Here is a 461,373-nt window from a genome sequence, read left to right on the forward strand (position 1 = left end):
AATGAAAAAACGTTTCATACCGTCTTTCCCCGCGATTTGTATGTGCCCCTCCTTTGTGCTATAATAACAGAAAAATCAAAGGACTTATGGTGATAGGATGAAGCGGGTTGAGATCTTTACGGACGGGTCGTGCAGCGGAAATCCCGGACCGGGCGGCTGGGGCGCGGTTCTGCGCTACGGCAGCCACGAAAAAAGGCTGAGCGGGGGCGAACGCGAAACCACAAATAATAGAATGGAGCTGACCGGCGTCATCGAGGCGCTGCGCCAGCTGCGCGAACCCTGCGAGGTGATCCTGACCAGCGATTCCCGCTACGTCTGCGATGCAATCACCAAGGGCTGGGCCATAGGATGGCAGAAACGCGGCTGGATCAAGGCCGACAAAAAGCCTGCTCTGAACAGCGATTTATGGGAAATCCTGCTCGGTCTTCTTGAGACGCACCATGTGACGGTCAACTGGGTAAAAGGGCATGCAGGACACCCTGAAAACGAACTTTGCGACCGCATGGCGGTCGCAGAAACAGAGAAGCATAAAAACGGAGGCACTGCAACATGATTTATGCGGATAACGCGGCGACGACTCCCGTCTCCGATTCCGTACTGCAGGCGATGCTTCCGTATTTTTCAAAGGAATTCGGAAATCCGTCCAGCCTGTACGCGTCGGGCCGCCGGGCAAAAAGAGCGCTCGAATCGGCAAGAGAAACCGTAGCCGACTGCTTAGACGCGCGTCCCGATGAAATTTTTTTCACTTCCGGCGGTTCTGAAAGCGACAACTGGGCGATTAAGATGTCAGCGAAAAAGGGGAAAGAAACCGGAAAGACGCACCTGATTACCTCTGAATTCGAACACCACGCGGTGCTGCATTCTCTTCGGTCACTGGAATCCGGCGGTTTCACGGTTTCGGCGCTGTCCGTCCATGAGGATGGAATCATAAGGCCGGAGGAATTAAAGGCCGCGCTCCGCCCGGAGACCGCGCTGGTAACCGTTATGACCGCAAATAATGAAATCGGAACCATTCAGCCGATTTCGGAAATCGGGGCTCTCTGCCGCGGCGCCGGCATCCCGTTGCACACGGACGCGGTTCAGGCGGCCGGAATTCTTCCTCTGGATGTAAAAGCGATGAATGTGGATTTTCTCTCTCTTTCCGCGCACAAATTTCACGGTCCGAAAGGCGTCGGCGCCCTTTATATCCGAAAGGGCGCCGGCATTTCCGGCCTGATGGACGGCGGCGCGCAGGAACGCGGCCTGCGCGCCGGCACGGAAAACGTCGCGGGAATTGTCGGGCTGGCTGTGGCCCTGAAGGAAGCCTGTGAAAACAGAAAAGCCTGTGCGGACCGTTTGACGGCCATGCGCGACAGGCTGATTCAAGGGGCGCTGAAAATTCCCGGCACAAGGCTGAACGGCGATCCCGTCAAACGCCTTCCGGGAAACGTGAACCTGAGCTTTGAGCAGGTGGAAGGAGAAGCCCTTCTTCTTCTGCTGGACCAAAACGGAATCTGCGCCTCCGCGGGCTCCGCCTGCACGGCCGGTTCGCTGGAGCCGAGCCATGTGCTGCGCGCGATCGGCCTTTCGGAACCGCTGGCGCACGGTTCCCTGCGCCTGACGCTTTCCTGTCAGAATACCGAAGCGGAAGTGGATGAGATTCTGCAGATTCTGCCAGACGTAATCATGCGGGTACGTTCGTTGTCTTCCCAGTAAGTTCGAAAGGTGGAACTGACTTATTTTGTCCGCTCCCTGTAAATCGGTTTATTTACCGAGCAGGGCGCGGACTTCTTTTTCTTTTGCAAACAGGGTGCATCCGCCCGCATGCTCCGCAGTTTCGATTCCGCTTTCCCGGATCTTTCTGAACAGTCCGGAGTCAAGTGCATGTTTCAGGCCGCCGGACAGAACGCTGGTGTCGGAAAACGGAGAGAACGGACAGGGCTCCGCGGCACCCATGGCGCTGATATGAAAGAACCCGCGCCCCGCCGCAAGACAGCCGCCCAGCGCTTTTTCGTCACCCGGAAAAGAGAGGAAGATGATCGAATGAAATTCTTCCCGCAGGCGGTCAAGCCTTTGCTCAAGCAAAATCCGTTCCCGCTCACCGGGCGCCAACTGTTCGGAGCCGGATTCGACCGGCACATATTCAACATAGAACACAAGGCCGCACCCGGCATGCTTAAGCAGGCGCAAATATTCCTGATCGGTAACTTGATATAAATTATTCTTTGTGACGGTAATGGACACTCCATAAAAAATACCGCGTTTTTTCAACTGCTCCATGGTTTCTGCGAGTTTGTCGTAAATTCCCTTGCCGCGCCTTAAATCCGTATTTTCCCTGTCTCCCTCAATGCTGAGAACCGGAATCAGATTTCGGCTGCAATCAAATCGATCCAGAAGTTCTCCCCGAACCAGCGTCCCGTTTGTGAAAACCGGAAAAATCAGATTCTGATGTGAAGCCGCCGCCGTCAGAATATCCGCCCGGGTCAAAGGCTCACCGCCGGCGAGCAGCAGAAAGGAAACTCCGAGTTCTTCGGCTTCACGGAAAATTTCGTCCCAGCGATCGGCGTCCATTTCATTTGCTGTTGGATGATCTATGCAGGAATGGTTTGCCCTCGCGTAGCACCCCGCGCAGTGAAGGTTGCATTTTTGGGTGATGCTGGCGATGAGAAACGGCGGAACATGGGTTCCGTTCTTTTCATAATTGCCGCGAAGCTCCGCCGCTTTTTTCTGTGCTGAGCCGGCATGAAGCAAGAACCTGCTTTCTTTCGGATTTCTCAGGCTGGCCCGCAGGGCGGATGAAATAATTTCGCCAATTGCTTGATTCATGTACTCCGCTAAATCAGTCATACTTTCGCCTCCGGTAAAAATAAGTCCATTTCCAGATCGATCAGAGTTTCACAGGCGCTTTCGTCGGTCAGATTGATCCCCGCATAACGCAGGAATGCGTCGGAACGGTAAAACACGAGCTGCAAAAAGGAAATCATCTGGTACGCAATGACTCTGCATTCCACTTCGCTTTTTTTCGTTCCGAAATGTTTTCGCAGCAGGGGAAGAAGATAGACGGGGCTGACGATTTCATCTTCGAGCAGAATATGCGGAATAAAAATTTTCGAGAACCGCCGATAATGCAGTACCATTTGCGACAGATGAAGCAATATGTTCCGCAAAGCCTTTTTGGGGGATTCCATTGAATCCGGCGGGGCATAGAACCATTCCGCTTCCGATTCAATCACCTTGCCTACCGCCTCTGTCAGCAGCTCATCCTTTGATCCGAAATAATAATTGATCATCGCTGCGTTCGTCCCGGCGGCTGCGGCAATTTGGCGGGATGTAATTCCCGTCGGATCCTCGCTTTCGCGCAGCAGGTCCGACGCCGCTGAAATCAGCTGGCTTTTCAGGTCTTCTTTCTCCTTCATGTCTCCTCCTGTTAAACGTGTTTAAAACATGTTCATATACTATTCCCCTTTTCCTCTTTTGTCAAGCGAATTTCCGGACTTTTTGAAGATGTTATGATATACTGAAAGCAAATGAAAATCGGAGGGATCGATATGGCTAAATTTGAAAAACTCGTAAACGGGGATTTTGAGTCAATTATTTCGACTCTGGAAAATGATATTCTTCAAAGCGGAGTCAGCATGAATCTTGTGGATGAAAGCAACTATCAGTCCGGGGGAACAAAAGTTGCCGTTCGGGTTTACGACAAATATTTTATGAGAAACGGCAATCGGGCAAGCCTGAGTCTAACCGTAGCGGGTGCTGATCGCAGTGTATTCATTGCCGCGATCGGAGCCGGGGGCGGCTCCGGTGTGTTTTTGAATTTCAGTCTTGGCGCGGAAACGGAGCTGACGGATCTTGTCGCGGACAGTGTGCGGCGCATGGGGCTCTAGGCTTGTAAAGCTCTCACATGAGAAAAGGCCCGGCATACCATTCGGTATGCCGGGCCTCAGATTCATATTGATACAAATTATTTGCGGGCAGCCATTGCTTTCTTGACTTCTTCCGTAAGAAGAGGAAGAACTTTAAGGGCATCGCCGACAACACCGAAGTCCGCAACTTCAAACATCGGTGCGCCTTCGTCCTTGTTGATGGCCACAATAACATCGGACTCTTCCATACCGGCCAGGTGCTGAATTGCACCGGAGATGCCGCAGGCAAGATAGAGGTTCGGGCGAACCGTTTTTCCGGTCTGACCGACCTGAATATCTTTTTCCACCCAACCCGCATCGACGCAGGCTCTGGAAGAGCTGACGGTTCCACCGATAGCATCCGCGAGATTCTCAAGTAGCTTGAAGTTCTCCGGGCAGCCCATGCCGCGGCCGCCGGATACCAGAATCTTCGCGTCCTGGATATCCATCTTCTGTGATTCTTTCTTGATGACTTCCAGAATCTGAACATCCTTTTCGGAAGCGGGAATTTCCATGTCAATCGAGTCAGTCGGAGCGGAAGCGCCGTCGATCGGCTTAATTTTCTGCATGACGCCCGGGCGGACCGTCGCCATCTGAGGACGATAATCCGGGCATATGATGGTTGCCATGATGTTTCCGCCGAATGCGGGACGGGTCATTCTCAGGTTCTTTGTGCCGTCGTCTGCAACGTCAAGCTTCGTGCAGTCCGCGGTCAGACCGGTACGGACTCTGGCGGCCACACGCGGAGCGAGGTCACGGCCGATTGCGGTAGCACCGTAAAGAACCACGGCGGGTTTGTACTTTTCAATGATATGGCACATGCAGTATGCATACGGCTTTGTGGAATAAAGCTCTAAGTCCTTGTTGTCGACCATGATGATCTTATCGGCGCCGTAGCTTGCCAGGTCCTTGCAAAGGCCGGAAACATGGTAGCCCAGCAGAACCGCGGTAACTTCCGTTTCCATATCTTTTGCAAGCTCTTTCGCTTTGCCGAGCAGTTCATGGGAAACGCCGGCCACCTGACCGTCGACCTGCTGGATAAATACATATATGCCTTTATATTCCTGAATATCCATGTAGCTCACCACTTTCAACTATATAATGAATTTTTCTCTGAGCTTTTCGAGTATGTACTCGGCCGCTTCCTGAGGATTCAGATTATTGACAACGGTACCCGCAGCTTTCGCGCTCTTAGTAAAGGTCTTCACGACATGAGTCGGAGAGCCCTTCAGGCCGAGGCAGCTGTCGTCCACATCGAGGTCCTTGCGGGTAATGACCTTGATCTCTTTCTGATAAGCGTCGAAAATTCCGCCCGGGGTCATGTAACGGGGCTCGTTCAGTTCGCTCAGAGCGGTAATCAGGCACGGCATTTTGGCTTTGATGATGTGATAGCGGTCTTCAAACTGCCGCTTCACAATCACAGAGTCGCCTTCTACCTTAATGTCTTCCGCATAGCTGATGTTGGTAAGGTTCAGGTTCTCGGAAATCTGCGGGCCAACCTGGGCGGTATCGCCGTCGATTGCCTGACGGCCCGTAATAATCAGATCATAATCCATGGTTTTGAGCGCAGCGGCAATCGTGTAAGCGGTAGCCCATGTATCGGCGCCCCCGAAAGCGCGGTCCGTTACAAGCACGGCATCATCCGCGCCCATGGCAAGCGCTTCACGCAGAGCGGCATCCGCCTGCGGCGGACCCATGGAAAGAACGGTGATATGTGCGCCCTTCGCGTCCTTCAGGCGAAGAGCCGCCTCCAGACCGGCCTTATCATCCGGGTTGATGATGGACGGCACGCCCTCGCGGATCAGGGTGCCGGTTTTGGGATCCAGCTTCACTTCATTGGTATTCGGTACCTGCTTTATGCAAACGACAATATTCAACGAATTTCCCTCCTTAGAGTTTCCGCCTTACTTCAAGGCATATTTGGAAATGACCATCTTCTGAACTTCGCTGGTGCCCTCGTAGATCTCGGTGATCTTCGCGTCGCGCATCATGCGTTCCACCGGGTACTCGCGTGTGTAGCCGTAGCCGCCGTGCAGCTGTACGCAGCGAGTGGTCACATCCATCGCAACGGTTGCGCAGTAAAGTTTAGCCTCAGCCGCTTCAAGCGAAACACTCTTCTGGTGATCTTTAGCAACGGCAGCTTTATAAAGGAGCAGCTGCGCAGCCTGGATCTTGGTGTACATGTCGGCGATTTCAAACTGAGTGTTCTGGAACTTTGAAAGAGGACGGCCGAACTGCTTTCTTTCCTTAACGTATTTCACAGTTTCGTTCAAAGCGCCTTCCGCGAGGCCGAGCGCCTGAGCCGCGATGCCGATGCGTCCGCCGTCCAGCGTCGTCATGGCGACAACAAACCCCTTGCCTTCCTGACCGAGCAGATTTTCTTTCGGAACGATGCAGTTTTCGAAAATCAGTTCGCAGGTTGCGGAACCACGGATGCCCATCTTCTTTTCCTTCTTGCCGATGGAAAAGCCCGGGAAATCCTTTTCGACAATAAACGCGGTAATGCCGTGGTTGCCGGCGCTCTTGTCGGTCATGGCAAAGATTACATAAACATCGGCGTAGCCAGCGTTGGTGATGAAGATCTTGCTGCCATTGATCACATAGTGGTCGCCGTCAAGAACCGCCTTGGTCTGCTGCGCGGAAGAATCGGTGCCCGCGTTCGGCTCCGTCAGGCCGAAAGCGCCCAGCCATTCGCCGGAGGTCAGTTTCGGTATGTATTTCTCCTTTTGCTCCGCCGTGCCGTATTTGTAAATCGGCCAAGTGCAAAGTGAGGTGTGGGCGGAAAGCATTGTGCTGGAGGTGCAGCATACCTTCGCCACCTCTTCCACGCACATTGCATAGGTCAGCGTATCGCAGCCCTGACCGCCCATCTCCTTCGGATAAGGGATTCCCATAAAGCCGTACTGACGGAATTTTTCAAGCGCCTCCTTCGGAAAGCGTTCGTTCTCATCCACGTCCTGCGCATATGGTTTTATTTCTTTTTCCGCAAAGTCCCTAAAGAGAGTGCGGGCCATTTCATGTTCTTTACTCAGTTGAAAGTCCATACTCGTTCCTCCAAATTCATATTAGCTTTGCCAGAGTCACTTGCTGTAATCGTAAAAGCCCTTGCCGGTTTTTCTGCCGAGCAAACCGCCGCGAACCATTTTCCTGAGCAGCGGATGCGGGCGGTATTTCGGGTCGCCCGTCTCATTTTGAAGAACTTCCATAACCGCAAGAACGATGTCGAGGCCGATCAGATCGCCCAGAGCCAGAGGGCCCATCGGGTGATTCGCGCCGAGCTTCATCGCGGTGTCGATGTCCTCGGCGGCGGCCGTCCCGTCGGCGTAAATGCCGACCGCTTCATTGATCATAGGAACAAGAATACGGTTTACGACAAATCCGGCGGCCTCTTTGACCTGTACCGGCGTCTTGCCGATCTCCGCCGAAATCGCCTTGACCTTTTCCACTGTGGAAGCGGGAGTCGTAATGCCGGCGATCACCTCAACCAGCTTCATGACCGGAGCAGGATTGAAGAAATGCATGCCGCAGACCGCCCGGTCAAGGCCGCTGGAGATTTCCGTAATGGAAAGGGAAGACGTATTTGTCGCAAAAATGCAGTCTTTTTTGCAGATGCTTTCCAAATCCTTGAACAGTGCCTTTTTGACGTCCATGCGTTCCAGAGCCGCTTCAACGATCAAATCGCAGTCCGAAACAATTTCTTTGGTGCCGGTCGTGATTTTTGCGAGAATCGCGTCCGCCTTAGCCTGTTCCATTTTCCCTTTGGAAACGGCTCTGTACAGCGTCTTCTCAATCTTTTTTTTGCCGCCTGCAGCCAGCTCTGCGTTAATATCACAAAGCTTTACGGAATAATTCTCTGTCTGAGCGAATGCCTGAGCAATTCCGGAGCCCATTGTCCCCGCACCAATAACGCCAACGATCATAGAAAAAACCCCCTTATATATTTTTACAATCAAAAATCATTCGTTGATAAACGGATCCGGCTTTCTCTTTTCGCAGAAAGCGGTCATCGCATTTTTCTGGTCCTTGGTATCCAGGCAAAAGCTGAACAGCTCCGCTTCCAAGGACACAGCCGAGTCAATATCCATCTGCAGACCGAGGTTAATCGCTTTTTTGCACTGGCGAACCGCGATCGGAGCGTTCCGCGCGATTTTCCCGGCCAGCTTTATGCATTCTTCCATCAGCTGATCCGCCGGATATACCGCGTTGACCAAACCGATTTTCAGCGCCTCTTCGGCTTTGACCTTGCCACAGGTATAAATCAGTTCCTTTGCCTTGCCGACGCCGATTGTGCGCGCCAGGCGCTGTGTTCCTCCAAAGCCGGGCGTAATGCCGAGGCCGGCTTCCGGCTGCCCGAACAAAGCGTTTTCGGACGCAATGCGGATGTCGCAGCTGAGCGAAAGCTCGCAGCCTCCGCCCAGCGCAAAACCGTTGACGGCCGCAATGACGGGGACCGGCAGGCTTTCAATCTTGCGGAACACATCATTGCCGCGCTTGCTGAACGCCCGGCCCTGTTCCTTCGTCATCGTGCTCATCGCGCCGATGTCCGCTCCGGCGACAAAGGCCTTCTGGCCGGCGCCGGTAATAATCACGCAGCGAGTTTTCCCAAGGTCAATCGCGTCGACCACTGCCTCCAGATCGGCAAGGACTTCGGTGTTGAGGGCATTCAGGGCCTTTTCTCGGTCAATGGTAACGACCCCGACCAGATCCTTCTGCTCATATTTCACATACCCCATCTTCATTGCCTTCTTTCCTAAAATGTTTCAGGTTTGATGACTGGTTAGCCTTCCATTTTAACAATGGTGGCAACGCCCATGCCGCCGCCGACGCAAAGAGTCGCAAGGCCCAGCTCATTCTTTCTCCTCTTCATTTCATAAAGCAGGGTGGTAAGGATACGCGCGCCGGAGCATCCGACCGGATGGCCGAGAGAAATCGCGCCGCCGTTTACGTTCGTCTTGTCCATATCAAACTTCAGATCGTGCGCAACCGCAAGGGTCTGCGCCGCAAACGCCTCGTTGGCTTCCACCAAATCCATGTCCGAAACGGTCATGCCGGTTTTCGCCATGATCTTTTTTGTTGCCTCAATCGGGCCAAGTCCCATGTAAGCCGGATCGACGCCTGCCCACGAGCCCGCAACCCACGTTGCCAGAGGCTTCACGCCAAGTTCTTTCGCTTTTTCTTCCGACATGATAACAACTGCGGAACCGCCGTCGTCAATTCCGGAAGCGTTTCCGGCCGTAACGGTTCCGTCTGGTTTGAATGCCGGCTTCAGCTTTGCAAGGGTTTCCACGGTCGTGCCGGGACGAATGTCCTCGTCCGTATCGAACAGGACCGTCTGCTTCCTCATTTTAACTTCCATCGGGATGATTTCTTCCTTGAATTTGCCCTCTTTTAACGCTTTTTCGGCACGGTTCTGACTCATTGCGCCATATTCATCCTGCATCTGACGGGTAATTCCGTATTTCTCCGCGACGTTTTCCGCCGTAATCCCCATGTGATAATGGTTGAATGTGTCCTCAAGGCCATCGTAAATCAGGGAGTCGACCAGTTTGCCGTCGCGCATACGATAACCGAATCTTGCGTTTTTCAGCAGATATGGGGTGCTGGACATGTTCTCGATACCGCCCGCAACAATGACATCCGCTTCGCCGGCCGTAATCATTGCCGCAGCGACATTGATGCTTTTCAAACCGGAACCGCACATATTATTCAGAGTAAAAGCCGGTACCGGAATCGGAATGCCCGAGCCGACAGAGACCTGACGCGCAATGTTCTGGCCAACACCGGCCTGGTAAACGCAGCCGAGAATGACTTCATCCACCTGATCCGGCGAGATACCGGCGCGTTTCATGGATTCCTTTACAACCGTCGTGCCGATATCGACCAAAGGCACACCGGAGAGAGTCCCACCAAATTTACCGATTGCCGTACGGCAAGCACCTGCTAAAACGATTTTCCTTGACATAGGTTTTTCCTCCTTAAAATTCCAATAAAAATTTCCGAACTGCTGTTTACAACAGACTATGTTAAATATATCACAATATACCCCGAGTTGCAAGGCTAGGTTTGAAAAAATTAACAAAAACTCTTTTAAAAAACGTTCAAATTATCCATAATACGAAATGAATTTCACATCGTGGATAATATGAAAACAGGCGCATATGGCATGCGCCTGCCAGCCTTAAATTTTAGAGTATCCGTAACTATTCACAATCGCGTCAATCTTCTGCCCCTTTTGACAATACGGGCAGTCAAGAACGGAGCAGGTAAAATAATTCGGCAAATTATCACTGGCAAAGATGGAGTTGACCTCGATGCCGCCGGTCTCTCCGATCGCGCTGAAAATCGCAGAGGTTCCTACGATTTTGCCGCCGTAATAACGGATGCATTCCAGCGAGCGGTTAATCGTCTTGCCGGTGGTTGCGGAAGCCACAAGCAAAAGAATGTTTTTGTTCCAGATCCGATCCTGGACATTGTCGCGGAACAGAAGCTGCCCATTTGGATATTCGGGGGTTATAATGCTGATGTCGGTTCCCTCATTCAGGGAGGAAACGCCTGATTTTGAGAGTTCCTCAGCCAAAAAGGCACCGATTATTTCGCAGCCGTCCATACAGATGATCGTATCGACGGATACGGAATTGACGTACCTTTCAGCCATGAATTCCGCTGCCTGTTTGGCAATTTTCTGCTGGTGTTTAATGCCTGTCATGTCAATGTAATAGTTTACGTGAGAATGCGAGGTTGCAAAATGCCCCGGAATAAGATTCAAGACAATATCCCGGTTTTTATCGCAGCGAACCTGAACAGCTCTGCTTTCCATGACCGGCACACCACTTTCCCAATAAAAGTCGTAATTATTATAGCATTGATTCCCCAAAGGTGCAAGATTTTTTTACGAAGTCTAGGTTATTCTGCATAATTTCACATCGCGGTTTTAAGTCTCCCGGCAGCGGAACGCCCTTTGCTCGAAAAACAATTTAATTTCTTTTTGCAGTCCGCTTACCGAACCCTGAACCAGTTCCTTCGGTCCGCCTCCCCTTCCCGAAAAAGCGGCGGACAGCTCTTTTGCATAGGGTCTGGCATCATTCGCGGGGTCGGATACGGCATATCGGTACCCTTTTGAATCGTCGCCGGAAAAAACCGCGGCCGTCGCAAAACAGCGTTCCGACAAAATCAGCGCAAACCGGCGAAGCTCGTCCGGAGTCAGGTCGTCATCAAAGATCAGAATATTTCCGCAGCCCGGAGCGATGGCGCCAGCCTTCAACCGGAAAATTTCCGTCCGAAGGGCGGAGAGCCTCCGCTTTAAATCCGCGTTCTCGCGCAGAACCCGTTCCACAGACTGTTCGATCTCCGCCGGCTTTGCGGAAAGCAGCGCGGAAACGGCAGATACGCTGTTTACCCTCTCCCCGTAATCCCGAAGGGCCTGGCCGCCGCAGGCCATGGTCAGTCTGGTCCCGCCTTTGTACCGCTGGGAAGACAACATCTTAACCGCGCCGATTTCTCCGGTACGCTCCACATGGGTGCCGCAGCAGGCGCAGATATCATAACCGGGAAACTCAACAATCCGAACCCGGCCGGTGAGTTCCTTTTTGCTTCTGTAAGGAATCCTTCCCAGCTCCTGCGCGGAAGGATACGACACTTTTACCGCAAGGTTCTGCCAGACCGCGCGGTTTGCCAGCCGCTCGATCAGCGCAAGGTCCTCCGCGGAAAGCTCCCCGTTCAGGTCAACCGTCAAAGACGTTTCGCTCATATGAAATCCGACGTTGTCAAGCCCAAACAGCCGGTGGGCCAGCCCGGAAACAATATGCTCGCCGGAATGCTGCTGCATCAGCCCAAAGCGGCGCGGCCAGTCGATTCCGCCGGAAACCATTTCTCCCGGCTGGAACGACCGGTCCGAGGTATGGTAGACGATTCCGTCCTTTTCCTGAACGTCCAGTACGTTTGCAAAATTCAGGACCCCCCGGTCGGAAGGCTGACCGCCCCCTTCCGGAAAAAAAGCCGTGCGGTCAAGAATGACCAGAAACCGGTCTTTCTCGGGGACACACTCCAGCACACGGGCTTGAAAAGTTCTCAGCTTTGAATTCAAATCGTAAAGTTTTACCGTCTCACGCTTCATTCTTCTCCTCCATTTCTTTCATCCATTCATAAAACCGCGTGCAGGCCGGAACCACAATTCCCTGTCGGCACATGTCTTCATATTCCTCGCGGCCAACCCATTTGGCCTGTGTCACTTCCTCGGGCTGAAGCCGAAGCTCGCCCACATATACTACAAGACGGTAATCTCCGGGCCACATCGAGACGCCGCGGGTCCAGACTCTGCCGGTCCTGTTTTTGTTTTGATCGCAAACGTCGCAGAGTTCCGGCAAGCAGGCTCCTCTTTTCTCATTTGACTTTGAATTTAATTATACTCCTGCTTTAGGATTCCGGCAACCGCATATGGCCAGATCCGTTTTGTTCCTGAATTGTAAAGCGAGAATCCATACTCTCCCGCAAGAGTAGAATGCAATTGTAATGAAACTCCCGTGCGGAAGATGTATGGATTTTCCGGTTACAAGGAGTTTCGTCTGTAGTTACGGCCCCGGAAAGCTTTTGAAGCGTAGCGAAAAGCCTTCCACAGAGCCGGAAAGATTGAATCTGCTGATTACTCCGTTGATTCGGAACGGCCAATCGGTACATCAGATCTACCTTACTCACGCGAATGAAATGACCTGTAGTGAGAAAACCCTTTACAATTACATCGACGCTTCTTTGTTTGACGTCCGGAACATTGATCTGCCGAGAAAAGTGAAATACCGTCCCAGATACAAAAAGCCGGAATTCAAGATTGACCGCGGGTGCCGTATTGGACGCAATTATGAGGATTTCAAAAAATACAGGGAAGGCCATCCTGATACTCAGATTGTGGAAATGGATCCGTACTGGGAAACAAAGGCGGAAAAGTATTGCTTACCGTTCATTTCGTAAATACCAGCCTAATGCTGGCTTTTCTGCGGGACGCAAACACCTCGCAGTCTGTGATTGATTCTTTGGATGCCATTTACAGGCTCTTGGGCCGGGAATGTTTTGAAAACCTGTTCCCAGTGATTCTGACGGACAACGGCAGTGAGTTTTCGAATCCCAGACTGATGGAATACGGTCCCTCCGGAAAAGACATCCTCCGCACGAGAATTTTTTACTGCGACCCCAGCAGTCCCTACCAAAAGGGCTCTATTGAGGTGAATCACGAACTGATTCGGCGGGTTTTGCCTAAGGGAACCTCTTTCGACAATCTGACCCAACCGGACATTTTCAAAATGATGAATCACATCAACTCCTACAAAAGGAACAAGCTGAATGGGCGCAGTCCCTATGAGATGTTTCGTTTCTGCTATGGGGAAGGAATCCTTCAAAAGCTTGGTTGCCTCCCCATTGCTTCCGAAAATATCGTTTTGAAGCCGCGCCTTCTCAAGCATTCAACCTGATTTTATCTACTTACACTGTCCGCCAGCCATTGTTCCCCTGCAAGGCGGGATTCTCCAGTTACAAAAAAACTGAGCGGGAGTTGCGCCTCTATTTACTGTACCCTTTTGCAGCCTTCATGAGCCCCGAAAGTGCTCCTGCGGTACGCTTTTCCAGAGACTTTCGGGAAAGTTGATTACAAAACGGGATTTTCATTTACAAATCGGGACTTTCGTTTTCAAAATTGGATTCTCATTTGCAAAGTGGGATTCCTGTTTTACAAACGGGATCCTTGGGCTACAATTCGCCCCCGTCTGCCGGAGGAATATTAAAAAAATTATCGATAAACATTAATTTATTATTGAATAACGTAATTAATTATGGTATACTATGGTTATCTTTTCGATTAAAGGAGGATTTTTAATGAACCCAAGTTGTTTAAAAATTGAAAAAAGCGGAAAAATCGTGCTGATTGCTGTAAGAGTCGTGCAGGCTGTCATCGTTTTGTCCATTGCGGCGTCCACTCTGATGCTTGTTTTACCCGAAGAATTTTTGTTTCCCAAGATGACTCGATCGGGTGATTTCTGGATTACCACATTTTCCAATCTTTTTACGAACGCTGTTTTTCTTTTCATTTTATTTTTAACCGGAAGATTTTTACAGACGCTGAGAAAAGCTTCTCCTTTTTTGCGGGAAAATGTGAAACGGTTGAAAACAATTTCCGCATTATTAATCGCGGTGGAACCGGTTCAAATCATTTTTCAATGGATTTCCAATGCCGTTCGGCCGGCAATCAATGGGCAGAAAGAAGTATTTGTTACATCTTATGGCGGGATTATTTTTGTTTTGGGTTTCGTGGTGTTCTGCCTTGCGCTTGTTTTTGAATACGGGATGGAATTGCAGAAACAATCCGACGAGACTCTGTAAGGACGGGAACGATGGCAATTATTCTTAGATTGGACCGTGTCATGGCGGACCGGAAAATCTCCTTAAAGGAACTTTCGGAAAAAGTCGGAATTGCGAATGTTAACCTGTCAAAAATAAAAACAGGAAAAATCAGCGCGATCCGTTTTTCGACGCTCAACGAAATTTGCAGAGTTTTAAACTGTCAGCCGGGCGATCTGTTGGAATTTGAAAACGAGGAAAAAGCCGATTCGGAAACGGATTAATGAACGGAGGCAATGCCTATGCGCCGGCGAAGCCCGGTTTTGACTGCGGTTTTGATTGTACTGGGGACGGCACTCATCGGACTGGCGGTTCTCTATCCTTTAATTTTTTATGCTTTTGACCCTCAAGCGCAAGAAATATCTCAGATTGAAAACACGTTAAAGGTTGCCATTCCGCGCAAATCTTCCGTGACTGAGTACAGCGATTCCACCGGCTGGTTCGGAGACGGCGAAGTCGATCTTGAAGTCGCGCTGCCCGCCGACGCGGACAAAGAGGAGATGGGGATCACCAACAAAAACGGTTGGCTGCCCTTGCCGATACCGGAGGACCTTGCTCTCCTGATTTACGGAGGAAACGGGGCCAATGCGATTCATTATGGGGGGATTGGAGACGATTGGATCAAGAAAACGAAAGACGTTTCAATCGGCTACTACTTCTTTCTGAACCGAAACGAGCAAGACATCCGCAGCAAAACAAGCCCACTTCAAAACCAGTATTCTCATGACTTTATATTTGCGTTATACGACCCAATCAAGCACATTTTTTACTTTTATAAATACGACTCTTAATCCCTTAAGAAGCAGCAAGGCCCTGTCGCGCAAACGGCAGGGCCTTGCTTATGATATCTGCACTTTTTCCCGACGCGGCATCTCCGGCGGACAAAAACCCACTTTTTCCGCTCCCGCAGATTCCAGGTACTGTTTCAACGGTTCCAGCTTTTCATAAAAAGCGACAATCAGATCTCCGTCTTTTGCCTGAGCGACGGCGTTTTTCAGCGCCTCCAATTCCCGTTCGAAAACTGAAATCCGGTCCTTTGGAAATCCGTCGCCCGTAATCGTCCGGTAGAACAGATCCGCAACTTCGCCTTTTTCCCTCCCCCGCAGGTCTTCATCCTCTTTCACATAAATTCCGTCAAAGGATTTTGCACAGAGGTGAGCGGTATCCCGAATCGCCGCGTCACTGCGATCGCCCGGCATGCCGATCACGCCGATCAGTCTTTCATGCTCCATTCTTCCGCAAGCCTTTATGACATTTTCATAACCGGGCCGGTTGTGTCCGTAATCCAGCATGACGTGAAACCCGCCCAGCCGAAACAGATCAAACCGCCCCGTGTTCATCAAAAAGCTCTTCAGTCCTTTTCGAATCACTTCCAAAGGCACGCGCAGCGCGTAGAGGGCCGAAACGGCGGCAAGACAGTTTTCAATATTGCACTCGATAAGACCTCCGCCCGTCACGGGAATCTCGGATATCTGAATCAGATTCAGTCTTTCACGGGGCGCGCTGATTACAATTCCGCCGTTTTCTTCATATACCCTGACACATCCTTTGGGAACAAAAACGTCTTTTGCGGGATGCCCGGAAAAAAGAATCACGTTGGAGTGTACTCTTTTCAAAATCGTCGGAGTCATCGGGTCCCTCGCGTTCAGCACCGCATGCCCGTCCTTTTTGACGGCCTCGACGACCAGTGATTTTACAAAGGCCAGATCCTCCAGAGTTTCCACACCGTTCAGTCCCAAATGATCGTCCGCGATATTGGTAATGACCCCGACATCCGCCAGATCATAGCCCAGGCCCTCCCGGACAATGCCGCCGCGCGCCGTTTCCAGAACCGCGGCCTCCACCGTCTGGTCGGACAACAGAGATTCCGCGCTGCGCGGCCCCGAATTGTCGCCTTTGCAGACGCACTTATTCCCAATGTAGGTTCCGCAGGTACTGGTCATGCCGACGTTGAGCCCCGTTATGGAAAGCACATGGTGAATCATACGCACGGTTGTGGTCTTTCCATTCGTCCCGGTGACGGACACAATGGGGAAACAGTATTCCGTCTGCGGAAACAGCCGATCCACAATATCCTTCGCAACGTTTCTGGGAATGCCTTCGCTCGGATACAGATGCATGCGGATTCCCGGCGCCGTGTTGACTTCCACGATCACGCCGCCCGTCTCCTGAATCGACCGGGAAATATCTTCCGTGACAAAATCGACGCCCGCAACGTCAAGCCCGATGACCTGAGCCGCCCTGACGGCAAACTCCGCGTTGTCGGGATGGATCAGGTCCGTGCAGTCGGTAGCCGTCCCCCCCGTACTGAGGTTTCCGTTTTTTCTGAGCAGGACGGTTTCACCCTTTTCGGGAACATCCTCCGGCTTTTTCTTTTGTTTTTTCAGTTCGTCCAGCGCAACTTCGTCAAGGCGGATCTTCGTCAGCGGCTTTTCATGGGCCTCTCCCCGTCTGGGATCGCTGTTTTTCAGCCGGATCAGTTCCTGAATCGTATGAATCCCGTCCCCGGTCACACAGGCCGGAAGGCGTTCCGCGACGGCGCAGACCCGGTCGCCGACCACAAGAACGCGGAAATCCTTCCCTTTTACATACTGTTCCACAACGGCGCCGGTTCCGAATTTCGCCGCGTTCCGGTACGCCGCTTTGATTTCTTCCTCACTGTTCAGGTTCAGGGAAACGCCCTTCCCCTGATTTCCGTCGATCGGCTTAATGACGACGGGAAGTCCGACCTGACCGGCGGCCATGACCGCGGACAGTTCGGAGTAAACCGTTTTTCCATACGGCACCGGAATTTTATTTTCACTGAGCATGGATTTCGTCAGCTGTTTATTGGAGGAAATATCGGCGGAGATGCAGGAGGTCAGGTCGGTCAGAGTCGATTCGACCAGATGGCTGTATTTCCCGTAGCCGATTCGCACCAGACTTTCGTGGCCGATTCTGGTCACGGGAATTCCGCGCTTCCGGGCTTCTTCCACAATCGCCGTGGTGCTGGGTCCCAGTTCGGCGTTGATGGATATTTCACCCAGATAATCCAGGAAGCCCTCGATGTCAACTTCCTTATTGTCCAGAAACCGGTTCAGGATAAAAACCGCGGCCTTCCCGCACTCCAAACCGCATACTTCGTTTTTATACTGATAGACCAGGTAGTATCTGGACGGCTCCTCAATGGTTCTGGTCCGCCCGAAGCTGACTTCGTAACCCAGCATGGCCTGCATTTCAAGAATCGTGTGTTCCAGCACATGGGCCAGGTAGGTCCCCTCTTCCAGACGTTCCAGAAATCCCCCTTCATAACCCAGACTGCAGTAGTTTGTTTTCAGCCCCGGAAAACAGGAAAGAAGTTTTTGGTTGAATCCGGGAATCTCCTTCGTGGGAATCAGACCGTATTTACCGATATCCACGATCATCTTCATTACCGGTTTATGACTGTAAATATTCCTGCCGCGGTAATAGCGATGGTCAAGGATCTGAATCTTATTGCTTTCCATCATTCAGTCGCAAAACCTTTCTATCCTTTAGTTCAAATCCATAGCCTGTTGGCAGCGTATGCACCGTAACTCCGGTGATCATCAGGAGCTCGTTCTGATTCAGTTCCGAAACGTTTGAGCTTTGAATGGTCTTTCCATCCATGATGGTCACGGCATTGGAACCGATCACCTCAAAGTGCTGGTCAGGATAAAGTTTGATCGCCGTATCCTCATCGATTCCGATTCCAAGGACGTCCGGATTTTCCGCCACGCCGCACAGCAGCCTGCCGAACCGGCCTCGCTGATCAAAGTGCTGATCGATGATGACGCCGCTCAGCAGCCCGAGGCCCGGCGCCATTTTCAGGGTGCATTTCCTTGCCGGCTCATTGTCGTTGCCCTGAACAACCATCGTGGACGTCATCGCGGAAGCTCCGGCGCTGGTTCCCATGATGATCCCCCCGTCAAAATACAGCCTTTTCAGTTCATTATTCACCTTGGTTCCCCCAAGAATGCTCGTAATTCTCAGTTGGTCACCGCCCGTAAAGAAAACGCATTTCGATTTTGAAATCGCGCTGCAGTTTTCCGGGCTTTCGGCCTGTTCCCGATTGCTGATATCAAGAATGCTGACATTTTTTACTCCGAGGCCGCTGAAAACATCTTTGTATTTCTTCCCTGCTTCCTGCGGCTTTTCCGTTGCCGTGGTCAGCACGGTGAGCCAATCCGAACCGGAAAGCATCTCCGGCGCCTGCCTTAATATAACGCTTTCTCCCTTTTTATCCTCCGCTCCTCCGATAATAATCAAATACCCTTTCGGGGGTTCAGACATCTTACTCACTCCTCTGAATTTACCCTGTGGCCGTCATCCACCGTCTGTTTGCCCAGACAGAACAATTTGCGAAGGCGATAACCGCAGTCAAGCAGCGCAATATCTGCGTCCGCACCCTCTTGGAGCGTCCCCTTTTCAGGATAAAGCTTCAATATTTTAGCAACATTCTCCGTTACGAAGCTAAAAGCGGTTTCCGGACGAATTCCCTTTTTGACTATGCATCCGCGGATGTCGTCGTACAGCTCCTGAATTTTACCGACCCCTCCGGTGGGAATGCTCCCGTTGGAGTCGGAGCTTACAGTAACCCTTGAGAGATCCATTCCGCTGTCCACAAGCATTTCAATCGCGTCCGGGACTGGTATTCCGTGCGTTTCCCCCGCCGTCAGGTCAATATTTCCGCCGTTTCTGCAATATTCCATCGCCTGCTCGAAGAGCTTTGGCTGGCGGTTGACATGTGTGGGAACAAACATCTCCTTCGGCAAATCCGTTTGCTCAAGCACATCCAGCAGCAGGCCCATCCCCCGCTTCCCCTCCCCGAGGTGAATATGAACAACGCCCGCCTTCCCGCCGATCATGCCGCCGGCATGAACGGCGGAGGCAAGCTCCGCCAATTCCAGAGCACTGGGCTGTGATGAACGGTGGTCGGCAATCGCAACTTCGCCCACGCCAATCACTTCGTCAACCAAAATGAGGTCCCTCAGAATACTTTGGGTCAAAGAAGGCATGGGAAAAGTATAACTCCCGGAATAAAGATAGGCCGTCAGCCCCGATTGTCTCAAGCTCTTTGCACTTGCAAAAAGGTTGGCGGGATCTTTGGTACAGCTGTCGAATCCGAGAAGACCGACCAAAGTGGTAACGCCGGACAAAAAAACTTGATCGGGATTAATATCGCCGATCCGGCTGGCAAAGCCGTGTTCGCCGCCTCCGCCCACAATGTGAACGTGCTGATCAATCAGCCCGGGAAACGCCGTCAGGCCGTCACAGTCAATAATCCGGTCAAGAAAGGGACAGTTCTCCCATCTTCCGACCGGATCAATCCTCTCAATTTTTTCGTTTGCGATCAATATATCCTTTTGCCCGATGTGCTTCGGGCAAAAACAATTTACATCTTTTAAAAGTGTAATCATAATGACCTTCATAAAAACGTTATTTGCAGGATAGTTTTTGCGAATACGAGATTTTTATACTCCCGCAAAAGAGAGAAACAGCCGAACGAGTCACTCGTTTTTCTAAAAGTCAGCATAAAATTTACCGCTAATATCTTTGATAAAAACAGGATTACTAATATTGTGAAAGGAGGTGATACTCATGGCGCATCAAGGTCATGCCGTTCACACGCACTATGCCGGAACCGACCAAAATGAGTCCGATACGCAAACATCTTTTTCTTTTGGCAGATGGCTGGGAAAATTGGCCGTAATGGTGATTGTTTTATTCCTGGTTTCGTTTTTCACTCCCGGCTTTTCCATTGTAGGTCTTTGGTCGTTTCTGATTGCCGCGATTGTAATCAGCCTGCTGGATTATCTGGTGGAGAGCGTTATGAAAACCGACGCTTCCCCATTTGGAAAAGGACTAAAAGGATTTTTGCTGACCGCCGTTATTTTATACGCGGCCCAGTTTGCTGTTCCGAATATGAATGTCACAATTCTGGGCGCTGTCTTAGGCGCAGTCGCAATCGGTATTCTTGACGCCTTCATTCCAACACGGGTAATGTAAAAGACTTCATAATTGAATCATATAGAAATCCCCCGCCGGCCAATAAACCGACGGGGGATCGATTATGCAAAGGTATCTAACAAACTGTTTTCCGTGGCACTTGCCGTTTTGATGTTTGCAGCTGCCGACTGCCCGGAGGATTCCGGCGATTTCTGCTGATTTTCAATCTGCAGAATCTGCCGTTCGATCTGTGAAATCTGCTGCTGAATTAGAGCCTCCTGCTGCTGAACCAGTTTGGCATTCTCACCGGATGAGTCTTTCTGCAAAGTCTCCAGTTTCTCCTGCAGTTTCTTTTCCTGTTTCTCCAACTGGGAAATCTGGCTGGAGGAGTTGCTGTCCACGCCCGCAGAATAGGCAGCGGTTGTCCCTGAAACCGCCGAAATAGCCATGGCCATCATACCCTTTCTTTTTTATCTATTTATTCTATCGGCAGAAACCAAACAAATTTTAGGTGAGAACGGTGACAGTATGATGAATTTTACGGGCACATTCCCATGTCTCTGTCGATCAAAGCGTTCATATAGGCACTCAGGCTCATCCCCAGCAAGCCGGCGCGCGCCTCTTTTTCAGAATTCTTTTCTCCAGAAGGTATTCGGCCCGCGGAAACAATCTTTGTTTCCGCATTCAAATTCCAATTAGCCAGATTGACAAGCCTGTAATCGGACGCATAGGATATAGCAGTTTACACGAAAGGTGGTACTGCATCATGTGCTGCTGGCTGATTCCCTTTTTTGGCTTTTTGCTGCTGCGGCTGCGGCCGCGGTTGTTGCTGCCGTTGCCGTAAATTCTAACAGAAAAACACAGCGCGCTTGACCGGACACGTGTCAAATTTTTTAAGTCGGTTACGCCCTCTGATCTAGAGGACTACATTCTTTTCACCGCCACCCCCAACCGGGTGGCCTTTTGATGTGATCCTTTTCTCATATAATCTTTATGATTTTTTTTGCTCTGTTCCCATTCATTCGGTATCATACACACGTGTTGTGAGACTGGGAGGTGGAATAAAACGAAGAAGCGTTTTTCGGCATTTGCGGCTCCATCCTTCGGGTTGGGGCCGCTTTTTTTGAAAATCCCCTGAATTCTTCTTGTTTCGGCGCTTCTTTCATCACTCTGTGTCGCAGAATTCTTGCTCCGCGAATAAAATGTGGGTAAGGAGATGCAAATTATGCCAAGAAGATACGATCGGCCGTTCTGTCGTTGGTGGCCAATCTTTCCCTGGTGCCCCAGGCGTCCGTATCCCCCAAGGCCTCCACGTCCGCCCGGACCGCCAAGACCTCCCGGACCCCCTCCGCCCGGGCCACCGCCCAGACGTCCGCGATAATCGAAAGCTCAGAGCAGCAAAAGCTCTTTCATTAGCATGCAAAACCTTGTTATGGGCCGGCGTGTTAAAAGCGCCGGCCCAAATTATCTCTTTTAAAGTATTTTAAATCAGAAAAAAGTCTTGCATTTTGTTCCCAAAATGATAAAATATATGTATAAATTATGAATGAGGGGTGTCTATATGAAAGTAGCAAAACTGATTATTGGGATTGTGTCGATTGTCCTGTCTTTATTTGTACTGTTCCAATCGTGCGCAGCCGGGATCGGGAACGCGATTGCCGCGAATGGGGAATCCAGCGGGTCCTCAGGATTATTCCTGGCAATCTGTCTGCTGGTCGCCGGAATCGTCGGAATCGTTGCCAGAAGCAGCAAGGGCGGCACGATCGCGACCACCGTGATTTACGCGATCGGCGGAATTGTGGGAATTTCCAATGTTGGTACATATCAGGATCTGATGATTTGGTCCGTTCTTTCTTTCATTTTCGCAGTTGTGTTCCTGGTTTCCGTTTTTGTCGGGCAAACGTACCCAGTAAAGGAAAAGGCATTGAAGGAAGAAACAAAGCAGGAGTAACACATTTCACAACTGAACAAAGTATAAAAACGGCTCCGGTACTGTGTGAAACAGTGCCGGAGCCGTTTTTCGATTCATCCTCTTACTTCTGCGTATATTCAAGATTGTCAAAGGTTGAGAGGCTGATCACTCCTCGGTCCGCCTTGATATAGGTGATCTTTACTCCGTCGCCCTCCCTTGTCAGCGGCAATTCCTGACTGATGTCCGCAACCGCGGTAAAGATCTTGTCAGGCTGTTCTTTTAGAATCATGGAATAAACCGTATTTTCCCCCACGATCTGAGACGATATTCTGTCGATCGTTCCCTGCAGATTCTGTTCCTGGTCTCCGGTATCAATGGAGGAACTTCCGCTTACATTCTTAACGACCGACTGATAATTGGAAATCGCGGAACCGATCGTCTCTCCGGTTCCGACGCTCGTATAATCGGTGACGGAAACGAAGGCGTACTGCTTAATGAGTCCCCCGTCGTCCTTCAGCGTCATAAAATAAGCCGGGCGGCCGTCCACATTGGTAATCAGCGGGAAGGAAGCACGGTAGTGCATATTTTGCACCTTTCCTTCCGCCGACTGCTGCGCCGCGTATTCTGTCGCACCGCTGATCTGATACCGGTACGGCGTCTTTGTCACCATATCGACCATGATAAAACCCGTGGTGCTTTCATCGGCCCCGACGCTGGTCAGGCCGGTGTACAAATAGCATCTTCCATTATTATAGACAATCGCGTTTCCTTCGGAAGTCTCAAATTTATCTTTGTTCGAAAAATTGAATAACCCATGAATATAGTTTCCCCGGTTATTGATCTGCGTCATGACAAAATCGACCGGCTGCACACGGTCCACCCAGCCGGGAATATCGCCGATGCCGTATTTTTCGCTTTTTCCGGTGGCGGCATCAATAATAATCGCGCCGTCGGCTTCCGGAAGGCTGTACCCTGCCAGATATTTATAAGTTGTAACGACCCAATAGGGTTTTCCCTCATCATTGATTTCAAAGGAATAATCGGTCAGCCCGGTAAAAAGCCCGCCGGAAAAACGTACATGCCGCTGCAGATTATCAAGGAGATACGCATTTGGCTGGTACTTGATCGCATAGCTGTCCACATAGTCCACATCTTTTGGATTCGTCGCCGAAACCAAAATGTACCCCGGCGTACCGCCGGAATTGCTGATCCACTTAAAAAAGCCAGAATGCAGCAGGGGCACCGCCCACACCAGTTTATTATTGACCTTTTGAATAGTAGGCTCCCCCAGAGCAACCTGACTGCCGAGAGATGGCTTTTCACCCAGCTTTTTGTCGGCAAGCAGAGAAGCCAGACTTTTATCGACCACAGGAAGCTGTGAAATATCGATCGCCTGAACATCGGAAGAAAACACCCTGTTCTCCGGTTCCGGCATCTGGTTTTTGTATTGATCCACATGAAAAAGCACGCTGGAAAACAAACTTACAAGAATAAAAATCACCCAGGGAGCCGCCGCCGCGATGAAAAAAACGCGTCCCTTTTTCAGGTCGGAAAATTCGATATTGGTTTGCCGCGTAAATTTGCGCACGCCGGATTTCCAAAACCACAGAAACAGTGAAACTGCGGTTATGAGAAAGCCCCAAAAGCTGAGCCCTTCCCGATAAAGCGGATTGAGATTCGGCGCATCGGCAAAAATAAACGCGCCAAGCAACAAGATCAGAAACAGTGGGATCAGTATTTTCGACTTCTTCATAACATATTTCCTTTCAGATAATCTCTGATTTTAATTAGATTATACCACATTTTGAAACTTATCCCAACCGTATGGGTCACATCGGGCGGCTGTATTCAAAATTTCTTAACTGTTTTCTCCATCTATTTTCATTTCTTCTTAACGGCTCCTTAACAACATGCCGGTATAATTAAAACCGTCAAAGCAAAACAAAATCACTGCAGCATGGTCGGCGGCATGATCGGAACACCGAACCGCAGGCCCGCAGACAAACCACAAGTCCCTCAGATTGAGGATTTTCATAAACTTTTTTCATAACACTCCTCCCCAAAAGCCGCCTTCGGGCGGCTTTTCTATGCGGAGAAACAGGCGGACCCGAAAGCCGGTACCGTGGGTCTTCGGGGGCGGCGGGTTTGTCTGCGCGCGCAGTTTTCAAGAAATTTTATGAAAGGAAACCGGACGCGCCAAATCTCCCAGGCAGACCGGTTTTTTGCTGTATCCGCTGCGGTCCCACAGGCTTGCGCACGCAATCTCGCTGTTGTCATAAGTCCTAAAAAAATACTCGCATGTTTTTGTGTTGATGAAAGCAGTATATTTTGTATCGTCACAGTCGCCTTTCGCCGTTTCGACCACTCCTCTGGGAATTGTGACATTTTCCATGAGATGAAAACAGGTGATTACCGCCTCGGTGTCGCCGGAAGGGATTTCAACATGCGTTTTTTGATACGCCGTTCTCACAAACCGCTCCGGGGAGGTATCGCCTCCCGGCAGCGGCACGGTTCCTCCCGCCTGACCGAACGGCCTGAGCGGAACTTCTCCCCAGAAAACCTCTTCCTCCTGCCGCGGAGCCGCCGTCATATAATTTCTGAGGTTTGTCATATGCCATGGAAAATCCGGGCTGTTGGTCAAAACCCCGATGGGATTTCGATACAGTTTGATTCCCTGCTCCGTCGATTCGATGACAACGCTTTTCCCGCTTCGGTCGGTTGCAATCCAGTGCAGCGGGGCAACGCTCTGTGTGATCGGGTCCGGAACGCCAAACAGAGAAATTTGCCGCAAGAGCCCGTCTAATTCGTCTATCGATCCGCATTTTCCCAAAATATAATGGAGAAAATCAAGCGCCGCAACGGGTTCCTTCTGTTCTTTGGTCACTTTTTCCTGATATTTTGCATATCCCGGAAAATACAATACCGCCGAAGCAAACCCTCTTTCATTGACTCCGTCAAAAAAGCCCAGCATTTCATCACTTTCCTGACCGATTGCGATAAAGCTGTAAGAATCGCTGTACATGTTCCCGTTCAAAACATTGTGCCAAACGTAATTCTTGGGGATGATATAGGTCTTCGGTTCGATCGGGTAAGAAAAGTCCATGGTGCGCCCAAAAAAATTGACTCCCTGCTTAGACTGAAACGTGATTGCCGTACACATCTTTCAAAACATCCTTTCCCATCAGCGAAATTTACCGGCAAGCGGTACTGTACCGCCCTCCGCCTTATACCATAAAATATGGAAGTCTTTTAAAAATATGTCGGCGCTTTAAAACCTTCGTCTCCGAAAAACGGCTGGTTGCTCAGGCAGTACATTGGCAATTAATTTCCATGTGCATAAAATAGTCCAGGAGGTGGTACCTTGCTTTCAGAACACCAAATGAATCTGAGACTTTTTCAAAATACCCTGCGAAGGATTCCCAATGCCCGCGCCATGATAAACGGCAGCCCCGATTATCCCGATCTCCGCGGCTTTGTCTCCTTTTATCAGACTTCGGACGGAGTTTATCTGATCGCCCAGGTTCATGGGCTCCCAACAGGGACACAGGCGTGCTCTCCCGACATCTACGGATTCCATATTCACGAGGGCAAATCCTGTACGGGAAACGCCGAAGACCCTTTCGCCGACACGGACGGTCATTATAATCCAAACGGCTGTCCGCATCCCGCACATGCGGGCGATCTTCCTCCGTTGTTCGGCAACCGGGGATACGCTTTCATGGCGTTTTTCACCGACAGATTTACCGTGAATGAAGTCGTCGGGCGAACTGTGATCGTTCACGCGGCTCCGGATGATTTCACAACGCAGCCATCCGGGAATTCCGGTGCCAAAATAGCGTGCGGTAAAATCATGCCGACGGGCATCTTATACCGCTGACCGACTTTGCGTAAAAACCGCCAAATCATCCCTTTTCAGCCGTACTCCCCGCTTGTGGAATGCGGATTGAAATACAAAATAAACGGGGATTTATTATGAAAAGTACTTTCAATGTTACATTGCAGACACCCATCGGACCCCAAAGAGGCGTGCTGGCCATGGAAGAGGAACGAGGGATTTTAAGCGGCTCCATTCGGGCCATGGGAAGCACCAGCTTTTTTAAAAACGGCAAAATTGATTTTAATGCCTTTGAATTTTCAGGCGTTCTTAACATGGGCTTTTTTTGCACAAAATATCAAGTGAAGGGAACCCTGTCAGGAAATGCGCTTGCAGCGGTGGCAACGACCGGCTACGGCAACTTTCAGATATCCGGAACGCGGGTAACGGGCGCCGCGTCAGCTTCGCCGACGCCCTGACTTTACAGCAGACGGTCAAACCCGGAAAACTGGGTTGCCCGCCAGAACAGAAAAAGCGGCCGGAAAAGAATTTTTTCCGCCGCTTTTTATTTGAATTCTCCGAATTCGTTACTTCATTCCCATTTTGAAAGACCGGGATATGGACCGGCCCCGCATTTATTCTAACACGGCACGTTTTCAAGTTCTTCCAGAATAGCCGGAATCACCTTATACAGATCGCCGACAATGCAGAAATCAGCAATATCGAAAATCGGCGCGCTTTCATTGGTATTGATTGCGACAATCAGCCCGGATTTTTGCATTCCGGCCACATGCTGAATGGCACCGGAAATACCGCAGGCAAAATAAATTTTCGGCTTCACCGTCGTTCCGGTCTGTCCAACCTGATAGGCGTGATCAATCCAGCCGGCATCAACCGCAGCTCTTGACGCCGCTATGGTCCCGCCGAGCTTTTCCGCAAATTTTTTGAGGAGTTCGAATCCCTCCGGATTTCCCAGCCCCATTCCTCCCGAAACAATGATCTCAGCGTCGGTCAGGGACACCGCCTCTTTGACGGATTTAACAACCTCCAGCACCTTTGTGCGAATATCACCCTCATGGAATCCGATCCTCAAACGAATCAGCTCTCCGGCTCTGCCGGCAGTCCTTGTAGCTTTCTCCATAACGCCCGGGCGAACCGTCGACATCTGCGGCCTGTGGTTCGGGCAAACAATAGTCGCCATCAGATTGCCGCCGAACGCGGGGCGGGTCTGCATGATACCCTTTGTCTCCGGATTAATTTCAAGCTTTGTACAGTCAGCCGTCAGTCCGGTTCCGCAGCGAACCGCAAGGCAGGGACCCAGGTCGCGGCCGATATGTGTCGCACCAAGCAGAACAATTTCAGGTTTATAGGTTTCAATCGCCTCGTAAATCGCCTTGGTATAGGCATCGGTCGTATATTGTTTAAGCTCCGGTGCATCGGCGTAATAGACCTTGTCGGCGCCGTACTCAAAGAGTTCGCTCACGAGCGGTTCCACACCGGAACCGCAAAGAACCGCGCAAAGTTCGCAGCCCACGGCTTTGGCAAGCTTGGCTCCCTCGCCCAGCAGTTCAACCGCCACCTGCATCAGCTTTCCGTCTCTCTGCTCGGCAAAAACCCATACGCCGTGATAGGTACTCAAATCTTTTGCGGCCTTTTTGTCTTCCGTCTTCTTGATCGCCTGAAACGGGCAAACTTCGACGCACTGGCCGCAGCCTGTGCAGGCCGGACCAATCACGGCAATTCTGTTCTCCATCGTAATTGCCTGAAACGGACAACTTTTCACGCATTTCGTGCAGCCTTTGCACTGATCCTTTAATACAACAACTGCCATGTTGTTCTCACCCTTCTTTTTTTAATAGATGCTTTTCGTTCAGTTTGGAAACAAGCGCCGCCGCTATCTCGCCGACGGAACCCGAAAGCATTTCGCCCTTGCCCTTCTGCGGCGGTGTAAAGGAGCGGAAAACCTGTGTTGGGGAGGCGTTCAGTCCGCAGTCCTTCGGGTCAAGTTCGACCTGATCATGTCCCCAAACCGTAATTTCCTTTTGATATGCGTCAACAATCGCCCCGACCGACATATATCTGGGTTCGTTCAGCTCTTTCACGCAGGTAAGAAGGCATGGGGTTTGAACCTCAATAATCTCATACCCGTCTTCCATCTGCCGCTGAACGGTCACTTTTCCCGTTTCAGCCTTGATGTCCTTTACATAGGTAACAACCGGCATGTTCAAACGCTGCGCGACCTGGGGGCCAACCTGTGCGGTGTCGCCGTCAATGGCCTGGCGCCCTGCAAAAACGAGGTCGACATTCCCCACTTTTTTAATTCCCGCCGCAATTGTTGTGGAAGTGGCACAGGTGTCCGCTCCGCCGAACGCACGGTCGCTGAGCAGATACGCCTCGTCCGCACCCATCGCAAGGCATTCTCTGAGCATATAAGTTGCCTGCGGGGGGCCCATGGTGAGAACGGCAATCTTCGTGTCCGGGTCTTTGTCCTTAAGCTGAAGCGCGGCTTCCAGCGCATTTGCGTCGTCCGGATTCAGGATGCTGGGAACACCCTCGCGGATCAGGGTTCCCTTGACCGGATCAATTTTAACCTCATTCGTATCCGGAACCTGTTTTACACAAACTAATATTTTCATGCCTTAAGCTTCTCCCTTCTTACTTTTTCAGCAGCTGCTTGCTGATGACAATCTGCTGAACCTGACTGCTTCCTTCATAAATGGTAAACACGCGGCAGTCGCGGTACATCCGCTCTACCTTATAATCCTTGATAAATCCGTATCCGCCGTGAATCTGAACGGCGCAGGCCGCGATTTCGTTGCACACCTCGGAGGCAAAATACTTTGCCATCGACGCATTGAGTGTCGTATCCTGTTTGGTATCCAGAAGGTACGCAGCCTTATAGGTCAGCTGCTTTGCGGCCTCCAGCTTTGTGGCCATATTGGCGATCATGAAACCGATGGCCTGAAAGTCGGCAATCCGCTGCCCAAACTGTTTTCTTTCCTTTGCGTATTTTATGGTCTCGTCCAGGCAGCCCTGCGCGATGCCGATTGACTGAGCCGCCACGCCCAAACGGCCGGTATTCAGCGTCTTCATGGCGATTTTGAATCCCTCGCCCTCTTCGCCCAAACGGTCCGTTTCCGGAACGACCGCATTCTCCAGAATAATATCAGAGGTCGCGCAGCCGATGATGCCCATCTTGTCTTCCGGCTTGCCGCAGCTGACGCCCGGGCCTTTCATATCAACGACAAACGCCGAAATGCCCTTGTTGCCCTTTTTCATGTCGGTCTTTGCAAAAATAACCGCATAGTCGGAAAGCGGGGCCATTGTGATAAAACATTTGCGCCCGTTCAGCACATAATGGTCGCCCTCCTTTACGGCGGAGGTCACCATGCCGCTCGCGTCGGAGCCCGCGCCCGGTTCGGTCAGAGCGAATGCCAGTTTTTTCTTGCCGGTTACCACCGGTGTCAGATATTTCGCTTTCTGTTCCTCATTGCCGGCGAGAAGCAGCGGTCCGCCTGAAAGGGAGTTCGGGGTCGACACGTAGATGCTCGCCACGCCCGAAACCCTCGCGATTTCCTCCATGACCAGAACATAAGAGCGGGCGTCCGCCCCCTGGCCGCCATATTCCTTCGGTATTTTGATTCCGAAAAATCCCGCCGCGGCCATTTTGTTAAGAATTTCCTCTGGGAATTCCCCTGTTTCCTCCACCTTGTCAAGAATTTCCTTCGTCAGTTCCTTTTCCGCAAATTCGCGGGCCAGTTTCCTGATTAGCTCATGTTGCTCCGTAAAATACGCGTCTGCCATATTTGTGCTTCCTCCTTTTTTTCTTTTGCTGCCTGTTCAGCCAGCACAGCCGCCTGTTTCCTTATTTTTTCCAACTGAATTTTTCCACTTGCGTTGAAAGGAAAAGATTTGAATTCGAATACATAGGAAGGCATTTTATATTGGGAAAGTTTTTTATCTAAATAACGGAACAGTCCGTTCCTGTCAACTTGACATCCCTGTTTGGGAATGATGCACGCCGCTATGGCCTCCTGCATCACCTTGTCGGGCACACCAACCACTTTGACCTGCTCCACCCAGTCAAGCGCGCGAATCGCCCGCTCGATTTCGCGCGGAGATATATTTTCGCCGCCGCGGATAATCATCTCTTTCAGCCTGCCGGTAACATGGAGTTCCCCGTCGGAATCGAAATGGCCGATATCCCCCGTTTTCAGCCAGCCGTCCGCCGTAAAGGCTTCTCTGTTCGCCTGCGGAAGATGATAGTAACCCTCCATCACATTGTAGCCTTTGACCTGAATTTCACCGTCTTTGTCCAATTTCTCGACGGTTCCATCCGAAACGGAACAAATGCGAACGCTGACAAAGTCAATCGGCTTTCCCGCAGAAGCGCTTTTCTTTTCCGGGGGATCGTTCCAATCCGCAATCGTCACACAGGGGGAGGTTTCCGTCTGGCCGTACGAAGGCTGAAGATGCAGCGATGGAAACCGTTCACAGATTTCTTTATAATCCTCCGGCATTATCGGCGACCCGGCGATAATGCCGGAATTCAGGAAAGGCGCAGTTCTTCCCCGCCCGTTTGAACTCCGGATAAGCGCGAGAAACATACTTGGCACGCCGTTCAGGATTGTGCAGCGCTGATTCTCAATCGCGTCCCATACGGCTCCGGTCCGGAAGCAGGAAATCAGATACATACCCGCACCGCAGATTACACAGGCCAGAATGCCCACCGTCAGGCCGAAGCAATGGAACATCGGCACGGTAATGCACATCTTGTCCCGTCCGCTCCATTGCATCGCTTCTGACACCGCGGCGGCATTGTTGACCAGGCTGTAATGGCTGAGAAGCACTCCTTTGGGAACAAGAGTGGTTCCAGAGGTGAAAATCATGCAGGCCGTGTCCTGCGGCCGGATTTTTTCTTCGCTTCCTGAAGCTCGGCGAAGGCCTTTTGCCCATGCGTCGCGTCGGCATACCTACTCCCGGCGGAATTCATTCCGTCTTTAACCCGATCCATTGAAACGAAACGCCTGATGTTCGGCGTTTTTTCCCTGATTCTTTCAATCATGTCCCGATAGGATGTTGCCTTGTAACCTTCTCCGTAATACAGGACCTCTACGTTGGCATAATTCAAAACCTGCGTAATTTCGTCATCCTGAAAACAGGTATTTAACAGCACGGGCACGGCTCCCGTCTTCACCAGCGCAAAAAACGTTACGACCCACTCCGGGCTGTTAACGCTCCAGATACCAACATGCACCCCAGTGCCGATTCCGTTTCTTTTCATCTGTGCCGCCAAAAGATCGGAAAACAGATCAAGCTGACGATAGGTACAGCTCCAACCGCCCGTTTCAACAGCCGTTTTTTCGCCGTCGGCGCCGACCCGTTCCGTTAAGCATTCGATTATCGTTTTATGAACCAGTTTCATCATTGCATCCCCGGCATTTCCGTAATATCAGCTGAAAGAACCGCAGCCGGAACCGGTGCCGGTCCGGTCGCAGTCCCTTTTGATTTGAAATCAGTTCGACTTTTTCTCGTCCTTCCAAACATACAGAGTGCCGGATTCCATCAGATTCTGAACCTGATTTTCGTCATATCCGATGTCTTTCAGAATTTCCGCCCCTTGTTCGCCGATCATCGGGCCTCTGCGATAGTCCGGCACACCCATCTGCTGGAATTTCACCGGAAGTCTCACCAGCCTTCTGGTATTTCCAGTGGAATAGCGCATGTCGTAGAAGCAGTTATTCGCCTCGGCCTGCTTGTCCTCCCGGATTTCCATCCAATTTTTCGCAAGCGCGAACGGAACGTCGGCAGAGGCGAGAATCCGCGTCCATTCCTCAACGGTCTTCCGGCTGAACGCTTCCATGACAATGTCGTAAACCTCGGAAGTAAGGCCCTTTTTCTGACAAGTCAGAATCGGGAAATAATTTTCGTTTTCGACAAGGTCCTCCCGTCCGATCGCCTTCATAAAGGCTTTGTAATAGGTGTTGTAATCCGGCATGCAAGTCTGGATGAACCGGTCGTCTTTTGTCCTCCATGCAGCGTTAAACGGATTGGCGGCCTTTCTGACATCGATGGGATACTGCTGTGCGATTCCTTCGTAATTTGACGCCTGAATCATCATGCCCATGTTGAAAACGGCACTTTCAAACAGGGAAGTTTCCACCTTTTCTCCAACGCCCGTTGTTTTCGCCTGATACAGAGCCGCCAGAATTCCCGCGGCAAGGTTCATGCCGACATTGTGGTCGCCAAGGCCCGGCACCACGTTCATCGGCACGGTGCCCTTCTGGCGCAGCGAATCCAGATAGCCTCCCCTTGAAAAGAATGCGGTAAAATCAAAGCCCGGAAGGTCTTTGTCGGGACCGTATTCACCATAGCCGGTGCAGATTGCATAGACAAGCTTGGGATACTTTTGCTTCAGGCTTTCATAATCAAGGCCCGCGCGTTCCAGCGCCTGAACCCGCCAGTTGGTAATGAGGACATCCGCCGTTTCAAGCAGTTTTAAAAACGCCTCTTTGCCCGCCGGGTCCTTCATATTCAGGGAAATGCAGCGTTTGTTGCCGTTTTCCAAATCCCATGTGGTGTTTTCGTACATATCCAGCGGTCTTCCCTCGGAAGGCGCCGTGTATCTCAGGGGGTCCCCCTTTGCCGATTCGATTTTGATGACGTCTGCGCCGAGGTCAGCCATAAATCTGCCCGCCGTAGCGGCGGCGATAAAGGTGGCAAGCTCAATGACGCGGACTCCTTGCAATGGTTTGCTCATTTTTTCGGTCTCTCCTTTTATCTTGATTAATTCTTTTTGAATTCAGAATCGATTTTCCCCGCCCTGGTCAGGAACATATGGATCAGGAACGGAATCAGGACGACAAAAATGGTCAAATAGCCGAGGTACCCATATCCGACGGCAACCAGCGGAATCAGTCCGAACTGTGCGATTGCAAAGGTCAGCAGAGTAAACAGAATCGCAATCGTCATCGTGCGCTGTGTGCTTTTCTTTCCCGATTCTTCCGAAGAGGCGTCTTTTTTGTTCCACGCGGTTACAAAACGCTTGACAACGCCGGCGATCATATTGACGGCGGTTGATACGGAGCCGAGAATAATCAGGATTGAAATGATCGGCGTCAGGACCGCTGCGCCGACGCCTGTTGTAACCATCAGCAGCGTCGGAACCTTCGCTGTCGCAAGATCCGGATTTTTAACAACCGCCAGCATGCCGAGCGTACAGATGAAAATAATTCCCGCATTAACGATAAAGCCGTAAATCATGGAAGTCTTTGCTACCTTTTCGTTTTCAAACGGCTCTGCATGCTGCATCAAAAGGCCGATGGAAGCCAACTGGAACGCTCCGTACAACAGACATTTCCATAAAGCGGGGGCAACCGGCGCGGGGGCAACCGACAGTTGGCCGATGTTAGCCGAAATAGTGCCCCACTGAGCGATGATGTTAGGGATATAGACAACCAGAAGACCGACTATGATCGCCACGGAAATGGTGGAAGCCGCAGCTCTGACAATATCCGTGCCGAAGATCGTCAGCACAAAGATAACCGCCCCGATGACAAGTGTGCAGAGCAGGTAGGGGATGCCGGTCAGTGCCTCAAGCGTGGAGCCTCCCGTCGCGAAAGCGACCGCGGAAGCGAGGCAGATTGTTACGATGTAAACCACTTCATAGAGATTTGAGAAAACCGTTTTCGTTCCTTTTCCCAGATCGCCATAGAAGGTGTCGGTAAACGTGCGGTAATCATAGGTGTTGTGCCGTTTCGCATAGCGCAGCCCGTACCACTGGAAGAACGCGCCGAAAGCCTGCGCCAGAATCGGTGTGACGAGGGTCCAGATTCCAAACTGTACAAAATAGGTAAGCAGCTGCGCCCCCGAAGCAAATCCGCCGCCGAACTGCGTGGTAAACCACACGAACGCTACCCCGATCGCAACAGGCATTTTGTTCTTGTTAATCATGACATTTTCCCCTTTTCCTTATTTCAATACTCCTCATTGGCCGCTGGGTTAGAACATCTCTCTGAATGTCTGGATCATGGTATTTGCCTGCTCATAATTCACCATCTGCCGGTCAACCTCAATGTTCAGATTCAAAAGCCCGGCCGCTTCACAAGCTCTTTTGATGGGAACATAGTCGAATTCCTCCGGATCGCAGAATTTTGTCATCAGGACGATGACGCCTCTCGCGTCGTGCCGCTTTGCCAGTTCGAGAATCGAATCGACTCGCTTTTTGTCCCTGTCATAAAGCACAGAGCAGTTGTCCATATTTGCGTACTTCCGAGCAAGCGCATCCAGCGAATTGGGGTCTTCCGGCACGTCCGTCCGGTATTGCCTTGATTCAAACGCTACGTCGTCCGCCGCAATCCTGATTTCGTTTTTATCAAAAATCTCCAGCAAACTGGGGGAGTCTGCCAGAATTCCGCTCACCACGACACGAATTTTTCCTTTATCTTTCGGTGTCTGTGCCAGTTCCGCGTTCAGTTGCTTCACCATGGCGGTGTGTTCTTCCTTCCGCATAAACCAGGCGCTCTTGAACACATCGCTGCGCTGCGCCGCGCTGACCGCATGATCCGCGGCAATCTCCGCGAACTCCCGCATCACGGCGTTGTGCTCATTGTAAATACGGTTGGAGTCTGCCAGTGCGACTTCTGAAAACTTTGCGCCCGTCGCGGCGGATAGGTCGCTGATTACGCGCTCATAGCCGGCCTTGGTAAACGCAATCCCATACGACGGCTTCCGGTTTTGCGGGTAAGTCATGGGGATGAACGGAATATCGGGAACGGCATACTTCCAGTTTTGCCCAAGGCATTTGAGCGAATCGCAGAGAGAAGGGATCACGATTGCGGAAACGCCCTGATATTTGCCGGTGATGCCAAGCTCCAGCACCGTCTGCATGATGGAACAGATAAACGCCGGATAATATTTTTTTGCTTCGCCGACCTTCTGATCCGCGCCCCAGACGCCCATGGGAACAAGTCCCATGGAATGGATGATTTCCTCCGGCGTGTAAACCGGAGCGCAGGCTACCACCTTTTTACCCTGCGCCAGGTATTTTTCCAGCTGTTTTTTGGGCGACGCGGCAATTTCATGAAACTGAGCCAGTAATTCATCAACAGCCATTGTCAGTTTCCTCCTTTGTTTTCTTCCATGATTTCCATCAGGCCCTGGACGCGGGTATCATACTGCGCCGCCGAGAAATTCCTCGGGTCGGCCTGATCGCCGTCGAAGCTTGCGACCGGAATACCGCAGGCCTTGCCGATCTGCCGGCTCATTTCGGGCATAAATCCGGACCAGAGTTTGCAGGAACGGTTAGTATGAACCAGCAGTCCCTCGACGTGGTCGTCCTTACAGAGTTTGACTCGCTTGTCCCTCGCAAGCTCGAGGCACATCGCGTTGGGCACACGCGAATAGGCGCGGCACATACCGTCGAAATCGTCATAGATAAACCCGAAAGCGTCTGCATAAATGGTGGTCACCATATTGATTCCTCTGTCCTTCAGACCGGATGAGGTAACCCTCAGCCACGGCCAGCAGGCGATTCCCTCGAACATGATGCGGTACTTTTCCTCGGCGCGGAACGTTGAAACTCCCTTTTCATGATTCTCCTTGTATTCCTTCAAAAGGGTCTCCATTGCGTCCGCGGCCTCTTTCTTGGCACGCGCCGTCACCATGACCGCCATGTGGTTCAAAAGATCAAAGCCGTTGAAAGGCGACGGATTATGTTTGGCACAAGCGGTTGCCTCAAGCCATGCGCGGCTGGAACGACCGGAAATCTTCTTGACTTCCTGAAATCTTTCCTCGCTCCATTTTTTGCCTGTAATCTGCTCCAGCTGATGAATCGCGTCCCAGAACTGTGCCCTTATGTAAGCGGTCTGTGCTTCCGATACTTCATAATCCGGATTAAACGGGATGTCGATCATGATCATCGGAATGTCAAGCTCTTTGGCGATGTTCTCGTACCACTTAATCATGCAGTTGCAGATATTGTTGCAGCAAAGGACAAAATCCGGCTGCGGCATATTCTGTTCGGGCGCGTCCTTCAACTTCATGTACGCGAGAGATATTCTCGCGTAAGCGCAGATATCGTTAGAATATCCCTCCCCCTCGCTTTCGCTGCACAGCCGCTCGCCGCCGCCCCTTGCGGCGATAGCAGCCGCCTGATTTTCGGGGTAGCAAACATGCAGGCCCAGCGTTTCCGGAATTTCCACCGGAAAGTTACTGGCGCACCAGCCGACTTTCTCGCCGCGCGCCTTGGCTTCCACACAATCGCTGTAAGCCTTGGCCGCAATCTGCCCCAGTTTGAACTTTGCTGAATTCGGATCCGGCGCGGGTCTTTGCTTTTTGACTTCCTCACTCATAAAATCACAACTCCTTTTTATTGTTAGCCTCAGGCTTTCTCATAGGCGTACAGGGATGCCCCCAGCGCACCCATCAGTTGAGCCATATCACAAGAAGCGATATTAACGTTAAGCTCCTGTTCCAGCGCTTTGCGAACCCCGGCGTTGCGCGCGACACCGCCGCTCATGCAGACCGTTTCCCTCACGCCGACCCGTTTGGCCAAAGACGCGGCACGTGACGCGACCGATTTGCAGATTCCCGCAACAAGGTCCGGAATTTTGGTGCCCGCCGCAAGCTGGGAAATCACCTCCGACTCCGCAAACACGGTGCAGGTGTTAGAGATGCCGGCGGGATGAAGCGCTTTCGCGGCCTCCACCTCCAGCTGCGAAATATCCAGCTTTAAAATATTTGCCATTACATCCAGAAAGCGCCCGGTGCCTGCCGCGCACTTGTCGTTCATGACAAAATTCGCCATTCTTCCCCGTTCATTCAGTGCCAATACCTTTGCATCCTGTCCCCCGATATCGATCACGGTTCTCGCATCCGGGAATACATGATGCACCCCAAGTGCATGGCAGGTCAGTTCGCTGACCTGCCCGTCGGCATCCGGATACGTCTGTCGGCCGTACCCTGTCGCAAAGGTGACCGAAATGTCCCCGTGCTCAAGCCCGCTTTCCCCCAGCACATTCTCAATCGCGTCTGAAACACCGTCCGTTCCGACGGTCGCAATCACAACGGATGAGGCGACAATCTCCCGGCCGTCTTTTACAATGACCGCCTTGGAAGTCGTCGATCCTATATCAATTCCCAACGTAAACATTACACCGCCTCCAATCCTGTATACTTGTGTACTAGTTTTTTAAAGGTTCCGGGAAAAAGATGAGTTTTATGGATACCTAGTACTCTTGTATACCAGTTATTTTTCTTTATTCTGTCATTTACTTTGTTAAGATAATAATTTGTCAATCACTCTATATTCATATTTTATATACTTTTGATCCATTTTGTAAATAGATTTCTTGAAATTCTTTCAAATTTATGCAATTTCGACAAGTTGTTGCTTGGTTTTCCGTTAATATGATTTTCTTTAAAATAAAATAGCAGCCCGTATGAATCAAGTCTTTCACAAAAATTCAAAATAAGCGATTTGACCAAACGGGCCGCCCTGTTCTATTTTTTTATGAATGATTTTTAAAATAATGCGGATACTGCGTGACAACTCTTTCATAGATCGACGAAATCGTTTCCAAATGATCCGCTATTTTCTGCTGGGTCAGCAGCATGTCCTCTTTTTTTATCGCTTCCACAATCGCGCGGTGTTGATCGATCAGCTCCGGAATTCGGTTGCCGAAAGCCACATCGAAATTTCGCCATCTCGCGATATGAAGCATATCGTCGGAAAGCAGTTCTACCAGCGCATAACGTCCGACGCTGTCTATCATCGTTTTATGAAAAGCAGAATCCAGTTTCGGGAATTTTCCGAAATAGTCGGCCTCATTCCTGCACTTTTCTTCCTCCGCCAAATTGGCTTCCAGGGCGTCGACAAGCGCCTGCCTGTCTTTCTTTTGCAGTGAAGTAAACATCTCATAGATGATTTCCTTTTCCACCGCAGTGCGAAGCATAAGTAAATCTGCGATATGATTTAAATCGATCAAACTGACATATGTGCCTCTCTGCGGAAAGACCTCGATGAATTTCATCTGCTGAAGTCTTGTAAAAGTCGTCCTGATGACGGATCGTGATACGTTATATTCCTGTGCCATTTGATTTTCACTGATGCGCTGGCCGGGCTCCAGCTGAAGCTTGATAATTCTTCTAAGAATTTTTCTGAATACTTCCTCAGTGCTTAACGGCTGCTTGCTGCCGATCTGTGTATTTGAACTCATATTAAAAATCATAATAAATCCCTCTTTACTTTATTTTACTATATTGAAAGATAAAAAGAAACCGTTTTTTTCTGTAGATTCATATTTTTTCTCCATGGCGTTAGGGCATGCTAAGTACGCTTCCACCGGCTGCACCTGGCGGAGGCAGGCCAGGGCGTTTCGCACAGTCAAGCATGATGCGGAAGAGCCGCTCTATAACATAAGGCCCGAAGAGCCAACATTCCTATGGCTCTTCGGGCTTCTCCAGGAAAAATCTGATGTTGCGCAAGTTAAAAAAACGGATAAAAAGAGACAAGGTTTGCAGGTCTCTGATAGAATGAAGTTGCGAGACAGCATTCTGAAAGAGGGACAGCAACCATGTCCGGAAAAATTATCTGGTACAACAACTATTTACGCACAAACCTTTGCCAAAAGATGGAAACAGTGGAGACCATCGCGGCTGCGCTGCCAGTTCAACTGATACGCATAAATCGGTTTTTATGTAAAAAAGAAACCCGAAAAGCCAGCGTTCATGCGGCTTTCCGGGTCTTTCTATTGGTGCGCGAGACGGGACTTGAACCCGTACGTCATACAACACACGCCCCTCAAACGTGCCTGTCTGCCAATTCCAGCACTCGCGCTCAGCAAGAAGCATTATATCATCTTTTCCGTCTGATTGTCAACACAAAATTGCTAATTTTTTTATAGTTCCGCCGCGATTCGGACAAATTCATCATAGCTCATCATTCCGCTGAGCACTTCCGGCAAAGCATTCGCGGATAAATATTCCGGTAGGGAGAGCCGTTTCAGCAGCACGGCGCGCTTTTTGGCGCTTTCAGGACCTCCGGACAAGCCGTGAGCAAATAAATCGGCTTTCGTAATACGGCGGGAAGCAGTTGCCTGTTCCTCCCCCACCCCGACTCCGGCGCGAAGAAGCGCTTCCTTCAGGACGGCAAGCGGCATTCCCTCCACGCCTAATTTGCCCTCCTTGGATGGTTTCCCCTTTCGTTTTTCCTTTCCCAGAAGATCCGGAATATAGACATGCCGGATTTTTTCCGGCGCAATACAGCCTGACAGATAATTTCGAATCACAAACCCGGCCGAATCGCTGTCGGTCAGAATTAATATGCCCCGGGAATCTGCAAGCGAGCGGATCAGCGCCATCTGCTGCGGATCCTTAAAAATCCGGAAGCCGTTGGTTTGCAGAATCAGGCCGTCGATCATGGAAGACAATTTGATTTTATCGTATTTTCCCTCTACAATCACTGCTTCCTTCACATGGATCAAGCCGTATTTCCCCTTTCCGCCAGAATCAAAAGCCTTGCGATCAGTTTTTCCAGAACGGTGCGGCGGCTGCCGCGCGAGCTTTTCAGGTCCATATCCGCCGAAAGAAGCTCTTTCAGGCTTTCCCGGTACATTCCGTCCGGATATCTCGCCGAGTCTTTCTCCGCGTTTCTGAGGCGGAATTCCTTGCGCGCATAGTCAAAGTATTTAGCGGGTTCCGTCGCGCTCAGGCCGCTCTGAATCGCCGCACGGACGCGGTACAGATCGAGGTAGGCTGACGAAAGCACCGCGAGAATCGCGACCGGCTCTTCTCCCTGTTCAAGCAGAATGTCAAGAATGGAATACGCGCGGTCGCCGGAACCCGATAAAACCGCTTTCGAAAGGTCGAAAACGCGTGCTTCCAAGTTTTTTACGGCAAGCCGGTCAATCAGCTGCGCCGTGATTTCGCCCTGTTTCACGTAAGAGCAAAGCTTTTCGAGCTCGTTTAAGAGCGTGGTCAGATCCGCCCCGCAAAAGCCGACAAGCCGGTCCGCGTTACGGGATGAAAGCTGACAGCCCCGTTTTTGTGCGCCGGAGCAAAGCAGCTTCTGGAGCTGCGCTCCCGTCCGTCTGCCGAAGCGAACGGCATTTCCGTCCTTCTTCATCAGGTCGATGAATTTTTTCCAGTTTTTCCCCTTCTTTTCATCCGAGTCCCTGTTTATAAGGGCCACAATCAGGACGGTGGTCTCCGGCAAAGATGAAACAAGTTCTTTCCACTTTTCCATCTCTGCCGTTTTCATCGCGTCGGCGTCGGGGTCCGTCACGAGAACGCACTTGCGCTCCGCGAAAAACGGCAGCGCCTGCACGGCCTCCGCAATCCGGTCGACCCCCATTTCATCGCCTTCGAATTTTTGAAAATTGAAGTCGGTAAACTGACGGCCGGACGCCTTGCCCGCAAGCCGTTCCGTATAATGCGACACCAGATATTTTTCTTCTCCATATAAAAAATACAGGTTTGCGAAATTCGACTGATCGATCTGCTTTTTCAGTTCGGCTTCCGTAATTTCCGGCATTCTATGGCTCCCTTCCGACCGTCAGTGTCCGGTCCTCCTTCGATTCAAGTACAATCGTGCCAAACCCGCCCGTCCAAAGTGTATGCTTCCCGCCTTGGGGTGAAAGTTTACAGAGATCCTGCAGATCCATGGAAAGGACCGTACACGTCGGGCGCAATCCGGAGGTTTCGGCAGGCGGCATGTCCGTAATTAAAAAATCCGGGCTGCACCAGCTCTGCGGCAGCAGAGATACCTCCGCCCCGACCGGCAAAAGCAGCAGGTACAGATTTTGAACCCTGATCCGGACGGCCCGGCTTGCTCCGCAGCCGGCCTCCTGGATTTCCACATTCCTCCACATCCGGTCTGACAGAGGATTTTCCTGCCAGGAAACCGATTTGCACCCGGCGGCTGTTTCCAATGCAAATCCGTCATAACGGCTTCCCGCCGGCGCGGAAAAATCATCGATGGAGAATTGCCGGTGCAATTCAGCCGAATTAACGGCTTCGTCCCTGTTCTGTGTCAAAAGACACAAGCCGTCGAGCGCGCCGATGTTTCTTCCCCTTAGATACCCCGTCACGGCGTTTGAATTGTACCCTCCGCACCCAAAAAGCTCCGTATGCCCGTTTTTGCTTACGGCAACGGACAGGCCCGTTCCGACGTCCAGCACTGCAATCCGCGTTCTGCCCTGCGATACGGCCTTATCACTCGCGATTCCCGTGAGAAGGAGAACCGCCGAGAGAAATCCTGCCGTCACGGCCAGTTTTCGTCCGCGGTACAATGCAAACGCGAACAGCAAAACGGAGCCCGCCAGCCAAAGGGTAAGATAGCCATAAGCGGCCGATACGCTCGCGCATGGAATCCCCGCCAGAAAATGCGCGCAGGCGAGCAGATATTTTGCAAGGATCCCGCTGACAAGCGCAAACGGCAATAAAAGAAACGACTGCGGCGCAAAAAGCCCGATCACCGCGCCGACAGCCGACACCGCGATCATCAGGGATGCCGGTACCAGCATCAGCAGATTCGAAAGCGGCGCAATCAGGGAAACGCTTTTGAAAGACAGCAGCATCACCGGCAGCGTTGCCGCAATCGCGGCAAACGAGGTGCCAAGGATTCCATTCACTCCCCGTACGATCGGCCTGAACGGACGAAATCGATCCAGGCGCGCGTTCAGACGGCGTTGAATCGGTCCGGCGAATAAAATCAGCCCAAGCGTGGCGGAAAAGGACAGCAGAAGACCCACGTCCGCCGCCGCGTACGGATTCGGCAGGCACAGAAGCAGCGCCGCCGTTCCGAGCGAATTCAGCGGGTCTGCCCGCCGTGAAGCAAGCGGGGCGGCGAGGCAGAGCAGGCACATGATCCCGCTGCGAACAACAGACGGCACAAAGCCCGTGACCGCCATAAAGCAAAAAATCCCGGCGCCTGCAATCGGCGCGGATTTCTTTTTCCGGATGCGAAGAACGCCGAACAGCAAAAGCAGAAGCTGCGCGACGGTCGCCATATGCAGACCGGATACGGAAAGAAGATGCGAAACCCCTGCAGTGCGAAAATTCTCTGTTGTCTCGGCAGGAAGCGCGGTTTTGTCCCCCAGCAGCATTCCCCGGATCAGGCCGGACTCTTCTGCCGGAAGCATGGAATCCACCGATGAAATCATCCCCCGGCGCAGCAAAAGCGCGTAATAATACGGCGGTTTTGATTCCGGCGGCGAAACAGTCACCGGCTCGTACTCATAAAGGTAGGCAAACATCCGGATTCCCCGCGACTCGTAATAGGATTCGGAGCTGTACCCCTCTCCTCCCTGCGGGCGGAAAAAATGGACGCGGCAGCGGATTCGAGAATAGGGTTCGACATTCAACTCATTCTGGGAAGACAGGCGGATTTTAAACCGCTGCGGCGCGCCGGAAACGGAGACCGAGTCAAGACTGACCACATAATACCATCGCCCGTTCTGGGAATACGGCAGTTCGCAGACGGCACCCTCCACCGTCGCATCCGCGCCGTCAAGGGAACGCGGCGGCTCCACTACCGCGCGGGAATATCCCGCAAAAAGGGCAAACGCTACCGCCGCCGTGAAAAATGCCGCCGGGAACACCGGTACAGTGCGCGTTTTTTTCATTGCAGCCGTCGCCGCAAACAGTGCCAGACAGCACCAGAACAAAAGATATGAATTTTCAGCGCCCAGATAAACCGCGGCCGCCAGCGTCAGCAGATAAGAAAATCCCACCAACACCAGCGGCCGTCTCATATAATCTCCCCCAAAAAGGCTGCCTATTTGAAGAACAGCGGCAGCGGCTCAAGAAAAACGATGTCCGTACGGTCCTTTGCGTCGCCTTCCGCGAGCACACAGGCCCGGCCGACAATTTCGCCGCCGTAGATCTTTACAAGCTTTTCCATCGCGGCCAGAGACTCCCCCGTGCTGATTACGTCGTCTACAATCAGGACGCGCTTGCCGCGCATCATCTTTTCATCTTCCTCCGAGAGAAAGAGTTTTTGTACATGGTCGGTGGTAATGGATTTCACTTCAACCGAAACCGGATTTCTCATGTATGCTTTTACGCTCTTGCGGGCAACGACATATCTGCCGCAGCCCTGACGGGCCATTTCATAGCAAAGCGGAATTCCTTTGGTCTCCGCGGTCACTACGACATCGTGCTCCGGGCACTTTTCAAGCAGCGCCGCGGCGGTCTTTTCCGTGATTTCCACATCGCCCAGCATAATAAAGCCCGCTATGTCAAGATGTTCGTCGATCGGGCAAATCGGCAGGTCGCGTTCGCAGCCCGCAATGGTCATATGATAGTATTTTTCACTCATGACAAAAGATCGACCTTTCCGTTAAGAATAACGCCGGACACCGTCAGCCCGGAGGCCATTTCATCGAGCGGCCGCCCAGCAGATGAAAATGCAGATGCGGCACCGACTGACCGCCGTCCGCGCCCGCGTTGCAGACAATGCGAAACCCGCCCTCCAGCTTGTTTTCCTTTGCAAGCTGAGCCGCGACTTCGTAGATATGGGCAACAACCGCGCTGTTTTCCGGCGTAATTTCGGCGGCGGAAGCGATGTGCTCCTTTGGAATCAGAAGAATGTGAACCGGCGCCTGAGGCTCCAGATCACAAAACGCCAAAATCCGGTCGTCCTCATAAACCTTTTTACAAGGGATTTCTCCCGCGGCGATTTTGCAAAATACACAATCCAAGGCAAATCCTCCTTTGCATCAGACTCCGAACATTTATTATAAACTTATTTTACCATATTGGCAACAATTTTTTCCGCAGCGGAAATCGCCTCGTCCAGTTTTTCCGGATGCTTTGTCCCCGCCATCGCGCTGTCCGGGCGTCCGCCGCCGCCGCCCCCGGCCAGTGCGGCGACTTCTTTCACGATCTTGCCGGCGTGGGCGCCTTTTTTCAAAGCTTCCTGCGCGCAGGCGACCGCGATATTAGCCTTGCCGTCCTGAACTCCCGCCAACACGGCGACCAGATCCGGCGCATGCTCTTTGACGCGGTCACACATCATGCGGAGGACTTCCGCATCCGCCTCGCCCAGTTTTGCCGCGATCAGGCGGACTCCGCCGACCTGTTTGGCCCCGGCGAACAGGCTCTCCATGCGCATAGACGCCAGCCTGCCGTTCAGAGACTCCAGCTCGCGGTCCTTTTCTTTCAGCTCCGCCGAAATCTGCTCCGCTCTCTGCGCGAGCTCGGCAGGATTGTTCACTTTAAGCACCGATGCCGCCTGCTGAAGTTCCCCTGCAAGCTCATCCAGATAGGCAAGAACATTATTGCCCGTTACAGCCTCGACGCGGCGAACGCCCGCCGCGACGCTGCTTTCCGACACAATTTTGAACAAGCCGATCTTCGCGGTATTATCCGTGTGGGTACCGCCGCAGAACTCGCTGGAAAAATCCCCTGCCGAAACAACGCGCACAACGCTGCCGTATTTTTCCCCGAACAAAGCCATGGCGCCAAGCTTTTTCGCTTCCTCAATCGGCATTTCACGGCATTCCACCGAAAGGCCGCTCAGGATTTCGGCATTCACCAGGTTTTCCACCTTTTTCAGTTCCTCGCCGGTCAAAGCGGAAAAGTGCGTAAAGTCAAACCGCACGCGGTGCTCGTCGACCAGCTGGCCCGCCTGCTCCACATGCGTGCCGAGAACGCTTCGCAGGGCCGCCTGCAGCAAATGCGCCGACGTATGGTTGCGCATAATCGCAAGCCTTCGCGACGCGTCTACCTCGGCTTTCACCGCGTCGCCCGCGCGAAGCTCCCCTGCTTTGACGGCTGCATGATGCAAATAATTTTTCGCATGATTTTTTGTGGTTCCGGTCACAGCCAGAACTGCTCCGTCGGATTCCATAATGCCGGTGTCGCCCACCTGGCCGCCGCTTTCGGCGTAAAACGCGGTCCGATCCAGCACCACGGTAACCTCATCTCCGGCCGTCGCGCTTTCACAGCGCAAGCCGTCCTTCAGAATCGCGAGCACCCGGCCTTCGGTTTTCATGGTTCCATAACCGACGAAATCGGTTTCCGGAATTCCTTCAAGCTGGTCGTTCTCCCCGGCCCAGGCGTCCGCGCCTGCATTTTTGCGCGCCGCGCGGGCGCGCTCCTTCTGTTCTTTCATCAGGCGGGCAAATTCTTCTTCATCCACGGACAGGCCGCGCTCCGCCGCGATTTCCTTGGTCAGGTCGATTGGAAAGCCGTAGGTATCGCTGAGCAGAAATGCCTCCGCGCCGGAAAAAACCTTGCCGCCGGCCTTGACCGTGTCGTCAAGATACCCGTTCACCAGGGAAAGACCCTGATCGACGGTTTTGGAGAAGCTCTCTTCCTCGACCCGCATTAACTTTACGATCATGTCGCGCTTTTCCGCCAGTTCCGGGTAAGCGCCTCGGTTTTCCGTGATGACGGTATCCGCCACCCGCCAAAGGAACGTATCGTGAACACCGAGCAGACGACCGTGGCGCGCGGCCCGGCGAAGCAACCGGCGAAGGACATAGCCGCGCCCTTCGTTCGACGGCATGACGCCGTCCCCGATCATGAATACGGTGCTGCGGACATGGTCGGTAATCACGCGCAGCGAAATGTCCGACTTCGGGCTGTCACCGTAGTCTACCCCGGTAATTTTAGAAATGTGCTTCATAATGTTCTGAACCGTGTCGACCAGGAACAGGTTGTCCACCCCCTGCATGATGCAGGCAAGTCTATCCAGCCCCATGCCGGTGTCGATGTTCGGATGCTCCATCGGCGGATAATTCCCCTTGCCGTCGCTGTCGAACTGAGAAAACACGACGTTCCAGAATTCAACATAGCGGTCGCAGTCGCAGCCGACGCCGCAGGTCGGCTTGCCGCAGCTGTACTGCTCGCCGCGGTCGAAATAAATTTCGGAGCAGGGGCCGCACGGACCGGAACCGTGCTCCCAGAAATTGTCCTCCTTGCCGAGCCGGACGATGTGCTTCGGGTCGATCCCCACTTCGTTCACCCAGATGTCGTGCGCCTCGTCGTCGTCCAGATAAATCGTCACCCAAAGCTTGTCGACCGGCAGCTCCAGCACCTTCGTGCAGAATTCCCACGCCCACGGAATCGCCTCGTGCTTAAAATAGTCGCCGAATGAGAAATTCCCCAGCATTTCAAAAAATGTTCCATGGCGAGCCGTAATGCCGACATTTTCAATATCGCCGGTGCGGATGCACTTCTGACAGGTCGTCACTCGCTTGCGCGGAGGCGTCACCTCGCCGGTGAAGTACTTCTTCATCGGCGCCATACCGGAGTTGATCAGTAAAAGGCTGTTGTCGTCCTTTGGAATCAGCGGAAAGCTGGGAAGGCGCAGATGCCCTTTTGACTCAAAGTAGGAGAGATAGATCTCCCTCAGCTCGTTCAGTCCCGTCCATTTCATTTCCTTCAGAATCTCCAATCCGTATTAAAATCGGCCGAATCACAAAAAAATAGACTTCCCCGTCCCCTATGGGACGGAAAAATCCGTGGTACCACCCAAATTGCGCCCAACAGCGGACGCCTCTCGTTCATCCCTTAACGCGGGGATACGCCGCCGCTCTTCGCCGCGGGGCTCCGGGCCGGCTGAACACAACCGTTTCCGCGGGAATCTTTCAGCCGTGGATCCCCTCTCTGATTCGGACCGATTCGCGTTTTCTGCCCTTCGTCGCCTGTAACCTATCCTTTAAATACTTTTTGATTATAATCCGTTTTACTGAGCTTGTCAATCAGTCTCACCCGTTTTTCCGTTCAGCCGATCACCTGATACAGCTCGTCCGCGATTTCCTTGAAAGCCGGGCCGCAGGTCCGGCCGCCGCCGTCCCCGCCTTCCTCAAAAATAGTGACAACGTACCTGGGTTCGTCATATGGAAAAAAGCCTGTAAACCAGGATTCCACCAGCTCCGTTCCGTCGACATACTTTCCGGTCTGAGCCGTCGCCGTTTTTGCTCCGGCCCCGCCCCGGTCCGGTTTCCCCTCCCGGCTGGTCCCTCCTTCAATGGATGCCTGCATGAATTCCCGCAGGAGCCCGGCGTTCTTTTCGGTAATTACGCGGGTTCCCTGCTGCAGCTGTGCGCGGCCTGTGTATTCCAGCTGTCCGTTGACCGTTCCCTCGTACAGAGTAGGGCGGACGAACACGCCGTCTGAAGCAATCGTATTTGTCATGGCGGCAACCTGCAGCGGTGTGGCCGTGAGTTCCCCCTGCCCGAACGAAAAATTGGCAAGAGCCCGGGGCACACCCAGGCTTTTCAGGGTCGGAAGCGCCCCGGCGTCGGAAGAAAGGCCCGGCGCAAGCTCAAACGACTGGCCGAACCCCAGGGAGCGGACCATGTTCAGGAAATTTTCCTGAGGGACCTGCCGCATCAGATTTACAAAATACGTATTGCAGGAATTCGCAACTGCCTGTTTCATGTTCTGTTTTCCGTGGCTTTCCGAATTATAGCAGTGAAAAATTCCGCCGTCCACGTCGATCCCGCCGGTGCAGGTATAGGTGTAGTCCGGTGATATTCCATACTCCAGCGCCGCCGCCGCGGCCGCCAGCTTAAACACGGAACCGACGCTGTACGACGAAACCGCGCGGTTTAAAAGCGGTGAGTTTTTTGCCTTGAGAACGGATGCAACATCGTTTTGATTATAGGAAGGGCGGCTGACCATCGCGCGGATTTTTCCCGACGGCACTTCCAGGATCACGATCGCTCCCTTGGTCAGGTACCGGTCGGCGGCCTGCTCGGCGACTGTTTGAATGTATTTGTCAAGCGTCAGAACCACGCCGCTTTTTCCAAAGTCGGACGTGTCGCTGATCTGTTTCTTCTCTCCGGCCAGAACGTGGTTAAGCGCGTCGACCTTGTACGTTACGGTGATTCTGCCCTGATTCCCGCCAAGCAGGGAATCATAGGCTTTTTCGATTCCCGCAGCACCTTTTCCGGACCCGTCCAGATACCCCAGAATATGAACGGCCATTCCGGAATCCGGGTACCGGTTCTGAATGGCAAAAACATCGATTCCATCCTGTTCGACTTTTGAGGGGAGTTTCAGCGTAAACGGGCGGCCCTCGCTCAGCGTTTCATAAAGGCTTTCCATTCGTTCGGCGGGCAGAACCCGGCTGAGCGCGGCGGTCGTTTCAATGCCCGGCACAACGGCGGCGACATATTCCTTTTCGGCGCCTGTTAAAGCGGAAAGGTTACAGTCATAGACGGTTCCTCTCGTTGAGGCAACCGTCAGTTTATAGCTGGATTGCTTCTCCGCCGTCTGGGCAAGCTCCGTTCCGTTGGAAATCCGGTATACCATCAAAATGGTCAGAAACATCCCCAGCATAAACACACAGAAAAAAGTGGCGGCTCGTTTACTCATGAAAAAATCCCCCCGTAAAGGCTATCTTTGCCAACGGGTGGGATTTTTAATCATGCTTCATTTTTCTTCGTAAAATCGAACCGACCGGAATCTCGCGGTCCGTTTCCAGCAAAACGGTCATCGCGGCGTGGTTCGCGGTTTGAATCGGTTCGCCCGAGTCGTCGAAAATGCCGTCCAGCCTAAGAAGGTACGGTTCCCCGCCGCCCGGCTCCAGCACGTCCGCCACATCGCCGCGAAAAAAGCGATTCCGCTGGGACAGAACGGTGCGGGACCCGGCCCGCCCCGTGCAGACCGCGATAACCTCATAGCTGCGCACATAACCTCCGTTTTCCAAAACCTGACCGGGTTCGCCGCCGAAATAAAAACCGGTGCTGTAAGCGCGGTGGCTCACTTTTTCCAGCTCCTGCGGAACCCATACGGGCAGTTCCAGTTCCGGATTCTGAAGAGAATAATCGATTGCATGTCGGTAGGCGTTCGTGACGACCGCCGCGTAATAAGCGGATTTTGCCCGTCCTTCAATCTTAAGCGAGCTGATTCCCGCTGCGGCCAGCTCCGGAATATGTTCGATCAGATTCATATCCCTGGAATTGAGAATATAAGTACCGTTTTCATCTTCTGAAATGGGAAAATACTGCCCCGGCCGCTTTTCTTCCGTGAGCGCGTATTTCCATCGGCAGGGCTGCGCGCAGTCGCCGCGGTTTGCGTCCCGTCCGGTCAGATAGCTGGAAAGCAGGCACCGCCCGGAAAAAGAAACGCACATGGAACCGTGTACAAAAGCCTCCAGTTCCAGGTCCTGAGGGACGTTTGCGCGGATTTCCGCGATTTCATCCAGACTCAGCTCGCGTGCCAAAACGACCCGGCGCGCGCCAAGCTCATAAAACGCGCGCGCCGCCTCACTGTTGACGACCCCGGCCTGCGTGGAAATGTGAACCGGAACGCCCGGAGCATATTGCTGCGCCAGCCGGAGCACGCCGAGATCCGCCACGATCAGCGCGTCCGCTCCCGCGCCGGCGGCCTGCCTGAAAAAGTCCGGCAGCCTTTTCAGTTCCTCATTGTGTGCGATGGTGTTGCACGTCAGGTAAACTTTCACACCCGCTTTGTGTGCAAACCGAACCGCCGAAACAAGCTCCTCCCCGCCGAAATTCGGGGAGGCGGTCCGCATCCCGAATTCCCTGCCGGCAAGATAAACCGCGTCCGCGCCGAACAGCACCGCCGCTTCCAGACGTTCCCGGTCTCCTGCGGGGGCGAGGAGTTCCGGCCTTGGCATTTCCCGAGTCGTCATCTCAAACCGGCTTTCTTCAGGTTCGCCTGATGCCCGCTGGCTGTTTTAGCATAGTAGGCTTTTCCGTTTGCGTCGTGGCAGAAATAATAATAGTTCGTGGAAGCCGGATTCAGCGCCGCGTCGATCGCATCCATCCCGGGATTGCAGATCGGTCCCGGCGGAAGGCCTTCGACGGTATAGGTATCGTAACGGCTCTTGTAGGTGTCGCGGATATTTTCGGGAACCAGAGACAGCTTGCGGTAAGGGTAATAGGTCGTCGGGTCGGAATCCAGATGCAGCAACTCGGGCTTTTTACTGCTCAGACGGTTGTGAAACACGCTGGATACCTGATACATATCGTTTTTGTCGGCGGCTTCCGCCTGTATCATGGAGGCAAGCGCCAGCATCTGGTCCAGTGTCATGCCGCTGTCTTCGGCTTTCTGCCTGATTTGTTTTGTCAGCTTTCGGTTGCAGTTAGCGACAAGCTTTGCGACCGCCTGATCGGGATCCTCGTTTTTATAAAATTCATACGTATCCGGGAACAGATAACCCTCCAGCTGATAATAGCGTTCGGAGGCGTTTGTGATCTGTTGCAGCATATCGTAATTTTTATTCTGGCTCCCGCTGTTGAAAACCGTTTCAGCATCCTTTGCGGAGCACACCCCGTTGCTTTGCAGCAGCGCGGCAATCTCCGGAGCATTCATGCCCTCCCGGAATGTCAGCTTTACGGTATCCACCCGGTTCGCATTGGACTGGATGGAATTGATCAGAGCTTCATAATCCATATTTGTGCTTACCTGAAAGCTGCCGCCGCCGAACTGTTTCGGGGCTTTGGTCAGTTTTGCATACAGCAGAAAGAAATTTTTGTCGCGGATTACTCCGTCCTGATACAGGATCTGCGCCACCTGCTTGTCGGTTGCCTTCTGGGGAATATCAACCGTTACGTTAAGGCTGTCCCTGCCAACCGCCAGCATATCATTCACGCCGACCACCAGATAGCGCGCTAGCAAAAGAGAAACAAACAGCACCATCACAAACCAGACGAGCCGGAAAAAGCGCTTGTTTTTTCTTCCCTTTTCCCGATTGCGCAGCCGGTGGAGTTCCATTGTCCTTTGTTCAGCCACAGCGCTTTCCCTCCCGTTTTCCCGGCCCTCGCTGAAACTGCTGATTACGGAATCGGAATCAGGCACGGCGTCGGAGCCGCGGCTGTAAATTTCCTGCCCGGGCAGTTCCTCCGGATCCTTATGAATCTGCAGGCTGAAATTGTCAACTCTTTCCCTGTGCGCGCGTTCAGCCCGCCGCTCATCATCGTTCATACCCGTCCTCCGTTCCCCAATCAGGCTTTTTTGGCCGATATTCTGCGGATATATTTTTCAGTGATCAAGATATCCACCGGTTTGTCGTAATACCCGTGCGGAAGATTCCATTTCAGGCATCCGGTATAACACAGACCGACGGTTAATCCCTTAAAGTCGGAAAGAAACCGATCGTAATAACCTTTGCCGTAACCCAGACGATATCCCTGTGAATCAAAACTGAGTCCTGGTACAATGCAGATACTGTTTTCGCTGCCTTGAACCGGCGCGTTTCTCTCCGGGTCGGGTTCCAGAACCCCATAGGTACCGATGATCAATTCTTCCAAAGAACTTATTTTATAAAATTGCATTCCGCACGTTTCCGGCAGGCAGAGCGGAACCGCCACCTCGCGTTCGAGTGCAAGCACGGACCGGATTAATTCGGTTGTATCCACCTCAATCGGTTTGCTGACATAGGTGAAAACAGTCCGCGCGCTTTCATATTCCCTGAGAGAGAGGAACCGGTCAAGAATCGCGGCGTCGTACTTCGACTTTTTTTCCGGATTCATCCGTTCCCTGTACTGCCGGAACTGTGCGCGAAGATTCTTCTTGATTTCTTTAATGTTTTTCACACACACTGAACCTTTTCTCTGATTTCTTCCGACTTTTGCGCGCCGAACAATTCCTCCACAAGCTTCAGGCCGAAGGGCAGCGCAACACCGGCGCCGCGCGCCGTAATGACGTTGCCGCTGACGCAGACCGGATCGGATTTCACTTCGGCGCCCGTCAGGTCTTTTTCATACCCGGGAAAACAGACCGCCGCATGTCCGGAAAGCAAATCCATATGTCCCAGAATCGAAGGGGCGGCGCAGATCGCGGCGATCTTTTTTCCGTTCTGCGCGCAATATCCGATACTCGCCCGCACAATCGGCGAATCCTCAAGATTTTTCGTTCCGGGCATTCCTCCCGGAAGGATCACCATTTCCACACTCTGGAGATCAATCTGCCCTTCTTCCAGGTCCGCGGTCACTTCAACGCCATGAGAGCCCGTCACACGTCGCCCCCCGATCCCTACCGTTTTGACTTCCGCGCCGGCTCTGCGCAGCAGATCCAGCGGGGTGATCGCTTCAACTTCTTCAAATCCCTGTGCCAGAAATAAATAAACCATAAAATCTCCTCCTTATCAAAGCTACTCAATCCAGCGCAAGCCCCAGGTACGGGGCCGGAACTCCGGGCTTTTCCGCCGGGGTACCTCCGATTGGGCGAAGCATTCCGCACCGTTCTTCCGTTCCCTCCCCGGGGAACAGCCCTTCTCCCGCGGGCAGACGAAACTCGTAGGTTTCAGCCGGATACCGTTTTAAGATTGCCGCCGCAAGGCCCGGCAAGCCCTTGGGCGCCGTCATTGCCTCGCGGACGGAGCATAATTTCTCATTGACTCTTCTGCAGATTGCATAGGACCGGTTTCCGCCGGGCCCGGAGCAAACCAGGCCGTCCCCATAGGCCGAACCAAATCCAACCGTAAAATGGAACCGCTCGTTGCTCCACAGCACGGATCCCCCATACCGGGATAGGACCGAACCCCGAAGGCTGTTCAGCTCCGAGGACGGAGCAAGAATTCTGCCGGAGGGAAGGACCGGCGCCAGCTGTTCCAAGCGGCTGCGTGAAACAGCGACGGAGCGGATTTTATAATAGTCAAAATATCCGTTTCGTTCATAATATGAATAAAGCGGCTGGTCGGCCGGAAGAACCGCAGAATACCTGTCCCCCCGCCTGGCGCCGTAAATGGCGGCATAAGCCAGAAGAGACGCCATATATCCTCGGGAGCGAAAGCGCGGCTGTGTTCCGGCCGCAAAAATATAATGGGCCTGCGCGGTCCCGTTTTCCCGTACGATCTCTGCGGGAAGCAGATAAACCGCGGCGGCAATTCTTCCGGACACCCGGTACACCAGGCAGTCCTTCGGACGGAAGTAATTATTCAGAAAATAGTCCGGAAAGCGTTTAGGCTCATGAAAACAGGCCTGCCAAAGTTCGGCAAGCTCTCCCCGCATCTCCCATCCGGCCAGTCCGATCACTTTTCAGCATCTCCGTTTTTGTCCGCAAGGGCTACCCGGTACCGTTCCAGCAGAAGAGCCGGGTGATAAGACAGCTTCGCTTTGCGCAGTCCTTCAATGCCCATGTCCTCTTCCCGGTTAATGAGTTCGTAACCTTCCAGGTGTTTTGCGGCATATTCATGGTTGATGACGGCATACAGCCCGTCGTAACCGTCCAGCGCCTTCTCAAAATGAAGAAGATAAGCTTTCGGATTGATTTCTTCTCCGACGGTGAAAGCGACGGGTTTTCCTTCCACGCGGATCATTCCGCCGGCAAGGTGAAGCTCGTCAAAGTGATTCAGCGCGCGGTCTATCGCACAGGGCTCGCTGGCAAACCCGTCCTTGTCCTTGCAACCGCCGTGATCTTTGCACCATTGCTTTGCGACCAAACGGCAGTCCTCCAGATTCTCGCGGGTGAGGTCCTCATAGCTCCAGTCGTATTTTCGTTCAAACTGGGAAATATGATTGCGCTTTCCGTGAAATTTCCGTCCGGACAGAGCAATCAGATCCTCCGACCTGTAAATATAATCGGAGCTGTTCCGGTCCAGAACAAAGCGGAACCTGCCGGGAAAAAGCTGTTCCAGTTCCTCGGTCTGCTCCTTCGTCGCCCCCCAGAGCTGAAAAGGAATCCTCTTTTCGGCCGCGTCGGCCATCATCAGTTCCATCATTTCCGGCAGACGGCTTTTTTCGCACAGCGGCATATTATAAGTGTGCAATGGGCCGCTGAAGCAAAACAGCGTGCTCTCCCCCAGACGGCACACCTTGGAATAATAAGTGTTTTTCCAGATAAACAGCGTGCCGAAGGCCCATTCGCTGCCCAGCTTCCCGCTTGCGGACAGTTTCGGTGCAAGCCAGTCTCTGTCCGACAACTCAGGAAAGTTAAATTCCAACATGAAGTTCCTCCAAGATAAGTTTTAAAATTTCTTCGTGTATTTCTTCCCGTTTCCTAAGCTCTTTTCCCTCTTCGCAGAAAACAGTTTTCCAGGAAAAGCGCCGGGCGGCGTAGGCCGCGCTTTCCCTGCAGGCGGAAAGAAACTCAAGATTGCGTTCATGGATATCTTTTCTGCCCTTGCCGCCCTCATACCGGTGATCCAAAAGCTTTTGGGAAATCTCCGTAGGGAGTTCCAGATAAACGGTAAGATCGGGCCTGGGTAAAGCCAGTTTTTCATATTCAAGATCCTGTATCCAGTCCAGGAACCCGTCCCATTCTTCTTTCGGAAGCTTCGCAAGCTGATAAATCATATTGGAAGTCGTGTAGCGGTCCGCCACAATCAGGCTCCCGTTCAGGTAATCCTTCTTCCAGCAGCGGGCAAAACTGGCAAAACGGTCGACCGCAAAAAAAGTAGAAGCGGCATAAGCGTTTACATCCCCCGGCTGATCCCCGAACTCCCCGTTTAAATACATTCTGACGGGCGCGGAGGACTGTGCGGAATAATCCGGGAACGACACCCGGCGGTACCTGACTCCCCGGCGTTCCAGTTCTCTGCAGAGCAAATCCGTCTGGGTTGCCTTTCCGCTTCCGTCCAGCCCGTCGATCGTAATCAGGCGGCCGCTCATTGAGGATCCGCCAGGTGAGAGAAGAACTCCCGCATTTCCTGCGCTCTGCCGCACGTCATTTTCCCCTCGGTGCAGGCACCGCGCACGCACGAAGGGCCGGCCGTACGAAAAAGCGCCGGCGCCGCTTTTTGCGCAAGACGGAGCATCTGCACGGCCACGTCTCTGATTTCCCACTGCGCGCGGTTGCAGCAGCGCAGCGCGAAGAAATTTTTCAGGGAGCGCGCATCAAACGTGCAGATCATCTTTGTTTCGCAGGCGTTCGGCAAAACGAAGCGGGCGTCTTCATTCGCCAGCTTGTGTGCCGCGGACTCCGCCTGTTTTTCCGTTTTTCCCGCCGCCAGAAGACGCTGCTTCTGCTTTTGCATCAACAGTCCCGATATTTTTTCGTACCGTCTGCGATCGTCTTCCATCGCTTCGAGAAATTCCCGCCTCGCTTCCGGAATCGCGTCGATTTCCGGAGGAATGACAAATTCAAAATTCCCCTCGCTGACATAGCGCTGACTTCTCACGCTGTAGGAGGCGATCCTGTGACGGGTAATCTGTGCAAGAAAAGAGCGGGAAACCCCTTCGATTCCGAATGTGAAAGACGCATGCTCCGTGGGGCTGTCATGCCCCATTCCCGCGAGCATGTCCACCATGCGGGCGGATTGTTCGGGCGACATGTTCTCCGAAATTTCCTCGATGGAATCGGGAGAATAGCAGAGCCTGGCGGCCTGCGCCACCACTTGATCCGGATTAGGGGTATATGTGATTAATGTAACTTTTGCCATTTTAATCAACTCTTAATCATTGAGATTCAATTCGGCTTATTATAACAAAATATCATTCCCGATGCAACTTTTTTGAATGGACCGGGGGATGGAACTGACAGATTTTAGCTGTTTTTAAGCCGTATTGATCTGCCCCGATCGACGTACAATAATCAAAAATCAAACGGGAGGTTTGTTTATGGGAAAGAAAAATCCGGATGCGACCGATATGCCGATCGGCCTGATGATGTCTTTAGCCCAGCATCAGAACGCGATGAAAACGTTCGGCAGGCTGGACGATGAACGCCAGAAGTCCGTCATCCGTTATGTGGAAGATTCCACCACCGGAGAGGAAGCCAAAAGCAGAATTCAAAACGCCGTTCAAAATCTGGATCAGGGCAATACGGGATTTATCGGTTAAAGGCTGTTGCAAAAACAATTATCCGCAAAAGAATTCCTGTAACACAATGAAATTGCCACCATAAAATGTTATAGAGATACAAGGTTCCAATATGTGTTAGGAGGATGATTTTATGGATAAAAACAGTACGGAAGCTGTTGTAGCAACACAGAACGCGCAGAATAATACGAACAGACAAGGCACGGGAAATATAAAAGAAGCCGTTTGCATCGACGCGGCCCGGGTGTATGATTCCTGCAGTTCACAGCAATGAGCGGGTTATCTACCGGAAATTCACGGAGCAGCGCCCGGAACAAAAATCCGGCGCTGCTCCAAGTTGTTTTAGAGCATAAATTTTTTTGCCGCCCGCGGGTCCGTTGAACCGCGGATGCAAAGCTGATTGGGCAGCTCAATGTAAACCGGAGCGGCCTTTTTCTTTTGGTGAATCCTTTTCAGCATAATCTTCGCCGCCTGTACGCCGACGGCATAGGAATCCTGGGTAATGGTCGTGATTCCGGGCGGGATCAGAGAAGCCCATCCCCAGTCGTCGAATCCGCAGATTCCAAAGCGTTCCGTAATCAAAAAACCATGCCGCTGCATTGCGTGAAGCACATTCAGCATGGTGACGCCGTTTACGCAGAAAACGGCGAGCCTCTCCTCTGGGAACTGCTCCGTAAAGCGGGTGAGCTGAGAAGCGCAGTCCTCCGCATCATTTTCTTTCAATCGGTAAAAAGTCCGGCTGCCGTCCAACTGAAAAATTTCTTTCATCGCATTCAGGTACGCTTCATAGCGAATGACGCGGGGGCTGATTCTTCGATTGCCCTGTGTAAAAAACGCCACTTTTTGAAAGCCCTCTTCATACAGGTGACGAATGCAGGAATAGGTGACATGATAATTCTCCGTCGTAACGGTATCCAGAACATTCTTTTCAGCGATGCAGCGGTCCGCCAGAACGATCGGAATCCCGCGGCCGCTCAACTCGGTCAGTACATCGTCGTTCTGGCCCGTCGTGTTGATAATCAAACCGTCCACCCGGTTGTTCAGCAGCTCCTGAACCGATTTCAGTTCTTTGTCCGGCTGGTTGTCAATATTGGAAAACAGAACCTGATATCCGCTCGCATTGCAGATATCGTTGATTCCCTTTAGTAATATGGAGGAAAACGGGCTGCTGATATCCGCGATGACACAGCCGATTGCCCTGCTGTTCCGGGATTTCAGGCTGCGCGCAATATTGCTTGGGTGATAATTCATTTGTTCAATGACACTCTGAATTCGCTTTCTTGTTTCTTTGGACATATAATCAAACTTACCATTCAGATATCGGGAAATTGTTGTTTTGGAGACTCCGGCGGCAGCCGCCACCTGACCAATCGTCACATTGCTCTCTTTAAAAACGCCCATGTCTTTCTCCCATTTGCGGTTCATATCCCCGTTATCCAGATATAACCGCATGAATTTTTGCTCCGATTCACGAAATCGATAAACATCATTATATCGCTTTTTTTCAAAAGGTCAATGCCATAAAACGACACCACCGAAAATATAGAATCAATCCGGTATCATTCCTATTTTTCATCTTTGATCCATGTAATTTGTACAGGGTCTCCCGCGATCGTGCCGACCAGATCAGCCAGGATCTCCCGAAGCCGATCCTGCTTATTTTTATCTTCCAAAACCGCTCCCGACCGCGGCGATTCTCCGTTCTGAAATCCTTTATCCATAACAAAATCCACAGAAACTCCCTCCCATGGATTGCTGTCAAGACCGGATACGGCTTCCCGTGAAAATGTGGCCTGACCCATCTCCCCCCCCCCTCTCTTTGGTTCCGCAAAAAGCCTTTCTCCGGCAAGCTGCCGGAAACCTGACACGAATTTCGCACGGCGGATTCATAAAACACGAGCTCCGCCGATACCTTTATACTGGAACGGGAGGGAATTTATGACAGTCGCGATTTACGTCCGGAAATCCAGGCCGGACCATCCAAAGGATACGGAGGAGGAAACCCTGCAGCGCCAAAAGGAGATTCTGCTGGATTATGCGGCACAGAAAAACTGGGCGGTGGGCGGAATTTATGAAGAGGTCGTGTCCGGAGAAAGCCTTGCGGCAAGGCCACAGATTTTAAAGCTCCTGGAAGATATAAAAAGCGGAGTGTACGACGCGGTTCTGTGCAAGGATATCGACCGGCTGAGCCGCGGCAATTTTGAAGACGTCGGTTATGTTCATTCCACATTGAAACGCCATCACACGCTGATTGTCACGATGAGGAAAACCATTGACCTGAACGATGAGACAGACGAGGAAATCTCGGATTTTGAATCGATCATAGCAAAATACGAACTAAGAAATATTGTTCATCGTCTGCAGGACGGTGTTATGAAGTCACTTCATGACGGAAATTACCTTGCGAACGCACCCTACGGCTACCGGAAAAAAATGGACGGACGCCGTCCGACGCTTTCCATCCAGCAGGAGGAAGCGGAGTTTGTAAAAATGATCTTCCGTCTTTATGTTCAGGAGGGCATGGGCTGCCAGAGCATTGCGGACACGGTCAGCACGCTTGGCGCAAAGCCCCGGCGTTCGGAGCGGTTCAGCCGGACGAGTATCCGCAAAATTCTGCGGAATCCTGTTTACACCGGAAAAACCGCTTGGAATCAGACTCGGATTACGGAAAAGGGCAGTCGGCAAAATCCGAAAGGACGGGTCGTCAGCAATCCAAGGTCGCATTGGAAGGTGGTAAACGGTAAGCACCCGGCGATTATTGATTCCGATACTTTTGACCGCGCGCAGCAAATCCTTTCCGGGCGCGGGCATCCCCCCTACGGCGCAGGCAGCATGGAAAATCCGCTTGCGGGTCTGGTCAAATGCAGAATCTGCGGCAAAACCATGCAAAGACGCCCCGGCAGGGAAAAGGAATCCGCCCAGCTGATCTGTCCGACCAGAAATTGTGTGCGGTCCTCCGCCCTTGCGCTGGTCGAGGCCGCGGTGCTGTCACAGCTGAGGGCGCTTTATTCGGGTTTCCGCTTGAAAGCCGAGCCGGTCCCAAACCAGACAGGGCAGTCCCAGCTGCTCCGGGACCGGAATTCTATTGAAAAGCGGCTGGCCGTCACCCGGCGGCAGCTGGACCGGCTGAGCGACCTTGTGGAGCAGGGAATATACCCGCCTTCAAAATACCGGGAACGCGCGGAAATCTTGAACCGGCGCCTGAATGAGTTGGAACGAGCGAAGCTGGAAATCTGTAAAAAAGTCAATGTGAGCGAACAGAAAAAGAAAGACCTGAAGCCCCCGGCAACAATTTACGAGCTTTACCGCGATTTGCCTCCTGATGGACAAAACCGCCTTCTAAAGGCGCTGATTGATCGGATCGAATATTACAAAGCAAAAGACTGGAAGCCGAATCAGTTTGAGATTCTGATTCACTGGAAGGATATTTTGTAAAGCTGACCGTCTTGAGAGTATACTGCAGATATCCTGAACATTCCCGTTCAAAGGAATACCTGGAAGACATGAGGGTCTTTTTCACCCCTGATAAGCACGAATTGATTGAACACGCCTGCAGCGTGAGAATCAGGAGCGCTGAAGTCATCAAGGTATTTCTGCATCTGGAGCCCGTACCGTTCAACCAGGGATTCTATGCCGTAGACATGAATTTCTTCTTTGATGTCTGTCTGGATGTATTCCTGCCGCAATCTGCCTGCCCGAACGTGCTGCACGGCGTGTGCCTTGCGAACAAGCGAGTAATTCTGTTCGGCAGCGACGGAAATGTTAAAACATTTGTTTCCGGCTGCAGCGCCGACCCGGACGTAGAATTAACCACAGGAAAAGTTCTGCCGAAAGCCGTCTGCCGGGTATCCGAACCGATCGGACTTTCCGCGAAAATCTGCGACCGTCCGCCGCAGGGCTGCGACATTTGCAGCGGCATTCCCGACAGCATCAGCGAGCTGTACGGAGCGGAATTTGATTATGGATGCAGCCACGCCATTTACGCTACGATCGGTCTTTTCACCATCGTTCAGCTGGTCCGTGACGTCCCGCTGCTGATTCCTTCCTACGAATTCTGCATCCCGGAACAGGAATGCCAGCCTACATCAGACAGTCCGCGTGAAATGTTCCGCCGCATTGAATTCCCAGCCGAAGACTTTTTCCCGCCAAAGGTCAGCGATATTCCCGGAGATAACGGCGGGAGCTGCGAAAAAAGGTAACCAAAAGCCCCGTCTGATTCTTTTCAGACGGGGCTTGTTTTTCAATCGTGCAATGATATTATATTTTTTGCAGACGGGCAAAGTTCGCCATCAGTTTTTTGGTGCCCGCCTTGTCGAACGCAATCTCCAGCAGGGTATCGTTCCCCATGGAGGAAGCCGACAGGACCACTCCGGTTCCAAAGGTTTTATGCACAACGCCGTCCCCGGTTCGAAAGACAAGCTCCGTTTCCGCGGCCGGAGTGAAAGCGGGCCCAAAATTGCGGGCAGCCTCGGTGGTAACCGCCCTTGCTTCCCTTGCCGAAGTCGGAAGGACAACCCCCGGCTTCGGTTTCTTCCAGTCGCGCGAGCGGCTTTTCTCCAGCAGTTCCTCCGGAACTTCCCGCAAAAACCGCGAAGGCAGATTGTGCAAACTGCTGCCGAACAGCATTCTGTATTCGGAGTTCAGTATGTACAGCTCTTCTTTTGCACGCGTGATCGCAACATAAGCCAGTCTGCGCTCCTCCTCGACCTCTCCCGGATTATAAAGCACCTGCATTCCCGGAAAAATTCCCTCTTCAAAGCCGGGAAGAAAAACAACCGGAAATTCCAATCCCTTCGCGGAGTGCATGGTCATCAGGACGGCGGCGTCGGACGAGCCGTCGTAATTGTCGATGTCCGTAAGAAGCGAAACCTCTTCCAAAAATCCGGAAAGACTCGCTTCTTCTCCGTTATCCTCCTCATACTTTATCAGGTTGGTCGACAATTCACGCACATTGTCCGCACGGTCCTGCGCATCCTCCTCACCGGAAGCCAGCAAAGCGTCCAGATACCCTGTCTTTTGCAGAAGCTGCTGATACAGCTCCCCGAGTCCTGTTTTCCCGTCCGAGGCCGTCTCAGACAGTTCCTGTATCATTTGGGAAAAAACGAGAAGTTTGGGAGCCGACCGTTTCAGCGGATCGAATTCATCCGCATGGCTGATGACGGAAAACAGACTTTCGCCCAGTTGGGCGGCAATCTCCGACGCCTGCGCAATCGTCTTGTCCCCGATGGACCTTTTCGGACGGTTGATGATCCGCTGAAGCCGCACTTCATCGTCCGGATTATTGATTACATTCAGGTACGCCGTCATATCCCTGATTTCACGGCGGTCATAAAAGCGCTGGCCGCCGATGATCCGATATTTGATTCCGGACTTAGCAAAAACCTTTTCCAAAGCGTTTGACTGCGTGTTCATGCGGTAAAGAACGGCAAAGTCGGAAAATCTGCGGCCGGATGCCACTCCTTCCAAAATTCTGTCCGCGATGAAAGAAGCTTCGTCCTGTTCGCTGGAGGCCGTTCTGGCCTGGATTTTTCTTCCTTCCTGATTTTCAGTCCACAGGGTTTTCCCCTTCCGGTTTTCGTTGTTCGCAATCACCGCGTTTGCCGCCGCCAGAATCGTCTTGGTGGAACGGTAATTCTGTTCCAGCCGGATCACTTTGGCGTTCGGAAACGTCTTTTCAAAGCTCAGGATATTTTCAACCGTCGCTCCTCGGAATTTGTAAATACTCTGATCGTCGTCGCCCACCACGCAGAGATTGCCGCTTTTCTGAGCCAGCATCTTGATAAACACATACTGTGCGTGGCTGGTATCCTGATATTCGTCAACCAAAAAATAACGGAACCGGTTCTGATAATAATCAAGAACGTCCGGGTTCTGTTGGAACATCCGGATGGTGTGCACAATCAGATCGTCAAAATCCATGGCGTCCGAATTTTTCAGCGCCGCCTGATAAAGGCGGTAAGCGGCACCAATCTTTTCAACCCGTTCGTCGCCCCCCGCGTCCCTGATATATTCATCCGGTCCGATGAGACTGTCCTTCGCGCGGGAGATTTCCGCAAGAATCGCTTTATAAGAAAGTTTCTTGTCGTCAATTCCCAGTTTCTTCTGGCAATCCTTAATAACTCTGCGGGAATCGTCGGTATCGTAGATGGTAAAATGCCTCGTAAAACCGAGGCGTTCTCCGTCCTTGCGCAGCATGCGGGCACAGGAGGAATGGAAGGTTGACGCCCAGACCTCGTCGCCGACTTCGCCCAACATGGCGCCAAGCCTGTTTTTCAGCTCTTCCGCAGCCTTGTTGGTAAAGGTGATGGCCAAGATCCTCCAGGGAGGGCAGGGGTCGTCCGCAAGCCGGTCGCGCGTTTGCGGAGATAGCTGTTGACCGCTTTCCAAAAAGCGCGTGACCTCCCCTGTCTCGTCCGGGGTCAAAGAAGGCTCCTGTAAGGATTGATAAGCATTTCCGTAACGAACCAGATTTGCGATACGGTTGACCAGAACCGTTGTTTTTCCGCTTCCGGCGCCGGCCAGAATTAAAAGCGGTCCGTTAACGGTAAAAACCGCCTCCCGCTGTTTTGCATTCATTCGGGAAAACTCTTTCTCAAGAACCTTTTTCCTCAGTTCCATATTTTCAGACATGTACTCCACCGCCAGAAATCAAAATCGGGTCTGCAGCCCGTATTCTTTATTGTATCGTATTCCGCGGAAAAGTGCAAACAAGCCCCCCTTCGGAACAGTCACAATACAAAAATCACCCGCACGTCATCCGGACGCGCGGGCGAAATAAAATTGCTGAAAATTACTTTAAGATGCTGAGCAAAACCCCCGCCGCGACTGCGGAGCCGATCACGCCCGCGACATTCGGCCCCATTGCGTGCATCAGCAGGAAATTGCCCGGGTCTTCCTCCTGACCGACTTTTTGGGACACACGCGCCGCCATGGGAACCGCGGACACGCCGGCCGAACCGATGAGCGGATTGACCTTATAGCCGCTCAGACGGCACATCAGCTTGCCGAACAGGACGCCGCCTGCGGTTCCGATGCAGAAAGCCAGCAGTCCCAGAATCACGATCTTAATCGTCCCCCAGGAAAGAAACAGAGAACCGGTAGCGGTTGCGCCGACCGTTGTGCCGAGAAAAATCGTAATGATATTCATCAGCTCGTTCTGAGCGGTTTTGCTGATGCGGTCCACAACCCCGCTTTCACGGAACAGATTGCCAAGCATCAGCATTCCGACCAGCGGAGCGGCATCCGGAAGAAGGAGAGAAATCAGGATGGTCACGATGATCGGGAACAGAATCTTTTCCAGCTTGGAGACCGGGCGAAGCTGCTCCATGCGCACCAAACGTTCTTTTTTAGTCGTGAGGGCCTTCATGATCGGAGGCTGGATAATCGGCACCAGCGCCATATAGGAATAAGCCGCCACCGCGATGGGCCCCAGAAGCTTCGGAGCCAGCTGGGAAGTGACAAAAATAGCGGTAGGCCCGTCGGCTCCGCCGATAATGGCGATGGAACCCGCCTGCCTTGTCTCGAATCCAAGAAAAATCGCGCCGATAAAAGTCGTAAATATGCCGAGCTGAGCCGCGGCGCCCAAAAGAAAGCTTTTCGGGTTGGAAATCAGCGGGCCGAAATCCGTCATGGCGCCAATCCCGAGGAAAATGAGCGGCGGATAAATTCCCAGCTTGACGCCGAGGTACAGGTAATAAAACAGCCCCCCGTTTTCCGTATCGGTCGGCGCAGCCATAATCGCGGGATACAGGTTGACAAGCAGCATGCCGAACGCGATGGGAAGAAGGAGCAGCGGTTCAAACTGCTTCTTCACCGCCAGATAAATCAAAACTCCCGCAATTAAAATCATGACATAATTGCGCGGATCGTTGCCGACCAGGCCCGAGGTTTCAAATAATTTCATAACCGATTTGAGAAATCCACTGAATATCGTCACTTTACCAATCCTTCCCCTGCTCCAAAAGCCTCATTGAATTAAAACGGCCGCGTATTTTCCAGAAGGCCGGCCATTCCCCACGATGACTTTGCTCTGCTCTGCACCGCCGCGCGGCGCACGGAGGTAACCACACCGCCCGGAATCATACTGTATGCCGCGGCGGCAAGCACAGCCAGAATCTCTTCCGAGATTCCCTCCTCAGCTGCGGGAGCTTCTTCCGCAGCCGGTTCGCTCGGCGCGGGAGCAGCGGCCGGAACCGGCTCCGGTTTGGGAACCGGCATGCTTTCCCGCGGCCGCTGATTCAGTTTGGATTGCAGGGAATTCACCGCTTTCCCATAGCCCTTAATCACCAGAGTTAAAAAAATCAGCATTAAAAATACGACTACAAGCCCTGTAATCAAGACCGTCAGTGATATTTGCACTTCCTGTTGAAAGTTCATTGTCCGTCCCCATTCCCGCATGAAAATTCCGGTCAAAGCCAGTTAAAAATGATTGAATATGCTTTTTATTATAACTGATCCCAAAATTGATTTCAATTATTTTCATCAATTTTTGTTTTTTATTGCATCTAAACCCGCTCGGAATTATAATAAAATTGAAGAAAAGGAGGTGCGGCGTCCCATGGGAGAAGAGGAATTCAGACGTTCATTCCGGGATCCGTTTCACAACAGTCTGGGCCTTGCGGTTTACAGCTGCGGCGTGCAGCGCTGCGCCTCGCGGCATTCCTGGGGTCCGGCAGTCAGGGATCATTATCTGATTCATTACATTGTGTCCGGGCGCGGGGAATTCCGCTCTTGCGGTAAACAGCACAGTTTATCCGTGGGGGACGGTTTTCTTGTGGTTCCGTCCCAGCTTGTATCCTACTCCGCCGACGACAGGGACCCCTGGACCTACTGCTGGGTGGGGTTTAATGGAAGCGACGCGAAACGCCTGATGGATCAGACGGGCCTTTTGGACCGGGAACCGGTTTTTCATTACGGGGGCGACGACAAGCTGGAACGCCTGCTGACCGATATCTGCAATTCCTCCGGATCAAGTCCCAGCGAAGAAGCCCGCATGGAATCCGGTCTTCTGCTGTTTTTGGCCGCGCTGATGGACCGGTTCGGGAAACCCGCCCAGCCGCAGGACAACGGATACGAGTATGTAAAAAAAGCCATTAAATTCATCGATTACAACTATTCGGGCGATATTACCGTAAGCAGCATCGCCGCCAGCGCCGGTATCAGCCGCAGTCACCTTTACCGCCTGTTTATGCAGCATATTTCCATGCCGCCGAACGAATACTTAATGCGTTACCGGATCGGTAAAGCCGCCGGGCTGCTGAAGGCTGGCGGCCTGACGGTCGGAGAAGCGGCCTATTCCACGGGCTTTTCCGACCAGCTCTATTTTTCGAGGGTCTTCCGGCGGTACATGGGCGTTCCGCCGAGCCGTTACACCGCAGGCGGACACAGAAATACAGGGGAGGAAAAAACGCATGAGTGAGGCAACCGAACGGATTCAGAAATGGATCGGTCAAATCGAAGAATCGAGAGCCGTGGAATGGGAACGGCTCCCGGAAATTTATTTATATATGGATCAGGTGCTGACTTACATGAACAAGCAGCTTTGCCTGTATGAGCGGGACGAAGGGACGAATCTGCTCACCTCCAGCATGATCAACAACTATGTGAAGGACGGAGTTCTTCCCCGGCCGGAGCAAAAAAAGTATTCCCGCGATCATCTTGCAATTCTGACGGTGATCTGCATGCTGAAGCAGGTTCTTTCCATTCAGGATATTTCCTCTCTAGTGAAAACGCTGTTGTTAAACGCATCGCAAAATGAAATGTACGACCGCTTCTGCGAAGCCCAGACCTCCGCGATGAAGGAAGTCTGTGAGCGCATCCGGTCCACCTCGCAGCAAAGCGAGGCAGACCTGACCAGGCTGGCGATTGAACTTTCGATAGAAGCAAATGCCCGGCGCACGGCCGCGGAAAGAATCTTAAGCGAGCTTGCGAAAGAAAGCAAACCGAGAGCCGAGAAAGAAAAGAAATAGTCAAGACGGCCCCGCATGCCGAATGAGCTGAACCGTTAAAAACAGGCCGTGCAAAAGAAGCCTCTCGTTGTAGGACGCCAAGCTACAACGAGAGGCTTCTTTTAATTGAACAAAGCATGAGCCGCGGTTGCTTCCGGCTTTATACGGAGTCCAGGTACCTCCGGATATATGGCAGTGCCGCTCCGACCGCCACATTGTCGGCGGGAGCATTGCTGATTTTAATAAACGGCTGCGGATTTGGAAACGCCGTGCGGGAAAAAACCCTTTCATGCAGGCTGTCGATATCGTCCTTCGTGATGTAAGGCGCAATACTCCCTCCAAGAATACACGGAACGTCAAAAATCGCGTACAGGTCGTTCAGCGCAACGGACAAATCTTCGAGAAAGCTTGTCCATCTGCGAACATATTCCGCTTCGCCTGCTCTCAGCCTCTCGAAAAAGCGCGGCAGAGTGTCTTTGCCCTGCAGCAGCGCTTCGAGAGAACAATAGGCCTCCATGCATCCATGGCCGCCGCAATAGCAGTCCCGTCCGTCCCGCACAAGCGTCATATGCTCGATCGCTCCGCTGCACCCGCGGCTGCCCTGATGGATTCGGCGGTTCATAATCAACGCGCCGCCAAGGTGTTTCCCGACCGAAAGATAAACGGCGTCTTTTATTTTCCTGTCAAACCACAGTTCCGCAGTGGCGGCGCAGCGCGCGTCGTGGATAAAACTGCACGGCAGCTTGATCCCTTTCTCCAATTCGTCCACAAGCATTCCGGTACGGTACAGAATTTTCCCATACGTGATCTCTCTGCCGTCCGCCGAGGCAAGCGCCTGTACGGCAAATCCGATTCCCAGCACTGCCCCCGGGGTGACTTCCATCTCCGCCAAAAAATCAAGGACCGCGCGTCCGACTTCTTCATAATAGCCGCTTTCGTCACGAAACACACAGCGGGTTTCTTTTCTGAGAAACGTTCGGCCGTAGATGTCGACCGCCGTTATCAGAAGAACGTCCCTCTGAATCTCCACCCCGACCGCGACTCGCGCCTTTTCGCACAAGCTGTACGCAACCGCCTTGCGGCCGACCTGACCCGCAAGCAGGCCGCTTTTTCGGACAAGGCCCTGAGACTCAAGCTGATTCAGGTTCTGCGAAACCGTTGGCAGGCTCAGGCGAAGCCTGTTTGCCAGATCCTGTTTGGACAGCTTCTTCTCATGGTACAAAAGGCGGTAGATCAGAGAGTAATTATTTCTTTTTACATCTTTCAGCGTCAGACTGTTCATATGATATTAGTTAACTCACTTTTCAAAATATATTTTTATTATTTTAACACTAAAGCAGGTTCATTGCAACTCGTGTGGTAAACATGCACAAAAACGATTGACATAACTTTGTCATTAAATACGTATTGACAGATTCCCTCCCCATGTTATATGATAAAATCAGTTTTATAAAATCATTTTATAAAATCAATTTTAATAATTGAAAAGGAGCTATCATGATGGGGATTCTGGAAAAAATGCGGCTCGACAACAAAAAGATATTTGTTACCGGGGGAGCAAGAGGCTTGGGTAAAAGCATGGCGACCGCACTCTGTGAAGCGGGAGCCGACGTTGCGATTGTAGACCTCGACATCGAAACGGCGCAAAACACGGCAGAAGAGCTCGAACAACAAACCGGCAGAAAAACCATGGCAATAAAGGCCGATGTTACAAAGCCGGAGGACGTGGACCGGATGATCGACACGGTGCTCCGGGAATTCGGAAAACTAGACGCGGCCTTTTGCAATGCCGGCATATGCCTCAACGTGCCGGCCGAAGAAATGACTTTTGCCCAATGGAAAAAGGTGATCGATATCAACCTCACCGGGATATTCCTCACCGCACAGGCCGCGGGCAGGGTCATGCTGCGGGAGGGCGGCGGCTCCATCATCAATACTGCTTCCATGTCGGCCCATATTGTCAACTATCCGCAGCCGCAGTGTTCCTATAACGCCTCGAAGGCCGGTGTGATTCAGCTCACAAAATCGTTTGCCGTGGAATGGGCGACACGGAACGTGCGGGTCAACTGCATCAGTCCCGGATACATGGGAACCGAGCTCACGCTGAATTCGCCGTCCCTCAAGCCGTTGATCGAACAGTGGAACGCGGTGGCTCCGCTTCACCGCATGGGCAAACCGGAGGAGCTTCAGGCGGCGGCCGTTTATCTCGCGGGCGACGCAAGCTCTTTTACGACCGGCGCGGATTTTGTGATCGACGGAGCATTCACCTGCATTTAAGGAGGACATCGTATGAATTATTTGTTGGGTACAGACATAGGAACCTCCGGAACAAAGACCATTCTGACGGACACTTCCGGAAATCTGATCGCAGAGCACCTGTGCGAATATGATGTACTTACGCCAAAACCGCTATGGGCGGAACAGTGGCCGGACATTTGGGTTGACGCGGTCAAAGAATCCATACGGGAAACCGTAAAGAAAGCGGCGGTGGAGCCGGAGGCCGTAAAGGCTCTCTGCATCAGCGGCCTTTACGGCGGTTCCGGAATCCCGCTTGATTCGCAAATGCGCCCCGTGCGTCCGTGCCTGATCTGGATGGACCGCAGGGCCCAGGAGGAAAGCGACTGGGCCCTGGAACAGATCGGCGCTGAAAAACTGATGCGGATCACCCATAACGGATCCGACCCCTATTACGGTTTTACCAAAATGCTGTGGATCAAGCGGCATGAGCCCGAGAACTGGGAGAAAACAAAGCTTTTCCTTCCGCCGAACGCCTATGCCATTTACCGACTCACCGGCAAAATTGCCGAGGATTATTCCTCCGCCGGGAACACGGGCGGCATTTTCGACATGAACACCCACACCTGGTCAAAGGAACTTCTCGACAAAATGGGAATTCCCCTTTCCAAGCTGCCCCAAAACCTTGTGGAATCCAGCGACGTCGTGGGCGGGCTGACGGGAGAGGCCGCAAAAGAGCTGGGTCTTTGCAAAAGCATGCCGGTTTGCGCCGGAGGCATCGACTGCGGTGCGGCCAACATCGGCCTCGGGGTATTTGAACCGGGCGTATTTGCGGCGGCAATCGGAACCTCCCTGTGCGGCGCTCTCATCACCGACAAGCCCGTGCAGGGAAGAGGCCTGATCGAGTGGCCCTATCTTTACAGGGCAAAGGAGCTTTCCTATTGCTTCGCGGGCGCCGCAACGGCGGGAGCAATCGTCAAGTGGTTCCGCGATACCTTTGCGGAGGCGGAGTACAGCCGGCAGAAAGCAGGGGGACCCAACGCCTACGCCGTATTGGACCGACAGGCGGAAAAGATTCCAGTGGGGAGCGGAGGGCTCATCGTCCTGCCTTATTTTATGGGTGAACGCAGCCCTGTGTGGGACTCGAACGCGCGCGGAACGATCATCGGGCTGTCGCTTGCGCATACAAAGGCCCATATCTACCGTGCGTTTTTGGAAGCGGTCGCCTATTCTCTCCGCGATGCCATAGAGGCTACCGGAGAAAAGGTCGGGGATATTCTCGTCGCAGGCGGCGCGGTGAAGTCAACTCTCTGGAAACAAATCTTCGCCGACGTCACCGGTCACAGGGGTTGTCTGCCCGATCAACGATGTGGAGGCCAATCTCGGCGATGTCATGCTCGCGGGCCTGGGAACCGGTCTGCTGACCCGGGAGGGCATGCAAAAATGGCGTGTCCTAGCCGAACCTGTCGAACCGGATCCGAAAGCACATGCCAGATACGATTCTCTCTACCGATGCTATAAATCGATATACAAAAATCTCAGGAACGATATGAAAACTCTTTCGGCACTGAATTGACTTTCAAATGCCGCCTGATCATCATCGGAAAATCAGACCGCTGTTTGGCATACGGCCCGGGGATTGATCATCAGCCTGACCGGCAGTCCGGAGTTTCATCTGGAGTAATGCGGCACATTAAAAAAATATAATTTTGGGGTGAAGCGAATGAATCTGTTTTGGGACAAATGGAGAAAACGGATCGGCTATGGGATTGGAGACCTTGGCTGCAATCTGGTGTTCAGTACGATGGCGTCATATCTGATGATATTCTATACGGACGTTTTTGGAATTACCGCTGCGGCAGCCGGTACGCTGACCCTGGTAACAAAAATCATTGACGCCGGTACGGATACCGGGATGGGATTGATTGTAGACAGAACCCACACCCGGTGGGGCCAAGGGAGGCCGTATTTCATTGTCGGCGCAGTCCCGTTCGCTGTTTTCACGGTGCTGACTTTTGTCGTGCCGGATTTCGGCGCCACCGGCAAGCTCGTATGGGCTTATGTAACATACTCCCTGCTGTGTCTTTCGTATACGATCGTCAATATTCCTCTCAACACGATCGTTCCAAGGCTCACGTCCGATGTTCATGAGCGGGACTGCCTCGTGTCGACCCGTATGGTTTGCGCCATGATCGGCACCGCGGTGGTTATGACCATCACGACGCCTCTTGTCAAATTTTTCGGTCGCGGCGACAACGCCAAAGGATATCTGATCACTATGAGCATCTACGGCGTTGCGGCGATGCTGATCTTCGGCATCACCTTTCTGAATACGGAGGAGGTTGTGCCGACTTCCGTCACCCACGAGCATTCCAGACTGAAAGACGATTTGAAAGGGCTCACGGGCGCGAGCATCGTGCTTTTCATCCTGAATTTTTTATACTTCGGGCTCTATGTGATACGAAATACGTCCGTCCTTTATTATTTTACCTATAATCTGGGAAAAGCCGACTGGATTGTTTTTGTCGGCCTCTTCGGCATCCTTTCGGGGCTGCCGATGCTCCTCATTCTCCCGTTCCTGGAAAAACATATTTCGAAACGCAATTTGATGGTGATCAGTTCGCTGATTTATGCGATCGGCGATTTGACGATCTACCTGGGTAAAAGCTCGACGGTCATGCTGATTTCCGGGCTCGCCGTGACGGGACTCGGGATATACGGAATTTTCGGCACAACATTTTCCATGCAGCCGGACGTGATCGATTATTCCGAATACAAAAACAAAAAAAGCATCGCCGGGATGATCGCCGCGTTTCAGGGCTTTTTTGTGAAAGCGAGCATGGGCCTTGCGAGTATGCTGGTCGGCATCTTTCTAACAATGAGCGGATATGTGCCGAACATTCCGCAGACGCCAAAGGCGCTAGCAGCCATAGAGACTGCTTTCATTTGGATCCCGCTTATCATATGCGTTTTGATTTGCATCGCAGTCTATTTTTACCGTGTCGACAGCATTCGCAGTGAAATGTCGGAAGAACTGGAAAACAGGCGCAAAATCAATGCGTCGAAGGTTTCGGTCTCCGGTTCCTTGCAGCCTTCCTCCAACTAAGAAGCCTGAAAAGGCTGGTCTATCAGCAAGACATTCTCTCCGTTGAACCTTGCAAACGACAGGAATCTCCCGCTGCAGGGCTTTTGATTCCTCTGTCCGTTCCCTTTGGGGAGGTTCGGCTCAGTTTCCCCGCGGGGTTGTTTTCTAGAACCATAATTGCAATTTCACATAATATGATACTGTAACTTCGAAGGAGGGGGTTCCATATGTGTGGGATTGCAGGTTTTTGTAACTACAACGAAGATTTTACCGAAGAGGCCCCTTTTCTGGGTCAGCTGGCAAGGCGTATGGGCAATACGCTCAGGCACCGCGGACCCGATGAAAACGGGGTATTTGTTTCAACCCACGCCGCTTTCGCGCATCAGAGGCTCGCGGTCATTGATCTGGAAGGCGGGAAACAGCCGATGACCGCTTACGCGGGCGGATACCGGTACACGATTGTCTACAACGGGGAACTGTATAACGGCGACGAGCTGCGCCGCGAACTGGAGTCGATCGGCTATGTGTTCGAAACGACGAGCGACACCGAGATTCTTTTGAAATGCTATATTCACTACGGCTCAGAATGCCCCAAGAAGCTGAACGGGATATTTGCCTTTGCCGTCGACGACGAAAGGCGGAACCGCTGTTTTCTGTGCCGCGACCGGTTCGGGGTAAAGCCCCTGTTTTATACTCTTGCGGGTGACCGGCTGGTGTTTGGTTCCGAAATCAAGGCTCTGCTGCAGTACCCGGGAGTCAACCCGATTCTTGACCGCAATGGCCTCTGTGAAGTTCTTGGAATCGGTCCCGCCCGAACAGCCGGCGTTGGCGTGTTCAAGGATATTTATGAAATCAAGCCGGGGTTCTTTGCCATATCAGACCGAAACGGCTTTTCCGTCAAACCTTATTTCCAGATTGAAAGCCACGAACATCCGGACAGCTACGAGGATACGGTCAAACATGTACGCTACCTTCTGGAAGACGCGATCACCCGGCAGCTTGTTTCCGACGTTCCGTTGTGCACGTTCCTGTCCGGCGGACTGGACTCCAGCGTGGTCACGTCGGTCGCGGCGCGCAAGTATCGGGATTTAGGCCAAATTCTCTCCACTTATTCCTTTGAGTTCACAGGCAACGACCGATATTTCAAGCCAACCGCCTTCCAGCCGGACTCCGATGATCCCTGGGCGGCAAAAATGGCGGAATACTGCGGGACGAACCACACCGTCCTCAAATGCGACAATCTGAGCCAGGCCGACAAGCTCTATGACGCGGTGGACGCGAAAGACATGCCGGGCATGGCGGACGTTGACTCCTCCCTCCTTCACTTCTGCCGGATGATTAAAAAAGATCATGTCGTTGCGGTCAGCGGAGAATGTGCCGATGAGATTTTCGGCGGTTATCCGTGGTTTCATAAAAAAGAAGCGTTCGAGGGCCATTGTTTCCCCTGGTCACCGGACCTTTCCGTACGGACGGATCTGTTTAAACCTGAAATCAACGACGCGCTGGATTTGGAGGATTACGTCAACCAGCGTTACGAGGAATCCATCGCTGAAGTTCCAAAACTGGAAAACGAGAGCGCGCAGGAGGCGCGGCGCAGGGAAATTTCATACCTGAACATCAAATGGTTTATGACCACCCTGCTGGACGACAGGGCAGGGATAGTATAAACCAATGAGGAGTGGGACAAGAAAGTCAGGAAAATAGCCACTTTTTCGACACGAACTGGTTCATGTCAACCCTGCTTTTTGTTTTATCGACCAGTGTCTACAAAAACCAAAATCAGTGTTCGACTCATTTCGACATCAGGCGACCCTGAAGCTCCGATTCCTTATACCAATGATCTATGTGCATAGCTGTTTCGCACGGGTTTTCTAATATGGCAAAATGGCATTGAGATAAAAGTTGTCTGCCATGTGCGCGAACCTCCCCGGCGCGTGACGCGTGAATAGAAATTCCCCTCTAAAAGCTGTGTAACGATTTATAGAACCGATTTTCTACGGACAATCTTTATTCCAAATGCCGCCCACATATATTTTACCAAAGAGCATTTTACGAGGTGAAATATATGTCCGACGATTCAAAAAGAATTGAACTGCCAAAGACGTTACAGGAACGGATGTTAAAATTCTTTTTGAAGGCGCAGTGCAAAGCCATGGAAGCAGATCTTGACGGTGAAAAAGAGGAGTCAACGCAAAATCCTATCAATAAAGATGATAGGAGCAGTGGCTGATGGAAACAGCAATTTATGTTCGGGTCTCCACGGAGGAACAGGCGCAGGAGGGTTTCTCCATCCGGGCGCAGGAGCAGAAGCTCAAGGATTATGTGAGAATCAAAGATTGGTCAATCTATAAAATATATGCCGACGAAGGCATCTCCGGCAAGGACATTACCGGACGCCCCGCGGTTAAAGATATGATTGCGGACGTAAAAGCCGGGCTCGTTAAAAACGTGCTGGTGTTCAAGATCGACCGCCTCACACGCTCCACGGCGGATTTGATTTATCTGGTTGACCTGTTCAATGCCAATGACTGCGAATTCAACTCCTTAATGGAGTCTATTGATACACAAACGGCATCCGGCAGGATGTTTATCAAAATCATCGGGATCTTTGCAGAGTTTGAGCGCGAAAACATTATTGAGCGAACAAGGGTCGGCGTCGAACGCAAGGTGAAGGAAGGGTATTCACTCTGCACATCGTCGGCAAGTTTCGGATATGACCGCGTGAAGGGCCAAAAAATGCAAACAGTAAATCCCGCCGAAGCCGAAGTCGTGCGGGATGTTTTTGAAATGTTTGTGAACAACGGACTTACACTCACGGACATTGCGCGGCGGCTTAATTTGCGCGGTATATTAACGAAAAAAGACAAAACATGGTCGTCTGTGAAAGTCAGGCGCGTCCTCACCAATTGCAACTATGTGGGCGATGTGCGCCACCACATGAGCGATTCCAAACACAAGCAGGAATACGACGGCTTGCATGAAGCGATTATTCCACAGGGACTTTTTGATGCTGCGAAGGACATCCTTGAGCAAAATAAAAAGGTGGGTATCACAAAGCCGCCGAATGACAATAAATATTTTGCCGGATTTTTGGTATGCGCAAAGTGCGGCTACAAGATGAAAACCTATGAATCCCGCAAACAATTAAAAACGAAAATTCAAATTACGGTCGGATATGTATGCTGTAATCACACACTTGGGACCTGCACCGTCGGCAGTATGAGCCACAAGAAAGTGGAGGCGGCTTTCGAGGAATACATATCCCAAATCTCGGATTTTAATGATGCGGATAATCCTTCTCTTGCAGAAGAGAAAAAAATCAAGCATGACAACAGTGAAGCCATCCTGTCGCTGGAAGCCAAGCTGAAAGGCCTTGAAACAAGGGAACATGAAACACTGGAGCGATATGTCCGTAACGAAATTGACTTTGATGATTACCGCGAAATGAAGAAGCTGGTCGCATCGGATAAGCTGGTTCTGAGTGCCGAACTGGAGCGCCTCAGCGCCGCTCCCAAGCCCACGGCGGTCAAGCCACAGGAAATCGCCCGGAATTTTAGAGAGAACTGGGATAAGTTATCAAACCACGAACGCCGCGCTTTCCTGAAACAGTTTGTAGAAAGGATTGTCATTGAAAGCGTGAAGCCGAAAGGCGAATTTTTTGGGCAGGTGAAGATTCGGGAAGTAAGATGGAGAATGTAAAGCGCTTTTGCCGTATTGGCGTGTATGAACGCGCTGAAAAATTGTTGAGACAAATAAAACCTTTATGTCTTTAGAAACACCGAGGTTGCGGTAAATCACTGTTTAAGCGTCCTAGGCGGTGGGAAAAGTCAAGCAGAAGCCGATGATATTCTTGGTGGGGTTATCCTTCGCTTGTCTCTCTTGCTTCGAATTCCTTCAGCGTTTTACCTTCGGCCGTTTTCCACTCCACATTTCCGCTTGTTGACGCGCCAAGGACAAAGTCAGACGCACCCGATGGTGTTTTAAAGAGGATGTCCTTTTGCAAGGCTCCGTTCTCATCTATATATTTCCTGTTGTCCTCCCGTGCAGATTTAGCATGGTCAGGGCAACTCGAAAGTAGTTCTTCCCGAATCACACTCCCCGCGAGAATGACAAGTCCTTCGTTTGTCAGCCTCGCTTTGGCGTCGGCGCCGCTTCGCTTGATAAAGAAATTTTCTCCGGCTTGAGGGGTTTCCTCACCCGTTGGCGGGGCTGTTACCACGAGCTGCGAGAGCGGCTCAAACACCTTATGACCGAGGGTGCCCATTACGATCTTGGCGTAGTCAACGAACTCTTCCAGTTCACTTTCTTTTTCCTCTGTAATGTTGCCCAGTGTCGGATCATTACCGTTCTTCACCAGATATCGTTTTGCCGCAATCGCCATATTCGTAAAGCGGTTTTCAAGGTAGCTTATCTCAGTGGGTCCGAAAGAATTATTTGAGGTTGTAAAAACAACTGCCTCTGTCCAGTAGTCTTTTTCAGGGTTGCGCCTATGTTCCTGCAAGCGGTAGAGAATGCCCTCACCATTTTTTCTCACGCCAGCCTGACCGACGTAAACAACATCCTCGCCGGTCTGATCCGAAACTCCAAACAGAAAATAGACCCCGCTCTGTGAGAGATCATCGCGTCCCTTGCACTGATCCAATTCAGTGCGCGGAATTTTATAGGCTACTCCTGTCCAATTGGCAAGGGTACACTTAATGCACCCGTTGGGGTCGCCGTCTATCAGAAACAGGTTTATGCTTTTGCCTCTCGTAGCCATGGGTTATTTCCTCGCTTTCTGCACAATCATGAACTGTCGATTCATAATAGTATGTCTTTCCAATTAGCATCTTCCAAAATAGCTAGTCTATTAAAATCAAAGAATTTATCAAAGCCAGGCCTTTTCACGGGTTCCCCATTTTTAAATGATGCCGGTTGACAACGGTAACCCCGAGAACATTTTTTAATCATGGAGATGGGTAAATATGCAATAAATTCAGGTAACGCAAGATCACCATTGTAAAAGGGCATTGCGAGCACCATTTCCGGATGCAGTTTGGTTAACTTCCCTACATATCCATAAACCGGTTTATCGGTTTTATCTTCAGTTGGATATTCTCCTTTAACTTGCACTGGTCGGATAAGTTCCCCTGTTCCCGCAATATCTTTGGTAATAATGAAATCAAAGCCCTTGTCTCTATGTGGAAAATATACGTTCCATCCATGCGCCGCAAATGTTCCCGCCACCACAAGCTCAGCCGAATAATCATTTACAATCATTCTATCACCATCTCAAAATTGTCATTGATATATTATCTGGCCACGAGCCGCGTGTCCATTCGTAAAGGTGAAGAGGTAGATTTGAACCTGACAGCCATTTGGCTGCGTCGATTTCATCAAAGGCATCCTGATTCTTATTTTCAGTAATCGCCTCGTAAGCAAATGTTCCTTGTGGGATAGATTCCAACTTGGGCAACTTACGACGGGCAGCGGCAGAGGTGCGGATTTCTGTGATTGCATAGCCCCGGCTGCGAATCACAATATAGGGTTCTCGTGTGAATTCCAGCAGACGGTTGCAGCAGGCATGTTTAGAAACACGGAACTGTCGGGCAAGAGTGGCAATCAGTGTGTAATCCAACGCAGAACCAACCATCGCAAGGCGGAACTGGTCTTCTGGCAAGAGGAACACGGAAGCGAAACGATTGGCTTCAGCTTCTTTCGGACGACCGCCGTTTTGCACATCTTCCACTGTACAGCGAAAGCCCCGTTGCCCGTCCAAATAGTAGGTTGGAGTATGCTGCAAAAAATGATGCCCCAGTTCATGAGCAAATGTAAAGTTGATGCGCCCAGAGTTTGAAATATGCGTATTAATCAGGATGGCACGTTTTTCCCCGCAAAATAGCAGCAGACCGCTAAGCTTGGGATCGTCCGGCAGATTTTGTTTCCCGACGCGGATATGCTGCATCTGTGCTATTTCGTCAAGATGCATTGCCGGCGGGTTAGTAATGCCCATGCTTTCCAGCACCTGCTTGGCTTTGGCTGCAGGATCATAGGCCGCCTCCATCATTCATCCTCCACAAACAAATCCTCTATTGCCTGCTTTGCCTGAGCAGACAGATTATTAACATCACCGCGTGCTGCCATCGCAACCGGTTGTGCGGTTGCTTCGATGGCGGAGGGGAATGGCACCACTTTGCTGTAGCTCATCGGTTGCATGTCAACATGTTTCAACTCATCGCACAGCGCCATCAGTTCATCCACTTTGGCAACAATGCGTTGCTGCTCGGCAAGGGGAGGGAGTGGAAGAATTTGGTTTTTAACCACCTCTCCTGTTACGGCTGCAAAGGTAGTTCCAGTCGCTTTCAGTACAAAATTCTGTTTCTGTGCTTGTAACCAGTAAAACATAAAATTTATATTCATCGTTCCAAGAGGCCATAATGCACATAGCCCTCGCCCTATGCATATTTTTCGCTTGGTAATATTAACATCACCAACAGGCGCGCGAACTGCTAATAAAATACTATTGGGTGGTGCAATTTTGCGAGGAGAAGAGGTAAACTGATTAGACTTTTGAAGATATTTCTCTCCATAAAAACCCTTTCCTTGATGAAATTCGAGTCCCTGATTGTCGGTAGAAACACTATTTCCAGCGGGGGATTGTCCCATAATAAAATTATTAACTTCTCCCAACCTGCACCAAACCCACCCGTCCGGTAAATTATAAGGAATTTCATCTTTGGTAATAGGTGGCAGTGGTTTTTCTTTTTTCAGCTTTCCTGCCTTGATGAGCGCGGTCTTTTCAGCCTGTATCCGTTTTAGCAGTTCGGATGCAGGCTCGTCATTTTTATCCTGCGGCACCAGCTTACCTTGTACTGCTGATTGTAAAATGCTTTCTGGCAAATCTTCTGCCAAATGCTTTTCCAACGCGTCCTGCTCATTTTCAGCGGCCTCCAGTTCATCACACAATGCCATCAGCTCGTCCACCTTGGATGCGATACGCTGCTGCTCGGCAAGGGGAGGAACAGGAATAAGGTAATTCCTCAAAAAATTCAATGAAACGAAAGACTGAACCCCTCCGGAAGATATCCGTTTCATTTGTTCCTGCTCTAACTCCAAAAAATAAAAAAAGTATTTCGTAATAAATGAATCCTGTCTATATGGTTTAAAAAGGGCAACATTTTTGATTGCAAACGGTTTGCTACTTTCAACTACTGCTGGATTCCCAATGCTCCCTATCATCGCAAATAAGATATCGCCAATATCAACTTTTGAACGTTGTGATATCGCTTCAAAATCTTCGTTTGAAATTAGTTTCACATTCTCGAAGCTGATTTGCCCATCACTTAAATTTTTGCTTGTTATCAACGGGAAACCGTCCGAAACATATTTTGGTGTGTCATGTGTGCCATCGCGTACATCACAGAAATTGTTCAGTCTGCACCAGACCCATCCTTCCGGCAAATCATAAGGAATTTCATCCCCAGTAATGGGAGGCAGGGGCCTTCCTCTTTTCAGCTTACCTGCCTTAATGTGTTCGTCTTTTTCAGCCTGTATCCGTTTCAACAGTTCGGATGCAGGTTCATCGTTTTTATCCTGTGGCACTAACTTGCCCTGCACCGCCACCTGTAGGATGGACTTTCTCAATTCAGAGGCTTTCATTCAATCTTCTCCTGCCCCAAAGCAGCAGAAATTCGTGCCAACACATCTTCCATGCGGGCAGAAAGCACGGCCTTTTCATTCAAATATTGTGCAATAAACTGATCTGGAGGCAAAATCTTCTCCGTGTCGTGCGGAAATCCGCAGAAATCCAGATTGTAATCGGCGGCGATAATGTCTTCCACTGGGATATACTTAGAAACGTCGCTTTCCTTTTTGTGTTTCCACCAGTCCCGCACAGGTTGAAAGTGCTCTGGCAACATGGGCCGGGTTTTGGAAAAGTGCTTATATCCCTGAGGCATTTCCAAGCGATAATACCAAACGCCTTTGGTAGGTGTGCCCTTCTGGAAAAACAGCAGGTTTGTGTTGATATTGGTATAAGGAGCGAATACGTCCTTCGGCAGACGAACAATAGTGTGAAGATTACATTCTTCCAACAGTTTCTTTTTTATGGCAGACTTCACGCCGGTGCCAAACAGAAAACCATCCGGCAAAACCATGCCGCAGCGCCCACCATCCTTCAACAATACCATCATATGTACCAAAAAAAGATCGGCGGTCTCCGTATCACGCAACTCGGCGGGAACAGACTGAGAAATTGCCTTTTCCTCCGCGCCGCCGAAAGGCGGATTCGTGACGATGACATCAACTTTGTCCTTTGCAGTATAGTCCGTGGTCGGTGTACGCAGGGTGTTGTCATGACGGATATCCGGCACATCGATTCCGTGAGCAATTAGATTGGTTACGCATAACAGGTAAGGGAACGGCTTTTTTTCAATTCCGCGAATTGTCTGCTGCAGCATCCGGTATTCCTCGGTGGTATTGACCGTGAAATTGTCGATCACACTAGTCAGGAAGCCGCCTGTTCCACAGGCTGGATCCAGCACGGTTTCCCCCAGTTTTGGGGCCACCATATCGACAACAAAGTGTGTCACCGGGCGGGGCGTATAAAACTCCCCCGCCTTGCCTGCGCTCTGCAGGTCTTTCAGCATGGTTTCATACAGTCCATTGAACAGGTGACCGGATGGCATGGAATAAAAGTCGATCTCTTCATTGATCTTATTCACGACCTGCCGAAGCAGTGTGCCAGATTTCATGAAATTGTTGACGCCTTCTATAATACTGCGGATCAGCCACTTGCGATGCTTTGGATCGTTACTCGTATCCAGTTCACGCAAATCCGTGAACATAGCATCAATATGAATAAGTAATGCATCGCCGGTGATACCTTCCGGGTCATCCGCCCAGTTGCTCCAGCGATATTTGGAAGGGATGACAGGATAATAATCATCGTCGGTTGTCTCCCATTCCTGTTCTTTAAAATCAAAAGCCTTGAGAAACAACATCCATGTGATCTGCTCAATATACTGCGCATCGCCATTAATTCCTGCGTCGATGCGCATAATATCTTTAAGTGCTTTTGTAGTACCTGAAACGGCCATCTTAGCATCCTCCAAAATTTATGCGACGTATAGCTCCTGCTCCAATTCATGCAGCGCTTGTTCGAAATTCTTTTTTCCTTTAAAAATACGATTTAAGATATACATGGGATTACCGAATTGATTAATGGGATTCACCTTCAGCACATCCATGCTTTCCAGATCGGCGACTCCGATCTCGGCGTATTTTTCAAGTAGTGCATTTAGAACAGTCTGAGCCTTTTCACCATATTTTGCAAAATAATTTCGCTTTTTAACATTGTTGGCCCGCTCCCTGCGAGTCAACGGCGGCTGATCATATGCGATGTGACACACAAGATCAAAGGGGTCAAACTCTTGCCCGACCTGCTCCTGCAATTCTTCCAGCAACACTCCACGCTTGGCAAACTCATCCAAAATCGCCTGCTTACGCTCTGCGCTGTTCCACGCCGAAAGAAAATCATCCAGCGTGGCGTACTGGTCAAGCACATTGCGACGGGTATAATCCGTAAGTGATTCCGTAATTAACTTGCCATCCTTGTCGATATACTGGACACGTTGCTTCAGCACAGTCACTTCCACATTGTCAACATAATATTTCATGCGGCGCTCATGCTGGGGATTATCGTCGCCGCCTTCTGGAGTGTCCGAGCCATCAGTAAGCTGGTCGCCACCCTGTGGCGGATCGTTAGGCAAATCGGGGATTTGACCATCTTCAGACGGCGTGAAAGTGTCATTCTGCTCCACTGGACCATCAAAGTCCGGATCAGCAAAATGTCGGGTTACTTCGCGAAAATCAAAAATGGTAAAAAACATCTTTCCAAGGTCTTCCCGCACACGGGTGCCACGACCAATGATCTGTTTAAACTCAGTTGGACTCTTAATCTCCGCATCCAAGACAATAAACTTGACCATCTGTACATCTATGCCAGTAGTCAGTAATTTTGATGTTGTGACAAGCACCGGATAGCGGCTGGAAACATCCCGAAAAGCGTCAATTTGCTTTTTACCAATGTCGTCGTCTCCGGTAATACGCATCACATAGCGCTCATCCTCTTTAACAAGGTCGGTGTTCTCATTCACAAGCGCCTGCCGCATACGGTCTGCATGCTCCGTATCCACACAGAAGAAAATGGTCTTATCGTAACGCAAATCATGTTTTTTCATGTAATTTGAAACAACCTTTGCCACCATGCGGGTACGCTGCTCCAAAACAAGCTCTCGGTCATAGTCGCTGGTGTTGTATTCACGATCGACAATTTCGTTGCCAAATTTGTCAGTTTGTCCCTTGTAGGGACGAAAGCCTTCGGCGTCCTTATCGAGAGTGACGCGAATGACACGATATGGGGCGAGAAAGCCGTCTTCAATGCCCTGCTTAAGAGAGTAGGTGTAAATCGGCTCACCGAAATAGTCAATATTTGAAACGTCTTTTGTTTCTTTGGGAGTAGCCGTCAGACCAATCTGCGTGGCTGCGGAGAAATACTCCAGCACTGCGCGCCATGCGCTGTCTTCTTTTGCGCTGCCGCGATGACATTCGTCCACGACAATCAGATCGAAAAAGCCGGAGCTAAACTGTTTGAATATCTCCTTATCGCCCTCCCCGGTAAGGCCCTGATAAAGTGCCAAATAAATCTCGTAGGATTTGTCCACCTTGCGGTTGCGAACGATCGTCATTTTATCTTTGAAAGGGGAAAAATCATTTACATAAGTCTGATCAATCAGTGCGTTGCGGTCAGCAAGGTATAAAATGCGATTCTTTACTCCGGCTTTCCACAGTCGCCAGATGATCTGGAATGCAGTGAATGTCTTGCCGGTTCCGGTCGCCATAACTAGGAGAATACGGTTTTGTCCACGCGCGATTGCCTCAACGGTCAAGTTGATTGCATTGCGCTGATAATAACGCGGTGTCCGGTCTTCCCTCTGGGTGTAATAGGGTTCTTCAATGATGGCTTCCTGTTGATCCGACAAGTTCGTGCCGGTTTTATACATTTTCCAAAGCTGCTCTGCTGTTGGGAATTTATCCAAAGGAACAAATTGCTCCGCGTCACCCGGCGCAGCCATCCGATTATGGAATGTAAAGCCATCGCCATTGGAAGTGAAAGCAAACGGAACAAGCAACCGCTCTGCATAGTCCAGCGCCTGCTGCATACCATCTGATACGGCGTGATTATTATCTTTTGCTTCCACGATGGCCAATGGGATGTGTGGTTTATAAAAAAGCAAATAATCTGCGTATTTGGCCTTGTCACGCTTATAAGTACCTCCGCGAGCGATAATACGCCCCTTAGTGATTGCATATTCCTCGCGGATTTGTCCGTTTGTCCATCCAGCAGCCTTAATTGCAGGGGTGATGTACTGTGTCCTGATTTCCTGTTCAGACAACTGCTTTTTATTCATGTTATCGTTCACCCCATTACAGTTTTGTTTATACCAAATATCGGTTTTCTGTAATTTTTTATAGAGCTTGTAAAAGCAGCGACCTTACAATTGCTATTAATTTTGATGCAGTTATTACAGCTACTTTAACTTTTATATTGTAGCTCATATCGTAGTGAATGGCAATTAAATATGGTATAAAATGTAATATTCTAAGCATTTGGTGGGGACAACATTTATTCTGAATTCGACATTCATAAACATATAAGAACTGCCGTTTTAGGAGGGATTGTCAGTTTGGAATACAGATGTGTCCTCGCGCTGGAAGAATTGCAAACCTACCTGTCCGACGCACCCCTCGTCGCTTTCGACTTTGAAACCGCGCCGGATGACGCATACCGGAACGATGACCGCGCCGCGCTGGACGCGCACAAGTCGCATATCGTCGGCATCAGCTTCTCGGTGACCGAAGGCGACGCCGTCTATCTACCGCTGTCGCACCGCGTCGGGGAAAACGCCGTCGATCAGGAGGCAATCTGGGCGTGGCTAAAACCGGAGCTCTTCATGAATCCCTCCGTCACCAAGGTCGTCCATAACCTCGCGTTTGAAAGCGCATTTTTGTACGCGCGCGGCATCGTGGTGCAGGAGCCCTGCTACGACACCATTGCGGCGGCGCAGCTGGTGTATAAAAACGAGAAGGAATTCCGGTCGCTCGGCGACTGCGGGCTCAAAATGCTGGTACCGGAATACTTCGGCGAACAGCTGCCATCCTACACCGAAACGGTCGGCGGCCTTCATTTCGATGAGCTCGATCCGCAGGCGGAGCGCACCGTCCGGTATGCCTGTGCCGACTCAGATTATGCCCTTCGGCTGTATCATCTGCTAAACAGTTGGTTTGACCGCTTCCTGCCGAAGCATCGGTTCATCGCGGAAAAAATCGAGTCGCCCACTGCCGTCTTTGTTGGCCTGATGCGGTATAACGGGCTTCCTTTCGATGTTTAATTAATGAAAGCGAAACGGATTGAAGCCGAAAAACATCTCACGGAAATACGAAAATCAATTGAATTCATCATCGGTGACATCCCCATCGGCGCGAACGCCAGTACCGCCGCCTTCAAAAAATACTTGTTTGACCGTCTGAAACTTCCGAAAGTGAAACAAACGGAGAAGGAACAGAACGCGCTGGATGACGAGGCGCTCATTCTGCTCAGGGAACACTGTGAAAAGAACCGCCCGGAGTTGGTTCGTCTCTTTGATCTGGTGCAGGAATACCGCCGCTGGGGAAAGATTAAATCCACCTACATAGACGGATACCTCAAATATGTCAACACGGCTACCGGACGCATCCATCCCGATCTGCTGCCGCTGGCAACAGAAACGGGGCGTTTCGCATCCAAAAATCCGAACTGCCAGAACATGCCCCGCGCCGGTGCGGACGATATCGGCGTCCGCAATTTTATCACCGCGCCGGAAGGAAAGATCCTGCTGTCGCTGGATTTTTCGCAGATCGAGCTGCGCGTGGGCGCGTTCTACTGCAAGGATGAAAAGATGCTTGAAACCTACCGCTCCGGCGGGGATATCCACGCCCAGACCACCTCGGTCATTTACAAAATTCCGCTGGAGCAGGCAAAGGATAAAAACGTACCGGAATACAAAGAGCGGCGCACCATCGCCAAAAACTGCAACTTCGGTACCTTTTTTGGGCTGTTCCCGAAAGGACTGCAAAAGACGCTGAAATTCAAGGCCGGGCTGGATGTGTCGCTCAATGAATGCGAGAGCATTATCCGCAACCTCAAGGCCGGATACCCACGCCTTTCGCGCTGGCAGGAGGAAACGAAAAAGCGCGCCGAGTTCCGCAAATATACCGAAACATGGCTCGGTCGGCGGCGCTCCCTGCCGGGCATCACCTCTCGGGATTGGAATGTGAAGTCCTTCGCGCAGCGCGTGGCCATGAACACACCGATTCAGGGAACGGCGGCGGACATTCTCAAACTTGCTCTCGGACGGATTGTCCGGGGTCTGCCGGAACGTCCGTGGCTTTGTCCTTTACTTCAGATTCACGACGAACTGGTCTTTGAACTGCCCGAAAATCACCTGAAAGAGGCCGTTATTTTCATCAAAAACTGCATGGAAACGCGGCCTTTTGATGCGTTTTCGGTGCCGATTGTGGCGGAGGCCTCCGCCGGAACCCGATTTGGGGAGTTGCATGAACTGGAGGAATGCCTGTGAGTGAATATTCTCTAAAGCCGGTTCCGGTCAGTCCGGGAGAATTCCTCGGCGCGTTTTTTGAACCGGCGGAGTCCGTCTGCCTGCGAATCTTCTCCGACCGCCCCGATAACGCGTTTTCCGGTCAGAAGCTGAAAATCGAACAAGGGCATTTCGACAAAATTGTCGATACGCTCAAAGCCCACAACGAGCAGAATCGCGGGATATATTTTGTCATCAACTACGGCGGGCATGAGGATTCCGAAATTACCCGCATCAACGCCCAATTCATGGAGTGCGACAATATTTCGCTGGAAGAGCAACTGGCGAAAATTCAGGCTTTTCCGCTGGAAGCGTCGCTGATCGTCAGGACCCGGAAATCGCTTCACTGCTACTGGCTGATGAAAAATGCCAAAGCGGAACGGTTCCGGGCCATCCAGAAACGGCTGATCGCATATTTCGGAGCAGACCCGGCTTGCGTAAACGAAAGCCGGGTCTTCCGTCTCCCGGGCTTTCTGCACTGCAAGGAAGAGCCGGTTCTGGTGGAATGTATTAAATTCAATCCGGAACTGCGGTATACCCAGAAAGAGCTCGAAGCTGTTCTGCCGGAGCTTCCCGAAGAAAGCGAACCGCCGCGCGCCGCCTCATCCCCGATTAAAGATCGGGGCACCCAGAAAGGGCTGGTGCTGATGGGCCGCCGCTGTGCGTTCATTCAGCATTGTAAAAGGGACGCAAAAACTCTCTCAGAGCCGGACTGGTACGCCATGATCTCCAATCTGGCGGTTTTCGAGGGCGGCGAGGCCATCATCCACAGGCTGTCAAAACCGTATCCGGCCTACGATTATGACGCCACACAGGCAAAGATCGACCATTTCTATCAATCCGGCACCAAACCGATGACCTGCCGGAAGATTGCGGAGCATGGTTTTGTCTGCCCGAAAATGCGCGGCGGCAGCTGCACCTGCAAATCACCGGCAGGGCTGGCGTTTCACCCGATGAGCGTGGAAGAGCTGAAAAAAGCGCTCGCATCCGTCAAAACCAAGCAGGAGGCCGCCGTCGACATTCATACGGCGCGCCGGTTTATCAACGATTACCTGTATAACATCGACCCCGGAATCGCGGGTGCGTTTATCGGCGACAATATCAAGAACCACTTTAAATTTAAGGCGGCTGACCTCAAAACGCTTCCGGCCTACCAAAAAGAACTGTATAAAGCTTTTTCGGCGACGCAGGAAGCGCGCAAGGAACGGCGCGGGAACGAGATTCCCGCGTGGTATGAGGTTTCCGAAAAAGGAAAGTGGAATTTCCTACCCGGCGTGCTCGCCGACCATTGTGCCGAGAACGAGCATGTTTTTTACTGTGCCGACAGCTACTATTTCTATGAAAACGGCGTGTATCTGCCGAAAAACGACAAGACCGCACAGCGCAAGGTGCGTTCCTATATGAACGCGCGCTACGCGCTGGCGGCTGAAATCCGGGATGCGGATTGGCAATGGCAGGTGCTGGTCGACAAAACAGTGCGTGAGATCAATGTAAATCCCTACATCATGAATTTTAAAAACGGGCTGTACAACGTGATGACCGATGAATTCCTGCCGCACGACCCGAAATACCTGTCCACAATCCGACTGGGCGGAAATTATAACCCGGAGGCACAGTGCCCTATTTTCATGCGCTATCTTTCCGACATCCTGCCGGAAAGCGAAGTCCCGCTGATACAGGAGATTCTTGGATATTTTCTCGTTCCGGTGAACAAAGCGCAGAAATCGTTTGTAATTGTAGGAAAAGGCGACAGTGGAAAATCGACGTTCCTGTCCGTGGTGCAGGACGTGCTGCTCGGTGCTGACAATGTATCCACCCTGACCTGGCAGGCGCTGGACGAGAAATTCGCAACGGTCCAGCTTTTCGGCAAACTGGCGAATGTGTTCGCCGACCTCCCGTCCGAGAATATCCGTGACACGGGAACCTTCAAGGCAATCACCGGCGAGGACTATATCTCCGCACAGCATAAATTTAAAGAATACTTCTCTTTCAAGCCGTTTGCGCGGCTACTGTTTTCCTGCAACAGTGTCCCCAAAAGCTACACCGACCGCTCGGACGGCTTTTACCGCCGCCTAATGCTGATTCGCTTTGACCAGGCGATACCGGAGGATAAGCGCGACCCGAATCTGAAAGAAAAACTGGCCGCCGAGGCCGACGGCATACTGGCGTGGTCAATGGCCGGGCTTCGGCATTTGAAGGAGAATTCCTACCGGTTTTCCGAAACTCAGCGGACGAAGGCGGAACTCGCGAGCTACAAAGCAGAGAACAGCAGTGCGCTGGCTTTTGTCGGGGAATGCTGTGAAATAAAAGGCGGATACACCTGCATGAGCGAAGATCTGTTTTCGGCCTATCAGGAATACTGTTCCGCAAACGCGCTGAAGCCTGTCTCTCAAATCCGTTTCAACCGCGAATTGGAGGCGATACAGGGGCTGTCCCGTGGACGGGACAACGTCACCCGCAGGCACGTCTGGGTCGGCGTCCGGCTTTCAGAGTGACGGTTCTTCCCGAACGCACCGTGAACGGACGCCGAAGATACCCGTGGATGGATTTTATTCAGTCTTGCCGCCGCCCGAACGTACCGAACGGAGTCCGCGCATTCTTTGCGTATGAACGCGCCAAAGAAAAAATATGCTTAAACTTAATAAAAGGAATTGATATTCCTATCTAAAGTCCGTCTGATCCGTCCGTGCCTGTCCGATTTTTACCCGGAGGTGTCCTTATGCCCCATAAGCCGAAGAAACCCTGCACCTTCCCCGGCTGCCCGAACCTAACCGACGGCAGGTACTGCGAAGTTCACGCTTCGCAGGCAAACCGCGAGTATAACAAGTACCGCCGCGCCCCCGATTCCAACAAGATCTACGGGCGGCGCTGGAAAACCATTCGTGCCCTGTATCTCTCGAAGCACCCGCTCTGCGAGCAGTGCCTCAAGGCCGGGCGCTATGTCCCCGCCGAGGAAGTCCACCACATCAAGCCAATCGCCGAAGGCGGCACCCATGAGGAGTCGAATCTCATGTCGCTTTGCAAATCCTGCCACTCCGCGATTACCATCGCGGCTGAAAACTCCCGCCGCTGACCCCAGGGGGCGGTTGAATCTCTGCGGCCCTGCCTTGCGGACAGCGCGGCAGGCCTTCGCGCGCGACACGCGCGAATTCAAAAATATCAGAATTGCCCCGAAGCGCTGATGTTTCGGGGCTTTGTTCGTTTTGAAAAACGGCCTGACAAGCTGTTTTTTCAAAGAGTCAGCTTTTTTTCAAAAAGCGTACAGGCTGTCTGCGCGGAAAATCCCGGAGATTTTCGGGAATCTGGCGGAAAGACGCGGGCGGCGGACAGCGACAGGACGGGACAGGCCGCGACAAAAAGAGCGGAAAAAGCGGGCACATTTTGAAAAAAAGCCGCATATACATGCAAAGACACTTTTCAAAAAAGGGAGGCGGCGCTATGCCCAGTGGAGGCGCGAGGAAGGGCGCGGGGCGCAAACCGAAGCCGCTCGCCGAGAAGCTGGCGGCGGGAAATCCGGGACACCGGCCTTTGAAAAAAGTGGAATTCACGAGCACCGGCGGCGTCGACCCGCACGAGCCGCCCGCGTATCTGCGCGTCATGGAGAAGCGAGAGCAGGAGAACCGCCCCAGCATCCCCACGCCGACCGAACTGTATACCGACACGGTCAAATATCTGGAGCCTTCCGGCTGCCTGCATCTGGTCCCCGCCGCGCTGATTGCCGATTACGCGATGGCGAAATACTACCTGCTCCACGCGCAGTATGAGCTCGGCAAAACGGCCACGGTTGTCAAAATCAAAAAGGGGCTGAAAAAAGAGCCCGCCGAAACCTATGAGATCACCGACTTTGCCGAGGCCATGCTGAAAATGCAGAAAAACGTGCTGGCAACGTGGGAGCCGATCTGGGATATCGTTTCGCGCAACAGCGAGCAATTGGTGACGAATCCTGAAAAAGACCTGCTGGCGGTCATCATCGGCGGCCGCAGGCGCAAAGCAAAACCGAGAGGAGAGCCTCCCGATGGATTCCATGCAGATACAAAAAATCCCGGCTGAAAAGCTGAATCCGGCGAAATACAATCCCCGCAAGGATTTGCAGCCGGGCGACCCGGAATACGAAAAGCTGCTGCGCTCGGTGGATGAATTCGGCTATGTCGAGCCGATCATCTGGAACCGACGCACCGGAAATATCGTCGGCGGGCATCAGCGCTTCAAGATTCTGCGGCAGCTGGGCTTTGACGAAATCGACTGCGTCGTCGTTGACATGGATGAGGCGCGGGAAAAAGCGCTCAATATCGCGCTGAACAAGATCTCCGGCGACTGGGATACTGCAAAGCTGGCGGAAGTTTTCAAGGACATCGAGCAGTACGGCATTTCACTTGACATTACCGGGTTTGAAGCCCCGGAGATCGATAAACTGTACCAGAAGCTGAACCGCGAGGACGGTAAAATCGTCGAGGACGATTTCGACAGCGAGGCCGAAGCGGCGAAGATCACAGAGCCGGTCACCCGGCCCGGCGACGTGTGGTTGCTCGGCAGGCACCGTCTCATGTGCGGGGACAGCGCAGACCCGGACGTGGTCGCGCGGCTCCTCGACGGCAAAAAATCCCGGATGGTTTTTACCGACCCGCCGTGGAACGTGGATTACGGCGGCGACGCGAAACATCCCAGTTGGAAGCCCCGGCAGATTCTCAACGACAAAATGACTGAGGAGCAGTTTTACGCATTTCTGCTTTCGTCGTTCAAATCGATGGCTTCTGTCTGCGAACCGGGCGCGATGGTCTACATGGTGATGTCGGCGCAGGAATGGGGCACGGCCATGAGCACCATGAAAGAGGCCGGTTTTCACTGGTCGTCCACTATCATCTGGGCGAAGGACTCGCTCGTTTTATCGCGGAAGGATTACCACACGCAGTATGAGCCGATCTGGTACGGCTGGCTCGACGGCGAAAAACGCCTCTGCCCTTTGCAGGATCGCCAGCAGAGCGACCTGTGGCAGATTCCCCGCCCGAAAAAATCGGAGGAACACCCGACCATGAAACCCATTGCGCTGGCGGGGCGGGCAATCACAAATTCCTCCCATACCGGCGATGTGACGCTCGATCTTTTCGGCGGCTCCGGCACCACGCTGCTCGCGGCGGAGCAGTCCGACCGTGTCAATTGTTCCATGGAGCTTGACCCGAAATACTGCGATGTGATCGTAAAGCGCTACATCGAATTTCTCGAAAGTGACGAAGGCGTGTTTCTTCTGCGCGGCGGAGAAAAGCTGGCATACAACGAAATTGAAGGATAAACCCATGTATTTCAACTTGATTTTACCCCCGAAAAGAGTGATGAATGGTACTGCGGAAACGCACAAATATGAATTTTCGGAGGTAACAAAAATGGAATTCAGGTTTAACGTAACAGGCTCGGAACGCAAAAGGCTGACCGGAGCAATCAGCGAAATTCTCAATGCCCCGATGAAATACCTCGGCGCACCGGGCTTCGGCTACGAAGTCGGCGATTACACGGTAGATAAGGACGGAACGGTCAGCGGCGAATATAACCCGTGCCTTCTTTCCGCTCTTGCCGGACACGGATTTAAACCGGAACCGTACCAGACCCTGCACTTCATCACACCGCGAGGCACCCTGCTGATTGAGGACCGCTTCGATACCGATGAAGAAGCCCGCGCCGCAGGATACGGAATGTATTTCACCCATGAGGGGAGGGATATCTACAGCAAGCCAAGCGGAAACGGCGAACATTCCGTCAAATTTGCGATTGTCGGCGCACCCCTTGAGGAAACGCCCGATACAATTGAAACGCCGGAAGAACCTGACCGCCTTGTCATTGAAGTTCCGGCGGACGGCTTTACACCGGAAAAACTGGATAACCTCACGAAACTGGCCGCGAGCAAGGCCGCGCTCATCAAAACCGCCCTTGGCACGGATGACCTGCCCATCGAACCGACCGGAGAGACACTCCGCTTCCCATGGTTTTCCGGCGGTCTCGACGGCGACACGGTGAGCGCATACACGCAGTTCATCGCCGCCCTTTGCAAAACGGCAAAAGAGAAAAAGCGCGTAACCGCGAAGGTACAGGACGAATTTGAAAACCCGCGCTTTACCATGCGGGTGTGGCTGATCGGCCTCGGAATGGTGGGCGACGATTACAAGCTGGCACGGAAACTTCTGCTCCAAAACCTCACTGGGAACGCCGCGTGGCGGCACGGCGCACCGGAGAAAAAGGCAGCCAGTGATCCCGCTGACGACGCGGACGCTGGCGAAATAAACCCGGCGGCGCTTACCGCCCCGGCGGAGGAAGAAACCGCACCTGCCGCCGACACGGGCGCAAACGTGGCCGAAGAAGCAGATGTCGCCCATGAATAACTTTCCCTCAAAAGAAACAGTCGAGCGTCTCCGGCGGGAATACCCCGCCGGAACACGGCTTGAGCTTATCTCAATGGATGACCCCTACACCAAGATTCAACCCGGCGACCGCGCGACGGTTCGCGACGTGGATGATGCCGGAAATATCCTGTGCGAGTGGGACTGCGGCTCCTCACTAAGCCTGATTCCAGGGGTGGATGAATTTGGAGTTGTATAATTCCCCACTGGAAAGGCAATGAGAAATAATGGCTTGCGTTATGAACATAATGAGCAGTTTAAAGTACTATAGATGCCAAAAGAAGATTCAAGGTGGTCACGGCGTCACCTAAGATCAGATCATTACTTTTATGTAAAGTGGTTTTTTATTGTTTGTCCTACTCACAATAGGAAACTCAAGTTACATTGGCCAGTATCGGTGCTACAATTGCCCGTATTTGTCCGATACTATATGCCTTATCAATAAGTATTTGGGCAAAAGCATCTAAAACAATCTCTCGAGAATCACCACACGCCTCTGAAAATTGTTTAATAACAACATCCATTTTTTGCTTTGCAAGCTTTCTTGGCTTGGAAGAGTTGCATGAGAGATATTCATATGAATGGATAACTGTTGTTACTTCATAATGGAATCTCTCTCTCAACGCTGTTAAAACTTGCACATCACCATTTTCAAGCTTTTCTATCATCCATATTTCAGGAGTACACCCTAGATTAAAAATAATAGATTGATGCATTTCGTATATTTTTTGCATCTTTTTATTCGTCTGGAGTGCCTCAGAAAATACATCAGCATCTAAAACAGCGCATACATAAGATTTACCCAATAACTGCGTATTTGTATTGATCGCAAGTAGAGATGTTTGTTCATATCCTCCTACCGGAATGATACAATTTGTTATTGTTGAAAATCTACGGTCAACCTCGCAACACACTTTAAGCATTTTTTTAAAAAGCAAACGCGCCATATCATCTTCTACGAAGAAAACCGCATCATAAATTACATTATCCATATAATCTACGCTTCCGATTGCCTTTGCTGGATAACATGGTGTGGTAATATGATATCTGCCACGACCCTCGCTTTCTAATAATAAAATATTGCTCTTAGGAGTCGCTTTGATCATTGTTATAGAATGCGTTGAAATGAAAACTGTAATATGCTTCTCTGTTGCAATACGCTTAAGATAATCAAGAAGTCTTTTTTGCACTCTTGGATGGAGGGCCATTTCTGCTTCATCAATAAGCACCAATGCATTTGACTCAACATTTGATATTTTTTCAACCAGCCTTAATAGTGCCAATTCTCCTGTACTAAAGCGTTTTTCCGAATAATATTGATCGGCTCCTTCTCGAATAACATAGAAGTATCTAGTCGTGCGACCACGGCCATTTGAATTTTTTAGCCTTTTTAAATTAGTAAATTTATTAGTTTCGAAAAGTTCGTTAAGCACCTGTTTTATTTGAGCGTCAGCCGGCTCAAAAGTTCCGGTTCGTATTTCATCTTCAGTAATATTTATGCGATTTGAATCTGCTTTAATAAAAACGCTTGATGAAAAACCAAAATAGCATAGCAATCCACTTTTTCCCTTGGGAGACACTGCCCATCTTGCAGTTTTTTTACGAAAGAGGAGACATATTGGTGGATCATCCATTTCATACTTAATCGACGAATTTTTATATTGATCAACGGCTTCAAAACTTTTGGAGGCACTAAACCCACGCGCGAAACCATTTGGGTTGCATATTCTCTCTAAGCAGACTAAAAGTGTAGTTTTACCTGAACCATTAGCTCCAACTAATAAATAAACGCCATGACTCTGAGGAATAGTGAATTTTAAGTGCTGTATACTTTTTGTTTTCTCTATTGTTATCGTCTTCATAAGTATGCTCCATTCAAACTTACCGTTGGGCGAGCTTCCTATTTTTGCTATAATGCAAATTTAATAAAGCTGACCGATTTCTTCCAACATTTCTACATTATATTCCCATATTACCACTATTTCACTGCTTCGTCCATTTCTTTTTCAACAATTTGCACGATTATCCTGCCTACCGGCTGAAACTGTCAGCTTGTCTATCGAAATCTATATTTTTATGGGCTGTCCGGCGTCCTAATGGGGGAACTCGCCGCATAAAAATGATAATAAGCCTGCCGGGAGTCCCGAAAAGGACTCCCTTTTTCATTCTCGGAGGTGGTGCTGTGGATGATTTCAGAACCCTGAAAAACTACAAACCGTCCCGCTTCAAGGCGGTGGGTTCGGTATATAAAGAACGGTTTGCGGACTCTGCAGTGTATTTTGTCAACAATCTGCGTCACACAAAAGGTCGCTGGTACGGCGAGCCGTTCGAACTGATCGACTGGCAGGAGCAGATCATCCGCGACCTGTTCGGCATCGTCCGCAAATTCGACGAATGCCGCCAGTTCCGAACCGCGTATGTGGAGATTCCGAAAAAGCAGGGCAAATCCGAGCTTGCGGCGGCGGTCGCGCTGCTGCTCACCTGTGCCGATCTGGAGCACGGCGGCGAGATTTATGGCTGTGCCTCCGACCGCAGTCAGGCGAGCATCGTGTTTGATGTGGCGGTGAACATGGTCGACCAGTTCCCGCAGTTGAGCAAGCTGATGAAGCTGAACATTGGGCAGAAACGCCTGACCTTCACGCCGCTTGACAGCTTTTATCAGGTATTATCCGCCGACGCATACACCAAACACGGCCTGAACGCTCATGGAGTCATTTTTGATGAGCTTCACGCCCAGCCGAACCGGCAGCTGTTCGACGTCATGACAAAGGGCTCAGGCGACGCGCGCGAACAGCCCCTGCATTTCATCATCACCACAGCCGGAACCGACCGCAACTCCATCTGCTGGGAAATGCACCAGAAGGCCGAGGACATTCTGCGCGGCAAGCGCATCGACCCCACCTTTTACCCGGTGATTTATTCCGCCGCCGACGATGAGGACTGGACTTCGGAGGAAGTGTGGCGCAGGGTGAATCCGTCCCTCGGCATCACGGTGACCATGGAAACGATGCGTCAGTCCTTTGAGGACGCGAAGCAGAATCCGGTCAACGAGAATATTTTCCGCCAGCTGCGCCTCAACCAGTGGGTGAAGCAGTCCGTCCGCTGGATGAACATGGAGCGGTGGGATAGCTGCGACTTTAAATTCGACCCGAAGTCTCTGGAAAAGCGAATCTGCTACGGCGGTTTGGATTTGTCCAGCACCACGGACATCACGGCGTTCGTGCTGGTATTTCCGCCTCAAGATGAAGAGGATAAATACGTCGTCCTGCCGTTTTTCTGGATACCGGAGGAACCGCTCGAAACCCGCGTCAGACGCGACCATGTGCCCTATGACATGTGGAAAGCGCAGGGATTCCTGAATACCACCGAAGGCGACGTCATTCACTACTCCTTTGTAGAGAAATTCATCGAGGAACTCGGCAAACGTTACAACATAAAAGAAATCGCTTATGACCGCTGGGGCGCGTGGGAGCTGACTCAGAATCTGGAGGGGCTGGGCTTAACCGTCGTTCCGTTCGGGCAGGGTTTTAAGGATATGTCCCCGGCGACAAAGGAACTGATGCGCCTGACGCTGGAGCGGAAGATCGCCCATGCAGGGAATCCTCCCCTGCGTTGGATGGCGGATAACCTCTGCGTCAGCACCGACGCCGCCGGAAATATCAAGCCAAACAAACAGAAAGCGACCGAGCGCATCGACGGCGTAGTGGCGCTCATTATGGCGCTGGACCGTGCCATCCGCAATGAAGGCGCGCTGCCGGTCAGCGTGTACGACACGCACAGCCTGTTGATGTACGGAGAGGACGGGTGGAACTGATGGGCTTTTTTTCACGGAAAAAGGATCCCAAGAACAGCCTTTCCACCTCGAAAAACTTCTTCTGGGGCGGCTCCACCTCCGGTACCTTCGTCAACGAGAACACCGCCATGCAGACGGCGGCGGTGTATGCCTGCGTCCGCGTGATTTCGGAGGCCATCGCGAGCCTGCCGCTTCACGTTTACCGCTATGAGGAGAACGGTTCCAAACTCCTGCCCGGCCATTCTTTGTATAACATCCTGCACAACGCGCCGAATCCGGAAATGACCAGCTTTGTTTTCCGCGAAACGCTCATGAGCCACCTGCTCCTTTGGGGCAACGCCTATGCGCAGATTATTCGGGACGGCGGCGGTCGGGTGCTGGCGCTTTACCCTCTTCTCCCCAACAAGACGGATGTCTGGCGCGGTCCGGACGGGCAGATTTACTACACCTATTGGCGGAACACGGATGAAAGCCGCCCTAATGAGAAAAGCGGCGGCGTGACGCTTTCCAAAGACGACGTGCTGCACATTCCCGGCCTGAGCTTTGACGGGCTGGTCGGTTATTCGCCCATCGCGCTCACCAAAAACGCGGTGGGTATGGCGATCGCAACCGAAGATTACGGCGCTTCTTTTTTCGCCAACAACGCCAATCCCGGCGGCATTCTGGAGCATCCGGGGACGCTGCAGCATCCCGATCAGATCAGAGCGGCATGGGAAATGCTCTACAAAGGCGGTAACAAGGCTCACCGGATTGCCGTCTTAGAGGAAGGGCTTAAATTCCACCCGATTTCGGTGCCGCCGGAGGAAGCGCAGTTTCTGGAAACCCGCAAATTCCAACTCGACGAAATCGCCCGCATTTTCCGTATCCCGCCCCATATGGTAGGAGATCTTGAAAAAAGCAGCTTTTCGAACATCGAACAGCAGTCTCTGGAATTTGTGAAATACACGCTCGACCCGTGGGTGGTGCGCTGGGAGCAGACCATGAACCAGTCCCTGCTTCTGCCGTCCGAAAAAGCCTCCGTTTTTATCAAATTCAATCTGGATGGCCTGTTGCGCGGCGACTACGCCACACGCATGAACGGATACGCCATCGGGCGGCAGAACGGCTGGCTGTCGGCAAACGACATCCGGCGGCTTGAGAACATGAATGAAATTACGCCGGAAGAGGGCGGCAACCTCTATCTTGTCAACGGCAATATGGTGAAGCTGGCCGACGCGGGCGCGGCGTATATGAAACAATCCTCAGAAAACAAAGGGGGTTCCGGCTCATGAATGTACAGTCGCAGGCGAACGGCTCGCAGAACGCACCGACTCCAAGGCGCGAATTGCCAGCGGCGTCTCGCCGCAAATTTTGGAACTTCGTTCAAAACGACGGTGACGAGCGCACTCTGTATCTGGAAGGCGCTATTGCCGACGAAACGTGGTGGGGCGACGAGGTCACGCCAAAGCTGTTCAAGGACGATCTGCTCTCTGGCTCCGGCGACATTACAGTTTGGATCAATTCTCCGGGCGGGGACGTGTTCGCCGCCGCGCAGATTTACAATGTGCTCAAAGAGTATTCCGGCAAAGTGACCGTGAAAATTGACGGCATTGCCGCTTCGGCGGCCTCGGTCGTCGCCATGTCGGGCGACCAGGTGCTCATGTCTCCGGTTTCCAATCTGATGATCCATAATCCCTCGACCGTCGCCATCGGGGACGGGGACGAAATGCTTCGGGCAAAGGCAATGCTCGATGAAGTAAAGGAATCCATCATCAACGCCTACGAAACGAAATCCGGGCAGTCGCGCGCCGCAATCTCCCGCATGATGAACGACGAAACATGGATGAACGCCAAAAAAGCGGTGGAGCTTCACTTTGCGGACGGCATTCTTTATACGGAGTCCGCGCCGCAGGATACCTCCGGCGGGCTGATTTTCTCCCGTATGGCGGTTCAAAATTCACTTCTAAGCAAATTCCCCGCAAAGAAGCCGCTTCCAAAAGCATCCGCCACAGAGCGTGAATCGCGATTAAATCTCTTAAAATAACATATCGGGAGGAACTGATGATGCCGACAATTCTTGAACTGCGCGAGAAACGCGCCAAAGCATGGGAAGCCGCCAAGGCCTTTCTTGACCGGAAGAAAACCCCGGATGGAATGCTGACCGCCGAAGACGCCGCCGCCTACGATAAAATGGAAGCCGAAATCATCGCACTCAAACAGCAGATTGACCGCGAAGAACGGGCGCGCGAATACGAGCAGGAGCTTGCCTCCCCCACCAGCCAGCCGCTGACCGGGAATCCCGGCATTCCGGCGCAGGCACTGTCCGGCAGGGCGTCCGACGCTTACAAGGTAGCGTTTTGGAACGCCATTCGCGGACGTAAAACCGTAGATGCCCTGCAGGTGGGCACCGACAGTGAGGGCGGATATCTGGTGCCGGACGAATTCGAGCGCCAGCTGATGGAAACTCTCGAGGAACAAAACATTTTCCGGCAGTTGGCCCGGATTATCCAGACTGCCAGCGGCGACCACAAAATCCCGGTGGTCGCGACCAAAGGCACCGCAAGCTGGGTGGATGAGGAAGGCCAGATTTCGGAGAGCGACAACAGCTTTTCTCAGGTAACGCTCAGCGCGTATAAGCTGGCGACGCTGATTAAGGTCAGTCAGGAGCTGCTGAATGATTCGATTTTCCCGCTGGAAAGCTATATCGCGAGCGAATTCGCCCGGCGCATCGGAGCCAAAGAGGAAGAAGCGTTCTTTGTCGGCGACGGCACGAAAAAGCCCACCGGCGTTCTCGCCGCGACAGGCGGCGCGCAGGTGGGCAAGACAACGGCGGCGGCAACTGCCATCACGCTGGACGAAATTCTCGATTTGTATTACAGTCTGCGGTCGCCTTACCGGGCAAAAGCGGTATTTATTACAAACGACACGACCGTGAAAACCATCCGCAAGCTGAAAGACAGCAACGGGCAGTACCTCTGGCAGCCGGCGATTACCGCTTCCGCGCCGGATACGATTCTGGGCAAACCCATCTATACTTCCGCCTATGTTCCGGCTATCGCGGCAAGCGCGAAGACCGTGGCGTTCGGAGATTTCAGCTATTACTGGATCGCCGACCGACAGGGGCGCACATTCCAGCGGCTGAACGAGCTGTATGCCACCACCGGTCAAGTGGGCTTTATCGCAACCGAGCGTGTGGACGGAAAGTTGATTCTGCCGGAAGCGGTGCAGGTGCTGCAGCAGGCGGCATCTTGATATGGCGGATTTGCTTGATAAAGTAAAGAAGAATCTGATTCTGGAGCATGATCAGGATGATGCCCTGCTCCAAAGCTTCATTGCAGCAGCGACCGCCTACGCCGAAAAATATCAGCATGTGGCGGACGGTTTTTACGCCGAAAATACGATGCCAGCAACCACGGAGCAGGCAATTATTATGCTGTCAAGCCACTTTTATGAAAGCCGCGACGGCTCCACCGGGGGATTTTTTGCCGACAGCGTTCCGGCGGGGCAACAGGTATGGGATACCGTGAATATGCTCCTGCGCCTCGACCGCGAATGGAAGGTGTAAACTGTGAGCTTCGGGAAAATGAACGCTTTCATTGATGTGATCCAGACGGAGCAGACAAAAGACGCCGATGGTTTCGTCACATCGTCCGATACGGTGCTTGCCAGCGTCCGCGCCTACCGGGAAGACCGCCACGGGAACGAGATCTGGGCGAACCGCGCGGCGTGGTCGGCGGCGACCAGCCTGTTCCGTTTCCGCAGGATTTCCGGCGTGGAAATCCGTCCCTCGCTTTTACTCGTCTGCTCCGGCGAACGGTTCCGTATCCTCAGCGCGGAGGATGTGCGTGGGCGCGGCATGTACACCGAGGTTCTGGCGGAACGGCTGGAGCCGAGTAAACATTAAGGAGGATTTCCTATGGCAAAGGTAAGCTTCACCATGCCGGACGACTTTTTGCGGAAAGTCTCCGCGCTCGGCGAGAAAACCGATGAGATTATCCCCCGTGTGCTGGAAGCGGGCGGTGAGGTCGCGCTCGAAAAGGTTCGCGATAATCTGGAATCGGTCATAGGCCGGGATACCAAATCCCCTTCGCGCTCTACCGGAGAGCTTACGTCGGCGCTGGGGCTTTCTCCGGCGAGGATGGATAAGGACGGCAATTTTAATGTTAAGGTAGGCTTTTCGGAACCGCGTCCCGATAGAGAAAGCAACGCAAAAATTGCCAACATTCTTGAGTACGGCAAGCACGGACAGCCGCCGAAGCCCTTTTTAAAGCCAACAAAGACACAGGCGCGCAAGCCGGGCATCGAGGCGATGAAGGAAAAGCTGGAGGAAGAAATCAAAAAAATATGAATATCCTTCAGGAACTGACCGAACTGATCACCGGATTGGGGCTTGCGGTGGAAACCGGCGTTTTTTCCGGAGAAGCTCCCGTAGAATACGCGGTCATAACGCCGCTGACCGATTCGTTTGAGTTGTTCGGCGACAACCGCCCGGAATATGAAACGCAGGAGGCGCGCCTGTCGCTCTTTTCCAAAGGAAATTACATTACGATAAAAAACAGCGTTCTCCGCGCGCTGGTGGCCGCCGGTTTTACCGTCACCGACCATCGGTATATTGAGCATGAGGACGATACCGGTTACCACCATTACGCCATCGACGCGGCAAAACCGTATGCATGGGAGGAATGAAGATGGCCACCATCGGCATGGATAAACTCTATTACGCGAAAATCATCGAAGGCACCGACGGGGATGAAACATACGCGACGCCAACCCAGCTTGCAAAAGCGATTAAAGCCGATCTCACCATTGATCTCGCGGAAGCGACGCTCTACGCCGACGACGGCACAGCCTATGTCGTCAAGGAGTTCAAAACCGGTACGCTGTCGCTGGGTGTTGAGGACATCGGCGCTCAGGCGGCACAGGACCTGACCGGGGCTACCGTAGACGGCAACGGCGTTCTGGTTTCCGCCGGTGAAGACGAGGGCGCGGCGGTGGCAGTAGGCTTTCGGGCGCTTAAACCGAACGGGAAATACCGATATTTCTGGCTGTACCGCGTAAAATTCGGCATCCCCGCCGCGAATCTGCAGACCAAAGGCGACTCCATCACTTTCCAGACCCCGACCATTGAGGGAACCGTGATGCGCCGGAACAAGGCCGACGGCAAGGGCAATCACCCGTGGAAAGCAGAAGTGACCGAGGGCGATGCCGGAGTGGCCGACGCCACCATTACCGGCTGGTACGCGCAGGTTTACGAGCCGGTCTACACCGCGCCGCCGTCCGGCACATAAAGGGGGATTTTTCATGGAAGAAGGACGCGGTGCGCTGATTGACATCGGCGGCGAGGAATACGAGTTGATTCTCACCACAAGGGCGACAAAAGCAATCGCCGGGCGCTACGGCGGCCTTGAAAATCTGGGCGAAAAACTGATGCACTCGGAGAATTTTGAGATGGCGCTGGATGAGATCGTCTGGCTTCTGACACTGCTCGCGAACCAGTCCGTTCTGATTTACAACCTGAAGCACAAGGACACGCCGAAGGAACTGCTGACCGAGGAGGAAGTGGAGCTTCTCACCTCGCCCCTGCAGCTGGCGTCATATAAAAACGCCATCACTGAAGCCATGCTCCGGGGCACCGCCCGGAACGTAGTCAGCGAAGGCGCGGAGAATCCATTAAAAAACACACCAGCCGGGTGAGCGACAGCGAACTTTTCACCCGGCTGTATTATTACGGAACCGTTCAGATGCACATGGAGCCAGAGCAGTTCTGGCTCACGCCCATCGGGCTTTTTCTGGATTTATGGGCCTGCCACAAGCAGTTTCTGGGGATCGAGAGACCACATCGGGAACTGACAGTAGATGATGTAATACCAAGCGGTTTTTAAGATCAATACTCTACATCTCAACATGTAAAGTGATCTCATTATACTCCTGGGCAGCCTCTTTAAAAACATCAATAATTTTACTGATTTCAGAAGTTAACTCTTGAGATTGCTCCGTTTCCGGCTTGAAGATAATGGTTATGTCCGCCGGAACATACATAATTCCGGTTATGGAATCCCAAAGCGCATCTAAATTTTGACCATACCACTCAGGCAATTCCAATTCCTGTTGTATTACTTGATGAATCTCACCTAAATACTTACATTTCGAGAAATCAAGAACTCTCTCCTTAGGAATAAAATATTTCGTATAATTCATGATATCCTCTCCTTATTGAATTTGAACAAAAGTCATATAGTGGTCATAAGTAGCAAAAATTAAACCGTCATTTGAAAAAAGCAACCGCTGAGAATTCCGCAAACCATTATCATAATTGATATCAGCTTCATACCAAACACGACCAAATTCTTGCGGAAGATGACCGTTTCTATTTTGGTAAACTTCCCCGCCAATACTTTTCCCGGGAGCAACTTTGTTCAGATTCCCCTGCCAGCTAATCCATCCCAAATTAATGGCCTGCTTTTTTGTAATATAATTTGGCGGAAGTTTTCCAGTGTTTTTTACTGCAATATCCGCGCCGTTCATACCGTCCTGTGTTGCAGTGCCAGCAAAAGCGGCTTCTATGTTTTTCATTTCGCATCTACAATTGTTGTGAACAGGAGGCTCATCATCTGGCATTTCATCTTTTTTATATATTTTACCATGATGACTGCGGCAAACAAAGCATGTTTTTAAATCCAACTGTGCAATCCAGTTTTTATAATCGGAACTCTCATGCGTTGGCGGTCGAAAAAACTCTAATATGTCCTTTTTAACTCTAGACAAAGCAATTGGTAATGGCCAAATATGGGTTTTGTACACAAAATAGCTCATAAGTATTTCCCCTTATTAAAATGATAGGAATATGAAAACCCCTTCACTAATAGGGGCAACGCTATATAAGTTGCACTGAAAAGGGAAACAAAGTAAAAGAATATTTACAATTATACAATATAGATTTGGATCTGGAGGTGACAGCACATCGCAGACGATTTTGGGGTGCGGATCGGCATCGAGGGCGAAAAGGCCTTCAAAGACGCGCTCCGCGACATTAACCAGAGTTTCAAAGTCCTCGGTTCCGAGATGCAACTGGTCACCAGCCAGTTTGACAAAAACGACTCCTCCGTGCAGGCCGTCACCGCCCGGAACGAGGTCCTGAATAAAGGAATTGACCAGCAGAAGGGAAAAATTGAAACGCTTCGCGCCGCTTTGCAGAACGCCTCAGATTCTTTCGGCGAAAACGACCGCCGCACCCAAAACTGGCAGATACAGTTGAACAAAGCGCAGGCCGACCTCAACGGCATGGAAAAAGAACTGCGGAAAAACAACAGCGTTCTGGACAGCGCCGGGAAGGAATTCGACGACGCCGAAAAACAGGCAAATCAGTTCGGCAATGAAATCACAAGCGCATCAAAGCAATCGGAAGAAGCATCCGGGCGGTTCGATAAATTGGGCGGTGTCGTCAAGGGGATCGGCGCTTCCCTGGGCGTGGCTCTGGCCGGAATCGGCGCGGCTGCCGTGGGCGCGGGCAAATCGCTGGTGGATGCTTCCGTAAACTCCGCCGCATACGCCGACGAAATCCTCACTCTGTCCGACCAGACGCACGTCGGTACGGAGGCGCTGCAGGCCTACCAATACGCCGCCGAACTGATCGACACACCGCTTGAAACCTTCACCGCGAGCATGGCACGGAATGTCCGGTCTATGGATTCGGCGGCGGGAGGCTCTAAGGAAGTGGCTGCGGCTTACGCAAGGCTTGGCGTTTCGATTCAGGATTCGAACGGACACCTGAGAAACGGTGAGGACGTTTACTGGTCGGCGATCGACGCGCTCGGAAAAATATCCAATGAAACCGAACGGGACGCGCTTTCGATGCAGATCTTCGGAAAATCCGCGCAGGACCTGAATCCGCTGATTGCAAAGGGCAGCGCGGGGATTAAGGAGCTGACCGCCGAAGCACAGAACATGGGCGCGGTCATGTCGGGCGACCAGCTCAATTCGCTCGGAAAGTTCGACGATACGGTCCAGCGTTTGAAATCCGGGGCGGAAGCCGCGAAAAATGTCATGGGAACAGTTCTTCTCCCGCAGATGCAGACGCTCGCCAGCTCCGGCGTGTCGCTGCTCGGGACCTTCACGAAGGGACTTTCGAACGCGGGCGGCGACTGGACAAAAATTTCAGCGGCGATTGCAACGACGATTGGAGGGCTGACCAGTTCCATCCTCGCAGAGCTGCCGAAGGTCGTGCAGGCGGGGCTGGACATTGTGCTGTCAATCGGAAACGCAATCACGGCAAATCTGCCGACGATCATCAATTCGGCGGTTTCTATCGTCATGACGCTGGTGCAGGGACTGGTGAGCGCTTTGCCACAGATCACGCAGGGCGCGCTGCAATTAGTTCTGTCACTGGTGGACGGTATCATCGCCAATCTTCCGCAACTGGTGAACGCTGCGCTGACGATGGTGATTACGCTGGCGTCGGGCATCGGCGACGCACTCCCAAAGCTCATCCCCGCCATGATCGACGCGGTCCTCACCATTGTGAACACGCTTCTCAACAATATGGATAAAGTTCTTTCTGCCGCGTTCAAGATCATCGAAGGGCTGGCGAAGGGCCTGATCAATGCCCTGCCGAAGCTGATCGACCGACTGCCGCAGATCATCGATTCCATTGTGGATTTCATCGTGAACAACCTGCCGCTCATCATCGAAACCGGCGTAAAAATCATCATTGAACTGGCGGCTGGCTTGATCAAGGCAATCCCGACGCTCGTGGCAAAGCTGCCGCAGATCATTTCCGCTTTGGTGAACGGCTTCGGAAAGCTACTCGGCGCATTCAGCAATATCGGGAACAACATCGTATCCGGCATCTGGCAGGGTATTGCCGGGATGAAAGACTGGATTTATGCCAAAGTCCGCGATTTCTTCGGCGGAATCGTTGACAGCGTAAAGGGGTTGCTCGGGATTCACTCCCCGTCGACCGTGTTCGCCGGAATCGGCGGCTTCATGGCGCAGGGACTCGGGCAGGGCTTCAGTAAGGCGATGAACGATGTCTCTGCCGATATGCAGAATTCGATCCCTACAAATTTTAACCTCAATCCTGCACTGGGTGTCGGCGGGTTTACAGGCGGTTCCGCTGGCATGGCGGGAGCCTCCGGCGGTTTTACGCTGCACATCGAGAAGTTCGTCAACAACACGGAAAAGGATATTCAGCGTCTTGCCTATGAATTCGAATTTTATCGGCAGCAGGCAGCGGCGGCAAGGGGGAACGCGTGATGCTGAGCTTCACGTTCGGCGGCAAGGACAGCTTTCAGGACTTCGGCATCTTTGTTGCTTCCCGCCCGCACCTTCCGTCGCCAGAGCGCCGGGTGACCTACATCGACGTGCCGGGAATGGATTCCTGGCTCCGCCGCGACGAAGGCACTTACGGCGACATCACGCTCTCGGTGGAATGCTCCTTTCTCGGCGACCCCGTTCCGAAAATCAGCGCCGTTAAAGGATGGCTTCTGGGCGCTGGCGAAGCTGATCTGACTTTCAGCCACATTCCGGGACGGAAGTATCTCGCGCAGGTGGTGAACAGCATCGACTTTGAAATAGTGCTGAAAATCACCTCGCATTTCGTGATTCTGTTCAACTGCCAGCCGTTTCAATACGCTACGGAGAATACGCCAATTGTTGTGACGGACAGTTCCGGATATGTCCTGTCCAATCCCGGAACAGTGAAAGCTCTTCCGGTCATTAAGGCAATCGGCTCCGGTTCCGGCGCTCTGACGGTGAACGGAAGCACTGTGTCTTTCAGCGACATCGACGGCACGGTGACGCTTGACTCCATGGTTCAGGAAACGTATCAGGACACCGGCACGTCGCTCATCAGCAAGAGTTCCACCAAGACCGGGGATTACCCGATGCTTTTTCCGGATGACAATGTGATCTCGTTCTCCGGCGGGATCACATCCCTTGAAATTACTCCGAACTGGCGGTGGCTGTAATGGTTTTGGTCTATGATTCCAAGACGCAGGAATTTATGAACGATGGGATGGGAACGGTTTCTCCAATCTTGTGTACTGTTTCAGAAGAAATCAACGGCGCGTTTGAACTGGAACTGACGCATCCGGTCGACTCCTTCGGCAAGTGGAAACGGCTCCAGAAAAACAATATCATCCGGGCGAATACACACCGTGGGATTCAAGCGTTCCGTATTTACCGGGTGGTCAAGAATGTTGTCGACGGTACGGTGAAGGTGAATGCCCGGCATATTTTTTATGATCTGCTGGCCAATTTCGTGGAGGATGTCCGACCAACCGGCAAGACCGGTGCGGAAGCCGGACAGCAGATTCTGAGCGGATGCCAGTATCTGACTCCGTTTACCTTCTCAAGCGATATCACACATACAGCCACCGCCTACTATCTCCGCCAGTCTCCGGTGCAGGCGTTCCTCGGTGACACTGATCAGGCATTCATCTCGAAGTGGGAAGGCGAGATCGTCCGGGATAATTTCAGCATCGCCGTCAACACCCGGCTCGGCGCGGACAACGGAGTGCGGATCGCTTACGGAAAGAACATGGCGGGGCTGGAATTTCAGGAGGACGCATCCGGCGTGGCGACGCGGATTCTGCCGACGGCTTTGACAGAGGACAATCAGCTTCTGCTGCTCCCTGAAAAGTATATCGACAGCTCCCATATCTCTGAATATCCGTTTCCCATTGTTGCCATGATGGACACCGGTTTTCAAGTTGGGAAAGAAGTAGACGGCGCTGTTCCGTATCCCACGGTCGATTCCTGCTATACAGCCATGCGGCAGTTCGTTTCTGATCGGTATCTCGCTGGGGCTAACATTCCGAAGCTTTCCCTGTCCGTGGATTTTGTGGATTGGAAGGATATTACCGGGTATGAAAAATATAAATCCCTGCTGACCGTGAATCTCGGCGACGACGTGACGGTCGATTATGCGCCGTTCGGCATCAGCGTCAAGCTCAGGGTGTGCGCGGTATCGTACAACTGCCTGACCGACCGGTTCGAAACGCTGACCGTCGGAGAGAAGCGGATTTCCGTGGTCAATTCCATCAACTCCGCTTCCCAGCAGATCAGTGAAGTGAAGCAGGAGATTACGGTCACGAACCAAACGGTTTCTGGAATTTCCGGCAGTGTGAATGACCTCAACAGCGACGACAAGCTGACCCCAAATGAAAAAAGCGCCGCCCTGCGCGAGTGGAGTTCCTTTGCCAATGAAAAAGGAACGCTCAGCACACAGGCCACGGCGCTCGGAATCACAACTGAGTATTCCGGTTATAACGCCGCGTTCCAGCTTCTGTCCAATTATCTGAACGGCGGCGCGCTGTTCACGACCGGAATTCCGCTATGGCTGGATTCCGACCACCTTAGTGTGACCACCGACATCAGCGGCACACAGTATCGGCAGAAATTTGAGGATTACTATGCTGCCCGAAACACTCTGGTTCAGGCGATTACCACAAAGCTCAAGGCGCTGTCTGATACCGCACAGAACGGCGTCAACGCCAACACGGGCGAAATCACGACGATCAATTCGACGCTCACGACGGTTCAGACCGATGTAAACGGCCTGCAGACTTCGGTTTCCAGCATCGACGACCAGATTTCCAACACCGAGGACGGCATCGCGCTCCGGCTTTCGAATGCGGAATCAACCATTGAACAGCACAGCGCTTCCATCGTCACAAAAGTGGAAAGCAGCACGTTCGACGGATATGTTTCAGAAAATGACGCGCAGCTTACCGATGTCGATACTCGACTTACCACGATGCAGCAAACTGTGGACGGCTTGTCGCTTTCGATCAGCCAAACCGGCTACCGGAACCTGCTGAAGAATTCGGCGGGCCGGAACGGGCTGACCTTCTGGTATACGACCGGCACGGTCGCTGCCGTTTCCAATACGGACACCTCAAACAACACGGTCAGCAATTCCGCGTTCCAATTGGCGGAGGATAGTATCCTTTCGCAGGATTTCTCCCTGAAATTCAACGCGGCACACACGGTTTCTCTTCTTTTGCGGGCTTCCGGCTCCGGCGGAACAGTTACGGTCAGCATCACGCAGAACAGCGCCGAGACCGTTCTGTACGACAATACCGACACCGGCACGGACTGGACGTTTGTCACCTTTTCCTTTAATTCTCTGGATACGGTCTGCACCATTAAAATTACAGCTTCCATCGAAATTCTCGCGTCTGATCTGATCGTTTCCGAAGGCACAAACGTCGCTCCGTGGGTACAATCCGACGAGGAGCTTTACACAACCAATTTCATTGCGGATGGCACCGGTCTGACGATTGGGAGCAACACCACAGATATGAAGGCGCATATCTCCACATCCGCATTTGAAATCTATCGCGGCGACGATCTGCGTATCAATGTCGCGCCGGACGGGACGCGCCTGCAGAAAACCATCATTGAGGATGACCTTACGGTCGGCAGCGTCAAAGAAATCGTGCGGGCCGGAGTCGGAGTGGACTTTGTGGTGATATAGGGAGAAGCAGTATGAGTGAAATCGTAAGCGCCCTGCAGAACGGATCGCAGATTAAGGTTGTGTATTCCTACACCCAGAATATCTCCGCGAACACGTCGGCCATCACCGCTTCCCTGTACGTTCACCGCGACAGCTACGGACCGTCGTATGCCGATTTCTGTACCGCGTATATCAACATCAACGGCACTCGGGCTATGACATACACAGCGGGCTTCACCATCGGATCGAGCTGGGTGCAGATCGGCAGCACCGTTACCGCGACCGTCGCGCACAATGCCGACGGTACCAAAATTGTCAACATCGCCGGATACTTTAATTCCAGCGTCACCTCAAAACTCGAAAATCTCAGTGTTTCCCAGAACATCACACTGGCGACAATTCCGAGGGCGAGCCAAATCACGGCATCCTCCGGTTCCTTCAACATCGGCAGTTCCATTACGATCTACACGAACCGGAAAAGTACTTTCTTCACGCATGCCCTGAATTTGTATTTCGGCGGCCATGCCACGACGATCACCTACGATATTACCGACAGCTACACTTGGAACACCTCCGGGTGGGCCTCGGCCATGTACCAGCAGATCCCGAACACGAACACCGGAACCGGCACGCTGCGGCTCATCACCTATGACGCGGGCAATAACGTGGTCGGATACACGGAACTGGGAATTACAGCCCATGTGGTCAACAGCAATCCGTCGTTCACCGATTTCTCCTATGCCGATGTGGATTCCAATACCGTCGCGCTGACAGGCGATTCTTCACAAATCGTCCAGACAAAATCCAATCTCCGGGTGACCGTGACCGGCGCGGCGGCACAGAATTACGCGACCGTTTCCTCCTACCGGGTACAGTACGGCTCCAAGACGGTAACGAGCAGTTCCAATGTCATCAGCTTCGGAACCGTGTCCGCGAGCGACAGTCTGATTGTGACTGTTGTCGACAGCCGGGGCAACACAGCTCAGCAGAGCGTCGCCGTCACGACGATTGCCTATTCCCCGCCGGTGATTTCTTCCGTTTCACTCTCGCGCGTGAACAACATCGAAGCCGGAACGGTGCTGGAATGCGCCGGGACATACGCTGCCTACATGGTAACGAAAAGCCAGTATTTTCTGAAATACCGGTACAAGACAACTTCTTCCAGCACATGGAGCGAATACGTCTCCGTCACGCCAACCGTGAGCGGCGGCGATTTTTCGTTCAACGCCAACATCGGGAACTTCGATATCAACTCGTCATTCAACTTTGAGATCGTGGCTTCGGATTACTACTCCGCAACCACACAACCGGCCTTACTGCCTACGGCAAAGCCGGTTCTTTCGATCCGCGACGGACAGATCGGCGTCAACAAAATCCCGGAAAACGGGGCGCTGGACGTCAGCGGCGACGTTTATATCTCCGGTTCCAAGGCTTACAGCGACGGCTATCATCCCAGCGCCGATACCGTGGGCGGGCTGCACATTCTGCGCGGCGCGGCTTCCGGGACCACTGCCACACAGACGGCCTACGGTTCCATCTACTACTCGGCGGATATCAACATCAGCTTCGGAACGACTTTACCGGTGGTTCCGTATGTTCTGACGTCGTTCAACACGAACGGCTTTGGCTACTGCGTCATCAAAAGCACAAGTACGACCGGGTTCACAGTCAAAATCACCAATGAGGTCACATCCTCAGGTGTAAACTGGGGAATCCACTGGCTCGCAATCTATGGATCGTAACAGCTGAAAAGCAAAGCGCAATATTGCAGATGGAACACCTGATTTTTGCCCTTTAGAACAATGCGGGTGAAGTCCGTCAAAATTATGTAGAAAATTCCATCCGGCGATTCTTTCGCATCCACTTGATGTTCCTGCCTTTCAGAGCTATACTACCTTTGATAGGATTTTGCGGGTTCGTTCGGTACTGTGAATCAAAGCATTTGGAGGACATGCTCGTTTGTCCACAACAGGGGATTGGTTTTAGGAATCAAAACTTCAGGAATGGCGGCGTTTGCATGGACAAACTGTTAAATTTTTACTTACTTAGCAAATCTTAACTCTATGGGACCGCAAAGACCGCATGAGCATGGCAAGCGGACTTGAGGTCCGCGTCCCCTATGCGGACCACCGGATTGTGGAGTATGTTTTCAACGCCCCCTGGAGCTACAAATGTCCCGACAATGTCGTGAAGGGTCTTCTGCGGGACGCCGCCCGCCCCTGGCTGCCTGAAGACGTCCGCACACGCCGGAAGAGCCCCTACCCGAAAACGCATAACCCCGCATATGAACGAATTCTCCGCCGCAGACTGGACCTAGTGATGAAAGATCCGGAGGAGCCGCTTCATCTTCTGGTGAATTCCGCGGCGGTTGAGCAAATGCTAAGTGAAAAATCGGATTACGGGAAACCGTGGTTCGGGCAGCTGATGGCGGGGCCGCAGATGATGGCATATCTTCTGCAGATCAACTATTGGATGAAAAAATATGAAATTGAAATCGAATTATAACCTTAAAAAACCTGCCGGGGTAAAAACCCGGCAGGTAACTAATTTTGCTCTGTCATTTACTGTTTGGCGAAATCCGGCTCAGATGCCACCATGACTCCCGATTCGTCAAACGTATAAGTCACCCCGTCGATCGTACGCGACGTGCCGACTATATATTGTCCGTTTTCATAATAATACTGATCCCCTTCAAAGGTGACGAACCCATTTTCCGGGTAACTGATTTGAGGAAGTTTAAACCATTTGGTCCAGTGATAACTGCCGCCGATCACGCTGCCGTATTTCATGTTCTTTCCGGAACAACGGTTGTCCACCGATTTATTTCCTCCCACATAAACTCCTACGTGACCCGGGCTGTAAAGAATCAGTCCGTGAATGCGCGGCAGTGTGGCAGCATCGGCCAGGTCGATGCTGCCTTTCACTTTCGCTGAGGCGAGCATGGAAGTCGAACTGCCGGCAACGGAAATCAGCCCCGGATCCGGGTCACAGTCATCACCCTGCCACCAAAGATAGGATTTGACCAGACCGGAACAGTCGGTGGAACGGGATCCGTCGATATACTGGCCATAGTCCCCGTATTGGTATTTCCATCCTTCCTGATAGGCCTTCAGAACATGTTCCGACAGACCGACGCCCGTCTTTGCCTCCGCGGCCGACGCGGGCACCGCCTGAAAAGCCAAAACGCCCCACAAGGCAAAATTCATCAAGAGCGCGGCAACAAAAACAAATCCCCGTTTTGATCTCATGGCGCATCCTTCTTCCGATTACGAACTTTTAACAACTGTTACAATTTAGTAACATAATATCACATAAAGGTAACAGCTGCAACAGAAAAAGGACATGCAGGAACAAATTTGTAATATCTTTACAAAGAAAAGGAAATAGTTTTTGTAATATTTACCTATTCATGAAGAAGAAACGCGACAATCTCTTCGGTGTGCATGGAACGGGAGCCCTTAATAAGAACGGAATCACCGGGCCTCAGTAATGTTTTCAGCGCTTCGCAGGCCTGACGGTTATCGCCGCATACGCGGCAATCCATGTCGAAGCGGACGGCTCGCGCTCCTTCCGTCATGAGGGCGGCACGCTCTCCAACAGTGATGAGTACGTCTACGCCGGAATTCGCGGCGAATTCGCCCACATTCCGGTGTGCTTCGGCGGAATAGCTGCCCAGCTCCAGCATATCGGCCAGCACGGCCACCCGCTTTCCGCTTTTCAGGGATTTCAGAACCCCAAGGCTGCTTTTTGCCGAGTCCGGACTTGAATTATAACTGTCGTCCAGGATGGTTATGCCGTTTGCACGGAGGAGCTGCTGCCTCATGGCGGGCGCGCGATAGTTTGAAAGTGCCGCCGCGGCATCGGCCAGCGGTACGCCGAGCTGATCGGCAACGGCAAGTCCCGCAAGCGCATTGAGAACATGGTGCGTTCCGATCATGGGAAGCGATACCTCTCCCGCCTCTCCATTCGGAGCCATGTATTGGAAACGGGTCGACTCCCCCGCGGCTTCGATTCCCTCCGCCCGAAAGTCGCAGTCTTCTCCCGTTCCGAACAAAACGGTTTTAAAAGGAAGAGTTCCGGCAAGGCCGCGCAGCATTTCATCGTCCCCGTTTAAAAACAGTACGGAACCCGGATGAAACCGGTCGGTGATATGCAGTTTCTCCGCCAAGATATTCCGGCGGCTTCCCAGATGCTCGATGTGGGAAACGCCGATGTTTGTCATCACCGCATAATCCGGCGCGGCGATTTCCGTAATCCGGCTCATTTCCCCGAATTCGCTCATCCCCATTTCGACGACCGCGGCGCCGTATTCTTCGGAAAGGCGGAACACCGTCAGAGGAACCCCGACCTGGCTGTTGTTGTTCCCGCGGGTTTTCATCACATTCAGCCCCGCCGAAAGAGCCAGGGCCACCATTTCTTTCGTGGACGTTTTCCCCACGCTGCCCGTGATGCCGACAACCGGCAGGGAAAATCGCTTTCTGTACTCGGCGGCGATGCGCTGGAGCGCGTCCTTCGTGTCGCCGACGGCGATCCAGGCGCCCGGACCGCCCGCCGACTGATGCTCCTGGGTCAGAACAGCCGCAGCGCCCGCTTCCAGAACGGAGGGGATGAATTCATGTGCGTCCACCCGCTCGCCGCAGATCGGGACAAACAGCGCCCCCGGGGCAACTTCGCGGCTGTCCGTTGAAACCGACGTCACTTCGGCGGCCGGGCTGCCGCAGAGTAGCCGGCCTCCGCACGCCGATACCATTTCAGAAACCGTCATTTTCATAGAATCCCCTCACAGCTTTCCGTTTAGAATATCGGCAACGACCTCGCGCTCATCCAAATGATACTTGACGCCCTTAATTTCCTGATAATCCTCATGCCCCTTTCCGGCAAGAACAATCACGTCGCCGTCCTGAGCGTTTTCCATACAGTATTTGATCGCCTGTTTCCTGTCTGGGATGACGACGTATTTTCCTCCGGTTTTGTCAATTCCCGTGCGAATGTCGGCAATGATGTCCATCACGTCCTCGTCGCGTGAATTGTCCGCCGTTAAAACGGACAGGTCCGCAAGCCTTCCGCTTTCCTCCCCCATTTCGAACCTGCGGGAACGCGCGCGGTTTCCGCCCGCGCCAAACATGCAGACAAGCCTTTTCGGGTGATATTCCCGCAGGGTTTCCAGAATATTTCTCATTGCGAGAGCATTGTGGGCGTAGTCGATGAGAAGGGTGTAATTACCGGGAACCTTGACCGGCTCCACACGTCCGCAGACTTTTACGTTTTCCAACCCCGTCGCGGATATTCTGTTCCGTAACCGGAAAGTGCAGGCAGACGGCTACGGCCGCCAACGCGTTGTAAACGCTGAACCTGCCCGGAATCCCGACTTCCACGCCGGAAAAATTCAGCCTTCCGGAAAGGTTGAACCTGACCCCCAGAAACCCCTTGCGGGAAACAAGCTCTTCCTTTTCCGCAATCAGCTCGGCCTTCGGCGAAAAGCCGAAAGTTTCCAGCGCACAGGTATGCCCTTCCACGATCCCGCTCCAGTTCTCATCGTCCACATTGATCACCCCGATCTTGCACATACGGAACAACAGACGTTTGCAGGCCATGTATTCCGCAAGGTCCTTGTGCTCATTGCCGCCGATATGGTCCGGAGAAAAATTGGTGAATACCCCGTAATCGAATCGGATTCCGGATAAGCGATGTCCTCTCAGCCCGATGGAGGATGCCTCCATGACAACCGCCTTACAGCCTTCATCCGCCATCCATCGAAGATACGACTGGATTTCATAGGATTCGGGGGTCGTGTTGTCCGTTTTGATCACCCGGTCCCCGATCACCGCTCCGATTGTGCCGATGACGCCGGTCTTGATTCCGGCTGTTTCCAGAATCGACCGGACCATATAGGAAACGGTGGTCTTTCCTTTCGTTCCCGTAATCCCCACAACCGTCATTTCGCGCGCCGGATACCCGAACCATGCCGCGGAAATCAGCGCCATGGCAAGGCGCGTGTCCGGCACCATAACGACGCTCGCACCGCCGGCCTCAACCGGGCGCTGTGCTACAATCGCGGCAGCGCCGGCCTTTGCCGCTGTTCCCGCAAATTGATGGCTGTCGACCGCAGACCCGCACAGGCAGATAAAAAGGCTCCCCCGTTTCACCTGTCTCGAATCATAAACCACATCCGTTATTTCCAGATCCGTGCGCCCGGAACAGGTAAAGTCCAGATCCCGGATTAAATCCGCCAAAAGCATGAAAACGCCTCCGCTGTCATATTGTTTTATGGATGAAATTTCCTGAATTATACCGTAAGAAAATGGCTGTGTCAATATTCCCCGCCAGTTTGCAAAAGCTGTATCATCCAAGAACTTCTTCGGTATTAGTATGAATAAATCATACGGAAAAATGTTTACAGAAAGGAAAAATCCATCTGATGTTTCAGCTTGTACTAGGAAAAATATTCACCCGACACTTTCCTTATTTTGTATGATTTTTTTACTCTGTCATAAAATTGTATGGTTACAAGTCGATTGATTTCGTGTTATTTTATAATTAAGTTTTACCCTTGCAGGCCGATTATGAGGAAAGGAAGCAGATCTTTATGGGTACTGTAAACGAGAAGCTGGAGTCCTACGGATTGAAAAAAGTGCTGAACTACCTGGACAGCAATCCGGAGGAAAATGTGCCGAAGCTGATCGGCTGGCTGAAAAAATTCGATCGGGACGGCCTTTACCAAAGCGCGTATGAAATGGTTGACGGCTTTATTAAGGATCCGGAGAATAACTGGAACCGTCTTATCCTAAGCCTTTATTCCGATATAGACGAAAGCGTCCGGAGAAAAACTTTTGAGAATTTTCTGATCAATTCCGCCATTCTGGGCAGTCAGAAAAAAAACAAGCTCGTGGAAAAATACGACTGCAACATACCATGGGCCATCCTCATGGATCCGACCTCCGCCTGCAATCTGCACTGCATCGGGTGCTGGGCGGCGGAATACGGAAACCGGCTGAACCTGAGTTTTGATACTCTGGACGACATTGTTCGCCAGGGGAAGGAACTGGGCACATACATGTATATTTTCTCCGGCGGAGAGCCGTTGGTAAGAAAAGACGATATCATCAGGCTGTGTGAAAAACACAACGACTGTGAGTTCCTGGCTTTTACCAACGGAACTCTGATTGACGAGCAATTTGCAGACGAAATGCTGCGGGTCAAGAATTTTGTTCCCGCCATCAGTATTGAGGGATTTGAGAAGGAAACTGATTTTCGCCGCGGAGAGGGGACCTATCAGGCCGTCATCCGCGCGATGAAGCTTCTCAAAGGCAAAAGGCTTCCGTTCGGCGCTTCGCTGTGCTATACGCGGCAGAATGCGGAAACCATCGGCAGCGAGGAATATTTCGATCATCTGATCGAGCTGGGATGCAAATTCGCCTGGCTGTTCACTTACATGCCGGTCGGAGTGGACGCCAAGCCGGAGCTCATGGCAACGGCGGACCAACGCAAATTCATGTACGATCAGGTGCGGAAGTTCCGCGGAACAAAGCCCTTGTTCACACTGGACTTTTGGAACGACGGAGAATTTGTCAACGGATGCATCGCGGGAGGGAGGCAGTATCTTCATATCAACGCGAACGGCGATATCGAACCCTGCGCCTTTATCCATTACGCGGACTCCAACATTCATGAAAAGACATTACTGGAGGCATACCGGTCGCCGCTGTTCATGCAGTACCGCAGAAACCAGCCGTTTAACCGGAACCAGCTCCGTCCGTGCCCGCTGCTCGACAACCCGGGCAGGCTTTCGCAAATCGTGAAAAAATCCGGAGCGGTCTCCACGGATCTGGCTCACCCCGAAAACGTGGATCAGCTGACGGAAAAATGTGTGGAATCAGCAAAGGCATGGGCACCCGTCGCAAAGGAAATCTGGGAAAACAGCGAAGGCCGCGAACGGGCAGACTGGAAAGCGGATCGGGAAGCGCAGCAGAAAGCCCAGATTGAAAAAAAAGTTCAGGAAAAGGAAAGCAGAAAAAAGATTAAGGTATCCATGTGATAGAATCTTCATACGAAAGGGACTGTTTCGCGATGAGACAGTCCCTTCCCTTATGCTGTTTTATTGCTTTCCGTTTTCTATCAAAGCATAAAGCTTGTTAATCTCGTCTTCATTGGTGAAATCACACCCGGACAGCGCCCGCGCGTATTTTTCCCGCAGTTCTCCATCCTTTGCAAGGCTTTCCAGACCCTGTTCCACTCCTTCGGTCGTCATCGGCACAATCAGCCCGTTTTCACCCGAGGTGATCTGGTCGGAGGCGGTGGAAAAATCCGTGAGCAAAATCGGACGGCAAAGCACCATCGCCTCGTCTACGGCAATGGCTTTCCCTTCGAAACGCGACGGCTGCATATAAATGTCGCATTCCCTGACAAAGGGATAAGGGTTGCCGCGCTCTCCCAGAAAAACGACGCAATCCTCCGCTCCAAGCTGAGCCGCATGCTGTTTCAGGCTTTCCTCCTCCGGTCCGACACCGATCACATACCACCGCAGGCGAGTCCCTTTCCGATTCAAAGCAACGACGGCAGGCATTGCCAGATCAAGCCCCTTCTGATGAGAAAGCCGCGCAATGGACAGTACCCGGATTCCGGCGTATCCATCGTCGAATCCCTTTTCTCTTTCCGCCATGGAGCGCAGAAAATTCGAGGATATAATATTGTAAATCACGTGGAATTTTTCAGAATAACCGGGGAAAGTTTTTTCCAGAGCCGTTTTGCAGGATTCCGACACCGTACAGAGCGCGTCCAACTTTGCAACATAAGGAAGGTCGAAATTCCTGCAAAGGCCCATTGCCGTATAATCGCCGTGAATGAATCCGATTTTTACGCCCGCATTCACTTTCTCGACGGCGTAATAAAGCGGCTGCCCTTCCATAAACGCGACGACCGCGTCATACCGCTCCCCGGCCGGGCGGACAAAACGCCGCTCAATTTCCCACATTCTTGAAAGCCGTTCCCCCATCGTGCCGCGAAGCCCGACAAAGCTGACCAGCAGACGGCAAATGGCCAGAAGCGGGTGTCCGCTGGATACAAGAGCCGGAAATGCTTTGCGGATATTGAGCCGGTATTCCTGCGGAAACAACGGCGGCAAAACATGGACCTTTTCCGGTACACGGCTGAAAAACAGCCCCTCGTTCGCGAACAGCTGCAGATCCACCTCATAATTTTTATCATCAAACAGTGACAACACCGTTACCAGGCTTTTTTCGATTCCGCCGCTGTGCAGACTGTAGTTGACAAAAAGGATTTTCTTCCGTTCAGGCATGGTAAAACTCCCAAGGATTTATTTTTTTCGGGTATCTCCCATTAATACGCGTGAATACGCGCTGTAAAACAGATAGACAAGGGGCGTAAACCCGGACCGGATAACCGCCAGAATGATTCGGTCGGCCCTGCTTCCGTATTTCAGGTAATCGGAATGAACAGCTTCCCTTGCATACGGATTTTTCAGGATCGAGCGAATTTCGCGATATCTCATTAAAAATCCGGCGGGATTTTTTGGAGAAAAGCAGTTGATCAGGGACGAGTGGACCGCAGAGCGCAAAAACCACGCAAGATGCCTTTTTGCGTACCTCTCATACAGTCCCTGTTCCGTCAGGATCCTGCGGATAACCGAATAGCACTGGGTCATCATCTCCATTTTGTGCGGACGATAGCGCGTGCTGAGCGAGTCCGGATTGTAGCGGTAATGATAATAAGCTCCGCCTACAACCAGAAGGCGTTCCGCGGCACAATGCGCCATGACGGACGCCTGCATATCCTCCAGCATGATTTCCCGTTCGTCGCCAAACCGGATCCCGTTCTCAAGGTACCAGCTGCGCAGATACATGCGGCGCCAGGCACAGCCCAGCATTTCCACGTGGCGCCAGGCGCTGTCTTCACGGTCCGGCCCGACCAGTTCCGTAATCAGAAGTTCCTTTACTTCGTCGCCGAATTCCGGATAATTGATAGGAAGCTTGCAGACGCGCTGTTCACCGTCCTGAAGATTTTCCCGGATAAAGTTAAAAAGCACAAGATCCGCCTGATATTCGACCGCGGCCGAATATAGATTTTTCAGCATGTTTTCGTCGATCCAGTCATCGGAATCGACAAACAGCAGATAGTCCCCCCCGGCGTGTTCCACGCCGTAATTTCTCGTATTCCCCAGCCCGCTGTGGGGTTTGTCCAACACACGGACGCGTCCGTCCCTGGAATACTTCCGGGCAATTTCCAGCGAGCGGTCGGTGGAAGCATCGTTAACTAAAAGGACTTCAAAGTCGGAAAAGGTCTGATTCAGGATGCTGCCGACGCAGCGCTCCAGATATTTTTCCACATTATAGATCGGTACGATCACACTGATTTTTGGCACTGTTTATCCCTCGTATTCTTCCGCCGGAAATTCGGAATCATCACAGCGGCAATCATATTTGGACTCAGCGGCTTTGTACGTACTTCCGCGGGCAGGAAGCCGCCCGCTTTGAACAATCCGCGGGCAAAGAAACTCCCCGGACTTCTACCTTCAGGATTCCGGGAATTGCCGCCGATCCGGTCCTCAGAAATTTCATACTGTTCCTCCCCCGCCGCGCTCTGCCGCACGACTGTCAGTAATCTTTTCCTGAATTATTTTCAGTTTGGATTATTATAGCATTGACCGCTCCGAATTACAAGTAAACGCCTGCTGTATTCTCCCCGCGAAGGTTGAAATTGGATGCGGTCTATGCTATGCTTTATGGGATGCGATAGACATCATTGGAGAGAGATTTTTATGAATTATTGTCTGGTATTGCTGACAAAAAAATATCCGTTTGATTCCGGAGAGGAATTTATAGAAAATGAAATTCCTATCCTCGCCAAAACGTTTCGGCACGTTGTTTTAATTGCAACCTCGGTTTCCGACCGGGGCGAACAGACCCGGCCGGTTCCGGACAACGTGGAGATTCACGCTCTGCGCGCTTCCGGAATTCGCCGTTCTCTTCTGCCATCCCTTGCCGGCTCCTTTTTGCTTCCCCTCCCGGCGGTTGTTTCGGGGCTCGACCGCAAAGAAGCGAAAGAGTCCTTTCGAAGAAAGCTGTTTTGCCTGTACTTTCTGGCAAAGGCCGGGCAGGTATACAAAAGATGCCGAAAAATATTGTTCGACAAGCATCTGGACTCTTATGACGGCGTCACCTTTTACAGCTACTGGCTTTATGACACCGCCCTGGCGGCGGCGAACCTGAAACGGGAATTCGGCTTGAAAAACAGCCGTGCGGTCAGCCGCGCGCACCGCTATGATCTTTATGCGGAACAAAACCCGTCCGGATTCCTTCCGATGCGTGAGTACCTTCTCCAGAATCTGGACAAGGTTTATCCCTGTTCTGTGGACGGTGAAAACTATCTTGTTGAGCGGCACCCGCAATTTTCCAAAAAAATTCGAACGGCCTATTTGGGAACCCGGGATCACGGCGTTTCACCCGAAAAGGAAAGCGATGTCTTTCACCTGGTCAGCTGCTGTCACATCTCCCCGGTGAAACGGGTCGACCTGCTCGCCCGCTCTCTTGCGACGCTGAAGGAAAGCGGCCTGAAACTGAAATGGACGCATTTCGGGGGCGGCGAGGGACTCGAGGGCCTTCAAAACTACGCGAAAGAAAATCTGAGTTTCATGGAATGCCGTTTTGAGGGCGAAACCGGCAATGCCAGCCTGATGGAGTATTACAAAAAAACGCCGATCGACTGTTTTGTGAATACCAGCAGTTCCGAAGGGCTGCCCGTCAGTATTATGGAAGCCATATCCTTCGGCATCCCCGTCATTGCGACCGACGTGGGCGGCACGGTGGAAATTGTAAGGCCTGATCAGAACGGCTGGCTTCTTCCGGCTGATTTCAGCCCGGAACAACTCGCCGGCAAAATAGAATTACTGTGCCGGATGCCGCCGGAAGCACGCAAGAAAATGCGCAACGCAAGCCGCGGCCTGTGGACTGAAAATTTTTGCTCCGAACAGAACTATTCGAACTTCGCGGCTGAAATATCCGCCAAAAATCCTTAACGTATGTAGACTCCGCCGATCGGCGGAGTCTTTTTATTAAAATATATTTGCGATACTTGGAATTTCGGACTCATTCAAATAGGAAATCTGCTCGATGCTGCGATCACAGTCCGCAAGGAACTGTTCCGTGCCTCCGTACTGGCAGAGCATAGGCAGCCCGGCCAGCGTCTGATCGATTGCCTCAAGTTTGGAGTGAGGCATATAAGTGCAAAGAACCGTGTGCATGGAGCGCCAGTCGTCCCCTGCTTTGCGGCTCAGCTGAACCGCTGTTTCGGTTTCTCCGCGCAGTTCCGCGCTTTTTGCCTCCGTAACGGTTTGAATCATCCGGGTGCTGATTTGATTGGTATAGATGGTCCCCAGGATACAAACGCCTGTAAGAACAATAAAAATGCCCAGTGAAATCCAGACGCGTTTCACTTTCCCTCCTCCTTTTTCACAATGAAAAAGTCGCCCTTGGTATTGGCAGTCATAAGAAAAACATCCTCGGTGGAAAGATGCTGTCCCCGCAGGACGCCGTCAAGCCAGTCTTTATTTTTTTGGCATAGCTGCAGCGAAAAATCTGAAATAACGCCGTCGCTGACCACAACGGTCTCAATCCCGTTGTCCGGAAGAGGAACCGCCAGCATCCCTGCCGTCGGCTGTTCCTTTTCCGGTTTTTTGATCACACTCATCTTGCCGTTGGTCTCAACAATCGCATAGGCAACATCCTGAATGCTGAACACGTTTTTCTGCCGAAGCTGCTCACTCAGGTCTTCCGTCGTCATTCGCAGGCGTTTCATCTCATTCTGCTGAACTACACCGTTGTTTATGACAATGATCGGCTTGCCGCAGACAAGCTTGCGGAATTTTACATTTTTCAGCATCAGCGCGGAAATGACGATTTCAAACATAACCAGCGCTGCGATCGGAATCAGTCCGCTGGCAAGCGGCTGCCCGGAATCCTGCATCGGTATGGAAGCAATATCCGATATCAGCAGAGTTACAACCAGTTCACTGGTCTGCAGTTCGCTGATCTGCCGTTTTCCCATCAGGCGCACCGCCAAAATAACCACCGCATACAACATTAATGTGCGGATAAAAGAAATTGTCATTCTTATCACCGCAGTTAGTATAAACGGCAGATTCCACATTATGTATCGCCCGGCGCGGACACTCAGGCGTTGGTCGTTACAAAACCGATCACATCACCCCCTGCCGCTGAGATGCGGCTGCAGGATTCTTTCAAATCGTTAAAAGGCGTGGAACCGTATTTTGCGGTAAGAATGACCGACCGGGCATATGGGGCAAGACTTTCCGCATCCGAAAAGCGAATCTCTGAGGGAGCATAAAAAACCACATAGTCGTAGGATGCCGCCGCTTCTTCCGCAAATTTCAAAAAACCTTCTGTGGAAAAAAGGTCGGACGGATTGACTCCGGAAACCGGCGAACCGGAAACAAGACTGAGGCCGGTTGTCTTCTGAACCGGAACAACGGCCTGCTGTAAACTGCAGTCACCTTTTAAAACCTCATTCAGCGTTTTTTCGGGCTTGATTTTCAGCTGAGAAGCTAACTTCGGGCTGCGAAGGTCACAGTCCACCAGAAGAACAGATTTTCCCGTCATGGAAAGAGCGGCGGAAAATCCGGCCGCGACCTGATCTCCTCCGTTGTGCTCGCACACATTCGCCACAAGAAAGCTGCGGTTCTCTCCGCACGAGTTCAGGGCAGCGGAACGAAGAGAGCGAAGTGAGTTTCCCCTGTCCCTTAACTCCTGCGGAATCTCCGCAAGCAAGCGCACTTTCAGCATTTCCTCCGCAAATCTGCTGTTCCGGATTGTCTTATCGCTCAGGACCGCCAGAATTCCGAAGCAGACAAATACGATAAATCCAAGAACAGCGCTCAGAAATCCGGCTTTCACCATGGAGGATTTGATCGATTGGGGCTTCACCTGCTCGGCATGATCGCTGATGCCCGCGGTCAGAACCGGGTCCGGAAAATGCTGTACCAGTTCCTCCATGAGCAGTTCGGCCGCGGTGTCGGAAATCTGGGCGGCCTTCGCCGCGTTGGTAGTGCTTACGGTCAATTTAACCACCGGAGAAGAATTTTCCATTTCTGCCGTTATTTTTGCGATTTCCGACTTGTCAACTCCGACTTTTTCGGCGGTTTGAGCCAGAAGGTCGTCGCCGGAAGCCAGCGGAACGGCGCTCTGAACACGGCTGTAAAGAATATTGGTATACTGAAGATGATAGTCGCTGTCTGCTCCGTTCGGCACACCGCAGGTCACAGTAAAGGTTGTGCTGCTTTGGTAAACATGGTGTCCGAATTTCAGCGGCAAAAGACCGCCGACAACGCCGAACGCCAAAACCACAAGGATAAATCTCATCCAGTTTTTTCTGTAAAAATGCATAATTTCAGAAAAGCTAACAAACAGTTCCATTGGTATCCTCCCATATGCTTTCTTTTTCAGACGCCCGCAAAAGCAAGCACCTGCCCGAGAATGGTTTTCCAATCATAGTTCCGCCGTGCGAATTCCCTTTCCTGTTCGGAAAGGGACGGGTCATCCCGGCAGCGGAGCGCAAATTCTACCGCCCGGCCAATGTCGACCGCAGATGAGTCATTCGGCAGACGAAGCGCAAACGGAGGATTTCCGTCCAGCGCGTCGTCCTCATAGGCATAAAGAAAAGGCAGCCCCGCCGCGCAGTATTCCCTCGCCTTCAGCGAAGAGCATCGGGTCAGACCGCGGCGGTAACATCCAAGCGACGACACGCCGAGGTCGGCCGACGCGTACACGCGCATCAGCTCCTCGCCGCGCAAAAAGCCCCTGCACTCCACATCCTCCTCAAGTCCCCTGCTTCTCACGTCTTCCAGAAAAGCGGGCATTTCTTTGCGGTCCCCGCCGACCAGCACAAAACGGACACGGGGGTCTTCCGGCTTTTTCCGTTCCCGGTAGACCCGCATCCCCTCCAGAACACGGTCGTACGCCTGCCACCAGAGCGTTCCGGCAACCCCGACGAGGACGATTTCTCCGCTGTCCCCTTGGTGCCGGGCAAAAGAGAACTCGTCCACGTTCACTCCATTGGTGATATTGACGGCCGGCAGCCCGAAAAAGCGATCCGAGCGGTCGCCGATCAAAACCGCCGCGTCGGCGCATTCGCGAAGGCGGCAGCCCGCCAATCGGTCCTGCGCGGCCGTACAAAGAACTTTCAGCAGCGTGACCGCCTGCCTCTGAATCGGCCGGACTCCCTTCACACTGCGCAGATAGTCCATTATATAAGGATAGTTCGGGATTTCCACGATCACGCGGCGCGTCCCGTTCTCTTTCAATTTGCGGCAAATGCGGATTACGTCAAAGCTGATGCGGTCCAGCCGAAGATAGGCGACGTCAAAGCGATGATCGGTTAAATAGTCCAGCGCCGCCTGGGAAAACCGGTGCATTCTGCGGAATCCTCTCGTTACGGGAACACTGAGGGTTTCACCGCCCTGGAAGAAGATAAAGCATTCGTTTTTCCAAAGCGTATGGGTAACCTTGTATCCGAGCTGTTCAAAGGCGCGAACCTGCCATTCGATTTTTCTCGTCACACCCAGATACAGTTCAGCATCCTCCTGAAAGGTCAGATAGAACAGTTTCATCGGGACAGCACCTCATAAAATTCAGGATAATTTCTCTCGGCGCTGAAGGAACCGCGCCAGATGGAGCGCGAGTTCCCGCAGAGCTTTTCATAGTTCTCTTCCTCCATGGCACGGACATGTTCCAGCATGCCGAGAAGCTCAGAGGGATCGAACTCCGCCTTCAGCAGGAACCCGTTCTGCCCGTCTTTCACAATTTCCCCGGTTCCGCCCACATCGGTCGCAATGACAGGGAAGCCAAACGAACAGGCCTCCATAATGGAAACCGGAATTCCTTCGCTGGAGCTGACGTTGACAAATACGGACACTTCCTGCTGTTTATAAAAATCCAGGACATCCGCGTTTTTCATCGCGCCCGGAAATTCCACACGGACGCAGGGAGGCAGGGATTTTGCCAGTCTTTTCAGCTCTCCTTCCATCGGGCCGGAGCCGATATGCGTCCATTTCATCGGAAAATCAGCTTTGCGCAGCGCTTCCGCGATCAGAGGAAGGCGCTTAACCGGAACCATGTAGGAGCAGGAGACAAGATGGAATTCCGTTCTGCAGCCTCCGCGGCAGCCCTCGTCCGGCGTACCCAGATGAGCCGTGCGCACCTTGCCGGCGTACTGCGGGTAACGGCTTCTGAGAATTCCCGCGCCTTCGTTGGAGCAGGGAAAAACGGCCGCAGCGCTTTTCAGCAGATAACTTCTCATCGGAAGATAGCGGTGCGCACTCCGTTCTTCATGAATGTCAAAGCCGTGCGCGCGTGAAACAAGTCTTGCTATTTTTCCCTTCGCACGGAGGTGTTCCGCAAGCAAAGCACCTGCCGCGGCCGCGTCATAGAACCAGTAGCTGTACACGGTGACGTCATCGGCGGACAAAATCAATTCTTCCCGAATCAGAGCCTGGAAAATGCTCATCGCGTTTTTCATGAAAAAGAGCGTTTCGTGCGCTCTTGCTATGGACAGCCTTTTGGTGCGCATCAAATCAAAAAGCTCCGCGCGAACACAGGGCAGCCGAAACAGGGACGCATATTCCGCCCTGCCGACGGCAGCGCGCTTCAGGGGAATCCATTCGATGCCTTGCGGCAGAGAGCGGGTCTTAACGCTGTTTTCTTTCAGTCCGCAGGGGCAGACCAGAATTTTATCAAATCCGCTTGCATAGCGAAGCTCATTTTCAAGGAATTCCTCACCGCCGTCAAACGGAAAAGTCGAGGTGAGAAGCAACAGCAGTTTCACGGATGCTCCTCCCCCAGCCCCTGCGCCCGCTTTACTGGGCGCACGTGGGTCCCCAGCCGGAAAACAAAAAGTGCGGCCAGATAAACTGCAACGTAAAAGCAAAGATAAGTCAGATTAAAGACGTTTGTCACCCATAGAAACGCAAAACTGCGGGGAATATAAACAAAATCCCTGAGCGCGATCAGGCAGGAAGCCATTACGATCCAAGACCTGGTCAGCATGGAGGCAAAAAAACGAAGGATCAGCCCCACGCCTGCTCCAACGATGATCACGCCTAAAAAGCCGAACGCGACATAGGATTCCGCAACAAAAGAAGTTCCAAACCCGCCGCCCGACAGATAGCGAAGCGGATCGACCAAATAGGTCAGGGCATGGGCGTAATTGTGCGTGCCGACCACAAAGGCCGTGGTCTGGACTTCGAGAATCGGTGATAATCCGAACAGGGACCTCGTAATCAGATTATTATGGACAAACAGCTCGAACGGATAAAACAGGTACTTCCATGTCATGCCGTGATCAAACAGATCCCAGTTGTTGACCGTTTGGACAACCACGCGGAAGCTGGCTCCCTGGGAATAGAGAAAATTCACCACGGTATCCAGAAAACTCCGGTGAGACAGCAGTCCGTAAGCACGAATTTCGGCCAGAAGCTGGAGCAGATACATTGCGATGACCGCAAGAATTCCGCCGCCGACCACCGTCCGTTTTTTAAAAATACGCTCTGATTTTTCATTCAGCGAGTCCCGAAGGACGAAATAAATCAGAATCGTAATCGCTTCGCAGACAAAGGTATTTCTTCTTCCGGTAAACAGGGTTGCGAGCAGATAAACGCCGTAAACCGCCATCGGCAGCTTAAGCTGTTTCCGGCTTGGCATCGTGGCGAGAAAGACTGCAAACGACGGAACAAAAAACATGGAAAGCCGGCTGACCGCGGATGGAATGCTTGCGGCGTTAACCTGAGTGAAGGAACCCAGATATCCGCTTCTGAGGACATTGAGAATGGACTCCATCAGCGTATAGAAGGAAGCCAGAGAACTGCCCAGCAGAACAACCGTACTGATCTGCCGGATGATCGGAAGCAGCGGGTTTTGCGACACGGCGGCCCAGCCGTTTTCTCTGACGGATTTCTCCCGTTTGGCAAACATCGGCCCGGCCAGCCGATAAGCGGCATAAATGCTTAAGAGACAAAGCGTAACAACCTGGAGCGCGACAAACAGATTATAAAAGTTTTCCGCCTCCAGATAATAAAGGATTTCAGAATAATGTGCCAGAAAAGACACATAGACGCGTCCGAGCAAAAGAATATTGTATGTTCCGACAAAGACAAGAAAGGGAAAATCGCGCCGAACATTGGGAATCAGATCACAGACAATGGCAAAATTCATTACGATATTCGCGGCAAACATCAGATTCGCGGCGGTCTCATAAAAAAAACCGCCGAACGCCGTCAAAAGATCTGCCGTAAGCATCAGCAGCAGGGTAGTACCGAACAGGATCGTATTCCTGAAGCCGCTTTTTGCCGAAAATCCCGTCATGATACTCCTCCATTTTACTATCCATATGGAAAACATTACTAAACCGATTATACCATTAAATCGAAATATTGCCAGCTTTCGGCGGAAAATTCATTTAGCTCTCATTTTTTCCGCCGCTTCCCGGCTCGGTTCTGCGAAAACGGTTTTATTTTTTACATAAATCACCATGCCCGGCTTCGCCCCCTGGGGGTTTGGACACATTTCTTACAAGGGTATAATCCACCGCGACATTGGAGGATTCCCTGCCGCGGCTGTAGGTGGCCGCGAGAAGAGCGGCCTGCGCAATGCCGACGGGGGTCGCCTCCCTCCCCTGAGTAAACAGGACGACATGGGAACCTGGGATATTTTTTGTGTGGAACCAAAGATCGTTTTTGCCGGCCTGCCTGAGTGTGAGAAGATCGTTCTGGCTGTTGTTTCTTCCGACCAGAATGCGAAACCCGTCGGAAGATTCGAACTGCATCGGCCCCTGAACGGCAGACCGCCGCTTCGTTCCCCTCTGCACACGGAGATATCCTTCTCCGGCGAGCTCTTCGCGAATCTCGTTCAGGTCCCTCTCGTCTGCGGCACGGCTCAGCTCTTCAAACACCGTATCCAGATACGCAAGCTCATGCTCCGCCCGCTGAATCTGCACGGTAAGAATTTCCTCCGCCGTGCGCTGTTTGCGGTATTCCTTGTAATATTTCTGCGCGTTTTGCGCCGGGGAGAGGGTCGGATCCAGCGTAATGGTAATGTTCGGCTGCCCTTCCTCATAAAAATTCTCCAGTACGGCGGAGCTCCATACCTTTTCCAAACGGTACAGGTTGGCGTTAATCAAATCGCCGTATATCCGCAGAATATCCCGTTTCGCACACTGCTCCAGCTCCGCCCGCTGTGCGTTGATTTTTCTGCTCAGGCGGTCGGAGGCGTTCGTGAGAACCCTCAAAAGGTCCTGGGACCGTACTTTCATGCGGGCGATACGGTCGCGTTCCTCGTAAAAATCGTCGAGAAGAGCGGAAAAGCTCTCCTCCTGCCTGACAATCGCCGCGCTGCCATATTGACCGATCCGCAGAAAGGAAAAATCAAGCGGTTTTCCGTCCGACGCACGCGCGATCCACGGAGCGCCGGAAACGTCCCCAACCGTGCCGGAAACGCGTTCCAGAAAAAAGGCGAGACGATCCCATTGTTCCGGCGTCATTGCGCGCAGAGTCATTTCTTTGCCGTGCCCCGTGAGAAAAGCAAGTTCCCTGCAAACGACTGGCGACACGCCCTGAAGGGCGGAAAGCAGCGCCTTGGAAAGCTCCATATCCCCGGGAATCGCCCGCAGACGGGCCAAAATCTCATCCCGGCCGGACGACAGCAGGCACAGCTTGTCCTGCGGCGGCGGCAAACGGTACGGAAGGCCGGGCAGCACCAGCCGTCCGGAGGTCATCCCCGCGTCAACCCTCCGCAGCGCATCGACGATGGCGCCGTCGCCGTCGATCAGAATAATATTGCTGTAACGGCCCATAACCTCCATGGCGACGGTAAGCCTGACGGCGTCGCCCAGCTCGTTCACCGTGTCAAAGTCCAAAAAAAGAAGACGTTCCAGCTGCGGCTGTCTGATGCCGGCAAGGCGCGCCCCCGAAAGTTTTTTTCTCAGCAGCATGCAGAGCATCGGAGGTTCTTTGGGATTTTCAGGTGCATGGCGGGTAAAGTGAATGCGCGCGCTGTCTGCCCTTGCGGACAGAAGCAGACGAAACGCGCCGTCCCTGGTCCGCAGCATCAGCAAAATTTCTTCCCGATTTGGCTGATAAATTTTATCCACTCTGGCTCCGGCCGCCGTTTCTTCAATTTCGCGCTTCAGATGACGCAGAAACGCCCCGTCCAGTGCCATTCTTTTCCCTCCGTATCGTTATAGATAATGTGCCGGCCCGTGCATCGCGCCCGACCGGATAAACCTGACATCCTGAAAACGTTCCCCAAGCTTCTGCATCAGGAACGGAATCACCGGATCCTCCGTTTCGAAATGACCGGCCTCAACCATCGTGACGCCGAGGCTCTCCGCGTCCAAAAGAATGTTGTGCTTGCATTCTCCCGTGACAAACGCCTGGCATCCGGCCTGAGCCGCGTCGTAAAGATATTCGGCTCCGCCGCCGCCGCATAGTCCGACCGAGGTAATCCGTTTTTTCCCGTCCGTAAAGCGGACGCCCTCGCACCCAAGCGCGTTCTTTACAAACTCGGCAAACTCTCGGGGACCGTACTCCCGGTCCGTCTCGCCGCAAAGTGCCTCGGCGAGGCCGCACGCCGAATTCTCGCGCAGCATGCGGACATTTTTCAGTCTGAGGCGTTCGGCCAGGCAGTCGTTGACGCCGCCGGGCGCCATGTCGAGATTCGTATGAGCGCAGATTGCGGCAATGGAACTGCCGGCCAGCAGATAAGGCACGGAATTTGTGCTCAGCTTTTTCAGCGGATGAAAAATCACCGGATGATGACTGATAACCAGCTGCGCCCCCAACCCGGATGCTTCCAACACGACTTCAGGCGTAATATCCAGGGAAAGGACGGCGGCGGTGACCTCAGTGTTTTCATCCCCGACCAATAAGCCGGGGTTGTCGAAGCTCATTGCCGTGCGAAACGGGGCAAAACCATCGATAAACCGATAAATATCGCCTGTAGTTGTCATAACGCAACCCCTCTTCTCATGAAACCGATTCGGATTTCAGAATTTTATCAATTTCAGCCGCAAGGGACATAAAATGCCTCGCTTCCTGGATGCTTCCGGTTTTAAGAAGCCCGTTTGCACGCTTTTCCAAGCGCCGTTTTTGAATCGTCAAATACTTTTTTCCGCTCTCCGTTTCCGCCGTCATTCTGCCGATATAACGAAAAAGCTCGTTTTCCCGCGGCTGCCGCGGACAGAAAGAAACCTGCATGACAGCATAAACATGGCCTTCTTCTTCGACGGCCTGCTCCCGCAGTACAAAATATCCTTCGCGGGCAAGGTATGTCCGCAGTTCCTCCGCTTTTGTCATGGGCTGAAGAATCAGGCGGCGTTCCGGGTCCCGCAGCCAGGGGGCCTGCTCCAGAATCTGAACCATCATCAGGCCGCCCATCCCCGCGATGACAATATCCTCGGCCTCACAAGGCTCGATTTGCTCCAAACCGTCCGAAAGGCGTACCGAAACAACATTCGAAACACCGTAGCGTTCAATGTTGGCGCGGGCTCTGCTGAGAGGACCTGGCCGAAGATCGGCGGCTACGGCGCTGCGGACCAGTCCCTGCTTTGCAAGCCAGACCGGCAGATAGGCGTGGTCGGTTCCCACATCCGCAAGCGCTGTGCCGCGGCGAACCAGAGAAGCGCAGAGCGCGAGCCGGTTTCCCAAAGAAAACAAAGGGCGCTTGCAGCCGGACATGCCGGACGGCCGCCCGGCAGAGCTTCTGTCGGGCGGCCGTTTGCTGTTACTGGCGGGCGGCGAGGTGTTCATTCAGCTTCTGAACCATTTCCTCAACGTCCACGCCGTGAACGACGCAGGCTTCTTCCAGCGATTCGCCGCGCGAAGCCGGACAGCCCAGACAATGCATTCCCATCTCCATAAAAAAGGGCACCGTGCTTTCGTCAAGATCCAGAATCTCTCCGATTAAAGACTGTTTTGTAATTGATGTCATCGTTGTATCCTCCAAGAATAGGTAAAATTCATAAAAAAGGGACACGCTTATTATAATACCCATGCAAAATCTTTGCAATACCTTTCTACAGGCGGGCGATACTCCTATCAACCAATCACCAATTAATGGGTGCCTGTAAAAAAACTTTCGTTTATAAATTACAAATCCCCAACCATTTTTATTGATATCTGAGAATGATGCTAGTATACTGGACTTGTTAGCGCCTTAGCAAATCTGTCAAAAACGGGAGGAAAACAAATTGACATCGTATCACTTTTTATTTGATTTGGCTTTGATTCTGCTCAGTACCAAGCTTTTCGGCCTGCTGACAAGAAAAGTCCAGATGCCTCAGGTGGTCGGCGCTCTGCTCGCGGGCCTGATTCTAGGGCCGGCCATGCTGAACATCCTGAAGGAAACTGATTTTATTTCAAAAACCGCTGAAATCGGCGTTATCGTCCTGATGTTTACGGCAGGGCTGGAGACCGATTTTCAGGAAATGAAAAAGACGGGAAAAGCGTCTTTTCTGATCGCCCTGGTCGGCGTTCTCATACCACTGGCCGGCGGTTACGCTGTGGCGGCAATGTTTAACAAAACCATGCTGCCCCAGGTCGACGTCAGCCTGTTTCTGCAGAATATTTTTATCGGGGTCATTCTTACGGCGACCTCCGTGAGCATTACAGTCGAAACGCTGAATGAAATCGGTGCGCTGAACACCCGGTCCGGAAACGCGATTCTCGGGGCCGCGGTGATCGACGACGTGCTCGGCATTGTCTGCCTGACTATCGTCACCAGTGTCGCGGATCCTTCGGTCAATATCGTGATCGTCCTGCTGAAAATCGTCGGCTTCTTTATCTTCGCGGGCGTCGCGGGATACATATTCTATCTTCTGTTTACCAAAATGATTAATCGGAGCGACAAGGATCTGCGGCGTTATGTTATCCTTGCTTTCGTTTTCTGTCTTTTGCTTTCTTACTGCGCAGAGCGTTTTTTCGGTGTAGCCGATATTACGGGCGCATATATTGCGGGCCTGATTCTTTCGAACACCAAGGAGACCAAGTACATTACTTCCCGCTTCAACACCGTTTCCTATGCGCTTCTCTCCCCGATGTTCTTCGCCAGCATCGGCATTAACGTTACCTTACCGGAAATGTCATCTTCTATTCTATGGTTTTCCGTTCTGCTGACGATCGTCGCCGTTTTAACCAAGATTGTCGGCTGCGGACTGGGGGCCAGATTATGCAGGTTCACAGGAAGGGAAAGCCTCCAGATCGGCGTAGGCATGATTTCCCGCGGCGAAGTAGCCTTAATTGTAGCAAATAAGGGATTCGCACTGAAAATGATGTCCCCCGTTTATCTGGGTCCCGTTGTTTTGACGGTGATTCTGACGACGATCCTGACCCCCATTCTTCTGAAAATCGTGTATCGGAACCAGGACCTGACGCACAATTCTCCGGAAATGTTCGAAAATAAAGTCGGCGAACATTATCAGGCTCAGGAAAATTACGATAAAGGATAAACGCTGAGACACCGCATAAAAGGGGGTGTTGCAAAATGAAAATTTTGCAACACCCCCGTTCATGTTGAAAAGTGATCTAAATACGAAGCTTTTGTTGAAAACTTTGCGAGACAAATCGTCGAAATAGGAATAGCAATGCTAAGCTCCGCCGTAAAGCGAAGCTGAAAAATCAATCATTTTCTGTTTTTCTGGAATCTACTCTTTTTGAAGGCAAAACAAATGTGTTTTTAACCTTCCTGTGTTGCATTTCGCACAGAGCTTGTTCAAGTTGTAGCCCATGCACAAAAGGTAAAGCTCCGTTGAAATGTTTGCCCGGCCCCGGGTAAGAAAGCGCTTGAATTTGCGGTTGCTTTTCAGAACGCCGAAGGCCCCTTCCACCTGGATAGAGCGGTTCATCCGAAGCGTAATTCCACGTTCGGTTTTAATGTTTTTCCGGGAATCGTCACTCAGGCGAACCAAATCCGTTTTCACTCTCAGTTCTTTCGGCGTGCCGCTTTTTGCCTTGCAGCAAGCTTCACGGCACGGGCAGCCGACGCAGCTATCGCACCGGTAATACGCCGTCGTTGGGAAATATCCCTGCCGATTCCGCTGCGTACTTTCGTGATGGAAAAGAAGCTTTCTGCCGGCCGCGCAGACATAGCAGTCTTGCTGTTTGTCATATTGCATATTCTCCCGGCGGCCGATCTGCTGCCTGAACTTTTTGTTTTTTTGTGCTTCGTAGTTGATGGGTTTGATGAAGCTGGTCTGCCCGTTTCCCTCCAGATACAGGTAGTTGTCCAGACTTTCATAGCCCGCGTCCGCCACAATATCCCGGTAGCGTTCCCCATGCTGCTGTTCGAGTCTGCGCAAAAAGGGTCGCAGCGTCCCGCTGTCCGTCCGGTTCGAAAAAGCCGCGGCGCCTGTGATGTACTCGCTGTTCACGGCAATCTGCACATTGTAGCCCGGTTTGAGCTGCCCGTTGCGCATATGGTCTTCCTTCATATGCATAAAGGTGGCATCCGGATCTGTTTTGGCATAACTGTTACGACTGTTTCCCATTAAAAACAGCTTCTTCTCATAGCCCTCCCACTTTTCCAGCAATGTAAAAATCTTCTCATACGCCCGCTGCCGGGGCGGCTTGCGGCGACCGGCTCCATGTACAAAATGAATTCCGTTTTTCTCACAGGCCGCCTTTTCCGATTTTACCAATTCACGGAACTTTTTCAGGGTCACATTGCCGGAAATTCCACGGCTTTCAAATTCCTCACGCACGGCATCCTTCACTTTGGCCAAATATTTCTCCGTCGTCTTGCGCCAGACAAACGTGTAGCGGTTCGCCCGGCTCTCCAGCTTGGTGCCGTCGATGAATACCTCGTCGTGCTCCGTCTCGCCCATCTGTTCCAGGCGCCGGACAAATTGGTAAAACAAATCTTCCACCGCTTCTTTGGTGCGTCCGGTGCGAAACCTCGCAAACGTGCTGTAGTCCGGCACCGGTTCTCCATTGAGCAGCCACATGAAGTCCACGCGTTTCCGGCAGGCCTCCTCCAGCTTTCGCGTCGAGTAGATGCCGCACATGTAACCGTACACCAATACCTCAAAGATGATCCGGGGTTCAGCCGCCGATTTCCTTCCCTGTGAAGAATAGGCGCGATACAGTTCCCTGTAATCCAGTTCCTCAAGCTGCGCGCTGGCAAGCCGTACCGGATCATCCTGCGGTATTGTTATTTCCATATCCATTGGGAGCGTCAACTGTTGATTTTTTCGCTCAAATCTGTTATGCTCTAAGAGCTTTTTATTTTCTTTCACAACTAAATTTTAAAGCAAAAAGCCGGAGCTGCCAATACCTTTTCGTATGGTTGCTCCGACTTTTTTTCGTGCCGTTTTGCAACACCCCCTTTATCATCATATATTTTCCGCAGGATAGTACCAGTTGTCCCCTTCCTGCTTTTTCGCAATATACATCGCACGGTCTGCCTTTACAATCAGTTGATCGATCGAATCCCCGTCCTGCGGGTAAAAACTGACTCCGACGCTCAGACAGATTTCCACCGAAATCCCATTGCAGACAATGGCGTCCCGCTTTGCCTGAAGAATCTTGGACACGACGATTTTATAATTGTCAGGTGCGTTAATCTGCGGAAGCAGGATCAGAAATTCGTCTCCCCCGTAACGGGCCACAACATCGTTTCTGCGCGTTGCCGCAGTCAGGATTCCCGCAATCTGAACCAGGACCTTGTCTCCGGCTTCATGGCCGTATGTATCGTTGATCTGCTTGAAATTATCCACATCGATAAACATGAGTCCAAGGACCTCATGATTCCGCTCCGCCGCGCGGAGAAATTTTTCCGCCAGTTCATAAAACAGCGCCCGATTGGCAACCCCGGTCAACTGGTCGTAATAGGCGAGGCTTTGAATGGCTTTTTCCTTCTGTTTCAGCTCCTGATTCAGAAGGCGAAGCTGACTGATGCTTTCTCTGAGCTGACGAATCCGCTCGAAGGAATCCGTCACCTCCGTAAATTCCAGAAGAAGGCGTTTTTGGTCCTCTTCCATAAAACGGGTTACCCTAATATTGTATTTTTCTCGGCTGTCGATTAATTTTTCATGCATGGCGGCGGAAAAAAAAAAGGCTATGCCCCTGCTCCAGCGCATCCATCAGGGAAATTTGAAAATACGGGCTGTTAAAACCGGGAATAAGCTCCGGCAAACTGCCGCACTTTCTATCTTCACTGTGTCTTTTTATAAAGCGAAGCATAAAGCGGTTTTGAAATAATATTTTCATCTTCTCATCGACAATGAGAATTCCAAGATTCAGATGATCCAGCACCTCATGAGTAACCGTATCCATTAAAGCCCCGCCTCAATTCCGTCAAGCAAACGAAACAGCTCCTGAAAGGATTCCACCATTAAATCAATGATAACCGCACCCTCTATTTCTGTATCGTCGATCAGAAAAGTAACAAACAGGATCATAAAGGAATGGTTTTTTTCACCGTCGAGATCTTTGTTGAAATCGATCCGGTTATAGACCGCCACCTGTGGAAGGTCATAGTTCAGCTGAATATTGATCAAATTTCCAAGTTCTCCGAGGATACAGTTGAGCAGAATATTCCCGATTTCCCGGATCACGTCAAAATCGACATCGGTAAAAGCGGTGTCTTCCGGCGCAAGAGAGCCTTCTCCGGAGCAAAGGGCCACAAATTTCTTTATTTTATCGGCCGGAAACACCAGGTTTGCTTTTCCCGTCAGGCTATTTGTAAAGGAAATCGTCGATACCATCAGCGCCGCATCGAAAAATCCTGAGAACTGATCGCCGAGCTGTTCGCCGGACTCGGTTTCAGGAATTATGATTTTGGGTATCTGCAGCGCAATCCTTTTTTGGACAATTTCGGATAACATATCCGCCGCTTTCCCCATGCCGATATTAAACAGCTCGCTTAAAATATCATAACGAAAGCATTCCCGATCCATTTTTATCGTCCTTTATCATCCGGTCGCACAGCAACCGCATTTTTTCATCATTCAGGGGTTTGTTGACAAAAGCCAGAACATTCTGCGCCTCGATTTCCTCCCGAACGCTTTTCTGGACATCCGCGGTGACAACAACAACGCCGGAGCCGCCTTCCTTCTGAACGATGCGAACCAGTTCAGCTCCGCTTAATTTCGGCATTAAAAGGTCGATGAAAATAAAATCCGGTTTCAGATTCCGAAATTTCTCCAGGCCTTCCTCCCCGTCGGAAGCAAAACTGATTTCTATAACCTCACCCTGCATAACTTTTTTTAATAAATTAGCGGTTACTTTTTGAGAAAAAACAGAATCATCCACTATGAGGACATGAATCATAACGTTTGTTCAGCCTCCAGCAGTTATCGAAGCAATAAGAAATAATAAGACAATTTTCTTAATCATAACATGGCGACAAAGCAATGTCAATAAAACCGTTGAAAGTGACTGCTGCAGCGCGAATTTTAACATTGCCGGAAGCTGCCGCAAAAATAAAAAAAGCAGGGAAAAGAGACAATAAACCCTTCTCTTTTCCCCGGCAGACTTTCATTTTTACGATTCAAAAAACACTCTGATTCCTTCGTAGGTCATATAGATGTCCAGCTTGGAAACGACTTCAAAGGGAGAATGCATGGACAATACCGGAACTCCGATGTCAACCACGTCAACATTCAGATTGGCGACATACATGGCAACCGTTCCGCCGCCGCCGGCGTCCACCTTTCCAAGTTCACCGATCTGCCAGAGCACCCCGTTGGCCTCAAACAGGCGCCGAATTTCCGAGACAAATTCGGCGGAAGCTTCGCTGGAGCCGCTCTTGCCGCGTCCGCCTGTATATTTGCACATTCCAACCCCTCCGTTCAGGAAACAGGAGTTGGCCGCCTCGTACACGTCAGCATAGTTCGGATCGTACGCAGCCGTCACGTCGGCGGAAAGACATTTCGAACGGCTGAGGACGTGCCGTCCCTCCAGACCCTCGGCCTGCGCCAGATCGGCGATAAAATAACGCATAAACTGGCTGTTCAGGCCCGTATTTCCGTCGCTGCCGATTTCTTCCTTATCCGCAAGGACGCTCAAAACCGTGTGTTTCGGAGTTTTCATCTGAAGCGCGGCCATCAGAGCCGGGTAAGCGCAGACTCTGTCGTCGTGCCCGTAAGCGCCGATCATGCTGCGGTCAAATCCGATGTCCACGGCGCCAAACGCGGGAACAAGCTCCAGGTCGGCGGATACGAAATCTTCTTCCGTCATTCCGTATTTCTCATTAAGAATTTTCATCAGGTTGAGTTTTATCAGATTTTCGCCTTCCTCCACACGAACCGGACGGCTGCCGGCCAGTATGTTCAGGTTCTCTCCCTCAATCGCCTTGGAAAGTGTTTTCTGCATCTGTTCGGACGCGAGATGGGGCAAAAGATCTGTGACGGTAAACTGAGGATCGCCCGGTTCTTCTCCGACACGCAGGTCCACATGAGTGCCGTCTTTCAAAACCACCCGTCCGTGCAGGGACAGCGGAACAGCCGTCCACTGGTACTTTTTGATTCCGCCGTAATAATGTGTTTTAAACAGCGCCAGCCCGTCCTTCTCATAGAGCGGATGGGGCTTGAGGTCCAGTCTGGGGGAGTCGATATGCGCCGCGGCAATCCTCACGCCGTCGCGGCATCCTTCTTCTCCGATTACGGCCAGAATTACCGCTCTGTTCCGGTTGTTGTAATAAACCCGGTCTCCGGGCTGATAGTGCTTTCCCTGTTCATAAGGGACAAAACCGGCCTTTTCCGCCGCGTCAATGGCGAAGCACGCCACTTCCCGCTCCGTTTTTGCCCGCCCGATAAAGCTGCGGTAGCCCTCGCAGAAGCGGTCCGCCTGCTCGGCCTTTTCCTTCGGCACCTTAGCAAAACCGTTTTTTCTGTCGATCAGAAGCTTTTTGGTCAGTTCCTTGATTTCTTCACTTTTTTCCATGGTTCGACTCTCCTTTATATTTGATAAAGTTTTTTATACTTTTCATAGCTTTTCATAACGGCGTCCGCATAATTTCTTGTTTCCGAATAGGGAATCCGGGTTAAAGTTTTCCCGTCCGACGAGATTTCGGAATTCCTGAGCCAGCCGTCCACCGTTCCGGATCCCGCGTTATACGCACAAAGGGCGGTGCGAAGCACTCCGTATTTTGTCACCATCATGGACAAATACCGGCACCCGTAGCGGATGTTAACCTCCGGTTGAAGAAGATCCTGTTCGGTATAATGGTCGTTCTGGCTTTCCTGAAGCCAGTTGAACGTGTCCGGCATTAACTGCATCAGGCCAAGCGCTCCGGACCGGGATTCCGCTTCCGCGTCAAAATTGCTCTCCGATCGAATCACCGCGTAAACAAGCGCGGGCTCCAGCCCGTATTCCCCGGCATACTTTTCGACATAGTCAGAATAACGAAGCGGATAGACCGATTTTTCAAAACGGTTGAACCCGATTCGGAGAGCCAAAGCAGCCGCAATCAGCAGGGCCGCCAGCAGGACTAGTGACTTCCAGAGTTTTTTCTTTTTAGAGCGCTTCATTCTCCTCCCCCAGAATTTGTTTCAGCAAGCAAGAGACGCTTGCCTCCAAAATATCATAACCGATAGAACCGCTGAAAACATGCCCGGCTCGCTTTTCATAAAATTCATTCGGATTCTGCGCACTCATGCGTTCCTTCGCCGCTTCCTCCGACAAGCCGTCGCGATTCATAATCCTTTTCAGCCGGGATTCGGCCGGAGCCGTCACCGCGACGCTTGTGTCGCAAAGCGAATCGGCGCCGCTTTCAAACAGGAGGGGAGCGTCAAGAATCACGGCGACGGAATCGCCGCTCTGCAGCTCCTGAATCCGCCGCACCGTCTCTTTCAGAATAACGGGATGTGTAATCTGATTCAAACGGAGGGTTTTTGCCGGGTCGGCAAACGCCCGTTTCGCAAGCAGACGCCGGTCGAGCCGTCCGTCGGCATTCACAAGATCCGCCCCGAACTCCTCTTTTAGCTCCGCCAGACACTCCGCGTTCTGAACGGCTTCCCTCGCCAACAAGTCCGCGTCGATTACGGCGCAGCCAAGCTTTTGAAAAACCGACGCCACGGTGGATTTTCCCGCCCCGGTCGGTCCCGTCAGCCCGATGACCGGCTTAATCAAGCTGCAGCACCTCGAATCCCGCCGCCCGCATCAGTCGGTTGTAAACGGCAAGGCCGACCCCGTCGGGAGCCGGACAGCGCGCGTAAACCGTTTTTGCCCCGAGATCGTCCAGCCGCCGAAGGGCCTCAAAAAGCTCCCTTGCCTGCGCTCCGGTGTCTTTTTCCGCTCCGTAGCATACGGCCGGGACCTTCAGCAGTCTGTCCTCGCCGTCGTAGCAGAGCGCCGCAACGCCCGGTTCCGCGTGAGAATTTACAAATGCAAAATAAGATTTTTCGCCGCCGCTCAGAATCACCACATTCGCCTTCGGGGAATAATGCTTGTATTTCATCCCGGGCGACAGCGGTCTCGCCCCCTTTGGCAGAGGGTTCATGACGGCAGGATCCACGTCCACCCGGCCCAGCACGGCCCGCAGCTGATCCAGTGTGATTCCGCCGGGTCTGAGCAGCCGCGGCGGGTCGGAAACCAGCGTTACGATTGTGGATTCCACACCGACTCCGCAGGGGCCGCCGTCCAGGACGGCGTCGATTTTACCGTCCATGTCCCGCATCACATGCCCCGCCGTTGTGGTGCTGGGCAAACCGGACCGGTTTGCAGAAGGCGCGGCGATAGGGACATCCGCGGCGGTGATCAGAGCCCGCGCAACCGGATGCGAGGGAAAGCGGATTCCAACGGTCGGCAATCCTGTGCTGACCTCGTCCGGAATCAGTTCCGATTTCTGCAATACCATGGTGAGCGGCCCGGGCCAATACGCCCGCGCAAGCTTTTTCGCCGATTCAGGCAGATTTGTAACCAGCCGGTCAATCTGTTCCATGCCTGAGATATGGACGATCAGCGGATTGTCCTGAGGCCGGCCTTTCGCTTCAAAAATTTTTTTGACAGCCTTTCCGTCCAGTGCGTTTGCGGCAAGGCCGTAGACGGTTTCCGTCGGCATACCGACAAGGCCGCCGTTTCTTATTATATGGGCCGCGGTTTCAATCGATTCGCCTTTCGCCGCGTCAAGGTAAACTGTTTTCATTTTATTCTCCAGAATTTGTTCCGTTTTCAGCAGAGTTCTTTAGTTTTTCCGCCCGGTCCGCCGCGATCAGAGCGTCCAGAATTTCATCGAGGTCCCCATTGAGGACCGCATCCAGCCGGTACAGCGTCAGGCCGATCCGGTGATCCGTCACGCGTCCCTGCGGATAGTTGTAAGTGCGAATCCGCTCCGAACGGTCGCCCGTTCCAACCTGAGAACGTCGTTCGGCCGCCACCTGATCGTCCTGTTCCTTTTGTTTGATTTCATATAATCTGCTGCGCAGAATTTTCAGAGCCCTGTCCTTGTTTTTGTATTGGCTGCGTTCGTCCTGACACTCCACCACCATGCCGGTGGGAAGATGGGTCACGCGGATGGCGGACGATGTTTTATTGATGTGCTGGCCCCCGGCGCCGCTGGAACGGAACGTGTCGATTTTCAGATCGTTCGGGTCCAGTTCAAACTCCACCTCCTCAACTTCCGGCAGCACCGCAACCGTCGCTGTCGAGGTGTGAATCCGTCCCTGCTGCTCCGTCTCAGGCACACGCTGAACGCGGTGGACCCCGCTTTCGTATTTCAGGCGGGAGTAAGCTCCGTCGCCCGTTATCATAAAGCTGATTTCCTTAAAGCCGCCCAGCTCGGTTTCATTGGCGTTCATGATTTCCGTCCGCCAGCCCCTTGACTGGGCATACATGCTATACATACGGTACAGAACGCCGGAGAACAGGGCGGCTTCCTCCCCGCCCGCTCCGCCGCGAATTTCAACAATGACGTTTTTTTCATCGTTCGGGTCGCGGGGAAGCAGCAGAAGCTTCAGCTCTTCGCCGATGCGTTCGCGGTCCACGCGCGCCGTGCTGATTTCTTCTTCCGCCATATGCCGAAGCTCCCGGTCGGACTCATCCTCCAGAATCTGTTTCGCTTCGTCTTCCGCTTCCTCGGTTTTCCGGAATTCGCGGTATTTTTCCACAATCGGTTCGATGGAACGGACCTCTTTCATCAGTTCCCTCGATTGCTCCGGGTCGCACGCCACGACCGGGTCACATAATTTCCGGTTCAATTCTTCATATCGTTTTTCAAAGACCGTCAAGTTTTCAAACATCACAATTCTCCTTTGTTTTTAAGCAGTGAATCCAAAGGAGAGCTATAACTCATCCTGGCTGGTTTCCCGGATGATTTTTTTAATATTCTTTTCGCACTTCAAACGCGGAACCATAATTTCATGGCCGCATTTTTGACAGCGGATTTTAAAATCCATGCCGGAGCGCAGCACCAGAAACGTATTGCATCCGCACGGATGCGGCTTCTTCATCTGAAGTACGTCTCCCGGTCTGACGTCCATGGGCGCACCTCTCTTCCATCGCAATTAAAAGACCACAGTCTTTAGTATAGACCAAAATTCGCCAAACGGCAATATCCGCCGTGCAGTTTTTCAGGCGACTTGCGGTTTGCCCAAGTTCGGCATATAATAAAGCCATTCTGAACGATAAGGCTGGGATTATTATGGGAACCAAAGAGCAGATTCTCAATCGTCTTCGTGAAAACGGAGAGTACATCTCCGGGGAGGAACTCAGCGAACAATTACATGTTTCCCGCACGGCGGTTTGGAAATACATCAACTCGCTGAGGGAGGAAGGTTACGGCATCGTTTCGGCGACAAACCGCGGATACCGTCTGGAAAGCTGCCCGGACCGTTACTCAGAGGCCGAAATCGGCGCCGGTTTGGAAACGGAGTTTTTAGGCAGGAATATTTACTGCTTCGATACAATCGATTCGACCAATGAGGAAGCAAAGCGCCGAGCGCTCACCGGCGCTCCGAACGGCAGCGTATTTGTTTCGGAACAGCAGACCGGGGGCAAGGGCCGCCTTGGCAGAAGCTTCGCTTCCCCCGCGGGAACCGGACTGTGGTTCACCGTTCTGCTCCGGCCCGGAATCCTGCCGCTGCGCGTCTCCGTCACGACCCTGCTTTCGGGGCTAGCCGTAGCCAGAGCCATCCGCTCCCTTTCCGGATGCGACGCCAGGATCAAATGGCCAAACGACGTCGTCATCGGGAGCAAAAAGGTCTGCGGGATTTTGACGGAAATGACGGCAGAGGTCGACCGCATTGAATTCGTCGCGGTCGGAATCGGGGTCAACGTAAACAACACGGCTTTTCCCGAGTCCCTGAGGGAAAAAGCTATTTCCATCCGCATGGCGGGCGGAAAACCGCTGCGGCGCGTTTCTCTTTTGCAGGAAATTCTGATTCAGTTTGAAACTCTGCTGAAACAAAACGCCGAAGCAGACCCCGCGTTTTGGGAAGAATACAAAAGCTTGTGCGTCTCCCTTGATCGCCAGGTCGAATTCACACGCAGAGGCGCGCAGGTAAAGGGAGTCGCCGCGGACATTTCCAGCGGCGGCGAGCTGATCGTCGAACTGGAAGACGGAACAAGGGAAACCGTCACTGCCGGAGAAGTCAGCGTACAGGGGATCTACGGGCATTAAACGACGGCGTCCAGCGCAAAGTCAGCGCGGACGCCGCTTTTTTATGAACTGCGAAACTGCCTAACCGTATTGCGGCTTCGTTAAGTTACATGATATAGCTGCGTGATCGTTCCAAGGTCATGCGTATTCCCTTCGTCGTCCACCAAATAAGTCTGGATTTCATAGCGGAATTCGGAAAATGCAAACGTGCCGTTCGGGTAATACGCCTCCCGGCGCGTCCTTTGGACGCCTCTATAGAAATGGGAAAAACCGCCGACGTAGGCCAGGCCCTGAAACGCCACGGCGATTTCCGAAGCGGCAACCTGTGTTACCTTATCCGGCATCAGAGGAGTAAGTACCGCGGCAAACAGTCCCATGGCCTCCGCAGTATCCTTAAAGCTGAAGGTGCGCCAGCCCCAGCAGCCGCATTCGTTCCACGGCCCATAGAAAAGCCCCGGAACCGTGTCCTCCCCCCGGCCTCCGGTCAGAAGAGTCTGAAACCACATCTTCTTATCCGCTGAAACCAGGATGAAACAGCGTGAAAGCCAACGCCAAACCGACAGCATTCTTTTTGTTTTGATCATCTCATTACCTCCTTGATTTTACCACGGTTGACTGGCTTACAACAGCAGAAAATCCTTTCGCCGAAATCAGAACATTGGAATCACATCCTTTCCATTCAATCGTCTCTTTTCCGCTGACTTTCCAGCGAGGAGCGGTTTGTGTCCGCAAATTATCTTCTTATCGTTAAAAGCCTTGATTGTTTTTTCCATCAAGCAATATAACCACTTGGCGACACGATTTGTTACAAAAGAAATTTAAATTTGTAGCAATCAATAAAATTGATATCTTACTTTTGTGAGTTATAATGGATTTTTAAAATTTCAGCGTAAACAAAAGCAGCGCCGGGTTCGAGACCGGGCGTTGCTCTCATATTTTATTGGAAGCGTACCTTCACAAATATTTAAAAATAGGCTTTCATGTTTAAAACTCATTCGTTACATATCAAGATCAATCTCTACTAAATAAGGGGGTAAGAATTCCTGCATCCTGCGCTTCTTTCATTATCGCAATTCCTTCAAGCGATTTATAATCTTCTTTGCAAAGTTATCTATAATTGAAAGCCTATCTAATATTCTAAGACGCCCATATATCCTGTACTAAATATATCAAAGACAACTTTGTGTCAAAAACGATATATAATTTAGTTTGACTATAGGATTTATTTAAAACTTTCCATTGATAATCATGAGAGAAATTGGGATATTTTTGTGTATCTACGTCTAATATTTTCAGAATCGCAATCATCTGCTCCTGCATCTCCGTGCTTTTTTGTGAGGACATTTTTTCTAAGAACGGTGCATCTCCCTGCGTGTCTGTTCCATTCAACGCATAAATTTCATATGTTTCCCTGTCACCCGTGCCGCCGGTTTCTGACACGGAATATTGCTTTTTAAAATTGCTCGGTACGATGAAACCCCAATCCTGATACATTCTAGTATCCGACGTAAAATACCCATAAAGGAAAAAACCGAGTGGAACCCCTAAAATGATCAAAAAAACAAGGATGATTCCCCGGTTGGATTTTTGCACGTTAATTCCTCCAAGCAATTATTTTTCAAAAATCCACGGAGCACGGCTCCATGGAGTAAAGGCAAATTCGATCAGAGCGGAAATCAGCAAAACCGTGAAAACAGCGGGAAGGACGAAGCGAAGCCTTGCAAAGCCATATGCAAGGAACCAGCCCAGAAACAGCAGGAACAGACCGAAAAGCACATTGAAGCCCAGTTCGCTCAGCCGGTAAGCCAAATCCGGCGGCCTGCCCGCTTCCTTAGCCGCGGCCCGGAATCCCTGCGTGTAGCAAATCATCCGGAACAGTGTTACAATCCAAAGCAGCGCCGCAAAAAGAGAGTTTATCATCCATATGTTCTTTCGCAAAGCTTTGCTTCCTCCTTGATCAAAAAGCTGTAAGAACGCGGAATAAAGAAACGGCAAATCCCGGCGCAGGTTTACGTCAGGATTTTTTACCTATTTTTGAATTTTTTCCTTGTCCCTGTCTTCGCTGATCTGCTGCTTCTCAGAACAATCGTGATCGGCTTTGCCATTCTGCTTCCCTCTGGACAGATACAGAAGATAGATTGCAATGCCAAAATTAACGATGACGGCAAAAAATGTAAACGGATGAATATAATCCACTAATCTTCTTCCCGTACTCAGGAAAGCAACCCATTCATATTCCGTTACCCATATTGACTGTACCGTATCGGCACAATACATCATATTAAAGAACAGCAGCGCAAGTCCAACTACTCTTATGAAAAGATTTTTCATTAATCCGAACCCCCTTTCCTGTAAAAATCAGCGGGCCAACAGCTTTTCTCTGACGGCCCGCTGTTATTGTTTGGGGTCACTACTTTGAAGTAGAGTCGGGGAAAGCTGCATTGAGACATTCCGTTGCTTTTTTTAATGTCGTTTGGAATTTCGTTAGACTGTCTCCCTTGCCGATGTCTTTTGTTTTAACAAATAACAGGTGTGAATTCCTGTTTTTCCCATCCGGTTGCAGACGGCGGCCCGAACCTCTATGTACTTGTGCTCAACTCGTTGTAAAAATTCTGTAGTGTTTTATAAATGGAATCATAATCATCTGCAACATAGAATCCGGTGATTAGCTTTCCTGAATACCCATCATATCCAACAAAACCGGAATCAAGAGTATAACTAAATTGTCCGGAAATGCCCTTGCAGGTACAGTCAATGGAGTAAGACCATCCGGAAGCCAATGAACCATCTCTAAAAGACAATTTTTGCGTGTCCAGTTCGTCAAACAGTGAACGTATCATCTCCTGATCCTCTGTCTCAAAGCTCTTTCCGGTATTTCCATCGCTGATTTTTACTTTTTCGATAGTGACATTCGCCTTATCATATCCATCAGAAAACAACATAGATTTCTCCGTTTTTGAGAGGAAGGGTAATTTCCCTGAACATCCCGAAAGGTTTATTATCAGGATAGATGAAAATATGCAACTGATTAATAAGACCACTTTTAATCGCAATCTTTTCATTTCCTCCTTCCTGCAAAATATAAAAGAAATATACGGCGACTTTTGTCATCCACCCCGCAATCGATTTTTTCTTGGCATTTATCAGAAAGTTTCAGATACTCCATCAGCATTGTCAGCTAAAGCGTAATCACTATCAAAGAAATTTGATTTGCTGACACTCCAACCGTCGAGAATGCGAAGATAATGGTTCCCTGTCCCTACCGCAAGCACAGTATGATTTTTATATTCTTTAGGGCTCATATCATTCCATAGAAGCAATAAAAATGGACCTCTTTGAATATAATAGACGCAATCATCATAAGATGTCGCTTTAAATGTGCAACCCACACCTAATTCGACATTACGACTCTCAGAATATTTTTGTATACCAGGTAATATGTCGGAAAGATAAGTACCTTTTTTACCGACATTCGTTTTTAAATCAGTATATAAATCCTGAAAAACACTACCGCTCCAAAGTGCGGATTTATAATTGTCAGCTTTTGTACCCCAATATTCTATAAAGTTTGTTGCGGCAGTTGGGGTACAATGATTGGAATACCCAGGAAAATCACCAGTCACATATACTTGATAATCAACATCCCATAGGTTAGGAATAGTATATGACTCATCCGATAACGTTGATGAAAGCAATGTGTTTTCATTTTTCTGTGCTTTTATAGTATTTAAATTCTTTTGAGCTTTATTACTTGTGATATTTTTGATTGTATTGTTATATCTTTTTTTCATATTTGAAATGTCACTTGTTTTCACTGTTACATCAGTATCTAATTCTTTATAAGTATTATCTTCTTGCTTATAGAAATCTAATCCTCCCGCATATACGATTTTATCCTTGCTTGTGATAACAGAATTTGTACGTTTTAGCATGTTATCAGCTATAAAATTGGCATCATAAGAGTAGGCGACTACTTTGGGGTTTTCACTTGAAGCACTTACAAAAATATATCCCTCGTTTAACCGAAACAAGTAATAACCTATTTGTTGATTCAAATCGTAAATTGGAGTTGCATTTTTTATAGTAGTTTGATCGCTCCATGAGCAATGATCATCAGTTGCGACAGAAGTTTTTATACATTGATTTGCCAAAAGGACAGCGTCGGCTTCCGAAATATAGGTGATTGCAGAATCCTTAACTCCTGAGTCTTTCACGCTGTCTACATTTTCATCCGCGAACGCGGACACGCACACCATCATGGACAGGGCAAAGACCAGAACCAGGCTGATCGCTTTTTTCCAAGTCTTTAACATTTTTCTACCTCCTAATTTTGTTTTGATTGACAGGCGTACAAAAGGAGGTCGCGTGGGGAGATTCTTCCCCGCTGACTGAACCAACGGTATCATCCTCTTTCTTTTTTATTTCTTCCCATGCGCATTGGAAAGTTCCTGTTTTTTCCTTAGTATTTTTTGTTCCGATAATATAACACCTGAGATCATCGTTTTGTTACACTATTTTCGATTAAAATTATATTATTTTGTATCAATGCTTTGTTTTTGCCATTATTGCTTTTATGAATTAACAAAAGCAAGTTTGGAATCTATCAACTGAATCAAATTAAGTCCCAATTTTCAAACAAACAGGTGCAAAACGCCCGGTGCGTTTTTAAACCACACCGGGCGCTGCTATTGAGAAAATTTATTTTTTCTTTTTAAAGCCGTCTTTGAGCGAAACGGAACGGTTGAACACCGGGTGCCCCGGTTTGCTGTCGCGGCTGTCCAAGCAGAAATAGCCCTGCCGCAGAAACTGGAACGCGGCGGGCGCCTTCTCTTCCGCCAGCCAGGGCTCCACCTTGCAGCCGTTAAGCGCTTTCAGGGAATTGGGGTTTAACTCTTCCAGAAAATCCCCCGCCTCCGGGTCCGGAACGGTAAACAGGCTGTCATACAGACGGACTTCCGCATCCACGGAGGTTTTGGCGTCCACCCAATGGATGGTGCTTTTTACTTTTCTGCCGTCCGGCGTATTGCCGCCGCGCGTTTCCGGGTCATATTCGGCGTATACCACCGTAATATTGCCGTTTTCGTCTTTTTCACAGCCGGTGCATTTCACCACATAAGCGGTTTTTAAACGCACTTCGTTTCCGGGGAACAAGCGGAAATACTTTTTTTCGGGGACTTCCATAAAGTCCTCGCGCTCAATCCACAGCTCGCGTGAAAAGCTGACCGGACGGGTGCCGGCCTCCGGACGCTCCGGATTATTCTCTACGTCGAACCGTTCGGTTTTATCCTCCGGATAATTCGTGAGAACCAGCTTGACCGGATCCAGAACCGCCATGGCGCGGCGGGCGTTCTCGTTCAGGTCCTCGCGCAGGCAATGCTCCAGAAAACCGTATTCCACGGTGGAATTTACTTTCGCGACGCCGATCCGTTCGCAGAAATTGCGGATGGAAGCCGGCGTGTACCCCCGGCGGCGCAGGCCGCAGAGGGTCGGCATGCGGGGGTCATCCCACCCGGAAACGTAGTTGTTTTCAACCAGCTGCCGCAGTTTGCGCTTGCTCATGACGGTATTGTTGATGCCAAGGCGCGCGAACTCAATCTGGCGGGGCTTCGCGGGAAGATTGATATGCTCGATCACCCAGTCGTACAACGGGCGGTGATCCTCAAACTCCAGCGAACACAGCGAGTGAGTGACTCCCTCGACGGCGTCCTCGATCGGGTGCGCGAAATCGTACATCGGGTAGACGCACCATTCGGTTCCCGTGCGGTGGTGCGCCATGTGATTGATGCGGTAAATCACCGGGTCGCGCATGTTAAAGTTGCCGGAGGTCAGGTCAATTTTCGCGCGAAGCGTCATGCGCCCGTCCTCAAACTCGCCCGCCCGCATGCGGTGAAACAAATCAAGGCTTTCTTCCGCGGGGCGGTCGCGGTACGGGCTGCGCGCCGGATGCGTCAGGTCACCGCGGTATTCCCGGAATTGCTCCTGCGTCAGCTCGCAGACATAGGCGAATCCCTCGCGGATCAGCTTTTCCGCCAGTTCATACATCTTCGGAAAATAGTCGGAGGCGTAATAAAAGCGGTCGTCCCACGAAAAGCCAAGCCACTGAATATCTTCGCGGATGGCGTCGACATATTCGACGTCTTCTTTTGTGGGATTGGTATCGTCCATGCGCAGATTGCACAGCCCGTCGAATTTTTCCGCCGTTCCAAAGTCGATGCAGATTGCCTTGGCGTGCCCGATGTGCAGATATCCGTTCGGCTCGGGGGGAAACCTGGTGTGAACCGTCTTCCCCTCAAAGCGCCCGCCCGGGGCAACATCCTCTTTGACAAAGGTATGAATAAAATTTCCGGCGCTTTCGGTTTCTTCCGCGCTCTTGATCTCTTCGCTCATCATACCGACTCCTTGTTCAGTTTTTCAAGACCGACGTTCAGGCGGCGCAGCGCTTCCTCTTTGCCAAGGAAACACAGAATTTCGATCGCCCCGCCGGGGGTTACCTTGGTTCCGGCCGCCGCGATGCGCACAGGCCAGAGCAGCGTTCCGTTTTTAACCCCCAGTTCCTGTGCAAGCCCCATCAGGGTATCATGGATTGGCTCCATCGTCCAGTCGCCAAGCTCCTCCAGCTTCGCAATCGCGGTTTTCAGCATGGCCACACTGTTTTCAAGATTTGTCTTGCTCTTTTTATTGATATAATCGTCGACCGGATAATCGGGCAGTTCCTTTAAAAATCCGATCATACCCGGAATATCGCTGAATTTGGTCACGCGCGGCTGCAGAACCCCCGCCAGCACATCCCAGGGATAATCGCCCTGCGGGAACAGCTGCCGAAAATAAGGCATCGCGTTTTCCAAGAACTCTTCCCGCGGCATGGCGCGGACGATTTCCCCGTTGAACCACAGCAGTTTGTCGTAATCGAATACCGCCGGCGATTTGCTGATTCCGTCAATGGAGAAATTTTCGACCAGCTCCTCAAGCGTAAACAGCTCCCGGTTGTCCTTCGGGCACCAGCCAAGCAGGGCTATGTAATTGACAATCGCCCTGGAAAGGTAGCCTTCTTCAATCAGGTCATGGAAGCCGGTGGAACCGTGCCGTTTCGACAGCTTGGAAACGCTTCCGTCCGCGTTTTTACCCATAATCAGCGGCAAATGCACATAAGTCGGCACATCCCAGCCGAACGCCTCGTAGAGAAGATTATACTTCGGCGTAGAGGACAGGTATTCGCTGCCGCGCACCACATGGGTAATTTTCATCAAGTGGTCATCGATGACGTTCGCGAAGTTATAAGTCGGGTAACCATCGGATTTCAGCAGAATCTGGTCTTCCAATTCCCTGTTTTCAATCGTGATCGGACCGTATACCACATCGTCAAACGTGGTGGAACCCTCAATCGGCATCTTCTGACGAATCACATAGGGTGTTCCTGCGGCCAGAAGCCGTCCCACTTCCTCGGCCGACAGATTTCGGCAATGACGGTCGTAGCCGCCGCCGTTTTCCTCCTTGGATTCGTGCAGGGATTCCAGACGTTCCTTGGTGCAGAAACAGCGGTAGGCTTTGCCCTCCGACACCAGCTGCTCCGCATATTTCCGGTACAAGTCTTTTCGTTCGCTCTGTACATAGGGGCCGTAGCCGCCGCCGAGATCCGGGCCCTCGTCATGTTTGAGTCCCACCATGTCAAGCGTGCGGTAAATAATGTCCAGCGCGCCTTCCACATACCGTTCGCGGTCCGTGTCCTCGATGCGGAGGATAAAATCCCCGCCGGCGGATTTCGCAATTAAATATTCAAATAATGCCGTCCTCAGATTCCCGACATGCATCATGCCGGTGGGACTGGGGGCAAATCTAGTCCTGACTTTCTCCCGCATGGGTCACACCCTCCTGCTTTTTCGTTCACTGCCATGAAAGATTCTGATTGTAGATTATACCAAATTTCGGCGGGATAATCAATGAACGTTCCCCTTTTTTTGCAGGAAATCAAGGTATTCCTCCAGGCACAGGTCCTTTTCTTTCATCATCCGCGCGTTTTCCACCCCAACATAGCGATAATGCCACGGCTCATATTTGATTTTGGTGATTTCCTGTTTGTCCTTCCGGTACCGCAGGATAAACCCGTAATCCTGCGCGTGTTCGTCCAGCCATTGAAACGCGGGCGTTGTGTCAAAATCGTCCCGCACCCCGTTTAAATCAAGCGCAAGGCCCGTGCTGTGCTCGCTGTAGCCCGGGCGGGCTACCGATTTTTCCGCGTATGCCTCCGCCTCATCGGGAGAAGAATAGGACTTGGAATACCCTTCGATCTCCTCCTGAAACAGTTCGCTCTGTCTTTCGCTGCTTCGGTACGCGGAAGAAATCCACAGCGATATTCCGTCGGCCGCTGCGGCAGCGTTCATTTTTTCATACGCGGCCGCGGCCCTCCGGTTAATCTGCACCTCATATACGGTGATAAGGTCCGGGTCATAATTGTCCGGCAGCTTATGGCTGTAATTCACCAGAATGAGATTTTTATCCGTTGAGGCGGCCGCAGATGTACCTCCGGAGGACGGCGAAGCGGCCGAGGCCGCCGAAGAAACGCCGGAGGAAGCGGCGCCCGCATTTGCCGCTTCCTCCCTGCTGTCGCGATAGGAATAAACCTCTAAAAATGTAATAACACACGCCGCAAAAAAAACAAAAACCGAAACAAAACCCGCAAAAACAAAAAGAAAATTCCTAAATCCTTTTTTGTGATTTCCCATTCTGCATTCCCCCCTGAAACCTAAAACTAGTATGGGAAGAATGCCGAAAATAATTCGTTTGATTCCGGACTTATTCCAGCCGCACGGCCGTGCCGGAAGCTGTTACCATCAGCATGCCGTTGTTTGCGCCAAGCACTTCATAGTCAAGCTTGACCCCGACCACGGCGTCGGCGCCAAGGCGCTGGGCCCGTTGTTCCATCTCGGAAATTGCGCTTTCCCTCGCCTGAATCAGCTCTTCCTCATAGGTGCCGGAGCGCCCTCCAAAAAAATTTGACAGCCCCGCCGCAAAATCCTTGATGAAATCCACGCCGGAGATCACTTCCCCGAACACAATCCCCTTGTACTCTGCAATTTTTCTGCCGTCGATCGAGGGCGTTGTTGTACAGACCATCGGTCACACTCTCCTTCTTCAATTCGATACACGGATATTATAAATCCGCGCAGCGTTCGGCGCAATCATTCTAATTGAATATTTGCCGCCATATGCTTCTATGACACGGTCTTCTGGGGATGATGTTATGAGCCGAAACGACTACGGTACAAAGCTGGTGCTGGCGGCCACGGCGTTCGCGCTGGATATTTCCCGGGAATTAAGCGCCGACGAAATGAATGTTCTCGGCGCTTTCCTGAATGTGGTCGGAGATCAGCTTTCCCTGATGGCCGCGTCGGAAGTATCCGAGCCGCTGTTCGGACAAAACGGAAACGGGAAAGACGGCGGATAAATCGAGAAAGGTTCCGCCGCCCTTCTTGATTTATCCGCCAAACGTGATATGATATTCGGTAACGGCAGCACAGAAGCGCGAAGTTTCGTCCTGTGCCTCTCTGGAAAGGCAGGAAACGAATGAATCTTTTTGATGTCATGGGTCCGATTATGGTCGGCCCGTCCAGTTCCCATACGGCCGGGGCCGTGAGAATCGGTTTCATTACAAGAAAGCTGCTCGGGGAACCGGTCACGGACGCCGAAATGCTTCTGCACGGCTCTTTTGCCGCGACTGGAGAAGGCCACGGGACCGACCGGGCGCTCGTCGCCGGACTTCTGGGGATGAACCCGGACGACGAAAACATTCCCAAAAGCTTTGATATCGCCGGAAAACAGGGAATGAAATTTCGGACAGGCGTCATCGCTCTGCGAAACGTTCATCCAAACACCGCGATGCTGCGGGTATCCGGAAAAAGCGGAAAAAAACTGGAAGTCGTCGCCTCTTCCCTCGGCGGGGGAAGAATCCGTATCTGCCGGATCGACGGTATCGAAACAAATTTTTCGGGAGACTGCCCGACACTGATCGTTCATAATCTGGATCAACCGGGTCACGTGGCTCAGGTTACAGAGCTGTTATACCAATATTCAGTCAACATTGCCTCCATGCAACTGTACCGAAACGTAAGGGGCGGCTATGCGGTTATGGTGCTGGAATGCGACCAGCCGATTCCGGCGGAACCGCTTGCTTCCCTTGCGCAGAAAGACGGGATTATTAAAGTTACCTATCTGAATCTTGACGAATAGCGGAGGATTTGCTATGGCATTTACATCTGTAAAACAGCTTCTGGCAACGGCAAAAGAACAAAATCTTCCTCTTTGGGAAATCATTTTGGACGAGGACGTCAAGGACCGCGGAACCGGGCGGGAGGATTCCCTGCGGCAGATGAACGCGCTTTGGTCGGCCATGAAATCCGCCGGCGTAAGTTACCGCGCGGAGGCCCGTTCGAAAAGCGGCCTGGTCGGCGGAGACGGCGGCAAAATGGAGGAATACGCGAAAACCGGAAACGGCATTGTCAGCGGATTTTTTTCTGAAGTGATTGCGCAGGCGCTCCAGATGGGCGAATGCAACGCCTGCATGAAGCGGATCGTCGCCGCGCCGACGGCCGGTTCATGCGGCGTATTGCCCGCCGTACTGATTCCGTTTGCAAAGGCTAACAAAATCGAGGATCGACAAATCATATCCGCGCTGTTTGTCGCGGCGGGATTCGGACAGATCATCGCTTCGCGCGCGTCCATTTCCGGGGCGGAGGGCGGTTGTCAGGCAGAAATCGGCTCCGCCTCCGCCATGGCCGCCGCGGCCGTCGTCAGCCTGAAGGGCGGCACCCCCGAGATGTGTGCCAACGCCTGCGCCATGGCCTTGATGAATCTTCTGGGTCTGGTATGCGACCCTGTCGCCGGTCTTGTGGAGATTCCCTGTGTGAAGCGGAACGTGGTGGGAGCGGTCAACGCCATCAGCTGCGCAGACATGTCTCTCGCGGGAATCGGCAGCGCGATTCCGCCCGACGAGGTGATCGACGCCATGCGCGAGGTGGGCGATATGATGCCCGCCGCCTTGAAGGAGACCGGAACAGGCGGCCTGGCCGCAACCCCTGCGGGCATCACCGCAGCAAAAAGAATCCACGGAAACATTTAATGATGCCGCGGATTCTTCTTCACTTTTTCGGCGGCTTCATACAAAGCGGCCAGCAAATCAACCTCAAACTGGCTTGACATGGTGTCCAGCTTTACATAAGCTCTGCCAATATCCGTGCTGACATATTTGGGAGAAAGCCTGTTCAGCGCGTAAGAAATAATATCAGCTCTGCACTGGTCACATTTGCAGCAGCCGAGAGAATCGATGATTTCATCCAGTTTTTGTTCCGCAAGGCTTTCCGTAACATTTACAATTTTCATGGAACCCTCCCCATTTTATTTTCTTATATCATATCATCTATTAGGAAAAATTGTAAGTGCTTACACCTATTTTGTTTTTTATTTTTATGGTTGCATTTTTGGACTGATTATGGTATGATTATATAGTTTCTGGTACCTATTCCCTTGTGTTTAAAAGAGGGCCATTAGCTCAGTTGGTTAGAGCAACCGGCTCATAACCGGTCGGTCCAAGGTTCGAGTCCCTGATGGCCCACCAAACAAAAGCCGCATCAGACAGCCGTTTTTCGGTTGTTTGGTGCGGTTTTTTCACGCTTAATTTTAACGCAAAAGTACGATAAAAAACGCTATAATTCGCAATCATGCAAGTCAAAATGCATGTCAGAACATTTGTGCTTTTCTACCTTTTCGCCTCCACGAACCACCGGTTTTCTTCCAGCCAGAGACAGGCCTGTTTTCCCATGATTCGGCATGTGTAGCGGATCCCCGCGCCGCCGGCCTTGAGGGATGCGGCGCGCCGCACATCCAGCACCCGGTCAACTTCATACCGGGTTCCATCCTCCCACTTGACGGCAAGCGGCATAATGTGGCCGTCTGAATCAAACTCCGCGACAACGTCAACATAAACCTTTCGGATCATGGGCGATTCCTCCGAACATGTGTTTTGTTATAGTATAGAACACGTGTTTGGCTTTTACAAGCGGAAAAATGTAGAAAAACCGGCCCCGCCCACCACAGGCGGGGCCTTAATTCACTTTTCCGTTTTCCCCTCCACCTTCCCCTCAATCTCCTTCAGCTCCGCATAGATCATTGCCTGGTCCTGTGCAATCGTCTGAAGGTTCGCGTTCATGATTAAAAAAGCAAGCCCTCCGGAAATTAATCCCATGGGCCTTTTTTATATCTTACCATTGGAACATTTACTACAGTTTCAATCATTATGATATACTTTCCAACATTGCTGCCAGTTGAATAAATTTTGACTGAAGGTATGCTTTGTTGCTACTCTGGCCAACAACATTTATATGGTCCGTATTCTCAATTTCTTCAATATAATTCCAAGTTCCCTTCGGTGTATTACTCTTGAACTGGTATGTGCCATCCTGTGCCACACCGTAATTCTCATTATATGGGTCGCTGGAATCGCTGTGTGGCCGGGTTGCAGACCGAACGCTCACAATACCATCATTTTCCCACCAGGCCTCGTCAACTGTGACGTGCCCAACTGCATAATTGACATGATGCCCCATATAGATAGAACTCTTCAATAGGGCCAGATTCATATTCGGATAAGGAATCTGATAGTGCGGATAAACAGGCGAAGCGTATGTATCTGAACAAGAAATTGTGAAATAGTAGATGTCCGGTTGGGCCTTTGCGTACGCATTCAAAACAGCAGCACCGTCCGTATCAAGATCATAAATACTTAAGTCATTTGTCTTTTTCCAAAGGTTGCTGCTCATAACTCTCTTATAATAACTTACATAAGATTCGCCTGCTTCTCTCTCGAGCCCCCATTGATCAAGCCTAAAATCTAATCCCAAATTTGTATCATCAATATTTGTACCGGCTGCTGCGGCTAACGCCGCAACAAATTGATGCATAAGCGGCTCAAGTTTATACTCAGTATCATCGAATTGACTCCCGTCATGCGGAGTAGCTATCGTTGTGATGCTATCGATCCAATGCCGGCATTTGCCAGAAAAGAGAGGGCTCAGACTGCCATCCGTTGTCTCGGCCTGTTCTTGAGTATCGCCATTTTCTAAGAGCTGTGCAAGCATACGAATGGTCTCACCGCCCATACTATGACCGACCAAATGAATTTTAAGAATGCTGTCTGGCTCATTCAATTCCGGTAGAACGCCGCCGAATTTTCTACCGTATCGTTCGTGCCCATATTTCTTTGAATGCGCAGCGCCATAATCAACTGTCCCGCCAACAAGATAAGCATAAAGCTCACACGCCCTATCCCAATTACTTGAAACGGGGCCTATGGTTGGCGTATAGACTGTATATCCCTTGCTTTGAAGTAATTCTCTTATGCTATCCGTTCCGCCCCAATAATTTAAGTGCGCAATTTCAGTATTGCCCCATCCAAACAGTCCATGTACAAGTACAATAGGGTAATTATTAAGAGGCGAAGCTGTTACATTTTCAGCCTTCGAGCCTAAATGGAATGCAAAGCTAAAAATAAGCGAAAGCGAAAGCGCTAAAGAAATAATTCTTCTTGTCCTTTTCATTTTCAGCTACCTTTCTGAATCTTATTTTTTTAGAAGCACAAACATATAATACCATTATTTTACAGCTTCACAATATACAACTTTACGACTTTGTAAAAAAAGAGGGCACCCGGAAATTACTTCGCCTCCGGTCCCGGTCGCAACGCCCATGTACTCATGCTCATAGGCATCCGGCTTTGCGGCTTTCAGGTGTTCCGCTTCAAGGATGAATTTATTTCCCAGCCATCCCCGCGGCACGGTCAAATAAGTGCTGTGGTGTTCCACCATGCCGGGCATCGTAAACACCGTCTGGTCATTCACCCAGGAGCGTTGACTCCGCGGCGGGTTAAAAGAATAAAAGACGGTGAATTTCTCACCGCCTCTTAAAATCGACTGCTGAATCGACCGGATTTTTTCAGGCCCCTCGAATTCGTCGAGTTCCTCGAACCACAGGTATTTAATGTACCCCCGCGGGGCTTTAATGGATTTCATCTTCATCGGATCGTCGGCTCCGCGAAAAAGAATCTGCTGCCCGGTCGGCTTATAGGTAAGCCGCAGCGGCGACAGGGACGCCCGCCAAAGGTGGGACGCGCCGAGCTTGTCGATTGCCCACAGAAGTTGAGTATAGACGCTGTCTTTCAGGTCGATGCCATACCGGCGCAGCGCGGCGGCGTTTGTGAATTTTCCCGCCGCCGCGTCCCGCATGATGCCAAGCGGAATCTCAGTCCCGACGAAAGACGACTTTGCAGAACCGCGCCCGCCGCCCAGCTTATAAAACGTGTGGCCCTCCGCGGCAATGTCACGGTGCAGGCCGTAAAACGACGGGGCGATAATGTCAGTCAGGTTGACTGTCTTTGGGGATGTTGTCAACAATCTGAATCGCTCCTTCACCGGAAAGATTGACGTTGTCGGTAAACAGGCCAAGGCGGCGGCCCAACAGTTCCAAGGCTTTCAGCTTGTCGGCCATTTTGATTTCACGCTCCACACCTTCACCGTCTGCGGTCGGAATTGTTTTGACCTTGACCGAGGAAATCGCGGCGGTATCGTCCCGGGCGGCCCGGCTTTGATCGTCGCACTGTCGAAATCGATCACGTCCTGCGAATTGGCAAAGGCGACGCGGGCCAGTTCCCGGACAACGCGGTCGACAGTGACACCCGTCCGCTTCGACTGCTCCGCGAGGGCCTTGTCTATGCGCGCGCGAATCTGGGGTTTTCTCAGGTTCTCACTTCCAATATCGGAGGCTGCCGCGGGGCTATACCCTGCCCGGATTGCCGCCTGTGTGGCATTCAGGTCGATGAGGTATTCCTCACAGAAGCGTTTTTGTTTGTTCGTCATGGTTGTCACCTCCAAAAAATGAGTATAAAAACGGACGCCGCGATAGGCGTCCTGAAGTGATATCATAAAAATGCAGAGGGCAAACACACTAAATGTGATAAAATGAAAAGAGACAGGATGGTGTGTTATGAGGAAATATGACAAGGAATTCAAGGAAGAAGCAGCTGATTTCAAGGGACTTCATTTTGTGTCAATATGTATGCTTTTTCCATCAACAGTTAATTTATAATTTTGATCAATATCATTAACATACGCATAATAAGTTATACTGGAATCTATCGACGATTTACTTTTTTGGAACAATGAATTTCTGTTGTCTACAATATTGACTGGATCGTCAGTAAAAAGTTTCGATATAATAATATAATAATCGTTTGTATGTTTACACCAATAAACGCTCATCCTATAAATTTTCTCGTCACTATCCAGCCAGGTTTTAGAAAATGTCTCTTCATTGGTTGAGTAAATTTTTATTTTCCAACCTGTCTTACTTTTGGGAATAATTGACCGGGATCTCGCGCCTTCATTGGTATATAGAATCAAAGCCGACTTTTCCCCTTCAACAACCGTATTTATATCACCCATAACCGAATAGTTAAAAACAGTTTGCGGAGATGAAAAAGTAATGAAAAGATTTTCTACAGGTAATAAGGAAGATAAAGAACAACAGACTGCTGCAACCAGAAATGAAACTATAATTCCCCTCGTTTTTAAGACTTTCTTGTGCTTTTTATAAAAAAACAAAAGTCCTATGGAAAATAATATGAAAATAATTATTCTGACAATACTATACCACAATTTTATAATTAACCCTTAATACGTTGGTTGCGGAGAGCCAATCCACTGTCCGGTTCGAACAAATATTGCTGCTGCTGCAATAAACCATCCGCTGGCACTTACATTTAAATAATTAGTTTGATTGCTTTTATCGCTCAATTTGGCTGTAGTTGCACTTTCAAATTCCAACTTTAATTCTGCTAACGAAGCTCGCAATCCAAAACTATTTGACGCGGTTCCATTTTTTATTGATCCTGATACCCCTGTGTTGTTAAGCCCAAAACTTATATTCAGAGTAAAATTGGGTGCATTAAATCCCACGGATTCTCATATGACAGGCCGGGAGCAAATCACGATATTTATTACAATCCTAAAACAAAGACAACACTCCCGGTCAAGCACCACCGTGAAATAGATGATACTACCGCCCATAAAATGCTTCATCAAGCGGGAATCGAATGAATTTCCACTTCCTTACAAGGAGGAATCTTTATGTATTATGTTTATTCGGCAGTGTTTACCAAAGCAGAAACCGGCTATACCGTTGAGGTTCCCGACGTGCCCGGCTGCGTCACTGACGGCAGCACACTGGAAGAAGCGACCCGCATGATAAAGGACGCTCTCGGCGGCTGTCTCTGAACGTTGGAAGACCATGACGAGCAGCCGGTTCCCTCTCGCACCCCGTCCGATTTCACCCTTTCCGCAAATCAGTTTGCCGCTATGGTTGATATTGATACTGACCGCTACCGCGCCGAAACCGACAATCGTGCTGTTCGGAAAAACGTTTCCATTCCGGCATGGCTAAATTCCCGCGCTGAACGCGCTGGTGTCAACTTTTCTCAAACTCTGCAAGACGCCTTAAAATCGCAATTACATGTCCAGTAAAACAAAAATGCCCGCTCGGTGCTGTCACACCGGGCGGACGGAACGCAGAATTTTATTCGGGAGATGGGCAGCTCCGTGAATGCATTACCTACTATTACACTCATGATCCCAGCTACCAAGCACCACCTAACAATTCGGATTTAAAGCCCACCAAAGCAAAAGCCGCATCAGACAGCCGTTTTTCGGTTGTTTGGTGCGGCTTTTTCACGCCTTCTCACCGTTACCCCGCGCATTTTGGAATTAGTGGGATGACGCTCGTCGATTGGAGCAAACTATTGTAAAAGGAGTTGTATACCATGAAATTTATTGCCTCAATGCTGATCGGATTATTGTTAGGGGCGGTTGTCCTCTTTTTGGAACCTTCGACCAAGAAACGTCTGAAATTTAATAATCCATTTCGAAAATAGAATACTCCTGAGCCGTCTCGGCGATGATACTGCCAGGCTACGGCCATCCATATTCCGCAGATCGGCAAATTCGGCGGGACTCCTCAAAGATTTTTCCCGGGCAACCGTGTTAAAAAAAGCAACAGAGACGAATTATATTTTTGAGTACCTTGTAGAAACTATCTTTGAGGTGATTTTTTGTATAGAAATTTGCATGAATTGCTTATGGACAGCGACAGCACGCGGCAGTACTTTATGAAGCTTCCTGTACAGATCCAGCTGACGGTTCACGATCAAAACGACAACATCAGGACGGCTGAAGAACTGCGCAGATACGTCGATCACATGACAAAGATCAAGGGCTAAGTTATTCCTTGCAGTCTTCGGCAATGCACTCATTCCCACTTTGTCGTAGGAATTTTCGACTGTCTTCGCAGAAACGGTAACAGGCCCCGCCCGAAGAAGACAGGACTGAAGAATGCTCCAAGGCCTCGGCTCGTTTCCCACCGAGGTCTTGGAGCACCTGTTATTTATTTTTCGCTTTATCGGAATTGGAATGATCGTTACTTTTTTGGCCGGAATCGGACTTTGCATTACCCGGCTTGGAATCGGAAGAGTTCGGCTTTGACTTGTCTTCTTCTTCATTGGACGCGCTGTTGCCGTTGTTTGATTTTTCCTTGATCTCCGTCTGGGCCGCCGAAGATGATGAATCCTGAATTTCAGCATCGGCTTTCTCCGACTTATTACTCTGGCCCTGATTCCCGGACTTGTCCAAATGATTCTGGGAAGAGGCGGCTTTGTTTGCGGAAGCACCGTTTTGCCTGGTCGGCTGAGAGGATACGCCCTGCGTCTCGGGGTTGAGCGGAATCTTCCGAAGAGGCGGTTTCCGGGCTGCTTGAGGCGCTGTCCCCGTCGGTCCCGGTATCATTTTGCACATCCTCAGCATCATCGTCCCCGGAGGCCTTTTTCGTTTCTTTGATTGCTTTCATAATATCTTTTACGGGCTTTCTCAGCCATTGGGTAACATCAACACTGCTTGGGTCCCCCGTGCTGGCCTGCAGTTTTTCCACAAGGTTCAGTTTGCCGGGCGTGGTGTCAAGTGCGCGCGCCTCCTGGACTCTTTCGTACCCAACGCTGACGGACTCCACATCTACAGGCGTCTTCGCGTCATCCACTTCCTGTTCGGCAGTATCCTTCAGGTTGGTTGCCAGTTTTTCCGCGCTTGTTTCATTATCGCTGTAGGTCGCGATCATGATTCCACCCGGATCATCGGATTGAAAGTAGCCTTCCTGACTAATCTGTTGAACCGTGCTTCTGACCGCTTCATCGATTGACTGATTTTGCAGATTTAACTGCTCCAGAACTTTTACGGCATCCTGATCCACTGCTTTTGCACTGAGAACCCTGCCGAACCGGTTGACGGAGTATTCAATCGAAGGGTTCACATCCAGGCTGACATAAATGCAAGGGGTGCAATAGGCCCACGCCGATACGCCGAACATAAGCGTCAAAGCCGCCGCGACAGTTATAGCCATTGTTTTCGCCGGATTTCCAAACACCTGCTTTTTCATTTCTATCACCTGTCCAATCGCATAATTTCTGTCTTTGACCTTGATTATGCAACCATCGTCCGACAGGGCCGCAGCATGAGCTCCCCTGATTTCTACAATAACGCCTTTCATCTGTTCAGCTCCTCCCGGACATATCGCATATATCCAGCGAGGAAGGGATAATCCCCGGTCATTATCTCTACCCCCGCTATGATATATTTACGGTGACGTTCCAGTATTTTTCGGGGCACTCCGCTGTTCTTTTCCAAAGTTTTGATCGGGAGGCACCTGGAACGCCTCATCTCACTGACCAAAACAGAGCTGCTTACGATGCAGGCAATGACCTTCGCGCATGCTTTTTTCGTCTTCTCTGCCTTTGGGGAACATTTTGTCAGATCAAAAAATGAAAATCCGTATCTTGAAAAGTCCTGTCCCGCGCATTCGATCTCCATTTTCAGAGAATCGTCCGCCGCCCTTTCGCTTTGATACAAAACCGCTTTTGACACCGTTGCGTTTTCTTCGCTCTCCTCCGGATCGGAATCCAGCGTGGAAAGACTCACTGCGGTTTCCGCGCGGAATTTCGCCTGAGACCGTATGTAATCGATTAGTTTTCTGCGAATTACAAGTTTGGCAAACCCTGAAAAGCTGCCTCGATCCGCCGAATAAGCCTTTACCGCCTGTGAAAATGCACCCAGTGCCACCGCCCACTCGTCGTCATTTTTTGTTAAATAACGTTTTGTTGTCTCCGATGCGCATTTCAGAATAAATAATTCATTTTTCCGTACAAAGGAATTGAAAAAAAGATCGTCCTTTGCCGCGCGGACAGCCTGTTGATTCATTTCGCACAAGTTTGTTTCTCCCTCCCAATTTTCCCCCGCTTATAGAATATCCGTTCGCTTCCTTACGAATCACCGCCTTGCAGGAACAAAAGATCATGATCCATAAGATTGATAACCTCCAATCCCGTTATTTGACAATTTCAGCCCTGATTTTGAATTTATTCTACCATAACCTGGGAAAGAGAATAATCTCGTTGTTCGAAAAACAACACAATTTTACGATTAGCTGCCTTCCGTTCCCTGCGATACCGGAATTTCCTGCTGGCAGTTCCGGACCGTAAAGCGGACATCGTCGGAACAATCAGCTCCGAAGACGATAAAGGCCCGCGAACAGGTTTGAAAGCTGTTCGCGCGCCCTTTGCGTTTCTGTTTTATGAAACCGTGACAATACTCAGCCGCTGAGCAGACTTTCCCTGTTCCGCCGCATAAACGCCCGCCTGACCGGAACCTGCCGCTCTGATTTGATAGAAATAACTGCCGCCGGACTGTGTGACGGAGACGGACTGGATGACCGAGCTGTTACCGGTGTTAAAATGTAAAACGGGATTACCGGAAGCCGGAGTAAATTTAAACATGTAGGTTTTGCCTTTCGACATGGTAAACAAATAGGGAGTGTCGGATCGAATCCCGGCGGGAACCTGACCGGAAAGCGTTCCGTTCGCGGTAAAGGATGCGGAAGCTCCGCTCGCGTCCTTGGTTGTGATCACCGCCGCGCCCGTTCCGGCATTTGTGATTTTAAACAGATATCCGTCGGAAGCTTTGCCGTAATAGGATACCGCCACCGCGGATGGATTGGAGGAAGTCGCGGTCGGAGCCGTCGAGCCGGTCGAATAGATCTTATAAATATAGGAATTATTCGATCCGAACGTATAAGAGGCCGTCGTGTCGCACTTGAGAGTCCCCGTCGAAACCGGAGCGCTACTTTGCAGTGTCCCGTTGGCGGTAAAGGATGCGGATGCTCCGCTCGCGTCCTTGGTTGTGATCACCGCCGCGCCCGTTCCGGCATTTGTGATTTTAAACAGATATCCGCCGGAAGTTTTGCCGTAATAGGATACCGTCACTGCGGACGGATTGGAGGAAGTCGCGGTCGGGGCTGTTGAACCGGTCGAGTAAATCTTATAAATATAGGAATGATTGGACCCAAATGTATATGAAGCCGTTGTGTCGCATTTCAAAGTTCCGCCGTTATCGGCAGAACCGGAGTTGTCCTGTGGAGTCGAAACGGTGGATGTTCCGGAACCGACCGCCGTAAAGGATACCGCGGTCCCATTCCCCGCCGTCGTCGTAATTACTGCCTCGCCCGGTCCGTTATTCGTAATCTTATACAGGAAGCCGTCCGTCAGCCTCTTGGAATAGGACACACTGACGGCAGCAGGATTCGAGGAGGACGCGGAGGGCGTAAAGGTGTCGTTGGTCGTAATCTTGTAATAATAAATCGAGTTCGTTCCGAATGTATAGGTTCCGGTGGTATCACAGGTGAAATTCTGCTCGGAAGAATCCGGTACCGTAGGAGTCGTGATCCCATCGCCGCTGCCACTGCCGCTGCCGGAATAATCGTAGAAACTGTAATCAACGTCACACGAGCCTGATACACCGGGCACCGACCTTTGGCCGTACTGCCACATGGTATATGGGCTGAAGCTCGTCATGTCCGTACTGTGCGCTATCCATGTGTCGTACTGTGCGACCAGCGGACTGGTCAAATGAGCTTTGTAAAAGCTGTAGTAGCTGTAAACAACGGTCTTATACCCGGCCGCCTCAAGTTTACTGCAAAAAGCCTGTACCATCTGTCCGAGCGTGTCTGTGGACAATCCCCACTGATCCTTGTCCTCAACATCATAGGCGACAGGATAGTCCAGTTGTCTGCCATTGAGAATATGCAGGCAGAAGTCGGCCTCCGTTTCCGCCATTTCCACGCTGGTGGCGTAACTGTAATGATAAGCGCCAACCTTCAAACCGTTTGCCTTCGCGTTGGAATAATTGGTTTCAAAGTACGGGTCTGTCTGCGTAGACCAGTTCTCACTGCCGAATCCGGTACGGATCATGGCAAAATCAATGCCGTAATTTTTCACGGCGGCCCAGTCAACTGTTCCCTGATAGCGGGAAACATCGATCCCCTTATAAGCGACGTTGACAACACAGGACGCGCTGTACGCGCCTGTTGTAGCGGTTACAATCGTCTGACCGATTTTTTTGCCGGTCACCTGCCCCTGGCTGTCCACCGTGGCAATCGTGCTGTCGGCGGATGTCCATGTAACATCCGTATCGACCGAGGAACCAAAGTAAGCGCATAATGTCGTGTAATCACCCACTCTTACTCCGATCGACGACTCATTGAGTTGGAATCCCCCCGAACTGTTATCTGCAGCAAAGGTCGGAAAAGACATTAGTATCATACCAGATACGACCAGGATCAGAGCAAGAATCTTTTTTTTCAACACTGTTCCTCCGTTTCATTTCATTTCATTTTGTAGAAAGCGAACTTTCCGTCGAATTCTGTTACATTATTTATTATATTTTTTTGGTAGTTTCCTGTCAAGCGAATACTACAAAAAGAGGCTTCCTGTTTTTGGGAACAAATCAATTCTTCTTTCTATTTTTCCTTTTTGTCTTGCGCTTCCAAAACTCTGCATGATATAATATTAACAATTAAACCGAAATGACAATTTGGAGGGAAATTGATAATATGGCTGTTAAATTTATCACGGCGAAGGAAGCCGCGTCCATGGTGCCGAACGGTGTTAACTTTGGGTCAAACGGATTTATGGGCACTGCCTTTGCCGAAGAAATCGCGATGGAACTGGAACAAAGGTTCCTGGAAACCGGCGAGCCGAATCAACTGACCCTTGTTTTCTGCGCCGCCCAGGGGGACAACGACAAGCGTGGCCTCCAGCATCTGGCCCATGAAGGCATGGTCCGCCGGATGATCGGGGCCCATTATGGAATGGCCCGCAAACTTGGGGAACTGGTTGTACAGAACAAGGTGGTCGCCTATGACTTTCCTCAGGGCGTCATGTGCCATCTGCTCCGTACCACGGCTGCCCATCAGCCCGGCGAACTGACCCAGGTTGGTCTGGGAACCTTTGTCGACCCCCGGGTTTCCGGCGGAAAAATGAACGACATGACCAAGAAGGAAGAAGATCTTGTCCAGCTCCTGCAGGTAAACGGCGAGGATTATCTTTTTTATAAAAGCATCCCTCTCGATTATGTCATCATTGGCGGTACCTATGCGGATGAAAATGGAAATATCTCTTTTGAACGGGAAGGTTCTAAAGCGGAGGCCCTCGCAATGGCACAGGCTTGCCGAAATTCCGGCGGAACCGTGTTCGTCCAGGTGCAGAAAGTTGTAAAGGCAGGTTCGCTAGACCCCCAGAAGGTTGAAATTCCGGGCGTCCTGGTCGATTATGTCGTCGTGGCAAGCGATCTGAAATACTGCGCACAGAACTTCGGCACCGAATACAATCCGGGGTTTTCAGGCGAACACCGGATGAGCCTGTCGGAATTCACGCCTGCTCCCCTGAACAGCAAAAAGGCAATCGCGCGCCGCGCCGCCATGGAGCTGGAGAACGACAGCACCGTCAACCTTGGGATCGGCGTTCCCGAATTCATCTCTTCCGTTGCGGTGGAGGAAGGAATCAGCGATAAATTCACCCTGACCGTGGAATCCGGACTGTTCGGAGGAAATCCGCAGAGCGGGCACGATTTCGGCGAAAGTCTGAATCCGGAAAGTATGATTGCAATGCCCTCCATGTTTGATTTCTACGACGGCGGCGGACTGGACCAGGCCTTTGCCGGATTTGCTCAGGGGGATACCGCCGGCAACGTCAATGTCTCGAAATTCAGCGGAAGACTTCCCGGGTGCGGCGGATTTATCGATATTACGCAGAACGCAAAAAAGCTTTATTTTTGTGGAACCTTCTCGGCGGCCGGACTGAAAACGGAAATCGGCGATGGCAAACTGAAAATCGTCACAGAAGGAAAGTCAATGAAATTCTGCGAGCAGGTCGAGCAGATTACTTTCAGCGCGAAAACCGCAATCGCAAATAATCAGCCGGTTATGTATATTACGGAGCGCGCCGTATTCCGCCTGACCAAAGACGGTTTGATGCTGTGCGAGGCCGCGCCGGGCATCGACGTGGAAAATGATATTTTGTCGCTCATGCCGGTACGACCTATCATTTCTCCGGATTTTCATCTGATGGACGCACGGATTTTTATAGATGAAAAAATGGGACTGAGCGAATAAAGATTTCTCGCCTTTTTAACCGAAACATTGTCATAGGCATTTGCTTGCATATGCTGTTATTTTTGTACTATTAAAAACGACCGAAAAACAATCTAAAAAGCCGGGACAGCCAATATTTTCTGGCATGGCTGCCCCGGCTTTTGGGTTTAATATTCAATTAATTTCAAAGGAAGATTGCCGGCGGCAGAACCTAAGCCGCGAAACCCTCACAGCCTTCTTGAGCCACAGGCTGCGGTGGTGCGGGGCCCAGTTAATAGAGACGCGCGGAAATAAAAAAACAGCAGCCCATGCTTTAACACGAACTGCTGATTATGGCTCCCCAAGTTGGACTCGAACCAACGACCCTGCGGTTAACAGCCGCATGCTCTACCGGCTGAGCTATTGAGGAATATGAAGATGTTGGCACCACCTATTGTCCCGGGCCGTTACCAGCCAAGTATCTTCGGCGCAGATGAGCTTAACTTCCGTGTTCGGAATGGGAACGGGTGTACCCTCATCGCAATCGACACCAACTATATTCAACTATTTAATGATCAAACTTGGTGACCCGTGCGGGAATCGAACCCACGTTAACGGCGTGAGAGGCCGCTGTCTTAACCGCTTGACCAACGGGCCATATCCAACATCTTTTCAGCCGGCACGGAGGTCAGGGTCCCTGACCCCTTTCCGACTTCCTCTTGGTGCACCATCAGGGATTCGAACCCGGGACACCCTGATTAAGAGGTATGGTGGCCTGAAAGATTTTCGTTGTAATAGTAACTATTTTTATATACAATATTGATATTTTTATGTTCAACAATATTCTATAATGCTTTATCGAATTAATAGGATCGGCTAATCCGGTTCTATTTTTTTATACTCATTTTTCGAAGAGGAGGATGACAATGAACAAAAAGGTCCTTGACCTTGTGACTGCAAACCGTCCACATTGTAACCAAGATTTATAGAGGAGAGTATAAAATGAAAAAATTATCACTTTCAAGAGCCCGTGAGTTGGTTAAGCGTGAGTTAGGTATCAGCACCGCAGACTTATTTGCTCCGCCTGATATGAACGGTAATCCGAATTATCCCTGGTACATGATGACATCCGGAACGATGCTTATCGAAGTACACACGGAAGATTTCCATCAAGGCAAATACACTGATAAAATGGTTGCTCTATGCGTTACCCACGAAAACAGCTCCAAAGGTACGATAGAATATTTTTACGGTGACACTCTTGAATATGCCGCACCTTACACGGATTGGAATAATCGTGAAGCGTTCTGCGAAGGCATGGAAGATCCACAGGGCGATGCAAAGCTCTGCCGCCTGAAGCGAGAAGCAATGGATTCCTGCTGGGGACATTTCCATCAAAAAACTCCGGTACAAATCGGATTTAAAGCTGGTACGCTGCTAATCGTGAAGAACAACCACGCTGTATTTGATCGATACGACGGCTTTTTCAAGGCAAATCCAGACTATAAAGAACTTGCACAGCATTTTATATGCAATGGAATTCCCGCTCAAGACTCACGTCTGAGATTCATCGGTAATGGAAAACTTGCTTATAATGACACTCCGGTTTATGTCTTGCAAGATCCTGTAAACAAGCAGGTATTCCTATATGATGCGAAATGTACAGACGGATTGGAAGTATCATCAGAGGAAAATCAAATTACTTCCCCAGTTCATGAAATACAGGGTTCTCCCGAAGAGGCTATGGAGGAAGGACCGGAAATGTCTCTATAATATCCGGAATGATTACCATGATAAAAACAAGGTTAACCGGCTTACCTGCCGATTTGGACAGCTTCTTGAATGATTTCAAGAGGTATTTTTTAGTTTCTGAGGAATCCAAGTCTTATCAAAACAGCAATAGTAAATTTGTGCGTAAGTATATGGATGTGGAGGAAAAAAGCATGTGTAAGGTAACGGCAATTGTAAATCAAAAGGGCGGCGTCGGCAAAACTACAACCTGTGCAAATCTAGGCATCGGTTTGAGACGCAAAGGATATAAAGTGCTGCTGATCGATGCAGATCCACAGGGAAGCCTGACAGACAGCCTCGGCTACTGTGACCCGGACGGTATAGAAAACACACTTGCAACAATTATGGGGAAATTCATGAACGATGAGAATGTCACTCAGAACGAGGGAATTCTTCACCATAATGAGGGAATCGACTTGCTGCCCGGCAACATTGAGCTTTCCGGCATTGAAGTATCTCTGGTCAATATGATGAGCCGCGAAACAATCTTAAGGCGGTATATCGACACTATCCGCGAGTGCTACGATTATATCCTGATCGACTGTATGCCTTCCCTCGGGATGGTAACCGTCAACGCTCTGACAGCCGCTGACACGGTTCTCATACCTGTACAAGCGCAGTATCTTCCGTTAAAAGGTTTGGAACAGCTTTTGAAAACCATCGCAAAAGTACGTCGGCAAATTAATCCGAAGCTAGAAATAGAAGGTATCCTCCTGACAATGGTTGACACCCGGCCAAACTTTGTAAAAGATATTGTTTCACTACTTCATGATACCTATGATGGAAGGATAAAAATCTACAGTCAGATGATTCCCCTATCCGTCCGGGCTGCGGAAACCAGCGCCGAAGGCAAAAGCATCTACCTTCACGATCCGCACGGAAAAGTCGCCCGCGCATATGAAGCATTGACAGAGGAGGTTATCACCGGATGAACGGTCTCAAAAGCGATGCCGCGAGAAAAATTCACATTGCATCGGTTGATGATATTTTTGGTATAGATAAAGGGCCGGTCAAGATGAATGGAGTTCAAGATATTCCCCTTACCGAACTCCACCCATTTAAGAACCATCCATTTCAGGTTCGGGACGACGACGAAATGCAAAAGTTGGTTGATAGCGTTCGGGAACACGGCGTACTAATGCCTGGTATCGCCCGTCTTCGCAACGAGGGCGGCTATGAAATCATTGCAGGACATCGTAGAAAGCACGCAAGTGAATTAGCCGGTTGTGCCACAATGCCCTTTATTGTGGAAAGCTACGATGACGATGCAGCGACCATTATAATGGTGGACACTAACATTCAGCGAGAAGATTTACTTCCAAGCGAACGCGCTTTTTCTTACAAAATGAAGCTAGATGCCATGAAAAGGCAAGCGGGTCGTCCCTCAAAGGACAATGTGTCCCAAGTTGGGACACAAAAACGTTCCGATCAGATTATGGCCGAAGAGATTGGTCAAAGCCGCAATCAGATTCAGCGATACATCCGGTTGACGGAGCTTCTTCCAGACTTACTGAAGCTGGTCGATGAAAAGAAATTCTCATTCAATCCCGCCGTTGAGGTTTCCTATCTCCACAGCGATGAACAACGCCAGTTGCTTGAGGTCATGCGGGAAAACGATTGTACTCCGTCCATCAAACAGGCTAAGCGTTTAAAGGAGTTGAGCCAATCCGGCAGCCTTGACCTGAGCACCATAAACGTCGTTATGACAGAGGGTAAGGCCGATCCGATAAAAGTTACGCTGCCGGGAAAAAAGCTGAAGCAATACTTTCCTGTCGATTACACGCCAGCTCAAATGGAAGATGTAATACTGAAACTCCTGCAAAACTGGAAACTGTCAGGAGGGCAATAAAATGGAAGAAGAATTCTTAGGATATTGCTTTATGGGGGATGAAACCTATTCCTTCCCCGTTCACTTAAAAGGCATTTTCGCGGTAGAGTCCTATCTTGCGATCCAGGTTCCGCTGCAGCATCGCGTTGTCATTTGTGATTCAGATGACTATCGGATTTTTGAATCGCTGGACGGCAAGATCATCTTTCCAAACAAGGCTGGTGGAATATCTTGCTGATGATTCGATTCTATAATCTGCAAAATAAATACACGGATCAAATCGGGCCTTTCCAGAATTCAGAAATCAGCCAAATGATGCAAAAGGCCCGGCGGTTCGCAAAACAGCATTCAAACATTCGGGGATGGACGGTTTATGAGCAAGTGGGCGGCTGCTGGTTTCCATACCGCGCTTTCAATCGCTGCATCCGGTATGATTTGCAAGAAAATTTATCCGTTTCTTAATCCGGCATGTCTGAATTTTGTGATATTTCGTGATATAATAAAAAAAAGAAGGTGCTTATTGTGAAAAAAGAACTTGGGCCTTATGGGATCGACCAGATCGGTGCAATTGTTCCGGAATATGAGCCAACCGGTTTGGAATCCGACTGGGAAGTGTTCGGCGGCATGACACAGGAAGAACGCGAAGCTGAGGTTGACCGGGAAGAGGCGGAGGAACGGAGAAAGGAATTTTCCGATTAATCAAATCTGTCAAGGAGCGCTGCGGTGCTCCTTTTCATTTAACAAAGAAAAAGCTGTGATAGAATGGAGGGAAAGGATGGGAACAGATTGGGGCTATATTATGGATTTAGCACAAATTATAACTTTAATTCTTGGCGTATTGGCAATACTGGCTGCTGTTATCAAAGACCAGCCGTTCCGGCCATATTCATCGGAGCGGCTGGCTGAACTCGCGGAAGACATTAAGGCAAATGGACAAATCAGCCCTTGTACTGTCAGAAAAAAAGATGAAAAATATATCATTCTAGCGGGCCGAAACCGAAAGAAAGCCTGTCAGATTGCGGGAGTAAAAGTATCTTGTATTGTAATAGAGTGCGACGATCCTACTGCTAACCTGATTTTGGTTAACAGCAACCTCAACCAGAGACAGGAACTGCTTCCATCCGAAAAAGCATTCGCGTATAAACTCTAAAAGGAAAGCTACGAAGCGAAAGGACAGCGTAAAACCGCCGCAGCCGTCGCGGAACAAAATTCGGAGAATGTCAAAATGATTCAGCGCTATATTAAACTCACAAAATTGACTCCGGGACTTTTGAATATGGTCGATGATGGGCGGCTTCCTGTTATGGTTGGTGTGGAACTGGCATATCTTTTACACGCTGATTTAGAAATGGTTTCTTCTTATCTGTTAAATCATCCGCAACTAGAAGTCAGCGTCAATCAAGCGGGATTGATTCGTAAATTGTGCCCAGTTTCCATCATAGAACTGGATCATCTATTCTTTCCATGTGAGAGCGAGGACGAACCCAAAGAACAAAAATTGGAAAAGAAAGCAGTATCACCGGTATCTGTCTCAATCAAGATAGACGATTTAAAGGATTTAGGATGTGACTTTGATTTTGAAGAATCGTCAAAAGCCGATATCAGAGAGTTTATTTTGGAAAGTCTCAATGACTATTTTCAGCAGTCCGATTAGGTCGGACATTTTGTCCGACTTACTCAAGTAATATTTAGGAGGTTGTAGTATTGAAAGATGTAATAGTATTTGCTATAACAATGATTATTACAAGCATAATAATAAGCTTTATTCGTATCATTAGAGCAAAAAAATAAGTATATAAAACTAATGCGGGTCAGAGGATGGCTATTACACCAAAGAGCAGGCGCACGGAAGCATTAAGTACATGTATAATTTCGACGGCAGCGAAACCGACAACGGAGAAATGTATGATTTACTCCAATACTCCGGTGGCAAATACGCTTACTGTCTGCACTGCGATAAGCGTCTGTTCCGGATGGAGTTATGATAAAGAAATGAGTATATTAACTTTACATTAAAGCAACTTGACAATCATTTCCAAAAGTCTTATTTTATGAATGGAGGAAAAATTATGAAAAAGATTGCCCTAACGCCGAAAGCAACAAAGATTGCCCTGGTTACGGGGATATTCCTGATTTGCGGCGGCGTATTGGCCGTTGTTTTGAATAACGCAAACGCTCAAGTACAAACGACAGACAGGGAAATCTCCAGCTCCAGTGCAGTTTCATCGTCCGACGCTCCGGAGATTTCCATTGCGGGCATCAACTCGGAAGACAGTATCTCTCATACCGTGTCCGAAACAACCGGAACCAACTCCGCATTTGACCCGCAAAAGGAGAGCTCCCGCAGCGAACCGTTAACGACCAGCTCAAAGCCCACATCGAAACCGCCGAAGCCGGTTGTCGAGGGTGACAGCGTAAACGGCAGTCAGCCGACCAATTCGGTGCTCACCGATAAAAGCCACAAGCCAACCTATACCAGTAAGCCAACCATAACATCAAGGCCCAGCTCGTCTAAGCCTAGTACCGTGAGCAGCAGCCCAACAAATGGAGAAAAAAGCAATGGTAAAACATATGTTAATGGATGGGGATGGGTAGACGGTACTGGAGGTGGAACAGGTTCAACAGCTAGTGATATGTATGAAGACGGAGTAAAAGTTGGGATCATGGATTAAAATTCAATAACATTTGAGGGCACAGTTTGCAAACACAAGCTGTGTCCTTTTTGTATCCGGAGGGTGAAAAATGAAGCGACTATTTTCTATGCTTCTCTGTGCTGCTCTGCTGATCTCCTGCGCTTCTATTCCAGCTTTTGCTGGGGACGGGGAAGGCAATATCGATAACGGCGGAGGTGATATGGGCAGTGGAACCGCTCAAAACATCTGGCACACCGGACAAGAGGGTGTGCGAGTTACGGTGGTACGTGCCAGCGATAACAAACCTGTCTCTGTTCCTGTGGATCTCACTAACAAAGATGAAAGCAACGTTGAGCTTCATTTTGGAAAAAAAAGCAAACTCCACTACCGAAACGGAACGTCATTTATTTTAACAGCAACGAATTACACGTTCACAAATCCATCAGAACCATTACCTAAAATTATTAGTGATGGCGGAGGCAATACAAATATAGAAGCAATTCGTAGCTATTTTACAGATCGACAGGTAATAAAAAGTCTCGCTACAATTATTGGAACTACTTATGAAAAACTTACTAACGGAGAATATAAGTTGCTTTTGGAGCCGATCGCCTACTTCACCTTTGAAGGAAAAAAGTACGCAATGACTGCTACTGAAGCTGCAAAGGATGATCAAAAACTGGGCGGCGGCCTGCGCAGCAAGATGGTTTCCCTGACCCATCAGAATCTTCCTCTGTCCATGTATCTTGACAAATCGGACATGGGGTATCCGGCTTACGAGGGTTCAACTACCCGGGCGCAGCCAGATTCCACGATTATATCTTCCCTCGGCCTTGGTATCGTAAAATTCAAAGACAGCCCGGATCCGGAGCCTGTCAATAATAATTACGACGCGACCTATCGCACCAACACCGATGTCATTACCTCCGTTACGCTTGACGCCGGTTCTGAGATCGACCCGGACAGCCCCGCACAGGTGACGTTTCATATTCTCGGCAGCTCTTATACCCGCACAGGGATTGTGATCCCGGAGGGCGACAGTCAGCTTGTATGGGTCAAATGGCATACCCCCTCCACCCCGCAAACGGTTAATATCACCGTTTCCACAAACAAAGGCTCCTTGAGCGAAAACAGGATTACGGCCAACATTGCAAACATGACGGAAAGTACCCCGCCCGATCCAACCGCCAAAGACAGGAACGACAGCTTTATGGTTCCAGACGTTCCGGCGGAGCTGACCAGCTCGTCCAACACATGGAGCGTATGGAGCGCGGACTGGGTTCCCGTTTGGGAATGGGAGGAAAACTGGAAGTGGGAAAGTCATCCCGACTGGCCCTCCGGAGGCAAATGGGTTGATCACGGAAAATGGGTCGACGCCGGGTATTGGGAATACGACCGTACCACCTACCACGCTTCCCTATCCGCGGACATGGACCTTGAACCGGATGATAAGGACCCTACCAGACACGGCAAAACCATGCGCTCCGGCTACGGCGTAAAAATCAGCATTGACAGTGCTATGGGGACATCGGCGTCATCTTCGAATGTGACCGGCGCTCAAACGGCTGTAACGTATTTTCCCGAATTCGCATATTCTACATACTGGCGGGTTCTCGACCGAATGACGGACGGGCTGTCCGCCACTTTTGCGTTTCAAAAGAATATTTACTCGACCTATAACCGCCGGGTTCACTTCACGCCGCTCTGGTATCCGGACGGAAAATACACGGCTTACACGGTTTTAGAGGATGCCTGGACTCCGGCCGGGATGCTCTCCGCGAAGCTGACGGACGATGTAACCATCGATGGGAACGTTTATGACGATTGGCACGAAGCGCCGATGCCGGTGGATTAAGCTATATTTGGATTACACTAGACAAGCATTTTAAAGGCGGTGATTATTATTAAAGGTATACTAAGCGCTCTCTTAACTTTTGTTTTGTCTATTACGATAATAACGATAGTTCTGCCTGCATTTTTTAATAAATCAGCAAAAGATTATCAGGATTCAATCGGCATTACCTCATCCACTGAAGGTACTGTCAGTAGTAAGGAATTCACAGCAGCACATTCGGAAAATTCTTGGTTTCTCTTCAGTTATTCTTCTAAATATTATCCTGATGAATGGCAGATCGAAATAAGAAAATATGACTCATCAGCAAAAAAATGGGAAACCGCAACTATTGATGTTGATAAAACGACTTTTAATGAAGTCAAGGTAGGAGATTACTATCAGGCTCCAGCTCACCAGACCGCTTTCTTTATATATGATCGATGAAATTTGATATTCCTCTTCTGGTCTATTCAAATCTTACCACACATCACATCGAAAAGAATTTACAGATGTTAGGAGATAAAATTCGACAAATATTAAGGACATCTTTCCGAATCCGAGCTGGCCCGAAGAAGCGGGCACGCCGTGTCGACAATTCACGGGATCGAAACCGGCGATAATAAAAATCCGGGTTTTATGCTGATCGGTGACATTGCAGCAGTACTTGGAATGTCTTTAGATACGCTATACCAGCAGTTAAACCATAATTGAACATATGAAAATGGCCGCCCCAAACGGGACGGCCACTGTTATTCCTGCTTGAACATCTCGAAAACTTCGTCAATAGACTTTCCGCTTTCCTGAATCTTTTGATAGAGCATTTCAACCTCAGATTTCTTTCTCTGCTCCAACAGGTGTTTCTTCTGAGCCTTGAGTTCATTGAGCTTATCCTGTTGAGTTGAAATTTGGGCATCAATCTTTTAGATTTGCTCATTGAAAGTTTCAAGAGCTGTTTTCTTTTTTCCACGCGGCATTGGCCAACGCCTCCCTTATTGTATTTCTTCCAGTATATCATCGTGAGCAATAAATACAATGATTCAGTTAATAAATCGCAGGACATCTTTCGATAAAAATGCCGCCCTGACAAGGCGGCATTTTAGAGGGGAGGAAGTATTATGAAAAAGTATATATAAAAACCTCACGTGAGGCGCTTGTAATTTGTCTGCGGGCCTGTGGTCCGGTATTCCGTCCATACCACCGGCCTAATGCAGCGCACTTCTTTTCACTTGGAACAATTATAGAATACCGGAAGATTGTGACAGGACAGTGAAAGTCTTTTGAAAATTCTGAATACATTCTGTGAATAGAGTATGGACGGCTTCAGCAAGAGAAATTCAAAGAACAACGGAGAAAAACGGAGATCATAATTTTCTGATCAAATCACAACATCTTGTGTTTTTTACAAATGAATTTTCAGCCCCGAAAAACAGCTATTTTGAAATGACGGCTGATTTTCGGGGTTGACTTTTTTATGACGTATTGGCGGTATCGAATTATACAAAAGAACAGTTAAGTCTAATCCCTTATTTTCTGTCCTTTACTCAGGAAAAAATTTTATGAATCGGAGGGCTGCAATGAAACACCTGCTTAACTGGCGTCGCCTCATCAAGTACCACTCTATGATGGATCCGATCAGGACAAGAATTTTAATAAGTTGCTTTTTGGCTCTCCTGTTATTCATTTTAACCGGAGAGCCCCTTTTTGCTCTGATCTGTTTTGTAACCGCGTTGTTCGGCCTTGCCTTCGATCTAAAAACAAAGCGAAACAGACTGAACAGCTATATTGTCGCTATGAAATATCCTTTTTACGCCCCTCTTTATCTTTTTCAATCAGTAAAAAACGGAACATCAAGTACAAAAGAGACATACGAAAAAGATATGTATCAACTTCTAAACAATCTGCCCTGCGGCCGCTATCGAACCGTTACGCAAGCCTTGATTGTCCGCGAGCTGAGGCAATGTTCAGGTATCCAGATTATCCGGAAGGAACAAGCATACCGGAAGAATATATTACCTTTGCTGAAACGTATTTATCTCCCCTGCCAATGCCCATATCAGTCAAACCATCATAAGCAATTCTATTTCGTTGAATTTGAAGTTCGTGAAAATCAGAAAAAAGAGGATGAGAAAAAATGAAAAGTGGAACCTTTCGCAGAAAAACAAACTTCGCGGCAGTATCGAACAGTGCCCTAAAGGATAAACGCCTGTCGCTCAAAGCTAAGGGGTTATATGCTTTAATTCAAAGTTACATAACAATGCCCAATATAACCTTGGGCAAAAGCAAATTGCGAGATCTTTGCCTGGAGGGAGAAAAAGCCTTTGACAGCGCCTGGAAAGAATTGAAAGACTGCGGGTATCTGAAGATTCATCGGAGTCCAACGGGCGAGAAAGACCAATTTGTCTATGAATATGAACTGCTGGATGAAGCCGACGGTTCCAGTCCGGCATTCCTGACATTGAACAAACATGGTGAAGTCGCACCTTCAAAGGATTCCAATGGGGAAACAGCTCCGCATACCCCCAAAAAGGAGGTATGCGAAACAGATTTTTCATCAGCAGATCATGCTGCCGCACCCCATACGGATAATGACTCCGGGAAACCTGAAAATCGGCATATCCCCCAAAACGGGGGGGATGCCGATTTTAGTGATGATCCATACAAAATGGAAATTCCCCATCCCCCCCATTTCGCACCCTATGCGAACGGCACCCCATGCGAAGCGCACCCGGTGCCAAACGGGGGGGGATATAAATAATACTCAGGACCATAAGACTCAGGACTATAAGACTTTAAAGTCTGTCAGTCAGTCTACGGAAGACGGACAGACCGACGTTATTCGTGAGAGGTTGAAAGAACAAATTGATTACGGGTATTTTGAAGACAACTACCCGGATGATCTTACGGGAATCAATGTTCTAATCGACTGCATGACCAATATGCTGCAATCACCCACAACCCGTATCGGCGGTTTCATTCAGGATCGTGCAGCTCTTAGGCCATACATAGAAAATGTTGATACAGAAAAGATTCAGGGATTCTTAGATCACATGAAAGGCAAGTCAATGAGGAATGTTCGAAACGTAAACGCATATTGGCAAAGCGCACTGATTGATTTTCTGCGGGGACAGGAGCTTACCCTGCTCACGGTATAAACTTCAATCAAGACATTAGGAGGATCGCAAATGGAAATCACACACATCGGAATCAGGCTAATTGAGAGCAGCCGTTTAAAGGCAATCGCCAGCGTTACGTTTGAGAATATCCTTACGATTGACGACATTTTAGTCATTCAGGGAAAGAATCGTCTCTGCCTGCATTATCCCCAAAACCGGGATAACCAATCCGTCGTTGTCCCGCGTATCCGTGAATTCAGCAAGCAGATTGAAGAAGCGATTTTTCAGCAATACCATCAGAAAATCATTCAAAAAGGAGCTTAAAGGAAGGAATGCCATGTACGCGAATGAAGAGATGTGCCTTTGCTACGGCAAAGTATTCGGAAAACACTGCCGAATGTGCCAAAGCTGGAAGAATGAATATTGTCTAAGAACAAATCGAAAAAAGAAATGCCCCGCATTGGGTATGGCCTGCGGAAAGTTTCAGGAAAACGCATCCGCCGAATTCAGATATGGAGCGTGAAAAAATGGATCTCATCGTAACCGCAGATGAGCTGATGGAAGCCGCTCGGTGCGCTTCCCGCATGACCGGTTATGCCGACCCGGACGAGCGACTCATTATCACTTGCCTGACCGCCGATAACGGCACTCAAATCCGGCTGATTTTGGACAGGAGCTGTCTCAAAAAGAACATCGTGCCTGACGATTCCAGTTAAAACAAAACCGATCGAAAAATACAAAAAATAATTATGGAGGTACCAAAAGTGAAAAACAAAATATCTCGTTACGCAAAGGAAAAAGCAATCGCCCTTGCCAGCCGCGCCAAGGTAAAGACTAAATCCATTTCGTCGATCCTGGCAGAAAGTCGGGGGGACCAAAACACCTCCACCGCCGGGTTGGCCATTCTAGCCGTTGTCGTGGTCGGCCTTGCGGTCGTATGGGCAAAAGGATACGGCCCTGAATTGATGTCCTTGCTCGGAGACAAGATCAAAGGCCTTTTTAACCTATGATCGTTAAACCCAAATACCTGTTTCTGATTTCTCTGACTCTGTCGGCTGCTTCCGTCGCCGCCCTGTTTCACACCTTTGACGATCCTTATTTGATTGCCAAAGGCTTTCTTTTTGCCGTTTCCCTCATTGCAATCGGAATCAAAGACGGCCTGACGCATGAAATTCCGAATGCGTTCCTGCTGCCGGTTCTGGCGTCCGGTCTGATTCATTTTCAACCGGTTTCCGCTTTGGAAGGCTTTTTTTCAGCGTCTCTCCTGTTTTTGATCGTCTCCCGCGCAACAAACGGCGGGCTCGGCGGCGGGGACGTGAAGCTCATGGCGGCAGCCGGATTTGTTCTGGGTCCGTTCGGCGTCCTCGGCGGTGCGCTGATCGGCGAAGCGCTGTTTTTTCTGGCTTATCCGATTCTCCGCCGAAAACATTGTGAAAAGAAGTCTTACGCAATGGCACCCTGGCTTGGCACAGGGTGCTTTCTTGCGTATCTGTTCATTCCAACTGGAGGTATTACCATATGAAAAAACTATTCCGAAACAGGACGTTTCTCGCCTCTCTGGCAATCGTCCTGGCTCTTGTCATCTGCTTCGTCGCAGCGCCATCCATCAACGCAGCCGCGGGCAAAGAAGTATCCATCGTCCGCGTCACAAAAAATATATCCAAAGGAACAAAGTTAACAAAAGACATGGTTGAGAACGTTAAAGTCGGGGGATATAACCTGCCGGACAACGTCCTTAAATCAGATTCCGGAGTTATCGGGAAATACGCGACGGCATCCTTGCAGCCGGGCGACTACATTTTATCCTCAAAAGTATCGGAAGATGCTCCTGACATCGGCTTATCCAGTCTGGACGGAAAAAAGCAAGCTGTTTCGGTCTCGATCAAGAGCTTTGCGGCGGGGCTGTCCGGCAAGCTGGAAAGCGGCGACGTCATCCAGTTATACGTTGCCGATTACGGGGGCATGAAAGATACCCTGATGCCGACGGAGCTGCAATACGTCAAGCTGTTGGCGGCGACCACAGATAAAGGCATCGACAACACCGACGAACAGAAAAAAGACGATAAATCCAATGATGAGATGCCGTCCACCCTGACGGTTCTCGTTTCCCCCGTTCAAGCTGATAAACTCGTCGACTATGAAAATAACGGGAAGCTCCACGCCGCCCTGGTCTACCGGGGCTCCGAATCTAACTCAAAGAAGTTTCTTGACCTTGAGGACCAGTATCTTGATTCTCTGACGCAGGATAAAACCGGCAATACTACTCCGGCGGCACCAAGCACCGTGACAGGAGGCAAATAACATGGCAATCAAAACAGCCGCCGTCTGGGGCAGTCCCGGAAGCGGCACTACCCTGACCACGATCAAGATCGCGAAGGCCCTTGCAAATCTCAAAAAGAATGTCATTGTCGTCGGCTGCGACGATCAGACGCCGCTGCTTCCTCTGCTCCTGCCGTCCACTTCGGAGCTGCCGTCCCTGGGCGACGCGCTGGCAGCGGACCAGCTCTCCCAGATTGAAGCGCTGCGGCACTGTGTCCAATATGTAAAAAACCAATACATCAGCCTGCTCGGATACCGTCTGGGCGAAAATGTCTTGTCTTATCCGGAGTACACCCTGCAGCGGGCATCCGAACTGTTTTCCCATCTTCGCGGCCTGGCCGACTTTGTCCTGATCGACTGCTCTTCAAACCTCGACAATGTTCTGACCGCCGCCGCGCTGAAACAGGCGGACGTCACGTTTAAGGTTCTGAACGCCGACCCGAAAAGCCTGGTCTATTTTCAGTCGGCCGCACCGCTCCTGCTGCGCGACTCCGGTTACCGGTACGGAGAACAAACCAACATTCTCAACAATGTGCTTTCATCTCAGGATGTTGACCCGGCCCGTGAAGTCGTCGGCAAAATTGCCTACACATTGCCGCATGTACCGGAACTCAAAGATCAGTACGACCGGGGAGAACTGCTGGAAGCCGTATTCGGAAAGACGGCCCGCCAATACGAAACGGGAATTAGAAAACTTGTTATGGAGGTGATGGTGCATGAGCCGGAGCATGGAATTGTACGGCGCGGAAAACCGGCGGTCGGTGACGTTTCCGGAACTGCTTGAACAGGCGCAGCAATATATGTCTCAAAACTATTCGAAGCTGCTCGGAGAAAAGAACAGCCCGCAGAAGAAAGAGAAAATGCTTTCCTATCTGAGAAAATTTCTGGCGGATCAGAACCTGTCCGTACAGGAAATGACCCTTGAAGAACTTCCGTTACGCCTCTATGAGGAAATGGCGGAATATTCGTTTCTAACGCCGCTTTTAAACGGTTCTCATACCGACTGGGAGGAAATCAACATCAACCGGTGGGACGACACAAAAATCTCTTACTGCGACGGAAGAGTCGAGCGTTCGAAACAGCAGTTTCTTTCCCCGCAGCACGCGGAGGATGTCATCCGGCGTCTGCTCCGGCAGTCAGGCATCGTTCTCGATGAAGCGCGTCCCCTGGTGCGCGGACATTTAAACAACAAGATAAGAGCCACGGTAATCGGACGTCCCGTCATCGACTTCGAGGCGGGAATTTCCGTTTCCATCCGGTATATCAACCCGGAACATCTCGGTGAGGCTGATTTTATCGGAAATGGAACGGCAACGGAAGAAATGCTTGACACCCTCTCCACGCTGTACCGCTACGGAGCCTCCATGTGTCTGGCCGGAGCGACCGGAACCGGAAAGACGACCCTCATGAGCTGGATTCTTTCCACCCTGCCGAACCGTAAACGGATTTATACCATTGAAAACACAACCCGTGAATTCGATCTGGTAATCCGTGATGAAAACGGTCACGTCCTGAATAACGTCATCCACACGGTTACGCGCGACAGCGACGATCCGAAACAATGTGTCACGGAACAGATGCTGCTTGAACAGGGGCTGACCTTCGACCCGGATTATATCTGCATGGCCGAAATGAAGGGCAGCGAAGCGTTTGAAACCCAGGAAGCCGCCCGAACCGGACATGCGGTCATCAGTACGGTTCACGCCGACAGCTGCGAGGAAATCTACGACCGGCTGCTTGATTTGTGCAGCCTGAAGGGGACGTTGAGCGGAGAACTTTTAAAGCTGTCGATTGCCAAAGCCTTCCCGATTACCTTTTTCATCCGGAAGATGGAGGACAACGTGCGGCGCATCACGGAAATCTGTGAGTGTGAAGTGACGGAGAACGGGATGCGGATCATGCACACGCTTTACCGGTTCCGGACAATCCAAAATAGAATACAAAACGGCAAAACCGTTGTCGACGGTTGTTTTGAGCGAGTCGAAACTCTTTCCGGCCGCCTTCAGCAAAAGCTCAGAGACAACGGCATTCCGGAAGATCTGCTGCAAACCATGGTCGGAGGTGACGTCGCTTGACTGCCCTTTACTTTATCGCGTTTCTGCTTCTGTCCGCAGGAGTCCTCTTGTTTGCGCGATTATCTCCCCTGGAGCTGATTTCGTCTCTTCCCGGTCTGTTTCCCAAAAGAAAAGTTTCTATGAAGCGTAAGATTCTGCAAAGCCACCCGGCTAAAAAGCCGAAGGGAATCCGAAAGGTTTTCCACAGCATTCAGAACCTGGTCATAGACGCTAAGACAATTCTTGCGGTCACGAACCGCAGCGCCAAATTTGCCTCGCTCTGCACCCTGTCTCTGGCGTTTCTGATCGCGGGGATTTTCGTCGCTTCCCTGATGGGAAACGCCTACATGATGCCGGTGCTGGCCGTCGGGTTTGCACTGATTCCGTTTCTTTATATCCTGCTCTCGTCCTTCGGCTATAAAAAGAAACTCAACGCGGAACTGGAAACGGCGCTGTCGATTGTTACGGCGGAATATATCCGCACGGAGGACATCGTTTCTGCCATTCAGGAGTCGTTGGATTCCTGCCGCTCTCCGGTAAAAGAAGTCTTTCAGGAGTTTGTCGGTAACGTAACCTCCGTCAACGCGAACGTTGTCCTGGCGTTGGAACAAATGAAAGGCAAAATCGACAGCGATGTGTTCCGCGAATGGGTCGACGAGGTCATCCTTTGCCAGCGTGACCGGACGCAGAAAAGCACTCTGACGCCGATTGTCCGCAAATTCAGCGAGATGCGCACCGTTGCCGGCGATCTGAATCTGAAACTGTACGAACCGTTCCGCAACTGGCTGATCATGGCGCTCGCGCTGTTTTCCGTCCCGGTTCTGCTCTATGCCTTAAACGCCGACTGGGGCAATCTTTTGATGCATACCCAGGCCGGTCAGATCATTCTGGCGGTCGACGCCGCGGTCTTTTTCTTCGCGCTGATCCGTGTGATCCGCCAAACCCGTCCAATTGAATTCCGGAGGTGATCCCTTGACTTTGCTCATTCTGTTTTTTCTGTCTTTATTTGCCGCCTTTTACCTGTTGCTGTGCGGCGCGGCCCGGTTGCCGACGATCGGCACCACGCTGGCTTCGCTGCGGATCGCCCAGCCGAAAGTGCGCAGCGGAAGCCTGATTCACATCATGGTCCTAAAGCTCTCCATGCGGATTTCAAAACTCATCCATCTGGAACAGGAACGAAAAGACGATCTTGCCGCGAAGCTGCGGCTGATCGGCAACGGCCTGACCCCGGAAACCCATATTGCGAAAATCATTGTCAATTTCTCGCTGTGGCTTTTGACGGCGGCAATCCTGTTTCTGATTTCCCCGGTTTTGTCCCTTGCCGTGATCGGATACGCCATTTACATGTTATTTCAGGACATTTCTTCTTTTGACCGCGCCGTAAAGGCGGCGCGGGAAAAGATCGAAGCGGATCTTCCGCGTCTGGCGGCCACGATCGCTCAGGAATTACAGTCCAACCGCGACGTGATCGCGATGCTGACGTCGTTTCTCCCCAGCACCACACCGGAATTCCGTGAGGAACTGCAGATCACGCTGGCCGACATGCGCTCCGGTTCCCCGGAAAAAGCGCTGATCCGGATGGACCGGAGAGTCGGAAGTTTAATGCTCGGGGAAATCGTCCGCGGCCTTCAGATGGTTTTACAGGGCGACAACGGCGTTATGTACTTTCAAATGCTGGAGCACGATTTCAAGAATACGGAAATCCAGAATCTCAACCTGATTGCAGCAAAACGGCCCGGAAAAATTCAGGGATATTCGTTCCTGATGTTCGGCTGCCTGATGCTGACCGTTATCGGCGTTCTAATTCTGTACGCCTATTCCCTGGTTCAGGGACTCGGGATTTGAGGTGAGTCAAGTGAAGTTTCTCAAATCATCCAGAGGGGAAGCAACCATTGACGCCACAACCGTCTTGCTTGCTTCGCTAGTTGTTATCGCGGTATTCCTGTTCCATCTATATCCCGTCTTTCTTGCGAAACAAGATTTAAACACCTATGCGCAGGAGCTGTGCCGTACGGCCGAGATCTCCGGCCGGGTGGGACAGGAAACCACGGATCGGGAACGGGAGCTGACGGACAACACCGGCCTGTCCCCGAAAATCGAGTGGTCGGACACCGGCAAAATACAATTAGGAGATACGGTCGCCGTCACCTGTACCGTGACCAAAAACATCGGGTTATTTGCCGGTTTAGGTTCCATCCCGATTCCGATTTCCGCCAAAGCGTCCGGCAGAAGCGAGGTGTACTGGAAAAAATGAGGAAGTTTTGGAACGACCGGCGCGGCTCCGGAGTCGTCACCGCCGCCGGAGTCGTATTTCTCCTGTTATTTTTCTCCTGCGCTCTGATGGAATACTCCCGGCTGCAGTCCACCGCCGCGCATACCCGGGATGCGTTACAGGCGGCGGTTGTGGAAGCATGTACGGAACAAAACGCCGGTCTGTACGACGGGGTCCGCGAGGGATATTCCGGCGGATACAAACGCTCCGGCGGGAACTGGGCCGAAAGTCTCTCCTCCACCGACATCTACGACCGGCTTGACAAAAGTCTCGGCACAGAAAAAAGCGGCGACGCCGTTGTAAAATATGCCGGTTCCGACGTCAATTTCCGTCTGTCCGGCCTGTCCGCACAGATGACCAACGCGCCGTTTGCCCCGGACGGCAAGGACACCGGGCAGCTTACCTGCACGGCGGAAGTCGAGTTGGAGGTTCCGTGGATGTTCCACTGGGACGGGGTTCCCCCCATGCACGCCCGGTTGACCGTAAAGGCCGGATATATGCCCAAATTCTGAGAAGCGGACGGTTTGCCCGCTTCTTTTATTATTTACAGGAGGTATGAAGTTTTCTATGAAAAAGCTCAGAAATCACATCCTGATCCTATGCGGGCTGCTGATTTTCGGCATTGTGTTTCTCAGCCTGACGGTGAACGCGGCATCCTCGGTTCTCCCCTGGCTCTCTCCGGGCGGCACGTCTAAGCCCTCATCGGAGTCGGCGGCGAAGGACACCTTATTCAGTGGCGGAACGATATCAGCTCAATATGATGAAGACGCCGGATCCGTCTATATTGCTCCGATCGGCACCTTTCCCGGCATTGGCAGTTCATCAGGTTCTCCCGGTACCGCCGATGGAACGGGGACCGTAAGCATAGACGGAGGCAACACTTCCGGTTCGTCAGCCATAAAAGCCGGAACATCACAAGCGGTCATCTCCATTCAACCGGTATCTGTGACAGATTCAGCAAGCGATGCCAAAAGCAGTGCTTCATCCGCTGCTCCGGCATCATCCGGTTCCGACTCTTTGGATCCATCCGGTCAGACCCCTACAAATTCTTCCGACAGTGATCCGTCTTCCTCATCCCCCGGCAGATCATCGGACGATTCGGACGGCAGCTCCCATCATCACCGTTCGGTCAGCATCACCGGCGTCGGCCTGGACCATTCTGATCTGAAGCTTGTAAAGGGCGCCAGCACCGCACTTGCGGCTACGATCACTCCATCCAACACGACGCAGAGCAAAACCATCGTCTGGTCGTCTTCGGATAAATCCGTTGCGACAGTTGACGGCTCCGGCAAGGTGACCGCCGTTGAGGGCGGCACGGTGACCGTCACGGCAACGACTTCCAACGGAAAAACCGCCGTCTGCAAGGTGACGGTATCCGTCCCCACACAGGGAATCAAATTAAACCATTCGGAACTGTCGCTGATCAAATCAACAACTTCCGCAGCTTTGGTAGCTACTGTGACGCCGAATGACGCGTCGGATCAAACTGTCACCTGGTTGTCCTCGGATGAATCCGTCGCGACGGTTGACGGCTCCGGCAAGGTGACCGCCGTCGAGGGCGGCACGGCGACCGTCACGGCCACGGCTTCAAACGGAAAAGCCGCAGCTTGTAAGGTGACAGTATCCGTCCCGGCGACAAAAGTTACATTAAGTCTATCCGATGTGCCGGTCGAACGAGGAAAAACTATCGCTCTGGTTGCGACCCTCGACCCTCCGGACAGCACAGATAAAGTGCTTTGGGCAACTTCGGACAACGCCATCGCAACAGTTGACGATTCCGGACAGGTCACCGGAATTTCGGCGGGGAACGCTACCATTACCGCCTCTGTCGGAGACGGTGCCATATCGGTAAGCTGTCAAGTGACAACCGTTGTCTCAATCTCGGAACTTGATCTGAGCGATACGGAATTGAGCCTGAAGAAAGGAGAAGGACATAATCTGACCGCCCAGGTGCTGCCGGAAGACACCACGGAAGACAAGACGGTAACCTGGTCGTCCTCTGATAAAACCGTCGCAACAGTTGACAGCTCCGGCAAGATAACAGCCGTAGAGGGCGGCACGGCCATTGTCACCGCGCAGACCGGCAAACACAGCGCTCAGTGTACCGTTACGGTAACAGTACCAGTGACGGGGATTTCTTTCAATCAAACTACTCTCGTTCTGCCGGTTAATACCACATCCTCAGCTGTTGAGGTTACCATATCCCCGGATGACGCAACCGACAAAGCGGTTTCGTGGACCTCTTCCGACCCGTCCGTCGTCACAGTGGACAACGCCGGACAGATCACGGCCGTCAGTGCCGGAACCGCAACAATCACGGCAACATCCAACGACGGAGTGTTCACGGCTAACTGCACGGTGACGGTCGTCGTTCCCGTAACCGGAATCAGTCTGAATAAAACTGCGCTGTCCCTAATCAAAGGAAACGCGAATGCCCTGACGGCGACGATCACGCCGGAGGACGCGACCGATAAAGCCGTTGCATGGACATCGTCCAATCCATCCGTCGCTGTGGTGGATTCCAACGGAAAAGTAACGGCAACCGGCGGCGGTACTGCGACGATAACCGCAAAAACCAACGACGGCGGATTTGCGGCGAGTTGTACGGTAACCGTAAAAGTACCGGTTACGGGAATTACACTCGACAAGAACAGCCTGACACTTGCGCGGGGCAAAACCGGCAAATTGATTCCGACGATTGCTCCTGATGACGCAACCGACAAAGCGGTTTCGTGGACCTCTTCCGACCCGTCCGTCGTCACAGTGGACAACGCCGGACAGATCACGGCCGTCAGTGCCGGAACCGTGACGGTCACGGCGACTTCCCATGACGGTGGATTTACGGCTAATTGCACGGTGACGGTCGTTGTTCCCGTAACCGGAATCAGCCTGGATAAAGCCACGCTGTCCTTAATCAAAGGAAATGCGGCCACCTTGACGGCGACGATCACGCCGGAGGACGCGACGAATAAAGCCGTTGCATGGACATCGTCCAATCCATCCGTCGCTGCGGTAGATTCCAACGGAAAAGTAACGGCAACCGGCGGCGGTACTGCGACGATAACCGTCACGGCCAAAGACGGTGGATTTGCGGCGAGTTGTACGGTAACCGTAAAAGTACCGGTTACTGGGATTACACTTAACCAATCCAATTTGACGCTTATACGGGGCAAAACCAGAGATCTGATTCCGACCATTTCTCCTGCTGACGCAACCGACAAGGCTATCGTATGGTCAACGTCCAATTCGTCTGTAGTTACAGTAGACAATGCCGGTCGGATTACAGCCATTAGCGCCGGAACTGCAATAATCACGGCAACTACCCATAACGGCGGTTTTACTTCGCAATGTACCGTAACAGTCGTCGTTCCCGTAACCGGAATCAGCCTGGATAAAGCCACGCTGTCCCTAATCAAAGGAAATGCGGCCACCTTGACGGCGACGATCACGCCGGAGGACGCGACGAATAAAGCCGTTGCATGGACATCGTCCAATCCATCCGTCGCTGCGGTGGATTCCAGCGGAAAAGTGACAGCAGTCGGCGGCGGAACCGCAACGATAACCGTCACGGCCAAAGACGGCGGATTTGCGGCGAGTTGTACGGTAACCGTAAAAGTTCCGGTTACCGGAATTACGCTGAATCACACTTCAACAACAATCGCTCCCGGAGAATTCGAAACGCTGACGGCCACGATTACACCTGTGGACGCATCAAACAAAAACGTGACTTGGTCGTCCTCCAACCCATCCGTTGCAACGGTTGACGAGTACGGAAAAGTGACTTCGATAGGCTTTGGAACGACAACAATTACAGCAACCACGCGTGATGGAAACTACACTTGCCAATGTGCTGTTACGGTACCGATTACATGGACTCCAGAGACTTACCATAGCGGATTTTCTTCGGTGCATGTGCACCAAGATGATCCTGACAAATCAATTTACTATATTTTTGAGTCACACAATAGTCACGAACATGTTGGCGTAACGTACACCTTTAATACGCCAATATCAATTTCATCAGGCGATAAAATTGAAGTAGCAGTCCCAATAAGTTCGTATCCACAATATCGTTGGTATCGTACTTCAATTAACAATGACACTGACTATAAAATTGCATTCACAGATCAGCACAATTCGAACAAGGTTTATACATTCTCTGCAGACACAGTTTTGTCTAGTGTTAACTTAGATGTTGAAACTGAAATCTCCATACATAATGAAGGGTACGCACGGGTTTATTTGTACACACACGGCAGAAAAATATTGCTTAACGCATCCGGGACAGAGTCTCCGTAATTACACAAAAGGCAGTCGGATTTTGTTTCCGGCTGCCCCTTGCTCTAAACGAATGATTTAGTAAATGTTGGAGGAATCAGAAAAAGATGTTGGAAAAGATTCAGCACATTTCGCAGCAAATATCTCAAACCGCTCAGGAAGTCAGCGCCGGGCCGCGTCAATGGGCGGACTTTTTAAAAGCGGCGTCCAGATTTTACAAATACCCCTTTCCCGCGCAACTTCTTATTTACGCCCATCGCCCGGACGCAACCGCAATGGCATCGCTTGAAATCTGGAACCGCGTGGGCAGAAGAGTCAACGCAGGGGCGAAAGGGGTCCCCATCCTGATCGACGGGAAAAGTCAGGTTAAGCTGTCCTATGTTTTTGATGTCAGCGATACCAACGGCAGCCCCAAGACCCTGCCCGTACCATGGAAATTCAATCAGGAAGACCATGAAACCGTCCTTTCTGATCTTGAAGAAAGATATGGGATTCCCCCGGAAAGCGACACATTTGACCTGCGCTTGCAGAATATAATCGAAGCTGTTGTTCAAAATTGTTCAGGACGCTATTTAGACGATCTCCTTCAAAACATTGAGGGAACCAGCCTGGAAGGAATGACAGCAAATGAAATTGACGGAGAAGTCCGGGAGTTTCTCTCCGACTGCATCACCTGCATGGTTTACAGTCGGGCGGCTCCGGAGAGCAGCATTCCGGATTCCCTGATTTTTGACGGCTTGCCTCTTTTCCGTGAAAAAGATCTTCTCACGATTCTCGGTTATGCGGCGTCGTCGGAGTCCGAAACGCTTTTGCGCCAGATAGAAGGCTCAATCCTCCAAATCCGGCATGAACAACAAATTCAGAAAAGGAGAATGCAGCATGGACATTCAGTACAAAGAGCAAGGCGGATACCTGTACCCGCAGTTGACAACCGCCCCCAGCGATCCCCTGACTTACTACGGGACCATGTTCAAGGAATACCTGAAGGAGACCCAGCCGGGGAGGTACGCGGTTCTTCTGTTCAATCAGAAGTTGATGAAATTCTGCCATCGGATGGAGGACGAGGCGAACCGGTACGAGGGAGTCATTCTGGAGAAGCTCCGGCAAAGCAGCCCACCGCCGGAGACGGACGACACGATGAAGTTAATTCAGTACAACAACAATCTATATCAACAGGCACGGGAAATTACGCTGAACGACGTGATTTACCGGAAAGCGTAGAAAATCCTGACATTTTAAACGGAGATCCGGCATACAGTGCTTTTGTCAGCGAAGACGATTTTTCGGACATATACCTTTATTCGGCACTGGTGAACATGAATTTGGAAAGGCGGCAGGAAATTGCAGATTTTTATACGGGAAATCCGACCGCAAAAGATGCCGTTGCCTTTCTAAAAGATCTTTTTGGTATTGAAGGCGGCTCAATCACTTATTCAAACGGAAAATCAGGGTTCTGTGACTACAGTGGAAAAGGGCTTCGGATCAATATTTATCTGCCGGAAGGGGAGTATTCCCGATCTGTCACATGGAATACGGTGCAGAGGGAAATCCGCACTCTCATCTCCGAAGGGCGCTTTCTCACTCCGGCACCGATCCAGCGCACGGAGCAGCTTTCCCTGTTCGACTTGCCCGCCAGCGCCCCGGCGAAGCCACAAATAGCCCAACCAACCATACCGGAAGAACTTCCGGAAAAGCCCTCCGATTCCGTACCGGAAGGAATGGAGGATTTCTTTGCGATTGACACGGAAGAAGTCAAGCGCAGATTAAACGATCCCGCCGAGCAAAAGCATATTGACGAAATGCTGAAAGGCGCGGAAGCCGTATATCTGGAATCGCGTAGAAACTTTCCGCCTGAAAATTATCATTATTACGACCTTCAGGAAGTGACCGGCGGACAGAAAACGCACTATCGGCTCAATGTCGAGGCCATCCGAACGTTAAAGAAAGTGGAAAGCGAGAACCGTCTGGCCGACACCAGCGAGCAGACCGTGCTTTCCAAATACGTCGGGTGGGGCGGTATCCCACAGGTATTCGATAAAAACAATGAAAAATGGAGCGAGGAATATCAGGAGCTGAAAGAGCTTCTCACTCCGGAAGAATATGAAGCGGCGAGGGCTTCGACCCTCACCGCTTTTTATACGCCTCCCGCCGTCATTCAGGCCGTCCACACCGCGCTGAAGGATTTCGGATTCACCGGGGGAAATATTCTGGAACCGGCCTGCGGCACAGGCCGGTTTTTCGGTTTTCTTTCCGAGCGCGCGGAGAAAAACAGTAAACTGTTCGGCGTCGAACTGGACAATCTGACCGGACGAATCGCGCAGCAGCTCTACCAAAAAGCGCATATCCAGATCCGGGGCTTTGAAAAAGCGGCGTTTCCCGACAATTTCTTTGACATCGCCGTCGGGAACGTCCCCTTCGGTGAGTTTAAGGTTCCGGATCCCCGCTACGCGAAACACAATTTCCTGATTCACGACTATTTCTTTGCGAAAACGCTCGACAAAGTACGGCCCGGCGGAATGATTGCATTTGTCACCTCAAAAGGGACGATGGACAAGGCAAATCCGGCGGTGCGCCGATATATCGCGCAGCGCGCGGAGCTGATCGGCGCCATCCGTCTTCCCAACACCATGATGAAGACGGAGGCAAACACGGAAGTCACCGCGGACCTGATTTTCCTAAAAAAACGGGAACGCATGGTTGACATCGAACCGGAATGGGTCAACCTGACTTATCTCGACGGCGGGATCCCGGTCAACACCTATTTTGCCGATCACCCAGACATGATGCTCGGAACAATGGCGTTCGACGACCGGATGTACGGCAACGCCAAGGAAACTACTCTCCAGCCGAATCCTCAGTTGGATTGGCGCGAGGAACTGCCGGTTGCCGTTTCAGAATTGCATGGAACGTATGAAGAACCTGTCGTTGATCTTGAGGATGACGATCATGCCGTCACCATTCCGGCTGATCCGAATGTTAAAAATTTCAGCTATACCATAGCCGATGACGGCTGCATCTATTACCGGGAAAACAGTGAAATGGTTCTGAAAGAATTCACCGGCACCCGGGATAAGCGCATCCGCGGCATGATCGGAATCCGGAACGCCATGCGGGAAGTCATCCGCGTTCAGAGCAACGATTTCCCGGATCAGGCAATCAAGGAAACACAAAGCACCCTGAACCGCCTGTATGATACATTCACCCGAAAATACGGCCCGATTATTGGAACCGGCAACCGGCTGGCGTTCAATTCCGATTCCGACTATCCGCTTCTTTGCAGTCTTGAAAATATCGATGACGACAAAAGCGTCACCAAAGCCGCCATCTTCACCAAGAGAACCATCCGCCCCCCTCAGGCCGTTACACACGTAGATACGGCTGTGGAAGCTCTCCCCCATTCGCTAAACCAAAAGGGCTGCGTCGATCTTTCCTATATTGCTTCCCTTACCGGCAAACCGGAAGATCAGATAATTCGGGATCTGGAAGGAATCATTTTCAAGGACCCGATTGACGGGGCCTATCAGACCTCGGACGAATATCTGTCCGGCAACGTCCGGGCAAAGCTGAAAATTGCTCAGGAGATTGCGGAAAAGGACCCGCAGTATCAAGCGAACGTCAACGCCCTTATAAAAGTTCAGCCGGAGGATCTCAACGCCTCTCAGATTGACATCCGTCTCGGCTCCCCTCTGCTGGAATCCGGGGATGTCAAACAGTTTGTCACCGATTTACTGAATCCGCCGGAGTACGCCAAAAATTTCAAGGTTCTGTATCTTCCCTCCGAAGCACTCTGGAAAATCAACGGCATTTCCCACTCCCTGATGTCCTCCGACATCACCGCGAGCAAAACGTTCGGGACGCACCGGATCAACGGATATGAACTGATCGAGCTGTCTCTGAACCAAAAAACGCCGACTATTCGTGACCGGAAAGCCGACGACACCTATGAAATCAATTCAAAAGAAACCGCCGCGGCACGGGAAAAACAAAAAATCATCGAGCAGAAATTTGAGGACTGGATTTTCCGCGACCACGACCGCCGGGAACGGCTGGTCCGAAAGTATAACGATGTTTACAACAACATCCGGCTGCGCCAGTACGACGGCAGTTATCTGACATTCCCCGGCATGAATCCCGAAATCACCCTCCGCACCCATCAGCGCAATGCCGCCGCCCGGATTATCAGCAGCGGGAATACCCTGTTGGCACACTGCGTCGGCGCGGGGAAAACCTACACGATGATTGCGGCCGCAATGGAAGGGAAACGCCTGGGGCTGTGCAATAAAAGCATGTTTGTCGTTCCCGGCCACCTGATCGATCAGTGGGGCGCGGACATTCTCCGGCTGTATCCGGGCGCAAACGTTTTGCTGGCAACCAAAAAAGATTTTGAACGCTCAAAACGGCAGCGCCTGATCAGCCGCATCGCGACCGGGGACTATGATGCGGTCGTCATTGCCAACACCAGCTTTGAAAAGATCCCTGTCAGCCCGGAGCGCCAGGAACGGATGATCAAACAGCAAGTCGATTCTATCGTCGATGCGATGGAAATTGCGCAGTCTGAAGGGGACGAGGATTGGACCATCAAACAGATGGAGCGCACCAAAAGATCTCTGGAAGAGCAGTTGGAAAGTTTATCCGACCAAAGTAAAAAGGACGACCTTCTCACCTTTGAGGAACTCGGCGTCGATCAGATCTTTATCGACGAAGCGCAGTACTACAAGAACCTCTTCATCGCGACAAAAATGAACAATGTCGCAGGTATTTCTCAGAGCCATGCCCTTAAGTCCACAGATCTGCTGATAAAGTGTGAATACGTCAATGAACTGAATCACGGGCAGCGCGGCATTGTGTTTGCGACCGGAACGCCGGTTTCCAACAGCATGTCAGAGTTGTATGTTATGATGCGTTATCTGGAAAACGACAAGCTGAAGGAAATGGGATTCGAGCATTTCGACGCATGGGCCGCGCAGTACGGTCGAAAAGTATCTTCGCTCGAGCTGACGCCGGACGGAACCAAATACCGTTACCGGACCCGGTTCGCGGAATTTGTAAACCTGCCCGAGCTGATGAACCTCTACTCTCTCGTTGCAGATATTCAGACGGCGGAACAGTTAAAGCTCCCCGTCCCGAAAATGAAGGGCGGCAAGCCTGTGATCGTCGTCGCAAAACCAAGCCCCGACCAGCAGGAACTGGTCAAAGACATTATTCAATGTTTTGAACGGATCCATAACGCAGAGGTGGACCCGTCCGAGGACAACGCGCTGAAGGAAACCAGCCGGGGCCGGTTCGGCGCGCTGGACATGCGGATTCTCGACCCGTCCTATGAGGATTTTTCGGGAAGCAAGGTCAATCTGGCCGTTCAAAACATCCATGAAATCTGGAAAGAAAGCGAGTCAGTCCAAGGAACTCAAATGGTTTTCTGTGATCTTTCCACACCCCATTACGACGGCAGATTCAACGTGTACGACGACATGAAATCGAAACTGATTCAAATGGGCATTCCGGAAAATCAGGTCGCCTTTATTCACGACGCGCACACGGAAAAGCAAAAGGAACAGTTATTCGCGGACATGCGGGCCGGCAAAGTCCGAATTCTATTTGGCTCCACTTCCCGCATGGGTGCCGGAACCAACGCGCAAAGAAAAATTGTAGCAATCCACCATATGGACGCGCCCTGGCGTCCGGGCGATCTGGAACAACGCAATGGACGCGCTTTCCGTCAGGGCAATGAAAACGACGAAGTCGGTGAATACCGCTATGTAACGGAGGGGACCTTTGACGCGTTTTCATGGCAAATTCTCGAACAGAAGCAGAAGTTTATCTCGCAGGTATCCTCCGGGCGCTGCGTGGAACGTCACGCACAGGACATCGACGACACCGTACTGGATTACGCAACTGTAAAAATGCTTTCTACCAAGGATCCCCGCATCAAGGAACGGGAAGAACTCCGCGTCCGTGTAGCCGAGTTGAACGCTCTGAAAGCCCAGTTTAATTCCGAGAAGTACATGATGGAGGATGAGCTGCTGAAATTTGGCCCGCAGCGCGTCGCCAGAAACAAACAGGCAATTCAGAATCTGGAACGGGATATTGAACTCAGGAACAAAAGCTCCAAGAAAGAATTTGAAATCGATCTGTTTGGAAAAAATTACGACAAGCGTGAAACAGCCGGTGAAATCATCCTGCAAAAAGCGAACGCCTACCGGACGGACGGCGAATATCTGCCGATCGGCATGTACCGGGGGTTTCGGCTCGAGCTGACCTACAGCTCTTTTTCCCGGACCCATTCCATCGTCCTCTGCGGGAGCGCCCGGCATGTGGTCACAATGGGAGACAGCGCCGTCGGCTGCACGACGCGTTTAGATAATACTCTCAAGGAGATGGATCAAAAAATCGTTGCCTGCAGGAAAGAAATTGAGAAATCCAAACAGAGAATGTCGGAACTGGAAACACAGCTTAAAATCCCGTGGGACCATGAAGATGAGCTCAGCGAAAAAACTCTGCGGCTCGACAAGTTGAATATCGAACTTTCCAATGAAATGGGAACCGACAAGGAGGTGGTTCTGGACACGGAACCGATTCAACAGGAATCTGAAACCGAGGTGGAAGAAAATGAAATGGATTTAGGCATGTAAACATTGTGCGGCCGGGAAATCCCGGCCGCGGTTTTATTGAAATTCGCAAACGCTTGCGAATTTGAAAGGAGATGAGATTGGTTGTTTGAAAAACTGGTGTATATTTGTTCTCCTTATCATGGAGTCATGGAACGAAACCGTCTAAATGCCGTGGAATACTGCGAATACGCCGCCCAAATGGGCGTGATTCCCTTGGCGCCGCACACCATCTTTACGCAATACCTGGACGATGACGTTCCCTCTCAACGTGAAGTCGGGCTAAAGATGGGTTTGGAGCTGCTAAGACGGTGTGACGAACTCTGGGTCTTTGGCTCCGTTATCACGGAAGGGATGGAACAGGAAATTATTGAAGCGAATATCTCGCAGATTCCCATCCGGCTTTTACCGGATTTCAATATTCATCAGGAAACGCCTCTCGAACCGGATGAGGCGGATCTGCAGTTTGAATTATAAAGGAGTGTTACTCATGATCAAAAATCCAAGATTTCAATCGAAGCTAAAAAAAGTACTTATGGTTTCCCTGATGCTTGCCCTGATCGCTCCAGTTTTCTCCATGCCGGTTTTTGCCGCAACGGACACGGTTGACATTGCGGGACCCATTGTTAATGTTTTTACGAACTATATACAGCCCCAAGTTGAAAAACTCGTTGATTATGTCGTCCTTCCCCTCATTGATGTTTATATACTCATCAGGCTTATTATCAGCATCGTGTCTTCTGTCCACAATTACCGCCGCGCCGGTGAGCTGGACTGGACGCATTCCGGAATCTTACTGTTGACGCTTATCTTCACCATGACTGTCTCTATCTGGATGTGGGGAGTAATCCATTGGGGCAGTCCAGCGTAAGGAAGTGATACCGTGTTTACTTATGGAAATTCCATGGACCAGCTTTTCACTTGGGTCTATTATCTGTTAATTAACAGCCTGAATGATTTCACTCAATACATTGGGAATATGGGTGCGGATTTGTTCGACAACGCAATCGTCAAGGCAATCTTATTGTTTTTCTGGTGGATCGGCGTCACCGTTCTGTTAATCGGAATTGTAATCGCCATTGCGCAATTCGGAATCGGATACGATTCCGGAAAATCCAACTTCGTTGAAACGCTGTCCAATATTATTAAAGCCATGATGGTTACGGCCCTTTTCACAACAGTTCCGGTAAAAGTATTCCAGCTGTCCATCTCCACGGAAAGTGCTATCAGCAGGCTTATCAACGGCGGCAGCCTGCTGATCAATAACTCAAACACAGCCGCAGGCTCTGATACATCGAATTCGCTCATCAGCAGCATATCCAGCTTCTTTACGGCGATGATTGCCAGCAATCCGGTTTTGAGCGTGATTGGATCCCTCGCCGGAGGAGGTTCCTCTAGTTCCCAGCATATCCCGACTTTTATGAATCTTTTATTTCTCATCGCTTTTTGCTATGGCTTTTTCAAGGTTTTGTTCGGCAACTTAAAACGCGGGGGAATTCTTATGATACAAATTTGCACCTGCCCCTTTTACATCATGTCTCTTGCGATGGGATATTCGGATGGATTTACAGGTTGGTACCGACAGATTCTCGGCATTTGCTTCACCTCATTTCTGCAAAATCTTTTGCTGGCCCTTGGCCTGATGGTATTCCAAACTCAGATGGTAGTCGGGACCGGGGTCATGCTGGCAGCGGCGGAGGTTCCGCGGATTGCCGGACGGTACGGCCTTGAAACGTCCGTACGCTCCAATTTCACACAAGTATCCTACGCCGCGCGTTCCGCAATGTCGCTGGTAAAAGCGATTGGACGATAATGGTACCGGGAGGTTCAAGAAATATGAAATTTTATTATCCGGACAATCTGGAGGCTCCGCCGACTCTTCTCCTTTGGACGATTCGGGACATCTCCATTATTGCCACTTTTCTATCAATTTCGTTGATCGTAGCAGTTTATTGGCTTTCAATCTTTCCCCCTATTCCTGTAATCTTCTACGCAATTTTAACCCTGCGCCTTGAAGATATCAGCGTGCTGGAATTTTTACAAAAAGTCGGGCGTCATTTTATTACGGACCAAAAGGTCTTTATGTGGTCGCAGGAGGGACAACATGAGTCTGCAGGACAAACTGAAAAAAAATAAAAAACTGTCTGTACGGAAACTGATCGGGGCGGCATCCATCAAGGATTGCTGCCTCATGAATTATTCCGGCGAGAAAACGGCTTTTTTAATTCTTACGCCGTCAAATTTATCCATCTTACCGGACAATGAAGTCGTTGGCAAAATCAAGCGGCTTACGGCAATCCATGAGGAAATCGGAACCGCCGACTATATCTGCATTAATTCGACTCAGAGTTATGACCAAAACAAACACTTCATCAGAAATCTGGAATCATCCGAACGCAATCAGAAACTGCGCGAGCTGGATCAGCAGGATCTCCGCTTTCTGGATGACATACAAATCAAAATGGCGACAAGCCGTGAATTCATGGCTGCGTTCCACTTTTCGCCGCGGGATTCCATGGAACATGTGGAGATGGTTTTAAATAAGGCGGTGCAGATTTTTAAAAACAACAGCTTCGCAACCCGCATCGCATCAAAAAACGATTTGAAACGCTGTCTCGCCATCAACCTCGAACAGGATATTTACGAAGACACTTCACAGGATTTTGACGGAGAAAACCATTTGAAAGTACTGGAGATGAAAAAATGAACGCATTAATGGATCCGGAACCGAAAGAGACGCCACAGAAAGAAACTGATGAAGACCTCATTTTACACTGGTACCGGCAGGCGGCTTTCTCCGATGACAACCAGCGTCAGGCCGTTCTTTGCGCCGACCTTCAGGACGGTCCGGACTGGTATTTCACCGCGGCAAACAATGGAGACAAATATGCGCAATATGCCCTCGGCATGATGTATCTGCATGGAAAGCTGATGCCGCAAAACAGCACGAAAGCCGCCATGTGGCTTTCAAAAGCGGCTCGTTCCGATATTTGCTTCGCGTGCTACGAATCCGCAAAGCTATGCGATGCCGGTATTGGGATCGACCGTGACCCGGATTCGGCAAACCAACTTTATCAGAAAGCGTTTCGTTTGTTTTCGCAGGCCGAGCAAAAATCACCGAACCCACAAATTGAGCGCTCTCTGGCTGAGATCTATGAAAAAGGGCTCGGTCGGCCAAAAGACGAAAACCTCGCCGGCTTTTGGAGAATGACCGCTTCCAATGCAACTGGCGGCGATGTGATTGAAGAAAACGGACCGCAGCAGGACTACCGGGAAGATACGCCGGAGGAAGAACCCTCAATAAAGCTCTTGAAACCAGCAAAAACAGAAAAGCAAAAAAAGAACGTGATTCCTCTGTTTTCCGCAAAAAAGTCAAAAGCGGCGAAAACGAAACCGGCAAAAGAAAAACGGACTGCCGCCCCTCAAGCATATCCCGACGAAATACAGGATTTTCTTGATATGATCATGCCTTCTGCCATTGACTTTTCTCATCAGGACTTTTTTGTCTGTGGAAATACCTTTCGATGCGTATGGGTCATCCGCGAATATCCGACCTCCACCGAAGATAAGGCACTGCTCAAAGAGCTGGGCGAGATGAACGGCGTCACCTTACGGATCTACACCCGTCCGGTGACGCCGTTCGAAGAACGCAAGTTGTTTCTCAAAGCGGAACGAAAAAACCGTTTCAGCCTGCATAACGCCCACAGCATCCAGGATTCAACCGAAGCCGCCGACAACCTGAATGACATGGAAGTGATGGCGAAACGCCTCCATCAAACAAAAGAAAAACTTATGCACTGCGCTGTTTTTCTGGAACTGGTTGCCCGCTCCATAGAAGACCTGACAAAATTGCAGAATGACGTCATCTCCTTTTTCGCCCGTACAAAAATCGTTTACGACCGGCTTTGGATTCAGCAAAAAGAGGGCTTTCTTACAATGAATCTGTTTGGGAGCAATAAATTCAAGTCTCAGTTTGAACGGATTCTCCCGTCCTCTTCTGTTGCAAACCTTTATCCTTTTTGTTACTCCGGCAAAACGGATCCGGACGGAATGTTTATCGGCCGGGACGTGGACGGGACAAACATCATTGTCAACTTTGACCGGCGCAGCCTGGATAAAACAAATGGGCATATTCTGATTTTGGGCAACACAGGCGAAGGCAAAAGCTATCTGCTCAAACTCATCATTACCCTGTTCCGTCAAATGGGCAAAAAGTTCTACATCCTTGATCCTGACGATGAGTATAAAGACCTGACCGAAAATACGGGCGGCTGCTACATCGACATGATGGCGGGCAAATATTTCATCAATGTTTTGGAGCCAAGGCTCTGGACCGACAAGGCGGATGAAGACAAAAGCGCACCCGCCGCGTTTCGAAAAAAGACACGTCTGAGCCAACATATTGCATATCTGCGTGATTTTTTTCAGGCATATAAGCATTTCCCGTCCGATCAGCTCGACACCCTTGAAATCCTTCTGGAAAAACTGTACCGGAATTTTAGCATCACCGATGAGACCGACTTTGAAAAGCTTCAGCCGGAAGACTACCCGATCCTGTCGGATTTGTTCGCACTGGCGCAAAACGAACTGGAACATTATGGTGAAGACGAAAATCGGCTCTACACAAAAGACCTGCTCCGTACTCTGACACTCGGCCTTCGTGAGATCTGTGTCGGAAGTGAAAGCACCTTTTTTAACGGCCATACCAACATCACAAACGCGGACTTCATTGATTTCAGCGTCAAGGACATGCTCTCGACCAATGAAAACCTGAAAAACGCAATGTTCATGAACATCCTCTCCTATATGTCACACAAGTTTCTGACGGAAGGCGCCGCGGAAATCGCGATTGACGAGCTGCACCTGTTTCTCGGCAATAAAATCGCAATCGACTACATACGCTCGTTCTCAAAGCGCGGCCGTAAAAAAGATTCCGGAATCATTCTCGCCAGCCAGAACGTCGAAGATTTCATGCTGCCGGAAGTCATTTCATACACAAAACCGCTTCTTTCCATTCCGACTCATTCCTTTTTGTTCCATCCGGGCGACAACTGCGATGTCAGAGAATTTCAGCGTTTGCTTTCCGTGCGTGAATGCGAATACGATCTGATCGCCGAATCCCATCAGGGTTACTGCCTCTACAAATGCGGGACCGAACGGTATCACCTGCATGTGGAGGCACCTGAGTATAAGGCGGAGCTGTTCGGCGCGGCAGGAGGCAAATAGCCATGCCTGTCGCTCTAAGGCTCCTGCCGCTTCTCAAGGATGAACGAGTACGCAACGCATTGATCGGCATCGCTGTATGTTTCATCCTGCTTTTGTCGGCTCTCAACCATACCATAACCAATCACAACCTGCAATGGTACGGCAACAACACGGTTGCTTCGGAGTTTGCCCCTTTGGTAACGAAAGCATCGGAAAAAATCGATGAGGGAAACCTTAGCACTCAGCTGCTCTACGCATCTTATATCGTTCTCTTCGATAACGACCGGTATCCGGAAAAGGAGACTGTAAGAAAGCGCCTGATCGCCTGCTTTTATCATACTGTTAAAGGAAAGGATGAAGACGGGAACCCGATAAAAATAACAGAGGCTATTTCCGACCACACATCAATTTTTGACCGGATTGAGGACAAATTCGGCATCTCAATCAGTACGCAGCAGCGCAATACTATCACAGCCCTTGCCCAACTGTTTAACGGCGGCAGCTCCTACATTCTTTCCGGAAGCGTGACGGAATACTACAGTACCATTCAGAAATATTGCAAAAAATACGGCATATCCGATTTTGCAGCTTTGGTGGAAGCCGTGATGCAGCAGGAAAGCGGCGGTTCCGGCAGCGACCCGATGCAGTGCTCCGAATGCCCTTACAATACGAAATTTCCGAATACGCCGAACGCAATCACCGATCCAGATTACTCCATCCAAATCGGCGTTAAATATCTGGCAAGCTGCCTGAAAGCGGCAAATTGCAAATCTCCGGACGACACATCCGGTATCAGCCTTGCCCTTCAGGGTTACAATTTCGGCAACGGTTATATCTCCTGGGCGCTGGACCGCGGCGGATACACCGCAGAAAACGCGTTGGAATTCTCTCAGATGGAAATCAGCAAGTTTCACACGTCAGGTTACGGCGATGTCAATTATGTCAGCCATGTTCTGCGGTATTACGATGAATTCAAAAACACAACCACCGGTGACGGCACTTTCATCTACCCCCTTCAGAAGGGAAAGTTTACGATTTCCTCCGGCTTCGGACAACGGACGGACCCAATCACCGGCGGGACGGAGTTTCACAAAGGAATCGATCTTGCGGCCCCAAAGGGTACGCCGATCCATGCCAGTGCGGCCGGAACGGTTATTTACGCCCAGTTTGCCACTCATCCCTATTCCGGATACGGCAATCTGGTGATCATCCGCAATTCTTCTTCCCTTGTGACCATGTACGGACACTGTTCGGAGCTGCTTGTCTCCGTCGGCCAAACGGTTCAGCAAGGACAACTCATCGCAAAGGTCGGCAGCACGGGAAACTCCACCGGCAACCATTGCCACTTTGAAATTCGGGTCAACGGCTCCAGCGTGAACCCCCTGTCCTACCTGTAAGAACCAACGCCAGGGAAAAGAAAAAAAGTGTTGTTTTTTCTCTGCTTTAGGCGCGTCTATATCTCTTTTAAAATGTTTGAATATTAGAGATAAAGTGAAAAAAGCTATTGACATTGTGGCTACATTGTGGTATCATATAATTGTTCCAAAGGGATGAACAAAATAACGCGGCCCGGCGACAAGGGCAGAAAGAGGAATCATTATGAGCACGAAAATTACTTATGTCCACGCAGACCATTTTGATTTGGGTACAACTGATTGTGGATTTGACCAGCAGCGGAATTATATCATTGTTGGCGACGGTTACACGTTCGGTGACTGGCTGGCAGACCGTGGTGTGCGGTTCAATCAAGACAGCGATGACCAGAACACATATTTTCTATTAGATGATGATTTATCAACTGAAACCTGCACAGGCGAAGCTTACATGATTCTGAAATCTGAGCCAACCGAAGAAGAATTACAAGGCTAAGAAATTAGGCCGGGAAACCGGCCCATATTTTTAGGAGGATTGATTTTGTGTTAATCAACGGCGCATGGTGTATCAACCATACCGACTGAAATTGTTCTGGAATGGTATCATATGATTGTAGTCAAGAAAGACTACCAAATAACGCGGCCCGGCGATAAGGGCAGAAAGAGGAACCAATATGAAATCATTTCTTTCAGCTAATCTTGAAAAATACCTTAAGGATGGGTGGCAAGTAGTATCCTATACCCACGGACAGCCCGCCCCAGAAAACAAACGCAGCAATCTTTATGCGGCTATGGAAAGTGCCAAGGCACAGCATCCTGAAGCAAAAGAATTTGATTATGTTCTCGGAGGACATCGCCGTAATTATAGTGACGGATTTGAAATTGCCGTGATTATGCGTTAATATCTCACCGCCTTCGGGCGGTAATTCTGCGCAGCACAGCCTCCACGAGGCGCAGGGTGGGCAACACGGGAACGTGGCTAATGTGACTTAAAATGCAGCCCAGCGTTACGGGCGAAAGAAGGAATTTTTTATGAAAATCGCACCAAGCAAAGAACTTATTTCAGGTATCCGCGCCGGTCTTCAAGCGTTACGTGAAAATCTTGTCGAGCCGATGGGATTAAGCATCACTGCACACGACGGCAAATTTGGGTGGGGCTTTTACAAATATAAAGCATTACCCGGTCATCCGCATCCCGGTAATGCCGGTAATGGATGGAGCCATCCAGTAAATACTCCCGTGTTAGCCGCACATGCTCCGCGCGATTGGCCTAAGGATGGTTCTTTCCCGCGGGACGTTAAATGCACACTGAATGACGTTAAGGCATTTGTACAGGCGGTTGCTGATGGAGCAGCATTAGGTCGAGATTATACTTTAGAAGTCGCATGGCGCAAAGGATCTGCACCTGATATGTGCGTTGACGGAGCTGTCGGTATTTTGTCCGATATTAATATTTTACGCGGCGGAGCGGAGAACTACGCTTATTATCCTGATAGCATTGATGAAGTCAGCCTTGTTAGCAAAAATGGCGAACCGGTTGACACGGCGAAAGAAGAACTCTGGAAGGGAAAGTTTCGCCGCCTTAAAGACAACGAGCAGATATCAACCAACGCTTACATGCAGCCGCCTAAAGTAGACAATCCTATTGTTGTTGCAGGCGCGTGGTATGTTGACAGTTTGCCGGGAGGTATTGTGGCAGAATTGACAGATGGCAAACTCGTATCTTTTTCTATCTCTCCGTTGCGCGCCATTGATGCAGCTACACTTAAATCGTATGACGGTGAGCATCCTCGTAAGCAACATGGTTCCCCCTTACCTAAGCCCCTTTATCCATTTTACGGTCTTGAAAAAAACGACGAAAGTCTATCTGAGATTCTCCGGCTTCGTGTCACCCCGTCCGAAAAAGCTGCCTTTGAAGCATATGCCGCCAGTTTGGAGCCGCGCCAGAATGTATCCGACGTGCTGCGCGAATTTATCCGGTCAAAAATATGAAAAATCAGAAAATCTGCGTTGTGTGTGGCAAACTGTTCTATGCCCCGCCGTCGTCCGAAAAAATCTGCTGTTCCCGTGAATGTTCCCACGTTTTACGCGAACGTCGTGCAAATGCCGGGATCTATGATGATTCGATCTGCCGTGCGAATCAAATCGCGCATTCAGACCCAAAAATGCAGCGCGGCCCGGATAACATAAATGCTAAAACATGGCGCATACAGGCCCCTGACGGGACAATTTACGAATGCTATAATCTGCTGGATTGGCTGCGAAACCACGCTGAAATGCTGGACGGTACACCCAGGCAGGCATGGGACGGAATCGTAAAAATAAAATATTCCATGCAGGGCAAGCGGAAACATCCATCGATGCAATGGAAGGGTTGGAAGCTGCTGGCGTGGGGCTGCGAGAGAAACTGCAAGAAAATAAAATGAAAGATGAATCAATCAATATGACATTTTATTTACTTCTGATCAGTGCCACCGGATATGATAAATCCGGTGGTTTTTTGCTGCCTCCGCAAAGAAAAACAGCATTGTTTTTCTCTGCTTTAGGCACACCCTTCTACGATATTACTCAAGTGACATATGAAATTTTCTGAAAGAAAAAGGGAGCGATTCAAGTGGAAAATCTTTATAAATATCAAGGTACAGTTAGCGAAATCGGATTCAAAGACAATGGGTACAAAGCGCGCGCGAATCTTGTTCTTGGCGACATCGGTGATTGGAACAAAGCCCCCGTCAGGATTGAGGCCTTCGGCGGTCTGGCCAACTATATAAACGAAATCGGTTGCACCGACGCTGAAGAACGGTACATCAAAGCAGACTGGTATTATGACCGCAACCTTTATTTGCATCGAATTGAAATTCCAAGCTCCAACGAGCTGATCCCCGCAAAGGTAATCACTCAGGATGATTGGCTTTCCGATGATCTTGTGATATTCGGCCCGCAGGATTATATCGAAACAGACGTCCCGGAACCAATGAATCATGAGCAAAACGTCGCATGGTGCAACTACAAATTTGGAATCAGGACGCCTGAAGAAGCCCTCTTTTCCGACCGGCTTTTTGAAAAAAAAGGTACCGAAATCATCCCTGGTCAGACCTACACGAATCATAACGGCAGCGACTATCTCTGCAAATCCATTCAGGATTCCAACAGCGCCGTCATGGAACGCGTAAAGGACAAATGGACACTCGTCGCTCATGGTATTGAAAAATACGAAGATGGAACCATTGAATGGGACTATTCCACCGGCGGGCATTGGGAAAAAGAGCCGATGATGTCACAGGAAAATACTCGTGCAGAGGAAATTGAAGAGGAGCAGGAGGACGAAAGCCAGCAGCTAACACTTTAAATTTGAAAAAATGCCGCAGCCGTCTGAATCAATTTTCGGCGGCTTTTGTTTGATCCAAATGCGATAAAACAGATTGTTTTTTCTCTGCTTTAGGCGATATCAGCTACGGGAAACACCACCCTGTCCTATCGGGTAACGGGGAGAAAGGACTAAAAATGCGAATCACTGGATACAAAGTTTCAATCGGAGATCAACATATTGGCTCAACACCCATCGAAGAACAAGCCATTGACGCAGCGAAAGCCTATGCCGTTGAAAAAGGAGCTACCGTGTCTGTAATAGCTTTTATCGACGATGGCCGTACCCGCGAAATCAACGTGCATCCTGACGGCACCCTTGACCGACTTTGGGAAAAAAGCAGCACCACTATCGTACCTGGTTGCACCTACACCAATCACAACGGCGGTGATTACCTTTGCCAATCAATCCCCGATGATAACAGCGCCGTCATGGAACGCGTAAAGGACAAATGGACACTCGTCGCTCACGGTATTGAAAAATACGAAGATGGAACCATTGAATGGGACTACTCCACCGGCGGGCATTGGAAAAAAGAGCCGATGATGTCACAGGAAAATACTCGTGCAGAGGAAATTGAAGAGGAACAGGAGGACGAAAGCCAGCAGCTAACACTTTAAATTTGGAAAAATGCCGCAGCCGTCTGAATCAATTTTCGGCGGCTTTTGTTTGATCCAAATGCGATAAAACAGATTGTTTTTTCTCTGCTTTAGGCGCTTCCCATCTGCCAGAAACCCAAAGCGAAATGCATAAAAAGCGAGGTGAATATTTTGAAAACCATCACTTTGAAATTAAAGATTGAACCGGAAAAACTGAGCGCCACCCGCCAGTTCATGGACGAAAAAGGCCTCAATTTTGATGAAGAATTGAGCGAAGAAATCGCCCGTCTTTACAAAAAGCATGTTCCCGCAGCCGTCCGGAAATACATTGAACGCAGCGCTTCCACAGCGCCGCAGGAACAAGATCGAAGAGCTGATTCCGAACCGGTCCAAAGTGATTTCACAGCTCATTCTGAGCCGTGAAAGGCTCAAATTCCCGGAGACATAATTTTCTCTTTGGTAATAATAGAACGCCCAAAATACCTGGTTTTCTTATTGCAGGATAAAGCAGTGCCACCATTCTGGTGACACTGCACATCACAACGCCCCGCAGTGCGGGGCGTTCTTAGATTTTTACCTTGGTGGCAAAAAATAAAACTTGGTGGCAAATCTCACGGCACAGCGTTTACATTATTGAACAGTTTCCTGATTATAGCTAGAAAAATGATTGCCACCAAAAGTGCCACCATAATTAAGGAGGCTCTCATGCCAGAATTTATTAACTCAAGGACACTCAGCGACGAATCTATCGAACCAACCCAAAAGCTGAAAGGGACAGTTTATTTGACAAAAGACACCTATTTGAAAATTGACAGTCTTATAAAGCTCTCGGGGGATACCCCATCTCGTAACGACATCATTGAAAAAGCCGTTGATTTTTATTTTGGCTACAGCACGTCGCAGCTCAGTCAGGATTATCTTTGCTCCGTGTTCGGCCAGAAGATCGAGGGACTTATTGGAAGCTTGGGGACAAGAGTATCGCGCGGCAATTTCCGGTATGCCGTCGAGTTGGATGTGCTATCGAAGATGGTTGCGTCCGTTCTTCACCTCACCGGCGACCAATACGGCAAAATGCGGAAGAAATCCATCGACGAAGTGAAGAGAACCAATGGAACCATCGACATTATGAAATCCATCAATGAAAATGAATCCGAATTTCTGCCGCCCAAGTAGGAGGAATGTTATGAATGAACAGAGAAATAATTTTTGCAGGAATGCATGAAAGATTCAAAGGTGCTGATATGCTAATCACAGACCCAAAATGTGAGATTCTTAAAATCGACGCATCAAAACAGGAGCATGAAGAACTGAATTCAAATAATTCTGACGATCGGGATATGCAAAGACTTCTTCAAATCACCTATGGAATCAGAAATCTAAATGATGACCTTTCTCAGGCAGTCGATCAGTTTTTGGACAACAGTGATAACATAACTCAGGAATCAGTAGAGCGGCTCAAAGAAAGCATGATAGATAATCTTATAAAGGGAGCTCATTATCAGAGACTCCTGGATCTGTTTCAAGAATACAGGGAAAAGAAATCTGATATAATTTCAGAATTAATAGGAGCTGGTCGAAACGAATGAAATCACATGGCTACGAATTCGAAGCCGGGGCTGGCATCGAACTTATCTCTGCCGACAGGAACTACACATGATGGGTTATACGTTTGATGCAAAGACAAAGGAATGGATTCAACAGGCAATGGCGGACAATATTGAAGAGTCAAAAGCGTATTGCAGACGGCGAGGATTCCAACTCATCATTGATCTTCCTCAGTACCGAAGGAACTCCACATACAGAAAAGCATTTTTTGAATCCCACCCGGGACTGTTCGGGAGGGATTTTTATTTTTGTTCCTACTGTGGGAAGCTCCTGCGCAAAGACCGGGTTACCGTCGATCATCTCCTTGCAGTCAGGGCGGTTCAGAAGAGCCGATTCCTTCAATGGTTTTTGAAAAAGCTGAAGATCAAAAATGTGAACGACCAAAAAAATCTCGTTCCGGCCTGCGCCCGATGCAATGAACGGAAAGGAACAAAAACCGGATTCTGGTTGCTGCGCGGGCTGATCGGCTGTCACTCCGCATTCTGGATCTCTTGCTATGTTTTACTTCTGTGCGCAATCACCGCATTCTTTCTCTTCTGCATTCCCGCAATTCAGTCATTGAAATAAACGACAAAGGAGGGGTTCATCCTGTCCGGTGCAAGAATCATTTTTAACTCCGAATATTTTCACATCGCGCGCCCCGGCGAGCAGGCCGGAAAATTTGCGATGACAAAAGACCAGGCGCGAAATTTCGTCAACTATGTTGCCACCCGGGAAGGCGTTTCCCTCAACTTCAATTCGCTTGAACTGAGCGAAGAGGAATTGAACCGAAAGGCGACGATCCGGCAGGAACACACCATTGACGGATTGCTCCGAGAGGTTCCCGCCGCGAAAGATACGTTTGAATACGAGGATTACAAAAATAATCCGACAATTGGAAATGCTTCTGAACTGATTGCCCGAGCCGCGGAAATGGGCTTTGGGGAAACACAGACGGGAAAAACCGTCGGGATCGATGAAGCAAAAAATTATGTTGAATACGTCGCCAAACGTCCGGGGGCGGTTCGGGAAGGCGCTCACGGACTTTTTTCATCTACGCCGAATCTTGACCTGGATAAAATTGCCGACGAGGTTGCCGCCTATCAGGGCCGTATCTGGAGGAACGTCATCTCCATTCGCCGGGAAGACGCCGACAAGCTCGGGTACGACACCCAAAAGCCGTGGAAAGAAGCGGTTCAGCAGCAGATAGATACGATTGCAAAAAATTTTCACATTCCCCCGGAGCATCTTTGCTGGTACGCAGGAATGCACAACACCGGCCACCATCCCCATATTCATCTCTTTGTTTACAGCACCAATCCGAAAGAGGGACATCTTAACGAGACCGGCATTAAAAATATTAAAAGGGGTTTTTCTAAAGTCATCTTTGCGGATGAACGGTTGCACCTCTATGAGCAGAAAGACGAAGCCCGGGAAAAACTGAAATCCCAGGTTGATGAACTTCTTTCTCATCTTGATCTTTCCGGAAGTCAGTTTCCCGACCATCAGGCTGAGAAAATCTATCAGAACCTGCTTCAGCTGGGATCGGCGGTTCAAAATCAGCCGGGGCGCCATTTCTATAAATACCTTTCGAAGGATCTGAAACAGCAAACGGATCAGCTCCTGACGGAACTGGCGTCCGCGCCGGACATCAAGAAGCTATACGCCCTTTACTGCGAACAACAGCAGAGTCTGGAGCGAATGTATGTCAATGAACCGTCGGAACTCCCCATATCGGAAAACAAAGAACTTTATTTTCTCAAAAACAAGGTGATTCAGCACGCTGAAAAACTCGCGGGCGCTGTGATCGGCGTCGACCCTGCCAACGAAACCAGTAAAACAAGCGATAGCGATCCGTCTGGAAAAAAGCAGAATGACATTCCTGCCGAGAATGAACTATTTGAAACCATCTTACCTTCTTCGGAACCGACCGACGAAGAGAATATCAATTCCTTGTGGAAGAACGTTCCACCGGAACCTGAATCAAATGAGCCGGATGAAGAGTCCGAAGGGCCTTACCTGGAAGCTCTGCCTGAAGAACCGGAGCCAAGCCCCCAGGATGATATTTCGTCCATGTCCGTTTTTGAACTGCAGGAAAAAGCAATCGGGCTGAACGGAAATGCTTCCGCTCGATATGAACTTGCCAAACGATTTTTTTATGGCCAAGGAGTTGATCGGGATTATGAGAAAGCCAGAATGTGGTTTGGCCTCGCCGCAGACAGTGGTCATACTCTCGCAAAATATCAGTTGGGTAAAATGTACCTCTACGGAATCGGAATCGAAAAGGATCTCAATTTAGGGAAAGAGTACTGTCTCGACGTATTTTATGATATTACGAACGAGCTTCAGCAAAAGACGGGAGCTTCGTTCCATGATGACCTCTGCTTTCCGGGGACGGAAACAGATCATTCCCACTATGCCTATTTAGAGTATCTTGTCGGGCGAATGGAGCTTGCAGGCGAAGGTGTGAAGCAGAACGACCAGAACGCATTTCTCTGGTTTAGGGCCTCCGCGCTTCACGGCCATGTTCATTCCGAATACCTGTTGGCGAAAATGTACTACGACGGGCGCGGAACCGTACAGGATCGTGAAGAAGCTCTCAGATTATACCAGGATGCCGCGGATCAGGAAGACAAATACGCGTGTTACGCGGCTGGCCGTATGCTGCTGCGCGGGATAGGAGCTCCGGAGGATGCCAACGCGGCGGCTTCTTATTTCATGAAAGCCTCCAAACAAAACGTGCCGTATGCCGATTTTGCTCTTGCCCGGTTATGTGAATCAGGAACCGGGGTTAGCAAGGATGAAACTGCCGCTCGTGCTCTTTACAAAAAGGCACTGGATGAATTTATCGACCAGGAGCAGGATCAACCGGATGGGTTCACAGAATACCGTATCGCTGAAATGTACCTTCTAGGGAGAGGAACCCAGGTTGATTCCGCTAAGGCCGAAGAATGGTTTCAAAAAGCTGTGGAATTTGGGAATCCTCAGGCAGCATACGAACTGGCCGGGCTATATGCTGCCGGAACCGGCGTTGGAATCAACACGGACAAAGCAAATGACCTTTATCAGATCGCATTAAAAGGATTTCTGGATTCTGAACAGGAAAACCCGAACGCCGGTCAGGAATACAAAATCGCCGGCATGTACGAAAAGGGTCTGGGTACGGAAATAAAGATTCAGGAAGCACTCAGATGGTATGAGACTGCCGCCGATCACGGTCACGGTTATGCTCAGTATCAATACAGCTCCTTATGCAAAGAAACAAATCCTCTTGCGGCGAACCGGTACTTTCACATGGCCTTACAAACGTTTTTAAAGGAAGAACGAGAGTCTGCCGATACCCAACGCGAATACAAGATTGCCAAAATGCTTCTGCAACTCCGAGACAGCTCTGCCATGCCGCAAAGGTTCAATTATGAGCAGGCAGCAGCTCAGTGGCTTGAAAAAGCCGCAAACGACGGAAACGCCTTCGCAGCGTTTGAAGCGGCGCGTTTGCTGGAACAAAAACCTTACAGTAGTTCCGATGCAGAAACTATTTGTTTTTACTATCAGTTGGCACTAACCGGTTTTTGTGACCTCTTTTCCGATAAAACTACTGCTTCAGACACACGGGCAAGGCTTGCGTCAAAAATAGCAAGAATGTACCTAAAGGGCAATGGAACCGTCGTCCGGGAAGACGAGGCGTTTCGTTGGTTTTCAAAAGCTGCGGAGCTGGGAGATCTGTCGGCACAATACCAGATCGGAAAAATGCTTCTGGACGGGACAGGTTGTGACATGGACGGAAATGAGGCTTTCCGCATTTTTATCGACGCTGCCATAAGGGGAAATGTATTTGCACAGTACCAGATCGGCAAGATGTATGAAGCAGGAATCGGCACGGCAAAGGATTCCTTTCAGTCTGAATATTGGTTTCGCACGGCGGCGGCCAATGGCAATGAAGCGGCACAAAATCATTTGAATTATCTGGAACATCAAAAGGATTACGATGCTCAAACCATTGTCGGTTCTTTCCTGCGCATGCTCGGATCCGGAATCAATGACAGAATTGAGGACAGCACCACGCATCGGTTCGGCCCGGACAGAAAAGCCATGAAAAAACGGCGCCAGCAAAAAGCCGCGCTCGGTCAAAAAGAAGACGAGCTGGATGAAGTCATGTAAAGGAGCTGAGGATCATGTCGAGCTACGTGCCATTTACCCAGGAGGAAATCGACAGAGCCGCGCACACGTCCATTAAAAGCATTCTGGAGGCAAAGGGCGAAAAAGTCCTTCGAAGCGGCTCTGAATGGATGTGGGAGGATAACCACAGCGTCAAATTCCGTGATTACTATTTTTACGACCACAATACCGGCGACAAAGGTACCGCCATTGACTTTCTGTGCCTGTTTTTCGATATGCGCTTTCAGGACGCTGTTACTACCCTAATCCACAAAGATTACGGCGGTGCCGAGTTTGTCCGTTGCGCGCCCTCTGAGAGGAAGAAGAAAGCATTTCAGCTTCCTCCGCGCAACCGTACCATGTATCGAATGTACGCCTATCTTACACAGGACAGGCGCATCGATCCTGAAATCGTAACTTTTTTTGTACATAAGCATGACCTGTATGAAAGCGCTCAAAAGCATAACGCCGTGTTTGTCGGGCGGGATGGAAACGGGAAGCCCCGCGCGGCCCATGAAAAGGGAACTCTCTCCGACCGGCCGTACCGGTGCGACACCCCCGGCTCGGAAAAAGAATACTTTTTTAATTACTTTGGCGGTTCCAACCGTCTCTATGTGTTTGAAGCGCCGATCGACCTGATGTCTTTCCTGACCCTCAAAAAGAATACAGACTGGAAACGCCACAGCTTTCTAGCCCTTGGCTGTACCGCAAGCCGCGCCCTGATCCGCTTTTTGCTGGAACACGACAATATCACGGATATTTGTCTCTGCCTTGATAACGACGCGGCCGGACGGAAGGGTGACGATCAGATTGCAACCATGCTGGAACGACTCCAGGACGGAAAAGCAGAAGAAATCCCGCCAGAGGTTTTAAAAAAACTCCGGCGGGATTATCGCGTTTTGGTTATGAAATCTCAGTTGAAGGATTGGAATGAGGATTTAAAGGCCGAAAACCAATAAAGGAGAAAAAATATGTCTCAGAATGATTGGAGCCAGTTTATTCAAGTAATATTGAGCCTTTTATCAGGCGGGCTATTCGGAACTTTGATTATTCTTTCTATAAAATGGATTAACAGCCGAAAGAGTATCAAAGACCTGGATGCCAAAATCGGAGATCCCGGCAATGTTACCCTTGTCGGACTTCTGGATGACAAAATCGGGACACTGGACCATCAGTCGTTAGCCGGATTAATAGGGAAATTAGACCATACCACTTTAAGCGGTCAAAACATTAGAATTCTAAATGAAATCGAGATTTGTCAAAATAAAATTGGAAAAATATATGAAAATGAACAGGTGAACTGGGAACAAATGTCCGCGAGATTCAATCAGATGGAACAGAGTGTTGCGGCACTGGTTACCTTTGCACAGGCTATGACCAAACTTCAGAACAGTACCCTGCTCCAAGAAGAGGATCAGTTAAAGCAGGAATCCATTCGGCTAAAGCAACAGCTAAGCGCTCTGCAAAAAAGAGGTGGAAATCAAAAATGAGATATACTCGAATGGCTGTCGCATTGCTTTTATTGCTGCGTTTTGTTAATATGAAGTCGGGAAATAATGATCTGAAATGGGGGACTCCTATGGATTATGTAACCGTCTGCGGCATAATAATTTTAATCTGCGGCTTTGCCTTTGATATCTGGAAAACCATAAAGGGCCGGGAAGCCTCAAAAGATGAACACGATGGAATAAAGGACAATGATAATAAAAATCGAGAATTATTGTCGAAAGATTCTGAAATAAGAGGCAAAGATCATGACCGGCTCAGTGAAGAGCATAACCGGCTGAGTGAGGAACACGACCGGATCAGCAGCGAATTGACCGCAAAACACGATGATCTCAAAGGCAGGCAGGAAAGTATTGTTCAGTCCACTTCGGATATCAGGACTTCGGTTGTTTCCATCGACAAACAGCTGGCTGTAGAACAGGCAAAACGCGAAGCCATGCTGGAATCCATGTCTGCTAACCAGAGAGACATACACAGCCAAATCAATGCCATCTATGCTCTAAACCAGCTTGTTCCAAAGCTGGAGTATAAAAATCAGGCACTATCAGAAAAATATGAAAACCTGCAAAACCAATACAATGACCTGAAAATTCAACATCAGGATCTTTTAACGAAATACCAGGCGTTAAAACAAGAACGTCAAGAACACATTGAAGAACTAACCGAAAATTCCAAAATTGAAGAGGATCTCTCCCAGGACGGCCGCAGCAGACCATGTGAAATTCAATTTCCTCAATCACTTGCACCTGACGCCAGGTGCTATTTTTATGCCGTTTTTCAGGAGGTAACAGACATGTTAAATACCATTGCAATGGTAATCGGGATCGCATCAATTATGGGTATTGCGGTTCTAGTTTTCGTCGACCGGGTAAAAGGAAACCTGAATATTAAATCCAAGACGGTCGGTGACGGGCAATACGGTACCGCACGCTGGGCAACCCCGAACGAAATACGAAAAACATACCAGATCTTCCCCTATGAGCCCATGAAATGGCGTCAGGGAAAGCATTTACCTGACGATGTATCGGGAGCCACCGTTTTAGGCTATGTGAAAGCAGGAAACCGCATCTCCGCAAGAGTGGATACTTCCGACAGCCATACGTTGATCCTTAGTACAACCGGCGGGCGTAAGACAACCGGCGTTCTCTATCCGAACCTTGAATACGCCTGCGCCTGCGGCGTCAGCTTCATTGTCACTGACACCAAAGGCGACTCGTTCCGCGATTACGCCGGAATCGCACAGAAATACTACCATTACAACATTGCGGTGATCGATCTGAGGCATCCGACACGGTCCAGCGCCAACAACCTCATGCACCTGGTCAACAAATACATGGACTCATTTAAGGATACCGGCGATCTTCAGGACAAGGCCAAAGCGGAACGGTACGCGAAAATCGTTGCAAAAACCATCGTTCACATGGACGGTTTCGTCTCAGGCGGTCAAAACGCTTTCTTTTACGATGCCGCCGAGGGCCTGATTTCCTCAACAATCCTGCTTGTATCCGAATTCTGTAAGGACGGAGAGCGCCACATTGTCAGCGTTTTCAAAATCATTCAGGAACTGCTTCAGGTAAAAACTCCTGTTATGACAACGCCGTCCGGCCAGAAGGTAAAGCCGAAAAATGAATATCAAAAGCTGATTGAAATGCTCCCTGCAGAGCATAAGGCACGCTGGCTTGCCGGTGCTGCATTAATTTCGCCAGAAGCCAGTATGCACAGCGTAATGTCTACGGCCATGAGCCGCCTGCTCTCCTTTATCGATTCCGAGTTGGAACAGGTTCTTTGTTTTGACTCAGAGATCGACGCTGAAAAGTTCTGCAACGAGAAAACAGCCATTTTCATTGTTTTTCCGGAAGAGGACGAGACAAAATATTTCCTTGTTTCTTTATTCGTTACGCAGCTTTACAACGAGTGCTTATCCGTCGCCAGTCAAAACGACAAAAACAGATTGCCGCGGCGAATCAATTTTTACCTGGATGAATTCGGAACCATGAACAAATTTGATAACGCGGTGTCTATGTTTACAGCAGGGAAATCAAGAAATATCATCATGTACCCGATGATACAGTCTCTTTCGCAATTACAGGAAAAATACGGACGGGAGGGCGGCGATATTATCGTTGACTGCTGCACCAACGTTCTGATCGGCGGCTTCTCCCCTTTGTCAAAGGGCGCGGAAGAAGTTTCCCGTGCATTGGGGAACCAAACCGTACAGTCTGGCAGCATCAATCACAGCAGCAACGGGGCGGAGCGAAGAAATGACTCCATAAGTATGCAAATGATACCGCAGCCACTTATGACTGCGGAAAAGATTCTGCATATGCCGGACAACCAGTGGATTCTGATGAAAACGAGGCGGTATCCCACTCTCACGGTAATGAAGCGGTTCAACGAATGGGGCATTCAGTTGGACTGTCCTTACCATATGCCTGAAAACGCGGCCAGAACGGTTCACTATGCCAGCGCGGAGAATTTAAAGCAAACCATTGCGAAGCAATTTCTCTCTTCGTCCATACCGGAACAGAAAGCACCGGCGACTGGGGTTCACAAAGAACAAATCAGCGACGATTTCATCTAAATATAAAGGAGCGTTTAAATTGGATACGATCAAGATTATCGGTCTGCCGGTGCCTGTTTCCGAAAGAGGGCATCGCATTGTTATAGACGAAAACATCAGACGACAATATGGGATTCCGGAAAACTGCACGGTACTCATGGAGCATACCGCGTCAGACCAGATCCGCATCATTCCGAGCAATGCAAAACCGGCAGAGAACCGGATTCGTAAATTCATCAGCGCCGGACGCTTTAATCTTCCCAAAGAATGGGTAGAAGCAAATCACATTAAAATCGGGTCGTTCGTCCATTTGGTCTTGACGGACATCGGCATCCTGGTCTGTCCGAACAGCCTGTGCTATCATGCCCCATCGGAGGTGCCGTCATGGTGCTGAGGGGGTACCCTTTAAACATTTACAGCAACAGATCCATTCACCTGCCCAGGAACCTCTGCCGCGTCTATGGGTTTCAGGAACCGACAAAATTAATCCGCCGGGTATGTACCGGCGGATTCTTCTTTGTGCCTTTTGATCAAGGACAGCTCAGCCCGAGTGAAATATTGGTTTCGCTCCGTCACGAAATCCTCTATCTGCCGTCGCAGTGGCTGATCCGTAACGGCCTGAAGCCTGGGGAATCCGTGCTTTATCTGACCGCGACGGAAAAGGGATTTTATATCTTGGCAAGACCGGAATTTCCGGCAAAATGAAACGAACTAGGCTTACGTCCGGTTTAAGGAAGGGAAAAAAGAATGAAATATATCGGAATATTGTTGTTTTTGCTCCTGCAAATAGCTATAATGGAAAATAAAGACGAAACACTGCTCTGGGGGATGAGTATGAACATCGTAGCTTATGTCAGCCTAGCTGTTGTCATTTTAGGATTCTTCATCGACATCTGGAAATCAATAAAAGACAATAAGAGCTTGAGTAAAGAGCATGATTCTTTGAGTAAAGAACACAATTCGTTGGGCAAAGAGCATAATTCCATACAGGAAAACAGCAATCACAACAAAGAATTGCTTTCGGCCGAGCATGCTCGATTAATAGATTCTTCGGCAGAAATCAAAATTTCTGTAAATTCGATTGATAAGCAGCTGGCCGTTCAGGAAGCTCGGCGTGAAGCGTTGGAGAAAACACTCACTCCGGAACAGCTTAACATTAAAAGTCAGATCAAGTCCATATATGCTCTAAATACACAAATGGAAAATCTGCAAGTGGAAAACCAGGAGTTGAAGCGACAGATTTCTTCACTCATGCAAGAGAAGCAACAGCTTCAGGATCAATTATTGCAGTACGAAAATACAGAAGATGAAAATATGACTCCGAAATTTGGCCTTTAGAACCGGACGCACTTTGAAACGCTCATGCTCTTTACCGAGGATGAGCTTCTTTTCGTCTGCCTAGAAATCTTCTATCTGCCGTCATAAGTGCTGATCCGCAACGACCAGAAGCCAATCTGTTAGACTCAATGGTAACTTGGAACGGAAGGGGAAATGCAACCTTGTGCTCATATTTTGTTAAATTGCATCAGTGGATTGGTTTCCTCTCTCTGCCATGCCGGTTTCTATATTTTCCTTATCAGGTTATCGTTCCATTCTTTATGTGATAGCTAATGTTATGCTCCCTACAAAATCGAACTACGATTTCAGCCTGTTCATTGTAAAACGCTCTATGTTTCGTAAATGCTGATATCTCCTTGCTGTAATTTGTCCGACCGAATATAATGCGTTTTGCAAATGATACTGCATTTAGGATTTCCGTTAAATCCTGCTGTATAAGGTTCGGAGTTGGGTAAGGCTCAATACTCACCCATGTTTTGCACCCCTTGACGTGGAGTGCTTTAAGGGCCGCAATTCGTTCGGCATAAGACGACGCACCGGGTTCAGTTCGTCTTCGGTAATCCTCATTAAGCGATATAAGCGTTATTCCATATTCATTATCAGCAGACTGCTCTGCCAACTCAATGGGCAATAACCCTTTAGTTAGAACGGTACAACGAATGCCGGCAGAATTTAGTTTTTTTATCGCCGCCATACTCATTTCCCCGATTTCATCGTATCCGTACATGAATGGATCGGTGGTAAAGCATAGCTGGACTGATTCAATCTTGGATTTGAGTCGAGGTATTTCGCGATCGAGGATTTCAAGGGTATTGCTCACGAGTTTAGGCTTGCACCATTCTTCGTAATTTGCCACCTTGCCAAATCTTTTAGCCATGAGGAATGCGTAACAAGGGTACAGGCAACCATGTGAACACCCTAACACGTGATTCATCGTATAATCTCCATATTCAACGCCCGTTTTGTAGAGCATAGATTTCCGCATTATAGTGTCCATATTTTTTAGCTCCTTTTCCGTAGGCAGAGAGTTTTACCTTTGCCTTCTTGCCAAAAGGCTGTAGGCTTGCCTTTATCGGTAAATGCTGGCGCGCGCTGCACATCAATGTAACCGATCTTTTCGAGTGTTTTTAAAACAGATCCGCTACGACCGCTACTTAATCGTGCAAGGTCGCAAAGCACACCGTACTCATTATAGAAATCGGCTAAGAACTTGTTTAGGCGGGTAGGTATGGGGGTATCTTCAAGCAACGTCTTGACCCGCTCCATCAGCATATCATCGCTGACCATTTCGTTTTCAGCTGTCTGCGGCATAATGCTTAATTGCCCGCTGTTCTGTATTTCAATGACCAGACGGTCTGTGCGCTTGGCTATGTTATCTGCCATCAATATACAACCGTCCGGGTGGTTCGTAGCATGAACCATGCGGTATTTTGGGTGCTGTCCGGCTTTCAAGCGAATCGGCATATCCAAAACATAAGTGTAATTTCTACGCAAACGCTCTTTATACTGTTGAGAGAATTCCTTTTCTGCTTCGTAGCAGTCAATCTTTCCTGTGCTGTATGCGTCAATAACCGTTTGCCAATAATCGCCACCCGCAATGTCGTTTAATTCCTGAATTGAGTCCAAAACAGAGCTGTCATATTCTTCGAGGTCGCTGAAAATTTCATCCTCCCTCTCACGGAAGGCAACCTTCATAACCCTACAAGCCTCACGAATAAATCCGAAAGAGTTTAGGTTTATCAATAACTCTGCAGTACTGAAAGCAACTGCTAAGGAGTCAAACAAAGTTGCATTTAGAACCTTTACACCGTATGGGTCAACATAAAGGAAAACATTCAATGTGCGATTTAATGACATCGCATTTTGAAGGAGAGGCTTTATGTTGTCCTCAAACTTACCTCCAATGACCTCACAACGACTACGATGCTGGGGAGGAATATTGGTATCGAGATCTTGGTAGTGATTTAATTCAATAAACTTCATACTGACCGTAGGCATTGGATAGCGTCCATGGTAAGCCTCAATGCTTTTGTCCAAACTCTGCAAAGCTGTTAGCGGAGAACCAGGCTTGCCATCATCAAACTTCCCTTTGCCCGCAAAGCAGTCCACATAGAGGATCGGATTACCCATTGACAGTATCTTATTAAAATAAGGTACCATATAACAACCGAGAAGTTCATCCTTGACTTCCGACCAGATTTTCTTATGTTTAAAAAAATCGCTATTGTCTTTGGGCATGGTATTCCCCTCCAAAATTCAATTATCGTGGCTATATTGTTTGCTCATCCATAAGATGAGATTTCCATTTTAGCTAAAGCCTTTAGTCTTATTACGCATTGCTATGATATGCTTATCATCAGAATGTATTGTTTGCTATTAATGAGCCAAGGGCTTGCAATCCCTCTTCAATAGAATCCAGAGGAAATTGCTTAAAGCACTTCTTCGTTTTTTTGACATATATTCCTCCCCAAAAACTCACTACATACAAACTGCCAATTAGTTGCTATAATCGGCCGTCGGACCGAGCTGCCAATTATTGCTAAATTGCACATTGAGCAATTTGCTGTGTAACAACATAGTACTGTCTAGAAAATATTCCATTTCAATATTATATTCTCCTAAAACAGTAAATTCAACGAAATGTGCTAAGCGATACAGTTGCCCAATATATGGCTTCAAAAAATGTGCTAAAACTATCAGGTTCAACATTAAAGATAATTAAAGCTGAAACAATTATGTATGCCACGGCTAAAGCACAAACTGATAACAATGCTTCCTTCTGCTTTTTTAATACAGAAATAATAATTTCGAAGTTCTTTGAGTATCGTAGTATTTTAAAAGCCCGAAAAACTCGAGCGCTGCGAATCAGTCTCATTATACGTAGCACACGAAAACTATTTCCAAGAATATTAAAAGACGGCAATATGCTCAACAAATCAATAATACCCCACAGAGTAAACGGATAAATTATGAAAGATATCATACCCCGGTGTAATTTTTTATCAGCGGTCGCTAAACGCATAGCATAATCGATTATAAATATTGTCACACAGATATTGTCAATACCAGCAAATAAATCAGTTTCTTGTTTAAATGCAAGCGGAACCAAACTGACAACAATGATTGCAATCATTGTGAAATCATACAATCTGCTATATTTGTCGCCTTCCGCAGCAGGTTCAATTATTTGATATATACGATTCCTGATTACCAATTCCAGTAACCTCCGATAGCCACTCGGGTATTTTGTCAAAACCGTTATTATAATAGAGTTAAGTAATGCACCTTTGCCAGAAAGTCTGTAAAGTTATTATTATATATGCTCTTTAAATGGTATCTTAAATTCTTCTTCCCCGATTTTTATAACTCTTTCACCATTAATTGGGTCCCCAATAATGATAGAATTTCTAGCATAGTGAAACATTCGATGATGATTTGAGCAAACAATAATAACATTTCGGGGATCTTGTGATCCATTTTTAGATAACTCTTTTATATGGTGTGCTTCACAATATTCATTACCATTATCCATTTGGAACGAGTGACCACACAACTGACATTTGTGACCATAAATTCTTTTCAACTGATTTACTAGTTTTTGATATCGTTTAACCCTAGTATTTTTTTGTTCTACAGTTTCATTTTCAGGAACATCGATGTCTTCGTCCATATCTTGAGCAAATCTTAGATTAAATTGAGGACTATCAGTAATCATAATATCATCGCCAAATTGTGCATCTGAATCGCCCTCCAATAAAGACAGTTCTTTTTTACTAATATAAAAAATTGTGTCTTCGAACTGTACAAGAATCCAGTTGCTAAGTTCAGCTTTTATCTCATTACCACAAAGTGGACAACTTTTGCGTTCTTTTTTCTTAACTTCTATTTTGGCACCCAAAAATGTTTGAAGTTTTTCAAGTGTTACGCTCTCACTTTCTGATTGTAGTTCTATGCACCTTATAGGAGAAAAACCTGTTATCTTCGAAACCCATGAAACACCCATACCACTGTTTAGCCATTGTTGTGCTGTCCTTGCTGAAAATAATTCCGTAGAAACTGTGTTTACGCAATCATGCATTATTTTAAACAGCATGCCATAACTAGCAGTGTGTTTTCTATCCTTAGCTGGCTTTAGATAAGGAGTTCCATCATAGTTTATAAACAGTTTATCTTCGGTAAGAGATTGGCTCTCCAAAATATTTGTGCGAATATTCAAATAAATCCTCAACAACTCTACTAGTTCCTCATCGAGTGGTAATGGCGTTCCATTTAAATAAAGAGTCGCTCCTTCTATATTCAAATCCTCTACATTTAAAGATGCTATCGTTAAAGCTTTTAGAGCAAGTTTCAAAACCAGCTTAGTGGTAATAATGGAAACAAAATGCGGGTAAATTTTTAGTCTATTATTGTCTTTATATTTGGATTTCCGAAATTCATCGTAAATTTCATTTTCAACATCTGAGTGGTTACTTAAAAACTTGTCAATACCATCTACAAGATCTTCATATTGTTTATCTGTGGCAACATCTTTGTTTTCTGTTTCCTTCAATTTCGAGATTACGGTATGCGATCTTTCAATGAAATGTGACTTCATGTCAACATTAGTAAAAATTTCATTTTTGATATTATAATCGTCAGATAACGTTTTGAAAAATCCAGTTAGATATGTAATATAGTTTTTAGCTGTTACCTGTCCTGTGACAGATCTAATTGAAATATAGTATTCTAAACTTTCAATCAGATCATCTTCATTGAGCTGCGTAAAATAGTCATTATCAAATTCTTCATTATCTTCAGATACACCGAATTTTTTATACAGATACTCAATAAATACTTTTTGCTTTGTATTGCTATTATCTCTTTTACATTCTTTCAAACTAAATAATGGCATAAAATCACCTCATGTCGCTACACATTACTTCAACCAAACTGTATTCTTGAAATTCTTTTGTGGGTCTGCCTGACATTGCTATTATCTCCTTTTTTCAAAGTAATGCTAATTGCAACAGCCTACCTAGCAAATATTTCCTTTCACTATTATATTCTTATTTAACAGCAAAATCAACGAAATATGCTAAGAATGGTATAAAAATGGACGTACCCGCCTTTCACACCGGTAACGTCCATTTTCTTTGTCACCCGTTTTGTTTTGCTTCGACAAACCACCGGTCCTGCTCCCGCCAGAGGTACTTTTCCCGGCCCTGAATCCGGCAGGTGTAGCGGATCCCCGCGCCGCCGGCCTTGAGCGACGCGGCGGGCCGCACATCCAGCACCCGGTCGATTTCATACATCGCTCCGTCCGCCCACCAGATCGCGAGGGGGAGCAGCCGTCCGTCCTCGTAAAAGCGGGCGATCACATCGACATATCGTTTACAGGACATTCAGATCCCCCCCTTTTAAAAGTAACCGACCGGATGAATCGTATGATCCCTTTTGGGATCAAAGCCGGAGAGCTGCCGGTCCGTCAGCAGAACCGCGGGCTGCACCGCAAAACTCCCGAACCTGTTCTTCAGCCAGTCCACCGCGCGGTCCAGATGCTCCAGCCGTTCCCGGCCCGCCTCATCCCGGTACAGGTTGGCCTGGGACGGAACCGTGTCCGGTACTAAATCCGCCATGCTGATTCCGATGCTCCGGATCGGCCGTTCCCATCGGTAATGCTTTCGGAACAATCCAAGGCCCGTTTCGGAAATCTCGGAGGCGATATTGGTGTAGGAGCCCATCGTATGCTGACGGGTAAAGCTGAGCAGCTGGTTATCCCTCACGGTGACGCAGCAGACCGTCCTCCCCTTGAAGCCCTGTTCCCGCAGGCGGCGCGCGACGCTGTCGGCCAGCACATAGAGGATGATCTTGACATTCTCGTCGTTTTTGAGATCGCGGGGCGTAGTCGTGCTGTTGCCGACGGATTTGACCGTCGGCTGATTGCCGTACCGCGCCACAGGGGAGCAGTCCAGGCCGTTTGCAAAGCAAGAAAGGACCTCGCCCCATTTGCCGAACCAGCCGCGCAGCGTTCGCTCCGGTGTGTTGGCCAAGTCTCCGATCGTGTGGATTCCGTAACGCTCCAGCTTTCGTTTCGTCGCGCTGCCGACGTACAAAAGGTCGGAGCAAGAGAGGGGCCACGCGATCTCACGGTAATTATCCTTTCCTACCCGGGTAATCGCATCGGGCTTTTTGTAGTCGCTGCCGAGCTTCGCAAAGATTTTGTTATATGATACTCCGATGCTCACGGTAATCCCAAGCTCGTTTTTGATCCGGCCGCGGATTTCTTCCGCAATTGTCATTCCGTCGCGGCCCCGGGAATCTGCGGTCACATCCAGCCAGCATTCATCAAGCCCGAACGGCTCGACGAGGTCGGTATAATCGTGATAAATCCGGCGGGCCATTTGTGAAAAGCGCATGTATAGTTCATAGTTCGGCGGCACAATGACAAGATCCGGGCATTTCTGCCTTGCCTGCCAGAGAGCTTCTCCGGTCTTGACATGATACCGTTTCGCGATCTGGTTTTTCGTCAGGATAATGCCGTGCCGCTGCTCGACGTCGCCGCCGACCGCGACCGGCATATCACGGATTTCCGGACGGTGCAGACACTCGACCGAAGCATAAAAACTGTTACAGTCACTGTGAAGAATAATCCGTTCCAAATTCCCACTTCCAAACACATGTTCTTGTATTAGTATAGAACAAGTGTTCTAAAATATCAAGTGTAATAAAATCCAATTTAGAGAATCGGTTATCCGGTTCTTTTTTATTTATTAGGGAGGATGTTCAAAATGGAATCATTTTACCTTTGCAATACCGCAGCACTGGAAGCCAGACTCTCAAAATCCGCATTCAAGGTCTACTCCTTTTTATCGCTTGCGGCAAACAGTAAAACGCGGGACAGCTTTTATTCCCGTGCCAAGATTGCCGCAAGGTGCCGGATCAGTAAATCCACGGTCATCCGGGCCGTAAGGGAGCTTTGCCAAAAAGGACTTTTGGCAATTCGGAGAAGGTTCAAGGAGAACGGCAGGCAGACATCAAACCTTTACGTTCTTCTCGACAACCAGCAGCTAAATATCAGCACAGAAAGGAAACAGGATTCCGAGATAAACAGCAAATGCGATCAACAAGGCATTCAAGGAAAGATACGCCTATTCAAATGCAATCCTGCCGCGCATCAGGCCGATCTACCGGCAAACGCACTGAAAGTCTACACATACCTTTCCCTGCGCGCGAACAGCACGGGGGAGGCCTTTCCGTCCAAAAGGGAAATGGCCAAAGATTGTAAGATCAGCGTATCCACCGTATTCCGAGCTGTTAAGCGCCTGATGACAGCCGGATTGCTTCATGTCATTTCTCAAACACGCAAGGAGCTTTTTGGAAACAACGGAACTGCCGCAAACAGGTATATCCTGAAATGCCCGGATCCTGTTGCAAGCTGCGCTTCCTCTTGCAGTCAAAGCGGAAACTGCAAACATCCGGCAGCTAACGTCATTCATGGATTCAGAATATTAATTGCCCTTTTTTTCGGCATCAAGCGTGACAAGACTTTTCTCTTTCCCTCTCTGACACCCTCCCCTATGTCATGGGTGACACCCCTAAGAACTACCTTCAAAATTAAGACAAAGCAGAGAAAAGAATACTCTTACTCTATTCTAGCTAAGAGTAAGAGTCTGCATTTTTATTCAAAGTTGATCATATAAGGCAATTGTGTCCGTCTGTCCGTCATGTTTTCGACCGGCGAAACGACCATCAGATTACACTGGAATAAAAACAGGTATCTCAATCCACTTCTTGTCTAGCTATTTTTCTCACTTTTCTTGTCATAATTTTATCAAACAATTATTTATGATGATTATTCCTATAAATTATTCTAAGATGTATATTTAAGGAGGAAATTTAATTGCAAGCAACAACTGTAGAAGAATGGTTAGAGGAATGGCTGGATACGTACATAAAACCTCCCTGTAGGAAAGAAAACACTTACCAATGTTACAAATTTGTTCTCGGTGTAATAAATTCGCTCCGTCCTGAATTATCGAAGTACGGATTGACCGACGTTGATGAATTGTTCTTGCAAAAGCTGCTTAATCAATCCGCTCAGCATTACTCAAAATCGACCATCAAAAAAATCCGGACTGTCTTTAAAGAAGCATATACCGTTGCTATGAGAAATCATAAATGCAATGAGAATCCGGCGTTATCTCTGACTATCCCGGAAGATGCTCGCGAAAAGGAGATTCATGCGCTAACAAGAGAGGAAGAGTTAAAAGTTATGGAAGCCGCTAAAAATGATGTATTAGGGCACATCGCGATTTTTATGTTACTCACCGGAATTCGCTCCATTGAACTTAGAAATTTAAAATGGGAAGATTACAATTCAGAAAGTGGGGAAATTACGATCAGAAAGAGCAAGACAAAAAACGGTATTCGGGTAATTCCGCTTCTCTCAGAAGCCAAAAAAATCATTGAAAATCAGCCACATTACTGTGAATATATATTTACATCTACAATCAAAAAGCCGGTAACAAAAACGGTTTTAAGAAGACTTTACGAAAGGCTCCGTAAAGCAACCGGGATTGACATTATTACAAATCATGTTTATCGTCACTCGTTCGCGACCAGAGCCGTTGAAAAAAAGGTTGATTACAAGGCGTTGTCAAAAATTCTGGGTCATAAGGATGTTGCGTTTACACTTCATCGATACGCCGACGCCGAAACAGCTTTCCTCCATGAACAAATGGAGATGATGGAAAAAAAGCCAATATCCTCCTTGAAAAGAAATATTCGATATAAGGTCGCCACTCACCGCCGATAACAGCATAAACCCAAAGGCTCATGCAATCCGCATGAGCCCTGTTTTTTATCTGTCCCAAGTTGGGACAGATTTCAATCATCCACATATTCCATTATGTCACCCGGCTGGCAATGAAGAATCCTGCACAGTGTCGCGATTGCTTCAGTAGAGACATTATCTCCTCTGCGAAGATTTTGTAGGGTACTTTGGGATAGGATACTTTCTTTCCTGATGCGGTACGTCGTAAGCCCCTTTTCCTGCATTAGCACAAACAACTTCTTGTACGAAATAGGCATATATAAAATTCTCCCTTTTGAAACTTATAATTATCTTATCACAGCACAAGCACGGTATAAAGTGTAGATTTCAACAAATATATACACTTCATTTCGTGCATATTAACACTAGAATATGCACGTTATAACGTGTATAATAGATTACAAGATCAGGAAGGGGAAATGAAAGATGGTCCGAGTGGCATACAATGTCAAGATATTCCTCATTATATTTCTTTCCATCATGCTGTTGGCTTTGGCAGGATCTAGTTTAAATCTACTGTCTATCGCAGCTCTTGCCTGTTTCGATATGACCGGAATCAGACTGCTATGGAAATCCGCAAGCAGTGATGAAAGGAAAATCGAGAGGAAAAGGCTACTGGAGATGCAGCAGGAAAATAAAATCAAGCGATCCGTTAAAACGAACCGCGCAGCTTAAAAATCTTCTGGAGGTTAAAAAATGTACGAAATTATGAGACTTGCAAAGGAAAAGCTGAATCAGGAAGAAAAAGACTTTTCGGGAGGGCAAAAAGAAAAGGTCATCTATAAAGAAGTATCTCAAGCCCTTCAATCATTCTGTGAAAACGAACGGTTTGCCCGCGCCGTGATAGAAAACCCCAAAACCCTTTCGGATTGCTGCAAATCGGTATTTTCCGGCTGGTCGGGTACCGGAATCTCCGATCTGGAAGTCTACAAACGCGCGGCCGGATTCTATTTCCCACAAGCGACGGTACGCTTCCATATGGAAATCTGCCTTGACGCGAAAGACTCTGGCAGCTCTGCCGGCGGCGAGATTATTTCTCTGCTGGATCTGATATGAAAGGGGAATTCAACTAATGCTACTTAAAAAAGAAACTCTTACCATTCCCGTCAGCGCCTGTCCTAAAGTAAAAGCGGAGAAGAACCGGCATTATTACTACGCCGCCGGTGTAAATGCTGTTCCGCTTCCCCGCTCCGGCGAGATCTTGGCCGTCGACATCTATCGTCTTGATACCGGCAGGCTAGTGCTTCGCTTTTTCTCGGACGGCAAGAATTTTATCAATTACGCACCTGAAGAGCAGAACTGGAATACCTGTAAGGTATCTTCCCAACTGGATTGCTGGCACGGAGACATGTATGCTACGGAAAAGGCTCTCAAGGTGGTTCGCAAGAGGATTAATCACAACAAGGAGTCTTCCTACTATAGCGGCATTTTAGGCGAGATAGACACCTTTGTGGAACACATTCATTCAGAAAAATCTCAAAAGGCCCAGGAACGGAAATATGCGTTAATGGATCGCCATTTTTCCATGTTCCCGGATTATCCGAAGAATTTACAGAGCTTCTGCGAAAAACAGATATTTGGCTGGACGTATTTTTTCATCAGCAAGATTAATAAAGGTTCCAGAACCGCCGCCTGTGGTCATTGTGGGCAAACCTTTACCGTTGACCGCACGATCAGGCAGGGAGCAAAAGGATGCTGCCCGCACTGCAAGACCTCCGGCAAATACTACGCCGATTGGCAATCGGCTCCAAAAATCAACAAGGCAAAGATCTGTGTCTGCCACAAATCTCACGGAAATCTTCTGATTCGCTGGACAAAGGTGCTGCGCTCATTTAAAGATCACAAGGTAACTTATTCCTTTGAGGATTATTATCGGAACCTCTATCTACCTGTTAATGGAAAACGGATAATTTATGCTTATGCACAGGAATCAGTCTGGCCCTACGGTTATGACTGGTACAGACGGAAGAACGGCTATGTCAATTATGAGAGCACCTACCTGTACACATCGAATCTCCGCCAGGTCTTCAGCCGGAATTATTATCACGTAGATCTGGCTGCGGAACTGAGAAAGAACTGTCAGCCGATTGACTTTCCCTCTTTACTGGACAATCTAAAAAACATTCCGCAAACCGAATACTTCCTTCGGCTGGGCCTGTACCGGATCGCCGCGGATCTGGACAGCGAAATTGATACGGCAAAGCCGATCGGACACACATTTTCCGACGTGTTAAAAGTCAGCAAACAATATCTTCCTCTGTACCAAAAGTACAATATTTCTCTGAGCGAGCACCACATCATCCGGTTATCGCGGACTTGGATAAGCGAAGAAAGTTTTCTAAAACTACGTACCTTGAAGCTGCCTTTCTGGATTCACGACACAATCTCTGAATTGCTTTCCAAAATGTCTTTTGAACGGTTCGTCAATTACTTTACAAAACAGAAGCTCCAATATAAAAAAACGAGCATTGATCAACTTATGACTTGGTATCGCGATTATCTGTCGATGTCTGAGCAATTGAAAATCGATCTCAACAAGAAATCTATTCGTTTTCCATCCAACCTAAAGGAAGCACATGATAAACTTTCCATGAGATTCATAGAAGTGAAGAATCAGGTTCTCGATGAACAGTTTAGATCTGCAAAAGAAGCCTTGTATTCCGAGCTCAAAGAATACAGAACCGATGAATTCCAGATTGTCCTGCCGCAGAGCCGGACCGACTTTATCCGGGAAGGTCAGGCGCTGAATCACTGCGTGGGAAACAACATGTATTATCAAAATCATCTGAAGGGCGAGCGCATGATCTTTTTCATCCGCAAAACTTCCGAACCGGACAAGCCGTTCTTTACGATGGAGCTCGATATGAAACGGCTGCTCATTTTGCAGCTCTACGGATTCGGAGACTGCCATGCCCCCTCCGACGTGACTAAATTTGCAAATTCGTTTCTAAAGGCTCTGAAGCCATCGAAATTCACAGAAAGCAGAAAGGTAGGATAAGTGTGGAAACTATGACAAAGGTCCGTGATGCGGAAATCATCGCCGCCGAAATCTCCGCAATCAAAGAGCAAACAAAGCGATTCATACTTTCAGCCAGCATTGAAATCGGCCAACGTCTGACCGAAGCAAAAGATCTGGTGCAGCACGGGGAATGGAGCCGTTGGCTTCTGGAAAAATGCGAATTCAGCCAGCGGACCGCCGATAATCTCATGAGGATATACCGGGAGTATGGGAATACGGAAATTGAGAGCGGAGATCCAAATTCGCAAACGCTTGCGAATTTGACATACAGTCAGGCAATCGCGCTCTTTGCCATTCCTTCTGACGAACGGGCCGATTTCGCCGCAGATCACGATATTGGCTCCATGAGCAGCCGCCAGCTCAGGGAAGCGATTCAGGCGAAAGAGAAAGCTGAAAAAGAGAAAGAAGAAGCGGAGAAAAAAGCAGAGGAAATTCAGAATAAGCTGGAAGGTACAAATAAGCTTCTCGAAATCGCAAACGAAGGCCGGGATAAGCTGCAACAAGCCTTAAAACAATCTGACGACTCAAAGACTTCGGCAGAAATTCAAGCGAATCAGGAAATTCAAAAGCTGAAAGAGGAACTAGCCTCCGCTAAAGCTCCTCTGTCCCCCGACCCGGCGGAAGTAAAGCGGATGAAAGAAGCAGTGCGTAAGGAAATTGAAGCGGAGTATCAAAAAGAATCGGAACAACTATCCCTTGAAAAGAAAACGGCGGAGGAAAAGGCGGCCGAGATTGAAAAAAAGTATCGGGAAAAGATTAAAGCCCTGAAGCTGGATAAGGAATCCATCCTGGAACGGCAAAAGGCTGCGGAGAAGCAGTTGTCCACAATGGCCCCCGAAGCGCATCAATGCACCGCGTATCTGAACAGCATCCAACAAAATTTCCAAAATATCAGGTCCATTGTCAACAGCCTGAAAGATAAAAATCCGGAAATGGCCCAAAAACTGAATACCGGCATGAAAACCATCTTGACTCAGCTTTTAGCGCAGATATAAAAAAAGCAGGGCAAGCGCCCCGCAATTTATTCCAAATATTTCTTGCAATTTCTGAATGAGTAGTTTATAATGTTCCTCGTGGATAACAAAAAAAGCATCCACAGGGAACCAACCGTCGACCAAACGATTGGAACCCATGCGCCATAAGGGTTACGAGGCCCCATATGACTTGTGAACGCCGTTTATGCGCTGTTCATTGTAACACGCATTTCGGATACATGTCAAGAGTCTGTACCCTTATGTGGCAACGAGGGTGCAGACTTTGTTTTTTCACCAAATCATCCACAGTGATAGGCACTGTGTACCTCTTGTTTCGACTGCTCCGCAATCGATGCGCGAGGTTGGCGCACATTGAAAATATTTCTACCAATCGGTCTGAACGATTGGGGAAATTACAAAAACGTTTCTTGCTGGGGGGCGGAAACACCAGAAAACGCAAAGCCGACACAGTCGCTGTTGCGATCAACTGTATGTCGCGCGATGATCCCGGCAAGTGATAATGATACTTCTGCCTTGAACGCCTCACCGCATTGGGCAGGCCTCGACGAATGAAAGGCTGGAGAAAAGCAATCTCCAATGTAACTTTGTAATATATACTTTATGGTAACCCCCGTTGCGACAAATTCCTTCGGGGGACTTATCATAAAATCAAATGCTTAAAACTTAAACACTTGATTTTATGATAACAAGAGAAGAGATATGTATCCCTTCCCTGCTACCACACCTTTGGCTCCCCAAGTTGGACTCGAACCAACGACCCTGCGGTTAACAGCCGCATGCTCTACCGGCTGAGCTATTGAGGAATATGAAGATGTTGGCATCACCTATTGTTCCGGGCCGTTACCAGCCAAGTATCTTCGGCGCAGATGAGCTTAACTTCCGTGTTCGGAATGGGAACGGGTGTACCCTCATCGCAATCGATACCAACTATATTCAACTATTCAATGATCTAACTTGGTGACCCGTGCGGGAATCGAACCCACGTTAACGGCGTGAGAGGCCGCTGTCTTAACCGCTTGACCAACGGGCCATATCCAACATCTTTTCAGCCGGCACGGAGGTCAGGGCCTCTGACCCCTTTCCGACTTCCACTTGGTGCACCATCAGGGATTCGAACCCGGGACACCCTGATTAAGAGTCAGGTGCTCTACCAACTGAGCTAATGGTGCATAGACCATGCGGTCAGCACGCGCCTCCGGCGATTAAACCATCGGCTTACGGGAACTTCCCGCGCTGCTTTTTCAGATACATATCGTACCCTCAAAACTGAACAAAACTGGAAGCAGAAAAAGGGAAATGAAGGGTCGAACCAAAAATATGGTCAAGCCCTCGGCCTATTAGTACTGCCAAGCTGAACACGTTACCGTGCTTACACACGCAGCCTATCAACCTTGTAGTCTTCAAGGGGCCTTACCAGCTTATGCTGTGGGATATCTAATCTTGGAGTCGGCTTCACGCTTAGATGCTTTCAGCGTTTATCCGATCCGCACATAGTTGCCCAGCTGTGCCATTGGCATGACAACTGGTGCGCCAGAGGTGCGTCCATCCCGGTCCTCTCGTACTAAGGACAGCTCTCCTCAAATATCCTGCGCCCACGACAGATAGGGACCGAACTGTCTCACGACGTTCTGAACCCAGCTCGCGTACCACTTTAATCGGCGAACAGCCGAACCCTTGGGACCGAATACAGCCCCAGGATGTGATGAGCCGACATCGAGGTGCCAAACCTCCCCGTCGATGTGGACTCTTGGGGGAGATCAGCCTGTTATCCCCAGGGTAGCTTTTATCCGTTGAGCGACGGCAATTCCACTCTCATACCGCCGGATCACTAACTCCAACTTTCGTTTCTGCTCGGACCGTCATCCTCGCAGTCAGGCCAGCTTACGCGTTTACACTCTTTGGCACGGTTTCCGTCCGTGCTGAGCTGACCTTTGAGCGCCTCCGTTACTCTTTTGGAGGCGACCGCCCCAGTCAAACTGCCCGTCTAACAATGTCCCCCGGCCGGATTCACGGCCGCAGGTTAGAATTTCAGCAACTTAAGGGTGGTATCCCAAGGGTGACTCCACGGCAGCTAGCGCCGCCGCTTCACAGTCTCCCACCTATCCTGTACATAAATTACCGAAACCCAATATTAAACTACAGTAAAGCTCCATGGGGTCTTTCCGTCTTGTCGCGGGTAACCGGCATCTTCACCGGTACTACAATTTCGCCGGGCGGGTAATTGAGACAGTGCCCAGATCGTTACACCTTTCGTGCGGGTCGGAACTTACCCGACAAGGAATTTCGCTACCTTAGGACCGTTATAGTTACGGCCGCCGTTTACTGGGGCTTCAATTCAATGCTTGCACATCTCCTCTTAACCTTCCAGCACCGGGCAGGTGTCAGCCCCTATACGTCATCTTTCGATTTGGCAGAGACCTGTGTTTTTGCTAAACAGTCGCCTGGGCCTATTCTCTGCGGCCTCATTTCTGAGGCACCCCCTTCTCCCTAAGTTACGGGGTCAATTTGCCGAGTTCCTTAACTACCCTTCTCCCGTTGGCCTTGGAATCTTCTTCCTGTCTACCTGTGTCGGTTTGCGGTACGGGCGCATCGGATATCCCATAAGACTTTTCTCGCCCTGCTCTGCGCATGCTTCCCTACTTGATTTCGGTCCCTTACGCCCGGGTCAACCAACGCCCGGGTCATGCCCTTTGCAGGTGTCATCTTACTTAAATCCTTCTGCGGCTACGGAATGTCAACCGTATGTGCATCGGCTACGCCTCTCGGCCTCACCTTAGCTCCCGGCTTACCTGGAGCGGACGAACCTTCCTCCAGAAACCTTAGACTTTCGGCCAATATGATTCTCACATATTTCTCGCTACTCATTCCGGCATTCTCACTTGAATGAAATCCACCGGCGCTTCCGCTCCGACTTCAACTCTCATTCAACGCTCTCCTACCATGCTCAAACATTCTCCAAACCTTCAATCGGCGCTCCATTTCAACCTTACTGTGAAATTTCGCGGCGCTTTGCGCCCGCTGATCCGGAACCTTTTCCTTCCTCTTCCGCTTCTGTGCGGGAAAGAGGCTTTCCGCAGCGCTTCCGCGCCGCCAGATTCCGCTTCTCAACTTCCTGAAAGCATGGAGAATATTTGAGCATCCCAAGCTTCGGTACACGATTTTAGCCCCGTTGAATTTTCGGCGCAGGGTCACTCGACCAGTGAGCTATTACGCACTCTTTTAATGAATGGCTGCTTCTGAGCCAACATCCTGGTTGTCTAAGCAACCCCACATCCTTTGCCACTTAACCGTGTTTAGGGACCTTAGCTGTGGGTCTGGGCTGTTTCCCTTTCGACAATGAAACTTATCTCACACTGTCTGACTCCCGTACATCAATTATCCGGCATTCTGAGTTTGATAGGCTTCGGTAGCCTTTCGGCCCCTAGACCATTCAGTGCTTTACCTCCGGTAATCTAATACGAGGCTAGCCCTAAAGCTATTTCGGAGAGAACCAGCTATCTCCGGGTTCGATTGGAATTTCTCCGCTACCCACACCTCATCCGCTACCATTTCAACGGGAGTCGGTTCGGTCCTCCATGGGGTTTTACCCCCACTTCAACCTGGACATGGGTAGGTCACCCGGTTTCGGGTCGAATACAACTGACTTCATACGCCCTGTTCAGACTTGGTTTCCCTGCGGCTCCGTCCCTGAAGGACTTAACCTTGCCAGTTACATTCACTCGCCGGACCATTCTACAAAAGGTACCCGATCACCCATTGACGGGCTCTCGGTGCTTGTAAGCACAAGGTTTCAGGTTCTATTTCACTCCCCTTCCGGGGTGCTTTTCACCTTTCCTTCACAGTACTCTTCACTATCGGTCACTGGGTAGTATTTAGGCTTGGAGGGTGGTCCCCCCATGTTCCCACCGGGTTTCACGTGTCCGGCAGTACTCGGGATACAGCCCACTGCGCTTTCCCTTCGCATACGTGACTTTCACACTCTTTCGTCGACCTTTCCATGCCGTTCTGCTCAGGATTGCGTACTTTTTGGCTGTCCACACCCCCGCGGGCATTGCTGCCCACGGTTTGGCCTCTTCCGCGTTCGCTCGCCACTACTTGCGGAATCTCGGTTGATTTCTTTTCCTCGCCCTACTTAGATGTTTCAGTTCAGGCGGTTCCCCCCGTGCAGCTATGAATTCACTCCACGGTGACTGGACATGACTCCAGCCGGATTGCTCCATTCGGACACCTATGGATCAATGCCTGCTTACGGCTCCCCATAGCTTTTCGCAGTTAGCCGCGTCCTTCTTCGGCTCCCAGTGCCAAGGCATTCCCCTTGCGCTCTTTGTAGCTTGACCATGTGATTCTTTGGTTCTTCAAAATTGTAGTTTTTCTATCAGATTAATCTTGTTAGAATAACAACTTTTTCTCGCTTTATCTGCTTCTCGCTTTATTCAGTTTTCAAGGTACAACCTGAGGTTGACGCACGTCGCGGGTCAGCTTTCAGTTCAAAGAACCTTGCCTGTCGCGGCCTTTCCCAGCCATCAGATTACACACAATACTCTTTTCCATTTGCATGGACCAGAACATCATATGGACACACAGTGTCTTTCATCGCGCCTTTGCCCGCTGGTTTCCCAAACTTGCTGTCGCGGACTGAAACCCCGTATGTAATTTTGGCTCCCATTCCGCTTTCGCTTCCTGTTTGCCGTTTCCAGACTTTTGCCGCATCCATTTCCGCGACATTCCGCTTCCTGTCTCCAGAATGCTTCAGCGCGTCGTGCATGCAGGCTCAGCCTGCTGGTGGGCTTAAGTGGACTCGAACCACCGACCTCACGCTTATCAGGCGTGCGCTCTAACCGGCTGAGCTATAAGCCCATATTTCTCCGGCTTTGAGGCTATCCGGTCTTTCTGCCACTATAGCCAGTATTTTGCAGACTTCCTCTGCGGTTCTCTCCGCGACCGCGAGCCTTTTCATTTCTGAAACGCCCCGGCGCGTCGTGACCGCGGACTTCAGTCCGCTGGTGGAGATAAACGGGATCGAACCGTTGACCTCCTGCTTGCAAAGCAGGCGCTCTCCCAGCTGAGCTATACCCCCGTATTGGAAGCTATTCAACTGATTGGTTCTTCCTATGCTATCTCTGAGAAGACCGACACACAGTGTCTTTCGCCGCGCTTTGGCTTTCCGGTTTCCCGGGCCGCTTTGCCGCGAACACAAGACCTTTGTGCCGCCAGCTTTCCTCCGCACCCATTTCCGCGGCGTTCGGCGTTCTGTTTCCAGTCTGCTTCAGCGCGTCGTGCGTGCAGGCTCAGCCTGCGGGGCCTTCAAAATTAAACAACGATTGGATAATTCAGTCATCCGTAACCGACCTTGGATGTTGGAACAGAATGTTTCATCTGCTCGGGTCTCCATAGAAAGGAGGTGATCCAGCCGCACCTTCCGATACGGCTACCTTGTTACGACTTCACCCCAGTCGCCAATCCTACCTTCGGCGGCGCCTTCCTTGCGGTTAGGCTACCGACTTCGGGTATTACCGGCTCCCATGGTGTGACGGGCGGTGTGTACAAGGCCCGGGAACGTATTCACCGCGGCATGATGATCCGCGATTACTAGCAATTCCAGCTTCACGCAGGCGGGTTGCAGCCTGCGATCCGAACTGAGACCGTTTTTGGGGTTTTGCTCCACCTCGCGGCTTCGCTTCCCGTTGTTAACGGCCATTGTAGTACGTGTGTAGCCCAGGTCATAAGGGGCATGATGATTTGACGTCGTCCCCACCTTCCTCCGTTTTGTCAACGGCAGTCTGATTAGAGTGCTCTTGCGTAGCAACTAATCACAAGGGTTGCGCTCGTTGCGGGACTTAACCCAACATCTCACGACACGAGCTGACGACAACCATGCACCACCTGTCTCAACTTTCCCCGAAGGGCACCTGATGCATCTCTGCTTCGTTAGTTGGATGTCAAGACCTGGTAAGGTTCTTCGCGTTGCTTCGAATTAAACCACATACTCCACTGCTTGTGCGGGCCCCCGTCAATTCCTTTGAGTTTCAACCTTGCGGTCGTACTTCCCAGGTGGATTACTTATTGTGTTAACTCCGGCACGGAAGGGGTCAGACCCCCCACACCTAGTAATCATCGTTTACGGCATGGACTACCAGGGTATCTAATCCTGTTTGCTACCCATGCTTTCGTGCCTCAGCGTCAGTTAAAGCCCAGCAGGCCGCCTTCGCCACTGGTGTTCCTCCCGATCTCTACGCATTTCACCGCTACACCGGGAATTCCGCCTGCCTCTACTTCACTCAAGCACCACAGTTTCAAGTGCAATCCATAAGTTAAGCCCATGGTTTTCACACCTGACTTGCAGTGCCGCCTACGCACCCTTTACACCCAGTAAATCCGGACAACGCTTGCTCCCTACGTATTACCGCGGCTGCTGGCACGTAGTTAGCCGGAGCTTCCTCCTCAGGTACCGTCATTATCGTCCCTGAGGACAGAGGTTTACAATCCGAAAACCTTCTTCCCTCACGCGGCGTTGCTGCATCAGAGTTTCCTCCATTGTGCAATATCCCCCACTGCTGCCTCCCGTAGGAGTCTGGGCCGTGTCTCAGTCCCAATGTGGCCGTTCAGCCTCTCAGCCCGGCTACCGATCGTTGCTTTGGTGGGCCGTTACCCCGCCAACCGGCTAATCGGACGCGAGTCCATCTCTCAGCGGATTGCTCCTTTGATTTTATCACCATGCGGCAACAAAATGTCATGCGGTATTAGCGTCCGTTTCCAGACGTTATCCCCCTCTGAAAGGCAGGTTCCTCACGCGTTACTCACCCGTCCGCCACTAAAACAGTTCAAAGCAAGCTTCAATCTGTTTCCGTTCGACTTGCATGTGTTAGGCACGCCGCCAGCGTTCGTCCTGAGCCAGGATCAAACTCTCTAAAATATGGTATATAATCACCCGAAGGCGTTTATATCTATACTTAGAGTCGTTTCGGCTCTTCAGTCGATACACTAACGTATCTTTTGGTTTTTTTTGAAAGAGTGTCCCTCTCTTTTCGTCCGAAAGTACTTTTACTCTCGAAATCTTTACGGGTTCCTTCTTTATCGTCTCGTTGTTTAATTTTCAAGGTCCCATCGTCAAAATAAACAGAAGAAATTTCAAAATCAATTTGGCTTACAGCAAACTGTTCTGATTTTTGCTCCGTTTTTCGACGGCTTAACTATAATATCACGTCTTAAAGCCGCTGTCAACGCTTTTTGGGCCCTTTTTAAAAGTTTTTTGATTATATAAGGTTCTTGAAGTAGAATCTTATGTTTGCTATAATGTTTGACAGCGCTTTTCAATAATAAGGGGGGATCGGTTTGCCGATTAGAATACAGGATTCTCTTCCCGCCCGGCATGTGCTGGAGTCAGAGAATATTTTTGTCATGACACAGGAAAGGGCAATGAGTCAGGATATTCGCCCTTTGAAAATTGTCATTTTGAACCTGATGCCTACAAAAATCGAAACGGAAACCCAGCTGCTTCGTCAACTGAGCAATTCTCCGCTGCAGGTAGACGTCGAGCTGATGCAGATGGCCACTCACTTTTCAAAGAACACGTCTCAGACTCACCTGAATACCTTCTATAAAACATTTGCGGAATTGAAGAATCAAAAATTCGACGGAATGATTGTAACGGGAGCGCCGGTGGAAAAACTCCCGTTTGAGCAGGTTGACTACTGGCCGGAGCTTTGCGACATTATGGCTTGGAGCCGTAAAAATGTTTATTCCACGATGTATATCTGCTGGGGGGCTCAGGCCGGTCTGTATTATCATTACCGCATCCCCAAATATTTGCTTGCCAAAAAGATCTCCGGAATTTTCATGCACAGCGTCCTTCTCCCGCTGCACCCGCTGGTGCGTGGATTTGACGACGATTTCTGGGCGCCGCATTCGCGCTATACCGGGACCCGCCGGGAGGATATTCTGGTACATCCGGAGCTCGAAATTCTTACCGAATCAAAAGACGCGGGGCCGCACATTATCGCGGCGAAAAGCGGCCGGCAGTTCTTTGTCACGGGGCACGAGGAATATGAACGCGATACCCTGAAAAAGGAATATCTTCGGGATTTAAAAAAAGGAATTGGTCCGGAAATGCCGAAAAATTATTTTCCGGATAACGATTCGGCCAAAGAACCGCCGTTTCTCTGGCGCAGCCACGCGAGCCTGATGTTTTCAAACTGGCTGAACTATTATGTATATCAGCAGACCCCTTATGATATTAAGGATATTACTGAATAAAGGCCCAACTCATAAGCTTTAAACAGCAATATCAATCATGCTGTACGAAAGGCCGGGAAACAGCAAACAAGCTGCTTCCCGGCCTTGTCATGATAATTTCAACTGCAATTCTTTCAGAATCTTCTTTTCCCGCCGGGACACCTGCACCTGCGTCATGCCAAGCGCGGAGGCTGTTTCCGTCTGTGTACGGTTCTGAAAGTAACGGAAAATGATGATACTGCGGTCCCGCGGCTCCAGTTCCGTCACGACCTGCTTGAGCGACAACATCTCGGCAATTTTATCATCATTGGATTCAACGCCGACATCAATCTGCCCTCCTCCGTCTTCCTCCGTCGCAGTCAGGGAAATCGGCAGCTGCGCCGCTCCCAAAGCCTCAGCCGCCTGTTCCGGCTCCACCTCCAGCAAATCGGCGAGTTCCTGAATCGTCGGAGATCGTCCTTCGCGTTCCAAAAACGACGCGGAAAGGCGAGTAGCGCGAAGCGAAAGCTCCTTGAGCCCGCGGCCGACTTTGATCGCGCCGCCGTCGCGGAACAATCTGCGGATTTCCCCCAGGATCACGGGAACCGCGTAAGTGGAAAATTTGACGCCGCGGTCCGGGTCAAAATGATCGACCGCCTTGACCAGGCCCAGACATCCCGCCTGAAACAAATCGTCATACTCGACGCCGCGCCCGCGGAAATGCCTTGCACAGGAATGAACGAGTCCGATATTTTCCCGAACCGCCTGATCCCTATCCATTCTGCTTGGGGCGGCGTTCCATCGTTTTTTTCATGGTGACCGTCGTGCCCTTTCCGGGTTTGGAGGTCACACGAAGCTTATCCATAAAGCTCTGCATGACGGCAAAACCAAGGCCGGCCCGTTCTCCCTCCTGGGTTGTGAAAAGCGGCTGCATTGCCTGCTCGATATCTTCGATCCCGCAGCCTTTGTCGCGGATTTTTACAACGATGCCGCCGTCCTCATAAAGACGGCATGTTATGTATATCACTCCGATCGTATCCCGGTATGCGTGAACAATGCAATTCGTAACCGCCTCGGAAACCGCGGTTTTAATGTCGCAGAGCTCGTCCACCGTGGGGTCCAGCTGCGCAATGAACGCCGAAACTGCGGCCCGGGCGAACGCTTCGTTGGATGAACAGCTCAGTAAAGAAACTGACATCTCATTAACCGGCTTCAAATTCATTATCCCCCTTAATTACACATAGCTGGTTCAAACCCGCCAGTGAAACGATTTTTTCAATTTTTCTTGGAAGGCGGACAATTTCCACCGTCCCCCCCCACAGCTGCATCAGTTTGCAGCGGCCCATAATCAGCCCGATGCCGGAACTGTCCATAAACTGCACCGCGGAAAAATCGAAAATAATTTTTTTCGGCTTGACTCTGGACGCGGTCTCATCAATCTCCCCCCGAATTTCCCTTGCGGAATGGTGGTCAATCTCCCCGCTCAGAACCGCCGTCAGGACTCCTTCCCTGAGAATCAGCCTGACGCCCATAGAAAAACCTCCCGTTTTTTGAATTAGGGTAGTATACCCATTTTTATATGAATGATACATGACGATTAAAAAATCCCTTATCAAAAAAATAAAATAAAGACCAACAGTAATGCGGCTTTCGAGCGTTTTTGTAGCAACGCCGAAGCAACAGCATGTCCTTCCTGATTTATATAGCATAATTAATGCTATCAGACTTAGGACAAAAATCTTAACGAAGTTTGTCGACGCATAAAAATCAGCCCGCTCACATCAGGCGGGGCCTTTACTCACTTTACCGTTTTCCACCCTCCTCTTTCCCGTCAATCCCCTTTAGCTCTGTGTAGATCTGATCTCGTGCTATAGCCGAATGTCGCGATTTTCAATAATTTTTCCAATACTTTATCCATTCCCGTCACCCCTGTAATATTTCCTTCTAATTATTAAGATTGGAATAATTCACCCGAGGCTAATTTCCCCTGCCCGGTCCGCTGAGGCATTGCCTTGCAAATAATTCAGCTTGAATTTTAAAAGTTGCACAAAGCAAAAACAGATAGTTTGTTCTATCAGCAGTGCAAAAATTTAATTAATTATATCCATAAATTTACTGTAATTGTTAATTATGGGTTTATATAAAGTATAATATTACATCTAATATTTATTTTTATTAGGAAGTCCTTTCTTTAATTTGTTAATTTTTAGACTTGACCTTATTATAGTATTGATTACAATAATACGTAGCTTGGAAAAATTGGTACCAACAATTTTAAGCAAAGTTAATCAAAATTAAGGAGGTTATATTTTATGCCAAGAAGTAAACATCTGTCACGCGCTATTTGTTTTGCTTTATCTTTTTGCTTTATGTTTTCGGCGGTCTTCTGCCTGTCATCCGCAAAAGCGTATGCAAGTACGGATCCGAATGTTCAGCTTCTTTACGCCCAGAGAGACGAGCCGGGCGAAGCTGCATACGGCGGCTACTTGGGATTCATCGACGTTAAAAATCTTGCGTATCAAAAAAATGTAACCGTGCATTATACAACAGACGGAAACTCCTGGCAAGATGTTTCAGCTCAATATTTGAAAAATGATCCCGAAGATCCACAGTATGACGTGTGGGAGTTTAGCATTTTTGCTCCTTCTTCACCCGTAACGTTTGCAATTAAATATGAAGTCAACGGTCAAACCTATTGGGATAATAATAACGGAAATAATTACACTCTTTCGCCGACGGACCCTATCGTTCTGGAAAAATGTGCGCTTAAAACCGCACAGCTCAAAGAAGGGTCTCCCACAGCGATATTCCTGAAAAACCTCGGATATGAAAAAACCGTGCTTGTGAAATACACGACAGACAATTGGGCTACTACTAACAGCGCAAACGCCAGTTATGAAAAAACTTTGCCGGGCAATGTTGAGCAGTGGAGCATACCGAGCGATCTTCCTCATGGCTCCAACGTAAAATACTTCGTATCTTATACTGTAAACGGCATTACCTATATCGATAACAACTTCGGTGACAATTATACCAACTATTAAATATTACAATTCAATCAAAAAAAGGGCCGCTGCAAAACGAAAATTTGCAGCGGCCCCTTTTTTGTGTTTAAGAGTCATCCGGTTCAATGTTTTGTTGAAAACTTACGGCCTTTTTATCCCACCGGAAATTTATTCAGAAAGATTGCTCGAAATTTGCGGACAAGCTCTATTTTTTAGCTAAGTTCCAAAATTTGAGTGCGCGGGGGCGAAGGTCCCCCGCAAGATACAGGGATCCGCAGATCAGCAAAGCCCCGTCCGGTTTCAAATATTTACTCGCCTTTAGGAGCGCGTCGTCGAACCCGGCTGCAGGTTCCGAACCTGTGCCGAGCCGGAGCCAGCGCTGTGCCAGCATCCCGGCATTCATGGCGCGCGGGCTGGAAGGCTCCACCGTTATGACGCGGGCGAACAGCCCCGACAGATTCTTGAGGGCGGCGTCAACATCTTTGTCCTGCAGCATACCCATTACGGCGACAAGCTGCCGCCCGGAGAAATAACGGCGGACCGCGTCGGCCAGAGCGGCTGTACCGTCCGGATTATGCGCTCCATCCAGAATAATAAGCGGGCTTTGCGACAAGATCTCAAACCGGGCGGGAAACACGGCCTCGGAGCAGCCGTTGATTACCGCTTCGTCCGGAATGGAAAAACCGCATTCCCGCAGCACTTCCAAAACAGTTAGCGCCGTCGCAGTGTTTTTGACCTGATGTTCCCCAAGGAACGGGATTCGAAGTCTGGTGCCGCGCCAAAGCAGCTGCGTACCGGACAGATCGGAGGAAAGCTCCGTGACATCGGTGCGGGCCGCGTCTATAAAACGGTTGCGGCGCTCCGCGGCAATTCTGCGGATGGTCTCCAGGGCTGCGGGCTTTTGATCCGGGTAACTGACCGTTACGCCGCCGTCCTTGATGATCCCGCATTTCTCATAGGCAATCTGTTCCACCGTATCACCCAGAATTTTCGTATGGTCGAGAGAGATGGAGGTAATCACCGAAACCAGAGGCTTTTGAATGACATTGGTTGCATCCAGACGTCCGCCGAGCCCGACTTCCAGAACAACAAGGTCGCAGTTGTTTTCCGCATACCACAGAAAAGCCATCGCGGTGACGGCCTCAAATTCCGTGATGATTTCCCCCCGCGATTTCATCTCTTCGATCACAGGGAAAACACGGTCGGCAAGAGAAGCCAGCTCCTCACGTGAAATCATCTGACCGTTCATCTGCATCCGTTCACAGAAATCCGTAATATGGGGCGAAAGATACAGCCCCGTCCGGTACCCGGCGCAGCGGAGAACGGACGCAAGCAGCACACAGGTGGTGCCCTTCCCGTTGGTTCCCGCCACATGGAGAAATTTCAGCTTGTCCTGTGGGTTTCCAAGCCGTTCCATCAGCCCGCCGATGCGTTCCAGGCCGGGCCGCGAACCGAATTGCTGCAGCGCTTCAATTTTCTGAATTGCCTCTTCGTAGTTCATTTTTCCCTCTCGGTATAAAACGGGAGCATCAAAGCTGATGCTCCCGGTAGAATTCCTTCAGTTCCTTCTTATCCTTTTCTGAAAGTCCGTGCCAGCGAATTCCCTGCACCGCGCCTTCCAGCGCGCACAGACGGTTGTAACAGGCGGAGGGATCAAAGCCCTGGATACGAAGCCATGCTTCCCGGCTGCCGATTTCTCTGAGCTGCTCCGGCGTTTCGACGCCGGCCCGGCGGAGCTGCTGCCCCACCGCTTTGCCGATGTTCGGCATAGCCTCCAGTGTTTCCATTTCTGTTCCCTCCTATGATTGACAAAGCAGAAAACCGCGCCGCTATTTTAACGATTCCAGAGACGACTGGATCAGCGCAATATGGTCTTTCAGCTTCGCGGCGTTCTGCCGGACGCCTTCCACCACATTTTCAGGGGCTTTCGTAATAAACTTCTCGTTTTTCAGCTTCGCCAGCGCGGTTGTCAGCTGCTTTTGCGCTGCTTCGAGTTCCTTTGACAAACGGGTTTTCTCCGCCTCACGGTCAACCAGCTCATCCGTAGGAATCAATACTTTCGCATCCGGCGTAACAATCGTAACGGCATCCGTCACATTGAGGTCCGTGCCGATTTCAACGCGATTTGCGTAGGCGAGGCGCTCCAGAATCGCGGCGCCTTCCCGGAACGTTTCCGGTGACGCGGTGTCGACCGACAGATGCGTCCGACGCGACGGCGGAACATTCATTTCCGCGCGGCGGTTGCGAACGGCGCGGACGGCTTCCATAATTTTGCCCATTTCCTGCGCCGCTTCCGGGAAATTGTGGGCTTCCTGCGGAACAGGCCATTGGGAAACCATAATAGATTCGCCCTCGTGCGGCAGGGCCTGCCAGATTTCCTCGGTGATAAAAGGCATAAACGGATGCAGCAACTTCAATGTTCCCGACATCACCCAGACCAGCACCCGGCGCGCGGTCTGAGCCGCTTTTTCATCGCCGGAATTCAGACGGATTTTGGAAATCTCGATGTACCAGTCGCAGAATTGATCCCAGAGGAAATCATACAGCTTCTGAACGGCAATTCCGAGTTCAAATTTATCCAGATTTTCCGTGACCTCTCCCGCTACGCGGTTGAAGGAATCCACAATCCATTTGTCCTCCAGGGCAAGATCTTCCGGAAGGGTACCCGGAACGTCTTTTCCTTCCAGATTCATCAGGATAAATCTGGCGGCGTTCCAGATTTTATTCGCAAAATTCCGGCTTGCTTCCACCTTTTCCTGCGAATAACGCATATCGTTCCCGGGGCTGTTGCCGGTTGCCAGGGTAAAGCGGAGCGCATCCGCGCCGTATTTGTCGATTTCCTGCAGCGGATCGATCCCGTTGCCGAGAGACTTGCTCATTTTGCGGCCCTGTGCGTCGCGCACCAGACCGTGCATCAAAACATTGTGGAACGGAACCTCGTCCATCTGCTCAATGCCCGAAAAAATCATGCGGGCGACCCAGAAGAAGATGATATCGTACCCGGTAACCAGCGTGTCGGTAGGATAGAAATAACCCAAATCAAGGGTTTTGTCCGGCCATCCGAGCGTAGAAAACGGCCAGAGTGCGGAAGAAAACCAGGTGTCCAGCGTATCCGGATCCTGCTTTAATTTTTTGGAGCCGCACTTTGGGCAGACATGGGGCTCTTCACGGGATACAATCGTTTCTCCGCAGTCCTCGCAGTACCATGCCGGAATCCGGTGCCCCCACCAAAGCTGGCGGGAAATGCACCAGTCCTTGATGTTCTCCATCCAATGGTAATAGATTTTAGAGAAACGATCCGGAATAAAGCGAACCTTTCCGTTCTGAACTTCCGTGATTGCGGGTTCGGCCAAAGGTTTCATCTTCACAAACCACTGCTTGGAAACGCGGGGCTCCACCGCCGTTCCGCAGCGGTAGCAGGCGCCGACATTGTGCTTAATCGGCTCAACCTTAATCAGGAAGCCTTCCGCCTCCAGATCTTTCACAATCTTTTTCCGGGCGTCCGCTCCGGTCATACCCGCGTAAGCGCCGCCGTTCTCATTGATATTGCCGCTCTCGTCCATCACATTGATGACTTCCAGGCCGTGGCGCAGTCCTACTTCAAAGTCGTTCGGGTCATGGGCAGGGGTAATTTTCACCACTCCGGTTCCGAAGTCGCGCTCGACGTATTCATCGGCAATCAGCGGAATTTCACGGTTTACCAGCGGGAGAATCAGCGTTTTGCCAACCAGATCCTTATAACGTTCGTCCTCCGGATGGACGGCCACGGCGGTGTCGCCCAGCATGGTTTCCGGGCGGGTGGTCGCAAGCTGGATATACCCGCTGCCATCCTTGAACGGATAACGGATATGCCAGAAAAATCCGTCGCGCTCTGAAAATTCCACCTCCGCGTCGGAAATGGAGGTTTTGCAATGGGGGCACCAGTTGATAATGCGCTCGCCGCGGTAGATCAGCCCCTTTTCATACAGGCTCACGAAAACCTCGCGGACGGCTTTGGAGCAACCCTCGTCCAGAGTGAAGCGTTCCCGGTCCCAGTCGCAGGAGGACCCCAGCTTTTTCTGCTGCTCCACGATTCTGCGGCCGTACTTTTCTCTCCAATCCCAGGCGCGCTTTAAAAACGCCTCGCGGCCGATTCCTTCTTTCGTCAGGCCCTCCCTGCGCATGGCCTCGACGATCTTCGCCTCGGTAGCAATGGAAGCATGATCCGTGCCGGGCAGCCAAAGGGCGCAGTAACCCTGCATCCTGCGGTAGCGGATCAGAATATCCTGCAGGGTGCAGTCGAGGGCGTGTCCCATATGAAGCTGCCCCGTGATGTTGGGCGGCGGCATAACAATGGTATAAGGCTTTTTTTCCGGGTCGCGTTCCGCATGGAAAAGATCACCGGACAGCCAAAAATCGTAAATTCGGTCTTCCACTTCCCGTGGGTCATAGGTCTTTGCCAATTCCCTGCTCATTTACTTTCCTCCAATCGGTCAAACACGCAGGTTTAACCGAATTATTATGCCACTTTCAGGATTTTTTGTCAATCAGCCGCCGGCCGGAACCGGAGCCGTACAGTTACCCGAAACGGTACAGTCAATCAAAACGGCAAGACACAGGCAGAGGAGAATGTTTTCCCGGTCGTTTATGTCAACTCCATAGCAGTCTCCCGCCACGCCCCAGTACTTGCCGTGCGTCATGACGACCTGAGATGCTTCATTCAGAATATCGAAAGAACGGGTGAGAAAGCTTCCGCGAAAATGCCAGCGTTTCCCCCGTATCCTGACGGGCTTGCGCAAAGAGAAGCAGTTGATGGCAACATGGATTCTCTCTCCGCCCGCCGCGGCAGAATACTGAGCGGCACCGGAAATCCGCACGGCGGAAATCCGGCCGACAACATCGTGCGAGCCGTCCAGCAAAAAAAACCTGTTGCCGAAAGGAGTTGTTCTGCCGGTTACTTCATAGACCGGTTGGCCTTTGGAATTCAAGATGGTAAAAAGGCAACGGGCTCCCCCCACAGGCTTGATATAAAACTGCAAGCGGACCCCTCCCCTTCTGCGGCAAATTCTTTTTTAATCATACCATTTTTCTTGGGACGCGGCAAGCCGCTTATAAAAAAAACGCCCGGGGCTTTTGCCCCGGCGCAGAAATTGATTTGACCGGATTCCGCGGATTATTTTCCTTCCGACAGAATCGGAACCCGCTTTGTATGCGACATGGAAAACGCGATATTCGTCGCATGATCCGCAATTCGTTCCAAATTAATCAGCAAGTCGTTGAAAAGCGCGCTGGACTCCGCGTTACATTGACCGTTGTTCAGCCTGCAAATGTGGTTTTCTTTCAGCTCTTCGGTACGGTTGTCGATCGTTTCCTCCGTATTGTTTACCGTGAAGGAAAGCTCCGCGTCGTTGCTGCCCAGGAGAAACAGCTGAAAGGAGTCGTCCAGTATGCTTACAATCAGGTTCTGCATCTCATGCAGTTCATCGGATGCAACGCTGCTCAGCGACGCTTTCCCGTCTATGACGATCTGCGCCTGCTCGCCTATGTTCTCGCTGTGATCGCCGATTCTTTCAATATCGTTGATCACATGGAACAGCGCGCCGACAATTTGGCGGTCGTTATCCTCAAGATCGAGAGCGTTGATCCGGATTAAGAAAGATGTGATCCTTTGATTCAGGAAATTGATGACGCTCTCGTTTTCCTCTAACTCCTTGATTTTCACAGGATCCTTGTCAAAGAGTGCGGCCATCGAGTTCAGAAAATTTGTTTTTGCCAGGCTGGCCATGCGGCCTACTTCCTTTAAAAGCTGCGATACCGCCACCGGAGGAGTGCTGAGAATGCGGGAATCCAGGTATTTCAGGCTCATGGCCTGCGAACGGGCGTCTTCACCCGGGATGATCTTGTAGGCCAGTCGGATCAGGACACCGCTCATCGGCAGCAAGAGCGCCGTTGTGACCACATTGAAGATAATATGCACCAGGAAAATCTGGAACAGCACATTTTCCGGCGACAGGAACATGACCAGCCGGGCAAACGGCGTGATGATGGTAATAACCGTAAACAGCGCCGCACCGATCACGTTGAACAGCAAATGAACGATCGCGGTCCGCCGGGCGGTTCTGTTCGTCCCGATGGAAGAAAGCATGGCAGTGACGCAGGTGCCGATATTGAGACCAAAAATAACAAAGATCACGGATTTCAAATCAATCACGCCGGAAAGCGCGAGCGACTGAAGGACGCCCACCGTTGCGGAGGAACTCTGGATGACCGCAGTGAAAAGCATCCCGGCCAGCAGACCGATCAGCGGATTCTGGAAATTCGTGATAATGTCTGAAAAAAGCGTGGACTGTCCAAGCGGCTTCATGGCCGAGCTCATCGTGGACATTCCGAGAAAGAGAATACCGAAACCGGCGATAATCTGACCGATATGTTTCGAGTTGCTTTTCTTCGAGAACATGATCATCCCGACGCCGACAAAAACCGCCACCGGGGCAATCGCCATGAAATTAATTGCAGTGATCAGACCCGTCACGGTCGTGCCGACGTTCGCGCCCATGATAATGCCGACGGCCTGGGTCAAATCCATGATGCCGGCGTTGACAAAGCCGACCACCATGACCGTAGTTGCGGATGAGCTTTGGATCACGGCCGTGACCGCGAATCCGAGCAAAGCCCCCATGTATTTGTTCGTAGTCAGCCGTTCCGCCATTTCTTTAATCCTGGAACCCGCCGCAAGCTCCAGGGACTCCCCCATCAGCTTCATCCCGTACAGGAACAGTCCCAGGCCGCCAAGCAGCATCAAGATATTATCCAGCGTCATAGTTTCTCCTGCCAATCGTTTTATTTGCTATGTTTTCCTGATTAAATCGGATATACAGAGTTAAGCGTATCCGCTTTGTTAATATTCTGTAAAATCCATGTAAAATAATATTACGAAAAGCAGGCTGCTATATTCCGGTGCCGAAAATATCTTGATCTTGAAGATATTTTTTCTTTTCATGATTACTATTAATTACTTAGTAAGCGGAATTTGCAAATATATGTTATAATGAAAGAAAACTTTCATTCGGAGGAGAAAATGCGTCGGTACTTGCAACAAGCCGGAATCGGCAAGAGACTCTGGTTTCTGATTCTTTTCCCAGCGTCGCTGCTTCTTACCATTTGTGCCGACTTGAAGTCTTCGTTTGCGGAATGGTATGCGACCGGGTTCTATTCCGCTCTTTCCCGAACCGTGAACCGTATGACCGGACTCGTTCCTTTTTCCATTGCGGAAGTTCTGGTCATCCTGTGTTTTCTGGGCCTTCCAACCGCCATTATTCTGTTTAGCGTCGGAATTGTCAGAAAAAAAGGAGGCCGCGCCCCCTTCGCGCTGAAATCGGCAATTAATCTGGCGGTTTTTGTCAGTATTGTCTATTTTTTATTTACCTTAAACTGCGGAATCAATTATTACCGCTACCCGTTTGCCGACACCTGCGGGCTAAAAGTGCAGCCCTCTTCCCAGGCCGAGCTGAAAAAGCTCTGCGCTTCGCTTGCTTCGGACTTGAACCGTCTCCGCCCCGGCCTTGATACAGACGGGCATGGCGTTATGAAGCTCCATTCGGGGCGCATCGGCAAAACCGCAGTGCAGGCAAAGCTGGCCTACGATAAGATCGAACAGGACTATCCCCTGCTGCGCTCCGGCTACAGCGCTCCCAAGCTCGTTACTTTTTCCAGACTGATGTCCCGATGCGATATCACCGGTATCTTTTTTCCTTTTACTTTTGAAGCCAATGTCAACAACGACGTTCCGGAATACACGATTCCCGTCACCATGTGCCATGAACTTTCCCACCTGCGCGGGTATATGCGGGAAGATGAAGCAAACTTTATCGGCTATCTGGTCTGCCGGAAAAGCGGCGATCCCGATTTTGAGTATTCCGGCGATATGCTCGCCTTCACTTACGCAAACAACGCGCTTTTTTCCGCCGATTCAGACGCCGCAGATCGTATTTACTCATCGCTTGATGACGGGGTCCGCCGCGACCTGTCTTTTAATTCGGCATACTGGAAACAGTTTGAAGGCCCGGTTGCGAAAGTCTCTAACAGCGTGAACAACCAGTACCTGAAAGCAAATCGTCAGGAGGACGGAGTCAAAAGCTACGGCAGAATGGTTGATCTTTTGCTGGCGCTGCAGCGAGCGAATCAACATTAAAATTTTCTTTCTCCTTGACAAAGAGATTTTTTAGTCTTATAGTAAGTTTAACGATATATCGGAAAACATAATAAAGGAGCAAACGCCTTGCATGAATCCTACCAGACCGGAGCATTGACGGAAATTACTTTTTATATTCTGCTGAGCACTTTTCAGCCTAACCATGGATATGGAATTATGCAGACGATTGAAACAGAGACGCAGGGTCGGCTTGTTCCGGGTGCGGGAACCCTGTACGGAGCGCTCCGCGTTTTGATAAAAAAGGGCTGGATCTCGCCCTGCGGTAAAACAGAAAACGGGCGCGGGCAGCTGTACCTGATTACAGAACAAGGAAAACAGGCGGTTGCGAAAGAGACGTCTCGAATCAACCGGCTGCTGCAAACGGCAAAAAAACTGACAGCAGGGAGGAATCTGCATTGATTAACAAGTTCAGAATACGTTATCTGTTCGCTCCTCTTTCCGGACGGGAAAAATGGCTGAATCAAATGGCGGCTTCCGGTTACCGTCTGAAAGGCGTCTCAAAACTTCACCGCTATTCTTTCGAACCATGCTCACCGAACGAATATGAATACCGGGTGGAATTCGCAGCCGACCGGTCCGCCGATGAACTAAGAAAGTACCGCGCATTTCTGTCGGAACTCGGAATCACCGCTTATCCCGTCAGCGGCAGCCTTGGAAAATACTCATACGGAAATATTCGGCTTCGCTGGTTTGGCGGGGCGAGAATCTCGCTTGCCACATCTCCCGGGAACATCAATTCCGAATTTTTAATCCTGGAAAAGAAGAAGGACGGAAAACCGTTTCAGCTTCATTCCGACTTGAACAGCCTGATGGAATACATGAGAAAATGCCGTGGGGCATGCCTGTCGCTTGCGATCTTTTTTGCGTTTTTTACCATTATGAATCTTTCAAAAGGGTTGTGGACAGAAGCGCTTCTATGCGCTTTGGCTTTTGTGATTCCCTTGATTTTTACAACTGTCTGGTCATGGAAAATTCATCTGGTTCAACGGGACCATAAAATACACGAATGATATAAAAATTGAAAAGCAGTCCCTGAAAAGCACGAGATGCTTTTCAGGGACTGCTCTGATTATAACCATCAGCTCTTCCGTTTTTGGTGCTTTACTGAGGATTTTCGGGGTTCTCGGGCTGCTGAACCGGCTGTGAAGGTTCTTCTCCGCCGACATCAATCGGGTCAATGCTGCCGTCGGAAATCTCAACCTTGCCCTTCATTTTCGCCCCGCTGCTGATCGTGATGGTTGTCGAAGTGATATCGCCGATAATGACGGAATTTCCCTGACAGCTGACGTTTCCCATCACATGGACGTTTCCCTTCAGCTTTCCGTCTATTGTCAGATTCCCGCACTTGATATCCCCCACAATGACGGAGTCACTGTCCACGTTAACATCTTCGGCCGCATTCAAACATCCCCGTACCGTGCAGGTGTATAAATCGATGCTGGCCCCCTGAACATTGCCAACCTGCTTTCCGTTGATTTTCACATTCCCCGAAGTCGCGATGCTGCCCGTCATGCTGCCAAGCATTTCAATGCTGCTGTCCGATTTTATGTCGCCGGTAATTGTCGTTCCCTGCGAGATCACCGTGACGTTTTTGGGAATTTCAGCAGTCGGATTTTCAAAATTTCCGGAGGGCTCCCCGTAACCGGAATCCGATTTTGAATGACCCTCATCATAAATCTCATCCTGTTTTGCCATGCCCGCACGGCTAAAATTCATGTTCTCCGCTTTTTCCCTGTTCATCGGGGCTGTTTCCTCCATCTCAAGGTCGGTGTCCTGATACGGCCCGTTCCAGATTTTTTTTACTATTTTGGCAAAGGTAGTCTCGCGGTTTTCGCTCGCGATATCCATGTGCTTTTGCCTCCAATATAAAACTGGGCTTGCGGCTACCAAAACAGCAACTCACTGCCTGTGCGTATAATGATAATACATAATTCGATAAATTTCCACTATTTTCTGGGTTTTCAGTAATTTTTTTTAATATTTAGGATGTTTTTTGAAGTTTTTGAATTTTAAGGAACAGTTACATGCGGGCAAAGCCCTGTTTTACTGGCAGCGCCTCAAGGCGCTCGGAGTTTTCTTACGCTTGCAACGGTACTTCTCACCCCCTGCCCCCTCCCATTTCATGGAAGCCGCCTGCTTTCGCTTCGAAATTAGAATGGGAGGAGTTTGGGGTAGGTTCGATGACATTTTCTGCTCAACGCTAAAGCTCTTCTGAACCCCCCGGCATAGCCGGGGGGCAAAGGGCACAAAAAACCGGAGCCGGCTAACTTCGCCGGCTCCGGTTTTGCAGTTATTCCGTCATCAAGCTGCAAATCTGATTGGAGAATGCAACCGGATCGTCAATCGGCGCCCCTTCGATCAGCAGCGCCTGTGTATAGAGCAGAGACGCATAGGTCTTGAGTTTCTCCCTGTCAGAGTCATACAGCTTTGTGAGCTTTTCGAACACGGGATGGTTTGCGTTGATCTCCAGCACGCGTTGTGCCTTCACCTTGTCCTGCTCCGCGTTGGGAAGTGAATTCAGAACCTTTTCCATTTCCATTGAGATTGCTCCGCTTGTGGTCAGGCAGACAGGATGGGTTTTCAGCTTGTTGGAGAGAACAACGGCCTTTACTTTGCCATTGAGCGCATCCTTCAAAAACGCAAGCATGTCCTTATTCTCTTCTACCTTTTTGGCTGCCTCCTGTTTTTCCTCCTCGGTCTCCAGATCCAGATCGTCCGCGGAAACGGATTTGAACTCCTTATCCTGGTACTTTTCAAGCACGCGCATGGCAAATTCGTCGATCGGGTCGGTAAGATACAAAATTTCATATCCGTGGTCCTTCACAGCCTCGGTCTGCGGAAGCAGCTCAACCTTCTGCACGGTTTCGCCGCAGGCGTAATAAATATATTTCTGGTCTTCCTTCATTCGGGCGACATATTCGGCCAGGGTGGAATATTTTTCACCGGCCGAGGTGTGGAACAGCAAAAGATCCTTTAAAGCATCCTTGTGGGCCCCAAAGTCCTGGTAGACTCCGTATTTGAGCTGAAGTCCAAAGTTCCGGAAGAATTTTTCGTAGTCTTCACGTTCGTTTTTCAGCATGGATTCCAGCTCCGACTGGATTTTCTTTTCCACCCGGCCCGCGATAACCGCCAGCCTGCGGTCATGCTGAAGCATTTCGCGGGAGATGTTCAGGGAAAGGTCCTGGGAATCGACCAAGCCGCGGACAAAACTGAAATAATCCGGAAGCAGATCGGCGCATTTGTCCATAATCAAAACGCCGTTGGAATAAAGCTGAAGGCCCTTCTCGTACTCCTTCGTGTAAAAATCATACGGGGCTCTGGCCGGAAGGTACATCAGCGCGTGAAAAGTTGCAACGCCCTCTGTGTACATATGAATGACTCTGGCGGGGTCCTCGTAATCCATAAATTTGTCCTTGTAAAACTGATGATACTGTTCCTTTGTAATCTCATTCTTATTTTTCCGCCAGAGAGGAACCATGCTGTTCAGCGTTTCTTCTTCGGTATAGCTTTCATATTCATCCTTGCTGCCCTCTTTCAGGCGGCTTTTCTCCACGTTCATCCGAATGGGATAACGGATGTAGTCGGAATATTTTTTGATGAGGCTTCGAAGGGTGTATGCATCCAGATATTCACCGTACTTCTCGTCTTCGGTATCGGGCTTCAAATCGATGATAATATCTGTTCCGCAGGTTTCTCTTTTTTCGCAGGGCTCGACGGTATACCCCTCCGCGCCGTGCGACTCCCAGCGGAAGGTCTCATCGCCGCCAAACGCCCGGCTGACGACGGCGACATGATCGCTGACCATAAACGCGGAATAGAATCCCACCCCGAACTGACCGATAATCTCGATATCCGGCTTCTTTTCAAATTCGTTTTTAAAATCGAGAGAACCGCTCTTGGCGATAGTGCCGAGGTTGGTCTCCAGCTCCTCCCTCGTCATGCCGCAGCCGTTGTCCGAAATCGTAAGCTTCCGGTTTTCCTTGTCCGGCACAATCCGAATGGCAAAATCGTCGCGGTTCAGCCCGGTATTTTCCTCTGAAAGCGTCTTATAATAAAGTTTATCGATGGCGTCGCTCGCGTTGGAGATCAGTTCCCTCAGAAAAATCTCCTTGTGAGTGTAAATCGAGTGAATCATCAGATCCAAAAGGTGTTTTGATTCCGCCTGAAACGGCTTTATCGGCATAAAAAATCCCGTCCTTTGCAAAAAAAGAATTAGCACTCAAAATGTCCAAGTGCTAATTCTTATTTTATTCTATCGGACGGAAAATTTCAATAGGACAATTGTTAAATTTTTGTATCATAATCGAGTCGGAACATAATCGTGGTCCACCGTGATGACCGGATAGCAATTTCCCGGAACTCCGCGCACCCTTTCCGTTATTTGCCTCACGAGTTCTTCATCCGACAAGGGAAACCCGAAGGAAACGCAAATGTCAAACACAAGATTGGCATGGGTCGGACCCCAGACGACGCGAAAATCGTGCATTCCGATCTCGGGAGAAATCTCGGCAATCAGCTGAGTAATCTGCCGTTTCAGTTCATTGGTCCGCGGATCATTCGTTGTAACCGGGTCCATGTGAATAACGAGATGAATCCCCTTTTTTTCCAGAAAGTCGCGCTCAATATTGTCTATGATGTCATGACTGAGCAGAATGTCCCGTTCGGCGGGCACTTCGCAGTGTACGGTTGCAAAGCAGCGCCCCGGACCGTAGCTGTGAACATTCAGATCGTGAATGCCTAGAATCCCGTCATAAGCGCTGATCGTGCGGTAAATATCATCCACGAATTCCCGGGTCGGCGCCTCGCCAAGCAGAGGATTCCCCGTTTCACGGACCAGCTGAAAGCCGGTAAACATGATCATAACGGCGACGACCAGACCCATATATCCGTCCAGGTTAAAACCGGTCAGCCGTGTGAGCACCGCCCCCACCAGAACGGCCGAGGTAGCCAGAACGTCGTTCATGCTGTCCGCCGCGGTCGCGGAAATCGTCGAGGAGGAAATCGTCTTTCCTACTCTGCGGTAAAAAGCGCCCTGCCACGCTTTCAGCAGAATGGAACAAACCAGCACCGCCACGACGATCAGGCTGAATTCGCTTTGCTCGGGACGGATTATCTTATTTATGGAAGTCTGGGCAAACTGGAATCCGGTTACAAACACAACCAGAGAAACCATCAGCCCGCTGATATATTCGATTCTGGCATGCCCGTACGGATGGTCGGAATCGGCAGGCTTCGCGGCCATCTTAAACCCGACCAGGGTAACGATGGACGATGCGGAATCGGTCAGGTTGTTCACCGCGTCCGCCGTCACGGAGATGCTGTGAAACAGCAGTCCGACGGTTATTTTCCCGGCAAACAGAAACAGATTCGTCACAATGCCGACCAGACCGGAAAATTTACCATAGCGTTCCCGCACCTGCGGGTCATCGATCTTCTGGTAATTCCTGATGAACAGCCGAATTAAAAGGCGTGTCATTTTTAACCCCCGAACAGACTGCCGCCATGACAGTCGATGGCCGTCAAAAGCGGAAAATCCTCAAATTCCAGACGCTTGACCGATTCGCAGCCGAGCTCCTCAAACGCGATCACTTCCAGCGAACGGACGCATTGCGCGGCCAGAGCCCCGGCTCCGCCGATTGCGCAGAGATACACCGCTTTGTTGCGCCGGATCGCGTCCACAACCGCCTGCGACCGGTTCCCCTTGCCGATCATGCATTTCAGGCCCAGGTCCAAAAGGCGGGGCGAAAACACATCCATACGGGACGAAGTCGTCGGGCCGCAGGAGCCGATGGGCAAGCCGGGCGGCGTTGGAGTCGGCCCGGCGTAATAAACCGAAGCTCCGCAGAGCTCAAACGGCAAAGGCTCCCCTTTGTCCAGCATGGCAAAAATTCTTTTGTGCGCGGCGTCGCGCGCGGTGTATACCGTTCCGCTGAGCAGCACACGGTCGCCGGCATGCAGTGCGGCGGCGGCCTCAGACATCTCCGCGGTATGAATTCGAATGGAATCCATGTCAATGATCCCCCTTTTTCTATGTAAAAAGGGAACCGCGCGGCAGTCCCCTCTTTGTATCGGATATGATTTTCAATTACAGCATTTTCTTTCTGTGAAGAATCCAGTACGCGATCGCAATGCAGAGGAACGATAAGGCGGCCGGAAACCAAAAGCTGGGGAACGGTATTCCCTTGACGTTCATTCCATAAGCGCCGGTAATCACCGCCGGCACCGAAAACAGCAGTGTAATGGATGCCAGCGCCTTCATTACGATATTCAGATTGTTCGAAATAACGGACGCAAAGGCATCCATGGTTCCGGACAATATATTCAGGTGTATGTTGGACATTTCAATGGCCTGTTTCACTTCAATCAGAACATCTTCCAAAAGGTCCTGGTCTTCGTCGTACAGCTTGATCACCCTGCCCCGCATGATTTTTTCCAGAGTGATTTCATTCCCCTTTAAGGAAGAGGAAAAATAAACAAGGGATTTTTCAATATCCAGCAGCTGCAGGAGTTCCGAGTTTTTCATCGACTCCCTCAGTTCCGATTCCACGGTATTGCTGATTTTATCGATCTGTTTCAGGTACTGCAGATAGCGGCTGGCCACGCGAAGCATGATATGCAGCAAAAAACGGGTTTTCAGATTGGTACGCACGCCCTTGACCAATCCCCGTGCGAATTCGTCGACAACCGTATTATCGCGGATGGAGATCGTGATCACATTTTTTTCCGCCAGGATCAGCCCCATCGGCATTGTGGAATAGGCCAGGCTCTTCCCATTCTGTTCCACAACCGGAATATCGATCACAACCAGTGTGTTATCATCCTCATTGTCGATATGGGAGGATTCCTCTTCATCCATTGCGGCACGAATAAAATCCGGCTCAATCGCAAAATCCGCAATCAGGCTTTCTATCTCGCGGTCGTCCGGAGCAACACAGTTGATCCAGCAGCCGGGCTCGCACGCCTCGATCTGCGTCATGCGTCCATCCACCGTTTTGAAGTAGGACAGCATTGTGCTCATCTCCTTTATGAAATTTTCTTCGCGGTTTCCCCAAAGGGTCGGGATTCACAATGCCACCCCCTTTAAAAATTTACTGATTTCTTTTCCATGAGCTATTATAGCACATAAAACGGAGATTGCAAGAGAGTGGGCGATATTTTAAGGCCTATTTTTCCGTACCGGTCGAAAAACATCTTCAGCAGGCTTTTTTGATTGATTTTAGCCATTTTATACTAAAACGCAGAGTCAAAACCTGTTTTTCATATGTTTCGCTTTTCCGGGAGATCTCATTCACGCAATCACCCCAAAGAAAAAGCAGACCCCCCTCGGGGTCTGCCTTCGGTGCTTCCCTTACGTTCAGGATTTTCGATTGAAAATCTGCATGATATCGGTAAAATCGTCGTCCTCGATCGAACTGCCGTCGTGGACGGCAGCCCGCTCATGACTCCCTTCTTCCTGCTTTTCCTTCGATTTCGAAACGGGTTCGTCCCCGGCGGACGTTGCGAATCCCGTCGCGATGACCGTCACGCTCATTTCATCGTCCATATTTTCATCAAACGCTGCGCCCCAAATGATGTTCGCATCCTCGTGCGCCTGCGACGCGATCATGGACGACGCGGTTTCTATTTCATCAAGTCCGATGTCCGGCGAAGAGGTAATGTTGATAATAACACCCTTTGCCCCGTTGATGGCGGTCTCCAGAAGCGGGCTGGAAATCGCCATGTTCGCCGCTTCCTGGGCCTTCTCTTTGCCGGAGGCCCGGCCGACGCCCATATGCGCGTAACCGGCGTCTTTCATGACCGCGGTAACGTCCGCAAAATCAAGATTGACCAGCCCGGGAAGCTTAATCAGGTCCGAAATGCTCTGCACGCCCTGACGCAGCACGTCATCCGCGATGGAGAACGCGTTTAACAGGGTGATACGCTGCTCGCTGACCAGTTTCAGCCGCTCGTTGGGAATAACCACAAGCGAGTCCACATGCTCCCTCAGGGCCGTTATGCCGTTTTCCGCCTGTTCCATGCGGCGGCGGCCCTCAAACTCAAAAGGTTTGGTGACAATACCAACCGTCAGAACCCCCATATCGTGCGCGATTTCTGCCACAATCGGCGCGGCGCCGGTGCCGGTGCCGCCCCCCATGCCCGCCGTGACAAAAACCATGTCGCTTCCGCGGATTGCGGCCGCGATGGCCTCCCTGCTTTCGTCGGCGGCCTTTTGTCCCATCTCGGGTTTGGAACCGGCGCCCTTTCCATGGGTCACTTTTTCACCGATCTGAATTTTCTGCGTGGCTTTGGAACGGTAAAGCGCCTGCCTGTCCGTATTTACGCTGATAAACTCAACGCCCTGTACGCCCATGGCAACCATCCTGTCAATCGCGTTGCCGCCGCCGCCGCCGACCCCAATGACTTTTATTTGAACAATATTATCAAAGTCATTTTCAATTTCAAAAGGCATGTGCCGCAATCCCCCTTATGCGAATCCTTTTTTGTGTAACCGCCTGTATCGTAAATTTGTCAATTATATATCGTCCCATACTAAATTATTATACACGATTCAGGTTCAATTTCAATAAATATTTTCCTTTTTGCTCCAAATATAGCGCGAAAAGCCCGCAGCGCTTTCAAGAAGTCGTATCCGGATCAAAATAAGCGGTATCGTTATCCTCTACGGTCGAAAGATTCAGAACTCCTTTTTCCGTATCCTTGATGTTGCCATGATCAAACAGCGCCTTTGCGTAAAGGATTTTATAGTCAAGCCCGGAGGGCATCCCAAGGTTGATCGTAACGCGTCCGTCATAATTCAGCGTTATTGCGGAAGTCCGGCTGAAATCCAGTCCCGTTATTTTACCCAGACCGTTCTTTTTCACGGCGTTTTCCACATCCGTCAAAGACGTCTGAAGGGATTTGTTTGCAAAGTCGGCTTTGTTTCCGATCTTTGCGCTTTTCAGCGTGATGCCCTTGATGGGCGGACAGTTCTGCGGAAGCTTGTCCGCCAATTCCAGCACCCTGAAATCTTCGCTCAGCACCGCGTATTTTTTGGAGTATTCCACCGCTCCGCAGACCTTAGCTTCCGAAACCTGAATGCTGATCCCCGCAGGAAATTTTCGTTTGACCTTGACAGAACCGATATAGGGAAGGCTGCTTTGAATCTTTTTTTCCGCCTGCTTTGTTTTCGCCAGGAAAAGGTTCTCCCCTGTTTTGATCCCGCACGCGCTTTTAATCTGCTCCTGGGAATAGCGGGAGGTGCCGGTCACCTCTACGGAATCGATTTTGAAAAGCACTGTGAGCGATAAGACCGCCGCCGACGAAATCACTGTGACAAACAGAAGAATATAAAAAATCAAAAGCGCCCTTCGCCTGCGCCGCCGTCTGTTTTCAGCGCGGACTCCGGCCCGGGAGGGCACGCCGACGTTCTCCCTCCGGGCAGACCTGTAAGCACCGTTTCCCATATCGTTTACACGCGACGTGTGCCGTCCGTTTTTCAAATCCCTCATGTTCCAGTTTCCTTCCGGCGAAATTCAAACGCGCCTGATATCCGCTCCCAGCAGGGCAAGGTTTTTTTCAATAGACTCATAGCCTCTGTCCAGATGATGCAGGCCGTACACTTCCGTTGTTCCCTGTGCGGCTAAACCGGCCACCACCAGAGCTGCTCCTCCCCGCAGATCCGATGCCTCCACCGTAGCCCCGGAAAGCCTCTTTACGCCTTCGACAACAGCGACCCGCCCTTCCACCTTAATGTTTGCTCCAAGGCGAAGCAGTTCGCCTACATGTTTGTAGCGGCTTTCAAAAATGTTTTCCACAAACATGCTGGTGCCCTCCGCCAGAGTCGTCATCGCCATGACAGGAGCCTGCGCATCCGTTGGAAAACCCGGATACGGCATCGTCCTGATGCTCTTAATCCGGCTGAGATGCTTCGGGGCCGATATCCGTATGGAGCTGTCGTAAAGATCGACCTGACATCCGCTTTCTTCCAAAGCCGGTATGACGGGGGCCAAATGTTCCGGTATCACGCTGGACACTGTCAGCGTGCTTCCCGTAATCGCGGCTGCCGTCATAAAAGTCGCCGCCGCAATGCGGTCAGGTATGACGAAATGCTCGCATCCGGTCAGACGGCGGACCCCTTCCACACAGATCGTACTGTTGCCCGCTCCGTGGATTTTAGCTCCGCAGGAATTCAAAAAATCCGCCAGATCGGAAATTTCCGGCTCGCGGGCCGCGTTGTTGATCACGGTTTTCCCCTTTGCCAGACAGGCCGTAATCATGATGTTTTCGGTAGCCCCGACGCTCGGAAAAGAAAGGTTGATCACGGCGCCCTTCAGGCCGTTCGGAACCACACAGTCCAGACAACCGTGATCCTCTCTGATGTCGACCCCCATTTTTCTCAGTGAGGATAGGTGCAGGTCAATCGGGCGCGGGCCAAGCTCGCAGCCCCCTGGAAAAGATAGAATTGCCCGATCCAGACGGCTGACAATCGCACCCAGAAAAATGATTGAAGAGCGCATCTCCCGCATCAGGTGGTCGGGGATATCGTAGTTTTTCGCTGTAAGCGGGTTAATAACGACGTCTCCCGCAGTACGCTCCACTTTGCAGCCGAGATGCCGAAGAATCTTAATGGCTGTGTCCACATCTGAAAGCGCAGGACAGTTATGTAGGACGCATTCTCCTGCGCATAAGAGCGACGCGGCCATCAACGGCAGCGTACTGTTTTTGGCCCCGTGAATCTGCACTTCTCCTTTCAGCTTTTTTGTGCCATGTATCAGCAGTTTCGACATAGCAACACCCCCACATAATCTGGTAACATATTATGCTTTTAAGGGGATTGCGGTGACGGCTCAATCAGCCGGAGGCTGGTTCAGAATTTCACGGATCATTCTGTAGATTCTGTCGCAGGAATCGGGAATTGCCATTTTTTTCGCATTTTCCGCAAGCGTTTCTATTTTTCCCTGTTGAGAAAACAGTTCCTGTACCTTTCGGCACAGTCCCCCACCGGTTAAATTTTTCTCCTCAATCATTTCAGCTGCGCCGCGGTCAACCATTGCCATTGCATTATGAAACTGATGATTTTCCGCTACATTCGGCGATGGAATCAAAATGGACGCTCTGCCGACCGCCTGAAGCTCGCTCAGGGTAATCGCGCCGGCGCGGCAGATGACGAGATCCGCGGCGGCAAGGCAGTCCGGCATATTGCCGATATATTCTCGAATATCCATTTCTTTGCGGTCCCTTGTGTCCAGACCCTTTTCCAAAAGCAGGTCGGGAAACCATTTTCCCCATTGACCGTATCCGTGAATGTGCTGGTAACGGCCGCTCTTGGCACTCTGGACCAGCAATTCCGCCACAGCCTCATTGATCTTTCTCGCTCCCAGACTTCCGCCGAAGGAAAGGATCAACGGGCGGCTGTCAAGCCCGAGCTTTGCCCTTGCCGCCTTCCGGTCGGTCCGAATCACCTCCTGCCTGACCGGATTTCCGGTCAGCACGCATCTTGCGGCAGGGCTGAGGTGTTTCTGCGCGTCGGCAACGGCGAGCATGGTCCTGTCCGCCCTTTTTGACAGCATCTTATTGGTTACTCCCGGAAACGCGTTCTGCTCGTGAATCACGGACGGAATCCCAAGACGCATCGCTTCCCGGATGACGGGCCCGGAAACATATCCTCCCGTGCCGACGCAGATGTCCGGGTGAAACTCACGGAGAATGCGGCGGGCTTCCACTGTGGAAGTAAACAGGCGGGCCGCCGTTTTTCCGTTTTTAACAAGATTCCGAAAGCTCAGACTGCGCTGAAAGCCGGAAATCGTGATGCTTCGGAAATCGTATCCCGCGGAGGGTACAAGGCGCTCTTCCATTCCGCCCTTCGCGCCCACATACAGAATTTGGGCGTCCGGCTCTTTTTCCTTTATGTACCCGGCGATGGCGAGAGCCGGGTTGATATGGCCGGCGGTGCCTCCTCCGGCAAAAAGAATTCTCATTTTCAACCCTCTGTTCTTCTACGTTTTTTCTATGGCCGACGTTCGCGAGATCGAGAGAACAATCCCCATTTCGGCCAGAAGTATGACAAGCGAAGTGCCTCCGTAACTGAAAAACGGCAGACTGATTCCGGTATTCGGTATGGTGTTTGTAACAACGGCGATGTTCAGAATCACCTGAAGACCCACCTGAACCACAAGCCCGATGCCAAGCAGCATGCCGAATTTATCTTTTGCCCTCAGAGAAATGGTGATACCGCGCCAGATCAGCATGGCAAACAGAATAATAATAATCAGGGCGCCGATGAAACCAAGTTCCTCACAGACAATAGCAAAGATAAAATCGTTCTGCGGCTCCGGAAGATACAGGAATTTCTGCCGCGACTGGCCCAACCCAAGCCCGAGCAGCCCGCCGGAACCGATGGCGAACAGCGACTGCCGGGTCTGCCAGGTATCCGCGATCAGCTGCGGAGTCGCATTGGAGAAAGGATCCAGCCAGGCGGTGATGCGGTCGCTCGCATAAGCGTATTCCTTTGCAAAAAGGACGAGATAGGCAACTCCGGCTCCCATCACGCTGAACGCGCCGACAAACCAGCGAAGCTTCACCCCGCCGATAAACAGCATCACAGCGCCCAGCAGCGTAATGATAACGGTGGCGGAAACATGGGGCTCCCACATCAGCAGGGCAGCGGTCATGCCCAAAATCAGCGCGTAGGGCAAAACGCCGTACCGAAACGTCCCCATTCGGTTAAAGTTCAGTGATATCAGATGGGCGAATATCAAAACAATCGAGAACTTGGCGATCTCGGAAGGCTGAAACTGCCCCAGTGGGCCAACGTTAATCCAGCGATGCACTCCGTTGATTGCCGGCATAAACCGGACCAGCACAAGCAGCGCGTATGAAATCAGCAGAATCGGAATCGCGAATTCATGAAAATGATGATAGTCAAAATAGGAAACGGCCATCATTACAAATATGCCCAGTACGGCGAAAATCGCCTGTTTGCTGATAAAAAAGTAACTGTTCCCGTTATGGCGGTAAAAAGCGTTTGCATAGCTGGCGGAAAACATCATGATCAGCCCGATAATCAGCAGGACCAGAACAAGGAACAAAAAAGGCAGATCCATGCCGGAACGAACCGAAAAGATACGGAATTTCTTCCGGACCTTTCTGCCGTAAGAGGTGGCTTCACGAATCTCTCCGGCGGGGCGTTTTGCGGCTCCCCGCGGCATGGGAGTTACAGAAGCCTCGTTTCGTGCCATGATTGTCCCCTCCTTCCCGTATCAGATACTATTGAAGCATATCGCCGCCGCCGAATCTGTCGTATCCTGTGAAAAGATTAAAAACCGTAGAACACTAGCAGCGCGGAAACCGCACCGAAAAACGCCGTGACAGCGCTGAAAACAAAGCAGATTTTCACTTCGCTCCAGCCGCAAAGCTCGAAATGATGATGAATGGGGCTCATCTTGAACAGACGCTTTCCATGTGTTGCCTTGAAATACGAGACCTGCAGAACGACGGACAGGATTTCGCAGAGATAGATAATTCCGATCGGCAGAATCAGAATCGGTGCGTTTACGTTAAACCCAAGCGCGCAGACAAGTCCGCCCAGAAACAGAGATCCGGTATCCCCCATAAATACTTTTGCGGGATTAAAGTTCCATATCAGAAATCCCAGGCATCCTCCCGCGGCGGCCGCCGAAACAATGCCCACGGGAACAAGCCTGAAAATGCCGGCAATCACCATGAAGGAAGCGGACGCGAAAAAAGTGACGGAAGCGTTCAGCCCGTCAATGCCGTCCGTAAAATTAACGGCGTTTACCATCCCGACGATTCCAAGAAGCGACAGCACCCAGTACCACAGGCCCAGATCAACGCCCCCGGAAAAAGGAATCAGCGTAACGGAACCCGAGCCGAACCTGTAAAGGGTATAAAGGTACGCCCCGGCCACAAGAAACTGAAGAACCAGCTTCTGCCGGACGGTAAGACCCAGATTTCTCTTTTTCACCACTTTGATGTAATCGTCAAAAAAGCCGATCAGACCAAATCCAAAGGCCATCAGCAGACCCCCCGCGATTTTGGTTCTCATAGCAAGATTGGTCTGGCTGAGCCCTTCCGAACCGTAATATGCGGAAAGACAGATTGCAGAAGCCACAGCGATTCCGACGATAAACAGAAAGCCGCCCATCGTCGGGGTTCCGTTTTTCTTTCGGTGCCATGACGGTCCGACGTCACGAATTGTCTGGCCGAAATTCACGCGGTGCAAAAACGGCACCATCCATTTCCCCAGCAGCGCGGTTATCCCAAACGATACTGTCGCCGCAATCAAGGTCCACAAAGAATTCATGTTTCAATTCACCTTTATTCTGTAAACTGTCCCTGCGATTTATACATGAGCCCGTCGGTGCAAGATTCCTGAAGCTCCCTGCGGTTCAGCGCCGTCAAAACGTCGGCAAACGGAATTCCTGCGCCTACGGCCGCACAAGCGGCCGCCAATGCCCCGGCGACTTCCGAAAGATCTCCGCCGGGGAGACGCACCCGGCCGATTACCCCAAAACCTACAATCTCAAAGGCGACGTCTCCGTTCGGAGTCGTGCGGACGTCGCGGGCAGTGAAATCCGCTTCGTTGCGCACCATTGAAAACGTGATGGTCCGGGCTGCTCCGGCAGCCCGGTCCGAAAGCTCTCGCTCAACGACGCAGACAGACCAGTCTCTCGGGTCAAATTCAGCCGCATCCCCACATAAGAGGAGCACCGGTTTTGTCGCGGCGGGCGGCAACGGGTCACCGTATTCCACAACAAGGTTATGCTCCCTGCCGCAATTAAGAAAAATTTTCTTCAGCAACGCGGCCGCACGCCCATCCTTTTCAACGATTGCGACGGCTTTTGTGCAATGGCCGCAGTCCGTCGTGCTTTTCATCGAATCGCTCCTTTGCATTCATTATTCCACATGATTGGGTTCAATAAACGAAACCGTAACAACTGTTCCGGGCGCAACCTTGGTTCCCGGCGCAATGCTCTGAAGGCTGGACACCGCGTTTGCGGTTCCTGTTAACGCGGCGCCGGAAACACTGATATTGATTCCCGACTGGGAGGCGCGTTCGTTCGCCTGTGAAAGCGAAAGCCCGACAAGGTCCGGTACGGTGACCGTTTTCTCTTTGCTTTGCTGATCCGTAAACAGGACCACTCTTCCTCCCTTCGGGATGCTCTTTCCCGGTTCGGGAACCTGAGACACCACTTTTTCGCCGTCGCCGTAAATCTGAGGCGTAAGGCCGTCGGAGGAAACTTTATTCTTCGCCTGCGCGACCGTCTGACCCACAACATTCGGTGTGGACGCATCGAGCTTTGCCATTTCTTCCTCCGTGTATTTCGGTTCCACGCCGAGATACGGCAGAATTTCAGACATTGTTTTCAGAAAAACCGGGCCGGAAACATAGCTGCCGTAATAACTGTTTCCGTGCGGCTCGTCATAAAAAACCAGCATGGCGATCTGAGGGTCGTCCGCGGGTGCGAACCCGCAGTAAGACGCGATGTACTCCTTACTTGTCTTGATTTCCTGTTTTTCGGAAGTTCCCGTTTTGCCGGCGACCCGGTAGCCGGGAATATACCCGCTTTTCGCCGTCCCCGTTGTGGCGTCCTGCCGCAGAATCGCGCTGATCCGTTTTGATGTGTCGTTGGAGACCACCTGGCGTTTCGGCGTGGTGTCGGCAGACTTGACAATATTCCCGTCGCTGTCCAGAATCCGGTCCACAACGTGCGGCTTTACCAGATATCCCCCGTTCGCCACCGCCGCGCAGGCGGTAATCATCTGAATCGGCGTAATGGTAAAACTCTGACCGAAAGATTCCGTGGCGAGGTTGATCGGCGTAAGCTGGGCCGCCGTATAATAGATGCTGCGGGATTCACCGGGAAGATCTATGCCGGTTTTTGCGGTAAACCCAAACGCATCGAAATATTTGTAGAACAGATTCGGCCCCAGGAGCGCGCCGACCTTCATAAACACAACGTTGCTGGATTGACAGATTCCCTGTGCGAAAGTCAGGCTGCCGAAGCCGCTGCGCCGCCAGTCGTGAATCTGTCTTCCGCCGATCGTCAGATAGCCGGGGCAGCTGAACTGCGTGGTTTCGGTCACCAGGCCCTCTTCCATCGCAGCCGAGCCTGTAATCATCTTGAACACGGAGCCCGGCTGATAAGTATCACTGACGCATTTGTTCCGCCACTGGGCCTGCTGAGCTTCCCGAAGGGCCTTCGTCTTTGCCTCCCCGTCAGGCATCTTTGCAATCTGATCCGCCACCGTCTTGTCGGCTATGGTGAACGGGTCGTTGGGGTCGAAATCCCCTTTGACCGCCATGGCGATAATGCCGCCGGTTTTGACATTCATGATGATTGCGCAGCCGCGGTTCTGAACCTTATTGTTAACAAGGCCCTCCTCCAGGTTCTTTTCCAGAATCTGCTGTACGACCTCGTCTACGGTCAGGACCAGGCTGTTCCCGTCCTGAGCCGGGACTTCCTGTTCATAATCGTACTGCATGTCGGTTCCGATCGCGTTTTTCGCCGTTACCAGCTTGCCGGAAACGCCGGTCAGCTCGCTGTCGTATTCCGCTTCGATTCCGGAAAGGCCCTGACTGTCGGTCCCTGTAAAGCCGAGTATGGTGGAAGCCAGCGTCCCGAAGGGATAATACCGTTTATAATCCTCAATTAAGCGAATTCCGTTTGTAATATTGTTTTTGTCCTTAAACGCGACGACCTTGTCCTTGACATCCGATTCCACCTTGCGTTTAATGACGTCGAAATATGTTTTCTTCCTAGTGTGTTCCAGGATGACGTTCTTATCCATGCCCAGAATCTGCGCCAGCCCGGCGGCAATCAGGTCCCGGTTGTCATCGGTGATATAGGCGGGCTCCAGAACAACCTGCCAGACCGTGGCGCTCTGCGCCAGAACCTTCATATTGCTGTCGTAGATCGTTCCTCGCTGAGCGGTCAGGACCGTGTCTTTCACCTGATTGTCGACAGCCCTCATTTTCAGGGTTTCGCCCTCAACAATCTGCAGCCGGACCAGGCTGAAGATCACAGCCCCAAATCCGGCAATCATCATCATCAGCAAAACAAACACCGTTCGGTGCCACATTCTTACGGTCGTCCCTTTTGCCATCCCATGTTCCTCCAAATTGCCTGAAAAAAACAGATTTGAATCAAAAATGAGAGTCAAGAACTTTTTCTCAACTCTCCTTCTATCGAACAGCGGAAGATTCCCACAGGCGCCCCCGGTCGCGCTATTAATACATATTGGAAAACCGGCCCCTTTATGACAGAAAACGGCGGATCGAACCGACCAGTTCTGAAAGCCAACTTCCGTTTTGTGCCGGCAGTAGGACCTGCGTTTTATCTCCAGCGGCAAGAGTCACGTTTTCTATTTGATTCCGATTCACTTTCTCCATGCCGAGCTGATCTGACGCATAGTTTTCCACTGATTGAAGAGACATCTGAGCTTCCGATTTCATTTTCATCTGCGTGTAAACGCTCTGGTCTTCCGAAAGCTGTTTTGTAACAACGCCAAGGGAATCCGACAACTCCGACAGCTCCACCTGGCCATAGATGTATGCACCGGCCATGCCGGCAATCATCAGAAAGGAAAGGATTGTTGGCAGCATTTTTAAAACGCTGCGCTTGGGCCGGCGGTTTTCCTCCAGCCGTTCCCGCGGAAGCTCAATGACATTATTTTGCCGCGCCGGTTCCTGCACCTCCCGGCGTTTTGGTTCAAACATTCCAAAATCATATGCTGTATTGCCGGCCGCCATTCTTATTCCTCCCCTTTCGTTTCTTCAAGCTTTTTACAGACCCTGAGCCGCGCGCTGCGGCTTCTGGGATTCTCTTTCAGTTCCTGCTCCGTAGGAGACAAGCCCTTTTTATAAATCAACTCCGCCCGCGGCTTCTTTCCGCATACGCAAACCGGAAAATCCGGCGGGCAGGTACATCCGGAACACCATTCCGCCATTCTTTTTTTACAATACGGTCCTCCAGCGAGTGAAACGTGATAACCGCCAAACGACCGCCCGGCTTGAGAATTGAAAACGCCGCATCCAGGCCTTCCGAAAGCCTGTCCAGTTCGCCGTTCACCTTAATCCGCAGAGCCTGAAAGGTTTTACGGGCCGGATGCCCCGGTTTCCGGCGCACCGCGGCGGGTACGGACTCCCTGACGATATCAGCGAGCTGAAGGGTCGTCTCAATCGGCGACTGTTCCCTCGCCCTGACAATTCCCGCCGCGATTCTTCGGGCACTGCTCTCTTCCCCGTACCTGCGCAAAATATCCTCAAGATCACGCTCGGGCAAGGTGTTGACCAGGTCCCGCGCGGATACGCCCTCCCGGCTCATTCTCATATCCAAGGGAGCGTCGGCGTGATAAGAAAACCCCCGTTCCGGATTATCAAACTGAAAGGACGAAACGCCGATATCGAGAAGAACCCCATCTACCGGCACCAGACCGAATTTTTCAGCCGCTTCGTCCATGCTGGAAAAATTAGTATGATAAACCGTCGCACAGGGATAGTCTTTCAGGCGGTCGCCCGCCGCCCGAACGGCGTCCGGGTCCTGATCGAGCGCCAGCAGCCTGCCGGTAGTCAGGCATTTCGCAATCGCGAGGGAATGCCCGCCGCCGCCGGCCGTTCCGTCAATATAAATCCCGTCCGGACGAATGTTCAGGCTTTTAATTGTCTCGTCAAACAATACGGGCTTATGGTAGAATTCCATCGGCGCGCCTCTTTACAGTTCCAAAAGATCCATCGCTTCCGCGATGTTGTCCTGAGTCAAAGTGGAGTTGAAGCTTGTCCAGCGTTCGGTATCCCAGATTTCTGCTCTGCTGGAAGCGCCGATAAAGGTAACGTCTTTTTCCAGACCTGCATAATCGCGGAGCGTCTGCGGCAAAAGGACACGCCCCTGACGGTCCGGCTGCGCTTCCACGGCTCCGGAAAAGAAAAAGCGCTGAAGTCCCCGCGCTTTTGAGATCGGCATGGCGCTGATCTTTTCCTGAAGCCGGTTCCATTCCGACGGTGAAAGGACAAAGAGGCAGCCGTCAAGTCCCTTGGTGACATAGAAATTATCCCCCAGATCCTCTCGGAATCTGGCCGGAACAATCACACGCCCTTTCAGGTCTATGGAATGCTGGTACTCTCCGATCAACATAACGATCCTCTCTGCCGGGGCAAATGCGGAAAGCGATTCCACATTCTGCTACTTGCCCCCACCTTTCACCACTTTGTTTTGATTATATCGTAACTCATAAAAAAATGCAACTCATTTTTTGCATTATGTCAATTGCGGGTAGATATTTATTCAAATATTTTGTATTAGCTTTTCATGCATAAAAAAAACGCCACAAAATCTTGTGGCGTAAAAATTTTCCTTTTTTATGAATCTGTTCCATTTTGCCTTTGGGAGGCCCGTATGTTCTGTCTGGTCCGCCTCAGCTCGGCAAGAATCTGCGAAAGGCCGTCGTCGGTGCGTTTCATCAGGTCGTCGATATAATCGTTGCTGGCCTTGCGCATTTCCCGTACCTTGACCTGGGACTGCGCTGTGATTTCATTTGCCTTCTGCTGGGCCTGCCTGACAATCTCGTCCTGCGCGATCAGTGCTTTCGCACGTTCCTGTGCCACATGCAAAACGGTCTCCGCCTCCCGCCTGGCACCGTCAAGAATCTGGGTCCGGTCCGCCACGATCGCCTTGGCCTGCCGGATCTCTTTCGGCATGTTTTCCCGAATTTCATCCAGCACCTGCTTGACCTCTTCGCCGTCAAGAACCGCGCGGCCCCGGCTCAGCGGCAGGCTCCAGGCTTTGTCGACCATATCATAGAGTTCGTCAATTAAGTCGTCTACGCTCATTTCCGTTTCCCTCCTGCGCACAAACGCTGTTCGATATCCTGCAAAATACATTCCGGTACAAAATTGGAAATATCGCCGCCGAAGCAGGCGACCTGTTTTATTCCGCTGGAGCTTAAAAACATGTTTTCCGCCGTTGTATTGAGATAGACTGTTTCCAGTTCGGGATTCAGCTTTTTATTGAAAAGAGCCATCTGAAATTCGTATTCAAAATCAGACATCGCGCGAAGCCCCTTCACAATCGCTGCGGCATCCCGGATTCTCGCATAATCCGCAATCAGTCCGTCGAACCCGACGACTTCCACGTCGTCCATAGCCCGGGTACAGCGCTCCAACATATTGATTCGTTCCTCCACCGTAAAAGCTGTGTGCTTTTCCGGGTTGACCAGAACGGCAACAATCGTATGGTCAAAAAGTTTTCTTGCGCGATTGATAATATCCATGTGCCCAAGCGTAACAGGATCAAAACTGCCAGGACAAATCGCTGTTTTCACGGCTTATGTCACGTCCTTGTGTTTATATAGGGTCAGCGCAATTTTTCCATATCTGTAAGAACGGCCGCGGATAAAATCCCCGGCCGATTCCGGAAGTGCTTCGTCCGTCGGGTTTTCGCAGATAATCGTACCGCCGGGATTCATCCGCCCGGCAACAAGAGGGATTGCGCGTTGCAAAAGTCCCGTGCGGTAGGGCGGATCCAGAAAAGCAAGGTCGAAAGCGCCGCAGTCCCCCGCAAGGTAAGAGGCGAAATCCATACGTTTCACCTTTGCCCGGTCCGAAAGTCCCGTGCTCTCCAGATTCTGTGCAACAACGGCTGCAGGCTGTTGGGCCGCGTCGACAAAAACGGCTTCCCGCGCGCCACGGCTCAGGGCCTCGATGCCCAACTGCCCGGAACCCGCAAACAGGTCAAGCACGCGCCTGCCTTCCACCTGAAACTGAATAATACTGAACAATGCTTCCTTGACCCGATCCGGAGTTGGCCGAACGGCGTCGCCCGCGCAAACGGACAGCCGCTTTCCCCGGGCGGAACCGGTAATGACTCTCATAGTTTCTCCACCTTAATCCGACTTGGTTTTTATTATCCCATGAACCGGCGGTTCTGTCAATCGGTCCGGGCGGGTTCCTCCGGATGAAACGCGGAATAGACTTTCCGGGCCGCCGGTTTTGTCATTCCCGGCGCCGCGGAAAGTTCCTCCGTCGTCGCGTTCCGCACGGCGGCAACCGTTCTGAAATGTTTGAGCAGCGCTTTCGCGCGCGCGGGTCCGATTCCTTCCACGGCGGTCAGCGAAGAGGAAATGGAATTTTTCTTTCTCACCTGCCGATGATACCCAACGGCGAACCGGTGAACTTCCTCCTGAATGGAAGAAACCAGCGTGAACGCGCTCCGATTGGAGCTGATTGCGATTTCTCCGCCGTCCTTCGCGATCGCGCGGGTACGGTGCCTGTCGTCCTTGACCATGCCAAAGAGAGGAATCGGAAGCCCCGCCTCCTCCAAAACCGGCCTCACGGCGGAAATCTGTCCCTTTCCGCCGTCCAGCAGGATCAGATCGGGCAAACGGCCGAATCCCTCGCCGGATTCCCTGTTTTTTTCGTATTCTTCCAGCCTGCGGGACAGTACCTCCCTCATGGAGGCGTAATCGTCCTGCCCGACAACCGTCCGGATTTTAAACTTGCGGTAGGCGGACCGAAGCGGCCTTCCGTTTTCAAACACAACCATGCCCGCCACGTTTTCCCCGCCGGCAAGATTTGAAATATCATAAGATTCAATATAGGCCGGCGGTTCCGGCAGGCCGAGCAGGCGCGCGAGTTCGTCCAGCGCCGAAGCTTCCCGCCCGGTGCGCCCCGTCTTTTGGGCAAGCTGCTCCGCCGCGTTGCTGCGGCACATTTCAACCAACTGCGCCTGTTCCCCCTTCTGCGGAACCGTGATCGTAACTTTTCTGCCCGCTTTTTCCGTCAGCCATTGGGACAGCAGCTCCGCGTTTTCCGCCGGTCCGTCCAGCGAGACACGCGGAGGGATTCTGTCGCGCATGGAGTAATACCGTTCGAGAAATTCGCTTCGCGCCTCTTTCGCTTTTCCGGTTTCCCCCATCAGAAAGGTTTCCCTGTCACACAGCCTTCCATTCTGAAAACGGAACACTTCGAAGCAGCTTTTTTCAGTCCCCTGCGTCAGCGCGATCACATCCTGCTCCTTTACGCGGGACGCTACCACCTTCTGCCGGTCGCTCATCTTGCGAATCGCCGCGATTCTGTCGCGCAGCCGCGCGGCGCGCTCATACTCCAGGTTTTCCGCAGCCTCGTCCATTCTCTCCGTCAGGGCGCGAACGCTTTTGGCGCTGCCGCCGCGTAGAAACTCCAGGGCTTCCGAAACGTACTCGCGGTATTCGGACTCGCTGATTTTTCCCCTGCATGGGGCACAGCACTGTTTAATGTAAAAATTCAGGCACGGGCGGCCCTTGCCGATATCCTGGGGGAATTTTCTGGTACAGGAAGGCAGACGAAAAATCTTCAGCGCCTCGTCCACCGATTGTTTGACGGACCAGGAGCTTACATACGGCCCGATATATTCCGCCCCGTCGTCGGCGACCTGTTTCGCTTCCGAAATTTTCGGCCACGGGCCGGAGCTGACCCGAATGTAGTGGTACCCCTTGTCGTCCTTCAGCAAAATATTGTATTTGGGAGAGTATTGTTTAATCAGACTGCATTCCAAGACAAGCGCCTCGAATTCGCTGTCTGTCAAAATGTACTCGAACGTATCCACGCTCGCAACCATGCGGCGCACCTTGTCGTCATGGTTTTTTTCGGAGCCGAAATATTGGCTGACCCGGTTTTTCAGCGCTTTGGCCTTTCCAACATAAATAATCTTCCCGGTTTTGTCGTGCATCAGATATACGCCCGGGCTCAAAGGCAGGCGCATGGCCCGGGCCCTGAGCTCCTTTTTGTGCTTCTCCTGCTCGGTCAACACCACTGCTCCTCCTTTCCCGCTCGTCACGATACAAAAAAGAAAAAGCACCGCAATCAAGCGGTGCCATATGTTTCAACTGTTTATTCGGAGAAACCGGACTGCACCAGCTGAACCAAGCCGTCCACAGCCTCTTGCTCATCGGACCCGTCCGCGATAATTTTGATATTCGTCCCGCCGACGATTCCAAGGGAAAGAACCCCCAAAAGGCTTTTCGCGTTGACGCGTCTTTCCTCTTTTTCCACCCAGATGGAAGATTTATATTCATTCGCCTTTTGAATAAAAAAAGTTGCCGGACGGGCATGCAGACCCACCTGATTCTGAACCAGAACTTCTTTTACATACATTCTAAATCCACTCCTACACAAAATCGTATCCGAAGGCATTCCGAAAAACAGAACACGATATTATTCGTCACCATATATATTATAGCACGTTTGGACGGGCCGTCAACGTTAATCAAAAACTTTGGATTGATTGCCCAACGGCGAGTCCCACGCAAAGGCTCATTTGTGCATTATGACGTAATTGTTGAAAGTTTTTGTTCTGTCTGCCGATTATCCCGCCCGAGCATGCTCACAAAAGCTGAAAATGCGAATTTAAAACAGAATTTTTATCAAACGAACCGATCTTTCGGAAACGGAGCTTCGTTAACGGGCGGACGGCCGTGTGAACACGCTTTTCCTATTCTATGCAAAAGATTTAAGATGTTTCTTTTTCGGTATGATCCGAAAGGGAGCACAAAAACCTTCGATCCTCATCCGTCAGGTCCGCGTCCGCGAGAAGCTCCGGGCGCTTTTTCGCCGTCCGCCCCAGCGACTGCTCCCTGCGCCAGCGGCGCACAAGGCCGTGGTTCCCGCTGAGCAAAACCTCCGGCACCTGCCGCCCGCGCCAGTTTGCCGGACGGGTATACTGGGGATACTCCAGCAGGGAGTGAAAATGGCTTTCTTCCTGAAAGCATTCCGCGTCAGACAAAACACCGGGAATCATGCGGCAGACGGCGTCCGCCAAAATCAGCGCGGGCAGTTCCCCGCCCGTTACGACGTAATCCCCCGCTGAAATCTCCTCATCCGCATAAGCTTCCAGAACGCGCTCGTCCACGCCTTCGTAATGCCCGCAGAGAAGCACCAGCCCGTCCAGCTCCGAAAGCTCCGCTACCCGCCGCTGCGTCAGGGGTTTCCCCTGCGGTGAAAGATAAACGGTGTGCGGCTTCTTTCCCAGATGCGCAATCAGGTCGTCCATGCACAGCGCGATCGGCTCCGCTTTTAAAAGCATTCCCATTCCCCCGCCGAACGGGGAATCGTCGACCGTGCTGTGCTTGTCCAGCGCATAATTCCTGATCTGATGGCAGCAGACCTGCACCGCGCCCTTTTTGCGGGCCCGGCCGATGATGCTCTCCGCCATGACGGTTTCGCACATTTCCGGGAAAAGCGTCAGCAGGTCAATCCTCATCGTCAAAAATCCCCCTGATCGGGCGGATCATCATTTTCCCCTTCTCCAGGTCGATCCCCAGAATGAACTCCGGAACCGCCGGAATCAGGTAATTTTTATGGTCCTGCGCAGTGATCTGATAAACGTCGTTGGCACCGGTGCGAAGCACTCGGGTCAAAGTCCCGTAATACAGAAACGTATCCGCGTCGTAAACATCCAGTCCGACCAGATCCTGCATAAAATAGCGGCCGTCCGGAAGCGTGACGTCGCTTCTGTCAAGATACAGGACTTTGTTGCGGTATGTGTCCGCTTTTTCGACCGAGTCCACTCCCTCCAGCACCATCAGCAGGAGCTCCTTATGCACGCGGGAGGAAAGCACGTGCACGGGAACATTCCCTGCTTCCAGATAAAGAGTGGAAAAGCGCGTCAGAAATTCGGCGGAGTCGCACCATGGCTGAACACGGAGTTCACCCTTAATGCCGTGCGTACCCACAATTTTTCCAGCTTCCAGATATTTCTTCTGCATAACTCCTCCAAAAAATAAAGATTCATTTTTTCATATGAAACAACGGTTCCTTTTCCATGACTTTCAGAAGTCCGAACAGCAGCAAAAAGTCGATCGGCAGCAGAATCAGATTGGTGACGATACGTGCCGAGAGGACGGCAAAAAATGCTTTTGAGTAGAGAACGGAAAGCCACAGGGGATTCAGGCAAAGGCTGACGAGCACCGTTACGACGGTTTTGGCAAGAACAGACCTGAGCAGAGTAACCGGCTTTTTGTAAAGGAACCAGCCGTAGACGGCTCCCGACAAAAAAGCGTTCAGCGTAAAGCCGGGAAAATAGGGGCCCGTCGGATTGATAAAATAAGAAATGATATCGCCAAGAGCGCCGACCGTTCCGCCGGCCACCGGGCCGAACAGCATGCCGGCGGCCGCGACCGAAAGAAATGAGAACCCGATCTTCAGAATCGGAGACAGGTTGAGAGTGAACATCCCGAGGATGACATCGAGAGCAAGCAGCATGCCGCATGCGGCAAGGGACATGACACCGCTGCGTCCGTTGGATAGTTTGACGGAGTTAAAAAAAATTTTCATAGAAAAGACCTCCTTTTGTATTCATGCTACATAAAGGAGGTTTCCCCCAAACTATGTAGCAGCGGGATGCGAACTCTGCACCGCAAGTTTCCTTTTCGTCCGTCCGGCAACTCCCTGTCCAGGCGGCACTTAACGCGCAAAATTCTACTCTGCATTCTAAATCTTATCAGGCCCGCGCAAAACGTCCGGGCCTGAAGGAACGGAAACCCGAAGAACCGAATCAGTCGATCTCCACGGCGACCTTGCTGCCGTCCCGGGTCGCGGCAGCCCTCATCACGACGCGGATCGCCTTTGCAATCCGGCCCTGCCTGCCAATCACCCGGCCCATGTCGTTTTCTGCGACATGAAGATGATATACGACCGTTCCGTCCTCAGACGGTTCGTCAGCGTCCACGCGGACGAGTTCCGGGGCCTCGACAAGGCCCTGAGCAATGGATAACAGCAGTTCCCTCATGACAAGGCACCTCCCTGTTTCTTAAAGCACACCGTGCTTTTTGAACAGAACCTTAACGGTATCGGTGGGCTGAGCACCGTTAGCGATCCAGGCCTTGGCTTTTTCAGCGTCAACCTTTACAACGGACGGCTCCTCGAGCGGATTGTAATATCCGATCTCCTCGATAAAACGTCCGTCGCGCGGAAAACGGGAATCCGCCACAACAATGCGGTAGAACGGAGCCTTCTTGGCGCCCATTCTGCGAAGTCTGATTTTTACTGACATTTGTTTCACCTCCACGAACCTTGCATCTATCTTCACCGGCCCGAAAGCCGGGTGAATTCAAATTAAAACGGCAGTCCCATCCCGGCAAAGCGCCGGCGCATGCCTTTTTTCTTAAACTGCTTCATCAGCTTGCGGGTCTGCTCGAACTGCTTTAAAAGCCGGTTGACGTCTTCCACCTTCATGCCGCTCCCCGCGGCGATCCGCCTTTTGCGCGACGGGTTCATCAGCTCCGGCTTCTCGCGTTCCTGCGGCGTCATGGAAAGAAGGATCGCCTCCGTCCGGTCAATCTGCCGGTCGTCGATCTGCACATCCTTGAGCTGCTGGCCCATTCCCGGCATTTTGTTCAGAACATCCTGAATCGGCCCCATCTTCTTCATCTGGCGAATCTGGTCGAGCAGGTCATTCAGATCCATCCGGTTCTGCATCATCTTTTCCGCGGCTTTTTGGGCGGCCTTCTGGTCCAGATTCTTCTGGGCGTCCTCAATGAGAGTAAGCACGTCGCCCATTCCCAGAATGCGGGACGCCATGCGGTCCGGATGGAACACCTCAAGGTCCGAGAGCTTTTCACCGATGCCGGCGAATTTGATCGGCCTGCCGGTCACGGCGCGCACCGACAGCGCTGCGCCGCCCCTCGCGTCTCCGTCCAGCTTGGTCAGGACCACGCCCGTGATATCGAGAAGCTCATGGAACGATTTCGCCACGTTGACCGCTTCCTGACCGGTCATGGCATCCACAACCAACAGGATATCGGTGGGAGGAACCGCTTCCTTGATTCGGCGAAGCTCGTCCATCAGAGCCTCGTCAATCTGCAGACGTCCGGCGGTGTCGATCAGAACAAAGTCGTTGCCGTAGTCCTTTGCGTGCTTCACGGCCTCCCGGCTGATTTTCACCGGGTCGCCGGCCCCCTGTTCGAACACGGGCACGCCCGCCTGGCTTCCCAGAACCTGCAGCTGCTGAATCGCGGCAGGGCGGTAAACGTCGCACGCGACCAGAAGCGGACGATGGCCCTGATTTTTCAGCATCAGCGCCAGCTTCGCGGCGTGGGTCGTCTTACCGGAACCCTGCAGCCCGCAGAAAAGCACGACCGCCGGGGGGGACGACGGGCTGTTCAGCCGGGTTTCCCCTCCGCCCATCAAAGCCGTTAGCTCTTCGTTGACAATCTTAATGACCATCTGCGCCGGAGTCAGGCTCTCCATGACCTCGTTTCCTACGGCGCGCTCGCTCACCTTTGCGACAAAGTCCTTTGCAACCTTGTAGTTGACGTCCGCCTCCAGAAGAGCAAGACGGACCTCCCGCATGGCCTCTTTCACATCCGACTCATTGAGCTTGCCCTTGGAGCGCAGGCGCTTGAACGCCGCCGAAAGTTTTTCCGATAGATTTTCAAACGCCAAAACGGTTCCTCCTATTCGCAGAGCCTGCGGGTAATTTCCAAAATCTGCTTCGCGCTTTCATCAATTTCCCGCGCGTAAATATAGTGTTCGTTATATTCCCGGATGCGGCCCGCCGCCTCGTCGATTTTCTGAAGACCGTCCATCATTTCGCGAAATCTGCGGACAAGGCCGAGCTTTTGCTCCATTTCAAGGAGCAGCCCTTCGGAGCGCTTGACAAAGTCGCGCACACCTTGACGGGTGATGCCTTCGTTTTCCGCGATTTCGGAAAGGGACAGATCGTCGTCGTAATAATACTCGACGATCCGCCTCTGTTTCTCGGTCAGCATCGAACCGTAAAAATCGAGCAGAAGCGAAATATTCAAATCCTTCGCCATCTGACCGCCTCCGTTACGGTGTAAAGTTATTTCTCTTTACAGGCAATGATTATACTATAAAACCAAGGGACTGTCAAGGAATATTTCACCCGGTGAGCCCCAGCTGGATTCTGAATTGAAGAACAAAAAGCTGATTCAGCAGTTTCATCTGGGTCATCCTGAGCTGCGCGGACGCGCCGGAGTAATCCACGCGAAACAGGGAGGCCGTATTGCAGGCCAGCGTGTTGTCCTTGCGGGCAAGAAGGGACGGCAGTCCTTTCTCCAGATAGTCCATGGCAAAGCCGACAGGAACAGGCAGCCGCCCAACGCGCACCGAGTTGACGGCAAACTTCATTTGCTCCGACGCCTGATCGAACGAAGGGGACACGTTCATCAGAACGCCGAACGTTTTGCCGCCGTAGCGCACGGGGGCATAGACATCCGCCGTGCCGTCCTCTCCCGCCGTGACGGAAACAGCCGTAAATTCCGAGCCGCTTGGTGCGTTTTTATCCTTTTGGATCAGAAAATTCAGCCAGCCGCTCACTTCCTCAGGCGTCAGGCTGACCTCTTTGCCTGCAACGGAGGCCGAAATCACCTTGGAAACCGCCGCGTCCGACGGCTGCGGCATAGAAGTTCCCGCGTTCGGATCGTTCAAAATCATCCAGCTGAGAATGCACAAGGCTCCCAACAGTACGACAAGAACCGAGAGAACCCCCGTCAGGACTCTGCTCCCCGTGCTTTTTCCCCGCATGTGTTTTGGCTGCATGGTTTTCCCTCCCATCATAATAACATTCAAATGGGCCGCTGCGGTTTAACGTCTGCGCTTTTTCTGTTCTGCGTTATTTGAGTTCCACAATCGTTACGCCGGACTCACCCTCTCCGAACGTGCCGAGGCGGTAGCTTCTGACGCTCGGATGATTCTTCAGGTGCTGCTGCACGGCGGCTCTCAGCGTGCCGGTGCCCTTGCCGTGAATCACGGTCAGCTGGTCGACCCCGCTGAGCAGCGCGGAATCAAGGAAGCGGTCCAGATTCATGACCGCCTCGTCCGCGGCCTGCCCTCTCAGGTCGCATTCCGTCGTCACCTTCGCCGTCGCGCGGGACGTCACGTTCCGGGTCACCCTGCCAACCGGCGCGCGCTGCGGTTTTTCCCGCAGAAGCCGGAGGTTCGAGACCGGAACGCGCGTCTGGAGAATACCGGCCTGAATCAGCGCCTCGCCGGAATCCCCTTCAGGCGGACGGATCACCGTGCCCTTTTTATCGAGATCAAAAATCAGCACGGCATCGCCCGCTTTGAGCGGACGCGGAAGGACATAGTCCCCGTTTCCCTTTTCGCGGACCGGGTCGGCTCCGTTTTCCAGTTCCCTCATGCCGGCGTTCATCCTCGCCTTTTGTTCCGCGGTCAGCGCTTTGTTCCGCTGCTTTTTCACTTCTTCCAGCTCGTTCAGAATAGAGTCGGCCTGCGCGCGGGTCCTTGCGACCAGCTGGGCCGCTTTTTCCCGCGCTTTCTCCAATTCGCCGTCCGCTTCCTTTTGGACCTGTTCCAGCTTTTCCTCCGCCTGACGGCGCATTTCTTCCGCCCGAAACCGGGCTTGCCGCGCTTCTTCGCGCTCACCCTCCAGCTTCTGGCGGCTGGATTCCAGAGTCTGCACCACATCCTCAAATCTTGTGTTTTCCTGAGAAACAAGGTCTTTCGCCCGTTCGACAACCGGATTCTCCAGTCCAAGGCGAAGCGAAATGGCAAACGCGTTGGAACGCCCCGGCACGCCGATCAGCAGGCGGTAGGTGGGCCGAAGGGTCTCGACATTGAATTCACAGGAGGCGTTTTCCACTCCCTGTGTTTGCAGGGCATAGGCTTTCAACTCCGCGTAGTGCGTGGTCGCCGCGATTCTGGCGCCCTTCGCGCGAAGGGCTTCCAAAATTGCCTCCGCGAGCGCCGCGCCCTCCACGGGATCCGTCCCCGCGCCGAGCTCGTCCAGAAGAATCAGGCTGCCCGGCCCCGCCTGCTTCATGATCTGTATGATATTTGTCATATGCGCGGAAAAGGTTGACAGAGACTGCTCAATGCTCTGTTCGTCGCCGATGTCTGCAAGGACCTGCTGAAAAACGGAAATCTCGCTCTCTTCCGCCGTGGGAATCATCAGTCCGCACATGGCCATCAGGGTAAGCAGGCCGACCGTTTTCAGCGAAACCGTCTTGCCGCCCGTGTTCGGCCCGGTAATCACAAGGGTGTCGAACCGTGTGCCCAGTTCAATATCCGTCGGTACCACGGCCTTGGGGTCGATCAACGGATGGCGGGCCTTTTTCAGCACGATCCGCCCCCGGTCGTTCACCTTCGGCATCGTTGCCTTCATCCGGTAAGCGAGGTCCGCTTTGGCAAAGATTACATTGAGTTCCACCGCCGTGTGATACCCGCGGAGAATTGTGTCGGCGAATCCCCCGGCTTCCGCGGAAAGCTCCGAGAGAATCCGCTCGATCTCCTTTTTTTCCTCCGACTGAAGCACCCGCACTTGATTGTTTAATTCGACGGCGCTCAATGGTTCCACAAACAAAGTGGAGCCGCTGGCGGATGTGTCGTGTACAAGGCCGGGCACTTCATTGCGGTATTCGGCCCTGACCGGGACGACGAAACGCCCCCCGCGGATGGTGACGATCGGGTCCTGAAGATATTTCTGATAGGACGCGGACCGGATCATCCTGTCGAGAACCTCACGCGCTTTGGAGGACGCGTTTCGGATTTTTCTGCGGATTGCGGAAAGCGCCTGTGAAGCGCCGTCCGCCATTTCCTCTTCCGATAAAATCGCCTGATTGATGCGGTTTTCCAGATACTGATTCGGCATCAGCATGGAGAACCGGTCATCCAGACAGCTTTTCACTCCTTCGCTTTTGCTTCGCCATTCCACAACGGCCCTCAGCGTGCGCAAAAGCCCGGAAACCCTCAGCAGCTCCGCCATGGTCAGCATTCCTCCGGCCTGAGCCCTTCGCAGGGAATTCGTCACGTCGGTAAGCCCACCGAACGGCGGGGCCCCAAAACGGGCCATCATCACATAAGCGTCGTCGGTTTCCTGCAAAAGCCTTCCGACTTCATCCGGGGATGTTGACGGCACCAGATTTTCCGCAATCCGCGCCGCGTCGTCGCACGCGGTTCTGGACGCAAGCAGCTTTAATATCTTATCGAGCTCCAGAGCCCGCGCGTGCTTTTGTATTCCTTCACTAGGCATGTATTTGTTTTTCCTCCCTTACAGGCCGCTACTCAGAGAACTCGTAACCATTTTCCCTAAGAGCCGCAACGGCTTGGTTCAGCTTTTCATCCTTCATCAGAATATAATCCGTGTCAAATGTCGACACCGCGAAAATACTGATTTCATTTTTCGCCAGAATTCCGGAGATCCGCGCCAGAATCCCAATCAGGGAAAAATTGAGAGGGCCAAGCACTTTCACACAGGCCCAGCCGTCTTCCCGGCTGACGCAGTGCTCCGGCACGTTTCCCGTCGGGCAGACCAGTGAAATTTCATCCCTGGTTACTGTAACGGAGACGAAGTCTCCGGAAAGGAAAGCATCCTTTATGTTTTGAATCTTACAGACCGTAAATCCGCCTTTTATCAATTCCAGCTTCATGTTTCACCATCCAGAAGTTTTTCGAAGCAGATAAAAGTTCCTTTGCAGAACGTCACAATCCCGGCCCTGCTATAACCCGCAGACTCATACAGATTGACCGCCGCAGGATTTTTCGTAAAGGTATCGAGCCGTATGGTACGGTACCCAAGCGAATAAGCCCGCCGCTCGGCGGCCTCCAGCGTCCGCTTTCCCAAGCCCTTTTCCTGCGCCTGCGCCCCGACGCAAAGCCGGTGGATTACCCCCGGCGGGTCCACTCTACCAATATGCCACTCGACCGCTTCATATTCGGGCGATTGCTCCGCGTTCAGCACAACTGCGGAAACCGGTTTCCCGTCCATTGTCAAAAGCAGCATTTCACCCCGCTCAACGTCTTGCAGCAAAATCTCTCTGTCCGGATAACGCTCGTCCCACTGGTCGATGCCTTCGTCGCGCATTTTCCGCGTCGCGCCTGCATAAAGCGATAAAATCCACGAAAAATCCGACTGCGCCGCCAAACGGATTTTCAGGTTCTCTTTCCGTTCCATCTTTTTACCCTCTCCACCCGGTGTCCCCGGCCGTTGCGTGATAAAAGTCCAAAGTGGCAAAACCGCGGCTCAGCGTGCTGAGAACATAGGCTTCCGCGGCCCGCCCCAATTCTTCCGTTCCCTGCGGAGAGAGCGTGAAGGAAAAGGCTTTTTCCAGACTCGCGTAAATCGTATGCCGCAGACCTGCCATTGCGCCGCGCCCCAGTCGGACAGACGTTTCCCCTTGAGGACAGCCGCATTCTCCGCAGATAATTCTGCCGGAGACCGGAAGAAAATACATGGTATCCGATTCAAACCGCCCGCATTCCGAACACCCGACCAGATCGGGCTGATAGCCCGAAAGGGCCAGCATGCGCATTTCCACGACCGATTTGATAATGCGCGCGGGCCGGTCCCCGCGGCCAAGAAAATAAAGCGCGTTGAGAACCAGGCGGAGATATTCTCCGGCGGGCGAATCCTGCGGAGCAAGGGCAAGGGAAAGCTCGCAGAAATATTGGGCAAGCGAAAGACGCTCGATATCCTTCCGAAGGTCAAAAAACACTTCGATCGGCCGGGCGTCGTCGATTATGTATTTATCCCGCCCCTCAAAAACTGTGAAGCGGGAGTAACTGAAAAGCCTTGTCGCGGAAAGCCTGCCGTTTTTGGCCCGGCCCGGCCGCTGAACAAAAGCCCGCAAAATTCCTTTTTCCTTTGTGAGGACGGTGATCAGCCGATCGCTGTCACCCACGCATTTCTCCATGATAACTAAGCCCTCGGCGTCCGTCCTCATTCTGGTCCTCCCGCAACTGTTCCTCCTCGTCAACCTGCCGCAGCTGACTGTAGATCAAGTAATCCTTGACACTTCCCGTATGTTGAAAACTATCCCATGCTGTCTTCTTATCCAAGATTACCGCTCCTTTTTATGATACTATTCAAAGTATTTGCCTTTCGTCAGTATCTATGAGCGGTAAATAAATGAATTTACCCCATAAAATGACACAATTTTCAAGAAAAGTGTGCTTTCTAAAAAATTTGTCAGGCGTCGAATCCGGATGAGTCGTAGCCCATCATCCGCAGCGCGGACTGACGGTTGCGCCAGTTTTCCTTCACTTTTACCCAGAGCTGCAAATTCACCTTACAGCCGAAAAACTGCTCCATATCCTCGCGCGCATAGGTGCCGACCCGTTTCAGCATGTCCCCGCTTTTGCCAATGATGATCGCCTTATGGGATTCGCGCTCGCAGTATATGGTTGCGGTGATGTCGGTAATCCCGCCGCGGTCCGGCCGTTCCGCCATCCGTTCGACCACGACCCCGATCCCGTGCGGAATCTCAGCGCTCAGAAGCCGAAGAAGTTTCTCCCGCACAATTTCAGAGGCGATCACCCGTTCCGGCTGATCGGTCAGGGTATCGTCGTCAAAGAAATGCTCTCCGGGCTCCGCCAGGGCAAAAAGCTCCTTTTTCAGATCCTCAACTCCGCTGCCGGTCTTGGCTGACACGGGAACCACCGCCTCAAAATCATAAAGCCGGGTCACACCCGCAATCTGTTCCATCAGGGCAGTCTTGTCCTGCAGCAGGTCGATTTTGTTAATGGCCAGAATCGCCGGCATGTTCTGCGACCGGAACCGGTCGATCAGTTCCAGCGCGGAGCGGGAGGTTTTTCTTCCCGCTTCCACCACCAGCAGACAGGCATCCACGCCGGAAACGGATTCCAGAACGGAGCGCACCATAAATTCCCCCAGACGATTGCGAGGCTGAAGCAACCCGGGCGTGTCGATAAAAACAGTCTGCGTTTCTTCCTCCGTCAGGACGCCCATAATGCGTGTGCGCGTGGTCTGCGGCTTTTGTGAAACAATCGCTATCTTTTGCCCGAGCATGGAGTTCAAAAGCGACGATTTGCCTACGTTCGGCCTTCCGACAATCGCGATAAACGCTGATTTTTTACTTCCCTGTTCCACCAAAAAATCTCTCCCTATTTCCGTTTTTTCTTCTCCGCAGACGGTCGCGGATTCCAAGCGGTCCAAGCACGATATAAAAGACAGCAGCCGCCGTAAAGAGGGGCAGCAGCAAAAGCAGAATCGGATGCTGTGTAAAATGCCAAAGAATCTGCGCGAAAACATTTGGCTTCCAGAAAAGGCATACACCGACCGCAACGGAAAACACGGCGCACACAAGGACTCCGCCGGACGCCATGTCCTTCACGATGCGCACAACGGGGTTGAAGCTCGCCGCGTTCAAATCGCACAATTCTTCCGCAACCGTATTGAACAGCTCCGCCGCGAAAACCAGCGCAAAGGTTAAAAACAGTACGGCGTATTCAACCCGCGTCAAATGAAAAAAAAACGAAAACACAAACACATACAGCGCTATTGCTGTGTGTATCCGCATATTTCGCTCATTATTAATGCAGTAAACAATCCCGCGAAACGCGTACTTAAAGCTTTTTAAAAAGCGCAATCCTATTCCTCATCCTCGTCCAGAACATAACTGGCCGTGCTCGGCAGACCGAGCTGCATCATGACTTCTTCTTCCTTTTCGCGCATACGGACTCGCGCGATACCGCCCTTTTCGTGATCGTATCCCAAAAGGTGCAGCATGGAGTGCGCCGTCAGGTAACCGACCTCACGCTCCAGAGAATGCCCGTAACGATCCGCCTGTTCCACCGCCTTTTCCATGGAAAGGACAATATCCCCAAGAATTTTGGCACCGGTCGCATGGTTAATATCATAAACGCCGTTTTCGCCCATGGGGAAAGACAGCACGTCCGTCGCAGCATCCTTGTCTCGGTACTGCGCGTTCAGCTTCTGAATCTGCTCGTTGTCGACAAAAATCACGCTGATCTCCGCCGGGCCTTCGAATTTCTCCAGCTTCAACACGGCATTGCAGCAACGGCGTACCAGCATGCGCAGCCCGGTCGGTATTTTGACCGCTTTCTGCTTATTGTCAATAATCACTCTTATTTTCTCCAACTTCTATCGCCCCGCTTCTTCATTTTTTTCATATGCCTTAATAATATCCTGCACCAGACGGTGGCGCACAACGTCTTTTTCCGAAAAACGAACCTGTGCAATATCATCAATGCCCTTCAGAATATGAAGGACGTCGCGCAGCCCCGATTTTCTGCCGTCCGGCAGGTCGATTTGCGTGATATCGCCGGTGATCACCATCTTGGAATTAAAGCCCAGTCTTGTAAGGAACATCTTCATCTGCTCGGGCGTCGTGTTCTGCGCCTCATCCAGAATGATGAAGCTGTCGTCAAGCGTTCTGCCGCGCATATAGGCAAGAGGCGCGACCTCAATATTGCCGCGCTCGACATATTTCTGATAGGTTTCGGCACCCAGCATGTCAAAAAGAGCATCGTAGAGAGGACGCAGATAAGGGTCCACTTTCTGCTGCAAATCCCCCGGTAGAAAGCCCAGCTTTTCCCCGGCTTCCACGGCAGGGCGGGTCAGGATGATCCGATTGACCTCCTGCGCGCGAAACGCCTTGACAGCAAGCGCCACAGCCAGATAAGTTTTCCCCGTTCCCGCCGGCCCGACGCCGATTGTAATCGTATGGCTTTGAATCGCCTGGCAATAGCGCTTTTGCCCCAACGTTTTCGCCTTGACCGGTTTTCCTTTGGAGGTGATGCAGATGCAGTCGCCGGCGAGAGTTTCTATTTTGCTTTCACTTCCCTCGTTGACAAGGGAAATACAGTAGCGGACATTCTGTTCACTCAGCGCTTCTCCCCGGTTAATCAGCGACAGCAGACTCTCGATCGCGCGGACCGCCTTACCCACGCCGTCCGGCTCGCCGGAAACCTTCATTTCACCGCCGCGGTAGACGATGGAGACGCCGTACTCCTGTTCGATAATCCTGATATTTTCATCAAAACTGCCGAACAGTGCGACAGCCTGCTCCATGCGGTCTATATTGATCCTTTGTTCAAACATCCCATCACCTAAAGCCCTGAGCAGGAACAAAATTCCTGCCGGATAGATTTTAGTTTATTATAGCACAATTATAGGATTTCGTCACCATAAAATATACAAAATTATATTACGATTTTATTAATATTTCCGACTCTTTTGCAATGTTTTCCTCGCATTTCAGAGTGGCGGAATAAATAAGTGTTTCTTTTTCCGTCCTGTCGGATGCGGAGGAGCTTAAAATCTTTGTGCCCTGAGGCAGATTTTTTTCATATTCGGCGAGATCTTTTTTCGCCTCGGCGACAGCCTGCTGCCTTGTGACTGTTACGGGGACGGTGCGCATCCCGGTCCAGTCCTCCTCGTAAAGGCTGACGGGGAGAAGAGTGCCGAAAAGCCTGACATCCGTTTGTGTTCCTGAAACATCGCAATCTCCCTTCGGCTTTCCGGTCAGCGTAAGCGGGATATTAGCCCCAAACAGCCGCAGGCTCCTGCGAACCGCAGTGAAACCCGTGGATTGCCGAACGCTCCGCCGCAGCGGAATCCGAAACTCGCAGGAGCGAGAAGTTTCCGCGATGATTTCCGCCTTCGCATGAACGAACGTGCTTCCTCCGAATTCGTCTTCCACCACGCCGCTGACCAAAAGCTGTCCCTCTACCACGGCATCTCCTTTTTTTACCTGCGCCGTGCCGGAAAAATCCGGATTGCGACGATTTGCCCCGTCGACGCCGCTTTCACGTTGCAGACGCCGCTTTCCTGTTCAATCTCCGGGCGCTCCGTCTTTTCCTGAATACAGACCTGCATGGTGCAGCCCTGCGTATTAATGGTCATCCAACGGATCTTCGGAAACATCAGTATCAGCTTCTGTTCAATTCTTTTCGTGTCGACGTCTGAAATTCTTGCCCCGGGATAAAGACCGTTTTCGGTAAGCGCGGACAGCACCGCTCTGGAATCCAGCGTAGTATTTCCCGTGACATCGATGCACCAGACATGCAGGGAAAGCAGAATCAGAATCACGGTAAACGCGGCTGTTCCGAAAACAATCCCTCTGTGGGTGCGCGTTCTTCGAAGGAGAAACGGTACGCCCCGGCGTTCCCTGACGCGAAGGCGGCACCCGGCTTTGCGCGCCATAAAGCGCAGATTTCTGTACAGACCGGCGGAGACGCAGGCTCCGCTGTCGCTGCGGGAACTGATGTTCCACAGAATGATCCCGGACCTGGCGCAATAGCTGAAAAAGCGTTCCGGGCTGCCGCCGATCACCGAAAAACGGACATATCCCAGAATCCATCTGGTAATTTGAAGCGAAAACATCACAACACCTCAGACCAGAAATTCAATTCCCGTAAAAAAACCCGTTACCACAAGAGATTCCGCTGTAAGGCATTTGATCGTCAGGCCTCTTCCGGTGAAACGGACAACCAGTTTGCCCGTACGGATGCGAACCACGTCCGAGTCATACTCCAGCACACCGCTGCACCCGTCCACCACAGCTTCCGTATTCCCGTTAATCTCCATATGAGTTGGCATGCCGAGTCCGGCGCGAGCCAGCAAATTGTTTTTGTTCCCCAAAGTGATCCCCCGCTCCCGTTGTGATTACACCTAATGCTATGCGGAAAAAGGGGTAAATATCCGCAGGGACACATATACATAAACGATGGGGTGATTCATTATCATGAGGATTAAAACCGGAGCGCTGCTTCTCGCAGCGCTGACCGCCGCCTGCGCGCTGCTGATTTTCCCGGTACAAGCGGCACAGGGCGCAAAAAACGGCATCGGTTATTGTCTGGAAGTTCTTGTTCCCTCCCTTTACCCGTTCATGGTGCTTTCCGTTTTTATTGTTAAAAGCGGCCTTTCACGAAAAATCAGCGGGATCTTTGAGGGCCCCACCCAAAAGCTGTTCCGCCTGCCGGGCAGCGCGGCCCCCCACCGTGCTGATGAGCCTGATCGGCGGGTACCCCGCCGGGGCCCGCTCTGTCGCTTCCCTTTATGAAGACGGCGAAATCAGCCAAAAACAGGCAGAGCGTATGCTTGGGTTTTGCGTGAACGCGGGCCCGTCTTTTGTGATTACCGCCGTCGGCGCAGGTTTTTTAAAAAGCCCGCAGGCGGGCGCCATTCTGTTCGCCGCTCAGGGAATCGTTTTTCTGCTGCTTGGCATCGGCAGCGGGCTGACCGCAAAAAGAGAGGCACCGAAGCTCGGCGGAAAAAGGGCAAAAGCATACGGCGCGTCCCAGGCCCTGATTACATCCGCGGCCGATGCGGCTCACTCCACAATCAACATGTGCTGTTTTGTCATTTTGTTCGCAGCTTTGATGAATCTCATCAGGATGGGCTGTTCCGACCCGGCCCGCTCGGCAGCTCTTTCCGCTTTGCTGGAGGTAACGGGCGGATGCTCCGACCTGGCCCGTCTGGGCGTTCCCCCCTGGGTCTTTTCCGCCGCCATTGGCTGGGGAGGAATCTGTGTTCATTTTCAGGTTTTGTCGACCTTGACGGAACTGAAAATCAACAAAGCGCGTTTCGTTCTGTCCCGTTTCTTCCAGGCGGTTCTTTCCGCGGCCGTTTCCTGGGGTCTGATGCTTTTATTTCCGGAAACAGAGGCGGTCTTCTGCAGTTTTGCGGGTCCTGTCAGCGGCGCGCTTTCGGCCGCTCCTCCCGCTGCCGCCGCCCTCCTTGTTCTCTGCTCCGCTCTGCTGCTGAGTATTCCTCGGAAAGGGATGGAAATCGCGGAAAAGGGATGCTATAATGAAAGCATTATCAATCGGAAAACCGGAGGGATATGAAGATGTTCGGACGAAAAAAGAAACCGCTGTTTGGAAACGACATTCAGCCGGACTGCAGCTACTGCGTCCACGGCCCAGGACCGGCGGAGAACTGCGACTGCCGCCAGCCCGGCGAGGATGAAAACCCCGGATCATGCCGCGCGTTCCGATATGATCCTCTTCTTCGCGCGCCTTATGCGCCTCCGCCGCTAAAGAAACACGACCCGGGCGAATTTGAGCTATAAAAACGAGAACCGTCCTTTCCTGAGGCTGGAAAGGACGGCTTTTTTGAGTTTTTCAGAAAATTGAATTGATATCCTCCACCACTGCCGATTCAATCAAATGATTTCCCGCCATATCCTCCATAATACGGATAGCGTCCTCGTGCGATAATCCTCGTCGGTAGGGTCTGTCTTCCGTCAGGGCCTGATAAATATCCACACAGGCAAGAATTCTTGAATTAAAATCCAGCCGGTCTTCTCCGAATCCATACGGATACCCCGTCCCGTTCAGCTTCTCGTGGTGATTGGATGCCCATTCCGTAATATCTTCAAACCCATTGATCATCTCAAGGACTTTTCTGGTGTAATAAGGATGCGACTGGATCACACGGAATTCTTTTACGTCCAGCTTTCCCGGTTTATCCAGAATCTCATTCGGTACCGCCAGTTTTCCAAGGTCGTGCAGGTCGGCCGCAATCCTCATTTTCCAGTAGGTGGTATCGTCAAACTCATAGTACTGGCAAATCATCCCGACCTTTTCGCTGATTCCGCGGGAATGAGAACCGGTAAACGGGGATTTGGCATCGATGATGTTACTGAAAATCTGTGAAATCGTTCTGATCTTCTGAAAATCAAGTTCACGGGAAACCTTTGGCAGCATGGATACCAGAGAGCTTTGAACAAACATATCGTCCATTCCAAGCCAGAACTCCATGTATCTGCTCATCTCCAGAAACGCCTCGCGGACGACAGGGTCAAAAATGCGCGCTTCCCGATTGATCTGAGCAATGATTGTGTCCGAAGTATATCCGTACGCATACCGGATCGCCACACGGTCCGCGAGCGAAATCACGCGGGAATAGAGGGGAATGTCTCTTCCTGAGATGCCGAAAAAACCGCTTCCGTCATAATGCTCATGATGATACAGAATCACGTTCTTTTCCCGGTTCAGAAAAGGAAACGCGGCGATATTCTTTTCGCCCTCCACGCAATGCGCGGGGTTTGTCTCCGTATTGAATTTTTCGCGGGACGGCGAATCAAGCAAAGCCTTCATAACCCCGTTGTCATGAAGCAGGGAAAATGAAATCAAATCAAACAGATTCTCATCCGGCATGGAAAGCGAAAGCGCGATTCTGCCGGCGATATATGCTACCCTCATTCCATGATTATAGTTATTCCGAAGAACCCCTTTCTCCGCGAAGTCCAGCGTTCTGGATAAAGAAATCAGAAATTCATTCACATTTATTCGCATGATCTCAACATCCTAAAATCTTTTATAGCTAAAGTAATTATAACAGTTTTTTAGGTTTGATATTTCCACAATGTAGATTAAACGACAGCATTCGGCAATAAATGGAAAAAAATCTAACCCGATTTTTTGGAGATATTAACAAATGCGCCTTCTAATTTCAAAAAATCGGTTCATACTAAAGCAGAAGAGAAAGGAGGGATTTTCATGCAGCATTACGAAGATTTGTACGGTCTGATACGCCAGGACCCGGAAGCCGACCGGTATTTTCGTTCCCTTCCGAATTTCGTCCGCGAATCAATCAGCCAGCGGGCCCAAAGCATCAATTCCATAGAAAGCCTGCGTGACTACGCGGAAAATCTAACCAGGGACGACGAATAACATGCTGAGTCCAACGGGTCCGCAGGACCCTTTACCGCTGCGAACTACAAAAATTCCAGATTGCTTTCGCGGCTTCCGTCTCTCCATCTATTTCGGTCAGCAGCTTCTGTAAAATTTGCATCTTGGAACGGTAATGAGGGTCCGTGCCGACCGTTTTCAGCGCACCGCAGATTGCGTCGGCCTTCCAGCGCCGGGACGGAAGCCTGACGGCCGCCCCGAATGAAACAATATGCTCCAGATTGATCTGCTGCTCCGGCTGTACCGCAAACCCCACAACCGGAGTACCGCTTGCAACCGCCGTCTGAAGCGTCCCCTGTCCCCCGTGGCTCAGAACCACATCCGCCATTTTATTCACCTTCAGAGCCGGAACAAACGCGTCCGTCAGGTACAGGTCCGGGCTGCCGCCCGCAACGTTTTTCGCTTCCTGAAAAGGGCATACGGAAGGCGGGCACAGGACCACGGAGGTACAGTTTTCCATCCTCTTTAATGCGCGGATCGCCTCAAGTAAAAAATCTTTGCCTCCGGAAGAACCAAGCGTACAGAAAATTTTCAGCTTTCCGGAATCCGGTTTCAACCGCCTTTGTATTTCCGGATCAATCTCCGCATCCCGGGTCCCTTTCGGAAACAGCGGTCCCGTCACGGCAAAATTTTGCGGAAGTGGTTTTCCTTCATAAAAAACCGAAAAATCGTTGATGATCGTAAAATCCGACTTGAGCATATCGAAGAGATTCTCAGGTCGGTTTTCTTTCCCTCCCGCCAGTTCAAACGCCCTGACCAGATTCTTCTGACGCAGAAGCGGCATTTTCAATTTCAGGGATTTGGGAATAGCCGCCATGATTTTCATCCGGACCGTTTTTGGGAGCAGAGTCAGCGGCCCCACGAAATCCGGAAGGTCTTGAAGCAACCATGTAGAAAACGCTTTCGGTTCAAACGGAACCGGAAGATAACATATTTCCGGAGTACCGGTCAGCTTTGCCGCCATTCCTGCAACCGGCCAGAATCCGTGAATCACGAAATCCGGCCGAATCTCCAACATTGCTTCATATTCCCCGCGAAGCAGTTCGGCGGCCAGACCCGCATCCCCCACAAATTCAAGCGCCGAAGTCTTCAGATCCTGCCGGAATCCGACTCCCGGCAATGCGGGCTTTGCAGGTGTGACGGAAAAACCGGCTTCGGCGAAGGCTTCGTCAAAGCGTCCGCCGTGGCTTAGAAAGATAATTTCCGGGCTTAACCCCGGCGGGCACTGCCGCCTAAGTCCCCGCGCCAGCTCCAGCGCGCGAGTCGCTTCCCCGGCATCCTGGAACAAAGAACAAAAAACGATGCGTACCTTCTTTTTCCCCATTTTATAAATCGCCTTTCTGGCTCTCAGACGTGTCATTATATTTGTTTTCCAGAAGTATATATTACTCCGAGGTGATTGCATTATGATTATTTCCGGGAAAAAATTAAAAGTTCATCTGATCTCGATCCTGATTGCGGTCGGGGTTGGCGCACTAGCCGGTTTTCTGACCAGAAACGGTATGACTGCGTTTGAGGCACTGAAAAAACCGTCTTTGACGCCGCCCTCAGCAGTATTTCCCATCGTGTGGACCGTTCTTTATGTGCTGATGGGGATCAGCTCAGCCATGATTTATCAATCGGATTCCCCCGGCAGAAGAAACGCACTGATTTTCTATGCGGCTCAGCTTGCCGTCAACTTTTTCTGGACTATTTTTTTCTTTTCCCTGAAAGCCTACTGGTTTTCCTTTTTCTGGCTTCTTCTGCTTCTGGGCCTGATCATCGTCATGGTCGTGACGTTTTGGAAAATTAATAAATCCGCAGCGCTTCTGCAGCTGCCCTATTTGCTTTGGGTCTTTTTTGCCGGCTATTTAAACCTGATGATCGCCCTGTTGAACCGGACATAAGCGAAACGAATGCTCAGGGAAACAACCGTTTTGTTTTGGAAAAGCCTGTGATATAATGGAATAAAATTGTAGATAGGAGTATGGATACCATGGACAAAAAAACAATCCTGTTTGATTTTCCCGAAGGCTTTAAGGCGGATGAAACTCGCCGGGCAAAACTGCGGGGAATTGCGCCCGATGCCGAACTGATTTTTCAAGATAACAACGAGATCAATCAGGACTTGATTGCAAAGGTTAATATTCTGATTGGAATGCCGCGCCGGTCCATACTGAAATATGCTTCTAACCTTGAATGGCTGCAGCTTCTCAGCGCAGGAGCGGATCTGTATACCAAGCCCGGCGTCCTGCCCGACGGAGTCACCCTTACCAATGCCACAGGCGCCTACGGAAAATCCATGTCGGAATACATGATTTGTTCGGTGCTCAGTCTTCTTATGGATTTCCCCCATTACCGTGACAATCAGCGGCAGCATCAATGGAAAAGCAGCGGAAAATCGAGGCATGTCCTCGGTACCACCGCCCTTGTCGTCGGCCTTGGAAACATCGGCAGCGAATTCGCAAAACGGTACAAAGCGCTGGGCGGCAAAGTGATCGGCGTAAAACGCACACCGGGTGAAAAGCCCGATTATCTGGACGAGCTGTATACCGCCGACCGGCTGGACGAGCTTCTTCCCCGCGCGGATGTCGTCACCCTCAGCCTGCCGTCAACCGGCGAAACACAGCATTTGTTCGGCAAAGAAAAGATCGGCCTGATGAAACCCGACGCCGTTCTTGTCAATGTCGGTCGGGGAACCGCAGTCGATACCGATGCTCTCAGCAAAGCCCTTTATGCAGGAAAGCTTTATGGAGCCGCACTCGATGTTACGGACCCGGAGCCCCTGCCGGCGGAGCATCCGATCTGGGACGCGCCGAACACCATCATTACCCCGCACATCTCAGGCAGATGGGACGCCCGCGAAAACTTCGAACGGGTTTTTGAAATTATCTGTACAAACCTGTCCCGCTATTTTGATAACAAACCCTTGATCAATATCGTCGATCTGTCCACCGGTTACAAGAAGAACGACTGACGGAAAACAATTTGAAGCAATCCCTTCCTGCCCCCGGCTTCTTTGCCGGGGGAATTTATTTTCTGTTTTTTCATTAAAACGCGTTTTTTCGAAACAAATCACCTATCACGCTATAATTTGCAATACTATTTATATAAATTGTTTGACAAATTATTTTTAGATGATTATAATTTAAAAAGAAACGAGGTGTGGGAATGGATCGCAATGTCTACAGTATTGTGCTGCTGGAAGAATTGGTGGACGCGGTGGACCGCCTTGCGTGCGAACGGGGAATCAGCCGAAGCGGAATGATTAACCGAATCCTTGCGGACTACCTTTCCTGTGCCACTCCGGAAGAAAGAATCGGAAATATCTTCAGCTGTATGGAACAATATTTTTCAGCCGCGGAAAATTTTCAGGTGCGTTCCCGTCAAAGTGAGACCATGCTGACCATCCGCAGTTCCCTGAAATACCGTTATCATCCGACCGTTCGTTACGCGCTGGAGCTTTTTCGGGAGAATTCGAAGGCCATTGGAGAGCTGCGGGTCACCTTGCGTACAAAAAGTGCCGTGTTGGAAGATCTTCTGACCGAATTTTTCACTTTCCGGGGCAAAATGGAGCAGCGGTGGCTTGGAGCGCATTTCCCCGGCGACCATGTCCCGTATGAGATCGGACCCGGCCGCTTTACCAGAACTTTAGTCGCCCCCGCTTCCGAACAGGACCGAACGGCGGAAAAAACATCGGAAGCAATCTGCGACTATATTTTGGAATTTGACCGGGAATTGAAGCATTACTGCGCCGGTTCCGATTCTCCCATCAAAACGCAGGTAAAACTGGAATGGGAATATCAAAATCACATTAAGAAAAACATAATCATATAAAAATAAGTTTCAGACAGACAAAAGGGGGTTTGGGATTGATGGATACTCAGAAGTTTACTCAAAAATCACTGGAAGCGATTCAGCAGGCTCAGAATATTGCGATTGAAAACAGCAATATGCAGGTCGGGCAGGAACACCTGCTGCTGTCCCTGCTGACCCAGCAAAACGGACTGATTCCTCAACTGATTAAGAAAATGAGCATTGACTCGGAGGCCCTTATCCGTGATGCTCAGGAGCTGGTGAACCATCTGCCCGGCGTGACGGGTCCCGGCCGGGAACCCGGGAAAATTTATGTTTCCTCCGGTACGGACGCCGCTTTGACCGAGTCTGAACGCCTTGCGGAGCGGATGAAAGACGAATATGTTTCTGTGGAACATGTCATGCTCGCTCTGATTGACCGCCCGGATCCGGAAATCCGCAAGTTGTTCGATCGTTATGGGATCAACCGCAATTCTTTTCTCGCTGCGCTTTCCACGGTAAGGGGAAGCACGCGCGTCACCAGCGACAATCCGGAGGAAACCTATGACGCTCTGGCGAAGTACGCACAGGACCTGGTATCCCTTGCAAAGAACCACAAGCTGGATCCCGTCATCGGCCGTGACGATGAAATTCGCAACGTAATTCTGATTCTTTCCCGCAAGACAAAAAACAACCCCGTCCTGATCGGCGAACCCGGAGTCGGCAAAACCGCGATCGCAGAAGGTTTGGCGCAGCGCATTGTACGCGGAGACGTCCCGAACAGTATTAAGGACCACAAAGTGTTTTCCCTCGATATGGGCGCGCTCATCGCGGGCGCCAAATTCCGCGGCGAGTTTGAGGAGCGTTTGAAGGCCGTTCTGAACGAAGTCAAGAAGAGTGAAGGAAAAATCATCCTCTTTATTGATGAACTGCACACGATTGTAGGCGCCGGCAAAACGGAAGGGAGCATGGACGCCGGAAACCTGCTCAAGCCGATGCTCGCCCGCGGAGAACTGCACTGTATCGGCGCGACCACGCTGAACGAATATCATCAGTACATTGAGAAGGACGCGGCTCTGGAACGCCGGTTCCAGCCCGTCATGGTTGAGGAGCCGAGCGTGGAGGATACGATCTCGATTCTTCGCGGACTGAAGGAACGCTATGAGGTTTTTCACGGCGTGAAAATTCAGGATCAGGCGCTGATCGCTGCGGCGGTACTGAGCAACCGCTATATTTCGGACCGTTTTCTGCCCGATAAGGCCATCGATCTGATTGACGAAGCCTGCGCGATGGTCCGCACGGAAATCGACTCGATGCCGACCGAGCTGGACGATATTTCCCGCAGGATTATGCAGAGAGAAATCGAAGAGGCTGCTTTAAAGAAGGACTCGGATCCGCTTTCCAAAGAACATCTGGCACAAATTCAAAAAGAACTGGCGGATGAACGCGCCCGCTTTAAAGAAATGAAAGCGAAGTGGGAAAATGAAAAGCAGGCGATCAGCAAAGTGCGCGGACTCCGCGAGCAGATCGAGCAGGTTAACGCGGAAATTGAGAAAGCGGAACGGAATTACGACCTGAACAAAGCGGCGGAACTAAAGTACGGAAAACTTCCGGAGCTCGAAAAGCAGTTAAAAGCGGAGGAAGCGGTCGCGGAGAAAACTCAGAATTCCGATTCTCTTCTGCATGACCGCGTCACGGAAGACGAAATCGCGCGGATTGTCGGGCGCTGGACCGGAATCCCGGTGTCCCGCCTGGTGGAAAGCGAGCGGGAAAAGCTGCTGCGGCTCGGAGATATTCTTCATCAGCGCGTTGTCGGTCAGGACGAAGCGGTCCAAAAAGTGACGGATTCCATTCTTCGGTCGCGGGCGGGAATTCAGGATCCAAACAGACCGATCGGCTCGTTTTTGTTCCTAGGCCCCACCGGAGTCGGCAAAACGGAGCTGGCTAAGGCGCTGGCACAGGCACTATTCGACGACGAAAAGAACATGGTTCGAATCGACATGACGGAATATATGGAAAAATTCTCCGTATCCCGCCTGATCGGCGCCCCTCCCGGTTATGTCGGATACGAGGAAGGCGGCCAGCTGACGGAGGCCGTCCGCCGGCACCCGTATTCCGTGGTTCTGTTTGACGAAGTGGAAAAAGCCCACCCGGACGTCTTCAACATCCTGCTGCAGGTTCTGGACGACGGGCGGATCACCGACTCGCAGGGACGCACCGTCGATTTTAAAAACACCATTCTGATTCTGACCTCAAATCTCGGTTCGGACCGGATTCTGGAAGGGATCAATCAGGAAGGACAGATCAGCGAGGAAGCCAGAAGCCAGGTCACCGCATTGCTGAGGCGTCAGTTCCGTCCGGAATTTTTGAACCGGCTGGATGAAATCGTCTTCTACCGCCCTCTGACGCGGAAAGAAATAGACAAAATTGTAGACCTGCAGATCGCGGCGCTTCAAAAGCGTCTGAGCGGCAAACAACTCAGCGTACGCCTCACTCCCGCCGCAAGGGAATTTGTCGTAAACCGCGGCTATGATCCTGTTTACGGTGCAAGGCCGCTCAAGCGGCTGATTCAGAGCAATGTCGAAACGCTGATTGCCAAGATGATTCTCTCCTCCGCCTTGCCCCCCCAGACCGAGTTGATCATCGACAGCGACGGGGAACAGTTATTCCCCAAAACCGAAAAATAGCCCCCTCCCTACGGAGGGGCGAACGAAAAAGAGGACCGGCTTTTCAGCCGGTCCTCTTTTCACAGAAAGAAAAAATGTGCCATTCATGAGTCATGCCGAATTCCGCTGAGAAAATGATCTGTCCTGAAGGACGCCTGTTCCCATACCGCCGTCATGATCAAGCAAATGCAGGAGGCATTCAACCTGCACACGAAGCAAGCTGCTTTCACCGAGTACGCGGTCGCCGATCATAATGCTTAACAACAGAAGCTGAACGGCGGACTCCTTTGCCGCTGAATCATCTTCGTCTTCCGCATCTGCATGCGATGATGTGGAAAGGATGCGTTTGCTGAAGTCGTGGACAATCGGAGAACACATGACGCTGTAAGTAGGGCTGGTCAAGACCTGTATGATGAACTTGGCTTCATCTGCAGTTTCATAACTGAGATTGAGAAAACTTCTGACCCTGGATTCAAAATCCTCTTCCGGATCGGACAGAACCTGCAAAAGCCGCTCAAGCTCTCCTTCCAGATATAATCTGACGCATTCGACAACAATTTCATCTTTGTTTTTAAAATATTGATAAATGGAAGCTTCATTCATTTTTGCCTCGCCGGCCAATTTTTTTACAGGTGTTCTGTCAATTCCATTCTCTGAAAACGTTTTTATAAAACACTTCAGATACTCTTTTTTGCGTTCTTCCCGGTTCACTTCATTCCCTCCATTTCTTGCTTCTATTTTAATTGTATGACATAATAATTATTATACAAAAAAGAAAATAAATTATATTTTTCGATATTTTTTTGTTTTTCAAACATTTTTTAGCTTTTTCAAACCAATTCTTTTAAAAATAATTCTTATGATTCAATTTAAATCAAAATGGAAAGAAAATGATCAACAAATATGAAACATAAAAATTGTCTTCTATGCACAAATCTCAATTCACTCTGTAAAACGCAGGGAATTTCTTTCTGTGCCCCGCCGCTTATCTGTCCTGCTTCAACTTCCAAACAAATAAGCCCGTCTCTTGTCATAGTAAAATCCCCTTAGCGCAGTCTTGAAATCTTGTTGTTATTCCAAGTATCTGCCCCAAAGGGGATTATATCAATGCAAAGGCGGGTTTATTGGTTTTGGTTGTCCTGTTCCGTGTGAAATCAGCCTTTTGTCAGGCGCTCCACCTCGTCGGCCGCGTCAGAAAGCCACGGAGCTTCAATGTCCTCCGCATTCCCGGCATCGCACTCAGCGGAAACCTTCGGGTCCAAAGGACATCTGCCAAGAACTTTCAAGCCGAATTTCTGCGCCGTCTGTTCCAAATGGCTTTCTCCGAAAACAGTAATCTCTTTGCCGCAGTCCGGGCATTTGACATAGCTCATGTTTTCAACAATCCCAAGAATTGGAATATTCATCATTTTGGCCATGGAAACCGCCTTGGAAACAATCATGGAAACAAGCTCCTGCGGCGAAGTGACAATGACTATCCCATCCAAAGGAATAGACTGAAAGACCGTCAGCGGTACGTCGCCGGTTCCCGGAGGCATGTCGACAAACAGATAATTTACATCCTTCCAGACAACATCCGTCCAGAACTGCTTGACCACATTCGCAATAATCGGCCCGCGCCACACAACGGGAGCGTTCTCATCCTCCAGCAGCAGGTTGACGGAAATAACGTCGATTCCCGTGCGGGTTTTGACCGGAACAATTCCATTCTCGTTCCCCATCGCATGCTGATGAATCCCAAACACCTTCGGAATCGAAGGGCCTGTCACGTCAGCGTCCAGCACGCCGGTATGATACCCGCGACGGTTGAGCTGAACGGCCAGCAGGGAGGTAACCAGGCTTTTTCCCACGCCGCCCTTGCCGCTGACAACGCCGATGACCCGGTCTATTTTGCTCTGCGGGTTCGGCTTCGCCAAAAAATCCTGAGGTTCCGTGCGAGAAGAGCACGATTCCCCGCAGGAGGAACAGTCATGACTGCAGTTTTCTTCACTCATTAAAATAACTCCTTTTTTACAACATACGGGCTTCTTTTTCCTATTCTAAGATTCTATACTAAATTTGTCAACTAAAATTCCATTTTGATGCTTCGCAGAAACAGGTCGGAAAGAACGCGGTTCGGTTCTTCTCCCTGATTGATCACGCGGTTCACCGCGTCGCTGATGGGCAGCTCCGCCTGATATTGCCGCCCGAGCGTCAGCATCGCCTTTGTGGTCGCGACTCCTTCCGCAAGTTCGCCGTAGTCTTCGCCGCGCACAAACGCTTCGCCGAACCGGCGGTTGTGGCTGTAGGGCGAAAAAACAGTCGCTTCGTAATCCCCAAGATGAGCAAGGCCGTAGGCCGTAATTTCATTGCCGCCCATTTTTCGGATCAACCGGGCGATTTCTCTTGTCCCGCGCGACATCAGCGCCCCCTTTAATGCGGTTTTGTTCAGTCCGTCCAGCATCCCGGCGGCAATGCCGATGACGTTTTTAGAAGCCGCGCCAATCTCGTTGCCGATGAGGTCGTCCCCATAGTAAAAACGGATCAGGTCGCTGGAAAACGCATTCACCAGCTCCTTTTTCACCTGCATGGAGCGGCTGTCGATGACCATACAGTTTGGAATTCCGCGTGTAAAGTCCTGCACATGGCCCGGCCCGACCCAAACGGCAACCGGCGTATCCGGACGGTATTCCTCAAAAATCTGCGTCAGCCGCTTCCCTGTCCCCGCCTCCAATCCTTTCATGCAAAGCACTACGGTTTTTCCGGCAAGATCGCGGGAAGAGAGCTGTTCCATCAGGGAACGAAACGACTGCGCGCCGATTGATATGACAAGAATTTGAGATTTCAAGGCCGCGCCAAGGTCGGAAGTCAGGTTCATTTTCTCATCCAGAGTAACAAGCCCGTTCGTTCCGGTTTTTCGAAGCTCCGTAAACTTCCGGGAGCTTTCCCTTCCATATAATGTAATCTGATGCCCGATTCCATTCAGATACCATGCCAAGAAGCTTCCCCAGCGGCCGCAGCCGATGACGGAAATCTGCAAATAAATCCACCTCCCAGATTTAGTATATCAGTATCATAGCAAAAAAAACGGGGCCGGACAACCGCCCGCTCCCGTTTTTTCACGAAAGATTCTGTTTTCAGTCGAACACGCCGGTTGAAAGATACCGCTCGCCGGTGTCCGGCAAGAGCGCAACAATCAGCTTTCCTTTATTTTCGGGCCTCTTCGCAAGCCGGAGAGCCGCGAAAACCGCCGCGCCGGAAGAAATCCCGACTAAAAGCCCCTCGCTTTTCGCCAGACGGGCGGTCGTTTCGAACGCGTCTTCATTCGTCACCGTGATCACTTCGTCCAGAATCTTGACGTCGAGCGTTTCCGGTATAAAACCGGCGCCGATTCCCTGAATCCGGTGCGGGCCCGCTTTTCCCTGAGAAATCACAGGAGACCCCGCGGGCTCTACGCCAACCACCTTCACATTCGGATTGTGTTCTTTCAGCGCGCGTCCCGTACCGGAAACCGTTCCGCCGGTGCCGATGCCCGCGACAAAGAGGTCCACTTTGCCGTCGGTATCGCGCCAAATTTCTTCTCCGGTGGTTTTACGGTGCATCTCCGGATTCGCCCGGTTGATAAACTGACCCGGAATCAATGAATTCGGGATTTGGGCGTGCAGCTCGCTGGCTTTTTCAATCGCGCCTTTCATTCCCTTCGCGCCCTCCGTCAGGACAAGCTCGGCTCCCAGCGCCGCAACCAGGCGCCGGCGCTCCAGACTCATGGTGTCCGGCATGGTCAGAATCAGTCGATAGCCTTTCGCCGCCGCCACAAACGCAAGACCTACGCCGGTATTCCCGCTGGTCGGCTCAATCAGCGTGGTGTCCCGATTGATCAGACCCTTTTCTTCCGCATCCCGAATCAGCGCATAACCGACGCGGTCCTTTACGCTGGAAAGCGGATTAAAGGATTCCAGCTTCGCCGCAATGGTTGCCTGCACGCCTTTTTCTTTCTCAAAATTGGACAGTTCCAGCATCGGGGTATTGCCGATCAGTTCCGTCAGATTCTTTGCTATTTTCATCATTTTAGCGCTCCTTTTTCGTTGTTGGTTTTATTTCATAGTATTCATACTATTATTATATGTTATCGGCTTGCTATTATTATATGCAAGGAACGAAACAATGTCAAGCTTTTTTATGATTCTGATCAAATTTTATTCCGAGCATGAAAAAGGGACGGTCTCAAGCGGCCGTCCCGGTTCTTATCTGCCCGTTTTTATCATTCTATTCTAAATGGCGTTTGCAACGATTTCCGCCATTTTCCGGCACCCCGTCACGGTTTCTCCCTGCGCGGCGATGTCCTTTGTGCGGTACCCGCTTGTCAAAGCCGACTGAACGGCGGCTTCCACCGCCCGCGCTTCCTCCTCCATACCAAACGAGATTCTGAGCATCATTGCGGCGGAAAGAATCGTCGCCAGCGGATTCGCGGCGTCCCTGCCCGCGATATCCGGCGCGGAACCGTGAATCGGCTCATAGAGTCCGCGCGTCCCGTCCCCCAGCGACGCGGAGGGCAGCATTCCGATGGAACCGGCCGCCATGCTCGCCTCGTCGGAAAGAATGTCGCCGAACATATTTTCCGTGACGATGACGTCGAACTGTCCCGGATCGGAGACCAGCTGCATCGCGGCACTGTCCACCAGCTGGTCGCGGTACTCCACCTCCGGGAACCTCTCGCTCAGACGGTGCATCACGCTCCGCCACAGGCGGGAGGTGTCCAGTACATTGGCCTTATCCACGCTGACCAGCTTTTTCCGGCGTGTCATCGCCTGCCGGAACGCAATGACGCCGATCCGTTCAATCTCTTCCTCACTGTATTCCATTCGGTCAAACGCAGACTTTTTTCCGTTTTCCTTCGTTACTGTTCCCCGCTTGCCAAAATAGATCCCTCCGGTCAGTTCCCGAACCATCATCAGATCAATTCCGCCGTTTACGCGTTCTTCCCGCAGCGGGCAGGCCGCGGCCAGCTCCTGATACAAATAGGCGGGCCTCAGGTTTGCGAAAAGGCCCAGCGCGCTTCGGATACCCAGAAGGCCGCGTTCCGGGCGGTCTTCCACCGGAATCGAGTCCCATTTCGGTCCTCCGACCGCGCCGAGCAGAACCGCGTCGGCCTGTTTGCAAACCGCAATGGTATCTTCGGTCAGCGGCTTGCCGCAGTCGTCGATGGAAGCGCCGCCGATTAACGCCGGTTCAAAGCGAAACCGATGTCCGAATTTTTGTTCCACGCGTTTCAGCACCGTTACGGCGCCGTCCACGATCTCAGGTCCGATGCCGTCCCCTCTGAACAGTACAATCATTTTTTCCATAATCGTCACCCCGCGTATTCGTTTAGCATTTGCTCAACGAGTTTAAAAGCCCGTCCGCATTGATAATCTCACGGATAAATTCCGGAAACGGCTCCGCCTGATAGGTTTCTTCCCTTGTTTTATTTGTAATGACGCCGCTGTCGAAATCGATGGAAATTTCATCCCCTTGCCGGATGTTTTCGGCGGCCTGCGGGCATTCCAGAATCGCAAGGCCGATGTTGATGGAGTTGCGGTAAAAAATGCGCGCAAAACTTTTTGCGATGACACAGGATACCCCGCAGGATTTAATGGCGAGCGGCGCGTGTTCGCGGGAAGAGCCGCAGCCGAAGTTGCTGCCGCCGACAATGATGTCGCCCGGCCGCACCTTTTGCGCAAATGCCGCGTCGATGTCCTCCATGCAGTGTGAAGCCAGATGCTTCGGGTCGGAGCTGTTCAGATACCGGGCGGGAATAATGACGTCCGTATCAACATTGTCCCCGTAAACAAAGACCGTTCCGTTTGCCTGCATTTTCAGTTTCCCCCTTGTTCGATTTCTTCCGGTGATGCGATCCTGCCGAGAATGGCGGAAGCCGCCGCCACGGCCGGACCCGCAAGATAAATTTCTGAGCTTGGGTCCCCCATACGCCCGACAAAGTTCCGGTTTGTCGTTGCCACGGTGCGCTCGCCCGCCGCCAGAATTCCCATATAACCCCCAAGGCACGGCCCGCAGGTGGGCGTGGAAACGGCGCAGCCCGCCTCAATAAAGGTATCGAGGTAGCCAAGGCGCATCGCTTCCCGGTAAATGTGCTGTGTCGCCGGAATGACGATCACCCGGACATTTTCCGCAACCTTTCTTCCTTTGATGATCTCTGCGGCGGTTGCGAGGTCGCTCAGCCTGCCGTTGGTGCAGGAACCGATGACCACCTGATCAATAGCGATATCGTTCACTTCATCCGCGGGTTTCGTATTGGACGGCAGGTGCGGGCACGCCACGACGGGGCGAAGCTCTGAAAGGTCAATTTCCACCGTTTTTTCGTATGGAGCGTCCGCGTCGGCTTCGTAAACTTGATATTCCCGATTCACGCGGCCCTTCATGTACGCGATTGTCGCTTCGTCCACCGGAAAAATCCCGTTTTTTGCCCCTGCTTCAATCGCCATATTCGCAATGGCAAAGCGGTCGTCCATCGAGAGGGCCGCAACGCCGTCTCCCGTAAACTCCAGCGATTGATATCTTGCCCCATCCACGCCGATCATCCCGATCAGCGTTAAGACCACATCTTTTCCGCCGATCCATTTTTTCGGTTGCCCGGTCAAACGCACGCGGATCGCGGAAGGGACCTTAAACCAGCACTCCCCCGTCGCCATGCCCGCCGCCATATCGGTGGAACCGACTCCGGTGGAAAACGCGCCGAGCGCCCCATAGGTGCAGGTGTGGGAATCAGCGCCGATGACGGCTTCCCCCGCCGCGACAAGGCCCTGCTCCGGCAGCAGCGCGTGCTCAATTCCCATCTGGCCCACATCATAGAAATGCGTGATTCCGTTGCATTTGGCAAATTCGCGGCACTGTTTGGACTGCTCCGCGGCTTTGATGTCTTTATTCGGTGTGAAATGATCCAGAACAATCGCGATTTTATCACGGTTGAACACACCGCTTAACCCGTGCTTTTCAAATTCATTGATTGCGACGGGCGTGGTAATATCGTTGCCGAGAACCAGATCGAGCTTTGCGCGGATCAACTGGCCCGCCCGAACTTCGGGCAGACCCGCATGGTCCGCCAGGATTTTCTGCGTCATTGTCATTGCCATGCTGTGTTCCTCCTTAATCCATCCGTGATTCCATACGGTTTAACGCGTTGACATACGCCGCGAGGCTGGCGCCGATGATATCAACATTGAGCCCTCTGCCGCTGACAATCGTCCCCGCCGAATTTTTCAGCCGGACGACAACTTCGCCGAGCGCGTCGTCGCCTTCCGTCACCGCCTGAATTGAAAAATTCTCCAATGTGTAATCCTTCCCCGTCACCGCGTCGATTGCGGAAAGGGCCGCGTTGACCGGACCGGCCCCGATTCCGGTCCCTTCCACGACTTTCTTTTGCCCCGATTCCACGACCCCCAATTTTACCATAGCGGAAGCGGAGTTCACGGAGCTTGTGTTGACCACATAGGATTCCAGTGTGTAAATTTCCTCGATTTTCATCTTCGCCGCGCCGGAGAGCAGCGCCTCCAAATCAAGGTCAGTAACGTTTTTCTTCAGGTCGGCCAGCTTCTTGAAAGCTGAAAAAGCCTCCGACAGGGCCTCCGAAGAAAGTGCATAGCCGAGTGACTTCAGTTTTTCTTCAAACGCGTGACGCCCGGAGTGCTTGCCGAGAACCATCGTATTATGGGAAATTCCAACGCTTTCCGGCGTCATGATTTCATACGTCAGGCGATCATTCAGCACGCCGTGCTGGTGGATTCCCGCCTCGTGCGCAAACGCGTTCGCGCCCACAATCGCCTTGGTCGGCCCGATCGGCACGCCGGTAATCGCAGAGAGCTTTTTACAGGTTTTATAAATCTTTGTCGTATCCACGCCGGCCGCCGCCTGATAATAGGATTGCCGGGTTCTCAGCGCCATTACGATTTCCTCCAGAGAGGCGTTCCCGGCACGTTCGCCGATGCCGTTCACCGTGCATTCCACCTGAGTTGCCCCCGCCCGCACGGCGGCAAGTGAATTCGCGACCGCCATGCCGAGGTCGTCGTGGCAGTGGACGGAAATTTCCGCCTTTTCAATGCCCTTTACATTCTCTTTCAAATACGCGATCAGATCGTACATTTCCTGCGGCGTCACATATCCCACCGTATCCGGTACATTGATGACATTTGCGCCGTTCGCAATCGCCGTTTCGTAAACCTTCACAAGGAATTCCCAGTCCGTGCGGCTCGCGTCCTCCGCGGAAAACTCAATATCCTCCACCAGAGTTTTCGCGTAGCGGACCATTTCGCCGGTCTGGCGCAGCATTTCCTCCCGCGTCATGTGCAGCTTGTGCTGCAGATGAATGTCGGAGCTTGCGAGAAACACGTGGATGCGCGGTTTTTTTGCTTTCTGAACCGCGTCAAACGCGGTGTCGATATCCGATTTTGTCGCGCGCGCCAGACTCGCCACCGTTGTTTTCTGCAAAACATCGGCAATCTGCCGGACGGATTCAAAATCCTCCGGGGATGAGACCGCGAAACCGGCCTCGATCACATCGGCTCCCAGTTCTTCCAGCTGTGCCGCCATTTCCAGCTTCTCCCCCAGATTCATGCTGCACCCGGGGCTTTGCTCGCCGTCGCGCAGGGGTTGTGTCAAAAATCTTGATTCTTCTCATGGATTCTGTCATACGATTGCCTCCATCCGTCAAAATGATTTCATCACGATTTGCAGAATCGGGGAAAACAAAAAACACCGTCGTCTCAAAAAGAGACGACGGTGAAATCCTGTCGCGGTACCACTCTTTGTTGGCATTGTTTCCAATGCCCACTCGGCCTGCATCCATCAATGCAGTTCTCCTGTAACGGGGAGAAACCGTTCCGCTCTACTGGGTATGAAAACCGTTCGGCAGACTGCTCTAAGGTGAGTTATACATCTGCCCGGCACCGTTTCGCAGCAAACAACGGCTCTCTGAAACTCGGTTGCAGATGCTTTGATCCCTATCAACGCATTCCGTGATTCAATTTAATTGGCATTATAGCGTAGAAACTGCCGGCTGTCAAGAGATTTTAATAAATCATTAAAATTTTCAATACATTTTCACAAGAAGACACAATCAGACGTCATTCCCGTCTTCAACGCTGATCTCGTTGAATCGTTCGGTCAGATCGTGGATTTTCAGGGCATTCTTTTCCCCGTCGCAGACGTCCAGAACCGCTTTCCCGCGGTGCATCATCACAAGACGGTCGCCGTAAGCCAGGGCAAAACGGAGGTTGTGCGTCACCATCAGGGCCGTCAGCCGCTTCTCCCTGACAAAACGCCGCGTCAGTTCCATCACATTTTCACTGGAAGAAGGGTCGAGCGCAGCCGTGTGCTCGTCGAGAATCAGCAAATCGATCGGCGTCATCGTGCAAATCAGAAGGGCCAGCGCCTGCCGCTGGCCGCCCGAAAGGTTCGCGACCGGCAGGTCGAGCTGATCCTCCAGCCCCAGCTTCAGCAGTTCCAATCTGGAACGGTACTCGTCGATCTTCTTCCGGCTGACCCCGCGGGAAAGCCCGTAGCGTTTTCCCTTCCGGTCGGCAAGGGAGAGATTTTCCAGAATCGTCAGCTGCGGGCAGGTGCCGAGCGACGGGTCCTGAAACACGCGGCCGATTCGCCGGGAACGCACATGCTCCGGCTCGCGGGTAATCTCTCTGCCGCCGAGAAAAATGTTGCCCGCGTCCGGCGTTTCCCCGCCGCAAAGGAGGTTCAAAAGGGTCGTTTTTCCGGATCCGTTGCTTCCGATGATACAGACGAAACGGCCTTGAGGGACCGAAAGGTCAAAATGATCGAACAGCTTCAGTTCACTGACCGTCCCGCTGTGAAAGGTTTTATCGATCTGCCGGAATTCCAGCAGCGGTTCAGACTTCCGTTCGACTGACATGTTTCTTCCTCCTTCCTGTCGGCACCGTTTTGTAGGCTACCAGAACGACGGTCAGCAGCACCGCCATTAACAGCTTCATGTAGTTGGTCGGCAGGCCCATCTGCAGCGCGGCTACCAGAACGCCGCGGTACAGAACCGCGCCCAGGATGACTGCCGTTGTGGAACGCAGAAACCGGATGCCGGAAAAAATATTGACCCCCACAATGACTGCCGCAAGGCCCAGAACGATCATGCCGGTCCCGCTGTAGATATCGGCGGACTCCTCCCGCTGGCAGAGGATGCACCCGGAAAGCGCAGCAAGGCCGTTGCCGAGCATCAGACCCAGAATTTTCATATTGCCCGGGTCCTTTCCAAGCGAAACGACATACCGCGGATTGTTCCCGGCGGCACGCAGCAAAAGGCCGGATTTTGTTTTTAAATATTCATCGAGCAACAGCTTAACGAACAGGCAGGAAATAAACGCGACCACAAGCGCCCGCAGGCTGTTATGGGAATCCGAAATCAGCGCCGCCGGGCCGGAAGTGTAAATGGTCGGCTGGTTGTAAAACGGCGTGACCGCGCTGCCGGAAGTAACGGCAAGATTGACGCTCCACAAGGCCGTCATGACCAGAATTCCGGAAAGCAGGTCGGTGATGTGCAGTTTCACATGCAGAAGACCCGTCACGCCGCCCGCGGCCGCCCCGCACGCAAACGCCGCCATGCAGGCAAGCCACGGATTCAGTCCGGAGGCGATCATCACGCCAGCCACGCAGGAACCGAGCGGGAACGTCCCCTCGACCGAAAGGTCCGGAAAATTCAGCACCTGATACGTCACATAAATTCCGAGCGCCATGATGCCGTAGACAAAGCCCTCCTGCAGCACGCCGGTCAGCAGTCCCAAAAACACATCCAATGCCATCAGCCTCCCGATTGTTTTTACTGCGCAACGTTTTCCGCGTTTGAATAGTCCTTGGGAAGAGAAATTCCCAGCTGCCTCATCACTTTATCGTTATATACCGGTTTGCCGAAATCCACCGTGTAGACCGGAGTCGTCGCCGGGTTCGCCGTGCCGTCCAATATCTTTGCGGCCATCTTGCCGGTTTCTTCCCCTAGGGCAACGAAATCAATGCTGACGGAAGCAAGGCAGCCATCCTTCACCTGCTCCAATTCTGAACCGAAAATCGGGATTTTTGCTTCGTTTGCGGCCTGAAGCAAACCGGGCAGATGGTTGACGACGTTGTTGTCCGTAAAATTGTTGATGCAGTCGACTCCTTTGGAAATCAGCGTCTTGACCGCCGGCTCTACGTCGGAGGAGCCCGTTACGCCGATTTCAACCACTTCAAAGCCGTATTTCGGTGCGATGCTCTGGAATTTTTTCAGGCAGGCCGTGGAATTCGGTTCGCTGGTCGTGTGCAGCACGCCGATTTTCTTCGCGTTCGGCAGAAACGCGCGGATCATTTTGATCTGATCCTCCAGCGGCAGAACGTCGGAAGATCCGGTGCAGTTGACGCCGGGTTTTTCCAAAGACTTTACGATTCCGGAGGCGACCGGGTCGTTGACGGAAGTAAAAACGGTCGGAATATCCGCCGACTTCGCCGCGCCGTACAAAGCCATCGCCGCCGGAGTCGCGATGCCCATCACCATGTCATACTTTTTCGCCACCATTGCCTTTGCGATGGTCTTGGCATTGTTGGGATCCGCCTGTGAATTTTGAAAATCGACGGTCAGATTTTCGCCCTCCCTGTAGCCGGACTCCTCCAATCCCTTCATAAAGCCCGTATGGCAGTTGTCAAGCGACGGATTCACGGCGTATTCGATGATGCCGATCGATTTCGACGCTTTTGCCGAAGAACCGGACGACCCGGCGGAAGAAGCCGGCGCCGCGGAAGAAGCGGAGCCGGAGGCCGAACAGGCGCCGAGCGCGCCGGAGACAAGAACGGCGAGAGCCGCCGCGCCGATTTTTGTACCAAAGTTTTTCATGTGAGATACCCTCCCGAAAATAATATTCTTCCCAAAAGAACACGGAATGAAACCCGGATTCCGCCGCCGCCGTCCGGCTTCGGCAGCACGCAAAAAAAGCCCTTGCCCCTGCAATTACAGGGACAAGAGCCTAAACTCCTGCGGTACCACCCACGTTGGCGAAAATCGCCCGCTCATTCCATGCACCACCATGCACGCTTCCTTGGTAACGGGTGAAGATCCCGTCGGACACTACTCGGCAAAAAAGCCTTTCGTCCCGCCCTCATAAGTCCATTCGTCCGGAACATCCCCGCCGCAATCTCACCGCCTGCGGCTCTCTGAAGAAAATGCAACCCCGGACTACTACTCTTACTCGCCGGTTTTTTATGTTGATATTTAGTATATGCCGGGCCGGATTTTTTGTCAAGACTTTCTTTTCTTTTGCGCAAGCGTGAGCCGGAAGCTCCGTTCCACCCAGGCGAACAGCTCCGCCTCCGGAACGCCGCCGTCCAGCCGGACGCCGATCCAGTGTTCCTTGTTCATGTGATACGCCGGGCTCACGCTCCGGTAAACTCCGCGCAGAAAATCGGCCTCGGCAGGGCCGCATTTCAGGTTGATGTTGAGAAACCCGCCGCGCTCAAAAATCAGCGCGAAGCTTTTCCGGTTTTCCCTGTGCCGCATGACGGTCCAGGCGTCCGGCGAAGACGGATCTTCGTCAAACGGGTAGTCTTCGTAAGCGCCGGGAAAGCGGAGGCAATAATCGACAAGTTCCCTTCGTGCCGGGACATCGTTTTTTCCCGTCCTGTTCTTCTCCCTCATTGCAGTCAAGCTCCTTTTCATTTTAATATAATCTGATTTCGCAGGCAAGTCAAGCGAAGACATCCATGGAAAAAAAAGCCTCATTCCTCTTGTTTCATGATATAATGAAAGCAGATCCAAATGAAGCGGAACTGGAGGGAAATCAGCATGAAAACCGTAATTACCATCGCGAGACAGTACGGCAGCGGAGGCCGGGAGATCGGACAAAAGCTGGCGCAGCGTTTTTCGGTCCCTTTTTATGACAGGGAGCTGATCGCGACGGCCGCGAAGCGAAGCGGATGGAGCCGTGAAATTCTGGAACAGGCGGATGAAAAAGCCGGAAGCAACCTTCTGTATGCAATGATCATGGGAAACAACTATCCCTATGCGGAAAACGCCATCGCATCCGGCCGCCTGCCGATCAACGACCGTTTGTTTCAGCTTCAGGCGAAACTGATTCGAGAGGCGGCGGAAGCGGGGCCGTGCGTTATTGTGGGCCGCTGCGCCGACGATATTCTGCGGGGAAAGAAAAACGTGTTCAGCGTATTTCTGCGCGCCGACCTTACGTTCCGGAAAGAGCGCGCCGTAACGGAGTACGGCGTGCAGCCTGAAAGCGCGGCGGGCTGGGTCGCAAAGCAGGATAAGCAGCGCTCCGGCTATTATCACTTTTACACGGACGAGAAATGGGGGGACGCCGAAAATTATCATCTGTGCGTTGATACTTCTTCCATCGGAATTTCAGGCACGGAACAACTGATTGCGCGGGCCGTCGAATTGCATGAAAATCAGACTGGGCAGGAATAATCCGCGTCGTCCGGCACACAATAGATAAAAATTAAAGATTGAGGTGCCGCAATATGACGAATTTACATTGTGATGTTACAAGCTGTGGAAATAACAAAAGCAAGTTCTGCTGCCGCCCCGATATTATGGTGGGCGGCCCGCGCGCAAGCGTGAGCACCCAAACCTACTGTGCAAATTTTATAGACACCGAAGAAAACAGAGGGGTCCCGAAAAACGCGGTCGATCATCAATCCCCGAATCCGTCACTGGACATTCATTGTGAAGTGACAAAATGCGTTTATAACGAGGACCGGGCCTGTTCCGCCGATCACATCGATATCCGGACGACCAAGGTTAACAACGGTCAGGTCAAAACGGAATGCGCAACCTTTGAAAACCGGAGCGACGGCGACGGCGGGAGCCGAAATTCGGTCGGTTCTGGCGGTCAGAATTCTCAGGGAAAAGGCTACGGCGCATATTCTGCCGCATTGCACGAATCAAGTGAAGAAACCAAAGGGTTCGGATCAACGAACAATCCGACATATTAATCACGGATTCGGAAGCATGGCTCACAGCCATGCTTCTTTTTTTGGTCTTAGTTCCGGCATTCCCGCAATTATTATCATCCATGAATTAGTTACGATTATGATACAATGGTTGAAACTGGAATCCTGTGTATGGTATACTTGATTGCAGATTAATCCGGGAGGGAAAAAAGGATGAAGTTACGACATTTGGCCGTTTCCGTCCTAATAGGCGCAGTATTGCTGTCCGGGTGCGGGAGTAAACAGACCATGGCGCCGGTCGTCTCCGCCTCGCCGTCTTCGACGGCTGTTCATCAGGAAAGTTCCGGTCTCGTTTCCTCAGAAAGCGCTCCCTCGCTGACCGGCACGAATTCCGCCGAAGGATCTTCAAGCGGCTCCTCCGCGGTTTTAAGCCGGACGGCTTCTTCTGTAACTTATATCCCACCGGTTTTGAAAAGTGTAGCGGAAAGCGCGGAGGCAAGCCCGTCCTTTCTGGATCATGCGGTTTTTGTCGGAGACTCCGTCACGCTGAAGTTGAAAAACTATGTTTTGAAAAAGAGAAAATCAGACCCGGGATTTTTCGGCACCGCCGCTTTTCTCACCGCGGGCAGCATGGGCAGCGGAAACGCTCTGCAGCCGCTCGGCAAAGATTCCATCCATCCCTATTATAACGGCGAAAAAGCACTGTTGGAAGACAGCGCCGCAAAAATGGGAGCGGATAAAGTCTATCTGATGCTCGGCATCAACGACGTGGCTCCCTATGGTGTGGAGGGCGCGGCTGAAAATCTTGAAACGCTGACGAAACGATTCTGTGATAAAATCCCCGGCGTAAAAATCTATATTCAGTCCGCGACACCGATGCTTGCGGACAAGCAGAAAAAAACGCTGAATAATCCGAACCTAGAACGTTACAACAAACTGGTTTCCGAGATCTGTGAAAAGGATGGATGGTATTTTCTGGACGTCGCCTCCGGGATGAGGGACGATACCGGATCGTTGAAACGGAATTACTGCAGCGACCCGGATGATCTTGGGCTGCATTTCACGGATGCGGCCTGCGACGTCTGGATTCATTATATTCTGACACATACCGGAGGTTGAACCGCATGAAACGGACTTTTCTTTTCCTCCTGACGCTTGCCGCGGCCCTGTTTCTTTGGACCGGATGCTCCAAAGCAGCCCCAAAAGAAGCGGACCTGACCAAGGTAATGGAAAACATGAAGCAAAAAATTACAAATACTCAGATGATGGACCTTTCTTCCGAAGACCTTATGCCGAATTACGGCGTCGACCCCAAGGACGTTAAACAATTTGCGGCCTATGTGGACTCCACCGGAACCAAAGGCGATGAAATCCTGCTTTTTGAAGCTTCTGACGACAGCGCTGCCGGAAAGATTGAGGAAAAGCTGAGCGACCGCTATCATCAGAAGGAAATCGAAATGAAGGATTATCTGCCTGAGGAATACGCGATGCTGGAAAAATGCAAAGTGGAACGCGACGGTAATTTCGCGGCATTGATCGTATCCCCTCAGTTCGAAGACCTGGAACAGATTTATCATAATTCGCTCAAATAAATCATAAGATCAACCGTAACGCCGAGGGACAAATTCCCTCGGCGCTTTTTGTGGCAAGTCCGAACCAGCCATGCCTGGAATTCAGGGCGTCGATTCGCTTCTCCCCTCGCGATATATCTGGAATAAAAGGAAAGGCGCGCACAGAAACAACGAAAAAACATAGCGGAATTCGCAGTAGGTCGGAGCCGCCAGCATAGTGGTCAGCCACAATCCAATGACGGGCGTCATCGGAAGCAATCGGTCGTACCTCCGTTTCAACAGCGCGTAAATTGCCAGAAACGCCGTCATCCAAACGGCCACACCGATATTATTGCTCATTCCCGTCGGCACAAAATGCTCCAGGAACGCGGACCATTTTTCGAGATAGGGTTTCGAATTGATTCCGGTCAACGTTCCAAACAGATTATAGGGAACCACTCCGTAGGTATCGTCCCCCCACGAAGCCACGCCGGCTGCGGTAACCCAGTTTCCGGTCCCGATATGCCAATACCCAAGGGTAAGCATCATGTGGGCAATCAGGCATTCCTTGGGGTTCTTCACAAACAAATCCGCCCAGACTTTCAGAAACTCCGGTTTATTCCGCGCCAGATAAGTATAGTCAAATTTATGATTGAACTTAATCCGGTCCACGGTAAACGGATCATAGGATTCCTTAATCGTTTTGATCGGCATCACCCGATTCAGAAAGTTCCTGTCCTCTTCCGACATTTTCCCGTCCTTTGCGGCAACGCGCGCCATTTGCTGAAGCGGAACGCCGACGGATTCGTCAAAACGGTTTTTCGGAATTCCGGCCAGCCGGTAAACCGGGCCCTGAATCACCATAACGGCGGTAAGGATAACGAGCAGAACGGGCGCAATTTTTTTGATGTGAACCCGGCAAAAAAAGGCCAGCCACAAAAATGAAAACGCCAGCACATAGACGCCGTTATTCCGAAGGAACGCAACGGCAAATGAAGTCAGCGCCAGATGCGCGGTTCCGCCGATCGACCGCAAATTCGCGCCCCGGGCTGCCGCCGTATCGGCAAGGAAAAGCGTCAGCAAAAGCATCGCGCCGCCGAAGAGGACGTCTTTCCACATAGTAACCGCATATTTTCCGTAAATGGGGTTTAAGGCAAAGAAAAGCGCGGTTCCCCAAAGATACGGCAGCGGACATCCGCGCATGCGGCACCAGTACAGCGCATAGCCCAACACGGACGCCATCAGCAGAAGCTGCGTGAAAGAATAGAGCGCAACGCCTCGATTCATGCTGCCAAGCAAATTTCCCGCCAAATAAAACATTCTCAGGAAAAGCTGGTAAACAACCGGCTGCTGGTTGTTTACCGGCGCCCGCCCCGCGGCCCGAACCAGGCAGGCAAAGGAGTCTCCCGTCATCAGTCCGGGATAATAAGTCAGAAAATACGGAAGCCAGCACGCGGCAAAAATTGAAGACCACAGCGCCCAGGAAAAAAAACGGCTGCGCGGGCTTTCGGGCAGCGCGCGGCGGGACTTTGGAAACGGATGTCGCTCCGACAGGCGGAACAGGGCAAGAGTCGCCGCCCAAAGCAGGAGCGCAAGGCCTGCAAACGGCAGAACGTCCTCCCTCCCGACCCCGGCGAAAGAAGGCGGCTGAACGGTAATCCGCTGCCCGACCAAAAACATGGCCGACATCGCCGCCCCGAAAACTCCGGAAAGAAGCTGCGTCCTGCGGTTCCCGTAACCCGCGGTAGATCGGATACACGCGGCGGCTCCCGCCGCGGCGAGCATCCACGGCAGCCAATGCCGGTACCAGATGTTGAACACGCCGAAGGCCAGAGAAGTCAGAACGCCTCCCGCCGCGGCGCAAAACCAGATTTGACTTTTCAATCGGTCAAGCCGGCGCATTCTTTTTCCCCTTCCGTATTCGGACCATACTCATCCGTTACAGGATTCCCCGCCTAGAAAAAATTAACTCTCTTCCGACAAAATGAATTTCTCAACGGCCGACGCCACGCCGTCTTCTTCGTTTGTGCCGGTTACATAATCGGCGTCCCGGAAAAGATCCGGCTCCGCGTTCCCCATCGCAACGCCCAGTCCCGCAAACTCCAGCATGCTCCTGTCGTTGTCGCCGTCCCCGAACGCCGCGACACGCTTTCGGTCGACCCCCAGGGTTTCACAGAGGTGCCGCAGGCCGTCGCCTTTGCTTGCCGAGCGGTCATTGATCTCAAGATTGATCGTCCCGGAGGAGGTGACGGAATACGGCCCCATTGCCAGAATTTCGCGGCGCAGACGGCCCCGCTCCAAGGCGGGGACATAGGGAAGATTGACCTTTTCCAGAGGGATTCCGTTCCGCTCCAAAAAACCCGCAAGGTCGCTGACAAAAGTCTGGGAAGCGTCGATATAGCGAAAAAACTCCTCCGGCAATCCAGCCTTGCGCAAAGGCGGCAGTTCTCCTTCGTTCGCATAGGAAACGCCGCCGCAGTATGCTTCCATAAAATAACCGCGGGACACAAAAAAGCGGACGATCCGCAGGGAGGCTTCCATCGTCATGGGATGGGAGTACAGCACGGACCGGTCCGTCAAATCAACTACACTTGCTCCGTTGGAGGTCAGCAGGTAGCGCACGCCCGGCAGACGCAGCATCTCTTCCGGCACCGTCTTGGCAACCCGCCCCGTCGCGGGTACGATTTGAATCCCGAGGGCCGCCGCCTTTCCCAACGCTTCCATGGTTCGTTTCGATACGGTTTTATCGTTTTTTAGAACCGTGCCGTCCATATCGAGGGCGATCAACTGAAAATTCATGAAGGATTCCTTTCCTGATTTCCCGCCATCCTTCGGGCAAACGCCTCCAGCTTCTCTTTGGAAAGAGTCACATAATCCGTTTTCCCGTCGGTGATTTTTCCCGCGCCTTTTGAATTCGAAATACCGTTTAACAATATTTTTGATGCGTTTCGTTCCAAAAAATTCATTTTGGTAAAGTAAATGGCGCCGCCCGGCGTGCAAAAAGCGGTCAGCCGCCCAACAATTTCAGATGGAAATCCGTTTTCAAGGAACCGCCGGACTTCGTCCCGCTCCTCCGTAAGGCAGGTCAGGTAAATGCCAATGGGCTTTTGCAGGAGAATGCCAAGGTATTTTTTGCAAAAATCCTTTACTTCCTTTTGGATTTGCCCGCCGTAGACGGAGCTGCCCAGAATCACGGCATCAAAGTCGGCCGGATTCGCATCGCCCTTTTTCAGGTCGACGACATCGGTGTCCCCCAGAATTCCAGCAAGAAAACGGGCGCACTCGGCAGCAGACCCGTGCGTGCTGGAATATGCGATTAACGTTTTCATTCTAATCACGCCTTAAATTAAATATTCATAAAATTGGCAATGATAATTCAGTGCAAGACTGGATACGCTAGTGACGGCAGAGAAAATATCATTTTGATTTTCAAAACACGCTTCATGCGTGGATATTTTTCCTGTTAGGGCGGGCCGAAAGCCCGCCCGGTCTTTTTATTTTGATTGTATCGCCTGAAAAGGACGCTGTCAAGGAGCATTCCCGAACAACATAAGTTTACAGGCCTTGCATACCGTGCTATACTGTTATGCAGTAGTTTTGAAATGCGAGGTCTGATCATTGAAAAAAGGTCCTGTTTACATCGTCTTTGCAACATTTCTTTTCAGCACCATGGAAATCGCCTTAAAACTGAGCGCCGGAAGCTTTAACGCCATTCAGCTTACGTTTCTGCGTTTCCTGATCGGTTCCCTGATTCTGATGCCGCCGGCAGTAAAACAACTTCGGCGAAAGAATTTTTGTCCGCGTTTGGGCGATCTTGCATTTTTCGCGCTGACCGGGCTGATCTGTGTAAACGTCAGCATGATTCTGTACCAGATGGCTGTTCTGTATTCGCCGGCCTCCACCGTCGCCGTCCTGTTCAGCTGCAATTCCGTTTTTCTGGTTCTGTTCGCGTTTTTCATGCTGGGTGAAAAAATACGGTTTAACACAGCGGTTTCGATCGTTCTGAGCCTGTTCGGGATGGCGGTCATGATCAATCCGTTCCTTTTCGCGGGCAGCGCGGCGGGAACCGTTCTTTCTCTGGCCGCCGCCGTGACCTTTGCCCTTTACAATGCGGTCGGCCGCACCCGGAGCGGCCGTTACGGCGGAGTGGCAATGACCTGCTTCAGCTTTCTGTTCGGGTGCGCCGAAATGCTGATCTTGATTTTTCTTTCGCATCTTCGTCCTGTCGCCGCTCTGCTGCGCGGCGCGGGTCTGGCACAGTTCGCGGATGTTCCGATTTTTTCCGGTATCAGTCTGGGCGCTCTTCCCGCCCTTGTTTATGTCGGCGTATTTGTGACCGGCTGCGGTTTCGCCTTTTATTTTCTCGCGATTGAAACCGCCGGCGCGGCGAAAGCGGCCCTGGTCTTTTTCTGCAAACCCGTGCTGGCCCCCCTGCTTTCCCTCGTAATCCTTGGGGAAGCAATTACGCCGTCAATGGCCGTTGGAATCGCGCTGATCGTCATCGGATCGTTTATCACCTTCCTGCCGGAGCCTTCGTTCGGAAGGCAAGCGGCTGCGACGGGGCTGCCGCCCGCACCCAAGGAAGATGAGGATTGACAGCATTCCTCCGCAAGGCTGTCCCTTCTTGGGGACGGCTTTTTTCAGGTCCGATTTTCATGCGGCTGTAAATTTCTCACGGAATTTTCATGTTAAATTCGAAGAAAGACGAAATTTCATAACATTTGATTTATAATTACATGGTTAAATAGTTCAATAAAGGATATGCTCCGGTAAAACGGAAGCACCGGTTTTAGGAGGCCTCCTTCTTGTCGTTTATATCAGGCTCTTTTCTGCTGTTCTTCCCTGTTGTTACCATTGTCTATTTTTCCCTTCCTCAAAAGCTCCGCTGGTTCTGGCTTTTGATTGCAAGTTATTTTTTTTACATGAGCTGGAGCCCCCAGTATGGCATCCTTCTGGCCGTTTCCACCGTTATTACCTATTTCAGCGGACTTCTGATCGAAAAAGCCGGCGCCCTGCCGGACGCTGCACAAGCCGCGAAGAGGAAAAAATTGTGGGTTGCCGTAAGCTTTGTCCTGAACCTCGGAATTCTGGTTGTTTTTAAATATTTGAATTTTTTTGATGAAATTTATACCGATGTCATATCATCCATGGGAATGTCCGCGGGAGCGATGAAATTCGATCTGCTGCTGCCGGTCGGCATATCTTTTTATACCTTTCAGGCGCTCAGCTACACAGTGGACGTCTACCGGGGCGACCTGAGGCCGGAACGGCATTTCGGAAAATACGCCCTGTTCGTTTCATTTTTTCCCCAGCTTGTCGCCGGTCCGATCGAAAAATCCAAAGACCTTCTGCACCAGTTCAGCGAGATTCACCGGTTTGATTATGACCGTGCCCGGCGTGGGTTTCTCCTGATGCTGTGGGGGTATTTTCAAAAAATGGTCGTTGCCGACCGACTGGGACAGCTGGTTAATACGGTTTACGGCAGTCCCGGCAAATATTCCGGCGCGGAGGTCGCCGTCGCGAGCATTTTCTTCGCGTTCCAGATTTACTGCGATTTCGGGGGATACTCCAACATTGCGATCGGCGCCGCACAGGTTCTGGGCTTTTCTCTGACGACAAACTTCAGCCGACCGTATTTTTCTCTGTCCATTAAGGAGTTCTGGCGAAGATGGCATATCACGCTCGGGGCCTGGTTCCGGGACTACCTCTACATCCCTCTGGGCGGGAACCGGTGTTCTCTCTTCAAACAATGCCTGAATCTTTTTCTCGTTTTTGCCGTCTGCGGCCTTTGGCACGGCGCGTCCTTCACCTTTGTCATTTGGGGAACCCTGCACGGATTATACCAGATTTTCGGCCTGCTGCTGAAACCGGCCCGCCGGAAAGCCGCTGCAGCCTTGAACATCGACCCGGATTCCCGCCTGAATCGTTTTCTGCGGGCTTCCTTTACCTTCGTCCTTGTGGATTTCGCCTGGATCTTTTTCCGCGCCGGAACGGTACAGGACGCTTTTACGCTGATCGGCAGCCTGTTTCGCCCCGCAGACCTCTCGGGCGGCGCCCTCTTCCGTCTCGGACTGACGGCGCCCGAATTTTTCGCCGGAATTCTTGGGATTGCCGTCGTTCTGGCCGTGGATGTACTGAGCCGGAAAACCGACCTGCGCGCCCTCCTGCTTGAAAAAAGGCCTGCCGTCCGCTGGACCGCTTATTTTTCTGCTGTTCTGGTTATTCTGATTCTTGGAATTTACGGATCCCAGTACACAGCGCAGCAGTTTATTTATTTCCAATTTTAGAAAGGGACCGATTTTGAAAAAGCTGATTGGTAAAGGAATCCTGTTTCTGACCGTTTTGACGCTGATCCTCTCCTCCATCTCCAGTGTGTTCATTTACAAGATTGACCATCGCGGCAAATTGCTTGAAGGTCTTTATCATTCGGACGACCCCTACGACGTCGTTTTCATGGGGTCGAGCCACATGAACGGCGGCATCGATCCAAACGTTCTATGGAAACAGTACGGAATTACAAGCTTTAATTACGCCACCGGAGGCCAGCCGATCGACGTTACCTATTACCTGCTGCAGGAGGTTCTGAAAAAGCATACGCCGTCCGTCGTTGTCGTCGACCTTTACTATCTCGGCATGACGACCCCCTACGGTGCGACCGGTTTTGTCAGCAATGCGGTGGATAACATGCGTTTTTCCAAAAACAAGCTGGAAGCGATTCAAAACTGTACGCCGCCGGAAGAGTGGATCAACTTTCTTCTTCCTGCGCTGAAATATCATTTTCGATGGTCTTCCCTGACCGCGGAAGATTTTACCTATGACAGCTCTTCCATCTATTACTTAAAAGGATTCGACGCCGGCACGCAGAGATATGGAAAAGCGGATACTTCCTATGCGGCGACGGACAAAAAAGCCGATATTCCCGCAAAGACTCTTTCCTATTTCTATAAATTTGTAGAGCTGTCAAAAGAAAGGGGATTTCAGCTGGTCTTCGTCAATATGCCCTGCGATTATACGGAGTCCAACCAGTCCGACGGCTGGGTCAACGATTGTGAAGCGATGTTCAACACCGTTGCGGACCTTTGCCAGCAGGAAAACGTTCCTTTTCTGGATCTTGACGACCGGATGGACGAAATCGGACTTGATTTCGCGCAGGACATGAACAACGCCGGCCACCTCAACGTCTGGGGTGCGTACAAAACCAGTTCCTATTTTGGGAATTATCTCAACCGGAATTACACCCTGCCCGACCGCAGGAGCAACACGGAATTGGCGAAGCGGTGGAATGAGGATTACAGTCACTCCCTTGCGGCCTCCGTCGAAAACGGTACGGCAGGGTAATAAAAAAGCAGCTTGTATCGATCCATTTCAGATACAAGCTGCTATATTATTTTGCAATATGCCTTCCGTATGATATTGCCCGGCTAGAATGCACTGATCAGAAGAGCCAGATTTAAAGCCGTCACGATTCCTCCGGTGATCCAGAGCAGGATACGGTCCAAAAGAGAATTCGCGTATTTCCCCATCACCCGTTTGGATGAAGTCAGGTAAATCTGCGTAAAAATCGTAATCGGAAGCTGCACGCTCAAAAGCATCTGGGAATAAATCAGCCCCTGAAACGGGGAGGAAATCAGGAACACCACAGCGGCTGCGGGAACCATGGTCAGCAGCACTCCGGTTTTGGAATGGCTGTCCGAAATATCGTACGGCTCCGAAAACATCCCGGCGAAAATGCTTCCTCCCGCCATGCCCGCCGTAATGCTGGAAGAAATTCCGGCAAACAAAAGAGCCAGAGCGAATACGATGGAGGCAGCATCCCCCAGAAGAGGACGAAGCATTTCCTGCGCCTGACCTAGCTCGTCCACCTTCTTTGAGTTCTGAAAAAAGGCCGCGGCCGCTGTCAGGATCATCGCGCTGTTGATCGCCCAGCCGATCAGCATGGAAAACAGCGTGTCGCCGAATTCATATTTCAGCTGCCTGCGAATGACGGTTTCGTCCTGCAGGTTCCACTGGCGGCTTTGGATAATCTCAGAATGAAGAAACAGGTTGTGCGGCATTACGACCGCACCCAGTACGCTCATAATGACCGGCAGAGCTCCCTTCGGAAAGGCCGGGGTAACCCAACCTGCCCCGGCCGCGCCCCAATCGATTTGCACCATATGTAATTCGTAGATAAAGGCAAAGCCGATCAGAGAAACAAACCCGATAATGATTTTTTCAATTTTCCGATAGGAATTCGTAAACTGAAGCCAAAGGACAAGCAAGAGGACCAAAACGGTCCCTAATTTTACCGGCAGTCCGAACAGCATTTGAAGCGCGATCGCCCCGCCCAACAGTTCGGCCATTGCCGTAGAAACCGCGGCGCCCATCGCGCTGATCAGAATCACGTTTTTCAGCTTCGGCGGAAGATATTCCGTCGCGGCTTCCGACAGGCATTTTCCGGTTACAATGCCGAGGTGCGCGGCATTGTGCTGCAACAGAATCAGCATTAGGGTCGACAGCGTAACCATCCATAGCAGGGCGTATCCGTACCCCGACCCCGCCGCGATATTGGACGCCCAGTTTCCGGGATCGATAAAGCCGACCGTAACAAGCATTCCCGGCCCGATATACCGGATAAAATCGATTGCGGTCAGCTTTGGGCGGTGAATTCCGGAAAAACATTTGGAAAACAGTTCCATGACCTACCTCCTTTGCCCTATGATACACCGTTTTATTTTTTTTCACAAGGGCGCCGAATAGATTCCCGCCGACATGTCGGCCGGTACTTCCGCGGCGCCAAAGGAGCAGCATGCTCTCTTTGCCTTTCAAAAGGCAAAGAATTTCTTTTATCGCAGGCACAGATTCATCCCCGCCCCTTCACACAGGCAAAAACAAAAACGGTCCCATGCGCGAAAAGGAAACAGAGGCGGGAGAAGGCCGCCCCCCCTTCCTGCCCAAAGCTTCTCCCATTTATGGAAGCTGCCCTTTTTCCCTTGGCTCTTTTGCTCTCATCGGTGCAGCCGGTGTTTCGTCCACACGGGATACGGCCCCGTCTTTCAAAAGACGAGGCCGAAGATCTGTCGTGTTCAATGACTCTTGTTCAAACCGACCGAGCTCAGAACGATTGTCCCGATTCCGCAAATGGTAACCACAATTCCGATTACAAGCCCGGATATACTGAGTCCCTTTGACAATGCAATCACCTCTTGTTTATTTTACCGCGGAACAGGCTCCGGCGCAAGACTTTCCGTCAGTTCGCTTTTTTGCCTCCAAGAATCACCACGGAGGACAGGGTTTCTCCATCGGACTGATAGGTTACTTTTAATACGGTACCGTCCTGAATGTCGGACAGCGACGCCGATTCTTCACCCGATTCAGTCTGCTTCGATACGGTCTCGCCGGAAGAGGCCGGCCCTCCCATCATCTGCTGCGCCGACAAAATACTCTCATCCGAAATCGTAATGGTTTTGGTTTCTCCCGTCAAAGTCAGCATATCTCTATTGCCTCCGTCTTCCGGTCTGGAGCCGTTTCCTCCTCCGGAGGGTGCCTTGGAAGCTGCATTCGCCTGATCTCCGCTTTGATTTGCAGGCCGATCTTTGCCGCCGCTCTGCGGTTTCCCGGAATGATCGGTATCCGACCGGCTTCCGTCTTGCGTTGTCCCCGGCGTCCGGTCTTTGCTATGCCCGTCTGTATTCAGTGTTCCAACCGCAATCGTAATCTTGTTTCCGTCCACCGCGGTCACTTTACCGAAAACCACGTTCTGATCTGCTGCCGCAGACGACTCCGAAGCGGCATGATCCGATTGTGAGGATGAAGCAGCGGATGCTGAAGAATCTGCCGACTGTGCCGATGAACAAGCGCTTGCACCAACTAGGCAGAGAGACGCCAGCATCAGCGTTCCCATTTGAATCTTATTTAACTTTGTCATAGGGCCAGCTCCTTTTTTAGGTAAATTTTTCCTGCTCTGCTACTATAGAATTCGTTTATGAAAGCAGGATGAACAGGCCATAAGAGTTTCATGAAAATGGCGGCCGTGTTTTTATGAAATCGGAGCGTGAGTACGATTCAGGCTATTCCAGCAAAAAAAACTCCTGCGTGACCGAAATCAGCAGGAGTTTTTTGTTTTCGCAACCTTATGCCAACGCAACGAGTCTGGCACTGACGCCGCCGGCCCTCGCGCCGTTTTTCACCGAGACGGCGGTGCCCACGCTTTCGCCCCCCGTAATGGAAAAGGTAACGGTCGCGTTTCCGGCGCTCCGGCCGGAAATTCGGTAAAGAAACATGCTTCCGCTTTTTCCAACGTACTGGACCGAAACGCTGGACTGATCGGAAGACGCCCAGATTGAATTTGCTTCCACCCCTTTTGTGGTCACACCGATGACATAGCTCCCGCCGGGCGCCATGGTATAAGACGACGTATCGATCGTGATTCCGGAGGAAACCCTGGCGATCACCTTCTGTCCGTCAATCTCAATCGTTACCTGGCCTTTGCCCGTTCCGGTAATCGGGTAAATCCAGGCCGGATTTCCGCTGCTGTCCTTTACCGCTTTCCCTTCGCCGACGGTTGCGACGGCGGAGTTGTAAGACATGGCGTGCGGAGCGGCGGATGAGGATGTCCGTGCGAGCACCCAATACCGGTCCCCCGTCAGAATGGAAACCGTGGAAGTGTCCAGCGTGCCGTTCCCGGAATCGCCGTCGCCGGGATCGTCGGAGTACCCGGTTGAAAGGACGCAGGAGTCCGACTTGTAATCATTGAGGCGGGTTCCATGCGAGTCCACCAGGTAGGCGATCAGCGTTCCTTTATACATTCCTTTGACCGAAGAAGAAACCGATACTTTACAGGACAGCCCGCCGGAATCTACCGATTTGGAAAACGCGGAGGTATCTCCATACAGTTCCCATACCAGTTTGGTGCCGGTCGCAAACTTGGAAAAGTCCGGCTTCACATGGGCCTTTACGGTCGCGGATTCCCCGGGATTTATCGAGAGGCTCTGGTTGCTCAGCGTAATTCCGTCCGAAACCGCATTGGTCAGCACGAACCTGTCCTCGGGGCCGCTGTCGTCCTTCGCTTCGACGCCGTAGTCATAAAGGCGCACGTCGTCGTCGGAGACGGAGTCGCTGTCCGCGTAAAACGCCGTATCCCCCTTGCCGACATGGTCGCTGAAGATCAGCAGCGGTTTGCCCTCGATGGAATCGTGCACGGTCAGCTTTCCCGAATGGAAATACAGGGTGCCCGGCCCCGTCAGCTGATCCAGTTCCAGCGAAGAGCTGGTCGAAAACTCCGCGCCGTCCGTAATATAAAGCTCCCCCGCTTCGATTTTTTCATCCGCCGTCGCATTGGTCTTGTTTTTCACGACGATTTCCTTCATGTTCTCCAGCGGCGGCAGCGTTGCCGTATATTGGTTGATGCTCAGGGTCGCCGTATCGTCGCCGTCGAATCCTCTGGTTTTCAAAGTGCAGTTGTTCAGGTTAATATTGCTCTCGGCCGTCATCGTCCCGGTGACGTTTACTTTGGCCCCGGAGGAAACAGTGATCTCGTTTGCCTCCAGGCTGCCGCCGATCTTTACGGTGCTGCTCAGGGACGCCTCTTCGTCGCAGCGCACGTCATGGCGGATGTTTCCCCCGGAAATCTTCAAGTCTCCGCCCGCGTCAACAGATTTCATATCCCCGTCCTTAATTTCAGCCGAGCCGTCGCAGGAGACAGAATCCATCACGCCGCCCTGAACCGTCAGTTTCGAGCTGCTTCCGCTTACGGTGATGTTGGCTACTTCGCCGCTTTTCACCGTAAGGCTTCCGTCATAGGTAACATCTTCCCCTGTCACATCTTCGAAATTGTCCTCGTCCCATGTTTTGCCCCAAGCGGAAGCGAGGCCCAGATATGTCTTTGCACCGTGCATATTAATGACTGCCGCCGATGACGTCGCCGCGAAAGCGGGCGGCGAAGACAAAAGCAATAATAACAACGGCAAAAGAGCGGCGGTCCATTTCTTCATAGTCTTCCCCCCTGATGATTTCGGGTCCATTGTATTCTGGAAATTTAAGTTCCATTTGTACCCGTTTTTTAAATTATACCGTGAGCAGGAAATGATTTCAAGGAAGATGGAAGAAAAGGTGGAATATTTTGCCGAATTTTTGCGGTTTTTTCCCTATTTTTGTTTCAAAACCATGAGCGAGCAATTACTTTCTGCCCGGGCGCTGCATCGGCCGCGCGAAACAGCCCAGATAATTTTCTTCCGCAGCCGCCCAATTAATCAAACGCATAAATGCGTCCAGATACTCGCCCCTTCGGTTCTGGTATTGCAAATAATACGCGTGCTCCCACACATCAACCAGCAGCACCGGGCAGAATCCACGGGGCAGCGGGGTATCCTGATTCAGGGTATTTAAAACTTTCAGCCGGCCCCGGCAGTCCGCCACCAGCCATCCGTAGCCGGAACCGAACTGGCTCTGTGCGCATGTTTTGAGTTTTTGATAGAATTTGTCCATCGAACCGAACGCCGACAGGATGGCGGAGTGAAGCTTCCCCTCTGGTTCCTGATTGCCCGGGTGTTCCATCAGATTAAAGTACAGGTTGTGGTTGTAAACGCCGCCCGCATTGTTCCATACCGCCGTCTGCACTTGAAACGGCAGACGGTAATTTTCGCGGATCAGCCGCTCAAGGGTCCAGTTCTGATAAGCCGGCAATTTTTCAAGCGCCTGATTCAGATTGTCTACATATGCTTTGAAATGTTTGTCATGGTGAAATTTCAGAGTTTCGGGGTCCAGATATGGCTCCAGTGCATTGTACGAATAGGGGAGCGGAGGCAATTCAAACGGATAATGGCTGTTCATGGCAATCGCCCTTTCTTACTGTTCTTGTAAATTTATATTCAATTTTTCATGCGGATAGTCGCAGGAAAAGCGTTTCTTTGAAACACTGGAAGAATTTGAGGGATTGTCTTTTTCTCAGGTGAGTGTTACGATAGGAACAAGAAAAGTTACAAATTTGTAATACTTGGCCGCCTTAATTACACATTTGTAACATTTTTAAATTTGTTTTCAAAGGAGTAGTTTATGAAAGGTAGATTATTAGCTCTGCTTTTAAGCCTGATCGTCAGCGGTACAGCCGGCCTTTATGCAAAAAATGCCGCGCAAACATCCGATCAATCAGCACCGGCCGCCAGTTCAGCGGTGACAGCGGTATCCCCGCAGAGCGAAGCAGCTTCTGCTGAAACGTCCTCCTCTCAGGAATCTTCTGCTGTTCAGTCGGGCGGCATTGTCGTTTCCACACAGAATTCTTCCTGCCCGACTTCCGAGAACAGCACGGCAGCCAAAGCGGATCCTTCTTTGAAGGCTTCTTCCGCGGCTTCATCCCAGAAAAGCTCGGCAGCTTCCGGCAGCACCTGCAGCCAGAGCACTGATTGCAGCACAAACTCCGCCTGCGCGTCCACACAAAGCAGTTGCGTACAGAATTCCTGCGCCCCGGGTACTTACCAGTATTGCACGCAGAACTACAACTGCGGCCAGACGGGTACAAACAGTAACTACAGCAACTATCTGAACGACGTGATCAGCCGTCTCACCGGCAAAAGCTGCAGTCAGACCCCGTCCGGAAGCGTCTCCTCCAAGCCGGCAACGTCCGCTCCTTCCAAGAGCAGTTCTTCCGGTACCGCCGCGTCTTCGGGAAGCACCGCAACCGGAACATACGCGGATTTTCAGAATCAGGTACTGCAGCTTGTGAACAAGGAACGCACCAGCCGCGGCCTGAACGCGCTTTCCATGGACAGCGCGCTGAACAAGACCGCCACGCTGAAGTCACAGGATATGGCAAAGCTCGGCTATTTTGACCACACCTCTCCCACCTACGGTTCTCCGTTCGATATGATGAAACAGTTTGGAATCAGCTACCGTACCGCGGGTGAAAATATCGCCATGGGACAGACCTCCCCGACGCAGGTCATGAACGGCTGGATGAATTCCGAAGGCCACAGAGCCAACATTCTGAATTCTTCCTTTACAAAGATCGGCATCGGAGTCGCCCAGAACTCAAACGGCCAATATTACTGGACCCAGCAGTTTATCGGCTGATCTAATTTGTCAAGCTTTCAGCCCCCGGCGGTGGTCGGGGGCTTTGCCATACATTAACGCTTTTTTCTTGCCGCGGATTCTTGCTTTTTTCCTGATTTGAGGCTAAGATAAAAGAAAAGCGCGGGCAATTATGGGGAGGGACGGTTTATGACAGACACGGAAAAGTTTCAGCGGATGATTGACGAAAGCCGCCGCATTGTTTTTTTCGGCGGCGCGGGTGTTTCCACGGAAAGCGGCATTCCCGATTTTCGAAGTGTCGACGGATTATACAATCAGCACTACTCGTATCCGCCAGAAGTCATGCTGAGCCACAGTTTCTACCGGTCCCATACAAAGGAGTTTTTTGATTTCTACCGGAATAAAATGCTCTATCTGGAAGCGGAGCCGAATCCGGCGCACAAAAAGCTGGCGCAGCTGGAACAGGCGGGGCGGCTTTCCGCCGTGGTAACGCAGAATATCGACGGACTGCACCAAAAAGCCGGGAGCAAAACGGTTTATGAGCTTCACGGTTCCGTTCACCGCAATTACTGTCAGCGGTGCCACAAACGGTACGATGCGGAATTCATCCGGCAAAGCACGGAGATCCCGATCTGCGAATGCGGCGGCGTTATCAAGCCCGATGTTGTTCTGTATGAGGAAGGGCTGAACCAGGACACGATTTACGGCGCGGTAAAAGCCATTCAAAACGCGGATATGCTCATCGTCGGCGGAACGTCGCTCTCGGTCTACCCTGCCGCAGGACTGATCGACTACTACAGCGGCAATCGTCTGGTGCTGATCAACAAAACGACCACCCCGATGGATGCGAAAGCCGATCTCACTCTGAAAGGAAGCATTGGGGAAATTCTGGAGAAAATTCGGATTCCTGAAAAGGAATAGACGCCCGGCAAATCGGCGGCGGTTCCGCCGCCGACGGCTTCGGGACAAAATAAAAGGGACTGTTGCAAAACAGCTTTAATAAAAAATAATGCACGAAAAATGCGCCTTGATCGGGCTTTGTCAGCCGTGTCAAGACGCATTTTCTTGCTTTGAGGGCTATTCCGCCGTGCAATTTTGCTATCGCCTTTGCAACAGCCCCTTTATTCCGATACAACCTGAAAATCAAAAAACTTCTACAAATTCTCCACAAACTGAATTTTCAGGCCGTTCGGGTCAAGGGCAAAGAAAAATCTGGTATGAGGATTCGGCTGAAACGGTCCGCTTTGAATCTTGATTCCTTTGCTTTTCACAAAATTCATCATTTCATCAACGGACGGAACCGTAAACCCCAGAGAAATATCCGCTCCCATGTCGATCTCACGATTCTCCCGGCTGCAGATCAATTCGACCTTTGTTTCTCCCTCTCCCAAAAAGGCAATCTCGGTATCCGGCCCGGCCTCAAATCTCCTGTTTTCCCGAAGTCCGACGATCTCCCGATAAAATTCCAAAGATTCCTCTAAATCCTTTACATGCAGTGAAGTCCAGCAAAAAGCCATTTCTGTTTCCTCCTGATTCTGTAAGTTTCGCAGGGGTGCGCGCAAATTTTTCTGAAATTAGGATACCATAAAAAGAAAGGAATCAATCAATTTAAAATATTTCATATAAGGAAATGGGAATGTCATCTTTTTCAACTTATCGCCGATTGACGGAAGTATATCAAAAAGCGGCGGAGCTGCCGTTTGACCGGACTTCAAAAATCGTTCTGATCAGCGACTGCCATCGCGGCGACGGAAGCTGGGTTGACGACTTCAGCCACAACCAGAGCCTTTACTACTGCGCGATCAAATATTATTACCGGAACGGTTTTACCTATATTGATCTTGGGGACAGCGACGAATTGTGGAAAAACCGGCATTTTTCCGGCATCTGTACGATCTACGCGGATATCTTCGAACTGCTGCATCAGTTCTACTCCGAAAACCGGTACTACATGATTTACGGCAACCACGACATTGTGAAAAGGTATCCTGCCTTTCGCAAAAACAATCTGGACCGATACTACAACACGAACACGGACACCTTTGAAGGCCTTTTTGAAAATGCTGAAATTCACGAGGGCCTGATTTTAAAGGACACCGACAACCAGGTAAAGCTGTTTCTGGTCCACGGTCATCAGGGCGACATCGTCAGCGACATCTTCTGGCGGGTCGGGAGATTTCTTTCCCGATACGTTTGGAGACGTCTCGAATTCTTCGGCTTCAAGGACCCGACCAGCGCCGCGAAAAACTACGACAAGAAAAAGAAAGTGGAGAGGAAGATCATCGGCTGGGCCGCCGACCGTCACCAGATTGTGATTGCGGGCCACACTCACAGGCCGACCTGTCCGGATGAAGACGAGGTTCCCTACTTTAACACGGGCAGCTGTATCCATCCGGACTGCATTACCTGCATCGAAATCGTTCACTCTGAAATTTCGCTGATGAAATGGGGGTTAAAGACCAAAGACGACGGGTCCGTTTTTGTCGACCGGGAATTGATCGCCGCGCCGAGAAAAATTCAGGGTCAATAAGGTTCTCCGTTGACCGGAATCGGGGAACACCAGGCCTTTCTGCCCTGTGAATCGATCAGTATGACGCGCACGTATTTGTCGGTGGGTTTCATCCGGTAGGTCGCGCCGGTTACGCCCCCGGTAAAGACCCTGTCCTGACACCAAACGGTATTGCTGTTAAAGATGATTGTATCCACACAGGAGGATTCGACGCGCACCGCGTCGCCGCTGAATCTCACGGAATGGAACTCCGGACCCTGGCTGGCATAGAAGTCTCCGTTTCTGATGGAGCTTTTAATGGAATCCGGCGTAAGCTCCCGCGCGTTCACCATGATGTAGGAACGGGTTTCTTCTCCCTGATAAAAATGGCTGTCGTCCGCGGCCATACAGGGAAAGAACTTCCCCATGGAAGCCCAGATGTCGATATAAACGCCGGAGTCCGCGCGTTCGCCGTTCCATGGCAGGCCGGAGACGGAATTGTAGATTTCCACTCCGCCAAGGCCGGTCAGGCCAAGACAGTCCGCGGGATTGGTGACCGACCATGCGGGGTGCGCAAGAATCGCGATTCCGTTCGCCGCATTGATCGCGTCAATGATTTTCTGCGGAGGAAGCGACCGTTCCAAAGAAACTTTTGAGTCCATCCCCACTCCGACAATATGAAACACCGGCGTGTTTACCATATCCCCCGTATCCCATTCGCACCCGCTCAAAAGCAGAAAGCGTTCGGTCGTTTTACACTCGTTCTGAATCCAGTGGTCCGTCAGGGCGGCAAAATCATACCCGGCTTTTTGATAGCGGCTAACAGCCTGCTCCGGAGAAAGGTGCCCGTCGGAACGAAGCGTATGCATATGTAAATTTCCTTTGTACCAGTTGCCGTCCGTACGAAATGCTTCTTTCATTGCTCATCCTCCAATACAACTGCCGTATTTACCGTTTCCACCAGTAAGTTTCACCCTGCCTGAACAGTTTGAATCCACAGCGGGTCAGGACTTTTTGAGACGGAAGGTTGCCGGTTTCCGTCTCGGCCGTTACATGCTTTACCGATTCCTGTTTGAAAGTCCACTCGCACATTGCCTGAACCGCTTCCGTCATATAGCCGTGGTGTTCGTATTTGTTTCCCAGTCCGTACCCGATTTCCACTTCCCCATTTTGATCGGGAGGCGCTTTAAAGTCGACGGATCCTACCACAACGCGGGCTTCCCTGCGGACAAGAAGCCAAAAGCCGGCACGTTAAGTGTCTCCTTTCTTTCCTGATATTTCCCCGTCATTATAGCACACAGGAAACAAAATAGATAGCCCCCGGCCGCCGTGTGGAGTTGGCCGTTCCGCATACAGACTCATAAACTGAGCAGCGGGATCGCTCTTCATTTCCGTTATGCGATCAGATCGCTGCTCCCCCCCACGCCTTTCAGAACCATATTTTAACCGTCTATTACTATATGTGGGTGAAAGGCACGACAAAGCAGTTAGAATGAGGAACAATGGGTCTTACGTACACCCTCCAAGGACGATCGGCTCTGTGTCTTAGCGTCTGGCTCATTGATTAGGGATTCTTGTCTACACCTAGGACAGTATAGGGGGAAGTTTTCGAGTATTGTATCGCTATTTTTCTGCTCTAATAATTACTGTTCCACAATTTTGATACAAAGCCTTAGCAGTTCTAAAACCGGCATTTTTCATAAGTTCAAATTGATGTTCCAATGTCAGTGGAATATCAATATGTATCAACATATCTTCGGGTATATTATTTTGCTTGCGCCTATATTCATATCCCTCAAGACAAAGCGCTTCCTCTTCATCGCAACAGGCAATGTAGTCACATTCTATATAATATCCACCAGCTTTTATCGTCTGATAAAGCTTACTATAAATCAGTTGTTTTTTTTCATATTTAAAATGATGAAGTGTCTCAAAAGACATAGCAGCGTCAAACTTGTTTTCCTCAAACGCGTATTCAAAATAGTCCGCATTGATTATTTGAATGTTTTTATCACCATAGCTTTTTCTCAATTTATCAAGCATAGATTCAGACAAATCGATGCCTGTAACCTTGACTTCGGGAAATCTCTTGTAGATTGATTCAAGCTCTAAACCCGTGCCGCAACCAATATCAAATAATGTTTTCAAACCATCATCAAAGAAATCTGCGATATGAGCGTATTCCTCGCCCCAATTTTTTAAATGAACATTATTATATTCACTAATCCTATTCGCGAAAAAATCCGCCATTCCTTCCACGGGAGCATTCTTTACCCCATCAAGCCAATCCTTTAATTCTTCTAGATATTTTTCTGTTTCTTCCTGAGTTCGGATTTTACTTTTCAGCATAACAATTTTTCATCCTTTCATAAAATCCACTTAATAACGATTGAATATCAGTTTCATTTATTCTCATTTTATTTGCGGCAAGCTCGGTAGCAAGACCACTTGACAAAAGCCAAATATCAATAAAAATTTTTTCAGCAGTAGGTTTATCAATCCTAAAGTCAGACGTTATTGATGATATCGCTTTTTGATTCCATTCAGCATTTACTATCTCGTCAAGACTTATTCCCTCTAATGTGTTTGATAAAAACATAGCTGTATATAGGTTCTTTTCATATAAAGCAAACAAAACGTGCGCTTTAGCCTTACTAATCACATAATTGTTTCTGTCAATACGTCTTTTCACAAATAGATCATATTCTTTATCAATCATCCGTGTAACTGCAACTTTTAGCTCGTCCATTCCTGTAAAAGAAAGATAAATCGGTTGTGTGGAACACTGCAATTTTTCAGCAAGATTTCTTGCATTTACAGCGTTCAATCCGCATTCACGTACAATCTCTAATGAGGCCTGTAATATTGCTTCTTTTGAGATTTGCTTTTTAGCAGGCATTTATTCAAGCACCTCCAGTCGTAACAATAACTAATGTTATTGATAACATTAGTTATTGTACAAATAATTATACAATTTGTCAAGGGTCATAGTTTTTTGTGGATCTCCCCGTTTTCCTCGATGTTTTCGCAAACAAAGAGGGCCCAGGTAGCAGAAATTTTTAAAGGCTCACGGCAACGAGTCTAATAAAATTCTTATGTCTTGAAGTTGACAATACTAATGGGCAGTGGTAATATAAATGTGCTGTATGACTGACGGAGGTGGATTTAACCACAGGGAGTACAGCGTTTTGGAAGCCGACCGTCTGGGCATGATGCTTGGATTGGTGGGTCTTTTTTATTTTCTGAATGCAGTTCATATCATTCAGAGAACATTTGAATCATGAGCAGAGTAGAACGTTGTGCGTAAATCATTGATTTACAGTGCCTTCTGAACGGGGAGTTGTCAGAGGGACGAAAAGCCTTTCAGGGCTTGCGGTACAAGGTTCGCATCCCGCTGCTGCATAAGGAGAAGCGGTGTCATGATTGTGCCTCTTGTTGTGTAGCTGTGCTGCATGACAGGAGGTGTATTTAATGGTCACAACTTAGAAAATCAATTTAACCGTAAACTTTCTATGTCACGATTATGAAAGGAGAAGTTAAATTGAAAGATTCAACTTTATATGTGCGCCGCATCACAATCTCTGCGGTATTTCTCAGTATTTCACTTGTTTTAAAAACAACATTTTCTTTCTACATACCGATGTTTGGACAAAATGGAATGAGCGTTGGCATTTCCGGGATTTTCTCCATCATGCCATCCCTGTTGTTCGGGCCTGTGTATGGAGCTGTTGTGTCCGGCCTTTCTGATTTTTTGGGTTACCTTTTAAAACCCGTGGGAACCTATATCCCTCTTATGACGCTGGTCGTAGCTGCCGGTGGATTTATCCGGGGCGCATTATGGTCTGCTCTTCGCAACAAAGACAGCAGGAAAATGAGAATTGCAGTTGCAATTTTTTCCGCGCTCATGTTATTTGCAGGGATTTGTAATATTGCGTTTCTCGCTGCCGATGGCGTTGATAGTGAATTCTACAATCATGTACAAAAAGAAAACATCAATACGGACAACATGCACCTTATCAGCAAAATGTTGATTGAAAGAACCCTTGGTGCAAAAGATCCGTCGGGAAACCTGACAACCTATATCTCTTGGGTCACAACCGCAATGATTGGATACGCAGCTCTCGGCATCCTGTTGTTAGCCTCTGATCTTTTCCTATCGAAAAAGCTTGTTCATGACACAAGCAGGGGGCGGATCCCCCAGCTTCTTATCGCTATGATCGGTTCCGGCCTGATTGTTACCACTCTCAATACCATCGTCCTGTGCGAAACAATCTTTACCGCATGGAAGGTACTGCCGTTTGCAGTCATATGGATTCCCAGAGTGATTGAAGAAATCCTTGGGAATACAGTCAAGGCATATTTTGTAGCCTTACTGCTGGGTATTTGCAGAAAACAGAAAACCGTGCAAGAGATAATGGACGGGCCATCCGTTAAGCTAGAAAGGGACCCAAAGGATTCGTAGGATTGGAGTAACAACCATGAAGCACTATACGGTTTTAAACGAAAATACACATCTGTTTCCGGTGGTGATTGATTTACCACACAGCAGCACCTTTGTCCCCGAAGACATTCGCAGCAGCCTACTTGATGGTGCCTGTCTGTCAAACACAGATTGGTTTTTGCCGGAGCTATACGACTTTCTTCCTGCAATGGGATGCACAACAATAATCAACCACCTAAGCCGCTATGTAGTTGACATGAACCGACCGGCCAATAGTGCAAGACATGGGGATTACCGCAAAACCGTGGTCTATCAGGAAAATACTCAAGGTAGCCCTTTGTATTCTTCACCGCTGGATGAGAATGAAATTAACCGCCGGGTAAGCCTGTATTATAATCCTTACCATCAGGCGCTTGAAAAGCTGTTGCGTGAAAAATTAAAAGTGTATCCATCGGTTCTCCTTTTGGACCTGCACAGCTTCTTCCTTGATTTTGGCGACGGCGGCAGTCAGGATATTTATTTATCCAACCGACGCGGCGTTACGTCCTCTGAACAGACATTGCATCGACTGCATGAAAATCTTGCAGCACAAGGCTACAGTGTTATAGAGAATGCAAACTTGGGAGGACACATTATTAACCATTACCGTGAGCTTTTTGGTGAGCGGATTGAGGGCATAATGATGGAGCTTCGTTATACCAAATATATTGACAACCGCTACTTTGGCGAGGAGGAACTAACGGACAGAAACGAAATGCTTTTTCAGTCGGCAAAGCAGAGGCTAAAGGAAGCGTTTATGCGGCTGCCTTGTTTTTGGGAGTAAATAAAAGCAGGCGCAATCGCAGCGCATAGCTGACGTTGCATGGCCAACAATGGAAGTGATTTCTACGTAAACCGATATCATCAATAAAAAGCACACAAGGAGGAATTATCCGATGGAACAAAAAGATTACTGGAACAATGTTTCAGAGACGAAGCAGTTTACAACGCCTTTTCAGGCCGGCGAGTTCTCCAATTATCTCAATCTCAATGCCGTCATTCTTGATGTCGGGTGCGGCTATGGCCGTACACTGGACGAATTGCACCATTTTGGTTACAGGCATCTGATCGGCATGGATTTTTCGCAGGGAATGATCGAACGGGGAAAACAGCAGGCTCCTTATCTTGACCTCCGTTTGAAAAAAGATGCAGGGATTGATTTGCCGGATCATAGTATAGACGCAGTGATACTCTTTGCCGTCCTGACTTGTATCAGAAGCAATGAAGAACAGCAGGCTCTGATTTCCGAAATAAATCGTGTATTAAAACCTGCCGGAATTCTCTACATCAACGATTTCCTGATCAATTCTGATGAAAGGAATCAAGCCCGCTATCAAAAATTTGAAGCAAAATATGGCATCTATGGAGTCTTTGAATTACCGGAAGGTGCTGTCCTCCGCCATCACTCAGAAAAATGGCTGAAGGAGCTTCTGGCTGATTTCAGCACATTGAAATATGAACGCCTGACATTTACGACTATGAACGGGCATAAATCGAATGGATTTTATTTCATAGGAAGGAAACTTTCCTGATTCTATCGGTTCATGCCTAAGTTAAACACCCGATACAATCTTTTATCCGGAAATTCAGCCTGCACGCATTCCGCTGCTGTGCCGCCTCCGTTTATCGCGATCCGGGGTGTGTTTTTTCCGCCATCCAGCATGTTGCTGCTGATTCCAAGGCTTTCAGCAGCTTTAGTTACAGCTGCCGAACTTATTCGAATCGCGCGCTTTTTGAATTCCATCATATTTTTTCGCGTTTCTGCCATCGTGATAGCTCCTTTTTTCTGTTACGTTTTTCTTGTCACACAGACCCCTCTATTGGGTTTATAAGAAAGCAAAAAGCCGTTGCATCTTTGCTGCGATGCAACGGCTCAATCTTGTGATAAGTCGGTCGGATTATATTGTGTGGTGAAATTAAACACTAACTAATCTCTGTACAAAAGCACTTTTCACAAGCTCAATTCAGTTCTGCGCCTAGCACGCCGTCAGTTAAACTCAGAAGGGTTCGGGTATTTATGAGGGCTGGTGGAATAACCATTTTGATACTTTACGGTCATGTACAGGGTTTCCTTGCCGCTTTCAAGCTTGACATAGCAAACGCCATTATCGAACTTATCGGTGATGGCAACTTTTTGATCGAGCCAGTAAACCCAAACGGAGCCGTCATCCTCATATTCCACATCCGGGGCCGTCAACTGTTCCGTAAGTTCTTCTTCCGACGCAGGTATTTCAGTTCCGTCAGGTGAGAATGCAACCCCGCCTCCAGCTTGATGCTTCACATTTCCTTCGCCGTCCGTGTAGTCCATGCTGTAATTTCCATTTCCATCGAACTGAAGAGTTGCCTCCGTTTGATCGCCGTGAATCCAAAGCTGGATAGTGCGCTGAATTCCGCCTACATCCGCGGCGTATGCAGCTGTGGCGCTGCCCACAATCATCACACAGACGGCAACAAAAGAAATCATTGTTTTGAATTTATGCTGTTTCTTTGTTCTTTCCATTTTTTCTACCTCCAAAGAAAAATCGTCAGAGGCATGAATTGCAGAAAACGCCTGTTTGTATTTTTCCTTATTCGTCATCTTCCCATACCTCCTTTAATGTGTTGCGGAGCGACATTCTTCCGCGCGATAACCTTACCTTTACATTGCTTGGCGTCACCCTCAAGATATCCGCGATTTCATTCACTGAATAATCCTCATAGTAAAACAGATGAATGACGATGCGATACTTTTCCGGAAGTTTCATCACTGCTTCAAATAATTCGGAGGACTCCTCCGACTCAAACGTCAATGTTTCTATGTAATCCTCCAATGGCAGTGAATTCCGCCTGAAAAAAGTATTGTTCTTATTCTTTGCCTTGTTAATTGCCACCCGGATAAGCCAAGCGCGGATATGCTGTTCTGATTCAAAACCTTTTTTGTGTGATAAATACTGGATAAAGGTATCCTGAACAACATCCTCAGCATCCTGCGCGTTTTTGCACATGTTAAACGCCGCAGCATAAAGGTTGCTTTGGTATTTTTCAACCAGTATCTCTACGGATGGTTTCATAAGCATGCTCCTTGATCTGTTTGAAAAGCCTTTCACCAATAATACAAATGAGAATAGTGAAAGGTTACAAGATCTCCTCAAATCTTAAAAAAATTTCGATAATAGTAAAAATTACTGATTCTCCGGATAAGTTCAGTTCTTTATTTGATTTTCACGCAGAAAACTTAAGAATGATTTATTGACATCCACTTATTACTGTATTATGCTAAAGTATAAGCGAATAAGTATCAAGTTGCAATGTATCCGCGCGCAGGTTTTGCCCGAGGATACAGGGCCGGTAGTTTTACCTGACCGCAAGGTGTTTCCGAGCGGAAAGACGCACATTCGGTATTGAGTACTCTGTTTTGCCGTAATGCTCCCTTTCCGCCTTTCGTACGGAAAGGGAGCATTAATTTTTGAAGGAGGTTTTAAAGTGGACAAAAAGATAGGCATCGTGGGCATTGTGATCGAAAATTCATCCTGTGTGGAACGTGTAAATGCCGTTCTGCACGAATATGCCGGGCTTATTGTAGGCAGGATGGGGCTTCCCTATCGAGAGCGGGGCGTTTCCGTCATATCATTAATAGTGGACGGAAGCAATGACGAAATCAGCGCGCTAACCGGAAAGCTCGGCAGGATTACCGGGGCTACGGTCAAATCGATGATCACCAAAAGTAGCCAACAGTTATAGAAAGGGGTATATGCATGAATTTTCTTGAAAAGTACCAAAAAGAGTTTGCGCAGTATGACAAGCTTGATCATGATTTCATTGACGAGAATAAAATCTGGGCGCAGTTGAACAAGTGGAAAAACCCTTCGAAAGCAGACGTGCGAATCGTTTTGAAGAAAGCGGAGCAATGTATCCGGCTTGAGCCGGAGGAGACTGCAATCCTTCTGCAAAACAAAGACGAGAGTATGCTGCACGAGATGTATGAATTGGCCCATCAGCTGAAGGAAGATGTATACGGCGACCGAATTGTGTTTTTCGCACCGCTTTATATCAGCGACGAATGTGCAAATAACTGCGCATATTGCGGCTTCCGCAGCAGCAATACCGCGATGCGCCGAAAAACTCTGACGATGGAGGAAATCGAGCAGGAAGTTCGGATTATGATCGAAGAGGGGCAGAAACGCACCGTTCTTGTCTATGGAGAATCTCCCGCCACCCAGGTCGATTTTATGTGCGATTCGATCAAAAAGGTTTACAGTGTCAAGACGGAACACGGCGAAATACGGCGTGCTAATATAAACTGTGCCCCCCTGACCGCAGAGGAACTTAGGAAGCTGAAGAAAGTGGGAATCGGGACCTTCCAGGTGTTTCAGGAGACGTACCATCATGAAACCTACCGTAAAATGCACCCGCAAGGGACTATTAAAGGCCACTACCGCTGGAGATTGTACTGCATGGACAGAGCGCAGGAGGCGGGCGTGGACGACAACGGCATTGGCGTATTATTTGGACTTTACGACTGGCGTTTTGAGGTCATGGGACTTTTATATCATACGATCCACCTTGAGGAAAATTTCAACGGCGTCGGGCCGCATACGATTTCCTTCCCTCGCATAACGCCCGCCACAGGCACTCCGTTTTCAATCAATCCCCAGTATGCCGTCAGCGACAGCGATTTCAAGAAGCTGGTCGCGATTCTGCGTTTGTCCGTTCCCTACACCGGCCTTATTTGCACCGCCAGGGAACCCGACAAGGTGCGGCGGGAGGTTATCCCGTTCGGGGTCTCGCAAATCGACGCGGGAACCCGTATAGGAGTCGGCGCCTACGCGCAGTCAATAAAAGCGAACGAGCTTCCCGACAAAGAACAGTTCACCATAAACGATCCGCGTTCTTTGGACGGGGGTGGTCAGCGAAATTTGCGATATGAACTGTATTCCGTCTTTCTGCACCGCATGTTACAGGGCGGGGCGAACCGGCGAGCAGTTTATGAAGGTGGCAAAATCGAAATTCGTACATAACTTCTGTATCCCAAACGCAATTTTTACGCTGAAGGAATATCTGCTTGATTATGCGTCGCCAGAGACGAAAGCAAAGGGAGAACAGGTACTCAAGCGGCATATCGAACGCTTTAAAGGGGAAACGGTATATCAGACAATACAGGAAAATCTAAATAGAATAGAAAACGGCGAGCGCGACCTTCGTTTATAGGAGCGGCGGATATGGAAAACGGAGCAGCCAGGCAGCTGTCCGATTTTTTAGCCTCGGCGAATAAACGGGAATTACTCGCCTTGATCCGATTTTTGGAAGAGGAAGCTCAGGAGGATGATCTTTTTGAGCTCTTCCGTCTGGCCGGAGAAACAAGAAAGGCAAGCTACGGCGACAGGGTTTTCTTTCGCGGGCTAATCGAATTTTCAAGCTTCTGCAAAAACGACTGCTATTACTGCGGGATAAGGAGAAGCAACCGGAAAGCGGCGAGATACAGGCTTACAAAGAATGAAATCATTGATTGCTGCCGGTCCGGATATGATCTGGGCTTTCGGACCTTCGTGTTGCAAAGCGGCGAAGACATGTTTTTTTCGGACGAGGTATTATGCGGTATCGTTTCGGGGATAAAAGAGCTTTTTCCGGAATGTGCGGTAACGCTTTCCGTTGGAGAACGAAGCCGCGAATCCTATCGCCGGCTTTTTGCCGCCGGCACCGACCGGTATCTTCTGCGCCATGAAACAGCCGATGAAGCGCATTACGCAAAGCTCCACCCGCCGGAGCAGGCCCTAAAAAATCGGAAACGGTGCCTGTACGACCTGAAAGAGCTCGGCTATCAGGTCGGGGCCGGCCTTATGGTCGGTTCCCCGTTTCAGACCTATGAAACACTGGCAGAGGATATCATTTTTCTGCGCGATCTCCAGCCGCATATGGCCGGGATAGGTCCCTTTATACCGCATAAGGAAACTAGATTCGCGGGTTTCCCTTCCCCGCCGCCCAAAAGCACGCCAATTCTGCTGTCGCTTGTGAGATGCTTGCTGCCCAAGGTGCTGCTGCCCGCTACAACGGCACTCGCAACGTCGGATAAAAACGGCCGTGAAAAAGGACTTCTGGCGGGGGCAAACGTTGTTATGCCGAACCTGACGCCATACGAGCACAGGAAAGATTTCTCCCTGTATGACAACAAGCTTGCCACCGGCAGCGAGGCCGCGGAAGGACTTTCCGTTCTCAAACGACAAATAAAGGGTCTTGGGCTTAAGCCCGATTTCTCCAGGGGAGACCACGCGGATTTTCAGAAAGGATAGGCGGCTATGCGCACAGAGCATGATTTTCTGGGAGAGCTTTTAATAGACGATAACGCTTATTACGGAATCCACACGGCGAGAGCATTGACGAACTTTGCCATAACGGGAGTTCCCATTCATCCGGCGCTCATTGAAGCTGTGGTAACGGTGAAAAAGGCGGCGGCGGCGGTGAACCGGAGCTTAGGCGCTCTGGACAGCCGAATTGCCGAAGCGATCATATCGGCCTGCGACGAAATCCTGTCAGGCGCGCTGAGGGATCAGTTCCCCGTGGACTGTATGCAGGGCGGGGCCGGCACGTCTACGAACATGAATGTCAACGAGGTGATCGCCAACCGAGCCATCGAGCTGCTCGGCGGAAAAAAAGGCGACTATAGCATCGTCCATCCTCTTGACCATGTAAATCTTCACCAATCGACGAACGACGTATTCCCGACGGCAGTGCGCATTGCTCTAATTCGCCTGCTCAAGCCCGTAACTGAGCTGTTCGCCGCGCTCCAGACCGCCCTGCAGGAAAAGGAACAGGAATTCGCCTCCGTTTTGAAGGTCGGCCGGACGCAGCTTCAGGACGCCGTTCCGGTAACACTCGGTCAGGAATTCGGGGCATGGGCTCAGGCTGTGGCCCGGGACCGATGGCGGCTGTACAAGGCGGAGGAACGGCTCCGACAGGTCAACATCGGCGGGACCGCCGTGGGTACCGGGATCAACGCTCCGAAAGCATACATATTCACGGTGATTGAAAAGCTGCGGGAGCTTACTGGCATCGGGCTTGCGCGCGCCGAATATATGATGGACCCAACCCAGAATTGCGATGTCTTCGTCGAGGTATCCGGCCTTCTGAAAGCGGCCGCTGTGAATCTCGCGAAAATAGCAAACGACCTGCGGCTTCTGTCGTCTGGTCCGAAAGCGGGATTCGGGGAAATAACGCTGCCCTCCGTGCAGGCGGGTTCCTCAATTATGCCCGGAAAAGTGAATCCCGTGATATGCGAGTCGGTCAATCAGGCGGCGTTTCAGATTATGGCGGATGATACGGCGGTAACGTTGGCCGCACAGGCGGGGCAGCTCGAGCTCAACGCCTTTTTGCCCTTAATTGCCAAAAATATGTTTGAAATGCTTGATATGCTGAACCACGTGCTCCCCATATTTATAGAACGCTGCATAAAAGGGATACGGGCAAACGGCGATATCTGTGCCCGAAAGCTAACGGACAGCTTCGCGGTAGTGACCGCGCTGACCGGATATATCGGCTATGACAAGGCATCAATGGTCGCGGGGTTCTGCCTGAACACGGGAAAAACAGTTCGCGAAGCGGTTTTGGAATTGGGACTTCTGGACGAAGGGACTTTGTCGGAGATCCTGAGGCCGGAACGGCTAACCGCTCCCGAAATGAGAACGTCAAAGGAGAGATAACGATGGCAGACATGAACGCCACTCCGATGGCAAACAGATTTACGATTGGACTTTTCGGCAGGAGGAACGCCGGGAAATCGTCCCTTATCAACGCGATCACAGGGCAGAACATCGCCGTCACCTCCGAAGTCGCGGGCACTACGACGGACCCGGTATATAAGGCGATGGAGCTTTTGCCTCTGGGCCCGGTCGTGTTTATCGACACGGCAGGGCTCGACGATACCGGGAATCTCGGAAAGCTGCGCGTGGAAAGGACCTATGAGGTTCTGCGGAAATGCAACCTTGCCATCGTAGCGGCGGATATCCACGAGGGAATCACCGAGTTTGACACTGAATTTATCGAACAGTTGGAAAGACGCAAAATACCGTGCATCTGCGTACTGAACAAGTGCGACGAGGGAGTTCCTCCCGAAAGTCTAAAAATCAAATCCGCACCCGAAATTCCGCTTATCTATGCCAGTGCGGCGACACGCTTTGGAATCGACAAGGTGATAAAACAAATCATTTCAAGCTCGAATTTTGAGGATGCGGAGCCCGCCTTAGTGGGTGATTTGGTCAATTCCGGCGACGTCGCGGTGCTGGTGACGCCCATTGACAAAGCGGCACCGAAGGGTAGGCTCATCCTTCCCCAGCAGCAGACGATTCGCGACATCATCGAAAAGGACGCGATCGCTGTAATAACCAAGGAACATGAGCTGAAGCATGCGCTCGAGCGTTTAAACTCTCCCCCGGCCATTGTCATTACCGATTCGCAGGCGTTTCTTAAGGTTTCCGCCGACACGCCGCCCGAGATACCGATGACCTCGTTTTCCATTCTATTTGCGCGGCAGAAGGGGGACCTTGCGGAGATGGTGCGGGGAATCAAGCGTATCGAACATCTGGTTCCCGGAGATAAGGTGCTTATTGTGGAAGGCTGCACGCATCACGATCAGGCAGACGACATCGGGAAAGTAAAAATTCCGCGCTGGATACGCCAGATTGCGGGAGGCGAGATTCAATTCGAATGGGTATCGGGTGCGCGCTACCCGAAGGATATCTCCGAATACGCCGTTATCGTACATTGCGGCGGCTGCATGTTAAACCGCAGAGAAATGCAATACCGTGTCGAAAAAGCGCGGGAACAGGGCGTATCCATAACCAATTACGGAGTGCTCATCGCTTACGTGATGGGGATACTCCCGAGAGCGATTAAGCCATTTCCCGCCGCAAGCATGGCTTTGGATGAGATTAATTTTAAATAAACTCGCCCTTTTTCAGGGAAAGATTGACTGTCTTTCATATTTTCTGCTTTTTTAGAGTCTTAGTCAGACCCTCTATTTCAACCGCGAATATTTACCAATTCCCCCCTTGATTCAATCTGCGGAATCCCGTTTCGATAACCAAGAGTTTCATCCGATTCGCCTGCGATGACTGTGCTCATGAAAAGACTTCCTTCAGACTTGATTTTTCTTACCCTCGTTCTTGTCTGAAAGGAAGTCTCCTATTCAGCTTTTACACAAAGCCTGATGCGGTATCAAAAGTTTAAAAAAACAATTAGCCCAGAGCATAAGCAGGAATAGCCTTGCATGTGCACTGGGCTCTATTGGGTTGCAAAGAGAAAATTTTTATACGATGAACGGCGTAACATCAGGTTCCTTATTTGTTAAATTTTTTAATATGGTCAAACCCTTGATAAGCTCCTCTTTATTCTTGACTGACGCAGTGGCAATTCGAACGGCGGACGGTACGGGATTGCTGCCAACCGCAAACCGCTCAGCACAATAAATTTGCACCCCTGACAATTTAGCGCAATATTCAAATTCTTTCCCAGTCCATCCATCCGGCAATAGAAGCCACCTGAAGTAATCACGTTTGTTCCCTTGCACGGTGAAGCCGTTTAGGATTTCATCCGTGAGCTTATTCCGCGTTTCTGCTTCCAACCTTTTCGCTTCGAGAATTTGATCTGCCAAACCGGTTTCTATAAGATTGGCTACGATTTCTACATTAAAGTGGGATGTATTTAGATTTATGTTGTAAATCCCACGACTAATTTGATCATGTAATTTTGGGGCAACAGCCATGAACGCCACCCTCAAGCCCGCGCTTAAGGATTTAGACGTGCAATTAATATAAATGCTTTGCTCCGGAATGAATTGTGACACAGGAGCCAGTTCTGAATTTTTCAAAAAAGAGTAGGTATCATCTTCTATCAAAATCAAGTTATTTGCCTTAATAATTTCAGCTATCTTCTGTCGGCGTGAAATTGGCATTGTACATGTTGTAGGATTTTGACATTCCGGTATTAAATACAGTCCCTTTAAGCTTTCGTTTTTGCACGTTTTGCTTAGCATTGAGGGATTCATGCCATCTCTGTCCATTTCAACAGGAACCAAGCGAACGCCAAATGTACTGGCAAGATTTTTATACCCTGTGTAAGTAAGAGAATCCGTGCCAATTTTATCGCCAGGCTGAAACAATGAGATCATTGTAACCGCCAACGCATTTTGAGCGCCTGAAGCGATAGCGATATTTTCAGGTTTAACATTGATATGAAATCGTTTCAACCACTCACTTCCTATTTCACGGTGAGATATTTTCATCTTGGGTTCATCGTATTCCAAATACTTTCCGATTGTTATATTTTGAACCGTTTGTCTGATAGATTCGACCACAAGTTTATTTTGGCCATATAATGGTCGAATGGTCCCCATTTCAATTAATCCGTTATCTAATTCGTCATCCTGTGAAACTGCCGGAACATTTGCATCGGCAGAAATAAAAGTTCCTTTTCCGACGGTTGCATAGATCAATCCTTTTCGTTCGCAAAGCTTAAACGCTTTTGTCACGGTTGTGAGATTAATGTGAAGAAAATCTGCCAGTTCTCGTTGTGGGGGCAGTTTATCGCCCGGCTTTAGAACTCCATTCCTAATATCGGTATCCAAAGTTTCCATAATGGCTAAGTACATTGGCTTATCCGTTTGATTGATTTTAGGCATCCATGTTAAGTCGTCATAAAATGATTTCTGCATAAAGAACGCTCCTTTTGTAAGTCATACAATTATACCGTTGACAGCATACAATGTCAACATTATAATTAATTGTATTACAAATAAATGCGACAAGGAGTGGAAACAATGGATTCTGAAAGACTTGGACTCAACAGGAATCTTGCCCAGATGCTGAAAGGCGGCGTAATTATGGACGTCACCAATGCAAAGGAAGCTGCAATCGCCCAAGAATCAGGTGCAGTTGCTGTCATGGCTCTGGAAAGGGTTCCTGCCGATATCAGAAACGAGGGCGGAGTTGCCCGTATGAGCGACCCCAAAATGATAAAGGAAATTCAAAAAGCCGTATCTATTCCCGTTATGGCAAAAGTACGGATCGGCCACATCGCAGAAGCACAGATTCTTGAGGCTCTCGGCATTGATTTTATCGACGAGAGTGAAGTTCTGACCCCGGCAGATGAAATGTATCATATCGATAAATCGGCATTTAAAGTTCCGTTTGTCTGCGGTGCTCGAAATCTGGGTGAAGCTCTTAGAAGGATAGGCGAAGGGGCCTCCATGATCCGTACAAAAGGAGAGGCGGGTACGGGAAATGTCGTTGAAGCTGTACGCCATATGAGAACCGTAATGTCGGAGATCAGGGAGCTTTCCAATAAGCCAAAAGAGGAACTTATGACTTACGCGAAAGAAAACGGAGCGCCCTATGATTTGGTTGTATCGGTTGCGGAAAACAAGAAACTGCCCGTTGTCAATTTTGCCGCAGGAGGAATTGCGACTCCGGCTGATGCAGCTTTGATGATGCAGCTGGGAAGTGAAGGGATTTTCGTTGGATCCGGCATATTTAAATCCGATCATCCGCTCCCTAGAGCGAAAGCGATTGTAAAAGCAGCTGCGTATTATGACAAACCGGAAATTCTTGCCGAGGTAAGCGAAGGGCTTGGAGAGGCTATGAAAGGAATTGATATTAAAACAATAGCTCCCGAAGACCAGTTTGCTAAAAGGGGCTGGTAAAATGGCGAAAGACTTGCAGGTTGGGGTTTTATCCTTACAAGGTTCCGTCGAAGAACATAGAAGCATGCTGGGCAAAATCAAGAATGTTAAACCGATTGAAGTGAAATCCTTAACTGCATTGGAATCTGTCAATGGCATAATTTTACCGGGTGGTGAAAGCACAACAATATCAAAATTGCTTATCGAATTTGGCCTTTTTGAACCGCTGAAACAAAGGATAAAACAAGGTCTTCCCGTTTGGGGCACATGTGCAGGTATGATCCTGCTTGCTAAAGATGTAATCGGCGAAAATCCACACTTGGGGCTGATGGATATAACAGTCCGGCGAAATGCCTATGGTCGGCAAATCAACAGTTTTACCGTGTCGGAAAATATCCCAGCCCTATCAGAGCAGCGGATTGAGCTTCCTTTCATCCGTGCGCCATGGATTGAAAATGTCGGCAAAGATGTTGAAGTGCTTTGTTCCCTAAACAAACATATTGTAGCTGCAAAAGAAAGAAATATGCTTGTGACCTCTTTTCATCCCGAATTGACAGACTGTCTTGCCGTGCATCAGTACTTTATCGAGAAGATGATACGGGCGGTTGAAAATAATAAATGAATAATACATGTGATTCAAAGGCTTATGGAAGATTAGTTTTGATTGGAATTCAGTTCAGGCAAAAACTCGGGTAATTTTTTTGATTTGCAACGTAAATCAATGTCTCCCCTGTATCCGTTTAACGGCGTGATGTGGACTAAACTGTTGGTGCCTCAAGTTTCCGTCATGGTCCCGCCATTAACATGTAGTACTTGACCGGTTACAAAAGAAGAATCATCGCTTGCAAGATATATATATGTCGGAGCAAGCTCAAACGGCTGTCCGGCACGTTTCATTGGGGTATCCAATCCAAAAGTCTTTACATATTCGTCAGAAAAGCTTGAAACAATGAGCGGAGTCCAGATAGGCCCTGGGGCTACTGCATTTACGCGGATTCCTTTGGATACCAGCTGCAAGGCTAAGGAGCGGGTAAACGAAACGATTGCACCTTTTGTCGAGGAATAATCCACCAGCAACGGTTCACCTGCGTAGGCGGTCACGGATGCGGTTGATATAATGGAACTTCCAGGCTTCAGGTAAGGCAATGCTGCCTTTGTCATGTAAAAATTGGGGAAAATATTTGTTCGGTACGTATTTTCAAGCTGTTCGTCCGAGATGTCCGATATGCTTTTTTGAGGGAATTGAACCCCCTGGTTTAAAACCAGAATATCAATCTTTCCGAAGCGTTCCAGAACCTCCTCTACAATCTTTTCTGAAAAATCAGGCTGTCTCAGATCCCCTTCCACCAAAAGCGCGTGCTGACCGTAAAATTCCACAGCCTTTCCGGTCAATTCGGCATCCTGACGTTCACGAGGCGTGAAAACGATGGCAGTATCCGCCCCTTCTTTTGCAAATCCAATCGCGACGGCACGACCGATCCCGCTGTCTCCTCCTGTGATGATGGCAATCTTCCCCTTTAGCTTCTCACTGCTCTTATATTCTGTATTGTCGGAAATCGGGACAGGATTCATCAAATACTCCAGACCCGGCTGTACGTCCTGATGCTGCGGCGGAAACGTGATCGGCGTTTCAATACATTTCGTCTCATTGCCAAGATAAGGATAAGTGGGCACCATTACATATCTCTCCCTTGTATTTTTCTATAATAAGATATTCATGAGCGCCATAAAGGTGCTATGGAAGAGAAATAGGGCGGATTCGGTTTTAAGATCTTTATACAGTCCCATCGGATTTCTGTTGAGTTGGCGGCAGCTTTTCTGGAAAGGAAGAAGATATGTTTCCGCCTTGAGCTTTTAATGTGCGTTGAAACGTTTCCGGCGGCATGAAACGGGGCTCGGCAAGCGCAGGCGCTTTTAAATGATCCAAAAGTTTTAGTGCTTGATGAACCGACCGCTGACTGGATTTGATGGAACGCGTTCATTTTCGCAACCCGATTTCCAGTATCTCAATTCAAAGTGCGCCTCCACGAGTGTTCGCGCTAAATCAGAGGTTGAATGGACCGCACCCATTCCCCGGTTGGAAACCTGCTGTAGACGCGTCTTCCTTCTCCATCTGTTCAAGAATACCGCTGGTCAGTGTGATCCGCGGATCCGGCAAAGGGAGTTTCTGCAAAGCGACGATGACCTTCATGATTTTTGTCATAAAGGCCGGATAGATCTTCTGGTCGGCATTTTGGACCATCAGGATTTGCCCGTCGCTTCTATGGATTCAGACGGCATGACTATTTGTTTTTTGCTTCTGAGTGTCATTATAGGATTTGTTCCTTGGGAACGGGAACGCAGGCCATTGAATCACCTACTATTCAAGCTGAAAGAGAACGTCTACCTTACTCAGGCAGACGTTCTCTTTCATATTGCTTAACTGTTCATTTCGTTTTCCCAATCAAAATTGCCGGATTCTTCATAACACTTCGGCCAATGGCTGCACCATTCAGGAACAACAGGATTTTCCACGCGGTCTAGGCTCGGCGTGTACGGTTTAATATCCAAAACCGGCGAACCGTCAAACGCTTCAATATATGAAAGGCCAATCACTGCGTTTTCATGGTCGATGTAGGTTACCTGCACACAATCCAGCGCAATAGGGTTTGGGCGCATGGGTGAGCGGGTGGCAAAGGTACCGAGTACTTCGGGACTGTTTTTATAGGGTTTTATTTCTGAGAGTTTGCTTCTATTCTTCGGATTATCACACTCGGAAAACCACCATAAAATCTGAATATGGCTAAACCCATCCAACCCAGCGAGAGCAGAAGCATAAGTCTTGTCTAAAACAAGCCTTATGTCCTCACCGTGACACGCAATCATCCCAATCGTATTAACTTTTAGTTCTGCCATAAATACTATCTCCTTTTTGTTATATTTACGGCGCCGTTGATTTTAGTATAGCAGAAGTTTAGTACACTTCAAGCTTTTTTTAATGCGCGCTAAAGGTGTTAGACCGATATCGGCCTAACATCTTTAAGGCCGCGTAAAAACTAATACCGATAACTTCGGTAGAAACCAAGGCTCGTCCCCCTGTTTTAAGCGAAAATATCGGTCTAATTCTGAGTTACTTCAATCCTAAGAATTTCAACTTGTCATCTTCGGAAAGGCTGTCCCATTTTCTAGCGGGCTGATCGCCCAACATGTTGTTCATTGCTTCTACGGCCAAATATCCACATGGCCAAGGAGCTTGGCGATTTCCGGCAGTGAGAAATGCATCATCGGGAACCGGAACGATCCGTGGCTTGTCGCCCTTGCCGAAAAGCCGGACATATGGGTGTTTTCCATCCGTGATAACGTCGTTTGCCTTGACCGTGATCATCTCGTTTAAGCGCGCGCCGGTTGAAAACAAAAACAGAATAATGAAACGGTCTCTTACCCCGATTTTTGTAGGCTTCGGCTGCTCCAGAATCAATAGTATCTGGTCTTTGCTAAGCCAGTTGTGCCGTTTGGGATAAACCTTTTTGTGCTTTAAACCGGCAAGGCTGATTTGCAATGACGTCAGGTCAATGTTTTTGGAGGCCGCATATTTCACATATGCCTTTAGAGCGGCAAGATGGACATTTCTTGTGCCGACGCTGCTGTGATTGGAGACCCACCCGATGTACTCCCGAATCACCTTGTCGCTGACAAAATCAATGGTAATCGCGTCAACACCTTTTGAGTATTGTTCGGAAAGATATTGTCTAAAGGAATTTAGCGATTGCCGGTAGGTTTCCACTGTGCGCTCACTTTTGAGTTCAATCCGCATGTCATGAATGAAATCCCTAACATATTTAAAAAACATAACCGTTTGGCTATTCTTCGACATACACGACACAGTAAACGAGGGATACCCGTAAAAGGCTATCTCTCATTCCATTTCAGCTCAATGAAAACACAAACCCGAAAATAAAATTTTTACAGTTAGTATAATCTCCAATTAAGTTACATACTGAAAATTATAGTATTTTCTCCATGCAGACGGAATCTGGCATATCTTTGTATTGCCCGAAATTTTTAATTTTAAAATAACCAATGGACCTGTATAATTTCATTGCGGCAATCAATGGCTCACCGGACTCCAGTACAAATTTTTTATAGCCTTGTTTCTTTGCGCTTTGCTCCAACAATTCCATCAACTTTTTTGAAATATTTTTTCCGCGATATTCTTCCTTGATGAATACGCGTTTTACCTCTGCCGTTTCAACATCATAATGCTTAAAACTTGCACAACCTATAGGTTTATCCCCGTCGTAAACGATAACAACATTGTGAATATCATCTAATTGATTATATGGAATATATTGCAAACGGTTTTCTTCTCCGCCAACCAATTTATTCAGAAATTCATCCAGTTCATGGCACAATAAAATAAAGTCTGGTTCAGACCCATTTGTATATTTATATCTCATATAGAAATTTCTCCTCAAGTTTCTGTTTGTCTAATGAAATAATAAACTCTGAATCCATAATACCATGCTTTTCCACATAAAAAAAGACATACCTCTCCCCTTGGCGGAAGATATGTCTTTTTTTGGTCGGAGTAAAATTATAGGACTTGGAGAAATCCAGTATTATCAACGGTTTGCGGGCAATCTGCAAGCAGCATTTACGCCCCGGCTAGATTGTTCTATCAATTACTATCACTTGCGTGATCACATCCCGCAGCCTGTCTTTGCCAACCTTATATTCCAGTACTTCATCAGCGGTATCGCACCATTTTTCATATGAACCATCTGTTTTTGCAATACAATAGCGGTTTCCATCCCAAAAGATTCCATATTGTTCAGAATGCCATTCCAAAACGACTTCACCATGGAACCGCATGCATTCTTTAAAATCGCTGATTGTTTTAAAGCAATCGTCTTCTAATTTATTATCTGCTATTTTCATAATATCAAAGATACCTCCGCGCTTTGACTTAAACTCCGGTACATTACCATCAAAATAATTGATTGCCGGTTCGAAATCAGGATGTTCGTCTGGGCTATCCCAATTAACCTTATGGTCATGCGGATTGCTATGATATTTGGAATTCGGGGCAGTGGTGTGATGCCGTTCCAAAGATGCCTTCCCATTGTCACCAATTTTTGTTTCAAACTTTGTTCCATCTTTTTTGTAAGAGACCTTAATTTCTCCGGGCTTTCCCCATAATCTTGCTTCGAATTCGTTATGGGGTTTCCATTTGGCACCATAAGCGCTACCCATCCCGGCTTGTACAATGCTATTATAATTCCTGCTATTCTCATTTACAACATATCCGCTTTTAATAATGAGATTGCTCCCTGCCGGAAGGGGTGCTTCCCCGCAGATGTATTTCGCATATATGGACGGCGTGTACGGGGCGTCGCCCATATATCTCCACGAGCTTAGTTCATAGTCGACAAACACAATATCGCCCTGCATCTCGGGGAATGGCGTATTGTAGCAGATTATTTTTTCCGGTTCGATCCGGCGGAGCATCTCGTTATAGCCCTTTAGGAAAAACTCTTTCTGGTCCTGGCGGTTGTCGTGTTCCGACACCATATAGGTTGACACCGCAACTACGGAACCCTTTTCAATTCCGTCAAAGCAGAACTCAAACGTATTTTCGTGTCCCCAACTAATGGTGGGAACGACGCGAATCCCTTTCGACGCAAAATAGGCTCCGCACCAACGGTTTCGGAATGTATTGTAAAGCTGCAAAACCGGTGCCATCTCTACATACATACTAAAGTCAGGAGAAAGCACCGCACGATAGCATTTCAGCTTTTCCAGATCGGTATCGGGATTCTTCCAGACACGCTCAAATTTGTAATCGTACAGAAAGAAATGGACCATGCGGTTGACATGTTTTGTATCATTTGTGCCGATTTTATCAAATCCAATGAAAAGCAGACCATTGAAATCATCGGGTTGAATTTGAAATTTAGGGATAATCGGAATTTGCAGCTTTCCTTTCCCTTTGAACTGATTGCGAAGGAAAAGAGGACTCGTACGATACTTATAATTTTCTTCGGTCATCTAGTTGCCTCCTTTAAGATAGGAAAAACATCCTTTCACTTAACCCGCAAAAAAAGTGAAAGTTTCCCTAAAAAGGGCAACTTTTTAAAAATTTATTGAAAAACTGCCGTAGCGTTGGACGTGATCACTTAAAAACCCTTTTAAAGACGTAAAAAACAAAAAATATTTGCATAAAAAAATGGGTAAGTCCTATAAGGACTTACCCATGGTCCGAGTGACAAGACTTGAACTTGCGGCCTCTAGACCCCCAGTCTAGCGCGCTACCAACTGCGCCACACCCGGAAACAACGTTATTTATTTTACCACATCCGCCCTGAAATTGCAAGCAAAAAACAGAAAACAGCCGGTTTTTGCGGTAGAAGCGGCCACCGGCTGTTTTACACGGTTCTCGATTAGTCGTTATCTCTGCCTTCGCCGAAAAAGCGGTTATGAATCGCCGCGACTGCCTTATCCGTATCCGCACGGTCGATCAAAACGGAAATTTTAATCTCGCTGGTGGAAATCATATGGATATTGATATCAGCCGCAAAGAGCGCTTCAAACATGCTTGCAGCCGTACCCGAATGAGTTTCCATGCCGGCGCCCACAATCGAAACCTTTGCCACGTCCTCATCGTACACAACCGACGTAGCGCCGATCAGTTCCACATACGGGTCCAGAATCGCGATGGTCTCCTTCAGGTCCGCGCGATGGACGGTAAATGTGATATCTTTGGTTCCGTTCCGGCCAACCGATTGGAGGATAATATCAATATTTATATTTTTTGCGCCGATTTTAGAAAATATTTTAAACGCAAGACCGGGCCTGTCAGGAACCCCAATGATGGATACGCGCGCGACATCCTCATCTTTCGCGACGCCGCTGATCAGCATTTTCTCCACTTTCGTAGCCTCCTTTACAATTGTGCCGGGCTTTTTTGTCATGCTCGAAAGAACTTCAAGCTCAATTCCGTAACGCTTTGCCATTTCGACGGAACGATTATTCAACACCTGCGCGCCCAGTGAGGCGAGCTCCAGCATCTCGTCATAAGAAATCACGTCAAGCTTTTTGGCATTCTTTATCTTTCGGGGATCCGCAGTAAACACGCCCTCGACGTCCGTATAAATCTGGCACAAGTCGGCGTTCATCGCAGCCGCAATTGCGACAGCGCTCGTATCGGAACCGCCGCGGCCCAGAGTCGTCATATCGTCGTAATGGTTGATTCCCTGAAAACCTGTTACGACAATAATATTTTTCTTATCCAATTCTTTTTTGATCCTGTCCGGTGTAATCCGCTTGATTCTGGCACTTCCATACGCCGTGCTGGTATGAAACCCCGCCTGCCAGCCCAGCAGGGAAACCACGGGATAGCCGAGCTTTTCAATCGCCATCGCCATCAAAGAGGCAGAGATCTGTTCACCCGTCGTTAAGAGCATATCCATTTCCCGCCGCGAGGCGTTGGGATTGATTTCATGCGCTTTTGCAATTAAGTCGTCCGTGGTGTCCCCCTGCGCGGAAACCACAACGATCACATCGTTTCCCTTTGCATAGGTTTTGGTCACAATGTCCGCCACATTGAAGACCCGTTCTGCATTTGCAACCGAGCTTCCGCCGAATTTCTGGACAATCAGACTCATAAGGTTCCGTCCTCCTATCAAGCTAAGTTATTCCATTGAAATGATTGCACCCTGTGGGTCAGTATTGAGCACCTGTACCTGCCAGCCATCAATTTCTTTTTCCCGAAGCCGCGCAACGGCATATTTTGAAAATGTCTCGGCTCCTTCCGTCGGAATCATCGAAATAATCGTCGGACCCGCGCCGCTTATGTACGTTCCGAGCGAACCAAGTTCGTAGCTCAAGCGGAATACGTCGTCAAGGTTTGCAATCAGTCCGGAACGGTAGGGCTGATGGATTTTATCCTGAACGGCGACGCGCAGGTTTTCAAGCCGTCCCGAAAACAGAGAAGCCGCCATCAAAGCCGAGCGGGACAGATTGTAAACCGCATCGCTCCTGGAATATTCCTTCGGCAGAACGGAGCGTGCTTTTTCCGTCTTTAATTCAAACGGAGGAACGAAAAGAGCGAACCGGATTTTTTCGGAGACCGGAACGCTGACGCTGTAAACACGGCCCGCCTCAATCGCTGAAGCCGCCAGGCCGCCTTCAATCGCCGGCGTCGTGTTGTCGGGATGGCCCTCAATCTCAGCAGCCAGATTAATCAGGTCCTGACGGCTCAACGGACTGCCAAGCATGCGGTTTGCCCCAAGAATGCCGGCCACAATGCAGGCGGAGCTGCTGCCGAGCCCGCGCGCCATCGGTATATTGTTGAGCTGGATGATTTTCATCCCGGGCAGCTTGTGTCCGCAAAGGTCGTACAGGCGTTTCGCGGCCCAGTAAATCAAATTCGTCTCATCGGTCGGCACCTCAATATTATCTTTGCACGAAATATCAATCAGATCCGATTCTTCCATCCAGACCTGATTGTATAACGTCAGGGCAATGCCGAGAGAGTCAAAACCGGACCCAAGGTTGGCGCTGGTCGCCGGTACCTGTATTCGTATCATATAACAACAACCTCACATTTTACACTTCGCCGATTCGAATCGTATTCTGTATTTGAACCCCAAGCCCGGACAGGGCTTCAAGAGCTTTGCGAATTTCTTTTTCCGGTGATTTTTTCGTAACAAAAGCAATTTCCCCGGGCTTGCTGCCTTTCCGGGTCAGGCGGTCGACGGCACCAAGCTGATTTTCAATATTTTTAAATGCCAGAGTTTCATCCTCCGTCACCGCCCGCACATACATTGCAACGTGATTCTCCAGATAATCCTCCACGTAATCGGGCGAGCCCTCGTCCCAATAAAGATATTTTCTCGCCTTAAAGTGTTTGACACAGTCGATGACATCTGCCACCACGGCGCTGGCTGTGGGGAATTTGCCGGCTCCCTTGCCATAGAAAACCACGTCGCCGGTGGAATCGCCCCGTACCAGAATCCCATTGAAGACATCGTCAACATTGGCAAGCTGACTGTCTCTCGAAAGAAACATCGGACAGACAATCACCTGTATTTTTCCGCTGTCCATCATTTTGACCTGTCCGATCAGCTTAATGACTCCGCCCCATACGTCCGCGTATTCAACATCTTCGAGGCGGATTTTGGAAATCCCCTCGGTATGCACCTGTTCCGGATAAACATGCTTTCCATACGCCAGGGATGCAAGGATGCATATTTTTCTGCAGGCGTCCATTCCCTCTACGTCGGCCGCGGGATTGCGCTCCGCATATCCCAACTTCTGCGCAAGAGCAAGCGTGTCGGCAAATGTTGTTTTCTCCCGAATCATCTTTGTCAGAATGAAATTGGTTGTTCCGTTTAAGATTCCGGCGATTTCAACCACATCGTTCGCCGCAAGGCATTGGCTGATCGGACGGATAATCGGGATTCCTCCGCCGACGCTTGCTTCAAACAAAAAATTTAAATTGTTTTTTTGCGCCAATTCGAGCAGTTCGGCTCCCTTTGCCGCAACCAGCTCTTTGTTCGAAGTAACAACGCTTTTCCCGTTTTCCAGACATTTTTTTACATAGTCAAACGCCGGATGCAGCCCGCCCATCACTTCCACTACTATATGGACGTCCGGATCATTCAGAATTGCATCAAAAGATTTCGTAAAGCTGCGTTCATATGGACTGCCCGGAAAATCCCTTAAATCCAGAATGTATTTTACACGGATCTGTTCCTTTGCACGCCCGGCGATACTGTCAGCATGCTTATCAAGCACCTCCACTACGCCGGAGCCGACAGTGCCGTATCCCATAACCGCTATTTCCACCATTGTCAGCACTCCTTTAACTCTCTCTGCCTTCCCGCATCAGGCTGTTTCGAATCTTCATTTCATTGAAAGACCATTTAAAATGAAAGTCGCCTGACGTTCGGCTGCACAAAACTTTATTGACTAGTTTAACATGAATCGGTCCTCGATTCAACCGTCACGCATAAAAATCATTCATCCGGGCTGATGCTGTCCTGGCGCCACGACTGGTCGTCCGGTTTTGAGACGCCTTGCCGGGAAGAGGCTTTCGAACTGTTTTTATTCCCTTTCGAAGAGGTTTCGGAAGAGTGTGTACCCGATTCCGTGCCGGAATCCGGCTGCTGAGAGGGCAACTCAGGGAAATCGTCGCCGGCTTGCGACGAATCGCCGGTCGACGATGAATTTCCGGCTGCCGATGAGGAACTATCCGTTTCGGAACCGGAGCCCCCGTGGTCTATATTACAGGTTGCCGGCAGTTTGTTAATATCATACCAGCCGGTTTTTGTCTCCGTACAGACACCGGGATTTGCCAGCAGGCCGCTTTCCACGCAGAATTTGAAGGGACGCACGTTCTGATCCAAATCGAATTCTTTCTTTTCCTTCCCCTTCAAGTACTGGGTCATAATGTTTTTCCAAACGGTTTTTGCAACCGGCGTTTCATATTTTGTCAGAACCTTCGGGGTCCGGTAACCGGTCCAGACTCCGGCCACCGCGTAAGGGGTCCCGCCGACGAACCAGCTGTCCTTGTTGTCGTTGGTCGTCCCCGTTTTTCCGAAAACGTCCCATCCGCTGATGTTCGCGGCAATACCCGTGCCATGCGCCATCACATTATTCAGAAGCTTATGCACAACGGTGGCCGCCGAGGAGGATATGGACTGAACCGGAACCTCGTTCCGGTTATCGACAATCACATTGCCGTCGTGATCCTGTATATAATAAAAGGTATAAGGTTTATAAAATTTTCCGCCGTTTCCAAACATCTGGAATCCGGCCGTCATTTCTTTTACCGTAATTCCCTGCGTCATTCCACCGACCGCCATAGCTGCAAGCGTGTTATCGGCGGGTTCCAGCGACGTAAAACCAAGCTTTTCCCTCAGGAAATTAAAACTGACGTTCGGGGTGAGCATTTTGTCAACTTGTACCGACGCTGCGTTATATGACTGTTCCAGCGCTTTTTCCACCGTGATGATACCATGGTATCGATTGTCCCAGTTGGCCGGGCCCGGCTGTCCGTTCTTCCAGTTGGGCAGCGGTTCATCGTTGACAAGGGAAGAGTAATTGATCAGGCCCGCGTTCACCGCCGGCCCGTAAACGGCAAGCGGCTTGATGGAAGACCCCGGCTGCCGCTTTGCATCTGTCGCAAGGTCAAACAAACGGTTGCTTTCCTTTTTGCCCTTGGAACCGACAATCGCAAGAACGCGCCCATTGTAATCCATCGCGACATACCCGCCCTGAAGATTCGGGTAAGCGGAAGGAAATGTCTTTCCGTCGTTGAAAACATTCTCCGCAGTTTCTTGCAGGTCCGAATTCACAGCGGAGTATATTTTAAGTCCCCCGTGGTAAATCATATCGATCGCTTTGTCGGAAGAGCAGCTGTAGGTTTCCATCAGACTGTTTTTAACGTCTTCAAACACCGCCTCCGTATACCAGTTCCAGACCGAATTTTCATCCACAACGTCTTCGGCTTTCTTGCCGACGAATTTCATGTTTTCGGATTCCTTTACGGCTGCCTGATATTCTTCGTCCGTGATTTTCCCCTGATCGTGCATCGCCTTCAAAACCGTCTGCTGACGATCTTTGTTTTTTTCGGGATGGGTCAGCGGAGAATAGGCTGTAGGATTTTGTGTGATGCCCGCAATGGCCGCGCACTGGGCGATATCGCAGTCCTGAATATTCTTACCAAAATACAAATTTGCGGCAGTCTGAACGCCGTTGCATCCGCTTCCGAAAGGGACGACGTTTAAATAAGCGCCAAGGATCTCTTCTTTGGAATATTTTTTCTCCAGATTAAGCGCGCGGAAAATTTCCTTTACCTTGCGCGTCAGGCTGACCTCATTGTCACCCGTAATATTTTTAATCAGCTGCTGGGTAATAGTCGAGCCGCCATAGCTGCCGCCGTTGGACTGAAAAATGTCGAAAAGATTAATGGCCGCTCCGAAAGTCCGCTTCCAGTCGACCCCCTTATGCTCCCAGAAACGCTTGTCCTCAATGGCGACGATCGCGTCCTTCATCGCCTTCGGAATTTTATCGTAATCCACCCAGATACGATTTTCACTGCTGTAGAGGCTTTGATATTTTACAGGATTCGACGCGTCGTCGTTTGGTCCGTTCACATAAATAAAACTGGTATAGTTGAGCTGCAGTTTATGAAGATCGTAATCGACCGATTCATTCTTCATGCTGTAAATGTACGAAAAAAGAGACACGGAAACAATGGCCCCCGCGATCACAAAAACGGTAATTATCGTTGTTATGCACCGAAGAATCATTTTAAAAACAGATTTAGCGGTTGAAACGTTCTCCTTGTCCACGTTCCGACCGCCAGCATATTTACTGATGTCGGTTTTTCTCATCCATACCACCCCCTTATATCATAATATTTGCTGTTTTTTCAATTGAATGAATAAGTTACCAAATTTTTCAAATAATATTCACAGAGGTGATCTATTTGAAAAAAACTTCTATGCTCCTGCTCTGCGTGATTGCCCTGCTGACTGTTTTGGTCGTTTTGGGGCTTCCGCATTGGAACCGGCAGTCCGGATCCAGCTCCGCGCCCGATTCGACCGCGTCAAGTAATTTTACCTCAATTGAGCCTTCAAGTCAAGAAAGCAGCGCTATTATCGCCGCAGCAAGCAGACAGAACGAGGATTTATATATTGTCAGGGAATTTGACGGGCACATTGGAGTATTCCGTGAAGGGGACAAGCTCCCCTTTGAAGAAATTGACATCGACGTAAGTATCTTTCCCGAAGAGGACCAAAAGCTTCTTCACGACGGCATACAGGCCAGGGGCACCGCGGAACTCACCCGTGTAATTGAAGACTATGAAGGCTGACGGCAGAAAAAAACGGACTCCGCCCAAAAAAGCGGAGTCCGTTTGCTGTGTCTCTTTCTCAGATGGAAATGCGATGCGCAATCTCATACAGGTTTTTGTCAAACACGCGCTTCATGTTAAGTGCTTCAGAAATATCCAGATCCACAATTTTGCCGCCCTGCATTACAATTACGCGGTTCCCCTTGCCCTTGTAAAGCAGAGTCGCCGCAACCGAACCCATTTCGCTGCCGACCACACGGTCGCGCAGAGTCGGCGATCCGCCGCGCTGAACATGACCAAGGATGGTTGCTCTGGACTCGATGCCGGTGGCTTCCTGAATGTCCTGCGCCAGTTTTTCGACTCCCCCGACGCCCTCCGCAACAATGATGATAAAATGCTTTTTCCCTGTTTTCTGGGTAAAGCGCATGCGTTCGATAATGTCTTTCTGAAAATCGTACGGAACCTCCGGAACAAGAATGCTTGTGGCGCCAACCGCAATACCCGCCTGCAGAGCGATATCTCCGCATCGGCGGCCCATGACCTGAACAACGCTGCAGCGGTCGTGCGATTCCATTGTATCCCTGAGCCGGTCCACCATTTGGACGGCGGTATTCATCGCCGTGTCGAACCCGATGGTGTACTCGCTGGAAGCAATGTCGTTGTCGATGGTCCCCGGAATTCCAATGCAGCGGATTCCGGACTCCGTCAAATCCCTTGCCCCGCGGAAGGAACCGTCACCGCCGATTACCACTACTCCGTCGATTCCAAGGCTGCGGCAGGTGGAAGCCGCCTGCTGAACACCGGCGGGCGTATTGAATTCCGGACTGCGGGCCGTATATAAAATAGTACCCCCGCGGTGGATGATATCGGAAACGCTCCTTAGGTTCATTTCAACAACTTCTCCGCTGAGAAGACCGTTAAAACCGCGTTGAATTCCCATTACCCTCACGCCGTGGGACAGGCCCGTGCGAACAACCGCACGCACGGCAGCATTCATGCCGGGCGCGTCTCCGCCGCTCGTCAAGACGGCGATTGCCTTTGAAGACATATTCAAATCCCTCCAAATTAACGTAAACTACAAATCATTATGTCTCTATAGTTATTATAATCGAAAGGATCCGCCGTTATCAACCGAAAGATATGGACGGAAGTTTCCGTTATATGGATAATTGTTTCTAATCCTCCACAATCGCCACATTTTTTTCGCCAAGCAGCTTTTTCAGCTCGCGAAGCAGAACATCATTCAAACCGACACGCATGGAAAGCGGCGCATGAAACAGCCGGCGGGAATCCGCAAAAAAAACATACAGCGGAGTGGATCCGTCAAAAACGGCAAGGTACTTTTTCGCCTTCTCATACTGCGGACTGTCTTCTCCCGGCACCTTTAAATACAAGCCCGGCGGGCTTGTTCTGCCGGAAGAACGTCCTGCTTCGCCCGGCGCGGATGAAACCGGTTTGACGGATTCGCAGATCAGCTTGGGGTCCTCGTCCTCGCGGATGCTGACACGTGCCTGGATCAGAAGGATTTTTCCCTCCGCAATCCATTCCGCGTATTCGGAAAGGGTTCTTGGAAACACCAGCATTTCCAACGAACCGAACATGTCCTCCACCGTCGCAAAGGCCATCGTGCTGTCACTTTTGGTCACTTTGACGCGAACTTTGGTCAGGATTCCAAGCACGGTAATCCGCTGCCCGTCCTTCATCGCGCCGCTGCCGTCCTGCGCGCCCTCCAGCACGTCGCTGAGCCGCGTCGCGTGCAGTTTCTCATACGCATCCGCATACTCCGCCATCGGATGTCCGGACAAATAAAGACCGGTAACCTCTTTCTCCATCGAAAGCTTGTCGGAAGCCGGAAGGTCCGGCAGGTCGTCCAATCTGAATTCTTCCGTCCCGGTTTTCGCGGAGGAATCGAAAAAACCGATCTGCCCTTCGACATTCCGCTTTTTATCGGCGTCAAGGTAGTCGAGAACGGAATCGGAGCCGGAAAGCATTTGCCTGCGGTTGGCGCCGAGGCCGTCCAGCGCCCCGCATTTTATTAGGCTTTCCAAGGTTCTGCGGTTCATACCGTCGTACACGCGGCGGACAAAATCAAAGAAGGACCTGTATTTTCCCCGCTCCTCCCTCTCGCTTACAAGTCCGTCGATGAATCCTCGCCCGAGGTTTCGCACCGCCAGCAGGCCGAAACGAATGTCCTTTCCGGATACGGTAAATCCGGCGGCGCTTTCATTGACATGGGGCGGCAGCACGCGGATTCCCAGGCGCAGGCATTCCGCGATATAGGCGGAGAGCTTATTGTTGTTGTCCAGCACGCTGGTCATCAGCGCGGCCATATATTGACGGGGATAATGGCATTTGAGCCATGCGGTCTGATAGCTGAGGAAGGCATAGGCCGCCGCGTGCGATTTATTGAACGCGTAGGAGGCAAAGCTCTCCATTTCGCTGAACACCGCTCGCGCCGTCTGTTCGTCGACGCCGCGCCGCGCGCAGCCTTCCACCTCCACATTTCCGTTTTCATCCGTCAGGCCGTGCAGAAAGATTTCGCGTTCCCGTTCCATTACGTCCTTCTTCTTTTTGCTCATCGCGCGGCGGACGATATCCGCTCTGCCGAGCGAGTAGCCCGCAAGGGTGCGAAAAACCTGCATCACCTGTTCCTGGTACACAATACAGCCGTAGGTGACGTCCAGAATCCCCTTTAAGAGCGGATGGCGGTAAGTCACCTTGGCGGGATTGTGCCGGTTTTCAATATAGCGCGGAATCGACTCCATCGGCCCCGGCCGGTAAAGCGAGATCACGGCGATCAGGTCCTCGATCTTTTCCGGCCCGAGCTGCGCGATCACATTCCGCATTCCCCCCGATTCAAACTGAAACACGCCGTCCGTCTTTCCCTCGGAGAGCATTCGGTAAACCTCAGGATCATCAAGCGGGATGTCCTCCATTCTGAATCCGGGCTGTTTTTCCGCGATCATCTCTTCCGCGTCGTGAATCACGGAAAGGTTCCTCAGCCCGAGAAAATCCATCTTTAAAAGGCCGAGTTCCTCCAGCGTCGTCATCGTGTACTGGGTGACGATAGAATCCCCGTTTTTTGCAAGCGGGACATACTCCGCAACCGGCCGGTCCGTGATCACCACGCCGGCGGCATGTGTGGAGGCGTTGCGCGGCATGCCCTCCAGCTGACGGGCCATGTCGATCAGCGCGTGGACCTGCGGATCCGTATCGTACCGCTGCCGGAATTCGCCGGAAGCCTGCAGGGCCTTGTCCAGCGTAATGTTCAGCTCCGACGGAACCAGCTTGGCGATGGTATCCACCTGCGCGTAGGGAATCGCCATCGCCCGTCCGACGTCCCGGATGGAACCGCGGGCCGCCATGGTTCCGAACGTCACGATCTGTGCAACGTGATCCGCGCCGTATTTCCGCACGACGTAATCGATCATTTCCGGCCTGCGCTCATCCGAAAAATCGATGTCGAAGTCCGGCATGGAGACACGTTCCGGATTCAGGAACCGTTCGAACAGCAGATTGTATCGGATCGGGTCGATTCCCGTGATTCCGATGCAATAGGCGGCAAGACTTCCCGCGCCGGACCCTCTGCCCGGGCCTACGGGGATTCCGGCCTCTTTCGCATAGCGCACAAAGTCGTGTACAATCAGATAGTAGTTGACATAACCCATTTTTTCGATGGTGTCCAGCTCATATTCCAGGCGATCCACGATGGTTTGATCCGGTTGCTCCCCATAATGCCGGTGCAGACCCTCATAGCACCGCTCGCGGAAATACGCGGTGTTCTCCTGCCCGTTCGGGGTTTCAAACCGGGGCAGCTTTGTTTTGCCGAACTCGAACTCCACGTTGCAGCGTTCCGCGATTTTCACGGTGTTGTCCGCCGCTTCCGGGCAATCCGGGAACAGCGCGCGCATTTCCTCCTCCGTTTTGAAATAAAACTGGTCGCTTCCGAACTCCATGCCGTCCTTGTCCTCAACGGTATGGTTCGTCTGGATGCAAAGCAGGATGCGGTGCATCGCGCTGTCCTGCGGACTGATGTAGTGGCAGTCGTTCGTTATTACAAGCGGGATTCCCGTTTCCCGGGAAATCTGTCGGATGGAGGGGTTCACCAGCTTCTGCTCCCGCAGTCCGTGATCCTGAAGCTCCAGATAAAAGTTTCCCCTGCCGAAAATCTCATCGTACCGCAGAGCGGCAGACTTTGCCCCGTCATAATCGCCCGCGGTCAAATTGCGCGGAATTTCACCGGCCAGACACGCGGAGAGGGCAATCAGTCCTTCATGGTACTGCCGGAGCAGTTCAAAATCGACGCGCGGCTTGGAGTAAAAGCCCTCCGTCCACGAACGGGAGACCAGAGCGATCAGGTTCTGATAGCCGGTGTTGTTCTCGCAAAGCAGAACCAGATGCCGGTGTTCGGAGTCCAGACCGTGAACCCGGTCAAAACGGGTGCGCTGCGCAACATATACTTCGCAGCCGATAATCGGCTTAATCCCCCGTTTTTTCGCGGCCTTATAAAAGTCGACCGCGCCGTACATGACGCCGTGGTCCGTTACCGCGACCGCCGGTGCGCCGCGCTCCGCCGCGGTATCGACCAGCCGTTTGATGCGGCAGGCTCCGTCCAGAAGGCTGTATTCGCTGTGTACATGCAGATGGACGAACAAAACGCCCCTCCTCCTTGCTTTTAAAAGTTATCGTGCGGGTTCGTTCCGCATACGGTTCAGATACCGCTTCGTATAAGGACAGGCGGCAATACACCGACCGCAAAGCGTAATTTCCTGATGAAGCTTCTCCGCCGCCAGCTTTCTCGCGGCCTTGCGGCAGGCCAGAGGATCGAAGAATTCGTCCCGGTCCATGCCGACGTGCCAGAGTCTGCCGGAAACCGCATGTCCGGGGCAGGCCCGCCCGCAGGCCGTACAGGACCCGCAGCGGGATTCGTCAATCGGTTCGGCACAGGAAAGAGGAGCATCCGTTGTCAGGGACGACAGACGAACCGCCGGACCGAATTGCTCGGTTACCAGCAGCGCGCATTTCCCGATCCAGCCGATTCCCGCCCGCGTTGCAACCGTTTTATGGGGAAGCGCGGTGCGATAATTTCCGAATTCCCTGACCGCCGCCGTCGTCTGACTCCGTGCCCGGTATCCGCTCCTGGTCAGGTAATCCGCGCCGGCCGCCACAATTCGGTCCAGTCGTCGGTTCAGCTCAAAATAAGCGTCGTAGTAAATCCCCGCAGGGCCGTTCGGAAGCGAGGCGATCACCTCCGCCGGAAGCGAAACGGCGACCGACACGCCGAGCGGCAGTTCCTCCGGGGCCGCGGCGGCCAGGCTGCCGACGCCCGCAAGCTCCGCGCCCTCTGAAAAAAGAATTTCTCTCAGTTCCTTATTAAGATCAATCATGGCTCTCGCCTTCTGTTGCCGGCAGGCGGTCTGCAAGTTCCATTATCCGGCGAAGCCTGTGATTAACCCCGGAACGGCTCAGCGGCGGGTCCAGCTTCTGCCCCAGCTCCCGCAGGGACAAATCCGGGTTCCGGTATCGAAGAATCGCCAGCTCCCTCAGTTCCTCCGGCAGCGCCGATACGCCGCCGCCCGCAAATATCTTTTTCAGCGCCATCAGCTGTCCCGCGGCGGCGGAAGCGGTTTTTTCTATATTGGCGGCTTCGAAATTCGTCTTGCGGTTGACATTGTTCCGGACTTCTTTGAGCATGCGGACCTGAATCAGCTCCATGGCGGCGTTTCCGGCTCCAAGAAACGTCAGCAGATCTGAAACATGCTCGCTCCCCTTCAGATAAACAACATAAGAGCCCTTTCGGTTCAACATTCCCGGGTTTACATCCAGTTCGAAAATGTCTGTCAGGAACGCGGTGAGGTCGCGGGCAAGGTTCCGGTAAGGGACTACAAATTCCAGCCGGTAATCCCTGGATGGGTCGGTAACAGTACCGCAGGAAAGGAACGCTCCCCGCAGAAAGGCGGAGCGGCAGCAATCATTTTCCAGATTGGCAAGGTTGATCCGCAGGCTGATTTCCCTGCCGGTATGGCCAAGTTGATTAAGCACCTGCTCAATCTGATTTTCCCCGGGAACCGAAACCGTATAGGCGCTTTTCCGGTCTCCTTTGCGCGGAGATACGGACACGTCCGCAAAGGCGCCGGTTATTCCGGCCGTTAGCTCCGCGGCGCGTCTGGCCGTCTCTCTGTTCTCCGTCGTCAAAGTGATGGACTGCGCCGAAAAACATCTGCCAAAAAGCAGAAGGCCGTAACATTCCGCTTTTCGGCAGCAGTCCGCCGCCTGGATGCGGCACAGTTCTGTTTTGGTATTCGAAGAAAACGACATGGCTTCCTCCCGGATTTTATTGTTTCTGGATATCCCGGTGATTGACGCTTGTCCGCAGGTTCTGCTGCAGCAAATGGTTGTAGAGAAGCTCCGCGAGCGTTACGGAACGATGGTGCCCGCCGGTGCAGCCTATTGCAACGACAAGCTGGCTTTTTCCTTCTCCGCAATAGAGCGGTATCATGTAGTCGATGAGGTCCATGAATCGCCGGACAAAGCCCTTGGTCTGGTCCCATTTCATGACATAGCTGCGAACCGGTTCATCCAGCCCCGTCAGATTTTTCAGTTCCTCCACATAATAGGGATTCGGAAGGCAGCGGACGTCAAAAACAAGGTCCGCCTCGGCCGGCACGCCGTATTTGAACCCAAAGGAAATACAGTGGATCATCAGCGCGTCGGAGGCATCCCCCAGAAACAGGCCGGAAATCCGCTTTTTCAGCTGCGCGGGGGAAAGCAGCGAAGTGTCAATGACATAATCCGCCCGTTCCTTCACAAGCCGAAGCACGTCGCGTTCCAGCCGGACGGCCTGATCCAGAGAGCCAAGACAGTTGTCGGCAAGCGGGTGCTTGCGCCGTGTTTCTTTAAACCGGTTGACCAGAACATAATCGTTCGCGTCCAAGAAAAGCACCTTGTAATCCTTGCCGTCGGATTTCATCTGATCCAGCGTTTCCAGAAGACTGGAGAACATGTCGCCTCCCCGGATATCCGTCACGACCGCGACATGCGAGAGGGTTCCCTTTGCCTGCCGGGAAAGCTCATAAAAGGTCGGGATCAGCTTTGGGGGAATATTGTCAGCACAGTAGAAACCGATGTCCTCCAGCGCATCCATCGCGCGGGATTTTCCCGCTCCGGAAAGTCCGGTTACGATTAAAAACTCCATAAGATCCTCCGGGTTATCAGCCAATTTGTTTCACTTCGCATTCCAGTCGGACGCCGGCTTCACGGTAAACGGTTTCCTGGATCAGTTCAATCAGCCGAAGCACGTCGCCGCAGGTGGCCCCGCCGGAATTCACAATAAAACCGGCGTGCTTCTCGCTGACCATGGCCCCGCCGACGCGCCGTCCCTTCAGCCCGCACTGTTCAATCAGAGTCCCCGCGTAGTGGCCGGGCGGACGTTTAAAAATGCTGCCGGCGCTGGGCACTTCAAGCGGCTGTTTGGATTTTCTCCGGTCATACAGTTCCTGCATCGTGGAGGAGATCTGTTCCGGGTCGCCCGGGCTCAGCTTCAGGCGAAGAGAAGTAATGATAGATCCGTTTCCGGAATAGGCGCTTCTGCGGTAGCCGTACTGAAGATCCCCGCCCCGCAGGATTCCCGCCTCTCCCGTCTGAGTCACGTGGCTGCACGCGGTAATTACTTCGCTCATGGAGTGATCGTACGCCCCGGCGTTCATAAATGCCGCGCCGCCCGCGGAGCCGGGGATTCCCCACGCGAATTCAAGGCCCGTCAGAGAATGATTTTTTGCAAAATTGCATAAGCCGGCAAGAGAAATTCCCGCCCCGCATTCCAGTTCATTTTCACCGCACGGCTCAATTCTCTGAAATCCTTTGCCCAGAGAAACAACGCTTCCCCTGATTCCCGCGTCGCTGACCAAAAGGTTCGACCCGTTGCCAAGGGGATACAGCTTTATGCCGAGATCCCACGATTTACGGGATACTTCCCGAAGCGCGGACTTATCATTCACAATGAGGAACAAATCTGCCGGGCCGCCGATTCGGAACGTTGTATGGCGGCTCATCGGTTCGTTTCGATACGTTTCGCATCCAAGCGAACGTGCAGATTTCTCAAGCTCTTCCAGAAAATCCAACAGTTCGTCCTCCTTTTCTTCAGGCCGGGTCGGAAAGCACTTTGGTATATTGCCTCAGATAGTCGCAGAAACGCTCAACGCTTGAGTTTACGACCAGCTCCTCCGGAAATTCAATCTCCCGAAGCAGTTGAAGAGAACGGTCGAAACGCCCGACCTGAGCGGAGAAATGCGCGTCCGAATTAACAATAACAGGCACATCGTGCTTTTTGCACAGCTCCATGATTCTGGTGCAGTTCGGGACAGAATCACTTCTTCCCGTAAAAGTAGCCTCGTTCAGCTCGACCAGTTTGCCGTTTTCGGCAAATATCGGCAGGACCGTTTCATAATCGTAACGATACAGCTCCGAACCGCTGTGACCGATGACCCGGATCAGCGGATTTTGGGCTACGCCCAGCCACGCGTTTGTCACCTTTTCCACCGTGGGGGCCTTGTCCCTCATGGCGACTTCGTGCATGGACGCCACCACCCAGTCAAGAGTCGAAACGTCCTCCGGGTTCAAATCGGTACCGCCGTCAAAATCCGTTACATCGGCTTCTTCGCCCCGAAGGACCAGAACATGTTCCATCTCTCTTGGCAAAACTCTTAAATTGTGAAAATACCAACGGCCGGGCGCGCCGGGCATCTCCTGTCCGTGATCGGTAACCGCAATGGCGAACAGCCCCCGTTCCGCCGCGGCGTGAACCATCTCGGAAAGTGTGCTGTAAGCGTGAGTGGATGCAATCGTGTGTGTGTGGGTGTCCGCAATCAGATTCATGGTTCCCGCCTTTCTAAAAGTTCAGTTCAAGTTTTTTTTCCGACTCCTGCATCACGGAAAGATCCATGCCCAGATTACTGAGCAGTTCTTCCGCCGCATTATATCCCATTTTTTTCTGCCGGTTATTCATCGCGGCGACTTCTATGATAATGGCAAGGTTTCTGCCCGGTTTGACCGGGATGGTCAGAACAGGCACCTTGATTCCCAGTATTTCGGTAAATTCGCTGTCGATTCCCATGCGGTCATAGATTTTCTGATTATCCCAGATTTCCAGATTGATGACCATATCGATTTTTTCAGAAACTTTTACAGCGCCCATGCCGAAAATCCTGCGGGCGTTGATAATACCTATGCCCCTGAGCTCAATAAAATGCTTGATGTTATCCGGCGCTTCGCCGACCAGCGACTTGGCGGAAACCCGCTTAATCGTCACCGCATCGTCTGCGATCAGACGATGCCCGCGCTTGATCAGCTCGATCGCCGTCTCGCTTTTGCCGACACCGCTGTCGCCGACCAGCAAAATCCCTTCGCCGTACACTTCCACCAAAACGCCGTGCCGCGTGATGCGGGGCGCCAGTTCCACATTCATGAAAGAAACGAGCGCGGCCACCAGGCTGGAGGTGGTCTCCGCCGTGCTGAGCAGCGGCACGGCATTTTCCCTTACCGCTTCCAAAAGCTCCGGCAGAGGTTTCAGTCCGCGGGCAATGATAGCAGCCGGCGGTTTCTGCGAAAAAATAGCGTTTAAGACGTCTTTCCGCTTCTGCGACGAAATGGAGTTCAGAAAAGCGGATTCTGCATTGCCGAAAATTAAAATACGGGTGGTGTCATAAAAGTCGTAAAAGCCGTTCAGTTCCAAGCCCGGCCGGTTTACATCCATTGACGAAATAAGAATTTCGTCCGGTTCACAGGGCATACTGATTACATTCAGTGACAATTCTTTCATCACTTTTGAGAGCGGCACGGTGTATTTTGCAGACATGCTACTACCTGCTTTCCAGTTGTTTTAAAAATATTATATCTCAAAAGCTCCAAACTTTAAAGCAATTCAGAAAAAAACAGGCCGGCGCACTTTCGAGGCGCCGACCATTTCGAAATTCTAACGTTTTCTTTTTTTACCCTTGGGTTTTTGTTTCGTCCCAGAAGCCTGCCCGGTGGTTCCGTTCTTCTGCTCCAAAACAGCCGGTTCGTCCGACTGAGCGGAAGGCAGCTCCACCGGCTTAGAGTCCGCCGCCTTTGCTTCCGTCTGTCTGGCGGACGACAGCTTGGAGGCTTTTTCTTTCGTTTTGTGCTGTTCCCACATGACGTAAAGCGGGCCCGCTATGCAGATGGAGGAATACGCGCCGCTCACCACGCCGACCATCATCGGCAAAGCAAACGTAGTGACGCTGGTCAGATGATAGAAGCTGCCGACCACGAATACCACCGCAACGGCGATAAAGGTGCTGAGGGCCGTATAAACCGAGCGGGTAAAGGTCTGGTTGATGCTGATGTTAACCAGAGAATCGTAACCCGCCTTCAGGCCGAGCAGCCTTCGATTCTCACGGATTCGGTCGTACACCACAACGGTATCGTTCAGCGAATAACCCAAAACGGTTAAAACCACCGCAATAAAGTTGGCGTCAAGCGGAATCCGGAAAAGAACGAAAGTGAAATAAACCATCGACACGTCGTGCAGCAGGGCCACAATTCCGAACACAGCCGCCGCCGTGCCGCCGATTTTGCGGAAACGGACCGCAATATAGAGATCCAGAAGCAGAAACGCAATCAATACCGCGACCATGCATTTCAGGAAGAAGCTCTGCCCCATAGTCGGATTCACCGAGTTTGACTCGACAATCTGGAAATCCGCTTTTGGATATTCCTTATTCAAAGCCGTCTGGATCGCCTTTTGATTATCAGGCGTCATGGACTCGGTTCCGGCAAAGGAAAGGGTTACGTTGTTCAGCGTCTCGCCGCCGGACGCGGATTTAATGTTCTGGCTGACTGCCGCGGAAACACTGCGGTTTACCGTATTATGAACGACGCTTTCTATTTTCGCTGCGTCGACATCGCCGGAATAAGAGTACTTGATCATGGCGCCGCCCTTGAAGTTGATATCCAGCTTGACGCCGAAAACAATGTTAAAAATCAAACCGACAGCAATAATTCCAAGGGAAATCGCGAAGAAAATCTTTCGATTTTCATAAAATTTCATGTGAAAATTTCTCATTCCTTCGGCCCTCCATACAACCATTTACCCCGTGTAAAGCCTGAAAGGGATTTCGACATCATTCTTGTCGTAAACACGCCGAACACAAAGTTGGCGATGATCCCGATCAGGAGCGTATAACCGAAAGAATAGATCGTGCCGGTGGTTGAAACTCCAAAAATCGAAGATAGAATATTGGTTGGGCCAAACACCAGCATCAGAAGGATCGCAACGATTGCGGTCGTGATATTTCCGTCGAAAATCGCGGAAAAGCTGTTCTTGTCGCCGATCGTAATCGCCGTCGACAGCGTTTTTCCGGCCCAAAGTTCTTCCTTAATGCGCGTTGCCGTAATGATGTTCGCGTCGACGCCCATACCGATGGAAAGAATGATACCGGCGATGCCCGGCAGAGTCATGGTAAAACTGTTGACAAACGGGAAATACCCGGAAACCGCCGCAAACATCAGCGCAACCTGACCGAGCAGAGAAATCACCGCGACAAAACCCTGCAGGCGGAAAACAAAGATCATCAGCAGAGCAATCAGGGTAAAAGCAATAATCCCCGCCATCATCATGGCGTTCAAAGACGATTTTCCGAGAGTCGGGTTAATCGTGTTCAGGCCGGTCGTGGTCAGTTTAAACGGCATGGAGCCCGCATTGATCTTGTTGGCGAGCGAGGAGGCCTCCGCCGCGGTAAAGCCGTTCGGCGAATTGATGACGCAGTTGCCGTCCGGAATCTCTTCATCGACCGTCGGCGCCGAGATTCTCGTGTCGTCCATCCAGATTGAAATGGTCTGACCGACCAGCCGCTTTGTTGCATCCGCAAATTTTTTGGTGCCGCTGTCGCTCAGCTTCAGAGCAATCTGATAAGTTGACTTGCCGGTTGTTTTATCGGTAGTCAGCTCCGGTTTGGCGCTCACCACATCGCTGCCCTGCAGGATGATGTTGGTCGCCGTTGTGCCCTTCGGCGTTTTGTAGACGGGTTGTCCATCCGAACCGGTTGTCTCGGTCGTGTAATCCCCGCCCTCGCGGAACGTTACAAGAGCGGTCGCGGAAAGCTCGTCGATCGCGGTCTGCGGGTCAAACGTTTTTTCGTCGCTTTTCCACGGAAAACGAACGATGATGCGGTCGTGGTTATAATCGGTATAGACCTCATAGTCGGTGATGTTGTTGTTCACCAGCCTGAGTTTAATAATCGATTCGGCCGAATCCATTTGTTCTTTGGTAGCTTTTGCTCCTGTGGCCGGCGAAAAAGTCGCCTCCACACCGCCGTTAATATCGATTCCCCATCTGATATCCCCGACCCCCTTCACATAGGTGGTCGTATTATCCCCGTTTTTCCCCTTAATACCGAAAATAGAGGTATAGGTTAAAAGCAGGATGAGGAGGGCGACGATGAAAAACACCGGTTTTGGTACTCGCTTCATGCGTGAATCCTCCAATATGTTGGTTTTCCGCGAATTTCGCAGACGTACAACATTAATTATATTGTTGTAACTCCAAAATGTCAATCAATTTCATGGCATAATTCGTTGCTATCCTCCATAAAAATAAGGGAGGGATTTTGATCCCTCCCGCACAAATAGATCCTCCTTTTGCTTCCTGATACGGAATGGCGAAAAAGAGGATTTTTTATGTTCCGTTTACGGATTCAGAAGTTTCTCCGCAGCAGCCAGCCGTACGCAGAGGCAGAACAAATCCACCGCCTGACGCAGCTCCTGGACGGGAGGATAAGTGGGTGCGACGCGGATATTGCAGTCGTTCGGATCCTTGCCGTACGGATAAGTCGCGCCGGCGCCCGTAAGCTTTACCCCGGCCTGGCCGCAAAGCTCAACGACCCGCTTTGCACATCCGTTCATGACGTCGACACTGATAAAATAGCCGCCGTTCGGTTTCGTCCAGGACGCGATCCCTTCGCCGGAAAGCTCTTCGTTCAGCTTATTGAGCACCGTTTCGAACTTTGGAACCAGCAGCGCACGATGGCGGGCCATATGAGCGCGGACTCCGTCGAGATTTTTCAGGAAACGGACGTGGCGAAGCTGATTCAGCTTATCCGGACCGATCGTCTGGAACGAATAGCGGTTTTTCAGCACTTTAAAATCATCGTCGCCCGCCGCCATTGCGGCAATACCGGCGCCGGGAAATGTGATTTTACTGGTTGAGGCAAAGAAGAAAGCAAGATTTCGGTTGCCCTTGTGTTCACATTCCTTCCAAAGGCTCAGCAAACAGTCCGGCTCCTCTGTCAGATCATGGACGCAATAAGCATTATCCCAGAAAATGCGGAAATCTTTCGCAGCCGGCTTCAGCCCGGCGAAACGGCGGACAACTTCATCGGAAAAAGTGATTCCGGTTGGGTTCTGATATTTCGGCACGCACCAGATTCCCTTTACGGTGGAATCCTGAACCAGCTCTTCGACAACGTCCATGTCGGGGCCTTCCGGCGTCATCGGAACAGCAACCAGTTCAAAGCCGAAATACTCCGTTACGGCGAAATGTCTGTCATAACCCGGGGAAGGGCAGAGAAATTTCAGATGCTTCTGCCCGCCCCAGGGCGCACAGCCCGAAAAGCCGTGCGTCATGCCGCAGGCAACGGTATCGAACATCATATTCAGACTTGAATTTCCTCCGATGATAACATTCCCCTCAGGAACCTCCATCATCGCGGCCATCAGCCGTCGCATTTCCGGAAGGCCGAGCGGCCCGCCGTAATTACGGCAATCCTCGCCGGTTTCGGAAACCATTTCCGCAGACGAATTGACCAGATCGAGCATTTGAACGGACAGCTCCAGCTGGTTTGAACCCGGCTTTCCGCGGGCCATATTCAGGTTTAGCTTCAGATCCCGAAAACGGCGGTAACGCTCCAGCAGTTCCGCGTATAAACGCTCCAGTTCCGTTTTCGGCATTGATTGAAAATTCAAGATGCGCATCTCCTTCAGCAAAATGCAGAATATCGATTCAAGCACTATCTATTTTAATATATGATCGCAGATATTGCAAGTTAAATCTTTATCTCCTGCATTTCATAAGGTCTTACGCACTGAGCACCAGGGATTATTTACTTTATGTACTGCGCCAGTTCCGAGTCAACCTTCTGGATATGGTTCAGAAGCCAGTCCATTAAAAAATAGTTGGTTTTCGAAATTGTGGCAATGTTCGCACCGTTATTTTGAATCTCGCTTTTTAACTCCGCAATTTTACCGGTAAAGAAATCGTGGAGCTTCTTATGCTCCTCCACTTTCGGGTAAGCACTGGCGCGCTGCAGCTTTTCTTCGTCGCCGAAATGCTTAATCGTATAACTCTCGAGAAATTCGACCGTGCTGATCAGTTCCTCTTTTCCATGCCCCTGATTGCAGGCCGCCAGCAGTTTGTCAATCCGGTCGCAGAGCTCCCTGTGCTCGCTGTCTATTAACGATACGCCGATTTTCAGGTTTTCATTCCACATCATAATAGATTACCCCCAAACGATTATAGTTGTTTTTGATTAAAACTCCGCGGAGCCCGTTGTGCGCGGGAACGGGATTACGTCGCGAATGTTGGAAATACCGGTCAGGTACATGACAAGGCGTTCAAAGCCAAGGCCGTAGCCGGAATGCTTGGCGCCGCCGTAACGGCGAAGATCGAGGTACCAGCGATATGCGTCTTTATTCATCCCGGTTTCCCGCAGTCTGCGCTCCAGAACATCCAGACGCTCTTCGCGCTGACTGCCGCCGATGATTTCGCCGATCCCGGGGACCAGCAGGTCAACGGCGGCAACGGTTTTGCCGTCGTCGTTCAAGCGCATGTAAAACGCCTTGATCTCTTTTGGATAATCCGTGACAAAGACCGGTTTTTTGAACACCTGCTCGGTTAAATAGCGTTCGTGCTCGGTCTGCAGGTCGGAACCCCACTCCACCTGATAATCAAAGCGTCCGTTTTCCTTTTTCAGGATTTCAATCGCATCCGAATAAGTAACCCGCGCGAAATCGGAATTTGCTACATGGTTCAGACGGTCCAGCAGGCCCTTGTCGATAAACTGATTGCAAAAAGCGAGGTCATCCGGGCACTTCTCCATTACAGCGCGAATCACGCTGCGGATCATGTCCTGGGCAAGCGCCATATTGTCATCCAGGTCGGCAAAAGCGACCTCAGGTTCAATCATCCAGAATTCGGCGGCGTGGCGCTGCGTATAAGAGCGTTCGGCGCGGAACGTCGGGCCAAACGTATAAACCTTTCCGAACGCCATCGCCATGCATTCCGCTTCCAGCTGACCGGAAACCGTCAGCGAGGTGTGCCCGCCGAAAAAATCCTTTGAAAAATCGACGGCGCCGTTTTCACGCCGGGGCAGCCGGTCAAGGTCAAAAGCGGTTACGGTAAACATTTCGCCGGCGCCCTCCGCGTCGCTTCCGGTAATCAGGGGCGTGTGAACATAAACGAACCCGCGCTCCTGAAAAAAGGTATGAATCGCATACGCCGCCGCCGAGCGAATCCGGAACGCGGCGCTGAAGGTATTGGTCCGCGGGCGAAGATGGGCCACCGTGCGCAGATATTCCAGCGAATGCCTTTTTTTCTGAAGCGGATAATCGGGGGTCGAAGCGCCTTCCACGCATAGTTCCGCCGCATGAATCTCCAACGGCTGTTTTGCCTGCGGAGTGAGGACCACGGTGCCCGTTACGGAAACCGCCGTCCCCACGTTCAGTCGGGCCACCTCCTTATAGTTCCCTATTTTTCCGTCCTCAAAAACAATCTGAACCCCTTTAAAACCGCTGCCGTCGTTCAGATCGATAAATCCCAGCGCTTTGGAATCGCGAATCGTGCGAACCCACCCGCACACAGTTACGGTTTTTCCTTCCAACGTTCCGGACTTTCGATATAAGTCGGCGATATCTATTTTTTCCAAATTCCCCGATCCTCCTGTTAAAAATCGATAACTATCATCATTTTATATCAATATTTTCCAAACCGCAAGGCTAAAAAACATTTTTTCGCCCAATCCCAAATTTTATACAGGAGGGGGTTGATTTTTTAAGAAAGGTTCGTTATAATAGTAAAGCCGGTCGGGAAAAGCCGGCCGATGTGCCAGTTGGAGAGGTATTCTAATTGGTAAGGAGCCACATTGGAAATGTGGTGCACCGCAAGGTGTTGCGTGTTCGAGTCACGTCCTCTCCGCCATACAGTGAAGTCCCGGAAGTCCGCATTTATGCGGCTTCCGGGACTTTTGTTTTTATGTGCAGCTTCGATTTGGTTCTTGCGGTTCTTTTCATTAAATATTGCTATCTTTTCGCCTCTACGAAACACAGATTTCGGGAAGAACAAAAATCGCGAGCAAAATAGGGATGTATGCCTCATGGCAAAACAGCCGAAAACCAAAGCTTCTCCGTAAGTGGATGTTCATGTACAGGAATTTGTCGATATGACCGCGCCATCCGTCATTAAATTCAACACTGCCCATTTTGTCTGAAGCAATACTTACGGACGCTTTGGAAATACAAGGCATGGTAGTTTTAGACAATGAAAAAACAATGGGAAACCGACGGGTTCATCGGCTTCCCATTGTTTTCATGATAGGAATACAGTCCAACATTATGACTAGATTTTGTTTAGAACCACATTGCTTTTTCATCTCTAAATTGAGGGTTTAAGCTACTTTGGTAAGGGTCGTAGTTATTTATATTGCAACCAAATTCTTTTAAAAAACATATTTTGGTTCCTTGCGTCCACTCGATAAGCGAAATCCCGTCGAATGCCTCAATTTTACCATCGTTCATAGTATTCTTGAAATACCAATCGACTATAGTTTGATTTTGTTTATGAAAGTACTGTTTAATATTCCAAACAAGCACAGTTCCACGGGTATTCCATTCGGTAAACCAATGCTTTATTTTTTCAGAGCCTTTATATTGGGGCCCCCAACTTTCAATATAGATTGCATCATCCGAAAAAATATCTGTAATTCCCAAGTCCTTCTTTTGTAGCCACATATCAAACCAAAGCTTAATAATCTTTTCTTTGTTTTCCATGATAATCCTCACTTAACCTCCTAGATATCTGCCTGTTATATTAGCGATAAAATTGCTGTCTGTATATATAATGTAATTTTGTATATGCCTATTATAGCATGTTTGACCCCAAGAATGACAGCGCCGTCACTGATAAAGCTCTCGGATCATGTGAATCTCCAGCCCTCAGAAGCCTGTCGAATGGATACAAACATCTGGTATACTCCATCTTGATTGATTAGTTCTTTATGCGTACCTTTCTGCACAATTTGACCATTGTCAACAACAAGAATTTGATCTGCATTTTCAATAGTAGCAAGGCGATGAGCAATTGTTATAATGGTTTTTCCATGAGTTAGGGATGATATGGCTGCCTGTATCTCATGCTCATTTTCCGGATCAACGCTGGCCGTGGCTTCATCCAGTATAATAATCGGTGCATTTTTTAACATGGCACGCGCGATGGAAATACGCTGTTTTTCACCACCTGACAAAGTTCCGCCGCCTTCTCCAATTACAGTATCATATCCATCTGGAAGCGAAGAAATAAAATCGTGGCATCTGGCAGACTTCGAAGCAGCAAGAATTTCTGTCTCTGTCGCTCCCTGCTTTCCAAATTTGATATTATTCCGGATGGTGTCATGAAAGAGGTACACGTTCTGAAATACCATTGATATGTTTTTCAACAGGCTGTCGCAGGTCATTTGTCGTATATCGACTCCACCTATGGATATCGCTCCTTTTTGAGGATCATAAAATCTAGTCAGCAAGCTGCAAATTGTACTTTTCCCGCTGCCAGACGGGCCGACAATCGCAGTCACAGTGTTTTGCGGAATCGTAAAAGATATATCATGTAGGATTTCCCGTTCTCCATATCCGAAAGAAACATGGAGATAGTCCACATTATAATTCTTTAAAATAATATCCTGCCCGTCAGAATCTATAAACCCCGCCTTTTCCAAATCGGATAATTTGTCCATGGCGGAATTGATGACCGGTAGGATATGAGCCGCTTCATTCATGGGTTCAACACTTCCGAAAATGGTAAATGAAAACATTGCGATCATAATAAATTCCGATAAGGACAAAGTTCCATTCAATGTTTGCCATGCGGTAACAAGAACAAGTGCTACAGCTGCGATTTTTAGCAAGAACAGATGCAGACAAGTCCACGGAACAAACCCGAATTCACTTTGAATCCGCAGCTTCTTATTATCTTTGCAGGCTCGATGAAACCGCTCTGCCGATGCCCCTTGCTGCCCAAAGGACTTCACAATCGGCAACCCGCGCACATACTCAATAGAGGCACCTGATAAGTTTTCCTGCGCCTGGTGAGTAACTGTGGCAGTCCGGAAGCTCTCCTGACTGACGTGATGCAGGGCAAATGCCGAGAGCAAAATTCCAACTGCACAAATGAGCGCAGCAGGGGGTGAATAAATTGCGATACAGCAAACAATAACAACTGCCTGAATATAGCCATTTACGACTGTATCAATCATCTTCATGCCCTGAAGCTCCAGCGTGGAAAGTTCAGTGGTAACTGCTGCCAATATGTCGCCTGAATGATGCTCTGCAAAATACCCTAACGAAACCCGTTTCAATATATCGCCAATATGAATACGCTGCTTTGCCGCCACTTCATATCCGATACTTTCCTGCAATTTATTTTTCCAATAGGAAAACAGAAACCGCAGAAAAACAAGGATTAAAACTGCTAAAAGACAGGTCCAAACAAGGTTTGTTTTTATTGTTTCCTGCCCATAGCTGTCTTTTATCACAAGATCCAGCGCCCATGCCGCCAGTATTACCGGCCCGGCAGTAAATCCCGCCGCCAAAAAGGAACATACAAAGCCTAGATATAACCGGGTCTTATACTCGCTTGCCCATTTCATAATGCGTCTAACCGTTTTAAACATATTCCGTCGCCTCTTTCTCTGAAAATATTGATTCCGAGGCTCCTACCGCCCAATTCTTTGCTCCTACATGAGCCTTCCACATGCTGCGGTATAACGAACAACGAGTTAACAGTTCCCGCTGTGTTCCTATGTCTACAATGTTACCTTTTTCAAGCACCACAATTTGATCCGCATTTTGAATGGTAGACAAGCGATGCGCAATGACCAGTAAGGTTTTATCTTTGGCAAGAGCCATAAGCGAGCGCTGTAATTTATCCTCGTTTTCGGGATCGGTAAATGCTGTAGCTTCGTCCAGAATAATGATTGGAGCGTTTTTTAAAATAGCACGGGCAATTGAAATACGCTGGCGCTCTCCGCCAGAAAGCAATTTACCTGCGTCACCGGCAGTAGTATCCCATCCCATATCCAAACGCGCTATAAATTCATCACACTGCGCCGCTTCAGCTGCCTTTTCAACCTCTGCGTCAGCAGCATTCGGCCGACCGAGTCGGATGTTCTCTTTTAAGGAACAATCAAATAAAAAGTTATCCTGTGAAACAAAACTGATCATTTCAGAGAGTTGTTTCAGCGGTATCTGCCGAATGTCTTTTCCTCCGATCTCAATAGAACCGCCGCTGACATCCCAAAATCGCGCAAGCAATTTGGCAATGGTAGACTTGCCCCCTCCGGATGGGCCAACCAGTGCGGTAAAACTTCCTTCCCGCAAATCTAAATTTATATTTTTTAAAATGGAATTGTTTTGATGCCCTGTATAAGAAAAACTTACATTTTTCATTTTGACATTTGTATTTTCGATAGCAACCCTTGCGGCTGACTCCGGAAGCTCTGCAAGATGGAGCATCTCATATGCATCCTTTACCGCAAAAGCCATACCTTTTATTTCTTCAATAAATTGCATCACTTTCAACATCGGCCCCACAATTCCTAATGCCAATAGAAAACACAAGGTTAATTCCTGTGGAGAGAGAGCTTCGTTTAAATAGAGTGCAATTCCAACCGGAAGGGTTCCAAGTAATGTCGTAGGCAAAATAGACAGACCCAAGTTCATTTCTTTCCATGTGCTTTGGAACCAAGCCATTGTAGAGTTCTTAAAAGAGTCTACTGCTCCGACAAACTTGCCGTAAGAATCTGTCGTCTGATTAAAGGTCTTGACAACTTCAATTCCCTCCACATACTCTACAATTACGCTATTGACTTTGTCGTTCGCAGCCATATAGTTGGCATATTGTTTATCATAGGACTTCATGCCAATCAAAATGGGAATCAAAGCCACCGGAATTGTGACAAGCGCTGCCAGTCCCATACGCCAATCCATTAAAAAAAGCGCAGCTATTACTGCAAGCGATAAAAGCACATTGGAAGAAAGCTCTGGAATCAAATGCGCTAATGGCGGTTCAATACTTTCCACCCGATCGACAATAATATTTTTAATATTTCCAATTGATCTGCTTTGCACAGCGCCTAACGGGGCACGCATCAATCGATCCGCAATTTTTTTACGGATATTTTCTAAAATAGTATAGGCAGCTGTATGAGAAAGTGATGTTGAAATCCCATAGCATACGATCTTGACCAGATATCCGGCAATACAAAAACCACTCCATATCAGTACAGCGTGCCAATCGATATTTTTTTCAATGAACCGTTTTATAATTTGATAAATTCCCAAGTAGGGCGCAAGGCCTCCCGCTACACTGAGAACCGCACATAGCACGGATACACTCAGCTTTCCTTTACATTCAGATGCAAAGCCAAAAAGCACCTTCCACCAGGCTTTTTCTTTCTGTTTCACGATAATACCTCCAGAAAAAACCGACTAATGCCGTTAGCCGGCTTTTTTAAATGCGAAGCCTGTTTTTAAGAGACCTCGGTTATTTTCCCATCCGCAAGCCGGAGGATTCTTGAGCACGCCTCCTGAACCAATTCTTTATCATGTGTTATGATAAAAACAATTTTGCTTTCAGCCAGCTTTTTCATCATTCGGCTTACCACCAGCATATTCGTATAATCCAATCCGCTGGTTGGTTCATCAAACACGATAATGTCCCGATCCGATAGGAAGGCAACTGCAATGGCTAATCTTTGCATCTGACCTCCCGAAAGGGTCATGGGATGCTTGTCCATCAACCGATTTAAGTCAAGCTCCGTCAATATTTCTGTTATTTTATCATCAGACACGGTATGATTGAGAAGCTGGAATTCCTGTTTTACACTTTCCGCAAAAAGCTGATGCACCACATCCTGCATAATCATATAGCATAGACTGCGGCGTTGCTTATGGTTATAAGTCTTATTTTGATAGGTAACGGTTCCGCCTGATTCTTTTATTAGTCCGCATAAACAGCGCATAAAGGTGGATTTTCCAGCTCCATTTGTCCCTGTAACAGCAATAACATCTCCCTTCTCTGCAGAAAATGTTGCCCGGTGTACAACCGGTTCGTTTCTGTAACAACAGGTAAGGTCTGCAATCGTAAGAAGAGCCTCTGGGGGCTTTGGCTTCTTGTTTTGACAAACAGCCGTATCAATGGGGTAAAATGTTCTGAGTCCCAATTCACGCCTATGGGTATCTGGGATGTTTTTAAATTCCTCATTTGAATAAACAAACTCAATATTACCGTCCTTCAAATATACGGCTCGATCCAGCAGATCCATTAGATAGTACAATCTGTGCTCTGCTATGAGTATGGTCTTTCCCTGTTTCTTCAGCTTGAAAAGGATCTGACGAATACGCTCAATTCCCTGATCATCAATATTTGCAGAGGGTTCATCGAAAACATAAATCTGTGGATTGGCCGCATAAACCGAAGCAACTGCCAAAGATTGTTTTTCCCCGCCGGAAAGTTCGAACACCCCTCTGTTCAGCAACCCTTCAATTTCAAGCTCCTGCGCCACTTTTCTGACTCTTGTTCTGATCCTGGCTGGATCAGCCCCCATATTCTCCAAACCAAAAGCCAGTTCGCTGTCCGTATCCAGATTAAAAAACTGCGTTTTGGGATTTTGAAAGATGGAGCCTACGTGTTCTGCAATCTGATAGGTTTTCAAATTACGGGTATCCTGCTCGGAAAGAAGCACCTTTCCGCTGTACTCACCTTCTGCGAAATGAGGAATTAATCCATTGATCAGCTTTGTCATCGTTGTTTTTCCGCAGCCGCTTTTTCCGCAGAGCAAGATAAACTCTCCGGGCTGTATGGCAAGTGTAACATGAGAAAGCTGTTCCTTTTTTTGCTGCTTATATGCAAAGGATACATCATCAATTTGGATTTGGATCATAGGTATCCCCCCTGGTATAGAAACATTTTTGCGATAGTCCACCCAAGCAGTCCGACTGAAGCCACCATCACAAGAATGTCAAGACCTCTCAGGCAAATGTCTATGGCGCAGGTCTTTGGAACCGGGTTATCAATCCCGCGTGCTGTGATTGCCTGACTTAATTCATCGGCGGTGTTCGATGCGGTGATCATGAGCGGCACGTATACGTATTCCAGTTTTTTTGCAATTCCTTTTACATCTCTCAATTTCATCGCATCGGAAATAATCTGCCGTTCTTCAGAAAGTGCCGGAAAATAACGAACGGTAATTGTCAGCGGGATAATTAAGGTTTGAGGAATGTGCAGTTTTTGCAGCGTAAACATCAACAAACGGATCGAAGTCGTCTGCACTAATATTCCCCCCGCTAAAAAGCATGGAAGAAGCTTGCGGAATGTAACGGCTACAATGTTAAAATTGGCGGCAATCATGTTTGGGAGAATTGGCAACAACCCATACTTAACGGCGCTTAACGCTATGTAGATGATTGCCCCTTTCAGCGCAGTTTTGGGGATGCCAAGCCCAACTGCAATCAGCATCAGTACCACCAAAATCGAAGCCTCTGCCAAATAACTGGTGTTGGTAAAAATAAAGGCGCTGACAGCAATGAGCAGAAGCATTTTTGTCCGCGGGTCGAAAGAGATAACCCCTTTTGGAATTGCGCCCATTAAATAATACCTGCCTTTTCGAAATGCTTTTTGAAGAGAACTTTGCCAATAAATCCTCCAATCAAACCGCCTACAAAAGCAGCCGCAGTAAATCCAAACAGGGAACCTGCTGAAATCATCTTTAGCATATTGGCAACGTAGGCGGGGTCCATACCCATTTTGATGATGGAATTAACATAACTATCTTGAAACAGCCACATAGGAAGCGGAGAACCGATAAATCCGGCAGCAAGGATTCCGCAAGATACCAAAGCACTCTCTGTGGTTTGATATCCTAATGCTCCGCGCGCAATTTCAGCGACAATGCCTGCAATTGCAAAGGATAAGATAATCGTCCATGTGCATTCCCCAATGGCAAAATAGATAATACCATTGATCAGCGCCACCAAAAGAGCGGTTCCCTTTTTGGGCACCTTTGCCACCAGCAGCATATAAATTGATCCGCATACCACACCGCATATTGCAGGCCATAAGAGCCAAATAATCGGTGAAGCCATGGAAGGTACCATGACGATAAATGAAAGAATCATGTAGATAGCTGAAAATACACCGATGTTTACCAAATCCTTTACCTTTAAATTTTTTTCTTCCATGTTAAGCTCTCCTTAAAAATATATTTTCCAACAGTTCTGATGCAGCCGCATAAAACCGGGTGGAATCGGTAAGTAAACAATTTCGGTTAGCGTTAGCTAACCGATAAAACAGAGAAAATCGGGTCTCAGCCCGATTTTTAAAATAAAAGAAGATTCAGTTTTTACGGATTCATAATTTTTTCCCAGCCGAAATTCATCGCATCAGCCATTAAATCTATGAACGTAAGCGCTTTTTCATAAGAATAACCGTGCGTGATAATCTCAAACAGCGGGGTCAGTGCCGTACTGTATAAAATGTGAAGCTGTTCATCGTTGAATTTCCGAGTAGGTATTCCCTGTTGTTGTAATGCTTCAATCAAACGCTTTGCACCGCTTACTTCTAACATTACTAAATCGTGCCGGATTGTTTCATACTTTGTACCAGCAGAACGATTAAACATCAGCTGAAATTCATCAAAGTGATGATAAATATAGTCCAGCACTTCACGGTTGCCGCTATCGGAAGCCGTCCGAAACAAATCGAACTTCCGATTTGCAATCTGCTGGATAGCAATAGTTGTTAACTCCAAATCGCGCCTATAGTATTCCTTTAAAGTTGGTTCAACCAGTGCCTCAAACATCGCTTCCTTCGTGGGGAAATGCTTGTATAATCCTCCTGCTGTAATTCCAGCCTGAGCCGCAATTTTTCGCATAGATGCTTTCTCGAAGCCTTGCTCCAAAAATTCTCTCTTTGCGCTTGTCACAATCTTTTTATGTGTGTCTGTTTTATCACGCGGCATGGCGGACTCCATTAAAATAAGATTACAGTGTTCACTAATAATGTATCAGACTCAAACTTGATTGTCAAGTCTTATTCTTATTTTGCTTCTGGTTCGCAAACCCGCTCAACCCCCTCACTTTTTCCTTAAGAGAATGGTGGCTATTTTATACAGAACATTGTTCTGTACGGAAGGAGTGCATTGTGACGCGAATTGTATAAGCGCCGGAGATACGGCGGCGGGAACTCACAAATACCCGCTGACTCTTAAAGCTGAGACAGCGGGTATTTTTTGTAAATACATTATCGCGCTTTATTTCGTCGGGACCGCTCCATTCGGATGTGCTGCACGGAAGCCGCAGCTTTCTTTTATCTATCCCTTATAAGTCATCACAACCGTTTCACCGGCGACCGCATCTCCGTATTTCATGGATAGATCCTTCATCCGATCCAAATTCGTGATAATGCAGGGGGAAACCGTGCTCAAACCCTTAGTTTTGATCAATTCCAGGTCCATCTCCATCAGCTTTTCCCCCGCAACCACATGTTGCCCCTCCCTGACACAACAGGTGAAGCCTTTGCCCTCCAGGCTGACGGTATCAATACCCAGGTGAATCAGAATCTCGGCGCCGTCGTCGCCCTCAAGACAAATCGCATGAAGAGAATGCGCAATTTGAACGATTGTCCCGGAAACGGGCGAAAGCACTTTTCCGCTGCTGGGAATCACCGCAACCCCGTCTCCAAGTACCTTATTTGAAAAAACACTGTCCGGCGCTTCGGTGATCGGGACGACCTTCCCACTGAGCGGAGCCATCATTTTAAGCTTTCTGAATCTTGTGCCGAATAATCCCATAGCCAACCTCCGAAAACAAAGATGAATCATTAATTTAATAAAAAATAAACAGCGTTATGAATGTTCATAAAACGATTCTGCATGTTCTAGAGAACCGGCGCGGCCCTTTCATCGGATACCTACGCCCGATTTTTATAGGGCCGAAAGCCGGTTTACAAAGTATGCCGCCAAAAGACTTTTCGCGCCTCAGGTTAAAAAGCAGCCGCGGATACCCCGTCAAAGCTGTTTTTTCATCGCGTCCACCAAAAGCTCCGCCTTTGTCCCCACAATGATCTGCGTCACCTGATTTCCCGCCTTCATAATGCCGGAGGCGCCCAGTACCTTGAAAGCCCGTTCATCCAGCTCCTTGTTGCTGTCCAAAACCAGCCGGATACGGGTAATGCAGGAACTGATCTCCTTGATATTTTTCGTGCCGCCAAGCAATTCTATGTACTGTCTGGCCACCTCGTCAAACCCGCTTTTATCGACGAGCTGCGAAAAGCTCGCAGATTCCTCGTCCTCCTCCCGGCCCGGCGTCTTCAGGTCAAACTTCCTGATGACAAACACAAACAGGAAGAAATAGACGACGGCAAAAACAAGGCCGATTGGAATGATGAGCAGCGGATTTTCCGCCTTGCCCCAGTTGATAACATAGTCGAACAGTCCGGCGGAAAACGTAAAGCTGTCGCGGATCCCGAACAGGTTGCAGACTACAAGGGAAAGGCCCGTCAGTACGGCATGGATGACAAACAGGCCCGGAGCGAGAAACATGAACATGAATTCGATCGGCTCCGTAATCCCGCAAAGGAATGCGGTAAACGCCACGGAGAAGAGAGCGCCGCCGACAACGGCCTTATTTTCCTTCTTAGCGCACACATACATGGCTAAAGCCGCGGCCGGAAGAGCAAACATCATAATCGGGAAAAATCCTGCAGTAAAGACACCTCCGTTAGGGTCGCCCGCGAAAAAGCGCCACAGGTCGCCCGACACGGCCTTTCCGGTCGTGGGATCCGTGTAGGTGCCGAAATTAAACCAGACCGCCGTGTTGATGATGTGATGAAGGCCGAACGGAAGCAGCAGACGGTTTAAAAAGCCGTAGAGAAACTCGCCGGCGCCGTGGCTGGTGGTCATCCATACGGCGGCGGCATCAAGGCCCTTCTGGATGTACGGCCAGACAAGGCCCAGCGGAACGCCGATCACAATGGAGCATCCCCCCGTGACAATCGGAACAAAACGGCGGCCACCGAAGAACTGGAGCCAATCCGGCAGTTTTGTGCTCCTGAACTTATTATAGCACAAACCCGCGATCACGCCGGCGACAATCCCGCCGAAATGAGCCATGTTGATTTCGGTCAGCCCCTCCGGCCAGCCGTTCTGTGGCATAAAGAAAGTGCCGACCTGAAGCGCGTGGTTCACCGCCTGCGCCGACGCATTCAGAACATAGTACGCCACAGCCCCGGCCAAACCGGCCGCCCCGTTGTTGTCGACCGCCAACCCGACCGCGATGCCGATGGCGAATAAAAGCGGAAGATTGTCGAACAAAGCGCTGCCGGAATTCATGATCAGCGGGATGTTCAGCAAATCACTTTGGCCGAGCCGAAGCAGAATGCCCGCGATCGGCAGCGTCGCGATCGGCAGCATCAGAGCCTTTCCAAGCTTTTGCAGCGACGAAAGGATTCCGGAATGACTTTTTTCCATTTTTCTACCCCCAATAAATTAATACTATAGGAATCGGGATCTTCCCGAAATACCTACCATTGCACCATTCGGTGGATATCGACCGCCAGAAACGAAACGGAGTCTTCCCCAAGGCTGACCCCCAGATCCTTCTCCACCAGCCGGGCCACCCGGAGCGCTGTATTCCAGCATGGTTTCAGTTCGGACTTTACATGTATTTTCAGTTGCATAGAGGGCTCCTTTCCCTGAGAGGCGTTCCGAATCAGACCATTTAAGCTTAATAGAAAACTTTTAACCTCCTGAGACGAGCTGTCAAGCTCCCTGTGCATACAATTCGATATCAGAGTGAGAATTTCACTGTACACCCTTGTGTTTTTCATTGCGGCGGCAATATGCTTATTGCTGCGTGCGGAATAGAGGTGAAGCGCGATAAAGCCGGTTTCCGCCTCGCCTATTTCAACCTGAAGGCGTTCCCGGATGATTCCTGCCGCAATCTGGGCAACATCGTATTCCTCCCGATACAGGATTGAAATTTCGCTGGTAAAGGGATTGTCGATGGGAAGATCCATCTGAAGACATTCGATCGCAAACGTGATGTGATCCAGAAGAGCCCCGTAAAGGTTTCCGTTCTCAATGTTCAGTCTTCTTTCGGCAATGTCAACAATTTCGCGGGTCACCTGCTCCACCCTGCTCTGTTCCCATGAAAACTGACTCAGCTTGCTCATATTACGTCTGCTGTCGAAAATATAAAAAACCTTTTGTTCTTCCCCTCCTTCCTCCAAGGCGTCACCCGCTTTTTTGCCAAACCCGATCCCCTTGCTCATCAGAACCATTTGCGCGCCCTTTACATCCTGCACCAATACCGAATTGTTGTTCAACACTTTCACCACACTAAAACCCACAAGCATTCCTCCAAACAGATCAGGTTCACAGCCGTTCATCGGCTTCTCGCATTTCGTTTCCGGTTACAGTGGCTTAGGAGTCCGATGGCAAAAAAAATCAGGCATGACAATCACAAATACCTTTCGGTACTTTCGTGAAAGTTCATGCCTGATCAGATGGATCAGTTACATACTTTTTATATTTAATTCTATTAAAAATAATAGACGATTTCATTCAATTCGTCAATATCTATTTCTTAAAATAATCCTCCTTCATTTTTGGTCGTATTATACAAATCAGTGCGCAGCGCAAAGAGAAAATCAAGCTAAATGATCCCGTATTCCTGAGGAATGTTTTATTTGAAGTTACATTCTCAGCAGAAATCCGTCAAATTCAGAAACGTCATACACATCCGGCATCTCCGTAATATTTCCCGTTTCCGGGACAAATCGCAATTACTTTGCCAAGGATTGCTTTTCCCGTTTTCCCTTAATCATCATATACTCGCCTAATTCCCGAAACCCGATTTTCCGGTAGATGCGCCCGGCCAGAGGATTATCATAAAAAAGGCACACAAACTGTTTTCCTTCGCTGAAAAGCTCGCCGCAAAGCTTGCTGACAAGACTGCCCGCGAGGCCCCTGCGCCTAAGATCCGGCAAAGTCGCGACGCCGATGATCATCGCGGATCTGGAATTTTCCGCTGATGAGGAAGCCGCCGCAACCAGTCGCCCGTTTTGAAACGCTCCCCAACAGCGCCCGCCGGTGGAAAGGTTGATTTTCAGCTCCTCCGCCGCTTTTTTCTCTCTTCCGGCATATGTGGACTGAAATTCCTCAATTTGTAAGTACAGGCGAACAAGCTCGGCCGCATCATCCGGTTTCAGGCGGCGCAGAGAGAAATCATCGGGCGCGGGAAACATACTTTGCATCCCGTTCAGCCTCGCCATGTAAGTCTTCTGGCCTGTTCGGTCCGGAAAAAAGGGCAGCAGCTTTTCCAGAAGGATGCTTTTGCCGCTGACAATATTGACTGCGCGGCGTGTTAAAAAATCCGCAGCGCAGGCCGCGTCATAGCCATCCCGCCTGCTGTAAAGGAGATAGCTTTCAAGGTACCGGAGCAACAAAAAATCCCATCCGTCCGGGCCGTCCTTGACAAATACTTCAACCTTATCCCCTTCCAGTCCGAAACGCTCCACATCGCCAAAGATAAACAGGTTCATTTCCGGTTCCTCTTGAATGTACGCAAATACCTGTTCGCGGTCGAAATCGGTCAGCTTTCTTAAATCATGATTTCCCATGGAAACATCAGTCCCAAACCAAATATTTATCCGTCACAGGATATTGTGTTCTATCTTACCCTCTTTTTCCTTTGCAGTCAATCAGTCTTATTTGCCGAAGCGATACAAAGTGAAACTGATTTCACCGATTTTACTGACTCCTCCGTATTCGGAAGCATCGACTTTCTCCGCATTCGCCGTCACATAGGAAACAATCTCCGAACCGCTCCCCATTCCGCCGGAATCAGAAACGATAAAATAGGTTACCTTGCCCTCGCTGACAAGCGCTTTGAACTGATCCAGCGTCATTGCCTGATCTGTGCCCAGAAAACCGCCGTAAGCAACTGCGGGTAGCCCGGTATCCGCGATGATCTGATCGACTTCATTCGAGCTTTGCCCCATTACCAGAAAGCTGCCCTCCTTGTAATTCTCGACCAGATATTTTTCCAGAGCCACAATATTGCTGTCGCTTGAAACAAACGCATGCTGATTCGCCGTCATTCCCAACGTATCCATACCGGATTTCAGCTCAGGGCCGGCATAAGGCATGGTAATATTTGGGCTGACGTACAGCGTCGCGGTCAGCGACCAGTAAAACGGACCCGACATCATGGAAATCAGCGCGCATACCGCCGCAAGCCGCAAGGCGGTTTCTTTTTTCGGGCGGGCAAGAAAACCCGCCATGAGTCCGAGCGCGAGGAGTCCGAATCCCACGATCAGCGGGAGCAAGCAGGAACGAAGCTCCGCATAGCTCCACACATAACAGGCGGCAACCGCATCGGTGACGGCAACACAAGCGGGAAAAATCCATTGCTTCCAGCCCTCCCTGCCGCGAAAGGCGCGGTACATTCTCGGAAATCCGATTCCCATCAGTCCCGCGATCCCGGGTGCCAGCATGCAGAGATAATACCGGTGAAAGAACGAAGCAAAGCTGAAAAATACCGCCATGACTGCCAGCCAGGAGACCCAGAACAGGAAAACCCCTTGTTTTAACGTCATCTTTTTCAAAGAAAATCTATGAAAGCAAGCAAGGATGCCAAACAAGACCGGCAAAATCAGCCACGAGGCCTGCCCATACATACTGCTTTGCCACAGCCGAAGAAAACCCGCGGTGCCGATGTCGTTTCCCGTGCCGCCCATTGTCCGCATACCGTCGCCGAATCCCATGCCGTCGCTCCGGTTATTCTGTCCGCCGGGTGCGCCCCCGTTCTGAGCAGTTTGCCCTCCGCCGGCCCGGCGGTTTCCCCGAGAAAATCCGTCGGAATTGCCATTCGGTTGATTTTGTGCGCCCGGGTTCCGGAACCCGCCGCGATTTCCTCCAAAGCTGCCGCCGCCCGTTCCTCCTCCCTGCCTGCTGACGCGTTCCATACCGTTATGCCCTACAATCAGCTCCATTTCCGTGTTATTGGTGGAGCTGCCGACATAAGGCCGGCTGGAAGCGGGAGTCAGGTCCACAGCGGCCACCCACGCAAAAGAGACAGCCGCCATAATCACCGTCGCGACCGCGCCGGCGAGCAAACGCTTCCACACCCTGCCTACGGCGCACAAAAGATAGACCAGCGCCACAGCCGGAATCACCATGTATGCCTGAAGCATCTTGACGTTGAAGCCGACCCCCACCATCGCGCCGGAAAAAAACAAATAGCGCCATTTTGAAGTTTCGATCGATTTAAAAAGAAACCATGCCGCGATCAACAGCACAAGAATCAGCTGCATATCCATTGTATTGTTTCGGGAAGCCACCACAACGGCCGGAGTCAAAGCGAAAACAAGCGCCGAGAGAAGTCCGGCGGGGCGGCCGAAATATTTAGCCGTCAGGAGATCCATCATTACGCTCGAGGCCGCGCCCGCCAGCGCCTGCGGTAGCAGCATGACCCAGCCGTGATAACCGAACACCAGAACGAACAGGCACTGAACCCACAGCGCAAGCGGGGGTTTGTCGACCGATACCATTCCGGCAGGGTCAAACGATACATAGAAAAAATTATGCCAGCTTTGCATCATGCTTTTGATTGCCGCGGCATAATACGCGTTCCCGTAGCCTATCTGGGAAATCGCGTAAAAATTAAGTCCGAACGAAAGCAGAGCGATCCCGGTCAACAGGATCCTATACCAATGTGATTTTATTCTGTTTTGGAGCGGATGATGAATACCGGGTATCGCTTTCATGGCTTTCCCCCAAAGAATGATGATACGGCCAGTGTAAGCGAGGGATGTTGACTCAAAATGAACCCAGTATAAAAGTTGCATGAGGAAAGCGGGCAGAAACGCGTAAAAGCACTTCTACCCGCTTTCCTGATTCCCATCCTAACCCGGTAAGCTTCTTCATATATATAAAATCGAAAAGGAGAGTGATTGAATGGGACGGGAATTCCTGTATTGGGAAATCACGGGTTTTATCGTAACGGTTGTTCTTGGAACCCTGCTTCATTTTGCCTATCAGTGGTCTGGAAAAAGCAAAATTGTCGGCTTATTCGCCCCTGTAAATGAAAGCACCTGGGAACATCTGAAACTGCTTTTTGTACCGATGACCCTGTTCACGGCTGCGGAGTATTTTCCTGTTGGCTGGGAAAAAGAAAACTTTATCGCCGCAAAGGCCGTCGGGATTCTGATCGGCATGTTCACGATACTCGTGATTTTTTATACTTACACCGGAATTTCAGGGAAAAATTATCTTTGGGCCGATATTGTAACCTTTATCCTAGGGGTTGCGGCCGCTTTTGGGTACGCCTGGTTTAAAATGGACAAAACTCCGGATCCCATCAAAGACTCCAATCTGATTGGTCTGACATTGATTCTGGTTATCGTCTTCTGCTTTGCCTGTTTTACTTTTGACCCGCCCCGGATTGCTTTGTTTCGGGACCCGGTGTCGGGGCGATATGGGATTGCCGACCCTTAAACAGAAGTTAATGAGGATCGCTGTCGCGAAAAAAGCAGACGCGATTCCTTCCGGATCGCTTCGCACGCGGCGGAGCCATATCCGCGTGCTCAACAAGCTGGCGGGCATTGCCGGCGCTTTCGGGGTATGAGGACGCCGATGGATACAGCCGAGAACACCGCGGGCAAGTCCGGTTAATTTTGTGTTTCCTCTGGCTGACTTAGGCGACGAGGATCGTTTCACAAAGGACCGGGTTCAGATTGCCAGACTGAAAATAAATCTCTTTCATATTCCATATGACTTAATTCCCCATCAATCAAATTTCATATCTATGATATTGGAAAATAGTATAAAAATATTATAAAATCAGTAATTATTTACATTATTTTATTTTATTGTAATTCGTTTTACCAAAATTGTCATATTTTACTCTTCCCGCATAGTATAAAACACAATCTCCCAAAGGAGTGATTAAATCATGTGCTGGAATTGTTGGTATCACCGCTGCGGCTGGCGCGGATGCAGAAGATGGCCCTGCCGCCGTTTCTGGTGGTAATAAATATATAAGCAGAGGAGCAGATCTTCGTGATCTGCTCCTCCCGTCTTTTCAGCCCCCGGAATTACTAACAGGCCTATTTCACTGATTTTTTACAGATATCTCAATCTTTCTTAACAACCGCTTCACGATTCGTCCATAAGTTTCCCTTATACTGTTTTACATAGAAGAGAAGAACCAAAGACCACAAGCCCCTCGAAAGAGGTTTTTCGATATAGCCTTTTCAATACAACTCCTCCCCCTAAACAGCCGCCTGTCAGGCGGCTGTTTTTTCTTTGGAAAAAGGCTGTTATCGGGAGGCCGTCATCTCACGCATTGCGTCCCCAAGGCACCGGATTCCCTTTTCGATCACATTCGCATCCGAATTGGTGTAGCTCATCCGGAACGTATTCACATTGCGTTCGCCGACATAGAACGGATCTCCCGGAACAAAGGCGACATTCTTTTCCGCCGCGATTTTGTTCAGCTCCACCGCGGACATTCCCTCCGGCAGCGTCACCCACATAAACATTCCGCCCTCCGGATCGGTAAAGCTAACGTCCTGCGGAAAATAGCGGCGCGCCATTTCCACCATACAGTTTTTACGTTCCTGATACATCGTGCGGATTTTTTCTATGTGCGCGTCCAGGTCATTGTCCTGAAGATACTGGCAAACCATCCGCTCGGCAAAATAGTCCGAGTGAATATCGGCCGCCTGTTTTGCCGCGACAAGGTATTTCATGATTTCAGGCTTCGCGCAGACCCAACCCAGCCGAATGGCGGGAGATATAATTTTTGAAAACGTGCCAAGCATGATGACATCCTCCCCCAGAAAGGACTTCATGCACGGCATTTCGCTGCCCGCGAAACGGAGCTCCCCGTATGGATCATCTTCCACAAAGATCGTTCCGCTCTTTTTCATCAGCTCCGCAACGCGTTTTCTATTTTGTTCGGAATAAGTCAGACCCGAAGGATTCTGAAAATTCGGTACGGCGTAAAACAGCTTTGGGCTGCAGCTTTTCAGAATTTCCTCCAGCACGTCCGTGTCCGCTCCGTCCTTCCTCAGCGGAACCGCGTGATAGTTTGGCTGATAAATATTGAACGCCTGAATCGCGCCAAGGTAGCCCGGACGTTCAATCAGCAAATCGTCCCCCTTGTTGAGAAACAGCTTTGCGAGCAGATCAAGTCCCTGCTGGGAGCCCGTCGTCATCAAGATATCCGCCGGATCAACCGTGATTCCGAACCGCTTTTGGTAGCGCGCGGCAATCAGTTCGCGCAGGGGCGGGTATCCCTCCGCGGTACTGTACTGAAGCGCGCCCGCACCATCCTCGCTCAGGACCTTTTGGGCCGCCTCCGAAATTTCGCGAACGGGAAAGGATGCCGGATTCGGCAGCCCGCCCCCGAATGAAATCAGGTCCTTTCTGGCGGTTGCCCTTAAAATATCCGAAATAAAGGGATTAATAGCGTTTTCCATTCGGTCTGCTAAGCGAAGATTCATGTTTTCAGCCTCCATTACTGTTTTTGTATACAAAAAAGCCTTCATCCCAATAGGACGAAGGCTTACTTCGCGGTACCACCTATAATTGCGCTGCCGTGCGCACACTCTTTCCGCACCGAAAGATGCGGTGTCCCTGATAACGGCGAAACTCCCGGTGAAAACTACGGCGCAACCACGCTTTCGAATCACGGCTCCGGGGTTACTTTCCGCGGCTGAGGCTGGGATTTTCACCGGCCATCCCCTCTCTGAATCCACAGTGCTCCGCGTACTCTTCCCTTTCTCTGCCTTTTTCCGATTCATTTTTGTAAAGTTTAATTCATTCGCGTTTATTTGTCAAGAAAATTCCGCATAAGCCGGCAAACTCATTATTTTGTAAAGCGCTTTTCCAAAAAATGCTCCGTAGAATCCTGGTCGTATTCAAAAAAGGAATGTCCGATTAAAATATAAAAATCCCGCCTCTCCCTGTTTCCGATGGAGAAAACCGGCGAATTTTTCGTCAACTGATACGAAGAAAAAAGGAAACATGCTGTTCTTTCGCGGATTTTGTATCTTTACAAATTGTGTGAAATCAGGTATGATTTTATCAATCGCAGTAAATACCGGTGATGAGGCTCACCGTAATCGCATCTTAATGCTGACGGCTTCTGCTTTAAGTTTTAGAGCAAGAGCTGTTATTTTTTTTGAAAGGCGGTATTCTATGAAGGCTAGCCGGTTTCTGATTGTAGGGATGGGGGGCTTTTTCGGCGCGGCCCTGCGGTACCTGATCTCCTGCATGGCCGTCAAATTGTGGGGAGAATTTCCTCTTGGCACGCTGATTGTCAACCTTGCCGGCGGTTTTCTGATGGGGTTTATCATGGAAGCCGCGGCCGGTTCCTGGTCTTTGCCGGATGAGATGAAGATTTTTCTGACTACCGGCATGATGGGAGGACTGACCACCTTCTCCACCTTCAGCTACGAAACAGTATCTCTCTTCTCCAACGACAGCTACTGGCTGGGCGGCCTGAACGTCGGTTTAAACCTTTCCCTCGCCCTGCTGGCCTGCTGGGCCGGAAAATCCGTTGCACAGATGATTTGAATTATTTACTCCGCCACTGAGAATAACAGAAATGGAGCGATGTTTTTGGCGAAGGATCATAAGCGCGGACCCGCGCGTTGGAAGCTGTTCTTTGCTGTTCTGATCTTGTTTTGCGCGGCAGCCGCATGTATTTTTACGTTCCACGGAAAATTACTGAACGGAAAAGCGGCGGAAAAACCGCTTTCCTCCAGCTCGGCGGCCTCGGTCCCGGTCAAAAAAGAGGCAAGCAGCCAACAGCCTGCGAAAGACGAAACGAAACATCTGGTCAGCGTACCCTTCATCAGCCAGGAAGAAAAGCTGCCTTCCGGCTGCGAGCTGATCAGTTCTATGATGCTGCTGAAATACTACGGTCAAACCACCACGGCGGACGAAATCATGCGCCGCACCCCGAAATCCACCCTGCTTGCCGCCGACGGGAACGTATACGGCATGAGCCCGAATCAGGCGTTTATCGGCAATCCGTATTCCCCCGACGGACTTGGGTGCTATTCTCCGGTTATCACCGCGGTGGTCGACTCCTACTTTTGGGACGCCGGAAAAATAGAAGCGGTCAATTTAACCGGAACCAGTCTGGACAAGCTGGCCAGAGATTATATTGCAAAGAATTCCCCCGTCATCGTATGGGCTACGGTCAATATGGAAAAGCCCGGTCAGGGACAAAGCTGGATTCTCGCGGACACAAACAAGTCTTTTCAATGGATTTCCGGGGAGCACTGCCTGGTGATGGTCGGATATGATCAGGAGAACTACTATTTCAACGATCCCGCCGACCCCACAGGGGTGAAAAGCTACAAAAAGTCTCTGGCGGAAGAGCGCTATCAGGATTTAGGGAAGCAGGCCGTCGCCGTGCGCCCCGTTTCATCCGTCACGGCATAGCGCTCATGCCGGTTTTTTTACAGGAAGCGAAGGGATACCATGAATCTGCTTGTAAGCGCCTGTCTTCTCGGAGTTCGCTGTCGTTACAGCGGCACCGGATGCCCGAATAACAACGTGATCAAATTGGCGGAAAAGCATCATCTGATTCCGATTTGTCCGGAACAGCTCGGCGGCCTTTCGACGCCCCGCGACCCGGTGGAGCTGGTAAGCGGCCGAGCGGCAACGCGCGACGGCTCAGACCGCACGGAGCAGTTTCTGCGCGGCGCGGAAGAAGCCCTGCGCCTTGCCCGGCTGTACCGTTGCGGCGGCGCCGTTCTAAAATCCCGCAGTCCCTCCTGCGGATTCGGAAAAATCTACGACGGCACGTTCTCCGGAACCCTGACCGAAGGAAACGGGGTGGCCGCCAAACGGCTGGCTAAGGCCGGACTCTTCCTTTGGAACGAGGAAAACTGCGGCGCAATTTCCGAATCGGCAGAAAACAATGAGGAATAAGACAGGGCGGCCGAAGCATTGCTTCGGCCGCCCTGTCTTATTCCTGCTGCTTTCGGCTCCACACACACAGTCGGTCGGACAAAAGATCGACGCCGGCGAGAAGAGCGAAACCAATGACGGAGATAACCAGAATTCCAAGGTACATGCCGGTATAATCGATTCTGGACCACGCGTCCAGAATATAATATCCCATTCCGTATTTTGTGCCGTATCCTTCGACAAAAAACAGAATGGAAAGCGCAGTCCCAAGGGAAATGCGGACGCTGGTCAAAAGCTCCGGCAGGATCGCAGGCAGCGCGACATGCCGTACGATTTGCGCGCGGGTGGCTCCCGCGCTGACGGTGACAAGATACATGACCGGGTCGATCTGACCGATACCGTCGCGCACGGACACAATAATCTGAAACACGATAATCAGAAAAATAATCGCGATTTTAGAGCCGTCGCGCATTCCCCACAACAGCATCGCAACCGGCAGCAGCGCCGTTTTCGGAATCGGATAGCTGAAATAAATCAGCGGATACAGAATTCTGTTCGCCCGGGCGGAATAGCCCATCAGCATTCCGACGGGCACCCCGACCAGCAGGGAGAGCACCAGTCCCGCCGCAATGCGCCATAAACTGTACAGGATGTGAATTCCGATCCGGTCGGCGATCAGGGTTCCGGAGTTCCGGTAAACATCGATCGGGTTGGGAATCACCGTGATATGGAACAGAAAATGTGCCGTGAGCCAGATCAGATTGATCAGCAGAAATCCTTCCAGAAAGGTTCTGCATCGCTTACGAAGCCGTTTCACTCGTCCTCCTCATCCGGCCTGAGCCGGTCGCGCAGAAGCCGCCTGATTTGCCGGTACTCCGGCTGCCGGGGATCGGAAACGCCGAAAAAAGGATTTTTCGTTTTTAACAGGATTTTCCCTTCTCTTTTCCCCATGACAAAGACGGAGTGGCCAAGATAAAGAGCTTCCTCAATACTGTGCGTCACCAGTACCGCCACGGCCGGGCGGCGTTTCCACAGACTCAGGAAAAGCTCGCGCGCGTCCTGCCGGGTGATCTCATCCAAAGCGGAAAACGGTTCGTCCATCAGCAGCAGATCCGGCCTGAGAATAAAAGCCCTTGCGACCGCGGCGCGCTGCGCCTGCCCGCCGCTCAGTTGAGTGGGGTACCGGTCCAAAAGCGGCATCAAATCAAGCGCCTGCCAGATTTCCCGGATTTCCTTCCGGCGTTCTTCCGTCACCGGTTCGCGGCGCAGGCGGAGCGGAAGCAGACAGTTGTCTCTCACAGTCTTCCAGGGGAGCAGGCCCAGATTTTGGGGAATCACCCCAATGCGATGCGTTTTCGGGCTCAGGGGTTCCGGGTTCCCGTTTTCAAACACGGTCACCGTGCCGCTTTCGATTGCGACCGTTCCCGCGAGAGAGCCGATCAGGGTTGATTTTCCGCAGCCCGACGGGCCCAGAATCGCCAGCACCCGTTCCGATTCCATGCAAAAGGAAAGGTCCCGAACGACCGGGATGTTTGCCTTTTTGGTGCGGTAGCCGACACAGAGCCGGTCCACCGATAACACGCGGTTCATCACGTCTTTCTCACGAGGCAACGTCGTCGATCATGCTGTCATAGCTTAAATCGGACTTGCACAATCCCTTGGTGCTTGCCCATTGAATTGCATCCTCCACGTCCTCTTTCGGCGGCAGCTTGCTCCGGCGAAATTTTTTGAGCTTTATTTTCCCGTTCATTTCCTTTGGATAACCGACCGCATCGATCACCGTACTCTCATATTCGCTCAGGTCAGTGCTGTTCATATAATCGACAGCCTCGTTATATGCCCGGTATAAATTCCGGATTGCCCGGCCCTCTTTTTCCAGCACTTTCCCCGTAAAGGCGGAAACAGCGGGATAAAGCCCGATGGTGTTCGCGCTGCTCAGTTCAACCGCGCCGTCGTCCAGCGCGAGCGTCGCGAACGGCTCCGGAAGAAGGACGAGGTCGATCTTATTATTCCTCAGCAGCTCCAGCCGGTCCGGTATGCGGGAAACCACTTCCTTCTCGACATCCGCCGGCTGCATCCGGTTTTTCTCCAGAATCCGGTCCAGTGCGTATTCAATCAGTGTGTTCTGAGAAATCGCAATGCTCTTCCCCTTGATCTGACTGAGATTTTCGATCCCGGTGCTTTTGCCGGCCAGCAGCAGATAATCTCCATCCGTAATCCCGGTAATTCTCACGTCAAGACCCGCGTTCCGGTACATGCAGACCCCGACATAATCCGTCAGCACGCCGTCGATTTCGCCGGCCTGCAAAGCCGCGTCGCGGTCCTTTGCGGAAGTGAAAACCTGCAGATCCAGCGTAAACCCGTATTTTTCGTCCAGCTTATTCCGGTTGATCAGCGCAAACGGAATCACATCCGAGGAAGACATCATGCCGAGCCGGATCACCGGCTTTTCCCCCTGGGAGGACGCCTTTGCAGATGAAGCTTGCGCGGGGGATTGCCCGGACGAAGTCCCCGCGCCGCCGGAAGAACACGCCGCCAGAGAAAACACCATCGCAAAAGCCAGCAGGGCCGCCAATCGTCTAATCTTTTTCTTCATTCTTTTCCTTCCCTTCCCAGCGCCGGTAATAGTCGTTCTGCAATCCAAGGCTGTCCATGGCTTTTCCTGCAACAAAATCGATCAGATCGTCTACGGACTGCGGGCGATTGTAGAATCCCGGCATGGCCGGCAGAATCGTAACGCCCAGTTTGGACAGACGATAGAGATTTTTCAGATGAACCGGAGAAAGCGGCGTTTCCCGGGGAACCAGCACCAGCGGGCGTTTCTCCTTGATCATCACGTCCGCCGCGCGGGTCAGCAGCGTTTCGGAAATTCCCGCGGAAATCTGCGCGGCGGCGGACATCGAACACGGGAGGATCAGCATGCCGTCGCATTGAAACGACCCGCTCGCGACGGGAGAAAACAGATTTTGGTTGTCTTCCTCAATGATTTTTGCCGGTCCCTGCCGCCACAGGACCAGCCTTTCCTCCAATCTGACCCCCGTTTCATACTCCAATATCTGAGTCCCGTGTTCGGTGGCAACCAGATGCAGTTCCAGCTCCCGATGGCTCAAGGCATCTACCAATCGCAGAAAATAGGCGCTTCCGCTCGCGCCCGTCAGACCGATGATCAGTTTCTTCATTTTCTCAGCCCCCTAAAAAAACGCGTCCAGAAGTCCGAAAAACAGCAATGTCAGGCTCACCAGCTGGTTTACGCTGTAGGAAGCGATGTTGACATGGGTCAGATTGTCCGGTGATACCATGCGGTATTCCGCGAGGAACAGGACCGTGATAATTCCCAGTCCAATATCATAGAATACGCCGAACTGCGGGGTCAGTATGCCAATCACGACCAGACAAAGCAGCGTCACGATATGAAACATCATGGCGATGAGAAGCGCGTATTTCACACCGAACGTCACAGGGATGGAATGCAGCCCGTTCGCTTTGTCAAATTCATAATCCTGCGACCCATAGATGATGTCGAAGCCGGCAACCCACAGCGTATTGGCGCATCCCATGACGAGGGGAATCAGCGAAAATTTTCCCGTAACCGCCAGCCACGCGCCGATCGGCGCGCAGGCGCAGGTAACGCCCAGAATTAAATGGCACAGAAAAGTAAACCGTTTGGTATAGGAATAGATAATCAGCAGAAACAGCGCGACCGGAGAAAGCGCAAAGCACAGCCAGTTAAGCTGATAGGCCCCAAGCAGCATGAGAAAAAAGCAGAACGCGGTAAAGGCGACGACCTCGCCCTTTTTCATTTCTCCCTTTGGGATCTGCCGATTGGCCGTGCGTGGATTTCCGGCGTCGATTTTCGCGTCGATCACGCGGTTGATCGCGTTCGCTCCCGTGCGCGCGCCGAGGAAACACACAACGATCCAGAACACCGTGGACAAGGAGGGCAGCCCTCTCGCGGCCAAAACCATGGAGACCAGAGCAAAGCTGAAGGAAAAAATAGTGTGAGAAAACATTACCAGCTTTCCGTAAGCCTTTATTTTTTCGGCGATTTTATGAAAAACCATACTCGTTCCACCTTTCATCCACCCGCTTTTTCATCTCTCCCGACATGACAATATCGTCGGGCCAGTCGCGGGTCTGCCCCTCTTCCCGCCATTTTTTCGTTGCGTCGATCCCGATTTTTTCCCGGAAAAGCACCAGATCCCTGCGCGCGTCGATATTGTTGAACACCTTCCAGAATACTTCGGACAGGTCGCGCGTATTGACCGTATCGTCCACCGCGATTAAAAACCGTTCGGGGCTGGTTTTCAGCTCCTGTTTCAACGTTTCACCGCCCTGAAACGGGCGCTCCTTGTGTACTGCCAGAACGCGGAAAGAGTCTTCCGGCGCCGGTGGATGGGGCAAATCGGAGGTCGCGTCAACGCCGAGCCGGCACCCGTACAAAGGTTTTGCCGAAGAATGGTCCAGCGCGTCAAGCGGACCGTCGCAGAAAACCAGCTGCTCCTTTCCGCGCACCGCGCTCAGCACGGCGCCGCGGACGGCGGAAAGATTCTGAACATCCACGGATTCATTTACCGCGATAATCAGCTTTGTGTACATCATCTGCCCCATGCCCCACAGAGCGTTCATTACCTTGTGGGCGGCGCCGGGGAAACGCGCCTTTACCGATACGATTGCACAGTTGTGAAAAACGCCTTCCAGCGGAAGATTGAGGTCGCAAAGTTCCGGGATCTGCATCCGCAGCAGCGGCAGAAAGATGCGTTCCGTCGCCTTCGCCAGAAAGCAGTCCTCCATCGGCGGCCTGCCCACCACGGTCGCGGGATAAACCGGATTTCTTCTGTGCGTCACGCAGGTGACGTGAAACTTCGGGTACATATCGGCCAGAGAATAATACCCCGTATGGTCCCCGAACGGACCTTCCCGGACAAGCTCCTCCCGCGGATCGACAAAACCCTCCAGCACGAATTCGGCGTCCGCCGGTACGAAGAGGTCATTTGTAACACAGCGCACCATCCGAATCCGTTTCCGTCTCAGCCAACCGGCGAACATGATTTCATCGATCTCTTTCGGCAGCGGAGCGGTCGCGGCATAGGTAACGGCGGGGTCGCACCCCAGCGCGACGGAAACGGGCATTTTCTCGCCCGCCTCCAGATATCCGGAGAAATTCAGCCTGCCGTCCTTGTGCCGGTGCCAGTGCATGGCCGTGCTGGTTTTGTCCAGAACCTGCATCCGGTACATCCCCATATTCTGACGTCCGGTCTGCCGGTCCCTGGTGAATACAAGCGGGAGCGTAAAAAAGCGGCCGGCATCCTGCGGCCAGCATTTCAGAACCGGGAGCTTCGATAGGTCCGGTTCCCGTTCGACGACTTGCTGGCAAATTCCGCGCGACCTTACATGCCGGGGGAAAACAGAAATCAACCGCAGCAGACGCGGGATACTCCGGATTAAGCCGGCAACGGAACAGTATTCTGAAAAATCCAGGTATTCCTCAATCTGCTTTGCCACGTCTTCCAGGGAATCCGTACCAAGGGCAAGCCCCATCCGCTTCATGCTGCCGAACGCGTTCATCAAAACCGGGCAGCACGATCCCTCCGGATTCCGGAACAGCAGAGCCGGCCCGCCCGCCTTGCCGACGCGGTCCGCGATTTCCGTCATTTCAAGCACAGGCGAAACGGGGACTTCAATTTCCATCAATTCATTCTGTTCCCGAAGCAGCGCAATAAAGCTTTGCAAATCAAGTCCCAACTTCGCACCCTCCGTTCAGGATTTCTCCAAGTCATGAAAATGGCTGCTGTATTGAATCCGCCCATCCGGCATCACCCAAAGCGCTTCCGTGCCGGAAAGGCTCTCGATATAGGTCATCCCCTGCGCCGGCGGCATATTGAACAGAGCGGTCGAAAGCGCGTCCGCAACGCCCGAATCTCTGGTTATAATGGAAACCGATTTATAGTAAGCAGACGGCATCAGTGTTTTTGGGTCGATGATATGATGATAGTTCTTTCCGTTCACTGTGTAATACCGTTCATAAATTCCGCTTGTGACAAGGGACTGTTCCCGGAGCAGCACCGTGGTCAGGGATGTTTTTTCGGACCCGAGATCCGGGTTCTGTATTCCCACGTTCCAAAGCTCGTGATTGATTCCCTTTTCTCCAATGGCCCTTACGTTCCCGCCGATGCTGAGCAGCGCGGAGGTATAACCGGCTTTTTCCGCCAGCTCGGCGACCTGCTCGGTGGCGTAGCCCTTTGCGACCGCGCCCACATCGAGGCTCATTTCGGGATCTTTGAGATAAACGGTCGAGGCTTTTTCATCGATGATCACCTGATTGATATCCGTGTGCTTTGAGGCTTCTTTCAGTTCTTCCATGGGCGGCAGCTGCGCGTGCTCCGGGTCGTTAATCCCGTCCTCCCGGTATTGGTGCCAGAGGCGCAGCACCGCCCCGAACGCCACGTTGCAGGAACCGTTGGTGGCCTCGTCCTCTTTTCTGGCCAGCTGCAAAAGGCCGATAATCCGCTTGTCGACCCTAACGGGTTTCTTCCCCGCGTTGTCGTTGATTGTCTTTAAGTTATTGATTCCCGGGTAATTGTTGTAAATATCATAAAGGTGGTCATATTCCTTTAAATTATTATAAATCAGGTTCGAAAAGTCTGTAAATTCTTCTTTGCTGTCCATATAAGCCACCAGCTCCGACTTCGTATCAAAAAGCTGGAGGAACTGGGCGTCGTACCGGGTTTTTTCGTTTTTTCCACAACCCGACGCAGACAGCGCAAACAGAAGGATCAGGAGAATCGCAGCCGCTTTTTTCACCAATTCCACACCTCAAAAAGATGGAGGCAGAACAAATCTGCCTCCTGAAAAGTTTAAAAGTTTTGAATTATTTCGCGTTCTTCGAAGCCTCTTCGATATTGGCAATGAAATCCGAAACGCCAAATGTGACAGAAGCGGTCAGCTCCTGATCGGTGGGTTCCCCGCTTTCATTCACCTTGATCCCCTTGACTTCGTCCACGGTCTTTCCTTTGACGTACTGCGCGAAGGAAGCGGCCTGCTGATACCATTCCTTGCCGATCTTGGAAGCCTTTTTCATCCCGTAGGATTCTTTCAGAGCATCCTTGGATTCCACTTCCTTGCTCAGGTCGGTTGTGATTTTGCCGGAAACGTCAAAGCTGACGGTCGGCTGAACCGCGTCGTTGACACAGCTTGTGATTTTACCGTCGGAGCCGAACGTCACCGCGCTGATCTGGGAAGAAGCTTCCGCTTTGCCTTCCTGATCCGCCGTTGCGTCCGCACTGCTGGACAGCGACGTCACGATGCCGAGGCCGAGCTTATCGTTCGCTTTCGCGCCAAGGTCCTGCGCGTTTGCGACAGCCTGTTCAATCGCATCGACAAAATCACCGATGGAAATTGTAACGGAAGAAGTCAGTTCCGTTCCGGTCGCGTGGCCCTCCGAATCGACCGCAATGCCTTTGATCTCCTCGACCGTCTTGCCTTTTACATAATCCGCAAATGCCTGTGCCTGTTCGTTCCAGTCCTTTTTGATTTTAGAAACTTTGCCAAGGCCGTAGTCCGCGCCAAGCTCATCTTTAGACTTCACCGCGGCGTCGGTTTTATCAAGAATTTTACCCTGATCGGAAAAATTGATCTTGGACTGAACCGCATCGATCACACATTTGACGATCTTTCCGCTGCCGTCCACCGTTACGGCGACAATGGTGGAATCACCTTCCGCCACGCCTTTTCCATCTTTGACCGCGGTGCTTTTCGCGACAGAAGAAATCACGGCAACGCCTGTTTTGACCGAACCGGCGGCCGTCGCCGAAGACGACGCGGGTGCGGAACTGTTCTGGGCGGAAGAAGCCGAAGAACTGGAGCCGGCGTTTGAACTGCAGCCCGTGAACGCGGTCACCGTAAGCGCTGCAGTCAGCAGGAATGAAATCGATTTTTTCATATTGTCCCTCCAAAAATAGTGTCTGGCCCATCTATTACTTCAAGCCCAGCCTTTTTAAAGCGGGCAGAGTAATCCTTAAAAGCGTGGACGTTGCGGCGCCGGCAATCAAACCGGATATCAGCAGGACGGGAAAATAAGTCCACAGCAGAAGATTGGTATATAAAAGCGATACCGCCGCGATCTGCCCCAGGTTATGCATCACAGCGCCCACAATGCTGATCATTAAATAGGATATTTTTTCTTTGAAAACCGCCATGCAGACAATCATTGCAAGAATAGAGAGAAGGCCTCCGCAAAAGCTTAAAAAAGCCGCGACCGCCCCCCGGGTCAAAAAGACAAACATCGATTTCAGCACCGCAAGGGTCAGGGCATCCTTCTTCTTTAAAAAAAACAGGGAATACATCACAACGATGTTGGAAAGCCCCAGTTTTATTCCCGGAACCGGCATAGGAATCGGAATCTGATATTCGACTACGGTCATTACCATCGCCGCGGCAAAAAGCAGCGCGGTAACAACCATTCTTCTGATGGAACCGGAATCCATCCAGCGATTGGCTTTTTGATCGGTTTGCCGTTTTTCCTGATTCAGCATAATCACACCTAACCAATCACAAGATCCGGGTCGTTTGCATTTCTGCCGTTTTTCGGTACGATTTTCAGAATGATCTGGTTTGGAAGACAGGCCGCGCTTTGACCGACTGTCCGCAGTCTGCCGGCCTTGATGCAGATTTTATCCGGACAGTTGGATTCCTCAAAGCAAATGCTTCCGTCGCTGAACTGATGAAACACCACATTTTTATTCTGCGGAATCGAGAACCTGCGGTCAACCCCTTTTGTAAGATCGACGGTTTCCACCAATTCGGATTTATAATAAATTTGGGCGACGGCCGCCGCGGTACCGTATTCCTGCTGATAAAACAGCCAGCCGCCGGCACAAAGAACCAAAACGGCTAAAAGAATGAAAAAATCCGTCTTTTTGATAAATTTCATATGAAACTCCGCATAAAACCGGCGGCCCCAAAACTAAGTATGCCCCGAAAGAACGCCGTCATCATGAGAACGGCTTATTTCTCCACAGGACCGCATGAAAGGGCTGCAAAAGATGAATGGGACTCCGGCTGCAATCCACGGAAAGCCTTGTCCAAAATGGATTTCAGCCTGTCCTTTTTTTTCTGAGCTGCGTCAAGAGATGCAAGAATTTTCAACGCTTTGTTATAATACTTTTCAGATATCCCGTGAGTATATTTTAAACCACCCTCGCATCGGACGGCGGAATCGATTTCCGAGTGGGTCAGGCAATGTTCCTCCGCTTTTTTCTTACAGGAAGCATCCTGATGAAATGTAAAAATCAACGGAAGAGTTACAACGCCCTGCTCATAATCCGACTGCACAGGCTTTTGGGCCAGCTGTTCGGGCGCTTCAAAATCGATGCAGTCGTCCGTCAGCTGAAAAATCATGCCGGCATACCTGCCGAGTTTTTTGTATTTTTTCAGTTCCTTCTTGGGCTGCCTGCTCACAAGCGCGCCGGCATAGAAAGACGCTTCAAACAAAGCGGCCGTTTTTCCGTCAATGATTCGCAGATACCGGCTCACGGTTAAGTCGAAATTAAAGTGGTTCTGCGTTTCGTACAGTTCCCCAAGACAGACACGCCCCATGTAATCAGGGAACTCAAGGTCCAGATAATCCTTCCGGTCTTCCACAAGCGATACCTGCCTCAGCGCAAGGCAGAATAAGTAGTCGCCGCAGACCACCGCCGTATGTTTCCCATATTTTTTCTGCAGCGTCACCGCCCCGCGGCGAAGGTCGGCTTCGTCGATCACATCGTCATGCACCAGAGTTGCGAGATGAAGAATTTCGACCGCCGCGGCAAGACGAACGGCATCCGGGGGAACAAAGCCTTCTCCGTTATCCGCGCAGGACAGTACGGAGAGCGCCCGAATAAACTTTCCGTGCGAACCGGACAGGTAACGCATGTATTCGCGCACGGAGGACGGTGAGCCGGACATCGCTGTTTCCATTTCCTGCCTGACGCGTTCCGCCGCGCCGTCGATTGGAATCAGTTCCACAGTATCTTGATTAATCATGGTAAATATAGTACTTTCTTGCAAATCCGACGTTTTTCCAATGCTTTTTCAGGTAGGGCATCGCATAGTAATCAAGTCCAAGGGTCCTTCCTCCGCCGATCAGCACCGCGACCGCCGCGAATATCATCCAGAACGTATTCAGGTACAATCCGGTGGTGCAGACAAACATCACTTGTAAAATCAGAGAGAAGCCGGAAGAAAGCGTCGTGAACAGCCCGCCGATCAGCGAAAGGCCGATCAGAATCTCGGCGATTACGATAAAGCCCTGCATAAAGATCTGAACGTTCTGGCTCGGCAGGATCACCTTGTCCACAAACCAGTTCATCAGCGGCACGTCCAGCTTGAACGCCAGGTCGCTAAAAGTCGACTGGGCAAGAGCCTTGCCGCTGACAAAGATCACCTGAAACAGGCCGAGGAAGTTGAAGTTGAGCAAAACCTGACCGACGGCTGACGCGGCCTGCCCCGCGGCATCGCCCGCCTGCACGGTCGCCGAAGAGACGGCGTCCGCCGCCTGTGATGCCAGGTTCATTACCGTCAGAACCGTGCCGTGCGCGGCGGCCGTCGTCGCGCTGCTCGTTGCATCCGGAGACGCCTGCCCGCCGTTCAAAATGGTCTGGTACCAGCTGTCAGCCCCGCCGAAAAAGCCGGAAAGCTGCGCGGAGGTCATCCAGCCCTCCACAACTTTCATGACGCCCTCAAAGAGCCATGCAAGGCCGAGCCAAACGCGAAGCGGAAGCAGAAGGAAGCTGGGTGTTTTATTGGAAAAGTGTCCTCCCAAAAAGCTGCGGTCATGGCGGATGGTAAAGAATTCATGTTTCAAATAGCTGAAAACCTTATTCCAGCCAAGCACCTGAATAAAATAAACCACATTGATGAAATGCTTGACAAACATGGCAAAGAAGGACGGCAGGTTCATTTGGCGGTTCTGCGTGCCGACCCGGGCCACGCCGTAGCGGCCGCCCACACTGACCATCACCCCGTGGAATTTCGGACGGTACGGGATCATTTCCCCTGTTCCCGTCATGGCGCAAACAAGATTGTTCGCCGCAACGCCGGAGCTCTGTTCGCAGTTTTCAACCAGCTGGGGAACAGGAGCCTGTTCCCCTTCCGGAGTATATAAAATATTATCCCCCACAACAAATACGCTGTCGTTGTCGACCGACCGAAGGTAACGGTCCGTTTCAATGCGCCCGCGCCTTGCCGATTTCAGCGTTTTACCGGCTTCCTCGGTAATCTGCGAGCTTTCAATCCCCGCAGTCCAAATCACCGTTCCCGCCGTCGCGCGGGTAACTTTTTCGCCGGTCTTATATTCAATAAAGCCTTCTCCAATGCTTACAACGCCCGTATTCATCATTAGCCCGACATGCATTTTTTGAAGGCGTCTTGCAATTTTATCCGAAAGCTTTTCCGGAAGATTCGGCACCGGGCGCGGCAGAACATCGACATTCCAGACTCTGACCTCGTCGCGGCCAATTTCAAATTTATCGCAGAGAACCGGAATATATTCCGCCAGCTCCCCAACCATTTCCACACCGGAGAAACCGGCGCCAACCACATAAAAAGTTAAAAGCCGGTTTTTCTCCGCCAAGTCGGTTTCGCGCGAAGCCATGCGGAAGCAGTCCTCAATATGATTTTTCAGACGCACCGCGTCATCGTAGGACCACAGCGTGTAAGCGTATTCCGCGGCGCCGTTCACACCGAAGAAAGTGGGTTTTGAGCCTGCCGCAAGCACAAGGAAATCGTAATCATAAGTTTCCACAGAGCCGCGAACCGTTTTTTTCTCAAAATCGATCTCCTGAACGGTATCCAGTTTAACGTCGACTTGTCTTCCGGCAAATACTTTTTTCAGACTGATTTTAATACTGTCTTCATCCACTCTGCCGGCAGCCACCTCGTGCAGCTCCGTGAGCATAGTATGGAATGGGTTCCTATCGATGATGGTGATTGAAACATCATCGAGTTTCTTCAGCTTTTTACCCAGTTTCTTAGCGGTAAGCAATCCCGAATAGCCGGCACCGACAACAACAATTTTTTTCCCCATAACGATCCTCTCTCAGAAAAAAGCGGTAACGAACATAAACAAAAAAGGGTCGGAGCTGCCTGATGAATTTGCTGTCCATATGAGAAAAAATTAACAAGGGAGAGCAGACAACATTCAGAGTACACCAAACAGATAGTAATTATATGATTCATCAAAAAAAAAGTCAAGGCAGAAAGAAAAGAGCGAATTTTACCTGACAAAATGATTTGTCTCAATTCCGCATGATAAAATTTAGATAAGGTTATCGTTCGCATTTGTTGCTGAAAACATTCATAATTTAATAAATTCCCGCCGGCATGCCGTTTCCCGAAAGAAAAGACGGCGGACCGGATTCTGTAAACCACCCGTAAAACCGGCAGTACAGAATCCGGCACCGTCTCAAATGAACTGAAAAAAATTTTTTGAAAACGTCGGCTAAAACACAAACTTGCCGCCCACCATCACTTTCCTGATGGTGAAATCCCGGTTCAGTACAACGAGGTCGGCAGATTTTCCTGTTTTAATACTGCCGATCCGGTCGTCCATCCCGATCGCGGCGGCAGGATTAATCGTCGCGGACTTTATGATCTGTCGGAGCGGCAGTCCGAACCGGACCAGATTCCTGATTTCATCCAAAAGGTTGGTGGTGGAACCCGCGATCGTGCCGTCAGCCAGTCTGGCTCTGCCGTCTTTCACGAAAACCTGCTGTCCGCCCAGGTCATAAAGGCCGTCCGCGAGTCCCGCCGCGCGAAGGGAATCGCTGACAATCACCGTTCTGTCTTCTCCCAGAAGGCGGAACGAAAGCCGCAGCACAGCCGGATGAATATGAAACCCGTCGCAAATGATTTCAGCCTTCACGTCAGAATTGTCGAAGACCGCCCCCACCGCGCCCGGCGTGCGGTGGTTGAGTCCGGTCATGGCATTATACAGATGGGTTACGTGCGTGATTCCCTGTTCAAAAGCGGCTTTGGCCCGGTCATAGTCCGCGTCGGTATGCGCCATAGATACCGTGCACAATTTTGCGGCATGTTCGATAAAGTCATCCGCGTTTTCCTGTTCCGGAGCAATATCGACAAGCTTGATGATGCCGCCGCAGTCCCGGAAAAGCTCCTCGAACTCCCTCCAGTCCGGCGTTCGCACGTAGCTTTCGTCCTGCGCGCCCTTTCTATGCGCGGAAATGTAGGGACCTTCCATATTAACCCCGCACACGCGCGCCCCCTCGACGGGATGTTCCATGCAGTCCCTGACGACGGAAAGCGCGGATCGGATTTGGGTCATCGCAACCGTCATCGTCGTGGGGCAAAATGACGTAACGCCCTTTGTAATCAGATGTTTTGCCATTGTTTCGATCGCCCCGCGAGTGCCGTCGCAGGTGTCGGCGCCCGCACAGCCGTGGATATGAATATCCACAAACCCCGGCGTAACAATGCAGCCGCTCAGATCGACGGTTTCTTCTCCGGAAAGGCAGGGCGCGATTTCAGCGATCCTGTCCTCATGAATGGAAAGATCGGTTTGAACCAGATCGAAATCCTGATTAAACACCTCTGCGTTTTTCAACAACATATGTTTTCTATCCTTTCACCGGCGTCTGCTGTGAACAGCCGACATTGCGTCCTGATCCGCAACCACCGTCACGTCCGGATGAAGCTGAAGAATCGAAGCCGGAATTCCAGGGGTCACCGGGCCAAACAGAGCCTTTTCAAGAATATCGGCCTTATTTGCGCCGCTGACCACCAAAAGGATTTTTTTCGCCTGCATGATCGCCTTGATTCCCATCGTAAGCGCATACCTCGGGACTTCCTCCATGCTCTGGAAAAAGCGGGAATTCGCCTGAATGGTTTCTTCCCTGAGCGCCGCCCGGTGCGTCATTTTGTCAAAGCTCTGGTCCGGCTCGTTAAATCCGATGTGACCGGTTTCCCCGACGCCGAGCAGCTGAAGGTCGATTCCTCCAAGCTCCGCGATATGCCTGTCATATTTTTTGCATTCCGTTTCAAAGTCTTCCGCCATCCCGTTTGGAACCGCCGTGTTTTCCGGTTTTATATTGACATGCCCGAAAAAGTTTTGATTCATATAATAGCGGTAGCTCTGCGGGTTTTCCGGAGAAAGCCCGCAGTACTCATCCAAATTTACACTGTGGATTTCCCCGAAATCGACGTCCCCTTTTTCGTACCAGTCAACCAGCTGACGATAAATGCCCAGCGGAGTCGACCCCGTCGCAAGACCCAGAACACTTCTCGGAAAGAGAATCACCTGAGCCGAAATGATGTTCGCGGCCTTGCGGCTCATCCCCTGATAATCCTTTGCCTCAATTAATTTCATCGTCCGATTTCCTTTCTTTTCCCAATTTTGTAGTCCGATTATCCTTTTTTATCATACCACACAAATGCAAAGCGGTTAAGCTTCTATTGATATGAATTTCGATATTCCAGCGGCGACATTTGAATTGTTTTTTTAAAGATTCTTGAAAAATGCGTGACATCGTTAAAACCCAGCATTTCGGAAATCTCATGGATTTTGAAAGAAGGATCTTTCAGAAGCTCTTTTGCCTTTTCAATCCTCGTATTGTTTAAAAGGCTGCTGAAGCTTTCCCCGGTGTACCGGTTCAGAAGTTTACTGAGATACCATGGACTGACATATGTTTTTTCGGCGAGCACGGTCAGGGTGAGCTTCTCCGCGTAATGCACCCGGATATACTCCACGGCGCTGCGGACGATCAGGTTCCCGGCGGGGCTCTCTTCCGGGCGTTCTTCGCCGATTCCCGCTTCGCGCGGAGAAGCAGTGTTTCCGCTGAGGTTTTTCGTCATAATCCGAAGGGCTTCCTCCAGCTCGTGCATCCTGGAGGGCTTCAGCAAAAAGCGGGTAACACCGAGGTTGATTGCCCTTTTTGCGTATTCAAAATCCCTGTAGCCGGTCAGCACCGTAATCTGCATCCGGGGGAATTCGCTTTTCAGTCCGGCAAGCATGGTAAGGCCGTCCATGTCCGGCATTTTGATATCGGTAAAAAGAATATCCGGGCGGTATTGTCTGACCGCGACCGCGCCCTGCCGCGCGTCCGACGCGGTCGCAACTACCTCGCAGTCAAACGCGGTCCAGTCGACAACCTTTTTCAGGCCCTCCACAATGATCGTTTCATCGTCGATCAAAATCACTTTGTACATCAAGCCGCCTCCGGTACGCAAAAAGATGTTCAGCCCTTGATGGCTCCAACGGTCAGTCCCCTGATAATATTCTTTTGTAAAATGACGTATACGGCCAAAACCGGCACCACGACCAGAACAACGGCCGCCGCCATCAGTCCGTAGTTGACGCCCGCAATCGAGGTGATCTCGCTCAGCAGACGGGTAATGGTAAAGGTATCCTTATACCGCAAAAAGAACATCTGGGTGAACAGGTCGTTATAGGACCATAGGAATGTAAATATAGCAACGGTAACGAAGGAAGGTTTTGCAATGGGAAGAATAATTTTAAAGAATATCTGATAAGTACTGCAGCCTTCCAGGTAAGCCGCCTCCTCCAGGTTGATGGGCAGCGAGCGGATAAATCCGGTCAGAACGATCATGGCAAAGGAAAGATTCCCCGCTATCTGCGGCAGAATCACGCTGAGCTGGGAAAGAAACAGATGGTCGGTGTTGACGATGTGCCAGCCGAACATCATCCGAAACACCGGAATCACCGTTGAAAAAACGGGAAACATCATGCTGGCAATTACCAGAGAATACAAAATGCTCCTGCCATTGAACCGGTAGCGCGCCATTCCGTAGGCTGCGAGTCCCGCCAGCAGAAGAACCGCGACGGTAACCGCAGTGGAAATCACCATGCTGTTCTTATAGGCGCTGAGGATATCCACTCTCTCAAAAGCGGTTTTATAATTATCCAGCGTAAAGCTGTTGCCAAACGGGATGGAAAAGGAATCGGAACGGATGAGTCCTTTCAGCCGGAACGAATTCAAAATCACCCAGAAAAACGGATAAATCGTTGTCAGAGCCCAAAATGAAAGAAGCAAATATAGAAACAGTTTTCCCGGGCCAAACCGCCTGCCCGGACTTTTAAATTTTTCTAAGGAAACAGAATCTGCTGTTTGCATCTGATGACCAATCCTTTCGCTGCGCATAAGGTAATGCGGCAATTCAGAAAAATCTCCGGACGGTATTTCTGTCGAATCATCGCTAATAATCCTTTTCTTTGAATATTTTGTTCGCAGCCTGTGCAATCACTACGCCGAGCACTACAATCACGATGGCGATTGCGGAACCGTAATCCACGTCTCCCATCGTAAAGGTCTGATGATACATATAGGTACCCGTCAGCCAGGACAGGTTCATGGGAATTCCCTCTCCCATCATAACCCAGGGAAGATCGAACACCTTCAGCGCCCCGGTAATTGCCAAAATCAGGCAGGTGCAAAGCACATTGTGCAGCAGGGGCAGCGTGATGTAGCGCACTTGCTGCAGCTTCCCGGCTCCGTCAATCTCGGCGGCCTCGTAAAGCTCTTCGGAAATGTTGTTCAGCCCCGTGACAAGGATGACAAAATAGAAACCGACATACTGCCACATCACGGGCAGCGTCATGGTAAACAGAAAATGGGTTTCGTCCTTCCAGTCTATCACTTCGGTTGAGCCGAGCATTTGAAGCAGCTGGTTGACCATGCCCCCGTCGTAGAGAAAGATCAGATTAAAAAGCAGTCCCAGCGCAGTTGCGGAGATGACAATCGGAAAAAAGTACACGGTGCGGAAGAATTGGGTGCCCGCTCTGATATGGTCGACCATCAGCGCGAGAAGCAGCGCGACGCCGACCTGAAAAATGATCGTCAATACCATCAGCAGCAGCGTATTTTTAACCGCTGTCGCCATCATGGGATCCTGAAACAGCTTTTTATAATTTTCGTACCACGGCTGATTCATCCCCGCCGCAGCGGTGCCAAGGCCGTCAATGCTGCAAAAGCTGTTGTAGACATTCATGACAAATGGATAGTAGAGAAACAGCCCCATAAACAGAAACGCGGGAACCAGAAAAATAACCAACGGCCCTTTCCTTCTGTAAACCATCGAAGTCATACCATCATCGCTTTCTTTAGAAAAACCGGAGAGACGACGCGCACTCTCCGGTTTTTTCTGTAATTTTCGGGAAACGGCCTTGTCTTAACCCTTGATTGCCAAGCTTTGGTCAATGACCTTGCCCGCGTCCTGCTTTCCGGCAACAATATCCTTGATTCCGGCAAACAGCGCGGTGCGGGCGGCCTGATTCAGATTATCCTGCGCGGCGGGCGCGAGCCCCGTTTTCCCGTTGACCATCTGAAGAGCGGACTGAACAAGGGCGTCCGCTCCGTCCGGGGTAGGCATCGGATTCTTGAGCGCGGTCACATTGGTCGCGCCGAATTTTGCGACCACATCGTCCGCAGTCATCGCCTCGACAAACTGAACGCATGCCTTTTGCTTGGCCGGGTCGCTCCATGCCTTTTTGGTAATATAATAGCCCATGGAAATTCCGCCGATGAGATCGGTCGCTTTTCTCTCATTTTCAGCAGGTACGTAGGTAACGGCAAAATCTTTGATGTCTTTCGCGTTCTGCTGGAACCAGCCGATCTTCCAGGAACCGTCGATGGCAAACGCGGCTTTGTCGTCCGCCATCAGCTGAAACGTCTCCGCGTCGGTGGCAGTCAATGTATTTTTCGGGAAATATCCTTTTTCATAAAGGGTTTTCATGTCGTTCATCCCGTCAACCCATGCTTTTCCGCGCTCATCCGTGGAAGATGCGGGAACCTTGGCGTGGGTTGCAATAGTGTCGTGGTTAAAAATCGTGTATTCAAACCAATAATGCGGAACCTCCTGAAGCGAGCATGCGATCGGCGTATATCCCTTCGCCTTGATGGCTTCGCAGTCTTTCAGAAACTGATCCCATGTGTAATTGGAATCCGGAACGGAAACGCCGCAGTCCGAGAGAACCTTTTTGTTAACGTACAATCCTTCCCAGTATCCGTTGACCGGAACGGAATAATTCTTGCCGTCAACCGGGGAAGCGCCCAGAAGCTCGTCTTTCATATTGCCGGCATACTCCGGATACGTTTGGCGGATCTCGTCCACGCCGACAACTTTTCCGCCCTGAACCAGCTTGTTGGAGTCGACGCCGTTGAAGTAAAAGAGAACGTCCGGCTCCGCGCCGGTTTCAAAGTCGGCCATGATTTTTGCTTTCCACTCTTCGTTGGATGTGCCGGAGGCGTCTTTCACCGTATTGCCGGTCGCCTTTTCGTAATCCTTTACCGCGGCTTCATAGTTGCCGCGGTTGCCGTCGTCGCCGCCGTACGAGGTGACAACCGTGATTTCTACCGGCTGAGCGGCCGTGGAGGAAACCTGCGCGGATTGCGCGGAAGCGGCCTGGGACGACACCGCGGGCTGAGAAGAGTTTTGGCAGCCGAACATCGTGCCGCACAGGGATACGGCAAGCACGAGCGCTGCTGCTTTTTTGATTTTCATAATGAAACCTCCCTATTTTTGATAGCGCCAGAACCATTCTTTCGCTTTTTATGATACTCTTCTCCGAATTAAATAATAATAGACAGACTTGTGATTTCTTGCATATTATTGTTTGCTTTGTACATTTGCAATAACAATTCTCGCCAAAGTATGGTTTTTGCTGTTCATAATAATAGTCAGCCCACTGCTGTCCCCAAAAATTATTTTCAATCGCTGGTTTACATTTCGAATTCCAATGTTGCAGGAACTTTCATTTTCAAGGCTGCCGTTCCCGGAAAGAAGCTCTTCGATTTTTGCGCGGTCCTCCTGTGAAAGCGCACTGTCGTTTTCGACTTCCAGAATCAAAGCGTTGTCTTCATAAAAGACCCTGATCTGAATTTCCCCCTTCTGCCGCTGCTGGATTCCATGCTCCACAGCGTTTTCCAGCACCGGCTGGAGAATCAGGCGCGGAACGTATTCGTCTACGGCGGACGGGTCGACCTCCTTTTGCACGGTAAGCCTTTTGCCAAACCGCTCGGAAATAATGTACAGATAAGCGTCCGCGTACATCATCTCCTCAGAAAGATGAACCATAGGTTTCCCTCTGCGGTCTATGGCGGCGTCAAGCATGGTGGACAGCGCTTCGATCATTCTGGAAACCTTTACATTGTCCGCCAGTCTTGCCTCCCAGTTGATGATTTCGAGCGTATTGTTCAGAAAATGCGGATTGATCTGCGACTGCAGCGCCTTGATCCGCGCATCACGCAGCGCAAGCTCTTCTTTATAGATGCGTTCAAACTGGTACTTCAGCTTGTAAGACATGCTGTTGAACGAATTTGCAAGATATTGAAATTCGGAACTGTAAAACCGGTCGTTGATCTGAATGCCAAACTCGCCGTCTTCAATCGCCCGGTTCCGATCCACCAGGCGTTTGACCGGCGCAGTGACATTCCGCGTAAAAAACCAGACAACCATAGCCAGAAGCGGCACGGCGAAAATCAGAATTTCAATCAGCATATTTTTGAATCCGGACAATTCCCTCGCGAGCGGGGCGCTGTTCACGCCAATTACATAGGAAAACCGGTAATCCTGTCCCGGTTTCATTCCAAAAACATACGATCGGTTTCCCGAATTCCTGTAAAAGAGTCCCTTCTGCGCCAGACTGATTCCCAGTGAATCCGGCGCGAGCTCTTCTCCCTTCAAAACAACTTTGGTGGAATTGAGCCAAAGAGAAGCGTCGGTTTCCCACGCCACATTCGCAATGCTGCCAAACATGGTTTTCGGATTTAACTGCATGGTCAGGACCGCGTAGGTTCTGTAATTGTCATCCACAATGTTCCTCACCATATAAACGCTCCCCTGAACGTTCAGAAAGCCGACGTTTGTGCCCAAGGTCCGGGAAAGGTTCCGGACCATGCTGTGAACCTTTTCCTGGTATTTCAACACTCCCGAATAAGTTTCATGGTAGGTGTAATAAACCCGGTCCGGTTTGTCGCAGAAGTATAGCATGGTCAATAAAAAGCTGTCGTCATACTTGTACTGCTTCGAAAGAAATTCCGTAATTTTGTCGTACAGGGCCATGGCGTCCTGTGTTTTTAAATAGTCCCGGTAAGCGCTTTGTACCGAACCGTTGTAAGAGGCATAACGGGACGCCGAAATGGCCGAATCGATCTGATTCAGCGTAATTTTTACGGAATTGTTCGCGGATGCGGTAATGGTATTTGAAATCTGCCGGTCGATTCCTCTGTATATGTAATAACCCGCGGCGCCGCCGAAAATCGCCACGGGCAAAATCCAGCAAGCCATCACGATACCGATCAGTTCCCACTTCAGGGAAAAAGCCCTGCGCCGGTTTGTTTTCTTTCTCATACTTCGCCCCGTTTCTGCGGATGGCCAGGTATTTCCAACTGATTCATTCATTGTAGATTATAACACCCAAGGCAGAAAAAGGACAGCCGATTTTAGCTGTCCTGCCCAAGAGAAAGATAATTTTTCAAAATGTTCCCGACGTTCTCCGCGTCTTCCAGCGTCGGCATTTCACAAAAGACGCGAAGAAGCGGCTCCGTTCCCGAAAACCGGGCGATCACCCAGCCTCCGTTTTTAAAATACACCTTGCAGCCGTCCAGGTAGGAGACCTTTTCGATCAAGAAAGGGAATTCCGGCAGCAGCTTATCCCTTAATAAGATTTTGGTGACACGCTCTTTTTCCTGCTGCCCGAACCGATAATCGGATTCGATCATCTCGCAGGTTCCGTACCGGTCGGTAATCTCCCGATAGATATCCGAGAGTTTCCGGCCCGTGACGGCAATCATTTCGACCAGCAGGGACGCCGCGTAAATACCGTCCTTCCCCTGAATATGCCCCCGAACGGTAAGCCCGCCGGACGACTCGCCGCCGATAATCGCATTCGTTTCCGCCATTTTGGCGGAAACATATTTAAAGCCGACGGGAACTTCATAGCAGACTTCGCGGAAATCCTCCGCGATCCGGTCCACCATATGGGTTGTCGCAAGGTTGCGAACCGCCGCGCCGTGCCATCCCTTGTATTTCATCAGATAGTAGTAGAGCAGCACAAGAATTTTGTTGGGATGCAGGAAATTCCCCTGATCGTCTATCACGCCGAGCCTGTCGGCGTCGCCGTCGGTCGCGATTCCCAGGTCGCAGTGTTTTTCCTTTACATAACTGATTAATCCCGTCAGCGTCTTGTCGTTCGGTGCGGGAAGCCTCCCGCCAAACAGCGCGTCATGCCGCTCATGAATGACATCCACATCGCACCGGGCGGTCATCAGAATCATTTGAAGAGCCGTCCTGCTGACGCCGTACATCGGGTCAAGCACTACCTTGAGTCCCGCACTGCGGATGGCCCCCATGTTGACGGACCGGATGATGCTGTCGATGTACTGATTCATTGGGTCAATGAGCTGAATCGCTCCGTTTGCCAGACCCTCTTCAAACGGTACTGTTTTAATTTCAGACTCATCGGTATTCAGAACATACCGTTCCAGCTCGCTCGTCAGCAGCTCGTCCGCGTCCCGGCCGCCTTCCATAAACACCTTGATTCCGTTGTAAACGGCCGGATTGTGGCTGGCGGTAATCGTCATCCCGTAAGGAAGCCCCTCCTGCTGCACGGTAAACATGACAAGCGGAGTCGGCGATTCCCGGTGAATCACGCGGCAGGGAATGCCCCGCCCCGCCATGGCCTCCGCCGCCCAGCGTGCCGCCGTGTCGGAGAGAAAACGCCGGTCGTATCCGATCACAAAGCCTTTTTCGGTTTTCTCCTCATCCGTCATCTTTTTCGCGATGGCGGTTGTCAAAAGCTGAACGTTTGATTTCGTAAAATCCTCGCCGATGACCGCACGCCAGCCGCCAGTGCCAAACTTAATCATATCTACCCCCGCGATTCTTCGCGCGCAAGGCCCCCCCACGCGCGGCAGTTTTATTTTTTAGCCCAGCACGGCAAGAACCTTATGCCGAGAGCCGGCCTGCTGTGCAGGTATGCCGTCCGCGACGGCGCTGCCGTCAAGCTCCAGTCTTTTGACCCCTTTGCAGACATGATCCGGATTTTCTACATGAATCTCATAAACGGCGCCGCGCCAAGCGCGCACAACATCGAACTCCGCCCAATCTTTCGGAATACAGGGATCAATCGTGAGGCGGTCAAAATCGGGCCGCACGCCAAGCAGATAATGCGTGGCGGCATAATAGGCCAACCCCGCGGACCCGGTCATAAAGGGATGCCTGGCCCGGCCGAACGCCGGATGGTCCTTCCCCATGACAAACTGGCAGTAGGAATACGGTTCGGACTGTCTGATTTCGATTTTCTCATTCTGATCATACGGCAGAAGGGCATTGTAGAATTTCATTGCCCGATCTCCCCGGCCAAGTCTCGCTTCCGCGCACCAGGCCCATGGATTCGGATGGCTGAAAATCGATCCGTTTTCCTTAACGCCCGGATAAACCCGCGTCACAAACCCGATTTCGTCGTCCGGTTTTGTGTAGGACGGCGCGTTCAGCATCAACCCGTAAGGGGTGTAAAGATATCTGTCAACCGAATCCATGGCCAGCATACCGCGCTCCCCGTCGGCAACGCCGGAGAAAACCGCCCAGGCGTTGGATTCCAGATGAACCTTCCCCTCCCGGTCGGAACAGGTGCCGATTTTCCTGCCGCTTTCCGTGATGCCGCGGATGTACCATTTTCCGTCCCACAGATGATCGTTGCAGGCATCCTTCACCGCCTTCGCCATAACGGCGTATGTTTCCGCTTCCTGTGTTTTTCCTACAAAACGGGAAAGCTGAATAAACCCGTCGAGCGCCCAGAAATGCAGGAACGAGACCATGGCGCTTTCCCCTCCGCCAAGGTTCAAGCAGTCGTTCCAGTCCGCCCGAAGCCCTTTGCAAATTCCGTCCGGCCCAATTTCACGGCCGGAAAAATCAAGGATGCGCTTCATATGCTCATAGACGGTTCCGTCCCCGCCGTCGGCATAACTCACCGTTTCATTCAGCAGAGAAACCTCGCCGGTTTCCTTAATGTATTCAACGATCGACCCAACCAGCCAGAGCGCGTCGTCGGAGCAGGCGTCCTTGATTCCGTGGACGATCTCGGACCGGTCCGGCGTTGGAATCACGGTTGGTGATTGAAAGCTCTGCCGTTCTCCCTTCCGCTCCGGGTCAAACCATTCCGGCTGGAACAGATGAAGCCCGTAACCCTCGGACGTAAGCCCCCTCAGCAGCTGCATCAGGCGCTGCCTGCACTTTTGAGGGTTCGAGTGCGGAACCGCCATGGCGTCCTGCGAGGTATCCCGGAACCCAAGGCCGGTTCTGCCGCCTACCTCGATGAAAGAGGCAAAGCGCGAGAACATGATATTAACTTCCGCCTGATACAGATTCCAGATATTCAGAGAGGTATCCATTCCTGGATTCGGCGTTTGAACCTGAAAACGAGTCAGCTTGTCGTCCCAGAATTTCGCAAGGTCGGCAAACGCACGGTCGATATTTTCCGGGTTTGCATATTTTTTTCGGTACGGCGCGGCAGCCGCCCGTCTGCCCTCCCCCAGAAAAAAGGCAACGCGTGTTTTTTCTCCGGGCGAAAGCGTCAGCTTTTTCTGAAGAACGGCGCAGTGGTTGCCCGTTGTTCCGCAGCTGCCGAAGCATTCCCCGCGCTCCACCGCCTGCGGATTTCGCTCATCGCGGTAACTGCCGAGGAATCTGTCTCTCAAACAGTCAAAGCCGTCGGGCTCAAAGCTGGAGGCAAACCACTGATAGCCTTGTTCCTCATAATGGAGATCATATTCGATCACGCCGTCCTCATAATCGGAACCCGCGGCATACAGACTCATCTGAAAATTCTGGTTATCCATGTCGATCTGATGAAATGAAAATTCCAGATAGGAAAACACGCTGAGTCTTCTTGGCCGTTCCGAGTCATTTTCCAGAACGACATCCCAGATTTCGACCGGTTCATTCAGAGGAATCAGAATCGTTTGGCTGGCTCTGATTTCCCGATAATCGCAAAGAAATATGGAATAGGACAGTCCGTGCCTGCAGGTATAGTTCGCACGGTTCAAATCCACGCCCACCGGCTGCCAGGAAATGCTCCAGTATTCCCCCGTGTCGTCGTCGCGCAGATAAACGCAGTGGCCCGGGCTTTCCATCGGAGCATTCGGGCGAAAGCGCGTAATCCTGTGATATTGAGGCGATTGATAGAAGGAATACCCGCCCGCCGTCTGGTTCAACACGGCGCACATGTCGTTGACGCCGATATAATTTGTCCAGGAAACCGGCGTATCGACACGGTCGACGATATATTCCCTGTTTTGGTTGTCAAAATATCCGTACCGCATGAACATTCTCCTTCCGGACGGTTCTGACCCCATTATAAGACTCCCGGAAAACGGAATGAATAGCAGATGTTGCGATTAATTGCATATTTTTGTGTAGCTTTTTAGAATAACGCGCGGCGGAAGCTTCACGTCTGTTTTGTCCGACAAAAATAGCTGCCCTGAAAATTTCCAGGCAGCCTACAATGGCACAGTGAATGAAGCCTACCTCAAAGAGGTGAGCTTGATTTATGTTTGGCCCCGCCGGACGCTCCTTTCGTTCAGGTCTTCGTTCAGGTCAAAGAAATCATGTTTCGCAATTCTGTATTGCTACAGAAACCGAATCAGTTCCGCCTGCATCAAATTTTCTCTTTTATTTATTGATACTGTCACGTTCAACGATCTCCACGTCCAGAAGAATGTTTTCCCGCGGTTCGTCCCGGTGGCTCATTCTCCAGATCAGCCGCTGCACGGATACCTGTCCCATAAATTCCTTGTGAACGTTCACGGTAGTCAGTCTGGGGGAAATCGCATTGGACAACGCCGTATTGTCGAAACCGACGACCGCAATATCCTCCGGGATACAGTACCCCAGCCGCCGCAACGCGAGAATCAACTGACCCGCGGCATCGTCGTTGGAACAGACAAATGCTTGCGGCAGCCGCCGGATACTTTTCACTTGACTCACTATTTTGCCAACATCATGCTCAATGACAGATTGCTCGACATCCTCAAGGACAGAATATGCCAGCACATATCTGCTGACATCGGGATAGCCAAAAACAGATGGCAGTCTGTGGATCGCCTCCTGATACCCGAAAAAGCGTTCTTTGATGCTCATGGAGTAATTTAAGTCGCCGAAAAATCCGATTTTCCGATAACCGCTGTCGATCAGCAAACGGGTTACACGGTAGCTGCCCAGCTTATTATTGGAAAGGATACAGTCGATCGATTCCGCCATGGAATTGTGGTCGACAACAACAATCGGCAGGCCTTGTTTCTTTAATTCAGTCAAATACTCGTCGCTGATCTGTCCAATCGAGATCAGTCCGCAGGCACGGCCTTCCTTTACACAATCCGGCACGCTGATCAGCTCGTCCGTAAAATTAATCAGGATTTCGTAACCGTTTCTTTTTGCCTCCGCTTCAACCCCTAAAAGTACCTTGGAATAAAAATCCGAATTTCTGAAATACTGCGTCTTAATTAAAATACAGATGTTTTTGTTTGCCAGAGCCTTTTTGTATCGTGTCTTCTCTGAAAAGTACCCTAGTTCTTCCGCCTTATTAATAATCAAATTTCTTGTCTCTTTGCCCACCCCCGTTTTGTCGTTTAGCGCTAAAGATACCGCGTTAACCGACAGGTTCAATTCCTTTGCAATGTCTTTCATGGTAATCCGCTGTTTCAATTTGAATCACTCATTTCAAATCGTCATAACTTTAAAGACCGGTAAATTTCCTCCAAAGTGAAATCAACTCGGCATATTTTGTCGTCCGCCGCCCCATAGTACAGTACAATTTTATTACTATTTTGATAACAGCCGCAGGTAAAAACAGCATCGCCAAAGAAGCCGCTTGTTTCATAACCGATTTCCGGCTCAAAAACTGGATTTTCCGTTCGGGCCAGAATTTTTTCCGGATGATTTGCTTCAAGCAGCATGGCGCCGATACAATAACGATTATTTTCATCGGCCGCATGGTAAAACTCAATCCAGCCCTTTTCCGTGCGGAACGGAACCGCCCCGCCGCCGATTCGCCCGCTTTCCCATCTGTTTCCGGATACGCTGCAAAAATGCCGCTGATTTCCCCAGTGAATCATGTCCGGGGATTCGCAAATCCACATTTCCGGTGTGCCGAACGCCTCGCTGACCGGACGGTTCAGCGCATAAAACAAGTCTCCGAATTTTTCTGGAAAAATGACAACATCTTTATTTTCAGGCGCAAAAATGACTCCGCAGTGCTTAAAATCAACAAAATTTTTCGTGCTCAACAGGGCGGTGGCGGGCCCCTGCGGGCTGACTGCCGTATAGTTTATGTAATAAGTGTCTCCTACCCGGGTAACCCTCGGGTCCTCCATCCCCCAGCTCTCTTCTTTTAATACCGGCTGAACCATCGGGGAGTCGCTTACCGTAAAATTGATTCCGTCTCTGGAACGCGCCAGACGCAGATGGGAAAAGGACGTCAGATAGACTGTTTTTATCCCATGCGGTGTTTTTTGCCTGACTGATCGTGAATCGGAAAAATCCCATTCCGGGTGCTCAGCCTTCACCACCTCCACAACATTCATCGCCATATTGGAACCGTTTTGAACCATGATTGGAATTTTTACACTTTGGCTGGTAAAGCCTGCCGATTCGGAAACCCGGCAAACCAATAGTATTTCATCCTGATACCGGCAGACACCGCAGTTAAAGATTCCCTCCACACGGAGGCCCTCCCTGCTTGGTTTAACATCTTCGATCGTGATTAGCGGATTTCTGATACATCTTTTCATGAAGCAATCTCCAATATATGTAATATGATGCCGAGGTACACCCGTGCCTGCCCAGACGGCGCGAATCCTTAGGGCGAATCAGGAATCACCCCTTGATTCCTGAAAAACTGATTCCTTCCACAAAGTATTTCTGAGCTGCAAAGAAAATGACCAAGACCGGAATTAATGTTAGTACGGAAGCCGCCATCAAAGGTCCCCACTCAACTTTCGTCATACCGTTGAACATGGCAAGCCCTAACTGCAGTGTGAACTTTTTGCTGTCGTTCAGATAAATCAGCGGGCCCATCAGGTCATTCCATGAACCTTGAAAGGAAAAAATCGCCACCGTAATCAACGCCGGTTTCGAAATAGGTAAGTATATTTTTACAAACACGGAAAACTTGTTTGCCCCGTCGATCATTGCGGCTTCCATCAATTCGTCCGACTGAGACATAAAAAACTGCCTGAGCAGAAAGATAAACACGGCTTGCCCGCCAAAAAAAGCCGGAACCGTTAACGGTAAAAACGTATTCACCCACCCAAGGCGGGTAAACATCTGAAAGACAGGAATCAGCATCACTTCCGACGGCAGCATAATGGTCGACAGCAGAAGAAGGAACCAAATGTTTTTTCCCGGAAAATTAAATTTCGCAAAACCAAATGCAACAAACGCTGAAACAAACACCTCCGCCACAAGGCGTGTAACCGATATGATTGTGGAATTCAAAAAATACTGCATGAAAGGGATGTCCTGCAGGGCCTTCCCATAATTTTCAATGTGAAATCCGTCGGGCAGCCACTGCGGCGGAACCTCAAAGATCACGTTTCCCGATTTCAGGGAAGTTGATATCATCCAGAAAAGGGGTAAAATACACACAATGGAAGCCAAAGTCAACACAACGTAAAGCACTGAATTCTGAATCAGGAGCTTTTTTGACTTGCTTAAAGATCTGCGTTGGACTGTCAATACAATCCCCCCTCTTTTCCGTGCGGGGCACGTTTTGATTTCTTTTTGCCTTTTTTGATCTCCGCATTGTAGAATACCCACAGGTTGGAAGATTTAAAAACCAGAAGCGAAAGGACCAGAATGATCAGAAACAGGATCCACGCCATGGCGGTAGCATAACCCATCTTGAAATAGTTGAATGCGTTTTGATATAAATAAACCATGTAGAACCTTCCCTGATTCCCGGCGCCGCCAATAATGTAAGCGTCGCTGAACTTACGGAACGCGCCGACAATTCCCATAATCAGGTTGTAAAATATGACGGGTGTCAACATCGGCACGGTTATTTTGACGAATTTTTCGAACCAGCCGGCACCATCAAGGTCTGCGGCCTCATAGAGGGATCTCGGAACATCCTGGAGGCCCGCGAGATAGGTCAGAATTCCTCCTCCGGCACCCCAAAGCGCGATCAATATGTAAGACGGCAATACCCAGTTAGGGTTCGACAGCCAGCCGGGCCCCTGAATGCCAATTCTGGCCAAAAGCAGATTCAGCAGTCCCATGTCCTTGTCAAGAATCCATCTCCACAATAACGCGATCGACACACCGGACACAACAGCCGGCAAATATAAAATGGTACGAAACAGGTACACGCCCCTGATTTTGCAGTTGAGAAGCGCCGCCAAAGACAGCGAGGCCGCGATACCGAGCGGCACCGCGAAAATCGCGTACCAAACGGTCAGGGACAGCGAACTTAAAAAATCTTCGTCATGGAACAAATCGATATAATTCTGGAATCCAACAAAATTTGGTGCCGTTATGGAATTTGAATCGGTAAATCCCAGGTACAACGCCTGAAACAGCGGGATTACCGTAAAAACGATAAACCCAATTACCCAAGGCGCCACAAAGAAAAATCCAGCGTTTCGGCTCAGAGCCTTTTTCATTACATTTCCTCCGATATAAAACACTAAGCTGATAGTTAAAACCAGCTTAGTGTATAGAAATCACTTGCCTGTAATCGTTTTGATTTTCGCCGCCGCGTCTTTCGCGGCCTGCTCCGGCGTCTTCTTGCCGTTAATCAAAGGAGTATAAAGCTCATCGCCGATCGCGGTATCTATTTCGGTTTCTTTTTCCTGATTATTGAACCCTCTGGCATATTGCGAGGATTTCTTGATGACGTCGAGCGCATATTCTTTTTCCGGCATATTTTTGGGAATCATATCAAAACCGTCCTGAATCGGCGGCACCACCTTCCACTGGAATGTCGCGTTCGTAAGATCAACCAGAGCTTTGTATGCCGCATCAGGATTTTTGGTTTGCGAAGATATGACGGTGGAAGCAATCCAGCTGAACGTGACTTTTTTGTCTCCGTGCGGTATTTCGGCCATTCCGACTTTGAATTTATTGCCAACCTGCTTTTCAAGGTCGTCGCCGGCACCGCCGAAGAACATGGCTACTTTTCCGGTCTTGAACAAATCCGCGTCGCCCATATTCTGTGCTTGCTCCTGCGTTGGGGAGACATTGTCCCGCAAAATTTTATTTAACTCCGTCAGGCCCTTGATTGACTCACGGGAATCGATCAGGATTTTTCCGTCCTTGTCAACCGTTTCGCCGCCGTATGCCCAGATCCAAGTCTGTACCGGAGGCCAGCCGTCGATTACCGTGCCCCACTGCGTTATTTTTCCGCTTGAGTCTACCTTAGTCAGCTTTTTCGCCGCAGTCCGGAAATCTTCCCATGACCAGTTCCCGCTGGGTAAATCCACGCCGGCGGATTTTAGCAGGCCTTCATTGTAGTACATCACAACCGGCTGACTGATCCATGGAAGCCCGTACAGTTTATCCTTGTATTTCGCCGTATTCAGCGGCCCGTCAAAATAATTGTTTAAATTGACTTTCGAATCCTGCGTGGCCTTGTCCGTGATGTCCATCAGAACGCCCAGCTTCGCGTACATCGGTATGTATTCCTGCGAAAGCCACATTAAATCCGGCGCCTGCTTTGCGGAAATCATCGCTTGAATTTTTGTATAATAGTTCGCCGGTATGCTTTGAATGGTCAGGGTATAATCCTTGGAATTTGCATTCAATTTATCGACAATCGCCTGCATCTGCTTTAACTCATCGGCTCCGGCCCAGGTGGAAACCGTCAATTTTGCTTTTTCAGTTGATTGGCCCGATGTTGTGCTGCCCGTCGAGGCACCGCCTGTTGACGAAGCGCATCCGGATATCGACCCTGCCGCGATGGCGGCCGTGATGAAAACCGCTGTTATCTTCCGCCAGATTTTTTTCATTTTAAATCCTCCTAATCATTTCATATTTTCTCCCATTTCAAAAATGGGTCCAATATTGTAATACAGTGCGCCTCCGTATCGCCAACGCCGCAGTACAGCACCGCCGTTCCGTTTTTCTGCCTGACAAGCCCTCCGGCAAACACGACATCTTTTAAATCATTTCTCTTGCTGGGACCGTTTTCAAAATTTTTTCGAACCGCAATAATTTTCATGGGCGAGTGACTCCCGCTCTCGGGGTCAAGCAAAAAACAGGTTGAATAATAATGGCGGTTACCCTCCGGATCAAAATTTGCAATGTGGGACAGAACACCGATTTTCCCATTTTTCAGCAGATGAAGCTGATTTGTACCGCCCCACTCCTCCTTTGCAAACTGATCCTCAAAGATTCGAGCGGAGGAAATGGACCGGTCATTCAAGTCGTCCAGCGAACGGATCACCGTAAAACCGATTTTTCCCCTGCCCGCTTCCGCCCCCTGCGGCCTTGTCGTAATCAAAATTTTTCCGTTTGGCAGCTCCAGCAAACGGATATCCTTCATATGTTCCGGCCCACAGGCAAACCTCTGAAGCTGAAACGGAGCTGTTTCGCGGTAAAACACGGTTCGATATGTAAGTGTGCTTACCTGATTTCGATAAACTTCCACACCTCCGATTATCATTTTCCCGCCGATCATGCAGAAAAATGGATCCTGCAAATGGTCCAGCGGCTGATATTGTTCATCCAAAGTCCATATTCCGGCGTTCCTGCGCAGGAATATAATACTGGAATCTTCGCTGTCCCTGAATTCCGCTCTTCCCAGAAGTAATTCCCTTCCATTGTAGAAAAAAGGTGAGGAAATGTTATAAACATCCCGCTTATCTTTTCCTTTTAACCGAATCGGAAGCTTTGTATTGGCAAATTGCAGCTGGCGATAAGGAAATTCTTTTAAAAGTTGCTGGCATGTCCGCATTGTAGTCATTATGATCTCTCCCCATGGAATCGGATTTCGCAATTTGGTCAACCGCTTTTCAGGCCGCGGTAAAGCATGAAATATAGACAAATTTGTATTTTACTGCTCTCTTCTATTACCACTTTAGACAACTTATCACTTGAATTCAACTATAATTTACTTTAATTTTATGATTAGAGGGTATTTCAAGGCAAAGTTGAGTCAGTTTGCCTATGTGTTGAAAACTTATCTTTATAAACGGTCAGGCACGCAGTGCTAGCCCCGCCGTAACGCAACGCAAAAATTCAATTCAGAAACTACTCTTTCTGAAGACAAAACAAACTGTTTTCAGCCTTCACAGCTTATTCAGATTGAACCCAGGTCACAATTTGTTTCACAATTAAACAAAAAATCGGGGCTTCCAATACCTTTTGGTATGGTTGCTCCGACTTTTTATTTGGTCTGTTTTGCAACAAGCTTTTTATTATGCCATAAGACAAGCTGTTCACCAAAATTTTTCAGGTCAGCCCTTTTTCTTTTACGGCTCATTGAGGAGCCATTCGTGCGCAGGATCAAAAATACGATCCGTCCATGGGTTTCCGTCGAAATGGCGGATCATCCAGACATAATACATCGGATATCCGGGTGCGTTTACCTGGGGATGGGTCTGGCCGCCTGGAATCAAACAGAAGCTGCCATCCTGAATCCGGCAGACCTCCCGCCCGATGAAGCAGGCCCCGAAACCCTGCGGCCTTTCAAACCGGTAGTAATAAACCTCCGGCTGAGGATGCCGGTGCGGCGGATAGCTGGACCAGCCGCCCTGCGGGACAATAATCTCGCCCATTACCATATTGGAATAGGGCGCAGTATGGTAATCGAAAAAAGTCCGTACGGTCCGCTGTGCTTTTCCCTCAAACTGATTTTTGCCAAACGTCTCCTCCGCGCAGTTTGCAGGCGTATAAAATCTGCTGCCGAAGGTCTGATCGTTTTCCGTGCTTTGCACCAGCAGCTCGCTGCTTTCGCGGGCCGTCACCTTTACCGGAACGTCACGGCAGACATGCAGGCAGTACGCCCCTTCTTTCATAAAGCCGCCGCGTCTGGCCGGTTCGCATTTTCCCTGCCGTTCAAAAATCACGCTGCCCTGCACCAGCAGGAGCGCCGTTTCCTCTTTCGGATGATGAAAGGTAATCGTCCGGCCTCGTTCGATCTGATATACAGTAATGTTCATCATGGAATCGGCATAGAGTCCCTTCGTTTCCGTCAGGATTTTCTTCCCCTGCCTGTCGAATTCCGGATAACCGAAAATCTCGCTCATTCAAAAACCTCCCTAAATAATGAAGCATCTCAAAAACGGAGTCAGAATCTGATCTCGGAGAGCTTTACGGGACGATGCTCCGCCATGGACCGATTAGCTGCCACTGCGATGAGCACAGCCTGCAGTCCGTCGTTGGCGGAAACGGGAACCGGTTCGTCATCCCGAATGGCGTTCAGAAATTCACCGATTTCGGCTGCATAGGCGTTCATGTACCGCTCCAGAAAGAAATGCAGAGGCTTTTCGGCGGTCACACCATTCGCCGTGCTGACAACGGCGTTGGACGGCAGGTCGTTTTCAACCGCGACCTGACCGATGGAACCGAATACTTCAGCACGCTGATCATAGCCGTAAACAGCCCTTCGAGAGTTGTCTATGACCGCCAGCGCTCCGTTTGACAGCCTCATGGTCACAATGGCGGTATCCACGTCGCCTGCCCTTCCGATCTCCGGATCGACCAGCACGGCGGCGTTGACGTAAACCTCTTTTACGTCGCTCGCGGTCAGATAGCGTACCATATCGAAATCGTGAATCATCATATCCATGAACAGGCCGCCGGAAACCCTGACGTATGAGATCGGCGGGCAGTCGGGATCCCTGGATGTGATTTTGACAATATGGATATCCCCCACCCGGCCGTCGGCCACAGCCTGACGCACCGCATGAAAGTTATGGTCGAAACGGCGGTTGAAGCCCACCTGGTATTTTACGGGATGTTTTTCCAACTCCTGCATTACCGCTTTGATCTCCGAAAGATCGTGCGAAATCGGTTTTTCACAGAAAACATGTTTGCCTGAGCGAATCGCCTCTATGGAAATCGGAGCGTGGGTCTGCGTGGAAGAGCAGATCAGAACAGCGTCAACCGAAGGATCCCTCAGAATCTCATGATAATCGTCAAGGACGGGGATTTCCATACTCTTTGCCCATGCTCTGGAATCCCCGGTCCAGCAAGGATCCGCCATGGCGGCAACCTCCGCGCCCTTCAGGTGATTCGCGATGCTTTCGCCGTGTACCTTACCGATTCTTCCCGCTCCAATAATACCGACCTTCATCATTTTATGTACCTCCTCATTTTCCTCGAATTTCAAGACTTTCCTCATGGGGACGGCGGAACTTCCAATGCCTGTTTAAGGCAAGGCATCGCCTTGCCTTTTTTTGATTGATCCGGTAAATTCCGATCAAACCGCCGGAATGTCACTTTGAACCATTGTGATCGCTTCCCTTCAAGGTTTTAATATTATCCTTCAGTGTGCTGTTGAGAGAGATTCCAAGCGCTTCCGCTTTATTGCCATAGTAGGCTTCTACATCATCCCAGTTATAGTAAGGATAGGAATCGGTCTCTACGGGAAAAGCAGTCTCCTCTTCATTGAACAGCATTTTTACCAAATAATTTTTGCCGTTCGTATAAAATACCCATTGAATGTTGGAACACATCGGCATAATTTTTGCCGCACTCCATAGGTTTGCAACTTCGCCGGGATCATTCGTACTTTCACATCCCCCTTTGATTTCCAGAAAAGCGGCTAACGGTGCTATCGTATTATCGTGGGCAAAGGAAAAAATCCCTGCATAATTTTTATTTTTCAAAGCTTCGTCCGACGAGACTATCATGTATTTGACCAACGGGGCGGACATGGGAGCCATCACATTATTACTTTCCATCGACGGCCCATATTTATAAAAAACATCGATGTTAAAAACGCCGGCATACCAAGCGATTTCGTCAGATGTAAAGTACTTTTTGAAATTAAAGTCCGCCCCTTCCCCGGCCAAATTAGCAGTATGCATATATAAATTAAATAAATTTTCCGCCGCGTCAGAGGGATTTTTCAAAATGGTTGCTCCGTCGGAGTCTTTCAGCTGAAACTCACCGTTCTTTAATCTATCGTAAAACTTTATTGAAAAAAATCGGGTCAGAATTTGTTTATTATGAGACTCTCCAGTAGTACCGGACGTATATTTCTCAACGATTTTCTTCCATGCTCCGTTGTTTTTGTAGTCAATATACTTCGCGTCGATGTCAAAGGGACGCAAATATGGGTCTTCCTGCTCCGGGTAGAAAGAGGTTGTAATTTGATTCTTTGATGCTATTTTTTTAAAACCGGAAAAAAATTCATCCCTGCTGTCTTGTGTTCTTTTTACATTTGTGGCATACCCGAGAATTGGTTTGCCGTCATTAAAAATTTCTATATAATCCTCTGCGGTGCGCTCCCCCAACTTATTCAGGTTTTCTCTTCCAAGTTTCGTCAGCTGCCCATATCTTCCCTTTTCAAACTGCATCAATTCTTCTATTTGATTTTTCAGTTCTGTTCCAGCGGGAGTAATCTCTTTGTCTTTCTCAGCGGCTGAAAGCAATTCATACAGAGTCTTGTCATAACTCGGTCTACAAATGTTCCTTGAGCCATGACGTCCCACATACTGAATAAACACCGGATGATAGCCCTTCGGCGCTGCGGTAAAATTTGTTTTTTCATAGGGGTAGGGCAGCATGTTTCCTAAATACTTTGAGCTGTCGAGCGGAGTCGTACTTGCCGTTCCGATTTGGCCGGATGCCGCCGCAGATACGCCGGCGCTACTCTGTGAATTTCCCGGTTTATTTGTCGCACACGCTTCCGTTCCCAAAAGAATACATAATACCAGTAACCGTGCGAGGCAGTTTTTCATTTTGGACATTTATTTCGCCCCCATTCAAATTTTTACATTTCATACCTCTCAAAGCACCGTGGATAAGCTCAACATACAAATAGATAGATCCGGGAATAACGATCAGCCATGAATTACATCCGTATATTCATCAAAGACCTTGAGCCGGTCGACGGGTTCAAAACCGACGGCGCCCTCAAATTCCCCTTTTTCCCAGTCTCTGCGCGTAGCCCATACAACTGACGCGTTTGTCCTTCCATTTGAGGCCGTAATCCGGTATTCCCTCAGCCGCGGGATGAAAGTACCCTTTTCGGATAAGCTTGCTTTAAAAATCGTCCTGATTCTGATAAACTGCGATGGCTGCAGGTCGGAAAGATCCACAGCCATTGCGCCGTTTTTGATTGAGATCTTCTTCAAGCCGTTGACATGCTGTTCGTCATCCGAAACCTCCACCGTTGCCTCCAGGAGCACTGTTTCCGGAGTGTCCGCGTGAATCTCGATTTTTTCGAAATTCCATAACTTGCGGTCCATTTTGTACGCCGGTTTAAATTCGGCGGGTCTCCGCCATTCCGTGGTGTGGGCCCCCGTGTCACAAATATTGTCAAAATCAAGCCAAACGGCCAATTTCTCTCCCGCCGGCCCTCTTTGTTTAGGATTATGAAAAACAGCGGCTATTCCCCGGTCGGTCAATTTTTTTCTGTAAAAACGCACCTGACCGATATCAGCGGACAGATGAGTAAAGTATTTTGGCCTGCTGATTTCTCTAATGACATGACCAATGTAAGAATACCCGATGAAGAGCGGATCATTTTCCCAGTTTCTCAGCTGACAGCTGCCCTCGACGCCCGGAATCGATGAAACTCTGTCCTCGTCGCAATAGGAATCTCCTCCGCTTTCTTTTGAGAATGCAAGCGTATACTGAGTCCATTTGTTCAGAGCGGCTTTTCCTCCTTCCCACGCATATTCGGTACTGCCGTAGCAGGTGCCCCACTTCATCATTCCAGAACGTTCAACCACCATACGGATCAGGTAGGTAGCCCCCCACCCTACGGATTTCCCTTTTACCATCAACGGATTGTGACCCATCTCGGTGTCTTTTGCCAAACGATTGATTTTCGCCTCGACAATTCCACTGAATTCATCATCGACAATTAACGATTCACTGCATGGAATTTCCAAGTAATCCTCATTATGATTCAGGCACACATACGTCCTGCCGTCCCGATGGACAACAGGAGGATTTCCTCGAATCAAAGCGTCATTACCGCACCCGGACCGGTCTTTTACTCTTGGGACTACGCAGAGATAGTCCTGAATATCAATCGTCTTTTCTTCGGAATCATTGACCTGAATTGTATAAAGGCCATTATGGAGATACCGGTACAAAAATTCAACCTGCGTATTTTCATGCCCGGATAAGCTGACGATTTTTGTTTCGACCGTTTTTTTATTGACTACCAGATTGACCGGAAACTCCGTAACGGGAACATTTTCATGGTTAGTAACGTCAATCGCGACTGCAAAGTAGCTCTTTTGCCTGTTTACCATCAATTTCAAACTTCCGAATGATAATTTTTCGCCGTTCTGAACCGTAACTTCCAGATATTTGTCACCCACACGAACCGTATGGGCACCCGCCGTCTCCGCTCTGTAAACGGTTGAAAAACACTTTTCCTCTCGACCGTTCAACAAAATCACCCGTTCGTTGCCCCGGCTGCCAAATAAATTCAGGTTCTTCCGGACCCCGTTGTCTTCAATTTGAAGATTTAAGGCCGCAATACTGTCTCCTTCGTTTCGCGCGCAGCCCGTGATTCCCAAATTTCCCAGATTGTCAAGGGCTTTTATCTCGACATTGGAAAGCCGGACCTGCGGAAGATCTTTATCCATAACCATCCGATCCATTCTAACCGGGAGATCCGTGTCATTCTGAAAGCCAAAGCCTTCATAAATCAGCCGCTCATCACCGATATGAAGTTCAGAAAAATTTTCTTTGCCGAGAGCAACCGCTTCCGGGTAATCGGAAAGCAGTCTCTCTTCCAGAGAACCCTCTTTCAATTCCGCCTCCGGCGACTCGGCATTTCCCTGGGTGATATAAACCGCTCTATGGTTCGGATGGATCGATAAGTTTTTGATATAGTAATGCAAATGTCCGCCGATCATAAGGTCAACACGCTGCTTCTCCGCTATCGGCACCATGTACTTGTTTGTAAACTCATCCGTATAAGGATGATGGATCAACAGAATTCTCCATTTTGCGTTCCGGGCCTTTTCAGATTTCAGGTCATTTTCCGCCCAGTTTAAAGTATCTTCCCTGACCTTTCTTGTTTGCCGGTCAACCGGTAAACCGGAATTAACGGAGTTCATTTCCGTCAACCCCCATGAGCAGCTGTCGACCATTAAGAAATGGGCTCCGCCGCAGTCAAAAGAAAAGGTTCTCTTCGCAGCGTCACAGCGGTAAACAGTTGACTGGGGAAATGCAAAAAAATCGTTAAAAAGCGGCCCGTCGTCATGGTTGCCGGGTATGTATACGACAGGTATCGAACGGAGCAGATTCGGGATTTTTCTGAACCAGCCCGATATGTACTGGTCCCTCTGATATCCGCTGCCTGCCGGAATATCGCCAAGGTTGATCATAAAGTCGGGTTTGCTTGTCAGAGCTGCATGTTCAAACTGCTTATAGATCCTGAATAAGTGAGTATCTCCTACTATCATAACATTCAGATTGTCCGGATCTTTTCTGAGTGTTTTGAATTGCCCATCCATTCTTTCACCGGAAGGAAACACAATGCTGTAACCGTAGCGGGAATCCGGTTCCAGATTTTTCAGGTTTGCATAATAAATAAAATGTTTGATGCCGTCCGTGCTCCCCGCATCCGCTTCCCTGTGAACCGATACAGCAGCCTCGAGCGGTTTCTCCCCCGCTAGGCCGTAAAACAGACTTGCGTCTGCACTGAAGCCGGCTTCCCATGCAACCGTCATGCACGTTGGAAATGGAGCTAATAAATATGGGCCATTTACCTCTATCCCGTCAATGAACACGCTTTCGCTTCCTCCCCCTGTTTTATAGTTCTCCTGACAATCCAACATAGAGTCGCCCCCGGGGATACCGGGGGTTTCCTCTGCATCGGGAACGCTTTCATTCCTTGCCGTCCGACTTTTTCCTCTTGGCAAATACAACAGGAATCACGAAAAGAATCATTAAAAATACAGAGATGATCCAGAATTTGTTGATGACGCTGAAGTTATAAACAGCAATTCCGTTCACAACCCTTTTGCTGATATCCATCAGGCGGCCATTTACAATTTCCTGGCCCGTAGCTCCCAAATACGAAAGCAGGCCGACCATTCCCATCGCCGCGCCGGTAGCCTTCTGTGAAACAAGGTCAACAGCAAGCATACCGCCGAGAAACGAGAGTTCAATGCCGAGGCCGAAACCATAGATTGCCGTAAAGACCATGCACAAAGCGCGATTGTAAGAAAATGTACAGAAACCGATAATTCCCGCCAGCATCACAATGCCGAACACAATGGATGTTGTTGCGTGATGGGATTTAAAAATTCTGTCTGAAATGATTCCGGAGCAGGCGGATCCCAATCCGCCCGTCACGGAACTGATCGCCAGTATGCTGCCTGCGACGCCGACGCTGTATTTGCATTGTTCCTGCAGAAAAATGACTCCCCAGTTGTCGATGGAATATCTTGCGACCCCGAGGAAGATGGCACTCAGCGCGACACACCAGACGAACGGATTTTTTAGAGCTTCAAACTGTGCTTTTCCCGTGGACTTTGCTTTCTCAACCTTTGCCGTCTCGACATCGCCGTCATATTCATTGGCCGGCGGCAGTCCGTAGGTTTCCGGACGGTCGCTCATAAAGATATACATCAGCAGCGCGACCAGAATACAGAAGAAGCCGGGTGCAAAGAAGCCGCTTCGCCAGCCAAAGCGTGCCACGATGGCTGCCGTACCGACATATGTAAGTCCTTCGCCCAAATAGTGGGCGATTCCGCAAACCCCGTACCAGGTTGCCAGTTTGCGTTTGCCGAACCACTGCGACAGGGACACCGTCCACGGAGCGGAGCCCATGGACTGAAAAAAACCATTCATAAGCCAAAGAAAGAAGAAAAGAGTAAAATTGATTGACGAAAACCCGAAAATGATGTTCATGATTGCTGCGCCCAGCAGTCCGAGCGGTACAATTTTCTTAATATTGCACCTGTCGCCCATGAAACCGTTAAAGCATTTTCCGAACGCATACGCTATGGTAAGAGCGGCTCCGATCATTCCAAGCTGAGTAGCCGTCATTCCCTCGGCCAGCAAAGGCTTTTTTTGCAACGGACAAGGGCAGCTTTACAACGTAATACATGCCGTATCCGAAAATAATAGACGCGATGTCCTCGATCCGATGCTTCTTATACTCCTTTTTGATGACGGTCCGGTCGGTAATCCTAGGTTGATCGGAGCCTGTCAAAAACCAATTCAAAACACTCATGCCAATCCATCCTCCCAAAATAGCATAAAACTCTCTCCCAATTTGCTTCTTTCAAAACGAGCCCTCACAGGGGGCAAAATTGACCAATCCAGTCCCTTTCCATTTGATTTCATACTCCGTCGAAGGCCCCGGCGCCCCTCCTTTTGCCGCAAATCCTCCGGCCTCCTTCCATTTAACCGCGACAGTAATCGGGGCGTATCGCCGGGAAAACCAAGGCCCGGCCATCTTAAATGTCCTTTTTTCTTTAAATTCCAGCGGCCGCCCGAATGTAAGCGCGCGCTTTTTTCGCGTACTCAAACGGGTTTGCTTTCGCAGGATCCTGTTCGGCTTCCACCACAACCCAGCCTTCATATCCGCGGCCGCCCAGAATCTCGAAAATCGGTTTGAAATCGACATCGCCGTCTCCCGGGACCGTAAACGTTCCTCCGCGCACGCCGTCCAGAAAGCTGAGACGCTTCGCCTTGGCCTCGGCGGCCACGCTGCTCCTCAGATCCTTCAGATGCACGTGACCGACACGGGAAACATATCGGTTCAGAATTTTTTCGGGGTCGATTCCGCAAAAGCTCAGGTGGCCGGAATCAAACAAAAGATAAACCATGTCCGGATCGGTATGCGCCATCAGGCGGTCGATTTCCTTTTCGTCCTGGACAACGGTGCCCATGTGATGATGGAAAGTCAGCTTCATCTGTCTGTCGTTCGCAATTTTTCCAAGACGGTTCAGTCCTTCGCACAGCAGATTCCACTCTCGGTCGTCCATTACATGCTTGCCTTCAAAAATCGGCTGCTTTTTCCCCTGAATGCTGTAGCTCTGCTCTGAGACGCCGATAACCTTCGCGCCGAGGTATTTCAGGGTATCCAGCTTTTCCTCAAACGGTCCGGCCGTTTCCTCAAAGGGTCTGGAGATCAGGAAAGTCGAAAACCATTGGTTGCAGACGGTCAGTCCTCTGAGATCCAAAGCCCTTTTCAGGACCTCCCGGTCCGCGGGAAATTTGTTGCCGATTTCACACCCCGCATAACCCGCCAGCGCCATTTCGCTGACACATTGCTCAAAGGTGTTCTCCTTCCCCAGATCCGGCATGTCGTCGTTGGTCCAGCCGATCGGCGCAATTCCAAGAGAGACTTTTTTACTGTCAAGCATACGAAGCATCCTCCCCTTAATATTTTCTGGCCTGAGCACGGTGCGCTTCCTTGTTCTCGAAAGCCTCCCGCTCAGCCTCGTTTTCCGCCGTGCTTGCCAAGCCCACATGCCACCAGGACAGATAGTCGTGAGTCATGGTCTTCGGCAGAACCTTAAGGTCGATCAACGTGGAAACATTCTGCTTTTTGCTGTCCTCGAGCGCTTCCTCGAGTTCATCCATGTTCCGCACCGAATAGGTCTTCGCCCCGTATCCGGCCGCCACGGCGGCATAGTTCACGGGAATAAGAGCTCCCGTCAGCCCTCCGGTCCCCGAATCACGGAACCGGAACTCCGTGCCCAGGTTTCCGACGCCGTTCGACATCTGAAGATTGTTGATGCAGCCGAACGAGGCGTTGTCAAACAGCAGAACATTGATTTTTTGATGCTCCTGGATTGAGGTAAGAAGCTCCGTGTGCAGCATCAGGAAGCTGCCGTCCCCCGCCACCGCGTAAACCTCGCGGTCCGGACGGGCCAGCTTTGCGCCGAGCGCCCCGGCAATTTCATATCCCATGCAGGAATATCCGTACTCCATGTTGTAGGAGTCGCGCGCATCCGTCGTCCACATTCTCTGCAGGTCGCCCGGCAGGCTTCCCGAAGCGCCCACAAGGATCGCGTCCTCCGCAATGTGCTTCCTCACCGCGCAGATGGCGGCGGTCTGGGTCAGGGCGCAGCCCGTCATCTTTGCAAATTCCTCCATGCTTCCGGGATTGCGCGCCGCTATCATCGGCTGAAAGTCCTTGCGGCAGCTGTAAGAACCGAGCTTTTTCATTTCCTCGTTCCATTCGGTTTTCGCTACGGAAATTTCGTTGCCGTACGAGGATCGGTATTTTCTTTCAGACAGGAGCTTTGTCAATTCCTCCAATGCAGCCTTCGCGTCGCCGACCGCCTTGACGGCGTCCATTTTGTACGCGTGGAAACGGGAAACATTGATGGAGGCCACTTTGACCTCCGGGTTCCGGAAAAGCCATTTCGACGAGGTCGTAAAATCCGACAGCCGGGATCCCACGGCAAGGATCAGGTCTGCCTCCCAGGCGATCGAATTGGCCGCCAGGTTCCCGGTGACGCCGACGCCTCCCAGGCAGAGCGGCGAACTGGACCTGCAGGCACTCTTGCCGGCCTGTGTCTCGGCAAACGGGATGTTGAACCGTTCGCAGAAATTTTCCAGAGTTTCCCCCGCCTCGGAGTATTTGACTCCCCCGCCGCAGATGACCAGCGGTCTTTTACTGTTCATCAGGGCCGAAGCCACATCCTCCAGTTCCTCACGGGCGGGGGACTGCCTGACGATGCGGTGGACTCTTTTCCGAAGGAAATAATCCGGATAATCATAGCTTTCGCCCTGCACATCCTGCGGGACGGCGACGCACACCGCACCCGCCTCAGCGGGATCCGTCAAAACGCGCATGGCATTGATCATAGCCGTCATCAGCTGTTCAGGGCGCTCCACCCTGTCCCAGTATTTGCAGACGGGTTTGAAGGCGTCGTTTGTTGTTGTCTGAAGGCTGTTGGGCTGTTCCACCTGCTGCAGGACCGGATCCGGCTGCCGAATGGCAAAGGTATCGCCCGGCAGCACCAGCAGCGGGATATTGTTTACGGTCGCGCAGGCGGCAGCCGTGATCATGTTCGCCGCGCCGGGGCCGATGGAGGACGCGCAGGCTATGATTTTCCTGCGTTTATTCTGCTTCGCAAACGAGGCGGCCATATGTGCCATTCCCTGCTCGTTTTTCCCCTGAAATACCTTCAGCCCGCCGGGGTTTTCGTCCAGCGCCTGACCGAGGCCAACGACGATTCCGTGGCCGAAAATCGCGGCAACGCCCTCCACAAATTTGGTTTCACAGCCGTCCATGCAGACATACTGATTATCCAGAAAGCGCACAAGCGCCTGAGCCATTGTCATTCTTACCGTTCCCATATTCCTGCTTCCTTTCCGAAGATCCATGACCCGATAATAAGTCAAACCCTGGCTACCAGTTCCCCGTACCTCTGCTTGCATTCGTCGATGTAATTTTTGATATCCCCGACGCCCGGCATACTGTCCGCGCAGGAGTGGCTGGCAACCAGAAGGGAAGCCGAAGCACTGCCGAATTCCAGGCAGTCGATGACGTCCCATCCCTCCAGGAGTCCGTAAAGAAACGCGGAAGCGTATCCGTCGCCACCGCCAAAGCCCTTCAGCTTCTTGATGGGGAAGGGCCTGATGCTGAAATTCTGCCCGTCGTTGGTATAGGCTGTGGAGCCCTCTTTTCCGTGCTTGATGACGACTATTTTGGCGCCGCGGCCATGCCAGTAGGAGGCCGTCTCCCGGTCGTCCATCCCCGGACGAATCAACTGCCCGGCGAGGTCGTATTCCTCCCTGGAGCCCAGAATCACATCCGCCTGCCCGGCCGCGATCCCGTAGTAAACGCCGATTTCATCCTTCGATTTCCAGTTGTATTCCCGGTAGTCGATATCGAAGATGACGGGGGTGCCCGTCTTTCGAGCAAGGAAAAGAACCTTCAGCGCCGCTTCCCGGGAGGGGCTCTCCGAAAGTGCGGTGCCGGAAATCAAAACCGCTTTGCTGCCGCTTATGTATTCCTCGTCGATATCCGAAACGCCGAGCTGTAGATCCGCGGCCCGGTTGCGGTACATCAGGATGCTGCTTTCCTGCTCGCTTAATATCTCCGTAAAGGTCAGTCCGATTTTCTCCCCGTGCTCACAGCGGCGGATTCGGGAGGTATCGATCCCCTCCCGCCTGAAGTAGTCCGTTACATAATCTCCGAAGCGATCGTCCGAAACACGCGCGAAAAATCCGCATTTTTTCCCGAGACGGGCAAGACCGACCGCAATATTCGCGGGCGAACCTCCCAGATATTTCTTGAACGTCGTGCTTTCCTCAAGCGTTCTGTAATAATCCACGGGGTTGAGATCAATGGTAATTCTTCCGACAAGCGTCAGATCGTACGGTCGTTTTTCATCAAATTGAATATACTTCATTTTTTCGATTCCACTCCTCGCTCACTCTATTTCATTTAGGGGCATCCGATTGTTGAAAATCAGGATATGTTTCCTGACACTGTCGTACATCCCCCGAACCATGGCTTCGTTCAGTTCAAAATAATTATGTTTTCCGCCCGTGCGCAGATACCGCTCAGACGCCAGGGTGACGGAGTCGAAGTTTGCCGTCGCGATATTGATCTTGCGGATTCCGAGATTTACGCCCTTCCGGAAATCGGCCGCGCTGATCCCCGACCCGCCGTGCAGTACAAGCGGGATCTGAACCCTTTTATGTATTTCCTCCAAAACGTCGAACCGCAGCTTTGGAATGCCCGCGTAGTGCCCGTGCGCGTTTCCGATTGAAACAGCCAGCGCGTCTACCTTCGTTTTTTCGGCGAACGCCTTCGCCCGGTCGGGATCCGTGCAAATGATTTTTTCATTTGTGCTGTTGTCTTCGCTTCCTCCGACGACGCCAAGCTCCGCTTCAACATCCGCTCCGGCATTTCTCGACATCCGCACGACTTCGGCGGTTGCTTCCACGTTCCTTTCATCATCGAACCGGGAACCGTCAAACATAACCGAAGTAAAATTTAAATCGAGCGCCTGCTTTACGGTATCCGGCGTCAGGCCATGGTCCAGGTGGACCGCGATCCTGACCTGCGCCTTCTCAGCCGCCTGAAGCATCAAGGGACCCATCAGATGCAGCGGGGAATGCTTTAACCTCACCTGAGCAATCTGCAGTATGATCGGCGTATCCAACTCTTCGGCCGCCCGGACCGCTCCAATCACCATTTCCATATTTCCAACGCTGAAAGCCCCTACGGCCCTGTTCTCGGCCGACGCCTCATTCATTAACTCTTTCATGTGGCATACAGGCATATTGCTCCTTCTTTCCCAATGCATTTTGAATAAATTATGGCAATATGTTACCACCAATGCATTCACTTTTCAATAGTTTTATTGATAAATTTGGGTCAACTTTCCTTTTTTATTGGAAATGACTAAATTGTCAAAATTAATTATGCATAACGACGAATTTATGTATCTAGTGCACATTTACCTCTATTATAAGCCATAGATTACAAAAATATTTCCCGTTTCACAGCCTCAGTATGAATACCCAAAAGACGTTGTGTGATTATTTATTGGACATATCTTGAAAAAATTGAAAATATTTATTATAATGAGGAATGAATTTCGGATCAATTAGGCCAACTACAAAAAGGAATGAGGAAACGTCATGCGCTCGCAAAGGATTGAAGAAATAAGAAAATATATCTATGAGAACAAGACGGTGACACTGGACGACATCTGCGAAACTTTTCAGGTCTCCAAAAGCACGCTCCGCAGAGATCTCAGCGCAATATTGCAGTCCAGCGATATCAAAAAAATATACGGCGGAGTGACCGCACTGCCCAAGAAGGGGCTTGTTTCTTTTGAGGAGAGAAATATCTCGAATTTGGAAGCCAAGCGCAGGATTGCGGCGGCTGCGGCGGCTCTGATACAGGAGAACGACATCATATTTATCGATTCCGGAACCACCACGCTGCCGATTATCGACTATATCAAGGAGAAAAGAAACATTACCGTTCTGACCAACAATGTGGAAATCATCCTGCACGCGATTCCCTACGAGAATATCAACATCATCTCCCTGTCCGGAACCCTCAGCCGAAAAACCCTTTCCTTTACAGGAGCCAGCGCCGTGCAGGTGCTGCAAAACTACAACATCAGCAAGGCCTTTATGGCTACTACCGGATTTTCCATTGAAAACGGGGTCACGAATTCATCCCCCTTAGAATCGGATATCAAGCGAGCCGTGGTGCAGCGTAGTCAAAAAGTCCATCTGCTTGCGGACAGCAGCAAATGCAATATCGTCTCGCTGATTACCTATTGCGGCCTGGATAAAATCAATACCCTGGTGACGGATGCATCTCCCTCAAAAGAAATCTGCAATTTTGTCTATAATAACGGGAATGAAATCCTGGTCGCAAAATAAACTGCCATAAATCGCCGCGTCCGGCGATTTAACGCCATCGGCCTTTCCGGTTTTAGAACAAGCCGGAAGGGCCCCCTCTTTGTCTACGCTTTTCTTCCCTGCCGAGCAACCATAGTATCGAGACCGATCGATTTGTTTTAGAATCGGTTGGAAACAGGCACATATTTTGTTAACTCTAATTCATTCTAAATTGAACAACTTTAGATAATGTGTTGACATTTTATTGGTAATGAGTTAAACTTACATTGTCACAACAGATTTAACATAGCTAAAATATTTTACCGTATTTTGCAGTTTTTTCACGGCAAAAACATTTTAGCAATAAAATCATCATTATTGAAAAGGAGATAAACCTATGGGTACAGTGGAGAGAAAAGGATATTGTGCCAGCGGAGAATGGAAGAAATCAAAAACTCAAAAATGGATGCAGGTCACGAATTCGAGTACCGGCGAAGTCATGGCGGAAGTCCCCTGCTGCACGGTCGAAGAGGTCAACGAGGCCATCGCCTCCGCAGAAGCGGCTTTCCCTTCTTGGTCTAGGATGTCGCTGGCAAAACGCACGCAGTTTATGTTTCAATGGAGAAACGTATTATTGGAGCACCTGGAGGAACTGACCCTGCTCTGTTCTAAAGAATTGGGCAAAAACCTTGACGAAGCAAAGGGAGATATTCTGAAAGCGATTGAGCCGACGGAATTTGCGTGCAGCATATCCTATTCCAGTCAGGGCTCAGCCTCGCTTCAGGTGACGACGGGTTTCGACACGGCTACATACAGAATGCCGCTTGGCGTTGTTGCGGGCATCGTTCCGTTCAATTTTCCGGCAATGATTCCCTGGGGCTGGATGGTTCCTCTGGCGATTGCGACCGGCAATACCGTCGTGCTTAAGGCGGCGAGCTTCACGCCGCTGACATCCATGCGCATTCTGGAGCTTTTCTACAAAGAAGCCGGCTTTCCGAAAGGCGTCGTGAATCTCGTCACCTGCAGCAGAACGGAAGCTGAAATATTCCTTACGGATCCAAGAATCAGGGCCGTCACCTTTGTCGGAACGACAGATGTAGGAAAGCACATCTATTCGGTTGCCGCCGCGAACGGCAAGAGGGTGCAGGCGCAGTGCGAGGCAAAGAACCATGCGTTAATTCTGGAAGACTGCGACCTGGAGAGCACCGTAAACGCAATCATCAACTCTACGTTCGGCTGCGCGGGCATGCGTTGCATGGCGCTTCCGGTATGCGTTGTTCAAGAGAGTATCGCAGACAGATTTGTGGCTCTGCTGAAGGAAAAGGCGCAGAAAATGACCATAGGCTGTTCTTACGATCCGGCGACGAAGCTGGGCCCCGTCGTAAACGCAAAGCATAAGCAGTCTGTCTGCAACTGGATCCAGAGAGGCGTTGAGGAAGGCGCGGAGCTGGTCCTCGACGGACGCGACATTGTCGTTCCCGGTTACGAAAACGGATTTTTCGTGGGTCCCACCATTTTCGACCATGTGAAACCGGGCATGTCGGTCGGTGAGCGTGAAATATTCGGACCCGTCACGATTGTGAAACGCGTAAAGGACTTTGACGAAGGCCTTGCCATAATGAACGCGAATCCGCTCGCAAACGGATCCGTCATCTTTACGCAGAGCGGATATTACGCCAGAAAATTCGAATTGCTCACAGACGGCGGCATGGTCGGTGTCAATGTAGGCATCCCGGTACCTTCAGCCTATTTCCCGTTCTCTGGAAACAAGGATTCCTTTTTCGGTGATCAGCATGTTCTGGGCCTCGACGGCATCCGCTTTTATACCCGCGCGAAGACGGTTACAAAGCATTGGTACGATGAAGCATCCAAAAACAGGCAGGTCGGAACATGGGAAGGCGTCGTGGAGCGGTAAAAAGCTGAATATTCCGGAAGCGCAACGGCTTCAATAAAAGAAAATGCACCTTAAAACGGGTTTCAAGACCCGCTTAAGGTGCATTTTTTGAGCATTATTTTATTTAGCCTCGGAAGAACCTGAAAAGTTGCTGTGCCAAACCTAGTGCGGATTAAATACGAATTAAATGATATTGATTTTTTTATCAACTAGCGTATAATTGATTTAAACAACTGAATAAATTCAAATGTCTTCAGGGCAGGGTGAAATTCCCGATCGGCGGTATAGTCCGCGAGCGCGTAAGCGCAGGGCTTGACATTATGTTCAAGTCAGGATTTGGTGAAACTCCAAAACCGACAGTATAGTCTGGATGGAAGAAGATGTGTTGAAATTGTATGCAGTGCCGAGGTAATGTTCGGCAGTGCTTGATAATACCGTCAGAGCCGGTTTTTCCGTGCCTGATGGTTTTAAGGGCATTCCATACACCTGGATTTTAACACCTGAAAGACATTTCAATGCTTTCAGGTGTTAATTTTTTATTTTAGAGGTGTTGCGATTGTCTGATGAAACTTACATGAAGCTGGCGCTGGAATACGCCGAAAAGGGCTGCGGCTGGGTCAATCCGAATCCGATGGTTGGAGCTGTTGTCGTGAAAGATGACCGTGTGATCGGCACGGGCTATCATCAGCGGTACGGAGAATTGCATGCGGAACGGAATGCTCTCGCTTCCTGCACGGAACCGCCGCAGGGCGCGACCTTGTATGTGACCTTGGAGCCGTGCTGCCATTACGGAAAAACGCCGCCGTGTACGGACGCGATTCTGAAAAGCGGCGTCCGTCGTGTGGTAATCGGTTCGGCCGATCCGAATCCGCTGGTTGCCGGAAAAGGAATTCAGATTTTACGCCGGCACGGGATGGAAGTCACGGAAGGTGTGCTCCGGGAAGCCTGTAGCAAACTGAATGAGGTGTTTTTTCATTTCATTCAGACCAAAACTCCATTCGTTTTGATGAAATACGCCATGACGATGGATGGTAAGACCGCCACGCATTCCGGCAAGTCGAAATGGATCACCGGAGAAGCCGCCCGCAGGCGCGTACAGGAGGACCGGCATCGGTATTCCGGTGTCATGGTGGGTGTCGGCACGATTTTCGCGGACGACCCGCTTTTGACCTGCCGCCTGCCGAACAGCAGGAGTCCCGTCCGCATTATCTGCGATTCCCGATTGCGGATGCCGCTGAGCGCGCAGGTTGTGCGGACGGCGAGAGAAATTCACACCATCATTGCCACCTGCTCACAGGATGAAACCCTTGCGCGCCCCTACCGGAAGGCCGGGTGTGAGGTGGTAACGCTGCCGTCAAAAGACGGGCATATCGATCTGCGCGAGCTCATGGCTGCGTTGGGGGAAAAAGAAATCGACAGCGTTCTGCTGGAGGGCGGCGGTACGCTGAATTGGTCGGCATTGCAAAGCGGCATTGTCAGCAAGGTACAGGCATACGTTGCTCCGAAGCTGTTCGGCGGCGCCGATGCGAAATCCCCGGTGGAGGGAATCGGCGTGGAAGGCCCGAAGAAGGCGTTCCGGCTTGCCTCGCCGCAGGTGATGCGGCTGGGAGAAGATGTTTTGCTGGAAAGCGAGGTGCTCCCATGTTCACAGGAATCATAGAGGAAACGGGGACGATCCGCTCAATCAAAAAAATCGGGCGCTCCGCCGCCCTGACCATCGGCGCATCAGCGGTTCTAGATGGTTTGAGACTGGGCGACAGCATCGCGGTAAGCGGCGTGTGCCTGACGGTCGTTTCCCTGGAGGAAGATTCCTTTTCCGCCGACGTGATGAACGAAACCGCCGCGTGCTCCAACCTTTTGGATATAAAAGTCGGCGGTACGGTCAACCTCGAGCGCGCCATGCCACTGAACGGACGGTTTGGCGGGCATATCGTCGCGGGGCACATCGACGGAACCGGCGTGATCAGCAGTATGCGACAGGATGAAAACGCGATTTGGTTCACCGTCCGGACTTTCCCCCGCATTTTGCGGTATGTGATTAATAAAGGGTCCATTGCCATCGACGGCATCAGTTTGACCGTCGCGGGCGTAACAGAGAAGGATTTCAGCGTGTCCGTGATTCCGCACACGGCCCAAAACACCACGCTTGGAGAAAAACGCGTCGGGTTCACGGTGAATCTGGAAAACGACTGCATCGGAAAATATGTGGAAAAGCTGCTTCGCGCGCCGGGAGGACAGAGCGGTATCTCAAAGGAATTTCTCGCCCGGTACGGATTTTGAAAGGAGAAATCGGCATGTTTGCGTTTAGTACGATAGAAAAAGCGCTTGAAGATTTGCGTCAGGGAAAAATAATTTTAGCAACAGATGATGAGAATCGGGAAAATGAAGGAGATTTGATTTGCGCTTCGGAATTCGCCACAACCGAAAACGTCAATTTCATGGCGGTGCACGGTAAAGGCTTGATTTGTATGCCCATGAGCATTGCTCTCTGCCAGAAGCTCCGGTTCCCGCAGATGGTTTCAGACAATACCGACAACCACGAAACGGCGTTCACGGTTTCCGTCGATCATATCGGCACCACAACGGGCATTTCCGCCGAAGAACGGGGCGTCACGGCCCGCGCCTGTGTAAGCGACGGCGCAAAACCGGAAGATTTCCGCCGCCCCGGTCATATGTTTCCGCTGATGGCGAAGCCGAACGGCGTTCTGGAACGGGGCGGGCATACGGAGGCCACCGTGGATCTGTTGCGGCTTGCCGGACTGAAAGAATGCGGACTGTGCTGTGAGGTCATGGGCGCAGACGGTCGGATGATGCGGACGCCCGAGCTGATTCAGCTTGCCGGTCAATGGGGACTGACCTTCATCACGATTCAGGATTTGCAGGATTACCGAAAAAAGCACGACAAGCTGGTCGAGCGCGTAGCTGTTGCCAAGATGCCCACCCGATACGGGAATTTCACCGCATATGGATATGTCAACACTCTTAACGGGGAGCATCATGTCGCGTTGGTCAAGGGAGAAATCGGAGACGGGCAGAACCTGTTATGCCGCGTCCATTCCGAATGCCTGACCGGGGACGCGTTCGGCTCCCTTCGCTGCGACTGCGGGCAGCAGTTCGCGTCCGCCATGACGCAGATTGAACGGGAGGGACGCGGTGTCCTGCTTTACATGCGGCAGGAAGGGCGGGGCATCGGGCTGATCAACAAGCTCCGGGCCTATGAATTGCAGGACCAGGGAATGGACACGCTGGAAGCCAACGAGGCGCTTGGCTTTGCGGGCGATCTGCGGGAATATTTCATCGGCGCACAAATTCTCCGGGATTTGGGAGCCAAAACGCTGCGGCTTCTGACCAATAATCCCGACAAGGTGTACCAGCTTGCCGATTACGGCATGAAAATTGTAGAGCGAATCCCCCTCCAGATGGACGCCACCCCCTACGACCTGTTTTATCTGAAAACGAAGCAGTCCCGGATGGGACATATTCTCAATTATTGAAGGAGTTTTTGTAATGAATATTTTTGAAGGAAAATTGGTATCCAAAGAAATCCGGATCGGTATTGTAGCCGCCCGCTTTAACGAATTTATTACCTCGAAACTGCTGTCGGGCGCGCTGGACGGCTTGAAGCGTCACGACGTATCGGGGGACAGCATCGATGTGGCATGGGTTCCCGGCGCGTTTGAAATTCCGCTGATCGCGTCGAAGATGGCGAAAAGCGGGAAATACGACGCGGTGATCTGCCTCGGCGCTGTAATCCGCGGAAGCACCAGCCATTACGATTATGTTTGCAATGAAGTGTCAAAGGGAATCGCGCAGACGGAGCTTGCCAGCGGAGTCCCGGTGATGTTCGGCGTTCTGACGACGGAGAATATCGAGCAGGCCATTGAACGCGCCGGAACCAAGGCGGGCAATAAGGGCTTCGACTGCGCGGAGGGAGCAATCGAGATGGTCAATTTGATTCGCGTGATGGAAGCATGACTACAAATGCCTCATCGAAAGAAAGTGTACAAAACAAGCAGGGTAACTTTAGCCACAGTTGCCCCGCTTAGCCGGTACAGTGAACACGGTAATTTGCGCCGGCTCACCGGGCGTAATCAGGTGAATTGACCCGGTCTGCGTTTCCTTTCGGAAATTTCAGCCCATTAAAAGCAAAATTGTTTTTCCACAACGTCCGTCCGGATCGCGAACAACGAATTTCAGCATAAAATCTTAAGACTTTCTAAGGAAAATCATCGGACTCATGTTAGTTCTTTGCCTTTTGATGAAAAAAATGATCAACGCAACGCCCGCAATCGTAAACGCCGCCCGTCCGGCTAAAAATTCATTGGAAAACGTAAACTTCTGCACGCCGGTGTAAAGAGGACGTACTACGGATGTACCGAACAGATCCATACAGTCCGGCAGAGAAATTCCGAAAGCTCCCAGTATCAGAACGACGGCCAGCAGAATATAGACTAGGGCCTGTCTTTTGTGTCCAAGGAGCATAGCCGCCCCGAAAAGAAACAGCGCGGGCGGCAGAAGCAGGATCAGTCCGGCATAAATGAGCGAGCCAAAGCCTGTATAGTCAAATACAAGCCGATAAAATACAAAGCATATGCCGAACGACAGTCCCATCGCAGTCAGGAACGCACACGCAGTCGCAGCATAGCGAATCGCCCGGAATACGGCCATTTGAACCGACGATGTCTCCAAGATTGTCACGGCGCGGCGTTCAGAAGTCGTGAATTGCCGCGCGCACAGTGCCAGCAGCAGGATGAACAGCAAAACAGCCGCGGAAGAGAGATAGCTGCAAAACGTCCATTGGGAAAAGGGAGCTGTAAAGCCCGTGCCATAGATGACGCTGCCGCGAAGCAGAGCCAAACAGTAGACGATGTTCACCGCTAAAAGCAGCAGATATTCTTTTGAACAGAAAAGACGTTTCAGCTCATACTTGAAAATCGTTCCTTTACGCAAGGTCAAGCGCCTCCTTTGCGAGTCCGACTGCGGCCAGAAAGTCGTCATAGGTGATCGGCTGGCCCAAGTGCTTCAGATACAGTTCCGAGAGCTTTTTCTGCAATGCCCCGCTTCCGCCCAGAGCTTTTTCCGCTTTTACAAACTGGAGCGGCATGATATCGTAAAGGCCGATATTATTCAGAGCGGCCTTTACGTTGGACTGATCGCCGGGCGACAGCTTTTTCAAATAGGTCGGGTTCTGAATATAAAACGCGTTTCGGTAAGACTTCAGGTTTTTTTGCCACTCGCTGACAAAATGGGAATTTGCATAGTCTGCGCCAAAGTAATCCTTCATAAAGCAGTATGTACTGTAGCAGGTAATCCCCTCCGCCGACCAGTAGGACTTGCCGTCCGCCATCGGGTAAGTCGCGAGCCCCCACCACTGATGCGCGAGCTCATGGACCAGCACATCGATTCCTCCGCCGGAATCAGGGTCGCCCGCTCCGTCGGGCAGGTAGCCCGCCACGGCAAAAGAGGTTTCATCCATGGCGCTGATGTTCCCGAAAGCACCCCCGCCGCTGAAATACGCCGGAAGCTCCAGAACGGTCAGATGATCTTGATAGAGAAGCGGCCCGAATGCGTTTGTAAAATAATCGATCGCGTCTTTCATAATCGCAATCGTACCCATATCCGCAATCGCGGCTTTCTGCTTTGTAAAGTATTTGAATTCCACATTGAGTCCGCCGGCCTTAAAAGTCGTGGTATCATAGACGGCGGCATCCAACCCGGTGCGGTCATTTCCGGGTTCGGATGCAAATTGCCATTGTGTCTTCCCGTTCGCCGTCTTACCCTTGACGCCGTTTGCCCTCGTAAACACCGGCTCAAGACGTTCGTCCAAAGACAGCGTGCCCGAGAAGCCGCAGTCGTCGGCAACCGAAACGTCGGTCTTTGGCGAAAAGCCCGTCGCGGGCAAATCGACGTATTCATTGCAGATTCCGTATACCGGTTTTTGGCTCAACGATCCGTCGTTGCCGACTTTTCCCGCGTACCGGATCACGACCGCATATTCGGAAGCATTGGGCAGATTGATTCTCCATGTGGCATTTCCTTCTTTCTCCGCCGGGTCCCGAACAGCCTGAGCGGAGGCTCCGTTGACCTGAATGCTGCCTACGGTATATCCGGAATTCAGCAAAACGGGAAGCGTCTGCGCTCCCCCCGACGTGTTGCGCAGGGTATAGGAGGCTTCTCCCGAAAGGCATCGGACCGCCGTATCAATATCAACCTTCACGGATTTGTTCGTCAAAAGCAGGGATGGATTTCCGACTTCATCGCCGCCGGAAGACACGACGATGCCGGTCCCCGAGCTGTAGGCGGCGCTGTAATCTCTCGGAACACTGTGATCAAAGTAAGGTTCTGCTGCAAAACTCCCATATGAAAGCACCGTCGCCGCTATCAAAAGGACCGGTATCCAGGCCCGCCGCGCGTTACTCACAAAGGAGCTAAAAACGCCTCGGCCATATCTCCGCGAACCCCAAAGTCCCATCAGCCAGATCGACAGGGAAACCAAAAAGCAAAAGAGACGATTCCACAGAATCAGATCGATTTGGAACTGATTGCTCACCAGATCGGAAAAGCAGTCCGCGTTTGTCTGAACCCAAAACAATAGAAAGCTTGGGTTCAGCGCTGATTGGCTTTCCAGCAGCTTGGAAAGAACGATTAGGCACACCACGGCGACAAACGCCGCCTCCACTCGCCGGAACAGCAGATAGAAGCCAGCGGACAGTAAAATGGAAAAGATCAGCGCTCCGAGAAAAATCAGATACCAGGATGCCGCAAAGGAGCCCGGCTGAAAGTAGACGCCGGTTTTGGCCAGCGCAAAGGGAAAAGCAAACAGCGTTACGATCCACGCCGTGCCGACTGCCGTACAAATGAGCGCCAGCGTGCGGCGGAGCTGATAGAAAATGGAATCCGTGCAGGTCAGGATGATCGCGTCTGTGTGATTTTTGTAATCTCTGTGGAATTGTGCCAGCGTCAGTACAGAAAAAAGCAGAGCGCCTAAAATCGCGCTGTTTTTGGCCGGTTCCAAAATGTAAGCATCGGAGGCCGTCCGTCCGGAGGTGTTCAGGCAAAACCACACCGCTCCAACCGACGTCAGCGCAATAAAAAGCAGAATCAGACGGTCCCGCAGCATCCTTTCAATCTCTCTTGAAAGCTTTTCGAAAGCGTTCATGCCGACGCCCTCCCGTTGACCAGCGCCATGTATGCGTCCTCCAAAGTGGCAGCGTGTTTTTCCGCCATCAGTGATTCCGGAGTTCCGGTATAGAGTATTTCTCCGCCGTTCAGGACCACCAGATGATCACAAGCGGACTGGACATCTTCAATGATGTGCGTGGATAAAATCACCAGCCTGTTTTTCGCCGTCTCGGCAAAGAGGTTTCGGAAAGCAAACCGCTCGGCGGGATCAAGTCCCACGGTCGGTTCGTCAAAAATCAAAAGCTCTGGATCCCCCAACAGGGACTGCGCGATTCCGACGCGCTGCTTTTGTCCGCCCGACAGCGTGCGGATCTTTGCCTTCTGCTTATCCTGAAGATGGGTGAGCGCAATTACCCGGTCGATCTCATCCTTTGCCGTTTTTTTATCCGGACATTTGATTGCCGCCATGTAATCCAGAAACTGTGTCGTGGTCAGATCCTCAAACAGACCAAATTCCTGCGGAAGATAGCCCAAGCCGGATTTTAACTCTTTTTCCTGCTTTATCAGCGGTGAGCCATCCTTCAGAATTTCTCCGGAGGTGGGGAGAAGATTTGCGGTGAGCAGCTTCATCAGCGTGCTTTTTCCGGCTCCGTTCGGCCCCACCAATCCAATCAGGCTGGGGCTTGCCAGCGTCAGATCGATATTCTTCAGCGCGGCTTTCCCGTGCGGATAGGTTTTACTCAGGTGTTTCAGCTCTATTTTCAAAAAATCAGCTCCAATCATCGGTGTTAATTCAACTTTAACACCGGCGATTGGAGCTATGATGAAATACATGTGTAACGGATATGAAATTAGAATTTTATGGTAAAACGCATTCCGTCCGGCGAGCACATCGGCTTAAAATTGAAATCCAGTTCAAGCTGATGAAGGATGGAAGCTGTGATATAGAGCCCCAGACCATTCCCTCCGGTTTCGCGGCTTCTGGATTCGTCCATTCTGCAGAACGGTTCAAACAGCCGGGGGATTTGCTCTTCGGAAATCGGGGCACACTCATTTTCCACAAAAAGGCTGTTCCCGCGGCAGTAGACGGCCAGCCTCCCGCCGGTTGCGGTATACTGAACCGCGTTCGATAAAATGTTGGACAGGGCCTTGCCCAGCAGTTTCGGAGGCATCGTTACAACAAACGCGGCGCTCCAGTCCACATACAAAAGGAGCCCTTTTGCGCGGGCAATCATCCCATAAGGCTCTATGACCTCCGCGCAGATCGTTTCTATGCTCTCGGTAACCTTTTCCTCGATTGCGTCGCCGAGGTGGGAGGTATCCAGAATTTCGCGCAGCATCCCGGAAAGCCGGTCCACCAGTTCTTTGCATTTGGGGAGCCATTCTTTCTGATTTTTATATTTGCCCACCCCAAGGATCATGTTGTCCATAATCACGCTCACTGCGGTAACCGGTGTTTTCAGTTCGTGAGACGCGGCGCGGAGGAAATCGGTTTTGGCGCGTTCCGCGGCGCCAACCTTCTTCAGTTCGGTCTCCAACGATTCTATGGTGCCCAGCAGATTTCCGTACAGGCTGTTGACATTGGCAGCCAATGTGCCGATCTCATCTCTTGTGTTGACCCTGCATATGGCAGCCCGGTCCAGCGTATTCATACGCTGTGTTTCTTCGGAAATTGCTTTGATCGGACGCGTGATGGCCCTGGCATACAGCAATGAAAAAAGGACCGCGATAATGAGGCACAGAAAAATCGACACGGGCAGAAGGGACACGATTACCTGCACGGCTTCCTCGACCGGGGCCAGCGTAAGCGTTGCGGTAAGCGCGCCCGCTTCTCCTCCTATCGTAAAGCTGCGCTGCGCTTGAATCGTCTTGGAACCGGCTGCCCCGCTGGTCACGATGCCGGTAAGGATTCCTCCGTCACCGATATTTTCGGTACCGCTGGCTTCGGCGGAGGAAGAGGCGGTGTCATCGCTGATGATTTTTACGCCTTTATCCTCTGTGACGGTCACGGTCTTGTCCGTATCGCAGCTCTCCGACGCGGTTCCCCGGCTGGCAGCAGCGCCGGACTCCTCAGAATCCGAATCCTTAATCCGCGTGATCACTCCGCCGTCCCAGTTCAGCATAGTATAGGAATCGCTCCCGATGCTGAGCTCTAAATTTGCCTGAAGACTTCCGGCGTACCCAGCCATCAAATCCGTCACATCGCTTCGTTTTGCCTTCTCCAGCCGGCTGACAAACCGGTCTGTTTGCAGCGTCAATTCCTGCTGCTTCTGATCGGTGTAAACCTTCGGCAGCAGCGCATAAATCAATCCGTCCGCCAACAAAGCGATCAATATCAGAAGTGTGAGGGTATAGAAAAAAGTCTTAGTGAAAATCTTCATGGATCGTCCTCCAGCTTGTATCCCACGCCGGTAACGGTTGTGACACAAGTCAGATGAAGCTTCTTCCGAAGGTTTTTAATGTAAGAATCCACAGTTCGGTCAAAGACAGGCTTGTCTTCTCCCCACAGCTCATCCAGAATACGGTCGCGCGACAGCACGCTGCCTCTGTGTTCCACCAGAAGCCTCAGCAGTTTGATTTCCTTCGGCGTAACGTCGATCGGTCCGTCTGCGCCCAGCGCCGTGTAGCCGTTGAAATCCACCGTAACGCCCTGATACCGCCAAATGTAAGGGAAATCACCGGATTTTCCCCGGCGTAATAAAGCTTCCACGCGCTTTTCCAAAAGGACGATGGAAAACGGCTTGGTCACGTAGTCGTCCGCCATCCCGTCAAAACTGGAGATCTGCGTATATTCATCGCCGATCGCGGTCAGCATGATGACGGGAACATTGCTTGTCTTTCGCAGTTCATGAAGAACGGCCAGCCCCGTAAGCTTCGGCAGCATAATATCAAGCAAAATAAGGTCATAAGGACTCTGACCGGCCAGCTTCAAAGCCTGTTCTCCGTCGTAGGCGGGAGTAGTTTCATATCCCGCTTCTTTAAAATATTCGCATATTCCTTCACTGGTATCCCGGTCGTCTTCCACAACAAGAAGCCTCAAACAGCATCACCACCTGAATTAATTTTAGCGGAAAGATGTGTAACGAATATGAAAATCAGTTGCCCCTTTCCCCATTTATCAAATTACGATCCGCGATAATTTTTGGCGTTGGGGATGCAAATGTCCGCTCCGGGCAGCCCCACCCGGATAAAGTTTTGCCGTCTCCGGTTCAGCAGTCCAACCGCGGGTCCCACGCTCAAAAGCAAAACCGCACAGGCTGCCCTGCACGGCTAAAACACACCGGCGTTGTTTAAAGCATTTCGCCGTTTTCATTATACCGATAATTTCTATCTTTCTCAATAAAAAGCAGCTTCTTTAGGGCTGCTTCGCAACAGCTCCTTCTCTGGAATTGATGATTGATGCCCCGGCCTTTTTACGATTTCGGCCGTGAGTCCAAGATTCGTCCGCACCCCAAAACGCCGGTGCTGTCGTAATTTCCAACTTGCCGAAGGAAAGATTTAATTTTATGATTGACAGCCATACTACTTAATAGTAATATGATAATAACATTTTCATATTAACATTTGGATAATAACAAATTCCGACAGAAAAGGGCGTGGGCAGAGTGGCAGACAGCCGGCTCCGGAATGAAGACGGGCTGACAGAACAGGAATTCCTGCGGCAATACGACGTAACCCGGTATCAAAGGCCGTCGGTTTCGGTCGATCTCCTTCTTTTCACGGTGGTGAACGGCCCGAAATTCAATTATCGAAAGCTACCGGAAAAAGAGGTCAAAGTGCTGATGGTCAAACGCGGCAACCACCCGTTTATCGGCCAATGGGCGCTGCCGGGCGGTTTTATGTCGGTGAACGAAAGCCTTGACGACGCCGCATACCGCGAGCTGAAGGAAGAAGTCAACGTCAGCGACATTTATATGGAACAGCTTTACACGTGGGGGAATGTGGACCGGGATCCGCGCACACGCGTCATCAGCTGTTCCTATATGTCGCTGGTCGACAGCTCCCAGCTCCAGATCAAAGCGGGCGGAGGCGCCTGGGACGCCCGCTGGTTCACGCTCGGCTATGAAATGCAGGAAGAAAAAAAAGAAGTCTGCTCCGGCGGTTATCTTTTTGAAAACCTCGTGAAACTAACCCTTTCAGGTAACGACGAGACCCTTTCCGCCGTGATAGGAACCCAGAAACGTATTGTGGGGCGGTGCAAAACGCTCCAATGCCGTACTGTGGAAAACAGCGGGATTGCGTTTGACCACGCAATGGTCATTCAATACGGACTGGAGCGGCTGCGCAACAAAATCGAATACACCGATATCGCCTTCAATCTTATGCCCCGCTATTTCACGCTGACCGAACTGCAGCAGGTTTACGAGGTGATTCTGGGGAAAGAACTTTTAAAAGCCAATTTTCGCCGTAAAATCGCGGATATGGTGATTGAGACCAACCGGGTGACAAAGGACGCGGGGCATCGTCCGTCAAAGCTTTATATGTTCAACTCGAACCGGCGGGAAAGCAATTTCTGACAATCCCGCCGCAGACCGACGATAACAAGAACGGAGGTGCTATCGTTGAACGACCCTGAGCTCATCCATGAAATCAACCGGCTCCGTAAAGAGCGGGACGCCGTGATTCTGGCCCATAACTACCAGCCGCCCGAAATACAGGAAATTGCCGATCTGGTCGGCGATTCCTTTGCATTGAGCAAAGCGGCTGCTGAAATCGACCGCAGGGTAATCGTTTTCTGCGGCGTGCGTTTTATGGCGGAGAGCGCAAAAATCCTATCGCCCCGGAAAACCGTTCTGCAGCCGGCAGCAGGCGCCGGCTGCCCGCTGGCCGATTCCGTCACGGTGCCTCAGCTTCGGCAGGCACGGGAGGCGCATCCCCGGGCGGCTGTGGTATGTTATATCAACACCAGCGCCGCGGTCAAGTCGGAATGCGATATTTGCTGCACGTCATCCAACGCGGTTCGGATCGCGCGGTCGGTCAGGAAGGAAGAAATCCTTTTTGTGCCGGACTGCAATCTCGCATCCTATGTGGCCGAAGCCGTGCCTGAGAAAAAAGTGATCCCGTGGTCGGGAAGCTGTGCCGTCCACTCGCGCATCTCCTCGGCCGGCGTGGCGGCGGCGCGGGCGGCGCACCCGGGCGCACCGCTGCTCGTGCACCCAGAGGTACCGGCGAAAATCCGCAACCAGGCCGACTTTACGGGAAGCACCGCGCAGATCATCGGCTTTGCTGCCGGGTCGGACGGCCGGGAATTCATAGTCGGCACGGAAGTGGGTATTCTGGAAAAGCTCCGCTCCGTTCGTCCGGACGCTGCGTTCTATCCGCTGCAGGGGAATCTTTTATGCGCTGACATGAAGAAAACGACATTGCAGAATGTATGCGATTCTCTGACTTCTATGAAAAACGAAGTGAAGATGCCCGAAGAGCTTCGGCAGAAGGCCTTTGTATGCCTGAACCGAATGATGGCTGCAGCGGAAAATTAAAATGCGATTCGAAAAGGAGGAAACTGCTTTGACCCGCTGTCTTTCAAATTTCGACGCGTCGGCCATGGGGCGCGCGTCGTTCGACGCCGTGATCGTGGGCGGCGGGCTTGCCGGAATTTTCTGCGCCCTGAACCTGCCCCGCCGGATGAAAACGGCGGTGCTCTGCAAGGGATCGGTCGAGGACTGCGACTCCTATCTGGCGCAGGGGGGCATTGCGGCAAGCATCGGCAGCGATGACCGCGGCCTGCATATCCGCGACACTATGACCGCCGGGTGCGGCGTCAACAATCCGCAGGCTGTGCGCATCCTGGTCGAAGAAAGCGAACAGGCCATCCGGAACCTGGCGGAGCTGGGGGTATCGTTCGACCGCAGGCCGGACGGCCGGTTTCAGCGTTCGCTGGAGGGAAACCATTCTGCCAGGCGGATCCTGCATGTCAACGGCGATGCCACAGGCAAGGGCATTATGACGGCGCTCATCGCCCGCTGCGCCGGGCGGGATAACATCTCTCTGCTCGAAAACACCTTTGCCGTGGATCTGGTCACGCGGGAAGGGACTTGCTCCGGCGTGATTGCGGAAAAAGCCGGAAGATTGCTTTGCCTTTCCTCCCCCGCCGTCGTGATGGCAACCGGAGGCATCGGCCAGCTGTTCCCCGTTACCACCAATTCAAAGGTGCTTACGGGTGACGGCATCGCCGCGGCAAGCCGGGCCGGCGCGGCTCTCGATTCCCTTGAATTCATCCAGTTTCACCCTACCGCGCTCTATTCGCCGGTGAAAGCGGAGCGGGCGTTTCTGATTTCGGAGGCGGTGCGCGGCGAAGGCGCGCTGCTGCGCAACAGGGAGGGAGACCGGTTCATGCCCCGCTATGACGCGCGTCTGGAGCTTGCCCCGCGCGACATCGTGGCCCGGGCCATCTTCGACCAGATGGCGAAAACATCCAGCCCCTGCGTATACCTCGATATCACCGGGAAAAAACGCGCGTTTTTGGAACGGCGGTTCCCAATGATTTTCAGCGAATGCCTGAAAAGGGGTATTGATATTTCGAAGGATTGGATTCCAGTAGTTCCGTGCGAACATTATTGTATGGGCGGTATCCGCACGGATTGCGACGGACGCACCAGCGTCGACCGCCTATACGCCATTGGGGAATGCGCATGCACCGGGGTGCATGGAGCCAACAGACTGGCCAGTAATTCCCTGTTGGAGGATGTGGTTTTCGGCGCCAGAGCCGCGGCGGCTGTCGCCGGGCGCGCGGCGCCGCCTGCCGATGTGCGGGACTTTCGTTTGGAGGGGAGGAAGGCCGGCGGTCTTGCCGACCCGGAAAAGCTGCGTGCCGGCCTGCGTCTCCTGATGGAGGAGGACGCAGGAATCATTCGCAGTGGGCGGAAACTCGGGCAAGCGCTCGCAGCCATCGAAAAGGTGCAGCGGGAAAGGATCGACCCCGCCGACCTTACGACCCGGGAAGAATACGAAACGGCGGATATGGTTGAAACGGCGCGCCTGATCGTAAGCGCCGCGGTGAAAAACCGCAGCAGCATCGGCTGCCATTACATTGTGGATTCCTAAACCGAATGCGAGGTATGTAATATGGTAAACGATCTTATCCTTGATGATTTTCTGCGTATGGCGCTTAAGGAGGACATCGGACTGGGCGATGTGACGACCGACAGCCTCATCGGCCCGGGGCAGGTCTCGCATTGCCGGCTTGTCGCAAAGGAAGCCGGCGTGCTGGCGGGCCTTCCCGTTTTTGTTCAGGTATTCCGGCTGCTGGATGCGGGAGTGTCCGTAAAATTTTATCGGTCGGAGGGGGATTCCATCCAATCGGGAGAAGTGATCGCCGAGTTGGACGGCAACACCCGGGCGCTCCTGCAAGGCGAGCGGGTTGCGCTCAATATTCTGCAGCGCATGTGCGGCATTGCCACCAAAACGCACCGGCTCTGCGCCCTGATTCAGGGTTATCCCACCCGCCTTGCCGACACCCGCAAAACGCTGCCGGGATTCCGCATGCTTGATAAATATGCCGTGACAGTGGGCGGCGGAACGAATCACCGAATGAACCTCTCGGATCTTGTGCTGATTAAAGACAATCACATCGCGGCGGTGGGCTCTATACGGCAGGCGGTCGCTCTGGCCCGGAAGCGGGCGCCTTTTTCCGCCAAAATCGAGGTGGAAGCAGAAAACCTGGAACAACTCGCGGAGGCCGCGGAAGCTGGGGCCGACATCGTCATGCTCGATAATATGGACTGTGCGGAAATGAAAAAAGCAGTTAATTGGGTGCAAGGCAGGTTCTGCCTTGAAGCTTCGGGCAATATCGATGAGGAGAACGTCATTGCCGTGGCAGCCACAGGCATTGACCTCATCTCCTGCGGCGCGCTGACCCATTCGGTGCGGGCGCTGGACATCAGCCTAAAATTTGATTTGCCCCGCTGATTTCACCGTTTTTATACAGGAAAACCCCGCCGGCTTGGAAGCTGACGGGGTTTCCCTGATTTAACAAAATAATCAAAAATTCATTGAATAAAAAATATTTTAGTGATATAATAATGAAAAATCATAATTAATAACAGGAGGCAGTTGCCGTGATGAAAAAAACAGACACAAAAAATGCTCCCGCCGCGATAGGACCATATTCGCAAGCTGTCGAGGCAAACGGATTTTTGTTTACATCCGGACAAATCCCTCTCTCGCCCAAAACAATGCAAATTGTCGAAGGCGGAATTGAAGCTCAGACGGAGCAGGTCATCCAAAATCTGCGGGAAGTTTTGGCGGAAAGTCATATTTCGTTTGAACAGACCGTTAAAACAACATGCTATCTAGCCAATATAGACGACTTTGAAAAATTCAACCGTATTTATGAAAAATACTTTACCGAAAAGCCGGCCAGAAGCTGCATTTCTGTAAAAGCCCTTCCCGAAAACGTCCTGTGTGAGATTGATCTGGTGGCGACGCTGGCCTAATCGCGCAGCGTCCTTATTTGCGCGGCCGATTCCGAATATGCATATAAACCGTATTTTTTGAAATAGAGAGTATTGCGGCAATTTTAACTACTGCGTCTTTGAGATTAAATATTCCTTTTTCGTACAAGAAATTGATGATTTCCTTATTCCTGTTTGCAACGGTAATGGAACTGTCGTTAAAAACTTTTTCTTTTGCCATTTCCACCGACGCACGGATCAAATCGTCCGAATTCTCCACATAATTTTCCGTGAAAGTTTTGGCTGTTTCGATACCCGGCTGCGGCAGAAAAGAGTTGATGACTGAAAAAAAAGGGGTATTCAAATAATAATTGATACATAGCAGTCCGATAATCCGATTTTTATCTCCCTGAATCGAAATGGTGCAGGATTTTAACGGCTGTCCCGTTTTGCTCTTGCTGAAATAAGTCAAAAAATGCCGGTCGGAATTTTTTTGATTATTTTCCAGGAACGCTAACGCCAAATCCGTGATAGGCGCGCCAATGCTCCTGCCGGAATGGTACCCATGAATAATTTCGATCACAGAATGGTCAAGATCTTCCAGACTATGGAGGATCACTTCGCAGCTTTCCCCTAAATAATCCGCAAGTCCTTTCGCAAAAACCTTATAGGTTTCAATAATTTTTTTTTCGGTGATTGAAAGCTTTACGTTTGAATACTGCATAATTTCTCCTTACATTCTGATCAAACAGTCTTTTATTGAAGGTTTCCGTTATCCGATATTAAAGCAATTACATCTTAAGTGATTGTCCGGAACCCTGTCAACAGAAAAGTTTCAAGCCGTTTAAAAAGTTTTCCCAGGATAAAAGGAGCAGGAAGAAAATATGGACGTCTTCAGCATTATTGGTCCCGTCATGATCGGACCATCCAGTTCCCACACCGCGGGGGCCGTAAAAATTGGAAATGCCGCGGCTTCTTTACTGGGGGAAGAACCCGCATCGGCCGATATCCTGTTTGTCGGTTCCTTTGCCAAAACCTATAAGGGACATGGAACCGACAAAGCGGTAATCGCCGGTATTCTGGGCATGAAGCCAAGCGATTCACGCATTAAAACAAGTATGAATCTCGCGAAAGAAAAGGGAATCAAAATTGCATTTCGGCAAGGGGAGCTGCCGGGAGCCCACCCCAACACCATGGTGATCACCCTGGCGGGAAAGCGGGGGAAAAAGGTATCGGTTCAGGGAGCCTCCATCGGCGGAGGAAATATTGTCATCAACCGGATCAACAGCTATCCGGTCAATGTGACCGGTCAAAACACAACTCTTCTCGTTTTTCACCGCGATGTTCCCGGCATGATTTCAGATGTTACAAGGCTCTTGGCAATTCGGGACGTCAACATCAATCATTTCAGTCTGAGCCGCAACCGTCGGGGAGGCGCCGCAGTCATGGCGATCGAAATCGACGGTGAAATGGACGATGATATTGCACAAGAAATCAATCGCGCCCACAATATCCTCAGCGCCGTAGTTTTAAGACTGAATTAGGGAGAAAAAGTATGTTTGCTTATGAATCTGTTCAAGAGCTGATTTCCGCAGCGGACAAACAGGGAAAGAAAATTTCCGAACTTGTATTGCGGGATCAGGCGGAATACCTGGAAAAAGAGAGTAACGCGATCTATGAGCAAATGCACAAGAATTTTCTTGTGATGAAAAAGGCCTCTGAAGACGGCTTAAAGAAAAACACGCGATCAGCCAGCGGCCTGACCGGCGGCAACGCCATAAAAATGAATCAGGTGGTCGAAGCCGGCAAAAGCATCTGCGGCAGGGTCATCGGGAAAGCCATTGCGAGAGCGCTGGCCGTTTCTGAAACGAATGCATGCATGGGCAGGATCGTAGCCGCTCCGACGGCAGGCTCCTGCGGGATTCTTCCCGCCGCCGTGCTTACCTTGGCGGAGGAGCACCACTTGGATGAACACGATGCGGTTATGTCACTGTTCACCGCCGCGGGCTTTGGCATGGTGATTGCAAAAAAGGCCAGTATTGCCGGGGCGGAGGGCGGATGTCAGGCAGAATGCGGTTCAGCGGCCGCCATGGCCGCCGCCGCCCTGACAGAGCTGATGGGCGGAACCCCGCAGATGGCTGGCCACGCTTGTTCGATCGCCATAAAAAACATTTTGGGGTTAGTCTGTGATCCAGTCGCCGGTCTGGTCGAAATTCCCTGCATTAAGCGAAACGCGTCTGGTGTTTCCAACGCGTTCATCTCGGCGGATATGGCACTTGCCGGAATTAAAAGCGCAATTCCGGCGGACGAAGTCATTGAAGCCATGAAAAAAGTCGGGGACGCGATGCCAAACAGTCTGAAAGAAACCGCAGAAGGCGGACTTGCTGCGACACCGACCGGAAAGGCTCTTTATAAAAAAGTATTTGGCCGCTGCGGCGATGAAAAGCTATAAGCTGCTCACCCTTGCGCAACGATGGATTTTGACGGTTGTTGCATTTCGTGCAGCAAAATATAATATTGAGGAGGAAGATAAAATGAAAAGCAAGTTAAAAAGGCTCGGTTTATTGCCAAAACTTCTGATTGCGATTTTCATTGGCACTATATTGGGTCTGACCACCCCAAGACCGGTGATCGGCATTCTGGCAACATTCAATAGCTTGTTTGGCAACTTTCTGGAATTCTCCATTCCATTGATTATCATTGGTTTCGTGGTTCCCGGAATCAGCAATCTGGGGAAAGGCGCCGGAAAAATTCTCGGCATTACGGTTGCCATTGCCTATATTTCTACCGTTATTGCCGGTTCCCTTGCCTATTTCGCAGATTCCTCCGCATTTCCGTTGTTCCTGAAAGCAGGTGCGGTTCAACTGGATGCTTCAGATCCTTCTAAAGCGTTGGTGCCCGCATATTTCACCATTCAAATGGATCCGATTATGGGGGTGGTCCCCGCCCTCTTGATTTCCTTTGTGCTCGGTCTGGGCGCTTCCGCCTTAAAGGGGGACTCCATTAGAAATGTTTTTAGCGAATTCGGGGAAATTATTGCACGACTGATTGAGAAAATCATTTTACCTCTTTTACCAATCTATGTGCTGGGTGTCTTTGCAAATCTGACTTTCACAGGAAAAGTATTTGAAATATTAAGCGTCTTTATTAAAGTTTATGGAATCGTTCTGATTCTTCACTGCTGTATTCTTCTGATTCAATACGCTGTTGCGGGAACCGTCACGAAAAGGAACCCGTTAAAACTGCTAAAAAATATGCTGCCGGCCTATGTTACGGCACTCGGAACACAATCTTCAGCCGCAACCATACCGGTAACTCTGGCTCGAACTAAATTGAATAAGGTCAGCGACGATGTCGCCAGCTTTGTCGTCCCACTCTGCGCCACCATTCACATGTCCGGAAGCACCATAACCATTACCAGCTGTTCCATTGCCGTTTTAATGCTAAACGGTACTCCTATAACGATTGGAAAGATGTATCCCTTTATTCTGATGCTGGGCGTAACCATGGTCGCCGCCGCGGGCGTTCCGGGCGGCTGCATCATGGCAGCCTTAGGCATTCTTCAGTCCATGCTTGGATTTAACCAGACTATGCTTTCTCTGATGATTGCGCTCTATCTGGCACAGGACAGCTTCGGCACCGCCTGTAATGTGACCGGAGACGGTGCAATCGCAATTCTGATGGATAAAATCAAAGAAAACACAATTCGAAAGAAAAATAAAGTCCCGGCGGACACAGAACCGGTCGGATGAACCCGCCGGCACCATGGGTCAATTGTCGCGCTGTCTTGCAAATCGTATTCCTGCGGTGATTTCACTTTGATATTTTCTCGGCACTCGTCCTCCACGGGTCATATTGGAGTTCATTAAATTGTTTATAACTTCCCCCATGGCTGCAACAATTTGGAAATCAACTTTACCTCCGCAAATGAAGTCCTACATATCTGCTCACTAAGGCACAAGGCGGTACTTCCCGGTTTTTCCGGTCGGTACCGCCTTGTGTTATTACGTGTGATGCTCTTTTGTACAACCGGGCCGTATCGGTTACTGTTGACGATCAGACGCCATTCGATTTTACCTGTTTGCCCGTGTGTAAACACATCACCGTGGGACTTATTAATGTCGACTCTGATCTGATATCTGCATAAGATTGCTTTGGTTGCCCGCTGGATTGGCATCCCTGCTATTATTTCGTCAATATTCACAAATTAATATAATGTATATGTTGCAGAAATGATGATTGACAAGCACACATAAATATGGTTAACTTATATAAGAAAACATTTTCGGAAACTATTTTCTTATTAAAATATGATTAAAGGGAGACATAAATATATGACGCTAAAAGAAATCGCCGAATTAGCGAATGTTTCTGTCTCAACCGTATCGAAAGTAATTAACAAAAAAGATGACAGTATAAGTTCTGAAACCAGAGAAAGAATTCTCCATATTGTAAAGAAATACCATTATTCACCATATATGGACAGAACGTCCGACGACTTAAGGCCTTCTTTGATCCTTGGAGTATTAATTGGAAGATCAGCCGACTACAGTTTTCTTACAGGTATCGTAAAGCAAGCAAGAACAAGAGGATACAGCACTATTGTTTGTGCATCTTCTTCAGCGAATGAGGAAATGCAAAATTTTAAAATGCTTTTGTCTCATCATGTTGACGGCATTATCTGGAACAAAGAAAAATACTCAATCACAGATATTCCGGACGATATTCTTCCGTTCTCTTTCAAAATATTTACTCTGAACAGTGAAAAAAAGCCTTCCGCAGCCAACCCTTATTTTTCATATTCAGAACTCGGCTATGCAGCTTCGAATAGTTTAATCAGGAAGGGGCACAGATGTATCGGCTGTCTTTCTTTAAAAAAGGACTACGCCGCTGGCGCTTTCGTGGAAGGAATTCGCAAATGCCTTTTTGACCACCAAATTTCGGAAGACGACGATGTCGTCTGGCGTCTTACAGAATCATGCGACTCGCTCTGGCTCCAAGCACATACCGGTATAATCTGTTTCGATTCCGCGGCGGTCGAAAAGATGGCCACCATGACGGAGTATCTGCATATAATGGTTCCCGAGGAAATTTCTGTCGTCGGCATTGATACTGAACACATGAAAATTGCAGGGACACAGCTTTCATCGATCGCAAGGCCTTTTGAAGAACTCGGGTCTTTTGCAGCGGACGGGCTGATCACAGCGGTCGAATCGGGAAAAACGGCCTATGAGCCCTTTCAAAAGGATTTCAGTGTCTCATGCTTTGACAGCATTGTTCCACCCAAAAAGACTAGGCGCAGTCATTTTGTCATCATGGGAACGATCAACGTTGACACCTTGATGCTCGTGGATAAGCAGCCGGAACCAGGGGAAACGATCAGCGTAAGGCAGCGGGTGATTATGCCCGGCGGCAAGGGGCTGAACCAGTCTCTCGGCGTAACCAAGCTCGGCGCTTCGGCAGCGTTGATTTCTGCTTTGGGCACCGATTATGACGGAAGACAAATGTTTCAATGCCTCAAGTCAAACTCAGTTTGTACGGACGGTGTTACGCTGCATGACAACCTGTCCACCGGCCACGCTTATGTGTTTATCCAAAGAAACGCGGAAAGCAATATTTCGGTGTTTGACGGTGCCAACTCGGCGCTGACCTCGAAAAACATCGATCAATATGAAAACCTGTTTGAAAATGTGGATTATTGTCTGCTGCAAACCGAATTGGATCAAAACCTTGTGCTTCACGCAGCGGAACTCGCCCATCGTCACGATGTGAAAGTAATCCTCAAGCCCTGTGCCGTGACATCCCTTCTCCCGGAGCTGGTTCAAAACACAGATATCCTTGTTCCCAACGTGAAAGAAGCCAACGAACTGCTTCCCAATGTATTCTCCTTGGAGAAAAAGGCAAAGATATTTAGAAAACAGGGGGCAAAAACCGTGATTATCACTCTTGGGGAAAAAGGGTGTTTCCTTCAGGACGACAAGCACGAAAAATATTTTCCGGCCGCCCGCATCACGCCGGTCGATACCACCGGCGCGGCCGATGCGTTTATTTCTACGCTTGCCTTTTACCTCTCCATAGGAAAAGATATAGAGGAAGCTATTCAATACGCGACTTGTGCCGCAGGCTTGTCAACAACCAGATACGGCGTACCGCCCGCACTGGTCAATAGGGAAACGCTGGAATTGTATTACTTTAAAAACCAGAATGACTTTAGGAGAACTGGAGAATGAAAAAACTAGTGCTGGGATCGCTCAACATTGACAGAACCTACAGAGTCACAGATCTTGTCAAGCCCATGGAAACGATCGCCGCAAATAAATACGAATCTTACTGCGGCGGAAAAGGATTCAATCAGGCGGTCGCCTTGGCGCGCGCCGGCAGCGAGGTTTTTTTTGCGGGGATCATCGGAAGTGACGGGGACATGTTTTGGGACGCACTCCATTCGGACGCGATCAAAACCGACCTGATGAGAAAATCCGAATCTCCGAACGGGCACGCTGTGATCCAGGTGGATGAGGAGGGGCAAAACTGTATCATCATTGTTTCCGGGTCAAATGAGAAAGTGACGGAGACGTATATCGACGAAGTCCTTTCGCACTTTTCGGAAGGCGACCTGATCGTTCTTCAGAATGAAATTTCCTGCGTAGGCTATGCCATCGAGCAAGCGAGCCGGAAGGGCCTTCAAATCGCCTTTAACCCGTCTCCGCTGAACAAAACGATTCAGACCTATGATATGGCAAAAGTGGACATCCTGCTGGTCAACGAAGTGGAAAGCAAGGCTCTTTTCGGGTCGGACGACGCAGAGAGCATCCAACGCGTTGTAAATAAAAAGTATCCCGGGACATCGGTTGTGCTGACGAAGGGTGCGGCCGGAGCCTGGTTTATCGGGGCAAACGGAAAAACGTATTATTCGGAGGCGCTTCCGTGCTCCGCAGTTGATACGACAGCGGCCGGAGATACCTTTACCGGATATTTTCTACACGAACTGTCCAGAAGCGATGATCCCTCAGAAGCTCTTCGGGTCGCTTCCATAGCCAGTGGTATTTCCGTGACCAGAAAGGGAGCATCGCCTTCAATCCCTTTTGGGAAAGAAGTACGTGAATTTATGAAAAAAACATTTGCCGGAATGAATAAACCCAATTAGTTTTTGAATCTCTCGATAAGGGTGAGGTGCTCATGAGTAACGATTATCTATGTAAAGCGGAAAAGCTCTGCAAAACGTTCGATTCCACGGTAGCGCTTTCGAATGTCGATATTGCGGTTAAAAAAGGGGAAATTCATGGACTGATCGGGGAAAACGGATCGGGGAAATCGACAATGTCGTCTATTTTTGCGGGGATTCAAAAAGCCGACAGCGGAACCATGTATCTAGAAGGAAAGGCATACAGCCCGACCGACACCATAGACGCGATGAATCGGGGGGTGAGCATGGTCGTTCAGGAACA

437 protein-coding genes, 11 tRNA genes, 4 rRNA genes, 9 pseudogenes, 5 riboswitches and 3 other annotated features (1 of these 469 running past the window's edge) are annotated in these 461,373 nt (G+C 50.6%); of the genes and pseudogenes, 175 read left to right on the forward strand and 286 right to left on the reverse strand.

The features are described from left to right. Positions 1–97 precede the first annotated feature (97 nt). A complete protein-coding gene (rnhA, locus tag HCR03_RS03665; RefSeq protein WP_066644048.1) occupies positions 98–553 on the forward strand; it encodes a ribonuclease HI in 456 nt (151 codons plus the stop codon). Further along, positions 550–1,695: a cysteine desulfurase family protein gene (locus HCR03_RS03670; protein WP_156991393.1), complete on the forward strand. Its 1,146-nt coding sequence runs from the start codon at positions 550–552 to the stop codon at positions 1,693–1,695. The genes rnhA and HCR03_RS03670 overlap by 4 nt, the downstream gene beginning before the upstream one ends. A 48-nt stretch (positions 1,696–1,743) precedes the next feature. On the opposite strand, the gene HCR03_RS03675 is transcribed toward HCR03_RS03670, so the two are convergent. Further along, positions 1,744–2,826 (reverse strand): radical SAM/SPASM domain-containing protein, encoded by a 1,083-nt coding sequence (locus HCR03_RS03675; protein ID WP_187036689.1) that lies wholly within the window; start codon positions 2,824–2,826, stop codon positions 1,744–1,746. Then, positions 2,823–3,395, reverse strand: coding sequence for a TetR/AcrR family transcriptional regulator (locus tag HCR03_RS03680; protein ID WP_066644045.1), 573 nt, complete (start codon positions 3,393–3,395; stop codon positions 2,823–2,825). Before HCR03_RS03680 ends, HCR03_RS03675 begins: the two co-directional genes overlap by 4 nt. 132 nt (positions 3,396–3,527) lie before the next feature. On the opposite strand from HCR03_RS03680, the gene HCR03_RS03685 reads away from it, so the two are divergent. Further along, complete coding sequence (locus HCR03_RS03685; protein ID WP_066644044.1) at positions 3,528–3,866, forward strand: DUF6054 family protein; 339 nt, start codon at positions 3,528–3,530, stop codon at positions 3,864–3,866. Positions 3,867–3,943: 77 nt separating this feature from the next. On the opposite strand, the gene HCR03_RS03690 is transcribed toward HCR03_RS03685, so the two are convergent. The 9 genes from HCR03_RS03690 to HCR03_RS03730 form a co-directional block, all read right to left on the reverse strand. Continuing rightward, on the reverse strand, positions 3,944–4,960 hold the full coding sequence (locus HCR03_RS03690; protein ID WP_066644043.1) for an electron transfer flavoprotein subunit alpha/FixB family protein: 1,017 nt from the start codon (positions 4,958–4,960) through the stop codon (positions 3,944–3,946). An 18-nt stretch (positions 4,961–4,978) separates the two neighbouring features. Further along, complete coding sequence (locus HCR03_RS03695) at positions 4,979–5,761, reverse strand: electron transfer flavoprotein subunit beta/FixA family protein (protein ID WP_066644042.1); 783 nt, start codon at positions 5,759–5,761, stop codon at positions 4,979–4,981. A 27-nt stretch (positions 5,762–5,788) separates the two neighbouring features. After that, on the reverse strand, positions 5,789–6,928 hold the full coding sequence (locus HCR03_RS03700) for an acyl-CoA dehydrogenase (protein ID WP_066644041.1): 1,140 nt from the start codon (positions 6,926–6,928) through the stop codon (positions 5,789–5,791). 36 nt (positions 6,929–6,964) lie between these two features. Then, positions 6,965–7,804: a 3-hydroxyacyl-CoA dehydrogenase family protein gene (locus tag HCR03_RS03705; RefSeq protein WP_066644040.1), complete on the reverse strand. Its 840-nt coding sequence runs from the start codon at positions 7,802–7,804 to the stop codon at positions 6,965–6,967. A gap of 36 nt (positions 7,805–7,840) precedes the next feature. Continuing rightward, on the reverse strand, positions 7,841–8,617 hold the full coding sequence (locus tag HCR03_RS03710; RefSeq protein ID WP_066644230.1) for an enoyl-CoA hydratase-related protein: 777 nt from the start codon (positions 8,615–8,617) through the stop codon (positions 7,841–7,843). A gap of 44 nt (positions 8,618–8,661) precedes the next feature. Next, a complete protein-coding gene (locus tag HCR03_RS03715) occupies positions 8,662–9,846 on the reverse strand; it encodes an acetyl-CoA C-acetyltransferase (RefSeq protein ID WP_066644039.1) in 1,185 nt (394 codons plus the stop codon). Positions 9,847–10,062: 216 nt separating this feature from the next. Further along, positions 10,063–10,701: a phosphoribosyltransferase gene (locus tag HCR03_RS03720; protein ID WP_187036691.1), complete on the reverse strand. Its 639-nt coding sequence runs from the start codon at positions 10,699–10,701 to the stop codon at positions 10,063–10,065. Positions 10,702–10,815: 114 nt separating this feature from the next. Further along, positions 10,816–11,997, reverse strand: coding sequence for an alanyl-tRNA editing protein (locus tag HCR03_RS03725; RefSeq protein ID WP_066644038.1), 1,182 nt, complete (start codon positions 11,995–11,997; stop codon positions 10,816–10,818). After that, positions 11,987–12,247, reverse strand: coding sequence for an NUDIX hydrolase (locus HCR03_RS03730; protein WP_187036693.1), 261 nt, complete (start codon positions 12,245–12,247; stop codon positions 11,987–11,989). Before HCR03_RS03730 ends, HCR03_RS03725 begins: the two co-directional genes overlap by 11 nt. A gap of 250 nt (positions 12,248–12,497) precedes the next feature. On the opposite strand from HCR03_RS03730, the pseudogene HCR03_RS20740 reads away from it, so the two are divergent. The 4 genes and pseudogenes from HCR03_RS20740 to HCR03_RS03750 form a co-directional block, all read left to right on the forward strand. Next, positions 12,498–13,342 (forward strand): annotated as a pseudogene (locus tag HCR03_RS20740) (IS30 family transposase); the annotation flags it as partial. A gap of 400 nt (positions 13,343–13,742) precedes the next feature. Further along, positions 13,743–14,246 (forward strand): DUF2975 domain-containing protein, encoded by a 504-nt coding sequence (locus HCR03_RS03740; protein WP_066644769.1) that lies wholly within the window; start codon positions 13,743–13,745, stop codon positions 14,244–14,246. 11 nt (positions 14,247–14,257) lie between these two features. Then, positions 14,258–14,488, forward strand: a complete 231-nt coding sequence (locus HCR03_RS03745) for a helix-turn-helix domain-containing protein (protein ID WP_187036695.1) — start codon at positions 14,258–14,260, stop codon at positions 14,486–14,488. An 18-nt stretch (positions 14,489–14,506) separates the two neighbouring features. After that, the gene (locus tag HCR03_RS03750) at positions 14,507–15,055 is read left to right on the forward strand and encodes a hypothetical protein (protein WP_187036697.1); all 549 of its coding nucleotides are present in this window, start codon (positions 14,507–14,509) and stop codon (positions 15,053–15,055) included. Between the two features lie 48 nt (positions 15,056–15,103). Here HCR03_RS03750 and cphA read toward each other — a convergent pair whose 3' ends face one another. Genes cphA through iadA form a run of 3 tightly spaced genes read right to left on the reverse strand, consistent with a single transcriptional unit; the run spans position 15,104 to position 19,681 of the window. After that, entirely contained in the window at positions 15,104–17,752 is a 2,649-nt protein-coding gene (gene cphA / locus HCR03_RS03755) for a cyanophycin synthetase (RefSeq protein ID WP_207727263.1), read from the reverse strand. Continuing rightward, entirely contained in the window at positions 17,736–18,554 is an 819-nt protein-coding gene (locus tag HCR03_RS03760) for a cyanophycinase (protein ID WP_156991389.1), read from the reverse strand. Before HCR03_RS03760 ends, cphA begins: the two co-directional genes overlap by 17 nt. Before the next feature lie 5 nt (positions 18,555–18,559). Then, the gene (iadA, locus tag HCR03_RS03765) at positions 18,560–19,681 is read right to left on the reverse strand and encodes a beta-aspartyl-peptidase (RefSeq protein ID WP_175391687.1); all 1,122 of its coding nucleotides are present in this window, start codon (positions 19,679–19,681) and stop codon (positions 18,560–18,562) included. Positions 19,682–19,862: 181 nt separating this feature from the next. On the opposite strand from iadA, the gene HCR03_RS03770 reads away from it, so the two are divergent. Beyond that, entirely contained in the window at positions 19,863–20,270 is a 408-nt protein-coding gene (locus HCR03_RS03770; protein WP_083210032.1) for a phage holin family protein, read from the forward strand. Positions 20,271–20,332: 62 nt separating this feature from the next. Here HCR03_RS03770 and HCR03_RS03775 read toward each other — a convergent pair whose 3' ends face one another. Then, on the reverse strand, positions 20,333–20,659 hold the full coding sequence (locus HCR03_RS03775) for a FlxA-like family protein (RefSeq protein ID WP_166525038.1): 327 nt from the start codon (positions 20,657–20,659) through the stop codon (positions 20,333–20,335). 1,112 nt (positions 20,660–21,771) lie between these two features. Here HCR03_RS03775 and HCR03_RS03780 point away from each other — a divergent pair. Continuing rightward, on the forward strand, positions 21,772–22,161 hold the full coding sequence (locus HCR03_RS03780; RefSeq protein WP_066644756.1) for a hypothetical protein: 390 nt from the start codon (positions 21,772–21,774) through the stop codon (positions 22,159–22,161). 82 nt (positions 22,162–22,243) lie between these two features. On the opposite strand, the gene HCR03_RS03785 is transcribed toward HCR03_RS03780, so the two are convergent. Beyond that, positions 22,244–23,875: a hypothetical protein gene (locus tag HCR03_RS03785; protein ID WP_066644754.1), complete on the reverse strand. Its 1,632-nt coding sequence runs from the start codon at positions 23,873–23,875 to the stop codon at positions 22,244–22,246. 411 nt (positions 23,876–24,286) lie between these two features. Then, positions 24,287–25,282: a choloylglycine hydrolase family protein gene (locus HCR03_RS03790; RefSeq protein WP_156989562.1), complete on the reverse strand. Its 996-nt coding sequence runs from the start codon at positions 25,280–25,282 to the stop codon at positions 24,287–24,289. A 201-nt stretch (positions 25,283–25,483) separates the two neighbouring features. On the opposite strand from HCR03_RS03790, the gene HCR03_RS03795 reads away from it, so the two are divergent. Together HCR03_RS03795 and HCR03_RS03800 are read left to right on the forward strand one after the other, a co-directional pair. After that, positions 25,484–25,999, forward strand: coding sequence for a superoxide dismutase family protein (locus HCR03_RS03795; protein WP_407926832.1), 516 nt, complete (start codon positions 25,484–25,486; stop codon positions 25,997–25,999). A gap of 95 nt (positions 26,000–26,094) precedes the next feature. After that, complete coding sequence (locus HCR03_RS03800) at positions 26,095–26,415, forward strand: hypothetical protein (RefSeq protein WP_083210030.1); 321 nt, start codon at positions 26,095–26,097, stop codon at positions 26,413–26,415. Positions 26,416–26,576: 161 nt separating this feature from the next. Here HCR03_RS03800 and HCR03_RS03805 read toward each other — a convergent pair whose 3' ends face one another. From HCR03_RS03805 to thyX, 27 genes are all read right to left on the reverse strand, one after another. Then, positions 26,577–27,767 (reverse strand): electron transfer flavoprotein subunit alpha, encoded by a 1,191-nt coding sequence (locus tag HCR03_RS03805; protein WP_066644750.1) that lies wholly within the window; start codon positions 27,765–27,767, stop codon positions 26,577–26,579. Between the two features lie 7 nt (positions 27,768–27,774). After that, a complete protein-coding gene (gene etfB, locus HCR03_RS03810; protein WP_187036699.1) occupies positions 27,775–28,572 on the reverse strand; it encodes an electron transfer flavoprotein subunit beta in 798 nt (265 codons plus the stop codon). A 19-nt stretch (positions 28,573–28,591) separates the two neighbouring features. Beyond that, the gene (locus HCR03_RS03815) at positions 28,592–29,740 is read right to left on the reverse strand and encodes an acyl-CoA dehydrogenase family protein (RefSeq protein WP_187036701.1); all 1,149 of its coding nucleotides are present in this window, start codon (positions 29,738–29,740) and stop codon (positions 28,592–28,594) included. Further along, complete coding sequence (locus HCR03_RS20030) at positions 29,704–30,825, reverse strand: class I adenylate-forming enzyme family protein (protein WP_187036703.1); 1,122 nt, start codon at positions 30,823–30,825, stop codon at positions 29,704–29,706. The genes HCR03_RS03815 and HCR03_RS20030 overlap by 37 nt, the downstream gene beginning before the upstream one ends. After that, entirely contained in the window at positions 30,822–31,364 is a 543-nt protein-coding gene (locus HCR03_RS20035; protein ID WP_187036705.1) for an AMP-binding protein, read from the reverse strand. The genes HCR03_RS20030 and HCR03_RS20035 overlap by 4 nt, the downstream gene beginning before the upstream one ends. An 87-nt stretch (positions 31,365–31,451) precedes the next feature. Then, positions 31,452–32,696 (reverse strand): CaiB/BaiF CoA transferase family protein, encoded by a 1,245-nt coding sequence (locus tag HCR03_RS03830; protein ID WP_187036706.1) that lies wholly within the window; start codon positions 32,694–32,696, stop codon positions 31,452–31,454. Between the two features lie 26 nt (positions 32,697–32,722). Continuing rightward, positions 32,723–33,889, reverse strand: a complete 1,167-nt coding sequence (locus tag HCR03_RS03835) for a YkvI family membrane protein (RefSeq protein ID WP_187036708.1) — start codon at positions 33,887–33,889, stop codon at positions 32,723–32,725. 48 nt (positions 33,890–33,937) lie between these two features. Beyond that, a complete protein-coding gene (locus tag HCR03_RS03840) occupies positions 33,938–35,050 on the reverse strand; it encodes a 2-hydroxyacyl-CoA dehydratase subunit D (RefSeq protein ID WP_066644732.1) in 1,113 nt (370 codons plus the stop codon). 2 nt (positions 35,051–35,052) lie between these two features. Continuing rightward, positions 35,053–36,288, reverse strand: coding sequence for a 2-hydroxyacyl-CoA dehydratase subunit D (locus HCR03_RS03845; protein WP_066644730.1), 1,236 nt, complete (start codon positions 36,286–36,288; stop codon positions 35,053–35,055). A gap of 29 nt (positions 36,289–36,317) precedes the next feature. Next, complete coding sequence (locus tag HCR03_RS03850) at positions 36,318–37,088, reverse strand: acyl-CoA dehydratase activase (protein WP_066644728.1); 771 nt, start codon at positions 37,086–37,088, stop codon at positions 36,318–36,320. Between the two features lie 358 nt (positions 37,089–37,446). After that, complete coding sequence (locus HCR03_RS03855; protein ID WP_228725089.1) at positions 37,447–38,166, reverse strand: GntR family transcriptional regulator; 720 nt, start codon at positions 38,164–38,166, stop codon at positions 37,447–37,449. A gap of 523 nt (positions 38,167–38,689) precedes the next feature. Further along, positions 38,690–38,774, reverse strand: a tRNA-Leu gene (locus tag HCR03_RS03860). Positions 38,775–38,835: 61 nt separating this feature from the next. After that, positions 38,836–39,420: a toprim domain-containing protein gene (locus HCR03_RS03865; RefSeq protein WP_066644726.1), complete on the reverse strand. Its 585-nt coding sequence runs from the start codon at positions 39,418–39,420 to the stop codon at positions 38,836–38,838. Further along, complete coding sequence (holA, locus tag HCR03_RS03870) at positions 39,417–40,469, reverse strand: DNA polymerase III subunit delta (protein WP_187036709.1); 1,053 nt, start codon at positions 40,467–40,469, stop codon at positions 39,417–39,419. The genes HCR03_RS03865 and holA overlap by 4 nt, the downstream gene beginning before the upstream one ends. 1 nt (position 40,470) lies before the next feature. Continuing rightward, complete coding sequence (locus tag HCR03_RS03875; protein WP_187036712.1) at positions 40,471–42,690, reverse strand: ComEC/Rec2 family competence protein; 2,220 nt, start codon at positions 42,688–42,690, stop codon at positions 40,471–40,473. Between the two features lie 23 nt (positions 42,691–42,713). Continuing rightward, positions 42,714–43,256 (reverse strand): phosphoribosyltransferase family protein, encoded by a 543-nt coding sequence (locus HCR03_RS03880; protein ID WP_066644717.1) that lies wholly within the window; start codon positions 43,254–43,256, stop codon positions 42,714–42,716. A gap of 43 nt (positions 43,257–43,299) precedes the next feature. Next, the gene (locus tag HCR03_RS03885) at positions 43,300–43,638 is read right to left on the reverse strand and encodes a histidine triad nucleotide-binding protein (protein WP_066644715.1); all 339 of its coding nucleotides are present in this window, start codon (positions 43,636–43,638) and stop codon (positions 43,300–43,302) included. A 44-nt stretch (positions 43,639–43,682) separates the two neighbouring features. Next, the gene (alaS, locus tag HCR03_RS03890; protein WP_187036714.1) at positions 43,683–46,322 is read right to left on the reverse strand and encodes an alanine--tRNA ligase; all 2,640 of its coding nucleotides are present in this window, start codon (positions 46,320–46,322) and stop codon (positions 43,683–43,685) included. Positions 46,323–46,669: 347 nt separating this feature from the next. After that, entirely contained in the window at positions 46,670–48,268 is a 1,599-nt protein-coding gene (locus HCR03_RS03895) for a peptidoglycan D,D-transpeptidase FtsI family protein (protein ID WP_187036716.1), read from the reverse strand. Between the two features lie 46 nt (positions 48,269–48,314). Continuing rightward, the gene (locus HCR03_RS03900) at positions 48,315–49,550 is read right to left on the reverse strand and encodes a peptidase U32 family protein (protein ID WP_228725090.1); all 1,236 of its coding nucleotides are present in this window, start codon (positions 49,548–49,550) and stop codon (positions 48,315–48,317) included. Then, positions 49,547–50,845 (reverse strand): endolytic transglycosylase MltG, encoded by a 1,299-nt coding sequence (gene mltG / locus HCR03_RS03905; RefSeq protein ID WP_066644706.1) that lies wholly within the window; start codon positions 50,843–50,845, stop codon positions 49,547–49,549. Before mltG ends, HCR03_RS03900 begins: the two co-directional genes overlap by 4 nt. Before the next feature lie 20 nt (positions 50,846–50,865). Further along, entirely contained in the window at positions 50,866–51,456 is a 591-nt protein-coding gene (locus tag HCR03_RS03910) for a 5-formyltetrahydrofolate cyclo-ligase (RefSeq protein ID WP_228725091.1), read from the reverse strand. Beyond that, the gene (locus HCR03_RS03915) at positions 51,453–51,992 is read right to left on the reverse strand and encodes a DJ-1 family glyoxalase III (RefSeq protein WP_066644702.1); all 540 of its coding nucleotides are present in this window, start codon (positions 51,990–51,992) and stop codon (positions 51,453–51,455) included. Before HCR03_RS03915 ends, HCR03_RS03910 begins: the two co-directional genes overlap by 4 nt. Positions 51,993–52,017: 25 nt before the next feature. Further along, positions 52,018–52,896, reverse strand: coding sequence for a GNAT family N-acetyltransferase (locus HCR03_RS03920; RefSeq protein WP_187036718.1), 879 nt, complete (start codon positions 52,894–52,896; stop codon positions 52,018–52,020). Then, positions 52,893–53,807, reverse strand: a complete 915-nt coding sequence (locus HCR03_RS03925) for a DUF2156 domain-containing protein (RefSeq protein ID WP_187036720.1) — start codon at positions 53,805–53,807, stop codon at positions 52,893–52,895. Before HCR03_RS03925 ends, HCR03_RS03920 begins: the two co-directional genes overlap by 4 nt. Beyond that, a complete protein-coding gene (locus HCR03_RS03930; RefSeq protein WP_066644698.1) occupies positions 53,794–54,471 on the reverse strand; it encodes a dTMP kinase in 678 nt (225 codons plus the stop codon). The genes HCR03_RS03925 and HCR03_RS03930 overlap by 14 nt, the downstream gene beginning before the upstream one ends. Continuing rightward, positions 54,468–55,241 carry an FAD-dependent thymidylate synthase gene (gene thyX, locus HCR03_RS03935; RefSeq protein ID WP_156990737.1) on the reverse strand — a complete coding sequence of 258 codons (774 nt, stop codon included), beginning with the start codon at positions 55,239–55,241 and terminating at the stop codon, positions 54,468–54,470. Before thyX ends, HCR03_RS03930 begins: the two co-directional genes overlap by 4 nt. 178 nt (positions 55,242–55,419) lie before the next feature. Between thyX and HCR03_RS03940 the strand changes: the two genes are divergently transcribed. Both HCR03_RS03940 and HCR03_RS03945 read left to right on the forward strand, forming a co-directional pair. Further along, complete coding sequence (locus HCR03_RS03940; protein ID WP_156990736.1) at positions 55,420–55,641, forward strand: YdeI/OmpD-associated family protein; 222 nt, start codon at positions 55,420–55,422, stop codon at positions 55,639–55,641. Between the two features lie 112 nt (positions 55,642–55,753). Then, positions 55,754–55,894, forward strand: a complete 141-nt coding sequence (locus HCR03_RS03945; protein WP_187036722.1) for a hypothetical protein — start codon at positions 55,754–55,756, stop codon at positions 55,892–55,894. Between the two features lie 68 nt (positions 55,895–55,962). Here the strand turns inward: HCR03_RS03945 and HCR03_RS03950 are convergent, their stop codons facing one another. Together HCR03_RS03950 and HCR03_RS03955 are read right to left on the reverse strand one after the other, a co-directional pair. Continuing rightward, positions 55,963–57,072: a LacI family DNA-binding transcriptional regulator gene (locus tag HCR03_RS03950; protein WP_187036724.1), complete on the reverse strand. Its 1,110-nt coding sequence runs from the start codon at positions 57,070–57,072 to the stop codon at positions 55,963–55,965. Between the two features lie 113 nt (positions 57,073–57,185). After that, positions 57,186–57,422 carry a hypothetical protein gene (locus HCR03_RS03955; protein WP_187036726.1) on the reverse strand — a complete coding sequence of 79 codons (237 nt, stop codon included), beginning with the start codon at positions 57,420–57,422 and terminating at the stop codon, positions 57,186–57,188. A 136-nt stretch (positions 57,423–57,558) separates the two neighbouring features. Here HCR03_RS03955 and HCR03_RS03960 point away from each other — a divergent pair, with 136 nt between their 5' ends. Beyond that, a complete protein-coding gene (locus tag HCR03_RS03960) occupies positions 57,559–59,055 on the forward strand; it encodes a recombinase family protein (RefSeq protein WP_187036728.1) in 1,497 nt (498 codons plus the stop codon). A gap of 68 nt (positions 59,056–59,123) precedes the next feature. Beyond that, positions 59,124–59,819 carry a hypothetical protein gene (locus HCR03_RS03965; protein ID WP_228725092.1) on the forward strand — a complete coding sequence of 232 codons (696 nt, stop codon included), beginning with the start codon at positions 59,124–59,126 and terminating at the stop codon, positions 59,817–59,819. Between the two features lie 58 nt (positions 59,820–59,877). Here the strand turns inward: HCR03_RS03965 and HCR03_RS03970 are convergent, their stop codons facing one another. From HCR03_RS03970 to HCR03_RS03980, 3 genes are all read right to left on the reverse strand, one after another. Then, positions 59,878–62,250: an ATP-dependent helicase gene (locus HCR03_RS03970; RefSeq protein WP_187036730.1), complete on the reverse strand. Its 2,373-nt coding sequence runs from the start codon at positions 62,248–62,250 to the stop codon at positions 59,878–59,880. Between the two features lie 160 nt (positions 62,251–62,410). Continuing rightward, a complete protein-coding gene (locus tag HCR03_RS03975; RefSeq protein WP_407926833.1) occupies positions 62,411–63,556 on the reverse strand; it encodes a sodium ion-translocating decarboxylase subunit beta in 1,146 nt (381 codons plus the stop codon). Between the two features lie 38 nt (positions 63,557–63,594). Next, entirely contained in the window at positions 63,595–63,996 is a 402-nt protein-coding gene (locus HCR03_RS03980) for an OadG family protein (RefSeq protein WP_187036732.1), read from the reverse strand. A 181-nt stretch (positions 63,997–64,177) separates the two neighbouring features. Between HCR03_RS03980 and HCR03_RS03985 the strand changes: the two genes are divergently transcribed. Both HCR03_RS03985 and HCR03_RS03990 read left to right on the forward strand, forming a co-directional pair. Then, entirely contained in the window at positions 64,178–65,038 is an 861-nt protein-coding gene (locus tag HCR03_RS03985; RefSeq protein WP_066644668.1) for an AraC family transcriptional regulator, read from the forward strand. Continuing rightward, complete coding sequence (locus HCR03_RS03990; RefSeq protein WP_066644665.1) at positions 65,031–65,588, forward strand: DUF1836 domain-containing protein; 558 nt, start codon at positions 65,031–65,033, stop codon at positions 65,586–65,588. The genes HCR03_RS03985 and HCR03_RS03990 overlap by 8 nt, the downstream gene beginning before the upstream one ends. Before the next feature lie 139 nt (positions 65,589–65,727). Here the strand turns inward: HCR03_RS03990 and HCR03_RS03995 are convergent, their stop codons facing one another. Beyond that, entirely contained in the window at positions 65,728–66,849 is a 1,122-nt protein-coding gene (locus HCR03_RS03995; RefSeq protein WP_156989505.1) for an ROK family transcriptional regulator, read from the reverse strand. Positions 66,850–67,064: 215 nt separating this feature from the next. Between HCR03_RS03995 and HCR03_RS04000 the strand changes: the two genes are divergently transcribed. The 6 genes from HCR03_RS04000 (at position 67,065) to HCR03_RS04025 (ending at position 74,586) form a co-directional block, all read left to right on the forward strand. Continuing rightward, a complete protein-coding gene (locus HCR03_RS04000) occupies positions 67,065–67,844 on the forward strand; it encodes an SDR family oxidoreductase (protein WP_407926834.1) in 780 nt (259 codons plus the stop codon). Between the two features lie 12 nt (positions 67,845–67,856). Further along, positions 67,857–69,323: an FGGY-family carbohydrate kinase gene (locus HCR03_RS04005; RefSeq protein ID WP_228725093.1), complete on the forward strand. Its 1,467-nt coding sequence runs from the start codon at positions 67,857–67,859 to the stop codon at positions 69,321–69,323. A 202-nt stretch (positions 69,324–69,525) separates the two neighbouring features. Further along, entirely contained in the window at positions 69,526–70,908 is a 1,383-nt protein-coding gene (locus HCR03_RS04010; protein ID WP_187036734.1) for an MFS transporter, read from the forward strand. 206 nt (positions 70,909–71,114) lie between these two features. After that, the gene (gene asnB / locus HCR03_RS04015; protein WP_187036735.1) at positions 71,115–72,554 is read left to right on the forward strand and encodes an asparagine synthase (glutamine-hydrolyzing); all 1,440 of its coding nucleotides are present in this window, start codon (positions 71,115–71,117) and stop codon (positions 72,552–72,554) included. Positions 72,555–72,952: 398 nt separating this feature from the next. Next, a complete protein-coding gene (locus HCR03_RS04020) occupies positions 72,953–73,117 on the forward strand; it encodes a hypothetical protein (protein WP_187036737.1) in 165 nt (54 codons plus the stop codon). Then, positions 73,117–74,586 carry a recombinase family protein gene (locus tag HCR03_RS04025; RefSeq protein WP_187036738.1) on the forward strand — a complete coding sequence of 490 codons (1,470 nt, stop codon included), beginning with the start codon at positions 73,117–73,119 and terminating at the stop codon, positions 74,584–74,586. The genes HCR03_RS04020 and HCR03_RS04025 overlap by 1 nt, the downstream gene beginning before the upstream one ends. A 160-nt stretch (positions 74,587–74,746) precedes the next feature. On the opposite strand, the gene HCR03_RS04030 is transcribed toward HCR03_RS04025, so the two are convergent. The 6 genes from HCR03_RS04030 to hsdR are packed head-to-tail and all read right to left on the reverse strand — an operon-like array spanning position 74,747 to position 82,337. Continuing rightward, positions 74,747–75,646 (reverse strand): GIY-YIG nuclease family protein, encoded by a 900-nt coding sequence (locus HCR03_RS04030; protein WP_156989501.1) that lies wholly within the window; start codon positions 75,644–75,646, stop codon positions 74,747–74,749. Positions 75,647–75,687: 41 nt separating this feature from the next. Further along, a complete protein-coding gene (locus HCR03_RS04035) occupies positions 75,688–76,146 on the reverse strand; it encodes a PDDEXK family nuclease (RefSeq protein ID WP_156989500.1) in 459 nt (152 codons plus the stop codon). A 4-nt stretch (positions 76,147–76,150) separates the two neighbouring features. After that, complete coding sequence (locus tag HCR03_RS04040; RefSeq protein ID WP_228725094.1) at positions 76,151–76,933, reverse strand: ImmA/IrrE family metallo-endopeptidase; 783 nt, start codon at positions 76,931–76,933, stop codon at positions 76,151–76,153. Then, a complete protein-coding gene (locus tag HCR03_RS04045; RefSeq protein ID WP_187036739.1) occupies positions 76,930–78,525 on the reverse strand; it encodes a restriction endonuclease subunit S in 1,596 nt (531 codons plus the stop codon). The genes HCR03_RS04040 and HCR03_RS04045 overlap by 4 nt, the downstream gene beginning before the upstream one ends. Then, positions 78,522–79,964 carry a type I restriction-modification system subunit M gene (locus HCR03_RS04050; RefSeq protein ID WP_187036740.1) on the reverse strand — a complete coding sequence of 481 codons (1,443 nt, stop codon included), beginning with the start codon at positions 79,962–79,964 and terminating at the stop codon, positions 78,522–78,524. The genes HCR03_RS04045 and HCR03_RS04050 overlap by 4 nt, the downstream gene beginning before the upstream one ends. Before the next feature lie 18 nt (positions 79,965–79,982). Next, on the reverse strand, positions 79,983–82,337 hold the full coding sequence (gene hsdR, locus HCR03_RS04055) for an EcoAI/FtnUII family type I restriction enzme subunit R (RefSeq protein ID WP_187036742.1): 2,355 nt from the start codon (positions 82,335–82,337) through the stop codon (positions 79,983–79,985). A 276-nt stretch (positions 82,338–82,613) separates the two neighbouring features. On the opposite strand from hsdR, the pseudogene HCR03_RS04060 reads away from it, so the two are divergent. From HCR03_RS04060 to HCR03_RS04090, 7 genes and pseudogenes are all read left to right on the forward strand, one after another. After that, positions 82,614–84,545, forward strand: a pseudogene (locus tag HCR03_RS04060) (bifunctional 3'-5' exonuclease/DNA polymerase). Continuing rightward, a complete protein-coding gene (locus tag HCR03_RS04065) occupies positions 84,542–87,058 on the forward strand; it encodes a phage/plasmid primase, P4 family (RefSeq protein ID WP_228725095.1) in 2,517 nt (838 codons plus the stop codon). Before HCR03_RS04060 ends, HCR03_RS04065 begins: the two are co-directional and overlap by 4 nt. Before the next feature lie 224 nt (positions 87,059–87,282). Beyond that, entirely contained in the window at positions 87,283–87,636 is a 354-nt protein-coding gene (locus HCR03_RS04070) for an HNH endonuclease (RefSeq protein WP_187036745.1), read from the forward strand. A gap of 365 nt (positions 87,637–88,001) precedes the next feature. Then, the gene (locus HCR03_RS04075) at positions 88,002–88,613 is read left to right on the forward strand and encodes a hypothetical protein (protein WP_187036747.1); all 612 of its coding nucleotides are present in this window, start codon (positions 88,002–88,004) and stop codon (positions 88,611–88,613) included. Then, positions 88,588–89,850: a site-specific DNA-methyltransferase gene (locus tag HCR03_RS04080; RefSeq protein ID WP_187038000.1), complete on the forward strand. Its 1,263-nt coding sequence runs from the start codon at positions 88,588–88,590 to the stop codon at positions 89,848–89,850. Before HCR03_RS04075 ends, HCR03_RS04080 begins: the two co-directional genes overlap by 26 nt. Positions 89,851–89,941: 91 nt before the next feature. Beyond that, positions 89,942–90,931: a virulence protein gene (locus HCR03_RS04085; protein ID WP_187036749.1), complete on the forward strand. Its 990-nt coding sequence runs from the start codon at positions 89,942–89,944 to the stop codon at positions 90,929–90,931. Then, positions 90,924–91,148, forward strand: a complete 225-nt coding sequence (locus HCR03_RS04090; protein ID WP_207727264.1) for a DUF4314 domain-containing protein — start codon at positions 90,924–90,926, stop codon at positions 91,146–91,148. Before HCR03_RS04085 ends, HCR03_RS04090 begins: the two co-directional genes overlap by 8 nt. A gap of 175 nt (positions 91,149–91,323) precedes the next feature. On the opposite strand, the gene HCR03_RS04095 is transcribed toward HCR03_RS04090, so the two are convergent. After that, positions 91,324–92,811 carry an ATP-dependent nuclease gene (locus HCR03_RS04095; protein ID WP_187036754.1) on the reverse strand — a complete coding sequence of 496 codons (1,488 nt, stop codon included), beginning with the start codon at positions 92,809–92,811 and terminating at the stop codon, positions 91,324–91,326. Between the two features lie 257 nt (positions 92,812–93,068). Here HCR03_RS04095 and HCR03_RS04100 point away from each other — a divergent pair, with 257 nt between their 5' ends. Genes HCR03_RS04100 through HCR03_RS04145 form a run of 10 tightly spaced genes read left to right on the forward strand, consistent with a single transcriptional unit; the run spans position 93,069 to position 100,415 of the window. Then, entirely contained in the window at positions 93,069–94,763 is a 1,695-nt protein-coding gene (locus HCR03_RS04100; RefSeq protein WP_187036756.1) for a terminase large subunit, read from the forward strand. Then, positions 94,763–96,013: a phage portal protein gene (locus HCR03_RS04105; protein WP_187038002.1), complete on the forward strand. Its 1,251-nt coding sequence runs from the start codon at positions 94,763–94,765 to the stop codon at positions 96,011–96,013. The genes HCR03_RS04100 and HCR03_RS04105 overlap by 1 nt, the downstream gene beginning before the upstream one ends. After that, positions 96,010–96,765, forward strand: a complete 756-nt coding sequence (locus HCR03_RS04110; protein ID WP_187036758.1) for a head maturation protease, ClpP-related — start codon at positions 96,010–96,012, stop codon at positions 96,763–96,765. Before HCR03_RS04105 ends, HCR03_RS04110 begins: the two co-directional genes overlap by 4 nt. 20 nt (positions 96,766–96,785) lie before the next feature. Further along, complete coding sequence (locus HCR03_RS04115) at positions 96,786–97,973, forward strand: phage major capsid protein (protein ID WP_187038005.1); 1,188 nt, start codon at positions 96,786–96,788, stop codon at positions 97,971–97,973. A 1-nt stretch (position 97,974) separates the two neighbouring features. Then, positions 97,975–98,286 carry a head-tail connector protein gene (locus tag HCR03_RS04120; protein ID WP_187036761.1) on the forward strand — a complete coding sequence of 104 codons (312 nt, stop codon included), beginning with the start codon at positions 97,975–97,977 and terminating at the stop codon, positions 98,284–98,286. Between the two features lie 3 nt (positions 98,287–98,289). Then, entirely contained in the window at positions 98,290–98,625 is a 336-nt protein-coding gene (locus HCR03_RS04125) for a head-tail adaptor protein (protein ID WP_187036763.1), read from the forward strand. A gap of 12 nt (positions 98,626–98,637) precedes the next feature. Further along, entirely contained in the window at positions 98,638–99,069 is a 432-nt protein-coding gene (locus HCR03_RS04130) for an HK97-gp10 family putative phage morphogenesis protein (RefSeq protein ID WP_187036765.1), read from the forward strand. Further along, complete coding sequence (locus HCR03_RS04135) at positions 99,066–99,407, forward strand: hypothetical protein (protein ID WP_187036766.1); 342 nt, start codon at positions 99,066–99,068, stop codon at positions 99,405–99,407. Before HCR03_RS04130 ends, HCR03_RS04135 begins: the two co-directional genes overlap by 4 nt. Before the next feature lie 2 nt (positions 99,408–99,409). Continuing rightward, a complete protein-coding gene (locus HCR03_RS04140) occupies positions 99,410–100,009 on the forward strand; it encodes a major tail protein (RefSeq protein WP_187036768.1) in 600 nt (199 codons plus the stop codon). 13 nt (positions 100,010–100,022) lie between these two features. Then, positions 100,023–100,415 carry a hypothetical protein gene (locus tag HCR03_RS04145; protein ID WP_187036770.1) on the forward strand — a complete coding sequence of 131 codons (393 nt, stop codon included), beginning with the start codon at positions 100,023–100,025 and terminating at the stop codon, positions 100,413–100,415. Between the two features lie 198 nt (positions 100,416–100,613). On the opposite strand, the gene HCR03_RS04150 is transcribed toward HCR03_RS04145, so the two are convergent. Together HCR03_RS04150 and HCR03_RS04155 are read right to left on the reverse strand one after the other, a co-directional pair. Continuing rightward, positions 100,614–100,919 (reverse strand): barstar family protein, encoded by a 306-nt coding sequence (locus tag HCR03_RS04150; protein ID WP_156989484.1) that lies wholly within the window; start codon positions 100,917–100,919, stop codon positions 100,614–100,616. A gap of 12 nt (positions 100,920–100,931) precedes the next feature. Then, entirely contained in the window at positions 100,932–101,534 is a 603-nt protein-coding gene (locus tag HCR03_RS04155) for a ribonuclease domain-containing protein (protein ID WP_083209938.1), read from the reverse strand. Between the two features lie 147 nt (positions 101,535–101,681). Between HCR03_RS04155 and HCR03_RS04160 the strand changes: the two genes are divergently transcribed. From HCR03_RS04160 to HCR03_RS04180, 5 genes are all read left to right on the forward strand, one after another. Beyond that, positions 101,682–103,973 carry a phage tail protein gene (locus HCR03_RS04160; RefSeq protein WP_187038008.1) on the forward strand — a complete coding sequence of 764 codons (2,292 nt, stop codon included), beginning with the start codon at positions 101,682–101,684 and terminating at the stop codon, positions 103,971–103,973. After that, positions 103,973–104,686, forward strand: coding sequence for a distal tail protein Dit (locus HCR03_RS04165; RefSeq protein ID WP_187036773.1), 714 nt, complete (start codon positions 103,973–103,975; stop codon positions 104,684–104,686). Before HCR03_RS04160 ends, HCR03_RS04165 begins: the two co-directional genes overlap by 1 nt. Beyond that, positions 104,686–107,199: a phage tail spike protein gene (locus tag HCR03_RS04170; protein ID WP_187036775.1), complete on the forward strand. Its 2,514-nt coding sequence runs from the start codon at positions 104,686–104,688 to the stop codon at positions 107,197–107,199. Before HCR03_RS04165 ends, HCR03_RS04170 begins: the two co-directional genes overlap by 1 nt. Before the next feature lie 11 nt (positions 107,200–107,210). After that, positions 107,211–108,920: a DUF859 family phage minor structural protein gene (locus tag HCR03_RS04175; RefSeq protein WP_187036778.1), complete on the forward strand. Its 1,710-nt coding sequence runs from the start codon at positions 107,211–107,213 to the stop codon at positions 108,918–108,920. Between the two features lie 346 nt (positions 108,921–109,266). Continuing rightward, positions 109,267–109,683, forward strand: a complete 417-nt coding sequence (locus HCR03_RS04180; protein ID WP_233452644.1) for an asparagine synthase-related protein — start codon at positions 109,267–109,269, stop codon at positions 109,681–109,683. Positions 109,684–109,739: 56 nt separating this feature from the next. Here HCR03_RS04180 and HCR03_RS04185 read toward each other — a convergent pair whose 3' ends face one another. The 4 genes from HCR03_RS04185 to HCR03_RS04195 form a co-directional block, all read right to left on the reverse strand. Further along, positions 109,740–110,426 (reverse strand): hypothetical protein, encoded by a 687-nt coding sequence (locus HCR03_RS04185; RefSeq protein WP_156989480.1) that lies wholly within the window; start codon positions 110,424–110,426, stop codon positions 109,740–109,742. Positions 110,427–110,581: 155 nt separating this feature from the next. After that, the gene (locus HCR03_RS04190) at positions 110,582–111,949 is read right to left on the reverse strand and encodes a UDP-N-acetylmuramoyl-tripeptide--D-alanyl-D-alanine ligase (RefSeq protein ID WP_187036780.1); all 1,368 of its coding nucleotides are present in this window, start codon (positions 111,947–111,949) and stop codon (positions 110,582–110,584) included. 9 nt (positions 111,950–111,958) lie between these two features. Next, on the reverse strand, positions 111,959–112,450 hold the full coding sequence (locus HCR03_RS20470; RefSeq protein WP_407926835.1) for a glutamate ligase domain-containing protein: 492 nt from the start codon (positions 112,448–112,450) through the stop codon (positions 111,959–111,961). Next, a complete protein-coding gene (locus HCR03_RS04195) occupies positions 112,398–113,417 on the reverse strand; it encodes a Mur ligase family protein (protein WP_407926836.1) in 1,020 nt (339 codons plus the stop codon). Before HCR03_RS04195 ends, HCR03_RS20470 begins: the two co-directional genes overlap by 53 nt. A gap of 347 nt (positions 113,418–113,764) precedes the next feature. Between HCR03_RS04195 and HCR03_RS04200 the strand changes: the two genes are divergently transcribed. Continuing rightward, positions 113,765–115,213: a radical SAM protein gene (locus HCR03_RS04200; protein WP_066643418.1), complete on the forward strand. Its 1,449-nt coding sequence runs from the start codon at positions 113,765–113,767 to the stop codon at positions 115,211–115,213. 60 nt (positions 115,214–115,273) lie between these two features. On the opposite strand, the gene HCR03_RS04205 is transcribed toward HCR03_RS04200, so the two are convergent. Beyond that, a complete protein-coding gene (locus tag HCR03_RS04205) occupies positions 115,274–116,473 on the reverse strand; it encodes a glycosyltransferase (RefSeq protein WP_187036782.1) in 1,200 nt (399 codons plus the stop codon). A gap of 18 nt (positions 116,474–116,491) precedes the next feature. Further along, on the reverse strand, positions 116,492–117,556 hold the full coding sequence (locus HCR03_RS04210) for a glycosyltransferase family 2 protein (RefSeq protein WP_066643413.1): 1,065 nt from the start codon (positions 117,554–117,556) through the stop codon (positions 116,492–116,494). Between the two features lie 396 nt (positions 117,557–117,952). Between HCR03_RS04210 and HCR03_RS04215 the strand changes: the two genes are divergently transcribed. After that, a complete protein-coding gene (locus HCR03_RS04215; protein ID WP_066643409.1) occupies positions 117,953–119,209 on the forward strand; it encodes a glycosyltransferase in 1,257 nt (418 codons plus the stop codon). A 36-nt stretch (positions 119,210–119,245) separates the two neighbouring features. Here HCR03_RS04215 and HCR03_RS04220 read toward each other — a convergent pair whose 3' ends face one another. From HCR03_RS04220 to HCR03_RS04265, 10 genes are all read right to left on the reverse strand, one after another. Continuing rightward, positions 119,246–119,626, reverse strand: a complete 381-nt coding sequence (locus HCR03_RS04220; protein ID WP_066643407.1) for a DUF4363 family protein — start codon at positions 119,624–119,626, stop codon at positions 119,246–119,248. Beyond that, entirely contained in the window at positions 119,623–120,300 is a 678-nt protein-coding gene (locus HCR03_RS04225; RefSeq protein WP_066643406.1) for a DUF421 domain-containing protein, read from the reverse strand. Before HCR03_RS04225 ends, HCR03_RS04220 begins: the two co-directional genes overlap by 4 nt. Before the next feature lie 62 nt (positions 120,301–120,362). Continuing rightward, entirely contained in the window at positions 120,363–121,622 is a 1,260-nt protein-coding gene (locus HCR03_RS04230; protein ID WP_066643405.1) for a polysaccharide biosynthesis tyrosine autokinase, read from the reverse strand. 26 nt (positions 121,623–121,648) lie between these two features. Further along, on the reverse strand, positions 121,649–122,815 hold the full coding sequence (locus tag HCR03_RS04235) for a glycosyltransferase (protein ID WP_187036784.1): 1,167 nt from the start codon (positions 122,813–122,815) through the stop codon (positions 121,649–121,651). Then, positions 122,812–124,029, reverse strand: a complete 1,218-nt coding sequence (locus tag HCR03_RS04240) for a glycosyltransferase (RefSeq protein ID WP_187036786.1) — start codon at positions 124,027–124,029, stop codon at positions 122,812–122,814. Before HCR03_RS04240 ends, HCR03_RS04235 begins: the two co-directional genes overlap by 4 nt. Beyond that, the gene (locus tag HCR03_RS04245) at positions 124,026–125,564 is read right to left on the reverse strand and encodes an O-antigen polysaccharide polymerase Wzy family protein (RefSeq protein WP_066643393.1); all 1,539 of its coding nucleotides are present in this window, start codon (positions 125,562–125,564) and stop codon (positions 124,026–124,028) included. The genes HCR03_RS04240 and HCR03_RS04245 overlap by 4 nt, the downstream gene beginning before the upstream one ends. A gap of 145 nt (positions 125,565–125,709) precedes the next feature. Continuing rightward, positions 125,710–127,416, reverse strand: coding sequence for an Rqc2 family fibronectin-binding protein (locus tag HCR03_RS04250; protein WP_228725098.1), 1,707 nt, complete (start codon positions 127,414–127,416; stop codon positions 125,710–125,712). A gap of 18 nt (positions 127,417–127,434) precedes the next feature. Next, complete coding sequence (locus HCR03_RS04255; protein ID WP_187036788.1) at positions 127,435–128,205, reverse strand: Nif3-like dinuclear metal center hexameric protein; 771 nt, start codon at positions 128,203–128,205, stop codon at positions 127,435–127,437. 16 nt (positions 128,206–128,221) lie between these two features. Next, complete coding sequence (locus tag HCR03_RS04260; protein WP_187036790.1) at positions 128,222–128,932, reverse strand: class I SAM-dependent methyltransferase; 711 nt, start codon at positions 128,930–128,932, stop codon at positions 128,222–128,224. 46 nt (positions 128,933–128,978) lie between these two features. Further along, positions 128,979–129,185: a DUF1858 domain-containing protein gene (locus HCR03_RS04265; RefSeq protein WP_066643382.1), complete on the reverse strand. Its 207-nt coding sequence runs from the start codon at positions 129,183–129,185 to the stop codon at positions 128,979–128,981. Positions 129,186–129,444: 259 nt separating this feature from the next. On the opposite strand from HCR03_RS04265, the gene HCR03_RS04270 reads away from it, so the two are divergent. Next, a complete protein-coding gene (locus HCR03_RS04270) occupies positions 129,445–130,701 on the forward strand; it encodes a cation:proton antiporter (RefSeq protein WP_066643380.1) in 1,257 nt (418 codons plus the stop codon). A gap of 195 nt (positions 130,702–130,896) precedes the next feature. On the opposite strand, the gene HCR03_RS04275 is transcribed toward HCR03_RS04270, so the two are convergent. From HCR03_RS04275 to HCR03_RS04320, 11 genes are all read right to left on the reverse strand, one after another. Next, positions 130,897–132,417: an IS1182 family transposase gene (locus tag HCR03_RS04275; RefSeq protein WP_187034602.1), complete on the reverse strand. Its 1,521-nt coding sequence runs from the start codon at positions 132,415–132,417 to the stop codon at positions 130,897–130,899. Positions 132,418–132,582: 165 nt separating this feature from the next. Then, entirely contained in the window at positions 132,583–133,230 is a 648-nt protein-coding gene (locus HCR03_RS04280) for a GGDEF domain-containing protein (protein WP_228725099.1), read from the reverse strand. Positions 133,231–133,279: 49 nt separating this feature from the next. Continuing rightward, positions 133,280–133,525, reverse strand: a complete 246-nt coding sequence (locus HCR03_RS19655) for a hypothetical protein (protein WP_228725100.1) — start codon at positions 133,523–133,525, stop codon at positions 133,280–133,282. Then, complete coding sequence (locus HCR03_RS04285) at positions 133,525–134,148, reverse strand: chemotaxis protein CheC (RefSeq protein WP_066643376.1); 624 nt, start codon at positions 134,146–134,148, stop codon at positions 133,525–133,527. Before HCR03_RS04285 ends, HCR03_RS19655 begins: the two co-directional genes overlap by 1 nt. After that, positions 134,123–134,521, reverse strand: coding sequence for a response regulator (locus HCR03_RS04290; protein WP_066643367.1), 399 nt, complete (start codon positions 134,519–134,521; stop codon positions 134,123–134,125). Before HCR03_RS04290 ends, HCR03_RS04285 begins: the two co-directional genes overlap by 26 nt. Before the next feature lie 213 nt (positions 134,522–134,734). Next, positions 134,735–136,135 (reverse strand): aminopeptidase, encoded by a 1,401-nt coding sequence (locus tag HCR03_RS04295; protein ID WP_066643360.1) that lies wholly within the window; start codon positions 136,133–136,135, stop codon positions 134,735–134,737. Positions 136,136–136,149: 14 nt separating this feature from the next. Next, positions 136,150–136,722, reverse strand: coding sequence for a lytic transglycosylase domain-containing protein (locus HCR03_RS04300; protein WP_066643358.1), 573 nt, complete (start codon positions 136,720–136,722; stop codon positions 136,150–136,152). After that, positions 136,709–137,323: a dephospho-CoA kinase gene (gene coaE / locus HCR03_RS04305; protein WP_066643355.1), complete on the reverse strand. Its 615-nt coding sequence runs from the start codon at positions 137,321–137,323 to the stop codon at positions 136,709–136,711. Before coaE ends, HCR03_RS04300 begins: the two co-directional genes overlap by 14 nt. Continuing rightward, the gene (locus HCR03_RS04310) at positions 137,316–138,338 is read right to left on the reverse strand and encodes an L-threonylcarbamoyladenylate synthase (RefSeq protein ID WP_066643353.1); all 1,023 of its coding nucleotides are present in this window, start codon (positions 138,336–138,338) and stop codon (positions 137,316–137,318) included. The genes coaE and HCR03_RS04310 overlap by 8 nt, the downstream gene beginning before the upstream one ends. A 1-nt stretch (position 138,339) precedes the next feature. After that, complete coding sequence (prfA, locus tag HCR03_RS04315) at positions 138,340–139,431, reverse strand: peptide chain release factor 1 (RefSeq protein ID WP_187036792.1); 1,092 nt, start codon at positions 139,429–139,431, stop codon at positions 138,340–138,342. A 42-nt stretch (positions 139,432–139,473) separates the two neighbouring features. Further along, positions 139,474–139,671, reverse strand: coding sequence for a DUF951 domain-containing protein (locus HCR03_RS04320; protein ID WP_066643347.1), 198 nt, complete (start codon positions 139,669–139,671; stop codon positions 139,474–139,476). A gap of 161 nt (positions 139,672–139,832) precedes the next feature. On the opposite strand from HCR03_RS04320, the gene HCR03_RS04325 reads away from it, so the two are divergent. Continuing rightward, a complete protein-coding gene (locus tag HCR03_RS04325) occupies positions 139,833–140,810 on the forward strand; it encodes a biotin--[acetyl-CoA-carboxylase] ligase (RefSeq protein WP_066643344.1) in 978 nt (325 codons plus the stop codon). Between the two features lie 80 nt (positions 140,811–140,890). Here the strand turns inward: HCR03_RS04325 and HCR03_RS04330 are convergent, their stop codons facing one another. From HCR03_RS04330 to HCR03_RS04375, 10 genes are all read right to left on the reverse strand, one after another. Next, positions 140,891–141,373 (reverse strand): hypothetical protein, encoded by a 483-nt coding sequence (locus tag HCR03_RS04330; protein WP_187036794.1) that lies wholly within the window; start codon positions 141,371–141,373, stop codon positions 140,891–140,893. 553 nt (positions 141,374–141,926) lie between these two features. Next, positions 141,927–142,382, reverse strand: a complete 456-nt coding sequence (locus HCR03_RS04335) for a hypothetical protein (protein ID WP_156989469.1) — start codon at positions 142,380–142,382, stop codon at positions 141,927–141,929. An 18-nt stretch (positions 142,383–142,400) separates the two neighbouring features. Beyond that, on the reverse strand, positions 142,401–142,727 hold the full coding sequence (locus HCR03_RS04340) for a hypothetical protein (protein ID WP_187036796.1): 327 nt from the start codon (positions 142,725–142,727) through the stop codon (positions 142,401–142,403). A 90-nt stretch (positions 142,728–142,817) separates the two neighbouring features. Further along, positions 142,818–143,120 (reverse strand): hypothetical protein, encoded by a 303-nt coding sequence (locus HCR03_RS04345; RefSeq protein WP_187036798.1) that lies wholly within the window; start codon positions 143,118–143,120, stop codon positions 142,818–142,820. Positions 143,121–143,368: 248 nt separating this feature from the next. After that, positions 143,369–143,851: a hypothetical protein gene (locus HCR03_RS04350; RefSeq protein WP_187036800.1), complete on the reverse strand. Its 483-nt coding sequence runs from the start codon at positions 143,849–143,851 to the stop codon at positions 143,369–143,371. Positions 143,852–143,932: 81 nt separating this feature from the next. Continuing rightward, positions 143,933–145,102: a Spi family protease inhibitor gene (locus HCR03_RS04355; protein ID WP_187036803.1), complete on the reverse strand. Its 1,170-nt coding sequence runs from the start codon at positions 145,100–145,102 to the stop codon at positions 143,933–143,935. Positions 145,103–145,487: 385 nt separating this feature from the next. Further along, the gene (locus tag HCR03_RS04360; protein WP_187038011.1) at positions 145,488–147,176 is read right to left on the reverse strand and encodes a glutamine--tRNA ligase/YqeY domain fusion protein; all 1,689 of its coding nucleotides are present in this window, start codon (positions 147,174–147,176) and stop codon (positions 145,488–145,490) included. Then, a complete protein-coding gene (gene gltX / locus HCR03_RS04365) occupies positions 147,176–148,645 on the reverse strand; it encodes a glutamate--tRNA ligase (RefSeq protein WP_187036805.1) in 1,470 nt (489 codons plus the stop codon). Before gltX ends, HCR03_RS04360 begins: the two co-directional genes overlap by 1 nt. Positions 148,646–148,723: 78 nt before the next feature. Further along, positions 148,724–149,509: a M15 family metallopeptidase gene (locus HCR03_RS04370; protein ID WP_066643321.1), complete on the reverse strand. Its 786-nt coding sequence runs from the start codon at positions 149,507–149,509 to the stop codon at positions 148,724–148,726. Between the two features lie 70 nt (positions 149,510–149,579). Next, positions 149,580–149,900 (reverse strand): putative heavy metal-binding protein, encoded by a 321-nt coding sequence (locus HCR03_RS04375; protein WP_066643316.1) that lies wholly within the window; start codon positions 149,898–149,900, stop codon positions 149,580–149,582. Positions 149,901–150,027: 127 nt separating this feature from the next. On the opposite strand from HCR03_RS04375, the gene HCR03_RS04380 reads away from it, so the two are divergent. The 3 genes from HCR03_RS04380 (at position 150,028) to sdaAA (HCR03_RS04390) (ending at position 151,902) form a co-directional block, all read left to right on the forward strand. Continuing rightward, positions 150,028–150,231 carry a hypothetical protein gene (locus HCR03_RS04380; RefSeq protein WP_066643313.1) on the forward strand — a complete coding sequence of 68 codons (204 nt, stop codon included), beginning with the start codon at positions 150,028–150,030 and terminating at the stop codon, positions 150,229–150,231. Between the two features lie 119 nt (positions 150,232–150,350). Beyond that, positions 150,351–151,013, forward strand: a complete 663-nt coding sequence (sdaAB, locus tag HCR03_RS04385; protein WP_156989463.1) for an L-serine ammonia-lyase, iron-sulfur-dependent subunit beta — start codon at positions 150,351–150,353, stop codon at positions 151,011–151,013. A 13-nt stretch (positions 151,014–151,026) separates the two neighbouring features. Next, positions 151,027–151,902, forward strand: coding sequence for an L-serine ammonia-lyase, iron-sulfur-dependent, subunit alpha (sdaAA, locus tag HCR03_RS04390; RefSeq protein WP_187036807.1), 876 nt, complete (start codon positions 151,027–151,029; stop codon positions 151,900–151,902). On the opposite strand, the gene HCR03_RS04395 is transcribed toward sdaAA (HCR03_RS04390), so the two are convergent. Beyond that, a complete protein-coding gene (locus HCR03_RS04395; protein ID WP_066643305.1) occupies positions 151,899–152,162 on the reverse strand; it encodes a late competence development ComFB family protein in 264 nt (87 codons plus the stop codon). The genes sdaAA (HCR03_RS04390) and HCR03_RS04395 overlap by 4 nt on opposite strands. Before the next feature lie 158 nt (positions 152,163–152,320). Here HCR03_RS04395 and HCR03_RS04400 point away from each other — a divergent pair. Next, positions 152,321–152,397, forward strand: a tRNA-Ile gene (locus tag HCR03_RS04400). A 141-nt stretch (positions 152,398–152,538) separates the two neighbouring features. On the opposite strand, the gene HCR03_RS04405 is transcribed toward HCR03_RS04400, so the two are convergent. The 8 genes from HCR03_RS04405 to HCR03_RS04430 all read right to left on the reverse strand — a co-directional run bounded on the left by HCR03_RS04405 (position 152,539) and on the right by HCR03_RS04430 (position 156,787). Next, positions 152,539–152,778 (reverse strand): hypothetical protein, encoded by a 240-nt coding sequence (locus HCR03_RS04405; protein WP_066643303.1) that lies wholly within the window; start codon positions 152,776–152,778, stop codon positions 152,539–152,541. 111 nt (positions 152,779–152,889) lie between these two features. After that, positions 152,890–153,024 carry a hypothetical protein gene (locus tag HCR03_RS20040; RefSeq protein ID WP_267459217.1) on the reverse strand — a complete coding sequence of 45 codons (135 nt, stop codon included), beginning with the start codon at positions 153,022–153,024 and terminating at the stop codon, positions 152,890–152,892. A gap of 49 nt (positions 153,025–153,073) precedes the next feature. Beyond that, complete coding sequence (locus HCR03_RS04410; RefSeq protein WP_066643301.1) at positions 153,074–154,375, reverse strand: esterase/lipase family protein; 1,302 nt, start codon at positions 154,373–154,375, stop codon at positions 153,074–153,076. 54 nt (positions 154,376–154,429) lie between these two features. Beyond that, on the reverse strand, positions 154,430–155,227 hold the full coding sequence (locus HCR03_RS04415) for a PBSX family phage terminase large subunit (protein WP_066643297.1): 798 nt from the start codon (positions 155,225–155,227) through the stop codon (positions 154,430–154,432). Next, complete coding sequence (locus tag HCR03_RS20475) at positions 155,190–155,387, reverse strand: hypothetical protein (RefSeq protein WP_407926853.1); 198 nt, start codon at positions 155,385–155,387, stop codon at positions 155,190–155,192. Before HCR03_RS20475 ends, HCR03_RS04415 begins: the two co-directional genes overlap by 38 nt. Beyond that, positions 155,306–155,689: a terminase small subunit gene (locus HCR03_RS04420; RefSeq protein ID WP_407926837.1), complete on the reverse strand. Its 384-nt coding sequence runs from the start codon at positions 155,687–155,689 to the stop codon at positions 155,306–155,308. Before HCR03_RS04420 ends, HCR03_RS20475 begins: the two co-directional genes overlap by 82 nt. A gap of 180 nt (positions 155,690–155,869) precedes the next feature. Next, positions 155,870–156,487 (reverse strand): hypothetical protein, encoded by a 618-nt coding sequence (locus HCR03_RS04425; RefSeq protein ID WP_156989461.1) that lies wholly within the window; start codon positions 156,485–156,487, stop codon positions 155,870–155,872. A 15-nt stretch (positions 156,488–156,502) separates the two neighbouring features. Next, positions 156,503–156,787, reverse strand: a complete 285-nt coding sequence (locus tag HCR03_RS04430; RefSeq protein WP_187036809.1) for a hypothetical protein — start codon at positions 156,785–156,787, stop codon at positions 156,503–156,505. A gap of 36 nt (positions 156,788–156,823) precedes the next feature. Between HCR03_RS04430 and HCR03_RS20480 the strand changes: the two genes are divergently transcribed. From HCR03_RS20480 to HCR03_RS04445, 4 genes are all read left to right on the forward strand, one after another. Next, entirely contained in the window at positions 156,824–156,928 is a 105-nt protein-coding gene (locus HCR03_RS20480; protein WP_407926854.1) for a hypothetical protein, read from the forward strand. 30 nt (positions 156,929–156,958) lie between these two features. After that, the gene (locus tag HCR03_RS19660; RefSeq protein ID WP_228725101.1) at positions 156,959–157,105 is read left to right on the forward strand and encodes a type II toxin-antitoxin system HicB family antitoxin; all 147 of its coding nucleotides are present in this window, start codon (positions 156,959–156,961) and stop codon (positions 157,103–157,105) included. Positions 157,106–157,108: 3 nt separating this feature from the next. Then, a complete protein-coding gene (locus HCR03_RS19665) occupies positions 157,109–157,351 on the forward strand; it encodes a hypothetical protein (protein ID WP_228725102.1) in 243 nt (80 codons plus the stop codon). 584 nt (positions 157,352–157,935) lie between these two features. Next, positions 157,936–158,103 (forward strand): hypothetical protein, encoded by a 168-nt coding sequence (locus tag HCR03_RS04445; RefSeq protein ID WP_156989458.1) that lies wholly within the window; start codon positions 157,936–157,938, stop codon positions 158,101–158,103. Positions 158,104–158,480: 377 nt separating this feature from the next. On the opposite strand, the gene HCR03_RS04450 is transcribed toward HCR03_RS04445, so the two are convergent. The 3 genes from HCR03_RS04450 to HCR03_RS04460 form a co-directional block, all read right to left on the reverse strand. Then, complete coding sequence (locus HCR03_RS04450; protein ID WP_187036811.1) at positions 158,481–159,419, reverse strand: anti-sigma-I factor RsgI family protein; 939 nt, start codon at positions 159,417–159,419, stop codon at positions 158,481–158,483. After that, the gene (locus tag HCR03_RS04455) at positions 159,416–160,126 is read right to left on the reverse strand and encodes a sigma factor (RefSeq protein ID WP_066643498.1); all 711 of its coding nucleotides are present in this window, start codon (positions 160,124–160,126) and stop codon (positions 159,416–159,418) included. Before HCR03_RS04455 ends, HCR03_RS04450 begins: the two co-directional genes overlap by 4 nt. Positions 160,127–160,497: 371 nt before the next feature. After that, on the reverse strand, positions 160,498–162,564 hold the full coding sequence (locus tag HCR03_RS04460) for a GH25 family lysozyme (protein WP_187036813.1): 2,067 nt from the start codon (positions 162,562–162,564) through the stop codon (positions 160,498–160,500). A 248-nt stretch (positions 162,565–162,812) separates the two neighbouring features. Here HCR03_RS04460 and HCR03_RS04465 point away from each other — a divergent pair, with 248 nt between their 5' ends. Beyond that, entirely contained in the window at positions 162,813–164,372 is a 1,560-nt protein-coding gene (locus tag HCR03_RS04465; RefSeq protein WP_187036815.1) for an acyl CoA:acetate/3-ketoacid CoA transferase, read from the forward strand. Positions 164,373–164,684: 312 nt separating this feature from the next. On the opposite strand, the gene HCR03_RS04470 is transcribed toward HCR03_RS04465, so the two are convergent. The 3 genes from HCR03_RS04470 to HCR03_RS04480 all read right to left on the reverse strand — a co-directional run bounded on the left by HCR03_RS04470 (position 164,685) and on the right by HCR03_RS04480 (position 164,987). After that, positions 164,685–164,760 (reverse strand) — tRNA-Asn (locus tag HCR03_RS04470). A 9-nt stretch (positions 164,761–164,769) separates the two neighbouring features. Then, a 5S ribosomal RNA gene (rrf, locus tag HCR03_RS04475) occupies positions 164,770–164,885 on the reverse strand. Positions 164,886–164,912: 27 nt separating this feature from the next. Then, positions 164,913–164,987 (reverse strand) — tRNA-Glu (locus tag HCR03_RS04480). A gap of 345 nt (positions 164,988–165,332) precedes the next feature. Between HCR03_RS04480 and HCR03_RS04485 the strand changes: the two genes are divergently transcribed. The 53 genes from HCR03_RS04485 to HCR03_RS04740 all read left to right on the forward strand — a co-directional run bounded on the left by HCR03_RS04485 (position 165,333) and on the right by HCR03_RS04740 (position 214,744). Next, complete coding sequence (locus tag HCR03_RS04485) at positions 165,333–166,103, forward strand: hypothetical protein (protein WP_187036817.1); 771 nt, start codon at positions 165,333–165,335, stop codon at positions 166,101–166,103. 170 nt (positions 166,104–166,273) lie between these two features. Continuing rightward, on the forward strand, positions 166,274–167,053 hold the full coding sequence (locus HCR03_RS04490; protein WP_187036819.1) for a ParA family protein: 780 nt from the start codon (positions 166,274–166,276) through the stop codon (positions 167,051–167,053). Continuing rightward, positions 167,050–167,970 carry a ParB/RepB/Spo0J family partition protein gene (locus tag HCR03_RS04495; RefSeq protein ID WP_187036821.1) on the forward strand — a complete coding sequence of 307 codons (921 nt, stop codon included), beginning with the start codon at positions 167,050–167,052 and terminating at the stop codon, positions 167,968–167,970. The genes HCR03_RS04490 and HCR03_RS04495 overlap by 4 nt, the downstream gene beginning before the upstream one ends. A gap of 1 nt (position 167,971) precedes the next feature. Then, on the forward strand, positions 167,972–168,187 hold the full coding sequence (locus HCR03_RS04500; protein WP_187036823.1) for a hypothetical protein: 216 nt from the start codon (positions 167,972–167,974) through the stop codon (positions 168,185–168,187). 284 nt (positions 168,188–168,471) lie between these two features. Beyond that, positions 168,472–168,648 carry a hypothetical protein gene (locus HCR03_RS04505; RefSeq protein ID WP_187036824.1) on the forward strand — a complete coding sequence of 59 codons (177 nt, stop codon included), beginning with the start codon at positions 168,472–168,474 and terminating at the stop codon, positions 168,646–168,648. A gap of 76 nt (positions 168,649–168,724) precedes the next feature. Next, positions 168,725–169,099 (forward strand): ParB/RepB/Spo0J family partition protein, encoded by a 375-nt coding sequence (locus HCR03_RS04510; RefSeq protein WP_187036826.1) that lies wholly within the window; start codon positions 168,725–168,727, stop codon positions 169,097–169,099. A gap of 75 nt (positions 169,100–169,174) precedes the next feature. Next, positions 169,175–169,603, forward strand: coding sequence for a hypothetical protein (locus HCR03_RS04515; protein WP_187036828.1), 429 nt, complete (start codon positions 169,175–169,177; stop codon positions 169,601–169,603). A 208-nt stretch (positions 169,604–169,811) separates the two neighbouring features. Then, the gene (locus HCR03_RS20045) at positions 169,812–169,934 is read left to right on the forward strand and encodes a hypothetical protein (protein ID WP_267459218.1); all 123 of its coding nucleotides are present in this window, start codon (positions 169,812–169,814) and stop codon (positions 169,932–169,934) included. Positions 169,935–170,018: 84 nt separating this feature from the next. Next, positions 170,019–170,621, forward strand: coding sequence for a DUF6550 family protein (locus HCR03_RS04520; RefSeq protein WP_187036830.1), 603 nt, complete (start codon positions 170,019–170,021; stop codon positions 170,619–170,621). A 553-nt stretch (positions 170,622–171,174) separates the two neighbouring features. Beyond that, positions 171,175–172,437 (forward strand): hypothetical protein, encoded by a 1,263-nt coding sequence (locus HCR03_RS04525; protein ID WP_330601111.1) that lies wholly within the window; start codon positions 171,175–171,177, stop codon positions 172,435–172,437. A gap of 39 nt (positions 172,438–172,476) precedes the next feature. After that, positions 172,477–172,860, forward strand: coding sequence for a hypothetical protein (locus tag HCR03_RS04530; protein WP_187036834.1), 384 nt, complete (start codon positions 172,477–172,479; stop codon positions 172,858–172,860). A gap of 141 nt (positions 172,861–173,001) precedes the next feature. Next, the gene (locus HCR03_RS20485; RefSeq protein WP_187036836.1) at positions 173,002–173,127 is read left to right on the forward strand and encodes a hypothetical protein; all 126 of its coding nucleotides are present in this window, start codon (positions 173,002–173,004) and stop codon (positions 173,125–173,127) included. 863 nt (positions 173,128–173,990) lie between these two features. Next, on the forward strand, positions 173,991–174,551 hold the full coding sequence (locus HCR03_RS04540) for a hypothetical protein (RefSeq protein WP_187036838.1): 561 nt from the start codon (positions 173,991–173,993) through the stop codon (positions 174,549–174,551). After that, complete coding sequence (locus tag HCR03_RS04545) at positions 174,548–175,171, forward strand: BAR domain-containing protein (RefSeq protein WP_187036840.1); 624 nt, start codon at positions 174,548–174,550, stop codon at positions 175,169–175,171. The genes HCR03_RS04540 and HCR03_RS04545 overlap by 4 nt, the downstream gene beginning before the upstream one ends. 91 nt (positions 175,172–175,262) lie before the next feature. Continuing rightward, positions 175,263–175,568 carry a hypothetical protein gene (locus HCR03_RS04550; RefSeq protein WP_187036842.1) on the forward strand — a complete coding sequence of 102 codons (306 nt, stop codon included), beginning with the start codon at positions 175,263–175,265 and terminating at the stop codon, positions 175,566–175,568. A 30-nt stretch (positions 175,569–175,598) separates the two neighbouring features. Continuing rightward, positions 175,599–175,853 (forward strand): septation protein SpoVG family protein, encoded by a 255-nt coding sequence (locus tag HCR03_RS04555; protein WP_187036844.1) that lies wholly within the window; start codon positions 175,599–175,601, stop codon positions 175,851–175,853. A 203-nt stretch (positions 175,854–176,056) separates the two neighbouring features. After that, on the forward strand, positions 176,057–176,245 hold the full coding sequence (locus HCR03_RS04560; protein ID WP_187036846.1) for a hypothetical protein: 189 nt from the start codon (positions 176,057–176,059) through the stop codon (positions 176,243–176,245). Positions 176,246–176,293: 48 nt separating this feature from the next. Continuing rightward, positions 176,294–176,539: a hypothetical protein gene (locus HCR03_RS04565; RefSeq protein ID WP_187036848.1), complete on the forward strand. Its 246-nt coding sequence runs from the start codon at positions 176,294–176,296 to the stop codon at positions 176,537–176,539. Continuing rightward, a complete protein-coding gene (locus HCR03_RS04570) occupies positions 176,536–177,051 on the forward strand; it encodes a prepilin peptidase (RefSeq protein ID WP_187036850.1) in 516 nt (171 codons plus the stop codon). The genes HCR03_RS04565 and HCR03_RS04570 overlap by 4 nt, the downstream gene beginning before the upstream one ends. Further along, on the forward strand, positions 177,048–177,830 hold the full coding sequence (cpaB, locus tag HCR03_RS04575; protein ID WP_187036852.1) for a Flp pilus assembly protein CpaB: 783 nt from the start codon (positions 177,048–177,050) through the stop codon (positions 177,828–177,830). Before HCR03_RS04570 ends, cpaB begins: the two co-directional genes overlap by 4 nt. 1 nt (position 177,831) lies before the next feature. After that, positions 177,832–178,632, forward strand: coding sequence for a ParA family protein (locus HCR03_RS04580; protein ID WP_187036854.1), 801 nt, complete (start codon positions 177,832–177,834; stop codon positions 178,630–178,632). After that, on the forward strand, positions 178,565–179,923 hold the full coding sequence (locus HCR03_RS04585) for an ATPase, T2SS/T4P/T4SS family (RefSeq protein WP_187036856.1): 1,359 nt from the start codon (positions 178,565–178,567) through the stop codon (positions 179,921–179,923). The genes HCR03_RS04580 and HCR03_RS04585 overlap by 68 nt, the downstream gene beginning before the upstream one ends. A gap of 119 nt (positions 179,924–180,042) precedes the next feature. Continuing rightward, entirely contained in the window at positions 180,043–180,870 is an 828-nt protein-coding gene (locus HCR03_RS04590; RefSeq protein WP_187036857.1) for a type II secretion system F family protein, read from the forward strand. Positions 180,871–180,874: 4 nt separating this feature from the next. Then, positions 180,875–181,747: a secretion protein F gene (locus HCR03_RS04595; protein WP_187036859.1), complete on the forward strand. Its 873-nt coding sequence runs from the start codon at positions 180,875–180,877 to the stop codon at positions 181,745–181,747. Positions 181,748–181,757: 10 nt separating this feature from the next. Further along, complete coding sequence (locus HCR03_RS04600; RefSeq protein WP_228725103.1) at positions 181,758–182,156, forward strand: DUF4320 family protein; 399 nt, start codon at positions 181,758–181,760, stop codon at positions 182,154–182,156. Continuing rightward, positions 182,153–182,686, forward strand: a complete 534-nt coding sequence (locus tag HCR03_RS04605) for a TadE/TadG family type IV pilus assembly protein (protein WP_187036863.1) — start codon at positions 182,153–182,155, stop codon at positions 182,684–182,686. Before HCR03_RS04600 ends, HCR03_RS04605 begins: the two co-directional genes overlap by 4 nt. A 55-nt stretch (positions 182,687–182,741) precedes the next feature. Then, positions 182,742–186,473, forward strand: a complete 3,732-nt coding sequence (locus tag HCR03_RS04610) for an Ig-like domain-containing protein (RefSeq protein ID WP_187036865.1) — start codon at positions 182,742–182,744, stop codon at positions 186,471–186,473. Positions 186,474–187,331: 858 nt separating this feature from the next. Next, positions 187,332–187,673: a TnpV protein gene (locus HCR03_RS04615; protein WP_187036866.1), complete on the forward strand. Its 342-nt coding sequence runs from the start codon at positions 187,332–187,334 to the stop codon at positions 187,671–187,673. A gap of 95 nt (positions 187,674–187,768) precedes the next feature. Next, positions 187,769–193,081 carry an SNF2-related protein gene (locus tag HCR03_RS04620; protein ID WP_187036868.1) on the forward strand — a complete coding sequence of 1,771 codons (5,313 nt, stop codon included), beginning with the start codon at positions 187,769–187,771 and terminating at the stop codon, positions 193,079–193,081. 81 nt (positions 193,082–193,162) lie between these two features. Then, on the forward strand, positions 193,163–193,534 hold the full coding sequence (locus tag HCR03_RS04625) for a DUF7768 domain-containing protein (RefSeq protein WP_187036870.1): 372 nt from the start codon (positions 193,163–193,165) through the stop codon (positions 193,532–193,534). Between the two features lie 13 nt (positions 193,535–193,547). Next, positions 193,548–193,928 (forward strand): DUF3852 family protein, encoded by a 381-nt coding sequence (locus HCR03_RS04630; RefSeq protein ID WP_187036872.1) that lies wholly within the window; start codon positions 193,548–193,550, stop codon positions 193,926–193,928. 12 nt (positions 193,929–193,940) lie between these two features. Continuing rightward, entirely contained in the window at positions 193,941–194,870 is a 930-nt protein-coding gene (locus HCR03_RS04635; RefSeq protein WP_187036874.1) for a conjugal transfer protein TrbL family protein, read from the forward strand. Between the two features lie 23 nt (positions 194,871–194,893). Beyond that, on the forward strand, positions 194,894–195,193 hold the full coding sequence (locus tag HCR03_RS04640; protein ID WP_187036876.1) for a hypothetical protein: 300 nt from the start codon (positions 194,894–194,896) through the stop codon (positions 195,191–195,193). Further along, positions 195,162–195,764 (forward strand): hypothetical protein, encoded by a 603-nt coding sequence (locus tag HCR03_RS04645; RefSeq protein ID WP_187036878.1) that lies wholly within the window; start codon positions 195,162–195,164, stop codon positions 195,762–195,764. The genes HCR03_RS04640 and HCR03_RS04645 overlap by 32 nt, the downstream gene beginning before the upstream one ends. After that, positions 195,761–198,283, forward strand: a complete 2,523-nt coding sequence (locus HCR03_RS04650) for an ATP-binding protein (protein ID WP_187036880.1) — start codon at positions 195,761–195,763, stop codon at positions 198,281–198,283. The genes HCR03_RS04645 and HCR03_RS04650 overlap by 4 nt, the downstream gene beginning before the upstream one ends. Positions 198,284–198,285: 2 nt before the next feature. Then, positions 198,286–199,659: a peptidoglycan DD-metalloendopeptidase family protein gene (locus tag HCR03_RS04655; protein ID WP_228725104.1), complete on the forward strand. Its 1,374-nt coding sequence runs from the start codon at positions 198,286–198,288 to the stop codon at positions 199,657–199,659. A 202-nt stretch (positions 199,660–199,861) separates the two neighbouring features. Further along, entirely contained in the window at positions 199,862–200,131 is a 270-nt protein-coding gene (locus HCR03_RS04660) for a hypothetical protein (RefSeq protein ID WP_187036882.1), read from the forward strand. A 178-nt stretch (positions 200,132–200,309) separates the two neighbouring features. Then, entirely contained in the window at positions 200,310–200,537 is a 228-nt protein-coding gene (locus tag HCR03_RS04665) for a hypothetical protein (protein WP_187036883.1), read from the forward strand. Positions 200,538–200,667: 130 nt separating this feature from the next. Beyond that, positions 200,668–201,627 carry a hypothetical protein gene (locus tag HCR03_RS04670; protein WP_187036885.1) on the forward strand — a complete coding sequence of 320 codons (960 nt, stop codon included), beginning with the start codon at positions 200,668–200,670 and terminating at the stop codon, positions 201,625–201,627. Positions 201,628–201,937: 310 nt separating this feature from the next. Continuing rightward, a complete protein-coding gene (locus HCR03_RS04675) occupies positions 201,938–202,228 on the forward strand; it encodes a hypothetical protein (RefSeq protein ID WP_187036887.1) in 291 nt (96 codons plus the stop codon). A 21-nt stretch (positions 202,229–202,249) separates the two neighbouring features. Further along, positions 202,250–202,984: a hypothetical protein gene (locus HCR03_RS04680; RefSeq protein ID WP_187036888.1), complete on the forward strand. Its 735-nt coding sequence runs from the start codon at positions 202,250–202,252 to the stop codon at positions 202,982–202,984. A 155-nt stretch (positions 202,985–203,139) separates the two neighbouring features. After that, entirely contained in the window at positions 203,140–203,622 is a 483-nt protein-coding gene (locus HCR03_RS04685; RefSeq protein ID WP_187036890.1) for a hypothetical protein, read from the forward strand. A 150-nt stretch (positions 203,623–203,772) separates the two neighbouring features. Further along, positions 203,773–204,024 carry a hypothetical protein gene (locus HCR03_RS04690; protein ID WP_187036892.1) on the forward strand — a complete coding sequence of 84 codons (252 nt, stop codon included), beginning with the start codon at positions 203,773–203,775 and terminating at the stop codon, positions 204,022–204,024. Between the two features lie 282 nt (positions 204,025–204,306). After that, positions 204,307–204,774 (forward strand): hypothetical protein, encoded by a 468-nt coding sequence (locus HCR03_RS04695; protein WP_187036893.1) that lies wholly within the window; start codon positions 204,307–204,309, stop codon positions 204,772–204,774. Positions 204,775–204,788: 14 nt separating this feature from the next. Continuing rightward, positions 204,789–205,187: a hypothetical protein gene (locus HCR03_RS04700; protein WP_187036895.1), complete on the forward strand. Its 399-nt coding sequence runs from the start codon at positions 204,789–204,791 to the stop codon at positions 205,185–205,187. Positions 205,188–205,254: 67 nt separating this feature from the next. Continuing rightward, complete coding sequence (locus tag HCR03_RS04705) at positions 205,255–205,773, forward strand: HNH endonuclease (RefSeq protein ID WP_187036897.1); 519 nt, start codon at positions 205,255–205,257, stop codon at positions 205,771–205,773. 99 nt (positions 205,774–205,872) lie between these two features. Then, a complete protein-coding gene (gene mobP3 / locus HCR03_RS04710) occupies positions 205,873–209,343 on the forward strand; it encodes a MobP3 family relaxase (RefSeq protein WP_187036899.1) in 3,471 nt (1,156 codons plus the stop codon). A gap of 14 nt (positions 209,344–209,357) precedes the next feature. Then, a complete protein-coding gene (locus tag HCR03_RS04715; protein ID WP_187036902.1) occupies positions 209,358–210,299 on the forward strand; it encodes a DUF3991 and toprim domain-containing protein in 942 nt (313 codons plus the stop codon). A 12-nt stretch (positions 210,300–210,311) separates the two neighbouring features. Beyond that, positions 210,312–210,830, forward strand: a complete 519-nt coding sequence (locus HCR03_RS04720) for a hypothetical protein (RefSeq protein ID WP_187036903.1) — start codon at positions 210,312–210,314, stop codon at positions 210,828–210,830. A gap of 89 nt (positions 210,831–210,919) precedes the next feature. Continuing rightward, positions 210,920–213,427: a type IV secretory system conjugative DNA transfer family protein gene (locus tag HCR03_RS04725; protein WP_187036905.1), complete on the forward strand. Its 2,508-nt coding sequence runs from the start codon at positions 210,920–210,922 to the stop codon at positions 213,425–213,427. Between the two features lie 19 nt (positions 213,428–213,446). Further along, positions 213,447–213,800, forward strand: coding sequence for an AbrB/MazE/SpoVT family DNA-binding domain-containing protein (locus HCR03_RS04730; protein WP_187036908.1), 354 nt, complete (start codon positions 213,447–213,449; stop codon positions 213,798–213,800). Between the two features lie 125 nt (positions 213,801–213,925). Further along, a complete protein-coding gene (locus tag HCR03_RS04735) occupies positions 213,926–214,111 on the forward strand; it encodes a hypothetical protein (protein WP_187036910.1) in 186 nt (61 codons plus the stop codon). 42 nt (positions 214,112–214,153) lie between these two features. Beyond that, positions 214,154–214,744 carry a hypothetical protein gene (locus HCR03_RS04740; RefSeq protein ID WP_187036912.1) on the forward strand — a complete coding sequence of 197 codons (591 nt, stop codon included), beginning with the start codon at positions 214,154–214,156 and terminating at the stop codon, positions 214,742–214,744. 238 nt (positions 214,745–214,982) lie between these two features. Here the strand turns inward: HCR03_RS04740 and HCR03_RS04745 are convergent, their stop codons facing one another. The 6 genes from HCR03_RS04745 to HCR03_RS04770 all read right to left on the reverse strand — a co-directional run bounded on the left by HCR03_RS04745 (position 214,983) and on the right by HCR03_RS04770 (position 221,382). Continuing rightward, positions 214,983–215,678 carry a radical SAM protein gene (locus HCR03_RS04745; protein ID WP_228725105.1) on the reverse strand — a complete coding sequence of 232 codons (696 nt, stop codon included), beginning with the start codon at positions 215,676–215,678 and terminating at the stop codon, positions 214,983–214,985. 68 nt (positions 215,679–215,746) lie between these two features. Continuing rightward, positions 215,747–216,982: a three-Cys-motif partner protein TcmP gene (tcmP, locus tag HCR03_RS04750; RefSeq protein WP_187036917.1), complete on the reverse strand. Its 1,236-nt coding sequence runs from the start codon at positions 216,980–216,982 to the stop codon at positions 215,747–215,749. A gap of 394 nt (positions 216,983–217,376) precedes the next feature. Further along, on the reverse strand, positions 217,377–217,958 hold the full coding sequence (locus HCR03_RS04755; RefSeq protein WP_187036919.1) for an ion transporter: 582 nt from the start codon (positions 217,956–217,958) through the stop codon (positions 217,377–217,379). Positions 217,959–218,057: 99 nt separating this feature from the next. Next, positions 218,058–219,635, reverse strand: a complete 1,578-nt coding sequence (locus tag HCR03_RS04760) for an HNH endonuclease (protein ID WP_187036921.1) — start codon at positions 219,633–219,635, stop codon at positions 218,058–218,060. Positions 219,636–219,879: 244 nt separating this feature from the next. Beyond that, positions 219,880–220,125 (reverse strand): hypothetical protein, encoded by a 246-nt coding sequence (locus HCR03_RS04765; protein WP_187036924.1) that lies wholly within the window; start codon positions 220,123–220,125, stop codon positions 219,880–219,882. 15 nt (positions 220,126–220,140) lie between these two features. Then, positions 220,141–221,382 (reverse strand): Y-family DNA polymerase, encoded by a 1,242-nt coding sequence (locus HCR03_RS04770; protein WP_187036926.1) that lies wholly within the window; start codon positions 221,380–221,382, stop codon positions 220,141–220,143. A gap of 129 nt (positions 221,383–221,511) precedes the next feature. Between HCR03_RS04770 and HCR03_RS04775 the strand changes: the two genes are divergently transcribed. Together HCR03_RS04775 and HCR03_RS04780 are read left to right on the forward strand one after the other, a co-directional pair. Beyond that, a complete protein-coding gene (locus HCR03_RS04775; RefSeq protein ID WP_187036928.1) occupies positions 221,512–222,423 on the forward strand; it encodes a helix-turn-helix domain-containing protein in 912 nt (303 codons plus the stop codon). A 200-nt stretch (positions 222,424–222,623) separates the two neighbouring features. Then, complete coding sequence (locus HCR03_RS04780) at positions 222,624–223,538, forward strand: tyrosine-type recombinase/integrase (protein ID WP_187036929.1); 915 nt, start codon at positions 222,624–222,626, stop codon at positions 223,536–223,538. Positions 223,539–223,609: 71 nt separating this feature from the next. Here HCR03_RS04780 and HCR03_RS04785 read toward each other — a convergent pair whose 3' ends face one another. Next, positions 223,610–223,813, reverse strand: a complete 204-nt coding sequence (locus tag HCR03_RS04785; protein ID WP_187036931.1) for a helix-turn-helix domain-containing protein — start codon at positions 223,811–223,813, stop codon at positions 223,610–223,612. A gap of 439 nt (positions 223,814–224,252) precedes the next feature. On the opposite strand from HCR03_RS04785, the gene HCR03_RS04790 reads away from it, so the two are divergent. The 3 genes from HCR03_RS04790 to HCR03_RS04800 are packed head-to-tail and all read left to right on the forward strand — an operon-like array spanning position 224,253 to position 227,570. Further along, positions 224,253–224,612 carry a hypothetical protein gene (locus HCR03_RS04790; RefSeq protein WP_187036933.1) on the forward strand — a complete coding sequence of 120 codons (360 nt, stop codon included), beginning with the start codon at positions 224,253–224,255 and terminating at the stop codon, positions 224,610–224,612. A 16-nt stretch (positions 224,613–224,628) separates the two neighbouring features. Beyond that, on the forward strand, positions 224,629–226,554 hold the full coding sequence (locus tag HCR03_RS04795; RefSeq protein WP_187036935.1) for a PcfJ domain-containing protein: 1,926 nt from the start codon (positions 224,629–224,631) through the stop codon (positions 226,552–226,554). A gap of 11 nt (positions 226,555–226,565) precedes the next feature. Then, positions 226,566–227,570 carry a DUF3102 domain-containing protein gene (locus HCR03_RS04800; RefSeq protein WP_187036937.1) on the forward strand — a complete coding sequence of 335 codons (1,005 nt, stop codon included), beginning with the start codon at positions 226,566–226,568 and terminating at the stop codon, positions 227,568–227,570. Between the two features lie 727 nt (positions 227,571–228,297). Here the strand turns inward: HCR03_RS04800 and HCR03_RS04805 are convergent. The 9 genes from HCR03_RS04805 to HCR03_RS04845 all read right to left on the reverse strand — a co-directional run bounded on the left by HCR03_RS04805 (position 228,298) and on the right by HCR03_RS04845 (position 234,483). Beyond that, a tRNA-Asn gene (locus tag HCR03_RS04805) sits at positions 228,298–228,373 on the reverse strand. 9 nt (positions 228,374–228,382) lie between these two features. Then, positions 228,383–228,498: ribosomal RNA gene (gene rrf / locus HCR03_RS04810) — 5S ribosomal RNA — on the reverse strand. Positions 228,499–228,525: 27 nt separating this feature from the next. After that, positions 228,526–228,600, reverse strand: a tRNA-Glu gene (locus tag HCR03_RS04815). A 63-nt stretch (positions 228,601–228,663) separates the two neighbouring features. Continuing rightward, positions 228,664–228,739, reverse strand: a tRNA-Lys gene (locus HCR03_RS04820). Between the two features lie 148 nt (positions 228,740–228,887). Further along, positions 228,888–231,907: ribosomal RNA gene (locus HCR03_RS04825) — 23S ribosomal RNA — on the reverse strand. 191 nt (positions 231,908–232,098) lie between these two features. After that, the gene (locus HCR03_RS04830; RefSeq protein WP_066649249.1) at positions 232,099–232,335 is read right to left on the reverse strand and encodes a hypothetical protein; all 237 of its coding nucleotides are present in this window, start codon (positions 232,333–232,335) and stop codon (positions 232,099–232,101) included. Positions 232,336–232,350: 15 nt separating this feature from the next. Continuing rightward, positions 232,351–232,427, reverse strand: a tRNA-Ile gene (locus HCR03_RS04835). A gap of 144 nt (positions 232,428–232,571) precedes the next feature. After that, positions 232,572–232,647 (reverse strand) — tRNA-Ala (locus tag HCR03_RS04840). 317 nt (positions 232,648–232,964) lie between these two features. After that, a 16S ribosomal RNA gene (locus tag HCR03_RS04845) occupies positions 232,965–234,483 on the reverse strand. The 16S, 23S and 5S rRNA genes sit together here with 5 tRNA genes alongside, the layout of an rRNA operon. Before the next feature lie 419 nt (positions 234,484–234,902). Here HCR03_RS04845 and metA point away from each other — a divergent pair. After that, positions 234,903–235,823: a homoserine O-acetyltransferase MetA gene (gene metA / locus HCR03_RS04850; protein WP_066647396.1), complete on the forward strand. Its 921-nt coding sequence runs from the start codon at positions 234,903–234,905 to the stop codon at positions 235,821–235,823. 87 nt (positions 235,824–235,910) lie between these two features. Here metA and HCR03_RS04855 read toward each other — a convergent pair whose 3' ends face one another. Genes HCR03_RS04855 through HCR03_RS04865 form a run of 3 tightly spaced genes read right to left on the reverse strand, consistent with a single transcriptional unit; the run spans position 235,911 to position 237,313 of the window. Beyond that, positions 235,911–236,561 (reverse strand): sigma-70 family RNA polymerase sigma factor, encoded by a 651-nt coding sequence (locus tag HCR03_RS04855; RefSeq protein WP_066647399.1) that lies wholly within the window; start codon positions 236,559–236,561, stop codon positions 235,911–235,913. Continuing rightward, a complete protein-coding gene (spoIIAB, locus tag HCR03_RS04860; protein ID WP_276529269.1) occupies positions 236,554–236,997 on the reverse strand; it encodes an anti-sigma F factor in 444 nt (147 codons plus the stop codon). Before spoIIAB ends, HCR03_RS04855 begins: the two co-directional genes overlap by 8 nt. Continuing rightward, positions 236,984–237,313, reverse strand: coding sequence for an STAS domain-containing protein (locus HCR03_RS04865; protein WP_156990724.1), 330 nt, complete (start codon positions 237,311–237,313; stop codon positions 236,984–236,986). Before HCR03_RS04865 ends, spoIIAB begins: the two co-directional genes overlap by 14 nt. Before the next feature lie 780 nt (positions 237,314–238,093). Between HCR03_RS04865 and HCR03_RS04870 the strand changes: the two genes are divergently transcribed. Next, a complete protein-coding gene (locus HCR03_RS04870; protein ID WP_066647407.1) occupies positions 238,094–238,825 on the forward strand; it encodes a carbohydrate-binding protein in 732 nt (243 codons plus the stop codon). A 166-nt stretch (positions 238,826–238,991) separates the two neighbouring features. On the opposite strand, the gene HCR03_RS04875 is transcribed toward HCR03_RS04870, so the two are convergent. The 5 genes from HCR03_RS04875 to HCR03_RS04895 all read right to left on the reverse strand — a co-directional run bounded on the left by HCR03_RS04875 (position 238,992) and on the right by HCR03_RS04895 (position 245,585). Further along, on the reverse strand, positions 238,992–240,287 hold the full coding sequence (locus HCR03_RS04875) for a bifunctional folylpolyglutamate synthase/dihydrofolate synthase (RefSeq protein ID WP_187036939.1): 1,296 nt from the start codon (positions 240,285–240,287) through the stop codon (positions 238,992–238,994). Positions 240,288–240,315: 28 nt separating this feature from the next. Then, the gene (locus tag HCR03_RS04880) at positions 240,316–240,573 is read right to left on the reverse strand and encodes a TfoX/Sxy family protein (RefSeq protein ID WP_066647414.1); all 258 of its coding nucleotides are present in this window, start codon (positions 240,571–240,573) and stop codon (positions 240,316–240,318) included. Positions 240,574–240,615: 42 nt separating this feature from the next. Next, positions 240,616–243,240, reverse strand: a complete 2,625-nt coding sequence (locus tag HCR03_RS04885; protein ID WP_156990139.1) for a valine--tRNA ligase — start codon at positions 243,238–243,240, stop codon at positions 240,616–240,618. A gap of 72 nt (positions 243,241–243,312) precedes the next feature. Further along, positions 243,313–243,804 (reverse strand): LURP-one-related/scramblase family protein, encoded by a 492-nt coding sequence (locus HCR03_RS04890; RefSeq protein ID WP_156990140.1) that lies wholly within the window; start codon positions 243,802–243,804, stop codon positions 243,313–243,315. Positions 243,805–243,938: 134 nt separating this feature from the next. After that, positions 243,939–245,585 carry a Na/Pi cotransporter family protein gene (locus HCR03_RS04895; protein ID WP_156990141.1) on the reverse strand — a complete coding sequence of 549 codons (1,647 nt, stop codon included), beginning with the start codon at positions 245,583–245,585 and terminating at the stop codon, positions 243,939–243,941. A 258-nt stretch (positions 245,586–245,843) separates the two neighbouring features. On the opposite strand from HCR03_RS04895, the gene HCR03_RS04900 reads away from it, so the two are divergent. From HCR03_RS04900 to HCR03_RS04910, 3 genes are all read left to right on the forward strand, one after another. Beyond that, on the forward strand, positions 245,844–246,956 hold the full coding sequence (locus tag HCR03_RS04900; protein ID WP_187036941.1) for a DUF3810 domain-containing protein: 1,113 nt from the start codon (positions 245,844–245,846) through the stop codon (positions 246,954–246,956). Positions 246,957–247,043: 87 nt separating this feature from the next. Continuing rightward, positions 247,044–247,376: a PadR family transcriptional regulator gene (locus HCR03_RS04905; RefSeq protein WP_066647426.1), complete on the forward strand. Its 333-nt coding sequence runs from the start codon at positions 247,044–247,046 to the stop codon at positions 247,374–247,376. After that, positions 247,373–247,987 carry a DUF2812 domain-containing protein gene (locus HCR03_RS04910; RefSeq protein ID WP_156990143.1) on the forward strand — a complete coding sequence of 205 codons (615 nt, stop codon included), beginning with the start codon at positions 247,373–247,375 and terminating at the stop codon, positions 247,985–247,987. The genes HCR03_RS04905 and HCR03_RS04910 overlap by 4 nt, the downstream gene beginning before the upstream one ends. A gap of 91 nt (positions 247,988–248,078) precedes the next feature. Here HCR03_RS04910 and HCR03_RS04915 read toward each other — a convergent pair whose 3' ends face one another. The 41 genes and pseudogenes from HCR03_RS04915 to HCR03_RS05110 all read right to left on the reverse strand — a co-directional run bounded on the left by HCR03_RS04915 (position 248,079) and on the right by HCR03_RS05110 (position 284,335). After that, on the reverse strand, positions 248,079–248,825 hold the full coding sequence (locus HCR03_RS04915; protein ID WP_066647434.1) for a bactofilin family protein: 747 nt from the start codon (positions 248,823–248,825) through the stop codon (positions 248,079–248,081). Between the two features lie 442 nt (positions 248,826–249,267). Next, a complete protein-coding gene (gene htpG, locus HCR03_RS04920) occupies positions 249,268–251,160 on the reverse strand; it encodes a molecular chaperone HtpG (RefSeq protein WP_187036943.1) in 1,893 nt (630 codons plus the stop codon). A gap of 114 nt (positions 251,161–251,274) precedes the next feature. After that, complete coding sequence (locus HCR03_RS04925) at positions 251,275–252,453, reverse strand: cation diffusion facilitator family transporter (protein WP_187036945.1); 1,179 nt, start codon at positions 252,451–252,453, stop codon at positions 251,275–251,277. A gap of 2 nt (positions 252,454–252,455) precedes the next feature. Beyond that, positions 252,456–252,986 (reverse strand): FumA C-terminus/TtdB family hydratase beta subunit, encoded by a 531-nt coding sequence (locus HCR03_RS04930; protein WP_187036947.1) that lies wholly within the window; start codon positions 252,984–252,986, stop codon positions 252,456–252,458. Positions 252,987–253,062: 76 nt separating this feature from the next. Continuing rightward, complete coding sequence (locus HCR03_RS04935; RefSeq protein ID WP_187036948.1) at positions 253,063–253,986, reverse strand: magnesium transporter CorA family protein; 924 nt, start codon at positions 253,984–253,986, stop codon at positions 253,063–253,065. A gap of 345 nt (positions 253,987–254,331) precedes the next feature. After that, the gene (ftsZ, locus tag HCR03_RS04940; RefSeq protein ID WP_187036950.1) at positions 254,332–255,426 is read right to left on the reverse strand and encodes a cell division protein FtsZ; all 1,095 of its coding nucleotides are present in this window, start codon (positions 255,424–255,426) and stop codon (positions 254,332–254,334) included. Between the two features lie 166 nt (positions 255,427–255,592). After that, positions 255,593–256,465, reverse strand: a complete 873-nt coding sequence (locus HCR03_RS04945) for a cell division protein FtsQ/DivIB (protein ID WP_156990145.1) — start codon at positions 256,463–256,465, stop codon at positions 255,593–255,595. 24 nt (positions 256,466–256,489) lie between these two features. Continuing rightward, positions 256,490–257,743: a UDP-N-acetylglucosamine 1-carboxyvinyltransferase gene (gene murA / locus HCR03_RS04950; RefSeq protein ID WP_066647777.1), complete on the reverse strand. Its 1,254-nt coding sequence runs from the start codon at positions 257,741–257,743 to the stop codon at positions 256,490–256,492. A gap of 60 nt (positions 257,744–257,803) precedes the next feature. Next, positions 257,804–258,934, reverse strand: a complete 1,131-nt coding sequence (gene murG, locus HCR03_RS04955) for an undecaprenyldiphospho-muramoylpentapeptide beta-N-acetylglucosaminyltransferase (RefSeq protein ID WP_066647779.1) — start codon at positions 258,932–258,934, stop codon at positions 257,804–257,806. 18 nt (positions 258,935–258,952) lie between these two features. Further along, a complete protein-coding gene (locus tag HCR03_RS04960) occupies positions 258,953–260,194 on the reverse strand; it encodes an FtsW/RodA/SpoVE family cell cycle protein (RefSeq protein WP_066647782.1) in 1,242 nt (413 codons plus the stop codon). Positions 260,195–260,271: 77 nt separating this feature from the next. Beyond that, complete coding sequence (mraY, locus tag HCR03_RS04965; protein WP_066647785.1) at positions 260,272–261,279, reverse strand: phospho-N-acetylmuramoyl-pentapeptide-transferase; 1,008 nt, start codon at positions 261,277–261,279, stop codon at positions 260,272–260,274. 14 nt (positions 261,280–261,293) lie between these two features. Next, entirely contained in the window at positions 261,294–261,851 is a 558-nt protein-coding gene (locus HCR03_RS04970; protein ID WP_187036952.1) for a hypothetical protein, read from the reverse strand. Between the two features lie 21 nt (positions 261,852–261,872). Continuing rightward, on the reverse strand, positions 261,873–264,083 hold the full coding sequence (locus HCR03_RS04975; protein WP_156990148.1) for a penicillin-binding transpeptidase domain-containing protein: 2,211 nt from the start codon (positions 264,081–264,083) through the stop codon (positions 261,873–261,875). A gap of 151 nt (positions 264,084–264,234) precedes the next feature. Then, on the reverse strand, positions 264,235–264,729 hold the full coding sequence (locus tag HCR03_RS04980) for a hypothetical protein (protein ID WP_066647794.1): 495 nt from the start codon (positions 264,727–264,729) through the stop codon (positions 264,235–264,237). A gap of 2 nt (positions 264,730–264,731) precedes the next feature. Beyond that, a pseudogene (gene rsmH / locus HCR03_RS04985) lies at positions 264,732–265,678 on the reverse strand (16S rRNA (cytosine(1402)-N(4))-methyltransferase RsmH). A 12-nt stretch (positions 265,679–265,690) separates the two neighbouring features. Further along, positions 265,691–266,110, reverse strand: coding sequence for a division/cell wall cluster transcriptional repressor MraZ (gene mraZ, locus HCR03_RS04990; protein WP_156990149.1), 420 nt, complete (start codon positions 266,108–266,110; stop codon positions 265,691–265,693). Between the two features lie 224 nt (positions 266,111–266,334). Beyond that, positions 266,335–266,805: an ATPase gene (locus HCR03_RS04995; protein WP_187036954.1), complete on the reverse strand. Its 471-nt coding sequence runs from the start codon at positions 266,803–266,805 to the stop codon at positions 266,335–266,337. After that, on the reverse strand, positions 266,802–267,296 hold the full coding sequence (gene coaD / locus HCR03_RS05000; RefSeq protein ID WP_066647802.1) for a pantetheine-phosphate adenylyltransferase: 495 nt from the start codon (positions 267,294–267,296) through the stop codon (positions 266,802–266,804). Before coaD ends, HCR03_RS04995 begins: the two co-directional genes overlap by 4 nt. A gap of 3 nt (positions 267,297–267,299) precedes the next feature. Next, entirely contained in the window at positions 267,300–267,845 is a 546-nt protein-coding gene (gene rsmD, locus HCR03_RS05005; protein WP_187036956.1) for a 16S rRNA (guanine(966)-N(2))-methyltransferase RsmD, read from the reverse strand. Positions 267,846–267,901: 56 nt separating this feature from the next. Beyond that, positions 267,902–269,761 (reverse strand): excinuclease ABC subunit UvrC, encoded by a 1,860-nt coding sequence (gene uvrC / locus HCR03_RS05010; protein ID WP_228725106.1) that lies wholly within the window; start codon positions 269,759–269,761, stop codon positions 267,902–267,904. An 80-nt stretch (positions 269,762–269,841) separates the two neighbouring features. Beyond that, positions 269,842–270,105: an HPr family phosphocarrier protein gene (locus HCR03_RS05015; RefSeq protein ID WP_066647806.1), complete on the reverse strand. Its 264-nt coding sequence runs from the start codon at positions 270,103–270,105 to the stop codon at positions 269,842–269,844. A gap of 355 nt (positions 270,106–270,460) precedes the next feature. Beyond that, a complete protein-coding gene (trmD, locus tag HCR03_RS05020) occupies positions 270,461–271,210 on the reverse strand; it encodes a tRNA (guanosine(37)-N1)-methyltransferase TrmD (RefSeq protein ID WP_066647809.1) in 750 nt (249 codons plus the stop codon). Next, complete coding sequence (gene rimM / locus HCR03_RS05025; RefSeq protein WP_066647816.1) at positions 271,200–271,715, reverse strand: ribosome maturation factor RimM; 516 nt, start codon at positions 271,713–271,715, stop codon at positions 271,200–271,202. Before rimM ends, trmD begins: the two co-directional genes overlap by 11 nt. A gap of 22 nt (positions 271,716–271,737) precedes the next feature. After that, positions 271,738–272,283: a folate family ECF transporter S component gene (locus HCR03_RS05030; protein ID WP_187036957.1), complete on the reverse strand. Its 546-nt coding sequence runs from the start codon at positions 272,281–272,283 to the stop codon at positions 271,738–271,740. A gap of 57 nt (positions 272,284–272,340) precedes the next feature. Beyond that, a riboswitch (THF riboswitch) is annotated at positions 272,341–272,437 on the reverse strand. A 66-nt stretch (positions 272,438–272,503) separates the two neighbouring features. Beyond that, complete coding sequence (locus tag HCR03_RS05035; protein ID WP_066647820.1) at positions 272,504–272,737, reverse strand: KH domain-containing protein; 234 nt, start codon at positions 272,735–272,737, stop codon at positions 272,504–272,506. A gap of 21 nt (positions 272,738–272,758) precedes the next feature. Then, a complete protein-coding gene (gene rpsP, locus HCR03_RS05040; protein WP_066647822.1) occupies positions 272,759–273,001 on the reverse strand; it encodes a 30S ribosomal protein S16 in 243 nt (80 codons plus the stop codon). Between the two features lie 62 nt (positions 273,002–273,063). Then, positions 273,064–274,392, reverse strand: a complete 1,329-nt coding sequence (ffh, locus tag HCR03_RS05045) for a signal recognition particle protein (protein WP_156990151.1) — start codon at positions 274,390–274,392, stop codon at positions 273,064–273,066. A gap of 11 nt (positions 274,393–274,403) precedes the next feature. Further along, entirely contained in the window at positions 274,404–274,766 is a 363-nt protein-coding gene (ylxM, locus tag HCR03_RS05050; protein ID WP_066647828.1) for a YlxM family DNA-binding protein, read from the reverse strand. 85 nt (positions 274,767–274,851) lie between these two features. After that, entirely contained in the window at positions 274,852–275,511 is a 660-nt protein-coding gene (locus HCR03_RS05055) for a hypothetical protein (protein WP_156990152.1), read from the reverse strand. Positions 275,512–275,584: 73 nt separating this feature from the next. Next, positions 275,585–277,963: an endonuclease MutS2 gene (locus HCR03_RS05060; RefSeq protein WP_156990153.1), complete on the reverse strand. Its 2,379-nt coding sequence runs from the start codon at positions 277,961–277,963 to the stop codon at positions 275,585–275,587. 28 nt (positions 277,964–277,991) lie between these two features. Beyond that, positions 277,992–278,360: an ACT domain-containing protein gene (locus HCR03_RS05065; RefSeq protein WP_066647837.1), complete on the reverse strand. Its 369-nt coding sequence runs from the start codon at positions 278,358–278,360 to the stop codon at positions 277,992–277,994. Next, on the reverse strand, positions 278,357–278,884 hold the full coding sequence (locus HCR03_RS05070; protein ID WP_187036959.1) for a GNAT family N-acetyltransferase: 528 nt from the start codon (positions 278,882–278,884) through the stop codon (positions 278,357–278,359). Before HCR03_RS05070 ends, HCR03_RS05065 begins: the two co-directional genes overlap by 4 nt. A gap of 4 nt (positions 278,885–278,888) precedes the next feature. Then, a complete protein-coding gene (gene recO, locus HCR03_RS05075) occupies positions 278,889–279,653 on the reverse strand; it encodes a DNA repair protein RecO (RefSeq protein ID WP_156990156.1) in 765 nt (254 codons plus the stop codon). After that, positions 279,604–279,768 carry a hypothetical protein gene (locus HCR03_RS05080; protein WP_166525080.1) on the reverse strand — a complete coding sequence of 55 codons (165 nt, stop codon included), beginning with the start codon at positions 279,766–279,768 and terminating at the stop codon, positions 279,604–279,606. Before HCR03_RS05080 ends, recO begins: the two co-directional genes overlap by 50 nt. 130 nt (positions 279,769–279,898) lie before the next feature. Next, positions 279,899–280,822, reverse strand: coding sequence for a GTPase Era (era, locus tag HCR03_RS05085; RefSeq protein WP_066647841.1), 924 nt, complete (start codon positions 280,820–280,822; stop codon positions 279,899–279,901). After that, positions 280,803–281,318 (reverse strand): diacylglycerol kinase family protein, encoded by a 516-nt coding sequence (locus HCR03_RS19675; protein ID WP_228725107.1) that lies wholly within the window; start codon positions 281,316–281,318, stop codon positions 280,803–280,805. The genes era and HCR03_RS19675 overlap by 20 nt, the downstream gene beginning before the upstream one ends. A gap of 2 nt (positions 281,319–281,320) precedes the next feature. Next, positions 281,321–281,830 (reverse strand): rRNA maturation RNase YbeY, encoded by a 510-nt coding sequence (gene ybeY / locus HCR03_RS05090; RefSeq protein ID WP_066647846.1) that lies wholly within the window; start codon positions 281,828–281,830, stop codon positions 281,321–281,323. 3 nt (positions 281,831–281,833) lie between these two features. After that, positions 281,834–282,793 (reverse strand): PhoH family protein, encoded by a 960-nt coding sequence (locus HCR03_RS05095; RefSeq protein ID WP_066647848.1) that lies wholly within the window; start codon positions 282,791–282,793, stop codon positions 281,834–281,836. A 106-nt stretch (positions 282,794–282,899) separates the two neighbouring features. Beyond that, positions 282,900–283,427, reverse strand: a complete 528-nt coding sequence (locus tag HCR03_RS20050) for a sporulation protein YqfD (RefSeq protein ID WP_187036961.1) — start codon at positions 283,425–283,427, stop codon at positions 282,900–282,902. Between the two features lie 14 nt (positions 283,428–283,441). Further along, positions 283,442–284,077 (reverse strand): sporulation protein YqfD, encoded by a 636-nt coding sequence (locus HCR03_RS20055; RefSeq protein ID WP_187036963.1) that lies wholly within the window; start codon positions 284,075–284,077, stop codon positions 283,442–283,444. Between the two features lie 9 nt (positions 284,078–284,086). Then, positions 284,087–284,335 (reverse strand): YabP/YqfC family sporulation protein, encoded by a 249-nt coding sequence (locus HCR03_RS05110; protein WP_066647855.1) that lies wholly within the window; start codon positions 284,333–284,335, stop codon positions 284,087–284,089. A 103-nt stretch (positions 284,336–284,438) separates the two neighbouring features. On the opposite strand from HCR03_RS05110, the gene HCR03_RS05115 reads away from it, so the two are divergent. The 3 genes from HCR03_RS05115 to HCR03_RS05125 are packed head-to-tail and all read left to right on the forward strand — an operon-like array spanning position 284,439 to position 285,767. Continuing rightward, positions 284,439–284,756, forward strand: coding sequence for a hypothetical protein (locus tag HCR03_RS05115; protein WP_187036965.1), 318 nt, complete (start codon positions 284,439–284,441; stop codon positions 284,754–284,756). Further along, positions 284,695–285,543: a sporulation protein gene (locus tag HCR03_RS05120; protein ID WP_187036967.1), complete on the forward strand. Its 849-nt coding sequence runs from the start codon at positions 284,695–284,697 to the stop codon at positions 285,541–285,543. Before HCR03_RS05115 ends, HCR03_RS05120 begins: the two co-directional genes overlap by 62 nt. A gap of 2 nt (positions 285,544–285,545) precedes the next feature. Continuing rightward, on the forward strand, positions 285,546–285,767 hold the full coding sequence (locus HCR03_RS05125) for a hypothetical protein (protein WP_066647860.1): 222 nt from the start codon (positions 285,546–285,548) through the stop codon (positions 285,765–285,767). A gap of 52 nt (positions 285,768–285,819) precedes the next feature. Here the strand turns inward: HCR03_RS05125 and HCR03_RS05130 are convergent, their stop codons facing one another. Continuing rightward, positions 285,820–286,995, reverse strand: a complete 1,176-nt coding sequence (locus HCR03_RS05130; protein WP_066647862.1) for an HD domain-containing phosphohydrolase — start codon at positions 286,993–286,995, stop codon at positions 285,820–285,822. A 204-nt stretch (positions 286,996–287,199) separates the two neighbouring features. Between HCR03_RS05130 and HCR03_RS05135 the strand changes: the two genes are divergently transcribed. After that, positions 287,200–287,373 carry a hypothetical protein gene (locus HCR03_RS05135; RefSeq protein ID WP_166525081.1) on the forward strand — a complete coding sequence of 58 codons (174 nt, stop codon included), beginning with the start codon at positions 287,200–287,202 and terminating at the stop codon, positions 287,371–287,373. A gap of 31 nt (positions 287,374–287,404) precedes the next feature. Here HCR03_RS05135 and HCR03_RS05140 read toward each other — a convergent pair whose 3' ends face one another. Then, positions 287,405–288,715, reverse strand: coding sequence for a glycosyltransferase (locus HCR03_RS05140; protein ID WP_187036969.1), 1,311 nt, complete (start codon positions 288,713–288,715; stop codon positions 287,405–287,407). An 82-nt stretch (positions 288,716–288,797) separates the two neighbouring features. Here HCR03_RS05140 and HCR03_RS05145 point away from each other — a divergent pair, with 82 nt between their 5' ends. The 4 genes from HCR03_RS05145 to clpB all read left to right on the forward strand — a co-directional run bounded on the left by HCR03_RS05145 (position 288,798) and on the right by clpB (position 293,852). Further along, entirely contained in the window at positions 288,798–289,277 is a 480-nt protein-coding gene (locus HCR03_RS05145) for a TspO/MBR family protein (protein WP_187036971.1), read from the forward strand. Between the two features lie 89 nt (positions 289,278–289,366). Beyond that, positions 289,367–290,347: a D-2-hydroxyacid dehydrogenase gene (locus HCR03_RS05150; protein WP_187036973.1), complete on the forward strand. Its 981-nt coding sequence runs from the start codon at positions 289,367–289,369 to the stop codon at positions 290,345–290,347. A 194-nt stretch (positions 290,348–290,541) separates the two neighbouring features. After that, positions 290,542–291,207, forward strand: a complete 666-nt coding sequence (locus HCR03_RS05155) for a ribbon-helix-helix domain-containing protein (protein WP_187036975.1) — start codon at positions 290,542–290,544, stop codon at positions 291,205–291,207. A 38-nt stretch (positions 291,208–291,245) separates the two neighbouring features. Further along, a complete protein-coding gene (gene clpB, locus HCR03_RS05160; RefSeq protein ID WP_187038013.1) occupies positions 291,246–293,852 on the forward strand; it encodes an ATP-dependent chaperone ClpB in 2,607 nt (868 codons plus the stop codon). Between the two features lie 90 nt (positions 293,853–293,942). Here clpB and HCR03_RS05165 read toward each other — a convergent pair whose 3' ends face one another. From HCR03_RS05165 to HCR03_RS05220, 12 genes and pseudogenes are all read right to left on the reverse strand, one after another. Next, complete coding sequence (locus tag HCR03_RS05165; protein WP_066647878.1) at positions 293,943–294,542, reverse strand: TetR/AcrR family transcriptional regulator; 600 nt, start codon at positions 294,540–294,542, stop codon at positions 293,943–293,945. A gap of 443 nt (positions 294,543–294,985) precedes the next feature. Beyond that, on the reverse strand, positions 294,986–295,825 hold the full coding sequence (locus HCR03_RS05170) for an Mrp/NBP35 family ATP-binding protein (RefSeq protein WP_187036977.1): 840 nt from the start codon (positions 295,823–295,825) through the stop codon (positions 294,986–294,988). A 71-nt stretch (positions 295,826–295,896) separates the two neighbouring features. After that, complete coding sequence (locus HCR03_RS05175) at positions 295,897–296,850, reverse strand: NAD(P)H-dependent glycerol-3-phosphate dehydrogenase (protein WP_066647883.1); 954 nt, start codon at positions 296,848–296,850, stop codon at positions 295,897–295,899. A gap of 97 nt (positions 296,851–296,947) precedes the next feature. Next, entirely contained in the window at positions 296,948–297,877 is a 930-nt protein-coding gene (cysK, locus tag HCR03_RS05180) for a cysteine synthase A (protein WP_276529914.1), read from the reverse strand. Positions 297,878–298,081: 204 nt separating this feature from the next. Beyond that, positions 298,082–299,155 carry a 3-isopropylmalate dehydrogenase gene (leuB, locus tag HCR03_RS05185; protein WP_187036979.1) on the reverse strand — a complete coding sequence of 358 codons (1,074 nt, stop codon included), beginning with the start codon at positions 299,153–299,155 and terminating at the stop codon, positions 298,082–298,084. A 22-nt stretch (positions 299,156–299,177) separates the two neighbouring features. Continuing rightward, positions 299,178–299,663 carry a 3-isopropylmalate dehydratase small subunit gene (gene leuD, locus HCR03_RS05190; RefSeq protein WP_066647892.1) on the reverse strand — a complete coding sequence of 162 codons (486 nt, stop codon included), beginning with the start codon at positions 299,661–299,663 and terminating at the stop codon, positions 299,178–299,180. A gap of 2 nt (positions 299,664–299,665) precedes the next feature. Further along, positions 299,666–300,940 carry a 3-isopropylmalate dehydratase large subunit gene (gene leuC, locus HCR03_RS05195; RefSeq protein WP_187036981.1) on the reverse strand — a complete coding sequence of 425 codons (1,275 nt, stop codon included), beginning with the start codon at positions 300,938–300,940 and terminating at the stop codon, positions 299,666–299,668. A gap of 13 nt (positions 300,941–300,953) precedes the next feature. Continuing rightward, positions 300,954–302,493: pseudogene (locus tag HCR03_RS05200) on the reverse strand (2-isopropylmalate synthase). 76 nt (positions 302,494–302,569) lie between these two features. Next, positions 302,570–302,819, reverse strand: a binding site (T-box leader). A 100-nt stretch (positions 302,820–302,919) separates the two neighbouring features. Further along, positions 302,920–303,726, reverse strand: a complete 807-nt coding sequence (locus HCR03_RS05205) for an ABC transporter ATP-binding protein (protein WP_228725109.1) — start codon at positions 303,724–303,726, stop codon at positions 302,920–302,922. Next, positions 303,704–304,612, reverse strand: coding sequence for an ABC transporter permease (locus HCR03_RS05210; RefSeq protein ID WP_228725179.1), 909 nt, complete (start codon positions 304,610–304,612; stop codon positions 303,704–303,706). The genes HCR03_RS05205 and HCR03_RS05210 overlap by 23 nt, the downstream gene beginning before the upstream one ends. Before the next feature lie 29 nt (positions 304,613–304,641). Continuing rightward, on the reverse strand, positions 304,642–305,685 hold the full coding sequence (locus tag HCR03_RS05215) for an ABC transporter substrate-binding protein (RefSeq protein ID WP_066647899.1): 1,044 nt from the start codon (positions 305,683–305,685) through the stop codon (positions 304,642–304,644). 115 nt (positions 305,686–305,800) lie between these two features. Next, positions 305,801–306,050: a binding site (T-box leader), on the reverse strand. A gap of 37 nt (positions 306,051–306,087) precedes the next feature. Further along, entirely contained in the window at positions 306,088–306,483 is a 396-nt protein-coding gene (locus HCR03_RS05220) for an MmcQ/YjbR family DNA-binding protein (protein ID WP_066647902.1), read from the reverse strand. 147 nt (positions 306,484–306,630) lie between these two features. Between HCR03_RS05220 and HCR03_RS05225 the strand changes: the two genes are divergently transcribed. The 4 genes from HCR03_RS05225 (at position 306,631) to HCR03_RS05240 (ending at position 309,343) form a co-directional block, all read left to right on the forward strand. Next, positions 306,631–307,266, forward strand: coding sequence for a cytidylate kinase-like family protein (locus tag HCR03_RS05225; protein WP_066647904.1), 636 nt, complete (start codon positions 306,631–306,633; stop codon positions 307,264–307,266). Between the two features lie 53 nt (positions 307,267–307,319). Continuing rightward, on the forward strand, positions 307,320–307,793 hold the full coding sequence (locus HCR03_RS05230; protein ID WP_066647906.1) for a DUF1540 domain-containing protein: 474 nt from the start codon (positions 307,320–307,322) through the stop codon (positions 307,791–307,793). A gap of 171 nt (positions 307,794–307,964) precedes the next feature. Further along, a complete protein-coding gene (locus HCR03_RS05235; protein ID WP_156990163.1) occupies positions 307,965–308,870 on the forward strand; it encodes a GDSL-type esterase/lipase family protein in 906 nt (301 codons plus the stop codon). Positions 308,871–308,875: 5 nt separating this feature from the next. Continuing rightward, positions 308,876–309,343 (forward strand): DUF4358 domain-containing protein, encoded by a 468-nt coding sequence (locus HCR03_RS05240; protein WP_066647911.1) that lies wholly within the window; start codon positions 308,876–308,878, stop codon positions 309,341–309,343. A gap of 81 nt (positions 309,344–309,424) precedes the next feature. On the opposite strand, the gene HCR03_RS05245 is transcribed toward HCR03_RS05240, so the two are convergent. From HCR03_RS05245 to HCR03_RS05255, 3 genes are all read right to left on the reverse strand, one after another. Further along, positions 309,425–311,203, reverse strand: a complete 1,779-nt coding sequence (locus HCR03_RS05245; protein ID WP_187036983.1) for a DUF6020 family protein — start codon at positions 311,201–311,203, stop codon at positions 309,425–309,427. A gap of 63 nt (positions 311,204–311,266) precedes the next feature. Continuing rightward, on the reverse strand, positions 311,267–312,100 hold the full coding sequence (locus HCR03_RS05250; protein WP_066647917.1) for a Cof-type HAD-IIB family hydrolase: 834 nt from the start codon (positions 312,098–312,100) through the stop codon (positions 311,267–311,269). Beyond that, entirely contained in the window at positions 312,097–312,630 is a 534-nt protein-coding gene (locus HCR03_RS05255) for a flavodoxin domain-containing protein (protein WP_187036985.1), read from the reverse strand. The genes HCR03_RS05250 and HCR03_RS05255 overlap by 4 nt, the downstream gene beginning before the upstream one ends. Before the next feature lie 289 nt (positions 312,631–312,919). Here HCR03_RS05255 and HCR03_RS05260 point away from each other — a divergent pair, with 289 nt between their 5' ends. The 3 genes from HCR03_RS05260 to HCR03_RS05270 all read left to right on the forward strand — a co-directional run bounded on the left by HCR03_RS05260 (position 312,920) and on the right by HCR03_RS05270 (position 316,639). Then, entirely contained in the window at positions 312,920–313,897 is a 978-nt protein-coding gene (locus tag HCR03_RS05260; RefSeq protein WP_156990166.1) for a DMT family transporter, read from the forward strand. Positions 313,898–314,106: 209 nt separating this feature from the next. Beyond that, positions 314,107–315,588 (forward strand): MBOAT family O-acyltransferase, encoded by a 1,482-nt coding sequence (locus HCR03_RS05265; protein WP_187036986.1) that lies wholly within the window; start codon positions 314,107–314,109, stop codon positions 315,586–315,588. A 13-nt stretch (positions 315,589–315,601) separates the two neighbouring features. After that, complete coding sequence (locus HCR03_RS05270) at positions 315,602–316,639, forward strand: hypothetical protein (protein WP_228725110.1); 1,038 nt, start codon at positions 315,602–315,604, stop codon at positions 316,637–316,639. 83 nt (positions 316,640–316,722) lie between these two features. On the opposite strand, the gene HCR03_RS05275 is transcribed toward HCR03_RS05270, so the two are convergent. The 4 genes from HCR03_RS05275 to HCR03_RS05290 all read right to left on the reverse strand — a co-directional run bounded on the left by HCR03_RS05275 (position 316,723) and on the right by HCR03_RS05290 (position 322,111). Next, complete coding sequence (locus tag HCR03_RS05275; RefSeq protein WP_066647926.1) at positions 316,723–317,979, reverse strand: Nramp family divalent metal transporter; 1,257 nt, start codon at positions 317,977–317,979, stop codon at positions 316,723–316,725. Between the two features lie 551 nt (positions 317,980–318,530). Beyond that, entirely contained in the window at positions 318,531–319,208 is a 678-nt protein-coding gene (locus HCR03_RS05280) for a hypothetical protein (RefSeq protein WP_187036988.1), read from the reverse strand. 205 nt (positions 319,209–319,413) lie between these two features. Beyond that, on the reverse strand, positions 319,414–321,273 hold the full coding sequence (locus tag HCR03_RS05285) for a hypothetical protein (protein WP_187036990.1): 1,860 nt from the start codon (positions 321,271–321,273) through the stop codon (positions 319,414–319,416). A gap of 184 nt (positions 321,274–321,457) precedes the next feature. After that, positions 321,458–322,111 carry a superoxide dismutase gene (locus HCR03_RS05290; protein ID WP_187036992.1) on the reverse strand — a complete coding sequence of 218 codons (654 nt, stop codon included), beginning with the start codon at positions 322,109–322,111 and terminating at the stop codon, positions 321,458–321,460. 222 nt (positions 322,112–322,333) lie between these two features. Here HCR03_RS05290 and HCR03_RS05295 point away from each other — a divergent pair, with 222 nt between their 5' ends. Together HCR03_RS05295 and HCR03_RS05300 are read left to right on the forward strand one after the other, a co-directional pair. Then, entirely contained in the window at positions 322,334–323,347 is a 1,014-nt protein-coding gene (locus tag HCR03_RS05295) for a CAP domain-containing protein (protein WP_156990083.1), read from the forward strand. 147 nt (positions 323,348–323,494) lie between these two features. Beyond that, entirely contained in the window at positions 323,495–324,226 is a 732-nt protein-coding gene (locus tag HCR03_RS05300) for an NAD-dependent protein deacylase (RefSeq protein ID WP_187036994.1), read from the forward strand. A 233-nt stretch (positions 324,227–324,459) separates the two neighbouring features. Here HCR03_RS05300 and HCR03_RS05305 read toward each other — a convergent pair whose 3' ends face one another. Next, positions 324,460–324,822 carry a VOC family protein gene (locus HCR03_RS05305; protein ID WP_187036996.1) on the reverse strand — a complete coding sequence of 121 codons (363 nt, stop codon included), beginning with the start codon at positions 324,820–324,822 and terminating at the stop codon, positions 324,460–324,462. A gap of 119 nt (positions 324,823–324,941) precedes the next feature. Here HCR03_RS05305 and HCR03_RS05310 point away from each other — a divergent pair, with 119 nt between their 5' ends. Further along, positions 324,942–325,835: a metallophosphoesterase family protein gene (locus HCR03_RS05310; RefSeq protein ID WP_228725111.1), complete on the forward strand. Its 894-nt coding sequence runs from the start codon at positions 324,942–324,944 to the stop codon at positions 325,833–325,835. Here the strand turns inward: HCR03_RS05310 and HCR03_RS05315 are convergent. The 5 genes and pseudogenes from HCR03_RS05315 to HCR03_RS05335 form a co-directional block, all read right to left on the reverse strand. Further along, complete coding sequence (locus HCR03_RS05315) at positions 325,829–326,713, reverse strand: CehA/McbA family metallohydrolase domain-containing protein (protein WP_187037001.1); 885 nt, start codon at positions 326,711–326,713, stop codon at positions 325,829–325,831. The two genes, HCR03_RS05310 and HCR03_RS05315, sit on opposite strands and share 7 nt — an antisense overlap. 28 nt (positions 326,714–326,741) lie before the next feature. Beyond that, positions 326,742–327,026 (reverse strand): annotated as a pseudogene (locus HCR03_RS05320) (GNAT family N-acetyltransferase); the annotation flags it as partial. Between the two features lie 254 nt (positions 327,027–327,280). Continuing rightward, positions 327,281–327,415: pseudogene (locus tag HCR03_RS20270) on the reverse strand (cysteine-rich KTR domain-containing protein); the annotation flags it as partial. Position 327,416: 1 nt separating this feature from the next. Further along, positions 327,417–328,142 (reverse strand): class I SAM-dependent methyltransferase, encoded by a 726-nt coding sequence (locus tag HCR03_RS05330; RefSeq protein ID WP_156990087.1) that lies wholly within the window; start codon positions 328,140–328,142, stop codon positions 327,417–327,419. Continuing rightward, a complete protein-coding gene (locus HCR03_RS05335; protein ID WP_066647952.1) occupies positions 328,129–328,692 on the reverse strand; it encodes a TetR/AcrR family transcriptional regulator in 564 nt (187 codons plus the stop codon). The genes HCR03_RS05330 and HCR03_RS05335 overlap by 14 nt, the downstream gene beginning before the upstream one ends. 237 nt (positions 328,693–328,929) lie before the next feature. After that, positions 328,930–329,009, forward strand: a riboswitch (ZMP/ZTP riboswitch). Positions 329,010–329,076: 67 nt separating this feature from the next. Continuing rightward, a riboswitch (THF riboswitch) is annotated at positions 329,077–329,192 on the forward strand. A gap of 142 nt (positions 329,193–329,334) precedes the next feature. Here HCR03_RS05335 and HCR03_RS05340 point away from each other — a divergent pair. The 3 genes from HCR03_RS05340 to HCR03_RS05350 all read left to right on the forward strand — a co-directional run bounded on the left by HCR03_RS05340 (position 329,335) and on the right by HCR03_RS05350 (position 331,805). Continuing rightward, positions 329,335–330,255: an ECF transporter S component gene (locus HCR03_RS05340; RefSeq protein ID WP_187037005.1), complete on the forward strand. Its 921-nt coding sequence runs from the start codon at positions 329,335–329,337 to the stop codon at positions 330,253–330,255. A 16-nt stretch (positions 330,256–330,271) separates the two neighbouring features. Next, a complete protein-coding gene (locus HCR03_RS05345; protein WP_187037007.1) occupies positions 330,272–331,057 on the forward strand; it encodes an N-formylglutamate amidohydrolase in 786 nt (261 codons plus the stop codon). A gap of 112 nt (positions 331,058–331,169) precedes the next feature. Beyond that, on the forward strand, positions 331,170–331,805 hold the full coding sequence (locus HCR03_RS05350) for a class I SAM-dependent methyltransferase (RefSeq protein WP_066647957.1): 636 nt from the start codon (positions 331,170–331,172) through the stop codon (positions 331,803–331,805). Positions 331,806–331,807: 2 nt separating this feature from the next. On the opposite strand, the gene HCR03_RS05355 is transcribed toward HCR03_RS05350, so the two are convergent. The 3 genes from HCR03_RS05355 to HCR03_RS05365 form a co-directional block, all read right to left on the reverse strand. Beyond that, complete coding sequence (locus HCR03_RS05355) at positions 331,808–332,041, reverse strand: hypothetical protein (protein WP_066647959.1); 234 nt, start codon at positions 332,039–332,041, stop codon at positions 331,808–331,810. A gap of 219 nt (positions 332,042–332,260) precedes the next feature. After that, positions 332,261–332,851, reverse strand: coding sequence for a hypothetical protein (locus HCR03_RS05360; RefSeq protein WP_066647962.1), 591 nt, complete (start codon positions 332,849–332,851; stop codon positions 332,261–332,263). Beyond that, positions 332,841–333,323, reverse strand: coding sequence for an RNA polymerase sigma factor (locus HCR03_RS05365; RefSeq protein WP_066647965.1), 483 nt, complete (start codon positions 333,321–333,323; stop codon positions 332,841–332,843). Before HCR03_RS05365 ends, HCR03_RS05360 begins: the two co-directional genes overlap by 11 nt. A 412-nt stretch (positions 333,324–333,735) precedes the next feature. Between HCR03_RS05365 and HCR03_RS05370 the strand changes: the two genes are divergently transcribed. The 5 genes and pseudogenes from HCR03_RS05370 to hydF all read left to right on the forward strand — a co-directional run bounded on the left by HCR03_RS05370 (position 333,736) and on the right by hydF (position 339,187). Beyond that, complete coding sequence (locus HCR03_RS05370; RefSeq protein ID WP_066647974.1) at positions 333,736–333,993, forward strand: TM1266 family iron-only hydrogenase system putative regulator; 258 nt, start codon at positions 333,736–333,738, stop codon at positions 333,991–333,993. 14 nt (positions 333,994–334,007) lie between these two features. Further along, a pseudogene (hydG, locus tag HCR03_RS05375) lies at positions 334,008–335,460 on the forward strand ([FeFe] hydrogenase H-cluster radical SAM maturase HydG). 11 nt (positions 335,461–335,471) lie between these two features. Then, entirely contained in the window at positions 335,472–336,539 is a 1,068-nt protein-coding gene (gene hydE, locus HCR03_RS05380) for a [FeFe] hydrogenase H-cluster radical SAM maturase HydE (RefSeq protein ID WP_066647980.1), read from the forward strand. 6 nt (positions 336,540–336,545) lie between these two features. Then, positions 336,546–337,946, forward strand: coding sequence for an aspartate ammonia-lyase (locus tag HCR03_RS05385; RefSeq protein WP_156990093.1), 1,401 nt, complete (start codon positions 336,546–336,548; stop codon positions 337,944–337,946). A gap of 2 nt (positions 337,947–337,948) precedes the next feature. Next, positions 337,949–339,187, forward strand: a complete 1,239-nt coding sequence (gene hydF / locus HCR03_RS05390) for a [FeFe] hydrogenase H-cluster maturation GTPase HydF (RefSeq protein WP_207727265.1) — start codon at positions 337,949–337,951, stop codon at positions 339,185–339,187. Positions 339,188–339,550: 363 nt separating this feature from the next. On the opposite strand, the gene HCR03_RS05395 is transcribed toward hydF, so the two are convergent. Further along, positions 339,551–340,954 (reverse strand): aminotransferase-like domain-containing protein, encoded by a 1,404-nt coding sequence (locus HCR03_RS05395; RefSeq protein ID WP_187037009.1) that lies wholly within the window; start codon positions 340,952–340,954, stop codon positions 339,551–339,553. A 105-nt stretch (positions 340,955–341,059) separates the two neighbouring features. On the opposite strand from HCR03_RS05395, the gene pdxS reads away from it, so the two are divergent. Both pdxS and pdxT read left to right on the forward strand, forming a co-directional pair. Next, on the forward strand, positions 341,060–341,941 hold the full coding sequence (gene pdxS / locus HCR03_RS05400; protein WP_066647994.1) for a pyridoxal 5'-phosphate synthase lyase subunit PdxS: 882 nt from the start codon (positions 341,060–341,062) through the stop codon (positions 341,939–341,941). A 1-nt stretch (position 341,942) separates the two neighbouring features. Next, positions 341,943–342,542, forward strand: a complete 600-nt coding sequence (gene pdxT / locus HCR03_RS05405; RefSeq protein WP_066647997.1) for a pyridoxal 5'-phosphate synthase glutaminase subunit PdxT — start codon at positions 341,943–341,945, stop codon at positions 342,540–342,542. 152 nt (positions 342,543–342,694) lie between these two features. On the opposite strand, the gene HCR03_RS05410 is transcribed toward pdxT, so the two are convergent. Further along, on the reverse strand, positions 342,695–343,597 hold the full coding sequence (locus HCR03_RS05410; RefSeq protein WP_066648000.1) for an SDR family oxidoreductase: 903 nt from the start codon (positions 343,595–343,597) through the stop codon (positions 342,695–342,697). A 225-nt stretch (positions 343,598–343,822) separates the two neighbouring features. Here HCR03_RS05410 and HCR03_RS20490 point away from each other — a divergent pair. After that, positions 343,823–343,929, forward strand: a pseudogene (locus HCR03_RS20490) (ABC transporter ATP-binding protein); the annotation flags it as partial. A 35-nt stretch (positions 343,930–343,964) separates the two neighbouring features. On the opposite strand, the gene HCR03_RS05415 reads toward HCR03_RS20490, so the two are convergent. From HCR03_RS05415 to HCR03_RS05460, 10 genes are all read right to left on the reverse strand, one after another. Then, entirely contained in the window at positions 343,965–344,162 is a 198-nt protein-coding gene (locus tag HCR03_RS05415; protein WP_156990095.1) for a hypothetical protein, read from the reverse strand. 176 nt (positions 344,163–344,338) lie between these two features. Next, positions 344,339–344,815 carry an SAM-dependent methyltransferase gene (locus tag HCR03_RS05420; protein WP_187037012.1) on the reverse strand — a complete coding sequence of 159 codons (477 nt, stop codon included), beginning with the start codon at positions 344,813–344,815 and terminating at the stop codon, positions 344,339–344,341. A 214-nt stretch (positions 344,816–345,029) separates the two neighbouring features. Beyond that, the gene (locus tag HCR03_RS05425; RefSeq protein WP_330601120.1) at positions 345,030–345,773 is read right to left on the reverse strand and encodes a tyrosine-type recombinase/integrase; all 744 of its coding nucleotides are present in this window, start codon (positions 345,771–345,773) and stop codon (positions 345,030–345,032) included. Positions 345,774–345,903: 130 nt separating this feature from the next. Next, entirely contained in the window at positions 345,904–346,356 is a 453-nt protein-coding gene (locus HCR03_RS05430) for a GNAT family N-acetyltransferase (protein WP_187037013.1), read from the reverse strand. A 208-nt stretch (positions 346,357–346,564) separates the two neighbouring features. Next, positions 346,565–347,947 (reverse strand): DUF4417 domain-containing protein, encoded by a 1,383-nt coding sequence (locus HCR03_RS05435; RefSeq protein WP_187037015.1) that lies wholly within the window; start codon positions 347,945–347,947, stop codon positions 346,565–346,567. A 206-nt stretch (positions 347,948–348,153) separates the two neighbouring features. Then, a tRNA-Pro gene (locus HCR03_RS05440) sits at positions 348,154–348,229 on the reverse strand. A gap of 110 nt (positions 348,230–348,339) precedes the next feature. Continuing rightward, a complete protein-coding gene (locus HCR03_RS05445; RefSeq protein ID WP_187037017.1) occupies positions 348,340–349,563 on the reverse strand; it encodes an aspartate kinase in 1,224 nt (407 codons plus the stop codon). Between the two features lie 27 nt (positions 349,564–349,590). Further along, positions 349,591–350,487, reverse strand: a complete 897-nt coding sequence (thrB, locus tag HCR03_RS05450; RefSeq protein ID WP_066648025.1) for a homoserine kinase — start codon at positions 350,485–350,487, stop codon at positions 349,591–349,593. Between the two features lie 19 nt (positions 350,488–350,506). After that, a complete protein-coding gene (locus tag HCR03_RS05455; protein WP_187037019.1) occupies positions 350,507–351,751 on the reverse strand; it encodes a homoserine dehydrogenase in 1,245 nt (414 codons plus the stop codon). 167 nt (positions 351,752–351,918) lie between these two features. Beyond that, on the reverse strand, positions 351,919–354,300 hold the full coding sequence (locus HCR03_RS05460) for a transglycosylase domain-containing protein (protein WP_066648036.1): 2,382 nt from the start codon (positions 354,298–354,300) through the stop codon (positions 351,919–351,921). Positions 354,301–354,395: 95 nt separating this feature from the next. On the opposite strand from HCR03_RS05460, the gene HCR03_RS05465 reads away from it, so the two are divergent. After that, on the forward strand, positions 354,396–354,782 hold the full coding sequence (locus HCR03_RS05465) for a hypothetical protein (protein ID WP_066648038.1): 387 nt from the start codon (positions 354,396–354,398) through the stop codon (positions 354,780–354,782). 58 nt (positions 354,783–354,840) lie between these two features. Here the strand turns inward: HCR03_RS05465 and pfkA are convergent, their stop codons facing one another. The 13 genes from pfkA to asnS form a co-directional block, all read right to left on the reverse strand. After that, positions 354,841–355,809 carry a 6-phosphofructokinase gene (gene pfkA / locus HCR03_RS05470; RefSeq protein ID WP_187037021.1) on the reverse strand — a complete coding sequence of 323 codons (969 nt, stop codon included), beginning with the start codon at positions 355,807–355,809 and terminating at the stop codon, positions 354,841–354,843. Positions 355,810–355,936: 127 nt separating this feature from the next. Further along, on the reverse strand, positions 355,937–359,416 hold the full coding sequence (locus HCR03_RS05475) for a DNA polymerase III subunit alpha (protein WP_187037023.1): 3,480 nt from the start codon (positions 359,414–359,416) through the stop codon (positions 355,937–355,939). Positions 359,417–359,443: 27 nt separating this feature from the next. Beyond that, on the reverse strand, positions 359,444–360,148 hold the full coding sequence (locus HCR03_RS05480; RefSeq protein WP_066648044.1) for a 4Fe-4S double cluster binding domain-containing protein: 705 nt from the start codon (positions 360,146–360,148) through the stop codon (positions 359,444–359,446). After that, the gene (gene whiA, locus HCR03_RS05485) at positions 360,141–361,079 is read right to left on the reverse strand and encodes a DNA-binding protein WhiA (RefSeq protein ID WP_066648050.1); all 939 of its coding nucleotides are present in this window, start codon (positions 361,077–361,079) and stop codon (positions 360,141–360,143) included. Before whiA ends, HCR03_RS05480 begins: the two co-directional genes overlap by 8 nt. Before the next feature lie 16 nt (positions 361,080–361,095). Then, positions 361,096–361,956, reverse strand: a complete 861-nt coding sequence (gene rapZ / locus HCR03_RS05490; protein ID WP_066648052.1) for an RNase adapter RapZ — start codon at positions 361,954–361,956, stop codon at positions 361,096–361,098. Between the two features lie 16 nt (positions 361,957–361,972). After that, positions 361,973–362,881, reverse strand: a complete 909-nt coding sequence (gene murB, locus HCR03_RS05495) for a UDP-N-acetylmuramate dehydrogenase (RefSeq protein WP_066648055.1) — start codon at positions 362,879–362,881, stop codon at positions 361,973–361,975. Between the two features lie 19 nt (positions 362,882–362,900). Next, positions 362,901–363,635: a phosphatase gene (locus HCR03_RS05500; RefSeq protein WP_066648058.1), complete on the reverse strand. Its 735-nt coding sequence runs from the start codon at positions 363,633–363,635 to the stop codon at positions 362,901–362,903. 13 nt (positions 363,636–363,648) lie between these two features. Then, complete coding sequence (hprK, locus tag HCR03_RS05505) at positions 363,649–364,614, reverse strand: HPr(Ser) kinase/phosphatase (protein WP_066648060.1); 966 nt, start codon at positions 364,612–364,614, stop codon at positions 363,649–363,651. 117 nt (positions 364,615–364,731) lie between these two features. Next, positions 364,732–365,844, reverse strand: a complete 1,113-nt coding sequence (secF, locus tag HCR03_RS05510; protein ID WP_066648063.1) for a protein translocase subunit SecF — start codon at positions 365,842–365,844, stop codon at positions 364,732–364,734. Next, positions 365,841–367,250, reverse strand: coding sequence for a preprotein translocase subunit SecD (locus HCR03_RS05515; protein ID WP_066648066.1), 1,410 nt, complete (start codon positions 367,248–367,250; stop codon positions 365,841–365,843). Before HCR03_RS05515 ends, secF begins: the two co-directional genes overlap by 4 nt. Positions 367,251–367,466: 216 nt before the next feature. Next, complete coding sequence (locus HCR03_RS05520; RefSeq protein WP_407926855.1) at positions 367,467–368,744, reverse strand: aminotransferase class I/II-fold pyridoxal phosphate-dependent enzyme; 1,278 nt, start codon at positions 368,742–368,744, stop codon at positions 367,467–367,469. A 134-nt stretch (positions 368,745–368,878) separates the two neighbouring features. After that, positions 368,879–369,268 carry a bacteriohemerythrin gene (locus HCR03_RS05525; RefSeq protein WP_066648072.1) on the reverse strand — a complete coding sequence of 130 codons (390 nt, stop codon included), beginning with the start codon at positions 369,266–369,268 and terminating at the stop codon, positions 368,879–368,881. Positions 369,269–369,304: 36 nt separating this feature from the next. Next, a complete protein-coding gene (asnS, locus tag HCR03_RS05530; protein WP_187037025.1) occupies positions 369,305–370,699 on the reverse strand; it encodes an asparagine--tRNA ligase in 1,395 nt (464 codons plus the stop codon). 185 nt (positions 370,700–370,884) lie between these two features. On the opposite strand from asnS, the gene HCR03_RS05535 reads away from it, so the two are divergent. Beyond that, positions 370,885–370,971 (forward strand) — tRNA-Ser (locus tag HCR03_RS05535). A 428-nt stretch (positions 370,972–371,399) separates the two neighbouring features. Here the strand turns inward: HCR03_RS05535 and HCR03_RS05540 are convergent. The 12 genes from HCR03_RS05540 to HCR03_RS05595 all read right to left on the reverse strand — a co-directional run bounded on the left by HCR03_RS05540 (position 371,400) and on the right by HCR03_RS05595 (position 385,869). Continuing rightward, positions 371,400–371,819: a nuclear transport factor 2 family protein gene (locus tag HCR03_RS05540; RefSeq protein ID WP_156990132.1), complete on the reverse strand. Its 420-nt coding sequence runs from the start codon at positions 371,817–371,819 to the stop codon at positions 371,400–371,402. 146 nt (positions 371,820–371,965) lie between these two features. Further along, a complete protein-coding gene (locus HCR03_RS05545) occupies positions 371,966–373,714 on the reverse strand; it encodes an ABC transporter ATP-binding protein (RefSeq protein WP_187037026.1) in 1,749 nt (582 codons plus the stop codon). After that, the gene (locus HCR03_RS05550) at positions 373,707–375,506 is read right to left on the reverse strand and encodes an ABC transporter ATP-binding protein (protein WP_187037028.1); all 1,800 of its coding nucleotides are present in this window, start codon (positions 375,504–375,506) and stop codon (positions 373,707–373,709) included. The genes HCR03_RS05545 and HCR03_RS05550 overlap by 8 nt, the downstream gene beginning before the upstream one ends. 65 nt (positions 375,507–375,571) lie before the next feature. Further along, the gene (locus HCR03_RS05555; protein WP_187037031.1) at positions 375,572–376,984 is read right to left on the reverse strand and encodes an ABC transporter ATP-binding protein; all 1,413 of its coding nucleotides are present in this window, start codon (positions 376,982–376,984) and stop codon (positions 375,572–375,574) included. Further along, positions 376,981–377,688 carry an energy-coupling factor transporter transmembrane component T gene (locus HCR03_RS05560; RefSeq protein ID WP_156990880.1) on the reverse strand — a complete coding sequence of 236 codons (708 nt, stop codon included), beginning with the start codon at positions 377,686–377,688 and terminating at the stop codon, positions 376,981–376,983. Before HCR03_RS05560 ends, HCR03_RS05555 begins: the two co-directional genes overlap by 4 nt. Then, positions 377,688–378,281: an MptD family putative ECF transporter S component gene (locus HCR03_RS05565; protein ID WP_066648093.1), complete on the reverse strand. Its 594-nt coding sequence runs from the start codon at positions 378,279–378,281 to the stop codon at positions 377,688–377,690. The genes HCR03_RS05560 and HCR03_RS05565 overlap by 1 nt, the downstream gene beginning before the upstream one ends. A 161-nt stretch (positions 378,282–378,442) precedes the next feature. Beyond that, positions 378,443–379,060, reverse strand: coding sequence for a TetR/AcrR family transcriptional regulator (locus tag HCR03_RS05570; protein ID WP_207645040.1), 618 nt, complete (start codon positions 379,058–379,060; stop codon positions 378,443–378,445). 351 nt (positions 379,061–379,411) lie between these two features. Then, entirely contained in the window at positions 379,412–379,891 is a 480-nt protein-coding gene (locus HCR03_RS05575; RefSeq protein ID WP_187037033.1) for a PTS sugar transporter subunit IIA, read from the reverse strand. Positions 379,892–380,107: 216 nt separating this feature from the next. Continuing rightward, positions 380,108–381,568, reverse strand: coding sequence for an N-acetylglucosamine-specific PTS transporter subunit IIBC (gene nagE / locus HCR03_RS05580; protein WP_187037035.1), 1,461 nt, complete (start codon positions 381,566–381,568; stop codon positions 380,108–380,110). A 53-nt stretch (positions 381,569–381,621) separates the two neighbouring features. Next, positions 381,622–382,449, reverse strand: coding sequence for a PRD domain-containing protein (locus HCR03_RS05585; RefSeq protein ID WP_166525139.1), 828 nt, complete (start codon positions 382,447–382,449; stop codon positions 381,622–381,624). A gap of 435 nt (positions 382,450–382,884) precedes the next feature. Beyond that, positions 382,885–383,721: a GNAT family N-acetyltransferase gene (locus tag HCR03_RS05590; RefSeq protein ID WP_156990876.1), complete on the reverse strand. Its 837-nt coding sequence runs from the start codon at positions 383,719–383,721 to the stop codon at positions 382,885–382,887. An 87-nt stretch (positions 383,722–383,808) separates the two neighbouring features. After that, on the reverse strand, positions 383,809–385,869 hold the full coding sequence (locus tag HCR03_RS05595; RefSeq protein WP_187037037.1) for an ArnT family glycosyltransferase: 2,061 nt from the start codon (positions 385,867–385,869) through the stop codon (positions 383,809–383,811). Between the two features lie 190 nt (positions 385,870–386,059). On the opposite strand from HCR03_RS05595, the gene HCR03_RS05600 reads away from it, so the two are divergent. Then, a complete protein-coding gene (locus HCR03_RS05600) occupies positions 386,060–386,599 on the forward strand; it encodes a DUF6512 family protein (protein ID WP_156990874.1) in 540 nt (179 codons plus the stop codon). Further along, the gene (locus HCR03_RS05605; protein WP_156990873.1) at positions 386,586–386,729 is read left to right on the forward strand and encodes a hypothetical protein; all 144 of its coding nucleotides are present in this window, start codon (positions 386,586–386,588) and stop codon (positions 386,727–386,729) included. Before HCR03_RS05600 ends, HCR03_RS05605 begins: the two co-directional genes overlap by 14 nt. 694 nt (positions 386,730–387,423) lie before the next feature. Here HCR03_RS05605 and HCR03_RS05610 read toward each other — a convergent pair. Then, complete coding sequence (locus HCR03_RS05610; protein ID WP_187037039.1) at positions 387,424–388,611, reverse strand: aminotransferase-like domain-containing protein; 1,188 nt, start codon at positions 388,609–388,611, stop codon at positions 387,424–387,426. A gap of 47 nt (positions 388,612–388,658) precedes the next feature. After that, positions 388,659–388,902 (reverse strand) — a binding site (T-box leader). 301 nt (positions 388,903–389,203) lie between these two features. Then, positions 389,204–389,265, forward strand: a riboswitch (Fluoride riboswitch). Between the two features lie 43 nt (positions 389,266–389,308). On the opposite strand from HCR03_RS05610, the gene crcB reads away from it, so the two are divergent. The 3 genes from crcB to HCR03_RS05625 are packed head-to-tail and all read left to right on the forward strand — an operon-like array spanning position 389,309 to position 391,054. After that, positions 389,309–389,686: a fluoride efflux transporter CrcB gene (gene crcB, locus HCR03_RS05615; RefSeq protein WP_066648101.1), complete on the forward strand. Its 378-nt coding sequence runs from the start codon at positions 389,309–389,311 to the stop codon at positions 389,684–389,686. A gap of 45 nt (positions 389,687–389,731) precedes the next feature. Next, entirely contained in the window at positions 389,732–390,562 is an 831-nt protein-coding gene (locus HCR03_RS05620; protein WP_187037041.1) for a C39 family peptidase, read from the forward strand. Between the two features lie 39 nt (positions 390,563–390,601). Beyond that, positions 390,602–391,054: a DUF523 domain-containing protein gene (locus HCR03_RS05625; RefSeq protein WP_187037043.1), complete on the forward strand. Its 453-nt coding sequence runs from the start codon at positions 390,602–390,604 to the stop codon at positions 391,052–391,054. A gap of 37 nt (positions 391,055–391,091) precedes the next feature. Here the strand turns inward: HCR03_RS05625 and HCR03_RS05630 are convergent, their stop codons facing one another. The 36 genes from HCR03_RS05630 to HCR03_RS05805 form a co-directional block, all read right to left on the reverse strand. Continuing rightward, positions 391,092–391,850: an ABC transporter permease gene (locus HCR03_RS05630; RefSeq protein ID WP_187037046.1), complete on the reverse strand. Its 759-nt coding sequence runs from the start codon at positions 391,848–391,850 to the stop codon at positions 391,092–391,094. Next, a complete protein-coding gene (locus HCR03_RS05635; protein ID WP_187037048.1) occupies positions 391,847–392,623 on the reverse strand; it encodes an ABC transporter ATP-binding protein in 777 nt (258 codons plus the stop codon). Before HCR03_RS05635 ends, HCR03_RS05630 begins: the two co-directional genes overlap by 4 nt. 10 nt (positions 392,624–392,633) lie before the next feature. Continuing rightward, positions 392,634–393,629, reverse strand: a complete 996-nt coding sequence (locus HCR03_RS05640; protein WP_187037050.1) for an ABC transporter substrate-binding protein — start codon at positions 393,627–393,629, stop codon at positions 392,634–392,636. Continuing rightward, the gene (locus tag HCR03_RS05645) at positions 393,613–394,212 is read right to left on the reverse strand and encodes a UbiX family flavin prenyltransferase (protein ID WP_187037052.1); all 600 of its coding nucleotides are present in this window, start codon (positions 394,210–394,212) and stop codon (positions 393,613–393,615) included. Before HCR03_RS05645 ends, HCR03_RS05640 begins: the two co-directional genes overlap by 17 nt. A gap of 12 nt (positions 394,213–394,224) precedes the next feature. Beyond that, positions 394,225–395,094 carry a UbiA-like polyprenyltransferase gene (locus tag HCR03_RS05650; RefSeq protein ID WP_187037054.1) on the reverse strand — a complete coding sequence of 290 codons (870 nt, stop codon included), beginning with the start codon at positions 395,092–395,094 and terminating at the stop codon, positions 394,225–394,227. After that, positions 395,081–396,721: a menaquinone biosynthesis decarboxylase gene (locus HCR03_RS05655; protein ID WP_187038023.1), complete on the reverse strand. Its 1,641-nt coding sequence runs from the start codon at positions 396,719–396,721 to the stop codon at positions 395,081–395,083. The genes HCR03_RS05650 and HCR03_RS05655 overlap by 14 nt, the downstream gene beginning before the upstream one ends. A 69-nt stretch (positions 396,722–396,790) precedes the next feature. Next, a complete protein-coding gene (locus HCR03_RS05660) occupies positions 396,791–397,834 on the reverse strand; it encodes an FAD:protein FMN transferase (protein WP_330601125.1) in 1,044 nt (347 codons plus the stop codon). A gap of 67 nt (positions 397,835–397,901) precedes the next feature. After that, entirely contained in the window at positions 397,902–398,972 is a 1,071-nt protein-coding gene (locus tag HCR03_RS05665; protein WP_187037059.1) for a hypothetical protein, read from the reverse strand. 34 nt (positions 398,973–399,006) lie between these two features. Continuing rightward, positions 399,007–399,564 (reverse strand): Gx transporter family protein, encoded by a 558-nt coding sequence (locus tag HCR03_RS05670; RefSeq protein WP_228725116.1) that lies wholly within the window; start codon positions 399,562–399,564, stop codon positions 399,007–399,009. An 8-nt stretch (positions 399,565–399,572) separates the two neighbouring features. Then, positions 399,573–399,962, reverse strand: coding sequence for a NusG domain II-containing protein (locus HCR03_RS05675; protein ID WP_066648133.1), 390 nt, complete (start codon positions 399,960–399,962; stop codon positions 399,573–399,575). 74 nt (positions 399,963–400,036) lie between these two features. Then, positions 400,037–401,056, reverse strand: a complete 1,020-nt coding sequence (locus HCR03_RS05680; RefSeq protein ID WP_187037061.1) for a polyprenyl synthetase family protein — start codon at positions 401,054–401,056, stop codon at positions 400,037–400,039. Then, the gene (locus HCR03_RS05685) at positions 401,049–403,097 is read right to left on the reverse strand and encodes an NAD(P)/FAD-dependent oxidoreductase (RefSeq protein ID WP_156990867.1); all 2,049 of its coding nucleotides are present in this window, start codon (positions 403,095–403,097) and stop codon (positions 401,049–401,051) included. The genes HCR03_RS05680 and HCR03_RS05685 overlap by 8 nt, the downstream gene beginning before the upstream one ends. Positions 403,098–403,511: 414 nt before the next feature. Beyond that, a complete protein-coding gene (gene nagA, locus HCR03_RS05690; RefSeq protein ID WP_066648153.1) occupies positions 403,512–404,639 on the reverse strand; it encodes an N-acetylglucosamine-6-phosphate deacetylase in 1,128 nt (375 codons plus the stop codon). Positions 404,640–404,654: 15 nt separating this feature from the next. Continuing rightward, a complete protein-coding gene (nagB, locus tag HCR03_RS05695; protein WP_066648156.1) occupies positions 404,655–405,395 on the reverse strand; it encodes a glucosamine-6-phosphate deaminase in 741 nt (246 codons plus the stop codon). Positions 405,396–405,478: 83 nt separating this feature from the next. Then, positions 405,479–406,234: a response regulator transcription factor gene (locus HCR03_RS05700; protein ID WP_066648159.1), complete on the reverse strand. Its 756-nt coding sequence runs from the start codon at positions 406,232–406,234 to the stop codon at positions 405,479–405,481. Between the two features lie 29 nt (positions 406,235–406,263). Then, positions 406,264–407,079, reverse strand: a complete 816-nt coding sequence (locus HCR03_RS05705; RefSeq protein ID WP_228725117.1) for a carbohydrate ABC transporter permease — start codon at positions 407,077–407,079, stop codon at positions 406,264–406,266. A 163-nt stretch (positions 407,080–407,242) separates the two neighbouring features. Next, the gene (locus tag HCR03_RS05710; protein ID WP_407926838.1) at positions 407,243–408,097 is read right to left on the reverse strand and encodes a carbohydrate ABC transporter permease; all 855 of its coding nucleotides are present in this window, start codon (positions 408,095–408,097) and stop codon (positions 407,243–407,245) included. Positions 408,098–408,214: 117 nt separating this feature from the next. Further along, entirely contained in the window at positions 408,215–409,546 is a 1,332-nt protein-coding gene (locus tag HCR03_RS05715) for an ABC transporter substrate-binding protein (RefSeq protein ID WP_187037065.1), read from the reverse strand. 105 nt (positions 409,547–409,651) lie between these two features. Beyond that, entirely contained in the window at positions 409,652–411,394 is a 1,743-nt protein-coding gene (locus HCR03_RS05720; protein ID WP_187037067.1) for a sensor histidine kinase, read from the reverse strand. A 92-nt stretch (positions 411,395–411,486) separates the two neighbouring features. Next, complete coding sequence (locus HCR03_RS05725) at positions 411,487–412,911, reverse strand: phosphoglucomutase/phosphomannomutase family protein (RefSeq protein WP_187037069.1); 1,425 nt, start codon at positions 412,909–412,911, stop codon at positions 411,487–411,489. Between the two features lie 57 nt (positions 412,912–412,968). After that, on the reverse strand, positions 412,969–415,365 hold the full coding sequence (locus HCR03_RS05730; RefSeq protein ID WP_187037071.1) for a GH36-type glycosyl hydrolase domain-containing protein: 2,397 nt from the start codon (positions 415,363–415,365) through the stop codon (positions 412,969–412,971). A 349-nt stretch (positions 415,366–415,714) separates the two neighbouring features. Beyond that, positions 415,715–416,746 (reverse strand): LacI family DNA-binding transcriptional regulator, encoded by a 1,032-nt coding sequence (locus HCR03_RS05735; RefSeq protein ID WP_228725118.1) that lies wholly within the window; start codon positions 416,744–416,746, stop codon positions 415,715–415,717. Positions 416,747–416,769: 23 nt separating this feature from the next. After that, positions 416,770–417,831 (reverse strand): glycoside hydrolase family 130 protein, encoded by a 1,062-nt coding sequence (locus HCR03_RS05740; protein WP_066648172.1) that lies wholly within the window; start codon positions 417,829–417,831, stop codon positions 416,770–416,772. Positions 417,832–417,916: 85 nt separating this feature from the next. Continuing rightward, positions 417,917–418,777, reverse strand: a complete 861-nt coding sequence (locus HCR03_RS05745) for a carbohydrate ABC transporter permease (protein ID WP_066648174.1) — start codon at positions 418,775–418,777, stop codon at positions 417,917–417,919. Next, positions 418,774–419,703, reverse strand: coding sequence for a carbohydrate ABC transporter permease (locus tag HCR03_RS05750; protein ID WP_187037073.1), 930 nt, complete (start codon positions 419,701–419,703; stop codon positions 418,774–418,776). The genes HCR03_RS05745 and HCR03_RS05750 overlap by 4 nt, the downstream gene beginning before the upstream one ends. 60 nt (positions 419,704–419,763) lie before the next feature. Continuing rightward, positions 419,764–421,047 carry an ABC transporter substrate-binding protein gene (locus HCR03_RS05755; RefSeq protein ID WP_187037075.1) on the reverse strand — a complete coding sequence of 428 codons (1,284 nt, stop codon included), beginning with the start codon at positions 421,045–421,047 and terminating at the stop codon, positions 419,764–419,766. Between the two features lie 20 nt (positions 421,048–421,067). Beyond that, positions 421,068–422,003 carry a DUF1861 family protein gene (locus HCR03_RS05760; RefSeq protein ID WP_066648187.1) on the reverse strand — a complete coding sequence of 312 codons (936 nt, stop codon included), beginning with the start codon at positions 422,001–422,003 and terminating at the stop codon, positions 421,068–421,070. Positions 422,004–422,511: 508 nt separating this feature from the next. Beyond that, the gene (locus tag HCR03_RS05765; RefSeq protein WP_066648189.1) at positions 422,512–423,288 is read right to left on the reverse strand and encodes a 5-deoxy-glucuronate isomerase; all 777 of its coding nucleotides are present in this window, start codon (positions 423,286–423,288) and stop codon (positions 422,512–422,514) included. Between the two features lie 41 nt (positions 423,289–423,329). Beyond that, complete coding sequence (iolG, locus tag HCR03_RS05770; protein ID WP_187037077.1) at positions 423,330–424,340, reverse strand: inositol 2-dehydrogenase; 1,011 nt, start codon at positions 424,338–424,340, stop codon at positions 423,330–423,332. 139 nt (positions 424,341–424,479) lie between these two features. Then, positions 424,480–425,958 (reverse strand): histidine phosphatase family protein, encoded by a 1,479-nt coding sequence (locus HCR03_RS05775; RefSeq protein WP_187037079.1) that lies wholly within the window; start codon positions 425,956–425,958, stop codon positions 424,480–424,482. Between the two features lie 93 nt (positions 425,959–426,051). After that, the gene (locus HCR03_RS05780; protein ID WP_187037081.1) at positions 426,052–429,015 is read right to left on the reverse strand and encodes a metallophosphoesterase family protein; all 2,964 of its coding nucleotides are present in this window, start codon (positions 429,013–429,015) and stop codon (positions 426,052–426,054) included. Between the two features lie 49 nt (positions 429,016–429,064). Continuing rightward, a complete protein-coding gene (locus HCR03_RS05785) occupies positions 429,065–430,231 on the reverse strand; it encodes an MFS transporter (RefSeq protein ID WP_207727267.1) in 1,167 nt (388 codons plus the stop codon). A 431-nt stretch (positions 430,232–430,662) separates the two neighbouring features. Beyond that, the gene (gene iolE / locus HCR03_RS05790) at positions 430,663–431,556 is read right to left on the reverse strand and encodes a myo-inosose-2 dehydratase (RefSeq protein WP_187037083.1); all 894 of its coding nucleotides are present in this window, start codon (positions 431,554–431,556) and stop codon (positions 430,663–430,665) included. A 16-nt stretch (positions 431,557–431,572) separates the two neighbouring features. Beyond that, positions 431,573–433,504, reverse strand: coding sequence for a 3D-(3,5/4)-trihydroxycyclohexane-1,2-dione acylhydrolase (decyclizing) (iolD, locus tag HCR03_RS05795; RefSeq protein ID WP_156989900.1), 1,932 nt, complete (start codon positions 433,502–433,504; stop codon positions 431,573–431,575). A 41-nt stretch (positions 433,505–433,545) separates the two neighbouring features. Continuing rightward, positions 433,546–434,562 (reverse strand): 5-dehydro-2-deoxygluconokinase, encoded by a 1,017-nt coding sequence (iolC, locus tag HCR03_RS05800; RefSeq protein ID WP_156989901.1) that lies wholly within the window; start codon positions 434,560–434,562, stop codon positions 433,546–433,548. 21 nt (positions 434,563–434,583) lie between these two features. Beyond that, positions 434,584–435,441, reverse strand: a complete 858-nt coding sequence (locus HCR03_RS05805; protein ID WP_066648209.1) for a class II fructose-bisphosphate aldolase — start codon at positions 435,439–435,441, stop codon at positions 434,584–434,586. A 361-nt stretch (positions 435,442–435,802) separates the two neighbouring features. Here HCR03_RS05805 and HCR03_RS05810 point away from each other — a divergent pair, with 361 nt between their 5' ends. From HCR03_RS05810 to ribH, 6 genes are all read left to right on the forward strand, one after another. Next, positions 435,803–436,561 carry a DeoR/GlpR family DNA-binding transcription regulator gene (locus HCR03_RS05810; RefSeq protein WP_066648211.1) on the forward strand — a complete coding sequence of 253 codons (759 nt, stop codon included), beginning with the start codon at positions 435,803–435,805 and terminating at the stop codon, positions 436,559–436,561. Between the two features lie 355 nt (positions 436,562–436,916). After that, a complete protein-coding gene (locus HCR03_RS05815) occupies positions 436,917–438,434 on the forward strand; it encodes a CoA-acylating methylmalonate-semialdehyde dehydrogenase (RefSeq protein ID WP_187037085.1) in 1,518 nt (505 codons plus the stop codon). Positions 438,435–438,658: 224 nt separating this feature from the next. Next, positions 438,659–438,799: riboswitch (FMN riboswitch) on the forward strand. Positions 438,800–438,969: 170 nt separating this feature from the next. After that, on the forward strand, positions 438,970–440,073 hold the full coding sequence (gene ribD, locus HCR03_RS05820) for a bifunctional diaminohydroxyphosphoribosylaminopyrimidine deaminase/5-amino-6-(5-phosphoribosylamino)uracil reductase RibD (RefSeq protein ID WP_066648215.1): 1,104 nt from the start codon (positions 438,970–438,972) through the stop codon (positions 440,071–440,073). Beyond that, entirely contained in the window at positions 440,055–440,693 is a 639-nt protein-coding gene (locus HCR03_RS05825; RefSeq protein ID WP_066648224.1) for a riboflavin synthase, read from the forward strand. Before ribD ends, HCR03_RS05825 begins: the two co-directional genes overlap by 19 nt. Before the next feature lie 14 nt (positions 440,694–440,707). After that, entirely contained in the window at positions 440,708–441,907 is a 1,200-nt protein-coding gene (locus HCR03_RS05830) for a bifunctional 3,4-dihydroxy-2-butanone-4-phosphate synthase/GTP cyclohydrolase II (protein WP_066648234.1), read from the forward strand. Between the two features lie 13 nt (positions 441,908–441,920). Beyond that, positions 441,921–442,388 (forward strand): 6,7-dimethyl-8-ribityllumazine synthase, encoded by a 468-nt coding sequence (gene ribH / locus HCR03_RS05835; protein WP_156989902.1) that lies wholly within the window; start codon positions 441,921–441,923, stop codon positions 442,386–442,388. 231 nt (positions 442,389–442,619) lie between these two features. On the opposite strand, the gene HCR03_RS05840 is transcribed toward ribH, so the two are convergent. The 5 genes from HCR03_RS05840 to HCR03_RS05860 all read right to left on the reverse strand — a co-directional run bounded on the left by HCR03_RS05840 (position 442,620) and on the right by HCR03_RS05860 (position 448,575). Continuing rightward, on the reverse strand, positions 442,620–443,363 hold the full coding sequence (locus tag HCR03_RS05840; protein WP_066648237.1) for a hypothetical protein: 744 nt from the start codon (positions 443,361–443,363) through the stop codon (positions 442,620–442,622). Next, entirely contained in the window at positions 443,356–445,572 is a 2,217-nt protein-coding gene (locus HCR03_RS05845) for a hypothetical protein (protein ID WP_187037087.1), read from the reverse strand. The genes HCR03_RS05840 and HCR03_RS05845 overlap by 8 nt, the downstream gene beginning before the upstream one ends. Further along, entirely contained in the window at positions 445,569–446,300 is a 732-nt protein-coding gene (locus HCR03_RS05850; RefSeq protein ID WP_066648242.1) for an ABC transporter ATP-binding protein, read from the reverse strand. Before HCR03_RS05850 ends, HCR03_RS05845 begins: the two co-directional genes overlap by 4 nt. An 86-nt stretch (positions 446,301–446,386) precedes the next feature. Then, a complete protein-coding gene (locus HCR03_RS19690; protein ID WP_228725119.1) occupies positions 446,387–447,916 on the reverse strand; it encodes a sensor histidine kinase in 1,530 nt (509 codons plus the stop codon). Next, entirely contained in the window at positions 447,913–448,575 is a 663-nt protein-coding gene (locus tag HCR03_RS05860; RefSeq protein WP_187037089.1) for a response regulator transcription factor, read from the reverse strand. Before HCR03_RS05860 ends, HCR03_RS19690 begins: the two co-directional genes overlap by 4 nt. 565 nt (positions 448,576–449,140) lie before the next feature. Between HCR03_RS05860 and HCR03_RS05865 the strand changes: the two genes are divergently transcribed. The 5 genes from HCR03_RS05865 to HCR03_RS05885 all read left to right on the forward strand — a co-directional run bounded on the left by HCR03_RS05865 (position 449,141) and on the right by HCR03_RS05885 (position 453,970). Continuing rightward, the gene (locus HCR03_RS05865) at positions 449,141–450,052 is read left to right on the forward strand and encodes an NUDIX hydrolase (protein WP_066648248.1); all 912 of its coding nucleotides are present in this window, start codon (positions 449,141–449,143) and stop codon (positions 450,050–450,052) included. Between the two features lie 45 nt (positions 450,053–450,097). Beyond that, the gene (nadA, locus tag HCR03_RS05870) at positions 450,098–451,015 is read left to right on the forward strand and encodes a quinolinate synthase NadA (protein ID WP_066648250.1); all 918 of its coding nucleotides are present in this window, start codon (positions 450,098–450,100) and stop codon (positions 451,013–451,015) included. 28 nt (positions 451,016–451,043) lie between these two features. Next, positions 451,044–452,579, forward strand: coding sequence for an L-aspartate oxidase (nadB, locus tag HCR03_RS05875; protein ID WP_207727268.1), 1,536 nt, complete (start codon positions 451,044–451,046; stop codon positions 452,577–452,579). Between the two features lie 21 nt (positions 452,580–452,600). After that, complete coding sequence (nadC, locus tag HCR03_RS05880; RefSeq protein ID WP_156989907.1) at positions 452,601–453,443, forward strand: carboxylating nicotinate-nucleotide diphosphorylase; 843 nt, start codon at positions 452,601–452,603, stop codon at positions 453,441–453,443. Between the two features lie 152 nt (positions 453,444–453,595). Further along, entirely contained in the window at positions 453,596–453,970 is a 375-nt protein-coding gene (locus HCR03_RS05885) for a RidA family protein (RefSeq protein WP_066648254.1), read from the forward strand. Positions 453,971–453,983: 13 nt separating this feature from the next. On the opposite strand, the gene HCR03_RS05890 is transcribed toward HCR03_RS05885, so the two are convergent. Beyond that, positions 453,984–454,652 carry a helix-turn-helix transcriptional regulator gene (locus HCR03_RS05890; protein WP_066648256.1) on the reverse strand — a complete coding sequence of 223 codons (669 nt, stop codon included), beginning with the start codon at positions 454,650–454,652 and terminating at the stop codon, positions 453,984–453,986. 160 nt (positions 454,653–454,812) lie between these two features. Here HCR03_RS05890 and sdaAB (HCR03_RS05895) point away from each other — a divergent pair, with 160 nt between their 5' ends. The 7 genes and pseudogenes from sdaAB (HCR03_RS05895) to HCR03_RS05920 form a co-directional block, all read left to right on the forward strand. Next, a complete protein-coding gene (gene sdaAB / locus HCR03_RS05895; protein ID WP_187037093.1) occupies positions 454,813–455,472 on the forward strand; it encodes an L-serine ammonia-lyase, iron-sulfur-dependent subunit beta in 660 nt (219 codons plus the stop codon). An 11-nt stretch (positions 455,473–455,483) separates the two neighbouring features. Then, a complete protein-coding gene (gene sdaAA / locus HCR03_RS05900; RefSeq protein WP_156989909.1) occupies positions 455,484–456,380 on the forward strand; it encodes an L-serine ammonia-lyase, iron-sulfur-dependent, subunit alpha in 897 nt (298 codons plus the stop codon). 82 nt (positions 456,381–456,462) lie between these two features. Then, positions 456,463–457,680: a dicarboxylate/amino acid:cation symporter gene (locus HCR03_RS05905; RefSeq protein ID WP_066648327.1), complete on the forward strand. Its 1,218-nt coding sequence runs from the start codon at positions 456,463–456,465 to the stop codon at positions 457,678–457,680. Positions 457,681–458,262: 582 nt separating this feature from the next. Further along, positions 458,263–458,343 (forward strand): annotated as a pseudogene (locus tag HCR03_RS20495) (LacI family DNA-binding transcriptional regulator); the annotation flags it as partial. 219 nt (positions 458,344–458,562) lie between these two features. Then, the gene (locus HCR03_RS05910; RefSeq protein ID WP_066648265.1) at positions 458,563–460,158 is read left to right on the forward strand and encodes a PfkB family carbohydrate kinase; all 1,596 of its coding nucleotides are present in this window, start codon (positions 458,563–458,565) and stop codon (positions 460,156–460,158) included. After that, complete coding sequence (locus HCR03_RS05915) at positions 460,155–461,072, forward strand: ribokinase (RefSeq protein WP_066648270.1); 918 nt, start codon at positions 460,155–460,157, stop codon at positions 461,070–461,072. Before HCR03_RS05910 ends, HCR03_RS05915 begins: the two co-directional genes overlap by 4 nt. A gap of 32 nt (positions 461,073–461,104) precedes the next feature. After that, positions 461,105–461,373: the 5' end (the start) of a sugar ABC transporter ATP-binding protein gene (locus tag HCR03_RS05920; RefSeq protein ID WP_156989910.1), read on the forward strand. The gene runs 1,228 nt beyond the window's last position; only the first 269 of its 1,497 coding nucleotides appear in the window; it begins with the start codon at positions 461,105–461,107; the stop codon falls past the right edge of the window.

Origin of the sequence: Caproicibacter fermentans (genome assembly GCF_014303955.1) — a bacterium.
GTDB lineage: Bacteria > Bacillota > Clostridia > Oscillospirales > Acutalibacteraceae > Caproicibacter > Caproicibacter fermentans.

Coding starts and splice junctions, on each gene's coding strand:
- HCR03_RS05720 (WP_187037067.1), bottom strand. CDS start 411,394: ATGAGAAAGAAAACAAACCGGCGCAGGGCTTTTTCCCTGAAGTGGGAA.
- HCR03_RS05240 (WP_066647911.1), top strand. CDS start 308,876: ATGAAACGGACTTTTCTTTTCCTCCTGACGCTTGCCGCGGCCCTGTTT.
- HCR03_RS03815 (WP_187036701.1), bottom strand. CDS start 29,740: ATGGCAGACGCGTATTTTACGGAGCAACATGAGCTAATCAGGAAACTG.
- HCR03_RS04495 (WP_187036821.1), top strand. CDS start 167,050: ATGAACGGTCTCAAAAGCGATGCCGCGAGAAAAATTCACATTGCATCG.
- HCR03_RS03995 (WP_156989505.1), bottom strand. CDS start 66,849: ATGAACAGTCTGACGCTGAAAGATGTAAAAAGAAATAATTACTCTCTG.
- HCR03_RS05455 (WP_187037019.1), bottom strand. CDS start 351,751: ATGGTGGAAATAGCGGTTATGGGATACGGCACTGTCGGCTCCGGCGTA.
- rapZ (WP_066648052.1), bottom strand. CDS start 361,956: ATGGAGTTTTTAATCGTAACCGGACTTTCCGGAGCGGGAAAATCCCGC.
- iolG (WP_187037077.1), bottom strand. CDS start 424,340: ATGATGAAGGTCGGTATTATTGGAGCGGGAAGAATCGGTAAGGTACAC.
- iolE (WP_187037083.1), bottom strand. CDS start 431,556: ATGCTTGACAGTAAAAAAGTCTCTCTTGGAATTGCGCCGATCGGCTGG.
- HCR03_RS05500 (WP_066648058.1), bottom strand. CDS start 363,635: ATGAATCTGATTGCGGACACCCACACACACACGATTGCATCCACTCAC.
- HCR03_RS03835 (WP_187036708.1), bottom strand. CDS start 33,889: ATGATTAACAAGAACAAAATGCCTGTTGCGATCGGGGTAGCGTTCGTG.
- HCR03_RS04970 (WP_187036952.1), bottom strand. CDS start 261,851: ATGAAAAGCACGACGGACTGCGGCCATTGCACAAAAGCCGTCGCAATC.
- HCR03_RS04230 (WP_066643405.1), bottom strand. CDS start 121,622: ATGGAACTGTTTGTTAGCTTTTCTGAAATTATGCATTTTTACAGAAAA.
- HCR03_RS04050 (WP_187036740.1), bottom strand. CDS start 79,964: ATGGCCGTTTCAGGTACTACAAAAGCACTTAAAGATATTATGCGCATC.
- leuC (WP_187036981.1), bottom strand. CDS start 300,940: ATGGCAATGACAATGACGCAGAAAATCCTGGCGGACCATGCGGGTCTG.
- HCR03_RS05070 (WP_187036959.1), bottom strand. CDS start 278,884: ATGGAACGGAAAGAGAACCTGAAAATCCGTTTGGCGGCGCAGTCGGAT.
- HCR03_RS04280 (WP_228725099.1), bottom strand. CDS start 133,230: ATGGAAGAGGACCAAAAACGCCTTCTTCTGGAATTTACGGAGGTGACG.
- HCR03_RS04650 (WP_187036880.1), top strand. CDS start 195,761: ATGAACGCATTAATGGATCCGGAACCGAAAGAGACGCCACAGAAAGAA.
- HCR03_RS03830 (WP_187036706.1), bottom strand. CDS start 32,696: ATGAGCAAACCATTGCAAGGAGTCCGCGTCATTGAGCTTGCCACCTTT.
- HCR03_RS04570 (WP_187036850.1), top strand. CDS start 176,536: ATGATCGTTAAACCCAAATACCTGTTTCTGATTTCTCTGACTCTGTCG.
- HCR03_RS05355 (WP_066647959.1), bottom strand. CDS start 332,041: ATGGCAGAAACGCGAAAAAATATGATGGAATTCAAAAAGCGCGCGATT.
- HCR03_RS04175 (WP_187036778.1), top strand. CDS start 107,211: ATGAGTGAAATCGTAAGCGCCCTGCAGAACGGATCGCAGATTAAGGTT.
- HCR03_RS04980 (WP_066647794.1), bottom strand. CDS start 264,729: ATGGCGGCCGGCAATACAGCATATGATTTTGGAATGTTTGAACCAAAA.
- HCR03_RS05255 (WP_187036985.1), bottom strand. CDS start 312,630: ATGAAAACGTTAATCGCATATTCCAGCACGCACGGGTCTGCTGCCGAG.
- iolD (WP_156989900.1), bottom strand. CDS start 433,504: ATGGGAACGGTAAGAATGACAATGGCTCAGGCGCTTGTGCGCTTTCTG.
- HCR03_RS05060 (WP_156990153.1), bottom strand. CDS start 277,963: ATGCCTAGTGAAGGAATACAAAAGCACGCGCGGGCTCTGGAGCTCGAT.
- HCR03_RS04170 (WP_187036775.1), top strand. CDS start 104,686: ATGGTTTTGGTCTATGATTCCAAGACGCAGGAATTTATGAACGATGGG.
- HCR03_RS03775 (WP_166525038.1), bottom strand. CDS start 20,659: ATGGCTATTTCGGCGGTTTCAGGGACAACCGCTGCCTATTCTGCGGGC.
- HCR03_RS05525 (WP_066648072.1), bottom strand. CDS start 369,268: ATGATGTGGAATGAAAACCTGAAAATCGGCGTATCGTTAATAGACAGC.
- murG (WP_066647779.1), bottom strand. CDS start 258,934: ATGAGAATTCTTTTTGCCGGAGGAGGCACCGCCGGCCATATCAACCCG.
- HCR03_RS04740 (WP_187036912.1), top strand. CDS start 214,154: ATGAAATATATCGGAATATTGTTGTTTTTGCTCCTGCAAATAGCTATA.
- HCR03_RS04275 (WP_187034602.1), bottom strand. CDS start 132,417: ATGGATATGGAAATAACAATACCGCAGGATGATCCGGTACGGCTTGCC.
- HCR03_RS05775 (WP_187037079.1), bottom strand. CDS start 425,958: ATGTCCAAAATGAAAAACTGCCTCGCACGGTTACTGGTATTATGTATT.
- HCR03_RS05560 (WP_156990880.1), bottom strand. CDS start 377,688: ATGGGCGCAATTCCAAAAGGGGTTATCTCTTTCGACCCGCGGACAAAA.
- sdaAA (WP_156989909.1), top strand. CDS start 455,484: ATGTTTGCTTATGAATCTGTTCAAGAGCTGATTTCCGCAGCGGACAAA.
- HCR03_RS04290 (WP_066643367.1), bottom strand. CDS start 134,521: ATGATTCATGTCCTCATAGTGGATGATTCTGTTTTTTCTCAAAAAGTA.
- HCR03_RS05425 (WP_330601120.1), bottom strand. CDS start 345,773: ATGTCGAAGAATAGCCAAACGGTTATGTTTTTTAAATATGTTAGGGAT.
- HCR03_RS04485 (WP_187036817.1), top strand. CDS start 165,333: ATGAAAAAATTATCACTTTCAAGAGCCCGTGAGTTGGTTAAGCGTGAG.
- HCR03_RS04660 (WP_187036882.1), top strand. CDS start 199,862: ATGAGCACGAAAATTACTTATGTCCACGCAGACCATTTTGATTTGGGT.
- HCR03_RS04995 (WP_187036954.1), bottom strand. CDS start 266,805: ATGAGCGTAGACGACTTAATTGACGAACTCTATGATATGGTCGACAAA.
- HCR03_RS04150 (WP_156989484.1), bottom strand. CDS start 100,919: ATGAATTATACGAAATATTTTATTCCTAAGGAGAGAGTTCTTGATTTC.
- HCR03_RS04705 (WP_187036897.1), top strand. CDS start 205,255: ATGATGGGTTATACGTTTGATGCAAAGACAAAGGAATGGATTCAACAG.
- HCR03_RS05480 (WP_066648044.1), bottom strand. CDS start 360,148: ATGATTGATCTTAATAAGGAACTGAGAGAAATTCTTTTTTCAGAGGGC.
- HCR03_RS05915 (WP_066648270.1), top strand. CDS start 460,155: ATGAAAAAACTAGTGCTGGGATCGCTCAACATTGACAGAACCTACAGA.
- HCR03_RS04800 (WP_187036937.1), top strand. CDS start 226,566: ATGACAAAGGTCCGTGATGCGGAAATCATCGCCGCCGAAATCTCCGCA.
- mltG (WP_066644706.1), bottom strand. CDS start 50,845: ATGAACGATGATGAGCGGCGGGCTGAACGCGCGCACAGGGAAAGAGTT.
- HCR03_RS04115 (WP_187038005.1), top strand. CDS start 96,786: ATGCCGACAATTCTTGAACTGCGCGAGAAACGCGCCAAAGCATGGGAA.
- HCR03_RS03915 (WP_066644702.1), bottom strand. CDS start 51,992: ATGGTTTATTTATTTCTGGCACAGGGATTTGAAGAAGTTGAAGCGATC.
- HCR03_RS05420 (WP_187037012.1), bottom strand. CDS start 344,815: ATGGCAGAACTAAAAGTTAATACGATTGGGATGATTGCGTGTCACGGT.
- HCR03_RS05245 (WP_187036983.1), bottom strand. CDS start 311,203: ATGCGCCGGCTTGACCGATTGAAAAGTCAAATCTGGTTTTGCGCCGCG.
- HCR03_RS05295 (WP_156990083.1), top strand. CDS start 322,334: ATGAAAGGTAGATTATTAGCTCTGCTTTTAAGCCTGATCGTCAGCGGT.
- HCR03_RS05115 (WP_187036965.1), top strand. CDS start 284,439: ATGAGGATTAAAACCGGAGCGCTGCTTCTCGCAGCGCTGACCGCCGCC.
- HCR03_RS20040 (WP_267459217.1), bottom strand. CDS start 153,024: ATGGGATTAATTTCCGGAGGGCTTGCTTTTTTAATCATGAACGCGAAC.
- HCR03_RS04140 (WP_187036768.1), top strand. CDS start 99,410: ATGGCCACCATCGGCATGGATAAACTCTATTACGCGAAAATCATCGAA.
- HCR03_RS05435 (WP_187037015.1), bottom strand. CDS start 347,947: ATGACCGAAGAAAATTATAAGTATCGTACGAGTCCTCTTTTCCTTCGC.
- HCR03_RS05360 (WP_066647962.1), bottom strand. CDS start 332,851: ATGACGAATAAGGAAAAATACAAACAGGCGTTTTCTGCAATTCATGCC.
- HCR03_RS03985 (WP_066644668.1), top strand. CDS start 64,178: ATGGGAGAAGAGGAATTCAGACGTTCATTCCGGGATCCGTTTCACAAC.
- HCR03_RS04110 (WP_187036758.1), top strand. CDS start 96,010: ATGAATGTACAGTCGCAGGCGAACGGCTCGCAGAACGCACCGACTCCA.
- HCR03_RS05805 (WP_066648209.1), bottom strand. CDS start 435,441: ATGCCTGTATGCCACATGAAAGAGTTAATGAATGAGGCGTCGGCCGAG.
- HCR03_RS03845 (WP_066644730.1), bottom strand. CDS start 36,288: ATGAGTGAGGAAGTCAAAAAGCAAAGACCCGCGCCGGATCCGAATTCA.
- HCR03_RS05140 (WP_187036969.1), bottom strand. CDS start 288,715: ATGGGGAAAAAGAAGGTACGCATCGTTTTTTGTTCTTTGTTCCAGGAT.
- HCR03_RS03670 (WP_156991393.1), top strand. CDS start 550: ATGATTTATGCGGATAACGCGGCGACGACTCCCGTCTCCGATTCCGTA.
- HCR03_RS05365 (WP_066647965.1), bottom strand. CDS start 333,323: ATGAAACCATCCGTAGAGATACTGGTTGAAAAATACCAAAGCAACCTT.
- gltX (WP_187036805.1), bottom strand. CDS start 148,645: ATGCGGGAGAAAGTCAGGACTAGATTTGCCCCCAGTCCCACCGGCATG.
- HCR03_RS03770 (WP_083210032.1), top strand. CDS start 19,863: ATGGCGCATCAAGGTCATGCCGTTCACACGCACTATGCCGGAACCGAC.
- HCR03_RS03880 (WP_066644717.1), bottom strand. CDS start 43,256: ATGAGTGAAAAATACTATCATATGACCATTGCGGGCTGCGAACGCGAC.
- HCR03_RS03980 (WP_187036732.1), bottom strand. CDS start 63,996: ATGAACTTTCAACAGGAAGTGCAAATATCACTGACGGTCTTGATTACA.
- HCR03_RS05310 (WP_228725111.1), top strand. CDS start 324,942: ATGTCATCTTTTTCAACTTATCGCCGATTGACGGAAGTATATCAAAAA.
- HCR03_RS04135 (WP_187036766.1), top strand. CDS start 99,066: ATGAATATCCTTCAGGAACTGACCGAACTGATCACCGGATTGGGGCTT.
- HCR03_RS05350 (WP_066647957.1), top strand. CDS start 331,170: ATGGAACAAAAAGATTACTGGAACAATGTTTCAGAGACGAAGCAGTTT.
- HCR03_RS04285 (WP_066643376.1), bottom strand. CDS start 134,148: ATGGATCGGGAATGCTTTCGTTATGATATTTTAAGCGAGCTGTTTAAT.
- HCR03_RS04930 (WP_187036947.1), bottom strand. CDS start 252,986: ATGGATTCCATTCGAATTCATACCGCGGAGATGTCTGAGGCCGCCGCC.
- HCR03_RS03805 (WP_066644750.1), bottom strand. CDS start 27,767: ATGGCAGTTGTTGTATTAAAGGATCAGTGCAAAGGCTGCACGAAATGC.
- HCR03_RS04095 (WP_187036754.1), bottom strand. CDS start 92,811: ATGAAGACGATAACAATAGAGAAAACAAAAAGTATACAGCACTTAAAA.
- HCR03_RS05155 (WP_187036975.1), top strand. CDS start 290,542: ATGGATCGCAATGTCTACAGTATTGTGCTGCTGGAAGAATTGGTGGAC.
- HCR03_RS20045 (WP_267459218.1), top strand. CDS start 169,812: ATGTATAATTTCGACGGCAGCGAAACCGACAACGGAGAAATGTATGAT.
- secF (WP_066648063.1), bottom strand. CDS start 365,844: ATGAGAAATTTTCACATGAAATTTTATGAAAATCGAAAGATTTTCTTC.
- HCR03_RS04760 (WP_187036921.1), bottom strand. CDS start 219,635: ATGCCATTATTTAGTTTGAAAGAATGTAAAAGAGATAATAGCAATACA.
- HCR03_RS04235 (WP_187036784.1), bottom strand. CDS start 122,815: ATGAAACTGTTCTATCTGACCTTTCAGGAGGATGCTGAACTGTATCTG.
- HCR03_RS05035 (WP_066647820.1), bottom strand. CDS start 272,737: ATGAGGGAACTGCTGTTATCCATTGCTCAGGGCCTTGTCGAGGCCCCG.
- HCR03_RS04855 (WP_066647399.1), bottom strand. CDS start 236,561: ATGGATAGGGATCAGGCGGTTCGGGAAAATATCGGACTCGTTCATTCC.
- HCR03_RS04090 (WP_207727264.1), top strand. CDS start 90,924: ATGAATAACTTTCCCTCAAAAGAAACAGTCGAGCGTCTCCGGCGGGAA.
- HCR03_RS03945 (WP_187036722.1), top strand. CDS start 55,754: ATGGATAAAAACAGTACGGAAGCTGTTGTAGCAACACAGAACGCGCAG.
- HCR03_RS04720 (WP_187036903.1), top strand. CDS start 210,312: ATGTCTCAGAATGATTGGAGCCAGTTTATTCAAGTAATATTGAGCCTT.
- HCR03_RS04605 (WP_187036863.1), top strand. CDS start 182,153: ATGAGGAAGTTTTGGAACGACCGGCGCGGCTCCGGAGTCGTCACCGCC.
- HCR03_RS04725 (WP_187036905.1), top strand. CDS start 210,920: ATGGATTATGTAACCGTCTGCGGCATAATAATTTTAATCTGCGGCTTT.
- HCR03_RS05275 (WP_066647926.1), bottom strand. CDS start 317,979: ATGGAACTGTTTTCCAAATGTTTTTCCGGAATTCACCGCCCAAAGCTG.
- HCR03_RS03760 (WP_156991389.1), bottom strand. CDS start 18,554: ATGTCTGAACCCCCGAAAGGGTATTTGATTATTATCGGAGGAGCGGAG.
- murA (WP_066647777.1), bottom strand. CDS start 257,743: ATGTCGAAACTGCTGATACATGGCACAAAAAAGCTGAAAGGAGAAGTG.
- HCR03_RS04225 (WP_066643406.1), bottom strand. CDS start 120,300: ATGACAATTTCTTTTATCCGCACATTAATGTTGTATGCGGTGGTTATT.
- HCR03_RS05065 (WP_066647837.1), bottom strand. CDS start 278,360: ATGAAGCTGGAATTGATAAAAGGCGGATTTACGGTCTGTAAGATTCAA.
- HCR03_RS05625 (WP_187037043.1), top strand. CDS start 390,602: ATGAATCTGCTTGTAAGCGCCTGTCTTCTCGGAGTTCGCTGTCGTTAC.
- HCR03_RS05655 (WP_187038023.1), bottom strand. CDS start 396,721: ATGGAAATTGAAGTCCCCGTTTCGCCTGTGCTTGAAATGACGGAAATC.
- HCR03_RS05635 (WP_187037048.1), bottom strand. CDS start 392,623: ATGAACCGCGTGTTATCGGTGGACCGGCTCTGTGTCGGCTACCGCACC.
- HCR03_RS05215 (WP_066647899.1), bottom strand. CDS start 305,685: ATGAAAAACTTTGGTACAAAAATCGGCGCGGCGGCTCTCGCCGTTCTT.
- HCR03_RS04900 (WP_187036941.1), top strand. CDS start 245,844: ATGCGTCGGTACTTGCAACAAGCCGGAATCGGCAAGAGACTCTGGTTT.
- HCR03_RS04790 (WP_187036933.1), top strand. CDS start 224,253: ATGTACGAAATTATGAGACTTGCAAAGGAAAAGCTGAATCAGGAAGAA.
- HCR03_RS05810 (WP_066648211.1), top strand. CDS start 435,803: ATGCGCTCGCAAAGGATTGAAGAAATAAGAAAATATATCTATGAGAAC.
- HCR03_RS04310 (WP_066643353.1), bottom strand. CDS start 138,338: ATGAAAACAGTTTACCTTGACGCGGCGAAAGGCGAATCGATTGAAACC.
- HCR03_RS04830 (WP_066649249.1), bottom strand. CDS start 232,335: ATGCACGACGCGCTGAAGCATTCTGGAGACAGGAAGCGGAATGTCGCG.
- HCR03_RS03955 (WP_187036726.1), bottom strand. CDS start 57,422: ATGGGTCAGGCCACATTTTCACGGGAAGCCGTATCCGGTCTTGACAGC.
- HCR03_RS05305 (WP_187036996.1), bottom strand. CDS start 324,822: ATGGCTTTTTGCTGGACTTCACTGCATGTAAAGGATTTAGAGGAATCT.
- cphA (WP_207727263.1), bottom strand. CDS start 17,752: ATGATGGAAAGCAATAAGATTCAGATCCTTGACCATCGCTATTACCGC.
- HCR03_RS04085 (WP_187036749.1), top strand. CDS start 89,942: ATGGAATTCAGGTTTAACGTAACAGGCTCGGAACGCAAAAGGCTGACC.
- HCR03_RS04925 (WP_187036945.1), bottom strand. CDS start 252,453: ATGACACGCCTTTTAATTCGGCTGTTCATCAGGAATTACCAGAAGATC.
- HCR03_RS03690 (WP_066644043.1), bottom strand. CDS start 4,960: ATGGATATTCAGGAATATAAAGGCATATATGTATTTATCCAGCAGGTC.
- HCR03_RS04245 (WP_066643393.1), bottom strand. CDS start 125,564: ATGACGGGATTTTCGGCAAAAAGCGGCTTCAGGAATACGATCCTGTTC.
- HCR03_RS05230 (WP_066647906.1), top strand. CDS start 307,320: ATGACGAATTTACATTGTGATGTTACAAGCTGTGGAAATAACAAAAGC.
- HCR03_RS03800 (WP_083210030.1), top strand. CDS start 26,095: ATGAAAAGTACTTTCAATGTTACATTGCAGACACCCATCGGACCCCAA.
- HCR03_RS03855 (WP_228725089.1), bottom strand. CDS start 38,166: ATGATTTTTAATATGAGTTCAAATACACAGATCGGCAGCAAGCAGCCG.
- HCR03_RS04555 (WP_187036844.1), top strand. CDS start 175,599: ATGGAAATCACACACATCGGAATCAGGCTAATTGAGAGCAGCCGTTTA.
- mraY (WP_066647785.1), bottom strand. CDS start 261,279: ATGAATTCTTTGTGGACCTTGATTGCGGCGACAGTATCGTTTGGGATA.
- HCR03_RS05685 (WP_156990867.1), bottom strand. CDS start 403,097: ATGGGGAAAAAAATTGTTGTTGTCGGTGCCGGCTATTCGGGATTGCTT.
- HCR03_RS05740 (WP_066648172.1), bottom strand. CDS start 417,831: ATGAAAAGATGTATCAGAAATCCGCTAATCACGATCGAAGATGTTAAA.
- HCR03_RS04010 (WP_187036734.1), top strand. CDS start 69,526: ATGAATCTGTTTTGGGACAAATGGAGAAAACGGATCGGCTATGGGATT.
- HCR03_RS05250 (WP_066647917.1), bottom strand. CDS start 312,100: ATGAATTTTCAGTTGATCGCCCTCGATATGGACGGCACGGTTCTAAAA.
- HCR03_RS05725 (WP_187037069.1), bottom strand. CDS start 412,911: ATGATTAAGTTTGGCACTGGCGGCTGGCGTGCGGTCATCGGCGAGGAT.
- HCR03_RS04670 (WP_187036885.1), top strand. CDS start 200,668: ATGAAAATCGCACCAAGCAAAGAACTTATTTCAGGTATCCGCGCCGGT.
- HCR03_RS04585 (WP_187036856.1), top strand. CDS start 178,565: ATGAGCCGGAGCATGGAATTGTACGGCGCGGAAAACCGGCGGTCGGTG.
- HCR03_RS03960 (WP_187036728.1), top strand. CDS start 57,559: ATGACAGTCGCGATTTACGTCCGGAAATCCAGGCCGGACCATCCAAAG.
- hsdR (WP_187036742.1), bottom strand. CDS start 82,337: ATGAATAAAAAGCAGTTGTCTGAACAGGAAATCAGGACACAGTACATC.
- HCR03_RS05675 (WP_066648133.1), bottom strand. CDS start 399,962: ATGAAATTTATCAAAAAGACGGATTTTTTCATTCTTTTAGCCGTTTTG.
- HCR03_RS04100 (WP_187036756.1), top strand. CDS start 93,069: ATGATAATAAGCCTGCCGGGAGTCCCGAAAAGGACTCCCTTTTTCATT.
- HCR03_RS05555 (WP_187037031.1), bottom strand. CDS start 376,984: ATGATCCAAATCCAAATTGATGATGTATCCTTTGCATATAAGCAGCAA.
- HCR03_RS04355 (WP_187036803.1), bottom strand. CDS start 145,102: ATGTTAAAGACTTGGAAAAAAGCGATCAGCCTGGTTCTGGTCTTTGCC.
- HCR03_RS05540 (WP_156990132.1), bottom strand. CDS start 371,819: ATGGAAAACAAAGAAAAGATTATTAAGCTTTGGTTTGATATGTGGCTA.
- HCR03_RS05345 (WP_187037007.1), top strand. CDS start 330,272: ATGAAGCACTATACGGTTTTAAACGAAAATACACATCTGTTTCCGGTG.
- HCR03_RS03745 (WP_187036695.1), top strand. CDS start 14,258: ATGGCAATTATTCTTAGATTGGACCGTGTCATGGCGGACCGGAAAATC.
- HCR03_RS03970 (WP_187036730.1), bottom strand. CDS start 62,250: ATGTCTGAAAATATGGAACTGAGGAAAAAGGTTCTTGAGAAAGAGTTT.
- HCR03_RS05750 (WP_187037073.1), bottom strand. CDS start 419,703: ATGAAAAAGGCTCTGAGCCGAAACGCTGGATTTTTCTTTGTGGCGCCT.
- HCR03_RS04615 (WP_187036866.1), top strand. CDS start 187,332: ATGGACATTCAGTACAAAGAGCAAGGCGGATACCTGTACCCGCAGTTG.
- HCR03_RS04330 (WP_187036794.1), bottom strand. CDS start 141,373: ATGATCAAAACAAAAAGAATGCTGTCGGTTTGGCGTTGGCTTTCACGC.
- HCR03_RS04880 (WP_066647414.1), bottom strand. CDS start 240,573: ATGGAAACACTGGAGGCTATGCCGAACATCGGCAAAGCGGTGGGGCAG.
- HCR03_RS05150 (WP_187036973.1), top strand. CDS start 289,367: ATGGACAAAAAAACAATCCTGTTTGATTTTCCCGAAGGCTTTAAGGCG.
- HCR03_RS20055 (WP_187036963.1), bottom strand. CDS start 284,077: ATGTTTTCGCTTCAAATTACCAGATGGATTCTGGGATATGTCCGTTTT.
- HCR03_RS04895 (WP_156990141.1), bottom strand. CDS start 245,585: ATGACGCTGGATAATATCTTGATGCTGCTTGGCGGCCTGGGACTGTTC.
- HCR03_RS04520 (WP_187036830.1), top strand. CDS start 170,019: ATGAAAAAGATTGCCCTAACGCCGAAAGCAACAAAGATTGCCCTGGTT.
- HCR03_RS04020 (WP_187036737.1), top strand. CDS start 72,953: ATGTCCGACGATTCAAAAAGAATTGAACTGCCAAAGACGTTACAGGAA.
- HCR03_RS19690 (WP_228725119.1), bottom strand. CDS start 447,916: ATGAAGATTTTCACTAAGACTTTTTTCTATACCCTCACACTTCTGATA.
- HCR03_RS04380 (WP_066643313.1), top strand. CDS start 150,028: ATGAGCCGAAACGACTACGGTACAAAGCTGGTGCTGGCGGCCACGGCG.
- HCR03_RS04865 (WP_156990724.1), bottom strand. CDS start 237,313: ATGGGCGTCAGGCTGATTCTCAGGGAAGGAGTCCTGACGGCGGTTCTG.
- HCR03_RS05595 (WP_187037037.1), bottom strand. CDS start 385,869: ATGAAAGCGATACCCGGTATTCATCATCCGCTCCAAAACAGAATAAAA.
- HCR03_RS05460 (WP_066648036.1), bottom strand. CDS start 354,300: ATGAGAAAAACCGACATCAGTAAATATGCTGGCGGTCGGAACGTGGAC.
- asnB (WP_187036735.1), top strand. CDS start 71,115: ATGTGTGGGATTGCAGGTTTTTGTAACTACAACGAAGATTTTACCGAA.
- HCR03_RS04200 (WP_066643418.1), top strand. CDS start 113,765: ATGGGTACTGTAAACGAGAAGCTGGAGTCCTACGGATTGAAAAAAGTG.
- nagA (WP_066648153.1), bottom strand. CDS start 404,639: ATGTTGTTGAAAAACGCAGAGGTGTTTAATCAGGATTTCGATCTGGTT.
- etfB (WP_187036699.1), bottom strand. CDS start 28,572: ATGAAAATATTAGTTTGTGTAAAACAGGTTCCGGATACGAATGAGGTT.
- HCR03_RS04960 (WP_066647782.1), bottom strand. CDS start 260,194: ATGGCACGAAACGAGGCTTCTGTAACTCCCATGCCGCGGGGAGCCGCA.
- HCR03_RS04215 (WP_066643409.1), top strand. CDS start 117,953: ATGAATTATTGTCTGGTATTGCTGACAAAAAAATATCCGTTTGATTCC.
- HCR03_RS05015 (WP_066647806.1), bottom strand. CDS start 270,105: ATGTATGTAAAAGAAGTTCTGGTTCAGAATCAGGTGGGTCTGCATGCC.
- HCR03_RS05335 (WP_066647952.1), bottom strand. CDS start 328,692: ATGCCTGCTAAAAAGCAAATCTCAAAAGAAGCAATATTACAGGCCTCA.
- HCR03_RS04250 (WP_228725098.1), bottom strand. CDS start 127,416: ATGGCACTGGACGGGGCGTTTCTGCGTCATCTGAAGCGCGAAATTGAA.
- HCR03_RS04005 (WP_228725093.1), top strand. CDS start 67,857: ATGAATTATTTGTTGGGTACAGACATAGGAACCTCCGGAACAAAGACC.
- HCR03_RS05670 (WP_228725116.1), bottom strand. CDS start 399,564: ATGCTGAATCAGGAAAAACGGCAAACCGATCAAAAAGCCAATCGCTGG.
- HCR03_RS05315 (WP_187037001.1), bottom strand. CDS start 326,713: ATGAAAGAAGCATTTCGTACGGACGGCAACTGGTACAAAGGAAATTTA.
- HCR03_RS05125 (WP_066647860.1), top strand. CDS start 285,546: ATGTTCGGACGAAAAAAGAAACCGCTGTTTGGAAACGACATTCAGCCG.
- HCR03_RS05290 (WP_187036992.1), bottom strand. CDS start 322,111: ATGAACAGCCATTATCCGTTTGAATTGCCTCCGCTCCCCTATTCGTAC.
- HCR03_RS05145 (WP_187036971.1), top strand. CDS start 288,798: ATGATTATTTCCGGGAAAAAATTAAAAGTTCATCTGATCTCGATCCTG.
- HCR03_RS03750 (WP_187036697.1), top strand. CDS start 14,507: ATGCGCCGGCGAAGCCCGGTTTTGACTGCGGTTTTGATTGTACTGGGG.
- HCR03_RS04645 (WP_187036878.1), top strand. CDS start 195,162: ATGAGTCTGCAGGACAAACTGAAAAAAAATAAAAAACTGTCTGTACGG.
- HCR03_RS04070 (WP_187036745.1), top strand. CDS start 87,283: ATGCCCCATAAGCCGAAGAAACCCTGCACCTTCCCCGGCTGCCCGAAC.
- HCR03_RS03725 (WP_066644038.1), bottom strand. CDS start 11,997: ATGAAGCGTGAGACGGTAAAACTTTACGATTTGAATTCAAAGCTGAGA.
- HCR03_RS04785 (WP_187036931.1), bottom strand. CDS start 223,813: ATGCCTATTTCGTACAAGAAGTTGTTTGTGCTAATGCAGGAAAAGGGG.
- HCR03_RS05765 (WP_066648189.1), bottom strand. CDS start 423,288: ATGAGCGAGATTTTCGGTTATCCGGAATTCGACAGGCAGGGGAAGAAA.
- HCR03_RS05385 (WP_156990093.1), top strand. CDS start 336,546: ATGCGCACAGAGCATGATTTTCTGGGAGAGCTTTTAATAGACGATAAC.
- HCR03_RS04945 (WP_156990145.1), bottom strand. CDS start 256,465: ATGAGGGATTTGAAAAACGGACGGCACACGTCGCGTGTAAACGATATG.
- HCR03_RS05610 (WP_187037039.1), bottom strand. CDS start 388,611: ATGAATCTTCGCTTAGCAGACCGAATGGAAAACGCTATTAATCCCTTT.
- HCR03_RS03700 (WP_066644041.1), bottom strand. CDS start 6,928: ATGGACTTTCAACTGAGTAAAGAACATGAAATGGCCCGCACTCTCTTT.
- HCR03_RS03675 (WP_187036689.1), bottom strand. CDS start 2,826: ATGACTGATTTAGCGGAGTACATGAATCAAGCAATTGGCGAAATTATT.
- HCR03_RS04885 (WP_156990139.1), bottom strand. CDS start 243,240: ATGAGCAGGGAATTGGCAAAGACCTATGACCCACGGGAAGTGGAAGAC.
- HCR03_RS04775 (WP_187036928.1), top strand. CDS start 221,512: ATGGAATCATTTTACCTTTGCAATACCGCAGCACTGGAAGCCAGACTC.
- leuD (WP_066647892.1), bottom strand. CDS start 299,663: ATGCAGGCAAACGGAACGGTCTTTGTTTACGGGGACAATGTTGATACG.
- whiA (WP_066648050.1), bottom strand. CDS start 361,079: ATGTCGTTTTCTTCGAATACCAAAACAGAACTGTGCCGCATCCAGGCG.
- HCR03_RS04465 (WP_187036815.1), top strand. CDS start 162,813: ATGGCTGTTAAATTTATCACGGCGAAGGAAGCCGCGTCCATGGTGCCG.
- thrB (WP_066648025.1), bottom strand. CDS start 350,487: ATGATACGAATACAGGTACCGGCGACCAGCGCCAACCTTGGGTCCGGT.
- HCR03_RS05885 (WP_066648254.1), top strand. CDS start 453,596: ATGAAAAAAACAGACACAAAAAATGCTCCCGCCGCGATAGGACCATAT.
- HCR03_RS03705 (WP_066644040.1), bottom strand. CDS start 7,804: ATGATCGTTGGCGTTATTGGTGCGGGGACAATGGGCTCCGGAATTGCT.
- clpB (WP_187038013.1), top strand. CDS start 291,246: ATGGATACTCAGAAGTTTACTCAAAAATCACTGGAAGCGATTCAGCAG.
- crcB (WP_066648101.1), top strand. CDS start 389,309: ATGAAGGCTAGCCGGTTTCTGATTGTAGGGATGGGGGGCTTTTTCGGC.
- HCR03_RS05170 (WP_187036977.1), bottom strand. CDS start 295,825: ATGAGTGAAGAAAACTGCAGTCATGACTGTTCCTCCTGCGGGGAATCG.
- HCR03_RS04030 (WP_156989501.1), bottom strand. CDS start 75,646: ATGGCTACGAGAGGCAAAAGCATAAACCTGTTTCTGATAGACGGCGAC.
- HCR03_RS03965 (WP_228725092.1), top strand. CDS start 59,124: ATGAGGGTCTTTTTCACCCCTGATAAGCACGAATTGATTGAACACGCC.
- HCR03_RS04185 (WP_156989480.1), bottom strand. CDS start 110,426: ATGAGATCAAAACGGGGATTTGTTTTTGTTGCCGCGCTCTTGATGAAT.
- HCR03_RS04045 (WP_187036739.1), bottom strand. CDS start 78,525: ATGAAAGCCTCTGAATTGAGAAAGTCCATCCTACAGGTGGCGGTGCAG.
- HCR03_RS04155 (WP_083209938.1), bottom strand. CDS start 101,534: ATGAGCTATTTTGTGTACAAAACCCATATTTGGCCATTACCAATTGCT.
- HCR03_RS04190 (WP_187036780.1), bottom strand. CDS start 111,949: ATGAAAATGACGGTTTCTGAAATGGTATCGGCGTGCGGAGGCCGGCTA.
- pdxS (WP_066647994.1), top strand. CDS start 341,060: ATGGATTCTGAAAGACTTGGACTCAACAGGAATCTTGCCCAGATGCTG.
- HCR03_RS05285 (WP_187036990.1), bottom strand. CDS start 321,273: ATGAAGAAATGGACCGCCGCTCTTTTGCCGTTGTTATTATTGCTTTTG.
- HCR03_RS04455 (WP_066643498.1), bottom strand. CDS start 160,126: ATGAATCAACAGGCTGTCCGCGCGGCAAAGGACGATCTTTTTTTCAAT.
- HCR03_RS05280 (WP_187036988.1), bottom strand. CDS start 319,208: ATGACAAAGTTAAATAAGATTCAAATGGGAACGCTGATGCTGGCGTCT.
- pdxT (WP_066647997.1), top strand. CDS start 341,943: ATGGCGAAAGACTTGCAGGTTGGGGTTTTATCCTTACAAGGTTCCGTC.
- HCR03_RS04420 (WP_407926837.1), bottom strand. CDS start 155,689: ATGACGAACAAACAAAAACGCTTCTGTGAGGAATACCTCATCGACCTG.
- nadC (WP_156989907.1), top strand. CDS start 452,601: ATGGTAAACGATCTTATCCTTGATGATTTTCTGCGTATGGCGCTTAAG.
- nagB (WP_066648156.1), bottom strand. CDS start 405,395: ATGAAATTAATTGAGGCAAAGGATTATCAGGGGATGAGCCGCAAGGCC.
- HCR03_RS04560 (WP_187036846.1), top strand. CDS start 176,057: ATGGATCTCATCGTAACCGCAGATGAGCTGATGGAAGCCGCTCGGTGC.
- HCR03_RS05600 (WP_156990874.1), top strand. CDS start 386,060: ATGGGACGGGAATTCCTGTATTGGGAAATCACGGGTTTTATCGTAACG.
- HCR03_RS05700 (WP_066648159.1), bottom strand. CDS start 406,234: ATGTACAAAGTGATTTTGATCGACGATGAAACGATCATTGTGGAGGGC.
- HCR03_RS04610 (WP_187036865.1), top strand. CDS start 182,742: ATGAAAAAGCTCAGAAATCACATCCTGATCCTATGCGGGCTGCTGATT.
- HCR03_RS05815 (WP_187037085.1), top strand. CDS start 436,917: ATGGGTACAGTGGAGAGAAAAGGATATTGTGCCAGCGGAGAATGGAAG.
- nagE (WP_187037035.1), bottom strand. CDS start 381,568: ATGGAAAAAAGTCATTCCGGAATCCTTTCGTCGCTGCAAAAGCTTGGA.
- HCR03_RS03780 (WP_066644756.1), top strand. CDS start 21,772: ATGAAAGTAGCAAAACTGATTATTGGGATTGTGTCGATTGTCCTGTCT.
- rnhA (WP_066644048.1), top strand. CDS start 98: ATGAAGCGGGTTGAGATCTTTACGGACGGGTCGTGCAGCGGAAATCCC.
- iadA (WP_175391687.1), bottom strand. CDS start 19,681: ATGATTACACTTTTAAAAGATGTAAATTGTTTTTGCCCGAAGCACATC.
- HCR03_RS04765 (WP_187036924.1), bottom strand. CDS start 220,125: ATGTCCTGTAAACGATATGTCGATGTGATCGCCCGCTTTTACGAGGAC.
- HCR03_RS04695 (WP_187036893.1), top strand. CDS start 204,307: ATGCCAGAATTTATTAACTCAAGGACACTCAGCGACGAATCTATCGAA.
- sdaAA (WP_187036807.1), top strand. CDS start 151,027: ATGGCATTTACATCTGTAAAACAGCTTCTGGCAACGGCAAAAGAACAA.
- HCR03_RS05205 (WP_228725109.1), bottom strand. CDS start 303,726: ATGTCAGTCGAACGGAAGTCTGAACCGCTGCTGGAATTCCGGCAGATC.
- HCR03_RS03715 (WP_066644039.1), bottom strand. CDS start 9,846: ATGTCAAGGAAAATCGTTTTAGCAGGTGCTTGCCGTACGGCAATCGGT.
- HCR03_RS03875 (WP_187036712.1), bottom strand. CDS start 42,690: ATGAGACGGCCGCTGGTGTTGGTGGGATTTTCTTATCTGCTGACGCTG.
- mraZ (WP_156990149.1), bottom strand. CDS start 266,110: ATGTTGATCGGAGAGTACCAGCATTCCATAGACCTGAAAGGGCGTGTG.
- htpG (WP_187036943.1), bottom strand. CDS start 251,160: ATGCCGATAAAGCCGTTTCAGGCGGAATCAAAACACCTTTTGGATCTG.
- HCR03_RS04620 (WP_187036868.1), top strand. CDS start 187,769: ATGAATTTGGAAAGGCGGCAGGAAATTGCAGATTTTTATACGGGAAAT.
- HCR03_RS04510 (WP_187036826.1), top strand. CDS start 168,725: ATGGGAACAGATTGGGGCTATATTATGGATTTAGCACAAATTATAACT.
- HCR03_RS05760 (WP_066648187.1), bottom strand. CDS start 422,003: ATGACTACAATGCGGACATGCCAGCAACTTTTAAAAGAATTTCCTTAT.
- HCR03_RS03785 (WP_066644754.1), bottom strand. CDS start 23,875: ATGAAGAAGTCGAAAATACTGATCCCACTGTTTCTGATCTTGTTGCTT.
- leuB (WP_187036979.1), bottom strand. CDS start 299,155: ATGGAAAAAATGATTGTACTGTTCAGAGGGGACGGCATCGGACCTGAG.
- HCR03_RS03685 (WP_066644044.1), top strand. CDS start 3,528: ATGGCTAAATTTGAAAAACTCGTAAACGGGGATTTTGAGTCAATTATT.
- HCR03_RS04655 (WP_228725104.1), top strand. CDS start 198,286: ATGCCTGTCGCTCTAAGGCTCCTGCCGCTTCTCAAGGATGAACGAGTA.
- HCR03_RS05565 (WP_066648093.1), bottom strand. CDS start 378,281: ATGGAAGAAAAAAATTTAAAGGTAAAGGATTTGGTAAACATCGGTGTA.
- HCR03_RS04165 (WP_187036773.1), top strand. CDS start 103,973: ATGCTGAGCTTCACGTTCGGCGGCAAGGACAGCTTTCAGGACTTCGGC.
- HCR03_RS05330 (WP_156990087.1), bottom strand. CDS start 328,142: ATGCTGAAAAGTAAAATCCGAACTCAGGAAGAAACAGAAAAATATCTA.
- HCR03_RS05905 (WP_066648327.1), top strand. CDS start 456,463: ATGAAAAGCAAGTTAAAAAGGCTCGGTTTATTGCCAAAACTTCTGATT.
- HCR03_RS03900 (WP_228725090.1), bottom strand. CDS start 49,550: ATGACGACTCGGGAAATGCCAAGGCCGGAACTCCTCGCCCCCGCAGGA.
- HCR03_RS05665 (WP_187037059.1), bottom strand. CDS start 398,972: ATGAAAAAATCGATTTCATTCCTGCTGACTGCAGCGCTTACGGTGACC.
- prfA (WP_187036792.1), bottom strand. CDS start 139,431: ATGTTTGAAAACTTGACGGTCTTTGAAAAACGATATGAAGAATTGAAC.
- HCR03_RS05545 (WP_187037026.1), bottom strand. CDS start 373,714: ATGTTTAAAACGGTTAGACGCATTATGAAATGGGCAAGCGAGTATAAG.
- HCR03_RS05570 (WP_207645040.1), bottom strand. CDS start 379,060: ATGCCGCGTGATAAAACAGACACACATAAAAAGATTGTGACAAGCGCA.
- HCR03_RS04410 (WP_066643301.1), bottom strand. CDS start 154,375: ATGAAAAGGACAAGAAGAATTATTTCTTTAGCGCTTTCGCTTTCGCTT.
- hprK (WP_066648060.1), bottom strand. CDS start 364,614: ATGTCTGCAAAATACACCGTGCCGCTCTCAAAAGTGATGAAAGAATTG.
- HCR03_RS04195 (WP_407926836.1), bottom strand. CDS start 113,417: ATGCTTTTGGCGGATTTAATCCGGGATCTGGACTTTACCTGTTCCGGG.
- HCR03_RS03680 (WP_066644045.1), bottom strand. CDS start 3,395: ATGAAGGAGAAAGAAGACCTGAAAAGCCAGCTGATTTCAGCGGCGTCG.
- HCR03_RS04360 (WP_187038011.1), bottom strand. CDS start 147,176: ATGAGCGAAGAGATCAAGAGCGCGGAAGAAACCGAAAGCGCCGGAAAT.
- HCR03_RS05785 (WP_207727267.1), bottom strand. CDS start 430,231: ATGACGGCTACTCAGCTTGGAATGATCGGAGCCGCTCTTACCATAGCG.
- cpaB (WP_187036852.1), top strand. CDS start 177,048: ATGAAAAAACTATTCCGAAACAGGACGTTTCTCGCCTCTCTGGCAATC.
- HCR03_RS04105 (WP_187038002.1), top strand. CDS start 94,763: ATGGGCTTTTTTTCACGGAAAAAGGATCCCAAGAACAGCCTTTCCACC.
- holA (WP_187036709.1), bottom strand. CDS start 40,469: ATGCCGGAAATTACGGAAGCCGAACTGAAAAAGCAGATCGATCAGTCG.
- thyX (WP_156990737.1), bottom strand. CDS start 55,241: ATGGCAAAAGTTACATTAATCACATATACCCCTAATCCGGATCAAGTG.
- HCR03_RS05715 (WP_187037065.1), bottom strand. CDS start 409,546: ATGAAAATCAAAAAAGCAGCAGCGCTCGTGCTTGCCGTATCCCTGTGC.
- HCR03_RS04375 (WP_066643316.1), bottom strand. CDS start 149,900: ATGGTCTGTACAACAACGCCCTCGATCGACGGCAGAAAAATTGCAGAG.
- HCR03_RS04545 (WP_187036840.1), top strand. CDS start 174,548: ATGAAAAGTGGAACCTTTCGCAGAAAAACAAACTTCGCGGCAGTATCG.
- HCR03_RS05755 (WP_187037075.1), bottom strand. CDS start 421,047: ATGAAAAAAATCTGGCGGAAGATAACAGCGGTTTTCATCACGGCCGCC.
- HCR03_RS03925 (WP_187036720.1), bottom strand. CDS start 53,807: ATGTTGGAATTTAACTTTCCTGAGTTGTCGGACAGAGACTGGCTTGCA.
- HCR03_RS04405 (WP_066643303.1), bottom strand. CDS start 152,778: ATGATCCGAAAGGTTTATGTTGACGTTGTCGCGGAGTTTGATTCAGAC.
- iolC (WP_156989901.1), bottom strand. CDS start 434,562: ATGAAGTATATTCAATTTGATGAAAAACGACCGTACGATCTGACGCTT.
- HCR03_RS03720 (WP_187036691.1), bottom strand. CDS start 10,701: ATGGAAAGCAGAGCTGTTCAGGTTCGCTGCGATAAAAACCGGGATATT.
- HCR03_RS04580 (WP_187036854.1), top strand. CDS start 177,832: ATGGCAATCAAAACAGCCGCCGTCTGGGGCAGTCCCGGAAGCGGCACT.
- hydF (WP_207727265.1), top strand. CDS start 337,949: ATGGCAGACATGAACGCCACTCCGATGGCAAACAGATTTACGATTGGA.
- HCR03_RS05575 (WP_187037033.1), bottom strand. CDS start 379,891: ATGGGATTATTCGGCACAAGATTCAGAAAGCTTAAAATGATGGCTCCG.
- tcmP (WP_187036917.1), bottom strand. CDS start 216,982: ATGCCCAAAGACAATAGCGATTTTTTTAAACATAAGAAAATCTGGTCG.
- HCR03_RS20030 (WP_187036703.1), bottom strand. CDS start 30,825: ATGATTTTCACCTCTGGAACCACTCTTGTTCCCAAAGGAGTGCTTCTC.
- ftsZ (WP_187036950.1), bottom strand. CDS start 255,426: ATGCCTTTTGAAATTGAAAATGACTTTGATAATATTGTTCAAATAAAA.
- HCR03_RS04080 (WP_187038000.1), top strand. CDS start 88,588: ATGCAGATACAAAAAATCCCGGCTGAAAAGCTGAATCCGGCGAAATAC.
- HCR03_RS05130 (WP_066647862.1), bottom strand. CDS start 286,995: ATGCGAATAAATGTGAATGAATTTCTGATTTCTTTATCCAGAACGCTG.
- rsmD (WP_187036956.1), bottom strand. CDS start 267,845: ATGAGAGTCATTACCGGTTCCGCCCGGGGAAAGCGGCTGTCCGTTTGC.
- hydE (WP_066647980.1), top strand. CDS start 335,472: ATGGAAAACGGAGCAGCCAGGCAGCTGTCCGATTTTTTAGCCTCGGCG.
- sdaAB (WP_156989463.1), top strand. CDS start 150,351: ATGAATCTTTTTGATGTCATGGGTCCGATTATGGTCGGCCCGTCCAGT.
- HCR03_RS03850 (WP_066644728.1), bottom strand. CDS start 37,088: ATGTTTACGTTGGGAATTGATATAGGATCGACGACTTCCAAGGCGGTC.
- HCR03_RS04975 (WP_156990148.1), bottom strand. CDS start 264,083: ATGGCAAAAGGGACGACCGTAAGAATGTGGCACCGAACGGTGTTTGTT.
- HCR03_RS04300 (WP_066643358.1), bottom strand. CDS start 136,722: ATGAAGCGCTCTAAAAAGAAAAAACTCTGGAAGTCACTAGTCCTGCTG.
- HCR03_RS05830 (WP_066648234.1), top strand. CDS start 440,708: ATGTTTGCGTTTAGTACGATAGAAAAAGCGCTTGAAGATTTGCGTCAG.
- HCR03_RS19655 (WP_228725100.1), bottom strand. CDS start 133,525: ATGGATACGGTTACTCATGAGGTGCTGGATCATCTGAATCTTGGAATT.
- HCR03_RS03895 (WP_187036716.1), bottom strand. CDS start 48,268: ATGAGTAAACGAGCCGCCACTTTTTTCTGTGTGTTTATGCTGGGGATG.
- HCR03_RS05410 (WP_066648000.1), bottom strand. CDS start 343,597: ATGGTGCCCACTTATCCTTATCTTGGCAATGAGACGAAATGTATTGAA.
- HCR03_RS05845 (WP_187037087.1), bottom strand. CDS start 445,572: ATGAACGCTTTCGAAAAGCTTTCAAGAGAGATTGAAAGGATGCTGCGG.
- HCR03_RS05825 (WP_066648224.1), top strand. CDS start 440,055: ATGTTCACAGGAATCATAGAGGAAACGGGGACGATCCGCTCAATCAAA.
- HCR03_RS04875 (WP_187036939.1), bottom strand. CDS start 240,287: ATGAACTACGAAGAGGCAATTCAGAAAATTGAAGCGCTGCAGCAATTC.
- HCR03_RS04665 (WP_187036883.1), top strand. CDS start 200,310: ATGAAATCATTTCTTTCAGCTAATCTTGAAAAATACCTTAAGGATGGG.
- HCR03_RS05095 (WP_066647848.1), bottom strand. CDS start 282,793: ATGTTTGAACAAAGGATCAATATAGACCGCATGGAGCAGGCTGTCGCA.
- HCR03_RS04745 (WP_228725105.1), bottom strand. CDS start 215,678: ATGAATCACGTGTTAGGGTGTTCACATGGTTGCCTGTACCCTTGTTAC.
- HCR03_RS04540 (WP_187036838.1), top strand. CDS start 173,991: ATGAAACACCTGCTTAACTGGCGTCGCCTCATCAAGTACCACTCTATG.
- ylxM (WP_066647828.1), bottom strand. CDS start 274,766: ATGGCGAAGGATTTGAATATTTCGCTTCTGCTCGATTTTTACGGTTCG.
- HCR03_RS04320 (WP_066643347.1), bottom strand. CDS start 139,671: ATGGACGTCAGACCGGGAGACGTACTTCAGATGAAGAAGCCGCATCCG.
- mobP3 (WP_187036899.1), top strand. CDS start 205,873: ATGACAAAAGACCAGGCGCGAAATTTCGTCAACTATGTTGCCACCCGG.
- HCR03_RS05030 (WP_187036957.1), bottom strand. CDS start 272,283: ATGAAAATTTTTTTTAACTCCGTCAAACTATCCAACGGACGCAGCGGT.
- HCR03_RS05395 (WP_187037009.1), bottom strand. CDS start 340,954: ATGCAGAAATCATTTTATGACGACTTAACATGGATGCCTAAAATCAAT.
- ribH (WP_156989902.1), top strand. CDS start 441,921: ATGAATATTTTTGAAGGAAAATTGGTATCCAAAGAAATCCGGATCGGT.
- HCR03_RS05680 (WP_187037061.1), bottom strand. CDS start 401,056: ATGATTAATCAAGATACTGTGGAACTGATTCCAATCGACGGCGCGGCG.
- rpsP (WP_066647822.1), bottom strand. CDS start 273,001: ATGTCAGTAAAAATCAGACTTCGCAGAATGGGCGCCAAGAAGGCTCCG.
- HCR03_RS05055 (WP_156990152.1), bottom strand. CDS start 275,511: ATGCAGCCAAAACACATGCGGGGAAAAAGCACGGGGAGCAGAGTCCTG.
- HCR03_RS03940 (WP_156990736.1), top strand. CDS start 55,420: ATGGGAAAGAAAAATCCGGATGCGACCGATATGCCGATCGGCCTGATG.
- HCR03_RS04685 (WP_187036890.1), top strand. CDS start 203,140: ATGCGAATCACTGGATACAAAGTTTCAATCGGAGATCAACATATTGGC.
- HCR03_RS05730 (WP_187037071.1), bottom strand. CDS start 415,365: ATGCGGTACGGATATTTTGACAACCAAAACAGGGAATATATCGTCGAC.
- HCR03_RS03740 (WP_066644769.1), top strand. CDS start 13,743: ATGAACCCAAGTTGTTTAAAAATTGAAAAAAGCGGAAAAATCGTGCTG.
- HCR03_RS03840 (WP_066644732.1), bottom strand. CDS start 35,050: ATGGCTGTTGATGAATTACTGGCTCAGTTTCATGAAATTGCCGCGTCG.
- HCR03_RS05890 (WP_066648256.1), bottom strand. CDS start 454,652: ATGCAGTATTCAAACGTAAAGCTTTCAATCACCGAAAAAAAAATTATT.
- HCR03_RS04870 (WP_066647407.1), top strand. CDS start 238,094: ATGCCAAGAAGTAAACATCTGTCACGCGCTATTTGTTTTGCTTTATCT.
- HCR03_RS04075 (WP_187036747.1), top strand. CDS start 88,002: ATGCCCAGTGGAGGCGCGAGGAAGGGCGCGGGGCGCAAACCGAAGCCG.
- HCR03_RS04265 (WP_066643382.1), bottom strand. CDS start 129,185: ATGACATCAATTACAAAACAGTCTTTAATCGGAGAGATTCTGGATCTT.
- rimM (WP_066647816.1), bottom strand. CDS start 271,715: ATGCAGAAGAAATATCTGGAAGCTGGAAAAATTGTGGGTACGCACGGC.
- HCR03_RS05430 (WP_187037013.1), bottom strand. CDS start 346,356: ATGAGATATAAATATACAAATGGGTCTGAACCAGACTTTATTTTATTG.
- HCR03_RS04205 (WP_187036782.1), bottom strand. CDS start 116,473: ATGCCTGAACGGAAGAAAATCCTTTTTGTCAACTACAGTCTGCACAGC.
- trmD (WP_066647809.1), bottom strand. CDS start 271,210: ATGAGGATTGACCTGCTGACGCTTTTCCCGGAAATGTGCGAAACCGTC.
- HCR03_RS04040 (WP_228725094.1), bottom strand. CDS start 76,933: ATGATGGAGGCGGCCTATGATCCTGCAGCCAAAGCCAAGCAGGTGCTG.
- HCR03_RS03990 (WP_066644665.1), top strand. CDS start 65,031: ATGAGTGAGGCAACCGAACGGATTCAGAAATGGATCGGTCAAATCGAA.
- HCR03_RS03710 (WP_066644230.1), bottom strand. CDS start 8,617: ATGGGGTATGTGAAATATGAGCAGAAGGATCTGGTCGGGGTCGTTACC.
- HCR03_RS04590 (WP_187036857.1), top strand. CDS start 180,043: ATGAAGCGTAAGATTCTGCAAAGCCACCCGGCTAAAAAGCCGAAGGGA.
- HCR03_RS05515 (WP_066648066.1), bottom strand. CDS start 367,250: ATGAAGCGAGTACCAAAACCGGTGTTTTTCATCGTCGCCCTCCTCATC.
- HCR03_RS04130 (WP_187036765.1), top strand. CDS start 98,638: ATGGCAAAGGTAAGCTTCACCATGCCGGACGACTTTTTGCGGAAAGTC.
- HCR03_RS04145 (WP_187036770.1), top strand. CDS start 100,023: ATGGAAGAAGGACGCGGTGCGCTGATTGACATCGGCGGCGAGGAATAC.
- pfkA (WP_187037021.1), bottom strand. CDS start 355,809: ATGTCTTCAAAGGCAATCGCCGTCTTGACGAGCGGCGGAGACGCGCCC.
- sdaAB (WP_187037093.1), top strand. CDS start 454,813: ATGGACGTCTTCAGCATTATTGGTCCCGTCATGATCGGACCATCCAGT.
- HCR03_RS04640 (WP_187036876.1), top strand. CDS start 194,894: ATGAAATTTTATTATCCGGACAATCTGGAGGCTCCGCCGACTCTTCTC.
- HCR03_RS04450 (WP_187036811.1), bottom strand. CDS start 159,419: ATGAAAGGCGTTATTGTAGAAATCAGGGGAGCTCATGCTGCGGCCCTG.
- HCR03_RS04370 (WP_066643321.1), bottom strand. CDS start 149,509: ATGGGAAATCACAAAAAAGGATTTAGGAATTTTCTTTTTGTTTTTGCG.
- HCR03_RS04700 (WP_187036895.1), top strand. CDS start 204,789: ATGAACAGAGAAATAATTTTTGCAGGAATGCATGAAAGATTCAAAGGT.
- HCR03_RS04325 (WP_066643344.1), top strand. CDS start 139,833: ATGGGAACCAAAGAGCAGATTCTCAATCGTCTTCGTGAAAACGGAGAG.
- HCR03_RS05445 (WP_187037017.1), bottom strand. CDS start 349,563: ATGAGTCTGATTGTCCAGAAATTCGGCGGAAGCTCGGTTGCAAATGCA.
- HCR03_RS04395 (WP_066643305.1), bottom strand. CDS start 152,162: ATGAAAATTGTAAATGTTACGGAAAGCCTTGCGGAACAAAAACTGGAT.
- HCR03_RS05645 (WP_187037052.1), bottom strand. CDS start 394,212: ATGAAGAAACTGATCATCGGTCTGACGGGCGCGAGCGGAAGCGCCTAT.
- HCR03_RS04350 (WP_187036800.1), bottom strand. CDS start 143,851: ATGAAAAGATTGCGATTAAAAGTGGTCTTATTAATCAGTTGCATATTT.
- HCR03_RS04295 (WP_066643360.1), bottom strand. CDS start 136,135: ATGGAAAAAAGTGAAGAAATCAAGGAACTGACCAAAAAGCTTCTGATC.
- HCR03_RS03950 (WP_187036724.1), bottom strand. CDS start 57,072: ATGCGGTTATATCTGGATAACGGGGATATGAACCGCAAATGGGAGAAA.
- HCR03_RS04025 (WP_187036738.1), top strand. CDS start 73,117: ATGGAAACAGCAATTTATGTTCGGGTCTCCACGGAGGAACAGGCGCAG.
- HCR03_RS03930 (WP_066644698.1), bottom strand. CDS start 54,471: ATGAGCGGCCGCCTGATTACGATCGACGGGCTGGACGGAAGCGGAAAG.
- HCR03_RS04500 (WP_187036823.1), top strand. CDS start 167,972: ATGGAAGAAGAATTCTTAGGATATTGCTTTATGGGGGATGAAACCTAT.
- HCR03_RS04120 (WP_187036761.1), top strand. CDS start 97,975: ATGGCGGATTTGCTTGATAAAGTAAAGAAGAATCTGATTCTGGAGCAT.
- HCR03_RS04515 (WP_187036828.1), top strand. CDS start 169,175: ATGATTCAGCGCTATATTAAACTCACAAAATTGACTCCGGGACTTTTG.
- cysK (WP_276529914.1), bottom strand. CDS start 297,877: ATGATGAAAATAGCAAAGAATCTGACGGAACTGATCGGCAATACCCCG.
- HCR03_RS04260 (WP_187036790.1), bottom strand. CDS start 128,932: ATGTCCGGCTGCAAGCGCCCTTTGTTTTCTTTGGGAAACCGGCTCGCG.
- alaS (WP_187036714.1), bottom strand. CDS start 46,322: ATGAAATGGACGGGACTGAACGAGCTGAGGGAGATCTATCTCTCCTAC.
- HCR03_RS05640 (WP_187037050.1), bottom strand. CDS start 393,629: ATGAAGAAAAAGATTAGACGATTGGCGGCCCTGCTGGCTTTTGCGATG.
- HCR03_RS05135 (WP_166525081.1), top strand. CDS start 287,200: ATGCAGCATTACGAAGATTTGTACGGTCTGATACGCCAGGACCCGGAA.
- HCR03_RS05910 (WP_066648265.1), top strand. CDS start 458,563: ATGCAAAATTTTAAAATGCTTTTGTCTCATCATGTTGACGGCATTATC.
- HCR03_RS04035 (WP_156989500.1), bottom strand. CDS start 76,146: ATGATTGTAAATGATTATTCGGCTGAGCTTGTGGTGGCGGGAACATTT.
- HCR03_RS04630 (WP_187036872.1), top strand. CDS start 193,548: ATGATCAAAAATCCAAGATTTCAATCGAAGCTAAAAAAAGTACTTATG.
- HCR03_RS04180 (WP_233452644.1), top strand. CDS start 109,267: ATGGCAAGCGGACTTGAGGTCCGCGTCCCCTATGCGGACCACCGGATT.
- HCR03_RS05220 (WP_066647902.1), bottom strand. CDS start 306,483: ATGAGGGAGAAGAACAGGACGGGAAAAAACGATGTCCCGGCACGAAGG.
- HCR03_RS04255 (WP_187036788.1), bottom strand. CDS start 128,205: ATGACAACTACAGGCGATATTTATCGGTTTATCGATGGTTTTGCCCCG.
- recO (WP_156990156.1), bottom strand. CDS start 279,653: ATGAGGACGGACGCCGAGGGCTTAGTTATCATGGAGAAATGCGTGGGT.
- HCR03_RS04675 (WP_187036887.1), top strand. CDS start 201,938: ATGGGACGGAATCGTAAAAATAAAATATTCCATGCAGGGCAAGCGGAA.
- HCR03_RS20035 (WP_187036705.1), bottom strand. CDS start 31,364: ATGATGAAACTGGTTCATAAAACGATAATCGAATGCTTAACGGAACGG.
- HCR03_RS03790 (WP_156989562.1), bottom strand. CDS start 25,282: ATGTGTACGGCAATCACGTTTCAGTCTAAGCAGGGAGTCAATTTTTTT.
- HCR03_RS04935 (WP_187036948.1), bottom strand. CDS start 253,986: ATGCTGTCCTACTTCAAAACGGTGGATGGACGCATGACGCAGATCGAG.
- HCR03_RS04345 (WP_187036798.1), bottom strand. CDS start 143,120: ATGAAAAATCTTTTCATAAGAGTAGTTGGACTTGCGCTGCTGTTCTTT.
- HCR03_RS05225 (WP_066647904.1), top strand. CDS start 306,631: ATGAAAACCGTAATTACCATCGCGAGACAGTACGGCAGCGGAGGCCGG.
- HCR03_RS04795 (WP_187036935.1), top strand. CDS start 224,629: ATGCTACTTAAAAAAGAAACTCTTACCATTCCCGTCAGCGCCTGTCCT.
- HCR03_RS04715 (WP_187036902.1), top strand. CDS start 209,358: ATGTCGAGCTACGTGCCATTTACCCAGGAGGAAATCGACAGAGCCGCG.
- HCR03_RS05235 (WP_156990163.1), top strand. CDS start 307,965: ATGAAGTTACGACATTTGGCCGTTTCCGTCCTAATAGGCGCAGTATTG.
- HCR03_RS05650 (WP_187037054.1), bottom strand. CDS start 395,094: ATGGTTTTTCATAAAATCGCCGAAAAAATAAAGGCTTACGGAAAGCTG.
- HCR03_RS04000 (WP_407926834.1), top strand. CDS start 67,065: ATGATGGGGATTCTGGAAAAAATGCGGCTCGACAACAAAAAGATATTT.
- HCR03_RS05300 (WP_187036994.1), top strand. CDS start 323,495: ATGACAGACACGGAAAAGTTTCAGCGGATGATTGACGAAAGCCGCCGC.
- HCR03_RS05415 (WP_156990095.1), bottom strand. CDS start 344,162: ATGGTCCAAAATGCCGACCAGAAGATCTATCCGGCCTTTATGACAAAA.
- HCR03_RS04490 (WP_187036819.1), top strand. CDS start 166,274: ATGTGTAAGGTAACGGCAATTGTAAATCAAAAGGGCGGCGTCGGCAAA.
- HCR03_RS19660 (WP_228725101.1), top strand. CDS start 156,959: ATGTATTATGTTTATTCGGCAGTGTTTACCAAAGCAGAAACCGGCTAT.
- HCR03_RS05590 (WP_156990876.1), bottom strand. CDS start 383,721: ATGGGAAATCATGATTTAAGAAAGCTGACCGATTTCGACCGCGAACAG.
- HCR03_RS05780 (WP_187037081.1), bottom strand. CDS start 429,015: ATGTTGGATTGTCAGGAGAACTATAAAACAGGGGGAGGAAGCGAAAGC.
- HCR03_RS04915 (WP_066647434.1), bottom strand. CDS start 248,825: ATGGATATCGCGAGCGAAAACCGCGAGACTACCTTTGCCAAAATAGTA.